This is a genomic window from Streptomyces sp. NPDC045287 (genome assembly GCF_056432325.1).
Window position 1 is genome coordinate 1 of the sequence record NZ_JBWKJG010000001.1, and the last position, 461,373, is coordinate 461,373.

The window sequence follows — 461,373 nt, forward strand, 5'->3', positions numbered from 1 at the left end:
ACCTGCCCAAGGGCCTGGCCGACCGCTTCGGCGCCGGCGGCAAGAGGCTCGGCAAGGCCCTCGCGGTCCTGGCCTCCGCCATGGTCCTGTTCTTCAGCTTCTTCGGCGGCAACCTCTTCCAGGTCAACCAGTCCTACGCCCAGCTCGTCTCCGTCACCGGCGGCGAGGACGGCCTGATGGGCTCCTCCGCCGGCGCGCTGTTCTTCGGCGCCCTCGTCGCCGCGCTCGTGGGCATCGTGCTGCTCGGCGGCATCCGCTCCATCGCCAACGTCACCAGCAAGCTCGTCCCGGCCATGGCCGGCATCTACATCGCCGCCTGCCTCGTCGTCATCCTGACCAACATCACGCACGTGCCGGCCGCCGTCTCGCAGATCATCGACGGCGCCTTCGACCCCGAGGGGGTCGCCGGTGGTGTCCTCGGCGCGCTGATCATCGGTTTCAAGCGGGCCGCCTTCTCCAACGAGGCCGGCATGGGCTCCGCCCCGATCGCCCACTCCGCGGTGAAGACCAACTACCCCGCCAGCGAGGGCCTGGTCGCCCTGCTGGAGCCGTTCATCGACACGGTCGTCATCTGCACCATGACCGCGCTGACCATCGTCATCGCCAACCCGGCCAGTTGGAACGAGGCCCGCCAGGGCGAATCCATCGGCGGCGTCACGATCACCTCCGACGCCTTCGCGACCGCCATGCCCTGGTTCCCGTACATCCTCACCGTCGCGGTGATGCTGTTCGCCCTCTCCACCGTGCTCACCTGGGGCTACTACAGCCTCAAGGCGTGGACGTACCTCTTCGGCCGCAGCCGGACCAGCGAGATCCTCTGCAAGATCGTCTACACGCTGTTCACCGTCTCCGGTGCGCTGCTGACGCTGCAGACCCTGATCGACCTGGCCGACGTGGTGCTGTTCACGGTCGCCGTCATCAACATCATCGGCCTGTACCTCCTCGCCCCCGTCGTCAAGCGCGAGCTGAACTCCTTCCTGGAGTTCGTCCGCCGCCGCGACGCCGGCGCCGAGCCGGAGCGGCGCGAGAAGGAGCCGGTCGAATCCCCCTGACCGCTCCCCTCGGCGGGTGACCACCCGCCCGCACGACCGACGCGCCCCCCGCACCGAACCCCGGTGCGGGGGGCGCGTTCGCTCAGCGGACGCTCAATTCCGTATAACGATCCGCTAAGAATAAGGTGCGCTTTTTGCCAAGCGATGGCTGATTTGTTGTGCTTTCCAGGTGGTGCAGGTCACAGGACGCTTCGTCCCCTATGTGTACGACTGTGATACATCTGCACGACCGCCGGGAGCGCCACCCATGCTCCCGGGGGCGCCACGGCCGGCCGACCGCCGGCGGCACTCCAGCCATGTCCGGGGGGATCAGCGTGGAGAAAGGCGCACCGAAAACCATGACCTCTCTGAAGGTCGAGAACGACCACAGCGGCGACAGGGCCGTCGGCGAGGGCTACCAGCGGGGCCTCGGCGCCCGGCAGATCCAGATGATCGCCATCGGCGGTGCCATCGGCACCGGCCTGTTCCTCGGCGCGGGCAAGGCCATCTCCAAGGCCGGCCCGAGCCTGGTCCTGGCGTACGCGATCGCCGGCCTCGTCATCTTCTTCATCATGCGGGCCCTGGGCGAGCTGCTCATGTACCGCCCGGTGTCCGGCTCCTTCTCGGAGTACGCCCGCGAGTTCGTCGGCCCGTTCGCCGGTTTCGTCACCGGCTGGACGTACTGGCTGTTCTGGGTGGTCACCGGCATCACCGAGGTCACCGCGGCCGCCACGTACATGACGTACTGGTGGGACATCCCGCAGTGGATCTCGGCGCTCGTCTTCACCGTCGTGCTGTACGGCGCGAACCTGATCTCCGTGAAGCTCTTCGGCGAGCTGGAGTTCTGGTTCTCGATGGTCAAGGTCACCGCCATCGTCGGCATGATCCTGATCTGCGCCGGCATCCTCACGATCGGCTTCTCCGACGCCGGGGACACCGCGTCCGTCAGCCACCTGTGGGCCGACGGCGGCTTCTTCCCCCAGGGCATCGGCGGCACGGTGGCGACCCTGCAGATCGTGATGTTCGCCTTCCTGGCGGTCGAGCTCGTCGGCGTCACCGCCGGCGAGTCCAAGGACCCCGAGAAGACCCTGCCGAAGGCCATCAACACCGTCCCGTGGCGCATCGCCGTCTTCTACGTCGGCGCGCTGATCATGATCCTGTCGGTCGTGCCGTGGACGCACTTCAAGCCGGGCGTCTCGCCGTTCGTCGCCGCCTTCGAGCAGATGGGCCTGGGCGTCGGCGCCGCGATCGTGAACTTCGTGGTGCTGACCGCCGCCCTGTCGTCCTGCAACTCCGGCATGTACTCCACCGGCCGCATGCTGCGCGACCTCGCCCTCAACGGGCAGGGCCCGCGCCTGTTCACCCGGCTGACGAAGACCGGCACGCCGCTGGTCGGCACCACCTTCTCGGCCTGCCTGATGCTCGTCGGCGTCTGGATCAACTACCAGTGGCCCGGCGAGGCGTTCGACAAGGTCGTCTCCTTCGCGACCATCTCCGGCATGTGGGCCTGGATCATGATCCTGGTCTCCCAGATCCGCTACCGCGCCAAGGCGGACCGCGGCGAGCTGCCGCAGTCGTCGTTCAAGGCCCCCGGAGCCCCCTTCACCAGTTGGTTCGCCCTGCTCTTCATCTTCGGCGTGATCGTGATGATGGGCGTCGACCCCGAGGCGCGGGTCTCCCTGTACTGCGCCCCGCTGTGGGCGCTGATCCTGGGCGTCTCGTACCTGGTGCTGAAGGCGCGCGACCCGGAGAACGCCGCGTTCAAGCGGTGACTTCCGGCCGGTTGTCCGGCATGTGGGCCCGTCCGTACCATCCCTCGGTACGGGCGGGCCCGTCTGCTTATCCTGATGCCCATGCTGACCATCACACGGGCCCTGTACGACCAGATCGTCGCGCACGCCCGCGCCGACCACCCGGACGAGGCCTGCGGCGTGGTCGCGGGACCGGCCGGCTCCGGACGCCCCGAGCGCTTCGTCCCGATGCTCAACGCCGCCCGCTCGCCCACGTTCTACGAGTTCGACTCCGGCGACCTGCTGAAGCTGTACCGCGAGATGGACGACCGCGACGAGGAGCCGGTCGTCATCTACCACTCGCACACGGCCACCGAGGCGTACCCGTCCCGCACCGACGTCTCGTACGCCAACGAGCCCCAGGCGCACTACGTCCTGGTCTCCACGGCCGACACCGACGGCGCCGGGCCCTTCCAGTTCCGGTCCTTCCGCATCCTGGACGGCGAGATCACCGAGGAAGAGGTCCAGGTCGTCGAGGCCTACTGAAGCGCACAGAACCGCGCCGACCTGCGGCTCACCGGGACGGGATCCGCATGCTGAGCGGATCCCGTCCGCCATGCGAGATCACACTCTGGTCGGGCGACCGGGAATCGATACGATGACCGCATGGTTTCCATCGACGTGAGCGAACAGACGCCGGGCCCCGTCCTGCTCGTCGCGCGGCTGCACGTCGACCTGTGCCGCCTCGCCAGCGCCATGTGTCCCCGCGGCGCCGCCGCCTGAAGCGGCGGCTCCCGCACAGACCCGCCTCCGCACGCGCCGCGTCCCGCGACCGCCCCGCCCCGTCCCGGGCGCCCGGTACGTCCTGCCCCGTCTCCGCAGCCTCAGCGTCAGTCTCCAGCAGCCTTCAAGCCCTCAGCCTTCAGCCTTCACAGGAGTCCACATCATGGCCATCGAGGTCCGCATCCCGACCATCCTCCGCACCTACACCGACGGCGCCAAGGCCGTCGAGGGCAGCGGGGCGACCCTCGCCGAGCTGTTCGCCGACCTCGAAACCCGCCACGCGGGCATCCAGGACCGCATCGTGGACGGCGGCGAGCTCAGGCGCTTCGTCAACGTGTACCTGAACGACGAGGACGTGCGCTTCCTCGACGGCATCTCCACCAAGCTGTCGGACGGCGACAACGTCACGATCCTCCCCGCGGTCGCCGGCGGAATGCGCTGATGCGCTACGACAACCCCCTCGCCGCGGTCGGGAACACCCCGCTCGTCCGGCTGCCGCGGCTGTCCCCCTCGGAGGACGTGCGCATCTGGGCCAAGCTGGAGGACCGCAACCCGACCGGGTCCATCAAGGACCGCCCCGCCCTGCACATGATCGAGCAGGCGGAGAAGAGCGGCCGTCTCGCGCCGGGCTGCACCATCCTGGAGCCCACCAGCGGCAACACGGGCATCTCGCTCGCGATGGCGGCCCGCCTCAAGGGCTACCGCATCGTCTGCGTGATGCCCGAGAACACCTCCCAGGAGCGGCGCGACCTACTCGCCATGTGGGGCGCCGAGATCGTCTCGTCGCCCGCGGCGGGCGGCTCCAACACCGCGGTGCGCGTCGCCAAGGAACTGTCCGAGCAGAACCCGGACTGGGTGATGCTCTACCAGTACGGCAACCCGGACAACGCCGCCGCGCACTACGAGACGACCGGCCCGGAGATCCTCGCCGACCTCCCGTCGATCACCCACTTCGTCGCCGGACTCGGCACGACCGGCACCCTCATGGGCGTCGGCCGCTACCTGCGCGAGCACAAGCCCGACGTGAGGATCGTCGCCGCGGAGCCGCGCTACGACGACCTGGTGTACGGGCTGCGCAACCTCGACGAGGGCTTCGTCCCCGAGCTGTACGACGCGTCCGTCCTCACGACCCGCTTCTCGGTCGGCTCGGCCGACGCGGTGACCCGTACGCGAGAACTCCTCCAGCAGGAGGGCATCTTCGCGGGCGTGTCGACGGGAGCGGCCCTGCACGCCGCGATCGGCGTCGGCCGGAAGGCCGTGAAGGCGGGCGAGTCCGCGGACATCGTCTTCGTCGTCGCCGACGGCGGCTGGAAGTACCTGTCGACGGGCGTCTACACGGCGCCCACCACCGAAGCGGCGATCGAGACCCTCCAGGGCCAGCTCTGGGCCTGACCGCCGACCCGGCCGGGCGCCCTTCCGGGCACCCGGCCCCGGGCGGTCGCCCGGAGGGGGCATCCGTCCTCCGGGCGCTTGACCACCGGACGGTCACTCGGTCATCGGGCGGTCGCTCGGTCATCGGCTACTCGTCCGCCGGGCGGGGCGCTTGGTCTTCGGGCGGTCGACCATCGGGCGGGCATCCGCCCTTTGGGTGGTCGCTCGACCACCGGCTACTCGTCCGCCGGGCGGGCATCCGCCCCTCGGGTGGTCACTCGCCCACCGGGCGGGCGCCCGGCCTCCGGGTAGTAACTCGCCCCTTGGGTGGTCGCTCGCCCCCTCCGGGGTGGTCGCTCGGCCACTGGCTACTCGGCCTCCGGAGAATCGCTGGGTCACTGGCCGCTCGCCCCCGGGCGGTCATTCGGTCGCCAGGTGCCGCACCCGGTCCCAGACCAGCGGGTCGACCGCGCCCACCCGCCGCCTGAACTCCCACAGCGCCACCTCCCGCAGCTCCCCGGTCTCCAGGAAGCTCGCCCGCCCCCGCGCGTCGCCCACGGACCCCGGCGGCAGCGCGATCACCCCGGCCCGCTCCTCCCGGTACTTGCTGGTGATCTTCGCGACGAGCGCCGAGTCGCCCCGTACCGCCAGCACCAGGCACGGCCGGTCCTTCGACCCCGGCCCGTCCTCGAACGGCACGCCGGCCCACCAGATGTCGCCCGGTTCCGGCCGCCGCGCGGGCGCGGCCCGCGGCCCGGCGGGCCGCCGCACCGGCGGCCGGCCGGGAGGCCGCGTCCGCCCGCCGGGCCCCCGCCCGGCAGGCCCCCGGCCACCGGGACGGCGCCCGCCGCGCCCCCGCCCGTCGGCCACCGCAGCGACGAGCGCGACCACCACGACGGCGACGAGCGCCGGCCACCAGGACGTGTCCATACCCCCGGACGTTACCGGCCCGCACCGCCCCCCGCCCGGCCGCCCGCCCACCCGCGCCGCGGCGCCGCGCCGCCACCCCCACCGGGTCCATCCGAACCGGTGACAGCACGGGTGAGTTCCCCCACAACGGGCCGCTGCGAAGGCGCGCCCCGCCGCCCCGGGCCGTACGCTCGTCGCACCGCACGACCTCCCCCCGCCAGCGCTTCCCCGCTCCCGTCCACGGAGGTTCACGCTCCATGAAGCTCACCGTCGTCGGCTGTTCCGGGTCGTTCCCGTCCGCGGATTCGGCCTGTTCGAGCTACCTCGTAGAGGCCGACGGCTTCCGGCTGCTCCTCGACATGGGCAACGGCGCCCTGGGCGAGCTGCAGCGCCACTGCGGTCTCTACGACCTCGACGCGATCTTCCTCTCCCACCTCCACGCCGACCACTGCATCGACATGTGCGCGTACTTCGTGGCGCGGTTCTACCGGCACGACGGCACGTGCGACGCCCTCCCGGTGTACGCGCCCGACGGCGCCGAGCAGCGGCTCGCCACGGCGTACGCGGACCTGCCGTCCGCCACGGCCATGAGCGAGGTCTTCGACTTCCGCACGCTGAAGCCCGGCTCGTTCGAACTGGGCCCGTTCCGGGTGCGGGTGGAGCGGGTGTGCCACCCGGTGGAGGCGTTCGGCATCCGGATCGAGCACGCCGGCAGGGCCGTCACGTACTCCGGCGACACGGGCGTGTGCGACGCGCTCGACGAGCTGGCGGCCGACACGGACCTGTTCCTGTGCGAGGCGTCCTTCACCCACGGCAAGGAGGACGTCCCCGAGCTGCACCTGAACGGCCGTGAGGCGGGTGTCCACGCGGCCAGGGCCCGCGCGAAGCGGCTCGTCCTGACGCACATCCCGCCGTGGACGGACGGCGAGCGCAACCTGGCCGACGCGCGGGAGGTCTACGACGGCCCGGCGGAGCTGGCCCGGTCGGGAGCGGTGTACGAGCTGTAGCCCGGCGGCGCGGGACGCGCGCGGCGGGAAAGCCGCGCACGGGAAAGCCGCGCACGGGAAAGCCGCGCACGGGAAAGCCGCGCACGGGAAAGCCGCGCACGGGGAAGGCCCCGGAACCCACGGGGAAGGCCCCGGGACCTGAGCGGTCCCGGGGCCTTCCCCGTGTCGTACGGCGTCCGGCCGGTGCCGGACGGAGGGGCTCACGCCTTGGTGAGGTCCTCGACCTCCTCCTCGGGCTCGCGGCCCGGGGTCGGCAGGTCGAACTTGGTGATCGCGAAGCGGAAGACCACGTAGTAGACCGCGGCGAACACCAGGCCGATCGGGATGATCATCCACGGCTTGGTGGCCAGGCCCCAGTTCAGGAAGTAGTCGATGGCGCCCGCGGAGAAGCTGAAGCCGTGGTGCACGCCCAGCGCCCAGGTCAGGGCCATCGAGATGGCGGTCAGCACCGCGTGGATCGCGTACAGCACCGGGGCGATGAACATGAACGCGAACTCGATCGGCTCGGTGATGCCGGTGACGAACGAGGTCAGCGCGAGCGACATCATCATGCCGCCGACGACCTTGCGGCGCTCGGGGCGGGCGCAGTGGGTGATCGCCAGGGCGGCGGCCGGCAGGGCGAACATCATGATCGGGAAGAAGCCGGTCATGAACTGGCCGGCGGTCGGGTCGCCGTGGAAGAAGCGCGGCAGGTCACCGTGCCAGACGGCGCCCGAGGGGTCCGTGAAGGAACCGATCTCCTGCCAGGCGACGGTGTTCACGAACTGGTGCATGCCGACCGGCAGCAAACCGCGGTTGATCGCGCCGAAGACACCGGCGCCGGCGGCGCCCAGGCCGGTCATCCACTCGCCGAAGGCGGTGATGACCTCACCGATGGGCTCCCACACGAGGCCGAAGAAGACGCCGACGGCGGTGCCGATGAAGGCCATCAGGATCGGGACGAGACGGCGGCCGTTGAAGAAGCCGAGCCAGTCGGGCAGCTTGGTGCGGTGGAAGCGCTGCCAGGTGACGGCGGCTATCAGGCCCATCACGATGCCGCCGAGGACCTTGGGGTCGTTGTAGGTGGCGGCGATGTCGGCGCCGTCCTGGACCTTCGCCTCGGTGATGGGGAACGCGGTGAGGACGTTCTTGTAGACCAGGAAGCCGACGAGGGCGGCGAGGGCGGTCGAGCCGTCGGCCTTCTTGGCGAAACCGATGGCGATGCCGACGCAGAACAGCAGCGGCAGGTTGGCGAAGACGGCGTCGCCGGCAGTGGCGAACACCGACGCGACCTTGTTCCAGCCCAGGCCGTCCTTGCCGAAGGCGTCGTCCTGTCCCAGGCGCAGCAGGATGCCCGCCGCGGGCAGCACGGCGATCGGCAGCTGCAGGCTGCGACCGACCTTCTGCAGGCCCTGGAACAGGCCGGAGCCCCGCTTCTTTGCGGGCGCCGCCGTGGCGGTGGCCGTACTCATCAACTTCCTCCAGTGGGCAAGGCGCCGCTCGGGAAGAAGGGGACGGCGGCGTCTCGGGGGGACGCGGCACGGGGAAAGGCCGCGTGGTCTACACCATTACTGGTGTAGACCTGTTGTAGCACGGTCGGGGATAGATAAGGAACCTGCGAATACGTCACAACAGGGCTTCACGTGCCGACCAGCGGAAACCCGGACGGTCGGGCCCCTGCGGGAGGAAACCGGCCACCGCCGCGCCGAACACGGACCCGGCTGGAGAGGCCGCCCCGAGCCGCACCCCGAGCCGCACTCCGAGAGGCCACCCCGAGAGGCCGCCCCTCCCGGCCCGCCCCTCCCGACCCGGTGCGACCCGGAACTGCCCGCGCGGCCGGGGTCGCCCGTGGGGCGGGGAACGCCTGGCGCGGCCGGGGTGCCCGTGCCGCCGAGGCCGCCCGTGCCACCGGGGCCGCTCGGTGCGACCGGGGCGCTTGGCGCGACCGGGCCCGTCCATGGGTCCGGGCTCACCCGGACCACATCGCCCTGCCGCGCACCCGTGGGGCCGGGGCTGCCCGTGGGTCCGGGGCTGCTCGGTGACCGGGGTCGTCTACCGGCCGGCGCCGCCCTCCGTCGTGTCCATCCCGTGCATGGCGGCCGGCCTGCCCGCGCGCGGGCGGCGGGACATGAGTACGAATACTCGGCGCCCGCCGGACGACCGGGCGGACGACCCGGCCGCCCGGCACCGGGAAGCGGACGCGACCCCGGACGGCCGTACCGGCCACCCGGGCCGCACCCGCCGTACCGACCACCCCGCCGTACCGGCCACCCGGGCCGCACCCGCCGTACCGACCACCCGGCCGTACCGTCCACTCCGGTCGTACCGACCACCCCGCCGTACCGTCCACTCCGGTCGTACCGACCACCCCGCCGTACCGGCCGCCCCGGCCGGTCGTGCCGGCCCGCACGCGGGGGCGCGTGGCCGGCCGAAAGGCGCCGTCCTCCTCGACGCCGTCCGGCACCGACCCGCACCGGCCCACGCAGGGGCGCGTCCCCTACGGCTACGGCTACGGCTACGGCTACGGCTACGGCTACGGCTACGGCTACGGCTTGGTGGTTTGCCGCGCCATCTCCTCCTCCACCTCCTCGGGCTCCCGCCCCGGGGTCGGGAGCTTGAAGACCGTGATCGCGAAGCGGAAGACGACGTAGTACACCACCGCGAAGCCGAGCCCGATCGGGATGATCAGCCACGGTTTGGTGCCCAGGTGCCAGTTGACGACGTAGTCGATCAGGCCCGCCGAGAAGCTGAAGCCCGTGTGCACCCCCAGCCCCCAGGTGATCGCCATGGAGGCGCCGGTGAGCAGCGCGTGCAGCCCGTACAGCAGCGGCGCGGCGAACATGAACGAGAACTCCAGCGGCTCGGTCACCCCCGTCACGAACGAGGTCAGCGCCACGGACACCATCAGACCCGCCACCTCGGGCCGCCGCTCCGGCCGCGCCGTGTGCGCGATGGCCAGCGCGGCGGCGGGCAGACCGAACATCATGATCGGGAAGAAGCCCGACATGAACTGCCCCGCCGTCGGGTCCTCCGCGAAGAACCGCGTCAGGTCGCCCCGCACCACGGTCCCGTCCGGCTTGGTGTACTCACCCGCCTGGAACCAGAAGAACGTGTTGAGGAACTGGTGCATGCCCACCGGGATCAGCAGCCGGTTCGCCAGGCCGAAGATGCCCGCGCCCCACGCGCCCAGCCCGATCAGGTGCCGCGCGAACCACTCCAGCGCGTCCCCGACCGGCTCCCACAGCAGCCCGAACACCACGCCCAGCAGCACGCACAGGAACGCCATCTGGATCGGAACCAGCCGCCGCCCGTTGAAGAACCCGAGCCAGTCGACGAGCTTCGTCCGGTGGAACCGCTGCCACACCACGGCCGTCAGCAGCCCGATCAGGATGCCGCCGAGGACGCCCGGGTTCTGCGGCACGCCCTCCGGCACGTCCGCGGTGACCGTCCCCTCGCGCGGGAACGCCTTCAGGACGTTGAAGTACACGAGGAAGCCCACCACGGCCGCGAGCGCCGTCGAGCCGTCCGCCTTCTTCGCGAACCCGATCGCCACGCCGATGCAGAACAGCAGCGGCAGTCCGAACGCCCCGTCGAGGATCGCCGTACCGCCCTTCAGCAGGACGTTCGACACCTTCTCCCAGAAGCTCCCGTGCAGGTACGCGGAGAAGAGGTTGCCCAGGCTCACCAGCAGACCGGCGGCCGGCAGCACCGCCACCGGAAGCTGGAGGCTCCGGCCGACCTTCTGCAGGCCCTGGAACAGGCCGTTCCACCGGGACCTGCGCGGAGCGGCCGCGCTCGCCGTACGGTCGTTGCTCATCCGCGTCCTCCCGGGAACAGGACTGGTGTAGACCAGTTGCGATAGGCTCGGCTGGAGCCCGCTCACGGGCAGAGTGCCGGTGATCATCATGATCGGGGACGGGGCGGTGGCTCGCCTGCGTAGATGGGCCAACCGTGAGTTACCGTGACGAACGCGGACGTACGGGGCGTCGAGACCGCACCCCGTGAACACCAGGGAGAAACACATGGCCAGCAAGGCTGAGAAGATCGTCGCCGGGCTCGGTGGGATCGACAACATCGAAGAGATCGAGGGCTGCATCACCCGGCTGCGCACCGAGGTGAGCGACCCGGGCCTGGTCGACGAGGTCGCCCTGAAGGCCGCGGGCGCCCACGGCGTCGTCAAGATGGGCACCGCCATCCAGGTCGTCATCGGCACCGACGCGGACCCCATCGCCGCCGAGATCGAAGACATGATGTGACCGGCTGCTAGCCGCACGACGAGGCCCGCCCCCGCCCCCGACCGGCACCGGGGGCGGGCCTCGTCACACCCTCCACCGAACGAGGGAACGAGCGCGAAGGAGACCACGATCCCCCCGCACCTGCCCAGCACCCAGGCCGCCGTCACCGCCCTGGTCGAGATCGCCGGCGCGTACGGGCTGGAGACCACCGTCACCGACGACATCGGCGCCGACCGCACCTCCCGCCGCACCGCCTCGCCCGCGTTCACCGCCACCGACCCCGACGGATCCCTCCCGCACGAGGCGTACGTCGAGGTCGCCGGACCCCCCCGGACGACCCTGCGGCTCTTCCCCGAGGGCGACACGCTCATCACCGTGGAGGGCGTGGACTTCCCCGACGTGCCCCGCGACTCCGCCCCCGACTTCCTGCGGGCGGTCCTCGACGGCCGCGCCCGCGTCACCGGACGGTTCTTCCCACCGAACCAGTGGCTCGTCGTCCCCCTGCCCGGCGGCGAGACCCACCGCGAACTCATACCGCTGCCCACCCTCACCCCCTGGCTCGCCCGGGCCGCGCGCTCCCGCCCCTGACGGCCACCCCGCCCCCGCCCCTGACGGGCACCACGCCCCGCCCCTTACGGGCGGTGTACCTCCCGCCCCTGGCCGGCACTGCGCCCCCATTTCTGGCCGGCCGCGCGCCCCTGCCCCTGACGGGCACCACGCCCCCGCCCCTTACGGGGGGCGCGCCTCCCACCCCTGACCGGCCATACGCCCCCCTTACGGGTGGTGTGCCCCCGCCCCCGGCCGGCCGCCCGCTTTCGCCCCTGACGGGCGGCACGAGACGGGCACGGGACGGCCTAGGCTCTCCCCATGACCCGTATCGACGGCCGCACGCCCGAACAGCTCCGCCCGGTCACCATCCAGCGCGGCTGGAGCAAGCACGCCGAGGGCTCCGTCCTCATCTCCTGCGGCGACACCAGAGTCTTCTGCACCGCCTCCGTCACCGAGGGCGTCCCCCGCTGGCGCAAGGGCAGCGGCGAAGGCTGGGTCACCGCCGAGTACTCCATGCTGCCCCGCTCCACCAACACCCGCGGCGACCGCGAGTCCGTCCGGGGCAAGATCGGCGGACGTACACACGAGATCTCCCGCCTCATCGGCCGCTCCCTGCGCGCCGTCATCGACTACAAGGCGCTCGGCGAGAACACCATCGTCCTCGACTGCGACGTCCTCCAGGCCGACGGCGGCACCCGCACCACCGCGATCACCGGCGCGTACGTCGCCCTCGCCGACGCCGTCGCCTGGGCCCAGCGGCAGAAACTCGTCAAGGCCGGCCGCAAGCCGCTCACCGGCACCGTCGCCGCCGTCTCCGTCGGCATCGTCGACGGCACCCCCCTCCTCGACCTCTGCTACGAGGAGGACGTACGCGCCGAAACCGACATGAACGTCGTCTGCACCGGCGACGGCCGCTTCGTCGAGGTCCAGGGCACCGCCGAAGCCGAACCCTTCGACCGCAAGGAACTCAACGCGCTCCTCGACCTCGCCACCGGCGGCTGCGCCGACCTGGCCGCACTCCAGCGCGAAGCCCTCGAAACGACGCTCTGAGCAACCGCGCCGCCACCCGGCGGCGTCTCACCGGACACGGGCGTGCGGAAGGTACCGTACGCCCGTAACCAGCCAGGGGAGGACACCCGCTCATGCGTCGTCACCGCACCGCCGCCCTCGTCTCCGGCGCCGCCCTCGCCGCCGCCCTCACCCTCACCGGCTGCGGCGCCCTGGACAAGGCACTCGACTGCGTCCAGACCGCCGACGCCATCGCCACCAGCGTCGACCGCCTCGGCCGGGCCGTCTCCAACGCCGGCGACCCGACCCAGATCGAGGAATCCCTCAACGCCATCGACAAGGAACTGGCCACCCTCAAGGACAAGACCGACAACGCCGACCTGACCAAGGCGGTCGACGACCTGTCGAACGGCGTCGAACAGGTCCGCACCTCCGTCAAGAACGGCGACACCACCCCCGACCTCAAGCCCGTCACCGACGCGGCCGCCGAGATCGGCAAGGTCTGCACCCCGTAACCCGCCGCGAACCGCCCCCGATACTGGACGCCATGACCCGCCTGATCCTCGCCACCCGCAACGCCGGGAAGATCACCGAACTCCGCGCCATCCTCGCCGGCGCCGGACTCGCCCACGAACTCGTCGGCGCGGACGCCTACCCCGACGTCCCCGACGTCAAGGAGACCGGCGTCACCTTCGCGGAGAACGCGCTCCTCAAGGCCCGCGCCCTCGCACGGGCCACCGGCCACCCGGCCGTCGCCGACGACTCCGGACTCTGCGTCGACGTCCTCGGCGGCGCACCCGGCATCTTCTCGGCCCGCTGGTCCGGCCGCCACGGCGACGACAAGGCCAACCTCGACCTGCTCCTCGCCCAACTATCCGACATCGACGACCCGCACCGCGCCGCCCACTTCGCGTGCGCCGCCGCGCTCGCCCTGCCCGACGGCACCGAACGCGTCGTCGAGGGCCGCCTCGACGGCACGCTGCGCCACACGCCCGCGGGCAGCGGCGGCTTCGGCTACGACCCGATCCTCCAGCCCGACGGGGAGACCCGCACGTGCGCGGAGCTGAGCCCCGACGAGAAGAACGCCATCAGCCACCGCGGCAAGGCGTTCCGCGCCCTCGTCCCGGCCGTCCGGGAACTGCTCGGCTGACCCCACCCGAAAGGCCCCGCACCTACGAATGGAAGGTGCGGGGCCTTTCGCCCTGTGCGCCCGGTCGGATTCGAACCGACAAACACGACCACCTAAAGATCGCCGCTCAGCCCTTGGCGTACGGGCGCCCGGCCGCGCTCTACTCTACTGGCCCCGCTCCCCGGCCGGGAGGGAGACACCGGACACCCCTCGCGGTCGGCCCCCGCGGCACCAGGTGCCGGTGACGGCATGGCAGTTGGGGCACAGCAGCCGCAGGTTCTCCCGCCGGTCGTCGCTCCAGTCGCCGTTGATGTGGTCGATCTCCAGCGTCATGGGTTTCCCCAGCCACTCGGGCCCCACCCCGCACTCGGCGCACGCCTCGGGTACGCCGACCTCGCGGAGCGCGCGGCGCAGGAGGGGGGTTCTGGTGCGGCGCTCGCCGCCGTGCTTGACCAGGATCTCCTCGGCGCGCCTGACCGGCGTCGCGCCCGGCTTGCCGCGTTGGTGCGCCTGACCCAGGAAGTGCGCGGTCGAGAGGCCGTCCCGGGCCACCCACTCACGGAACTTCCTCCGCTGGGTGCCGTTGTCCGGCCGGCCCAGCCGGCGCAGCGCCTCGGCGAGGGAGATCGACTCCGCGACCGCCTCACGCAGTTCGTCGGGCTCGGGCCGGGCCGAGCCGCCGCGGGGACCGAAGTGCGAGATGTCGATGGCGAACCGTGCGAACCGTCCGACGAGGTACCTGCGGAGCTTGCCGTACGGCCGCGTGCCGAAGAAGGCGATCACCTCGTCCAGGTCCGAGCACTGCTCGGCCGCCTGCGCCAGCCGCTCGCGGGTGTACCTCACGCCGCCGCTCACGCGGTCCCCTCCGCGGCACGCCGCTTGGCACGGCCCCGGTAGCCGTCCGTCGTCGCGTGGCAGTTCGGGCAGAGGTAGCGCAGGTTCTCGATCCGGTTGTCACGCCAGTCGCCGTCGACGTGGTCGACTTCCAGGGGCAGGGGGCTGCCTCGCCAGACCGGTCCCGTGCCGCACAGGGCGCACCGCTCCGGAACTCCCAGCGCCGCCATGGCGGACTTGAGCCGGTCGCTCGGGACGCGTCTGGCCCGGTCGGCGGGCTGCCGGACGAGCACGTGCTCGGGCGTCCCGGGGCGCCGGGGCACTCCGCGGCGCTCCGGTGCCCGGAAGTGCGAGGTGTCGATGCCGTACGCCCTGATGCGGCGGCTGATGTGGGTGTGGTGTCCGCCGACGACCCCGAGGCCGAGGTGGCGCAGGACGTCGCACATGTTCGTGGACGCCGCGACCGCGGACCGGAGGACGTCCCTGGTCCACTTCGTCTCCCGTTCGAAGTGCGAGGTGTCCACCTCCAGCCTCCTCATCCGCTCACGTACGTAGCGCCGGGTCGGACCCGCCGGGTCCACCCCGAGCCGCTCCAGCGCCTCCGACAGCGAGCGCGCTCCTCCGGCGGCCTCCTCCAGGCGCTCCTTCGTGTACGGGCTGACCGGCATCGACCCCTCCTCGCACGGCCGTCTGTTCGTGGCCTCGTACGGAGTAACGAACCGGCTGTCGGACGGTTGCGCCCGACAAGCGGAACGGCCCGTACCGCCGGTGGGGCGGTGCGGGCCGTTCGGGTGCCGGGTGCCGGGGGTCAGATGCCCAGGTCCTTGATGATCTTCGCTACGTGGCCGGTCGCCTTCACGTTGTACAGCGCGCGCTCGACCTTGCCGTCCTCGTCGACGACGACCGTCGAGCGGATGACGCCCGTCACCGTCTTGCCGTAGAGCTTCTTCTCGCCGTACGCGCCGTACGCCTCCAGCACCTTCTTCTCCGGGTCGCCGACCAGCGTGACCTTCAGGTCCTCCTTCTCCCGGAACTTCGCCAGCTTCTCCGGCTTGTCCGGGGACACGCCGATCACGTCGTAGCCGGCGTCCGCGAGCAGCTCCAGGTTGTCCGTGAAGTCGCACGCCTGCTTGGTGCAGCCGGGCGTGAGCGCCGCGGGGTAGAAGTAGACGATGACCTTGCGGCCCTTGTGGTCCGCGAGCGAGACCTCGTTGCCGTCCGCGTCGGGCAGGGTGAAGGCGGGGGCGGTGTCGCCGGGCTGCAGTCGCTCGCTCATGGCTGTGGCTCTCCTCAACGGGGTGCGGGCGGGTACGCGACCGAGCCTAATGGGGGTCTGGGACAGCTCCGGGCCGGTCGAGCTGACAGACTGTGCATGACGAAGCGACCGGAGATCACGACCACCAACGGAGGCAGCTCGGTGTCGGACGCCAGGACCCCCGCGCAGATCGAGGCGGACATCGTCCGCCGGCGCGAGCAGCTCGCCGTCACGCTCGACGAGATCGGCGTACGGATGCACCCGAAGACGATCATCGGTGACGCGAAGGCGAAGGTGGCGTCGACGGTCGACGAGACGGCCGGGCGGGCCTTCGTCGCCGTCAACCGGATGGTGACCGACGTCAAGGCCCGTTTCGTGGACGAGAGCGGCGCGCCGCGTCTGGAGCGGGTGGTTCCGGTGGCGCTCCTCGCCGTCGGCGTGATCGGGCTGGTCGTCGCGTCGTCGTCCCGCAGGCGCGGGCACTGAGGGGGTCCTTGGGCCGGGGCGGGGGCCGGCCGGGTAAGTTCGTGGGGTGAGCGAGAACACCCACGACAAGTTGCCCATCCGGATGCTGCACGACCGGGTGCTGGTCCGGTCCGACGTTCCCGAGGGCGAGCGGCGCTCGGGAGGCGGCATCCTCATCCCGGCGACCGCCGCGGTAGGCCGCAGGCTGGCCTGGGCCGAGGTGGTCGCGGTCGGCCAGAACGTCCGTACCGTGGAGCCCGGCGACCGGGTCCTGTACGACCCCGAGGACCGTGCCGAGGTGGAGGTGCGCGGCGTGGCGTACGTCCTGATGCGCGAACGCGACCTCCACGCGGTCGCCGCCGACCGTTTCGAGGGTTCCGAGGACTCCACGGGGCTCTACCTCTGAGGTCCCCGGATCCCTGACCGCTTGTTACCGTGGTCGGTACACCCGACGAGACGCGCCGTACCGGGTCACAAGGCAAAGACGACGCACACCGGAAACGTCTCTTCCCGAAGGGTGTGTGTCGTCATGGCCTGGGTTCTGCTCGTCGTCGCCGGTCTGCTGGAGGTGGGCTGGTCGGTCGGCATGAAGTACACCGACGGGTTCACCCGTCTCTGGCCGAGCGTCCTGACCTGCTGCGGCATCGTCGCCAGCATGGTCCTGCTGGCCCAGGCCACCAGGACGCTGCCGATCGGTACGGCGTACGGCGTGTGGGTCGGCATCGGTGCGGCCGGGGCGGCGGTGGTGGGGATGCTCGTCCTCGGTGAGCCCGTCACCGCCGCCCGGATCTTCTTCGTGTGCCTGCTGCTGGTCGCCGTGGTGGGACTGAAGGCCACGTCGGGCCACTAGGGAGCCCCCGGCCCCGGCCCGCCGCCCCCCGGCCCGCCGCCGTCCCGGCGTGGCCCCGCCCCCGTCCCCGTCCTGGCCGGCACCGGCCCGGACGGGGGTGGGGGCGGCGGCGTCATCTCGTCGCGGGGGTCCTGTCCCGGGCCGTGGTGACGGTGCCGGGCGGGGCGTCCTCCGGTTCGTCGGCGGGTGCCGTCGCCGTTCTGGTGGGGGCCGCCTCCGGGCCGGGGGGCGGCGCGGTGTCCGGGGAGGGCTGCCGGGGCCGGTCGTCCGCCGCCCGGTCGGTGACGCCCTCGGTGTCCGCCTCCTCGGTGAGGTCCTCCGGTTCCCGTTCCTCTTCGATCTCCGCGCCCTCGGGGAGCTTCAGGTCGAAGTCCCGGGAGGGGGTGCCCTCCAGGGCCGTGCCCGTGTAGTGGGCCCAGATCTCCGCGGGGGCGCCGCCGCCGTTGACCCGGTCCAGGCCCATCGCGCCGTACAGCGGTTTCTGCGCGCCGGTCTTCGGGTCCTGGCCCATCAGCGCGACCACGGTCGCCAGGTCCGGGGTGTACCCCGCGAACCAGGCGGCCTTGTCGTCCTCCGCCGTGCCGGTCTTCCCGGCGGCCGGGCGGCCCACGGCCCGTGCCGCGGTGCCCGTGCCGCCCTCGACGACGCCGCGCAGGACGGCCGTCGTCGTGTCGGCGGCCTCGCGGCTCACGGCCTGGTGGGCGTCGGACCCGGCGGCGGGCAGCGGCAGGGGGCGGTCGCCGGCCGGGTCGATCCGCTCGATCTTCTCGACGAGGCTGTACAGGCCGCGCCTGCCGTGGTTGGCGAGCGTCGCGTACGCCTCCGCCATGTCGAGGACGCTCGCGGTGGCCGGGCCGAGGGCGATCGACGGGGACGCGGTCAGGTCCGGGGTGTCGGCCGGCAGGCCGAGCGCGATCGCCGTCCGCCTGACCTTCTTCGGGCCGACGTCCACCGCGAGCTGCGCGTACACCGCGTTCACCGACCGGTCGGTGGCGGTGTGGAGGGGGATGCCGCCGTAGGACACGTCGTCCTCGTTGGCGGGGGCGTACGCCTTGCCGGTCCAGCCCTCCACGGGGCGCTTGTTGGTGCCGTCGTAGACGGTGTTCGGGGTGATCGGCTCGCCGTGCTGGGTGGTGGCGCCGTGGGCGACGGCGGAGGCCAGCACGAACGGTTTGAAGGTGGAGCCGACCTGGTAGTCGCGGCGGGTCGCGTTGTTCACGTACTGCCGTGTGTAGTCGACGCCGCCGTACAGGGCGACGACCTTGCCGGTGGCGGGCTCGATGGACGCGCCGCCCACCCGGACGTACCGGTCGGCGGGGTTCGTCTCCGGGTCGAGCCGGTCGAGGACCTGCTCCCGCACCGCCGCGCTGAAGGCGTCCATCCGGTCCTGCCGCAACGTGGTCGTGATGCGGTAGCCGCCCGCCGCGAGCGCCCGCTCGGAGAGGATGCCGTGGCGGGCGAGGAAGGCGTTCACGGCCTGCACGGCGTAGCCGCGCTGGCCGGCCAGCCCGGCGGTGGGTCGGGCCGGGAGCACCTCGGGGAACCGGAGGGCGGACCGCTGGGCCGCCGTCAGCCACCGCTCCTGGACCATGGCGTCCAACACGTAGTTCCACCGGGCCAGGGCGCGGGCGCGGTTGGAGGGGCGGGTGCCCACGTCGTAGGCGCTGGGGGCGTTGAGGAGCGACGCCAGGTACGCGCTCTCGGCGGTGTCGAGGTCCTGGACGTCCTTGCCGTAGTACGCCTGGGCGGCGGCCTGCGCGCCGTAGGCGTTGCGGCCGTAGTAGCTGGTGTTCAGGTACCCCTCCAGGATCGCGTCCTTGGACCGGGCGCGGTCCAGTTTGATCGCGATGAAGAACTCCTTGACCTTGCGGGTCACGGTGCGTTCCTGGCCGAGGTAGTAGTTCTTCACGTACTGCTGGGTGATGGTCGAACCGCCCTGGGTGCCCTTGCCGGTGACGGTGTTCCAGGAGGCGCGGAGCATCGCCCCGGGGTCGATTCCCGGTTCGGTGTAGAAGTCGCGGTCCTCGGCGGCGAGCACGGCCTGCCGCAGGGGGCGGGGGACGCGGGCGAGGGGGACGCTCTCCCGGTTGACCCGGCCGCCCTGGGCGAGCGGGCTGCCGTCCGCGTAGAGGTAGACGTTGGCCTGCGCGGTCGCGGCGGCGTTGGCGGGCGGGATCTCGATCAGGAGGTACCCGGCGAGGAAGCCGCCGCCGAGGACGAGGACGAGGAGGAGCAGGCCGCCGAGGACCGTCCGCCAGGTGGGGACGGCCCGGCGCCACCCGGTGCGCCGGGGCCGGTTCCGGGCGGGGGGCCGGCCGGGGGCCGGGGTGCGGGGGGAGGGTGGGGCGTCGGTGTCGCCCCGGGTCTGGACGGTGGGGTCACGGGGCTCCCAGCCCCCTGCTGGGGGCTGCGGCGGGGCGTCGCTCACTGGGTCTCCGGCACGGTCGCGGTGATGTACGTGATCACTGTCCGAATTGTGACGCTTTATCACTCTTCATATAGTGCACCGCGCCGAGCGTCGACCCGCGTGTCCCGCCCCGGGCCACCCGTCCCCCGGCGCGAAAACCAGTCGCGTGCCCGGCGCGCGGGTGGCTAGGCTCACCCGCTTTGACGGAGTGTCGGACGACACCGGAGCCGGCCGGAGGGAAGGCGGTGCCGTGGGGCTGTACTGGACCGTCCTGACCGGCAGCTTCCGCCGCTACGCCACCTACCGGGTGGCCACCGCCGCCGGGGTGTTCACCAACACCGTCTTCGGCTTCGTCCTGGCGTTCACCTACGTGGCCCTGTGGGACGAACGTCCCCGCCTCGGCGGCTACGACATGTCCGAGGCCCTGGCGTACGTCTGGCTCGGGCAGGCCCTGCTCGCCGCCTCCTCCCTGATGGGCGGCGGCTTCGAGGACGAGCTGATCCAGCGCATCAGGACCGGCGACATCGTCGTCGACCTCTACCGGCCCGCCGACCTCCAGCTGTGGTGGTTCTCGGCCAACCTGGGGCGCGCCGCCTTCCAACTGGTCGGCCGGGGGGCCGTCCCGATGGCGGTCGGCGCGCTCGCCTTCGACCTGGCCCTGCCCGAACACCCGCTGACCTGGCTCGCCTTCCTCGTGTCGGTGCTGCTGGGCGTCGTGGTGAGCTTCGCGGTCTGGTACCTGGTCGCGCTCTCCGTGTTCTGGCTGCTCGACGGGGCGGGGGTGGTGCAGGTGGCGTGGCTGACCGGGGTGTTCTTCTCCGGGATGCTGCTGCCGCTGACCCTCTTCCCCGGCGCGCTCGGGGAGGTCGCCCGGGCGCTGCCCTGGGCGTCGATGCTCCAGGTCCCGGCCGACGTGTTCCTGGAGAAGCGGACCGGCCGGGCGCTGCTGGAGGCGTACGGCTTCCAGGCGGGCTGGGCCCTGGCGCTGCTGGCCGCGGGCCGCGCGCTCCAGGCGGTCGCGACCCGCCGGGTGGTGGTGCAGGGTGGCTGAGACCCGTCGCCCGGACCGTCCCGGCGCCGCGGGACGGCCGCCGCGCCCCGGAGCCGGGACGGCCTGGAGGGCGGATTCCGGCGGGCGGGCGGCGGTGGCCGCGGAGGGGCTGCGCGCGTACGGGCTGATCGCCGTCATGTGGATCCGCTCCACGATGGCGTACCGCTTCTCCTTCGCGATGACGCTGCTGACCAACCTGCTGGTGAACTTCTTCGACTTCGTGGTGATCCTGCTGATGTTCGGCCACGTGCGGGGGCTCGGCGGGTTCGCCTTCGGCGAGGTGGCGTTCCTGTACGGGACGACGAGCACCGCCTTCGGGCTGGCCGACCTGGCGATGGGTCAGGTGGGGAAGGTGGGGCGGCGGGTGCGGGACGGCACGCTCGACACGTTCCTGGTGCGCCCGGCGCCCGTCCTGGCGCAGGTGGCCGCCGACCGGTTCGCGCTGCGGCGACTCGGCCGGCTGACGCAGGGGCTGCTGGTGCTGGTGTGGTCGCTGGCGGTGCTGGAGGGGGTCGAGTGGACGGTGCCGAAGGCGGCGATGGTGCCGCTGATGGTCGTGACGGGCGCCCTGATCTTCGGGTCGCTGATGACGGCCGGGGCGGCGTTCCAGTTCTGGGCGCAGGACGGCGCGGAGGTCACCAACTCCTTCACGTACGGCGGGAACACCCTCCTCCAGTACCCGCCGACCGTCTTCGCGGGGGAGTTGGTGCGCGGTGTCGTGTACGTCGTGCCGCTGGCGTTCGTCAACTGGGTGCCCGCGTTGTACGTGCTGGGCCGCGGGGCGCCGGCCGGGCTGCCGCCGTGGGCGGCCTTCGCCTCCCCGCTGGTCGCCGCGGGGTGCGTGGCGCTGGCGGGGCTGGCGTGGCGCGCGGGGATCCGTTCGTACCGGAGCACGGGGAGCTGACGCATGACCGCAGAGCCGGACTTCATCGACCTCGACGGCGTCGAGAAGGTCTTCGACGTGCGCCGCAGGGTGGGGCTGCTGCGCCGGGAGAGGCGCCAGGTGCGGGCCGTGGACGGGCTGAGCTTCCGCGTGGCGCGCGGCGAGATGGTCGGCTACATCGGCCCGAACGGCGCCGGCAAGTCCACCACCGTCAAGATGCTCACCGGCATCCTCACCCCGAGCGGCGGCCGGCTGCGCGTCGCCGGCATCGACCCCGCGCGGGAGCGGACCCGCCTGGCCCGCCGCATCGGCGTCGTCTTCGGCCAGCGGACGACGCTCTGGTGGGACCTGCCGCTGCGCGACTCGTACCGGCTGGTGCACCGCATGTACCGCGTCCCCGACGCGCGCTTCCGGGAGAACCTCGACCGGTGCGTCGAACTCCTCGACCTGGCCGCCCTGCTGGAGGTGCCCGTCCGCCAGCTCTCCCTCGGCCAGCGGATGCGCGGCGACATCGCGGCGGCGCTGCTCCACGACCCGGACGTGCTGTACCTCGACGAGCCCACGATCGGCCTCGACGTCGTGTCGAAGACGAAGGTCCGCGCGTTCCTGCGGGACCTCAACGCCGAGCGGGGCACGACGGTCCTGCTCACCACGCACGACCTCACCGACATCGAGCAGCTCTGCAAGCGCGTGATGGTCATCGACCACGGGCGGCTCGTGTACGACGGCACGCTGGGCGGGCTGCGCGAGGCGGGCGCGGGGACGCGGACGCTCGTCGTCGACCTGGAACGGGAGGTGCCGCCGATCGAGGTGGCCGGCGCCCGCGTGGTACGGGTCGAGGGGGCCCGGCAGTGGCTGGCGTTCCCCGCGTCCGCGTCGGCGGCGCCGCTGGTCGCGCAGGTCGCCGGGGCGTACCCGCTGGTCGACCTGTCCGTGCGGGAACCGGACATCGAGGCGGTCATCGCGAGGATGTACGCCGAACGGCGGCCGGACCGGGCCGGGCACACGACGCGCCCGGAAGCTCCGAAAGGGTGAGAAACCCCCCGGGCACCGGGAAAAACAACCGTTCCAGGAACTAGCGGCCCCCTTCGGGAGTACCTGGAATAGGACAAGCGGCGGTGCCGGCCCACAGCGCCCCGGAAGGGGAGCGGGCCCGGCCACAGAGGGCGGAGCGCATGACCGGAAAGGGCACGGAGGCGACGCGGACGGCGGGCGCCGGCGGCTTCTCGTACACGGCGGAGGACGAGGAGAAGCGCCGCGGGGTGCGCCGGATGAAGGCCGCGGCGACGGCGCTGCTGCTCCTGGTGGCGGTGGTCTACGCGCTCGCGACCTGGGCGGAGTCCTCCGGCGTGACCGGCTGGCCCGGCTACGTGGCGGCGGCGGCCGAGGCGGGCATGGTGGGCGCGCTGGCCGACTGGTTCGCGGTCACGGCGCTGTTCCGCCGCCCCATGGGCCTGCCCATTCCGCACACGGCGATCATCCCGACGAAGAAGGACCAGTTGGGCGAGTCGCTGGGCACGTTCGTCGGGGAGAACTTCCTCTCGGCGGACGTCGTGCGGACCCGGCTGCACGCCCTGGACGTCGCGGGCCGCCTCGGCGCCTGGCTGGCCGAGCCCGCGCACGCCGACCGGGTCACGGCGGAGCTGTCCACGGCGCTGCGCGGTGCCCTGACCGTCCTGCGGGACGCCGACGTCCAGGCCGTCGTCGGCGAGGCGATCACCCGGCGGGCGGAGGCGGCGGAGATCGCGCCCGGCATCGGCAAGACCCTCGACCGGATCGTCGCCGACGGGGCGCACCACCGGGCGGTCGACCTGGTCTGCGTCCGCGCCCACGACTGGCTGGTCACGCACGGCGACTCGGTGATGGACGCCGTGCAGGGCGGCGCCCCGGGGTGGACGCCGCGGTTCGTGGACCGGAAGGTGGGGGAGCGGGTCTACAAGGAGCTGCTGCGGTTCGTCACCGAGATGCGCGACATGCCGGGGCACCCGGCGCGCGGCGCGATCGACCGGTTCCTCGGGGACTTCGCGACGGACCTCCAGGCGGACACGGAGACGCGGGCGCGCGTGGAGCGCCTGAAGTCGGACCTGGTGGCGCGGCCGGAGGTGCAGGACATCATCGCGTCGGCGTGGGGGTCCGTACGCGCGATGATCATGTCGGCGGCGGAGGACGAGCAGAGCGAGCTGCGGCTGCGGGCACGGGCGTCCCTGCTCTCCCTGGGCGCCCGGCTGTCGTCGGACGCGCAGCTCCAGCGGAAGGTCGAGGGCTGGCTGGAGGACGCGGCGGCGTACGTGGTGACGACGTACCGGACGGAGATCACCTCGCTGATCACCGACACGGTGGCGAGCTGGGACGCGGACCAGACGTCCCGCAAGATCGAGGCGCACATCGGCCGCGACCTGCAGTTCATCCGCATCAACGGCACGGTGGTGGGCGCACTGGCGGGCCTGCTGATCTACACGGTCTCCCACTCCCTGGGCGGATGACCGACCCCGCCCGGCCGGCGGCCGGGGACGCCCGCCCCGCGCGTACGCACACGGGCGCGCGGCCCCCGGAGGGCCCGGCCCAGCCGCCCCGGGCGGATCCGGGGCCGGAAGCCCCGGGGCGGGGCCCAGGCGGGCCCTGGATCCGGGACCGGCAGTCCCGGGGAAGGAGGCCCCCCGGACGGGTCCTGGGGGACAAGCCCAGCGGCCCCGGGAACGGGCCGGGACCAGTGGCCCCTGGGGCCGGGGCCCAGGCGGTTCCGAGACCGGGCCCGGGCGGTGCCGGACCGGGCTCGGTGATCCCGGGGGCGGGGCTCAGCGGCTCTGGCGGGTGACCGCCCAGGAGACCAGGGCCATGCCGCCCGCGACGGAGAACACCGCTGGCCAGGGGCCGACCTTCTTCGCCAGCGGGTGCGACCCGGCGAACGCGGCGACGTACGCGGCGCTCAGCCCGGCCGCCGCGGCGCCGCCGCTGCTCCGCTGCCACTCCCGCGCGGCCACCGCCCCGGCGGCGGCCAGCGCCACCCCTCCGAGCGGTCGCTTCTTCGTCCACCGGGCGACGCCGTATCCCCCGACAAGCCCACTCGCGGCGACGACCGCAGCCGGAACCCTGGCCATGCGAAAACCCTCCTGCCACATCAACGACACCCCCGAGGCTAACCCGCCCCGCCCCCACCACCCGGACGCCCTCCCGGCTGTCCTCGTGGTGTTCAAGGTTCTCACTCCGTCGAACTGCAGCCGCTGGGTGGTTCCGCACGTCGACGCCCGGTACGTAAGGATGTGAACCGTCGTGCGGAACGTCCGGAGCACTGCTTCCGAGCGAACTTCGGGGCACCTCGGGAAGGATCGTGCACGCGATCCGTCCACCACGTGGGGATTCACCACCCGAGGGCCTGTGCACGGTGCGGGCCCGGCCTTCGAACCGACCAACCCCGGACATCGGCCGCCCGGCACACCCCACCGCCCCGCACGTTCCGCTGATCGTCCGGATCGGTCGAGGGCGGCCGGAACACGGGGACCACCTCGTCCGACTGCCGAACACCGCGCCGTCCGGAGTTACGACGCCTGCCCTTCCAGAACCTTCGTCCCGTACCACGACCACGTGGAGGTGCACTTCGGGAAAAGGGCACCCGGGTACGGGTTCGAAGTCGTGGTTTCAGAGTGTCGCCACGTAACTGCGCAGCTCGTCGTAGTCGCGAATGCGACGTTGATCACACATGCGTCGGAAGTTGTCACGGATCCTGATGCGGTCCTTACGAGGCGCGCCCCGGCGGGTAGTGGCACGACCGTACTCCTCGACGGCTGCGGTGAGCGCAGGCAGATGAAGGTGGTAGACGCAGTCCACATCGCCCGAGCCGCCGCCCAGCAGTGCGAGCATCGAGGGTCTGGGCTCCATGGTCACGGACGCGAAATGCGGCATGCGGCCCCGTCGCAGAGCGGCCATTTTCGCCCCCTGGCTCCGACAGTCCTGGGCCCGGTCGGTACGCAGGGTCCACTTGAGGGAGAGGCCTGTGACAAGGTGCTGCAAGTGGACCTCGGGCATGCGTGGGTTCGGCATGCGCCGTGAGACAATAATGTCCAACTCGAGGACCGACTCCTACCCCAGGATGTCGAGGAGCTCCCGCCGCCTGGTCTCGGCCGCCCGAACCTCGGATTCGATGCGCCCCAAGTGGACACCGAGTTCGTCCATGAGTGTCGGGTCGACGGGGGAGTGCTGCGAGAATCGGCGCAGATCGGCCACGGCGCGCTCCACCTCGACGGCCATGTCGCCGCGCAGTTCCTCCGTGGCGCGGAGATGTGAGAACTGCTCGAAGCACGTGAACGGCTTCTCGGTGTGGACCTCGAGGTCCGGAGCTTCGAGGGAAAGTGTTTTCGCGAGGTCCTCCGCGAGGAGTCCTGCCATCGTGTTCCCCACGCCGTCGCTCGCCACTGCGTCCCGGGATATTCCCATGGCGTCGAAGAAGAGCCGGCCGAGTTCCACGGAGCCGGTGTCGTTCTTGTCCGATGTGTTGGGGCGTCCGTCGCGGTAGCCGCAGAGATGTGGGAGGAACGGTGCCGGCACAGAGGCTCCTGCTGTGTTTCGGGGCGGTCGGGGCGGAAGCAGCCCGGGATCCTAGCCCGCCCGCTCGTTCCTCGCCCTGATCACCGCCTCGGCGACGTCCCGGGGGTCCTCGTGCTCCCAGAAGCGGAGAACTGTCCAACCCGCGGCGCGCAGGTGATCCGTTGTCTCGCGGTCGCGTGCGATGTTCCTGTCGAGCTTGGTGCGCCACCAGGCGGCATTGCTCTTGGGACGAGTCGCGTGGGTCGGACATCCGTGCCAGAAACAGCCGTCCATGAAGACTGCGATCTTCACCCTTCCGAAGACGACGTCGATCGTTCGGCGGGGCATGCCGGGAACGGGTACATGAACGCGATAGCGGAGACCGGCGGCATGGAGCAGCTTGCGGACCGCGATTTCCTGTCCCGTGTCCCGTGAGGACTGGCGGCTCATGCGGGCCGAGACGCTCGGCGAAGACGGAACTGCTGCGTGCACATGACCATTGTGCCAGCCGCCCGAGAACCGATGCGGGGTCGGCGCACGAGATCGTCGCCCCCCTGCCGGAGGTGCGCTCCGGAACGGTGTTCGTCTCCGGGCGCACCACTCCGCCATCCGCGGGGACACGACCTCGAACGGTCCGGCCGCAGCCCCGTCCGTCCCCTGCCTACAGCCGCGCCCCGCCGTGGCAGTCCGCGTACGGGGTGCCCGAGCCGCACCAGCAGGGGGCGGTGCGGGGCGGGGGCCAGGGGAGGGCACGGCCCCGGGCGGCGAGGGTCGTGGCGTACTGGGGGAGGAGCGCCGCCTGGGACGGGGACGCGCCCTCGGAGGCGGCGAACGCCTCGTACGACGGGACCGTGCCCTGCACGACGCCCAGGTTCGGGGTGCCCGCCGCGGCCAACTCGCGCAGGGACGCCTCCAGGTCGGTGAGGTGCGCCTCGTGCGTCGGGTACTCGGCCTCCAGCTCCGGATAGGCCGCCAGCAGCTCGGCCAGCTCCTCGCGCGGCCACAGCAGGACGGCGACCGGGAACGGGCGGGACAGGGCCGTGCGGTACGAGCCGAGCTCGCTGCGCAGGCGGGTGATCTCCGCCTGGAGCTCCGCCGGGTCCGACGAACCCAGCGCCCACGTCCGCTTCGGGTCGTGCAGCTCGTCCAGCGGGACCGTGCCCGTGTGCAGCCGGTCCGCCAGGACGTCCCAGTCGTCGTGCTCCCGCGCCAACAGGCGCCGCACCCGGTGGCGCGAGGTGAGCAGCGACTGCGCCGCGTACGGCACCTCCTGCTCGTGCGGCAGCGGCACCAGCGCCCGTGCCGCCGCCGTCAGGGTCTCCTCCGCCGCCTCCAGCTCGTCGTGGGCCTCCAGCGCCTCCCCGGCGATCTCCCACGCCGCCGCGTCGGTCGGCGTCGTCGCCCGCAGGCCGTCGATGATGGCGCGGGCCTCCGCCTCGTGGCCGTACTCCCACAGGTTCGCCGCCTTCAGCGCCCGCACCAGGTGCGGGTTCTCCGGCTCGGGGGGCGTGGACAGCAGCGTGTCGTACAGCGTCGTCGCCCGGGCGCGGTCGCCGGCCAGCTCCAGGTGCGCGGCGGCCCGCAGGAACAGCGGCTCCCGGTCCCCCGGGTACTGCTCCGCGGTGCGCAGCAGGCGCTCGGCTTCGTTGGTGTGGTCAGCAGGCGTGTCGAGGCGCATGGTCACCACCGTACTGCTGTGCGCCCCGCCTCCGGCGGGGTTGGGGGCGACCTGTCGGATGCGCGGGGGCGCCGGACGCCCATTGGGTGAACTCCTGTACGGTGGCGGGCAGAACAGCCGTGTGTACGGGGAGGGAGGCGGCGTGTACGGGACGTTCCTGCGCCTGCTGCTGCCGCTCCTCCTCGCCGTCGTCCTCCTGGCGGACGGCCCCTCCCTCTCCGCCGTGGCCCTCGCCGCCGCCGCGCTCGTCGCCTGCGCCGTCGTCAGCGCCCTCAGCGTCCCGTCCGTGCCGCCCACGCGGGTGCGCACCGCCCTGCGCGACCGGGACCGGCGCACCGCGTTCCTGCCGCAGCGCGACCCCGACGCCTCGGGGCGCCGGCGCCCGAGGGCGCCCGGCCGCCGCCTCCCGGCGGCGGTCGCGGTCGCGGTCTCCTGATCCACGGGACCTCCCGGTCCACGAGGTCTCCTGGTCTACAGGGTCTCCCGGTCCACGGGGTTTCCTGATCCAGGGGATCTCCTGGTCCACAGGGCCTCCTGGCCCATGGGCGAGGTTCCCCCGCGCGTCCCGTCCCGCCCGCTCCGCCGCCACGCCGTGCGTTCCTCACTCCGGCCTGGCCGTCGGTACGACGGCACGACGACTCAGGGGTTCCCCTTGTCTGCCCTGTCTGCATTCGTGGCTTTCTTCACGTGGCTCTCCGGGATCGTCCCGGCCCCCGCCGCGATCGTCCTGCTCACCCTCCTCGTCCGCACCGCACTCCTCCCGCTCGCCGTCGCCGCCGCGCGCGGCCAACGGGCCCGCGCCCGGCTCGCGCCGCAGGTCGCGGCGTTGCGGAAGAAGTACGCCAAGGACCCGGACCGCCTCCAGCGGGCCGTGCTCGACCTCCACGCGCGCGAGCGGGTGTCGCCGCTCGCCGGGTGCCTGCCGGGCCTCCTCCAGGTGCCGGTCTTCTTCCTGCTGTACCACCTCTTCTCCCGCGACGAGCTGTCCGGCCACTCCCTGCTGGGCGCGCCCCTGGGCGGCCGGTGGGCGGACGCCCTGGCGCAGGGCGGCGTCCTGGGACGGCCCGGGCTGGTGTACCTGGCGCTGTTCGCGCTGGTGGCCGCCGTCGCCACGTACACGTACCGCGCCACCCGGGCACAGATGGGCGCGGTGCCGGCGGACCCGGCCGTGCCGGGGATGGGGCAGGTGCTCCGGTTCGTGCCGCTGCTGTCGTTCGCGACGCTCGTGACCGTCGCCGTCGTCCCGCTGGCGGCAGCGCTGTACGTGGTGACCAGCACCACCTGGAGCGCGGGCGAGCGGGCCGTACTGCACCGGCCGGACCGCGGGGGCGCCGGTGGCGGGGCCCCGGGCGGGGCCGGGCACGGGGCCGGGCGGCGGTCCAGTACGTGAACACGGGCTTGCGGGGTGATCCGATGTCTTGGAGGATCGACCAATCCTGACGATGGCCGCACCCCATCGGCCGGGGCCACCTCGACCACCAGGGAGAGAGACCATGAAGCTGTTGCGCGTCGGACCGGCGGGCGCCGAGCGCCCCGCCCTGCTCGACCAGGACGGCATCCTGCGCGACCTGTCGGCCCTCGTCGAGGACGTCGACGCGGCCCTGCTCTCCGACGGGGCCGCGCTGGACCGCCTCCGGGCGGCGGCCGGGGCCGGCGTCCTGCCCCCGCTGGACGCGACGGGGCTGCGGATCGGCCCGCCGGTCGCCCGGGTCGGCAAGGTCGTGTGCATCGGGCTGAACTACCACGACCACGCGCGCGAGACGGGCGCCGAACCGCCCGCCGAGCCGGTCGTCTTCCTGAAGGCGGCCGACACGGTCGTCGGGCCGTACGACACGGTGCTCGTCCCGCGCGGCAGCCGCAAGACGGACTGGGAGGTCGAGCTGGCCGTGGTCATCGGACGTACGGCCCGCTACCTGGACTCCGCGGAGGAGGCCCTGGCCCACGTCGCCGGGTACGCGGTCGCGCACGACGTGTCGGAGCGGGAGTTCCAGATCGAGCGCGGCGGCACCTGGGACAAGGGCAAGAACTGCGAGACGTTCAACCCCCTCGGCCCCTGGCTCGTCACCGCCGACGAGGTGCCCGACCCGCAGGACCTGCGGCTGCGCCTGTGGGTCAACGGCGAGCTGAAGCAGGACGGCAGCACGGCCGACCAGATCTTCCCGGTCGGGGAGGTCGTCCGGTACGTCAGCCAGTTCATGACGCTCCACCCGGGCGACGTCATCAACACCGGTACGCCCGCCGGCGTCGCCATGGGCCGGCCGGAACCGAAGCCGTACCTGCGGGCGGGGGACGTGGTGGAGCTGGAGATCGACGGCCTGGGCCGCCAGCGACAGGAGCTGAAGGACGCCTGACGGGCGGGACCGGGCGGCCCTTGCGGGGCGCCCGCCCGGTCCACCGATCGGTCCGGGCGGTCCGACCGGTCCGGGCGACCTGGTCGGTCCGTCGGGCACGCATGTCGGGTCCGCTCGGTTCGCCGGTCCGGTCCGCTCGGTCCTTCTGCCCGGCCCGCCGGTCCTGCTCGGCTGGGCGCGGGCGCATCGGGCCCGCCGCCCAGGGCCGCCCGCCGTCACCTCGGCGCGACCGTCACGCCAGCTCGACCGTCACGCCCTCGCGCGCCGAGCGCCGCGCCGCCTCCAGCACGTCGAGCGCCGCCGCGGCCTGCTCGGCGGTGACCGGCGGGGCCGTGCCCCCGCGCAGGGCGGACGCGACCGCCGCGTAGTACGCCGGGTAGTCGCCCGGCAGCGACGGCACCGGCCGTCCGCCGCCCGTCACCGGCGACTCGCCCGCGCCGATCCGCCCCCACAGGGCCTCCGGCTCCACGCCCCACGGCTCCCCGGCGGCCGGCCGGGCGCCCTCGCGCAGCGCCGCCTCCTGCGGGTCGAGCCCGTACTTCACGAAACCGCCCCGCTCGCCCAGCACCCGGAAGCGCGGGCCGAGCTGGGCCGCCGTCGCGCTGACGTACAGGTGCGAACGCACCCCGCCCGCGTGGGTGACCGCGAGGAACGTGTCGTCGTCCGCCTCGGCGCCGGGCCGCCGCACGTCCACCTCGGCGTACACCCGCACCGCCGGGCCGAACAGCACCAGCGCCTGGTCCACGACGTGGCTGCCCAGGTCGTACAGCAGCCCTCCGATCTCCTCCGGGGCGCCCGACTCCCGCCAGCCGCCCTTCGGCAGCGGTCGCCACCTCTCGAACCGGGACTCGAAGCGCCGCACGCCGCCCAGCTCGCCGCTCTCCAGGACGGCGCGCAGGGTGAGGAAGTCGCTGTCCCAGCGGCGGTTCTGGAAGACGGAGAGCAGCAGGCCCTTCTCCGCCGCCAGCGCCCCCAGGGCCCGCGCCTCGGCCGCCGTACCGGCGACGGGCTTGTCGACGACGACCGGCAGGCCGGCCTCCAGCGCGGCCGTCGCGAACGGCACGTGGGTCTTGTTCGGGGACGCGACGACGACCAGGTCCAGCTCGTCCGCCCGCGCCCACAGCTCGTCCGGCGACGCGGCCAGGCGCACGTCCGGGAACTCGGCGCGGGCCTGTCGGCGGCGCTCCTCGTTCGCGGTGACGACCGTGTCGAGCACCATGCCCCCGGTCGCGGCGATCAGGGGGGCGTGGAAGACGGAACCGGCCAGGCCGTAACCGACGAGGCCGACGCGCAGGGGAGGAGGAGTGCTCATGCCGCTACTTAAGCAACGCTGTTGCGTTACCGCAAGCCGGGCCCCACAATGCGGGCGTGAACCTCTCCGGCCTGCGCAGCCACAACACCGCCCGCGTCCTCGGCCTGCTCCGCGCGGCCGGCGGGGACGGGGTGAGCCGGCTGGAGGTCGCCGAGCGGACCGGACTCACCCCGCAGGCCGTCAGCAAGATCACCGCCCGGCTGCGGGAGGAGGGCCTCGCCGCCGAGGCCGGGCGCGGCCCGTCGACGGGCGGCAAGCCCCGCACGCTGCTGCGCCTCGTCCCGGACGCCGCCCACGCGGTGGGCCTGCACCTGGACCGGGACCGGCTGACCGCCGTCCTGGTCGACCTGGCGGGCGTGACCGTCGCGGCGCGCACCGGCGCCCTCGATCTGGGCGCCGGGCCCGGGGACGTCCTGGCGGCGGCGGCCGGCGAGGTGGCCGCGCTGCGCGGCAAGGGCACGCTCATGGGTGTCGGCGTGGCCATGCCGGGGCCGCTCGACCACACCGCCGGGGTGCCGCACCGGGTGACGGGCTTCCCCGCGTGGGACGGCTTCCCGCTGCGCGACGCCCTGCGCGACGTCCTGGCCCGGCGGCTGGGAGCGGCGCTGCCCGTGGCGCTCGACAAGGACACCAACGCGGCGGCGCTGGCCCTGGCGCTGCGGGAGCCGGGTGCGGGGTCGTTCGCGTACGTCCACGTCGGTACGGGGCTGGGCGCCGGCCTCGTCCTGGGCGGCGCGCTGCACCGGGGCGCGCGGACGGGCGCGGGCGAGTTCGGGCACCAGACGGTGCGGCTGGACGGCGCCGTGTGCGGGTGCGGCGGCCGGGGCTGCCTGGAGGCCCTGTGCCTGGCCGCCGCCGCCCGCGGCGACCTGGACGAGGCGGCCCGCGTCCTGGGCGTCGGCGCCGCGAACCTGGCGGGGCTGCTGGACATCGACCGGGTCCTGCTGGGCGGCCGGGTCGTGGCGGCGGCGCCGGAGCCGTTCGTACGGGGCGTGGCCGCCGCGCTCGCGGAACGCGCCCGCCGCACGGGCGGGCCCGCGGTCCCCGCCGCCCTGGCCCCCGGCACCCCGCACCTGATCGCCGAGGGCGCGGCCCAACTGGTCCTGGCCCCGGTCTTCGGCGTCTGACCCGCCGGGGCGTCTGACCCGCCGGGGCGCCGGGGCGGTGGGGCGGTGGGGTGCCGGGGCGGTGGGGTCCTGGGCCGGTCGGACGCCGGGTCGGTGGGGTCCCGGGGCGGCCGGGTGCCGGGTCGGTGGCGTGGCGGACCGATCAGGTCCCGGGGCGGTGGGGTCCTGGGCCGGTCGGACGCCGGGTCGGTGGGGACCCGGGGCGGTGGGGTGTTGAGCCGGCCTGGCGCCGGGCCGATCAGGTGCCGGCCGGCGGAGGGCGCGACCCGGCGGGGCGCTGACCCGGCCGGGTGCCGGGCCGGTGGGGTCTGGGCCGATCGGGCGCATTCCGCCGTACCGGCGGGGGAGGGCGCCCCGTCGGTGGAAGACCTCCGGGGACGACCGTCCGGTGAGCAGCGAAGGCAGTCCCCATGCGCGTGCGTACCGCCCTGGCCGCCTCGGCGGCGCTGGCCGTCCTCGCGATCCCGGCGCCCGCCCCGTTCCCGGCCCCGGCCGCCCACGCCGGTCCGCGCGCCGACGTGGCGGTCGCCGGCCGCGAGCCGAACTGCGGTGACCCCAAGGCCGCGGTCTTCCCGCTCCGCACCCGCATCACCGGCGGCCCCGCGGCGTACGAGCCGGGCGCGGCGCCCCGCACCTGGTACGTCGAGCTGACGAACACCACCCGGCGGCCGTGCCACAACATCCATCCGGTGATCGTCCTCACCGACGCGTCGGGCCGGCTCACCCCGGCGGGGGTCCGCATGGCGTTCTCCACCGCGGCCGGTGGCGGCCCGCGCCCGGTGCGCGTCGAGCACACCGACCACCGCGAGATCGTCGGCGTCCTCGACGACGACACCGACCGCGCCTTCGCCGGGTTCACGGTCCCGCCGTCCGGCACGGTCCGCGTCCCGGTGCACCTCGCCTTCGCGGCCGGCGCCCATCCGGACGAGGTGACGGCCACCGCGGCGGTGGTGCAGCGCCGGGGCGACGACGGCGACTGGGTCGGCACGTCCCCGCCGTACCGCTTCGCCCTCACCGGACCCGAACCGTCTCGGACCGCCCCTCCGGGGGAGCTGGCCGGTACGGGCCGCCGCGCCACCTCCCACCTCCTCCCGCTGGCCGCGACGGCCGCCGCGTGCCTCGTCCTCGGTGCGGCGGCCGTCCACCTGTCCCGCACCCGCATCCGCCCCCGGTCCCGCCGCCGCTGACGCACCCGGAACGGCCGTGGCACCGCCGCGGTCCGGCGCCCACCCGGGCGGGGTGCTCGCCCCGGACGGGGGAAGCCCGCCCGAGCCCGGGGCGCCGCCGTACGGACCGTCCGAGTCGTCCGGTGCCCCCCCAGCACCCGGTGCCCCCGTCCGCTCCGAGGGACCGAGCACGGGCGGGTGCCGAAGTGCTACGCGGCCGGGGCGCGGGTCGCGCTGCTCGCCGAGGGGCCCGGGGACCGCGGGAGGCCGGGACGCCGCTCGTCGGCCCCCGCCCGCGCCACCCCTGCCGCCCCGGTCGTCCCGTGGCGCCGCGGCCCGGTCCCCGAACGCGTCCGGAGCCTCTGCCGCGGGGACCGCTCCGGCCTCGCCCCCCCGCCTCGGGCGGCCCCACCCCGGCTGACGCCCGGTCATATCGGGAGGAGACAACTGGTCCAGACCAGTTTTGGTCGCTCGTTCACCGGCCCGTCGCCCCGCCGACCCGGTCGGGACATCCGTCGGCACGACCGTTTCCGGCGTGAGAGCCACGGGAACCGAGAGGGCCGCCATCGGGGCGGTGCGCGACTTCGGCGGCGGGCAGGGACCGACCAGGGAGCGCCTGAACAAGCCCCGGGCGGACGAGGTCGAACTCCTCGCCGCCGCCTACGACGCCCACGACGCCCATGCCGTCGCGCTCGACCGGCCCACGAAGGGCACGGAGGTCTTCGAGCCGGAGCGGGCGGACACCGGGAAGAGCCCCGCGTCGCACATCGGGGCGCGGAAGACGGCCACCGGAAGCTGAGGCCCACCGGCGGTCCACCGTACGGACCCGGCCCAGCGCCACACCACCACCCCGCCCGCGTGCTCGCCCGTACGACACCCCGCGCCCGCCCGCCCGTACGCCGCACGACCCGCGCCCGCCCGTACGCCGCACAACGCCCAGGCCACGCCGTCCACCGCCACCACGACCCGCACCACCGCACCACCCGCGCCGCCCCGCCCGCACCGTCCCACCAAGACCCGCGCCCACCCGCGCGCCGCACCGCCGCCGACCGCCGCCGACCCGCGCACGCACCGCCGCGCCACCCGCGCCCACCCGCTCGTCGCATCACCGCCCACCCGCGCCCCGCGCCCGCGCACCGCACCACCACCACCACCACCGAGCCGCGCCCGCGCACCGCCCCACCACCCCGCACCACCGCCCGGACCCACGGAGGACCCGCACATGCCGACCGCCGGCATACCCCGCCGCACCGTGCTCGCCGCCACCGCGACCACCGCGGCCCTCGCCGCCACCGGAACCGCCGCCGCCCACGCCGCCACCGCCGCCGCACCCGTGCTCCCGCCCGGCGCCAGCCGGGACAAGGTGCTCGTCGTCGGCATGGACGGTCTGCGCCACGACCTCATCGACGCGGCGAACGCCCCCCACCTGAAGGCGATGCGCGCGGCCGGCACGTTCGGCACGTCCCTGCTGTACGCCGCTCCCATGGCCGCCACGTCCTCCGGCCCCGGCTGGTCGACGGTCTCCACGGGCGTCTGGCCCGACAAGCACGGAGTCAGGGACAACACGTTCACGGGCCGCGACTACGCCCGCTACCCCGGCTTCCTCGCCCGCCTCCACCAGGTGCGGCCCGAGCTGTCCCTGTTCGCCGCCGTCGACTGGAAGCCGCTCGACACGTACGGCACGGTCACCGCGGGCGCCGACGCCAAACTGGTCCTGGACGGCGACCGCGACGGCTACGTCGCCCACGACGAGACCATCACCGCCACCACTGTCTCCGTCCTGCGCGACCAGGACCCGGACGTGCTCTTCGTCTACCTGGGCAACACCGACGTCGTCGCCCACGCGTCCGGCACGGGCCGGCGCTACCTCGACGCCATCGCCGTGCAGGACGCCCAGTTGGGGCGGATGCTCGCCGCGATCGAGGCCCGCCCCACCCGCGCCGCCGAGCGGTGGACGGTCCTCGTCTGCACCGACCACGGCCACGTCGACGCCGGCGGCCACGGCGGCAGTTCGATCGCCGAGCGGTCCACGTTCGTCCTCGCCACCGGCCCGGGCATCGCCGCCGGGGCCCGCCCGCACGACACGCGCCTCGTCGACGTCGCCGCGACCGTCTTCCACCAGCTCGGCATCGTCCCCGACCCGGCGTGGGGCCTGGACGGCCGGCCGATCCAGGAGCGGTCCACCGACCCGTTCGACTCCCTGTACGGCACGCTCTCCGGCCGCGTCGACGAGACCGGCGTCCCCCAGGGCGTACTCGGCTTCACCCACACCCCGCCCACCGGCTGGTCCGTCGTCAACAACGCCATGGGAACGGGCGGGATCACCGAGTGGCGCGGCTGGTCGTTCTCCACGGACGACTTCTGGTCCCGCACCCAGCGCGACCAGTGGCGCGAGCTGAACGTCCGCGCCCGCGGCGTCTTCGCCGTCGCCGACTCCGACGAGTGGGCCGACGCGGCCGGCTCGGGCCGCTTCGAGTCGACGCTGGTCACCCCCGCGTACGGCGTCGCCGGTAAGACGAAGGTGACGCTGGACTTCACCACGCACTACCGGCAGGAGACCGGCCAGACCGCGCAGGTCCTCGCCTCGTTCAACGGCGGCACCCCGGCCGTCGTCCGCGCCTACGCCTCCGACGTGGTCGCCCAGCCGCAGTCGCTGACCGTGGACGTGCCCGCCGGGGCCTCCACGGTCCACTTCCGCTTCCACTACACCGGCTCGAACAACTGGTACTGGGTGGTCGACGGGGTCAAGATCCGCACATCGTGATTACCCTGGGGGCGCCGCCACAGCGCTGTCGCGGCGCCCCCAGCACGCACCACGCGGTATCTGTACGGCAGGAGTCCCGCCCCATGGCAGAGCGCAAGCCGATCGAATCCTGGCTGACCGACATGGACGGCGTCCTCATCCACGAGGGCGTACCGATCCCCGGCGCCGACGCTTTCATCAGGAAGCTGCGGGACAACGAGAGGCCCTTCCTCGTCCTCACCAACAACTCCATCTACACGGCCCGCGACCTGCACGCCCGGCTGTACCGCATGGGCCTGGACGTGCCGGTGGAGAACATCTGGACGTCGGCGCTCGCCACGGCCCGGTTCCTCGACGACCAGCGGCCCGGCGGCACCGCGTACGTCATCGGCGAGGCGGGGCTGACGACGGCGCTGCACGACATCGGGTACGTCCTCACCGACCACGACCCGGACTACGTGGTCCTCGGCGAGACCCGCACGTACAGCTTCGAGGCCCTCACCAAGGCGATCCGTCTGATCAACGCCGGTGCCCGCTTCATCTGCACCAACCCGGACGAGACCGGCCCGTCCACCGAGGGCCCGCTCCCGGCGACCGGCTCGGTCGCCGCGCTGATCACCAAGGCGACCGGCCGCGACCCGTACTTCGCGGGCAAGCCGAACCCGCTGATGATGCGGACCGGGCTCAACGCGATCGGCGCCCACTCCGAGACCAGCGCCATGATCGGTGACCGGATGGACACGGACGTGCTGGCCGGCCTGGAGGCCGGGATGGAGACGTTCCTCGTCCTCACCGGGCTCACCACGCCGGCGGACGTGGACCGCTACCCGTTCCGCCCGTCGTCGGTGGTCGACTCCATCGCTGATCTGGTCGATCGGATCTGACCGGCCGAGAGCCGAGGTCGCGGGCCGTCTACCGCCCGGTAGGGGCCGGTGGGGGCGGCCGCTGCGGATGCGGGGAGCGCCGGCCCGGGTGAATCTTCCTCTACGAGGAGGTTCACGATGCGTCCAGGTGTGGTTGCCGTACGTGCCGCGGCGGTGGCGGTCGTCCTCGTGCTCGTCCCGGCGGCCGGCCCCGCCCCGGTGGGCGACCCGCCGGGGGCGCGGGTCACCGCCGTGGTCGTCCCGGCGGTCGCGGCGCCCGGCGGTGACGTGGAGGTCCGCGTCGAGGGCTGCGCGGGGCCGGGCGGGACGGTCCGGTCCGAGGTGTTCGTCGCCGACGCGGAGCTGTCCGGGCGCACCGGCGGCGCGGGCGGCGACCTGCGCGGCGGCACGACCGTCCGGTCGGGCACGGCGGCCGGCACGTACCCGCTGAGCGTCGTCTGCGACGGCCGCGACCACCGCGACGCCGGCCGTGTCCGCGTCGATCCGGCGCCGCAGCCCGGCCCGCACGCCCCCACCAGGGCCGGCGGGGGGAGCACCGCCGCGCCGATCGCGGACGCGCCGAGCGTCGCCGAGCAGGGGCCGGGCACCCGGCACACCGTGATCGGCCTGGTCCTCGCCACGGCCGCCGCCGTCGCCGTCGCGGTGCGCTCCGCGCGTCGCCGCCGCCGCGGACCGGACGCGGACTGACCGGACCCCGCCCCGCCCTACCTCGCCTTGTCCCGCCCTGCCTCGCCCCGCCTCGCCCTGTCCGGCGCCGGCCGGATGTCCACCGGCCCGACCTGACGGCCGTCCGCCGAGCCGGGGCGCCCCTGCCGCCGGACCCCGGGAACGACCGAGGCCCCCTCACCTGAGTGAGGGGGCCTCGATTGCGCGTGCGCCGCCAGGGACTCGAACCCCGGACCCGCTGATTAAGAGTCAGCTGCTCTAACCAACTGAGCTAGCGGCGCCTGCTGACCTGGATAACTCTACCCGACGCCGGAGGGTGCTCCCGACCACCCGGCCACCCGGTCGACCGCCCCGGCCGAGAATTTCCCGCCCCGCTGCGCCTGTCGGATGGTCATTTTTCCGCTTTTGACGGTCAAAATGCGGTATGCACGGAGAGATCTCGTCGAACGTCGAGGGGAACCGCATGCCCGTTCCGGTCTTCGAGGAGTACGAGCCGGCCGCCGACTGTCCCTGCCCCGGCTGTGCCCGGCGACGGCGGGAGCTCGCGCTCCGCCGGGCCGTGCGGGAGGGCGGGCACCCCGCCGCGCACGGCGCCCGGCGCGCCCTCGTCCTGTTCACCGCGGCGGGCGTCGTGCTGGGCGGCGCACCCGCCGCGGGCGGTGCCGCCCACCCCGCGGGACCGCTCCACCCCCCCGGCCCGGCCGGGCGCGCCACGGGCGGGCCCGGCACGGACACCCCCCAGGGCGGGACGACCGGACTGCACGGCCGCCCCCTGGCCGGCCCGGCGGCCGGCTCCCTCGCGGTGCCGCTGCCCGCGATCACCCGCACCGAGATCATCAACCGGGCCAAGCGCTGGGTCACCGCGAAGGTCCCGTACTCAATGGAGAAGTACTGGACGGACGGCTACCGCCAGGACTGTTCCGGCTACGTCTCCATGGCGTGGAAGCTGCCCGCCAACGAGTGGACCGGCAGCCTGCACCGCTACGGCGTGAAGATCGCCCGGGCGGACCTCCAGCCGGGCGACATCCTGCTGTTCCACAACCCCGCCGACCCCACCAAGGGCTCCCACGTCACGATCTTCGGCGGCTGGACGGACCCCCGGCGCACCCACTACGTCGCCTACGAGCAGACGAAGCCGCACACCCGCCGGCAGGCGACGCCGCTGGCGTACTGGACGAACTCCGACAAGTACGTGGCGTACCGCTACCTCGGCGTCACCGCGGACGGCACGACCACGGACGGCGCCCCGCCGTCGACGGCCTTCCCGGGCGCCCGGTACTTCGGTCCGGGCGCGGTCAACGCGTACGTCACCCGCCTGGGCCGGATGCTCGCCGAGCGCGGCGGCGCCCGGTTCTACGAGCGGGGGCCGGGCCCCCGGTGGTCGGAGGCGGACCGCAGGGCGACGGCGGCGTTCCAGCGGGCGCAGGGCTGGCGCCACACCGAGGCGGACGGACTGCCGGGGCCGCACACGTGGCGCCTGCTCACCACCGGCAGGGGCCGGGACATCCCGCCGGCCGCGGGCCAGGAGCCGCCCCCGTACCCGGGGCGGGCCCACTTCCGGCCCGGCCAGTCGAACAAGCACGTCGAGACGCTGGGCCGGCAGCTGGTGAGGCGCGGCTACGGCAAGCACTACCGCACCGGGCCGGACCCCCTGTGGAGCGAGGCGGACCGGCGCAACGTCCAGGACTTCCAGCGCGCCCAGGGCTGGCGCGGCGGCGCGGCCAACGGTTACCCGGGCCCGGAGACATGGAGGCGGCTCTTCCGATGACCGAGCACCACACCCGCAGGACGTCCCCACCTCCGGTGGAGGTCCCCAACCTGCTCCAGCCGACCCCGTCCGTCGTCATCGAGGGCCCCCGCGCGGAATCTCCGCCCCGGCCGCCGGTGGAGCGGCGCCGGCAGGGAACGGCCCCCGCACCGGGGCATCCGGCCCCCGCCCCGCACCCGGAGGCGCCGCGCTCCGGGCAGGCCGCCGGACCGGCCGCGGCGGCACCCCCGAGGACGGAACCGGAGTCCGGAACACCGGCCCCCGCCCGACCCGGCCCGGCCCCCGCCCCGCACGGCCCGGCTTCGGCATCCGCGCCGGGTGGGTCCGCGCCGCAGTCACCGATGAACGGCACTGCCGCGCCCCCCGACCGGCGACCGCCCACCACCGACCACCCCGCTCCCGCGGCCCGGCCCGGCTCGACGGCGGGCGAGGGGGCGGACGGAGACGGCCGTGCCCCCGCCACCCCGGCGGACCCCGCGCGTACGGGCGGTTCCGGAGCGGCTCCGGTGACCGGCACGGTTCCGGCGAGTCCCGCGCATGCGGACGGCTCCGGCACGGCTCCGGTGACCGGTGCGGCTCCGGTGGGCCCCGCGCGTACGGGCGGTTCCGGTGCGGCTCCGGTGACCGGCACGGTTCCGGCGAGTCCCGCGCATGCGGACGGCTCCGGTACGGCTTCGGTGACCGGTGCGGCTCCCGTGGGTGCCGAGCACCGCGCCACGGCCACCGCCACCGCCGCTGTCGCGGAGGCCGGGTGCCCCGGAGGCCCCGGGGCCTCCGGGGCGGTGCGCACGGGCGAACCGGCGGGTGGCGGCGCGGCGGCTCCGGGCGGCCCCACCGAGGCGGCGCGCCCCGCCGGGCCGGGCCCGGCCGGAGCACCCCGGGCAGCCGGGCCGGTGGGTTCGGACGGGGTGGCCGCCACCGAGGCGGCGCGCCCCGCCGGGTCGGTTCCCGCGGGGTCCGTGGGCCTGGACGGGGGTGTCGCCTCCGGGGGCCCGGCTTCCGGTGGACGGGTGACGGGCCCGGCCGGGCCGGGCGTCGACCGGCCGGTGCCCCCGGACGGCACCGTCGCCGATGGCCACGACGGGCCGGACCCCGCCGGTTCTGCGTCCTTCCGTACGTCGGCCACCGGGACGGCCGGGGCCGCCCCCGGTGGCACGCCTGCCGCAGTGGACGGACCGGTCCTCGCCGAGGAGGTGCGCCCGGGTGGGGCCGTCCCCGGCACGGGCGACCCGACCGTCCCCGCCGGGTCGGGTGGCACCTTCGGCCCCCCCGCCCCGCGTGCCGACGGACCCGCCGCCGTCCGGACGGGCGGCCCCGGCGAAGCGGGCGCGGCCGGATCGGCATCCCCCGCAGGGTCGGCGTCCTCCGTAGGGATGGCGTCCTCCGCAGGGACGGCACCCCCCGCAGAAGCGGTGTCCTCCGCAGGGTCGGCGCCCTCCGTGGGAGTGGTGCCGCGGACCGCTCACGTCGGGGCCGTCCGTCCGGCGGGTGCCGGCGGGGGCCGTACGGGTAGGGCCGGGGCGCCGGCCCGCCCCGCCGCGCGGTCCGCGGCCGGGGCGGCGGTCGGCGGTGCCTCCGCCGGTTCCCGCCGCGCCCGTGGCGGGGTTCTCGCCGCCCGGCCGGGGAGCGCGCCGGTCGGCGGTGCCGCCGATGCGCGGGTCCCGGAGGCCGGTACGCGGACGAAGGGGCCCCGGCGGGGGCGGCACGCCGGGGTGCGGCGGGGGTCGGCCCAGGCCGACGGGGGGCTCGTCGAACGGGACGGGGTCGCCCTGCCCGGGTGGGTGGGGCTGGCCGCCGGGGCCCTGGCCCTCGTCGGGTGCGGTGCCGTCGCCTGGTGGTCGGGGGCCCTGCCCGAGGACGCGGGCCGGCTGCTGGGTCTCCCGTACCGACCGCACCGGGGACTCGCCCTCGGCACCGGCGCGCTGCTGGTGGCCGGTGGGCTGCTGGCGCTGTTCGCGTTCGGCGGGCTGGTGCGCGGCAAGGTCGGGTACGCCTCCGTCCTCACCCTGTTCGGCGACTACCGGGGCACGGTGCGCCGCACCGGCCTGCTGTGGGTGAGCCCCCTGCTGCTGCGCCACCGCCTCGACGTGCGCCTCCGCCACTGGCGCAGCGAACCGCTCCCCGCCGTCGACGCGAACGGCACGGCCCTGCGCGTCGTCGTGCTGGTGGTGTGGCGGGTCCGCGACACGGTCCGCGCGGCGCTCGCCGTCGCCGACCACGAGCGGTACCTGCGCGAACAGGTCGAGGCGGCCCTCGCCCGCGTACTGTCCCGGCTGCCCGCCGACGCGTTCCACGGCGCCTCCCCGACGCTGCGGGACACCGACGCGGTCGGGGAGGCGATGACGCGGATGGTGGCCGCCGAGTGCGCCCCGGTCGGCATCGAGGTCTTCTCGGCGCAGCCGACCCGCATCGAGTACGCCCCGGAGATCGCGGCCGCGATGCGCCGCCGCCGGATCGCGGCGATCGACGCCCAGCACCGCGACGCGGTCCTCGGCTCGGTCGTGGACGCCGTGGAGGACATGGTGCGCCGGCTCACCGAGCGGGGCCTGGTCGACCTGGACGACTACGAACGCAAGGACCTCGTGAAGGACCTGGCCGTGGCGTTCTACACGGGACACGCCCTGCCGGCCGGCGCGGAGAGGGGCGCCTGACCCGGGCGACCAGACCCCGGGCGACCAGACCCCGGGCGGTCTGACCCCGGGCATGAGGAAAGCCCCCCGCTTCCGCGAGGGGCTTTCCCTGTCTGTGCGCCGCCAGGGACTCGAACCCCGGACCCGCTGATTAAGAGTCAGCTGCTCTAACCAACTGAGCTAGCGGCGCCCGCTGACAGAGTTAATACTACCTGGTCCCCGGGGGTGGTCCGGACCACTGCCCGCACCACCGTCCCCACGGGCGCCACCGAGCACCATGGGCATCACACGCCCCCACGGGCGCCACCCGCCCCCACCGGGCCGGCACCCGCCGCCTCACAGCGCCAGCGACAGCACCACCGGGGCCGCCTTGCGGTTCAGCGTGTCCGCCGCCGAGCGCAGCCGGTGGGCGTGCTCGATCGGCAGGGACAGTGCGAGGCAGCCGACCGACGATCCGGCCGTCAGCGGCACCGCCGCGCACACCGTGCCCACCGCGTACTCCTGGAGGTCCAGGACGGGAACGGTCGGCGGCTGGCTGTCCAGCTTCGAGAAGAGGACCCGCTCGCTCGTGATCGTCCGCGACGTCAGCCGGGCGATCTTGTGCCGGGCCAGGTGGTCCCGCCGCCCGTTCTGGTCGAGCTGGGTGAGCAGGCACTTGCCGACCGCGCTGGCGTGCGCCGCCGAGCGGAAGTCCACCCACTCGTTGACCTTCGGCGTGTGCGGCCCGTCCGCCATCTGCGTGATCTTGACCTCGCCGTCGATGTACCGGCTGATGTACACGGCCGCGCCGACCGAGTCGCGCAGCTCCGTGAGCGTCTCCTGGAGCTTCGCCTCCAGGGCCTCGCGCCGGGTCGCGCCCGAGCCGAGGAGGACCAGCGAGTCGCCCACGATGTACGCACCGTCGGCGACCTGCTCCACGTACCCCTCCCGGCGCAGCATCCGCAGGAGCGGCGTCAGGTGTGCCGGGGCAGCCCGGTCTCGCGCGCGATCTGCGCGTCGGTGACCCCGCCGCCGTGCCGGGACACCGTTTCGAGGACGCGCAGGGCGTACTGCACCGAATGGAACGGCGCGGTCGGCTCGGGCTTCAGCGCCACGGTTTCCCCCTACCAGGTTGTGACCGCAAGCTTCCGTACCACGATAACCGCCAAGGCCCGTTTCCGGGTCATCCGTTGACAAGAGAGGCGGCCCGTCCCGCCGCCCGCGCTGGAGCGTGTCCCCGCGGCACATGCCGGAGGCACGGCGGGGTCGAGGAAGGCGAGGTCAGAGCGTCGCGGTAAGGGGGTCGTACACGTGTTCGTGATCCGGGCCGAGAGGGGGGTCTCCCCAGGGGCTCGAATTCGATCACACGTTCAGAATCGAACACGAGCGCCTCGTCCGAGATGTCCGTGGCGGGATTCCTCTCCTGGGTGGCGCACGGCGTGGCGGTGTCCGGACCGGCCGCCCGGCCCTGGAGCATGACGGGGCCCTCCGCGGGGTACCCGGCGGTCACCGCACGGGCCCCGCGCGTGTCCGGCGCCGGTGGCGGGGCGGGCCCGCCGGTGGCGCTCGGGACCGGAGGCGAGGACCTGCCCGCGGCGCCCCCCGCGGGGCGCGCCGACGGGCACGGCGTCGAACCGCCGGACACCGGGGCCCGGCACGGGAGAGCCGAAGCCGGTGGTCGCGGACCGGACGGGCCACGGGAGCGCGGCCACCCGAACCGGTCGGGACGTGCCCGGTCGGCGTGCTCAGGACAGGAGGCTGCATGACCACCGTCGGACTTCTCCGCCCGGAGGGCCACCCGGAGGACGACTACCGCCGCATCGAGACGCTGCTGGGCAGCGACATCCGCGTCGACTCCGTCAGGTACGAGGGTCCCGGCGCGGACCCGGAGCAACTGACCGCCGGGGCGGAGCGGCTGCGGCTGGCCGCCGCCGACGCGGTCGTGTGGGCGTCGGCGAGCGCGTCGTTCGCCCAGGGCTGGGAGGCGGCGCGCGAACGGGCCCGGTCGCTCGCGCTGGCGACGGGCATCCCGGCGTCCAGTACGGCGATCGGCTTCGCGCACGCGGTACGGGCGGTGGGCGCGACCCGGGTCGTGGTGGCGGGCGCGCTCCCCGGGGAGGTCGCGGGGGCGGTGGTCCGGTTCCTGGCGGCGGCCGGGGTGGAGGTGGTGGGGGAGTGGCGCGTGGGCGGCGAGGTGCCGCTGCCCGAGCTGGTGCGGTCCGCCGACGACCCGCGCGCGCAGGCGGTGCTCGTCCCGGACACGGCCGTGCCGACCGTCGCGGAGGTGCCGGAGGCGGAGGCGGCGGTCGGGAAGCCGGTGCTGACCGGGACGCTCGTCACGGTCTGGGAGGGGCTGCGGCTCGCGGAGCGGCACGGGGCGTGGGCGGACGAGCTGGGCGCGCTGTTCGTCCGGCGGGGGCCGCGGGAGGTGTGGGAGCCCGGGGAGTGACCGGGGAATAACCGGACGACCCCTCCTGTTACGTGGTGGCGTAGAGACGTCAGGTGCGGGAGGTCCCCAGGTGAGCGACGACGAGGCGATGCGAGAGACCGCGACGGACGGGACGGCCGCGCGGTCCGGCCCGGGGTCCACGGACGGCGGGGCGGCGGCGGCCGGTGGCGCGGCGCCCGGCGACCCGAACCACGGGACGGCGCCCGGCGACCCGATCCGCGGGACGGCCCCCGGCACCGCGCCCGTCCCCCTCTCCGTCCTGGACCTGGTCACCGTGGGCAGCGGTTCCACCGCCTCGCACGCCCTCGCCACCAGCGTGGAGATCGCCCGGCTGGCCGAGCGGCGCGGCTACCACCGCCACTGGGTCGCCGAGCACCACTCGATGCCCGGCGTCGCCTCGTCCTCCCCGGCCGTGATCCTCGCGCACCTCGCCGCCCACACGAGCCGCATCCGGCTCGGCTCGGGCGGCGTCATGCTGCCCAACCACGCGCCCCTCGTGGTCGCCGAGCAGTTCGGCATCCTGGAGGCGCTGGCCCCGGGCCGGGTGGACCTCGGACTCGGCCGCGCGCCCGGCACGGACGGCGCCACCGCCGCCGCGCTGCGCCGCACGGACCGGCTGGACGAGGGGGCCGACGAGTTCCCGCAGCAGCTCGGGGAGCTGATCCGGTTCCTGGACGACGACTTCCCGGACGGCCACCCGTACACCCGCGTCCACGCCGTCCCCGGGCCGGTGCAGGGCCCGGTGGGGCGGCCACCGGTGTGGCTGCTCGGCTCGTCCGGCTTCAGCGCGCGGCTCGCCGGGGCGCTCGGCCTGCCGTTCGCGTTCGCCCACCACTTCTCGGCCCGCAACACGATCCCGGCGCTGGACCTGTACCGGGCGTCGTTCCGCCCGTCCGCCGTGCTCGACGCCCCGTACGCGCTGATCGGCGTCTCCGCGCTGGCCGCCGACGACCCGCGCGAGGCGCGGCGCCAGGCGCTGAGCGGCGCGCTGTCGATGGTGCGGCTGCGCACCGGGCGGCCGGGCCTCGTGCCGACGCCGGAGGAGGCGGAGGCGTACCCGTACAGCCCCGTCGAGCGGGACTTCGTCGACGGCTGGCTGGCGGACGTGGTCCACGGCACGCCCGACGAGGTGCGGGCCGGGCTGGACGACCTCCAGAAGCGGACCGGCGCCGACGAGCTGATGATCACGGCCAGCGTGCACGGCGGCGAGGCGCGGCTGCGCTCGTACGAGCTGATCGCGGACGCGTACGGAATGGGAGGCGCTGGTTCCTCCTCGGGAAGCGGCGCACAAGGTTCCTAAGACAGCCTTAAACCGCTCGTCATCGTGGATGGCGAGCGGTTTCTTTTGTGCCCGCACGCTTCTGATGAGGGGTTTTCCCTGCGGAATGGTCTAATCCTCGTCTGGTGCAGACCATTGACGCGGTGTTCTCGCGGCGGTTATCAATTCGTCAACTTCCGCACCACGTTCCGTGCTACACCCTCTCGGAGGCTGCTCGTGCACGCCCGCAAACCGTTGCTCGCCGCGCTCACCGGCCTGGCCATCGCCGCCACCGGCACCCTGGCCGCCGTGGCCGGCCCCGACACCGCCCGCGCGGCGGAGACCACGTCCTCCGCGGCCTCCACCGGCGGTGTGAAGATCGCCTACTACGACCAGTGGAGCGTCTACGGCAACGCCTTCTACCCGAAGCACCTCGACACGAGGGGCATCGCGGCCAAGCTGGACGTCATCAACTACTCGTTCGGCAACATCCACCCCACCGAGCACACCTGCTTCATGGCCAACAAGGCGGCGGGCGACGACAACAACCCCAACGCCGGTGACGGCGCGGGCGACTCGTACGCGGACTACCAGCGCTCCTTCTCGGCCGCCGACAGCGTCGACGGGGTCGCCGACAAGTGGGACCAGCCGATCGTGGGCGTCTTCAACCAGTTCAAGGAGCTGAAGGCGAAGTACCCCCACCTGAAGATCAACATCTCGCTGGGCGGCTGGACGTACTCCAAGTACTTCCACGACGCGGCGAAGACCGACGAGAGCCGCAAGAAGCTCGTCTCGTCCTGCATCAAGCAGTACATCCAGGGCGACCTGCCCGTCGAGGGCGGCTACGGCGGCCCCGGCACCGCCGCGGGCGTCTTCGACGGCATCGACATCGACTGGGAGTACCCCGGCTCGGACGGCGGCCACCTCGGCAACCACTACGGCCCCGAGGACAAGCGGAACTTCACGCTGCTGCTCGCCGAGTTCCGCAAGCAGCTCGACGCGTACGGCACCGCGCACGGCGGCAAGAAGTACCTGCTGACCGCCGCGCTCCCGGCCGGCCAGGACAAGATCCGGCACATCGAGACGGACAAGATCGGCGCGTACCTCGACTACGCGAACATCATGACGTACGACATGCACGGCGCCTGGGACGGCGACGGGCCGACGTACCACCAGTCGCCGCTGTACTCCGGCGCGGACGACCCGACCGACCCGATCGCGCCGGGCACCGAGAAGTACTCGATCGACGACGCCATCGACGCCTGGATCGACGGCGAGCCCGCCTACGGCATCGCCGGCGGCTTCCCCGCGAACAAGCTGACCCTCGGCTACGAGTTCTACTACCGCGGCTGGAAGGGCGTCCCCGCCGGCGCGAAGAACGGCCTGGCGCAGCCCGCGACGGGCGCTTCGGCGGCCCGCCCGGTCAGCCAGCAGGCCGGCATCGCCCACTACAAGGAGCTGGGCGGCATCGTCGACAACCCGGTGACCACCTTCTGGGACGACCAGGCGAAGGCCGCGTACTTCTACAAGGACGGCGAGTTCTTCACCGGCCTGGACAAGCGGGCCATCCAGGCGCGCGCCGCGTACGCGCACAGCCGCGGCCTGGGGGGCGCGATGATGTACTCGCTGCTCGGCCTGGACGAGAGGGCCACGCTGCTGAACGAGATCGCCGCGGCGGTCGGCGGCACCCCGCAGACCCCGAACCCCACCCCCACTCCGACCAACCCGACCCCGACTCCGACCCCGACGCCCACCCCGACCCCGACGCCCACGGGCCCGGCGGCGTGCGCGGCCCCGGCGTGGGGCGCGACGGCGTCCTACTCGGGCGGCGCGCAGGTTTCCCACAAGGGCCGTACGTGGAAGGCGAAGTGGTGGACGCGCGGCGAGGAGCCCGGTACCACCGGTGAGTGGGGCGTCTGGCAGGACCTCGGCGCCTGCTGACCTCCTGAACCACCCCCCACACCGCCGCCCCTGTCCGGAGAGCCCCGGCCTCCCGGACAGGGGCGGTCCCCATGGGCCGCCCCGCCCTGCGGCTCAGGCGTCCTCCGGCTCAAGCGTCCCGCGACTCAGGCGACCTGCGGTTCAGGCACAGCGGGGTTCAGGCGCCCTGCGGTGCGGTCGCCCTGCGGTTCAGGCGTCCCGCGTGCCGCCGCGGATCATCTCGGCGACGCGCTCCGGGGCGACCGCCCGCGAGTACCACCAGCCCTGGCCGGTGTCGCAGCCGATCCTCCGCAGGCGGTCCGCCTGCCCGGCGGTCTCCACGCACTCCGCCGTCACGGTCAGCCCCAGTCGGTGCGCCAGGTCCACCATCGCCTCGACGATCACCTCGTCGGCCGGGTTCGGATGCGCCTCGTCCTGGAAGCCCCGGACGAAGGACCCGTCGAGCTTCAACACCGACACGGGGAGCCGGCTCAGGTACGCGAGGTTCGAGTACCCGGTGCCGAAGTCGTCGATGGCGATCTGGACGCCCATGTCGCTGAGCGCCTGGAGCGCCTGGAGGGGGCGCCCGGCCGAGCCCATCACCGCCGACTCGGTGAGCTCCAGTTGGAGCAGCCCCGGCGCGAGCCCCGTCTCGTCGAGGATCTCCGCGACGTCCGCGACCAGGTCGGAGTCCCACACCTGGCGCACGGCGACGTTGACGCTGACGAACAGGGGCCGCGCGCCCGGGTGGTCGGTCTGCCAGCGGCGGGCCTGACGGCACGCGGTCCGCAGGACCCACCGGCCCAACTGCACGATGGAGCCGTCTTCTTCAGCAATTCCGATGAACCGATTCGGCGCCAGCGAGCCGAACCGCGGGTGGTTCCAGCGGACCAGCGCCTCGACGCCGCGCACCGCCCCGTCCGCCATGCCCACCAGCGGCTGGTACTCCAGCGCGAACTCGCCCCGGTCGACGGCGGGGCGGAGCGTGGAGCTGAGCTCCTGCCGGGTCATGCGGTGGGCGTTGCGCTCCGGGTCGAACAGCGTCCAGCGGGCCTTGCCGTCCGCCTTCGCCCAGTACTGGGTCGTCTCGGCGGCCTGCATCAGGCCGTTGACCGTGGTGCCCGCCGCGAGCCGCTCGACGACGCCGATGGACGCGGACAGCGACAGCCGCTGCCCGGCCAGGTCGAACGGCCGCTGCACGGCGGCGAGCACGGTCCGGGCGAGGTCCGCGAGCTGTTCCGTACCGGACGACCCCTCGACGAGGATCGCGAACTCGTCGCCGCCGAGCCGCGCCACGAGGTGGCCGCCCCCGCGCGCGTGCGCGTCGCTCTCGGCGCATTCGGTGAGCCGGGCGGCGACGGCGGCGAGCAACTGGTCCCCGACGCGGTGGCCGAGCGTGTCGTTGATGGCCTTGAAGCCGTCCAGGTCCAGGTAGCACAGGCCGATCCGGCCCGTCCCGCCGTCGCCACCGCCGCCGTCGCCGTACTCGTCGTAGGAGTCGTACGACGACGAGTTCTCCAGCACGGAGGTGAGGCGTTCGAAGAACAGGGTCCTGTTGGGCAGCCGGGTCACCGGGTCGTGCATCTGGAGGTGCCGCAGCCGGGCCTGGAGCTCGCGGCGGTCGCTGACGTCGGCGACGGACAGCAGCATGTGTTGGCTGCGGGGGACGGGCGCGACGGTGACCTCCGTCCACAGGGACCGCCCGTCGGGGTGCTTGAGGCGGCGCGTGCAGCGCAGGCGGGAGCGGTGGCCGCGCAGCACCTCGTGGTACGCGTTCCAGGTGCGGCTGTCGGCGGTCAGGTCGACGAGGTCCGCGGCGGCCCGGCGGCGCAGGGACGAGGGATCCGCGCCCAGGAGGGCGGCCAGCCCGTCGTTCGCGCTGACCACCAGGCCGTCGGTGTCGACGACGGCCATGGGGAGCAGCGCGGCGTTGAACGCGGCGTGCACGTCGCGCAGCTCGGCGACGGACGGGCAGCCGGGGTGCGGTGGCTCGCAGCACGCCGCGTGTCCGTCGGGGGCACGGTCGGCCGCCGCCGCGCCATCACCCTCCGTGTTCGTGTGGAGTGCGGTGCAGGGCTGGGCGACTGCCGCGTGTCCCGGTCCTTCTGGGGTTCCGCTCACCGCTCGCTCCCGCAGGGCAGTTGTGACGTACAGATGTGGTCGGGCGAGGTCAGCCATGGAAAGTGTGCCGATCATAGAGGCTGCCGTGGGGCCGTTCCAGCGACCCCTCCGGCCTGTGGACAACGGCTGGACCGCCCATCGGACACGGCCGATCGTTTCTGCGCGGGTGTGGCGGCACTCGGTCGAGGTCTGATCGGGTGTGACTGTCAGTTAAGTGACGCATGAGGCCCGGGAGTGTCGCTGCTCACCCGAGTGGTGCACTGGAACAGGACGTATGGGGGCAAAGCCCCACAGGGTGGAGAAACGTCCCGTATCTCGCACCCGGAGGCCGACGTGGAGGGTCAGCAGTCGCTCGCGCAGCCACCCGGGGGAGTGCGTCGGCCGGGTCTGCGCTCCGCGGCCGCGGGGGTGTTCTCCCTCGTCGCGATCGCCGCGACGGGCCTCGCCACGGGGCCCGCGGCGGCCGGCCCGCCCGCGGGGCCGTGCGCCCTGCCCCGCACCGGGGCGCACCACTCCCTCGGGCTGGACACTTGGAACACGGCGTACCCGAAACCCGAGCGGACGCTCGACGCGGTCATGATCTTCCTGTCGTTCCCGGACGCGGTGCCCGCGCACACGACGCGCGCGATCGCCGCCGACTACTTCCCGGACACCGCCGAGTTCTTCGAGCGGGCCTCCTACGGCCGGTTCTCGCTGCGCGCCCGGCCCCGGCACGGCTGGCTCCGGATGCCGCGCCCCTCCACGGAGTACGCCGTGCAGCGGGACTGGACGGCGGACCGGCGGGCCGCCTACCTGCGGGACGCGCTGGCCGTGGCGGACCCGTTCGTCGACTTCTCGCGGTACGACATCGTCTACCTGGTCGCGGACCCGGACGCGCCGGGCGTCGACTCGGACGCGACGAAGGTCGTGAACCTGCGGACGCCGCTGCGGGCGGACGGCACCGACATCGACCGGCTGGTGACGCTGTTCGAGCGGCACCCGCCGGACCGCAACGTCCTGGCCCACGAGACGGGCCACGTCTTCGACCTGCCCGACCTGTACAACCGGCCCTCGGACGGCAAGGGCGACTGGGACACCCACGTCGGCGACTGGGACGTCATGGGCAGCCAGTTCGCCCTGGCCCCGGAGCCCTTCGGCTGGCACAAGTGGAAGCTGGGCTGGATCGGCGGCCACCAGGTGCGCTGCGTACGGGACCCGCAGGTGGTGACGCTCCAGCCGCTGGCGGCGGAGGCGGGCGGCCCCGCCGCGCCGGGCACCCGCCTGGCGGTGGTCCGCACGGGCCCGGACAGCGCCCTCGCGTTCGAGGCGCGCGGGGCGGCCGGCAACGACCGGGGCACCTGCACGGAGGGCGTGCTGGTCTACCGGGTGCGCAGCGAGACGGAGTCGGGCGCGGGGCCCGTGGAGGTCGTGGACGCGCACCCGCTGACGGAGGCGTGCCGGGACCGTTCCGTGTACCCGCCCCTCGCGGACGCGCCGCTGGCGGAGGGCGAGGCGCTCACCGTGCGGGAGGAGGGGACCCGGGTGGAGGTCCTGCGCCGGACGGCGGCGGGCGCCTGGACGGTGAGGATCACCCCGTGACCCGGTGACCCCGTGACCCGGTGGCCTGGTGACCCGGTGGTCTGGTGACCCCGTGATCTGGTGGCCGCGTGGCCCGGTGGTCTGGTGACCCCGTGATCTGGTGGCCGCGTGCCGTGCGGCCCGATGCGGTGCCGCCCCGCGCCGGGCACGCGAAGAAGCCCCCCGCTTCCGCGAGGGGCTTCTTCCGTCTGTGCGCCGCCAGGGACTCGAACCCCGGACCCGCTGATTAAGAGTCAGCTGCTCTAACCAACTGAGCTAGCGGCGCCTGCTGACGTCGTAGACATTAGCACCCCGGTCGGCGTCGGGAGAAATCGATACCCGCACGTCACCGGCGGATGTGGCGCGCGCCACCCGTACGCAGGCCCACAGCACCACCTCCGGCCCCGGCAGCCAGGGGGAGCGCGTGTCGGGCGCCACGAGCCAGCGCGGGCCCTCCGCGGCGCCGGACGCCAGCGGCGGGACGGTGACCGCGTCCCCGACGCCGTGGCACAGCATCGGCGGGACCGCGGCGCCCCACTCCTCCCAGCCGAGCAGCGCGGGCAGCCGCTGGCTCGTGCCGGGGGCGGCGAACAGCAGCATCCGCCCGAGGTGCGCGGCGACCGGCCCGGAGCCGGGACCCTCCTCCCACAGCCGGTCCAGGAGGCGGCGCCCGAAGATCGCCGGGACGTTCACCACGTCGAAGACCGTGCCGCAGGGCAGGACGGCGGGGGCGGTGGGGCGGGTCTCCCACAGGGCGAGCGTGGAGGTCGGGTACGCGGAGGCGGACACGAGCCACTCGGCGCCGTCCGCGGTGACCTGCGAGGTGTGGTGCGGGCCGCAGTCCCGCGACCGCCGGAAGAGGTCGGCGCGGCGCTCGTCGGCGTCGGCGTGGGCGGGGCTCAGAGGGGTCTCGTCTCGCAGCCAGGTACTCATAGGCACACATCTACCGGCTGTGACGGATTGGTTTCGCTGAGTTTTCAGAAATGGGGACAGGGAGGGAACGGGAGGGGTATCTTTCGCCCTCGGCATATGCCGCCTGCGTGCCCGCCGGGTCTGGGCGGGCGGCTCAGTCGTCGTCGTTGCGGGCGCCGTCGCGCAGCAGGTCCCGGCCGAACTCGACCATCTTCTTCGCGTAGTCCTCGGTCCACTCCGCGCGCCGCGCGATGTCGGCGGTGGTCAGCCGGTCGAAGCGGCGCGGATCCGCGAGCTGTGCGGCGGCGATCGCCTGGTACTCGGCGGCCCGGTCGGCGGCCGCGCGGAAGGCGAGCGTCAGCTCCGTGGACCGGGCGAGCAGCTCGCGGGGGTCGTCGAGCGACTCCAGGTCGAAGAAGTGCTCCGGGTCGGCGGCGGCCTGCGCGGGTTCGAAGAGCAGGGGCGCCGGCCTGAGCCGCCGCTGTTGCTCGTTCCGCTCCGTCTCCGCCATCGAGGACTCCCCTCCGCTCGCCGTGCCGCCGTCCGTCCGGTCCGGCGGCCACCGACCATTGTCCCGCCTTCCGCACGGCGGTGTGCCGCCCTCCCGAGGAGGCCGCCCGCCTGCGGGCGCCGGACGTCCATGGGCGCCGCCGCCGGCCCGGGGATGTCGCCTGCCGGGGAAGCTGCCCGCCCGGGGAGGCCGCCGGACACCCGTGGCTGCCGCCGCTCGCCCTGGGGCGCCGCCGCCCGACGGCGGTGTGCCGCTCGCCCGAAAAGGCCGCCGGGCACCCGCGGGCGCCGCCACCCGCCCGGGGAGGCCCGCCCGCCCGGGGACACCGCCCGCGCCCGGTAGGCCGCCGGCCCGGGGCGCCGGCGGACGTGCCGGGTCAGGGGCGCCGGCGGACGCGGTGCTCCGCCAGGTGGGAGAGCACCGCGTGGTTCGCCTCCCAGCCGTCCGGGAACTTGACCGTCACGCCCAGCTGGACCGGCTCCGTCGAGGGGTGCTCGTCCAGGAGGTCCGCGACGCCCTCGCGGCACACCACCACGCACGCGTGGCGGTGGCGGGACACCAGGACGCACAGGCGGCCCGTCTCCAGGTGGAACGCCGTCGCGTCGGGGCGGCCCGACAGGGGGTGCAGCACGACCGTCACGTCGTACTCGCGGCCCTGGAGCCGGTTCGCCGTGTCGACCGTCACACCGAGGACGCCCAGGTCGGCGAGGGCCGCGCGGACGGCCGCCGCCTGGTCGCGGTGGGCGGTGCCGACCGCGACGCGGTCCGCGGTGACGGGCACGGGGTGCCCGGCGCGTTCGCTGACGGCCGCCGCGCCCCGGTCCAGGAGGCGCCGTACGACCAGCGCGCACGCCCGGACGGCCTCCGGGTCCGTACGCGGCGTGTGCCGGGCCGGCAGCTCCAGCAGGCCCCAGCCGGACTCCGCCGCCTCGTCCAGCACCCGGTCCGCCGCCGAGCCGTCCGACGCCGTGCCGAACGCCAGCCGGCGGTCGCCGGGGCCCGTGCCCGCGCGAAACGGCGTGTACGGGTAGAACGCGTCCGACACCAGCGGCGCCGCGGACGCGGGCAGCCGCCACGACACCGGCAGCCGGTGCTGCGGCAGGTCCGGATTGTGCGCCAGCAGCGTCGACACGGCGCTCGCCGACGGGTCGTACGACAACCCCGCCCACTGCTCGGCGCCCACCACCGAGAACGGGTCCAGCTGCCCCGGGTCCCCCACGAACAGCGCCCGCTCGAACAGCCCCGCCACGGCCAGCAGCGCGTCCGACCGCATCTGGTACGCCTCGTCGACGATGGCGTGCCGCCACGGCTCGACGCCCTTCACGTGCGCCCACTTCGCCGCAGTGGAGACGACCACCGGCAACCCGGCCAGGTCCGCCGCCTTCGTCGACGTCACGACACCGTCCAGCGCGTCCAGCGCCTTGTCGTACGCGTCCGCGTCACTCGCGTGCAGCCGCCCCACCGGCAGCTCGGGCTCCTTCTCGGCGAGCCGCAGCACCAAGTCGTCGACCTGCGCGTTCGTCTGCGCGACCACCATCAGGGGGCGGCCCGCCGCCGCCAGCTCCAGGGCGGCGCGCACCACCAGCGTCGACTTGCCCGCGCCGGGCGGCGAGTCCACGACGACGCCCCGCGCCTCCCCGTGGAGGGTGTCCTCCAGGATCCCGCGGGTCGCCTCGGCCGCCGCCGTCGACGGGTCGAGCACCTCGTGGTTCACAGCACGTCCTCCGGGGTCACGGGGTCCGGGGCCTCCGCCGCGTCCTGGCGGGGCGGGCCGCCGTGCGTCCACGGCGTCTCCTCCGGGTCGGGCAGTTTCGGGCCGACCCGCTGGTCGTGCTCGAACAGCGTCCACACGATCCGGTCGCCCTTCTCCGGCACGGAGCCCGCCGCCGGCTCCTTCGACCTGCCCATCCGGTCCAGCACGCGCAGCACCACCGCCCGGCCGCCCGCCGCGTCCCCGCCGCCCGCCGCGTCCGCGTCCCCGCCGTCCTCCGCGTACCCGACGAACTCCGCCGCCTGCGGCCGTCCGTCCAGCGACCGGTACGCCTTCACGCCCGCGTCCAGGTGCGGCGCGTCGTCGGTCCGCACGGTCACCAGCGGGCGCGGCGACGGGCGCTTCGACTCCGTCCACGTCATCGTCACGTCCACCACCTCCCCGGCGAACGCCTCGCCCGCGAGCCGCCGCCCCGCCATCACCAGCGGGTCGTCCAGCGCCTCCTGCGCCTCCAGTTGCGCCTGCGCGCTCTCCCGCGCGGCCAGCTTCCGCGCCGCCGTCACCGCGTCGTCCCGGCGCGGCTGCGGCGGCTCACCGGCCCGCACCCGGTCCCGGTGCCCGGTGAACGACCAGCGGTCCCGCGTCCAGCGGTCCGCGACGTGCCGCCCCGGCGGCAGCTCCCGCACCAGGTCCAGCGCCCGCCACACCGCGTCCCACGTCGGCCGCAACTGCGTCAGCACCAGCCGCCTGACCTCCTGCTCCGCCCGGTGCAGCGCGCCCAGCAGCTCGTCGGCCGCCTCGCCGTCCTCCGCCGCGCCCAGCGCCTGCCGGGCCCGGTCGTACCGCTCGATGGCGGGCGCCAGCAGCCGGTTGTCGAACGCGGGGTCGGTCGCCGGGCCCGCCGGCGGGCACAGCAACTGCCCGTCCCGGTCCCGGCCCAGCTCCGCGCGCAGGGCCGCCGCCGCGCCGGACTCCCCGGCCGGGGGGTCGATCCACGCCAGCAGCGCGCCCAGGTGCTGGTCCTCCAGCGAGGACTGGCCGGTCGCCCAGTGCCGGTTCAGCAGGTCCGTCGCCGCGACCAGCAGCGACGAGCCGGGCACCCGCGCCCGGTCCCCGTAGTGGGTCAGCCACCGGCCCAGCAACGGTACGCGCGGCGGGGCGGGGAACGGCGTCTCCGGGTCCTGCTCGGCCGTCCGCCGGAACCGCGTGGACCGCCCCAGCAGCCGTACGTACTCGACGCCCGCCCGGCTCGGCACGACCAGCTGCGGCGCGTCCAGGCACAGCTCGACCTCGACCCTCGTCCTCCGGCCGGTCTCCGGGTCGGTCTCGGACCGCTCGACCGGTTCGACGGCGTCCGCGTACGCGTCGACATACGGCAGCACGGCCTCCGCCAGGTCGGCGAGGAACGCGAACCGCAGGTCCCGGTCGCGGGGCTGCGGCACGGCGAGGAGCCGTGGCCGCTCCCGGTCCGTGCCGACCAGGGCGCCCAGCGGCGCACCGGCCTCGCCGGCCGTGGTCAGCGGGACGAACACGAGCGGCCGGTCCGACACGTGCCGGTGCCGCACGGTGGCCAGCTCCCGGGCCCGGCCGGACTCGACGGCCTCCAGCCGCGCGAGGGTGGAGATCAGCGACACGCCGCCGCCCCCGCCCCGGTCCGCGCGACCGCCCCCGCCGGGGCCTGCCCGGGCACCCCCGCGCCGGCCGGCGGGTCCGGCCGTCCGGCCGCCGCCCTCTCCTCGGCGGCCTGGGCGACCGCCTCCGCGCGCAGGGCCGCCGCGCGCCGCAGGGCCGCGACCGCCGGGTCCGCGGGGTCGCCCGCCTCGCCGCGGGCCGCCGACAGCACGGCGCCGACCGTCGTCAGGCCGCCCAGCTCGCCCCGTACGGAACGGCCCAGGGCCTCCACCGCGCCCGCCGCGCGGGCCCGGCCGCGGCAGTGGAACGCCAGCTCGCACGCCGCCAGGCACTCCGGCGCGTACGCGTGCGGCACGGCGTCCACGGCCGCCGTGAGCTGCTCCGTCGAACACGCCGCCACATCGAACGTCACGCCCTGCGGGACCGCCGCCGCGATGTCCTCCAGCCGCGTCAGCCGCGCCAGCTGACGCCGTGTGACCGCGAGCTGCCTGCGGACGTCGACGAGCGAGCCGGTCGGCTGGTTCGAGAAGTCCTTCGGGCAGACCAGCAGCACCGTGTGGTCCACCTCCGCCCCGTCCGTGACCGCGGCGACCCGCTCCAGCGCCAGCGCGTACACCGCCGCCTGTCGCGCCGCCGCCCCGACCTTCGCCGCGTCCGCCGAGCCGTCGATCATCGGGAACGACTTGATCTCCACGACGGTCCACCGGCCGCCCGGCCGCACCACTACCGCGTCCGGCTCCAGGTACGCCGGCGAACCGGCCACCTCCAGCGCCAGCATCGGGTGGTCGAGCAGCGCCCAGCCGCCCGCCGCCGTGGCCTCCCGCAGCGCCAGCGCCGTCCGCGCCGCCCGCCCCTCGGGGCCGGCCGCGGTCAGGTCGGGCGCGAACACCCCGTCCGGCGCGTCCGCCCCGAGCAGCCGCAGCAGTTCGGCGCCCCCGTCCGCCTTGACCTTCGCCTCGAAGGCGTGGCCCCGCATGAAGGCGAACTGCGACTGCCCGAACCCGGACGGCGCGCCCAGCGCCGACGCGAGCGCGGTCTTGTCGACCCCGGCGCCATCCAGCAGGGCGCGGCGGCGGCAGCCGGGGTTGGCGGCGAGGGCGGCCAGCGCGCGGGCGTCCAGCGGGTGCGGCGCCGCGGCGGGGCCGCGCAGTTCGGCCAGGCGCCGCCGCAGGGCCGCCCGCCGCGGGACCTCCGGCCCCGGCGGGATCTGCGCGGCCTGCGGGACGTGCGGGGTCTGCGGAGTCGAACGCGGTCCGCTGCCCAGGGAATCGCTCACCGCGGCAGTCTCGCATCCGCCACCGACAAACGGGGCCGGGCGGCGCCGCTCGCCCGCTTTCGACCGCTCCGCGCGCGTACGCGATGATGAACGGGTACGTCGTTGCACCCGCCGTCGTGTGCACCTTCTCGCGTGAACCCCCAGGAGTACGCCCCATGGCACCGCGCATCCTGCTCGCCCGGCACGGCCAGACCGCATGGTCGCTGCTCGGCAAGCACACCGGCCGGACGGACATCCCCCTCACCGAGGAGGGCCGGCAGGGCGCCAAGCTGCTGGGGGAGCGGCTGCACCGCGCCCGCTGGGCGGGCCTGGAGGGGTACGAGATCCGCACGAGCCCGCTCGTCCGCGCGCGGGAGACCTGCGAGCTGGCCGGCTTCGGCGCCCGCGCCGAGGAGTGGGACACGCTCATGGAGTGGGACTACGGCGCGTACGAGGGCCTGACCCCCGCCGAGATCCGGGCGTCCCGGCCCGGTTGGCTGATCTGGCGCGACGGCGTCCCGGAGGGCGAGACCCTGGAGCGGCTGACGGCCCGCGCCGACGAGGTCGTGGAGTGGGCCCGTTCCGCCGACCGCGACGTGCTGGTCTTCGCGCACGGCCACATCCTGCGGTCGATCGCCGCGCGCTGGCTGGGCGAGGACATCGCGTTCGCGGCCCGCGTCCGCCTCGACCCGACCAGCCTGTCGGCCCTCGGCTGGGCGTACGGCATGCCCGCGATCGAACGCTGGAACGACACGGGCCACCTGGAGCGGTGACCCGGCCCGCCCGACCGGGGCCCCGCGGCGGCCGGGCCGCCGCACCCCCGTACGGGCGGCCGGAGCGGACCCCGGGGCGGGTGGCCGGAGCGGATCCCCGGAGCGGGCGCCCGCCCTACGCCCTGCCCTGACGGGGGATCAGGGGTCGGCGGCGACTGAGGAACGCGGCGACCCGCGGGGCGGCGCGGTGGGGGTGCAGGACGCGGGCGGTTTCGGCCAGCATCGACTCGATGCGGGCCGACCGGACGTCTCCCAGCAGGTCCAGCACCTGCTCGCCGACGGCCGCCGCCTCCTCCGGGGCGCCGCCCCGGGCGAGGTCGGAGGCGAGCTGGGCGCGGTACAGGGCGAGGTTCCTGGCGAAGTGCGGGTCGTCCAGCGCTGCCGCCTGGCGGGCGTGGCGCACCGCGCGGTCCGGTTCGCCCAGCAGCGACCAGCACTGGGCCTCCAGGAACTCCAGCTCCGGCTCCCCGAAGAACGACATCCACTCCGGGTCCGCGTCCGAGGGGCCCCGCTCGAACAGGGCGTGCGCCCGCCCCAGCGCCTCCTCGCACGCCGCCCGGTCGCCGAGCCCGGCCCAGCCGCCCGCCTCCCGCAGCGCCAGCAGCGCCAGCAGGCGCGCCGACGCCAGGTGTTCGGCCGCGCGCTGCCCGGCCTGCGCCGCCCGCACCGCCTCCCGGAACCGGCCGTCGTCCCTGGCCAGGAACGACGTGTTGGAGAACGCGTGCGCCTCCAGCCCCGGATCGCCGCCCACGCGCGCGGTGGCCAGCGCCTCCGCGTAGTGCGAGCGGGCGTCCTCCAGCCGGCCGGAGTCGTGGGCCAGCCAGCCCACCGACAGGGCCAGCTCGCCGGCGCCCGAGTGGAGCCGGTCCGCCGCCGACTGCCGGGTCGCCCTCCCCGTGTCGAGCAGCGCGTACGCCGAGCGCAACGGCCCAGCGGCCCGCGCGTAGAGCCCGTCGGCGCCGTGCCGGTCGTCGAGCAGCCGGATGCGCCGTACGGCCTCCTCGACCGCCGCCACCTCGGTCTCGCCGAACCGGCCGCCGGCGCGGGGCGCCGGGATCGCACCGAGCGCGTCCTGGCCGCCGCCCGGCTCCGCGGCCCTGGCGGCGGGGCCGAGGCCGAGGGAGGCGGCCGCCACGGTGGCGGTGCCGCCTGTCATGAATGCGCGACGCAGCACGTCGCTCTCCTCATCGTTCCGGAAAGGTGTGGGGGGCGCCGGCGCACCGGCCGCCGTACGCGCCGCCCGGCCCCGTACGCGTTCCCGCGCGAGGAAACCCAGGTCGGTCAGCGACAGACCGGGAAACATGTGCAGGAACACCCGTTCGTACGCGTAGTTGGGGCAGCGGATCTCACCCGACTCCACACGGCCGATGTAGCGGGCGTCGCACGCCACCTGTTCCCCGATCTCCCGCGCGGCCCGGCGCACGGCGGCGGCGAACTCCGCGGGGGAGCGCCGCCCCCGCAGGCGGCGGAAGGCGAGATTCGGAACTGCCCGTGACGAGGCCATGGTGAGCCCTCTCCTACGTGCTGCCGATGCTCCGGCGGAGCAAGAACGTACCGGCTGTGACAGGGCACATACCCATGGTTTGGCTACAAACGGGATATCTCATACCCCATCCGCCATGAACTGCCATCCTTTGCGGCGGGATATCGCCGTAGCTGTTGACGCCCCCCGCCGTTGAACCGGGCGGAGAGACGGAACGTGTCTCCACTCGGGACTCGAGCGAGGAGGGGATCCCTTGTTGGAGGTCGATACGGAGGCCGGCCCGCGCGACGGCGGCGAACCGCAGACCACCCTGCGGCACGCGCCCACGCGGGACGAGAGCGCCCGCCCCCCGGCGGCCGGGGCCCGCGACGGCGCCCGGGCCCGGGAACGGCCCGCGGAGCAGGCGTGCGACCTGGTGACGGTCCCCGCCCGGCAGGGCCTGGAGGCGGTCGACATCCTGCGCCGCGGCGCCCCGGCCGTCGGCCCGGTCCTCCACGACGGCGCCAGCGACACGCTCGGCTTCCTCGTCCCGCCGGGCACGGCCGCCGCCTGGGACGTACCGGGCAGCGCCTGCACGCGGACGGACGGGTGCGGCCTGCGCCTGCCGGCCGGCCCGGACGCCCCGCGGGACGCGGCGCCGGAGCCGCCCGTGCCCGGCAGCGGCTGGCTCCTCCCGCCGGCCGAGACGGACCCGGTCACCGACCCGGTGCTGCTGCGCGAGGCCCTCGACGAGGCGGCCCGCCTCCTGAGGGTCGCCGACGACTGCGGCTAGGCGCGCGCCGGGGCCCGCCGCGGCGCGGGGCCGTGTCCGCCGCGCCGCCGGCGGGCCGATAATGGACGGGTGGCGAGGAACAGGCAGCGGGGCGGGCGGGCGGCCGTGGCGGAGACGGTCAGCGAGGCCGTCGACGGCGGCGTGGCCGAACTGGTGCCCGACCGGGAGCGGCCACGGGCGTGGACCCTGCTCATCGACGGCGCGCCGCAGTCGCACGTCGACCTCGACGACCCCGCGCACCTCGACTTCGCGTACCAGCGCCGCCTCGGCCACGTCGTCGACCTCGCCGCGCCCCCCGGGCGCCCCCTGCGCGCCGTGCACCTCGGCGGCGGGGCGTTCACCCTCGCCCGGTACGTCGCCGCGACCCGGCCCCGCTCCACCCAGCAGGTCGTGGAGATCGACGCGCCGCTCGTGCGGCTCGTGCGGCGGGTCCTGCCGCTCGACCCCGCCGCCCGGATACGGGTGCGCGGCGGCGACGCCCGCGCCGGGCTCGCCAAGCTGCCGGACGGCTGGGCGGACCTGGTGATCGCGGACGTGTTCAGCGGCGCCCGCACCCCCGCCCACCTCACCAGCACCGAGTTCCTCACCGAGGTGCGGCGCGTCCTCGGGCCCGGCGGGCACTACGCCGCGAACCTCGCCGACGGGCCGCCGCTGGCCCATCTGCGCGGCCAGATCGCCACCGCCGCCGCGCTCTTCCCCGAACTGGCGCTCGCCGCCGACCCGGTCGTGCTGCGCGGCCGTCGCTTCGGCAACGCCGTCCTGGTGGCCTCCGACGCGCCGCTGCCCGTCGCGGAGTTCACCCGCCGCGTGGCGGGCGACCCGCACCCGGGCCGGGTCGAGCACGGGCGGGCGCTGGCCGACTTCACGGGCGGCGCCGCCCCCGTGACGGACGCCGCCGCGAAGGCGTCCCCGGAGCCGCCGCCCTCCGTCTTCCGCGACTAGGGCGGCCCTTCGCGGCCGGGGCGCCCGGGGCGGTCCCGGCCCGCCGCGCCGTCCGCTACGTACGGCGGTCGTCGACCTCCACGCGGGGCGCCGAGTCGTGCCAGACGCAGAACACCGAGACCTCCCGGCCGTCCCGCGTGAACGTCACCCGGATCCAGCGGTCCTGCTTCCACACCTGCATCTGCCACCCCGACGCCGGTGTCGCGGACACCAGCTCGGCCGACGTCTCGCCGAGGTCGAACGCCACCCGGCCGCCGTCGACGGCGTAGCTCCTCACCGACCCGGCGGTCGGCGCCGCGGACGGGGGCGGCGGGGCGGGCGTACGGCTCCGGTCCGGCGGCGCCGGGGACGCGGCGGGGGACGCCGGGTCCGGGCGCGTCGCGGGCGCCACCTCCGGCGCGGACGGGGACGGGGAGGGGGAGGGGGAGTCCTGCGGCTGCCACGTCGCCGGCGCCCACGGCTCCGGGGCCGCCCCCGTCAGCGGCAGGGCGTTCGGCCGGTCGTACACCGTGCCGGACATCACCGTGTGCACGCCCCACCACGAGAGGGCGACCGCCGCGCCCGTGGCGAGCAGCCACGCCAGGGCGTGGACCAGTCCTCTTCGCATCCGGGCATACTGCACCACCCCGCCGGCCCCTCCCTCCGCCGGGGCGCCCGCGGCGGGCGCCGGGCGCGTCCGGTGCTCCGCCCCGGCCCCCTCCCGGTACCCGTGCCTCCGGTTCCGCCGCATGGCGTACGGTGCCGCCCATGGCAAGTGTGCTCGTGGTCGAGGACGACCAGTCCGTGCGCTCCGCCCTCGTTCGGCACCTGACCGGGGCGTCCCACGCGGTGCGGGGCGTCGGCACGGCCCTGGAGGCGCTGCGCGAGGTCGACCGGCACCGCTTCGACGTGGTCGTCCTGGACCTCGGCCTGCCCGACCTGGACGGGGCGGAGGCGCTGAAGGTGCTGCGCGGCACCACCGACGTACCGGTGATCATCGCGACCGCGCGGGACGACGAGGCGGAGGTCGTACGGCTCCTCAACGACGGCGCCGACGACCACCTCACCAAGCCGTTCTCCGCGGAGCACCTGTCGGCGCGGATCGCCGCCGTGCTGCGCCGGGCGCGCGGTGCCGGGGAGGCGCCGGCCGACACGGCCGTCCGGGTCGGCGGCCTCGCCGTCGACCCGCTGCGCCGCCGGGCCGAACTGGACGGCCGGACCCTGGACCTGACGCGCCGCGAGTTCGACCTGCTGGCGTTCCTCGCCCGGCGGCCCGGCGTCGTCGTGTCGCGCCGGGAGTTGCTCGCGGAGGTGTGGCAGCAGGAGTACGGCGACGACCAGACCATCGACGTCCACCTGTCCTGGCTGCGCCGCAAACTGGGCGAGACCGCCGCCAGCCCCCGCTACCTGCACACGCTCAGGGGCGTCGGCGTGAAACTGGAGCCGCCGCGGTGAGGTGGGCGCTCGTCAAGGTCGCGCTGGCCGTCACGACGATGGTCGTCCTCGCCTTCGCCGTCCCGCTCGGTCTGGTCATCGAGGAGCTGGCCCGCGACCGCGCCTTCGGCAACGCCGAGCGGCAGGCCGCCGCGATCGGCCCCACCCTGTCCGTCACCACCGACCGGGCGGCGCTGGAGCGCGCCGTCGCCTCCACGCAGGCCGGGGCGGACGGGCGCATGGCCGTGCACGTCCCGGCGCCGCCCGGACGGCCCGGGGCCGTCGCCCTGGAGATCGGCGCGGGCCGGGCCGCCGGGGCGGACCTGGCGACCGTACGGCGGGTGCCGCGGGCGTCCGTCGCGGAGGTGGCCGGGGGGTGCGTGCTGCTCCAGCCGATCGCGTTGGGCACCGGGCAGATCGCCGTCGTCGAGGTGTTCGTCCCGCAGGGCGAGCTGACCCGCGGGCTGGCCACCGCCCGGCTGGTCCTCGCCGGGGTCGGGGCCGCCCTGGTCGTCGGGTCGGTCGCGGTCGCGGACCGGCTCGGCGTCCGCGTGGTGCTGCCCGCCCGGCTCCTCGCGCGCGCCGCCCACGACCTGGGCGAGGGCCGGCTGGACGCGCGCGTACCGGAGGAGGGGCCCGCCGAACTGCGCTCCGCGGCCGTCGCCTTCAACTCCATGGCCGCCCAGGTCGTCCGGCTCCTCGCCAACGAGCGGGAGCTCGCCGCCGACCTGTCGCACCGGTTGCGCACCCCGCTGACGGTGCTGCGCCTCAACGCCGCCTCGCTCGGCGAGGGGCCGGCCGCCGACCAGACCCGCGCGGCCGTCGAGCAACTGGAGCGGGAGGTCGACACGATCATCCGCACCGCGCGCGAGGCCAAGCCGCAGACGACGGCGGCGGCCGGGCCGGGCGCCGGCTGCGACGTGTCGGAGGTCGTACGGGACCGGATGGCGTTCTGGTCGGCGCTCGCCGAGGACGAGGGCCGCGCGGCGCGGCTGGCCGGGGTCGAGCGTCCCGTGCGCGTCCCCGTCGCCCGCCCCGAGCTGGCCGCCGCGCTGGACGCGTTGCTCGGCAACGTCTTCCGGCACACCCCGGAGGGCACCGCGTTCGCGGTCGACGTGCACCGCGGCGACGACGCGGTGCACGTGCTCGTCTCCGACGCCGGGCCCGGCATCGCCGACCCCGAGGCGGCGCTCGCCCGCGGCAACAGCGGGGCGCGCGACGGCTCGACGGGGCTCGGCCTGGACATCGCGCGCCGCGTCGCGGAGTCCACGGGCGGCGACGTGCGCGTCGGCCGCTCCGTCCTGGGCGGCGCGGAGGTCCGCGTCCGGCTGGGCCCGGGCGTCCGCCCCGCCGCCCCGCCCGCCCGCCGTGCCCGCCGCGTGCGGCGCCGCGGTGCGCCCGCGTGAACCGGCCGCGCGGGCGCCCGCGTCCGGCTGCGGGCCGGTGCGGGCCGGTGCGGGTCGGTGCGGGCCGGCGGGGGTCGGTTCCTGCACCGCCGCGCGGCCCGCGCCGTCCGCGCGCCGCGCGTCCCGGCCGCCGCCACCCCGGTCGGGACGGCGGCCGGGACGCGCCCCTCACGGCACGACCGGGTCCGGCAGGACGCCGGTGCGGGCGAGCCGCGCGTACCAGCGGGCGCTCGCCTTGGGCGTGCGGGTCTGCGTCGCGTAGTCGACGTGCACGATGCCGAACCGCTTGGAGTACCCGTACGACCACTCGAAGTTGTCCAGCAGGGACCACACGAAGTAGCCGCGCACGTCGGCGCCGTCGGCCAGCGCCCGGTGCAGGGCGGCGATGTGGCCGTGGAGGTAGCGGACGCGGCGGACGTCGTGGACGGTGCCGTCGGGGGCAGGCCGGTCGGGGTAGGCGGCCCCGTTCTCGGTGACGAGCAGGGGCAGGCCCGGCGCCTCCCGGCTGTAGTGGGTCAGCAGGTCGTACAGGCCGGTCGGGTCGATGCCCCAGCCCATGTCGGTGCGCTCGCCGGGTTGCTGGTGGAAGGAGACGCCGTCGGCACCCGGCCAGGGGGAGTGGGCGCTGGCGCCGTGGCCGTCGTCGGCGGTGGAGGCCGGGCCGCCGGTGGCGGCCGACACGACGGTCGGCGCGTAGTAGTTGATGCCGAGCGAGTCCAGGGGGTGGCGGGCGATGGCGGCCAGGTCGTCCGCCCGGACGAAGGACCAGTCGGTGAGGTGCGCGGTGTCGTCGAGGAGGTCGTCGGGGTACGCGCCGTGCAGCAGCGGCCCGGTGAAGACCCGGTTGGCGAGCGCGTCGATGCGGCGCCGGGCGTCCCGGTCGGCGTCGCTGTCCGTCCGCGCCCTGACGGCGCAGGTGTTGAGGCTGATCGAGAGCTGGGCGCGGCCGGGCAGGGCGGCCCGCAGGGCGTGCGCGGCGAGGCCGTGGGCGAGGTTCAGGTGGTGGGCGGCGCGCAGCGCGTCGACGGGGTCGGTGCGGCCGGGGGCGTGGACGCCGGAGCCGTACCCGAGGAAGGCGCTGCACCAGGGCTCGTTGAGGGTCGTCCACCGCTCGACGCGGTCGCCCAGCGCGTCGGCGACGAGCCCCGCGTAGTCGGCGAACCGCTGGGCGGTGTCCCGCGCGGGCCAGCCGCCCTCGTCCTCCAGGGCCTGCGGCAGGTCCCAGTGGTAGAGGGTGAGGACGGGCGTGATGCCGCGGTCGAGGAGGTCGTCGGCGAGCGCGCGGTAGAAGTCGAGGCCCTTCTGCACGGCGGGGCCGCGCCCGGTCGGCTGGATACGCGGCCAGGAGACGGAGAAGCGGTAGGCGTTGACGCCGAGCTCCGCCATGGTGCGGACGTCGTCGGGCGCGCGGTGGTAGTGGTCGGCGGCCACGTCACCGGTGTCGCCGCCGAGGGTGCGGCCCGGGGTGTGGCTGAAGGTGTCCCAGATCGACGGCCCGCGGCCGTCCTCCTGGGCGGCGCCCTCGATCTGGTACGCGGCGGTGGCGGTGCCCCACAGGAAGCCGGGCGGGAAGCTGACGGACAAGGAGGATCTCCCAACGGGTCGGGACGGGGGTAGGGACGGAGGCGCGCGCGGGGGTCAGCCCTTGACGGCGCCCCGCATGATGCCGCCGACGATCTGCCGGCCGAAGGCGGCGAAGACGAGGAGGAGCGGGAGCGTGCCCAGCAGGGCGCCGGCCATGACCACCGCCTGGTCGGGGACGTAGCCGCGGCCCAGGCCGGTGAGGGCGACCTGCACGGTCGGGCTGCCGCTCTGGGTGAGCGCGATGACGGGCCAGAAGAAGTCGTTCCACGCCATCACGAACGTGAGCATCGCCAGGACCGCCATGGCGGGCCGCGCCGCCGGGAAGACGACGTGCCACACGATCCGCCACGCGCCGGCGCCGTCGACGCGGGCGGCCTCGACCAGTTCGCCCGGCAGCGCGCCGAGCAGGTACTGCCGCATGAAGAACACCCCGAAGGCGCTCACCAGGGCCGGCAGGATCACCGCCTGGAGCCGGTCGGCCCAGCCGAGCCGCGCGACCAGCAGGTACAGCGGGACGGCCGACAGTTGCGGCGGCACCATCATCGTGCCGACCACCACCAGCAGCAGCGCCCGGCGGCCCCGGAACCGCAGCTTGGCGAAGGCGAAGCCGGCGAGGGTGGAGACCAGCACGGTCCCGGCGGCGACGGTCCCGGCGACGAACGCCGTGTTGCACAGCGCGGCGCCCAGGCGGGCGTCGGTCCAGGCGGTGGAGAGGTTGCCGGCGAGGCGGTCGCCGAACCAGAGGGGAGGCGGCGTCCGGGCGAGCCGGGTGGTGTCGCCGGAGGCGGCGACCGCCGTCCACAGCAGCGGGAACAGTGAGACGGCGGTGACGCCGGCCAGGACCGCGTACGTGAGCGCCCCGCCGCGCCGGGGACGGCCCGCGCGCGTACGGGGACGGCCCGGCCGGGCGCGGGGGGCGGGCGGCACGCGCATGTCAGCGGCCCCCTTCCCGCGCCGCCGACCGGGCCCGTGCCGCCGACCGGGCCCGCGCCAGGCGGGCGGTCGCCCCCGTGGCCAGCGCGAGCAGGACCAGCAGCAGGAACATCGTCCACGCGATGGCGGCGGCCCGGCCCAGGTGGAAGTTGACCCACCCCTGCTCGTACAGGTAGAGGCCGAGCGTCTGGAACTGGTGGTCCGCGCCGCCGGTCGCGCCCGCGCTGCCGTTGAACAGCAGCGGCTCCCCGAAGAGCTGCGTCGCGCCGATCGTGGCGACGACGCAGGTGAACAGGATCGTCGGCCGCAGCGCGACCACCGTGACGTGCGCGAACTGCTGCCACCGGGACGCGCCGTCCAGCTCCGCCGCCTCGTACAGCTCGGGCGGCACGGACTGGAGCGCCGCCAGGTAGATCAGCGCGTTGTAGCCCGTCCACCGCCAGACGACGATCGTCGACACCGCGAGCTGCGACGTCCAGCGGCCGCTCTGCCAGTCGACCGGACCGATCCCGGCGAGGTCCAGCAGCCAGTTCACCATCCCGTGGTCACGGCCGAACAGCAGGACGAAGACGAGCGTCGCGGCGGCGACGGAGGTGGCGTACGGGGTGAGCACGGCGACCCGGAAGAACGTCGAGCCGCGCAGCCGGTGGTGCAGCAGGTGCGCGATGCCCAGCGCCATCAGCAGTTGCGGCACGGTCGACAGCAGCCCGATCGTCACCGTGTTGCGCAGCGCGTTCCAGAAGAACTCGTCGGCGGCCAGCCGGGAGAAGTTCCGCAGCCCCACCCACTCCATGCGGGTCGGGGAGGTCAGTTCGACCCGGTGCAGGGCCGCCCAGCCCGTGTAGAGCAGCGGGAACAGCCCGAAGGCGAGGAAGAGGACGAAGAACGGCGCGAGGCAGGCGTACGGCGTCCACCGCCCGTCCGGTCCGTGGCCCGCCGCGGCCGGTCCGCCCGCCGGGCCCTTCGCGGACGCGGGGACGGGTGCGGCGGACGCGCGGGGCGCGCTCACAGGTCGAGGGCGTTGTCGATGGTCCGCACGGTCGACCGCCACGCGTCCGCGGGCGACGCGCCCCGCTGTTCCACCTGGAGCATCCCCACGTCGGCGAGGTTCTGGGCGATGACCAGGTCCTTCGGGCCGAGGACCGTCACCGGCACGCCGCGGGCCGCGCGGGAGAAGATCTCCCCGATCGGCGCCCCGCCGAAGTACGGGTGCCGCGCCCCCGCGACGGACGGCCTCCGGTACGCGGCGGACGCGCTGGGGAAGCTGCCGCGCCGCTCGAACAGCGTCGCCTGCTGCGCGGGCGCCGTCAGCCAGGCCGCGAGCCGTACCGCCTCCGCCCGGTGCCGGCCCGCCCTGGGGACGACCAGGAACGAGCCGCCCCAGTTCCCCGGCCGGGGCGCCGCCGCCACGTCCCACCGGCCGCGCCCGGCGGGGCCCGCCTTGTCCTGGATGTAGCCGAGCATCCACGCGGGGCAGGACACGGTGGCGAAGGTGCCGTTCGCGAAGCCCTGGTCCCAGGCGGGGGTGAACTGCTGGAGCCGTGCCGTCAGCCCGCCCGTCGCGAAGGCCGCCGCCACCGACCACGCCTCCCGCACGGCGGGGCTCGACCGGTAGGAGACGGTGCCGTCCGCGTCGTAGAACCGCCGGGCACTGGACCCGGTGATCGCGGCCATCACCCCGGACGCCGAGTCCGTGAAGGCCGTACCGGCGGGGGCGTTCGCCCGGTAGCGCCGTCCGACGGCCAGGTACGCCCGCCAGCCGCCCGCCCACAGCCGGCCCACCTCCGCCCGGGCCGTGGGCAGCCCGGCCCGGGCGAACAGGTCCTTGCGGTAGCAGACGGCCTGCGGTCCGACGTCCGTGCCGAGGGCGACGGTCCTGCCGTCCCGGGTGGTCCCCTGCGCCCACTTCCACGGCAGGAAGTCCTCCTTCCGCACGCCTTCGGCCGTGCCCAGCTCCACCAGTCCGTCCGCCTGCGTGGCGGTGATCTCGGCGATGTTGTTCACCTCGACGGCCTGGACGTCGGCGAGACCGCTGCCGCTGCCCAGGTGGGTGAGGAGCTGCGGGTAGTAGTTCTCGTTCCGCGCGATCGACGTCTGCTCGACGACGACGCCGGGACGCAGCCGCATGTACGCGTCGTACAGGCCGGCCTCCCGGTAGCCGAACGACCCGAAGACGCCGACCGTCAGCCGGATCCGGCCGTCGGTCCCGGCGCCGCCGCCCGCGCAGCACCCGGCGAGCGGGGCGGCGGCGAGCAGGACGGCGGCGAGCCGGGTGGCGGCGCGGGCGCGGGGGTCGCGCCGGCCGCCGCGGCGGGAGCGGGGGCGGGGGCGGCTGGGGGACCCCGCCCCGCGGGTGCGGCTGCGCATCGCGTCCTCCCGGTACGGAACCTCCACCACGAACGAGGACGATTCTGTACGTACCGGGCGCCGCCGCCGCGCTCCCGCCGGGGCGTGTCACGCGGCGCCGGAGCGGGTCACCCGCCGCCGGGCCGGGTCACGCGGCACCGGAGCGGGTCACACGACCGCCTCCGGCGCGGGGAGCTGCCCGCTGCGCGCCACCCGCGCGTACCAGTGGGCGCTCGCCTTCGGGGTGCGCACCTGCGTCTCGTAGTCGACGTGGACGGCGCCGAACCGCTTCTCGTACCCGTACGCCCACTCGAAGTTGTCCAGCAGCGACCACAGGAAGTACCCGCGCACGTCCGCGCCGCTCTCCACCGCCTGGTGCACCGCCTCCAGGTGGCTGTGGACGTACGCGATGCGCTCCGGGTCGTGGACCGCGCCGTCCGGCCCGACCGCGTCCTCGTACGCCGCGCCGTTCTCCGTGATGTACAGCGGAAGCTCCGGGTACTCCCGCGTCAGCCGCATCAGCAGGTCGTACAGGCCCGACGGGTCCACCGACCAGCCCATCGCGGTGAGCGCGCCCGGCGGCTGGTGGAACGCCACCTCGTCCGCGGCCGGCCACGGCGAGAAGGAGCCGCCGCCGTGCCCGCCGTCCGCCATCCCCGGCTGGGCGCCGCCGGCCACCGACACGACCGTCGGCGTGTAGTAGTTGACGCCCAGGAAGTCCAGCGGCTGGTGCGCCGTCGCCGTGTCGCCGGGCCGGACGAACGACCAGTCCGTCAGCCGCGCGGTGTCGGCCGCCAGGTCCTCCGGGTACGCCCCGTCGAGCATCGGGCCGAGCCAGACGCGGTTGCCGACCGCGTCGATCCGCCGTGCCGCGTCCACGTCGCCCGGCGCCTCCGTCAGCGGTCTGACCTGGTGCAGGTTGAGCGACACGCCGATCTCGGCGCGCGGCGGCAGGGCCGCGCGCAGCGCCTGCACGGCCAGGCCGTGGCCGAGGTTCAGGTGGTGGGCGGCGCGCAGCGCGGCGACCGGGTCGGTGCGCCCCGGCGCGTGCACCCCGGAGGCGTACCCGAGGAACGCGCTGCACCAGGGCTCGTTGAGCGTGGTCCACCGCTCGACGCGGTCGCCCAGCGCGTCCGCGACGAGCGCCGCGTACTCCCCGAACCGCTCCGCGGTGGCGCGCTCCGGCCAACCGCCCGCGTCCTCCAGCTCCTGCGGCAGGTCCCAGTGGTACAGGGTCAGCGCGGGCTGGATGCCCGCCGCGAGCAGCTCGTCGACGAGGGACCGGTAGAAGTCGAGGCCCTTCTGCACGGCCGGGCCGCGCCCGGTCGGCTGCACCCGCGACCAGGACACCGAGAAGCGGTACGCGGTCAGGCCCAGCTCCTTCATCAGCCCGACGTCGTCGCGGAACCGGTGGTAGTGGTCGACGGCCACGTCACCGGTGTGGCCGCCGAACACCTTGCCCGGCGTGTGGGAGAAGGTGTCCCAGATGGAGGGCGTGCGGCCGTCCTCGGCCGCGGCACCCTCGATCTGGTACGCGGCGGTGGCGGCCCCCCACAGGAAGCCGGGTGGGAACTGGCGGGTGGCGGTGAGCGGCCGGACTTCGGACGCAGTCATAGAGAGCGCTCCCAACGAGGAGAGGAATGGATGACGGGGGGGATGGGGGGAATGGGGGGACGGGGGGAGGGGCGGCGCGGGCGGCGCCCGGGCGCGTCAGCTCTTGACCGCGCCCGAGGTGATGCCGCCCACGATGTGCTTGCCGAGCAGGGCGAAGACCACCAGCAGCGGAACCGTGGAGATCAGCGCGCCGGTCAGCACGATGGCCTGGTTGATGGTGTGGTTGCCGGAGCCCAGGCCGGCGAGTGCCACCTGGAGCGTCGGGTTGCCGTCCGGGGTCAGGGCGATGAACGGCCAGAAGAAGTCGTTCCACGCCTGGACGAAGATCAGCATGCCGAGCACGGCCATCGCGGGCCGCGCCACCGGGAACACCACGTGCCAGATGATCCGCAGGCTGTGGGCGCCGTCCATGCGGGCCGCCTCGACCAGCTCGATCGGCAGCGCCTCCAGCAGGTACTGCCGCATGAAGAACACGCCGAACGCGGCGACCAGCGACGGCAGCACCACCGACTGCAGTTGGTCCACCCACCCCAGGTCGGTGATGATCTGGTACAGCGGGATGACGCTGAGCTGCGGGGGGATCGTCATCGTCGCCACGACCAGGGCGAGCAGGACGTTGCGGCCCCGGAAGGGCAGCTTGGCGAAGGCGAACCCGGCGAGCGTGGAGAACACGACCGTGGACGCCGCCACGAGCCCCGCCACGATCGTCGTGTTGATCAGTGCCTCGCCCATGTCGACCTGGTTCCAGGCGAAGGTGAGGTTCTCGAACAGCCGCGGCCCGGGCAGCAGCGGCGCCGGCGCCTCGACGACCCGCTCGCCCGTGTGGGACGCGGCGACGAGGTTCCAGTACAGCGGGAAGAGGGAGACCAGGGCGGCCAGCCCGAGCAGGACGTACGTGATGGGGCCGGCGTGGTGCTGCCGCCCGGCCGCTTGCTTGAGCTTCATGGTTCAGGCCCCCTGCTTCTTGCGGTTGACGCGGCCGGCGAGCAGCCGGAGGCCGCCGATGAGCAGCAGGAGCAGCAGCATCACCCAGGCGATGGCCGAAGCCTGCCCCAGCGCGCCGGTCATCCAGCCCTTCTCGTACATCAGCAGGCTCAGCGTCTGGAACTGGTTGCCGCTGCCGCCGCTGATGCCCAGGCTGCCGCCGAACAGCATCGGCTCACCGAACAACTGGGTCGCGCCGATGGTCGAGACGACGATGGTGAAGAGGATCGTGGGGCGGATGGACGGGATGGTGACGCTGATGAACTGCCGCCAGCGCGACGCCCCGTCGAGCGAGGCCGCCTCGTACAGGTCCTGCGGGACGGCCTGCATCGCGGCGAGGTAGATCAGCGCGTTGTACCCGGTCCACCGCCACGTCACGATCACCGAGATGGCGATCTGGGCGGGCCACTTGGAGGACTCCCAGCTGACCGGCTCGAAGCCGACCCAGCCGAGGATCGTGTTGATCAGCCCGTAGTCGCTGTTGAACAACTGGGCGAAGACGAGGGTCGCGGCGGCGATGGAGGTGGCGTACGGGGCGAGGACGGCGACGCGGAAGAAGCCACGGCCGCGCAGTTTGTAGTTCAGCAGGTGCGCCAGGCCCAGCGCCATGAGGAGCTGCGGGACGGTCGAGAGGACGCCGATGGTGAAGGTGTTGGCGAGCGCGTTCCAGAAGAAGTCGCTGTCCCACAGGGCGGTGTAGTTGTCGAAGCCCCGCCACTCGGGTTCGCCGCCCAGCTCCACCCGGTGCAGGGAGAGCCAGCCCGTGTAGATCAGCGGGAACAGCCCGAACGCCGCGAAGCAGAGGAAGAACGGCGAGACGAACGCGTACGGGGTCGCCTTGAGGTCCCAGCGGTAGAGCTTGCTGCGCCAGCCGGTGCGGGCCGGGGGCGGTGTGGGTTTCCGGGGTGCGGAGGGCGGCGGCGTGGCGGGCGGCGATGTGCCGTCGGCCGCCGCCTGGACGGAGGTGGCCACGAGGGGCGTCCTTCCAGGTCGGTGCGTACGTCGGGGAGGCTGCCGGACGGTCCCGGCGCCCGGGGCGCCGCCCGCCCGCGCACGCGTCCGGCCGCGAGCCGTGCGGGCGCGGGCGCGCGTGCGGGGTGGCGGGCGGTGCGGACGGCGCGGGCGGTACGGGCGGTGCGGGGCCGTGCGGGTTGCCGGGGCCGCGGGGCGTGCGGGCCGCCCGCGCGCCCCGCGGCCCCGCGCGGAACGCGCGGTCGCCGGGCGCGCCGGACGGACCCGTCCCCGCCGAGGCGGGGCGGACGCTCCCGTCGGGCCGGGTGGTTCCGTTCCTGCCGGGCCGGGCGGATCCGTCGCCGTCGGGCCGGGAGGCCCGTCCCCCACCGGGCGGGGTGGACGCTCCCGTCAGGCCGGGCGGGCCCGTCCTCGGGGACACGTGCCGCCCGGCCCCGCACGCGGCCGGCCGCGCGGCGGGGGAGCGCCGGGCGGCCGGACCGGACCGCCTACTGGGCGATCTTGTCGTCGATCAGCTTCTTCACGTTGTTCCACGCCTGTTCGGGCGAGGTGCCGCGCTGTTCGATGTCGAGGATGCCGTTGTCGGTGATGAAGGTCTTCACCTGGCCGTCGTGGCGGCTGACCGGCGCCGGGGTGATCCCGGCCGCGGCCGACGAGTAGATCTTGCCGACGGGGGTGTCGCCGAAGTACTCGATCTTGGCGTTCTGGACGGTCGGCGAGGCCAGGGTCTCCTTGGTGGAGGGGATGTTGCCGTTGACGCCGAAGACCTTGGCGTGCTGCTCGGGGGCGGTCAGCCAGGCGGCCAGCTTGGCGGCCTCCTCGGCGTGCTTGCCGGCCTTCGGGACGGCGAGGAAGGAACCGCCCCAGTTGCCGGCGACGGGCGGGGCGGCGATGTCCCACTTGCCCTTGTTGGCGGGGCCGGCCTGGTCCTTGATGATGCCGGTCATCCAGGACGGGCAGGCGACGGTGGCGAACTTGGAGTTCTTGAACCCGGCGTTCCAGGTGCCCTTCTCGTCGAACTGGCGCAGCTTGGCGGTGATCCCGCTGCCGGCGGCCTCGACGGCGAGGTTCCAGGCGGTCTTGACGCCGGGGCTGTTCTCCCAGTCCAGCTCGCCCTTGTCGTTGGCGTACTGCTGGGGCTGGCTGGACAGCACGGCGTTGAACAGGCCGCTGGCGGAGTCGTGGAAGGCGGTCCCGGCGGGCGCGTTGCGCTGGTAGTTCTTGCCGGTGGCGACGAACTTCGCCCAGTCGCCCGCCCACAGCTCGGCGACCTGGTCGCGGTTGGTGGGCAGCTTGGCCTTGGCGAAGAGGTCCTTGTTGTAACAGATGGCCATGGGGCCGATGTCGGTGCCGAGGGCGATGACCTTGCCGTCGGCGGTGGTGGCCTGCTTGATCTTCCAGTCCAGGAACGCGGACGTGTCGGCGCCGCCGGTCTTCGACAGGTCGACCCACTTGTTGCCCATGGTGGGGCCGATCGCCTCGGCGATGTAACCGACCTCGATGGCCTGGATGTCGGCGAGGCCGCTGTTGCGGGAGAGGCGCAGCTTCAGGGTGTCCCAGTACTTCTGGCCGTCGGCGACGTTCGACTCGACGATCTTGATGTTGGGGTTCAGCTTCTCGTACTCGGCGTAGAGCTTGGCGCCGTTCTCGTTGTCGTAGCCGAAGGACCCGAAGGTGCCGATCCGCAGGGTGATCTTCCCGTCGTCGCCCGCGGCCGTGCCGGAGCCGTCGCCCCCGCTGTCGCTGCACCCGGCGATCAGGGCCGCGCAGGCCATGAGGGCGGTCGCCGCGAGTGCGGGGCGACGTCTGCGGGCCAGGTCACGGGTACTGCTGGAAGTGCGCATTCTCCACTCTCCTCGTCCAGGGTGGTGCTGGTTGTGCGCCGGGTGGGGCTGGGGGCCGGGACCGGGACCGGGGTCCTGTGCGGTCCTCCGCCGGCCCCTCGTGTGGTCGTGATCGTGCGGATCGGATCGATGTGCTGCGGCTCACGTGCCGATGGGGACACGTGTCCGTGGGAGCGCTCCCACGTCGTATGCCCGGAAGGTTGCTGCCTGGCGGGTACGGGTGTCAAGAGATGAACGCGAATTGTTGCGGGAGGGGTGGGCGGGCGTCCGCGCTGCGAGGACCGCCTTCAGTTCCTCAAGGCGCCCGCTGGAGGTGGACGCCACGATCCGCTAGCGTGGGAGCGCTCCCACTACCCAGGGTCAATTTCCGGGTCTCCCGCTTGGGGTCGAGGAGGGGGGCAGGCTCTACTTTGACTGCATCAGAAGCTTCGCGGCCCGGCGGGCGCGCGGCTTCCCGGTTTCCCGCCCGTCGGCGGGCCGGCGGGCTGAGGACTGGACGGGAGACGTGACGCGATGGCGGTGAACGGACGGCAGGGGAGCAGGCCCACCCTGGAGGAGGTCGCGGCCCGGGCCGGCGTCGGCCGGGGCACGGTGTCGCGCGTGATCAACGGTTCGCCGCGGGTCAGCGACCGCGCGAAGGCCGCCGTCTCCCGCGCCATCGCGGAGCTGGGGTACGTGCCGAACCGCGCCGCCCGCGCCCTGGCGGGCGCCCGCACGGACGCGGTGGCGCTGGTGATCCCGGAGACGGAGGCGCGGCTGTTCGCGGAGCCGTACTTCCTCGACATCATCCGCGGCGTGAGCGCCGAACTGGCCGACGCGGACAAGCAGCTCCTGCTCACGCTGATCCGGTCCCGCAAGGAGCGCCAGCGCTTCGAGCAGTACCTGGCGGCGCAGCGCGTCGACGGGGTGCTGCTCGTGTCGGTGCACGCGGACGACCCGCTGCCGGACCTGGTGCGGGAGCTGGACATCCCCGCGGTCCTCAACGGCCGCCGCTCGGAGGCGGAGCCGGTGGCGTACGTCGACTCCGACAACGTGGGCGCGGGCCGCTCGGCGGTGGCGCGCCTGGCGGAGGGCGGACGCCGCCGCATCGCCACGATCACGGGCCCGCTCGACATGTACGTGGCCCGCTGCCGCCTCGACGGCTACCGCCAGGGCCTGGCGACGGCGGGCCTGGCCGCCGACGAACGGCTGGTCGCCGCAGCCGACTTCACCGAGGAGGGCGGCCGGCGGGCGATGCGCGAGCTGTTGGAGCGGTGCCCGGAACTGGACGCGGTGTTCGCGGCGTCGGACGTGATGGCGGCGGGCGCCCGGGTGGCCCTGCGCGAGGCGGGCCGCCGGGTCCCCGACGACGTGGCGCTGATCGGCGTGGACGACTCGGCGGTGGCCCGTCACATGGACCCGCCGCTGACGAGCGTCCGCCAGCCGATCGAGGAGATGGGCCGCGTGATGGCCCGCGTCCTGCTCCAGGAGATCACCGGCACGACGGCGGAACCGCGCCAGTTGGTCCTCCCCACGGAACTGGTCGTCCGCGAATCGGCCTGACCCCGACCCGGCCCGGGCGGCGCGCCGGAGAACCCCTGGGGCGGGGCCCGGTGGGGTGGTGAGGGTCCGGGCACGGCTGACGTGCTGCGACTCGTGGAGATCACCCCCGACAACGTCCTGGAGGCGTGCGCGCTGCGGGTGCGGCCCGAGCAGGAGGGGTTCGTCGCGCCCGTCGCGCGGTCGCCGGCCGAGGCGTACGCCTCGCCGGACGTGGCCCGGCCGCGGCTCGTGTACGACGGCGACCGGCTCGTCGCGTTCGTGAGGGGCTTCTTCGGCGTCCGCTTCGACCCCGACGACCCCCGCGACCGCCCCCGCAGCGGCCCGTGGCGGCCGGCCGTCTCCGCCGGCCACCAGGGCCGGGGGTACGGGCGGTTCGCCGTCGGGGCCGTCTGCGAGGAGGTCCGCCGCCGCGGGGGGAGCCGGGTCACCGTGAGCTGGAAGCCGGGCGGGCACGGCCCCGAGAGGTTCTCCACCGGGCGCGGCTTCCGTCCGACCGGTGGGGTGAGCGGCGACCAGGTCGTCGCCGAACTCGACCTCGACCCCGTCCCCGCCTCCGCCCCCGCGGTCTAGGCGGGACGCGCGTACGGGCGGGTCATGATCTCCATGTTGTGCCCGTCGGGGTCCTCGAAGTAGGCGCCCCGGCCGCCGAAGAGGCGGTTGATCCGCCCGGGCTCGGTGTGGTGGGGGTCGGCGTAGTACGTGACCCCGGCCGCCCGGAGCCGGTCGATCATGAGGTCGAACTCCTCGTCGGGGACGAGGAACGCGTAGTGCTGGGACGCGACCGGCGTGCCGCCCGCGTCGTGGAAGTCCAGCGTCACGCCGTTGCCGGTGTCCACGGGGACGAACGGCCCGAACGGCGCCCCGACCTCCAGCCCGAGGATCCCGGCGAGGAATTCGGCGGAGGCCAGCTTGTCGGAGGCGTGCACGACGGTGTGGTTGAGATCGGCGGTCATGGTGACCCTCTCGTGAGTGCGCGGAGGAGGAAGGAGCGGGGAGGCACGCGCACGACGGCGCGCGGCACCCCGGGCGGGCCCCTGGCCCGCCCCGCCCTCACGAGGAGGCCGGGGACTTCTCTCGTTCGTGGCCCATGGCCGACCCGGCAGTCACGTCCCCGACCCTAGCCCCGCGCCCCGCCCCCCACAACGCGGTTCCGGCCGTTCCGGCGTCCGAAGCCGCCTCCCGCGTCCGCCCCGGAGGGCGCCTTCGCCGACCCGCGCCCGCGGTGACCGCGCCGCGGACGTGCGGAGCCCCCGCACCCGGGGGTGAACCAACACCGGGTGCGGGGGCTCGTTCAGGAGCCGGCTCTGGCCGTCAGAGCGCCGGGTAGGCGTTCTTCAGCAGCTCCTGGAACTGGGCCGAGAACCAGTGGCCCGAGACGGGGGCGTCCGGGAGGGCGCCCGACATGTTGTTGTTGTTCCGCGGGTTGCCCGTGTACGTCGGGTCGCACATCCGGTCGAAGCCCTTGCCCTCGTCGTTCGGGATGGCCTTGCTCGACCCGTCGGACTCACCCGGGGGCTTCATCCACACGTACGCGTCGATGCCCGGCTCCGGGTTGGCCTTCGGCCGCTCGCCGAGGCCCGCGCCGGCCTGGTTGCACCAGTTGCCGAGGTGGATGCGGCGGTCGTAGCGTCCGCCGTCGACGTACGTGTCGACGTTGGTCTTCGCGCCCGGGCCGGCGGGCCGGGCCGCGCCGCCCCAGCCGTTGCGGGACGTGTCGATCAGCATGCCGAGGTTCGAGTCGAAGCCGATGCGGATCAGCTCGGCCCGCATGGCCTGCGCGTACGACAGCTCGTCGGTGTAGCGGTTCCAGTCGATCCACTTCGAGGTGCGCACCGACTGGCCGTTGACCGTGTCGTTGATCGTGAAGTTGTTCTCCTTCAGGGCGCTGTAGTTCGCCGTGTTCACGATGAAGCCGTGGACGTTGGCGACCGTCGAACCCTCGGCCGTCGCCGCCTGCTTGAAGATCTGGGCGGAGGCGCCGAAGTTGTCGTCCCAGCCGAGCCAGCCGTGGTGTCCGGCGTCGACGTAGTTGTAGACGTTCTTGATCGCGCCGAGCTTGGCCAGGGCGTAGCCGACACCCTTGACGTAGTTGCCGTTCGCCTTCATGACGTCACAGTTCGGCGTGGCGGTCGGGCGCGGGGAGACGTTCGTGACCAGGTTCGGCAGGCTGTCGATCTCGACCGTCGTGACGATCCGCAGGCCCGCGTACTTCGGGTCGGCGAGGATCTTCGCGATCGGGTCGATGTACTCGGTCTTGTACCGGTCGATCTCCGTCGGGCCCAGCTCGCCGTTGGAGGCGAGGGCGGCGCAGTCACGGCCCGGCAGGTTGTAGATGACGAGCTGGATGGCGAGCTCGCCGCTGCCCTTCTGGCGCAGCGCCTCGTCGAGGTGGTCGCGCAGGCCCATGCCGCCGTTGACGCCGTTGATCGCGGCGATCCGGTCCAGCCAGACACCGGTCGGCTGGTTGGAGACCTTCGTACCGCCCGGCTCGGCGGCGGCCTTCCTCGACCACTCCGGGTTGACGTACCCCTTGGCGCCCGCGTACGGGTTGTCGACGCGGCTGCCGACCGGCGGCGGGTCGGTGGGGGTGGGCGGCGGGTCGGTCGGTCCCGGGACGCCGTTGCAGACCACGCCGTTCAGCTTGAACACGGTCGGCACCGCGTTCGTCCCGCTGTACGAGCCGTTGAAGCCGAACGAGGCCGTGGCGCCGGTCGCCAGGGCGCCGTTCCACGAGACGTTCTTCGCGGTGACGGCCGCGCCGGACTGGGTGATGCCGGCGTTCCAGTGCTGCGTCACCTGCTGGTTGCCGCCGAACGACCACTCCAGCGTCCAGGCGCTGACGGGGTCGCCGGTGTTGGTGACGGTGACGTTCGCGCCGAAGCCGTTGCTCCACTGGTTGGTCACGGTGTAGTCGACCTTGCAGCCCGGGGCGGCTGCCCCGGCGGGGGAGGACAGTGCGGTCGCGGTGGCGCCGGCCGTGACGAGCAGGGTGGAGGCGGCCAGCAGAGCGGTTCTGCGGCGGGGAGGTGATTGGGTGGTGCTGGTGCGGCTCATGGGGGTGGGGTTTCCTCTCTGAATTCCTCTGTGTTCTCCGGGGTGTCGCTCGGTTCCCCGGTGGTGCTCCGGGTGGGCGCGGGTGCGCCCGGGGCCCGGTGTCCCAGTGGTGCGGGACGCGGCCGGCGTCGGTCGGTCCGCCGGTTCGCGGGTGGAGGCGCGGACCGGTGTCGAAGGCATGGGGTGCCGTCGTCACCGCTGGTCGGCGCGGGGGTTGACGTGGTGGACGTGCCGGGCGGCGGCGGGATCGGCCACCGGGCCGGTGGGGCCGTGGGCCGGCACGCGGCCCTGGACTACGGGGACTCGCCGGCGGAGCGGTTCGCACCGAGCAGCCGGCGGGTCGCGCCGTTCTGGTCGAAGGGTTCGTCACCCCTCATGGACGGCACGGGCGGTTCGCCACCCGTCGCCGGCGGGCGGGACGGGTCCGCCGCGCCTCCCGGCTCCGCGCCGCGCACCGTGCCGTTCGGCGTGAACGCCGTCGGTGCGGGGCGGGAACCGGAGTACGAGGCGATGGACCCGGCCGTGACGCCGGCACCCGTGCCGAGCACCGCGTGCCCGCTCCCGTCCGCCGCGGTCACCGGGACCCCGCACGGGGACCACCGGACTTCCCGGCCCCGTGCGGCCCACCGGCCGCCCGGGAACACGGACCCGGAGCTCCGGCCGTACGGCGCGGAGCCGTTGCCGGTGATCGTGACGGAACCCCGGAAACCGCCGGCCCACCGGCCGACGGCGGAGTGCTCCACCGTACGGATCGGAGTGCGGAACGAAGTGGCGGTCGGGGCGGCGGACGCGGGGTCCGCCGGTGCGAGGACCGTACCCGCCGGGGCGAGCGCGGCTCCCGCGGAGAGTGAAACAGCACGCGGGGGGTGTCGCATGAGCGACTCCTTGCAGCTTAGGTGCGTACCTGACAACGCACCGACTGGATGGAACCGCTCCCACTGGTGCCGCTGACCGTAGCGCTCCTCCGCCGTCAAGCAACAGAGGGAGGGAAAAGTTTTTCTTTCGAACTTCTTCGAGACTTCAAGGACCTTGACCGCGCACCGGGGCCTCCTCATAGTGGGAGCGCTCCCACTGGTTCAAGGCTTGTCACCCCCACCCTCCTGCCCCCACTGAGCCGCTAGGAGAGACACCGCATGTCGCCAGGACCACGTACGGGTCAACGCAGACGGCTGACCACCGTCCTGGCCGCGGTCCTCGCCCTTCCCCTGGGCATGACCGCGGCCAACGGCGCACCCGCCGAGGCGGCCGCCGCAGCCGTGCAGTGCAGCGTCGACTACAAGACCAACGACTGGGGCTCGGGCTACACCGCCGAGCTCACCCTCACCAACCGGGGTACCGAGGCCCTCAACGGCTGGACCCTCCGCTACGACCAGACCGGCAACCAGCGGTTGTCCAACGGCTGGAACGGCACCTGGTCCCAGTCCGGCAAGACCGTCACGGTCACCAACGTCGACTGGAACCGGACCGTCGCCGCCGGCCAGGCCGTCACGACCGGCGCCCAGTTCACCTACAGCGGCAGCAACGCGGCGCCCACCAGCTTCACCGTCAACGGCACCGTCTGCGCGGGCGCCCACCAGCCGCCCATCGCCGTGCTGACCAGCCCCGCGCCGGGCGCCACCTTCACCGCGGGCGACCCGGTCCCGCTGGCCGCCACCGCGGCGGCCGCCGACGGGGCCACCATCAGCAAGGTCGAGTTCTACGACGACACGACCCTGCTCGGCACGGACACGACCTCGCCGTACACCTTCACCGCCCAGGGCCTCGCCGCCGGCACCCACTCGCTCTACGCGAAGGCGTACGACAGCCAGGGCGCCGCCGCCGAGTCCGCGCCCGTCGGCATCACCGTCGCCGCCGGGCCGGCCCTCGTCGCGTCCCCCACCCAACTCGGGGTGCGCCAGGGCGAGTCCGCCACCTTCGACGTGAAGCTCTCCACCCGGCCGTCCGCGAACGTCACGGTCACCGTCGCCCGCGCCTCGGGCAACACCGGCCTCACCGCGGCCCCCGGCACGCTGACCTTCACCCCGACCAACTGGAGCACCGCCCAGAAGGTGACCGTCACCGCCGCCGCGTCCGGCACCGGTTCGGCCGTGTTCGCCGTGACGGCCCCCGGCCACACGAAGGCCGAGGTCACCGCCACCCAGCTCGACGGCGACTCCACGTACGACGCCCGCTTCCTGGCCATGCACGCCAAGATCACCGACCCGGCGAACGGCTACTTCTCGCCGGAGGGCATCCCGTACCACTCGGTCGAGACGCTGATCGTCGAGGCGCCCGACCACGGCCACGAGACGACGTCCGAGGCGTACAGCTACCTGATCTGGCTGCAGGCCATGTACGGCAAGGTCACCGGCGACTGGACCAAGTTCAACAGCGCGTGGGACACCATGGAGAAGTACATGATCCCCACCCACGCCGACCAGCCGACCAACGACAAGTACAACGCTTCCAAGCCGGCCACGTACGCCCCCGAGCACGACCTGCCGTCGCAGTACCCGTCGCGCCTCGACGCCGGCATCCCCTCGGGAGTCGACCCGATCGCCGGTGAGCTGAAGACGGCCTACGGCACCTCCGACGTGTACGGCATGCACTGGCTCCAGGACGTCGACAACGTCTACGGCTTCGGCAACGAGCCCGGCAAGTGCTCCGCCGGCCCGTCCGCCACCGGCCCGTCGTACATCAACACCTTCCAGCGCGGCCCGCAGGAGTCGGTCTGGGAGACCGTCACCCACCCGACCTGCGACAACTTCACCTACGGCGGACGCAACGGCTACCTGGACCTGTTCACCGGCGACGCGTCCTACGCCAAGCAGTGGAAGTACACCAACGCCCCCGACGCCGACGCCCGCGCGGTCCAGGCCGCCTACTGGGCCGACATCTGGGCCAAGCAGCAGGGCAAGGGCTCCGCGGTCGGCGGCGTCGTCGCCAAGGCCGCCAAGATGGGCGACTACCTGCGGTACTCGCTCTTCGACAAGTACTTCAAGAAGGCCGGCAACTGCGTCGGCCCGACGAGCTGCCCCGCCGGCACCGGCAAGGACAGCGCCCACTACCTGATGTCCTGGTACTACGCCTGGGGCGGTGCCACCGACACCTCCGCCGGCTGGGCCTGGCGCATCGGTTCCAGCCACTCCCACAGCGGCTACCAGAACCCGCTCGCCGCGTACGCGCTCAGCGAGTACGCCCCGCTGAAGCCCAAGTCGGCCACGGGCGCCCAGGACTGGGCGACCAGCCTGGACCGGCAGGTCGAGTTCTACCGCTGGCTCCAGTCCAACGAGGGCGCCATCGCGGGCGGCGCCACCAACAGCTGGCAGGGACGCTACGCCACCCCGCCGGCCGGCACGCCCACCTTCTACGGCCTCTTCTACGACGAGAAGCCCGTCTACCACGACCCGCCGTCCAACCAGTGGTTCGGCTTCCAGGCGTGGTCCATGGAGCGCGTCGCCGAGTACTACCACCAGAGCGGTGACGCCCTCGCCAAGAGCGTCCTCGACAAGTGGGTCGACTGGGCCCTGTCGGAGACCACCATCAACCCCGACGGAACGTTCCGCTTCCCGTCCACCCTCCAGTGGTCCGGCAAGCCCGACACGTGGAACGCCTCCTCGCCCGGCGCCAACGCCGGCCTCCACGTCACCGTCGCGGACTACACCAACGACGTCGGCGTCGCCGCCGCGTACGCCAAGACCCTGACGTACTACGCCGCCAAGTCCGGCGACGCGGACGCCAAGCGGGTCGCCAAGGCGCTCCTCGACGGCATGTGGCAGCACCACCAGGACCCGCTGGGCATCGCCGTCCCGGAGACCCGCGCCGACTACAACCGGTTCGACGACCCGGTCTACGTCCCCAGCGGCTGGACCGGCACCATGCCCAACGGCGACCGGATCGACTCCACGTCCACCTTCGCCTCGATCCGCTCCTTCTACCAGGACGACCCCGCCTGGTCGAAGGTCGAGGCCTACCTGAAGGGCGGCGCCGCGCCGGTCTTCACGTACCACCGCTTCTGGGCGCAGGCGGACATCGCCCTCGCCATGGGCTCGTACGCGGAGCTTCTCGAATAGCCCCGCGCTGACTCCGCGTACGTCACAGCCGGGTGGGCCGCGCTGCCCGTGGTCCGCCCGGCTTCCGCACGTCCCCGTACGTGCCGGCGCGCCGCCGTACGCGCCGGCACGTTCCCCCCTCCCGCACCCCCCGCACCCGCACGCCCCGAGAGGAAGCACCGTGCGCAAGAAGTGGAGCCTGCTCACCGGACTGGCCCTCGCGGCCGGTCTGCTCACCGCCGGACCACCCGCCGTCCACGCCGCGCCCCGGGCCGAGCCCGCCCCGCGCGCCGCCGTCGCCGCCGACACCTACACGTGGAAGAACGTCCGCATCGACGGCGGAGGCTTCGTCCCCGGCATCGTCTTCAACCGCTCCGAGAAGAACCTCGCCTACGCCCGCACCGACATCGGCGGCGCCTACCGCTGGCAGCAGTCCACCAAGACGTGGACGCCGCTGCTCGACCACATCGGCTGGGACCGCTGGGGCCACACCGGCGTCGTCAGCATCGCCACCGACTCCGTCGACCCGAACCGCGTGTACGCCGCCGTCGGCACGTACACCAACAGCTGGGACCCCGGCAACGGCGCCGTCCTGCGCTCCACGGACCGGGGCGCCACCTGGAAGAGCGCCGACCTGCCGTTCAAGCTCGGCGGCAACATGCCCGGGCGCGGCATGGGGGAGCGCCTCGCCATCGACCCGAACCGCAACAGCGTCCTCTACCTCGGCGCGCCCAGCGGCCACGGCCTGTGGCGCTCCACCGACTCCGGTGCCACCTGGTCGGAGGTCACCGCCTTCCCCAACCCCGGCAACTACGCCCAGGACCCCTCCGACACCAGCGGCTACGGCTCCGACAACCAGGGCATCGTCTGGGTCACCTTCGACGAGTCCACCGGCACGGCCGGGCAGGCCACCCGCACCCTCTACGTCGGCGTCGCCGACAAGGAGAACTCCGTCTACCGCTCCACCGACGCCGGCGCCACCTGGTCCCGGCTGCCGGGCCAGCCCACCGGGCTCCTCGCCCACAAGGGCGTCCTCGACGCGAAGAACGGCCGGCTGTACCTGGCGTACAGCGACACGGGCGGCCCGTACGACGGCGGGGACGGCGCGGTCTGGCGGTACGACACGAAGGCCGGGACCTGGCAGGACATCACCCCGGACGCCGACCCGTACTACGGCTTCAGCGGCCTGAGCATCGACCGGCAGAAGCCCGGCACGGTCATGGTGACCGGCTACAGCTCCTGGTGGCCCGACACGCAGATCTTCCGCACCACCGACAGCGGGGCGACCTGGACCCGGGCGTGGGAGTTCACCTCGTACCCCAACCGCTCCGACCGCTACACGATGGACGTGTCCTCGTCGCCCTGGCTCACCTGGGGAGCGAACCCGTCCCCGCCCGAACAGACCCCGAAGCTCGGCTGGATGACCGAGGCCCTGGAGATCGACCCGTTCGACTCCAACCGGATGATGTACGGCACCGGAGCCACCGTCTACGGCACCGAGAACCTCACGCAGTGGGACAGCGGCGGCAAGATCACCATCAAGCCGATGGTCCAGGGCCTGGAGGAGACCGCCGTCAACGACCTGATCTCCCCGCCGTCCGGCGCCCCGCTCATCAGCGCCCTCGGCGACATCGGCGGCTTTCGCCACACGGACCTCACCAAGGTCCCGGCGATGATGTTCACCTCGCCCAACTTCACCACCTCGACGAGCCTCGACTACGCCGAGACGAAGCCGGACACCGTCGTGCGCGTCGGCAACCTCGACTCCGGCCCGCGCATCGCGTTCTCCACCGACAACGGCGCCAACTGGTTCGCCGGGCAGGAGCCCTCGGGCGTCTCCGGCGGCGGCACGGTCGCCGCGGCGGCGGACGGCAGCCGCTTCGTGTGGAGCCCCGACGGCACCGGCGTCCACACGACGTCCGGGTTCGGCGGCGCGTGGACCGCGTCGCAGGGCATCCCGGCGGGCGCCGTCGTGGAGTCCGACCGCGTCGACCCGAAGAAGTTCTACGGCTTCAAGGCCGGGACGTTCTACGTCAGCACGGACGGCGGCGCGACGTTCACCGCCAAGGCCACCGGCCTGCCCGCCTCCGGCAACGTCCGCTTCAAGGCCGTCCCCGGCCGGGCCGGCGACATCTGGTTCGCCGGCGGCACCGCGGGCGCGTACGGGTTGTGGCGCTCCACCGACTCCGGGGCGACGTTCACCAAGGTCAGGGGCGTGGAGGAGGCCGACACGATCGGCTTCGGCAAGGCCGCGCCCGGCGCCTCGTACGACACGCTCTACACGAGCGCCAAGATCGGCGGGGTGCGCGGCATCTTCCGCTCCACCGACACCGGCGCGACCTGGACGCGGATCAACGACGACGCCCACCAGTGGGGTTGGACCGGTGCCGCCATCACCGGCGACCCGCGGATCTACGGCCGGGTGTACGTGTCGACGAACGGCCGCGGCATCGTCTACGGCGACACCTCCGACGCGGGCGGCCCCACCGACCCGCCGGACCCGACCGACCCGCCGGTGCCCGCGGCCTGCCAGGCCACCTACAAGGTGACCAACCAGTGGCAGGGCGGCTTCCAGGCCGACGTGACCGTCAAGAACACCGGCACCACCGCCTGGAGCGGCTGGCAGGTCGGCTGGACCTTCCCCGACGGCCAGCGCGTCACCCAGGGGTGGAACGCGACGTACAGCCAGTCCGGCACCGACGTGACGGTCGCCCCCGCAGGCTGGAACGCACGCGTCGAACCGGGCGGCACGGTCGCCTTCGGGTTCACCGGCTCGTGGTCGGGCACCAACCGGCCCCCGACCGCGATCAAGATGAACGGCGCGCCCTGCGCGACGACCGCGCCCACGGGCACCACGGCCCCGTGACCCCCGGCCGGGATGCCCCGCATCCCGGCCCCACGGGGGAAACCCACGTGTGGGGGCCGGCCCGGCGTTTCACCGGACCGGCCCCCGTCCGTACGCGGCGTCGCGCAGCGGGGCCGTGGTCCGGGGTCCGTCACCCGTGGTGGGGAGGAGGATCCGCGGCGCCCGGTGGGAGGGTCACAGGACGCGGGCGAAGATCCGCGCGCCGTTGTGGAAGGTGAGCGTGAGCCCCTTCTGCCCACCCGGCTGGGAGCGGGTCGACCAGCGCTCGATGCCCGCCACCTCCGGGCACTCGGCCAGGGCGAGGGCCGCGGCCAGCCACGCCTCGGGCTCGTCACCGGCCTGCGGCGCGGGCCCTGCGGGGACGGGCGTGCCGTGCACCGGCTCGTCCGCGAAGCCCTCGTGCTTGGCGCCGTCGGGAAGCTGCCCGGTGAACTGCCACCGCGTCTCGCGTCCGCCGCCCTGGAGCGTGATGGCGACCCCGTACGGGTGTGAGGAGTCGCCCGCCTCGGCGAGGGTCTGCACGCGGTCGGCGGTGGGCTGGTTCTTGACGACGTCGATGACGAATTCGGTGAAGCGGGCAGGGCGCATGTGTGGTCGTTTCCTCTCGTCGTGACCCGGCAGGACGCCCGTGGAGGGGGCGCGGCGGCCGTCACCGGGCCGGATACGCGGGTGGCGCGGCGGACCGGGCGTCCGCGGGCCGTGCCACCCTCCGACATTCTCCGGGCGCGTGAAGCGGGCCAGGACCTCGAACAGGGCGCCGGGGCGGTCCCACCGCCAGACGGTTCCGGCGCCCGCAGGCGCGGTGCGGGTCTCCCCGTAGGGGGAGAACACCACCGCACGGGGGACACGCACGGGACCTCCCTCCCGGGACGGGGACGCCCCGTCCCGGTCGCTCTCCGGCCGGGGCGAACGCCCGGAGCGGGGCCTCGGCCCGGCGCGCCGGGGCCGGTGCCGCGCCGGACGCGGCCGGTCACTTCCCGGCGACGGCGCACGCCTCGTGGGCCGGTACGCGGTGCCCGCCCCCGTCCGGGCCGGGCCGATGCACGCTGGTGGTGGGCCCGGGCCGGCCGCACAGCCCGCACCACAGGGGACCCTCCTCGTCCGGGGCTGCGGTCGTCAGTGCCTCGAAGAGGGTGATGGGGTCGGTGAGGGTGTCGGAGCCGTCCGGTGGTGTCAGCCAGTACAGGTCCGGCGAGTCGGCGGGTTCCGGGGAACGCGCGTCGGCGGGTTCCGGGGAGCGCGTGTCGGGTGCGGGGACGCACACCATGGTGCCGTCGGTGAGGTGGGCCGTGCCGCGTGCGCCCCAGCCGTCCGTGGGCGGGACGAGGAAGAGGACGGCGCCCCGGGCGGTGTCGCGGAACGCCGGTCCGCGTACCAGTTCCAGGGCGAGCAGGCCGGTGGTCTCGGGGACCTGGACCGCGTCCCACCGGAGGCCGGTCTCCAGGGCGGCGCGGCCGTGCCGCAGGAGCAGCCGCAGGGCGTGGTCGGGCGCGGGGTGCGCCTGCGCCAGCCACTCCCAGGCGGCGTAGGGGTCGGGGGTGCCGGTCACGGTGCGCTGACCTCCAGGGTGACGGCGAGCCCTACGCGGGCTCCGGCCCCTCGCGGGGCGCGGCGAAAAGCGGCCGGCGGCCGACGACGGGTCACTGGTCGGCCTCCCGAGCCGCGCAGCGGGAACACGAACACGGCGGATACCGCAGCGTCGCGGGCGGCCCGTCGTTCGGCTCGATCCGCCTGCGCTCCCGCACGGTGACGGTGCTGCCGTCCGCCTGAACGCGGTACACGTGGAGGGTCATCCCACTGGTTTCTGAGGGATGCCCGGCGGGCGTATGGACCCGTGATAGGGAGGTCACGTCGACTCCTCGCAGTTGGCCACGCCCCGGGCCGTGACAGCGGCGCCGGGGTCCATGCGTCACAGGACAGTGGTGACGCGCCTCACATGCTGGGCCCACGACAAGGCCCCGACTATCAACACCTGGTGATAGTCGGAGCCAAGGCTTCACACCGTGTCAGACACCCAGCCAGGTGCCGTAGGAGAGGAACGTGTCCGGGAGCGCCCGCTTCGCCGCTTCGAGACCTTGGTAGGTCTCGCGTACGGTCGGGTGGTACTTCGCCTGCTGAGGAGCGGCCTTCCGCGCCGCCAGCAGGCTCGCGAACGCGCCTTTGAGGTCGCCGTCCCACATCTGCGCCCGGGCCAGGTCGGTGTAGTGGTGGCTGCGGCGCGAGGGGGGCCAGTCCCGGGGCAGCACGACCCGGACCCCCTCCCGCGCCGCCTCGTCGTACCTGTCGAGCTCGGCCAGCACCGCCACGCGGTGGACGCTGACGTTCGTGGGGCCGAACGCCAGGCGGTGCACCTCGACCGCTTCACCGGTTCGGTCGGCGTAGCGCTGGGCCTCGGCAAGGTGTTCCTCGGCGACAGGAGCGTGCTTGGCGCGGCCGGCGAGGACGGCGGCGCCGAGGTGCAACTGGCCGGTCACGGCGTCGCGCTCGCGGCCCGCCTCGGCCTGGTCCAGGACCTTGAGCCCGGTCTGGACGAGCCGGGCCCCTGTGCGGTACTGCCCGGTACGGAGGTAGGTGAGGGCACGCATGTACCGGTACATGCCGCCGATCACAGCGTCGGAGGCGTGCCCGGCGGCCCAATCCATCCGGCTCAGCGCGATGGCGGCGAGGTCGCCGTACCCGAGCTTGGCGGCCACGTCGTAGGCGGTCCGGTACGTGCTGGCGAGGGTCCGCCAGCCCTCTGTGGTCCGCGCGAGGTGGGCGGCGGTCGTCACCTCCTGGATGAGCCCGGACACCTCGCTCGCGGCCTTCTTGATGTTTCCCGCGCGCACGTCCAGCAGCAACTCGTCGGTGTCGGCCTGTAGGAGCGGCCACGATCGAGGGGAGATCTCGGGGTCGGGGCCGAGGTCGTAGACGTCCAGGGCCTCCCGGATCGGCAGCAGCAAGACGTCCAGGGCGTCTGCCCGCAGCTCGTCGGCGTACGGCTGGCCGGCCACCGTGGCGGCCTCGACGCGAAGTGCCCTGGCGACACTCGCGATGACGTACGGAGTGGCGGCGATCCGGCCCTGCTCCGTTTTGGTCAGCGTGCTGTATGGAATCCCGGAGAGGTCCGAGAGCGCCTTCTGAGTGAGTCCGTGCTGCAGGCGCAGACGCTCGATGCGTGCGCCGGTGTGGTCGTGCGGCAAGGAGTGCATACGGGCCTCCGGTCCTGACTCGACATCAGAACGGTACCGCCGGCCGTACGGCGGCACACCGGAGAAGGCCCCCAGCCACCACACGCGGCGGGGCCTTCCCCCGTTCACCCGGCCACGCGGAAGTGGCCCCGCGCTTTCGGCCCGTTGTCGTGCCACCGGGCTGTTCCCAGGGGCCTCCGGCTCGCTCGGTGTGCGTGGTCAGCCGGTGAAGGGCTCGGGGCCGAAGCGGCCCCACGCGGCGAAGGCGGACAGGGCGAGGTAGAGCAGGTCGCCCGCGACCGTCGCCCTCTCGCCGCGGCGGAGCCGCATGGTCGCCGCACCGGCGAACAGCAGCACGAGTCCCGTGGCGGCCCACGGCACCAGCACCGGCGCGATGCCGAGCGCGGCGGGCAGGACCAGGCCCGCTGCGGCCAGGAGTTCGACGGCGCCGATGGCCTTGAGGGCGCCCGGGCTGAAGTCCTCGACCCATTGGGCGGAGGCGCCCATGCCTACGAGCTTCTCCTTGGGCACGTACATCTTGGCGCTGCCGACCAGGCAGACGAAGGCCAGCAACCCGGCAGTGATCCACAGTGCGAGGTTCATCATCAGCTCCTTGATCGGGATTCGCCCGCGCCCCTGGGACGAGCCGGCGCCCCGGCCCGTGACACGACCGGACTCCGACTGCCGGGAGACGCAGGTCACACACGTCGCCGTGTCACAGGGGGCCGGGCTGCCCCGTCTCGGGGATGTGGCCACCGACGGCCACCGGAACCACGGAGGAGCCCACCATGGACGCACGACTGAACTACATGGCCAGCCCGACCGGCGGAAAGGTCCTCAAGCACTTCATGGCGGCGGGCCGGGCGCTCAAGGAGACGTCGCTGCCCGCCGCGACGCAGGAACTGGTGGCGCTGCGCGTGAGCCAGATCAACGGCTGTGCCGTCTGCATCGACATGCACACCAAGGAGGCCGCCGCGGCGGGCGAGACGTCGGTGCGGCTGAACCTGGTCGCGGCGTGGCGGGAGGCCACGGTCTTCACCGAGGCCGAGCGTGCCGCGCTGGAGCTGGCGGAGCAGGGGACCCGGGTCGCGGACGCGGCCGGCGGGGTCAGCGACGAGGTCTGGGCGCGTGCCGCGAAGCACTACGACGAGGAGCAGCTCACCGCCCTGGTGATACTGGTGGCCTTCATGAACACGGCGAACCGGCTGAACGTCATCGCCCAGCAGCCGGCCGGCGACTACGTGGCCGGGCAGTTCCACTGAACGACAGCACCCGTCCCGGGCCCGGGATCGCGGCCCGGGGCGGCGTCCCGGGCCGCGCCGGGCCGGACGGCCCCCACGGGGCGCCCGCGCCGGAGGCCGGGCGGGGCGGGAGGACGCGGAGGGAACCAGACGTGAGCGAACCAGACGTGAGCGAACCAGCCGTGAGCAAGGTCGAGGAGTTCGAGGAGCTGCGGCCGCTGCTGTTCTCGATCGCCTACCGGATCCTGGGCAGCGTGGGCGAGGCGGAGGACGCGGTGCAGGAGACGTGGCTGCGCTTCGACGGCTCGGCGACCCGGCCCACGTCGACCAAGGCGTTCCTGTCGACCACGGTGACCAGGATCTCGATCGACGTCCTGCGCTCCGCGCGGGTGCGGCGGGAGGCGTACGTCGGGCCGTGGCTGCCCGAGCCGCTGCTCAGCGACCCGTACCAGGACCCGGAACGCTCGGCGGAGCTGGCCGACTCGGTGTCGATGGCGGCGCTGCTCCTGCTGGAGCGGCTCAGCCCGCTGGAGCGGTCGGTGTTCGTCCTGCGGGAGGTGTTCTCCTTCGGTTTCGACGAGGTCGCCGAGGCGGTGGGGCGGTCGGAGGCCGCGTGCCGGCAGTTGCTGGTGCGGGCGCGGCGGCACATGCGGGCCGGGCGTCCGCGTTTCGCCGCGGACCGCCGGGAGCGGCAGGAGCTCGCGGAGCGGTTCTTCGACGCACTGAGGAGCGGTGACGTCGACGGGTTGCGGAACCTGCTGTCCGCCGACGTCCACCTGGTCGGGGACGGCGGCGGCAAGGCCCCGCAGCTGGCCAGGGCCGTCGTCGGCGCCGAGAAGGTGGCACGGCTGCTCGCCGGCGTCTACCCGCTGATGGCCCGGATCGACGTGACGTTCGAGCCGTGCGAGGTCAACGGCCAGCCCGGCGCGGTCTTCCGCGACCGGGACGGCAAGGTCCTCCACACCCTGGCCCTCGACGTGCTCGACGGGCGGATCCAGGCCATCCGCTCGGTGATCAACCCCGACAAGCTCGACCACCTCGGCCCGGTCGCCGACGCCTGGGCCCTCGACCGCGAGGTGAAGCAGGTCCGCCGGCGGATGCGCTGACCGCGCCCGCGGCGGAGGCCCGTTCGCGTACCGGCGGCCCACTGCGGCGGTCGCGGGCGGCCGGTGCGCGTACCGGCGGCCACGGGGCGGCCGGTACGCGGACGGCGGCCGGTGCGCCCGTCCGGCGGGTCCGGGGCGGCGCGGGCGGACCGCCGCACCACCGGTCGCAAGGCACGACGACGAAGGGCCGACCCGTTTCCACGGGTCGGCCCTTCGTTCATCAGGGTGAGTGACGGGACTCGAACCCGCGGCATCCTGGACCACAACCAGGTGCTCTACCAGCTGAGCTACACCCACCATGTCCGGTCGTTTTCCTGACCGGCCGAGAAAAAGTGTACAGGGTCCTGGAGGGTGCTCGCGCACACGTTTCCTCGGGGCGGTGCCGGGGCGGTCCGGGGACCTACTTCGGGGGCTCCGCCGGGAGGACGTGGCGGGCCGCGATGGTCTTCGCCGTGTCCGAGTCGGGGCCGGGCTGCGGGACGAAGATCGCCTCGCGGTAGTACCGCAGCTCCGCGATGGACTCGCGGATGTCGGAGAGCGCCCGGTGGTTGCCGTTCTTCTCCGGGCTGTTGTAGTACGCCCTCGGGTACCAGCGGCGGGCCAGCTCCTTGACGGAGGAGACGTCGACGATCCGGTAGTGGAGGTACCTCTCCAGCGTGGGCATGTCACGGGCGAGGAAGCCGCGGTCGGTGCCGACGGAGTTGCCGCACAGCGGGGCCTTGCCGGGCTCCTTGACGTGCTCGCGGATGTACGCCATGACCTGCGCCTCCGCGTCCGCGAGAGTGGTGCCGCCCGCGAGCTCGTCGAGGAGTCCGGAAGCGGTGTGCATCTCGCGCACCACGTCCGGCATCGTCTCCAGCGCCACGTCCGGCGGGCGGACGACGATGTCCACGCCCTGACCGAGCACGTTCAGTTCCGAGTCGGTGACCAGCGCGGCCACCTCGATGAGTGCGTCGTCCGTCAGCGAGAGCCCGGTCATCTCGCAGTCGATCCACACCATGCGATCGTTCATGCGTCCACCTTAAGGGGGCCGCCGGTGGCGGGGTGGTCTCGCGCTCCCCTCACCGACGGCCCCCTCGGGACGTGCCGTGTCCTGCGTTACGGCGCGCTGCGCTGGCCCGGCAGCGAGGCCCGGCCGGACGTCAGCGCGTCCATGTGCTGCTTGCCCGGCTCGCCGCCCAGGCCGGCCGTGGCGCCCGCCGTGGGACGGCGCAGGCCGTGCCCGCCCTGCCCGCCCGCGCCCTGCGGCGGTACGAGCGGCTCACCGACCGGCGCGGCCCCGTCGCCCTGCGGGCGGCGTGCCCGGTAGGCGGCGCGGTACGCGGCCGGGGACGAGCCGAGCTGGCGCCGGAAGTGGCCGCGCAGCGCCACGGGCGAGCGGAAGCCGCAGCGTCCGGCGACCTCGTCGACCGAGTAGTCGGAGGTCTCCAGCAGCCGCTGCGCCTGGAGCACCCGCTGGGTGATCAGCCACTGCAGCGGCGCGCTGCCGGTGAGCGAGCGGAACCTCCGGTCGAAGGTCCGCCGGCTCATGTACGCCCGGGCGGCGAGCGTCTCCACGTCGAACTGCTCGTGGAGGTGCTCCAGCGCCCACGCCACCACCTCGGCCAGCGGGTCGGCACCGATCTCCTCCGGGAGGGACCGGTCCAGGTAACGCTCCTGGCCGCCGCTGCGGCGCGGTGGCACGACGAGCCGCCGGGCGAGCGCGCCGGCCGCCTCCGTGCCGTGGTCGGTCCGCACGATGTGCAGGCACAGGTCGATGCCCGCCGCCGTTCCCGCGGACGTCAGCACGTCGCCGTCGTCGACGAACAGCTCCCGCGGGTCCACGTGGACCGACGGGTAGCGCTTGGCGAGCGTCGGCGCGTACATCCAGTGCGTGGTGGCGGGCCGCCCGTCCAGTAAGCCGGCGGCGGCCAGCACGAAGGCACCGGTGCACAGGCCGACGATCCTGGCTCCCTCCTCGTGCGCGCGGCGCAGCGCGTCGAGCGCCTCGGCGGGTGGCGGCGAGGTGATCGACCGCCAGGCCGGTACGACGACGGTGCCCGCTCTGCTGATCGCCTCCAGGCCGTACGGTGCGGAGAGTTCGAGTCCCCCGGTCGTGCGCAGTGGCCCTTCCTCGCCCGCGCAGACCAGCAGCCTGTAGCGCGGAACTCCGGCGTCCTGGCGGTCAACCCCGAACACCGAAAGTGGGATGGAACTCTCGAAGATGGGGCCGCCGCTGAACAGCATGACGGCGACGACCTCGCGACGGCGGCGTCCGGACAGTTTGCGTCCGGTCTCCGGTGCGGCGGAGTCCTGGCTCATGACGCTAAGCCCCCCTCGGTGTTCGCGTCTCCTAGGTCCTGTCGCTCCTGCACGTTTCCCCTCGGTTTTGCACGAGACCCCGTTCTCCGATAGTCATGATCGAATCTACTGCGTCCCGCAGCGCCGGAATGACAAGTTCCGCATCCAGCGCTATGTCGACAAGGCAACTTGGCGTGAAGCATTCGATCACGAAGCGTTTCACCCTCAGGGGCCCCCAGGGAAGTGCGTCTCACGCTCATGGCCCATCCGCGTAGGGTGCGCGAGACGGCCGCGGCCCTTATCTCCCAGGTGGCAAGGGGGTTCGCAGGCCATTCCGGCAAGGATCGGCGGGCACGCCGAAGTTGGCTGAAAACATATGGGTCCGCGTGTGCGAACCCGTCAGCCTCGCGACACGTGCGGCGCCCCGGCTCCGTCCGCGCGCGGCTCCCGGCGCGTCCCCGGCGCGGCTCTGGCACGGCTCGCGGGTGGGCGCCCGCCGCCCCGTACGGCCCCGCTACCCCCACCTCGGCGCGGTACGCCTCCCGGTCCGGGACCGGCTCCGGCGCGGTGGGGGACGCCCGGGGCGGCGGGCGAGGCGGCGGCGCTACGGAGCGAGAGGGCAGGGGCCCGGGCCGGGCCCGAGCCCACGTTCCGGCCGCCCCGGGCGTCGGGATCCTGCGGCGGAACGCCGCCTGTGGCGGCCTGCCGCCACCCGGTCCGCCGGGGGGAGGGGGCGCACCAGTGGCCCGGCAGTGCGGGGCGGGATTCCCGGTGGCGCGTGGGCCACTGTGAGAGCCGGGTGTCGCTCGTCCTGGGAGGGGCCCCGCTCGTCCCGGGGCGGCCGGAGCCGTCGCGGGGACCCGGGGGTACCGTGACGGCGGTCACTGTGGGAGCATCCCGAGTGACCCTCCGAAACTGCTGTAGGGGCCAACCGGCGTTGCGTCGAGGAGCGGGCTCGTGCATGCTCCTGGAACGCCGCGAGCGCGGTGGCGGACCCTGGGCACGAGAGGAGTGGCGCCGTACCCTTGGGGGTATGGGCAGGGGAAGATGATTCCCGGACACGGCTCCGCTGTCAGACGCCCCTTGAAACCCTCCCACAAGGACCTTCTTCGCCGAGACACCCATGGCCGGTCACGAATTCCCTGAACCAGCCGACCGCAGGCAGGTCGCCGATTCGGCGGTGGACCCCCTGGCGGCGGCAGACACGCGTCATGCATGTGACCCCGCGTTCCAGCACGGCGTCGTCGTCGGCTTCGACGGCTCGACCTCCAGCGAGCGGGCGCTCGCGTACGCGATCGGCATGGCCCGCCGGTCCGGGTCCGGTCTGATCATCGTGCACGTCGCGAACCGGCTGCCCACCACCGTGTGGGCGGGCTGCGAGCCACCGGTCTTCGTCGACGTCCCCGACCACCGCACCGAGGTCCTGGGGCTGGAACTGGCCTGCGCCGACCACCTGTCCGAAGTGCCCTGGATCCTCGTCGAGCGCGGCGGCGACATCTGCCACGAACTGGAGGAGGTCGGCCGCGAGTACTCCGCCGACGCCATCGTCGTCGGCTCCACCCACGGCCTCGCCGGGCGGATCTTCGGCTCCGTCGCCGGCCGGCTCGCGCGCCGCGCGCAGCGGCCCGTCGTCGTCATCCCGTAGCGCGCCCCGCCGCGCCCCGTAGCGCACCCCAGATAGTTCACGGATAAATCAAGCCACCGTCGGAGGTGGCTTGTGCGCTTGTGAAGCACTGGGGGGGGCGGGAAGCCGCGCGATCGCGCAGGAGGCCCGTTGTGGCGGACGGCGCCTCCACCCCGGCCGTCCCGCGCTCGCCCGGTCGCCCCGACCGTCCTGCGCTCATCCCAGCCCCTCCGCGCCCGACCCCGGTCGTCCTGGTCCTCCTGGGCTCGCCTCGGCCGCTCCTCGGTCACCTCGACCGCCCCGCGCTCGCCCTGCGTTCGCCTCGGCCCTCCCGCGCTCGCCTCGGTCGTCTCTGCCGCCTCGGTCGTTCCGTACCCGCCCGCCCGCCCGCCCGCCCGCCTGCCCTTCGCCCGCCCCGCCGTCCCGTGCTCGTCGCGTGCCCGCCCCGGTCGTCCCGCGCTCGCCCCGGGCGCTGCGCGCTCGTCCGGTCGCGGCCCTCCCCGCCCCCGCCTGCCACCTCGGTCGTACGGTGACGCCGCGTCAACAACCTCCGGGCGTACGGGAGATCACCCCCCGGGCGTACGGCTCCCGGACCGGAGGACGACGACCCGGCCCCCGCCGTCCGCCTAGCGTCCTGCCCATGAAGTCGCCACGTACTCTGCGCACGGCCGCCGCCGCGGCCCTCCTCATCGCCCTCACCGCCGCCGCCCCGGCGGTCGCGCAGACCCCGCCCCCCGTCACGACCGTCACCGCCACCACCACCGACCAGGCCGCCCAGCGGTCCGCCGAAGGGGTGCTGCTGCCCCGGCCCACCGGGGCCTTTCCGGTCGGGCGGGACACCCTCCACCTCGTCGACCGGTCGCGCGCCGACCTGTGGGTGCCCGAGCGGCCCCGCGAGCTGATGGTCGACCTGTACTACCCCGCCCGGTCCGCCGCCGGCGCCCCCGCCCCGTACGCGGACCCGCGCGAGGCGCGGCTGCTGCTGGAGGCCGTCGGCGCCCGCGACCCCGAGGCCGCCGCCAAGCTGGCCGCCACCCGCACCCACAGCGTCGCCGGTGCCCGCCCGGAGCGCGGCCGGCACCCGCTGGTCGTGCTGTCGCCCGGCTTCGGCGGGCCCCGGTACACGCTGACCACCCTCGCCGAGGACCTCGCCAGCCGCGGCTACGTCGTCGCCGTCGTCGACCACGCCCACGAGGCGGCCGGTGCGGTCTTCCCCGGCGGACGCGTCCTGACCTGCGTGGCCTGCGAGAAGGCCGAGACGCTGGAGGACATGCGGAAGGCCACGGTGAACCGCGGCCAGGACATCGCGTTCGTCCTGGACCGGCTGACCGGGCCGCGCCCCGCCTGGCGGCACGCCTCGATCGTCGACCGGAAGCGGATCGGCGCCGCGGGCCACTCCCTGGGCGGCGCCTCGGCGGCCTCCGTCATGGCCCAGGACCCCCGCGTGCGCGCGGGGGTCAACATGGACGGCTCGTTCGGCGACCCGGTACCGGCCGGCGGGCTCGACGGGCGCCCGTTCATGATGCTCGGCACCCACACCGGCGTGCACCTGCCCGGCAGCCAGGACCCCACCTGGGACGAGGCGTGGCGGAACCTCGACGGCTGGAAGCGCTGGCTCAGCGTGGAGGGCACCGACCACCTGACGTTCTCGGACATACCGATCCTCTTCGACCAGCTCGGCATCCCGTACGACGCGCCGACCCAGCCGACGATCCGCGCCGAGCGCGCCGTGGAACTGGTCCGCGCGTACGTCGCGGCCTTCTTCGACCTGCACCTGCGGGGCCTGCCCCGGCCGCTCCTCGACGGGCCCACGGCGGACCACCCGGAGGTGCACTTCAACCCGACCGCGCGGTGACGCGTTCCGTCCGGGCCGCCCGTCGCCGGGTGCACTCCAGCCCGACCGCGCGGTGACCCGGCGGCCGGGGGCGCGGTCCGCGCCGTTCCGGTCGCGCCGAAAGCCCTGACGGGAGCGGTGCGCCCCGGCCGGCCCGCAGGTCGGCCGGGGTGCCGGGGCGGCCGAAAGGCGGCGGACCGCGGGGGAGGGGCACTTGTCCGGGGCGAGTGCCGCTGACAGTCTTCCAGCGCGCGCCCTGCGGCGGCCGGGGCACGGGTCAGACCCCCGGTCGACCCCCCACCCGTTGGCTCTGCCCGATGGACCGTCCACCAGGAGTGCCTCCCATGCTGCGAACGATCCCGCGCACGCTGCTCGCCGCCGCGGCCACCGCCGCCCTCGCCGTCGCCACGGCCGTCACCCCGGCCGCCGCCGCCCCCGCCCCCGACACGGCGCCCGCCTCCGTCGCCGAGGCGCCCGCGCCCACCGCCGAGGCGGGCGGCACGGCGGCGGCCTCGGGATTCTGGTCCTGCACCGTCCCGTCCGGCTACACGTACACCAGCGCCCGGAGCACGCTCGGCTGTTCCACCGGCAGCGGCTTCACCACCGAGTACTACGTCCAGCCGCCCGCCGACAACCTGTGGGCCTGCACCACCATGCCGGGCTTCACCTACACCTCCACGCAGAGCACCCTGGACTGCTCCACGGGCAGTGGTTTCCGCACCAAGTACCTGCTGCACACGCCCGTGACGGGCCTGTGGGCGTGCACCGTCCCGACCGGCTTCACCTACACCTCCACGCAGAGCACCCTGGACTGCTCCACGGGCAGCGGCTTCCGCACCAAGTACCTGCTGCGCGCCGTGTAGGCCGCCTCCGGACGCGACGGGGCCCGGGACCCGGACGCCGAGGCGGCCGGGCCCCGGGCCCGGGGCACGTGGGGGACGTACCGGCTACTCGACCGTGACGGACTTCGCCAGGTTGCGCGGCTTGTCGATGTCCCGGCCCATGGCGAGGGCCGTGTGGTACGCGAAGAGCTGGAGCGGGATGCCCATGAGGATCGGGTCCAGCTCGTCCTCGTTCTTCGGCACGACGATCGTGTGGTCGGCCTTCTCCTGCTCCTGGTGCGCGACGGCGAGGATGCGCCCGCTGCGGGCCTTGATCTCCTCCAGGGCGGCGCGGTTCTTCTCCAGCAGGTCGTCGTCCGGGACGATCGCGACGGTCGGCAGCGCCGGCTCGATCAGCGCGAGCGGGCCGTGCTTCAGCTCGGACGCCGGGTACGCCTCGGCGTGGATGTACGAGATCTCCTTGAGCTTCAGGGAGGCCTCGAGCGCCACCGGGTAGCCGCGCACCCGGCCGATGAACATCATGGACTGGGCGCCCGCGTACGCGGCGGCCAGCTCCTTGATCTCGTCCTCCAGCTTGAGGATCTCGCCGATCTGCTCCGGCAGCTTGCGCAGGCCCTCGATGATCCGCTTGCCGTCCGTGACGGACAGGTCGCGGATGCGGCCGAGGTGCAGGGCGAGCAGCGCGAAGGCGACCACGGTGTTGGTGAAGCACTTGGTGGAGACCACGCAGACCTCCGGCCCGGCGTGGACGTACACGCCGCCGTCGGCCTCGCGGGCGATGGCCGAGCCGACGACGTTGACGACGCCGAGGACGCGGGCGCCCTTGCGCTTCAGCTCCTGGACGGCGGCGAGCACGTCGTACGTCTCGCCGGACTGGGAGACGGCGACGTACAGCGTGTCGGGGTCGACGACCGGGTTGCGGTAGCGGAACTCGGAGGCCGGCTCGGCGTCGGCGGGGATGCGCGCCATGCCCTCGATGAGGCTCGCGCCGATCATGCCGGCGTGGTACGAGGTGCCGCAGCCGAGGATCTTGATCCGGCGGATCGTGCGGGCCTCGCGGGCGTCCAGGTTCAGCCCGCCCAGGTGCACGGTGGAGAACCGGTCGTCGATGCGTCCGCGCAGCACGCGGTCCACCGCGTCGGGCTGCTCGGAGATCTCCTTGTGCATGTACGTGTCGTGGCCGCCCATGTCGTACGAGGCGGCCTCCCACTCCACGGTCTCCGGCGTCGCGGTGGTGGAGGCGCCCGACGTGGTGTAGGTGCGGAAGTCGTCGGCCTTCAGGGTGGCCATCTCGCCGTCGTCGAGCGTGACGACCTGGCGGGTGTGGGCGACCAGGGCGGCGACGTCGGAGGCGACGAACATCTCCTTCTCGCCGATGCCGAGGACGACCGGGGAGCCGTTGCGGGCGACCACGATGCGGTCGTTGAAGTCGGCGTGCAGCACGGCGATGCCGTACGTGCCCTCGACGACCTTCAGCGCCTCGCGGACCTTCTCCTCCAGCGTGGCGGCCTGCGAGCGGGCGATCAGGTGGGTGAGGACCTCGGTGTCCGTCTCCGACGCGAAGACGACGCCGTCCGCCTCCAGCTTGGCGCGCAGCTCGGCGGCGTTGTCGACGATGCCGTTGTGGACGACCGCGACCTTGTTCTCGGGGTCCAGGTGCGGGTGCGCGTTGTGGTCGCTCGGCGCGCCGTGCGTGGCCCAGCGCGTGTGGGCGATGCCGGTGGTGCCGGTGAAGCGCTTGGGGATGCGCGCCTCCAGGTCGCGGACGCGGCCCTTGGCCTTGACCATCTTCAGGCCCGAGGACTTCGGGCTGGTGATCACGACACCGGCGGAGTCGTAGCCGCGGTACTCCAGCCGCTGGAGGCCCTCCAGCAGCAGCGGGGCGACATCACGCTTACCGATATAACCGACAATTCCGCACATAGAGTTGGTACCCCTCCTGGTTTCGGGTGTGTGCCCGGGCGCTTCCCGTCCGGACGGGCCGGCCCGGTCGGATCGACCGGCCCGGTCGGGCCGACCGGTCCGGTCCGGCCGGTTCAGCCGTAGACGATGCGGCGCAGTTGCCGGAGCGAGAGCTCCGGTGGCGCCACGGCGCGGTGCGGCAGCTCCGCCGCGATGCGTTCAAAGATCTCCGCGTTCACCGCCCCGGCGGCCTGGAGCTCCCGGTGGCGGCGGCGGACGAACTCCTCCGTCGTCTCGTCGAAGTACGCCAGCACGTCGAGCACCACCCGGGCGGCCTCGCCGCGCTGGAGCGCGGTGCTGCGCACCAGGTGGTCGATGAGGTCGTCATGTGACGGGCGGCGATCGAGCACCCGTAGATATTGCGGGGTGAAGGGGCGCCTCCGCAAGAAATCTGCCCGCTATCGGGCAGGAGCCGTCATGATCGGAAGCAAAAACGGGCCTGGTCTAGACCGGAGGGGTCGGGAAACGACGAAACCGGGGCCCGGAGGAGGACCGTACTCCTCCGGGCCCCGGCCGGTCCGGGGCGCCCCTACGGGCGGTACTTGGCGATCGGGTTCCGCAGCGTCCCGACGAGCTGGAGCGCCGCGGACGGGTCCGCCAGGTCCACCATCTGCCGGTTGTTGCGGAGCTGGAGCCGGTTCAGGCAGGACAGCGTGAACTCCTCCGCGAAGACGTCGTACTGCGCGAACCTGTCCGCCAGCTCCGGCCGCGACTCCTGGTACGCCGTGACGCACTCGGCGACCGTCCGCCAGAACGACTCCTCGTCGAGGACGCCGTCGGCGTCCAGCGTGGCGCCCAGGAAGCGGAAGAAGCAGTCGAAGACGTCGGTGAAGACCGACAGCAGCTTCTGGTCCTCGGGCACCTCGACCCTGATGCGCTCCACCGCCGGCGGCAGCACCGCGTGCGGGTCCATGACGACGATCTCCTCGGCGATGTCCTTGAAGATCGCCCGCTGGACCGCGCCGTCCTCGATGACGAGGATCACGTTCTCGCCGTGCGGCATCCACGCCAGGTCGTACGCGTAGAAGGTGTGCAGGATCGGCAGCAGGTACGCGTCCAGGTAGCGGCGCAGCCACCGGTCCGGGGCGAGGCCCGACTCCGCGATCAGCGCTCCGGCGAACGACGCGCCCTCGTGGTCGACGTGGAGCAGCGACGCCATCGTGGCCAGCCGCTGCCCCGGCTCCAGGGAGGGCACCGGGCTCTCCCGCCACAGCGCGGCGAGCATCTTGCGGTAGGGCGAGTACCGGTCGGTGGCCGCCTCGTACTCCAGGTGCCGGTAGCCGACCGCCGCGCGCTCCCGGATGATCGAGAAGCGGGCCGCGCGCAGCACGTCGTCGCGGTCGATCAGGTTCGCCAGCCAGTCGTTGATGGCGGGCGTGGCCTGCATGTACGCGGCGGACAGGCCCCGCATGAAGCCCATGTTCAGCACCGACAGGGCCGTCTTGACGTAGTGCTTGGCCGGGTCCGAGGTGTTGAAGAACGTACGGATCGACTGCTGCGCCAGGTACGCGTCGTCGCCCTCGCCGAGGTACACCAGCCGCTGCTGGGCGATCTCCGCGGCGAAGGTGACGGTCAGCTTGTTCCACCACTGCCAGGGGTGGACCGGCACGAGGAGGTAGTCGGCCATGTCCAGGCCCCGCTCGGCGAGCGTGCGGGCGAAGGCGTCGACGGTGGCGTCGCCCAGCTCGGCGCGGACGAACGCGTCGTACTCGATGTCCGCGCCGGCCGTGAAGGCGGCGCGGTCCCGGTGCGCGGCCAGCCAGACGAGCCGCAGCGGGCTCGCCGCCTCCGGCGCGTACGCGTGGTACTCGTCGCCGCCGAAGCCGAGCCGGCCGTTGTTGGCGACGAAGCACGGGTGGCCCTCGGTCATGCCCGTCTCGACGGCCTGGAAGTCCGACGCCGCCAGCTCGGCGGCGGTCACCGGCGGTTTGGCGGACTTGTACGCCGTGCCGGAGAGGGTCGAGGAGATCTCCTCCAGGTACACGGGGAGGATCTCGTCGCTCAGGCCCAGCGCGCCGCGCAGCTCGATGACGAACTCCAGCGCGTCGACCGGCAGCTCCCGGCCGTCGCGGTGGCGGCTGATGGAGTCGGCGTACACCTGCCAGTGGTCCAGGGCGAACCGGCCGGCGGTGAAGCGGTACTCGGTGGTGCCGTCGTCGCTGAGGACCCGGTAGCGGCCCTCGCCCAGCGGCTGCGGGTCGAGCAGCCGCTCGTGGGAGAACTCGGCGAGGGCCTTGCGGACGAGGAGGCGGTTGGCGTGCGCCCAGCGCTCGGGGGTGAGGTGGGCGACGGCGCCGGCCGCGCGGTACGCGGGGGCGCTCATCGGGCGGCCCCCACGGCCGCCTCGAACGCCTCGCGGGTGCACACGCTCAGCAGTGCCTCCTTCTCGGGCTTGACGATCTTGTCGACGGGGACGAAGCCGACCGCCTCGTTGAGGGCGTGGACGGCGGTGTTGCGGACGTCCGGCTCGACGACGACGCGGGCGGTGGCCGGGTCGCGGAACAGTTCGGCCATCACGGCGGTGATCACGGCGCGGGTGAAGCCGTGGACCGGGGTGTCGGTCGGGGCGACCAGGAAGTGCATGCCGACGTCGCCGGGGAGCGGGTCGTACAGGCCGACCAGCTCGACCCGCGCGGGGTCGTAGCGCTCCATCAGGAACGCCGGCTCCCCGTCGTGGAGGCCGAGGAACGCGTCGTGGTGCGGGTGCGCGGCGATGGCCATGTAGTCCCGCTCGACGTCCTCCAGCCGGTGGTCCTGCATCAGCCAGTAGGACGCCTTGGGGTGGGTGACCCAGCGGTGCACCAGCTCGGCGTCGGCCAGCGGGTCGAGCGGGCGGAACGTGAAGGTGCCTATGCCGGGCGCCGCGTGCGCGGCGGTGGTGCTGGTGGTGCCGGTGGTGCTCATACGGTGAACTCCTGGAACGCGATGGACTTCTCGACGGGGTAGTACTCGGTCCCCAGCAGCTCACGAATGATGTAGGAGTTGCGGTACGCCCCCATGCCCAGGTCGGGGGAGGTGATCGAGTGGGCGTGGACCCCGGCGTTCTGCAGGAACACGCCGCGGCCCGTGACGTCGATGGAGTAGTTGCGGGCGATGTCGAACCGGCCGTGCCCGTCCCACTTGAGCCGTTCGTGCACGGGCTCCAGGAACGCGGGCACGCGGTACTTGTAGCCGGTGGCCAGGACGAGGCCCTCGGTGCGGATCTCGTACTCCTTGCCCTGCTCCTCCTGGCGCAGGCCCAGGGTGTACGTGCCGGTCGCCGCGTCGTACGACGCGGTGTTCAGCGACGAGTTGGTGAGCAGGCGCGTGGGGGCGGGGCCGTTCAGGTTCTTCTGGTACAGCAGGTCGAAGATGGCGTCGATGAGCTCGCCGTTGATGCCCTTGAAGAGGCCCTTCTGCTGGGCCTCCAGCCGGTAGCGGGTCTCCTCGGGCAGGGCGTGGAAGTAGTCGATGTACTCGGGGGACGTCATCTCCAGCGTGAGCTTGGTGTACTCCAGCGGGAAGAAGCGCGGGGAGCGGGTCACCCAGTTCAACTGGTAGCCGTGGACGTCGATCTCGGAGAGCAGGTCGTAGTAGATCTCCGCCGCGCTCTGGCCGCTGCCGACGAGGGTGATCGACTTCTTCGCCTTGAGGGCGTCCCGGCCCTGCATGTACCGGGAGTTGTGGAGGAAGTCGCCGCCCAGGTCCCGGCAGGCGTCGGGGACGTACGGCGGGGTGCCGGTGCCCAGGACGAGGTGGCGGGCGCGGAACGTGTCGCCGGCGTCCGTGTGGACCGCGTACACCTCGGCGGCCTCGTCGTACTCGACGCGGGTGACGGTCGTGCCGAAGCGGACGTTGCCCAGTTTCCCGGCGGCCCAGCGGCAGTAGTCGTTGTACTCGGCGCGCAGCGGATAGAAGTTCTCGCGGATGTAGAACGAGTACAGCCGGCCCTTCTCCTTCAGGTAGTTGAGGAAGGAGTACGGCGAGGTGGGGTCGGCGAGCGTGACGAGGTCCGACATGAACGGCGTCTGGAGGTGGGCGCCCTCGAGGAACATCCCCGAGTGCCACTCGAAGTCCGGCTTCGACTCCAGGAACAGGCCGTCGAGCTCCGCGATGGGCTCGGTCAGGCAGGCGAGGCCCAGGTTGAACGGACCCAGTCCGATACCGATGAGGTCAAGAGGCGTGGACAAGGTTCTCTCCCAGGTACTGCTCGGCGTGGCCGGCTATCAGATCGAGGACGGCGGCGATGTCGTGCACGGTCGTCTCGGGGTTGAGCAGGGTGAACTTCAGGTACTGGCGGCCACCGACCTTCGTGCCGGCGACGACGGCCTCGCCCGACGCGAACAGCGCCTTGCGGGCGTGCAGGTTGGCGCGGTCGATCTCCGCGGGGGCGGTGACGGCGGCCGGGACGTAGCGGAAGACGAGCGTGGACAGCGACGGCTGGACCACCACGTCGTACCGGGGGTCGGCGGCGAGCAGGTCGAAGCCGGCCGCGGCCAGGTCGCACACCTCGTCGAAGAGCTGGCCGATGCCGTCGGCGCCCATGACGCGCAGCGTCAGCCACAGCTTGAGCGCGTCGAAGCGGCGGGTCGTCTGCAGCGACTTGTCGACCTGGTTGGGGATCCGCTCCTCGACGGTGCGGCGCGGGTTGAGGTAGTCCGCGTGGTACGTGGCGTGGCGCAGCGTCGCCCGGTCGCGGACCAGCACGGCGGAGGAGCTGACGGGCTGGAAGAACGACTTGTGGTAGTCGACGGTGACGGAGTCGGCGCGCTCGATGCCGTCCAGGAGGGAGCGGCGGGTGGGGGAGGCGAGCAGCCCGCAGCCGTAGGCGGCGTCGACGTGCATCCACGCGCCGTACTCGGCGGCCAGCGCGGCGATCTCGGGCAGCGGGTCGATGGAGCCGAAGTCGGTGGTGCCGGCCGTGGCGACGATCGCCATCGGCACGAGGCCCTCGGCGGCGCAGCGGGCCAGCTCGGCGGCGAGGACGACGCTCTGCATGCGCTTGTCGCGGTCGCAGGGGATCGACACGACGGCGGACCGGCCGAGGCCGAGGAGCTGCGCGGACTTCTGGACGCTGAAGTGGCTGCACTCGGAGGTGAAGATGCGCAGTTTCGTCAGGTCGTCCGTCTTGGCCTCCTCGCGGGCCAGGAGCAGCGCCTGGAGGTTGGACTGGGTGCCGCCGCTGGTGAACACGCCGTCGGCGGAGGGCCCGAGGCCGATGCGCTCGGCGGTCCAGTCGACGAGGCGGCGCTCGATCAGCGTGCCGCCGGCGCTCTGGTCCCACGTGTCCAGGGAGGAGTTGACCGCCGAGAGGACCGCCTCGCCGAGCACGGCCGGGATGACGACCGGGCAGTTGAGGTGGCCCAGGTAGCGGGGGTGGTGGAAGTAGACGGCGTCCCGGAGGTACAGCTCCTCCAGCTCGTCCAGGGCGGCGGAGGTGTCGCCGAGGGGCCGGTCGAGGTCGACGGCGGAGACGAGCGGTGCGAGGTCGTCGGGGGTGACTCCGGTGAACGGGCGCCGCGTGGTGGCGAGTTTGCGCGCCACCCGCTCGACTCCTTCGGTGACGGAACGTCGGTACTGTTCCGCCGTCGCGTCGTTGAGCAGGTGCGAGCGCATGCGACATCCTCCCGGATGCGGGGACTTGGGCGTCCCTCAGGACAGGGTGAGGGGCGAGGGACGTTGTGTTACTTAGGTTAGCCTAACCTAAGTTGATCTCGCAACGTCGCTCGCCCCCACGGGTACGGCGTGAACTGCGGTGATGGGCGCGGCGGACGGTTCCTACGCCTGGTCGGCGGTCTCGGGCTCGGTCTCCGGGGCCTCGCGCAGGGCGTCCTCGCTCAGGCCCTTGCGCCAGTATCCGACGAACGTGACGCGGCGGCGATCCACCTGGCGCTCGTTCACGAAATGACGGCGCAAAGCCTTCACCGAACCGGACTCGCCCGCGAGCCACACGTACGGCGCCGAACCGGACACCCCGGCCGCGCGGACCGCCTCGACGGCCGAGGGCGCACCCTCGTCCCGCACGAGCCAGGTCACCGTCGCGTCCGCCGCGGTGCGCGGCTGGATCCGGTCGCCGGCGTGCGGGACCTCCAGCCACACCCGGACCCTGGTCCCGGCCGGCAGCCACTCCAGGATCGCCGAGGCGGCGGGCAGCGCCGTCTCGTCGGCCCACATCAGCACCTCGTCGGCGTCCTCCGGCAACCGGAAGCGGACACCGGTGTTGTCCTCCACGGTCGGACCCAGGACGGCCACGCGGTCGCCCTGGGCCGCCCGCAGCGCCCAACGGCAGGCGGGGCCGCCGTCCTCGTGGACGGCGAAGTCGATGTCGACCTCCGTCGTCCCGTCGTCGGCCCGGCGCTGCTCCCGCACCGTGTACGAGCGCATGACGGCCCGCACGTCGTCCGGCATGGCCCGCCACGCGCCCAGCGCGCCGTACAGGTCGCCGTCGACGACGGCCGGCACGACCGGCTCCGGCTGGCCCGGATGCGGCAGGAACAGCGACAGGCTCTGGTCCCGGCCCCCGGAGGCGAAGCCCGACAGGTCCTCGTCACCGGCGCCGGTGAAGGTCACGCGGACCAGCGACGGCCCGAGCCGCCGCGTCCGTACGACCTGGAGGGGAAAGAAGTTGAACGGCAGTGCGGCGGTCTCGGCGGTCGTCATGGGGTCAGGCCACCTTCTTCGCGTTCTCGATCGCCTCGGCGAGGTCCTCCAGCAGCGGGGCGCACTTCTCGTACGAGTAGATGGGCTCCGTGACACGGGGGATGACCTGGCCGGCCTTGACGGCGGGAAGCTGCGCCCAAGTCGGCTTGGAGGCGAGGTCCTTGGGCTGGATGGCCGAACTGCGGTTGTCCATCATGATGATGTCGGCCTTGTACTTGTCGACGTTCTCCCAGCTCAGGCCCTCGAACCAGCCGCCCTGGTCGAGCTTCGTGGGCACGACGACGTTCACGCCGAGCTCCTTGAAGTACAGGGTGTCGGTGGGGCGGGCCGGGGTGGAGACGTAGAACAGGTCGGCGCTGGCCGAACCGATGAGGACCTTGATCTCCGGCTTGGCCTTGGCGGCGGCGCGCAGCCGCGCGGCGGCGGCCTCGAAGCGGGCCTTGCTGTCGGTGACCTTCTTCGACGTCACGTCGCCGCCCAGGCTCTTCGCCAGGTCGGCGTGGCGCTGGAGCACCTTCGGCATCGACTGGTCGGCGGCCCACAGGGCGACGCTCGGGGCCAGCTTGAGGATCTTGTCCTTGGACTCGTCCGGCACGTACCAGAGCGCGTCCTTCTCCCACATGTCCGTGATGAGGACCTCGGGCTGGAGCTTGATGTACTCCTCGATGTTGAACTCGCCCCAGACGTTGCCGATGATCTTGACCTTGGCGATGTCGAGGTCGCCGGCCTGGACGTCGGGCTTGCCGTCGGCGGTCTTCGTCGGGCCGAAGACGCCCTTCACCTCGACGCCGAAGTCGTGCAGCGCCGCCGCCATGCCCGTGAAGGCGACGATGTTCTTCGGAGTGGCCTTGGCCTCCGCCACGACACCCCGGTCATCGGTGAACTTCCACGGGCCCGACGTCGCCGCGGCGTCCGCGCCGCCGGACTTCTCGGCGCCCTCGTCCTTGCCGCACGCGGCGAGCGCGGCGCCCAGCCCCAGGGCGCCTCCCGCGGCGAGGAGTCCACGTCGGGTCAGGTGGGTGGCTCGGGCGTTGCTGGGCATGGCGGGGTCGCTTTCGTACGGCCGGATTCCGGCCACTGGGCAAGTTCGAAGGTAGGTTAGCCTAACCTCAGATCTTGTCCAGAGGGTCCCCCTTTTTTAGGCTCGTTCCGCCTCCGGGGCGCTTTGAGCGGGTGTCGAGGCGGCGAACGTGCTCAGCGCTTCGCGCCGCCCTTTTTTAGGCTCGTTCCGCCTCCGGGGCGCTGTGAGCGGGTGTCGAGACGGCGAACGTGCTCAGCGCTTCGCGCCTCCGCGCGATCGCCCCCTCGACACCCGCGCGCCCCTTCGGCTCCACGAGCGGCCCACGAGGGCGTCCTCCCCCTACCTGCTACAGGGTCTTCGGCTCCAGGAGTGGCCCACGGGGCACCGTCCCCTCCCGGACCGCAGGGGGTTTCCGCCTCACCCGTCGCGCAGCCCTCCGCTTCCATGGGCGGTCCACAGGGGCACCGTCCCCTCCCGGTCCGCAGGGGACTTCGGGTCCGCGGGGTGCGCCCAGGGGGGAACCGTCAGGCCGACAGGCCCAGTTCGCGGGCGATGAGCATGCGCTGCACCTCGCTCGTGCCCTCGCCGATCTCCAGGATCTTGGAGTCCCGCCACATCCGCGCCACCGGGTACTCGTTCATGAAGCCGTACCCGCCGTGGATCTGCGTCGCCTCCCGCGCGTTGTCGACGGCGACGGTCGACGAGTACAGCTTCGCCAGCGCCGCCTCCTTCTTGAACGGCTCGCCCAGCACCAGCCGGGACGCCGCGTCCCGCCAGCCGATCCGGGCCATGTGCGCCCGCATCTCCATGTCGGCCAGCTTGAACTGGATCGCCTGGTTGTCCCCGATGGGCCGGCCGAAGGCGTGACGTTCCTTCGCGTACCTCACCGACTCGTCGACACAGCCCTGCGCCAGGCCCGTGGCCAGCGCCGCGATCGCGATGCGGCCCTCGTCCAGGATGCGGAGGAACTGCGCGTACCCGCGGCCCTCCTCGCCCAGCAGGTTCGTCACGGGCACGCGGACGTCGGAGAACGACAGCTCACGCGTGTCCGAGGCGTTCCAGCCGACCTTCGAGTACGGCGCGGCGACGGTGAAGCCCGGCGTGCCCGACGGGACGATGATGGACGAGATCTCCGGGCGGCCGTCCGGCTTGCGGCCCGTCACGGCGGTCACCGTCACCAGGCCCGTGATGTCCGTGCCGGAGTTGGTGATGAAGCACTTCGTGCCGTTGATCACCCACTCGTCGCCGTCCCGCACGGCCGTCGTGCGCGTCCCGCCCGCGTCCGAGCCGCACTCCGGCTCGGTCAGCCCGAACGCGCCCAGCACCTCCCCGGAACACAGCCGCGGCAGCCACTCCCGCTTCTGCTCCTCCGTGCCGAACCGGTGGATCGGCATCGCGCCCAGCGAGACGCCCGCCTCCAGGGTGATGGCCACCGACGAGTCGACGCGGGCCAACTCCTCCAGGGCGATGCCCAGCGCCAGGTAGTCGCCGCCCATCCCGCCGTACTCCTCGGGGAACGGCAGGCCGAACAGGCCCATGCGGCCCATGTCCCGCACGATCTCGTACGGGAACTCGTGGCGCTCGTAGAAGTCGCCGATCTTCGGCGCCACCACGTCGTGGGCGAACTCCTCGACGGTGCGGCGCAGTTCCTCGTGCTCGGCGGAGAGCCGGTGGTCCAGGGGCATGGGGGTCACTCCTTGTGGGAGAGGGCGCGGACGGTACGGGACGGGCTCGGGCGGCCCAGCTCCTCGGCCAGCCACACGCTCGTGGCGGTCAGCCGGCCCAGATCGACCCCGGTCTCGACGCCGAGGCCGTGGAGCATCCACACGAGGTCCTCGGTGGCGAGGTTCCCGGTGGCGGACTTGGCGTAGGGGCAGCCGCCGAGCCCGCCCGCGGAGGCGTCGACGGTGGTCACGCCGTGCTGGAGCGCGGCGAACGTGTTGGCGAGGGCCTGCCCGTACGTGTCGTGGAAGTGCACGGCGAGCGCGGACGCCGGCACGCCGGCCGCGCCCAGGGCCGTCAACAGGGCCGCCACGTGGCCGGGCGTGGCCACGCCGATCGTGTCCCCGAGGCTCAGCTCGTCGCACCCCAGGTCGGCCAGGCGGCGGGCGACGCCGACGACCCGTTCGACGGGGACGGGACCCTCCCACGGGTCCCCGAAGCACATCGACAGGTAGCCGCGCACCGCCAGCCCCTCCGCCTTGGCGCGGGCGACGACCGGCTCGAACATGGCGAGCGACTCGTCCACCGTGCGGTTCAGGTTGGCCCGGGCGAACGACTCGGTCGCGCTGGCGAACACGGCGACCTCGCGGGCCCCCAGCGCGAGCGCCCGGTCCAGCCCCCGCTCGTTCGGCACGAGCACCGGCAGGCGCACGTCCAGGTCGCGCACGAGCGGGAACAACTGCTCGGCGTCGGCCAACTGCGGCACCCACCTGGGGTGGACGAAGCTGGTCGCCTCGACCGTGTCCAGCCCGGCGTCCGCGAGGCGGCGGACGAACTCGGCCTTCACCCCGGTCGGCACGACGCCCGGCTCGTTCTGCAGCCCGTCGCGCGGGCCCACCTCGTGGATCCGCACGCGCGCGGGCAGCCCCGGCGCGGGAACCTCCATCGGGAGTCCACCGGTCATGTCGCGTCCTCCTCCGGGGCGTGCGGTTCGACGACGGCGAGCACCTGGTCCATGGCGACCGTCGTCCCGGGTGTGACGTCCAGCTCGACGACCGTGCCGTCGTGCGGGGCGGAGATGACGTGTTCCATCTTCATCGCCTCCACCACGACCAGCCCCTGCCCGGCCGTCACCCCGTCGCCCACGGCCACCTTCACCACCGTGACCGTGCCGGGCATCGGCGCGGTGAGCGCGTCGGCCCCGGCGTGCGCCGAACGGGTGAGGGAGGCGGCGACCGGGTCGTGGTCCAGGACGTTCCAGCCGTCCCCGTCCCGGCCGAGCCAGGTGCCGGCGCGGTGGAACGCGTGCGTCACGCCGTCCAGCGTGACCGTCACCCGGTCGGCGGTCACCGTACGGTCCGTGGCGCGCGCCCGGTGGGTGACGGGTTCGAGCCCCGCGACCCGCAGGTGGTGGGTGACCGGCAGCCGCTCGCCGCCCAGCCGCCACCCGCTCGGCACGGAGAACGGGTCGGTCCACCCGCGCGCGTCCGGCCGCGCGGCGAGCGCCTCCTCCCGCACGGCCGCCGCCGCCTCGTACACCTCCTCCGGCACCCCGTCCGGGACCAGCGCGTCGGCCTCCCGCTCCACCAGGCCCGTGTCCATCTCGCCCGCCACCACGTCCGGATGGGCCAGGAGGCGGCGCAGGAACCCGGCGTTCGTCGGCACGCCGAGCGTGACCGTGTCCGCGAGGGCGGCGCGCAGCCTGCGCAGGGCGGTGGCCCGGTCCGGGCCGTGGGCGACGACCTTCGACAGCATCGGGTCGTACAGGCTGGACACCTCGGTGCCGACGCTCAGCCCCGAGTCCGTCCGCACCCCCGCGCCCTGCGGCTCGCGCAGCGCGAGGACCGTGCCGCCGGACGGGAGGAAGCCGCGCGCCGGCTCCTCGGCGCAGACGCGGGCCTCCACCGCGTGCCCGGTGAGGGCGATGTCCTCCTGCCGGAACGGCAGCTCCTCGCCGGCCGCGACGCGCAACTGCCACTCCACCAGGTCCAGGCCCGTGACCAGCTCGGTCACCGGGTGCTCGACCTGGAGGCGGGTGTTCATCTCCATGAAGTAGTACTGGGTGGGGTCGCCGCCCGGGACGATGAACTCCACCGTCCCCGCGCCCCGGTAGTCGCACGAGCGGGCCGCCTGGACGGCCGCCTCGCCCATCGCGGCGCGCGTCCCCTCGTCCAGCAGGACGGACGGCGCCTCCTCGATGACCTTCTGGTGGCGGCGCTGGAGGGAACACTCCCGCTCCCCGAGGTGCACGACGTTGCCGTGGCCGTCGGCGAGGACCTGGATCTCGATGTGCCGGGGCCGGTCGATCCACCGCTCCACCAGCAGCGTGTCGTCGCCGAACGACGCCCGCGCCTCCCGGCGGGCCGCCGCGATCTCGTCCGCCAGCGCGGCCTCGGCCCGCACCAGGCGCATGCCCTTGCCGCCGCCGCCCGCCGAGGGCTTCAGCAGCACCGGCATGCCGATCTCCCGCGCCGCGTCGGCCAGTTCGCCGTCGCTCAGGCCGCTGCCCGAGGAGCCGGGCACGACCGGGACACCGGCCGCCCGGACGGTCTCCTTCGCGCGGATCTTGTCGCCCATCAGGGAGATCGCGTCGGCGGGCGGCCCGATGAAGACCAGCCCCGCGTCGGCGCAGGCCCGCGCGAACGCGGCGTTCTCCGCGAGGAACCCGTACCCGGGGTGGACGGCCTGGGCGCCGGTCCGGGCGGCGGCCTCCAGCAGCCGGTCGACGCGCAGGTAGCTCTCGCGGGCCGGCGGGGGGCCGATCCGCACCGCCGTGTCGGCCTCCCGCACGTGCCGGGCGCCGGCGTCGGCATCGCTGAACACGGCGACCGACCGCACCCCCAGGGCGCGGAGCGTCCGGATGACGCGGACCGCGATCTCGCCCCGGTTGGCGACGAGGACAGTGTCGAACATCGTCATGGTCGTCAGGTCCCTCACATCCGGAAGACGCCGAAGCCGGGCGCCCCGGGGTCCCGCTGGGGGAGGGGGGCGTTGGCGCACGCGGTCAGGGCCAGGCCCACCGCCTGGCGGGTGTCCAGCGGGTCGATGACCCCGTCGTCCCACAGCCGGGCCGTCGCGTAGTACGCGCTGCCCTGCCGCTCGTACTGGGCGCGGACCGGGGCCTTGAACTCCTCCTCCGCCTCGGCCGGCCAGCTCTCGCCGCGCGCCTCCAACTGGTCGCGCTTGACGGTGGCGAGGACGGACGCGGCCTGCTCGCCGCCCATGACGGAGATCTTGGCGTTGGGCCACATCCACAGGAAGCGGGGGCTGTAGGCCCGGCCGCACATCGAGTAGTTGCCCGCACCGTACGAACCACCGACGACGACCGTCAGCTTCGGCACGCGCGTGCAGGCCACGGCCGTGACCATCTTCGCGCCGTGCTTGGCGATGCCGCCCGCCTCGTAGTCCCGGCCCACCATGAAGCCCGAGATGTTCTGCAGGAACAGCAGCGGGATGCCGCGCTGGTCGCACAGCTCGATGAAGTGGGCGCCCTTCTGCGCGGACTCGGCGAACAGGATGCCGTTGTTGGCGACGATCCCCACCGGGTGCCCGTGGATCCGGGCGAAGCCCGTCACCAGCGTCTGCCCGAACTCGGCCTTGAACTCCGCGAACCGGGAGCCGTCCGTGACGCGCGCGATCACCTCCCGCACGTCGTACGGCGTGCGGGGGTCGACCGGCACCGCCCCGTACAGCCCCGCCGGGTCGACCTTCGGCTCCTCGACCGGCTCGACCGTCCAGGGGAGCTCCCCGCGCGCGGGGAGCGTCGCCACGATGTTCCGCACGATCCGCAGGGCGTGCGCGTCGTCCTCCGCGAGGTGGTCGGTCACCCCGGACGTGCGGGAGTGGACCTCGCCGCCGCCCAGCTCCTCCGCGGTGACGACCTCGCCCGTGGCGGCCTTCACCAGCGGCGGGCCGCCCAGGAAGATCGTGCCCTGGTTCCGGACGATCACGGCCTCGTCGCTCATCGCCGGCACGTACGCCCCGCCGGCCGTGCACGAGCCGAGGACGGCGGCGATCTGCGGGATGCCCGCGCCGGACATGCGGGCCTGGTTGTAGAAGATCCGCCCGAAGTGGTCCCGGTCCGGGAACACCTCGTCCTGCATCGGCAGGAACGCGCCGCCCGAGTCCACCAGGTACACGCAGGGCAGCCGGTTCTCCAGGGCCACCTCCTGCGCGCGCAGGTGCTTCTTGACGGTCATCGGGTAGTACGTGCCCCCCTTGACCGTCGCGTCGTTGGCGACGACGACCACCTCGCGACCACTGACCCGGCCGATGCCGGCGATCACCCCGGCGGCGGGCGCCTGGTCGTCGTACATGCCGTTCGCCGCGAGCGGGGCCAGCTCCAGGAAGGGCGAGCCCGGGTCCAGAAGCGTGTCGACGCGGTCGCGCGGCAGCAGCTTGCCGCGCGCGGTGTGCCGGGCGCGCGCCTTCTCGCCGCCGCCGAGCCGGGCGGCGGCCAGCCGTGCCCGGAGGTCGTCGGCCAGCTCCCGGTGCGCCGCCTCGTTGGCCTGCCAGGCCGCCGACGCGGGATCCGCCGCGCTCGCCAGCACAGGTGCCTGCTGCATCGTGTCGAGCCCCCTTGCCCGTACGAGAGCGTTAATGAGCGTTAACGTATGGCCTTCAGGTTAACGAGCGCTAACCGCATTGTCTAGAATCGATCCATGACCACCAGGACCGACGCCCCGACACGCCGCGAGCAGATCCTCCGGGAGGCCGCCCGTCTCTTCGCCGAGCGCGGCTTCCACGGCGTGGGCGTCGACGAGATAGGCGCCGCGGTCGGCATCAGCGGTCCCGGCCTGTACCGGCACTTCGCGGGCAAGGACGCCATGCTGGCCGAGCTGCTCGTCGGGATCAGCGAGCGCCTCCTCGACGGCGGTCGCCGCCGCGTCGCGGAGTCCGACGGCGACCCGGAGGCGCTGCTCTCCGCCCTGATCGACGGCCACATCGACTTCGCGCTCAACGACCGCTCGCTCATCACCCTGCACGACCGCGAGCTGGACCGCCTGCGCGACGCCGAGCGCAAGCGGGTCCGCCAGCTCCAGCGGCAGTACGTCGAGCTGTGGGTCGACGCGGTCCGCCGGGCCTACCCGTCCCTGGACGAGTCCGACGCCCGGGCCGCCGTCCACGCGGTCTTCGGCCTGCTCAACTCCACCCCCCACCTCGGCCCCGCCGGGACCCTCGCGGACAGCCCCGCCACGGCCGCCCTGCTGCACCGCCTCGCCCGCGGCGCCTTCGCGGCGGCGGCGCCCCGCGCCCAGGAGGCCCCCGCCGGAGCCCCCGCCGCCGGGGCCCCTGTCCCCGGAGTCCCTGCGGCCGGGTGAGGCGCCCGCCGGCGGACGCGCGAAGGGCCGGCCGCGGCGGTCGGTGACCCCGCGGCCGGCCCCTCCACGTCACGCCCGCGTCAGCAGGCGTACGTCGTGCCGTCCGCCGCGTTGCCCCAGTTGCAGGGGCTGATGGAGCCGGTGGACGTGTTGTTGTCCGGGCTGCCGGGCTTCTTCAGGCGCAGGTCCGGGTTGCGGGACCGGCCGTCGTTGGGCAGGACGTGCCGCGCGTAGCCGCGGTAGATGTGGTGCCAGCCGCTGCTGTCCCGGTGGTTGGTGCCGCTGCCGGTGTGCACGTACGCCTTGGCCCCGGCGGGCAGGTTGTACGAGGGCAGCGCGCGGCCGTACGAGTTGGTGGAGATGTCCGGGACGTACCCGCCCGTGTTCACCGTCCGCGTGGTGACGTTCTTGATGACGAAGTACTCGCCGTTCAGGTTGAGCTGGCGACTGCCGCTGACGTCCGCCCCCGAGGTGTTGGGCCGCACGTGGGTGACCATGAGCGCGCCCGTCGTGGAGGCGGCGTGGCCGTTGGTGGGCAGGGCGGCGAGGGACAGGGCGGCCGTCGACAGGGCGACGGCGCGTATCGCACGGTTCAAAGAGGTGCCTTTCTCCTGCGGTGCCGGGCACGGCGGCCCGGCCGTTCGGGGACGTCGCGTCCCGGGCGGTGAGGGGTGGCGGGCGCCAGTCTGCCCGCCCCGCGGCGGTTACGGGCGGGTTTCCCGCCAGTCGGTCCGAAGATCCCGTACGAATCCGAAGATCCCGTACGAAGGGGCCCGCGCGTCCCGTGCGCAGGGGGACCCGCGCGGCGGAACGGCTCGGCCACGGCCGGTGGCGGGCGGCACAATGGGGGGATGCCGATACCCAGCCGCGCCGCCCTCGTCGAGCACCTCGTCCGCACGCGCATCGCGGGAGACGTCGCCACCCCGCGCGACAACAACCTCGCCCACTACCGCAAGCTCGCGAACGGCGACCGCCACTACTGGCTCGGCCTGGAACTGGGCGACCGCTGGACCGACGAGCAGGACGTGCTCGCCGTGATGGCCGAGCGGTGCGGCGTCGACGACGACCCCGGGCACCGCGCCGGCCAGGACACGATCGACCCGGAGCTGACCGTCGACGCCCTGGACCGGATGGCCGCCCGCCTCCGCAAGGCCGCCGCGGCCCGGGAGCGGGTCCTCTTCGCGACCGGCCACCCCGGCGCCCTCCTCGACGTGCACAGCCGCACCGCCGCCGCGCTGCGCGCCGCCGGCTGCGACGTCGTCCGCATCCCCGGCGGGCTCACCGCCGACGAGGGGTACGTGGTGCAGTTCGCGGACGTGGCCGTGTTCGAGCGGGGCGCCACGCTGTGGCACACCCACTCGCCGGAGCCGATGAACGCGGTCCTCGACGGGCTGCGCGCCGTGGAACAGCCCCTGCCGGACCTGGTCGTCGCCGACCACGGCTGGGCGGGCCGCGCGGGCCAGCGCGGCGTCGACGCGGTCGGCTACGCGGACTGCAACGACCCGGCCCTGTTCATCGGGGAGGCCGAGGGCACCCTCCAGGTCACGGTCCCCCTCGACGACCACGTCCTGGACCCGCGCTTCTACGAGCCCCTGACCGCCTACCTCCTGGACGCGGCCGGCCTGCTCTGACCCGCCGGGCTCACCGCAGGACTCTGACCCGCGGGGCTCACCGCGGGACGCGGACCACGCCCTCCTGGACGACGGAGACGGCCAGGCGGCCGTCGCGCGTCCAGATGCGGGCCTGGCCCAGGCCCCGGCCGGCGGACGACGACGGGGACTCCTGGTCGTACAGCAGCCACGCGTCGGCGCGGAGCGGGCGGTGGAACCACATCGCGTGGTCCAGGGACGCGCCGACCACGTCGCCGACCCCCCAGCCGCCCCGCCCGTGGGCGAGCAGCACCGGGTCGAGGAGCGTCATGTCGGAGACGTACGCGACGAGGCAGACGTGCAGCAGGGGGTCGTCCGGGAGCTCGCCGTCCACGCGGAACCAGACCCGCGAGCGCGGCGCGCGGGGCTCGCCGGGCGCCGCGTACGGCGGTTCGCCCACGTAGCGCAGGTCCACCGCGGCGCGCGCCTCCAGCAGCCGCTCGGCGAAGTCCGGGACGGTGAACCGGTCGGCGTGCCGGGCGAGGGACTCCCGCGTCGTCAGCAGGGTCTCCGGGCCCGGCACGGACGGCATGCCCGCCTGGTGGTCGAGGCCCTCCTCGTACGCCTGGAACGACGCCGACAGGTGGAAGATCGGCTTCCCGTGCTGGACGGCGACCACGCGGCGGTTGGTGAAGGACCGCCCGTCGCGGATGCGCTCCACGGCGTAGGCGATCGGCGCGTCCGGGTCGCCCGCGCGCAGGAAGTACGCGTGCAGGGAGTGCGCCGCGCGCCCCTCGGGCACGGTGCGGCCGGCCGCGACCAGCGCCTGGGCCACGACCTGGCCGCCGAAGACCCGGGGCGCGACCGCGCCGCGCGACCGGCCCCGGAAGGTGTCCTCCCCGGCCCGCTCCACGTCGAGCAGGTCGAGGAGGTCGTCGAGTGCTTCGCCCACCTGCGGTTACAGGCCCATCGACTTGGCGATGATGGACTTCATGACCTCGCTGGTGCCGCCGTAGATGCGGTTGACGCGGTTGTCCGCGTACAGGCGGGCGATCGGGTACTCGTTCATGTAGCCGTAGCCGCCGTGGAGCTGGAGGCAGCGGTCGATGACGCGGTGCGCGACCTCGGTGCAGAACAGCTTGGCGGACGCGGCCTCGGCGGCGGTCAGCTCCCCGGCGTCCAGGGCCTCCAGGGCGCGGTCGGCGACGGCCTCGGCGGCGTCCACCTCGGCCTGGCAGGCGGCCAGCTCGAACTTCGTGTTCTGGAAGTGCGCGACCGGCTTGCCGAAGACGGTGCGCTCCTGCACGTAATTCTGGGCGAACCGGACGGCGGCCTTGGCCTGCGCGTACGCGCCGAAGGCGATGCCCCAGCGCTCGGAGGGCAGGTTCTGGCCGAGGTAGTAAAAGCCCTTGTTCTCCTCGCCGAGCAGGTCCTCGACCGGGACCTTGACGTCGACGAAGGCCAGCTCGGCCGTGTCGGAGGTGCGCAGGCCCAGCTTGTCCAGCTTGCGGCCGACGGAGTAGCCCTCGGACTTCGCGTCCACCGCGAACAGGGAGATGCCGAAGCGGCGGTCGTCCTCGCGCGGCGCGGAGGTGCGGGCGCAGACGATGACGCGGTCGGCCTGCACGCCGCCGGTGATGAAGGTCTTGGCGCCGTTGAGGACGTAGTGCGTGCCGTCCTCGGAGAGCTTGGCGGTGGTCTTCATGCCCGCGACGTCGGAGCCGGTGCCCGGCTCGGTCATCGCCAGCGCCCACATCTCCTCGCCGGTGACGAACTTCGGCAGGTAGCGCTTCTTCTGCTCGTCGGTGGCGAGCATCTTCAGGTACGGCAGGGCGAGCAGCACGTGCACGCCGGAGCCGCCGAAGCTGACGCCCGCGCGGGCGGTCTCCTCGTACTGGACCGCCTCGAACTTGTGGGTGTCCAGCCCGGCACCGCCGAACTCCTCGGGGACGTTGATGCCGAAGACGCCCAGCTCACCGAGCTTGTAGTAGAACTCGCGCGGCGCCTGGCCGGCGGCGAACCACTCGTCGTAGACGGGGACGACCTCGGCCTCGATGAAGGCGCGGATGGTGTCCCGGAACGCCTCGTGGTCCTCGTTGAATACGGTACGGCGCACGAGCCGCCTCCTTCGGTTCCTGTCCTGGTCCGGCCGGGCACTCCGACGCTCCGGCAGGTGGCTAAGCGCTTGCTCAGCCTGTGTCAATCGAAGTTACTCATGGGTCACCCGGTCTGTCCAGACTCCGCGTCTGTGATCCAGAGCCCTTCGGCGGAGTCGTACGCGTACGCCGGCCTCCCCCGGGTCCCGCTCGTGCGGAAGGGCTTCCCGCCGTCCGTGATCCGCACCGTCCCCGAACGGCCCCCGGCGCTCCATTCCAGCTCCAGGTACCAGCGGCAGTCACAACCCGCCGTCCGGGCGGAGACGAGCAGCTCCTCGGGGTCGGAGGAGGTGACCTTGTACGGGAAGGAGACGGCCGGGATCGTCCGGACCTCGGCGCCGGAGGCGTCAACGCCGTCGACGGACCTCGCGAGCGGACGCGGCCGGTCGAGGTCCACGGCGAAGTGGCGCGGTGTGACGGCGCCGCCGCAGCCGTTGTCCATCCGGTACGCGTTCCACGGCAGCGGCGCGGCCCGGTCGACCACGCGCACGTGCAGGGCCTGGAGGACGACGGCGTCGGACGGTGACCGGCCCTGGAGCGTGATCCGCACCAGCGCCTCCCCGCCGTGCACGGCACCGTGCGTCCGGGCCCACGCCCCGGAGTCGGCCGCGACCGGCGGCGGGGCGACCGCGCGGGGGGCCCGGTCCACGACGTAGGTGTGCCCGCAGCCGCCCTGCCAGAGCTGGGAGCCGACGGTCCAGGTGAAGGGGAGGGGGGCCGCGGCCCGCCCCGGAGGGGTGGAGGCGGGAGCGGGGGCGGAAGGCGTACGGGTGGGGTGGCCGAGCAGGGCGGCGGCGAGGGCGAGCACGACGAGGGCCACGGCGGCGGCGACGAGGAGGGGAGCGGGGGCGGCACGACGGGGGCGGGCGCGGGGCGCCTCCGGCGCGGCCGGGTCCGGGGCGGGGTCGGGCCCTGGTTCCGGGGCGGCCGGTTCCGGGGGCGATTCCGGCGCGGACGGCGCGGTCGGGTCCGGGGCGGGGTCGGGCCCTGGTTCCGGCGCGGACGGCGAGGGCACGGGCGAGGCCGTTCGGCGGCGGGCGCGGTCCGCCTCCGTCCAGGCCGCCTCCAGGGCCCGCCGTTCCTCCTCGTCCGCCCCGCACAGCAGGGCGAGGCGGTCGACCACGGCGAACTCCTCCGGGACGGTCGCGCCGGAGCAGTAGCGGTGGAGGGTGGACGCGCTGACGCTCAGGCGCCGCCCCAGCGCCTCGTAACTCCTCCCGTCCCGTGCCTTCAGTGCGCGCACGAGCCCCGCGAACTCCTCGACGGCTGCGTCCTTCGGCATTCCATCCCCCTCGACCCTGCGTCCCACCCTTCACGTTCCTGCACGTCAGCGGGGGTGGAATGGTTCCGGGACGGAGGGTGGGCGCGTGATCGTTGCAGGTGGCGGGCGCCGGCCCCACGCTGGTGGAGCACTGACCGAACGAACGACCCGACGGGGGACCCACCACCGTGAACAAGCTCCGTACCGCACTCGCCACCGCCGCCGCTGCCGCCCTGGGCCTCGCGGCCCTCGCCACGGCCCCGGCGCAGGCCGCCGCCCAGCCCGCCTTCCTCGCCGCCTCCCAGATGCCGCCGTCGTCGACGCCGTGGACCGCCACCCAGGTCTTCACCGGCGTCCCGGAGAACGGAGGCGCCCTCTGCGCCCCGTACAAGATCCCGGCGCAGAACACCCGCTACCGCGAGTTCAACACCGAGCTCGACACCAACGGCGTCCAGATCACCACCGTCGCCCGCACCGAGGCCGACGCCGTGAAGCTGGTCGGCACCCTCCGCAAGGCCCTCGCCGGCTGCGGCCCCCTGCTGGAGCAGCAGAACCCGGGCCTGAAGGCCGTCAGCACCTCCCACGGCAAGCTCGCCGTCGAGGAGGGCGCCTGGGTCTACAGCCTGGACACCGCCGACCCGCAGATCGGCAACTCCGACATCCACCTGTTCTCCGTCGGCCGCGACGGCCGCACCGTCACCCTCGTCCGCTGGGGCCAGATGGGAGACTTGAAGGACGCCCCGCTGACCGCCTTCCGCACCACGACGAAGACCGCCGTCAACAAGCTCCACTGACCCGGGGGCTCCCCCGGGGGCCGACCCCAGCTCGACAGCGGCGCGACCGGAACCCGGGCGCGCCGCTGTCGTGCCGCTCTGGTTCGGAGCGCAGAGAGCCCCCGGGCGGTGGGTACCGCGAGGCTCCTGCGCCGTACCGGCGACCGGAGGGGCCGCCGCGCGGCCGAGCGCTCGAACGCCCCCTTGGGACGGGTGGCGCCCGGGTCAGGCGAGGGTGTTCTTGAGGGCCGCGACGAAGGGCGCCCAGGCGGTGGCCGGGAAGACGATGGCGGGGCCGTGGGGGGCCTTGGAGTCGCGGACGGGGACGCCGGAGGGGTGGCCGTCCAGGACTTCGACGCAACTGGCTGACTCCGTGTCGCTGTAGGACGACTTGCGCCAACCTTGCAGCACGGAAGCGTCAGGGATGGTGTGGTCAGTCATGGTGCCCGTATTCCTTAGCTGTTGTCCGCAACATGGCCAGCGACTCCTTCGAGGAAAGGGCCTCGCTTAGGGCCAGGTCGTAGATTGCTTGCAGTCTCGTTACCACGGACGGCGAATCGTGCAGTTTGCCGATGGTGAGCCCCTCCGTGTAGGCCGCTGGTGGCTGGTCCTCGAACCACATGAGCGACAGCATGCCTGCGTGGATCACTTGCATGCCGGCACCGACGGGAAGTACGTGCACACGCACGCGGCCGACTTCCGCCAATCGGACGATGTGCATCGTCTGTTCGGCCATGACCTCGGGGCCGCCAACCGATCGGCGCAGCACCATCTCGTCCAGTAGGGCCCACACTACGGGCGTCACCGGGTCGTCGAGGATCTTTGCCCGCTCAAGCCGGGTGACGACATGCTTGTCACGTTCCTCGTCCCTCCTGGGAGGGAACGCGGTGCGGAAAAGTGCCTCCGTGTACCTCTTCGTTTGAAGAATGCCGGGCACGAACGAGAGAGCAAACTCACGGATCATCGTCGCTTGTTGTTCGAGTTGTCGGGCAGGCTCGAAGTGGTCCGCGACCGCCACGTCTTCCTGCGGCAGGAAGCTGCTCAGTACATTTCCCGTGTTCAGCGCCTTGTCCAGCCTGCGGGCGTCCTCCTTGGACGGGATGCGGCGGCCCGCTTCGATGTGGGCGATGTGCGAACGGGTCATGAACGCGGCATCGGCCAGTTCCTGCTGGGTGAGGCCGGCCGCTTCCCGTTGCGCCTTCAACCATTCCCCATAGACGTTGCTCACCGTCAACTCCCTTGCGACGAATGCGCGGTCACACCGAACCCCCTGGTCAGCGTAGCCCGACCGGTCTCACGCTGTGAGTGAATCGCTACGGAGCGGAGTTCCGGGCGGCCGTCTCGGCGCCGCTCCACGCACAGGACCCCCGCGACCGACGTGAACGGTCCGGGGGCGTGGCCATCAACTGACCAGGAGTTGACGACGTGTTGCACTGTATCGCCCACCTGCTCGACCCGCTGCTGCGGCTCCTGTGGCCCCCGCCGCACGGACGGCACCGGCCGCCGCGCTCCGGCCGTGAACCCGAGTGCCGCCCGGCGGCGGCCCCGGCCCCGCCCGCCCTCCCGCAGCGGCCGTGCTTCCGGGGCGAGGACAGCCCTCTCGTCCGCCCGTACCTCGTCGCCCACGAGCGCCGCCGGGCGGAGACCCGCCACCGTGTTCTCCGGTTCGCCGTGCACGGTGTCGACCTCGGTCCGTGCGTCGCCCGCGGAACGGAGGCGGCGGCGTGAGCGGCCCCACCGCGGAGTACGTCCGCCTGCTCCCGTGGACCGGGTCCGAGGGGAAGCCCTGCTACCTCATCGGGGACGGTGAGGGGTACGTCTCCCGCATGGCCGACGAGGTCGAGAGCGTGCAGCTCGACATGGCCGACGACCTGCTCAGCCACGTCGACGACCTGCTGGGCGACCACCGGGCCACCCCCGAGCAACTGCGCTACGCCGTCGCCCGCATGGCGGAGTCCCTGCGCGACGTGCACCGCGTCGCGCGGAGCCGGGGCGCCCGGCTGGCGTTCCGAACCGGCTAGCGCCTGTGGTGGAAGTGACGTCGTCAGTCGCCGTTGAAGACGAGGTACCGGTGGGCCTTACGGTCAACGTGAGCAGCCAGGGCGAGGATCTCGTGCACCGCCTCGGCTTCTTCGGCGGCTGCGCCTTCCGCCAAGGTCCGGAGTTCCGGGATCAGGACCCTGAGCTGCGACTGATTGAACACGGTGTCGTCGTAGGGATCGACGCATCCGAGCAGGGGCAGGTTCTGGCTCGTCGCCCGTTCACACAGGGCGGAGACGGAAGGATGCGCGCACGTGGCTTCGACCGTGCCGGTGAATGTCCGAACCTGAACGCTGATGCCCATAAGGGCACGTTAGCGCTCGATAGCTGGTGCCGCCGAACCGTTGACAGAGGTCAGACCCACTCGCTGATGGCTGCGATCAACACGGTCGCTTCGTAGCGCACGGCGAGCTTGTCGCATCGAGTCGCCACGGCCCGGTGGCGCTTGAGGCGGCTGAACCCGCGCTCGACCGCTTGGTGCTCGCGGTAACCGGTCTTGTCGAACCCGGGCGGCCGGCCACTCTCGGAACCGAGATCCTGCCGGTTGTGGACCCGGACCGCCGCCGTATGCCGTCTGTCGGATGCCGTCGCGTCCACATTGGTGGACGGCCCGGCTTGACGCCTTGCGGCAGCAACGGCTCCCGCCGGGCCCACCGGCCATTCGCCGGTCCACCGCCTCACACGGCGCGTGATCACTCACGACCAAGGTCCGTTCTTCCAACGGCTTCTGCCCCGCCCCGGGACCCGCCTCACAGACGTCGCAGCGCGAACCACAGTTCCATCCGGGTCTGGGCGTCCTCCAGGTCCACGTCCAGCAGGGCCGCGCAGCGGGCGATGCGCTGGCGGACCGTGTTGCGGTGCACGCCCAGCGCGGTCGCCGTGCGGTCCCAGCCGCCGTGCAGGGACAGCCACACCCGCAGGGTCTCCACCAGCGCGGGGCGCTCCAGCAGCGGGCCCAGCAGGGCGCGGGCGTGGGCGTCCGCCTCGGCCGGATCCACCAGGGCGTCCAGGCCGCCCGAGCGGTGCCGGACCAGGCCCGTGTGCGCGGCCTCGGCGCGGCGCAGGGCGCGGCCGGCCTGCGCGTCGGCCGCCGCCAGCTCCCCGGGCCCGGCCGGGGCGCTCACCCCGAGCGTCCACCCCGGCTGCGGCGCCACGTCCCGCCCGGCCGGGAGCAGCGCCCGTACGGTGCCCTCCCCGGCGTCCACGAGCGGGGTGCCCAGCGCCGGCGGGGCCTGCCCGTCGCCCCCGCGCGCGTGGACCACCGTCCAGGGCGCCTCGCCCAGCAGCGGCGCCACCTCCTCCGGGCGGGCGCCCAGCAGCAGCCGGACCAGCGCGGCCGACCGTACGGCCTCGTCGGCGCCCTGGTGGGGCGCGGTCAGCAGGGACAGCAGCACCATCGCGGTCTCGGCGATCCGCTGGTCGGCCTCCCCGTGCCGCGCCGGGGCCAGGCCGAGCGTCAGCCCCTCCCGCCCGGTGCCCAGGCTGTACGCGGCGAGCCGTACGCCGGGGGCGCCGGACGTGCCGCCCGCCGCACCGGAGCCGCCCGGCGCACCCGTGCCGCCCGCCGCGCCGGAGCCGCCCGGAGCACCCGTGCCGCCCGCCGCGCCGGAGCCCCCCACCGTGTCCGCCGCCGACGACGGGCGCCGCTCCTCCCGGGCGACCACCGCGACCAGCCGGCCCAGCGCCGCCGCCTCCCCGGGCGCGAGCTCCCGGCCCGCCGCCGCGTACTCGGTGCCGTCCGGCGCGTACAGCGCGGCCCGCCCACCCAGCCGCGCGGCCAGCACCCGCAGCACCGCCGGTACGGGGCCGGGGCGCGCGGCGGCCGTGGCCAGCGCCCGTTGCGCGTCCGTCACCCGCCGCAGCTCGTGCAGCCGCGCGTCCGCCATCAGCCTCCACACCGCCCGGGCGACCGCCGCGAACGTCGTGCCCGGCTCCACCTCCACCAGCGGCAGCCCGTGCCGCGCGCACGCCTCCGCCAGCGCCCCGGGCACCGTGTCGTACACCGGCGTCACCCCGAAGCCCAGCGCCGCCGCGCCCGCCTCGGCGGCCCGCGCCACGAACCGCTCCGGGTCCGCCAACTGCACGCCCGCCGTGAGCAGCAGCTCCCCGCCCAGCAGGTACGGGTACGGGTCGGCCATCTCGGAGGTGTGCACCCAGTGCAGCTCCGTACCGGGATCGCCGGCGACCAGCCGCAGCCCCAGCTCCTCCCGGGCCAGCAGCGCGGCCAGCCGCACCGGCGGGGCGAACGGCACCAGCGGCTCCTCCATGGACCTTCCCTCCATTTCGACACCCCCGAATGGAAGAAACGTACACTTCTACGACTTCGGTGGCGCCCGTACCGTCGACTCCATGGACGCCGTGTGACGTACGGCGCGAGCGCAGGAAAGAAGGCACCCCACATGAGCAGCACCAGCGGCACGCCCCGCGGCCCCATCGACTCCTCCCGCGTCCCGCGCTACGCCGGCCCGGCGACGTTCGCCCGGCTGCCGCGCCTCGACGAGGTCGGCACGGCCGACGTCGCCGTCGTCGGCGTCCCCTTCGACTCGGGCGTCTCCTACCGGCCCGGCGCCCGCTTCGGCGGCAACGCGATCCGCGAGGCGTCGCGCCTCCTGCGCCCGTACAACCCGGCGCAGGACGCCTCGCCGTTCGCCCTCGCGCAGGTCGCGGACGGCGGCGACATCGCCGTCAACCCGTTCAACATCAACGAGGCCGTGGAGACCGTCGAGACCGCCGCCGACGACCTGCTGGCCACCGGCGCCCGCCTGATGACGCTGGGCGGCGACCACACGATCGCCCTGCCGCTGCTCCGCTCGGTCGCCAAGAAGCACGGCCCGGTCGCCCTGCTCCACTTCGACGCCCACCTCGACACGTGGGACACCTACTTCGGCGCCGAGTACACCCACGGCACGCCGTTCCGCCGGGCCGTCGAGGAGGGCATCCTCGACACCGAGGCGCTCTCCCACGTCGGCACCCGCGGCCCGCTGTACGGCAAGCAGGACCTGACGGACGACGAGAAGATGGGCTTCGGCATCGTCACCTCGGCGGACGTGTACCGCCGCGGCGCCGACGAGGTCGCCGACCAGCTCCGCCAGCGCATCGGCGACCGCCCGCTGTACATCTCCATCGACATCGACTGCCTCGACCCGGCCCACGCCCCCGGCACCGGCACGCCCGAGGCGGGCGGCATGACCTCCCGCGAGCTGCTGGAGATCCTGCGCGGCCTGGCCTCCTGCAACCTGGTCTCCGCCGACGTGGTCGAGGTCGCCCCGGCGTACGACCACGCCGAGATCACCTCGGTCGCGGCCTCCCACACGGCGTACGAGCTGACGACGATCATGTCCCGGCAGATCGCGGCGGCCCGCTCCGCCGGGGCGTGACCGCCCCCGCGAGCCCGGCGGAGGCGCGTTAGCCTCCACGCGGCGCCGGAAACCCCGTAGGGGCCGGAAGTCCCGTACGGGATGGAGAACCCGTAGGGGATGGAGAACCCGTAGGGGATGGAAGTCCCCTACGGGACGCGGAAAACCCGTACGGGATGGAAGCCCCGCACGGGGCAGAAGTCCCCTACGTGGCGGAAGCCCTCTACGGGACGGACACCCCGTACGGGATCCGGCGCCGCCGCACCGCCCCCTGGAGGCCCCCCGCATGACCCACGACCACGACCTCGTCCTGCGCCCCACCGCCGCGCAGACGGAAGCCGCCCTGAACCCCCCGCCGGGGCGCACCGGCGGCGACCTGGTGATCGAGACCCTGCGGGGCCTCGGCGCCACGACCGTGTTCGGGGTGCCCGGGCAGCACGCGCTCGGCCTGTTCGACGCGCTCGGCCGCTCGGACCTGGAGTACGTGGGGCTGCGCGTCGAGAACAACGCGGGCTTCGCCGCCGACGCGTACGGCCGGACCACCGGCGAGGCCGCGCCGCTGCTGCTGTCCGCCGGGCCCGGCGCGCTGACCGCCCTGCCCGCCCTCCAGGAGGCCGCCGCGGCCTCGGCGCCCGTCGTCGCCATCGGCGCGCAGGTCCCGGTCCGGGGCCTGGGCGGCGGACGCCACGGCTACCTGCACGAACTGCGCGACCAGCAGGCGTCGTTCCGCGACGTCGTCAAGTCCGTGCACCCGGTGCGCACGGCCTCCCAGATCCCCTCCGCGATCACCGCGGCCTGGGAGTCGGCGCTCACCGCCCCGCACGGGCCCGTGTGGGTGGAGATCCCCGCCGACGTACTGGGCGCCCCGACGGACCTGCCCGTCGTGACGGCGCCGGACGCGATGCCGCACGAGCTCGTCCCCCGGCCGGAGCTGACCGCGCTCGCGGCGCACTGGCTGTCGCGGGCCGAGCGCCCGGCGATCGTCGCGGGCGGCGGGGTCGTGCGGGCGGACGCGTCCGGCAAGCTGCGGGCGCTGGCCGAGCGCCTGTCCGCGCCGGTCGTGACGACCTTCGGCGGCAAGGGCGCCTTCCCGTGGGAGCACCCGCTGTCGCTCCAGTCGTGGCTGGAGGACCGGCACACGACGGACTTCCTGGAGGACGCGGACGTCCTGCTCGTCGTCGGCTCCGGGCTGGGCGAGCTGTCGTCGAACTACCACACGTTCCGGCCGCGCGGGCGGATCGTGCAGATCGAGGCGGACCTCGGGAAACTGGAGTCCAACCACCCGGCGCTCGGCATCCACGCGGACGCCCGGCTCGCCCTGTCGGCGCTGCTGGAGACGGTCCCGGAACGCCACGACCCGGCGGCTCCGGAGCGCGTACGGGAGGTACTGGCGGCGGTCCGGGAGCGGATCGACGCGCAGGGCCTCACCCTGGAGCGGCGGCTCCTCGCATCGGTGCGCGCGGCGCTGCCGGACGGGTCGCCGAGCTTCTGGGACATGACGGTCCTGGCGTACTGGGCGTGGTCGGCGTTCGACGCCCGGCGCCCCGGCACGATGCACTCCGCGCAGGGCGCGGGCGGCCTCGGCTACGCCTACCCGGCCGCCCTCGGCGCCGCGGTGGCCGACCGGAGCCGCCCGGTCCTGGCGGTCTCCGGCGACGGCGGCGCCCTGTACTCGATCGCGGAGCTCGCCACGGCCCGCCAGCACGACCTGCCGGTGACCTGGCTGATCGTCGACGACGGCGGCTACGGCATCCTGCGCGCGTACATGACGGAGACGTACGGCAGGGCCACGGGCACGGAGCTGGCGCGCCCCGACTTCGTGGCCCTGGCCGAGTCGTTCGGCGTACCGGCGAGGCGGACGACGCCCGAGGGGTTGGAGGGCGACCTGCGGGAGGCCCTGGAGTCGCCCGGCCCCTCGGTGGTGGTGCTCCCGGCGGTCCTCCGCATGTTCGCGCCGACGCACGTGGAGGGCTGACCGGTCGCGCGGGGACCGGCCGGCCCACGCGGGGACTGACAGGCGCGCGGGGGACGGACCGGGCCGCGCGGGGGTCTGACCCACACGGGGGTTGACCGACCTGCGCAGGGCGCTGGCCGTCCCGCGCGGAGGGCGCCGGCCGACCCGCGCAGGGCGCCGGCCGACCCGCGCGGAGGGCTGACCGGGCCTCAGCGTCCGGTCACCAGATGGCCTCGACCCACTCCGGGTGGTCGATGAACGGGTTCCGGTTGTGCTGGTACGCGCTGTAGATCAGCTCGTTGCGGTTCCGCTCGAACGCGTCCGGCGGGTCCTGCTCGTTCCACTGCTTCAGCACGGAGAGGCGGCCGTGGAACGGGACGGTGCCGTTGGTGACGGCGTCGTTGGGCTCCAGGTCGGGCCAGCCGTCGGTGCCCTCGTAGCGGACGGCCATGTAGAGGATCATGCGCGCCACGTCGCCCTTGTCGGCGTTGCGCGGCTCGAAGGAGTTGGAGTCGGTGTAGCTGCCGGGCGCGCCGCTGACCGCGCTGCCGCCCAGGTCGAAGTCCTTGTTGCCGCGGATGCTGTTGACCTGCACGTCGGCGGGGCGCAGGTGGTGCAGGTCGGTGCCGGGCCCGGCGGACGTGCCGAAGTCGCCGTGGGACTGGGCCCACACGTGCTCCCGGTTCCAGTCGCCGACGTCGCCGCCGTTGAGGGCCTTGCTGCGGGAGGTGCCGCTGTAGAGGAGCCGGACGTTGGCGCTGTTGGCGGGGTCCTCGTCGGTCTCCTTCAGGGCCGTCCAGACCGCGGAGTACGAGATCTTGGTCTGGTTGCGGATGATGGAGTGCAGGGCGCTCTTGAGGCTCGTCCCGGTCTTGCCGGCGGCGCTCGCGTAGTACGTGTCGTCGTACGCGGTGACGGCGGCGGTGCCCGCCTCGGGCGCCGGAGCGGCGGCGGCCCCCGGTACGGCCACCCCGACGAGCAGGGCGGCGGCGGCCAGGACGGGGAGCCTCCAGCGGCGAGCGGAGGCGGCCGGGGATGACGGCATGGGAGTCCTTTCCCGAGGCGGGGACACGGGGGAACGTTTCCGCGGTCTACGCGAGTTGACCGCTGCGGCAAGGGGAGAGTGCCACGTCCGCGGTCACCGGCGCGTGAACGGAACGGGTCGGTCCTGTGTCGTTGTCATGGACGTGGCGATATGACCGAAACGGTTCCGTGCCGGGGCCCCGGGGCCCCGGGGCGGCGCGTACGGCGGAAGCGGGTGCTGCCGTCGTACGGGGCGGCGGAGGCACCCGGCCGGCGTGGTGTCGACGGGCGGCCCGGCGCGTCACCGGAGTGCCGGCGCCGGGGGTGGGCCGGCCCGGGTCCGTCAGGAGCCCGGGCCGGCGTTCGGCGGACGGGCCGCCGGCGTCCGGGTCCGCCCCGAGGTCGAGCGCTCCTCCCGCGTCCCCCGGCCCGGCGGCGGTGGGAGCGGCCCGGACCTCGACGCGGGCCGGGCCGGACTCCGGGGCGGAGTCGTTCCGCTCCTCCCCGGTGCTCGGGCCGGACTCCGGGTCGGAGTCGTTCCGCTCCTCCCCGGTGCTCGGAGGGAGCCGCCGAACGGGGACGGCCCGGACGGCGGAAGCCCCGAACACCGGACGACCGGGTCCTCCGGTCCGCGGTCTTCGAGATCCCCGTCGGTGCCGGCCCCTCAGGACGGGGCGAGCCCGACCTCCACGCGCTCCCGGGTGCCCCAGCGGTTGATGCGGTGGCAGGTGGCCATGGCGTAGAGGTACACCAGGCGGAGGACGAGCGCGCGCCAGGCCGTCGCGAGGGGGGCGAGCGCGAAGAGGAGGAGGGCCTGCCGCCGGCGCATGTCGGTGCGGGCCACGGTGAACAGGCGCAGCGCCATGAGGTAGCTCATGGCGACGCCGATGACGGCGCCGTACGTCAGGATCGTGTCGAGGTGGGTGCGCAGCTCCGGGTCGGCGAGCAGGACGACGGGGATCGCGAAGCCGAGGACGATGTGGAGGTACTCGGCGACCGTGGTCCAGAACACGATGCCGTTCATGGGCATGTAGCGCAGCCACCACAGGTGGCGCACGGTCGTGCCGCGCATCCAGCGCAACTGCTGGCGCAGGTAGTGGCTCCACTGCTCCGGGGCGAGGGTGAACACCAGGGACGAGGGCTGGTGCACGGTGTCGCCGGCGAGGAGCCCGTAGAACGTCAGCATCGAGTCGTCGTTCATCTGCATGGGCCGGCCGCGGAACGTCTCGTTCTCGTACGCTCCGGCCGCGTCCCGGACGATGTGCGCCCGGTAGAAGGCGAGCGTGCCCGAGTTGATCGTGACGCGGCCCAGTACGGACTGGGCGCTGCGCAGCCCCCGGGTGAAGGGCAGGTAGAGCAGGTTGATCATCCGGGTGAGGACGGTGGTGTCGTGGTTGAGCACGAGGACGTGTCCGGCGACGGAGGTGACCTTCGGGTCGGCGAACGGCTTGAGGCCCTCGGCGACGGCGTCGGCGTCGAGGACGGAGTCGCTGTCGAGCGTGACGAAGACGTCGGCGTCGTCGTGGGCGAGGACGTGCATCTGCGCGTAGCGCTTGCCCCGGTTGGGGGTGCGGTCCCACGTCACCTCGACGCCCTGCGCCGCGGCGCGCTCGTACAGCTCGGCCCGGACGTCGTCGTACGTCATGGGGGTGCCGTCGTCGTGCACGGAGCCGTCGTCCACCACGCGGATCCGGTCGACGGGGCGGGACTGCGCCAGGACCGAGTGCAGGCAGGCGCGCACCGCGTGGGGGTCCTCGTTGTAGACCGGGACCTGCACGGTGACCTTCAGCGCGTCGAGACCGGCCTGTGCGCCGGGGGGCACCGTGCGGGGCCGCTCCAGCCAGGAGAGCGGCACCCACCACAGAAGCAGGAACGACACCAGCCAGGGCAGCGCCATGCCGCCCGAGTCCCCTCCGGTCAACGAGGTGACCGCGGAGAACGCGTGGGCGGTGCCCCAGGCCAGGAACGCGGTCACCGGCAGCGCGCCCAGCAGGGTCAGGGCGGTGGAGGAGACGGGCCAGGCCCGCGGAATCGGCCGCACACCGGGCCACCGCGCCGGTGGCCGGTCCTGTGGTGCCGCCCCGGAGGCGGCTCGCCCGCGCGGCGCAGGGGCAGCGGTTCGGCCGCTGTCGGTGGACGTCACCGTTCGACCGGCCCTCTGCCCTGCCGGAACCCCAGCCGTACCGCCACCACGCCGAGCAGGACCGCGGCGACGCTCGCCGCCAGGAGCCACACCTGCCCCGTGGCCAGTCCCGTGGCCGCCAGCGTGCCGCCGGGAGCCATGATCGAACCGTATGCCATCTCGCCTCCTGTAGATCCGGTTGATGCCGTATCGGACAAGGCGGACATTAGCGTCAAAGATCGCTTCGGTGGTGCATCCACTCCGACCCGGAAGCGGTGCACGAACCGGCCGCCGCCCCGGAGGGACGCCCGCGCCGAGGCCGCTCCGCCCGCCACCCCGCGGATCCCGCCGGTCGACCGGACCGCGTTCCCGGCCGCGCGCCCGACGGGGCCCGTCGCCGAAGTGGTCTCGCGTGGTGGATCGTGTGGTGGATCGCGAAGTGGTGGCGCGTCGAGCGGCCCGTGCCGGTCGTACTCGGACACCGTCCGGGACCGCCCGGTACGACGGGCCCACCCGGTACGACGGGACCGCCTGGCCCGCCGGGCGGCCGTCGCCCCCGCAACGCTCCTGAGGTGGGCTTGACGCGCTGGGGACGAGTCCTAGGCCGAAAGGACGATCTTGTGCTCGTCCCGGCGCCTCCGGGATGAAAATCGGAGCGCCCCCTGTTGGTCCCTTCCGGCAGAGCAGCGGAAAGCAGGAGGCGGGAACGTGGTGTCGGCGACGGGGGAACAACAGGCGCGCGCGGCGGAGCCGGGGTGGGCCCGGCGGCTGTGGGGCTACGCCTGGCGGCACCGGTTGGACGTGGTGCTCGCGCTCGGCTCGTCGCTGGGCGGCATGGCGCTCATGGCGCTCGTACCGCTCATCACGAAGATCGTCATCGATGACGTGATCGGGGCCGGCACCGGCTCCCTCGGCCTGTGGGTCGGGGTCCTCGTCGCCGCGGCCGTCGCCGTGTACGCGCTGGCGTACGTCCGCCGCTACTACGGCGGTCGCCTCGCCCTCGACGTCCAGCACGACCTGCGGACCGAGATGTACGGGACGATCACCCGGCTCGACGGCAGGCGGCAGGACGAGCTGTCCACCGGGCAGGTCGTCGGGCGGGCCACCAGCGACCTCCAGCTGATCCAGGGACTCCTGTTCATGCTCCCCATGACCCTGGGGAACTTCCTGCTCTTCTTCATCTCCCTGGGCATCATGGCGTGGCTCTCCCCGCCGCTCACCCTCGTCGTCCTCGCCGTCGCCCCCGCCCTCTGGTTCATCGCCAAGCGCAGCCGCACCCGCCTCCACCCCGCCACCTGGTACGCCCAGGCGCAGGCCGGGCACGTCGCCGGGGTCGTCGACGGGGCCGTCACCGGGGTGCGGGTCGTCAAGGGCTTCGGGCAGGAGGACCAGGAGACCGGCAAGCTCCGCACCGCCGGCCGGAAGCTGTTCGCCGCCCGCCTGCGCACCATCCGGCTGAACGCCCGCTACACCCCCGCCCTCCAGTCCGTGCCCGCGCTCGGCCAGGTCGCCATGCTGGCGCTCGGCGGATGGCTCGCCACCCGCGGGGAGATCACCCTCGGCACGTTCGTCGCCTTCTCCACGTACCTCGCCCAGCTCGTCGGCCCCGTGCGGATGCTCGCCATGGTCCTCACCGTCGGCCAGCAGGCCCGCGCCGGCGTCGAGCGCGTCCTGGAGCTGATCGACACCGAGCCCTCCCTGAAGGACGGCGCCCGGGAGCTGCCCGCCGACGCCCCCGCCGGCATCGAGTTCGACGACGTCTCCTTCTCCTACGGCGACGACGGGCCCCCCGTCCTCGACGGCTTCTCCCTCACCGTCCGGCCCGGCGAGACCGTCGCCGTCGTCGGCGCGTCCGGCAGCGGCAAGTCCACCGTCTCGCTCCTCCTGCCCCGCTTCTACGACGCGACCGGCGGCACCGTCCGCGTCGGCGGCCACGACGTGCGGGACCTCACCCTCCAGTCGCTGCGCGCCGCCATCGGCCTCGTACCGGAGGACAGCTTCCTCTTCTCCGACACGGTCCGCGCCAACATCGCCTACGGACGGCCCGACGCCACGCCGGAAGAGGTCGAGGCCGCCGCCCGCGCCGCCCGCGCCCACGGGTTCATCACCGACCTGCCCGAGGGGTACGACACGACCGTCGGCGAGCACGGGCTCACCCTCTCCGGCGGGCAGCGCCAGCGCATCGCCCTCGCCCGGGCCATCCTCACCGACCCCCGGCTGCTCCTCCTCGACGACGCCACCTCCGCCGTCGACGCGCGCGTGGAACACGAGATCCACGAGGCGCTGCGCACCGTCATGGCCGGGCGGACCACCCTCCTCATCGCCCACCGCCGCTCCACCCTCAACCTCGCGGACCGCATCGCCGTCCTCGACGGCGGGCGCCTCTCCGACATCGGCACCCACGAGGAGCTCCAGGAGCGCTCCGCCCTGTACCGGCGGCTGCTCACCGACCCCGACGAGCTGGGCGGCGTCTCTCCCGGCCACGCCTCCCCGGCCGGCGCCCCCGACGGGGACGACCACACGGTCCGCGACGAACTGGACGCCGAGTTCGACGCCGAGCGCGGCATCACGCCCGCCCTCTGGGACCGCGAGGCCGCCGCACCCGGCCCGGACACGGCACCCGGTGCCACGCCCGAGCTGCTCGCCCAGGTCGAGGCGCTCCCCCCGGCGACCGACACCCCGGACGTCGACGAGGCCCGCGCCGTGCAGCCCGAGGAGTCGTACGGGCTGCGCCGCCTGCTGCGCGGCTTCGGGGCGCCGCTGCTGGTCAGCCTCCTGCTCGTCGCCGTCGACGCCGGGATGGGCCTGCTGCTGCCCGTACTGATCCGGCACGGCATCGACGAGGGCGTCACCCAGTTGGCGCTCGGCGCGGTGTGGGCCGCGTCCGGACTGGCGCTGCTGACCGTCGTCGCGCAGTGGGCGGCCCAGGTCGGCGAGATCCGCATGACCGGGCGGACCGGCGAGCGGGTGCTGTACGCGCTCCGCCTGAAGATCTTCTCCCAGCTCCAGCGGCTCGGCCTCGACTACTACGAGCGCGAGCTGACCGGGCGGATCATGACCCGGATGACGACCGACGTGGACGCCCTGTCCACGTTCCTCCAGACCGGCCTCGTCACCGCCTTCGTCTCCGTGGTGACCTTCTTCGGCATCATGGTGGCGCTCGTCGTCATCGACGTGGAGCTGGCGCTGGTCGTCTTCGCGACGCTGCCGTTGCTGGTCGTCGGGACGTTCTTCTTCCGGCGCGCCAGCGTCAAGGCGTACGAGCTGGCGCGCGAGCGGATCGGCGTCGTCAACGCCGACCTCCAGGAGAGCGTGGCCGGACTGCGGATCGTGCAGGCGTTCCGCCGCGAGCGGTCGGGCGGCGCCCGGTTCGTGGCGCGCAGCCTGGAGTACCGCGGGGCGCGGGTGCGCGGCCAGTGGCTGATCTCCGTGTACTTCCCCTTCGTGCAGCTCCTGTCGTCGCTGGCCGCGGCGGCGGTGCTCGTCGTCGGCGCGGGCCGCGTCGACGCGGGCACGCTGACCCCGGGCGCCCTCGTCGCGTACCTGCTGTACATCGACCTGTTCTTCGCGCCCGTGCAGCAGCTCTCGCAGGTCTTCGACGGCTACCAGCAGGCGTCCGTGTCGCTCGGCCGCATGCAGGAGCTGCTGCGCGAACCGACGTCCACGCCCCCCGCCGCCGACCCGCGGCCGGTGCGGTCCCTGAAGGGCGACATCGCCTTCGAGGACGTGTCGTTCGCGTACGGCGACGGCGAGGAGGCGCTGAGCGGCGTCTCCCTGCGCATCCCGCCCGGGGAGACCGTCGCGTTCGTCGGGGAGACCGGCGCGGGCAAGTCGACGCTGGTGAAGCTGGTCGCGCGGTTCTACGACCCGACGTCCGGACGGGTCACCGTCGACGGCACCGACCTGCGGGAGCTGGACCTCACCGCGTACCGGCACCGCCTCGGCGTCGTCCCGCAGGAGGCGTACCTGTTCCCCGGCACCGTGCGGGACGCCATCGCCTACGGGCGGCCCGACGCGACCGACGCCGAGGTGGAGGCCGCGGCGCGGGCGGTCGGCGCGCACGACATGATCGCCACGCTGGACGGCGGGTACCTCCACGAGGTCGCCGAGCGCGGGCGCAACCTGTCGGCGGGCCAGCGCCAGCTCATCGCCCTGGCGCGCGCCGAACTGGTCGACCCGGACGTGCTGCTGCTCGACGAGGCGACGGCGGCGCTGGACCTGGCGACGGAGGCCCAGGTCAACGCCGCCACCGAGAGCCTGGCGGGCCGCCGCACCACCCTGGTCGTCGCCCACCGCCTCACCACGGCAGCCCGCGCGGACCGCGTGGTGGTCATGGACCACGGCCGGGCCGTCGAGGACGGCACCCACGAGGAACTCCTGGCCCGCGGCGGCCGGTACGCCGAACTGTGGCGCACCTTCGTGGGCGAGCCGGAGCACGAGGCCCGCGACGGGGACACCGCACCGGTCTCGGTGGCGTCCGCTTCGCAAGGGCGCTGAGGGAGCAAGGCCCTGCCCCTACCGTGCGCGTCGGGCCGCACGGGGCCCGGGCCTCGGCCCGGGCCCTGGTTCCGGTCCCGGTTCTGGTCCCAGGCATGGGGCTGGACCCGGTCTGACCCCGGGCCTGGCCCCGGGCCCGGTCCTGAGCCCTGGTTCCGGTCCTCCTGGTCCCGGGCCGGGCTCGGTTCCGTCCCCGGCCTCGGTCCCGGTTCCGGTGGCATCCGCTCCGCAAGTCCGCCCGGGCAGGTGCCACAGGGCCCGCTCCCCGACGCCGGCCCCCCGCCCACGACCGTCTGGCGCCGCCCTTGCCCGGCGCCGTCGATGTCGGCTGCGGAAGCCAGTGCCCGTCCCTGGTCCCCGCAGGGGAGCCGACGAGCGGCCGGCGTCCGGAGTCAGGTACCGGCGTCCCGTCAGACCTTCTCGACTCGCACGGAGCGGCCCGCGAGGAGTTGATCCATGTCGTCGGTGTCGGAGGTGAAGACGGTCGCCTGGGCGCCCTGCGCGGCTTCCCGCCCGGCCACAGCCGCCAGAACGGCGTCGATGGCGTACTTGTGCCCGTGCAGGCCGGCCGCCTTCAGCATGTCGCGCGCCATGGCGATCACCTGGTCGTCCGTGTGCACGACGCGGATCCGGGACAGCGTCCAGTTCCACAGTGCCTGCCTGGACGCTTCACGGGGGTCCCACGCCTCCAAGGTCGCCAGCGCCGAGGTGACGATCGGGATGTCCAGCCGCGGAGCCGTCTTGATCAGCGCGGCCATCTCCCGGTCGCCCTGGACCGCTTTGGAGAGAGCCTCGGAGTCGAACACGAAGACGCGCCGTCGCGGCCGGTGCGGCTTCGCCCGGGCGGTGCGGCTCACGCGGCCTCGTCCGAACCCGGTCGCTGCTTGTCGTGCCAACCGTCGATGGAGGCGATGCGGTCCAGCGCCGCCTGCTGCTCGTCGTCCGTCACGGCGCCGTGCTCTTCTTCGAGACGTTCGGCCAACTCGCGCAGTCGGTCCATGGCGTCCTGATGGGCGGCGGCGGCCGCGATGTAGCCGGACACACCGCGTGCGTCGACGCGCTCCTTGATCGACTCCACCAGCTCTTCCGGCACGGTGATGGTGATCTTCCGGGTTGCCATACTTAAAGTATGTCATGCACTGTGCGGCGTGTCCTGCCTTTCCCGGAGAACCGACTCCGAAGTGCAGGGGTGCGCCGGACGGCCCCAACCCACGGGACACCCCCGTCAGGCTGCCGGGGAGGCCGAGTTCGGCTGCCTGTTCCTGCCGCGGGCGTGGGGACGCGGATACGCCGCCGAGGCGTGCGCCACGGCACTCGACTGGGTCACCGGCGCATTTCCCAGCGATCCAGTGGTGCTCGCCACCCAGACCGCCAACGCCCGCTTGACGCACCTCGCGGCGAAGCTGGGGTTCATCGAAGTGGAGCGGTTCGAGGCGTACGGCGCCGATCAGCGGTTCGGCACGTGGTCCTCGGTCATTTCCTCCGACGCCCCGTGCTCGACCTCCCCGCCGAGCGGCGGAACTTCGGCACCACGAGCAGCGCCCGGCGCGTCCACGCCGCGCTGCGCACCGACGGGCGACGCAGCGGCGGGGCCGCGGCCGGTCTCCGTGAGGAGATCGAAGCCTTCACCGCCACCCCGACCTCCGTCCCGGTCCGATGAGGCCGCCGGTAGGCTCCGCGCCCATGACCCCAGTCCAGATGGCCGGCCCCCGCCTGGCCCTGCGCGAAGTCGAACCCGGGGACACCGACGCCCTCCTGGCCGTCTACGGCGACCCCGAGGCCACCCGGCACCTCAGCTTCGAACCCCGTACTCCCGAGCAGGTCCAGGCGATCGTCGACCGGTCCATCGCCTCCGCCGCGGACACCCCGAGGACCGAGTACTGCCTCGCCATCACCCGGCGCGGCGAGCACCGGCTGATCGGCTACGCCCGTCTGGCGACCGAACCACAGCAGGCGGCCACCATCGGGTTCGCCCTGCACCCGGCCGAGTGGGGCAGGGGCCTCGGCACGGAGACCGCCCACCTGCTGTGCGCGCTCGGCTTCCGGAGGCTCGGCCTCCACCGCATCTGGGCGGCCCGTTCCCCGCTCAACGAGGCGTCCGGGCGGACCCTCCTGCGGGCGGGCATGACCGAGGACGGCCGCATCCGCGACCACGTCTTCGTCCGCGGAGCGTGGCGGGACTCGATCACGTACTCGATCCTGGAGCACGAGTGGACGCCGATCGAGGACATCGACACCGAAGGGCAGCCGGCCGCCGTCCCGCCCGACACGGACCGCGGGGGAGAGGGGAGCCGGTGATCGCCGAGGCGGGTTCACCGCACATCTGGTGATCCCCGGCACCGCCGAGTTCACGCGCGGCGGGCTGCCCGGCCCGTCGGCGCCACGTGCGCGCGAAACGGTGAAGTGCCGGTCGTCGAGGAGCCGGCGCCCGTGCTCGCTGAGTGCGTCGATGGCCTGCTCCACGGTGCGCCGACCGCGGCGGCCGGTACGCCGAACTGTGGCGCACCTTCGTGGGCGAGCCGGAGCACGAGGCCCGCGACGGGGACACCGCACCGGTCTCGGTGGCGTCCGCTTCGCAAGGGCGCTGAGGGAGCAAGGCCCTGCCCCCTACCCCGTGCGCGTCGAGCCGCACGGAGCGAGGGGCAGGGCCGTGTCGTCCGACCCTGCTCCGGACCCGTACGTCGGCCCGATGGCATGCGGGCACAGGACGCGGATCCTCCGCGAGCGGCGCGGCACGCGTGCGTGTCGGGGGCTTCAGACCGCCCGCGACGGCTGCCGGACCGCCCGCTCGCCCGCTGTGCCCGCGGCCGAAGGCCCGTCGGCGCAAGCCTTCCACGTAGGGTGCTACCCGGTAGCACCCGGTGCTACCGTGAGGGGTATGAGCGTTCAGCCCGAAATCACCCAGCGGGACCTGCGCAACCGGTCCCGAGAGATCATGGACGCCATACAGGGCGGCCAGTCGTTCACCGTCACCCGTGACGGACATCCGATCGGGCAACTCGTCCCCCTGCGGCGACGCCGCCGGTTCGTCTCCCGTCAGGAGTTCGCCGCGATGTCCAGGACCGCTCCCGACATCGACCTCGGCACGTTCCGCGCCGACCAGGACGCCACGGCCGACACCTATCTGGACGACCCCTATGCCCGCTGACCGCTCGACGTACGCGCAGGGGCTCCTCGACACCAACATCATGATCCTGCGCCGGTGGGTGGCCCCCGAGGAACTGCCGGACGAGATGGCGATCACCGCCATCACCCTGGCCGAGCTGTCCGCCGGCCCGCACGAGGTCCGTCGCGACGACGAACAGAGCGACTACGACGAACACGCCGAACGCGCCCGCAGGCTCGACGTTCTCCAACGCGCCGAGAACGAGTTCGACCCCATCCCCTTCGACGCTGAAGCAGCCCGTGTCTACGGCCGCATCTGCGCCGCGGTGATCGGCGCGGGCCGCAAGCCGCGTCGCCGGGTGGCTGACCTCATGATCGCCGCCATTGCCGTGGCCGAGGACCTCCCCCTCTTCACCACCAACCCCGACGACTTCAAGGGGCTGGACGAACTCCTCACCGTCGTACCGGTCACCCGCCCGAAGGCACCTCACGAGGGCTGATGCCGGGGCCCAGGACGGTGGGCGCAACGGACCACCGTGGTGGTCCCGTGTGACCGGATGGCCAGGGGAGGGGGCAACCGTTTCGGGGCTTTTCGCGTCGTACGCGTGTATGGGGACGAGGCGAGGGGGCGGCGGGTGTTCGGGTGGGGTACGGGCGCGTGGCGGGGGCGGGGCGCCACGGCGGTGGCCGTCGTCGTGGCCGCCGGGGTGCTCGGCGCGGCCGGGCCGGGGGTGGGCGCCGCCCAGGCCGCCGGGCTCGCGGGCTGCTCCGGGCGGCTGGCCAAGACCGTCCGGTTCGCCACCGGCGAGCTGCGGGTTTACAAGAACCGCCAGTACGCCTGTGCCGTCACCGTCGCCAAGGCCCCCGGCGCCCGCCGCGCCATGTCCGTCTCCCTCCAGCCGCGCGGCGGCCGGGCCATCGTCGACGCGGGCCGGTTCGCCCGGCAGGCCGGCCCGGTGACCGTCCACGCCCTCAACCGCTGTGTCCGCGCCACCGGTTCCGTCGCCGGGCGGGGCGGCGCCACCGGCTGGATCCTCTGCTGACCGGACATCAGGGACACCCGGCCGGGGGCTGGCCACGGCCCCGCGCCCACCGCTAGGTTCACCGCGACCACAACGAACCCAGTGGAAGGCAGCGCATGCGCACGACGCTCAGACGGCTGCTGTCGCTCGTGGTGCTCATAGGCACCCTGAGCACGGTCGGCACGGCCACCGCCGCCGGCCGGGACAGCACCGCCCCGGACATCAAGGACCGCGTCCTCGCGATCCCCGGCATGTCCCTCGTCGAGGAGAAGCCCTACCCCGGCTACCGCTTCTTCGTCCTGAACTACACCCAGCCGGTCGACCACCGCCGCCCCTCCCGCGGCACCTTCCAGCAGCGGCTCACCCTGCTGCACAAGGACACCAGCCGGCCCACGGTCTTCTTCACCAGCGGCTACGGCCTCAACACCGAGCCCCGCCGCTCCGAGCCGACCCGGATCACCGACGGCAACCAGGTCTCCCTGGAGTACCGCTTCTTCACCCCCTCCCGCCCCCGGCCCGCCGACTGGTCCAAGCTGGACATCTGGCAGGCCGCCTCCGACCAGCACCGGCTGTTCACGGCGCTGAAGGGCGTCTACGACCGCAAGTGGGTCGCCACGGGCGGCTCGAAGGGCGGCATGACCGCCACGTACTACGAGCGGTTCTATCCGCACGACATGGACGCCGTCGTCGCGTACGTCGCCCCCAACGACGTCGTCGAGAAGGAGGACTCCGCCTACGACCGCTTCTTCGCGACCGTCGGCAGCCAGGAGTGCCGCGACCGGCTCAACGCCCTCCAGCGCGAGGCCCTCGTCCGCCGCGAGCCGCTGAGGAAGCGGTACCAGGAGTGGGCCGCCGCCGAGGGCGCCACCTTCCGCACCGTCGGCAGCGTCGACAAGGCGTACGAGGCCGTCGTCCTCGACTTCGTCTGGGCGTTCTGGCAGTACTGGGGCGAGCAGGACTGCGCGAGCGTCCCGGACGCCGCCACCGCCACCGACGACGCCGTGTACGAGACGATCGACGCGTACTCCGGCTGGTCCTTCTACACCGACCAGGGCCTGGAGCCGTACACGCCGTACTACTACCAGGCGGCCACCGAGCTCGGCTCGCCGAGCATGCGCATGCGCCACCTCGACGGCCTCAGCCGCTACGGCTACCAGCCCGCGCACACCTTCGTGCCGGACGAGATCCCGGTGCGGTTCAAGCCGTGGGTGATGCGCGACGTCGACACGTGGGTCCGCCACAACGCCCGCCGCATGCTGTTCGTCAACGGCGAGCGCGACCCGTGGAGCGCCGAGCCGTTCCGCGTCGACCGGGGCGCGAAGGACAGCTACGTCCTCACCGCGCCCGGCGCCAACCACGGCGCCAGCATCGCCGGCCTGTCCGAGCGGGACCGGGACCTCGCCACGGCGAAGCTCCTGCAGTGGGCGGGCGTCGCCCCGGCCGCCGTCCAGGCCGACCCGGAGCGCGCCGAACCGCTCGCCCGGTACGACGCCCGGCTCGACAAGCGCGACATCCAGCGCGAGCCGCAACTCCGCCCGTGACACCGGGGGATCGCCCGTGACAGGAGGGCCACCCGTGACACGGTGACCGTCCGTGCCACGGTGGCCGCTCGTGCCACAGGGGCCACCTGTGGCACGGGGGCTGCCTGTGGCACGGGGGCCGCCTGTGGCACCGCGGGACCCGAACGGGGCGCGTGCGCCGGCACCGAAGCCGGCGCGCGCGCCCCGCGCACGTCACCCCGGGTCAGTACGACAGGCCGTACCCGATCGGGTACAGCACCCGCGACGGGTCGTCCGCGCGCTGCACCGGCACCGGCAGGCGGCCCTCCGGGCGGGCGCGGCCGGCGATGACCCGGGCGGCGGCCCGCAGCTCCACGTCGGTCCACGCGTACGCGGCGAGCGTCGCCCGCTGGCCCGTCAGGTGCGCGATGTCGTACGGGTTGCGGATGGCCACCGTGACGACGGGGACGCCCGTCGCGACGAGCCGCGCGACGAGGGTGCGCTGCGCGCTCCCCGCCGACACGTTGTACGTGCCGACGACGACCGCGTCCTTGCCGGCCGCCGCCGCGACCGCCTGCTCGATGCGGGCGGCGGACGGGGCGGTGCCCGTGGACAGGGCGGTCGCGGTGAAGCCGAGCTCCGTGAGGGCCGCGGCGAGCGTCGCGGTCGGCGGACCCGTCGTCCCCGACGGCGACGCCGGGTCGGCGCCGATGACGAGCAGGTCGCGTTGGGTGAGCCGGTTGAGCGGCAGCAGCCCGCCCTCGTTGAGCAGCAGCGTCGTGGTCGTCTCCGTGATCCGGTCGGCCGCGTCGAGGTGGGCCTGCTTGCCGACGACCCGGTCCACCCCCTCGCGGGTGACGTAGGGGTCGCGCAGGAGCCCCAGGCGCGCCTTGAGCCGCAGGACGCGGAGAATCGATTCGTCCAGCCGGTCCTCGTCGATCTCACCGCCCCGCACGGCGTCCAGCACGGCGTTCCAGGCCAGGTCCAGGTCCGGCGGGTTGAGCAACTGGTCGCAGCCCGCCTTCAGCGCCAGCACCGGCACCCGGTCGTCGCCGTACTTGGTGCGGACGCCCTCCATGCCGAGCGAGTCGGTCACCACCACCCCGTCGTAGCCGAGCCGCTCCCGCAGGATGCCGGTGAGGATGGGCCGCGACAGGGTCGCCGGGTCCTCCGACGGGTCGAGGGACGGCACGACGATGTGCGCGGTCATCACCGAGTCGATCCCGGCGGCGATCGCCGACCGGAACGGCGGCGCGTCCAGGGTCTCCCACTCCTCGCGCGTGTGGTGGATGTACGGCAGCTTGGTGTGGCTGTCGTCGGTCGTGTCGCCGTGGCCGGGGAAGTGCTTGGCGGTCGCCGCGACACCGGCGCCCTGGTACCCCTTCACCTGCGCGGCGACCATCCGGGCCACGGCCCGCGGGTCGGCCCCGAAGGACCGTACGCCGATGACGGGGTTGGCCGGGTCGACGTTCACGTCCGCCACGGGCGCGTAGTTCTGGCGGATGCCCAGCGCGGCCAGTTCGGCGCCGGCGATGTGCGCGGCGCGCCGGGCCACGTCGCGCGCGCCGGACGCGCCGAGCGCCATCGCGCCGGGCAGCAGCGTCGCGGGCTCGCCCACGCGCGCGACGATGCCGTGCTCCTGGTCGGTCGAGACGAGCACCGGGACGGGGGTCCGCTGGGCGAGCGCGGCCCGCTGGATGCCGTTGGACAGCTCGGCGATCTGGTGCGGGTCGCGCGTGTTGTGCGCCCACGCGAAGTAGATGATGCCGCCGACGTGGTACTTGGCGATCAGCTCGGCGGCGGTGCGGACGCCGATCTCGCGGAGGTTGGCGTCGACGTCGGCCTGGTCGGGGTGGGTGGCGGAGTGCCCGTACACCCGCATGACGAACAACTGGCCGACCTTCTCCTCAAGGCTCATGCGGGAGACGATCCGCGCGAGCCTCCGCTCCTCCCCGTCGCCGTCGCCCGCGGCGGCGGGCGGGGGGACGGGTGCGGCGGCGGCCCGCGGGGCGGTGACCCCGGTGGCGGCGGCAGCGGCGGCGGTCGCGGCGAGGACGGTACGTCTGGAGGTGGCGCGGTGGTGCACTGGTGCTCCTTCCGGCCGTGCGTGACGAGGGGTGAAGGAAACTTCCAAGGTGTCACACGTAGGCGAAAGTAACTTCCAGGTCAAGGACGCGCGCAGGACGGACCCGCGCCCGGCGCCGCCCGACGACCTGAGTGCCGGACAGGCGGCCTGGGTGCCGGACCCGGGGCCTGAGTGCCGGACAGGCGGCCTGAGCGCCGGGCACGTGGCCTGAGTGCCGGACACGGCGCGGGCGCCGGGGCCGGGCCCGCCACCGGTTCCGGGAGGGTGCCCGCCTAGGGTGGCGGGCATGAACTCGCAGACGTACCTCTCCGAACTCTTCTCGCTGGACGGCCATGTCGCCCTGGTCACGGGCGGCAGTTCCGGCATCGGCCGGGCCGTCGCGGGGGCGCTGGCCCGCGCGGGTGCGAGCGTCGTGGTCGTCGCCCGGCGGGAGGCGGAGCTGGCCGCGACGGTGGAGGAGCTGGAGGCGGACGGCTGCCGCGCCGCCTGGGTCAGCGCCGACCTCGCCACGCGCGACGGCGTGCGGGAGGCGGCCGAGCGGGCCGCCGCCGTGTTCGGGGAGCCGGACATCCTGGTGAACTGCGCCGGGGTCAACCTGCGTCCCCCGATGGGCGAGATCGGCGAGGACGTGTGGGACACGACGATGGCGGTGAACCTGGAGGCGCCGTTCCTGCTGGGCCAGCGGTTCGGGCCCGGCATGGCCGAGCGCGGCTTCGGCCGGATCATCCACGTCACCTCCCAGCAGGCGCACCGCGCGTTCGTCCAGAGCGGCGCGTACGGGGTGTCCAAGGGCGGCCTGGAGTCGCTGGCCCGCTCCCAGGCGGAGGCGTGGTCGCCGCACGGCGTCACCTGCAACACCCTCGTGCCCGGCTTCGTCCTGACCCCGCTCAACGCGCGGCTCCAGTCCGACCCCGACACGGTCGAGGCCCTGGCGAAGCGGACCCTCGTCGGCCGCAACGGGGTGCCCGAGGACTTCGCGGGCGCGGCCGTGTTCCTGGCGAGCCGCGCCTCGGCGTACGTCACGGGCCAGTCGGTGTACGTCGACGGCGGCTTCCACGCACACTGAACGGCGGCCCGGCGCTCCGGTCGGCCTGGCGGCCCGGTGCTCCGGCGGCCTGGTGATCCGGCTCTCCGGGGCCCCGGTGGCCTGGCGCTCCGGTCGGCCTGACGGCTGGCGCTTCGGCGGCCGGGCTCTCCGGGGCTCTGATGGCCTGGCGCTTCGGCGGCCTGGCCTTCGGTGGTCCGGTGGCCCGGGCTCAGCCGCGCACGGTCACCCCGTACCGGAGGCGCAGTTGCCGCATCTCCCACCACGCCACGGCCGACACCGACGCCGGGCCGCCGAGCAGGGCGCAGACCTGCACCAGCGGCGGGCCCGGCGGCGGGCCGCCGTAGGCGAGGTTGACAGCCGCCATCTCCCACACGAGGACGCCCGTCAGCAGCGCGGGCAACGCGGCGTGTACCTCCGTCGTGTTGAACGCGCTGCGCACCGCCCGGCCCGACGAGAACACCAGGAACAACCCCGTTCCCGCCATCACCACCAGCACCGAAAGACCCATCAGCGCCGCGACCGGATCGGGCACCCGCCCCCGCATCGCACTGCTGACCAGGACGCTGCCCCAGGCGAGCAGCGGCGTCGCGGTGAGCGCCCCGAAGTACCACAGGACCGAGCGGACCGCCGGCCGCAGCCCCGCCCGCATCCCCGGCCGGGCCACCGGCGGCGACAGCCGGAACAGGACGAGGACCACCACGGGCGTGCTGAGCAGCAGCAGCCACGGGGTGAGCGCGAGCCGCATGAGGTACTGATCCTGCGCCTGGTCCCAGTCTTCCGCCGTCCCGTAGACGGCGAGGATCAGCAGCGACGCGACGGCCGCCGCCCAGGCCCTGGCCTTCTGCACGCGCGCGATGTCCGGGTCCCCGATCCGGCGCGCGTCGTACGGGAAGACCTGCCGAGCCTTCCTGCGCGCCGCGCGGGCCATCGGGTAGCCGACCAGGATCGCGAGCGCGGGCCACACGCAGCAGACGAACGGCACCCACAGCAGCGCCCTCCCCCCGCTCATGTACCCGAGCAGCTCCCGCAGGGTCGGCCACTCGTCCTCCCGGAACCGCTGCCACAGCGGCGGCCGGTAGGGGTACGGATGCGGGGACCGGTACGGGTGCTGGTGGGGGTGGGGGTAGGGGTACGGCTGCTGGTACGGCGGGCGCGGCCCCGGCACGTACGGGTTGCCGTAGGGGTCGCCGCCGTACGGATGGCCCGCGTACGGGTCGCCTCCGTGTGGATTCTGTCCCCCGAACGACACGACGACGTCCCCTCCTGGATGGCGCGCCTGCGGCGGCGGGCCGGCGGATACCGGTCCACTCCTATCGCGTTCCGCCGACCCCCCGCCAGTCACCGCCCGTCCCGGAGCCGCCCCGCCCGCCCCGGAGCCGCCCCGGGCCCGGTGCGTGGAGCCCCAACCCCGTCCCCGCCGGGCGGACGGCGCGACGCGCCGGAGATCCGCGTCCCCGCCGCCGCTCTACCGCCGGGGCGCCGCATCCCGCGCCAGGGCGCCGAGGCCGTACGCGGCCCCGGCACGGGGCCGTCACCCCGTACGGCCGTCACCGCCCGCCCCGGCGCCGGGACCGGGCCTCACCCGGTGGCGAGCAGCCCCTCGACGTGGGCGCGCCCGGCCGCGAGCAGGGCGGGCAGTTCGGGGACGTCGGGGTACCACCGCTTCTCGTACTCCCAGCAGAACCAGCCGTCCGGTCCGACCGGCGCGACGCACGCGCGCAGCGGCAGGGCGCCGGCACCGAGCGGCACCGGTGTCGTGTCGTCACGCCCGGCACAGTCCTTGACCTGCACATACCCGAGGTAGGGCTCCAGCAGCCCGTACGTCCGCGCGGGCTCCTCACCGGCCCGCCAGGCGTGCATCACGTCCCACACCACGCCCACGTGGGGGTGGCCCACGGCGGCGACGACCCGGGCGGTGTCGGCGCCCGCAGGGTGCGAGTCGTGGTTCTCCAGCAGGATGCGCACGCCGGTCTCGGCGGCGACCTCGGCGGCGGCCCCGAGCCGCCGGGCGGCGACGGCGTCGGCACGGTCCCGCGGTTGCTCGCCGCCCCCGGGGAAGACCCGCACGAACGGCGCCCCGAGGTCGGCCGCCAGGTGGATCAGCCGGTGCAGCTCCTCGTACACGGCGTCGTCGTCCCCCTCGGCAGCCACGCGCGCGTACCCGGCGACGCAGAGGACGTCGACCCCGGCGGCGGCGAACTCCCGCGCGACCGCCCGCCGTTCGTGCGCGACGAGCCCGGGGTGCACGGGCTCCTCGGGGTGCGCCCGCAACTCGACCCCCCGGCACCCGGCCTCCCCGGCCAACCGCACCACGTCACCGACAGCCATTCCGGGCACCCCGAGGGTGGAAAACGCGAACTTCATCCCCCGAAGCTACCCCCCTGCGCGGCTTCCACGCCGCCGCGCACGCCCACCGCGATCGCGGGGGCCGGCGGAGAACGCCTTCACCCCTCAAGGTGTTGCATATGCGCAACGGCCGGCCGTGCGGTTGAAGTCGTGATCTCCAAAGGTCGGCACCAGTGCCGAGACGTCGCCGCCGCACTGGACCGGGCGAAGCGGGCCGGCCTCCACGTCCTACCCGACGAGAACGGCCACCGATGGGGCTGGGTGGTCTGCTGTGGCTGCGGCCAACGGCTCACCGTGCACGGCACTCCGCGCAGTCCCGGTAACGAGGCGAAGAAAATCGATAGATTCGTGCACGCCCACCAGCACTGATCGGAAGGAGTGCGCCATGCCCGAGTGGAGCTTCGTCCTCCGGCTCAACCAGCCGCTCACCCCCGAGCAGGCCGACGCGTTCGACCACTGCGAGGCCTTCGCGGACGGTTCCGTCTCGTACGTGCTGGGCCCCGAGGAACCGAGCCGCCACGCGCACCACAGGGCGGACGACCCGGCGTTGCGGGAGCTCGTGTGCGACGTGGAGGCGCCGACGCTCCTGGAGGCGATCGCCCAGGTGGCCCGGGACATCAGACTCGTCCCCGGGCTACGCGCGGTAGGCGTGCGGCACGATGACGTCGTGACGCTGGGCGAGGCGGCCCAGCGGTGCGCGCGGAGCCGCCAGTCGCTGGTGCAGCTCGCGCGCGGCCAGCGCGGGAGCGGGGGGTTCCCGGCGCCGGAAGTGGAAACGGCCGGCACGGCCTTCTACTCCTGGTCGAAGATCGCCGCCTACCTGCGGGGCATCGGGGACGACATCGCCCCGGTGGCCCGTGACATGGTGCTGGCCGACCACATCCTCCGCGTGGTCGACGAGTTGGAGGACGCGGACGTGCCCCGGCCCGTCCTCAGGTCGCTCGGACTGACGGCCGCGTAGGGGGCGCGGCGCCCTGACGGACCCTGCCCCGTCCGGACGGTCCGGACGGGGCAGGGCGTGCGACCACGGGTGCCTACAGGCTGACCACCCGGCCGCCCAAGGAGACGACCAGGCGGCCGTCGGAGGCGTACGTCCAGGTCAGGGCGCCGGTGTAGGAGGAGCAGCGGGAGCCGTTCGTGCCGGTCCAGAACTGGTTCGTGGCGTCGACGTTGCCCACGACCTTGTCGTTCGTGCCGCTGCCGCTGCGGCACGAGGTGTTGTTCCGGAACACCGAGGACCCGGCCTCCCAGGTGTAGTTGCGCTGGGCGTTGTCGACGCTGAGGTTGTTCGACACGGTCATCGAGCCCGGGTTGCGGTTGTACGTGAACCCGTGCTTGCCGTTGTCGTACGCGATGCTGCGCCGCACGACGTGGTCGACGCCGATGTCCTCGCCGCCCAGCTTGTAGCCGTTGCGGTCACCGGCGGTGTTCTGCGTGCCGTCGGAGAGGGTGCCGTTCTCGTAGGCGAGGGAGTCCTCGATGGTCACCGGGCCGATGGGGCCGGTGTCCGTCTTGGTGTACAGGTCCCAGCCGTCGTCGATGTTGTTGTGGGCCACGGCGTACCGGAAGACGTTGCCGGGGCCGACGGTGAGCTTCGCGGCGAAGCCGTCGGCGTCCTCGCCGTCCGAGTCGGCGTTGTCGTGCGACTCCGCGCTCAGGACGAGGTTGTGGGACGGCCACTGGTCGCGCGGGGTGGTGGAGGCCGCCCGCGAGAGCTGGAGGCCGGTGTCGCGGTTGAAGCGGGTCACCGTGCGCTCGATGACGTTGTTGCTGCCGCCCACGAAGATGCCGTTGTCGCCGGCGCGCTCGACGACGAGGCCGTTGACGTGCCAGTACGACGCGTTGAGGGCGAGCCCGCGGTTGGCCGGGTCCTCCGCCATGGCGGAGAAGTTCAGCACCGGCGTCTCGCCCGGGTACGCGGCCAGCTTCGTCCGGGCGCTCGCCGTGCCGTTCTTGCCGGCCGGGATGGTGACGGTCTGCGAGAAGCGGTACGTGCCGCCGCGCACGTAGATGGTGCCGCCGGGGGTGATGCGGTTGATCGCCGAGGCGAGCGTCGTCGGCGCCGACTCCGTGCCGGCGGCGCCGTCGGTGCCGTTCGGCGCCACGTACAGGGCGTTGCCCGGGGGCGGCGGGGTGGTCGTACCGCCGCCCGTCTCCACGTCCAGGGCGTCGATGTTGGCCAGGCCCTCGGCGGTGGTGGGGACGAACCGGACGGTGTTGCTCCCCGCGTTCAGCGGGACGGTGAACGTCGCCGTCGCCCAGGTCGCCCAGGCGCCGGTGCCGGCGAACGTCGACGACCCGGCCGACGCGCCGTTGACCGTGAGGTTCGCGGGCCGCGGGGTGGTGGTCCCGTTGGCGTAGCGGACCGTCAGCGTCGCGGTGCCGGCCTGCGGGGCGTCCACCGTGAACTGCAGGGCCGCGCCGACGGCGTTGCGGCCGTTGCAGAAGCCGGTCCCGGAGTACCCGGCGTGGTTGGTGTCGACGCTGCCGTCGCAGGTGGCGGGCGCGCGCTCGGCCTCGTAACGGATCGGCGCGGCCGACGCGGTGGCGGGCAGCACCACGACGGTACCGGCCGCCAGGGCGGCGCACGCCAGCGCGGACAGCGTGGATTTCGTCTTCATGGGGGATCCTCGTCCTTCTCCGTGGTCGCCTGCGGGGCGCAGGCAGGGGAGTGCGGCTCTCGGCACGAGAGATGGAAAGCGCTTGCTAAGCTAGGAGTGCGCCATGGGCACGTCAATCACCGCGTACGAAGGGAAACTTTCGAACGCGACCCCTGCGCGCCATCCGCCCGTCGTCCGCCCCTCACCCGCCCGTCACTCCACGGCCACCGGCCCGGCGGCGGGCACGCCCGTACGGCCGGGGAGCCGCAGGACGTCGGCCTCGCGGGACAGCGGCCCCTCGGCGTGCCGTACGGAGAACGGCTCGACGTACGGAGAAGGGCGGGCCGTACGGAGAAGGTCGGGCCGGACGAGGAACGGCTCGACGAACGACTGCAGGACCAGCGAGCGGCGCCCGCCGGGCCCGTCCGCCTCCGGGCGCCGCGTCCGCGAGGTCCAGCCGCCCCGCAGCGGTGCGGCTTCCACGGTGCTTCCCCGCCGGGGAGTCGGCCCTCCGCCCGGGCGCGCGCCGCGTCCGGCAGCCCGTTGACCGTGCCCGTGCCCGTCGACCGTGCTCGTGCCGTGCCCGTGCCCGTCGACCGTGCCCGTCGACCGTGCCCGTGCCCGTCGACCGTGCTCGTGCCGTGCCCGTGCGGGCAGGCTATCCGGGCGCGGTCCGGCCGTCGGCGGGCGGTCCTCCCGCGGTGTGCGGCGCGGTGGGCGCGCCGGCGGCCAGGGCGCGGAAGCCGGTGGGGGTGGTGCCGGTGCGCCGGCGGAAGAAGGCGCTGAAGGCGGTGGGGTGCGTGAAGCCGACGCGGTCGCCGATGGCGGCGGGGGACAGGGCGGTGTGGACGAGGAGGCGTTTGGCCTCCAGGAGCACCCGGTCGTCGATGAGGCGTTTGGCGCCGCATCCGGCGGCGGCCCGGGTGGCGCGGGTGAGGGTGCGCGTGCTGTAGCCGAGGCGGGCGGCGTAGTCCTCGACGCGGTGGGTGCGCGCGAAGTCCTGCTCGACGGCCTCGCGGAAGCGGCGGAACGGCTCGCCGGCCGCGCCCTCCGGGAGCGCGGAGCCGTCCACGTGGGCGAGGCGGATCAGGAGGGCGGACAGCAGGTGGCGCATCGTCTCGATGTGGGCCGTCAGGGGCAGGTCGGAGAGGTGGGCGTACTCGTTTTCGAGCGCGTCGAGGACGCGGCGCAGCGACCCGGCGTGCCGGGCGGTGGGGGTCACGTGCCGGCGCGGGGCGGGTCCGGCTGCGGCGGTGAGGACGGCGGTGGTGCCGCTGAGGAAACCGGCCGGGAAGACGACCACCGTGCCCTCGGTGCGGTCCAGCGGGGAGAGGAACTGCACGACCTGCCCGGGCCGCACCCACAGCCAGCCGCCGGGCGGGATCGCGTCCGCGGCGAAGTCGACCGAGCAGCGCGCGACACCGGCCCGCACGTGGATCAGCAGGTGGAAGACCGGACGGCTGGGCCGGTAGGGGTCGATGCCGTGGCCGTGTGCGCGTTCGGCGAGGCGGTCGAGCGGCACCACCTCGATGCCCGGCGGGGTGCCCGGCGTCGGCCGGTAGGGGACGGCCGCGATGTCACGCGGAGGCGGCTCCTCCGCGGTCTGTCCGTTTTTCTTCATGGCGTGTCCCGAGTGTAGGCGGTCGGGCCGACACCCGGCACTAGCGTGAAAAGGGCTGGAGAGCGGCCCGTACGCCCGGGGGAGGCAAAGCGCCCGAAGACCCGGGTGACCGAAACCGTCAGACACGGCCGGTCCCGGCCGCCTCCCGCGCCGGCACCGCGGCGCGCGGCCATCCCCGCGGCCCCGCGTGCGGGCCCCCTCCACGACGACCGGGAGACCGCAGATGACCATCGAGTACGCCACCCGCTACCGCACCCGCTCCCACATCCCCGCCGAGCCGGGCACCCCCTACTTCATCGAGAAGGGGCACGGCGACCGCGCCCACCTCTTCGGCGACCTGATCACCGTCTACGCGGGCGGCGAGCAGACCGAGAACACCTTCAACTTCTTCACCGTCGAGGGCCCCAAGGGCAACATCATCCCGGCCCACTCCCACCCCGACACCCACGAGGTCTTCTACGTCACCGACGGCGCGGTGCGCCTCTTCGTCGAGGACCTCGAAGGCAACCAGCACGAGAAGCTCCTCACCCCGGGCGACTTCGGCTTCGTGCCCAAGAACTGTCCGCACGCCTACCGCATGGAGCGCCACCACAGCCGGGTCGTCGGCGTGGCCGCCGGCCCCGGCGGCACCTTCGAGCGGTTCTTCGAGAACTTCGGCGCCCCCACCGACGCGCTCACCCTGCCCCGCGAACCGGTCGTCCCCGAACCCGGCAAGTTCGCCACCGTCCCCCAGCAGTACGACGTGACCTTCCTCCCCGACCACCAGTGGCGTTCGTCGGGGAGCTGACCCCGCCCGCCAGCCCAGCCGTACACGTCCCCTACCGGAAGAAGGCCCCCTTGGCTCCCGACGGCACCGTCGGCCTCGTCGACGTACACGCCCACTTCGTGACCGACTCCTACGTCCGCACGGCGAAGGAGGCCGGCCACACGATGCCCGACGGCGTCCCCGCCTGGCCCTCCTGGTCGGCCGCCGCCCACCTGGAGGTGATGGACCGGTGCGGCATCGACGCCGCGATGCTCTCGATCTCCTCGCCGGGCGTGCACTTCGGTGACGACGCCTCCGCCCGCCGCCTGGCCCGCGAGGTCAACGAGGCCGGCGCCGAGGCCGTCCGGGAGCACCCGGGCCGCTTCGGGCTGTTCGCCTCCCTGCCCCTCCCGGACGTCGACGGCGCCCTGGAGGAGACCGCCCACGCCTTCGACGTGCTCGGCGCCGACGGCGTGGTCCTGGAGACCAACACCCACGGCACCTACCTCGGCGACCCGGCGCTGGAGCCGGTCTGGGCGGAGCTCGACCGGCGCGGCGCGGTCGTCTTCCTCCACCCGACCTCGCCGGTGTGCTGGGAGCGGTCCGCCCTCGGCCGCCCCAGGCCCATGATCGAGTTCGTCTTCGACACGGCCCGCACCGTCACCGACCTCCTCCTGGCCGGAGCGCTGGAGCGCCACCGGAACCTGAAGATCATCGTTCCGCACTGCGGCGGCGCCCTGCCGGTCCTGGCCGACCGCGTCGACGGCTTCATGCGGATGTTCATGCCCGAGGGCACCCAGGCGCCCGACGCGGTCGCGCAACTGCGCCGCCTGTACTACGACCTCGCAGGGCCCGCGCTGCCCCGCCAGCTCCCCGCCCTGCTCGGCCTGGCCGACCCCGACCGGCTGCTGTACGGCAGCGACCACGTGTGGACCCCCGCGGCGGGGGTGGAGGCCCACGTCGCCGGCCTCGACGCCGCGCCGGCACCGGGCGGCGGGGACTGGCGGTCCCTGACCACGGCCAACGCCCGGCGCATCCTTCCCCGCCTCGCCGCCCACGACCTCCGCGAGGCCGGCTGATGGCCCGGACCACCCCGCCCCGGGGCGGCGCCCGCGAGGTCTCCCGGGCGCCCGTCCGCGGTACCCCGGCCGCACCCGGCTCCGGTGCCCCGGCCGTGCCCGGTGGTCCGGCCGCACCGCCCCGCCGGGCCACCGCCCTCCTGGTCGTCCTCGGCTCGCTCACGGCGGTCGCCCCGCTGGCGACCGACATGTACGTGCCGGGCTTCCCCGCGATGGGCGCCGCCCTGCGCACGAACAGCTCGGCCGTGCAACTGACGATGACGGCCTTCCTACTGGGCCTGGTCGTCGGCCAGCTCCTCCTGGGCCCCCTCAGCGACGGCCTCGGCCGGCGCCGGCTGCTGCTCGGCGGGGCCGCCGGGTTCGCCGTCTTCTCCCTCGCCTGCGCCGCGGCGCCGGACGTGTACGTCCTGATCGCCGCCCGCTTCCTGCAGGGGGTCGCCGGGGCCGTCGGCATGGTGCTCGCCCGGGCCGTGATCACCGACCGCTTCACCGGAGCGGACATCCCCCGCCACTTCGCGGTGCTCTCCCAGATCCTCGGCGTCGCCCCGGTCGCCGCACCGGTGCTCGGCGGGGCCGTCCTCGCCGTGTCCACCTGGCGGACGGTCTTCGGCGTGCTCTGCCTCGTCGGCGTCCTGCTGCTGCTCGGCGTCCTCACCAAGGTGCCCGAGTCCCTGCCGCCCGAGCGCCGCCACCGCGGCGGTCCGGCCGGCACGTACCGCGCCATGGGGGGCCTGGTGCGCGACCGGGCCTTCCTCGGCTACGTCCTCGTCCTGGGCCTGGCCTCCGGCGCCCTGTTCGCGTACATCAGCGGGTCCAGCTTCGTCTTCGAGCACGTCCACGGCGTCACCACCGGCACCTACTCGCTGGTCTTCGCCGTCAACGCCGTGGGCATGCTGCTCGGTGGCGCCGCCTTCGCCCGGCTCGCCCGTCGCTTCCGCCTCAACACCCTCCTCAGCGCGGGCGTCGCGGTCGCCGGCACCGGCGCGCTGGCCCAGGTCCTCGTCACCGCCGCCTTCGGCGAGACCATGGCCGGGACCTGGATCACCCTCTTCGTGGTGATGTGCGGCATCGGCACGCTCATACCGGCCACGATGAGCCTGGGGCAGAACATCGGCCGTGCCGCGCCGGGAGCGGCGTCCGCGCTCCTGGGCGGCCTGCAGTTCCTGTGCGGGGCGGTCGCCTCCCCCCTGGTCGGCCTCTTCGGCGAGGACAGCTCCCTGCCGATGGCCCTCGTCATGCTCGTCTCCCTGGCCCTGGCCGCGCTCGCGCTGGTCCTCCTCGTCCGCCCCCGGCAGGGCCACGGGGAGGTCACCGGGGCCGGTCGCTGAGGAACGGCGGGCGCCCGCGCGTCCGCCCCGGGTGCCGGAACCCCCGGAGGGGGCGGGCACACCCGGGCGGGGCTCGTCCTCAAGCGCGCTTGACGTCCGGGGGTCGTCCCATGGGCGGAGCCACGGCGTTCCGCGCGCTTCGCCCGGCGCGACGGCGATCGCCCCGGGGCGTTCCGAGGGGCAGGGCGCGGACCGGCACCGGCACGCCGTGGGGCGGGAGGGCGGTCCGGGGCTCCGGAGCCCGCGCCGCCGTGCCGGGCGGCACGGCGGCGCGGGACTGCCCGGGGGCCGGTCAGGAAGTCGCCGGCGTCGTGAGCCACAGGGGACGGGCCGGAGCCAGCGCCGTACCGTCACCGGAGTACCGGAAGAAGTTGTTGTTGTTCGCCCGGGCGATGACGTCGGCCTTGCCGTTGCCGTCCACGTCGCCGACGAACACGGCCTTCATGTTGATCCAGGACTTGTCGGGCCACAGGGAGCGGGCGGGGTCGAGCGTTCCCCTGGCGTTGCCCGCGTACAGGTGCAGGCTGCCGTCCTCGGCGACGGCGACGATGTCGTCCCTGCCGTCCAGGTTGAAGTCCCCGCCCCCGATCGTCTTCTTGGTCCACGTCTTGTCCGGCCACATCGACCGGGTCGTGGTGGACAGGACCCCGTTCGGGCCGGGCACGTAGCCGAGCAGCGCGCCGTCCGCCGCCTGGACCACCAGGCCGTCCCGGCCCGACGCGTCCGTCTTGAAGCGGGTCATGGGGGCCGTTCCGCTCCAGCTCGAGTCGGGCCACATCTTCACGTTCGCCCCCAGCTTCCCGGTACTGCCCGTACCCGGGTACAGCAGGAGGCTCCCCGTGGAGGAGATGGCCGCGATGTCGGTGTTGCCGTCGCCGTTGAAGTCACCGCCGACGATCTTCTTGACCGTCTTCCAGCCGTTGTCCTTCCACAGGTTGCGGCCGTATCCGAGGGTTCCGTCGGGGCCGGAGTAGAAGGCGTGCAGACCGCCGTCCGTGAGGACCGCGGCGATGTCGGTGCGGCCGTCCGCGTTGAAGTCAGCGGCCGTCATCACGTCGGTGACGTTCGACAGTCCGTGGACCAGCCGCGTCTTCTGGACCCAGTGGCTGACGTCGTCGACGCGGGCGGCGACGGCGCCCGTGCGGGTCTCCGCGGCGTCGGTGCCGAAGCAACCGCCCTGCCAGGAGCGGCTGTTGACGCCGACGAGCTCGGGCACGCCGTTCACCTGCCGCAGCAGGGGGCCGCCGGTGTCGCCCTTGCAGACGGCGTCGCCCGGGGTCTTCCCCGTGATGTCGAGGGTGGTGGCGGCGACCGCGTCGGCGGTGAAGGAAGCGGTGTGGAGCGCGAGGGGAGCCCACTCGGTCCTGGTGCGGCCGTAGCCGGCGGCGGTGAGCGCGGTACCGGCGGTCACGGGCGCGGTGGAGACCGCGACCGGGGTGATCCCGGTGGCGGGCGTGGCGAGGCGCGCCATCACCAGGTCGCGGCCGGTGTGGGGCACCAGCTCGACGATCTCGCTGACGTGTCCGCCGGTGGTGGTCAGGTCGGCGCGGCCGATCGTGGCGACGGTCTTCTCGGCGGGCTTGCCGACCGCGAGTTCGGTGAGGCCACCGGTGAAGCAGGACGCGGCGGTCAGCACCCACTGGGCGTCGACGAGGGCGCCGGAGCAGGAGCGGAGCGCGTCGCCCGCGCCTATCTCCAACCGTGCCGTGAACGCGTGGGAGTCGTCCGTGACGGCGGTCCCGGTGACGGCGGCCGCGGGCGCGGCGCACAGTGCGAGCGGACCCGCGACGAGGGCCGAGGCGAGCGCGGCGAGGCGCAGGGGTCTGGTGTGTCGCATGGCCTTGTTTCCTTGACGGAAGGTCTGCGCGCGGCCGGCCGGCGGAGCGCAGAAGGGCGGGTGGAGAACTGCCCGGGCGTCACGCGGAGACCTCGACCCCCACGAGCCCGTGCCCGTGGCCCTCTGCCTGCCGGCCTCGCCGCCGGTCGCGGGCGCGCGTCCGGGGCGGGCGTGGTGGCGGCCGGGAGGAGGGCCGCTGGGCGGGGTTCTTCTCATGGGTCGTCTGGAAGGGGAGGGCCTCGGGGGCGCCCGGGGAAACAGTTCGATCTTGTGGTCGAGCCTCACCCTATGATCATTTTTTACACAGCAAAACCTTGCAAAAAGGGCAAAAGTGTGAAGCTCTTGTGATCTTCGTCATGTCGCGGACGGGTGAGCGGGCGGGGGGCGCGGTCCGGCGCCGGGAACGCGCCCCGGGCGTCCCGGGCCGTGTCCGGGCGGGACGGCGAACGGGCTTCGACGGCCTTCCCGAACGGTGCGGCCGCCGCGCGCGGACGCGGGAGTGTGCCCGCGGGACCGACCCCGGAGGCCGTCCCCACGCGCGCGGAGGCGCCGACGCGGCGCTGCTCGGCGGGATGTACGAGATGGGGTCCCTACGCGCGGAGGTGCCGACCGCGCCGCTGGGCGCGGCCGTCGGCGGGACGGGCCGCCCCTCCGCGCGCGGAGGCACCCTGTCCGGCGCGGACGAGGACCAGGCGCGCGGAGGCCGTCCCGGTCCGGGTGCGGAGGTCACCTCTACGCGTGCGGAGGCGCCCTGTCCCGCGCGGTAGGGGGACCGCGCACGCGGAGGCCGCCCCTGCGCACGGAGTGCCTGCGCACGGAGTGCCTGCGCACGGAGTGCCTGCGCGCGGAAGTGCCGCCGTGCCGAACCCGATCCGGCCCTCGGCGAGCACGCCCCCTGCGCGCGAAGACGCCTGCGGCCCGGCCGCGCCGGACCGGCCCCGGCGCCCCTTCCGCGCGCGGAGGCGCCAGCGGCCACGCCGTCGGGACGTGCGAGGAGTGCCCGGCGCCCCTACGCGCGCGGAGGCGCCGTCGACGCGCGCACCATCAGTTCGCCCCGGATCGTCGACACGCCGCCCGGCGGCGGCGTGTCCGCGCCCATCGCGAGGCGGCCCGCCCGCACCCCCGCCTCGTGCAGCGGCAGGCGGACCGTCGTCAGGGACGGCACCGCGTCGACCGAGAACGGCAGGTCGTCGAAGCCGGCCACGGACACGTCGTCCGGGATGCGCAGCCCCGCCTCCCGCAGCGCCGCGCAGGCGCCGAGGGCGACCGTGTCGTTGGCGGCGACGACGGCCGTGAGGGACGGTTCGCGGGCGAGGAGTTCGCGGGTGGCGTCGTACCCGGACGCGCGGGTGTACCGGCCGTAGACGGTGAGCCGGTCCAGGCCCGGCCCGTCCAGGCCCGCCGCGGTCATCGCGTCGCGGTGGCCGTCCAGCCGGTCGCGGGTGGTGCTCCGCTCGACCGGGCCGGCGACGTACCCGATGCGGCGGTGGCCGAGGGACAGCAGGTGCTCGGTGAGGCTCCGGGCGCCGCCCCGGTTGTCGAACGCGAGGGTCGCCGCGACGGCGTCACCCGGCATGGGCGGCCGTCCGCACAGCACGACGCGCGTCCCGGCGTCGCCGAGCTTCGTCAACTTGGCGGTGAGCGCGGCGATGTGGCCCGGGTCGACCAGCGCCCCGCCGGTGACGACCACGGCGGCCGCGCGCTGGCGCTGAAGGAGCGTCAGGTAGGTCAGTTCGCGCTCGGGGGAGCCGCCCGTGTTGCAGACGACAGCGAGCTTCTCGCCGCCCGCGCGGCCCGTCCCGGTGTCGCCGATGGCGCTCTGCGCGGCGCCCGCCATGATCCCGAAGAACGGGTCGGCGATGTCGTTGACGAGGATGCCCACGAGGTCGGAGGTCGCGGCGGCGAGGGCGCTGGCGGGGCCGTTCAGGACGTAGTCCAGTTCGTCGACGGCGCGCAGCACCCGTTCCCGGGTGGACGCGGCGACCGGATAGTTGCCGTTGAGGACCCGCGAGACGGTCGCCGGCGACACCCGCGCGCGCGCCGCCACGTCGGCCAGGGTGACTGTCATCGCGTGCCCTCCGAGGAGAAGTCGGGGAAGTCGGCCGCGGCTCTTGTACCGGCCGCTGTCGGCAGGCTAGCGTCATCAGCGATAGAAAGCGCTTGCTATGACGATGAGCCGCACTTCTCGCAGAAGTCGCGGCCCCTCGCGTACGCCCCAGAGAGCACACGCGGCTCACACAGTCAGACATGGAGGGACCTTCGTGACACGCAGGACAGTGCGGATCGCCATGAACGGCGTCACGGGTCGGATGGGCTACCGGCAGCACCTGGTGCGCTCCATCCTCGCGATCCGCGAGCAGGGCGGCCTCGACCTCGGCGACGGCCACGTCCTGTGGCCCGAGCCGGTCCTCGTCGGCCGCCGCGAGCACGCCCTGCGCGAGCTCGCGGAGCGCCACGGGCTCACCGAGTGGTCCACCGACCTCGACGCCGTTCTCGCGGACGACCGCACCGACATCTACTTCGACGCCCAGGTCACCTCCGCGCGCGTGGGCGCCCTCACCAAGGCGATCGCCGCCGGCAAGCACGTCTACACCGAGAAGCCCACCGCCGCCGACCTGGCCGGCGCCCTGGAACTGGCCCGCCTCGCGCGCGAAGCCGGCATCAAGCACGGCGTCGTCCAGGACAAGATCTTCCTGCCGGGCCTGCTCAAGCTGAAGCGCCTCATCGACGGCGGCTTCTTCGGCGAGATCCTCTCCGTGCGCGGCGAGTTCGGCTACTGGGTCTTCGAGGGCGACTGGCAGGACGCCCAGCGCCCCAGCTGGAACTACCGCGCCGAGGACGGCGGCGGCATCGTCGTCGACATGTTCCCGCACTGGGAGTACGTGCTGCACGAGCTGTTCGGCCGGGTGACCAGCGTCAGCGCCCACGTCACCACGCACATCCCGCAGCGCTGGGACGAGCAGGGCAAGCCGTACACCGCCACCGCCGACGACGCGGCGTACGGGGTCTTCGAGCTGGAGGGCGGCGCCGTCGCCCAGATCAACTCCTCCTGGGCGGTCCGCGTCCACCGCGACGAGCTGGTCGAGTTCCAGGTCGACGGTACGCACGGCTCCGCCGTCGCCGGGCTGCGCGGCTGCCGCGTCCAGCACCGCTCCATGACCCCCAAGCCGGTCTGGAACCCGGACCTGCCCGTCACCCACTCCTTCCGCGACCAGTGGCAGGAGGTGCCGGACAACGCCGAGTTCGACAACGGCTTCAAGGCCCAGTGGGAGCTGTTCCTGCGCCACGTCTACCTCGACGAGCCGTACCACTGGGACCTCCTCGCGGGCGCGCGCGGCGTGCAGCTCGCCGAGCTGGGCCTGAAGTCCTCGGCCGAGGGCCGCCGTTTCGAGGTGCCGGAGCTGTCGCTGTGACCGCCCCCGCCGGACCCACGGTCCACCTCCCGAACCCGGACGGCTCCACGCGCGCGTACCGGCCCCGTACCGAGCCGCGCGCCTTCACCACCGGCGCCCCGCTCGTCTCCCGCACGGTCTTCTCGGCCGCGCACGTCGTCGCCGACCCGTACGCCGACACGACCCCGGACTCCCCGGCGGCCGTCGACTGGGACGCCACCCTCGCCTTCCGCCGCCACCTGTGGTCGCACGGCCTGGGCGTCGCCGAGGCCATGGACACCGCCCAGCGGGGCATGGGCCTGGACTGGGCGGGCGCCGCCGAGCTGATCCGCCGCTCCGCCGCCGAGGCGAAGGCGGTCGGCGGGCGCATCGCCTGCGGCGTGGGCACCGACCAGCTGACGGGCCCGGCCGACCTGGACGCCGTCCGCGCCGCGTACGAGGAGCAGCTCGCCCTCGTCGAGGAGACGGGCTCCCAGGCGATCCTCATGGCCTCGCGCGCGCTGGCCGCCGCCGCCCGCACCCCGGACGACTACCTGGAGCTCTACGCCCACCTGCTGCGGCAGGCGAGCGAACCGGTCGTCCTGCACTGGCTCGGCCCGATGTTCGACCCCGCGCTGGAGGGCTACTGGGGCTCCTCCGACCTCGACGCGGCGACGGAGACCTTCCTGGAGGTCATCGCCGCCCACCCGGACAAGGTCGACGGCGTCAAGATCTCCCTGCTGGACGCGCAGCGCGAGGTCGACCTGCGCCGCCGCCTCCCGGGGGGCGTGCGCTGCTACACGGGCGACGACTTCAACTACCCGGAGCTGATCGCGGGCGACGACCGCGGCTTCAGCCACGCCCTGCTGGGCATCTTCGACCCGCTCGGCCCGCTGGCCGCCGAGGCGGTCCGGCTCCTCGACACCGGGAACACCGAGGGCTTCCGCAAGCTCCTCGACCCCACCGTCGAGCTCTCCCGGCACCTCTTCCAGGCGCCGACCCGCTTCTACAAGACGGGCGTCGTCTTCCTGGCGTGGCTCGCCGGCCACCAGGACCACTTCGCGATGGTCGGCGGCCTGCAGTCGGCGCGCTCCCTGCCGCACCTGGCACGCGCGTACGAACTCGCCGACGGCCTCGGCCTGTTCCCCGACCCGCAGCTCGCGGCGGCCCGCATGACGTCCCTCCTCGCGGTGTACGGGGTGACCCGGTGACCGGCCTCGACCTGACCCGCTTCAGCATCAACCAGATGACCGTCAAGCAGCTGGCCCTCCCGGAGCTCACCGAGGCGTGCGCGCGCCTAGGCGTCCCGGGGATCGGCCTGTGGCGCGAGCCGGTCCAGGAGTACGGCGTGGAGGCGGCCGCCAAGCTGGTCCGCGACGCCGGGCTCGCCGTCACCACCCTGTGCCGCGGCGGTTTCTTCACCACCGCCGAGGACCTCGACGACAACCGTGCGGCGATCGACGAGGCGGCGACGCTCGGCACGGACACGCTCGTCCTGGTCTCCGGCGGCCTGCCGCCCGGGAGCAAGGACCTGGCCGCGGCCCGCGAGCGCATCGCGGACGCCATCGCCGAACTCGCGCCCTACGCGGCCGAGCGCGGCGTGCGCCTCGCGATCGAACCGCTGCACCCGATGTACGCGGCGGACCGCTGCGCGGTCTCCACCCTCGACCAGGCGCTGGCCATCGCGGAGCGCTTCCCGGCCACCCAGGTCGGCGTGGTCGTGGACACGTACCACATCTGGTGGGACGACCGGGCCCCGGCGGCGGTCGCCCGCGCGGGCGAGCAGGGCCGCATCCACTCCTTCCAGCTGGCCGACTGGGTCACGCCCCTGCCGGAGGGCGTCCTCAACGGGCGCGGGCAGATCGGCGACGGCTCGATCGACATGCGGGAGTGGCGGACGCGCGTCGACGCGGCCGGGTACACGGGCCCCATCGAGGTCGAGCTGTTCAACGACGTCCTGTGGGCGCGCGACGGCGTGGAACTGCTGGAGGAGACCGCCCGCCGGTACGTCGAGCACACCCTCTGAGAGCACACCCTCTGACGGGGGTCCCGGCGCCCCGTGCCGGCGCCGGGACCCCGAAGGACCCGCCCCCCGCGTCGTCTGTGCGGCCCTTCCGGCGCGGCGCGTGCCGCCACCGGCTTCCGGGATCCCCGGGAGCCGGGTTCCGCCGGAAGGGGACGCGGGGGGCCGGGAGCACCGGCGGGGGAGGAGCGGACGGGCCCGGACGGGTCCCGTCCGCCCTCCCGCGCCGGCCGCCGCCCGTGGACGGTTCGTCCACAGGCGGCGGCGCGCTGTCGGAGGGGATGGGTAGCGTCGGGGGCATGTCGCAGACGGCGGTGGTGGAAGGCGTCCTCGAACGGATCACGTACAGCAACGAGGAGAACGGGTACACGGTCGCCCGGGTCGACACCGGGCGCGGCGGCGGTGAGCTGCTCACCGTCGTCGGCTCGCTGCTCGGCGCGCAGCCGGGCGAGTCGCTGCGGATGGAGGGCCGCTGGGGCTCGCACCCGCAGTACGGGCGGCAGTTCACCGTGGAGAACTACACGACGGTGCTGCCCGCGACCATCCAGGGCATCCGCCGCTACCTGGGCTCCGGGCTGATCAAGGGCATCGGCCCGCGCATCGCCGACCGGATCGTGGAGCACTTCGGCACGGACACGCTCGACGTCATCGAGCGGGAGCCAGAGCGGCTCGTCGAGGTGCCCGGCCTCGGCCCGAAGCGGACGCGGATGATCGGCGCCGCCTGGGAGGAGCAGAAGGCCATCAAGGAGGTCATGGTCTTCCTCCAGGGCGTCGGCGTGTCCACCTCGATCGCGGTGCGGATCTACAAGAAGTACGGCGACGCGTCGATCTCCGTCGTGCGGAACCAGCCGTACCGGCTGGCCGCCGACGTGTGGGGCATCGGCTTCCTCACCGCCGACCGCATCGCGCGGGCCGTCGGCATCCCCCACGACAGCCCCGACCGGGTCAAGGCCGGGCTGCGCCACGCCCTGTCCCAGTCGGCCGACCAGGGGCACTGCTTCCTGCCCGAGGAGCGGCTCATCGCGGACACGGTGAAGCTCCTCCAGGTCGACACGGGCCTCGTCATCGACTGCCTCGCCGAGCTGGCGGCGGACGAGGAGGAGGGCGGCGTCGTGCGGGAGCGGGTGCCCGGTCCGGACGGCGAGCCGGTCACGGCCGTGTACCTGCTGCCGTTCCACCGCGCGGAGGTGTCCCTCGCCGCGCAGTTGCTGCGCCTGGCGCGGGCCGCGGAGGACCGCATGCCCGCCTTCCAGGACGTCGCCTGGGACAAGGCCCTGGCGTGGCTCGCGGACCGCACGGGGGCGGAGCTGGCGCCCGAACAGGAGGCCGCCGTACGGCTCGCCCTCACCCGGAAGGTCGCCGTGCTGACCGGCGGGCCGGGCTGCGGCAAGTCGTTCACGGTCCGCTCGGTCGTGGAGCTGGCCCGCGCCAAGAAGGCGAAGGTCCTGCTGGCCGCGCCCACGGGCCGGGCGGCCAAGCGGCTCGCGGAGCTGACGGGCGCCGAGGCGTCGACGGTGCACCGGCTGCTGGAGCTGAAGCCCGGCGGCGACGCGGCGTACGACCGGGACCGGCCGCTCGACGCGGACCTCGTGGTGGTCGACGAGGCGTCGATGCTGGACCTGCTGCTGGCGAACAAGCTGGTCAAGGCGGTCGCGCCGGGCGCGCACCTGCTGCTGGTGGGGGACGTGGACCAGTTGCCGAGCGTCGGCGCGGGGCAGGTGCTGGGCGACCTGCTGGCGCCGGACAGCCCGGTCCCGTCCGTGCGGCTCACGCGGATCTTCCGCCAGGCGCAGAAGTCCGGCGTCGTCACCAACGCGCACCGGATCAACGCCGGGGAGTACCCGGTGACCAGCGGCCTGCCGGACTTCTTCCTGTTCGTCACGGAGGACACCGAGGAGGCCGGGCGGCTCACGGTCGACGTGGCCGCCCGCCGCGTCCCGGCGAAGTTCGGCCTCGACCCGCGCCGGGACGTGCAGGTCCTGGCGCCCATGCACCGCGGCCCGGCCGGCGCGGGCACGCTCAACGGGCTCCTCCAGCAGGCCGTCACCCCGGCCCGCCCCGGCCTGCCGGAGAAGCGGTTCGGCGGGCGCGTCTTCCGCGTCGGGGACAAGGTCACGCAGATCCGCAACAACTACGAGAAGGGCAGGAACGGCGTCTTCAACGGCACGGTGGGGGTGGTCACCGCCCTCGACCCGGACGACCAGCGGCTGACGGTGCTGACGGACGAGGACGAGGAGGTGGCGTACGACTTCGACGAACTGGACGAGCTGGCCCACGCGTACGCGGTGACGATCCACCGCTCGCAGGGCAGCGAGTACCCGGCCGTGGTGATCCCCGTCACGACCGGCGCCTGGATGATGCTCCAGCGCAACCTGCTCTACACGGCCGTCACCCGCGCCCGGAAGCTGGTCGTCCTCGTCGGGTCCCGCAAGGCGATCGGCCAGGCCGTCCGGACGGTCTCGGCCGGTCGGCGCTTTACCGCACTCGACCACCGGCTGACAGGAGGACGGCCCGTGGGAAACGTCACGTAGGACTTTCGGAACCGGGGCGAAGGGGGCAGGATGAGCAGGTTGACGGCACTCAGTGCCGCCAATAGGCCCAATGGTCGACCCCGAGTGCACTCTGCTGAGCCAAGTGGGGGATGGTAGAGACAGTCAGGGCACCTCGAAGAAGAGGCACAACGTCGGTGAGGGATGACGTGAGCGACAACTCTGTAGTACTGCGGTACGCGGACGGCGAGTACACCTACCCGGTGGTCGAGAGCACCGTCGGGGACAAGGGCTTCGACATTGGGAAGCTTCGCGCGCAGACGGGTCTGGTGACCCTGGACAGCGGCTACGGCAACACGGCCGCGTACAAATCCGCGATCACCTACCTGGACGGCGAGCAGGGCATCCTGCGCTACCGCGGCTACCCGATCGAGCAGCTCGCCGAGCGCTCCACCTTCCTCGAGGTGGCGTACCTGCTGATCAACGGTGAGCTCCCGAAGGTCGACCAGCTGGAGGCCTTCACCAACGAGATCACGCAGCACACGCTGCTCCACGAGGACGTCAAGCGGTTCTTCGACGGCTTCCCGCGCGACGCGCACCCGATGGCGATGCTGTCGTCCGTGGTCAGCGCCCTGTCGACCTTCTACCAGGACAGCCACAACCCGTTCGACGAGAAGCAGCGCCACCTGTCGACGATCCGGCTGCTGGCGAAGCTGCCGACGATCGCGGCGTACGCCTACAAGAAGTCGATCGGCCACCCGTTCGTCTACCCGCGCAACGACCTGTCGTACGTCGAGAACTTCCTGCGCATGACGTTCTCCGTGCCGGCGCAGGAGTACGAGCTGGACCCGGTCGTCGTCTCGGCCCTCGACAAGCTGCTGATCCTCCACGCGGACCACGAGCAGAACTGCTCGACGTCCACGGTCCGCCTGGTCGGCTCGTCGCAGGCGAACATGTTCGCGTCGATCTCCGCCGGCATCTCGGCCCTGTGGGGCCCGCTGCACGGCGGCGCCAACCAGTCGGTGCTGGAGATGCTCCAGGGCATCCAGGCGGGCGGCGGCGACGTCGACTCCTTCATCCGCAAGGTGAAGAACAAGGAGGACGGCGTCCGTCTGATGGGCTTCGGCCACCGCGTCTACAAGAGCTTCGACCCCCGGGCGAAGATCATCAAGGCGGCGGCGCACGACGTCCTCTCGGCGCTCGGCAAGAGCGACGAGCTGCTGGACATCGCGCTGAAGCTGGAGGAGCACGCGCTCGCCGACGACTACTTCGTCTCGCGCAACCTCTACCCGAACGTGGACTTCTACACGGGTCTGATCTACCGCGCCATGGGCTTCCCGACGGAGATGTTCACGGTGCTGTTCGCCCTCGGCCGCCTGCCGGGCTGGATCGCCCAGTGGCACGAGATGATCAAGGAGCCGGGTTCCCGCATCGGCCGCCCGCGCCAGATCTACACGGGTGAGGTCCTGCGCGACTTCGTCCCGGTCGAGGGCCGCTGACGCCGACCCTGCCCGGGCCGGTGCCCGGACCGCGAAAGCGCCCCGCCTGCCGATCCCCCCACGGGTCGGCGAGCGGGGCGCTTCCCATATCCCCGGTGCGGATTCCCCCCACGGGATCCGGTCCGGGCGTCTGCCGGTTTCAGCAGAAGCTCGCGCATGCGGTCTGCCGGGGTACGTACGGACGGGAGGGCCGCTCAAAGCTCCCCGGTGCACGTGCCCCGGCCAACGCTTGCCTTGGGACGTCCCCCAAGACATCCCATGAACGTCCCCCAAGACGTTCTCGGCATCGCCCATTCAGACTCGCGAGCCGTCCAAATGGTTACCCCTAAATATCTGTGATCTAGGTCTCCGTGTGAAGGTCCGGTGAGTCACGTGAAGGTGAATTCACTTGAACGACCGTTCGGTTGAGCAGGTGGAGCGGGCCGCATCACGGCATTTATCGCGATACGGCCCGCACAGGAGTCGGCGGCCGGTGTTCAGGCGGCCGTGCCGACCAGTTCGTAGCCGGCCTCGTCCACGGCGGCGCGGACCGCCTCCTCGTCGAGCGGCGCGCCGGAGGTGACGGTCACCCTGCCGGTGGCGGCGACGGCCTGGACCGAGGTGACGCCCGGGAGCGCGGAGAGCTCCTGCGTGACGGCGCCCTCGCAGTGCCCGCAGGTCATGCCCTTGACCTCGTACACGGTGGTGACGTCGGTGTTCGTCTCGGCGGTCATGGTGCTTCTCCTTTGGGGACGGGGGAGGGGCGGTGCCCCGGTGCGATCGCCACTCTATACCCCTAGGGGGTATGAATTCCAGCGTGGTCGCGGTGCGCCGCCCCCTCGTGCGCCGGGATCGCCGTCCGGATCGAGCCGACCCGCGCGCCCTCGTGCGGCAGAGCCTGCCGCCCCACCCCTCCCCGGACGAAGCCGACGCGCTCGTGGACGCGCGGGGCGCGCGGATCGAAGGCGTACGCGCCGAGGTGGACGCGGTGCGGGCCCAGCCGCTCGAAGCCGTACGCGAGGAGGAGGCGGAGCGCCTCGGCCCCCGTCCCCTCCTCGCGGCCCCCGGTCGCGGCCCGCCGGACCGATCGCGATCCGGAGGTCGCGGCTGCGGTTCGCGGGCCGCGTGCGCCGCCGGAGGCCCCGGCCCGTGCGCCGCCGGAGGGCCCCGGCCCTCTGCGGCCGGGGCCCGGGGCCGGGTCAACCGCCCCGGTGGCGGTTGCCGGGGCGGTTGGCCACCCAGGTGCGGATCGTGTCCGCGTGCCAGTAGGGCTTGCCCGCCTCCACGTGGTCGGGCTGCGGCAGGAGGCCGTGCTTGCGGTACGAGCGGACGGTGTCCGGCTGCACCCGGATGTGCGCCGCGATCTCCTTGTACGACCAGAGCATCCGGTCCGTCATCTGGATGGCACCTCCCTGTGCGGGCCGCGGCGCGACCCGGGAGGGTCGTCGGGGAGCCGCGGCGCGGACTGATGATCACCGACCCTGTGCCCGGCCTGCGACGCAGAGTGACCGAATGGAGGCATGCTGTTGAACGGCCGTGACCGCACATCCGCTGTTTGGTGACAAATGTGACGGCCGTGGAACGCTGAGACCCGTGAGGAGCGCACCACCGCACCTGTCTACGGCGACCCCGGAACGCCCGACACAGTGTCGGGCGCGACGCGCCCGGAACACGTGGTGGGATCGGCTCGACGCCGCCGTCTGCGAAGGAGTACGCACGCCATGACGAAGACCGTCCACCACTGGATCGGTGGCAAGCCCGTCGAGGGCACGTCGGGCCGCTGGGGCCCCGTCGCCGACCCGGCCACCGGCGAGGCCGCCGCCCGGGTCGCGCTCGCCTCCGCCGACGAGGTCGACGCCGCCGTCGCCGCCGCCAGGGACGCCTACGCGACCTGGGGCACCTCGTCGCTCGCGCAGCGCACCGCCGTGCTGTTCCGCTTCCGCGCCCTGCTGGACGCGCACCGCGACGAGATCGCCGAACTCGTCACCGCCGAGCACGGCAAGGTCCACTCCGACGCGCTCGGCGAGGTCGCCCGCGGCCTGGAGGTCGTCGAGCTGGCGTGCGGGATCACCACACAACTGAAGGGCGAGCTGTCCACGCAGGTGTCGAACCGGGTCGACGTCGCCTCGATCCGCCAGCCCGTCGGCGTGGTCGCCGGCATCAGCCCGTTCAACTTCCCCGCCATGGTGCCGATGTGGATGTTCCCGCTCGCCATCGCCTGCGGCAACACCTTCGTCCTCAAGCCCAGCGAGAAGGACCCGTCGCCGTCGATCCGGCTCGCCGAACTGCTCGCCGAAGCCGGGCTGCCGGACGGCGTGTTCAACGTCGTCCAGGGCGACAAGGACGCCGTCGAGGCGCTGCTCGCCCACCCCGGTGTGGACGCCGTGTCGTTCGTCGGCTCGACGCCCGTCGCCCGGCACGTCCACGCGACCGCGACCGCCCACGGCAAGCGCGTCCAGGCGCTCGGCGGCGCCAAGAACCACATGCTGGTCCTCCCCGACGCGGACCTCGACGCCGCCGCCGACGCGGCGGTCTCCGCGGCGTACGGCTCCTCGGGCGAGCGCTGCATGGCGGTCTCCGCCGTCGTCGCGGTCGGCGCGATCGGCGACGCGCTCGTCGAGAAGATCCGCGAACGCGCCGAGAAGATCAAGGTCGGCCCCGGCTCCGACCCGACCTCCGAGATGGGCCCGCTCATCACCGCCGCCCACCGCGACAAGGTCGCCTCCTACGTGACCGGCGCCGCCGCCGAGGGGTGCGAGGTCGTCCTCGCCGGCACGGACCTCACCGTCGAGGGCCACGAGGGCGGCTTCTGGATGGGCCCCGCGCTGCTCGACAAGGTGCCGACCGACGCCCGGGCGTACCGGGAGGAGATCTTCGGCCCGGTGCTGTGCGTGCTGCGCGCCGAGACCTACGAGGAGGGCGTCGCGATCGTCAACGCCTCGCCGTACGGCAACGGCGCCGCCGTCTTCACCCGGGACGGCGGCGCCGCCCGCCGCTTCCAACTGGAGGCCGAGGCGGGCATGGTCGGCGTCAACGTGCCGATCCCGGTGCCCGTCGGCTACCACTCCTTCGGCGGCTGGAAGGACTCCCTCTTCGGCGACCACCACGTCTACGGCACGGACGGCATCCGCTTCTACACCCGCGGCAAGGTCGTCACCACCCGCTGGCCCGACCCCTCCGAAACCCCCTCCGGCGTCGACCTCGGCTTCCCCCGCCACCACTGAGGCACCGCACGGACCCGGCGGGCGCGGCGTCCGAGGCGTTCCGAGGCGTTCCGAGGCGGAGGGGCGCCGCGCGGCGGGACTCCGCGGCGCGTCCCCTTCGTCCGCTTGCGCCCCCACGCGTCTACCGCGCCCGCGGTACGCGGGCACCCCCGCCTACTCCTGGAGGAGGCGGGGCACCTCAGACCGGCGGCAGCGGGAGGCCCCGCCCGGGCCGTTTAGGGTCGAGGCATGCGGATCCGACTTTCCCGGCGGTGGGCGGCGCTCGCCGCGGCCGGCGCGCTGCTCGCGGGCGCCGGCACCCTCAGCGCCGCCGCCTCCGACGGCGAGGCCGCCGTGCACCGCGAGGACACCGTGCTCGCCATGCCCGGCGCGAAGATCGACACGTCGTTCTTCACCTCCGGCTCCGGGCGCCGCCCCGCCGTACTGCTCGGGCACGGCTTCGGCGGCAGCAAGGACGACGTCCGCGCCCAGGCGGAGCGGCTCGCCCGCGACGGGTACGCCGTACTGACCTGGACCGCCCGCGGGTTCGGCCGCTCCGGCGGCCACATCGGCCTCAACGACCCGCGGTACGAGGTCAAGGACGTCCGACGGCTGGTCGACTGGCTGGCGAAGCGCCCCGAGGTGCGGCTCGACGAGGCCGGCGACCCCCGCGTCGGGGTGTCCGGCGCGTCGTACGGCGGGGCGGTCTCGCTGCTCGCCGCCGGGCACGACCCGCGCGTCGACGCCATCGCCCCGCAGATCACGTACTGGAACCTCGCCGACGCGCTCTTCCCCGACGGCGTCTTCAAGAAGCTGTGGGCCGGGATCTTCTTCACCACCGGGTCCGGCGGCCCCGAGGGGCGGCGGCCGGCCGCCTGCGGCCGGTTCCAGCCCGAGCTGTGCGCCATGTACGAGCGCGTCGCCGTCACCGGCGAGCCGGACCCCGCCGCCCGCGCGCTGCTGGAGGCCCGCAGCCCGTCCGCCGTCGCGGACCGCGTCAAGGTGCCCACCCTCATCGTCCAGGGCCAGTCCGACTCCCTCTTCCCGCTCTCCCACGCCGACGCGATGGCCGAGGCCGTCGCCCGCAACGGCGCCCCCGTCGCCGTCGACTGGATCGCCGGGGGACACGACGGCGGCGCCTCCGAGTCCGACCGCGTCCACACGAGGATCCGCGCCTGGTTCGACCGGTACCTGAAGGGCGACACGGCCGCCGACACCGGCCCCGCCTTCCGCGTCAGCCGGACCGGCGGCGTCGACTCCACCGACGGCCGCGCGACCCTGCGCGGCGCCACCGCCGACCGCTACCCCGGCCTGCGCGCGGGCGCCCGCACGATCCCGCTCGCCGGGCCCCCGCAGACCTTCCGCAACCCGGCCGGGGCCACCCCGCCCGGCATCTCCGCCGTGCCCGGCGTCGGCGGCGGCCTCTCCCAACTGTCCACGCTCGGCCTCGGCGTCTCCCTCGACTTCCCCGGCCAGCACGCCCGCTTCGAGACCCGCCCGCTCGACGAGCCGCTGCGGATCACGGGCACGCCCACCGTCCGCGTCACCGTCACCTCCGACAGCGGGGAGGCCGTCCTGTTCGGCAAGGTGTACGACGTCGGGCCGGACGGCCGCCGGCAGGTGCTCCCGTCCCAACTCGTCGCCCCCGTGCGGATCGACGGCGCCGAGGACGGCCGGACCGTCGACCTGACGCTGCCCGCGATCGACCACGAGGTGGAGGCCGGGCACCGGCTGAGCCTCGTCCTGGCCGCCACCGACCTCGGCTACGCCTCCCCGACCGCCCCCGCCGCGTACACCGTCGCCCTCGCCGGCGGCGGACTGTCCGTGCCGACCGCGCCCGCCGTGCGCACCCAGGCCGCCGGGCTGCCCTGGTGGGTGTGGGGCCTGCCGGCCGGCGGCGCCCTCGTCGCGGCGGCGCTGCTGCTGACGGCCCGCCGCAGGACCGCCGCGCCCGCCCCGGACCCGGAGCTGGCCGACGTACCGCTCACCATCAGCGGCCTGACGAAGCGCTACGCCCGCTCCTCCGACGCCTACGCCGTGCGCGACCTGTCGTTCCGCGTCGAGAAGGGCCAGGTCCTCGGGCTGCTCGGGCCCAACGGCGCCGGCAAGACCACCACGCTGCGCATGCTGATGGGCCTCATCACGCCCGACGACGGCGAGATCCGGGTCTTCGGGCACGCCGTCCGGCCCGGCGCGCCCGTCCTGTCCCGCGTCGGCGCCTTCGTCGAGGGCGCCGGTTTCCTGCCGCACCTGTCGGGGCGGGAGAACCTGGAGTTGTACTGGCGGGCCACCGGCCGTCCCGCCGAGGACGCCCACGTCGACGAGGCGCTGGAGATCGCCGGGCTCGGCGCGGCGCTGGCCCGCGCCGTCCGCACGTACTCGCAGGGCATGCGGCAGCGGCTCGCCATCGCCCAGGCTATGCTCGGCCTGCCGGACCTGCTCATCCTCGACGAGCCGACGAACGGCCTCGACCCGCCGCAGATCCGCGAGATGCGGGACGTGATGATCCGTTACGCGGCCGGCGGCCGGACCGTCATCGTCTCCAGCCACCTCCTCGCGGAGGTCGAGCAGTCCTGCACGCACCTCGTGGTCATGGACCGGGGCCGGCTCGTCCAGGCCGGGCCCGTCGCCGAGATCACCGGGAACGGCGACACGCTGCTCGTCACCACCGAGGGCGACCTGCCGGAGCGGCTCGTCGAGAAGGCCGCCGCGCTGCCGGGCGTCGCCTCCGCGACCCGCGTGGACGGGGGCCTGTTGGTCCGGCTCGACGGCACCACCACCGCAGCCGTGCTCGTCGCCGGACTGGTCCGGCTCGACGTGCCCGTGACCGCCGTGGGCCCGCACCGCCGCCTGGAGGACGCGTTCCTCACCCTGATCGGAGGAGGCGCCGCATGACCGCGCTGCTCGACTCGGCGCCCGGCTACCGCGCCGGGCGCACCCTGCCCCTGCGCGTCGAGGCGGTGCGGCAGCTCAAGCGGCGCCGCACCGCCGTGATGGGCGCGATCCTCGCCGTCCTCCCGTTCGTCCTGATCGTCGCCTTCGCCATCGGCGGCGGCGAGGACGACGGGCCGGACAACCGGATCACGCTCATGGACACGGCGACCGCGTCGGCCGGGAACTTCGCCGCGACGTGCCTGTTCGTCTCGGCCGGCTTCCTGCTGGTGATCCCCGTGGCGCTGTTCTGCGGGGACACCGTCGCCTCCGAGGCCGGCTGGTCGTCGCTGCGCTACCTGCTCGCCGCGCCCGTGCCCCGCGCCCGGCTGCTGTGGTCGAAGCTCGCCGTGGCGCTCGGCTTCAGCGCCGCCGCGATGGTGCTGCTGCCGCTCGTCGCGCTCGCCGCCGGGACCGCCGCGTACGGGTGGGGGCCGCTGCGGCTGCCGACCGGCGGGGCGCTGCCCGCGGCGGACAGCCTGGGGCGGCTCGGCATCGCCGTCGCGTTCGTCTTCGTGTCCCAGCTCGTCACCGCCGGGCTGGCGTTCTGGCTGTCCACGCGCACCGACGCCCCGCTGGGGGCGGTGGGCGGCGCGGTCGGCCTGACCATCGTCGGCAACGTGCTGGACGCCGTGACGGCGCTCGGCGACTGGCGCGAGTTCCTGCCGGCGCACTGGCAGTACGCCTGGGTCGACGCGCTCCAGCCGCACCTGGAGTGGGGCGGCATGGCCAAGGGCGCGGCCGTGTCCGTGGCGTACGCGCTGGTGCTGTTCGCGCTCGCCTTCCGCGGCTTCGCCCGCAAGGACATCGTGTCGTAGCGCCCGTAGCGCCCGTAGCGCCCGTAGCGCCCGTAGCGCCCTGGGTGCTCGTACGCGCTGACCGGTGCAGGGGGCCGAGCGCGCTTGACCGGTGCCGGGCGGGCCGAGCGCGCTTGACCGGTGCCGGGCAGGTCCCACGGGCCGGCCGCCGCGGCCCCTACGCGCTGGCCGTACGCACCGGTCGGCGCCGCTCGCCGGGCCGTGCGCGCTGACCGGTGCCGGGCGGGCCGCCGCGAACCGTACGAGCCGACCGTACGAGCCGGCCGGTGCCGCCCGCCGGGCCGCGGCGGCGCGGGCTCACAGCCAGCCGCGCCGCGCCGCCTCCGCCCCGGCGCGGAACCGGCTCGTCGTGCCCAGCGCGGCCAGCAGCTCACCGACGCGCCTGCTGTACGTACGCGCCGATATGCCCAGCCGCGCCGCGGCCGTCTCGTCGGTCAGCCCGGCGAGCAGCGCGTCCAGCACCGGGCGCAGCCGCGGCGGCAGCGCGGCACCCTGCTGCCGGGCCTCGCCGATTTCCTCGCCCGCGTCCCACCAGGCGTGGTGCGTCCGCACCAGCGCCTGGACGATCACCGGGTCGCGGATCAGCAGCAGCCCGTTGCAGAGCAGCTCCAGGTCGAGCGGGATCGCGGCGACGGTCCGATCCACCACGATCATCTTGAACGGGATCGTGTGCGTCAGCCGCGCCCGTCCCGCCAGCCGCGCCACACCACCCGGGTCGACGGCCGTCAGCCGGGCCAGCGCGTGGCGCGGCACCACCTGCCGGACCGACCGGACCCGTTCGACGGCCGTCCGTACGCACGCGCCCGCCAGTTCCTGGAACGGCTCGGGGACGGGACGCCGCAGCCCGACCGCCGGATCGTCGAAGGTGAGCAGCTCCCGGCGGGCCGACTCGGTCAACGCGGCGAGCGCGGCACAGATGTGGCGTGTGCCCGTCACCGGCTGGCCGGGCGAGCGCGGCGCCAGCGGGGGAGCCGCCCGCGCCGGGGCGATCTCACGGCCCCCCTCCCGTGCAGCCACCAGGCCCAGTACGGAGCCCTGGACGTTCGCCACGGCCGACCACCCCCGTCATCCCACGGTACACACGTACGCCACTCCATGTACTCATGTGACTGCATACGGTGACAAGGGTCGTTTTCCCCGATGGCGAGTCCAAGCCAAGCACCCCACCTCACGGCGGCGGAACACCCACGCTGAGCGGTTCACCCCCACGCGCCGCCCGGGCGGCGGCACACCCACCGTTCGGGTGAAGGGTGAACCGGTTCGCAGTACCGCGGATGGCGCCGGGCGGAACGGCGTGTCCGGATGGGACGGAGGCCGGCGAAGCGCGCCGCGCCGAAGACCGATCCACACGAACGGATGACGACATCGCTATGCGTACGCACCGCTGGGCCGCGACGGCCCTCACCTGCCTCACCCTCTCCGGCATAGCCGCGGCCCCGGCACTCGCCGCCGACGCGCCGCCCACCGACTACGCGTTCCTGCGCACCTCCCACCAGGGCCACCTGACCGAGATCGCCGCCGGCCGGGACGCCCAGAAGAACGCCACCACCGCCTGCGTGAAGAAGGCCGGCGGCGTCCTCGAACGCGACCACACCAAGCTCGACGCCGCGACCCGCGCCCTGGCCGACAAGCTCGGCGTCGACCTGCCCGCCGCCCCGACGCCCGAGCAGCAGCGGATCCTCGCCGGACTGATGGCCAAGGCCGGCACCGGCGCCTACGACGCGGCCTGGCTGAAGGCCCAGGACGCCGCGCACACCAAGACCCTCGGCATGATCGACCACCAGATCGCCGAGGGGAAGGACGCCGAGGTCACGGCCGCCGCGAAGGCCGCCCGCCCGGTCGTCGCCCACCACCTGTCCATGGTCCGCGGCGGCACCTGCCACGAGCACACCGCAACCGTCCCCGACAGCATCCACGCCGGCAGCGGCGGCCAGGTCGCCCTCGCCGACGAGGGCGTGCCCGCGTTCGTCGCGGTACCGGCCATGGCCATCGGCGGGGTGCTCGTCGCGGGCGGCGCCTTCTGGGCCGCCGGGCGCATCCGCCGCAACGACATCCGCTGACGCGCGTGGGCGGCCACCTCCGGCTGACCGCCGAACCCGGCCCCGGCCGCCTCACGGCCTGGGCCGGACTCGCGGGCGCCGCCTCGGCGGCCCTGGCGCTGTTCCTCCCGGCGGCCACGCCGACCGCCCCGCCCGACGCGGGCACGGTGCCCTCCGGCGGCGGCGCGACGGCCCCGGCCGGGGCCGTCGCCCACTCCCCGCCGGTCACCCTGACCGTGCCGGGCCACGTCGGCCGCCTGCCCGTCGACCCGGTCACCGGCACCGGCGACGGCGCGCTGGACCTGCCGCCGTCCCCGTCGCGGATCGGCTGGTGGGTGCTCGGCGCCCGGCCGGGCGCGGCGGCGGGCACGCTGCTGCTCGCCGGCCACCTCGACTCGGCGGAGGAGGGGCCGGGCCCCTTCGAGGCGCTGCACTCCCTGCCGATCGGCGCGCTGGCACACGTGGCGGCGGCGGACGGCAGCCGCCACACGTACCGGATCGTGGCGCGCCGCACGTACCGGGCGGGCGCCCTGCCCGGCGACCTGTTCTCGGCGGAGGGCCGCCCCCGGCTGGCGCTGGTCACCTGCGCGGGTGCGTTCGACCCGGAGGAGCGGGTGTACGCCGAGAACCTCGTCCTGTACGGCGTGCCCGCCTGACACGGCGTTCTCTCCTGGCGCGGAGTGCCCGCCCGACACGGCGTTCCCTCCTGACACGACGTGCCCGCCCGTACGCGGACGGGCACGTACACGGACGGGCCCCGGGAGGCTTCCTCCCGGGGCCCGTCGTGCTTCCGGGGCCCGTCCCCGCCCCGGCGCCCACCGAGGGCGCCGGGGCGGGGGAACGGGCCCGAAGGGCTAGCCGAAGGTGCGGCCGAACTGGCCGCCCGCGGCGGGCAGGCCGCCCGTGCCCGGCTTGTACGTCGTCGCCGCGGCGGCGGCACCGGTGCGGCCACCGGTCGCGTTGCCCCACGGCAGGGCGTACGCGGCGCCGTACGGGGCGGCGGCGGGCACGCCGACGTACAGCCGCGTCGCCGAAGCGCCCAGGTACGTGCCGACGGCGTGGTTGGCGGTCGGGGTGCCGCCGAGGCCGGAGGCGTCGCCCGCCTGGATCCAGTGGTCGTGCGCGCCGGCCGCGCCGAGCGGGTAGAACGTCTGGACCGCGCCGGCGCCCGCGACGGAGCCGATGGCCTCACCGGGGATGCCGACCGCGAGCACGAGCGTCGACGGGGAACCGACGGCGCGCGGCGCGGTGTTGGCCAGGACGACCTTGGTGCCGAACTTGTCGCCCGTCTCGGCGGCGCCGGCCACGTCGGTGATCTCCTGCTGGATGTTGGCGATCTGGGTGACCGTGCCGGCCGCGGTCACGCGGAGGGCGTGGACGGCGCCGGCGTCGGTCTTGTCGGCGGTGCCGACCGTCAGGTCCTCGCCGGGCGTGCCGATGGCGATGATCGAGTCGGTCGCGGTGGCCGCGCCGGACGGGCGGTACGCGACGGCGGCGAGGGAGGCACCGAACTGGTCGCCCGGCTCGGCGCCGCCGGTGACCACGTCGGCGTCCTGGTCGAAGCCGAGGACCGGCGTCAGGACCTTGTCGGCGTTGAGGGCGTGCTTGAGGATCTGCACGCCGCCGGCGTCCTTCTCGGTGCCGATGGCCTCGCCGGGGCTGCCGATCACCAGGTGGTTCGCGGAGCCGGCGACGGAGGCGCCGAACCGGTCGTTCGCCTCCGGGTCGCCCGCGTAGCCGGCCTTCTCCTGGTTGGCGACGACATTGACGCTGCCGCGCACGTAGATGGCGCTGCCCGCGTTGGCGACGGTGCCGAGGTCCTCGCCCGGGACGCCGATCAGCAGGTACGGCTCGCCCTCGGCGGTGTGACCGGCGGCGACGGCGTGGCCGAAGCGGTCGCCCGCCTCGGAGGCCGAGCCCTTGATCACGGGGATGTCGCCGAGGCCCTGGACGTAGTCGACGGCGGCCTGGCCGGTGCCGATGCCGCCCTTGGCGCCGTACAGGATCTGGACGGAGCCGGCGTCCGCGTTGGTGGTGGTGTCGACGGTGATGTCCTCGGCGGGGACGCCGACGACGAGGTCGGTGCAGCCGTCCTCGTTGTGGTCGAAGGTGGCGAGGCTCTCGCCGTACCAGTCGCTGGCCTCGGCGCCGCCGGGCACGTACGCCTGGTCCTGGTTCAGCTCGACGGTGCCCTTGCCGTCGCCGTACACGACGCGGATGACACCGGCGTTGGCGTCGCCGCCGACGGTGGCCTTCGGGTCGCCGATGGCGACGTCCTCGGCGCCGTCGCAGTTGAAGTCGGTGAAGCGGGGCGCGGCGAGCTTCGCGTCGATCCAGGAGCGCAGGTCGTCGACGCGGGTGTTGACGGCGGCGGTGCTGGTGACGGCGGTGTCGATGCCGAAGCAGCCGGCCTGGGCGGAGCGGCTGTTGACGGCGACGAGCTGGGCCTGGCCGTCGACCACGCGCAGGGCGGGGCCGCCGGTGTCGCCCATGCAGACGGACACGCCGTCCTTGCCGGTGAGGTTGACGTCGCTCGCGCTCACCGCGTCGACGGTGAAGGCGCCGCTGTGCAGCTTGAGGGGTGCCCACTCGGTCTTCGTACGGCCGTAGCCGGCGACCTTCAGCTCCTCGCCGGCGGCGGCCGGGGTGGCGCTGACGGCGACGGGCGCGATGGTGGTGACGGGGCGGTTCAGGCGGACGAGCGCCGCGTCACGGGAGGGGTGGGCGACGACCTCGACGACGTTGCGGACCACACCGGCGGTGGTGGTGAGGTCCGTACGGCCGATGGTGGCGGTGGTCTTCAGCTTCGGGGAGCCCGCGGGCACGGCGAGGCTGACGGCAGGGTCGTCGGCGAAGCAACTGGCCGCGGTGAGGATCCACTCGCGGTCGACGAGGGCGCCGGAGCAGGCGCGCTGGCCGTCGCCGATGTCGAGCCGCGCGGTGAAGGCGAGGGAGCCCTCCGCTTCGGCGGTGCCGGTGACGGCGGTGGCCGGCACCGCCAGGGGTGCGGCTATCAGGGCCGCGGTGAGTGCGGCCAGCCCGGCGGAACGGGCGAGGTGTGCACGATGCATGACCGTTTCCTTGGTGAGGGTGGCGGGGTACCGGCGGCCGGGTGGGGCGTGCCGGGACCCGGGACGGGGGAAGGCGCTACTTGCTGGTGACGATCTCCAGCAGCATGTGGTCGCGGCCCTCGGGGTCCGCGCTCTCGCCGACCGGCGTCCAGGTGTTCTTGGGGACCTCGAAGGACTTCTCCTCGTTGTCCACGGTCATCGTGAGGTCGGCGTTGTAGGCGTTGCCCTTGACGCCGTACACCGCGGGGATCTCCAGGCTCAGGTAGCCCTGGTTGCCCGTGACGCGGAAGCAGATCTTCTCCTTGCTGCGCGCCCAGACCTCGAGGAGGGTCGGATCACCGCAGGTCGCCAGGGTGATGTGGCCGTCGCCGCGCTTCAGCTTGATGCCCTGCTCGGCGAGGATCTTGTCGGCCTGCGGGTAGTTGAAGTCCTCCACCGCGTAACCCGGCGCCTCGTCGGCGACGGGGGCGACGGACTGCGTTCCCGCGCCACCGGTCGTGGTGACGGCGAGAACAGCGGTTCCGGCGACCGCTCCCGCGACGAGCAGACGAGAGATGAACTTCATGGGAGTCTCGTTTCCTGTTCCATGAGATGAGAAAGGCGCATGGGACGGGTCCATGCGCGGACGCGCCCGGGTCAAGGGCGCGCGGACGGACCGGAAGAGCGAAGCGCGGTGACGGAGGGCGCTTCGGACCTTTCACAGGAAGGGCGCTTCGGACCTTTCACCGATGGATCGTCAACTCCCCCCGTTACGACAGCCACACTCCGGCTCCCCAGATCGGATTGGCGTGATCATTGTTATCACTTCCCCTGACCCGCACAAGAGTTCGCATCCGGTGCCGGCGGTGGCCCCGGGAGAGGGGAAGCGGCCGACAGGAGGAGGCGGTTCCGGGGGCACCGGTCGGGCCCCGACGGCAACGGTCGCGTAACGGTGGGGGACGGGTGGGGGACGGCCCTCCGCGGTGGAGGCCGTCTCCTGGACCTTCGTCGTGCACGCGGAGGAACCCCTCCCCGGTGAGCTCCCCGGCGGTCTCCCGAAGGGCTCCGCGCCCGGGCGCGTGCCGTTGCGCGGGAAGTGCCCCGGCAGTGCGTATAACGATCACCACGTGGGGAACTTCGGGCTGGGCCGACGCGAGGAGGAGACCCATGGCGGGTCCCGGGCAGCACACCGACACCGGTGCGGAGACGGTCGACGTGGTCGTCGTCGGCATGGGGGTGGGCGGCGAGCACGTCGCCGGACGCCTGGCCGAGGCCGGCCTGGACGTCGTCGGCGTGGAGGCCGAGCTGGTGGGCGGGGAGTGCCCGTACTGGGCGTGCGTACCGAGCAAGATGATGATCCGCGCGGGCAACCTGCTCGCCGAGGCCCGCCGCGTCCCCGGCATGGCCGGGCGGACGGAGGTCGCCGCGGACTTCGCGCCCGTCGCGGCCCGCATCCGCGACGAGGCGACCGACGACTGGGACGACGAGGCGGCCGTGGACCGCTTCACCGGCAAGGGCGGTCGGTTCCTGCGCGGCCGGGCGCGCCTCACCGGGCCGGGGCGCGTCGACGTCGACGGGCGGGTGTTCACCGCCCGGCGGGGCGTGGTCCTCGCCACCGGCAGCCGTCCGCAGATCCCGCCCGTGCCGGGCCTCGACGAGGTGCCGTACTGGACGAACCGCGGCGCCGTCTCCGCGAAGGAGGCCCCGCCGTCACTGCTCGTCCTCGGCGGCGGGCCCATCGGCGCCGAGCTCGCGCAGGCGTACGCCCGGTTCGACACGGCCGTCACCGTCGTCGAGGCGGCCGAACGGCTGCTGCCCTCGGAGGAGCCCGAGGCGGGCGCGCTCGTCGCGGACGTGTTCCGCGCGGAGGGCATCGAGGTACGGGCCGGGGCGCGGGCCGTCGGCGTACGGCACGAGGACGGGACGTTCCGCCTCACCCTGGACGGCGGCGAGGAACTGACCGCCCGGCACCTGCTCGTGGCGACGGGCCGCCGCGCCGCGCTGTCCGACCTGGGCGTCGAGCACATCGGCCTCGACCCCGGCGCCAAGGCCCTCGACGTGGACGGGCGGATGCGCGCGGCGGACCGCGTGTGGGCGGTCGGCGACGTCACCGGGCACGGGGCGTTCACCCACGTCGCCATGTACCAGGGCGAGCTGGCCGCGCGGGACATCCTCGGCGACCCCGGCCCGGACGCCGACTACCGGGCGCTGCCCCGCGTCACGTTCACCGACCCGGAGGTCGGCGCGGTCGGCCTCACCGAGCGGGCCGCCCGCGAACGCGGCATCACGGTGCGCACCGGGCTGGCGCAGGTGCCGTCGTCGACGCGCGGCTGGATCCACAAGGCGGGCAACGAGGGCCTGGTCAAGCTCGTCGCGGACGCCGACCGGGGCGTCCTCGTCGGCGCGACCTCCGCCGGCCCGGCGGGCGGCGAGGTCCTGTACGGGCTGGCGGTCGCCGTCCACGCCGAGGTTCCGCTGGAGCGGCTGCGGCACATGATGTTCGCGTACCCGACCTTCCACCGGACGGTGGAACAGGCCCTCCAGGACCTCGGCTGAGCTTTTCTTGGGGTTCTTGGGGTTCTTGGGGGTCCCGGGGCGAGCCCGCTGGCCGCTCGCAGCGGCCGATGGGAGCCCGGAGGAACGGCGCCGGGGCCGGGGGGGAGAGGCAGGTCCGAAGAACGCCTCGCCGAACGCGAGCCGCCATCACTCCCCCCGCCGCCCCTTGAACAGCACGGCCACCGGCAACGTGGCCACCAGCGGAGTGACCACCGGTGGCACGGCCGCCCCGCCGCGCCCACGTCCGTACCCGGCAGCTCGCCGGCGGACGGCCCTCAGCCGATACGGGGGCTGCGGCGCTCCACGAGGACGGTGTCGCGCCAGCGGCCGTGGTGGCGGCCGACGCGTTCCCGGGTGCCGACGACCCGGAAACCGGCGCGCTCGTGGAGGGCGAGGCTCGCCGTGTTCTCGGGGAAGATGCCGGACTGGACGGTCCAGATCCCGGCCGCCTCGGTGGAGTCGACGAGGGCGGCGAGGAGCGCGGAGGCGACACCCCGCCCGCGCGCATCGGGGTGGACGTACACCGAGTGCTCGACGACCCCGGCGTACGCGCACCGGTCGGAGACCTTCGCCGCCGCGACCCAGCCGAGGACGCGGCCGGTCCCGTCGACGGCGGCGAAGCGGTGCTCGGGCAGCTTGGCCGCGTCGAACTCCGCCCAGGTCGGGGCGGTGGTCTCGAAGGTGGCGTCGCCCTCGTCGATGCCGGCCTGGTAGATCGCGAGGACCTCGTCCGCGTGGTCGGCGGTGAGCGGCACGACGGTGACGGCTCGGGTGGCGGGGGTGTTCACGGGGGGAGCCTCCCTGGCGGAAGTCGTGGGCCGGCGAAGGCCACGGGCTGGTGAAGCCCACGGGCTGGTGAAGGCCGCGCGTCCGGCTTCAGTTGCCGCGCGGCGCGTACATGATCACGGCCATCCCGGCGAGGCACACCAGGGCACCGGTGACGTCGTAGCGGTCGGGGCGGTAGCCGTCGGCCACCATGCCCCAGGCGATCGACCCCGCGACGAAGACGCCCCCGTACGCGGCGAGGATGCGGCCGAAGTGGGCGTCGTGCTGCCAGGTCGCGACCACCCCGTACAGGCCGAGGGCGACGACGCCGGCGCCGACCCAGATCCATCCCCGGTGCTCGCGGATGCCCTGCCAGACGAGCCAGGCGCCGCCGATCTCGAAGAGGGCCGCGACGGCGAACAGGGCGACGGAACGAGCGACGGTCATGCCGACCGACCCTACCGGCGGCACGACGCACCACCGCCGTCAGCCGGGAGATGGTGTCGTGACGCGGCCACCTCGTGCCGGAGGACTCGCCTGGACGCGCGACCGACCTCCCGGAACGCTTGGGAAGACTCGTACCCCACGGTCCTGGGCGCGCGATAGCGTCGGCGGTGGAACTCGTCAGGGAAGGGACGGCCACCAGATGCCGCACAGTACTGTCACTGCCGACGGGCACGAGCAGCGCGGCCTGATCCTCGACTTCGCCGGGGTACTCACCGCCGGCCCCGTCGCCGTCCACCGTGAATGGTGCGTGTCCGAAGGACTGGAGCCGGGAGCGTGGCGTGCCGCCCTCAACGACCATCCCGAAGGGCGGCGTCTGTACGCGGCTCTGGAGATCGGCGAGCTCGGGCAGGCCGAGTGGAACGAGGGCACGGCCGCCCTGCTGGGCGAGCACGTGGATCCGGTGAACCTGATGGGACGGGCCTGGGCCGAGGTGCCACCGGCACGTCGGATGATCGCTCTGGCGCGTGCCGCGCGGGCCGCCGGCCACCGGCTCGCGCTCCTGTCCAACAGCTTCGGCCTCGATCCGTTCAACCCGTACGAGCACGTCGGCATCTGGGACTTGTTCGACGTGCACGTCGTCTCCGAGCTGGAGGGGTTGGCGAAGCCGGATCCGGCGATCTACCGCCTGGCCCTGGAGCGGATCGGGTTGCCCGCCGAGCGGTGCGTGTTCGTGGACGACCGTGAGAAGAACCTGCCGCCGGCCGCCGAGCTGGGCATCACGACCGTTCACGTAACCGACGAGGACACGGCCGTGGCCGAGTTGGAGGTTCTCCTCGGCGTCACGGCTGTGCTCACTGTCTGAGCCCCACTGCCGTCTGATCGAAGGCGGTCCGCTGCGGTGTCGCCGCCAGTACTGTCCGCGTGGGACCCATCACGCGGAGGTCCTGGAGGACGCGGTGGTCGGAGCACACCACCTCTGAGCGCTTGAAGGTGCTGCGCGGCACGACGACGCAGGAGCGGCTGGCGGATGCCGCCGGTGTGTCCGTGGCGTGGTCCGCAAGCTCGAACGCGGCGGGACGGCTTCCCTTCCCTCCCCGCTGTCGGTCGTGGATGCGCTCGGTACGGACATCGCCGCGCTCCTCGGGCAGCAGGCGCCGCGCCGGTCCACGGACGGTGGCGAGCGGGCCGCGCCGCCTCTGGTCTCCGGACGTCCCGACGCCGACCAAGGCCCAGTCGTACGTGTGGTCGGGCAGGGACGACACGTCACGCGGCAACTGTGGGAAGCATGACGGCAAGGACGATCCGGGCGTGGTCGCCGGTTCACCCCGGATGACGATGTGTCCCCCCGGACCGGCAGGGGGACCGACCCTGAAGCCTCGGGGCGCTTTCGGGCCGAACGATCGCCGGAGCCCGCCCCTGACCGGCCCCAACCGGACGGTTCCAGCCATCCGCAGCGCTGTCCCCGACACTCCCGCCCCTGGCCGGAAAACGACCCCGATCAGCAAAAAGACCCTCCCAGAGGAGGGTCCCGCTCTTGCGCCCCCGGCAGGACTCGAACCTGCGGCCAAGTGCTTAGAAGGCACCTGCTCTATCCACTGAGCTACGGGGGCCGGTGGTGCGGCCTTGTGGCCTCTGGAGCCCGGGAGGGTGGTCCGTGACCTTGCCGGGGACAAGGATAGGGCTCCGATCGCCTTGGCCCGGTCGCTTCACCTGCGTGGCACGATGTGGAGGTTCGGTGAAGCGAACCCGATAATCGCAGGCAGGTGCGATTCCTGCAGCGCTTTTCACGCCTCGTGGCTCGGGTGTTGTGCACTCGTTATGCCTGCGCCCCACTCATCCCCTCTGTCCCCATGTGAGACCGGCGCGCAGAGAGGGTCATACGCTTCAAAAAGATCCTGAAATTGGGCATTCTTCACATGTGGTGACCTTGGACGTACGGCCTCAGCTCCTCGACGCACTCTCCGCCCTGCGCGACCGTGTCGCCGCCGTGCGCCTTCCCCTGCCCGTCCCGGGTGCTCCCCGGGCCCGGCAGACGCGGGCCGAGCTGCTGTCCCAGCTCGACGACTACTTGGTCCCCCGGCTCGTGGATCCCGAAGCGCCGCTCCTCGCCGTCGTCGGCGGATCGACCGGCGCCGGCAAGTCCACCCTCGTCAACTCCCTTGTCGGGCGCCCCGTCAGCGAAGCGGGCGTCCTGCGGCCCACCACCCGCGTCCCGGTGCTCGTCTGTCATCCCGACGACCTCCACTGGTTCTCCGGCACCCGTGTCCTGCCCCGCTTCACCCGTGTCTGGAGCGCACCCGGCGAGGACGGCGACGAGGATCCCGAAGGCCGCGCCCTGCGCGTCGAGACCGCCGACGCCCTGCCCCGCGGGCTCGCCCTCCTCGACGCGCCCGACATCGACTCCCTCGTCGTCGGCAGCCGGGAGGTGGCCGCCGAACTGATCTGCGCCGCCGACATCTGGGTGATGGTCACGACCGCCTCCCGGTACGCCGACGCCGTCCCCTGGCAGCTGCTCCGCACGGCCAAGGAGTACGACGCCACCCTCGCCATCGTCCTCGACCGGGTCCCGCACCAGGTGATCGGCGAGGTGTCCCGCCAGTACGAGGCGCTCCTCGTCCGGGCCGGGCTCGGCGCCGTACCCCGGTTCACCATCCCGGAGCTGCCCGAGTCGGCGGGCGGCGGCAGCGGTCTGCTGCCCGACACCGCCGTCGCCTCCCTCCGCGCCTGGCTCACCCACCGCGCCCAGGACCCCGACGCCCGTCGGCAGACCGTCTGCCGCACCGCCAACGGCGTCCTCGGCTCCCTCCGCGTGCGCATGCCGGAACTCGCCGGCGCCGTCGCCGCCCAGTGCGCCGCCGCCCTGCGGCTCACGGGCGCCGTCGAGGCGGCGTACGGGCGGGAAGGCGACCGGGTGCGGCGCGAACTGCGGCGCGGTGCCGTCCTGTCGGGCGACGCCCGCGCCCGCTGGCGTGCCCACCCCCACGACTGCACCCCCGCCGAACTGCTCGACGCCCTCACCGAGTCCTTCGGCGCCCTCCTCCACTGCGCCGTCGCCGCCGCCGACGAGCACCTGCGGGAGGCGTGGCGGTGCGAACCGGCCGCCTCCGCCTTCGGCGCCGTCCCCCTCGGGCGCGACCGGGAGGCGGGGGAGCGCGTGGGCATGGCCGTGCGCCGCTGGCGCCGCGTCCTGGAGGAACTGGCCGAGGACGAGGCGCGGCGCGCCGAGCGCTCCCCCGCGCCCGACTCCGACACGGTGGCCGCGCTGCTGGCCGTGACCCTCCTCGGCGGGCGCCGCGCGCGCGGGGCGGGGGAGCGGCTCGCGGAGCTGATCGGGGCCCAGGGCACCCTCCGCCTCCGCGACAGGGGCGCGGAACTGATCGACGCGTACGTCGACCGCGTCCTCCAGGAGGAGCGCGACCGGCGCATGGCACCGATCGACGCGTTCGGCGTCACCCCGGAACCGCAGGCCGAGCTCATCGCCGCACTGTCCGTACTGCAGAAGGAGAGGTGACGGCGGGTGAGCGCCGTGGAGCAGAAGTGGGACGACGGGCTGATCGCCCGCCGTGTCGTCGCCGGTCGGACCACCGAGGCGGCGAACGGCGGCTCCGGCAGGACCGGCGGTTCCGGCAGGTACGGCGGCCCCGGCAGGTACGGCGGACGCGACGGGCGTGACGGCGGATACGGCGGATACGGCGGACGCGGCGGGCGTGACGGGCGAGGCGACGGAGGCGGGAGCGGCGACGGCGGCAGGGGTGGCGGCGACGGCTCCGCGCCCCCCGGGGGCGTCTACGCGGCAGCCCTCAAGGAGCGCCTCGACGCCCTGCGCGACCTCCTGGGCCTCTCCGCCACCCGCCTCGACTCGCGGACCGTCGCCGAGGCGGGCCGGGTCCTCGACGAGGCCGCCGCCCGCCAGCGGCTCTCCCTCCGCCACACCGTCGTCGCCATCGCCGGCGCCACGGGAAGCGGGAAGTCAACTTTGATCAACGCGCTCGCAGGGGTCCCGATTTCGGAGACCGGCCTCAGGCGCCCCACCACCGCCGCGCCCATCGCCTGTGCCTGGTCCGAGGGCGCCGCCGGCCTCCTGGACCGGCTCGGCATCCCCGGCCGGTTGCGGCGCAGGCCCCTCGCGGGCGGCGACGGCGACGACGCCCTGCGCGGGCTCGTCCTCGTCGACCTGCCCGACCACGACTCGGCGCTCACCGCCCACCGCGACCAGGTCGACCGCGTCCTCGGCCTCGTCGACGCGGTCATCTGGGTCGTCGACCCGGAGAAGTACGCCGACGCGGCCCTCCACGAGCGGTACCTGCGGCCGCTCGCCACCCACGCCGAGGTCACCTTCGTCGTCCTCAACCAGATCGACCGGCTCCCCGGCGACGCCGCCCACCTGGTCCTCGACGACCTGCGCCGGCTCCTCGACGAGGACGGCGTGGCCCTCGGCGAGCACGGCGAACCCGGCGCCACCGTCCTCGCCCTGTCCGCCCTGACCGGCGAGGGGGTTGCCGAACTGCGCGACGTGCTCGGCGCGTTCGTACGGGACCACCACGCCGCCACGCGCCGCCTGTCCGCCGACGTCGACGCGGCCGCGGCCCGGCTGCGCCCCGTCTACGTGGGGGAGGGGCGGCCCGGGCTCGGCGAGCGGTCCCGCGAGGACTTCACCGCCCGGCTCGCCGTCGCCGTCGGCGCCGCCGCGGCGGGCGAGGCCGCCGAACGCGCGTGGCGGCGCAACGCCGGACGGGCCTGCGGCACCCCGTGGCTGCGGCTGTGGCGCTGGTACGAGGGGCTGCGCAACCCCGGCGGCGGGGGCGGCGAGCCCGTCCGGACCGCGCCGCCCGAGGAGGAGCCGACGGCCCGGCAGTGCGTCGAGCACGCCGTCCGCGTCGTCGCCGAGGAGGCCGCACGGGGACTGCCCGCGCCGTGGGCGCAGGCCGTCCGGGAGGCGGCGGCGCGCGGCGCGCGGGGTCTGCCCGAGGCGCTGGACAAACTGGCCGCGGACGCCCGCGCGCCGAAGGAGGGAAAACGGCCGCCCCGTCCCGCCTGGTGGCCGGTGGCCGTCCTCGCCCAGGCGTCCATGACGCTGGTCCAGGTGTTCGGCGCGCTGTGGCTGGTGGGCCAGATCGTCGGCGTGCTGGAGCCGGGCCTGATGCCGCCGGCGCTGGTCATGCTCGCCGGGATCGTGGGCGGTCCGCTCGTCGAGTGGGCGTGCGTGGTGGCGGCGCGGGGGCCGGCGCGCCGGTACGGGCAGGAGGTCGAGCGGCGGCTGTACGAGGCGGCCGCGGGGTGCGGCCGGGCCATGGTGCTCGACCCGATCGCGACGGAGCTGATGCGGTACCGGGAGGTGCGCGAGCAGTACGCGACCGTGTCGGGCGGCCGGACCCCGACCGGGTGACGGAGTTGTCCACAAACGCCGTCACCGTCCACAGGGCCGGGCGGGATCCGACGAGCGCGGCCACCATGGGAGGGACGGGCGACGCGGGGGAGCGCCGCCGGACGGGGAGGAGCAGGCGTCATGAACGACACTCTGGTGACAATCGTGGGGAACGTGGCGACCCACGTGGAGTACCGGGAGACCCCGACGGGCGGGGTGGCGAGGTTCCGCTTGGCCGCCACGACCCGCCGCTGGGACCGGGAGCGGTCGGCGTGGGCCGACGGGCACACCAGCTTCTACACGGTGAACGCGTGGCGACAGCTCGGCGCGAACCTGGCCGCTTCGGTGACGGTGGGTGAGCCGTTGCTGGTACACGGCAGGTTGCGGGTCCGCGAGGAGCCCGCGGGCGGGCGGGACGGTCAGCGCAGGACGTTCGTCGACATCGACGCGGTGGCCGCCGGCCACGACCTGACCCGCGGCACGGCGGCTTTCCGCCGGGGCGGTGGGAGACGGGAACCTGAACGCACCATGACGGAACGGCAGGACGAGACGCCGACACGCGACCTGGAGCCGGCGGTGACCTGAGATGGCCTCGGCACGCCGCCCATACCGCCCCGAACGGGACGTGTGGTGACGTCACTTCGGCGGCCCCTGACCGGAAAACGCACTGACCATGCCTGGTTCACGGTAACGATTTCGATTCGGAATGGTTGAGCGGGGGCCTCAGGAGGGACGGACCCTTCCCGCCTCTCTAGGATTCCGGTACTCACGGGGCACTTGAGTCATCAGGCGAATCCCACCCCCCACGTGTCGCGCGACGTGTCCCACGCCGCGTGCGCGTCGACGGGGACTCGCCCAGAGGGGAAATCTGTGTTTGCTGCGTTTTCTGTCCAGAGGCGGGAGCGGCTCGGCCGCCGGCTCGCCGCCGCGGTCCTGACCTCCGGTCTGATCGCGGGAGGCTCCATAGCCGGGGCGGCCGTGGCCGCCGCCGACGAGAGCCCCCAGCACCAGGGCGGCGCCTCCGCCACCCTCAACGGCCTCACCACCTACGACGACGCCGTCCTCACGCTCAACGGCGAGAAGAAGGAACTGCCCGCCGGTCTCTTCGAGATGGCCGTCGACGGGGGTGGCACGCTCAAGACGTACTGCATCGACGTCCACAACCCGACCCAGCAGAAGGCCAAGTACCTCGAGACCTCCTGGGACCAGACCTCGCTCGGCCACAACGAGGAGGCCGGCAAGATCCTCTGGATCCTGAAGAACTCCTACCCGCAGGTCGACGACCTGGCGGGCCTGGCCGAGAAGGCCGGCGCCGGGACCCTCACCAAGGAGACCGCCGCCGCCGGCACGCAGGTCGCGATCTGGCGGTACTCGGACGGCGTGGACGTCGAGGCCGTCGACCCGGCCGCCGAGAAGCTCGCGGACTGGCTGGAGGAGAAGGCCCAGAACCTCCAGGAGCCCAAGGCGTCCCTGGTCCTGGATGCGAACGCGGTCTCCGGCAAGGCCGGCGGCAAGCTGGGTCCGATCACCGTCCGCACCAACGCCGAGCGCGCCACCGTGACGGCCCCGGACGTCGCGGGCGTCAAGGTCACCGACAAGGACGGCACGCCGGTCACCGAGGCCAAGGACGGCACGGAGCTGTACGTCGACGTGCCCGCCGGCACCCCCGACGGCACCGCGGCGTTCAACGTCCAGGCCAGCACGTCCGTCTCCGTGGGCCGCGCCTTCGCCAGCCTCTCCAAGAGCCAGACGCAGATCCTCGCCGGCTCCAGCGAGTCGACCGTCTCCGCGACCGGCACCGCCACCTGGGCGAAGAAGGGCGCCATCCCGGCCCTGACCGCCGAGAAGAACTGCGCCAAGGGTGGCGTCGACGTCACCGCGAAGAACGAGGGCGACGAGGCCTTCACCTTCGAGCTGGCGAACCAGAAGGTCGAGATCGGCGCCGGCGAGTCGAAGACCGTCACCGTCCCGGTCGCCGAGGACCAGGCGTACGACTTCACCATCGCGCTGCCCGGCGGCGAGACGAAGACGTTCAAGGGCGTCCTCGACTGCAAGACCAGCAGCGACACCACCACCCCGCCGGCCGCGGGCGGCGACGAGCCGAGCTCCGCGCCGAGCCCGCAGTCCGGCGGCACCACCTCCGGTACGACCTCGGGCGGCACGACCGGCGGTGAGACCACCGGTGGCACCGCCGGCGACCTCGCCGAGACCGGCGCCTCCAACGCCACGCCGATGATCGCCGGCATCGCCGTCGCGTTCGTCCTGCTGGGCGGTGGCGCGGTCTTCCTCCTGCGCAAGAAGAAGGGCGCCGCGGCCGGTCAGTGACCTAGCGGCACCTCGTAGGGGCGATCCCGGACGCACACCACGCCCGGGACCGCCCCCTTTTTTCTCCGCCCCTCCCACCCCGTCAGTCACCCGCCCCGGCCTGCCCCGGCCCACGAGCTGCCCGCCCCGTCAGTCACCCGCCCCGGCCCACCGATCGCCGCCCCGGCCCACAGGCTGCCCGCCCCGGCCCACGAGCTGTCCGCCCCGGCCCACCGGCCGCCGCCCCGGCCCACGGCCCGCCGAAGCGGACGACGCGGGCCCGCGACGGGCGACGACTCGCCCCACCCGGTCCCGCCCCGGCCCGCCAGTCGCTTGCCCCGGCCCACGGCTGTCGAAGCGAATGCCGTCCGAACGCCGTCCGTCCCGGCCCACGAGCTGCCCGCCCCGGCCCACCGATCGCCGCCCCGGCCCACAGGCTGCCCGCTCCGGCCCACCGGCCGCCGCTCCGGCCCACGGGCCCGCCGAAGCGGACGCCGCTGGGACCGGCCCGCCTGTTCGCCTCATCCCTCCCCACCGCCACTCGCGCCGGGAGGAGCGAGCGGCGCGGGTGCGGGGTTCCGGCCGTCCGAGCTTCGTACCCCCGGGTGCGCCTGGGTGGTCGCTGGGCCGTCGCTGGGCCGTGAGGGGGCCGCCAATGGCCACGCATGCTCACCAATCGCCACTTGATCAACCTTGAGAGGGCTCGCCTCCCGCCTGGGTCAGGCGCCTCCCACCTACTCGTTTTCGTCTGGGGGTGGCGGTCAGGCAAGATGGGGTGTATCTGCCCTCATGCGGCGGAGCCGCGAATCGACTCCTACTGATTGCCGGACGGTTTCTCTTGGCTGAGTACATCTACACGATGCGCAAGACGCGCAAGGCGCACGGCGACAAGGTCATCCTCGATGACGTGACGCTGAGCTTCCTGCCCGGCGCGAAGATCGGTGTGGTCGGCCCGAACGGCGCCGGTAAGTCCACCGTGCTCAAGATCATGGCGGGTCTGGAGCAGCCCTCCAACGGCGACGCGTTCCTGTCGCCCGGCTACACGGTCGGCATCCTCCTCCAGGAGCCCCCGCTCAACGAGGAGAAGACCGTCCTGGAGAACGTCCAGGAGGGCGTCGCCGAGGTCAAGGGCAAGCTCGACCGGTTCAACGCGATCGCCGAGGAGATGGCGACCAACTACACCGACGAGCTGATGGAGGAGATGGGCAGGCTCCAGGAGGAGCTCGACCACGCCAACGCCTGGGACCTCGACGCCCAGCTCGAGCAGGCCATGGACGCCCTGGGCTGCCCGCCCGGCGACTGGCCGGTCACCAACCTCTCCGGTGGCGAGAAGCGCCGCGTCGCGCTCTGCAAGCTGCTGCTGGAGGCGCCCGACCTGCTCCTCCTCGACGAGCCCACCAACCACCTGGACGCCGAGTCCGTCCAGTGGCTGGAGCAGCACCTCGCCAAGTACGACGGCACCGTCGTCGCCATCACCCACGACCGGTACTTCCTCGACAACGTCGCCGGTTGGATCCTGGAGCTCGACCGCGGTCGCGCCATCGGCTACGAGGGCAACTACTCCACCTACCTGGAGACGAAGCAGGCCCGCCTCAAGGTCGAGGGCCAGAAGGACGCCAAGCGCGCCAAGCGGCTCAAGGAAGAGCTGGAGTGGGTCCGCTCCAACGCCAAGGGCCGGCAGGCCAAGTCCAAGGCCCGCCTCGCCCGGTACGAGGAGATGGCCGCCGAGGCCGACAAGATGCGGAAGCTGGACTTCGAGGAGATCCAGATCCCGCCGGGCCCGCGCCTGGGCAACGTCGTCGTCGAGGTCGAGAACCTCAGCAAGGCGTTCGGCGACAAGGTCCTCATCGACGACCTCAGCTTCACCCTCCCGCGCAACGGCATCGTCGGCGTCATCGGCCCGAACGGCGCCGGCAAGACCACGCTGTTCAAGATGATCCAGGGGCTGGAGCAGCCCGACTCCGGCACCATCCGCATCGGCGACACCGTCAAGATCAGCTACGTCGACCAGAGCCGCGAGAACATCGACCCCAAGAAGACCCTGTGGGCCGTGGTCTCCGACGAGCTCGACTACATCAACGTCGGCCAGGTCGAGATGCCGTCCCGCGCCTACGTGTCCGCGTTCGGCTTCAAGGGCCCGGACCAGCAGAAGCCGGCCGGCGTCCTCTCCGGCGGTGAGCGCAACCGCCTCAACCTGGCGCTCACCCTCAAGCAGGGCGGCAACCTGCTGCTCCTCGACGAGCCGACCAACGACCTCGACGTCGAGACCCTGTCCTCCTTGGAGAACGCGCTGCTGGAGTTCCCCGGCTGCGCCGTGGTCGTCTCCCACGACCGCTGGTTCCTCGACCGCGTCGCCACGCACATCCTGGCGTACGAGGGCGACTCCAAGTGGTTCTGGTTCGAGGGCAACTACGAGTCGTACGAGAAGAACAAGGTCGAGCGCCTCGGCCCGGACGCGGCCCGTCCGCACCGTGCCACGTACAAGAAGCTCACCCGGGGCTGAGGCGGCGCTTCGAGTGGCTCGGCACATCTACAGCTGCCCCCTGCGCTGGTCGGACATGGACGCCTTCGGGCACGTCAACAACGTGGTCTTCCTCCGCTACCTGGAGGAGGCCCGGATCGACTTCATGTTCCGGCTGGCGCCGGGGGACGGCTCCCCGTCGTTCTCCGGCGGGTCCGTCGTGGCCCGCCACGAGATCGACTACGTACGGCCGCTGGTCCACCGGCACGAGCCGGTGACCATCGAGTCCTGGGTCACCAAGATCGGCGCGGCGTCCCTGACGATCGCGTACGAGATCAAGGACCCCGACCAGGTGTACGTACGGGCATCCACGGTGGTCGTCCCCTACGACCTCCAGGCGCAGCGCCCGCGCCGCATCACCGCCGAGGAGCGGGCGTTCCTCCAGGAGTACGTGGACGACGGGATGCGTTCGGAGGGCGCCGTCGCATGACGGCGCCGCTGCACTTCGCCGAGGGCCGGGAGGCGGCGGGCATCGCCGCCTTCCTGGCCCGGTTGATCCACTACGACCGGGCCGCCGCCGTCCGCCTCCAGGCGGGCGGCGGGGCCCTGGCCGTCTTCGGCCGCCCGCCGTCGTTCGAGGTCCTCGCCGTCCGCACGGCGGCCCTCCTCGACGACACGGCCCTCGACACGACCGTCTCCGCCGGTGAGCTGCTCGACGGCATCGAGGAGGCGGCGGGCAAGGCGATCGTGCCCGCGCCCGTCACCGGCCCGCCGTGGAGCGGGCTCCTCCCGCCGCGCGGCGGCTGGCGCGAGGTGCCCGGCCTGCCGGACGCCGCCGGGTTGCGCGGCGCCGTCGCCGCGGCGGTCGCCGAGTTCCGCGCGCGGGACGAGCAGTTGCCGCCGCAGCACCGCACCCGTGCGGAACGCGACCGGATCGGCCGTGAGATATGGTCCCGTGCCCTCGCCGGCACGGGGCTTCCGCTGCGCGCCGCGCACGCCGCCCAGGCGCTGGGCTTCCTGCCGCCGGCCGGGGCCGTCCCGCACGAGGTGCCCGTGGTGCTGCTGTCCGCCGGGCCGTGGCTGCGGCTGCGCACCCCGTACGGCTCCGTGGCCGTGCGCACGGCGACGGGCCTCGGGAAGCTGGGCGTCACCCCCGTCCGCCGCTCCTGAGACCCGGGGCCTCCGCCCCTGAGACCCGGGGCCTCTGCCCCTGAGACCCGGGGCCTCTGCCCCTGAGACCCGGGGCCTCTGCCCCTGAGATCCCCCGGACCGGGGACCAGTCGCCCTGGGGTCGGCCACCCTGAGATCCGCCGGACTGGGGAGCAGTCGCCCGGGGTTCGGCCACCCTGAGATCCGCCGCTCCGGGGCCGCTGCTCCGGGGCCGCCGGGCCGCTCGGGCGCGACCCCGCCGCGCGCCGCCGGTTCAGCCGGCGGTGTTGACCATCGACGCGGCCGCGTACGTGAGGTAGTCCCACAGCTGCCGCTCGTGCTCCTCGGACAGCCCGAGCTCGTCCACGGCGACCCGCATGTGCTTCAGCCACGCGTCGTGCGCCGCCCTGTCCACCACGAACGGGGCGTGCCGCATCCGCAGCCGCGGGTGCCCGCGGCGGTCGCTGTACGTGCGGGGGCCGCCCCAGTACTGCATCAGGAACAGCGCGAGCCGCTCCTCGGCCGGGCCCAGGTCCTCCTCCGGGTACATCGGCCGCAGCAGCGGGTCCTCGGCGACGCCCTGGTAGAAGCGGTGGACGAGCCGCCGGAACGTCTGCTCGCCGCCCACCTGCTCGTAGAACGTCTGCTCCTGGAGAGTGCCGCGCGGAATCTCATTCACCCGTCCATCGTCTCAGACGCGCCGGCGGAAGACCCCGGCCCTAGGACCGCCGGACCCGCGCCCTCCCCATGGAAAAACGGCGATAGTGGACATATGGCTGTGGGTGTGGAGCGAGAGCGGGACCCGTTCGCCGAGGCCGCCGCCGAGGCGAGGCACCGGCTGGTGACCGCGCTCGCCGCCGGGGGCGCACTGCCCGACCCGGCCTGGCGGGCGGCGTTCGAGGAGGTCCCGCGCCACCTGTTCGTGCCGTACTACTACGTCGGCACCCTCGGCGGGTACGAGCGGCTGCGGTACGACGACCCCGACCCGGAGGGCCGGCGGCGCTGGCTGGAGGGCGCGTACGAGGACGAGCCGCTGGGCACCCGGCTGCGCGGCGGCGACCTCGTGTCGTCCGCCAGCCAACCGTCCCTCATGGCCGACATGCTGCACGCCCTCGACGTGCGGGACGGCGACACCGTGCTGGAGATCGGCGCCGGCTCCGGGTACAACGCGGCGCTCCTGTCCCACCGGCTGGGCGACGCGCACGTCACGACCGTCGACATCGACGCCGACATCACCGATGCCGCCCGCGCCCACCTCCACGCGGCCGGCCACCACCCCGCCGTCGTCACCGGCGACGGCGCCCGCGGCTGCCCGGACCGGGCGCCCTTCGACCGGATCGTCGCCACCTGCGCCCTGCCGTCCGTACCGCCCGGGTGGCCGGCCCAGTGCCGGCCGGGCGCGTACGTCGTCGCGCCGCTGTCCACGGGGATCGTCCGGCTGCGCGTCGAGGACGCCGAGCACGCGGAGGGCCGGTTCCTCCCCACGTCCGCGTACTTCGTCCCGCTGCGCGGCGCCCTCCCGGCCGCGCCGGAGCCACGCACCGGCGGGCTGCCCCGGCGCGCGCTCGACAGCGACCTGTTCCGCTTCCTGCTGACCCTCGTGTCGGGCCGCCTCGACCCGCACGAGGCGTACGACCTGTGGCGGCGCGAGGGCCGCCCGGCCCGCGAGCGGTACGGCGTGACCGTTCGCGGCGGCCGGCAGTGGGCGTGGCTGGACGACCCCGAGGGCCCGTACGCCTGGCCCCTGGGGGAGCCGGCCCGGCGGGACCGGGCCGGCGGCTAGCCCCGTACGACGGTGAGCGTCGTCCAGGCGCCCACGTGGACGCGGTCGCCGTCCTGGAGCGGTACGGGCACGTAGGGCTGGATCGGCTCGTCGGAGCCGTTCACGGTCGTGCCGTTGGTGGAGTTCTGGTCCATCACCACCCAGGAGCCGTCGGGCTGCCGCACGAACACGGCGTGCTGGTGCGACACGCCCGGGTCCTCCGGCGGCACCGACAGGTCGATGTCCGGCGACTCGCCCGTCGACTGCCGGCGGCGGCCGACCGTCACCTGCTGCCCGGTCAGCGGCACGCGCCGCTCGGGCGAGTAGGCGGGCAGGTTGAGGCTCGCCGCCTCGGGGCCGCTGCGGCGCATCATGGCCATGAAGTACTCGCGGTCGGGCCGCACGACGACGGCCCACCCGGCGGGCGCGTCCGCCTGCGGGTGCTGCGGGTGCTGCGGGTGCTGTGGCTGCTCGTGCTGTGGGGGTTGCCCGTGCTGCTGCGCCTGCCCGTGCGGGGGTTGCCCGTACTGCGGCTGGGGCGGCGGGGCCTGTCCCTGCGGGTGCTGCGGGTGTGCCTGCCCGCGCGGGGGCTGCCCCTGTGCGGGTGGCTGCGGGTGCTGCCCGTGCTGCGGCTGGGACGGCGGAGGCAGTACCCAGTCGTCGTCGCCGAGGGCGTCGGGCTGTCGGAACGCCTGGGGCGTCGCAGAGCCGGGCGCGGCCTGCGCCGACGCGGGCCCACCGCTCCCCGGGCCGGTCTCCTGGCCGGGTGCGCCGCCGGAAGCGGGCGCGGCCCCCGGGCCGAAGGCCGGAGCGCCGTGGGAGGGGCTGCCGGGGCCACCGGGGGAACCCTGACCGGGAGCTCCGGGACCCTGACCGGGGGACCCGGGATTCTGTCCGGGGGCTCCGGGGGTGTGGCCGGAGCCGCCCGGGCCGTACGCCGGACCGCCGGGGTGCGATCCGGTGCCGGACGGGGAACCGGGGCCGTACGCGGGGCCGCCGGGACCCGGGCCGGGGGTGCCGGGGCCACCGGGAGAACCCTGACCGGGGGCTCCGGGACCCTGCCCGGGGGACCCGGGATCCTGTCCGGGGGACCCGGGGGCGTGGCCGGGGCCACCCGGGCCGTACGCCGGACCGCCGGGGGTCGGACCGCCGGGAGTCGGGCCGCCCGGGTGTCCGCCGAAGGACGGGCCGCCGGCCGCGGGGCCGGGGCCGTTGCCGGGGCCGAAGGGCTGGTGGGGCGTGCCCGGTCCGCCGTGCGGCCCCCGTGCGGGCGCGCCGTCGCGGCCGAACGCCGGGCCGCCCCGATCGGGGCCCGCCGACCGGTCCGGGCGGGGACCGTCGAAGGGGGAGGACTCCTGGCCGGGGGGCGGCGCGAAGGAGGGCTCCCGCGGGCCGGGCTCAGCGGGCAGGGGCTCCGCCGGGCGGTTCACCTGCGACGGGCGGGAGCCCTGGTACTCGTACGGGTCCGGCGGGCGCGGCGCCGACGTGAAGCCGGGCGGCAGGTTCAGCCCGCCGCCCGGCCGGGACGGGGGCGGCGGAGGGGAGATCGGCGTGTACGACGTGGCCGTGTTGGTGAGGAAGTTCCACCGGCACTCCTCGCAGAACGGCGCCATCGCCTCCCGGGGCGTACGGCACTGCGGGCACAGCTCCGCCTGCTGCGTGGCGTGGGGGTCGCCGCCCGAGGGGCCCGGGTAGCCGTACCCGGGGGCCGCCGGCGGCGGGGGCGGGGGAGGAGGCGGCGGCACGGCACCCGCAGGCGCGCCCGCCCCGGCCATGCGGTGGCCGCAGACCTCGCACCAGTCGTCGGCACCCGACTGGTGTCCGTTCGGGCAGGTCGGCATCTCGGCCCTTCCCCCTCTCCACGCCGGCCGCCGCTGCGGCCGTCGTCACGGCTTCTTCCTGTGCGTCCGGTTCACGCGAACCGTCTTCGTGGACCGGGTCTCGAGCGTCATCTCGTCCGCGTCCGCGACCTTGGCCTTCAGTCGCACAGTACCCGTCGCCGCGTCGACGACGTCGACCACCTTCGAAAGCAGCTTCGCGGTGTCCGCGTTCCCCGAGGCGGTCGCCAACTGCACCGCGCGCCCGAGCCTGGCCGTCGCGCCGTGCAGATCGCCCGACTTGCGTGCTTCCAGACCCTGCTGGATGGCACGGGCGAGTTCGGCCTGGCCCGTGTAGTGCGCGACCTGCGGGTCGATGGGGGACGAAGCCGCCGCGTCGGCCGTCCACACCGCCCGTACGAGCCCCTGCCCCAGCGTCCGGGGCGGCCCCCCGGCCGGGTCGGCCTGGACCAGGGACACGCGCGCGGCGAGCATCTCCTGGCCGAGGCCGGCCGCCGGTACCCGCACGCACAGGTGGTAGTCGCGCGACTCGTCGCCCCACGAGCCCGTCGGGTAGTCCCCGGCGCGCGGCCCCGCTTCCGTACGGCGGCCCGTCAGGTCCTCCACGGCCGGTGCGACCTGCTTCACGAAGACGATCTCCGCGCCGGCCGGTGTCCACAGCCGCAGCGCGACGTCCGGGACCTCCTTGCCCATCGCGTGCTCCATCATCCGCGTGAAGTCCGCGGCGAGGCCCGCCGGGTCGGCGACGATGTCGGCCGTGCCGAGCAGCGCGGAGGCGACGCCGGTGACCTCCCTCACCTCCCAGTCGGTGCCGACGCCCCGCGCGTCGCAGGTGAACCGGCCCGCGCAGGCGTCGAGCGCCGCCCGCAGGTCCTGCGGCGCCTCGTGCTCGTTGCGCCCGTCCGTGAGGAGGACGCCGTGGCGGATGGCGGCGCCGGAGGCCGCGAGCAGCCGGTCGGCGAGCCGCAGCCACGTACCGATGGCGGTGCCCCCGCCGGGGACCAGGTGCCGCAGGGCCTCCTTCGCCTCGGCGCGCGTCCTCGCGCAGGCGGTGGCGAGGCGGCCGTCGCCCGGGTACACCTCCCGGGCGACGTGGGTGCCGGCGACGACGGCGAAGCACACGCCGTCGCGGAGGGTGTCGACCGCGGCGGCGGTGGCGTCGCGGGCGTGGCGCATCTTCGCCGGCGGGTACTCCATGGAGCCGGAGCAGTCGACCATCAGGACGACCGCGGCGCCGCGCCGCGGCCCGGCCGCCGTGCCGTGCCCGGAGCCGCCGGGCGCCCGGCGGTCGTGCGCCGGGTCGCGCTGGTGCGGTACGTGCCGGGCGGCCCCGGCGGGCAGCGGCGCCCCGCCCGTCGTACCGCCGCCCGTGGCGGAGACCGTCACGACGGCGTTCACCTCGCGCCCGCCCTCCGGCAGGTACTCGTTCTGGTACACGTCCACCGAGAACCGCGGCACGCTGGACTTGGAGAAGTTCGCCATCTGGTCGTCTCCCGGGCTCCTTGGTGCTCCACAACAACGGACGGAAGCGGGCTCGCGCCCCGGTCAGGCCGACACCGCCCCCGGCTCCGGCACGGCGAACGGCACCAGCGCCACCGTGACGTTGTCGTGGCCGCCGCCGTCGAGGGCGTGCCCGACCAGGACGCGCGCACCGTGCAGGGGGCGCTCGGCGGCGTCGGCGGGGAGGACGCGGGCCATGTCGCCGGCGGCCTCGGCGTAGTTCCACAGGCCGTCCGTGCAGACGACGACCACGCCGGGGCGGTCCGGCTGGAACACGGCCGTGTGCGGCTCCAGTTCGTAGGCGTCGGCGCCGAGCCAGCCGGTGATGGCGTGGGCGCGCTCGTCCGCGTACGCCTCGGCCTCGTCCATCAGGCCCGCCGAGACCATTTGGGCGGCCCACGAGTCGTCCTCGGTGAGCCGGGCCGCCGGGACGGCGCGGTCGTCGGGCACCCAGTAGGCGCGGCTGTCGCCGACCCAGCCGACGACGAGGAGGCCGTTCGCGGCGACGGCGCCGACGAGGGTGCAGGCCGGGGCGTTGCGGTGGCGGTGCGCGTCGTGCTCGAAGCCGTCGGGGCCCTCGGCGGGGGGCTCGACGGCGAGGGCGTTGACGGCGTCGGACGCGGCGACGATGGCGTCGTGCATCGCCTGCCGGGGGCTGGCGCCGAGGGGGAGCGCGGCCCGGAGGGAGGCGTCGGCGGCGCGGGCGGCGGCGGCCGAGGCGTCGTCGGGGCGGTACGCGGAGGACACGCCGTCGCAGACGATCGCGACGACGGCGGACGAACCGTCCGGGAGGGGGGCGGTCGACACGGCGAACGCGTCCTCGTTGCGGTGGTGCCGCAGCCCCCGGTCACTGACGGCGGCGACGGCGCGCCCCATCTCCCGTTCCATGTGGTCCCGCTCCCGTGGCTGTTTGTGTCCGCAGTTCTCGCAGTACCCGTCCGCCGCGACCCGCCCGGCCCGGCAGGCCACGCAGCGGGTCCCGCCGGTGGCGGCGGGGCGGAGGGCCACCCGGGGGTCGGGCGCCGCGAGCTCGAAGTCCCCGTGGGGGTCGTCGTGCCGCACGGACGGCTCGGGGGCGTCCGGCGGCGTGGGCGTGGGCGCGGGCGGGACCGGTGGGCCCTGCGGGGGTGCAGCGGGCGCCGGGGGCGTCGGCCCGATCCAGGGCGCCGGGGGCGCTGCGGGCGCGGGGGACGGCGCGGCGACCGGCGGCGGTACGGGACCGGGCGGGGGCGCGGGAGCCGCAGCCGGGTACGCCGGGCCGCCGGGCGCCGCGGACGGTCCGGGCGGACCGGGTGGCCCGGGCGGCGGGGGCGCCGTCGGGGGCGCGGGCGGCGGGGTGGCCAGGGCCACCGTGGGGTGGTCCGGGGGCGGCTCGGGCACGGCCGACAGGTCGTACCCGCACGCCCCGCAGAACCGGTCACCCGCCTCCAGCGGCTCCGAGCAGCCCGGGCAGGCCGACAATTGATGCGTCTGAGACATCGATCACACCCACGTCCGGGGGCGGAACCGGTTGGCCCGTTCCACCAGTTCGATCCTTTCATCGCCCCGCTGGGCGAGCCGGGCGAGCACCCGGTACGAGCGCTCCAGGCCGAACCGCAGCCCGCGCTCGTGGAGTTCGCTGCCCAGCAGTTCCTGGTCCGGGGGCAGGCCGCCGGGCCGCCCCGACAGCCACCAGTCGAGGGCCAGGCCCAGCACCTCCACCGACAGCCGTTCGCGTCGCACCGGGTCGAGCCCCAGGGCGTCGAGCGCCGCCACCTGGCGCGCCGCCGCGTACAGGTCGTCCCGCAGCGGCTCCGCCGGGTCCCGCCGGCGGAGCCGCGCGCGCACCGCCGCGACGCGCGCCGCGGTGTAGTGGATCGACGACTCGGGCACGGACTCCAGCGTACGCACCGCGGCCCCCCGGTCGCCCGCCGCCAGCTGGACGCGGGCCAGGCCGAACGCCGCGCCCACGTGGCTGGGGTCCGCCGTCCACACGAGGCGGTAGTACGCGGCGGCGCCGTCCGGCCGGCCGAGCACCTCGGCGCAGACGGCCAGCGCCAGCTTGGGCGCCGGTTCCCCGGGGAAGGCGCCGTACACCGCGTCGAACGCCGCCGCGGCCGTGGCCGTGCCGCCGGTCGCCAGGGAGACGACGCCGCGACACCAGACGACCCGCCAGTCGTCCGGGTACGACCGCTCCAACGCGTCCAGCACGCGTACGGCGGCCGGCGCGTCCCCCAGCTCCAGCAGGGCCCGCAGCTCCCGCAGGCGCAGCTCGGGCGAGTCGGCCGGGGCGGCCCGCAGGGCGGCCGCCAGCTCGGCCGGGCCGGACGCCACGAGCCCGGCCAGGAACGCGGCGTTCGGGTCGTCCGGATCGACGTGCGGCACGGGCAGCGCGAGCGCCGCGCCCCGCGCGTCCGGCGCGGCGAGCAGCGGCACCGGCCCGGCCGCCGCCGGGGCGCCCTTTCTGCGGCGCCGCGCGCGCGGGCCCAGGAGGGAGACCTCCCCGCCGGGCTCCGCGAACAGGACCGTGTCCGCCACCCGCGGCTCCGGGCCGAACAGGGGCGACAGGGCCGGTCTCGGCGTGCCCGTCCGGAGGGCGACGACCTCCCGCAGGACCCCCGTCAGCTGCTCCGCCATCTCCTGCGCGGACGCGAACCGCCGTGCCGGGTCCGGGTCCGTCGCCCGGACCAGCAGCCGGTGGAACGACTCGTACCGCCGGAACACCTCGATGTGCTCCGGCTCCGGCAGCGAGTCCGCGAACACGTTCGTGTAGCCGTGGAAGTCGAACGTCAGCACCGCCAGCGTCCGCGCCACCGTGTACAGGTCCGACGCGACCGACGGGCCCACCTCCGCGACCTCGGGCGCCCGGTAGCCGACCGTGCCGTAGACGGCCGACTCGTGGTCGTCCATCCGCCGCACCGCGCCCATGTCGATCAGCTTCAGCTGGTCCTCGCTCTGGATCGCGTTGTCGACCTTGAAGTCGCAGTACAGCAGGTTCCTGCTGTGCAGGTGTCCCAGCGCCTCCAGCGCCTCGATGCCGTACGCGCACGCCTGCTCGACCGGCAGCGGGTCGCGCCGGCCGTCCGGTCCGCGCCGTCCGTTCGCGATCTCCTTCAGGGACTTGCCGCCGACGTACTCCATGACGATGTACCCGTCCAGCGAACCCGTCCGCTGGTCCAGGTGCTCCACGAAGTTGTAGATGCGGACGATGTTGGCGTGCTCGATCTCGGCGAGGAACCGCCGCTCCGAGATCGCCGCCGCCATCGCGTCCTGGTCGCCCGTGTCCAGCAGGCCCTTGAGGACCACCCACCGGTCGGAGACGGCCCGGTCCACGGCGAGGTAGATCCACCCGAGCCCGCCGTGCGCGAGGCAGCCCGCCACCTCGTACTGGCCGTGCACCACGTCGCCCGCCCGCAGCTTCGGCACGAACGAGTACGGGTGGCCGCACCGGGTGCAGAACCCCTCCGTACGGCCCGGCCGCCCGCCGCGCGCCCGGCCGACCGGCGCCCCGCAGTCGGAGCGGGAGCAGAACCGCCGCCGCTCGGGCACCTCCGGGCGCTCCATCACCGCCGAACGCGGATCGGGACGCGGCACGGCCGGCACCGCCACCAGGCCCGCGCCCAGCCGTCCGCGCGCCGAACGGCCGCTGGAGGAGCCGGAGCTGCGGACCGACACGGACCGCGCCGTCGCCGGACCCGACAGGACCCGCGCCGGCCGCCCGGACCCCGACCGGCGCGAACCCGCCGAGCCCGTCGAACGGGACGGGTGGGACGGGCGGGCGGAGGAGCGGGACGGGCGTGCGGACGGCGACCCCGCCGGGCCGTCCCCCTCCGGCCCGCCGCCCACCGCACCCGTCGTCGGCGACGACATCGCGCTCGTCGGCGGTGACGACACCGCGCCGTCCGGGGCGACGACCGGGGCCAGCCCGCACGTGTCGCAGTACAGCTCGCCGCCGCCCACGTCCTCGTACGCGCCGTCGCAGTCCGGGCGCTGGCACGGTCTCATCCGCGCCCCCCGGCCGACAGGACCTCGCTCGCCGCCCGCTGGTAGCGCAGGACGGCCCGTTCGGCGGCGCGCAGGTCGCACGGGGCGCTCCACAGCATGCGGCGCGCCGTGTCGTACCGCTCGCTCAGGACCGGGTCGTCCGCCAGCCCGTGCCGGGCCGTCCTCGCCCGGTACGCGTCGAGGCGCCCGCGCAGTTCGGCGCGGACGGCGAGCGGCGCGGTCACCGCGGCCAGCGACTCGCGGGCGCGCAGCAGCTCCTCCTCGGCCTCCCGCTCCAGCGCCTCCAGCAGCGGGGACAGCCGGTGCCAGCGGGCGTGCCGCCGGTACTCGGCGGCGGTCGCCAGCCGCTCGTACAGCGCGGTCGGCGGGCCGCTCACCACCGGCACTTCCGACGCGGCGATCTTCGCCAGGACCTCGACGCGCGCGGTGCGGGCCTCGGCGAGGGTGCGGTCGGCCCGCGACAGCAGGTCCCGCAGCCGCAGCAGCCGCGACTCGGAGTCCTGCCGCACCTGGAGGACCGCCTCGATCTCCCGGCGTACGTCCTCCAGCGCCCGCGCGGCCCGGTCGTACCGGTCCGTGTCCGGCCGTCCGCTGCCGGGCGCCGAACTGCCCGCGGCCGGCCGCCAGAACGCCAGCGGGTCGCTGACGACCTGGGCGCGCAGCGCGGTCAGCTCCTCGGTGATGGCCTCCAGGTCGTCGCCCGCCGGGTGCTCCCCGGGCCGCACGCCGACGGAACGCGCCAGCGACCGCGTCCGGTTCAGCTCCGCCGCGAGCAGGTCTATCCGGGCGGGCAGCGCCGACCAGACGGCGTCCGCCGACACGACGACGTCGAGGGAGCGCGCGTACAGCTCGTTCATCCGCGCGACCAGCCGGTCCAGCGTGAACCGCTCCACCCGCGCGCACGCGGAGGACTCCGGCGGCGCCCCGGGCTCCGCCGCGTCCGGCACGGCGACGCTCTCGCCGCACAGCCGCTCCGTCAGCTCCACCAGCTCCTCGCGCTCCGGCCAGCGGCGCCGGGCGCGCACCTCGCGGGCGGCGCGCAGCGCGTCCGTGTACGCGTCGAAGTACGTCCACAGCAGCGCCGTCGTCCGCTCGGTCGCGGCCCAGCGCTCCGCGGTCGTCCCGGTCAGCGCGGTGCCTTCGAGCAGCCTGCGGCCCGCGTGGTCCTGCAGCGCGAGCAGCGAGTCCTCGACCGCCTTGTGCTCCGCGCCGAGGCGTGCCAGCGCACGGTCCACCTCGTCCCGGTCCATCACCGGACCGGGGGGACCCGTGACGCCCATCGATCACCTCTCGCTCTCAGGGGGACGGTTTCGTCCGGTACTTGGGCGCGGGCGGTCCGGATATGCCGGGCAGGTCCGCCTTGAGCCACTTCTCGTACGCGCGTGTCCACGGTCCGGCACGGTATGCCACGAGGACGTGGTTGACGCGGCGCACCAGGTCGTCGTGGCCCAGCCTGGCGGCCACGCCGTAGTACTCGGTCGTGAACGGGGCGCCCTTGAGCTCCACGGCCGGGTCCTGGGCGGCCTGGCCGGCGGCGAGGGCGCTGTCGGTGACGACCGCGTCGACCTCGCCCGCCTGCAGCCGCACCAGGCAGTCCAGTTGGTTCGGCACGGTGTACCGGTCGGGGTCGCGCGGGGTGCCGTCGTGCTCGTCGCGGTGGACCGCGCCGTACGACTCGCGCTCCAGCGCCTCGTACGCCGTGGAGCCCTCGGCCGAGCAGACGCGCTTGCCGGCCAGGGACGCGTCGTACCCGGTGATGGGGGAGTCCTTGGCGGCGAGGACCTGCTGGCCGGTCTCGAAGTAGGCGGTGGAGAACGCGACCTGCCTGGCCCGGGCGCAGTTGATCGTCATCGTCCGGACGACCAGGTCGACCTTGCGGCCCTCCAGCGCGGCGACGCGCTGGTTGGTGGGCACGGCGCGGAAGATCACCGCGTCGGGGCTGCCGAGGACGTCCGCGGCGATGGCCCGCGCCAGGTCGATGTCGAAGCCCTCCAGGGTGCCCTTGACGGGGTCGCGGTAGCCCCAGCGGTAGCTGTTCTGGTCGACGCCGACGACGAGCTTCCCGCGCGCCTTGATCGCGGCGATCGTCGGCCCGTCCGCGGCGGACGGCGGCAGCGACGCCTCCGGGTCCGCGCAGTCCTCCGCGGCCTGCCCGGCGGTTGCGATCTGACCGGCAGTCGTGGCCTGCCCGGCGGCGGTCTCCCCGACGGCGGTCTCCCCGGCGGACGCGGCCTGCCCGGCCGCGGCGGGCAGCGCCCGCGCCGGGTCCGTGCCGGGAGGTCCGGCCGGGCCGGGCCCCGGCGGTACGAGGGCCGAGGCCGCCGCCAGCAGGCAGGCGGCGCCCAGGGCGCCCGCCCCTCCCCGGCGGCGCGGTCGGCCGCGCCGTGTTCCACGGTCGTCCACCGCACCCCTCCCCCCGCCGGTCACCGGTACTCCGCCAGCCTGCGGTTGACGCCCGCCACCACGCCGACCGCGCCCAGCACGGTCAGGGCGGCAGCCCCCTCGGGGAGGCCCGACAGGGCGTCGCGGGCGCGGCCGGCGGCCCGGGTGAACTCCCCCTGCTCGTGGTCGAGGGCCTTCCGCAGCGCCGCGTCGACCCGGTCGAACGCGGCGCCCGTCGACGCCTCGCCCCCTATGACCTGCCTCAACGCCCCGTCGTAGTCGCCCGCCTCGTCCGTGTGCCGCGCCGCCGTGTGCCGGGTCCGCCACTCGCCGGTCCAACGGGCGGCGTCCGCCACCGGGTCGCCGCCCGCCGCGTCGTCGGCCAGCCGCCGCGCCTCGGCGAGCGCCCGGTCCAGCCCGGCCATGGCCGCGCCGTAGTCGGTCGCGTACTTGTCGCTCCTGCCGTCGTCGGTGAGTACCGCGCCACGTGCCACGAGAGTCAGGTTCTCGTTCGCACGGGCCTTCAGGGAACCGATCCGGGCCTCGTTCAGCACCTTGAGCGAATCCTGACCGTGGGCGCGGGCGTCACCCAGGCCGGCCCGCGCCGCCGTGTGGGCGCCCGCGAGCCACAGCAGCGCCGCCGCCGTCGCGGCCGTCGCGGCCAGCAGCCCCGGGTTCAGGATCCGGTTCGTACGCCGGTGGTCGCGCCACTGCGCCCAGGCGAGCGCGGCCAGGACGAGCAGACCCGCGGCGAGGGAGAGCGCGGGCCACGCGCGCGCGTGGCCCTCGTCCTCGGCGAGCCGCGCCGTCTCCGCCTCGTACAGCCGCTCGGCGGCGGGCAGCAACCGGGCCGTCATCCGCTGGTTCGCGTACCGCAGGTAGGCGCCGCCGAGCGGCAGGCCCTGCCGGTTGGCGGCACGGGCCTGCTCGACGAGGCCCGTGTAGCGGGGGAGTTGCTCGTTGAGGGTGGTGATCTCGGCGGCCGACGCGGACGAGCCGTCCGTGTTCGCCGCGGCCTTCACCAGCAGGCGGGCGGCGGTCGCGATGTCCTCCTCGTACCGCTCCCGGACGTCGGCGGGCTCCTTCGCGCCGGCGAGGAACCCGCTGGCGGCGGCCGTGTCGGCGTCGGCGAGGGAGCGGTAGATGTGCGCGGCGTCGGCGCTGAGCGGCTGGCTCCGGCCCACCACGTCGCCGGCGGCGTGCGACCGGCCGGTGACCTCCAGGGCGGTGACCGCGCCGAACGCGACGACCAGCAGGGCGAGTACGGCGCCCAGGAGCCGCAGCCGGCCGGGCGGCGTGGTCGCGGCGGCCCGCAGCCGGGCCGGCAGCCCGCGCCGGGAGGCACCGCGCGGGGCGCCGGCTCCGCCCGGAGGCACCGGCGCGCCCGCCGGTGCGGGCCGCGCGTTCCGCGCGTCTGACACGTGACCTCCCCCTCGGTCTCCGGCGTCGGCCCGCCGCCTCCCCGAGCACCGGGGGGCGGCGGCCCGGCCAGCAGTATGGCCGCAGGGGGGCGCCGGGGACACGGGCTTGACCGGATCTTGTACTTATCGCGCCCGGCGTCCCCTTCGCACCGTCATTCGAACCCCCCGTTCACAGAACGCGATCCGCTCCCACGCGGTTCCGCCCCGGCGCGAAGTGCGCCCTGAGCGCCCTCCCGGCCGCCGCGCACGCCCCCACGTCGTCGAGCCCCAGCAGCGCCGCGCCGAGCACCGGCGGCGCGTCCACCACCCGCGGCACCGCCGCGGGCGCCCGCTCCCGCAGCAGCTCGCCGATCCGGCCGTTCAGCTCCGGGTGCCCGGCCGCCAGGACGCTCCCGCCCAGCACCACCGGCACCGGCTCCGGCGCGTCCCGCAGCCCGAGCCGCTCCAGGGCGACCACCGCCATCGTGACGACCTCCTCCGCCAGCCGCTCCACCAGCGCCCGCGCCACCGGGTCACCGGCCGCGCCGACCGCGAACACCACGGGCGCCAGCTCGTGGCGCCGCCCGCCCGGGAGGTGGCCCAGGTGCACCGCCTCGATCAGCGCGTACATGGACTCCAGGCCGAAGTGCGCGGGCAGCGCCCGGGCCAGCTCCGTCGGCTCGCCCCGCCCGTCCTCCGCCCGCGCCGCGTACCACAGCGCCTCCTCCGCCAGGCCCCATCCGCCGCCCCAGTCGCCGGAGAGGCGCCCCACCGCCGGGAACCGCGCGGTGCGCCCGTCCGGGCGCACGCCCACGCAGTTGATGCCCGCCCCGCACACGACGGCCACGCCCCGCGGCTCGTCCACCCCGGCCCGCAGCACCGCGAAAGTGTCGTTGCGCACCCGCACGGACGCGCCCCAGCCGCGCTCCGCCACGGCGCGGGCCAGCTCCTCCTCCTCCACCGGCAGGTCGGCGTTGGCGAGGCACGCCGACACGTGCGCCGCGCACGCCGGGCCGTCCGGCGGCCCGACGTCCGCGAGCCCGGCCTCCCGCGCCGCCTCCCCGACCGCGGCCGCCAGCGCGTCGACGGCCGCCCCGACCCCCACCAGCTGCGGCCGGAAGCCGCCGCCGCGACCCGTCCCGAGGACCGACCCGTCCGCGCCGACGAGCGCCGCGTCCGTCTTGCTGTTGCCCGCGTCGATCGCCAGCACGGCCGGCACCGCGTTCACGCCCACGCGAGGTGCTCCCGGTTGTGCGCGATCAACCGGTCCGTGAGCGTGTCGGCGTACGCGTACTGGCCGACCAGCGGGTGGGCCAGCAGCGCCCGGAACACCCGGTCGCGGCCACCCCGCAGCGCCGCCTCCAGCGCCAGCTCCTCGTACGCGGTGACGTGCGCGATCAGCCCCGCGTACAGCGGGTCCAGCTCCCGCACCGGCAGCGGCCGGGCGCCGTCGGCGTCCACCTCGGCCTGCACCTCCACCACCGCGTCGTCCGGCAGGAACGGCAGCGCACCGGCGTTGCGGACGTTCACCACCTGCGTGGCGCCGCCCCGGCCGCCCAGCAACGACGCGGTCAGGTCGACGGCCGCCTCCGAGTAGTACGCCCCGCCGCGCCGGGCCAGCAACGCCGGCTTCTCGTCCAGCGCCGGGTCCCGGTACATCTCCAGCAGCTCCCGCTCCATCGCCGCGACCTCGGCGGCCCGCGACGGCTTGCCGCGCAGCTCGTCCACGACCTCGTCGTGGGCGTAGAAGTACCGCAGGTAGTACGAGGGGACGACGCCCAGCCGGTCCAGCAGGCCGCGCGGCAGCCCCAGGTCGCCGGCGACGGCGTCGCCGTGGTCGGCGAGCAGCCGCGGCAGCACGTCCGTCCCGTCGCGCCCGCCGAGCCGTACGCCCAGCTCCCACGTCAGGTGGTTCAGCCCCACGTGCTCCAGGTGCACGTCCGCCGGCGCCGCGCCGAGCAGCGCGGCGAACTTCCGCTGCAGGCCGATCGCGACGTTGCACAGGCCGACCGCCTTGTGCCCGGCCTGGAGGAGGGCGCGGGTGACGATGCCGACCGGGTTGGTGAAGTCGATGATCCAGGCCTCCGGGTTGGCGGCGCGCACCCGTTCGGCGATGTCGAGGACGACCGGCACGGTCCGCAGGGCCTTCGCGAGCCCGCCCGCCCCGGTGGTCTCCTGCCCGACGCAGCCGCACTCCAGCGGCCACGTCTCGTCCTGCTGTCGCGCGGCCTGCCCGCCGACGCGCAGTTGGAGCAGGACGGCGTCGGCGCCGTCGACGGCCGCCTCCAGGTCACCCGTGGTGGTCACCACCCCCGGGTGGCCCTGCCGGGCGAAGATCCGCCGGGCCAGCCCGCCGACCGGTTCCAGCCGGTCCGCCGCCGGGTCGACGAGGACCAGCTCCCCGACCGGCAGGGTGTCGCGCAGCCGCGCGAACCCGTCGACCAGCTCCGGCGTGTAGGTGGAGCCACCCCCCACGACCACGAGTTTCATGCCACTCATCCCCACTCCCATCTCCGTTTCCCTTGCCCCTTCACTCCGGTCGGCACGGCGCCTCGGCGAAAGCCCTCCGGGCGAGGAGGAACACGACGACGACCGGCGCGGAACAGCCGTGCCGGAAGGTCGGCGTCACCGGGGCGTTCGGATCGACGCGGGCGCCTCCGACGGAGGAGCCGGTGCGATCGGAGAGGACGGCGGCCGAGGCCGGGGAGGCGACGACCGCGCGGGAGGGCGCGGGACCGGCGGGGCACGGGCACGGCGGTGTCTCCTGTCGACGGGGGACGGCGGGGGACGGCGGGGCGTGCGGATCACGCGGTTCGTGCGGACGCACGGGCGTACGGGCGGCGCGGGCGTGCGTACGGCGCGGACGTACGGGACATCACATCGTCACGCCATCGGGACATCAGGTCATCGGCTCGTCAGGTCATAGGCGCATGGGGACATCGGGTCGTCACGTCATCGGGCCGACACGTCATCGGGCCGTCGGACCGTGGGACCGTCGGGACATCGGACCGTCGGCTCATCGGGCCATCGGGCCGACACGTCATCGGGCCGTCGGACCGTGGGACCGTCGGGACATCGGACCGTCGGCTCATCGGGCCATCGGGCCGTCGGCTCATCGCGCGGAGGTGTCGAACACGTCGTCGCGGGTGGCGGCCAGCGCCGCCTCCAGCGCTCCCCGCAGCACGGGGTGCTCCCGTACGGCGCCGAGGACGAGGCGCGGCCGGGCGGCGGCCAGCTCCGCCAGCTCGGCGCCGACCCGTTCGCGCAGCGGCTCGCCCCCGGCCGCGACCACGTCGCCGGAGAGCACGACCAGCTCGGGGTCGAGCACGGCGACGAGCGCGGCCAGACCGGTCGCGAGCCCGGTGGCGTACGCGTCGAGCAGCCGGGCGTACCCGCCGGAGTCCTCGGCTGCGGCGGTGCGCAGCAGCCGCACGGCGACCTCGGGGTAGCCGCCGGACGGCACGGGGAGCCCCAGCCCGCGGGCGAGGCGGGGCAGCACCTGAGCGCCGGCCAGCTCCTGGAAGCCGCCGCTGCCGGCCTTGGCGACGTTCCGTACGAGCGGGGTGCCGGGCACGGGCATGAACCCGACCTCGCCGGCGCCGCCCGTGCGGCCGCGGTGCAGCCGCCCGCCCAGCACGAGGGCGGCACCGAGGCCCTCCTCGCTCCACAGCAGGACGAAGTCGCCGTACCCGGCGGCGGCACCGAGGCGCTGTTCGGCGACGGCGACCAGGTTGACGTCGTTCTCGTACTCGACCGGCATCGGCAGCGCGGCGGCCATCTCCTCCAGCAGGCCCGGCCCGTGCCAGCCGGGCAGGTGCGAGGCGTACCGGAGCCGACCGCTCGACGGGTCGAACGCGCCGGGCGTGCCGATCACGACCCGGTGCACGTCCCGCCGGGCCAGCCCCGCCGCCCCCACCGCGCCGTCGAGCGCGTCGGTGACCTGCCGCACGGCACCGGGCCGGCCCCGGCGGGGCGTCGGCAGCTCGAACTCCCCGACGACGGCCCCGGTCACGTCCGCGACGGCCGCCCGCACGCGCCGCGGGTTCACGTCGAGCCCGGCGGCGTACGCGGCCCGCGGATTCACCCCGTACAGCTGTGCGTTCGGCCCGGGCCGCCCCTCGGACGTCCCGGTCACGACGACGAGCCCGGCCGCCTCCAGCCGCGCCAGCAGCTGCGACGCGGTCGGCTTGGACAGCCCGGTCAGCTTCCCGATCCGCGCCCGCGACAGCGGCCCGTGCCGCAGCAGCAGGTCGAGCGCGGCCCGGTCGTTCATCGCCCGCAGCACGCGCGGGGTCCCGGGGACGGTTCCGGTCACGTCGGTCGGCACCAACTTTCGGCACTGTTAGGAAACTTTCCTATCGGCGCCGAACGTAGGTGGCCCTTCGGTCCTCGTCAAGGGTGGATCCCGGGCGGAGCCGATCGTTCCCCCCTGTTGGGCGGAAAAGGTACGGAGTGCGGCACATGGCAGGGGGTCAGCTTCTTGTAAGCGGCCATGTCGTGACCGATAACGCGTTGACCTTGCGGTGGGTGACTCCGTAGCGTCAAGCGGTGATCTAAATGGATCGCATGTTCGATAACGGGGGTCTGGGGAGGCTCCTTGGGGGGTGACTCAGCCATGCCTGCTCACAGGCGAAGACAGGGCGGCCGCGGATTTCTCGTGGCGTTGAGCCTGGCCGTGATGGCGACCGGGAACGCGTTCGCGCATCCGGCGGACGACGCCGCCGCGGCCACGACGGCGCAGCGGTCGGGACAGCCGGGCGCGAGCGACGCGTCGGCCCTGGCCGCCGAGTCGGGCGAGCCGGTCGAGGTGGTCTCGGAGCGCACCGAGTACACGACGACGACGGCCAACCCGGACGGTACGTACACGCTGACGCAGTCGACGAGACCGCAGCGCGTCCGCGGCGAGGACGGCGGGTGGCGGAGCGTCGACGTCGCGCTGGAGCGGCGCTCCGACGGCACGGTGGGCCCGAAGGCGGCCGTGGCGGACGTGGCGTTCTCGGGCGGAGGGGACAAGGACCTCCTCCGTCTCGGCGGGGAGCGGGGATCGGTGACCATGCGGTGGCACCGGCCGCTGCCCGAGCCGGTGCTCGACGGCGCCACCGCCACGTACCCGGAGGTGTTCCCCGGCACGGACCTGCGGCTGACGGCGACGGACGAGGGCTACCGCGAGGTGCTGGTCGTCAAGACGCTCGAGGCGGCGGCGAACCCCGCACTGCGGAAGATCGACCTCACCGTCGTCGGCGACGGGCTGGACATCGTGCCCGGAGCCGGCGGCGGCGTACGGGCCGTCGACGAGGACGGGAACACCGTCTTCGCGGGACCCGCGGGCCAGATGTGGGACTCCGCCGGGGACGAACAGGGGGGCCCGCGGCCGCAGACGCTGTCGGCCGCCCCGGCCGGGACACCGGCCGGGCAGGAACGGGGACCGGGCGCACCCTCGTCCGAGCAGGATGACGCGCACCCCGGTCAGGGGGACGCCAGCGCGGTCCTGCCCGTGACGGTCGCGGCCGACACGGTGACGGTGAGGCCGGACCCGGAGCTCCTGCGGGGCGAGGACACGGTCTTCCCCGTCTACATCGACCCGCCGATGGGCCTGGCGCTCGACGAGCGGACCGTGCTGTCGTCGGACGGCGACCGGTTCTACGACTTCGACGGTGACTACGGGGTGGGCAACTGCAACCGCCTCGGCCCCTGGTACTGCGGCAGCGACTACACCAACCGCATGTACTTCGAGTTCGCGCCGACCAACCTGTCGGGCAAGTACGTGATCGACGCGACGTTCCGCGCCTACGAGACGTGGTCGTTCTCCTGCACGTCGCAGTGGGTCGACCTGTGGCGCACCAACAACATCTCCGAGGGGACCCGCTGGCCGGGACCGGCGCAGCTGGACCTCATGGGCGACCGCGACGTGTCCGCCGGCCGCGGCACCGCCTGCGACCCGGAGCAGCCGGACTCGTGGGTCGAGTTCAGCGACAACCCGGAGGAGGCCGACGAGAACCTCACCTCCACCGTGCGGTCCTTCGCGGACGGCAAGTTCCCCAGGCTCACGCTGATGCTGCGGGCCAAGGACGAGAACGACCCGGACGCGTGGAAGCGGTTCGACGACAACGCCCAGCTGCAGATCAACTACGTGCCGAAGCCGGGCCTGCCGAGCCCGTACGGGATCGTCCCCGGCAACGGCACCACGCGGTACTGCAACCCCAACAGCGGCGACCCGCTGATCATCACCACCGCCACACCGAGGGTGCAGGCGGCCGCGCAGACCCTGGTGCAGCCGGCGTCCAACGCCTTCAAGGGCTCCCTGAAGGTGTACTTCGACGCCGAGCGCTACGACCCCAACACGGCCAAGTGGATCCACACGTGGGACGCGCTGTCCCCCAGCTACCGGTCGGACGGGCACCTGGAGACCATCGAGATGTCCCACCGCGCCGACCAGATCCTGTACCGGGCGAGGATGCAGACGCGGTCCTACTGGATGCTCGACGGCAAGACGCTCTCCATGTCGTCGGCCTACACGCCGTGGTGCTACTTCAAGACCGACACCACGGCCCCGAAGGCCCCTCAGATCACCAGCAACGGGCCCTACGTCCCGTGCCTCACCGACGACTGCCCCGCGGCGGGCGCGCCCGGCCGGGCGGGCCTGTTCACCTTCCGCCCCAACCCGGCGGACGTGAACGCCACGACCGGCACCACGGACATCGCCGGCTACCGCTACCGGCTGATCACCCAGACCGGTGCCTCCACCGTGAACGGCGGTTCACCCGCGGCCCAGTCCGTGACCCCCACGCTGGCGGGGACGCACGTCCTCACCGTGGAGGCCCGGGACGTGCGGGAGCGCTACGGGCAGAAGGCCGAGTACGTCTTCAAGGTCGCGCCCGGCCAGGGCGCCGTGGGCCGCTGGCAGTTCGCCGACCCCCCGCAGGGCACGGCGACGAGCACGACGACGAAGGACACCGCCACCGAGGGAACCGTCCGCCACGACGCGGCCCTGTCGGGCGGCGCCGCGTGGTCGGAGCGGTCCCGCCGGGGTGCCGGGGACCACGCGCTCGACCTGAACAGCACGGACCCGGCCAAGCAGGAGGCGTACGCCGCCACGACGGGCCCCGCGGTGAACACGCGGGACTCGTTCACCGTCTCCACATGGGCGTACCTGACGGACACCGCGACCAACCGCGTCGTCCTGTCGTCGTCCGGCACACAGGACAGCGCGTTCACGCTGTACTACTCCGCCTACAACAGGAAGTGGGCGTTCAACCGGGGCGCCCAGGACCTCGGCTCGACGGCGGACATCGTCTCGCTCGCCGACGCGGTGAGCCCGGCCCGGGTCTGGACCCACCTCGCCGGAGTGTTCGACACCAAGGGCACCACCGACAAGACGGACGACACGATCCAGCTGTTCGTCAACGGCCGCCCCCAGGGTCAGCCGATGAGACTGTCCGCGACGGCCCCGGCGTACGAGCCGTGGGCGTCCTCCGACGGCCTGCAGATCGGCCGGACCAAGTCGGGCGGCGTCTACCAGCAGTACTTCCGCGGGTACGTCGACGAGACCGCCGTCTGGCAGCGGGCGCTCAACGCGGACGAGATCCGCCAGGAGTCGCGGGCCAGGGAGACGGCGACACTCGAGACCCCGGCCACCGAACTGGTCGCGCACTGGAACGCCGAGGGCGCGTCCGGCACGCAGATCGCGGAGACGAGCGGCTACGGCAAACCGGCGCTGACCCTGTCCGCCGAAGGCGCGCAGCTGGTCGAGGGCGACGACGGCACGGAGCTGCGTCTCGACGGGGCCAAGGGCCACGCCCAGGCCACCGGTCCGGTGGTCGACGAGACCGGATCCTTCACGGTGTCCGCCAGGGTGCGTCTGGACAGTGCCCGATTGGCGGCGAGACCGGTGGGCTCGCGCTCCTACGTGATCGGCCAGGCCACCCCCGCGGGCGGGGAGTCGTCCTGGGCGCTGTGGGTGGAGAAGACCTCCGAGGAGACCTACCGGTGGCGCTTCGGCCGCACGGCCACCGACGCCGCGGGGAAGGTGCTGCACACGGTGTGGACGTCGTCCCAGGAACCGGCCGAGCTCGACACCTGGGTGCAGGTGACCGGCGTCTTCGACCACGCCGAAGAGACGGAGACGGGACACGGCAACGTCCGGCTCTACCTCGGTGCCGCGGGCCAGGCTTCGTACGAGCCCACTTCCTTCACCGCGCCCACCCAGGGCTCGGGAACGCTGACGGCGGGCCGTGGAACCGCGAAGGGCACCAGCGGGCACTTCCTGCCCGGAGCCGTCAGCGACCTGCGGGTGTGGACCGGCGCGATGATCGAGGACCAAATCGACTCCAAGGTCCTGGGCAACCCGGGTGACATCTGACCTGCTGGTCAACGGCCCGGGGTCGATGACACGTCGCCCCGGGCCCCGGCTTCTCCCGCACGCGGCCCCTGCCCGCGCCCTCCCTTCCCACCCATCACCGAGCCCATCCGGCACAACGACTTTAAAAGCGGATAAAAGCTGATGAATTCATTCACGCAGGCCGCCCACGGAAGACGCGGGCGCAGATGGCCGCTGCGGCAGATCGCCGCGCTCACCGGCCTGGCCCTGATACCCGGCCTCCTGACCGCTCCCGCATGGGCCGACGACGTCGACCCGCTCGGCAGGCCCGGACTCCAGGCACCACGCGCGGACGAGGTCGCCCCGTTCCGCGCCAAGGCCGACAGGAGGACGACCGAGATCGTCCAACGGGCGGCCGCCGCGGACCGCAGGGCGATCCAGCGGGCCGCCAAGGACCGGGCCACGTCCGTGACGTGGCCGAGCGCCGGCACCACCACCCTGAAACTGCCCTCGAAGGGCGCGGCCGAGGCCGCCCCGGGTGGCCTCCCGGTCACCCTCACCAGGAGTGGCGGGGCGAAGAAGGCGGCCGAGTCCGTCACCGTCACCGTCCTCGACCAGAAGCGCGCCGCCGAACTGGGCGTCAAGGGCCTGGTCATGACGGTGACCGGTCCGGCCCGGGGCGGCACGTCCGACCTCACCGTCGACTACACCGCCTTCGCGTCCGCCTACGGCGGCGACTGGGCGGGACGTCTCCAGCTCGTGCGGCTCCCCGGCTGCGCGCTGAGCACCCCCACCGGCGCGGCGTGCCGCACCCGTACGCCGCTGCACTTCACCAACGACCGCCGCTCCGAGCAGCTGAAGGCCGAACTGACCTTCAAGGCCGACCCGTCCCGGGCCGACCGCTCCGCCCCGGCACCCGCGGCGCAGCGGACGATGGTGCTGGCGCTCACCGCGGGCACCAAGTCCGGGACGGGCGACTACAAGGCCACGCCGCTCGCCGCGTCCTCCACCTGGGAGGCCGGCGGCTCGTCCGGCACGTTCACCTGGTCGTACCCCTTGCGGGTCCCGCCCTCGGCGGCCGGCCCGAAGCCCGACCTGAAGATCTCCTACGACTCGGGCAGCGTCGACGGCCGCACGGCGTCCACCAACAACCAGGGCACCACGGTCGGCGAGGGCTTCGACATCACGTCGTCCTACATCGAGCGGAAGTACGGCTCGTGCGACGACGACGACCAGAAGGACAAGCACGACCTGTGCTGGAAGTACGAGAACGCCTCCCTCGTCCTCAACGGCCACGCCACCGAGCTCGTCAAGGACGACACCGACGGCCAGTGGCGCCTCAAGAACGATGACGCCTCCACCGTCCTGCACCACTCGGGCACCGACGGGGCGGACAACGGCGACGACGACCGCGAGTACTGGACCGTCATCACCGGTGACGGCACCAAGTACCACTTCGGCCTGAACAAGCTGCCGGGCGCCACGACCCAGGCGACGCAGTCCGTCTGGACCGTCCCGGTCTTCGGCGACGACGAGGGCGAGCCCGGCCACACGCAGAGCGGCAGCTTCTCCGGCCGGGCCGAGAAGCAGGCGTGGCGCTGGAACCTCGACTACGTCGAGGACACCCACGGCAACGCCATGTCGTACTGGTACAACGCCGAGCACAACCACTACGACATGCTCGGCGACGACGACACGGGCACGTCCTACGTCCGCGGCGGCACCCTCAAGGAGATCCGCTACGGCCAGCGCAAGGACGCCCTGTTCGCCCTGCCGGCGGCCTCGAACCGCGTGCTGTTCGACTACGCCGAGCGCTGCGTCGCCTCCGGCACCGGCTGCGACTCGCTGACCGAGGACACCCGGGACAACTGGCCCGACGTCCCCTTCGACGCCGAGTGCAAGGCCGGCCAGAAGTGCACGGGCAACACCGGCCCGACCTTCTACACCCGCAAGCGCATGACGGGCATCACCACCGAGGCGTGGAACGCGGCCGCCGCCACGCCCGCCTACGAACCGGTGGACTCCTGGAGCCTGAAGCAGACGTACCTCGACCCGGGCGACACGGGCGACTCGACCGACCAGTCCCTCTGGCTCGAGGAGATCCGCCAGACCGGGCGGCGCGGTACGCCCGTCTCGCTGCCGCCGGTGACGTTCGCGCACGAGTACCGGACGAACCGGGTCGACGGCGAGACCGACGACATCCTGCCGCTCTACAAGCCCCGGCTGTACACGATCACGTCCGAGACCGGCGCGCAGACGATCGTCAACTACCTGCAGGCGGACTGCCTCGCGAGCCAGCCCAAGCCCAAGGTCGACACCAACACCCGCCGCTGCTACCCGGTCATCTGGGCGCCCAACGGCGGCGACGAGCCGATGCTCGACTGGTTCCACAAGTACCCGGTCAGCTCGGTCACCACCAGCGACCGCCTCGGCTCCTCCCCCTCCGTCGAGCACACCTACACGTACGACGGTGGCGGCGCCTGGCACTACAACAACGACCCCATGACCCCCGCCAAGGAGCGCACCTGGTCCATCTGGCGAGGCTTCGGCAAGGTCACCCACCACACCGGCATCGCCGGCAAGACCCGCTCCAGGACCGTCACCGCGTACATGCGCGGCATGGACGGCGACCGCGTCCTCGGCCCCGACGGCAAGACCCCGGACCCGGACGCCCGGAAGACCGCCACGGTCACCGGCATCGCCGCCCCGGCCCTGACCGACTCGGCACAGTACGCGGGCTTCACCCGCGAGACCGTCACCTACAACGGCGAGGCCGAGGTGTCCGGCCAGGTCAACGACCCCTGGTCGAAGCGCACCGCCACCCAGCACAAGTCGTACGCCGACACCGAGGCCCACTTCGTCCGCACGGCGGCCACGCACAGCCGGACCCGCATCACCGGCAACCTCCCGGCCCGGGACCGCGTCCGCACGGTCCAGACCCTGTACGACGCCTACGGCATGGCCCACCAGGTCCACGACAAGGGCGACATCGCCGTCGAGGGCGACGAAACCTGCACCCGTACCTGGTACGCCCGCAACGACGCCGTCGGCATCAACTCGCTGGTCAGCCGCACCCGCACCACGGCGGGCACCTGCGTGACCGACGACCGGCTGGACCTGCCCGCCGACTCCGGCCGCCCCGGCGACGTCGTCTCCGACACGGCCACCGCCTACGACTCCACCACGTGGTCCGCGTCGCAGACGCCCACGGTGGGCGAACCGCGGTGGACCGGCCGCGCCAAGGGCTACGGCACCGACGACCAGCCGATCTGGCAGAAGACGTCGACGGCGACGTACGACGCCCTCGGCCGCGTGCTGACCGTCAAGGACACCCACGACACGACGACGGCCACCACGGTCTACACCCCCGCCACGGCCGGCCCGCTGACGACGACCAAGGTCACCAACGCGAAGGGGCACGCCACCACCACCCTCCTGGACTTCGCCACCGGCGCCGCGACGAAGGTCACCGACCCGAACGGCAAGAGCACGTACTCCGAGTACGACGCCCTCGGCCGGGTGACGAAGGTGTGGCTGCCCAACCTGAACAAACCCGAAGGGATGCCCCCGAACTACACCTACGCCTACAGCGTGACCAACTCGGGTGACACCCTCCCGTGGGTGTCCACCAGCACCATCCAGGGCGCAGGCGGTGGGTACAACACCACGTACGAGATCTACGACACCCTGCTCCGGCCCCGCCAGACGCAAGTACCGTCACCGTCCGGCGGCCGCGTGATCAGCGAGACCCTGTACGACGAGCGGGGGCTCGCGGTCACCACCTCCGCCGACATCTGGGACCCGAAGAACGCCCCGTCCGGCGGCCTCGTCGCCACGGAGGGCGCTCAGGCCCCGACACAGACCGACGTCACCTACGACGGCGCGGGCCGCGCGACCAAGTCGGTCACCAAGGTCCGCAACGTCCCCCGGTGGACCACCGAGACCGCCTACACCGGTGACACGGTCACCACCACGGCCCCGGCCGGTGGCCAGGCCACGGCGGTGACGACCGACGCCCTCGGGCGGACGACGGAACGCCGTGAGTACGGCGGCCCCCAGCCCACGGGTTCGGACCACACCACCACCACGTACACGTACCTCCCCGGCGGCCGTCAGGCCACCGTCACCGGCCCCGACCAGGCCAGGTGGAGCTACTCCTACGACCTGTTCGGCCGCCAGACCGGCGCGACCGACCCGGACAAGGGGACGACCACCACCGTCTACGACGAGCTCGACCAGGCGGTCAGCGCCACGGACTCCCGCGGCAGGACCCTGATCACCGAGTACGACGTCCTGGGCCGCAAGGCCGGTCTGTGGGACGGCACGAAGACGGACGCCGCGAAGCTCGCGGCCTGGACGTACGACGTCCTCGCCAAGGGACAGCAGGACACCGCGGTCCGCTACGAGAACGGCGTCAACCAGACGGCCAGCAGGGCGTACACGCAGAAGGTCACCGGCTACAACGCCCTGTACCAGCCCACCGGGAGCCAACTGAACCTTCCCGACGGCGATCCGCTCGTCGCAGCCGGTGTGCCCAGGACACTGACCGCGTCCACCACGTACTACCAGGACGGCACGGTCCGGAGCACGGCCATGCCGGCCGTGGCGGGTCTGTCCGCGGAGACCGTCACCGTCACGCGCGGCGACCTGGGCCAGGAGACGAAGGTGGCCAGCGGCACCGGCTACCTGCTCGGGGCCGCGTACTCCCCGCAGGGCGACGTGAGCCAGCTCACCCTCGGCACCAGCTCGAACGACGCGGCGAACAAGGCCTACCTCAACTACACCTACGAAGAGGGAACCCGGCGCCTGACGCGCTCCTACGTCACCGACACGGTGCACGCCTACATGCCGCAGGACCTGCACTACACCCAGGACGACGCGGGCAACGTCACCTCCCTCTTCGACACCGCCACCCAGGGCGGCACCGCGAAGCCCGACCACCAGTGCTTCACCTACGACGGCCATCGCCGCCTCACCGAAGCGTGGACGCCCAGGACCGCCGACTGCGCGGCCACCGGCCGCACCGTGTCGAACCTCGACGGCGCCGCCCCGTACTGGCACGGCTACACCTACAACGCCGCCGGACAGCGCGCCACGGAGACCGAGCACACGGCCACGGGCGACAGGACCACCACGTACGCCTACGGCACCGCGGCGGGCCAGCCGCACCCCCTGGCCAGGACGACCGGCGCCAGGAACGCCACCTACTCCTACGACAAGGCCGGCAACACCACCGGCCGCCCCGGCACCCAGGCCCAGCAGACCCTGACCTGGAACAGCGAGGGCAAGCTCGTCGGCACGACCGAACCGGCGGCCGGCACCAAGCCCGCCCTCGGCACGAGCTACCTGTACGACGCCTCCGGCGAACTGCTCGTCCGCCGCGCCACGGGCGACGGCGACACGGTCCTCTACCTCGGCTCCACGGAGGTCCGCCTCACCACGAAGGGCACCGCGAAGACCCTCTCCGGCACCCGCTACTACACGGCGGCCGGCAAGACCGTCGCGGTCCGCACCGCGACGGCGGGCGTGAGCGGGAGCAAGCTCAGCTACCTGGTCGCGGACCACCACGGCACGGGCAGCGTCGCCCTCGACGCCACGACGATGGCGATCACGAGGCGCTACACGACGCCCTTCGGCGCCCAGCGCGGTCCGGCGACCCCGACCTGGCCGGACGACAAGTCCTTCCTGGGCAAGCCGGCGGACAAGGCCACGGGTCTCACCCACATCGGCGCCCGCGAGTACGACCCGACCACCGGTCTGTTCCTCAGCGTCGACCCGCTCCTCCAGCTCGACCTCCACCAGACCCTGACCGGCTACACCTACGGCGCCCAGAACCCGGTCGCCAACGCCGACCCGTCCGGCCTGGGCCTGGCCTGCGGCAAGGGCCCCGACCAGGAGGCCTGCCCCACCAACCCCAACGGCGGCAAGAGCGGCCAGCCGTCCTACGTCCCCAGCGGCGGTGGCGGTGGCGGCGGTGGCGGTGGCGGTGGTGGCGGCGGTGGCTCTGGGGGAACAGCCTCAAGCGCCCCTACTGGAGTCATCGGTTTTCCAAATAGCTGGTATAACGTGTTCGCGCCGATAGACACGCCGTACCTGAATCTCGGAAACTACGGAAGTATGGCTGCGTATCTAAGTGGCCCTGGTCACAGGTACGGGGTAATTCATGAACCGGGCGACCTGAATGACTGGGAGACCTCTCGGTCGCTCTTCTTTGGATGGCTCTTCGGGGGTGGGTGGCCGTTGGAGCCTGTGCAGAAATTCCATGGGCGTGATGCGTTCACGAGGATACTCGCGAGTGATGACACGTTTGCCGATGCTCGGCGCCTCTTGATAGCGCAGGCCCTTCGGGACGGAATGGATGCCAAGAATGCGAAGGTTCCGCATGAATTTTCGTACAAAGATAAGGGTCCCGAGCCTGGAAGTCCCTGGTGGAGATTCAACAGTATTCGGGGTGCAACGCGCGATCTGGCGGGTGTCTTGACCAACGGCGCTGTAGGTGTGGAGAACTCGGCCGACGCATTTTTGGGCACCTACTCGGCAACTGGTCAGATCAAAGAGGTGAACCGGAAGGATGGTACACTGCGAGTAAGGTTTACCGCCAGGAATCAGTCCGACTGGAGGTCCGCAACGCACTTCGTTCCGCGCGAATGGAACCCTGTGTTCGAGGGTGCTGCTGGCGCATCTGTCGAACAGAAGTTTTCGTGGGAGGAGCGACTTCCCCTAAATAGTTGCGGTTGTGCCTTCGAGTGATATCACGTCAGCCTTTGCCGTGCATGCCGGAGCGCAGGAAGCTCTGGTGTGCACGGCTCCGTGTGTTTGGGGAATGGTATGAACCTTATACGTCATTCACGTTCACTTTTCGCCGTGGGGGTTGTGCTCTCTATTGCCCTGACCGCATCCTGTGCGGCAGAAGAAAGGGCTGCACCCATCTCTGCTTCTGACATCGCCGGGGAGTGGGTCGATGCGGCAGGTGGCAGAATAGAATTCCAAAAAAATAGAGATTTCTCTGCCTCTGGCATCACTTGGGATACTGGGCAGAGTGCTTGCCCTAAGGGGGAATCTCGGGGGTGGTGGGGTTTTTGGCAGGAGGGTGATTCGGAAAACTTTTCTTCAGTGTCGAGGGATGCAGAGAGGGGAAATTCTCTTGCTTTGTCTTTCGAGGGGGTTGAGCAGGGGGAATGCTACATTACGCTTGATTTGGTTGATGGAGGGGGCGCCCTCTGTGCCACCGATGATGTTGAGGTTGTCTGCGGAATAGGAAATCGATTCCGCCGTCCCAGTTGAGCAGTATGCTGCATGGGTGTTTCCAGGGAGGGTGCTGGAAGGCTGGACTCCCTTGCGGTCAAGAGTGTCAGGTGAATTCTGTCCGTGTTTCTTGTGCGGGTCGGAATTCCGGAATCAATAGTGATGTGCTTGCGGAATTAGTGCTGACTGCTGGTTTCGTCGTCAGCCCTTCGACAGGTTCGGGCCCGTCGACGGATGGGGTATCGGGGCGGGGGGCTGGAGGGGGGTGGCGGCCATCGACTGGGGGGTCGTCGGGGAGGCGAAGGCGGACGGGGCGGCCACGGAGGCCGTCGGGTCGGGGGCCGGGTCGTCCTCCGCGGGCAGCGGCACGCCGCCCACGATGCGGACGCCCGCCGCGTCGAACGCGCGCTTGACGCGCCAGCGGATCTCCCGCTCCACGCCCAGTGCCTTGCCCGGCATCGTCTTCGCCGAGACCCGCAGCGTCATGGAGTCGATCAGGACCTCGGTCAGGCCCAGCACCTCGATGGGGCCCCACAGGCGCTCGTTCCAGGGCTCCTCGGCGGCCATCTCCTCCGCCACGCCCTCGATCAGCCCCCGCAGCGCGTCCAGGTCCTCCGTCGGGCGGACCGTGACGTCCACGGCGGCCGTCGCCCAGCCCTGGCTCAGGTTGCCGATCCGCTTGATCTCGCCGTTGCGGACGTACCAGATCTCGCCGTCGACGCCCCGCAGCTTCGTCACCCGCAGGCCCACCTCGATGACCTCGCCGGAGGCCACCCCCGCGTCGATCGAGTCACCCACCCCGTACTGGTCCTCCAGGATCATGAAGACGCCCGACAGGAAGTCCGTGACCAGGTTCCGCGCGCCGAAGCCGATCGCCACGCCGGCCACACCGGCCGACGCCAGCAGCGGCGCCAGGTCGATCTGGAAGGCGCCCAGCACCATCAGCGCCGCCGTACCCATGATCAGGAACGACGCCACCGAGCGCAGGACCGAGCCGATCGCCTCCGACCGCTGGCGGCGCCGTTCGGCGTTGACCAGCAGCCCGCCCAGCGCCGTGCCCTCCACGGCCTGGACGCTGCGGTTCATGCGGTCTATCAGCTTCGTCAGCGCCCGCCGGACCAGGAAGCGGAGCGTGACCGCTATGGCGATGATCAGCAGGATGCGCAGGCCGGTGTTGACCCACGTGGCCCAGTTCTGCTCCACCCAGCCCGCGGCCTCCCCGGCCTGGCGGGCGGCCTCCTCCAGCGACACGGGGTTGGCGGGCGACGGGGACGGGTCGGAGTCGGTCGAGGGAACAGCGGGCGGGGCCGACCACAGCACGGCGGGGAACCTCCTGGCGTCACGGGCGGGTCGCTTCCATTAAACGGGGGGAGCCACGGGGTTCGGCGCCGTGTTCGAGGGAGAGCCTTGTCTCATGTGGGGATGACCACCCTGTGGTCGAAAACACCTCCAGCCCGTTACCCCCATGTGGTGGCGCTTCGACCTGGCATGAGGAGAGACTGAGAGCAGATCGTCCCGGCGCGAGCCACGCGCCGCCGGCGTACAAGGAGGCATCCGTGCCGCATGTCCTGGTCCTCAACGCGTCGTACGAGCCCCTCGGCGTCGTACCGCTCCGCCGCGCGCTCGTACTCGTCCTCGAGAACAAGGCCGTGTGCCTCGAGGAGTCCGGCGCCTTCATGCACAGCGCTACCCGAGCGATCGCCGCCCCCAGCGTCGTACGGCTGAAGCGGTTCGTGCGGGTCCCCTACCGGGGGCCCGTTCCTCTGACCCGCAAGGCCCTGTTCGCCCGCGACGGCGGGCGCTGCATGTACTGCGGTGGCGTCGCAACCAGCGTCGACCACGTCATTCCGCGCAGCCGCGGGGGCAAGCACGTCTGGGACAACGTGGTGGCGGCCTGCCGCCGCTGCAACCACGTCAAGGCCGACCGGCACCTGCGCGAGTTGGGCTGGCGGCTGCGCCAGCCGCCCGCGCCGCCCACCGGGCTCGCCTGGCGCATCATCGGCACGGGGCACAGGGACCCGCGCTGGCTGCCCTACTTGCAGCCGTACGGCGCGGACGACGCCCTGGCCCGGATCGACGGCGTCTCCGCCTGAGGCCCGGGCCCCGTCGTACGCGGGCCGGGTTGTACGCGGGCCCCGTCGTACGCGGGCCGGTCCGCCGCCCGGGACGGGGTGGCGGGCCGGCCCGCGCGGGGCGGGGCCCGGGGGCCGGAGGGTCCGGGGGAGCGGAAGGCCCGGGAGCCGGGGGCCGGGAGGCCGCGGGCTCCGGGAGCCCTGGGCGGGCGCCCCGTGGGGCCGGGATGTCCGGGGACCGGAGGGTCCGGGATCCCTGGGGGCGGGGGCCCGCGGAACCGGGAGGTCCGGCACCCGCCCGGCGCGCCCCGTCCGGCACCCGCCCGGCGCGCCCCGTCCGGCACCCGCCCGGCCCGCCCCGCCTCACTCCGTGGCCGGCTCCGTGACCGCGTACGCCTCCACGCCGAACAGCGAGTACCCGTACCGCGTCGCCCGCTCCTCGCCCCGCACCCGCAGGAAGCGGGTGTCCGGGGCGTCCATGCGGACCTCCTCGCGACCGCCCCGGCCGTCGTGGACCGTCGCCGCCGTGCGCCACGTGCGGCCGTCCGCGGAGACCTCGACGCGGTACCGCTTGGCGTACGCCTCCTGCCAGTGGAGGACCACCTGGCCCACCCGCGCCGGCCCGGCCAGCTCGACCTGCCACCACGCGCCGTCCTCCGCCGGCGACGACCAGCGGGTCTCCGGGTCGCCGTCGGCTGCGGCCGACGCCGGGAAGTCCGGGGTCTCGTCGCCGGAGGAGGAGGCCACCGCGCCCGGGGAGCGGACGAGGTCCGGACCGCCGGTCGCCGGGTACGCCCGGACCGTGAGCGTCCGCTCCTCGCCCGCGAAGGACAGCGGCACGGAGTACGAGCCGGCCGGGGTGCCCTTCGGGACGGTGACCGTCACCGGCACCTTGGCGGCCACGCCGCGCGGCACCGTCGTCTCCTGCGGGACGCTCACCACGACGCCCTTCGGCGCCTGCGCCGTGAACGCCCCGCGCACCGCCTCCGGCCGCCGGGTCGACAGCACCGCGTCCACCCGCTGGGGGCCGCCGCCGATCACCGCGTCGGCCTCGCCGCGCGGCAGGTCCAGGCTGACCCGCGGCTCGTCGGAGAACCACGGCACCAGGGACCGTACGGGCACCTCCGCCCCGCCCGGGGCCCAGCTCACCCGGACCGCGTCCGCGCGCACCCCGCCCGCGCGGGCCTGCGTCCAGCCGGTGGGCGACAGGGGCCCCAGCCGCCGCCAGCCCCCACCCGGTACGCGCACCTCGACGGAGCCCCCGGCCGCGCCGGGTTCCGCCATCGCGGTGACCGCCTCCACGGGGCGCGCCCGGCCCAGGTCCACGGTGTACGAGGTGCCCGTGCGGGACGGTTCGCCGACCGTCCGGGACGCGCCGGTCCACGCGTCCGCCTCGTCGAGCGCCCGCTTCAGGAACGGGTCCAGGACGCCGGTGCCGACCTCCGCGGTGCTCGCCGCCAGGGCCCGGTGCAGCGGCTCCAGCGCCAACCGGGCCCGCCAGGCGGTCGCGCCGTCGCCCCGCGCCTGCGCCTGGAGCATGTCGACGGCGGCCTCGCCGGCCCGCCCGTACCGGGCGAGCTGCTCCAGCCAGGGCCGCACCTCGTCGTCGAGGCGGCCCTCCGCGGGCGCGGTCAGCGCGTCCGGCGCCCCGCGCATCACGGTGAACGCCGCGCGCAGTTGCCGCGCCGCCCGGTCGCGGGACGCGGCCGGGACGCCCACCGCCGTCCGCGTCCGCCAGAACTCGGCCAGCAGGGGGCGCAGGTAGGCCGACTCGCCGTCCGGGTCCAGCAGCGACGAGGCGTCGTTGCCGGCGAGCGCGCCCAGCGCCGCACGGGCCTTCGGGTCGCCGTCCGCCAGGTCGTCGAGCGCCGCCCGCCAGGACTCCTGCGGGCGGTAGCCGCGCGGGTTCCAGGCGAAGTCGGCGGCGGTGAAGACGGGGACGCGGGACGCGGACGCCTGCTCCATGGCGTTGGCGAGCAGCGCCGCCGAACCGGCCGCGACGGCCGGCTCCCGGCCGGTGTACGGGCCGAGGAAGATGCGGTCCTGCGCGTAGTCGTTCACCGGGTAGTTGTCCATGGTGACCAGCGGGTGCCGGAAGGCGTCCCGGGCCTTCGCGAGGTCGCCGCCGCTGATCGTGCGGGGCACGACGCCGACGCCGGTCCACGCCACCTGCACGCGCGCGTCGAGCGCCTCGGCGAGCGCGGTCCGGTACTCCGTCGCCCCGTCCTGGTAGTACTCGGTCGGCATCAGCGACAGCGGCTCGGCGTCCGGGTGGTGGTCGGCGAGGTGCCGGGACAGTTCGCTCGCCACGCGCGCGTGCGCCCGGGCGGCCGCCCCGGGGCCGCTGCCGAACGCGTCCGCGTCCCGCGAGCAGTGCCACTCGTCGTAGGCGGAGTCCTGGAACTGGAGCTGGAACGCCCGCACGCCGAGTGCGTACATGGCATCGACCTTGCGCTTCAGCGCCCGGACGTCGTCCTTCGAGGACAGGCACATCGACTGGGCGGGCGCCACCGCCCACGCCAGCGTCACGTGGTTGCGCCGGGCCCGCTCGGCCAGCTCCCGGAACTCGGCGCGCTGCGCCGCCGGGTACGGCTCGCGCCACTGCGCCTGCCGGTACGGGTCGTCGCCGGGCGCGTACAGGTACCGGTTCTGCTTGGTGCGGCCCATGAAGTCGAGCTGCGCCAGACGCTGGGGGTGGCTCCAGGGGCGGCCGTAGAAACCCTCCGTCAGACCGCGTACGGCCGTGCCCGGCCAGTCCCGTACGACGATTCCGGGCACCGTCCGGTCGGGTGCGACGAGCTGACGGAGCGTCTGTACGGCGTGGAACAGCCCGTCCGCGCCGACGCCGTCCACGGCGACCGTGTCCCGGCCCTGGTGGCGGCCGGCCGCGAGACGGTAGCCGCCGGGGGGCAGGTCACCGCGCTCGGGCACCCGCAGGGCGCGCAGCACGTCCTGCGCGCCGGGCCCGCCCAGCCACACCACCGGACCGCGCCCTCCGGCCGCGCGGTCCGGGGCGACGCGGCGCACCTGCCGCACGCCCGCCTTCCGCAGCGCGTCCTCCAGGGCCGACACGGCGTACGGGTCGGCTGCCGCGTCCACCGCGAGCGCCACCTCGTCGCCCAGCCGCACGGCGCCGCCCACGGTCCGTGCCGACTGCGGGCGCGGCCACACGGCGGGCGGACGCGCGCCGGTGTCCGGGCCGGGCGCCGCCGCGGCGGGGGCGCCGGGCACGCCGGGCGAGGCCAGCGCGCCGGGCGCGCCGCCGAGCAGACCGCCGATCACCGCGACCGCGATGGCGGTCGCGGTGCCCCTGCCGCGACCGAACTGCGCGAGCTGACCGAACTGCACGCGCGTCTCCCCTCGTCCTGCCTGGTTCTGTGGGTAGCTTTGCCGGTGGCCGTACCGCTGTTCTGACGGGTCGTCGGACGGGTCGTCCTACTGACGGGTTTCGAGCCCACCACCCCCTGGCGAAGGTGTCAATGTGCGTGGCCGATGTGTCGTATTTGCACACGGAGCCGCCGGACCCGGGCGGAGCCGCCCCGGGACCGGCGCGCCCGTCGGGTGTGAGCAGTGCCACGTCACGTGGATGCCCCGGTGTGCGATGGGTAGGGCTCTGGCGTCCCACTGCCACCTCGTACAGGGAGGCCATCATGGCCGCGTCCACCCAGCCGCTCCCCACGCCCTCCAAACGGGTACCGGGACAGTCCCCGGGCCCCGCCCCCCTCTCCACCGCCTGCGCCCCCCTGACCAGCGAACCGCCGCTCGCCGACGCCGCCCCCCTGACCAGCGAACCGCCGCTCGCCGACGCCGCGCCCCTGACCAGCGAACCGACCGCGCGCGGCACGGCCGGCGGACCGGAGTCCCCCCGCACGTAGAGAACCGAAGCGTCCAGGAGGCCGCATGACCCTCGCCCGGCTCGCCGCGCTGCACGGAGTCGCCACCGCGTACTCCCCGTCCCCGGGCGTCACGGTCCCGGTCCCCGACGCGACCGTGGTCGCCGTCCTCGCTTCCCTGGACGTCGACGCGTCCACCCCGGCGGCGGTCGACGCGGCGCTCGCCGCCGCCGAGGGGGCGCGGGCGGCGCGGCTGCTCCCGCCCACGGTCGTGGTGTGGCAGGGCGACGAGCCGGCGGGCCGCCCCCGGCCGGTCGCCGCCCTCCCCGCGGGCACGGCCCTGCGCATCGCCCTGGAGGACGGCGGCACCGCCGAGTCGCCCGTCCCCTGGGCGCAGCTCCCGCCCGGCGTCCACGCCCTGGAGGCCCGCGCCCCCGACGGGCGCGCCGCCCGCGCCACCCTCGTCGTCGCCCCCGCGCGCGTGCCGCAGCCCGCCGAGCCCTGCCACGGCGTGCTGGTCCAGCTCTACTCGTTGCTCTCCGCCCGCTCCTGGGGGATGGGCGACCTCGGCGACCTGCGGGAGCTCGCCGGCTGGGCGGGCCGCGCGCTCGGCTCCGGCTTCGTGCAGGTCAACCCCCTCCACGCGGCCGTGCCCGGCACGCCCACCGACCCCTCCCCGTACCGCCCCTCCTCGCGCCGCTTCCCCGACCCGGTGCACCTGCGGATCGAGGACGTCCCCGAGTTCGCGTACGTCTCCGGGGCCGGCCGCGCCGAACTCGACGCACTCGCCGGGCGGGCCGGGGAGCTGCGCGACGGGGTCCTGCGCAAGGGCGAGCTGATCGACCGGGACGCGGTGTGGGTCCTCAAGCGGCGCGCCCTGGAGATCATCGGGACCGTCCCGCTCGGCCCCGGCCGCCGGGCGGCGTTCGACGCCTTCCGCGCCGCCCAGGGGCAGGCCCTGGAGGACCACGCCACCTGGTGCGCGCTCGTCGAGCGGTACGGCGCCGACCGCGCCCAGTGGCCCGAGGGCCTGCGCGACCCCCGGTCGGCGGCGACCGGGCGGGCGCGCGCCGAACTGGAGGACCGGGTCGCCTTCCACCGCCGGGCCGCCTGGCTGACCGACGAGCAACTGGCCGCCGCCGCGCGCGCCGCCCGCGAGGCCGGCATGGCCGTCGGGGTCGTCCACGACCTGGCGGTCGGCGTGCACCCGGACGGCGCCGACGCCTGGGCGCAGGCCGGGGCGTACGCGCGCGGCATGTCGGTGGGCGCCCCGCCGGACGCGTTCAACGCGCGCGGCCAGGACTGGGGGCTGCCCCCGTGGCGCCCCGACGCCCTCGCCGCGTCCGGCTACGCCCCGTACCGGGACCTGCTGCGGTCGCTGTTCCGGCACGCGGGCGCCCTGCGGATCGACCACGTGATGGGCTTGTTCCGGCTCTGGTGGGTGCCCGCCGGGCTGCCGCCGACGGAGGGCGCGTACGTCCGGTACGACGCCGACGCGATGCTCGCCGTCCTCGCCCTGGAGGCCCACCGCGCGGGCGCCGCCGTGATCGGCGAGGACCTCGGCACGGTCGAGCCGGGCGTACGGGACGTGCTGCGGCGGCGGGGCGTGTTCGGCACGTCGGTGATGTGGTTCGAGCGCGACTGGGAGGGCACCCGTCGCCCCCTGCCGCCGGAGGCGTGGCGCGCCGACTGCGTGGCCACGGCGACCACGCACGACCTGCCGTCCACCGCCGCCCGGCTGAGCGGGGAGCACGTGGAGCTGCGCCACCGGCTGGGGCTGCTCGCCCGGCCGCTGGAGGAGGAGCGGGCCGAGGACGCCGGGGACGTCGCCGAATGGCTCGCGTACCTGCGGGGGCTGGGCCTCCTGGAGGAGGGCGCCGCCCGGGACGAGGAGGCGGAGATCCGGGCCGTGTACCGGTTCCTGCGTCGCACCCCGGCCCGGATGACCGGCGTGTGGCTGCCCGACGCGGTGGGGGACCGGCGCCCGCAGAACCTGCCGGGCACCTGGGACCAGTACCCGAACTGGCGGCTGCCCGTGGCCGGCGCGGACGGCCGCCCCGTCACCCTGGAGGAACTCGCCGCCTCGCCCCGGCTGCACGCCCTGATGGCCGCGCTGGACGTGCCGGAGGCCCGTACGGCACCCCCGGACGCGCGGCGCGGTTAGGCGTTCGCTACGTTTGCTCCGTGGACAAGAAGAACGCCCTGCGCGCCGGCGCCGTCGCGGCCGGTACGACGCTGATGATGCTGCTCATGTCGTCCCCCGCGCTCGCGCTCACGCGTGACGACGGCGACGACCCGGGTCCCGGTCTGAGCGTCGTGGAAACGCTCGGTCTGTTCGTGGTGGCGCCGATCGCGCTGTTCGCGGTCATCGCCGGCCTCGTCATGGTGCTGGACCGCTCCAAGAAGCAGGCCTGACGCACCCCCGCTCCTCCAGGGCGCCGCGCGCCGGGGAACCGTCCCCGGCGCGCGGCGCCCCGCTGTCCTCCGCGACCGTACGGCTGTCCCGGTACGGCCGCCCTCGTACGGCGCTCAGGCGCCCGTCGCGTGGAGCAGCTTTCGCAGCAGCCCGGTGAGCTGTTCCGCCTCCCGCTCGTCCAGCGCCGCCTCCAGAGCCTCCCGCTGGACCGCCAGCCCGGCGGCCACGGCCTCGTCCACGACCCGCAGGCCCCGCTCGCTCAGCGTCACCCGCAGCGCCCGCCGGTCGTGCGGGTCGGGGCTCCGGCCGAGCAGCCCGGCCCGCTCCAGCTTGTCCAGCCGGCCGGTCATCCCGCCCGTCGTCAGCATCAGCGTCGCCGAGAGCTGCCGCGGCGACAGCGTGTACGGCTCGCCGGAGCGGCGCAGCGTCGCCAGCACGTCGAACTCGCCGCGTGAGATGCCGAAGGGCGCGTAGGCGCGGTCCATCCGCTCGGCCATGGTCTGCGTGAGCCGGTAGACGCGGCCGAAGACGGCCATGGGAACCGTGTCCAGGTCGGGGCGCACGGCCGCCCACTGGGCGGTGATGGCGTCGACGGGGTCGGGGGTCGCGGTCATGGCGGCAGTCTCGCCCCCTTCCCGCTCGCTCGCAAGAAAGCGACTTCCTGACAAGTATCTTGCGGGTAAGTAGCTTAGCGCTAAGCTACTTACCACTAAGCTGCCTCGTTCGGAGGGGATCGCCGTGCCGTCCCGCGCCGCCGTCATCGCCGTCACCGCGCTCGCCCCGGTCTCCTGGGGCACGACCTACGCGGTCACCACCGAGTTCCTGCCGCCCGACCGGCCCCTGTTCACCGGTCTGATGCGGGCCCTGCCGGCCGGGCTGGCCCTGCTCGCCCTCACCCGGACGCTGCCGTCCGGCGCCTGGTGGTGGCGGTCGGCGGTCCTGGGCGCGCTGAACATCGGGGCGTTCTTCCCGCTGCTGTTCCTCGCCGCGTACCGGCTGCCGGGCGGCGTCGCCGCCGTCGTCGGCTCGGTGGGGCCGCTGTTCGTCGTCGGACTGGCGGCGCTGCTGCTGGGGGAGCGGCCGACCGCGCGGGCCCTGCTGGCCGCGATCGGGGCGGCGTTCGGGGTGAGCCTCGTGGTGCTGACGGCGGGTGCCGCGTTCGACCCCGTCGGGGTGGCGGCCGGGCTCGCCTCGTCGGCGGCGATGTCCGCCGGGACGGTCCTCACCAAGCGGTGGGGACGGCCCCGGCGGGCCGGTCCGCTCGCCATGACCGGGTGGCAGCTCACCGCCGGCGGGCTGGTCATCGCGCCGGTCGCGTTCCTGGTCGAGGGGGCGCCGCCGGCGCTGGACGGCGGGGCGGTGCTTGGGTACGCGTACCTGGCGCTGGCGAACACGGCGGTCGCGTACTGGCTGTGGTTCCGCGGCATCGAGCGGCTGACCGCCACGTCCGTGACGCTGCTCGGGCCGCTGTCGCCGATCACGGCGGCGGTGGTGGGCTGGGTGGCGCTCGGCCAGGCGCTGGGGCCCGTGCAACTGGCCGGGATGGCGGTCGCGTTCACCGCGACGGTGCTGGGGCAGACCGCTTCCCGGGCGCGCGGGCCCCGCGCGGCGGCGGACCTCCCGCCCGCCGGGGCGGTGCGGCAGGCGGCCGGCCGCCCGTAGCGCCCGCGGGAGCCGGCGGGGCGGGGAAGGAAGCGGGGCCGGACGGGACCGGGCAGGACGGGAAGGGAACGGGGTGGGACGCCCGGGGCGCCCCACCCCGCCTCCCGTCACCTGTCGGCGGCCTGCGCCTTCAGGGCCCGCTCGACACCGGCGCGGGACTCCGAGACCAGGCGGCGCAGCGCCGCGTTCGGCTCCGCGCCCGCCAGCCACGCGTCCGTCGCCTCCAGGGTCGCCGGGGAGACCTGGAAGGACGGGTACAGGCCGACCGCGATCTGCTGGGCCATCTCGTGCGACCGGGACTCCCACACGCCCTTGACCGCCGCGAAGTACTTCTCCGTGTACGGCGCCAGCAGCTCCCGCTGGTCCGCCTGCACGAAACCGAGGATCACGGCCTCCTGCACGGCGTTCGGCAGCGTGTCGGACTCCACGACCGACGCCCACGCCTCGGCCTTCGCCTCCGCCGTCGGACGCGCCGCCATCGCCGTGGCGGCGTGCCGCTCACCGGCGGCCGTCTTGTCCCGCTCGTGCTCGGCGGCGATCTCGTCCGCCCCGAACCGGCCCGTCGCCGCGAGCCGCTCGACGAACGCCCAGCGCAGCTCCGTGTCGACGACCAGGCCCTCGATCGTCTCGGAGCCGTCCAGCAGCGCCGCCAGCAGGTCCAGCTGCTCGTCCGTGCGGGCCGTCACCGCGAAGGCCCGCGCCCACGCCAACTGGTGGTCGCTGCCCGGCCGTGCCGACCGCAGGTGCTCCAGGGCGGCCTTTGTCCAGCGGGCCAGACCCGTGTCGCGCCAGTCCGGCGCCGCGTACAGGTCGAGCGCCAGCTTCACCTGCCGGTGCAGGGTCTGCACCACGCCGATGTCGGTCTCCTTGCCGATGCCCGACAGCACCAGGTCCAGGTACGCGCGCGTGGCCAGCTCGCCGTCGCGGGTCATGTCCCACGCCGACGCCCAGCACAGCGCCCGCGGCATCGACTCGGTGAAGTCGCCCAGGTGCGCCACGACGTTGCGCAGCGACTCCTCGTCGAGCCGGACCTTGGCGTACGACAGGTCGTCGTCGTTCAGCAGGACGACCGCCGGGCGCCGCTTGCCGACCAGCGCGTCGACGGCGGTCAGCTCGCCGTCCACGTCCAGTTCGAGGCGCTCGGTGCGCACCAGCCCGCCCGCGTCGTCCAGGTCGTAGAAGCCGATCGCGATGCGGTGCGGCCGCAGCACCGGCTCGCCCCGCGCGCCCGCGGGCAGCGGCTGGGCCTCCTGCCGCACCGCGAACGAGGTGATGACCCCGGAGGCGTCCGTGCCGACGACGGGCCGCAGGACGTTGATGCCGGCGGTCTCCAGCCACTTCTTCGACCAGTTCCTCAGGTCGCGCCCGGAGGTCTCCTCCAGCGCGCCCAGCAGGTCGGACAGGCGCGTGTTGCCGTACGCGTGGCGCTTGAAGTACGCCTGCACGCCCTGGAAGAAGGCGCCCGTGCCGACGTACGCGACGAGCTGCTTCAGCACCGACGCGCCCTTGGCGTACGTGATGCCGTCGAAGTTGACGAGGACGTCGTCCAGGTCGCGGATCTCGGCCATGATCGGGTGCGTCGACGGGAGCTGGTCCTGCCGGTACGCCCAGGTCTTCATCTGGTTCGCGAACGTCGTCCACGCGTGCGGCCACTTCGAGCCGGGGGCGTCCGCCTGGCAGGCGACCGACGTGTACGTGGCGAACGACTCGTTCAGCCACAGGTCGTTCCACCACTCCATGGTGACGAGGTCGCCGAACCACATGTGGGCGAGCTCGTGCAGGATCGTCTCGGCCCGCCCCTCGTACGCCGCGTCCGTCACCTTCGACCGGAAGACGTACTGGTCGCGGATGGTCACCGCGCCCGCGTTCTCCATCGCGCCCGCGTTGAACTCCGGCACGAAGAGCTGGTCGTACTTGGCGAACGGGTACGCGTAGTCGAACTTCTCCTGGAACCAGTCGAAGCCCTGCCGCGTCACCTCGAAGATCGCGTCCGCGTCCAGGAACTCCGCCAGCGACGGACGGCAGTACACGCCCAGCGGCACGACCTGCCCGCCCGGGCCCTCGTACGTGGAGTGCACCGCGTGGTACGGGCCGACGATCAGCGCCGTCACGTACGTGGAGATCCGCGGCGTCGGCTCGAAGGCCCAGGTGCCGTCCTTCGGCTCCGGCGTCGGCGAGTTCGAGACGACCGTCCACCCCTCCGGCGCCGTCACGGTGAACTGGAACGTCGCCTTCAGGTCCGGCTGCTCGAAGCTGGCGAACACCCGCCGCGCGTCCGGCACCTCGAACTGCGTGTACAGGTACGCCTGGCCGTCGACCGGGTCGACGAACCGGTGGAGGCCCTCGCCGGTGTTCGTGTACGCGCAGTCCGCGACGACCCGCAGCTCGTTGGCGCCCTCCCGCAGGTGCTTCAGCGCGATCCGGGAGTCCCGGAAGACCGAGGCGACGTCGAGGTGCCTGCCGTTCAGCACCACCTCGTGCACCGCCGGGGCCACCAGGTCGATGAACGACTCCGCGCCCTCCTCGGCGCACTCGAACCGCACGGAGGTCGTGGACCGGTAGGTCCCGCCCTCCTGCGCGCCGCGGAGATCCAGGTCGATCTCGTACGCGTCCACGGTCAGCAGCGCCGCGCGCCGCCGCGCCTCTTCACGGGTCAGGTTTGTGCCAGGCACCCGGTCATCTCCTCCATGTACGACTTGTGGGGGCCATCCTTCCACGGGAGGCGCCGAACACGGAGCGCAAAAAAGGGGTGGCCACGCCGTCCGGCGGAGCCACCCCGAGCGGCGCCGTGCCGCTCACGCGCGGGCGCGGGTCAGCCGCGCAGCTCCTCGGCGACCAGCTCCGCGATCTGCACCGCGTTCAGCGCGGCGCCCTTGCGCAGGTTGTCGTTGGAGACGAACAGCGCCAGGCCGTGCTCGACGGTCTCGTCGACGCGGACGCGGCCCACGTACGAGGCGTCCTTGCCGGCGGCCTGGAGCGGCGTCGGGATCTCGGACAGCTCGACGCCCTCGGCGTCCCTCAGCAGCTCGTACGCGCGCTCGACGCTGATCGGGCGCTCGAAGCGGGCGTTCACCTGCAGGGAGTGGCCGGAGAAGACCGGGACGCGCACGCACGTGCCGGACACCTTCAGCTCCGGGATCTCCAGGATCTTGCGGGACTCGTTGCGGAGCTTCTGCTCCTCGTCCGTCTCGAAGGAGCCGTCGTCGACGATCGAGCCGGCCAGCGGCAGCACGTTGAACGCGATGGGCCGCTTGTACACGCCCGGCTCGGGGTACTCGACGGCCCCGCCGTCGTGGGTGAGCTCGGTGGCGCGCTCGGCGACGGCCTTGACCTGGCCGTCCAGCTCGGCGACACCGGCCAGGCCGGAGCCCGACACGGCCTGGTACGTGGTGGCGACCAGCGCGACCAGGCCGGCCTCCTGGTGGAGCGGCTTGAGGACCGGCATGGCGGCCATGGTGGTGCAGTTCGGGTTGGCGATGATCCCCTTCGGGCGGTCCTTGATCGCGTGGGGGTTCACCTCGGAGACGACCAGGGGGACCTCGGGGTCCCGGCGCCACGCGGAGGAGTTGTCGATCACGACGGCGCCCTGGCCCGCGACCTTCTCGGCGAGCGCCCGGGACGTGGTGCCGCCGGCGGAGAACAGCACGATGTCCAGGCCGGTGTAGTCGGCCGTGGCGGCGTCCTCCACGGTGATCTCACGGCCCTGCCACTCCAGGGTGGAGCCCGCCGAACGCGCGGAGGCGAACAGCCGGAGCTCCTCGACCGGGAAGTTCCGCTCGGCAAGGATCCTGCGCATGACCGTGCCGACCTGACCGGTGGCTCCGACGATTCCTACCTTCACGGGGACTCCTCCGTACGTGTGTGCTGGGCGCTGGTCCATGATGCGTCCGCCCCGGGCCGCCCCGCCAATCCATTGTTCCCATTGTCCAGGGGGTGAGAAGGGCCGCGGCCCGCACGCGGCGGACCGCGGGGGACGGGCGCGGGGGGAGGGCGAGCGCGGGACGGGAAGGGGCGGACGTCCCGCCGGACGCCCGCCCCCGCACTCCGTATCCCTCCAGATTACGGAGTGACCTTGCCGATCACGACGCTGCCGGTGCCCGCGGCGGTGCCGCGCGCGTTCAGCAGCCGCACCTCGCCGAAGAACTGGCGGCCCTCGGGGGCGGCGCCGTTCACCAGCACCTCCGCGCCGAACCGCGCCGAGGCGCCGTTCGCCAGGGAGATCGTCTTCGACTCGTCGACCTTGACCTCGCCGAGCGCGGACGAGAAGTACACGTCCTTGTAGTCGTAGGCGGTCTCCCCGGACGGGATCGAGTAGCCGTCGACGACGATCGTGTACGTGCCCGGCGCGGGCTTCACCAGGGACACCGACTCCTCGGAGTCGCCGTCCGCGGACGAGCCGACCTGCACGCCGTCGCGCAGGACCGACAGGTCCAGGTCGGCGGCCTTGTCGGAGACGTTGCCGATGGCGACGTCGAACCGCTCGACGCCCTCACCGATCTGCACGGTGGTGCGCTGCACCGCGTGGTGGGCGATCGTCGGGCGCGTCACCTTGGCGGAGCCGAGCGAGCCGCCCTTCAGCTTGCCGTCGAGCGCGGCGAAGCCGTTGGTGACGGTCCACTCGACCGGCGCGGCCTTGCCCGGGGTGACCTCCGGCAGGGTCTGGACGGCCGGGTCGAAGGTGGCCCCCAGCACGGCGACGTCCAGCGTGTACGGGTTGTCGAGCAGCGGCGACGTGCGGCGCGACTCGACCTCGACCTCCCAGACGCCCGGCTGCGGGTTCGGGTAGGAGCGCAGGTCGGGGCGGCAGGTGTTGGCCGGGTTGGTGTAGTTCGCGTAGCAGTTCACCGTCGACGTGGGGTCGGACGGCACGCCGTACGGGTGGATCGCGACGAAGCGGGTCTGGCTGTCCTTCGCCAGGCCGCCCAGGGCGATCTCCAGGGACTGGGCGCCGGCCGGGACGTTCACGAAGTACGACCGGTGGCTGTTGCGCTGGACGGTGCCCCGCGCCGAGAGGCCGAAGGCCGGCTTGGCGAGCTGCTCGGCGGCGACGACCGTCGTCAGGACCTGCTTGTCGATGCCCTTGGTCCTCGGGTCGGTGATCTCCAGGATCGCGCTGTGCACACCGGCGCTGCGCGGCTTGGCGGCGACCTTGACCGTGACGGGCTCGTTCAGCGGCAGGAGCACCTCGTCGTCGCCGACGACGCGGAACGTGCGCTCGTGGTTGTTCTCGAACCACAGCTCGTGCCGGACCGGGCGGTCGGCGCCCGTGGTGCGGGTGACGGTGATCTCGTAGACCTTCTCCTGGCCGACCTTGGCGCCGCCCTCGCGGTCGTACAGGCCGGTGCCGAAGCCGGGCTCGGCGAGGAACTGGTCGATCGCGGTGTCGACCGGCGCCTTGACGGCGTACTCGTGGGCGTGGGCGCCGCGGAGCACCTCCTTCCAGGCGTCGACGACGTTGAGGAGGCCGGCGCCCTGCTCGTGCGCCTGCACGCCGGGGATGCGGTCGGCCTGGCTGACGACGGCCGTGCGGAGCTTCGCCGGGGTGAGGTCGATGCCCTCCTGCTTGGCCGCGGACAGCATCAGCGCCATGGCGCCGGTGGCCTGCGGGGCCGCCATCGAGGTGCCCTGCAGCATGGAGTAGCCGGCCGGGAGCGCGTAGCCCGCCTCGGCGACCGGACCGCCGGGCGACCAGGTCTGCGTCGTGTTGATGGCCGCGCCGGGCGCGCTGAGGGTCGGCGTGAAGCCGCCGTCCTCACGCGGGCCGCGGGAGGAGAACGGCATCATCGCGTACGGCTTGGAGACGACCGAGCCGTAGTTGGCGGCCCAGGTCTCCTTGGAGACGGCGGCGCCGACGCTGATGACCTTGTCCGCGAGGGACGGGTCGCCGATCGTGTTGACGCCGGGGCCGCTGTTGCCGGCCGAGATGACCAGCTGGACGCCGTAGGTGTCGATGAGGCGGGTGTAGAGCTGCGCGCGGGCGTTGTTGCCGTCGTTCAGCGCCGGCAGGCCGCCGATGGACATGTTGACGATGTCGACGCCGCGGTTGACGACGAGGTCGATCATGCCCTCGGTGAGCGCGATGTTGGTGCAGCCGCCGCTCCAGGTGCACGCGCGCGAGGAGACCAGCTTGGCGCCGGGCGCCGCGCCGTTCATCCTGCCGCCGAAGAGGCCGTGCGCGGCGGTGATGCCGGCGACGTGGGTGCCGTGGGAGCCCTCGATGACGCCGATGTTGACGTAGTCGGCCTTGGCGCCGGCGGCGTTGTGGACGACGTCCTTGCGGATCTCCACGACGAACGGGATGCGCTCCACGACGTCGGTGGCCGGGTTGTCGGTGCCGAAGTAACCGACCTGGAAGCCGTCCTTGTACGGCTTCATCGCCGCCTCGTCGGCGAAGTCGCCGTCGCCGTCGAGGTCGACGCGGACGGTGCCGGCGGCCTGGTCGTACAGGACGCCCCAGACGTCGGTCGTGTCGCCGTCGCGGTTGAGGTCGCCGTCCATGTCGCCGCCCTTGGTGGCGGCCTCCGCGAAGGTGCGGAACTTGTAGGCGCCCTCGGGGGCCTTCCAGGTGCGGCCCTCGGCGGTGAAGGACGGCCCGGCGACGGCGGTGTCCATGCGCCGCCACGTCTGGTCGCCGTCGCCGACCGGGTCGGTGGCGGTGACCCAGTCGACGATCTTGCGCTCGCCGGTGGTGGTCTTCTGCAGCGCCGGGTGGCCCAGGTCGATGCCCGAGTCGAGGACGCCGATGGTGACGCCGCGGCCGTCCGCGGTCGGGTTCTTCCGGACGAAGTCGACCGCGCCCGTCTCGTGGGACGGGTTGTACGGGTTGACGGCCGGGGTGCGGGGGCCCGGCGCCGGGTACGTCCCGGTCGCGCCGGCGGAGCCGCCCCGCGCGCGGTCGGCGGCCGGCGTCGGGTCGTCCAGCGCGATCTCGTGCTTGAGGTCGATGCCCTGGACGCTGGACAGCTTGGCGGCGGCGCCGATGGCGGCCTCGGCCCGGGCGGTCGGGAGGGTGGCGCGGACGTAACCGAGCCCGTCGTACGTCCGGCCGACCGTGCCGCCCTCGACCGCGTCGAGCTGGCGGGCGACCTGCTCGGTGGCGCCGGGGGCGGTGGCGACCATGAGCGTGATGTTCTTCTGTCCGCGGGCCTCGGCCTCGGCGAGCAGTTCGGCGTCGTCCGAACCGAGCTTCTCCGCAGCCGTCTTGGCGGGCTCGGGAGCGGTCGCCGGAGGTTCGGCGGGGGCGGCGAAGGCGGGAGCGGCACCGGTCGCGACGAGCGCGGCGACCAGGCCCGCGGCGGCCGCGATGCGGGCCGCGCGTCTCGCCCCGGGTATGGGGCTGAGGGGTTCGAGCGTCATTCGGCATCCCTGTCGATGAAAGGACGGTCCGGAAATCGGTACCGGATGACCGCTGAGCCTTTCGTACGCGACCGGGTTTTGTGGAGGTCTGCTGGAGGCGGAATGTCCTCGTGGCGGACATCCGCCACCGCGGGATGTCCGCCATGGGGAACAAAGGGGTCGATACGGTACTCCCGCCGGAGCGGGGGGAGTTGACGCCCCCTGTCGGTGCCCCGTCGTAACCTGCCCCCATGAGACGGAGGTTGAGGGTGGCGGCCTACGCCGTGTGCGTACGCGACGGACGGCTCCTCCTCGCCCGGGGCGCCACCCCGGGCGGCGGCGGGGAGTGGAGCCTTCCCGGCGGCGGCATGGACCACGGCGAGGACCCGATCGACACGGTCGTCCGCGAGGTCGAGGAGGAGACCGGCTACCGCGCCGAGGTGACCGCCCTCCTCGGCGTCGACTCCCTGCGCGTACCGCGCCACCCGCGCCGCGGCGGCCGGGGCCGGATGGACTTCCACAGCCTGCGGCTCCTCTACGAGGGCCGCGTCACCGGCGGCGACCTCCGCCACGAGGTCGGCGGCAGCACCGACCTCGCCGCCTGGCACCCCCTCGACCACGTCCCGGCCCTGCCGCGCCTCCCCCTCGTCGACACCGCCCTGCGGCTGTGGCGCGACCGCCCCGCCACCGGCCGCGCCGCGCCGCGCGAGGACGGCTGAGACCGGCCCGGCGCCACCGGGAACCCGGCCCGGCGCCACCGGGCCCGCGGCGCCACCGGGCCGGCGGGGGCCGTCCGTCCCCGCCGCCGCGCCGTCACCTCGGCAGGACGACCACGTAGGCGGCCGGTTCGCGGTCGCCGGCCGCCATCAGGGCGGTGCGCACCACGATCGCCTGCTGGTCCCGCGCCTCGCGCAGCTTGCGCGGCGTGATGTGCACGACCGTGATGCCCAGCCGCTCCAGGTACTCCCGCTTGCGGGTGTACTCCGACCACACCTCGTCGTCGTCCTGGCACGGCGTCCGGGTGTCGAGCTCCACCACCACGGCCTGGTCGGGCCAGTAGGCGTCCACACCCCCCAGGTGCGGGCCGCCCGGCAGGTGCAGGTCCACGTTCCACAACGGATCCGGCAGCCCGTGCTCCCGCACCATCGCGTACAGCCGGTCCTCGGCCATCGCCCGCCCCTCGGCGAGCAGCGAGTCCACGGCGTCCACCACGTGCGGCCGCGACAGCAGCCGCGCCCGGCTCAACTCCCGTACAACGGTCGTCGGTTCGCAGTGGCCGCCGCGTACCGCCTCCGCCAGCAGCCGGCGCACGGCCGGCGGGTCGGCCGGCTCCGCCACCGCGTCCGCCAGCGCCCGCGCCACGGGAGCCACGGGCAGCGACGCCGCCTCGCACGCCTCGGGGAACTCGTGCGTCACCCGCACGATCCGGACGAACCCGGTCGACCGCAGCCGCCGCGTGCGCGGCACGAGCACGTCGACCCGGTCCAGGGCGGACAGCGGGGGAGCGGAGTCGAACCCGTGCAGGGCGAGCGCCGCCGCCCCCGTGATCATCGCCTCGCCGAACCCTTCCGGGTTCGCCGCGGCGCCCCGCCGCCCCGTGTACAGCAGCGCGGCGCGCAGCAGCTCCTCACCGGTCGGCGGGCCGGGGTGCAGCAGGTACACGCCCGGCAGCAGTTGCTGCCAGGGGCCGCCGGCCCGGCACCGCGCGCCGACCTCGGCCGCGGACACACCGTGCGCCCGCAGCTGCGCGGCGGTCAGGACGCGCACGGACACGCCGGAGAGGCGGGACAGGGGGCGGGGGGAGAGCGGGGTGTTCTTCATGCTCCGGAAGTGCCCGCCGACCCCCACCTCCCTAACCCCTGTTACGCGTCCGTCGCCATTCGGGGACGTGTCCGTCCTCAAGTACGGGCGCCCGGCAGCCGATGATGAGAGTTTCGCCCGCCGCGGGAACGGCCCTCTGGGCAGCCCTGACGTGCCTCGGGGCGGCGTCCGGGCCCGGACGCCGCCCCGAGGACTCGGTCACGCGTTCGCGTCGCACTCCTGGGCCCGCAGGGCGCGCGCCAGGTCGTCACGCGCCTCCAGTACGAGCCTGCGCAGCGCCGGCGCGGCCCCCTCGTGCGCGGCCAGCCACGCGTCCGTGGCCTCCAGCGTCTCCGGCCGGTCCTGGAGGGCCGGGAACAGGCCCCGCACCACGTCCATCCCGATCTGGATCGACCGCTCGGCCCACACCCGCTCGATCGCCGCGAAGTACTTCTCCGCGTACGGCGCGAGCAGCTCCCGCTGCGACGGCTGCGCGAATCCCGTGATCGTCGCCTCCACCAGCGCGTTCGACAGCTTGTCGGACTCGACCACCTGCGCCCACGCCTGCGCCTTGACCGCCGCGGACGGCCGCGCCGCCAGGCACCGCACCTGGTGCCGCTTGCCCGACGCGGTGTCGTCCCGCGCCAGCTCCGCGCCGATCACCGACTCGTCGGCCCGGCCGTGCGCGGCGAGCGGCTCCAGGAGCGCCCAGCGCAGCTCCTGGTCGACGTCGAGCCCGTCCACGGTCTCCGTGCCGGCCAGCAGGCCCTGGAGGAACGCGAAGTCCTCGTCCGTCGCCGCGACCGACGCGAAGAACCGCGCCCACGTCAACTGGTGCTCGCTGCCCGGCTCGGCGCTCCGCAGCTCCCGCAGCGCGGCCCGCGCGACGAGTCGGCCGCCGGTCCCGCGCCACTGCGGCGCGGCGTAGTGGGCGAGCGCGGTCCGCACCCAGACGTGCAGCATCTGCAGGACGCCGATGTCCGACTCGCGCCCCGCGAAGGCCAGGACGACCTCCACGAAGTCCCGCGCCGGCATCAGCGCGTCACGCGTCATGTTCCACAGCGCCGACCAGCACAGCGCCCGCGCCAGCGGGTCGGTGATGTCGCCGAGGTGCGCCCGCAGCGTGGCGAGGGAGTCCTCGTCGAACCGCACCTTGCAGTACGTCAGGTCCTCGTCGTTGACCAGCACCAGGGCGGGCCGCTCGGCGCCGGCCAGCTCGGTCACGGCCGTCCGCGTCCCGGTGATGTCGGTCTCGGCACGCGCGTAGCGGACGAGCCGCCCGCCGTCCAGCCGGTACAGGCCGACGACGGCCCGGTGCGGGCGCGCCTCGGCGCCGTCCTGCTCGACGACCAGCTCGGCGACGCGGTCGCCCGTCCCGTCGTACGTGACGACGGGCGTGAGGACGTTGACGCCGGACGTCTCCAGCCAGGACCGGGACCACGCCTTCATGTCGCGGCCGGAGGTCTCCTCCAGCACCGCCATGAGGTCGCCGAGGGTCGTGTTGCCGTACGCGTGGCGCGTGAAGTACCGGCGGGAGCCCTCCAGGAACGCCTCCCGGCCCGCGTACGCGACGAGCTGCTTCAGGACGGAGGCGCCCTTGGCGTACGTGATGCCGTCGAAGTTGAGCTTGGCGTCCTCCAGGTCGCGGATATCCGCCGTGACGGGGTGCGTCGAGGGGAGCTGGTCGGCCCGGTACGCCCACGCCTTGCGGTTGTTGGCGAAGGTGATCCAGCCGTCCTCGAACCGGGTCGCCTCGACCATGGAGAACGTCCCCATGAAGTCCGCGAAGGACTCCTTCAGCCACAGGTCGTCCCACCACTTCATGGTGACCAGGTCGCCGAACCACATGTGCGCCATCTCGTGCAGGACGACGTTGGCGCGGCGCTCGTAGGCGGCGCGCGTCACCTTGCCCCGGTAGATGTACTCCTCGCGGAAGGTGACCAGGCCGGGGTTCTCCATGGCGCCGAGGTTGTACTCGGGCACGAAGGCCTGGTCGTACTTGCCGAAGGGGTAGGGGTAGTCGAAGGCCTCGTGGAAGAAGTCCAGGCCCTGCTTGGTGACGCGGAAGACGTCGTCCGCGTCGAAGTGCCTGGCGAGGCCCTTGCGGCACATCGCGCCGAGGGGGATCTCCAGGTCGCCGCGCCGGTAGGTGTCGGTGACGTAGTGGTACGGGCCCGCGACGACGCAGGTGATGTAGGTGGAGATCGGCCGGGTCGGTGCGAACCGCCACACCCCGCCGTCCCGGGACTCCTCCGCGCCGTTGCTCCACACGGTCCAGCCCTCGGGCGCCGTCACCTCGAAGCGGTACGGGGCCTTCAGGTCGGGCTGCTCGAAGTTGGCGAACACGCGGCGGGCGTCGGCCGGCTCGTACTGCGTGTAGAGGTAGACCTCGCCGTCCTCCGGGTCGACGAAGCGGTGCATGCCCTCACCGGTGCGGCTGTAGGCGCACTGCGCGTCCACGACCAGCACGTTCTCCTCGGCGAGGCCCTCCAGCGCGATCCGCGCCCCGTCGAAGACGGCCGACGGGTCCAGCGCGCGCCCGTTGAGCGTGACGGAGGTGACGGACGGCGCGACGAGGTCGGCGAAGGTGCTCGCCCCGGGGGTCGCGCAGCGGAACCGGATCGTCGTCACCGAGCGGAACGTCCGCTGCTCCGCCCCGCTCTCCCCGACGGCCGACCGCAGGTCGAGCGCGACCTCGTAGCCCTCGACGGACAGCAGGGCCGCCCGCTCGCGGGCCTCGTCGCGGGACAGGTTCTCACCGGGCACGGGCACTCCTTCGTGGCTCGTTGGTACGGCGTGATCCTCCCACGCCGCCGAGAGCCGCCATAAGCGGGAATGCCCTCGTCGTCCCCCGGCGTTGTGAGGGGAGCGCGACCGCACGTTTCCCTTATGCCGCACGGATCCGAGGAGACACATGTCCGAGACGAGGACCACCGCCGACTTCTGGTTCGACCCGCTGTGCCCGTGGGCGTGGATGACGTCCCGCTGGATGTTGGAGGTGCAGAAGGTCCGCCCGGTGGACGTGCGCTGGCACGTGATGAGCCTCGCCGTCCTCAACGAGAACAAGCTGGACGAGGTCCCGGAGGAGTACCGGGAGGCGCTGGCGACCACGGCGTGGCACCCCGTCCGCGTGGCCGTCGCCGCCGAGCAGCTGCACGGCCCGGAGGTGCTGGGCCGGCTGTACACGGCGATGGGCACGCGCTTCCACAACGAGGGCCAGGGCCCGACCCGCGAGGCGATCGCCGCGGCGCTCGCGGACGCCGGGCTGCCGGCGGAGCTGCTGGAGTACGCCGAGAAGGACACGTACGACGCGGAGCTGCGCGCCTCCCACAAGGAGGGCATCGACCGGGTCGGCCAGGACGTCGGCACGCCGGTGATCTCCGTGCCGGGCCCCGACGGCACGGAGGTCGCGTTCTTCGGCCCGGTCGTCACCCCGGCGCCCAAGGGCGAGGCCGCGGCCCGCCTGTGGGACGGGACGCTGCTGGTCGCGTCGACGCCCGGCTTCTACGAGATCAAGCGCACGCGCACGTCGGGCCCGGTCTTCGACTGAGCGCGCACGCCGGAACGGCCCCCGCGAGTCCTGTCCTCGCGAGGGCCGTTCCTCTTTTCCGCCCGCCGCGTGAAGGGTGAGAAGACGATCACGGGCAGGGGGCCGGGGGGCGGGGCCCCGCCGCCGTCAGGGCGCGATCAGCGGCACGCGGTCCTTGGCCTCGGCGTAGCGCTTCGCCACGTCCTGCCAGTTCACGACCTGCCACATCGCCTCGATGAAGTCGACCTTCTGGTTCTTGTACTGGAGGTAGAAGGCGTGCTCCCAGGCGTCGAACACGAGGATCGGCACGGAGCCCTGGCCGACGTTGCCCTGGTGGTCGTAGACCTGCTCCACGATGAGGCGGCCGCTCACCGGCTCGTACGCCAGGACGCCCCAGCCGGAGCCCTGCGTGGTGGCGGCGGCCTTCGAGAGCTGCGACTTGAACCGCGCGAACGAGCCGAACGACTCGGCGATCGCGTCCGCGAGCTCGCCCGTGCCGTCCTTCTCCAGCGGCTCGCCGCCACCGTCGCCGGTCATGTTGTGCCAGTAGATGGAGTGCAGGATGTGGCCCGAGAGGTGGAAGGCCAGGTTCTTCTGCAGGCCGTTCAGGGCGGCCCACTGGTCCTTGTCGCGGGCCTCCTCCAACTGCTCCAGGGTGTCGTTCGCGCCTTTGACGTACGCGGCGTGGTGCTTGTCGTGGTGGAGCTCGATGATCTCCGGGCTGATGACGGGCGCCAGCGCCGCGTAGTCGTAGGGAAGTTCCGGAAGGGTGTACATCGCCATGCCGAGCCTCCGACTGCTTATTGCAACCTGTGTGCAAGTGCACGCTAGCAGCAGTAGGGTCCGGAGTTGATCAGCCCTTCGCCCTAGGTCCGGGAAGTGGCCGGAAAACGGGGGAGGCCCCGGCGCGCCGTCGCGCCGGGGCCTCCCCAGGGGATTGCGGGTGGATCAGTCGTCGCCCTTCGCGGCGGCGGCCGCGGGCTTCTCGGCGGGCTCCTCGGCGGTCGCGGGCGCCCCGGCGGCCGGTGCCCCGGCGGGGACGGCCTCCCGGTCGGCGGTCAGCCGCTGGTGGACGTAGCCCAGCACGGCCAGGACCAGGACGAGGCCGCCCGTGTAGTAGAGCTGCTCGCGCGTGCCCTCGTCGCGGGCCATCAGGACGAACACCACGGCGATGCCGGCGAGCGCCGCCCACGTGAGGTACGGGAAGGCCCACATCCGCACGACCAGCTTCTCCGGCGCCTCCTGCTCCATGCGGCGGCGCAGGATCAGCTGGGAGACGGCGATGAAGAACCAGACGACCAGGATGATCGCGCCGATCATGTTGAGCAGCCACATGAACAGGTCGTCCGGCCGCCAGTAGCTCAGCAGCACGCACACGAAGCCGAAGACCGACGAGGTCAGCACCGCGACGCGCGGCACACCGCCGGAGATCTTGCCGAGCACCTTCGGGCCCTGGCCGCGCGCCACCAGCGAGCAGGCCATGCGGGAGGCGCCGTAGATGTTGGCGTTCATCGCGGACAGCAGCGCCACCAGCACGACGACGTTCATGATCTCGCCGGCGGCCGGCAGGCCCAGGTGCCTCAGCGTGGCGACGTACGAGCCCTCGGCGAGCGACTCACTGTTCCACGGGATCAGCGTGACGATGACCACCATGGAGCCGATGTAGAAGACCGCGATGCGCCACATCGCCGTACGGACGGCCTTGGCGACGCCCTCCACCGGGCGCTCGGACTCGGCGGCGGCGATGGTGACGGTCTCCAGGCCGCCGTACGCGAAGACGGAGGCGAGGAGGCCGACGATCAGTCCGTCGGTGCCGTTCGGCAGGAAGCCGCCCTGGCCGGTCAGGTTCGACATGCCGGGGGAGTCGACGTCGGGCAGCAGGCCCAGGATGGCCAGCAGGCCGATGACCAGGAACAGCGTGATGGCGCCGATCTTCAGCGCGGCGAACCAGAACTCGAACTCGCCGAAGTTCTTCACGGCGGCCAGGTTCGTCACGCTGAACACCAGCATGAACAGGGCGACCACCGACCACTCGGGCACGTCCACCCAGCCCGTCACGATCTTGGCGGCGCCGATCGCCTCCAGACCCACGGCCACGCACAGCAGGAACCAGAAGGCCCAGCCCGCCGTGAAGCCCGCCCACGGGCCGATGGCCCGCTCGGAGTGGACCGAGAAGGAGCCGGAGGCCGGATTGGCCGCCGACATCTCGCCCAGCATGCGCATGATCAGCATGACGAGCAGGCCGGAGATCGTGTAGGCGACGACGATCGACGGACCGGCGGCCGCGATGGCGGAGCCCGAACCGACGAAGAGGCCGGCGCCGATCACACCACCGAGGGCGATCATCGACAGGTGGCGTTGCTTGAGTCCGTGCGAGAGCGGCGCGTCGGTGGTCGGCGTCGCAGGTGCGTCGACGTCGGCCGAGCCGGAGGACGCGGGCGCGGGGGTCCGAGACATGGGAGTGCCCTGTTCCGTAGCGGGGGAGAGGCAGAAGGTGCGCCCAAGTTTTGATGCGCGCACCGGGCGCAGGGAACACGTTTCCGCTATACGGACACAGCGCTCACACAAAGTGAAGGCGCAACCACGAATTCCTTACAAGCGGAACGTGATCACCGGTTGTCCGGAAGCAGCCGTTACGTCCGCTTCGCCCGCCACTCCCGGACCAGCGCCACCGCCACCACGAGGGCCGTCGCGCCGGTCGACCAGAGCACCTGGGGGCGGGTCGAACCCTCCCGTAGCATCAGCACCCACACCCCCGTCATCGCAGCCAGCGCCGCCCACGTCAGCCAGGGGAACGCCCACATCCGCACCGCCGGCCCCTCCGGCGCCTCCCGCTCGATCCGCCGCCGCAGCCGCAGTTGCGACACGGCGATCAGGGCCCAGACGAAGAGCAGGACCGCGCCCACGGAGTTGAGCAGGTAGAGGAAAACGGAATCCGGCCACAGGAGGTTCAGCAACACCGACACGAAACCGAACGCCACCGACGCCAACACCGCCCGCCGCGGCACCCCGCCCGCCGACACCACCAGCAGCCCGCGCGGCGCCTGACCGCGTTCCGCGAGCGAGAACACCATCCGGGAGGCCCCGTACAGATTGGCGTTCAGCGCGGACAGCAGCGCCACGAACACGACCACGTCCATCAGCGCGCCCGCCGCCGGCACCCCGATCGCGTCGAGCACCGCCACGTACGGGCTGAGCCCCGGCCGCATCGCCGTCCACGGCAGCAGCGTCACCACGACCAGCATCGAGCCCACGTAGAAGACGAGGATCCGCCACACGGCGGTGCGCACCGCGCGCGCCACGTTCCGGGCCGGGTCGTCCGACTCGGCGGCGGCGATCGTCACCACCTCCAGGCCGCCGAACGCGAACACGACGGCCAGCACCCCCGACACGACGCCGGCCCAGCCGTTCGGCAGGAAGCCGCCCCGCCCGGTCAGGTTCTCCAGCCCCACCGGCTCGCGCCCCGGCAGCCACCCCGCGACGGCCGCCACGCCCAGCAGCAGGAACAGCACGATCGCCCCGACCTTCAGCGAGGCGAACCAGAACTCCGACTCCCCGAAGTTCTTCACGGCGGCCAGGTTGGCGGCCGTGAACACCAGCATGAAGACCAGCACCCAGCCCCACTGCGGCACGGCCGGCAGCCAGCCGCTCGCGATCCGCGCCGCGCCCGCCGCCTCCACCGCCAGCACCACCACCAGCAGGAACCAGTACAGCCATCCCACGGAGAAGCCGGCCCAGCGGCCCAGCGCCCGTTCGGCGTGCACCGAGAACGCGCCCGACGCGGGCATCGCCGCCGCCATCTCCCCGAGCATCCGCATGATCAGCATGGCGAGCGCGCCCGCGATCAGGTACGACAGCACGATCCCCGGCCCGGCCACCGCGATCCCCGCCCCGGAACCCACGAACAGCCCCGCCCCGATCACCCCGCCCAGGCCGAGCATCGTCAGGTGGCGCCGCTTCAGCACGTGCGCCAGGGGTTCTGCGGGGGCGGTCCGGGGGGCGGGCATGGTGCCGGGCACACTCTCTTCAGGCGTTTGGTGAGACCCCACTGTCTCCCCGGAGATCGCGGCGCCACGCAAAAGGGGCGGTTCAACCGGCCGCCCTAGTGACACGTATCACGTCCCCGGAGGGTTCGCGGACGACCTTTGTGTGAAGTCCACCAACGCCGGGAGCGGGGCTTTGTCGTTCGCTGACGGTGGTCGCCCGCTCGCCCCTGGGCTACGGTCGGGGCCTGTCCCTGGCCCACCGCCCGCGAAGCCCCGCGGAGTACCGGAGTTCCGATGAGCACTGCCGCCGTCCCCGCCCGTACCGGAGCGGTCCTCGCCGACCTGCTCCCCTCCAGCCGCGCCCGCACGAGCGACCTCGTGCTCGTCGCCGGCGGTGCCCTCCTCACGGGCCTCGCCGCCCAGATCGCCGTCCCCGTGCCGGGCTCGCCGGTCCCGGTCTCCGGGCAGACGTTCGCCGCGCTCCTCGTCGGCACCGCGCTCGGCGCCCGCCGCGGCTTCCTCGCCCTCGGCCTGTACGCCCTCGCCGGCATGGTCGGCGTCCCGTGGTTCGCCCAGGGCACGGCCGGGTACGCCATGCCGACGCTCGGCTACGTCCTCGGCATGCTCCTCGCCGCCACCGCGGTGGGCGCCCTCGCCCGACGCGGCGCCGACCGCTCGGTGGCGCGCATGGCGGGCACGATGGCGGTCGGGTCCCTGATCGTCTACGCGGTCGGCGTGCCGTACCTCGCCCTCGCCACCGGCATGTCCCTGTCCCAGGCGGTGGCCGCCGGCATGGTGCCGTTCCTCGTCGGCGACGCGCTGAAGGCCGCGCTCGCCATGGGCCTGGTGCCCACCGCCTGGAAGCTCCTCGGCGACCGCGACCGCGACCGGAGCCGGGACCGCGGCTGAGGCGCCGAGGCCGCGGCGCAGGCACGCGCCGCCGGAACGACGAGGGGCCCTCCGTCTCACAGGACGGAGGGCCCCTCGTCGTTTCCGCGCGCCTCAGGACTTCGCGGCCGCCCGGTGCCTGCGGTCCAGCACCACGCCCACGGCCACGACGATCGCCGCCACCAGCACCGACAGCAGCACCACCTGGCGGTTGGCCTCGTCGAAGACCATGTAGACCAGCACGAACAGGATCATCGCGGCGGTCGCCCAGGTCAGGTACGGGAACAGCCACATCTTCACGGTGACCTTCTCCGGGGCCTCCCGCATGAGGATGCCGCGCATCCGAAGCTGCGTGAAGCAGATCACCAGCCAGACGAACAGCGCCACGGCGCCCGACGAGTTCAGCAGGAACGTGAAGACGGTGTCCTTGAAAGCGTAGTTGAAGTACACCGCGGCGAAGCCGAAGACCACCGACGCCCAGATCGCCACGGCCGGCACGCCCTTGGCGTTGACCCGCGCGAAGGACTTCGGCGCGTCACCGCGCTCGCCCAGCGAGAACGCCATGCGCGAGGCCGTGTACAGCCCGGAGTTCAGGCACGACAGCACCGCCGTCAGCACGATCACGTTCATGATCTGCCCGGTGTGGGGGATGCCGATGGAGTCGAGCGCGGCGACGTACGAGCCCTTCTCGACGATCGAGGCGTCGTTCCACGGCAGCAGCGTCAGCACGACGAAGATCGAGCCCAGGTAGAACACGCCGATGCGCCAGATCACGCTGTTGGTGGCCTTGGTGACCGCCCGGCGCGGGTCCTCCGACTCGCCGGCCGCGAGGGTGACGATCTCGCTGCCCATGAACGAGAAGACCACCATCAGCACACCGGTGAGCACGGCCCCGGCGCCCTTGGGGAAGAAACCGCCCGTGTCCGTCAGGTGGGCCAGGCCCGCCCCCGGGTTGTCGGAGCCCGGCAGCAGCCCGAAGACCGCCAGCAGGCCGATGACGACGAACGCGCCGATCGCGACGACCTTGATCCCGGCGAACCAGAACTCGAACTCGCCGTACGAGGAGACCGACGCGAGGTTCGTCGCGGTCAGCACCACCATCACGATCAGGGCCCAGGCCCACTGCGGCACGGCCGGGACCCAGCCCTCCAGGATCACCGCGCCCGCCGTCGCCTCGACGGCCAGGACGACCACCCAGAAGAACCAGTACAGCCAGCCGATGGAGAAGCCCGCCCAGCGGCCGAGGGCCCGGTCCGCGTAGGCCGAGAAGGAGCCGGAGTCCGGGCTGGCGGCGGCCATCTCGCCCAGCATCCGCATCACGAACACGACCATCGCGCCCACCAGGGCGTACGACACGAGGATGGCGGGCCCGGCCGCGGCGATGCCGCCGGACGAACCGACGAAGAGGCCGGCGCCGATCACGCCGCCGATGGCGATCATGGAGAGGTGGCGGTTCTTGAGCCCCGCCTTGAGACCGTGGGAGGACTGCGAAAGTCCGGGTTCTCCGGCCTTTCCGCCTTCCTTCACCAGGTTGGTCTGGGTGGTCATGGACACTTCCTCAGCTTTCTCGGGTGCTCGGGTCGCGAGCCCGAGCATTCAACCCCGCGGATGTCCGCACCCGGAAGGCCCGAACCCGGATCGTTGTACGCGTCACTCCGGCCCACCCCGGCGGCCGTCGCCGGGCACCCCCCGTGTCACACTCGGAGCCATGCGCGTGTACCTCGGCTCGGACCATGCCGGCTACGAACTCAAGAACCACCTCGTCGAGTGGCTGAAGGCCCACGGCCACGAGCCCGTCGACTGCGGACCCCACGTCTACGACGCCCAGGACGACTACCCGCCGTTCTGCCTGCGCGCCGCGGAGCGGACGGCCGCCGACCCCGACGCCCTCGGCATCGTCATCGGCGGCTCCGGCAACGGCGAGCAGATCGCCGCGAACAAGGTGAAGGGCGTCCGTGCCGCCCTCGCCTGGAGCGAGCAGACCGCCGCCCTGGGCCGCGAGCACAACAACGCCAACGTCGTCGCCGTCGGTGCCCGGATGCACTCCGTCGAGGACGCCACCAAGTTCGTCGAGGTCTTCCTCGCCACCCCGTACTCCGGCGACGAGCGCCACACGCGCCGCATCGAGATGCTCGCCGCGTACGAGACGACCGGCGAGCTCCCCCCGATCCCGGCCCACCACCCGCAGCAGGACTGACACGATGCCCGAAGGGCATACGATCCACCGGCTGGCCGCCGACTACCGGGAGCGGTTCGGCGGCCGCGCCGTGCGGGTGACCAGCCCGCAGGGCAAGTTCTCCGACGCCGCCGCGCTCCTCGACGGCACCGTGCTGGAGACCACCGAGGCCCACGGCAAGCACCTGTTCCTCGGCTTCGGCGCGGAGGAGTGGGTGCACATCCACCTCGGCCTGTTCGGCAAGGTCACCTTCGGCGGCGCGCCCGTCCCGCCGCCCACCGACACGGTCCGCCTGCGGCTCGCCCACGCCGACGCCCACGTCGACCTGCGCGGCCCCACCGCCTGCGCGCTCCTCACCGGCCCCGAGAAGCAGGCGATACACGACCGGCTCGGCCCCGACCCGCTGCGCGACGGAGACGACCCGGACCGCGCCTGGCGCCGCGTCTCCCGCTCCCGTACGACGATCGCCGCGCTCCTCATGGACCAGAAGGTCATCGCCGGGGTCGGCAACGTCTACCGCGCCGAGGTCCTCTTCCGGCACGGCATCGACCCGTACCGCGCGGGAAGGGACGTCACGGAGGCGGAGTGGGCGGCGATCTGGCAGGATCTCGTCGCGCTCATGCGCGAGGGCGTCCGCACCAACCGCATCGACACCGTGCGCCCCGAGCACACCCCCGAGGCGATGGGCCGCCCGCCGCGCGTCGACGACCACGGCGGAGAGGTGTACGTGTACCGCAGGGCCCACCTGCCCTGCCACATCTGTGGCGGCGAGATCCGCACCGCCGATCTCGCCGCCCGCAACCTCTTCTGGTGCCCCGGCTGCCAGCGGCGCTGACCTGCTGCCGGCGGCGCTGACCCGAGCCGCCGGCGCCGGGGCCGGGTACGGCGCCGAGACGGGCCCGGCGGCTCAGAAGCCGTGCGGCAGCCAGGGCGCGACGGCGGAGCCGAACGCGAGCGACGCCTCGGCCAGCGCGCCCTCCCGCAGCTCCCGCACCCGGCCCGCCTGTGCCAGCGACACGAGCGAGAACCCGCCCAGGTACGCCGTGCCCAGCTCCCGCACGGACAGCGCCAGGTCCGCCGCCTCGTCCGTGCGGACGCACCGCGCGCCCCGGCCGTCCCCGGTCAGCCGCCAGCGCCCCGCGTTCCAGGGGCAGAAGTCGTCCGCCACCTCCAGGACCACGTCCACCGGCGCCTGGTACGTCCGCGCCTCCAGCGCCGCGCCCACGTCCACCAGCCGGACGAACATCCCGTCCTGCAGCGTGATCCCGCACCGCCGGACGTCCGACACGAGGTGCTGCCAGGCATCGTCCACCGGACGGCTGCCGACGGAAACGGTCGAAGTCAGATCAATCTCGAACAAATAGCGCCACAGGGCGGCGTACGACAGCGGGTCGAGCGCCCCCAAGTGCTCCATCACCACCGTGCCGTCGGCCCCCGCCGCGTTCCACTCGGGCCGCACCCGGTACAGCACGTACCCCGTGACCCCGCCGTCCCGCTCCGCCAGCACGCACTGCAACGGCGACGCGCCGCCCCGATCCGACGGCGGGTCCAGCAGCGGCAGCCGCTCCCACCCCGGACGGCGCTCCGTCATCCCCGGCCGCAGCGGCACCGACCGCGCGTACACCGCCTCGCACGCCGCCGCCGCGTCCTCGGGCCGCGCGAGCCGCAGCCGTACGCCGTCCGTCCCCTCCGGAACGGACAGCCGCACCCGGGCCGTGTCGATGTCGGCCCGCATCCGCCGCGTCGCCAGGCCGTAGCCGAACCGGCCGTAGATGTCGGGCTCCGACGCCGTCAGCACCGCCAGCGGCTCGCCCCAGGCACGCACGTCGTCCAGTTGCCGCCGCATCATCGAGGTGAGGACACCGCGCCTGCGGTGTGTCGGCGCCACGCTCACCATCGTCACCCCGGCCGCGGGCACCACCGCCCCGCCCGGCACCGACAGCCGGAACGAGAACGCCCCCGCCGTCCCCACGCACTGCTCCCCGTCCCAGACGCCCAGCGAGCGCTCGTGCTCGGTCAGCGCCTCCCACAGGGCGCGCGCCTCCGGCGCCTCGGCCACACCCCCGAACGCACGCTCCAACTGCTCGTACCACACGTTCCACTGGGCAGGGGCCAGGACCCTCGGCTCGATCGTCATAGGCCATCCGTACCAGCCCGTCCCCCCGGCGGGCGACCCGATTTCGAACGCAATGTCGCGGGGGTCCCCCTGCACGCCGCCCTCCCGGATGGATAGGGTCCAGGCCAATGGCCCGCAGCGCACCACGAACGGACACGTACGCGGCCCGGTACCGCAAGGCGGCCCACCGGGCCCGCGTCGCGCTGCGCAAGTCCGCCGTCGACTACTTCCGCGGCGACGGCTCCGACTGGATCGCCCTGGCGGGCCTCTTCCTCACCATCCCGGCGATCATGCTCGCCACGATCGCCACCCCCGTGTGGTGCGCCCCCGAGGCCCTCGTCCTGCCGATCGTCGCCGGCGGGCTGCTGCTGCGCCCCGCCAGCCTCCTCGGCCTGTACGCCGCCTCCGCCGCCGCGCTGATCGTCGAGTCGGCCGCCCTGGGCCCGTACACCGAGGGCGCCGCCCGGGTCACCCCCGGCACCGTCCTCGTCGTCGCCGCGTGCGGCCTGTTCGGACTGCTCATCGCCCAGTTCCGGGCCCGCGTCGGGGTGCCCTGGCGGCGCGGCGGCACCATGCTGTTCGACCTGCGCGAACGCATCCGCACCCAGAGCGCCCTGCCCCCGCTGCCCAAGGGCTGGCACCGCGAGATGGCGCTGCGCCCGGCCGGCGGCCAGTCCTTCTCCGGCGACTTCGTCGTCGCCGCCCGCACCCACGGCGGCCGCACCCTCGAAGCCGTCCTCACCGACGTGTCCGGCAAGGGCATGGACGCCGGCTCCCGCGCCCTGCTGCTGTCCGGCGCCTTCGGCGGGCTGCTCGGCTCCCTCCCGCCGCACGGCTTCCTCCCCGCCGCCAACGGCTACCTCCTGCGGCAGGACTGGGACGAGGGCTTCGCCACCTCCATCCACCTGGTCCTCGACCTGGAGTCCGGCGACTACGAGCTGCTGTCCGCCGGCCACCTGCCGGCCCTCCAGCTCCACGCGGGCAGCGGACGCTGGGAGGAGAAGGCCGCCGACGGGCCGCTGCTCGGCGTCTACGACGGCGCCGAGTTCCACCCGGTCAAGGGCACCCTGCGCCCCGGCGACGTGCTGATGCTGTTCACCGACGGCCTCGTCGAGGCCGCCGACCGCGACATCGCCGAGGGCATCGACCGGCTCACCGGCGAGGCCGACCGCTACGTCACCGCGGGCTTCCGCGGCGCGGCCTGGCACCTCATCGAGGCGTGCGCCAAGGACGTCAACGACGACCGCGCGCTGCTCCTGATCTCCCGCGAGGCCTGAGCCGGCGCGTACAGTCGCCCCGTGCCGAACCTCTCCCTGCCGCAGGTCGAAGCGATCGCCCGCCGTGCCCACGCCGGGCAGACGGACAAGGCGGGGCGGCCCTACGCCGAGCACCTCCAGGCCGTCGCCGAGGGGGTGCGGGCGCGGGGCGGCAGCGACGGGCAGATCGCCGCGGCGTGGCTGCACGACGCCGTCGAGGACGGCGTCCTGTCGCCTGGCTGGCTCGCCGGCGCCGCGCTGCCGCAGGAGGTCAAGGACATCGTCCTGGCGCTCACCCGGCGCCCCGGCGAGGACCTCGCCGACTACACCGCCCGCGTCCTCGCCGTGCCCGGCGCCCGCCTCGTCAAGGAGGCCGACCTGGCGCACAACGCCGACCCGGACCGGCTCGCCGCCCTCGACGAGCCGACCCGGGCCCGGCTGACCGCCAAGTACGCGCGCGTACGGCGGCTGCTCGGCCTCACCTCCGACTGACCGCCCCGGCGGCCACCGCCCCGTCCACCCCGCCCGGGGCGCCGGCGCCCGGCGCGTCCGGCACGGGCTCCTCCGTCCGGCGGAACGCCCACTCCAGGCGCGGCTCCGTCACCCACCGCAGCGCGCGCCGCACCGGCGGGGTGCACATCAGCGTCACCGCCCCGGCCGCCGCCGCCGTCAGCCCGACCCGCCCCGCGGGCGTGGCCAGCACCTCGTACGCGTCGACGAGCTCCCAGTACTGGAGCGCCTTCGTCGCGAACCCGTGCAGGAGGTACCCGCAGAGGCTGCCCGCGCCCAGCACGGTGAACCAGGTCCGCCGCGACGGCACCCACGCCAGGAACGCCGCCGTCAGCACCAGCGCGACGGCGCCCAGCGCGACCGTCGCCAGCGGCCCCGCCCACCACGCGTACCCGAGCTCCTGGGCGCTGGTGTTGCGGTAGAACCAGCCCATCCGCAGGTGCGGCGCCACCGCGTACGCCCCGGCCAGCGCGGCCACCGCGACCGGCACGGCCGCCACCCGCACGGCCCGCCGCCGCAGCAGCCGGAAGTGCTCCTCGCGCAGCGACAGGCCCAGCACGAAGAACGGCAGGAACTGCAGGACCCGCTGGAGGTCCAGGTCGGCCGCGATGCGCGGGGTCAGCGACGCCAGTGCCGCGACGGCCACGGCGACGGGCAGGGGGTGGCGCAGGGCGCGCCACAGCGGGGCGGACAGCCGCCACATGAACAGCGCCAGGAGGAACCAGGTCAGGTAGAAGGGGTCGGTGAGCGAGAACGCCTGTTGCGGCGCGTCCTGCGCCCACCGCCGGTACAGCGTGTACGCCACCTCGAACACGAGGTACGGGACGAGGACCCCGCCCACCAGCCGTCTCAGTTGGTCGGGCCGTCCGGCGAAGCTCCGCGAGAAGTACCCGGAGATGATCACGAACGCCGGCATGTGGAAGGCGTACACGACCATGTACAGCGCGCGGGTCGCACGGCTGCCCTCCATGACCGGCTCCCACACGTGGCCCACCGCGACGAGCACGATCGCCAGGTATTTCGCGTTGTCGAAGAAAGGATTCCGCTGACTCTGCTTTTCCCGGAGTGGCTGGAACATCCAAGGGACCCTAACCCCGCCCGGCGCCGTTCCGGCAACCCGACGCTCCCCATCACGGCATGGCACACGGTGCCCGGAATGCCATGACAAATCCCCCACAAAAGCCGCACATCACCCTGTTGGCCGTCACGCCGCGCACACCGGTCGGGACACCGGACGCGGGCCCGGACCCCTCCTGTGGCTTTCCTGTGGCGGACACGCGGGCGCCCTGGGGGAATCGTCGCGCATTCCGTCGCGGAATTCCCGCAGGGCCGTACGCCGACCGTGTCCGCCCCGCCCCGCGGGCCCCCGCGTCCGTCCACGATCCGTCACGGGGCAGCACGGGAGGGGTCGTTGATGGCACGATGGACGCGTGCGGGGGTCGCCGGGCCGTGTGCCCCCGGCCGTCCTGACGGACCGACCGAGGGGATCAGTCGTGGCCATTTCGCTGTCCGTGGTGCTGTTGCTGGCGATCGTCCTGGTGGTGATGATCCGCGGCGGCTCGATCAAGGCGGGTCCCGCCGTCGTCGCCGCCCTGTTCGGCTTCTTCCTCGCGTCCTCCGGACTCGGGCCGACCATCTCCAAGATCCTCAACGAGATAGCCGCGTCCATCGGCAGGATCAACTTCTAGCCGGGCCCGGCCGCGCCCTCCCGGCCGCCTCCGGCCGGCCCGGAGGCGATTTCGGCGCGCCCGGAGACGACTCCGGCCCGGCCGGGTGATCGCTCACCCGGCCGGGCCGGATATCCGTACAGAGCGGGCGACGGGAATCGAACCCGCGTAGCTAGTTTGGAAGACTAGGGCTCTACCATTGAGCTACGCCCGCAAGCGGCACACCGCACGTCACCGGGGGGCGACGGCCGCGCCACGTAGAGCATCGTAGCGGGTTCCCGCGCCGGGTCGCACACCCCTTTAAAGTGCCGACGCAGCGCCCGCGGCCATGTACCCTACGTGTCGCACCGACGGGGTGTGGCGCAGCTTGGTAGCGCGTCCGCTTTGGGAGCGGAAGGCCGTGGGTTCAAATCCCGCCACCCCGACCACGACAGACCCTCACACGCGTGCCGGACGCAACCAAGATCACGTTGTGGGGCCCGTACTCCTTGCGGTTACTATGCAAACTGCGTGCCCGTGTGTCTCTCTGACCGGGCCGATCCGCTGGGCCGCCGCAGTCAGCGCCCCAGCTGAAACCCAGAATCAGCCACCAAGGAGACCGAACCGTGAAGAGCGCCGTGGAGACCCTGAACCCGACTCGGGTTCGGCTCACTGTCGAGGTGCCCTTCGAGGAGCTCAAGGCCAGCCTCGACGCGGCGTACAAGAAGATCAACCAGCAGGTCACGGTCAAGGGCTTCCGCAAGGGCAAGATCCCGGCCCGGGTCATCGACCAGCGGTTCGGCCGCGGTGCGGTGCTGGAGGAGGCCGTCAACGACGCCCTCCCGAAGCTCTACACCGAGGCGGTCAACGAGGCCGAGGTCAACCCCCTCGGCCAGCCCGAGGTCGACATCACCGAGCTGAAGGACGGCGAGCTGCTGGCCTTCACCGCCGAGGTCGACATCCGCCCGGCGATCGAGATCCCGGACTTCTCCGGCATCGAGGTCACCGTCGACGCCGTCGAGGTCACCGACGAGGACGTCGAGAAGTCCGTGGAGCAGCTGCGCGAGCGCTTCGCCTCGACCTCCCCGGTCGAGCGCGCCGCCGCCGAGGGCGACGTCGTGACGATCGACCTGGAGGCCAAGGTCGACGGCGAGGTCCTCCCGGACGGCGTCGCCACCGGCGTGCAGTACACGATCGGCTCCGGTGAGCTGCTGGAGGGCATCGACGAGGCCGTGACCGGCCTGGAGGCCGGTGGCGAGGCCACCTTCACCTCCACGCTGAAGGGCGGCTCCGCCGAGGGCAAGGAGGCCGAGGTCACCGTCAAGGTCACCCAGGTCGCCGCCCGCGAGCTCCCCGAGCTGGACGACGAGTTCGCCCAGATGGCGAGCGAGTTCGACACGCTCGACGAGCTGAAGGCCGACAGCCGCAAGCGCCTCGAGAACATGAAGCAGTACGACCAGGCCACCCAGGCCCAGGAGCGCGTCCTGGACGAGCTGCTGAAGCTGGTCGAGGTCCCGATCCCCGAGAAGCTCCTCGAGGACGAGATCAACACCCGCAAGCACAACCTGGAGCACCACCAGCTCGGCCAGATGGGCCTCACGCTGGAGAAGTACCTGGAGCTCCAGGGCAAGACGGTCGAGGAGTTCGACGCCGAGACCAAGGAGCAGGCGGTCAAGGGCATCAAGACCCAGTTCATCCTGGACGAGCTCGTCTCCAAGGAGAAGCTCAACGTCAACCAGGACGAGCTGACCGAGCACCTGATGCGCCGCGCCGCGTCCTCCGGCATGAGCCCGGACCAGTTCGCCCAGGCCGTCGTCGAGGGCAACCAGGTCCCGATGCTCGTCGGCGAGGTCGCCCGCGGCAAGGCCCTGGCGCTCGTCGTCGAGTCCGCCAAGGTCGTCGACACCAACGGCGAGCCGGTCGTCATGGACGACGACGAGGACGAGACGGCCGAGGCGGCCGAGTCCTCCGAGGCGAAGGCCGAGGAGCGGACCGAGGCCTGAGCGGCCTCGCCCTGAGCTCCGCGGCGGGCCCCGGACGCACTGCGCGACCGGGGCCCGCCGCCGTTCTCAAGGAACCTTGCGCTCCCAGCGAACAGTTCGGGAACCGGGATGGCGCCCGCCCACCTGCGCGTTAGGGTCCATGAATACGAGGGCAGGGGAGTACCCGCCCCCAGGTACGAGAGACGCTGAGACGGCCGCAGCCGTCAGAGACGAGCAGGTGGATACGTGACGAATCTGATGCCTTACGCCGCGGGTGAGCCGTCCATCGGTGGTGGCCTCGGCGACCATGTGTACAACCGGCTGCTCGGCGAGCGGATCATCTTCCTCGGCCAGCAGGTCGACGACGACATCGCGAACAAGATCACCGCGCAGATGCTGCTCCTCGCCGCCGACCCGGACAAGGACATCTACCTGTACATCAACAGCCCCGGCGGCTCGGTGACGGCCGGCATGGCGATCTACGACACCATGCAGTACATCCCGAACGACGTGGTCACGATCGGCATGGGCATGGCCGCCTCCATGGGCCAGTTCCTGCTGACCGGCGGTACCGCGGGCAAGCGCTTCGCCCTGCCCAACACCGACATCCTGATGCACCAGGGCTCCGCCGGCATCGGCGGCACGGCCTCGGACATCAAGATCCAGGCCGAGTACCTCCTCCGCACCAAGCGGCGCATGGCCGAGATCACGGCGCGCCACTCGGGCCAGTCCGTGGAGACGATCATCCGCGACGGCGACCGCGACCGCTGGTTCACCGCGGACGAGGCCAAGGAGTACGGCCTGATCGACGAGATCATCTCCGCCGCCTCGGGCGTTCCGGGCGGTGGCGGCACCGGCGCCTGAGCCCTCCCGCCGCACCGACGGCCCCCGCCCCCAGCAGCCCGCCGAACGCCATCAGGATGGTGAACACCCCATGAGCAACTTCTCCGCGAGCGGCCTCTACACCGGCCCGCAGGTGGACAGCCGTTACGTCGTCCCCCGCTTCGTCGAGCGCACCTCCCAGGGCGTGCGCGAGTACGACCCGTACGCGAAGCTCTTCGAAGAGCGCGTGATCTTCCTCGGCGTCCAGATCGACGACGCCTCCGCCAACGACGTCATGGCGCAGCTCCTGTGCCTGGAGTCGATGGACCCGGACCGCGACATCTCGGTCTACATCAACAGCCCCGGTGGCTCCTTCACCGCGCTGACGGCGATCTACGACACGATGCAGTTCGTGAAGCCGGACATCCAGACCGTCTGCATGGGCCAGGCGGCCTCCGCCGCGGCGGTCCTCCTCGCCGCCGGCACGCCCGGCAAGCGCATGGCCCTGCCCAACGCGCGCGTGCTGATCCACCAGCCGTCCGGCGGCACCGGCCGCGAGCAGCTCTCCGACCTGGAGATCGCGGCCAACGAGATCCTCCGGATGCGCACCCAGCTGGAGGAGATGCTCGCCAAGCACTCCACGCAGCCGATCGAGAAGATCCGCGACGACATCGAGCGCGACAAGATCCTCACGGCCGAGGACGCCCTGGCGTACGGCCTGATCGACCAGATCGTGTCGACCCGCAAGAGCACGGCGGCCGCGGCGGCCTGACGCTCGACCTTCCCTTGGCACGGCACGCCGCGGACGCCCGACGACGTGAACCGTGCCAAGGGGGGCCCGAACGGGGGGCCCGGCAAGGTACCGTCGGATATGAGGCACCAGGAGTCGGCTGCGAACAAGCCGCTCCCAGGCGAAGGGGAAGCACCTCGTGGCACGCATCGGTGATGGCGGCGACCTGCTCAAGTGCTCGTTCTGCGGAAAGAGCCAGAAGCAGGTGAAGAAGCTCATCGCAGGCCCCGGTGTGTACATCTGCGACGAGTGCATCGACCTCTGCAACGAGATCATCGAAGAGGAACTCGCCGAGACGAGCGAGGTGCGGTGGGAGGAACTCCCCAAGCCGCGCGAGATCTACGAATTCCTGGAGGGCTACGTCGTCGGCCAGGAGCCGGCGAAGAAGGCCCTCTCGGTCGCGGTGTACAACCACTACAAGCGCGTCCAGGCCGGTGAGAACGGCGGCGCGCAGGGCCGGGACGACGCGATCGAGCTCGCCAAGTCCAACATCCTGCTGCTGGGGCCGACCGGCTCCGGCAAGACGCTGCTCGCCCAGACGCTGGCGCGCATGCTGAACGTCCCCTTCGCCATCGCCGACGCGACGGCGCTCACGGAGGCCGGGTACGTCGGCGAGGACGTCGAGAACATCCTGCTGAAGCTCATCCAGGCGGCCGACTACGACGTCAAGAAGGCCGAGACGGGCATCATCTACATCGACGAGATCGACAAGGTGGCCCGCAAGAGCGAGAACCCGTCCATCACGCGCGACGTGTCGGGCGAGGGCGTCCAGCAGGCCCTGCTGAAGATCCTGGAGGGCACGACGGCCTCCGTCCCGCCGCAGGGCGGCCGCAAGCACCCGCACCAGGAGTTCATCCAGATCGACACGACGAACGTGCTGTTCATCGTGGGCGGTGCCTTCGCCGGCCTGGAGAAGATCATCGAGGCGCGGGCCGGCGCGAAGGGCATCGGCTTCGGCGCGACGATCCGCTCCAAGCGGGAGATCGAGGCGAGCGACCAGTTCCAGGAGGTCATGCCGGAGGACCTGGTGAAGTTCGGGATGATCCCCGAGTTCATCGGCCGCCTCCCCGTGATCACCTCCGTCCACAACCTGGACCGCGAGGCCCTGCTGAAGATCCTCGTCGAGCCGCGCAACGCCCTGGTGAAGCAGTACCAGCGCCTCTTCGAACTCGACGGCGTCGAGCTGGACTTCGACCGCCCCGCCCTGGAGGCCATCGCCGACCAGGCCATCCTCCGCGGCACGGGCGCCCGCGGCCTGCGCGCCATCATGGAGGAGGTCCTCATGTCGGTGATGTACGAGGTGCCGTCCCGCAAGGACGTCGCCCGCGTCGTCATCACCGAGGACGTCGTCCACAACAACGTCAACCCGACCCTGGTCCCCCGGGTCGTCAAGGACCAGGGCCGCCACGAGAAGAGCGCGTAGCATCCCCGTACGACGAAGGGCGCCCGCCCGGTTCCACGGAACCCGGCGGGCGCCCTTCGCGTCGCGCGGGGCTCACGCCTTGACGCGGACCTCCTTGCGGAGGTCGGCGGCGATCTGCGCCGCCGCGTCCTTGCCGAGGCCCCTGGTCGCCTCGTTGGCGAAGACCACGGCGAACGTGCTGTGGTCCGACCACGCGCAGAACCAGTTGGTCTGCCGCTGCTTCGTCACGAGGTTCTCGCCCTCGATGGACTGGCACTTCATGACGCCGTTGAAGCCGTCCGGGCTCATCTCCTCCGGGGACCCGACCAGCTTCGCCTTGCTGTCGGTGTCCTTCTTCGCCTCCTCGTGCACCCCGGCGAAGTACGCGTCCAGGGTCTTCTCCGGGTCCGCGATCTTGCCGTACACGCCGGTGAAGCTGACCGACTTCGCCGTCATCAGCTCCGGCGACGCCGACGGGTTCGTCAGGTCGATCTTCTTCGGGTCGAGCGTCGAGTACGTCCCCGTCACGGACGTGCCGTCCTGCACGCCCGCCTTCCCCAGGTCGCCCGCCAGCGAGTCGTTGGTGGCGCCCTCCTTGTTGGTCCGCTTGTACTCGCCGCCGAGCACCGTCTCGGGCGTCGCCAGCTTGTGCGGCCCGTCGTCCTCCAGGCCGCCGCCGAACCCCCCGCCGAAGAGGAACCACGCGCCCACGCCCAGCGCCACGGCACCCGCCGCCACACCGATGACCAGGCCCGTCTTCTTCTTCGGGGCCTGCGGCGGGACCGGCGCGCCCGGGTGGCCCGGACCGCCGTACGGGGGCTGCTGCGGGGGCTGGCCGTACGCGCCGGGCTGCGGCGGCTGGCCGTACGGACCCGGCGCCTGCTGCGGGTAGCCGTACCCCGGCTGGGGCGGCGGCGCCTGCTGCGGGTAGCCGTAACCGGGTTGCGGCGCCTGCGGCGGCTGGCCGTACGGACCCGGCTGGCCGTAGGGGCCCGGCTGGCCGTACGGCCCGGGCTGCTGGGGCTGCCCGCCGTACGGACCCGGCTGGTTGTAGCTCATTGAGGGGTTCCCCCATCCAGATGTTTACGCGTCGCTCACATCTTGGCCGAAGGGACGCCCCCCGAGGGGCCCGGGGCCCGGACCGTCACGGAACATTCCCGTTTCAGTACGCGGCTGTGACACCTCTAAACTGGGCCCGTGACCGAGAACACTCAGCAGCAGCCAGCATCCGTCCCCGAACTGCCGACCCAGTACGCGCCGGCCGAGGTAGAGGGGAAGCTGTACGAGAGCTGGGTGGAGCGCGGTTACTTCACGGCCGACGCGGCGAGCGGCAAGCCCGCCTACACCATCGTCATCCCGCCGCCGAACGTCACCGGCAGCCTCCACCTGGGCCACGCCTTCCAGCACACCCTCATGGACGCCCTCACGCGCCGCAAGCGCATGCAGGGCTACGAGGCGCTGTGGCTGCCCGGCATGGACCACGCCGGCATCGCCACCCAGAACAAGGTCGAGCAGCAGCTCGCCGAGGAGGGCAGGTCCCGCCACGACCTGGGCCGCGAGGAGTTCGTCCAGCGGGTCTGGCAGTGGAAGGAGGAGTACGGCGGCAAGATCCTCGGCCAGATGCGCCGCCTGGGCGACGGCGTCGACTGGAGCCGTGAGCGCTTCACCATGGACGAGGGCCTGTCCCGTGCCGTCCAGACCATCTTCAAGAAGCTCTACGACGACGAGCTGATCTACCGCGCCGAGCGCATCATCAACTGGTGCCCGCGCTGCCTCACGGCCATCTCCGACATCGAGGTGGAGTACCAGGAGGACGACGGCGAGCTCGTCTCCATCCGCTACGGCGAGGGCGAGGACAGCCTCGTCGTCGCCACCACCCGCGCCGAGACGATGCTCGGCGACACGGCCGTCGCCGTCCACCCCGACGACGAGCGGTACAAGCACCTGGTCGGCAAGCGCATCAAGCTGCCGCTGACGGACCGTACGATCCCCGTCGTCGCCGACACGCACGTCGACCCGGAGTTCGGCACCGGCGCCGTCAAGGTGACCCCGGCCCACGACCCGAACGACTTCGCCATCGGCCAGCGCCACGGCCTGGAGTCGCTCACCGTCATGGACGAGCGCGGCGTCATCACGGTCCACGGCCCGTTCGAGGGACTCGACCGCTTCGAGGCGCGCTCCACCATCGTCGGCGCACTGCGCGAGCAGGGCCGGATCGTCGCGGAGAAGCGCCCGTACGTCCACTCCGTCGGTCACTGCTCCCGCTGCAGCACCACCATCGAGCCCCGCCTCTCCCTCCAGTGGTGGGTCAAGGTCGGGCCGCTCGCGAGGGCGGCCGGCGACGCCGTCCGCGACGGCCGGGTCGCGATCCACCCCGAGGACATGTCGAAGCGCTACTTCGACTGGGTGGACAACATGCACGACTGGTGCATCTCGCGCCAGTTGTGGTGGGGCCACCGCATCCCCGTCTGGTACGGCCCGAACGGCGAGGTCGTCTGCGTCGGACCGGACGAGGAGCCGCCGACCGGCGAGGGTTGGACGCAGGACACCGACGTCCTCGACACGTGGTTCTCCTCCGGCCTGTGGCCGTTCTCCACGCTCGGCTGGCCCGAGCGGACGCCGGACCTGGAGAAGTTCTACCCGACCGACGTCCTCCTGACGGGCCACGACATCATCTTCTTCTGGGTCGCCCGGATGATGATGTTCGGCCTGTACGCGATGGACGGCGAGGTGCCGTTCAAGACGATCGCCCTCACCGGCCTCGTCCGCGACGAGCGCGGCAAGAAGATGTCGAAGTCCTTCGGCAACGTCGTCGACCCGCTCGACTGGATGGACCGGTACGGCTCCGACGCGGTCCGCTTCACCCTCGCCAAGGGCGCCAACCCCGGTACGGACGTGCCGATCGGCGAGGACTGGGTCCAGGCGTCCCGGAACTTCGCCAACAAGATCTGGAACGCCACCCGCTTCGCGCTGATGAACGGCGCGACGGTGGAGGGCCCGCTGCCCGAGCCGTCAAAGATGTCCGCCACGGACCGGTGGATCCTCTCCCGCCTCAACAAGACGGTCGCCGAAGTCGACGCGTACTACGAGGACTTCCAGTTCGCCAAGCTCAGCGAGGCCCTCTACCACTTCGCGTGGGACGAGGTCTTCGACTGGTACGTCGAGCTGTCGAAGACGACGTTCTTCGGGGGCGGCGAGCAGGCGAAGGTCTCCGCGCGTGTCCTCGGCGAGGTCCTCGACGTGATGCTGCGCCTGCTGCACCCGATCGTCCCGTTCGTCACCGACACCCTGTGGACCACCCTGACGGGCGGCGAGTCCCTCGTCGTCGCCGACTGGCCCGCGGACAGCGGCTTCCGCGACGACGCGGCCGAGCGGGAGATCGAGCTCGTCCAGCGCGTCGTCACCGAGGTCCGCCGCTTCCGCTCCGACCAGGGCCTCCAGCCCGGTCAGAAGGTCCCGGCCCGCCTGGACCTGGACGGCACGGCGCTGGCCCCGCACGAGGCGGCCATCCGCCAGTTGCTGCGCCTCCAGCCGGAGGGCGAGGGCTTCCACGCCACCGCGTCCCTCCCGGTCGCCGGCGCCACGGTCGCGCTCGACCTGTCGGGCACGATCGACGTCGAGGCGGAGCGCAAGCGCCTGACGAAGGACCTCGCCGCGGCCGAGAAGGAGAAGGCCCAGGCGGAGGGCAAGCTCGGCAACGAGGCCTTCCTCGCCAAGGCGCCCGACCAGGTCGTCGAGAAGATCCGCACGCGGCTCGCCAAGGCGAACGAGGACATCGCCCGCATCGAGGCCCAGCTGGCGGGCCTCCCGCAGGGCTGACCCCTCCCACGGCGGGGCCCCGGGACCGGTTCGGTTCCGGGGCCCCGCCGTGCGCGCGGGTCGGGCCGGACCGTGTCGGCGGCCCTCCGTAGACTGGACGGCGTGAGTGAGCAGCCCTCGTCCAGCGACCACCCGGACAGCGAAGACTTCGACGGCATCGTCGAGGCGGAGACCACCCGAGACCCCGACCTGGCGGTGATCGAGGCCGGCAGCCGCACCCTGCGCACCCAGGCCGGACCGCCGCAGGGCGACCCCGTACCGGCGCGCCCCGCCGACCCGGAGGTCGACAGGGCGCTGCGGGAGGTCGAGCAGGAGCTCTCCACCCGCTGGGGCGAGACCAAGCTGGAGCCGTCCGTCCAGCGGATCGCCGCGCTCATGGACGTCCTGGGGGAGCCCCAGCGCGCGTACCCCTCCCTCCACATCACGGGGACCAACGGCAAGACCTCCACGGCCCGCATGATCGAGGCGCTGCTCGGCGCGTTCGACCTGCGCACCGGCCGGTACACGTCGCCGCACGTCCAGTCGATCACCGAGCGGATCAGCCTGGACGGCGCCCCCATCAGCGCCGAGCGGTTCGTCGAGACGTACCGGGACATCAAGCCGTACGTCGAGATGGTCGACGGCGCCCAGGAGTACCGGCTGTCGTTCTTCGAGGTCCTCACCGGCATGGCGTACGCCGCGTTCGCCGACGCCCCGGTCGACGTGGCCGTCGTCGAGGTCGGCATGGGCGGCACCTGGGACGCGACGAACGTGATCGACGGCTCCGTCGCCGTCGTCACGCCGATCTCCCTCGACCACACCGACCGGCTCGGCGACACGCCCGCGCAGATCGCCGGCGAGAAGGCCGGGATCATCAAGCAGGGCGCCACGGTCATCCTGTCGCAGCAGCCGGTGGACGCGGCGCAGGTGCTGCTGAAGAAGGCCGTCGAGACGGACGCCACCGTCGCGCGCGAGGGCCTGGAGTTCGGCGTCGTCTCCCGCGAGGTCGCCGTCGGCGGCCAGCTGCTGACCCTGCGCGGCCTCGGCGGCGAGTACGAGGGCGTCTTCCTCCCCCTGTACGGCGCGCACCAGGCGCACAACGCCGCGGTGGCGCTCGCCGCGGTCGAGGCGTTCTTCGGGGTCGGCGCGCAGCACGCCCGCCCCCTGGACCTCGACACGGTCCGCCGGGCCTTCGCGTCCGTGGCGTCGCCGGGCCGCCTGGAGGTCGTCCGGCGCAGCCCGACCGTCGTCCTGGACGCCGCGCACAACCCGGCGGGCGCGCAGGCGGCGGCGGACGGCGTCCGGGAGGCGTTCGGCTTCTCGCGGCTGATCGGCGTGGTCGGCGCGAGCGGCGACAAGGACGTGCGGGGGCTCCTCGAAGCGTTCGAGCCGATCTTCGCGGAGGTCGTCGTCACGGCGAACTCCACGCCCCGGGCGATGGACCCCGATGCGCTCGCGGCGATCGCGGTGGAGGTCTTCGGCGAGGAGCGGGTGGTCGTCGAGCCGCGCCTCGACGACGCGCTGGAGGCGGCCATCACGCTCGCCGAGGAAGAGGGCGAGTTCGGGGGCGCCGGTGTGCTGGTGACGGGTTCGGTGATCACGGTCGGGGAAGCCCGGCTGCTCCTGCGGAAGGGCTGACACACATGCGTACGCTCTGCGCCTCGACGCTGATCGGCGAGTTCTTCGTGCTGGGCTTCGCGGGCCTGGTGGCGATGAAGGACCCGGAGCTGGGCATGGGCACCGTCTGGGCGGTGTGCGGCGTCCTGATGGGGGTGAGCCTGCTGCTGTGCGGCATGATCACTCGTCCGGGCGGAGTCCAGCTGGGGTGGGCGCTGCAGATCGCCCTCGTCCTGAGCGGCTTCGTCGTCCCGGTCATGTTCTTCCTCGGCGCGGTCTTCGCGGGTCTGTGGTGGGCGTCCCTCCACTTCGGCCGCAAGATCGACGAGGCGAAGGCCCGCTGGGCCGCCCAGAACGAGGCCGGCGCCTCCTCGGCGTAGCCGTACCGCCGGTGCCGGACGACGCACCACGCGCCGCGGGCGGCTCGTCGTTCCCCGCGGACGCGGGGGCGGCCCGCCGATGACGAACGGCTCGCCGCTCACGGTGGGGTCCCCGCACCCCGCGGGGACGGGGCCGCCGCCCGGGGTCCCCTCCCTTTCGGGGCCCCCTGTAACCTCTGTGCACCGCACGAACGCCTGCAAGGAGCCGCACACCATGACCCAGCGCACCCTCGTCCTCCTCAAGCCCGACGCCGTCCGGCGCGGGCTGATCGGCGAGATCATCGGCCGCATCGAGCGCAAGGCCGGCTGGAGCGTCACCGCGCTGGAGATGCGCACGCTGGACCGGGCGATCCTGGAGCAGCACTACGCCGAGCACGTCGGGCGGCCCTTCTACGAGCCGCTCGTCGCGTTCATGTCCTCCGGGCCCGTCGTCGCGGTGGTCGTCGAGGGGGAGCGGGTCATCGAGGGCGTGCGCCAGCTCGCCGGCCCGACGGACCCGATCGCCGCGGCGCCCGGCTCCATCCGGGGCGACTACGGCACCATCGTCCGGGAGAACCTGATCCACGCTTCGGACTCCGAGGAGTCCGCCATTCGGGAACTGAAGATTTTCTTCCCCGGCCTTTCCTGACCTCCTGTCAGCCATACGCGCTCACGACCTGGGGCGACCGAGTGGTATTTCGGTCGCCCTTCGGCATATGACGGGGGAGACCGGGAACGCATCGCTCCGACACTTCGTCACCTATATAGAGGCGGACCACCGCGCCGTGTTCGCGGAAGCGGCACTACGATGGAATCCTCCGCTCCACACGATCCAGCGCGCCGTCCTGAGAAGCCGTCAACGCTCTATGGGAAGGCCCGGCGCTCCTCATGGGAAACAAGGGGAACTCAATGTCGTTCATCGGCCGTGACATGGCTGTCGACCTCGGGACCGCCAACACGCTGGTGTACGTCAGGGGTCGCGGCATCGTCCTCAACGAGCCGTCGGTCGTCGCCATCAACACCAATACCGGCGGCATCCTGGCGGTCGGCGCAGAGGCGAAGAAGATGATCGGCCGGACCCCCGGCAACATCGTCGCGGTGCGCCCGCTGAAGGACGGGGTGATCGCGGACTTCGAGATCACCGAGCGGATGCTCCGCTACTTCATCCTGAAAATCCACAAGCGCCGCTATCTCGCCCGCCCCCGCGTCGTCGTCTGCGTGCCGTCCGGCATCACGGGCGTCGAGCGCCGCGCGGTCATCGAGGCGTCCACCCAGGCCGGCGCGCGGCAGGTGCACATCATCGAGGAGCCCATGGCGGCCGCCATCGGCTCGGGCCTGCCGGTCCACGAGGCCACGGGCAACATGGTCGTCGACATCGGCGGCGGCACGACCGAGGTCGCCGTCATCTCCCTCGGCGGGATCGTCACCGCGCAGTCCATCCGGGTCGCCGGCGACGAGCTGGACAACGCGATCATCCAGCACGTCAAGAAGGAGTACAGCCTCCTCCTCGGCGAGCGCACCGCCGAGCAGATCAAGATCACCATCGGTTCGGCGTACGAGCTCGGCGAGGACGAGCACACCGAGATCCGCGGCCGCGACCTGGTCTCCGGCCTGCCGAAGACCGTCGTCATCTCCGCCTCGGAGGTACGCAAGGCCATCGAGGAGCCCGTCAACGCCATCGTCGACGCCGTGAAGACGACCCTCGACAAGTGCCCGCCCGAGCTGTCCGGCGACATCATGGACCGCGGCATCGTCCTCACCGGCGGCGGCGCCCTGCTGCGCGGCCTCGACGAGCGGCTGCGCCAGGAGACGGGCATGCCCATCCACATCGCCGAGGACCCGCTGGACTCGGTGGCGCTGGGTTCCGGCAAGTGCGTCGAGGAGTTCGAGGCGCTCCAGCAGGTCCTGGACGCCCAGCCCCGCAGATAGCGCGTGCGCGATCAGCCGTACGGGTGTTGCCAGGCCCGTACGGCTGATCGTTGGTATAACGGCACAAACATTCCTACGAGGAAGGCACGGCCGCCCCACGTGAGGGACACGAAAGAGAGCCGGCTGCTTCTGGCGCTTCTGGTCGCCGTCGCGTTCGCGCTGATCACGGTGGACATCCGCGGCGGTGAGGAGTCACCGGTCGACGGAGCCCGGCGCGTCGCCGCCACCGTCTTCGGTCCGGTCGAGAACAGCGTCGCGTCCGCGGTGGACCCCATCGGCAACGCGATCGGGGCCGTACGGGACTCCGATGAGCGCCACAGCCGCATCGCGCAGCTGGAGAGGGAGAACGCCGAGCTGAAGGTGAAGCTCGGCAGCGACGACCGCAACCGCAACCGCGTCCGCGAGCTGGACAAGCTGCTCAGGACGGCCGGCGCGGGACAGTACGGCATCAAGGCGGCCGAGGTCGTCGCCATAGGGGCCGCCCAGGGCTTCTCCTGGACGGTCACCATCGACGCCGGCTCCCGGGACGGCATCCGCCGCGACATGACCGTCATCAACGGCGACGGGCTCGTCGGCCGCGTCACCACCGTCGGCCCCTCCACCGCGACCGTGCTGCTCGCCAACGACCCGGACTTCACGGTCGGCACGCGGATAGAGCGCACCAACGAGCTGGGCTTCGCCACCGGCCAGGGCGAGCGCCCGCTGTCGGTGCAGCTCCTCAACGGCAAGGCGAAGGTGAAGCCCGGCGACCGGCTCGTCACCTTCGGCTCCCAGGCCGACCGCCCCTTCGTGCCCGGCGTGCCCGTCGGCGAGGTCATCCGCGTCGACCCGTCCAGCGGCGACCTGACCCGCCGGCTGTTCGTCCGCCCGTACGCCGGGTTCAGCCGCCTCGACATCGTCGGCGTCGTCGTCCAGGCCCCCCGCACCGACCCGCGCGACACGGTCCTGCCCGCCAAGCCGAAGCCCGCCCCGACGGTCACCGTGACGGTCACCCCGTCCCCGGGCGGCGAGCAGCCGCAGGGCGAGCAGGACGAGCGGATGAACGCCCAGCCCGGCGTGACCCCCCGCACCGACGAGCAGGAGCAGGAGTAGTCCCATGCGCTTCAACCGGATCCTGCTCTCCAGCACCCTGGTCGTCGTCGCCCTCGTCGTCCAGGTCTCCGTCCTCGCCCGCCTCCACCTGCCCGGCGCCGTCCCCGACCTGGTCCTGCTGACCGTCCTCAGCCTGTCCATGGTGTACGGGCACGTCAGCGGCGCCCTCATCGGCTTCGCCGCCGGCCTCCTCGCCGACCTCGCCCCGCCCGCCGACCACGCCGTCGGCCGCTACGCCCTGGTCCTGTGCGTCATCGGCTACGTCGCGGGGCTCACCAGGCCGGAGACCGGCCAGCCCCGGTCCGCGGCCGGCCCGATGGTCATGGTCGTCGCCGCCGCCATCGGCTCCACGCTGCTGTACGCGGGCGTCGGCGCCCTCGTCGGCGACACCGGGGCCCGCCACGTCGGCCTCGCCTCGCTGATCCTCACCGCCGTCGTCTACGACCTGCTGCTCGCGCCGTTCACCGTGCCGTGGATCATGGCGCTGGCCCGGCGGGCCGACAACGACCCGCTCGCCGAGCCCGCCACCGCCGGCGGTGACGTCACCGCGAGCTGGACGGCCGGCGGCACCGGTCTGCGCGTCGGTGAACGGCGCGGCGGGCTGCGCGCCCGGGCCGCCCGCGGCAGGGCCGCCCGCGCCGCCCGCATCAAGGGGGTCAAGCGCCTGTGAGGCCGGCCCGACCGCGACGAGAGCGGCACGCGACACGAACGAACCGAGACGTCCGGGGGAGGGAGTCGTGAGCAACATTCCCGAGACGGGCCGGACCCCGCGGGTCCAGATCCGCCTCATCGTCATCCAGGTCCTCGTCTTCTCCCTGCTCCTCACCCTCCTCGGCCGCCTGTGGTACCTCCAGATCCGCAACGGCGAGGAGTACACCAACGAGGCGAAGAACAACCACGTCCAGCAGGTCGTCCAGCCCGCCGTGCGCGGCACCATCCTCGACGCCCGCGGCGTGCCCCTCGCCGACAACGAGACCCGCCTGGTCGTCTCGGCCTCCCGCACCAAGCTCATGCGCATGGAGGACCGCGGCAAGGGCGTCCTCACCCGCCTCGCCGGCGTCCTCGGCATGACGCCCAAGGAGGTCATGGACAAGGTCCGCCTCTGCGACGCCAAGACCCCGCAGCCCTGCTGGAACGGCTCCCCCTACCAGCCGATCCCCATCACCGACGAGGCGACCACGCAGCAGGCCCTGCAGATCCGCGAACGCGCCGAGGACTTCCCCGGCATCACCGCCGAGCCCACCGCCGTACGCCGCTACCCGGCCCCCGGCAAGGCCCGCACCGCGCAGGTCCTCGGCTACCTCTCGCCCGTCACCGACGAGGAGATCGAGAAGGCCAAGGACACCGACTCGCCGTTCCTCCGCTCCGACCAGGTCGGCCGCTCCGGCATCGAGCGCACCTACGACAAGTACCTGCGCGGCAAGGCCGGCGTCACCCGCTACGAGGTCGACAACCTCGGCCGCGTCCTCGGCCAGGCGGAGAACGACCCGGCGGTCCCCGGCTCCACCCTCGTCACCTCCATCGACGCCCGCGTCCAGGCCGTCGCCGAGTACGAGCTCCACCAGGCGATGAAGAACGTCCGCAAGGAGACCGACAGGGTCACCGGCCGCCCCTACAAGGCGGACGCGGGCGCCGTCGTCGTCATGGAGTCCAAGACCGGCCGCGTCGTCGCGATGGCCTCCCAGCCCGACTACGACCCCAACGCCTGGGTCGGCGGCATCTCCGGCACCGAGTACGCCAGGCTCACCAGCAAGAACTCCAACTACCCGCTGCTCAACCGGGCCATCCAGGGCCAGTCGCCCGCCGGCTCCGTCTTCAAGGTCGTGTCGGCGAGCGCGGCCGTGCGGGCCGGCTACCCCTTCGACAACCGCTACAACTGCAGCAGCTCCTACAGCCTCGGCGGCCGGAGCTTCGCGAACTTCGAGTCCAAGGGGCACGGCCCGATCACCCTCGGGGACGCCCTCAAGTACTCCTGCAACACCGTCTTCTACGCCCTCGGCCACAAGGAGTGGCAGCGCGACGGCGGCCTCAAGCCGAACAAGAACGCCCACGACTGGTTCTACCGGACCGCCCACGACTTCGGCTTCGGCTCCGAGACCGGCATCGACCTGCCGAACGAGGTCAGCGGACGCATCCCCGACCGCCAGTGGAAGCAGAGGTTCTGGGAGGCCAACAAGGACTCCTGGTGCAAGCAGGGCAAGAAGGGCGGCACCTACGTCGAGCAGATCGCCTACGAGAACTGCCTCGAAGGCAACCAGCTGAAGGCGTTCGACAGCATCAACTTCGCCATCGGCCAGGGCGACGTCCTCATCACGCCCGTCCAGCTCGCCACCGCCTACGCCGCCATCAGCAACGGCGGCACCCTCTTCGCGCCCACCATCGGCAAGGCCCTGATCAGCCCCGACGGCAAGAAGGTCCAGGAGATCAAGCCCAAGTCCCGCGGCAGGCTGCCGGTCGACGCCGAGACCATCAGCGACCTCGACAAGGGCCTGCGCTCCGTCGTCGAGCCCGGCGGCACCGCCGCCTGGCGGTTCGGCGGCTGGCCGCAGGACAAGATCCCGATGCGGGCCAAGACCGGCACCGCCCAGGTGTACGGCAAGCAGACCACCTCGTGGTTCGCCACCTACACCGACGACTACACGATCGTCATGACGATCTCCCAGGGCGGCACCGGCTCCGGCGCCTCCGGCCCCGCGGTCCGCAACATCTACGACGCCCTCTACGGCCTCGACGACGAGGGCAACCAGGACCTCAAGCGGGCCCTCCTGCCCAAGCCGCAGAAGGACCTGCCGAAGATCCAGCCCGACGGCACCATCGAGGCGCCCACCGTCAAGCCGTACGACCCCGAAGCGCAGAAGCCCAAGAAGGGCGACGGACAGGACGACGGACAACAGGGCCTCGCCGGCCCGCCGCCGGTCTGGAGGGACTGACCGACCACCATGCCCGGAACCAACGCCTTCTCCGTCCCCCGGTACGCCCCCGAGCCCGGCGGCCTGTGGGCCAGGCTCACCGCCCGCGACTCCCTGGTGCGCCGCCTCGACTGGCCGCTGCTGTTCTCGGCGCTGGCCCTCTCCCTCGTCGGCGCGCTCCTCGTGTGGTCGGCCACCCGCAACCGCACCGAGCTCACCCAGGGCGACCCGTACTCGTTCCTCTTCAAGCACCTGCTGAACACGAGCATCGGCATCGCCCTGATGGTCGGCACGATCTGGCTGGGCCACCGCACCCTGCGCGGCGCGGTGCCCTTCCTGTACGGCCTCTCCGTCGTGCTCGTGCTGCTCGTCCTCACCCCGCTGGGCGCCACCATCAACGGCGCCCACGCGTGGATCGTCCTCGGCGGCGGCTTCTCCCTCCAGCCGTCCGAGTTCGTGAAGGTCACGATCATCCTCGGCATGGCGATGCTGCTCGCGGCACGCGTCGACGCCGGGGACCAACTCCACCCCGACCACCGCACCGTCGCCAAGTCGCTGGTCCTCGCCGTCCTCCCCATGGCGATCGTCATGCTGATGCCGGACCTCGGCTCCGTGATGGTCATGGTCGTGATCGTCCTCGGCGTGCTCCTCGCCTCCGGCGCCTCCAACCGGTGGATCTTCGGCCTGATCGGCGCCGGTGTCACCGGCGCGGTCCTCGTCGCCGTGCTCGGCGTCCTCGACGAGTACCAGATCAACCGCTTCGCCGCGTTCGCCAACCCCGAACTCGACCCCGCTGGTGTCGGCTACAACACCAACCAGGCCCGCATCGCCATCGGCTCCGGCGGCCTGTACGGCGCGGGACTCTTCAACGGCCACCAGACGACCGGCCAGTTCGTCCCCGAGCAGCAGACCGACTTCATCTTCACCGTCGCCGGCGAGGAGCTCGGCTTCCTCGGCGCCGGCACGATCATCGCCCTGCTCGGCCTCGTCATGTGGCGCGCCTGCCGCATCGCCCGCGAGACGACCGAGCTGTACGGCACGATCGTCGCCGCCGGCATCATCGCCTGGTTCGCCTTCCAGTCCTTCGAGAACATCGGCATGACCCTCGGCATCATGCCCGTCGCCGGCCTGCCCCTGCCGTTCGTCTCCTACGGCGGCTCGTCCATGTTCGCCGTGTGGATCGCCGTCGGCCTGCTCCAGTCCATCCGCTCCCAACGGCCCATGACGGCATAGGCGCACCCGGGCGCAACGGTCCAACGGCGCGTTGGACTACATTCGGTACATGGCGGAGACAAAACGCGAAATCGAGCGAAAGTACGAAGCCACCACCGACACGAGGGTGCCGGACCTCACCCGGGTCCGCGGGGTGTCCCGCGTCGTCGACGCGGGCACCGCGGACCTCGACGCCGTCTACTACGACACCCCCGGCCTGCGCCTCGCCGCGCACTCCATCACCCTGCGCCGCCGCACCGGCGGCGGCGACGCGGGCTGGCACCTCAAACTGCCCGTCGCCCCCGGGGTCCGCGACGAGATCGGCGCGCCCCTCGACGACGACGTGCCGCCGTCCCTCGCCGCGCTCGTCCGCGCCCGCACCCGCGGCGACGCCCTCACCCCCGTCGTACGGCTGCGCTCCTCCCGCGACGTGCGCCACCTCCTCGACGGCGACGGCGGCCTCCTCGCCGAACTGAGCACCGACACCGTCCACGCCGAACGCCTCACCGGGGGCGGCGGCACCGCGCGGTGGACCGAGATCGAGGTGGAACTCGCGGACGGCGGCGACCCGGCGCTGCTGGACGCCGTCGGCAAGCGGCTCCGCAAGGCCGGCATCCGCCCCGCCGCGTCCCCCTCCAAGCTCGCCCGGGCCCTGGAGGAGACCGGCACCCCACCCCGTGCGGCCCGGCCCCCCGCGCCGGACGGAACGGCCGGCGACCACGTCCTGGCCTACCTCCGCGCCCAGGTCGACGCCCTCCTCGACCACGACGCCGGCCTGCGCCGCGACCGGCCCGACGCCGTCCACCAGATGCGCGTCGCCACCCGCCGCCTGCGCAGCGCCCTCCGCAGCCACCGCGCGGTCCTCGACCGGGAGGCCACCGCCCCCCTCGCCGCCGAGCTGAAGTGGCTCGCCGCCGAACTGGGCGTCGACCGCGACCGGGAGGTGCTCGACGCGCGCCTGCTCGCGGCCCTCGACACGGTCCCGCGCACCCTCCAGCTCGGCCCGGTGCGCGGTCGCCTCCGCCGCTGGTCCGCCGCCCGCGAGGCCGGCTCGCGCGGCCGCCTCCTGGAGATCCTCGACGGCGACCGCTACCTGGCCCTCCTCGACGCCCTGGACACCCTCCTCGCCGACCCGCCGCTGCGCCCCGCCGCGGCGAAGGCCCCGGAGAAGGTGTTGGCCAAGGCGATCGGGAAGGACTACGCGCGCGTGGCGGCCCGTCTCGAACGCGCCCTGGCGCTCGACCCCGGCCCCGAGCGGGACACGGCCCTCCACGAGGCGCGGAAGGCCGCCAAGCGCGCCCGGTACTCCGCCGAGCCGGCCGCCCCCGTCCTCGGCAGGCCCGCGCGGCGCCTCGCCAAGGGGATGAAGGCGGTCCAGCGGCTCCTCGGTGACCACCAGGACAGCGTCGTCGCCCGCGAAGCCCTCCGGAACCTCGCCGTCCAGGCGAACGGCGCGGGGGAGTCGTCCTTCACCTGGGGCCTCCTCTACGCCCGGGAGGAGGCCGCGGCAGCGGCCAGGGAGCGGGAGCTGCCGGAGGCGTGGGCGAAGGTGTCGCTCCGGGGTCTGGACGGCTGAGCCGTTCGCCGTACCGGGGGGCGGCCCCGGGCGCGTTACGCTTGAGGGCCGCCCCCGTCAGCTCACGAAGGTTCCCCGAAATGCCTGAGTCGGTCTTCCCACAGCTCGAAGCTCTGCTCCCGCATGTGCAGAAGCCGATCCAGTACGTCGGAGGCGAGCTCAACTCCACGGTCAAGCCGTGGGAGAGCTGCGACGTCCGCTGGGCGCTCATGTACCCCGACGCGTACGAGGTCGGCCTGCCCAACCAGGGCGTCATGATCCTCTACGAGGTGCTGAACGAGCGCGAGGGCGTCCTCGCCGAGCGCACGTACAGCGTGTGGCCCGACCTGGAGAAGCTGATGCGCGAGCACGGCGTGCCGCAGTTCACGGTGGACAGCCACCGCCCGGTCGGCGCGTTCGACGTCTTCGGCCTGAGCTTCTCCACCGAGCTGGGCTACACCAACATGCTCACCGCGCTCGACCTGGCGGGCATCCCGCTGGAGGCGCGCGAGCGCACCCTCGACGACCCGATCGTCCTCGCCGGCGGCCACGCCGCGTTCAACCCCGAGCCGATCGCGGACTTCATCGACGCCGCGGTGATCGGCGACGGCGAGCAGGCCGTCCTGGAGATCACCGACATCATCCGCGCGTGGAAGGCCGAGGGCCGCCCCGGCGGCCGTGAGGAAGTCCTCTTCCGCATGGCGCGGACCGGCGGCGTGTACATCCCGCGCTTCTACGACGTGGAGTACCTGCCGGACGGCCGCATCGGCCGCGTCGTGCCCAACCGGTCCGGGGTGCCGTGGCGCGTGTCGAAGCACACGGTCATGGACCTCGACGAGTGGCCGTACCCGAAGCAGCCGCTCGTCCCGCTCGCCGAGACGGTCCACGAGCGGATGTCCGTCGAGATCTTCCGCGGCTGCACCCGCGGCTGCCGTTTCTGCCAGGCCGGCATGATCACGCGCCCCGTGCGGGAGCGAAGCATCACCGGCATCGGCGAGATGGTCGACAAGGGCCTCAAGGCGACCGGCTTCGAGGAGGTCGGCCTGCTCTCCCTGTCCTCCGCGGACCACTCCGAGATCGGCGACGTCGCCAAGGGCCTCGCGGACCGCTACGAGGACGACAAGATCGGCCTGTCGCTCCCCTCGACCCGTGTCGACGCGTTCAACGTCGACCTGGCCAACGAGCTGACGCGCAACGGCCGCCGGTCCGGTCTCACCTTCGCCCCCGAGGGCGGCTCCGAGCGCCTGCGCAAGGTCATCAACAAGATGGTCTCGGAGGAGGACCTGATCCGCACGGTCGCCACGGCGTACGGCAACGGCTGGCGCCAGGTGAAGCTGTACTTCATGTGCGGCCTCCCCACGGAGACCGACGACGACGTCCTCCAGATCGCCGACATGGCGGCGAACGTCATCGCCAAGGGCCGCGAGGTGTCGAGGTCCAACGACATCCGCTGCACGGTCTCCATCGGCGGTTTCGTGCCCAAGCCGCACACGCCGTTCCAGTGGGCGCCGCAGCTCTCCGCCGAGGAGACCGACGCCCGCCTGGAGAAGCTCCGCGACAAGATCCGCGGCGACAAGAAGTACGGCCGCTCGATCGGCTTCCGCTACCACGACGGCAAGCCGGGCATCGTCGAGGGCCTCCTGTCGCGCGGCGACCGGCGCGTCGGCGCCGTCATCCGCGCCGTGTTCGAGGACGGCGGCCGCTTCGACGGCTGGCGCGAGCACTTCTCGTACGACCGCTGGATGGAGTGCGCCGAGAAGACGCTGCCGCAGTACGGCGTCGACGTCGATTGGTACACGACGCGCGAGCGCACCTACGAGGAGGTCCTGCCCTGGGACCACCTGGACTCCGGCCTGGACAAGGACTGGCTGTGGGAGGACTGGCAGGACGCCCTCGACGAGACCGAGGTCGAGGACTGCCGCTGGACGCCCTGCTTCGACTGCGGCGTCTGCCCCCAGATGGACACCCACATCCAGATCGGCCCGACCGGCAAGAAGCTGCTTCCGCTCACGGTCGTCAAATAGCCGCCGACGAGGCGCGACGCCCTGACAACGGCCCGTCCCGGGGGAGACCCCGGGGCGGGCCGTCGCGTTACGGGGGCGGGGACCGGGGAGCGCCCGCCGCGGCGCCGGGGGAGAGCCCGCCGCGGCGCGGACCCGGGGGCCGCCCGGCGACGGCCGTCAGACCGCCCGTCCGGACCGCCGCCCCGCCCGTCCGCCCGTCCGCCCGGACCCCCTGAGCCCGGACCGTCGGCCCGGGCCGTGCGCCCTGTCCGATCGTCCTGACCCGTCGGTGCGGATCGCCGTCCTGCCCGTCCGCGTGGACCGTGCGCCCTGTCCGACCGTCCTGCCCGTCCGTGCGGACCGTGCGCCCCGCCCGTCCGCCCGGGCCGTCGTCCCGCCTGGTGTGCGAGGGCGTCCCGCCGCACGGTTCCGCGCCCCCCGGGCCGTTTCCTCCCCGTGTCCCCGCCCTCCCGGGGGTGGCGCCGCGCGCCGGCCGGTGCGGGCCCCGCCGCGCGACCCGTGGGAGAGGGGCGCGTTCCTGCGCGTACCCTGGGTAGGACGACGACTGCTCCCGGCGCGGCGCCCGCCCCCGAGGTCTCCCCGCACCAGCGGGGGTGATCCGGGCGGGTCCCCCGGGACGTCCACCGCATCCGGTGGGCGGCGCGCCACCGCGCCGCCCCGCACCGAGGAGAAGAACCACTGGGCAAGCGACAGCCCGAAGGCCCGCCGCCCGCACCGGCGGTGCAGCGCATCCGACTGCGCTACACCAAGCGCGGCCGCCTCCGGTTCACCAGCCATCGAGACTTCCAGCGCGCGTTCGAGCGCGCGCTGCGCCGCGCCGAGGTGCCCATGGCGTACTCGGCCGGTTTCACGCCCCACCCCAAGGTGTCGTACGCGAACGCCGCGCCGACCGGTACGGCCTCCGAGGCCGAATACCTGGAGATCGCGCTCACCGAGCCGCGCGACCCCGCGAAGCTGCGGGAGCTGCTCGACGAGTCCCTCCCCGGCGGCCTCGACATCGTCGACGCCGTCGAGGCCCGCACCTCCGGCCTCGCCGACCGGCTCACCGCCTCCGTGTGGGAGCTGCGGCTCGACGGGGTCGACCCGGCCGACGCCGAGCGGGCCGTCGCCGCGTTCCTCGCGGCGGACACCGTGGACGTGCAGCGCATGACCAAGAACGGCCTGCGCACCTTCGACGCCCGCGCCGCCGTGGCGGGGCTCGAAACCGTTCCCGCTTCGGCTGATAGGCCGCTGGACGGCCCCTGTGCGATACTGCGGCTGGTTGTTCGGCACGTGACACCTGCCGTTCGACCCGACGACGTCCTGTCCGGTCTCCGAGCTGTGGCCGACCTGGCGCCGCCGGTCCCCGCAGCGGTGACCAGGCTGGCGCAGGGGCTCTTCGACGAGGAGTCCGGCACGGTGACCGACCCGCTCGCGCCCGACCGCGAGGCAGTCACGGCCGCCCCTTCCAAGGCCGCCGGACCCGCCGCCGCGACGGCGCCGGAAGGTGCAGGTTCCGCGTAGGAGCGTTCGTCGAAGCGCGGCCCTGGCACTCGGAGCCACCTGGGTCGGGTCGCGTACAGACACAGGAGACTTTCGCCAGGCCGTACGCAGAAGGCGTACGGAACCGGCGAGCCAGACATAACAGCTCCCGTGCGGCGCCCGCGCCCCGGACGGCGGCCACCGCGCATCACGCGGTGCCGCGGCCGGACCGGACACAGGCGCGGCGCCCGGGAGCGTGACGGGAGAACCGCCCGCATGCTCGAGTCGAACGAAACCGGCACCGCCGGTATCAACGAGGACAACAACACACCCAGCGACACGCTGCCGCCGCGCCGCAGGCGCCGCGCCGCGTCGCGCCCCGCGGGTCCGCCGGTCACGGCGGACACCGCCCCCGAGACCGTCGTGACCACGGTCGCTCCGGCCGCCGAGGCCGCCGCGTCCGACACGCCCGCCGCTTCCGGGGACGCGCCCGAGGCCGCCGCACCGGCGCGCCCGCGCCGTCGTGCGACCCGCAAGGCCACTGCGCCCGCGGCCGAGGCGCCGCAGGCCGCAGAGGTCGTCGAGGCCCCCGCCGCGCCCGTCGAGGCCCCCGCGCCCGTCGAAGCCGCCGCTGAGGAGCCGGCTGCTCCGGCTCGTACGCGTCGTCGTGCGACCCGCAAGGCGACCGCGCCCGCGGCCGAGGCGCCGCAGGCCGCAGAGGTCGTCGAGGCCCCCGCGCCTGCCGCCGAGGAGCCGGTCGCCCCGGCCCGTACGCGTCGTCGTGCGACCCGCAAGGCCACTGCGCCCGCGGCCGAGGCGCCGCAGGCCGCAGAGGTCGTCGAGACCCCCGCCGCGCCTGCCGAGGCCCCCGCGCCCGTTGAGAGCCCCGCTGCCGAGGTTCCCGCCGCCGAGGAGCCGGTCGCCCCGGCTCGTACGCGTCGTCGTGCGACCCGCAAGGCGACCGCGCCCGCCGTCGAGGCGCCGCAGGCCGCGGAGGCCACCGAGGCTCCTGCCGCGCCTGCCGAGGCGCCCGCGCCTGCCGAGGCCCCCGCGCCCGCCGCCGAGGAGCCGGCTGCTCCGGCTCGTACGCGCCGCCGTGCCACCCGCAAGGCCACTGCGCCGGTCACGCGGCCGGAGCCCGTGCCCGCCGAGGAGACCGAGACCGAGGCCGAGGTGGGCGAGAGCCTGCCCGCCGCCACCGTCGCGCAGATCACCACCGAGGAGCCCGGCCGGGTCGCCGCCGCCGAGCAGGCCGCCTCCCGGGGCCGTACGCGCCGCCGCGCGACCTCCCCGCAGTTCACCGCCGAGCCCCCGCAGGGCCCCGAGCGCGGCCGCCGCCCGGCGCGCCCCGCCGTGCCGGTGTTCCAGGCCCCGGTCTTCACCGAGCCGATGTTCCAGACCCCGGAGACCGCCGCCGCGGCGGCCGCGGCCGCCGCCGCCGAGGCCGCGGAAGCCGCCGAGGTGGAGGTGGAGGAGGAGACGGCCGAGGCCGTCGAGCCCGCCGCCGAGCGCGCCGAGACCGGTGGTCGCCGTCGCCGTCGCCGCCGCGGCGAGCCCGCCGAGGCCGTACGCCCCGTCGAGCCCGCTCCCGTGGAGGAGGCCGAGCCCGAGGCCGCCGAGGAGGAGCCCGAGGAGGCCGCCGCCGAGGGCGACGAGCAGGACGAGTTCGAGGAGCGCCCGTCGCGCCGCCGCCGCCGGGGCGGTCGCCGTCGCCGCCGCGGCGAGTCCGCCGACGCGGACGACCACGACGAGACCGCCGAGGCCGCCGAGGAGGAGGACGACGAGGACGACCGCGACGAGTCCGCCGAGACCGACGCCGAGTACGAGTCCGAGTCCGAGGGCCCCGAGGGCGACGCCACCCCGTCCGCCGCCGGTACGAGCAGCTCGCGCCGCCGTCGCCGCCGTCGCCGCCGCAGCGGTGAGCCCGCCGCGGAGGCCGAGGCGGCCACCGAGGAGGACGGCGTCCGCACGGTCGTCAAGGTCCGCGAGCCGCGCCCCAAGGCCGAGCCGTCCGACGAGGTGCAGTCCATCAAGGGCTCCACGCGCCTGGAGGCGAAGAAGCAGCGCCGCCGCGAAGGCCGCGAGCAGGGCCGCCGCCGCGTCCCGATCATCACCGAGGCCGAGTTCCTCGCCCGCCGCGAGGCCGTCGAGCGGGTCATGGTCGTCCGCCAGCACGGCGACCGCACGCAGATCGGCGTCCTCGAGGACAACGTGCTCGTCGAGCACTACGTCAACAAGGAGCAGGCGACCTCGTACGTCGGCAACGTCTACCTGGGCAAGGTCCAGAACGTGCTGCCGTCCATGGAGGCCGCGTTCGTCGACATCGGCAAGGGCCGCAACGCCGTCCTGTACGCCGGTGAGGTCAACTTCGAGGCGCTCGGCATGGCCAACGGGCCGCGCCGCATCGAGACCGCACTCAAGTCCGGCCAGTCCGTCCTCGTCCAGGTGACGAAGGACCCCATCGGCCACAAGGGCGCCCGCCTCACCAGCCAGGTCTCCCTGCCCGGCCGGTACCTGGTGTACGTGCCCGAGGGCTCGATGACCGGCATCAGCCGCAAGCTGCCCGACACCGAGCGGGCCCGGCTGAAGACCATCCTCAAGAAGATCGTCCCCGAGGACGCGGGCGTCATCGTGCGCACCGCCGCCGAGGGCGCCAGCGAGGACGAGCTGCGCCGCGACGTCGAGCGGCTCCAGGCGCAGTGGGAGGAGATCCAGCAGAAGGCGAAGGGCGGCAACGCCCCGACGCTCCTGTACGGCGAGCCGGACATGACCGTCCGCGTCGTCCGCGACATCTTCAACGAGGACTTCTCGAAGGTCATCGTCAGCGGCGACGAGGCGTGGGAGACCATCCACGGCTACGTGTCGCACGTCGCGCCCGACCTGGCGGACCGGCTGCAGCGCTGGACCTCCGAGGTCGACGTCTTCGCGACGTACCGGATCGACGAGCAGCTGATGAAGGCGCTCGACCGGAAGGTGTGGCTGCCGTCCGGCGGCTCGCTGGTGATCGACAAGACCGAGGCGATGGTCGTGATCGATGTCAACACCGGCAAGTTCACCGGCCAGGGCGGCAACCTGGAGGAGACCGTCACCAGGAACAACCTGGAGGCGGCCGAGGAGATCGTCCGGCAGCTGCGCCTGCGCGACCTGGGCGGCATCGTCGTCATCGACTTCATCGACATGGTGCTGGAGTCCAACCGGGACCTGGTGCTGCGGCGCCTGCTGGAGTGCCTGGGCCGGGACCGGACGAAGCACCAGGTGGCCGAGGTCACGTCGCTGGGCCTGGTCCAGATGACCCGCAAGCGGGTCGGCCAGGGACTGCTGGAGTCGTTCTCCGAGACCTGCGTCCACTGCAACGGCCGCGGCGTCATCGTCCACATGGAGCAGCCCGGCACCGCGGGCGGCGGTGGCGGCAAGCGGTCCCGCAAGCGCGGTCGCGGCGGCGCCGAGCAGCACGAGCACGTCGAGCAGCCGCACGAGTACGTCGAGCCCGCCGAGGCCGCCGAGGCGCCCGCCGCCGTCGAGGCCCCGCAGGCCGAGGCGCCCGCCCCGGCCGCCGAGCCGGAGACGGCGTTCGCCCCGGACGAGGAGCTGTACTCCAGCGCCGCCGAGGCCGAGGCCGCCGCGGCCCGCGGTCGTACGCGCCGCCGTGCGAGCCGCAGGGCGTCCGCCCCGGCCGGCGCGCCGCGCGCCGCGGAGACCGCGCCGGTCGTGGAGGCCCCGGTGACCCCGGTCGCCGAGCCCGCGACGGTGACGGAGCCGGAGGTGGCCGCCCCGGCCGCCGAGCCGGAGCCGGCCGCCGTCACGCCGGAGACCGCCGAGGTCACCGAGGCCGCGCCCGAGGCGCCCGCCGAGGCCGCGCCGCAGGGCCGTACGCGCCGCCGTGCCACCCGCAAGGCGACCGCGCCGGCCGGATCGCCGAAGGCCGCCGAGGCCGCCGTCGTCGTGGCCCCCGCAGCCCCCGAGGCGCCGGCCGCTCCCGAGGCGCCGGTCGCTCCCGAGGCGCCGGTGACCGAGGAGCCGGCCGTCGAGGCGCCCGCGCCCGCGGCGGCCCCGCCGCGGGCACGCCGCCGGGTGGTCCGCAAGGTCACCGCTCCCGCCGGTTCGCCGTCGGGCGCGCAGGAGGCCGCGATCGTCGTCGTGAGCAGCCCGTCGGCCCCGGCGGAGCCCGCTCCGGCGGAGGCGGAAGCGGAGCCCGCCGAGGCGGGGGCCGCCGCCGAGCCGGAGGCCCCGGCCGCCGAGAAGCCCGCCCGGAAGACCGCCGCCAAGAAGGCCACGGCCAAGAAGACCGCCGCCAAGAAGACGGCGGCCAAGAAGACCGCGGCGAAGAAGACGACCGCCAAGAAGACCACGGCCACCAAGGCCACGGCCACCAAGGCGGCGTCGAAGACGGCGAAGACGGCCAAGGCGGCGAAGACCGCCAAGTCGGCCAAGAAGACCGCTGCCGCCGAGCAGTCGTCGGAGCCTTCCGTGACGGTGGTCACGGAGGACTGAACGCTCGGTGGAGCGTGGCCGAAATGATCTGTGTCCCGCCTCGCATTCCTGCGGGGCGGGGCATGGATTTTGTTTCAGAATCGATGCTTCCGGCCCTTAACGGCCCGGAAATTGGCAGAGACATTCCTGATAATGTGACGCGGGTCGATGCCGTTCACCGTTCCCCACCGGAGCGTGCGGGCGGTGTGCGACTCGGTTCCGGGCCGGACCCGTCCCGGCCGTCATCGGTAGGGCGTCGGCATCGCGCCGGAGGGGTAGACGCGCGCTCACGACGAGACGTACGCACACCCCGGACCTCTGCCACATAGAGCTCTTGCGGTGTTCAAGGAGGACGTCCATGCCGAGCGTCAACGAGCAGCCCATCCCCGCTGCCCGCCCGGTCATCGGTGAAGAAGAGATCGAAGCCGCCGTACGCGTACTGCGCAGCGGCCGCGTCGTGCAGGGCCCGGAGGTGGCGGCCTTCGAGGAGGGCTTCGCCGACCTCGTCCAGGGCCGCCACTGCGTTGCCGTCAACTCCGGCACCTCGGCGCTGCACCTTCTCCTGATGGCCCTGAACGTCGGCCCGGGTGACGAGGTCATCGTGCCGTCGTTCTCCTTCGCGGCCTCCGCCAACGTGATCCGGCTGGTCGGCGCCGACGCCGTCTTCGTCGACATCGACCCGGACACCTTCTGCGTGGACCCGGCCGCCGTCGAGGCCGCCATCACCCCGCGCACGGTCGCGATCATGCCGGTGCACCTGTACGGCCACCCGGCCGCGATGGACGAGATCATGGCCATCGCCGACAAGCACAAGCTGGCCGTCGTCGAGGACGCCTGCCAGGCGCACGCCGCCGCCCTCCACGGCACCCCGGTCGGCGCGTTCGGCGTCGGCGGCACGTTCAGCTTCTACCCGACCAAGAACATGCACTCCCTCGAGGGCGGCATGGTCACGGTCGCGGACGCGGAGATCGCCCGCACCCTGCGCCTGCTGCGCAACCAGGGCATGGAACAGCGGTACGCCAACGAGATCGTCGGCGCCAACATGCGCATGACCGACGTCGCCGCCGCCGTGGGCCGCGTCCAGCTCGCGAAGCTGAACGGCTGGACCGAGCAGCGCATCGCCAACGCCGCGTACCTCTCCGAGCACATCACCGCGCCGAACGTGGTGACCCCGGTCGTCGCCGAGGGCGCGCGCCACATCTACCACCAGTACACGATCCGCGTCCTCGGCGACCGCGACGCCGCCATGGCGAAGCTCACCGAGGCCGGCGTCGGCAACGCCGTGTACTACCCGACGCCAATCCACCGCCTGAAGCCGTACTGGGAGCCGGACCAGAAGGCCGGCCGCCACTGGGACCTGCCGGAGACGGAGAAGGCGGCCGCCCAGGTCGTCTCCCTGCCCGTCCACCCGTCGCTGACCCGGAACGACCTGGAGCGGATCGTCACCGCCGTGAACGCGCTGGGGGAGGAACTGTGACCGCCACCACCGGAACGCTCCGGGCCGGCCTCGTCGGCCTCGGCTCCATGGGCCGCCACCACGCCCGCGTCCTCGCCGGGCTGGAGGGCGTCCAGCTCGTCGGCGTCGTCGACCCGATGGGCGACAAGAACGGCTGGGCGCAGGGCGCCCCCGTCCTCGCCACCGTCGAGGAACTGCTCGCCCTCGGCGTGGACTACGCCGTCGTCGCCTGCCCGACCGCCCTCCACGAGGAAGTCGGCCTGAAGCTGGCCGAGGCCGGCGTGTGCGCGCTCATCGAGAAGCCCGTCGCGGACACCGTCGACGGCGCCCGCCGCCTCGTCGAGGCGTTCGAGTCGCGCGGCCTGGTCGCCGGCGTCGGCCACATCGAGCGGTGCAACCCGGCGCTGCGCTCCCTGCGCGCCCGCCTGGAGGCCGGCGAGCTGGGCGACGTGTACCAGGTCGTCACGCGCCGCCAGGGCCCCTTCCCGCACCGCATCGCGGACGTCGGCGTCGTCAAGGACCTGGCCACCCACGACATCGACCTCACCGGCTGGGTCACCGGCCAGACGTACACGTCGATCGCCGCGCACACGGTGTCCAAGTCGGGCCGCCCGCACGAGGACATGGTGTCCGCCGTCGGCCAGCTCTCCGACGGGACGATGGTCAGCCACCTGGTCAACTGGCTGAGCCCGCTCAAGGAGCGCTTCACGTCCGTCACCGGTGAGCGCGGCTGCTTCATCGCCGACACCCTCACCGCCGACCTGACGTTCTACTCCAACGCCGCCGTCGCCACCGAGTGGGAGGCCCTGCGCGCCTTCCGCGGGGTCGCCGAGGGCGACATGGTCCGGTACGCGATCCCGAAGCGGGAGCCGCTCCTCGTGGAGCACGAGCTGTTCCGCGACGCGGTCCTCGGCAAGTCCGACGACATCTGCACGCTGCGGCAGGGCCTGCGGACCGTGGAGGTCGCCGCGGCCGTCCTGGAGTCCGCCGCGACCGGCGACACGATCCGTCTCGACGGCGCGGCAAAGGGGTAGGGGTAATCTCCCTTGACCAGACCTGATGTCACCGTCGTCGTGGCGGTCTACAACACGATGCCGTACCTGACGGAGTGTCTGAACTCGCTCGTCAAGCAGAGCATCGGCAGGGACCGCCTGGAGATCGTGGCCGTCGACGACGGCTCGACCGACGACAGCGGCCGGGAGCTCGACCGCTTCGCGGAGCGGTACCCCGGCGTCGTGAAGGTCATCCACCAGGCCAACTCCGGTGGCCCGGCCGCTCCCAGCAACCGGGCCCTGGAGGTGGCCACCGGCCGCTACGTGTACTTCGTCGGCTCCGACGACCGCCTCGGCCGGGAGGCCCTGGAGCGCATGGTGAAGTGCGCCGACGAGCACGGCTCCGACGTCGTCGTCGGCAAGATGGTCGGCACCAACGGCCGGTACGTCCACCAGGCGCTCTACCAGCGGAACGACCCCGACGTCAGCCTGTACGACTCGGCGCTGCCGTTCACGCTCGCCAACACCAAGCTGTTCCGGCGGGACCTCGTCGAGCAGCACAAGCTGCGCTTCCCCGAGGACATGCCGGTCGGCTCCGACCAGCCGTTCACCATCGAGGCGTGCGTCCGCGCGAGGAAGATCTCCGTCCTCGCCGACTACACGTACTACTACGCGGTGAAGCGCGGCGACGCGTCCAACATCACCTACCGCGCCGACCACCTCTCCCGGCTGCGCTGCACCGCGCAGATCATGGAGCACACGGCGCGGCTCATCGAGGCCGGGCCGAAGCGCGACGCGGTCCTCAAGCGCCACTTCACGTGGGAGCTCGCCAAGCTCGTCCAGGGCGACTTCCCGTCCCTGGACCGCGCCACCCGGGTCGAGGTGTGCGCCGGCATCGCCGAACTGGCCGACGCGTACTTCACCGACGCGCTGCGCGACTCCATGGACGTCAGGCGGCGGGTGCGGATCGCCCTCGCCCAGCGCGGCGCCGTCGACCTGCTGGTCCGCGCCATCGAGGACGAGGCGGAGCACGGCGCCCCGCCGATGCTGCTGGAGGACGGCCGCGCGTACCTGCGCTACCCCGGCTTCCGCGACCCCGCCCTCGGCCTGCCCGACCGGCTGTTCGAGGTGGTCGGCGAGGCCGTGCCCGCGCAGCTCGCGGACGGCACGCGCCTGGTCTCGGCCGCGTGGGAGCAGGACGGCGACGACATGGCCGTCTCCCTCGCCGTCCGCGTCCCCGTCACCGGCGAGACCGGCACCGCGACCGTGCGCCTCGCCGACGGGGCCCTGCCGAAGAGCGCCGACAAGCCCGGTGGCCGCCGCGTCCCCGTCGGCACCGAACTGCCCCCCCTCGCGGGCGGGACCAGCCAGGAGGCGGCGGCGGACGGCACCGGGACCGTGCTGCTGACCCGCGTCCCGCTCCCGCCGGTCCGGGCCAGGCTCGGCGTCCGCGCCTACCTGGATGTGGCAGGCTCGACGTACGAGATCCCCGTCAAGACACAGGGGGCGCCGCTGCCCCTGGCCCGGCGCTGGCGCGAGAAGGTCCCGTACCGGCTCTCCGCCACCGCCGACGCCAAGGGGCGGCTGGTCATCACCACGGCCCCGCTGTGGGAGCCCCCGCCCGGCGCCAGCCTGCGACTGCGCCGCGTCCTGTCCCGTGTGAAGAGGAAACTGACCCGATGAACATCTGTGTAGTCGCGCTCGGCAAGATCGGTCTGCCGCTCGCCGTGCAGTTCGCCGACAAGGGCCACAAGGTCATCGGCGCCGACGTCAACGAGAAGGTCGTGGAGCTGGTCAACGCCGGCACCGAGCCCTTCCCCGGCGAGCACGACCTGGACGTCAAGCTGAAGAAGGCCGTCGACGCCGGCCTGCTCACCGCCACCACGGACACCGCCGCCGCCGTCGCGCGGTCCGAGGCCGTCGTCGTGGTCGTCCCGCTGTTCGTGGACGCCGAGGGCACCCCCGACTTCGGCTGGATGGACTCCGCCACCCGGGCCATCGCCAAGGGCCTCAAGCCGGGCACCCTCGTCTCGTACGAGACGACCCTCCCCGTCGGCACCACCCGCACCCGCTGGGCGCCGATGCTGGAGCAGGGCTCCGGCCTCACCGCCGGCGAGGACTTCCACCTGGTCTTCTCCCCGGAGCGCGTCCTCACCGGCCGCGTCTTCGCCGACCTGCGCCGCTACCCGAAGCTCGTCGGCGGCATCGACGAGGCGTCCACCCGGCGCGGCGTCGAGTTCTACGAGCAGGTCCTCGACTTCGACGAGCGCGCCGACCTGCCGCGGCCGAACGGCGTGTGGGACCTCGGCACCGCCGAGGCGTCCGAGCTCGCCAAGCTCGCCGAGACCACGTACCGCGACGTCAACATCGGCCTGGCGAACCAGTTCGCCCGCTTCGCCGACAAGAACGACATCGACGTCAAGAAGGTCATCGAGGCCTGCAACTCCCAGCCCTACAGCCACATCCACCAGCCGGGCATCGCCGTCGGCGGCCACTGCATCCCGATCTACCCGCGGATGTACCTGTGGAACGACCCGGAGGCGACCGTCGTCCGCTCCGCGCGCGAGGCGAACGCCGCGATGCCGGAGTACGCCGTCGACCTGCTGGCCGCCGCCTACGGCGACCTGAAGGACGTGGGCGTGCTCGTGCTGGGCGCCGCCTACCGCGGCGGCGTCAAGGAGACCGCCTTCTCCGGCGTCTTCCCGACCGTCGAGGCGCTCAAGGCGCGCGGCGCCGTCCCGTACGTCTCCGACCCGATGTACACGGACGAGGAGCTGGCCGCCCACGGCCTCACCCCGCACCGGGGCGAGAAGGTCACCGCGGCGATCCTCCAGGCCGACCACGCCGAGTACCGCGAGCTGGCGGCCTCGGACCTGCCGGACGTGAAGGTCCTCGTCGACGGCCGCCGCACCACCGACCCGGCCCGCTGGGAGGGTGTCCGCCGCGTCGTCATCGGCGGCTGAACACCCGCGCTCCACAGCGCTCCACAGCCGCTGACACCCAGGCCCTGTCCCGCCCGTCCGGCGGGGCAGGGCCGACCTGCTGGAGGTTCCACGATGACCTGGTTGATCACCGGAGGCGCCGGTTTCATCGGCTCGCACGTGGTGCGGGCGATGACCGCGGCGGGAGAGCCCGTCGTCGTCGTCGACGACCTGACGTCGGGACGCGCCGACCGGCTGCCCGCCGGCGTCCCGCTGGAGAGCGGCTCGGTCCTCGACCGGGACTTCCTCGACCGCGTCCTGCGCGAGCACGCCGTCACCGGCATCGTGCACACCGCGGCGAAGAAGCAGGTCGCCGAGTCGGTGGCGAAGCCGCTCCTCTACTACCGGCAGAACGTGGAGGGCGTGCGCGTCCTCCTCGACGCCGCCGTCGCGGCCGGTGTCCGCCGGTTCCTGTTCTCCTCGTCGGCCGCCGTGTACGGGACGCCCGACGTGGACCTGGTCACCGAGAAGACCCCGTGCGCGCCGATCAACCCGTACGGCGAGACGAAGCTCGTGGGGGAGTGGATGACCGGCGCGGCCGGCCGGTCCCACGGCATGGCCACCGCCGCGCTGCGCTACTTCAACGTGGCGGGCGCGGCCACGCCCGAGCTGGCCGACAAGGGCGCGTACAACCTGGTGCCGATGGTCTTCGAGCGGCTCGCGGCCGGGCGGGCGCCGCTGGTCTTCGGCGACGACTACCCGACGCCGGACGGGACGTGCGTCCGCGACTACATCCACGTCGAGGACATCGCCTCCGCGCACCTCGCCGCGGCGCGCCGGCTCGTCGAGGACCCGCGGGCGGAGCTGGTGCTCAACGTGGGCCGCGGCGAGGGCGTGTCGGTCCGGGAGATGGTCCGCGTGATCCAGGAGGTCACCGGGTTCACGGACAGCGGCCTGGAGGTCGCCCCGCGACGCCCGGGCGACCCGGCGCGGGTGGTCGCGTCCGCGGACCTGATCCGCGAGGAACTGGGCTGGACGGCCCGCTACGGCATCCGCGAGATGGTCGAGTCGGCCTGGCGCGGCTGGTCCCTGAGCCACCCCGCCTGACCCGCCCCCGCCCACCGACCGGGGCGCACGCCCCGGGCCCCCGGACGGAGCCCTCGGTACGGGCCCCCTGGACGGAGCCCGCGGGTACGGGTCCTCCCCTGTGGACGGAGCCCGCGGGGTGGAGGCTCCGGAGGGAGTCCCCGGGCGGGGCCCCTTCCGATGGAACCCCCGGGCGGGGCCCGGACGGTGCCCCCGGGAGGCGGCTCTCCCCGGACGGAGCCCTTGGCACGGGCCCCTGCACGGAGCCCGCGGGGTGGGGGTCCCCCCCTGGACGGAGTCCTCGGGGAGCACCCCGCGGCGGCCCGGCTCAGGAGCCGGCCGGCTCCCAGGCGCCCAGGGCCAGCCCCGGCTCGGGCTTCTGGCGGGCCACCCAGAGCGCGCCGTCCGTGCCGATCGCGGCCATCACGACCCGCCCGGCCCCGTCCAGCGCCAGCGACGGCGCCCCCAGGCACGGGCTCCCGGTGAGCGTCCAGGTGGCCCCGGCCTCCTCGTTCCCCGTCGGGTACGCGGCGAGCGCCGGCCGCCCCGTCGCCCGGTCCCGGTGCGCCAGCACCGTGCAGTCGTGGCCGTCCACGTCGGTGCGCAGCACCGCCACCGGCCCGGTGCCGGTGCCCTCCCCCACCCGGGCCGGCTCCCCCTCGGCCGGGCGCCAGGCGCGCACCGTGCCGTCCTCGGCGTCGTGCCAGAAGTGGGTGAGCCCGCCGTCCTCGCCCGTCACCACGGACGTCAGCGAGTCGGGCGCGACGCGCAGCGGCACGTCGTCGGCGCGCGCGAAGGGAGCGCCGGGCTTCTCCCAGCTCCAGCGCTGCAGCACCTCCGACGTGGGCGCGAGGATCTCCAGGTGGCCGTCGCCGGCGAGGGCCGCGGACGCCGTGCCCACCACCCGCCTGCCCTTGATGTCCAGCCAGCCGTTCCAGGCGCCCGTCCTGGCCTGGTTGCGGACGGTCACCCCGCGGCCCGCGTTGCGGATGAAGACGTGGAGGGAGCCGTCACCGTCCACGACGGCCGACGGGAGACCCATCTTCTCGGCCAGCGACGGGTCCGAGGGGTACGGGGACGCCAGCGACCGCCACTCGCGCAGCGGGCGGCCCGTCTGGTACTGGATGGCGTAGACGATCTCGTGGGCCGCCGCCCCGTCCGACAGCGGCCTGCGGCGCGTCCCCACCAGGTGGACGTAGCCGTCGGCGCCCTGGGCGACCGAGAAGTACGGCAGCAGGTCCGGCGCGGGGAGCGGCTCGGGGCCCTTCCAGGCGGGGCCGCCGGGGCGGGTCTCGGTCCAGCGCAGCACGTGGCCGTCCCCCGGGGCGTAGGCCGTGAGCCGGCCGTCCTTGCCGCGCACCAGCCAGCCGGTGGTCGCCGGCACCGAGGGGTCCAGGACCGGAAGGGGCGCTCTCCCGGCCGGTTCGGGCCGGCCGTCCCGGCGTTTGGCTTTCCGGCTGAACAAGACCGCCATGGTTGACGTCGACCTTTCCCTGTACCTGTACCGCGAGCGAGTGATTCTCTTCCGCAGGCGCGCGCGACCCTAGCATTCCGCACTCCGGGAGCCCCCCGTCACCGTCCGGGGGCGGTCGCCGAGCACTCCCCCTCCCGGCATACCATTGCGGTGCCCCTCGTCGGTCTGACCCAGAAGAAGAGTGCGCAGTGAAAGTCATCAGCATCGTCGGCGCCCGTCCCCAACTGGTGAAGCTCGCGCCCATCGCGGCCGCGTTCGCAGAGACGGAGCACGAGCACTTCATTGTGCACACCGGTCAGCACTACGACGCCGACCTCTCCGACGTCTTCTTCCAGGGCCTCGGCATCCCCGACCCGGACGTCCACCTCGGTGTCGGCTCCGGCAGCCACGGCGCGCAGACCGGCGCCGTCCTCTCCGCCCTCGACCCGGTCCTGGAGCGGGAGAAGCCCGACTGGGTCCTCGTCTACGGCGACACCAACTCCACCATCGCCGGCGCCCTGTCCGCGGTGAAGATGCACCTCCCCGTCGCGCACCTGGAGGCGGGCCTGCGCTCCTTCAACCGGCGCATGCCGGAGGAGCACAACCGCGTCCTCACCGACCACTGCGCCGACGTGCTGCTCGCCCCGACCGAGGAGGCCATGCGCCACCTCGCCGACGAGGGCCTGAAGGAGCGCGCCGTCCTCGCCGGCGACGTGATGGTCGACATCTGCCTGCGCATCCGCGACGCCGTCCTCGCCGGCGAGCACCCCGCGCCGGCCCTGCCCGAGGGCATCGACCCGGAGCAGCCGTTCCTGCTGGCCACGATCCACCGGCCGGACAACACCGACGACCCGGAGCGGCTCGCCGCGATCGTCGACTCGCTGGCCGCGCTGCCGCTGCCGGTCGCGCTGCTCGCCCACCCGCGCCTGGTCGCCCGCGCCAAGGAGCACGGCATCGAGCTGGCGAAGGGCTCCGTCCGCGTCGGCCGCCCCCTGCCGTACGCCGGCCTGGTCGCCGCCGTGCTGGCGTCGTCGGGCGTGGTCACCGACTCCGGCGGCCTGCAGAAGGAGGCGTTCCTGCTGGAGCGCGTCACGACCACCATCCGCCCGGAGACCGAGTGGGTCGAGACGGTCGAGTCCGGCTGGAACGTCCTCGTCCCCGACCCGCACACGCTGTCCGCCGACGCGTGGGCCGCCACGGTCACCCGCACCGCGCCCACCGCCGACAAGGGCACCCCGTACGGCGACGGACGTGCCGCGCACAACGTCGTCCGCATCCTGGAGGAACGGCTCACGCAGGCGGGCGGCGACGCCTGACGCCCCCGCGGACCGGGGCTCCCCGCGCGCCCGCCCCGGCCCGCCCGGCACCCCTGTCCGCCGACCCGCTCCGGCCCGGCCCGCAGCCTCTCCGCAGGCACCGCGGCCGGGTCGGGACGGCCGGCCGGCGGTGGCAAAGCCGGTGATAAAGTGGCGCGTCGCCGTGCAATCTCGTAAGGAAGTCGACATGAAGCAGGCAGCATCCAGGGATGCGGCCGTGGTCACGCCGTGGTATCCGACACGGGAGTTGCCTTTCCGGGGTTCCTTCGTCTACGACATGGTCGCCGCGACGGCGCCCGGTGTCGACAACCTCACCGTCTACCACGGCGACGCCTGGGTCACCGCCATGGACCCCCAGACGACGCGGGCCATCGAGGCGGCGGGCGCCAAGCTGCTGTCCCGCGCCGCCCACCGCGTGCCCACCGTCGGGGGCGCCGAACTCGTCCACTACCCCGTCACGATGCCGCGCGGCCAGCTCTACGGAGCCCAGGCCCGCAACCACGAGCGCCACCTCCGCAGCCTGCTCGGCGGGAAGCCGATCGACGCGCCGGTGGTCCACGCGCACGTCGGCCTCCCCAGCGGATGGGCCGCGCTCCACAACGCCCGTCCCGACGCCCGGGTCTTCGTCACCGAGCACGCGTCGTTCCTGGAGACCGTCCTCGAAGACCCCGACTCCGCGCAGATGTACGACGAGCTGATAGAGCGCGTCACGGGCTTCCTGGTCGTCGGCCAGCCCCTCACCGACGTGATCGGGAACAAGTTCCCGCACCACGTCGACAAGCTGATCCAGATCCCCAATCCGATCACCTTCGACTACCCGCGGCCCGAGCCCGTCAAGGACCTGCGCCGCTGGCTCTACCTCGGCGGGATACTGCAGCGCAAGGGCGTCAACCTGCTCGTCGAGGCGTTCGCCCGGTGCCACGCCGAGGACCCGACGCTGAGGCTCACGCTGGCGGGCGACGGCGACCAGCGCCTCCCGCTCCTGAAGCGCATCGAGGAGCTCGGCCTCAGCGACGTCGTGGACATGCTCGGCCCGATACCGCACGACCAGGCCCTCGAGGTGATGCGCAACCACGACCTGCTCGTCCACGCCAGCCGGTACGAGACGTTCGGCATGACCATCGTCGAGGGCATCGCCGCCGGCATGCCGGTCCTGGTGACCCGCTGCGGCGGCCCCGAGGAGACGCTCGCGGGCATCGAGGACGCCGCGGGCCAGTTCATCGACGTGGAGGAGAACCCGGAGTCGATCATCGAGGGCTTCCGGCGCCTGCGCGCGCGCTTCCTCGACGGCGACCTGGACCTCGAACGCGCCCAGGCGAAGCTGGCCGCGGCCTACAGCTTCGAGTCCGTGGCCCAGGCGCACTACCGTCTCTGGTTCCCCGACTCCCCGTGATGGAGTGACATGCAGGTTCTGTTCCTGGCCCTCGGCGGTGCGCGCAAGCGGACCGTCCTCGAAGAGTCCGCTGCCGTCGTCGCGGCCGGCGGCCGGGCCGTCGTCCTCGTCAGCCAGAAGCAGCCCTGGGCGTCCACGGCCTTCGCACCCGGTGTCGAGCTGGTGACGCTCTCCGAGCTGGAGGCGCGGCACCTGCCGCACCGCCTCGAACGCGCCGTCCTCTACAAGGGACCCCGGCGCGTCGCGGGCGCGGTCGGCCGGGGCCCCCTCGGCCCGAAGACGAAGAAGGCCCTCAAGGCGTACGAGAAGCGCGTCGCCGGCCGGGTGCACCGCCGCGTCTTCGTGCCGCTGCACCGCCGGGTGTGGCCCACCGCCGCGGCCCGCATGGTGCTCCGCTGCTTCGAAACCCACGGGGGCCCGGACCTCGTCGTGGTCAGCGACGCCCATTCGATCCGCAGGGCCGTGGAGATGATGGAGTCCTGGCACTCCGACGGCCGGAAGATCCCGCGCGTCTGCTACAGCGTCGACTCCGGGGCGCCGTCCTTCGTCGCCGACGCGTCGTCGAAGCGTCCAGCCGCTCGCTGACCTACCGAGGAAGACTGATGAAGAACCGTAGCGAACGGCGTCCCCGTGTGCTCTACCTGGCGTTCTACTTCCCGCCGTCGCGGGCGAGCGGCGTCTACCGGGCCCGGGCCACGGCCAACCACCTCGCGGAGAAGGGCTGGGACGTCACGGTCTGCGCCGCCCCGCTCGACTTCCTCCACAACGTGATCGGCTCGGTCGACGAGGGACTGTCGAAGACCGTGGACCCGAGCATCCGCGTCGAGCGGCCGTCGCTCAACCAGTACAGCTGGCAGAACGACCTCCGCCAGTACAGCTGGCTGCGCCGCAGCTTCCCGCTGATGGCCAAGCGCGTCTACGAGTTCAGCCAGACGAAGCTCTTCCCGGAGCGCTACTCGTCCTGGGCGTGGGCCTCCGTCACCCGCGCGCTGAAGCTGCACGCCAAGCAGCGCTTCGACGTGGTCATCGCCACCGGCAACCCGTTCGCCTCGTTCGGCGCCGCCTGGCTCTTCAACAGGCTCACGGGCGTCCCGTACGTGATGGACTACCGCGACTCGTGGACGCTGGACCTCTTCCACGACGAGCCGGCGTTCCCCGAGGGGCACATCGCCTGGGCGTGGGAGAAGCGCATGCTCGACAAGGCGTCGGCGGCCGTCTTCGTCAACGAGGCCCTGCGCGGCTGGCACGCCGAGCGCTACCCGGAGGTCGCCGACCGCATGATGGTCGTCCCCAACGGATGGGACGCGGACGTGCTGCCGAAGGCCGCGGAGAGCGCGGTCGCCGAGGCCGGGGCCAAGGCGGAAGCGGAGGCGGAGGCGGAGACCGCGGCGGGCGAGAAGGAGCGGGCCCCGCTCAAGTTCACGTACCTGGGCACCCTCACCGCCAAGCAGCCCGTGGAGGAGATGGCCGAGGCGTTCAAGATCGCACGCCGTCACCCGGACATGGCCGGTGCCGAGCTGCAGATCCACGGGCACCTGGGGTTCTTCAAGAACAGCCCCGGCGTCCTGAAGGCCCGTCTGGGCCTCCAGGACGGGCCGAGCCCCGAGGGCGTCGAAGACACCGGCCTGCGCTACTGCGGACCCGTCTCCAAGACGGAGGTCGGCAGGGTGTACGAGGAGTCGGACGTCCTGGTCTTCCTCGCGGGCGGCGGCAAGTACGTCACGTCCGGCAAGATCTTCGAGTACATGGCCTTCGGCCACCCGATCGTCTCCGTCCACCAGCCGGGCATCGCCGCGCAGGACGTCCTCGACGGATACCCGCTGTGGTTCAACGCCAACAGCCTGGACGTCGAGGAACTGGCCGCGTCGATGGTCGCCGCGGGCAAGGCGGCCCGCGACCTGACGCCGGAGCAGCGCGAGGCGGCGCGGCGGCACGCCGACACGTACACGCGTGAGGCGACGCTGATCCCGTTCGAGCGGCGGCTGCGGGAGATCGTGGGCCGCTGAGCCGCGTACCGCGCCAACGGGAAGGGCCCCGACCGGATCACCGGTCGGGGCCCTTCCCGTTCACGTCACTCCGTGTCGTACGCGGTGCGGTCCAGGCTCGTCGTCACCTTCAGGTGCGGGTGGGTCTTCGCCCACTTCCAGCCGGTCACCGTGGAGTTGATGTCGCTGACGAACACGGTGTCCACCTTGTCCAGGGCCAGCTCGGGCAGCACCCGCCGCTGGGTGATCCGGGCGAACAGCTGCGGCCGGACCTCCCGGTAACCGCGGTTGAAGACCTTCTTGTGGAAGGCGTTGGCGACCTTCGTGTGGGCGCGCTGCACGGTCGCGACCGCCAGCTCGGGGCCGATCGCCTCACGGTTCTTCGCAGCGATCCGCCGGGCCCGCCGCAGGACGGCACGGGGCGCGCGGTAGACGAGGAACCGCTCGGCGCGCGGGATGCGCAGCTTCTTCTCGGCGTCCGCGACGCTGACGACGGGCACGCTCGGGTCGAGGGCCAGGCCCTCCCACAGGGCCGGCGGCTGGGCGGTGACGAGGGTGACCTCGGCGCCCTTCTCGACGAGGTGGTTGGCGAAGTCGACGACGCGGCGCGGCTTGGCGGGCGTCAGCGCCAGGACGACGGCGCGGCCGACCGGCTCCGCGCGGCGGGCGGGCGCGGCCCCTTCCGCGGCCTTCGCCCCGGTCTCCGCCCGGTCGCCGGCCGCGTCGTCCGCCCGCTCGTCCCCGGCACCGGCCTCGGGGGCCTGGGGCACGGGAGGCAGCGCCCCCCCGTACACCTCGACGAGCTGCTTGCCGACCGCCTCGCACCCGACCCGGCCCTCCAGGACCTCGCGGGCCGCCGGCAGGTCCAGGTCACCGGCGCGCTCGCGCAGTCGCCAGTACGCGTCGACGATGACCTGCGGGTCGTCGCTGACGTCCATGAGCGCACCGGCCGCCGTCTCGATGCCGGCCATCGTCTCCTCGGGGCCGCCGCTGCGGGTCACGAGCACGGGGAGCCCGGACGCGATCGCCTCGACGACCGTCATCCCGAAGGTCTCCCGCTTGCTGGCGTGCACGAGCAGGTCGTACTCGTGCATCAGCGCGCCCACGGCCTCCGGGGCGACCGGCGGCAGGATGCGGAAGCGGTCGCCCAGGCCCAGCTCGGCGCCGCGGGCGCGCAGCTCCTCCTCGACGGGGCCGTGCCCGACCATGGTGAGCGTGGCGCGCGGCTCCTCCGCGGCGACCAGCGCGAACGCCTCCAGCAGCTCCTTGACGCCCTTCGGTTCGAGGAGCCGGCCGAGGTACAGCCAGCGCAGCAGCTCGGGGGAGCGCTCCGGGCCCGGCGTGAAGCGGTCGAGGGAGATCGCGTTGGGCAGGACGCCGACCTTCTCCGCGTACTGCGGGAAGCGCTTCACGACCTGCTCGCGCAGCGCGGCGCTGACGCACATGAACGCGTCGGCCCGCTCCAGCACCTCCTCGTAGAGGCGGGCGGCGGGGGGCTGCGAGAGGACCCTGCCGAGGAAGGAGGAGTGCTCGGTCACCACGATGCGGGCGTCGGGGCGGGCGAGCCGGGTGGCCACGACACCACCGTAGATGCCGGTGTGGGCGTGCACGACCGGGGCCTCGATCCGCCCGGTGGGCAGGACGCTCCGCATCGCCTCCACCTGCGTCTCGGCCCAGGGGGCGTAGTTCTTGCGGAGGAGGATCGGCACCGGGACGCGGACGACGGTCGCCTCGTCGGCGTCCAGCACGTGGCCGAGGGCGCCGCGCTCCCGCAGGCGTTCGGCGGTCACCCGGATCGCGTCGTGGAGCGGGGCGGACGCGCGGCCGGACCAGTCCTCGGTGTGGAAGACGGTGACGCGCTCGTAGTTCCCCGCGACGGCGGCGGTCGCCGCCTGCACGAACGATCCGGCATACGGGTTGTTCGGCGACGGGTACCAGGGGGTGACGACGGCCAGGTCGGAGGGGGCCACGGCGCGCCCGGCGCCGTGCGGCTCCAGCACCAGCGTGACACCGGGCCGGCGGCGCTTCACGATCCACGCGACGGGCAGCGCCTGGGCGTCGCCCGCGACGACGGTGTCCGCCTGGGCGAACGGGCCCGACTTGGCGGCGGCCAGCTTCTTGGCGGGACCCCAGGCCGTGCCGTCCTTGTCCGGGGTGAGGCTGACGACCTCGACGCCGTCCAGCCCGCCCAGCTCCTCCAGCGCCTCGCGCCACACGGGAGCGTCCAGCACGACCAGGGAGACCCGGGACCCCGAGGAGGCGAGCTCCTTCACCTGCTCGCGTGTCGCCCGTACTCGGTATGTGCCAAGCGCGAGATAGAGCACGTGGCTGTTCATCTGGATCCCTTCGCCCTTTCACCTGCACGCCGCGCACCCGTGCGGCGGAAGAGTCCCCACGGGGTTCGGTACGGAGATACAGCGCGGCGGCACCACCCTACCGAAGGCGGTACCCCCTCCCGGCACGCGGCCGGGGCCGCCGTCAGCCCTCGTCTTCGACGAGGACGCCGTCCTTCTCCCGGTACCGGGCACCGGTCTGCGGGCACTCCCACGCGCCCTCCTCGCCGGCCCGCTCGACCAGCCGGACGCCGGCCCTGCCGACCCAGCCGATCTGCCGCGCCGGGACCCCCACGACCAGCGCGAAGTCCGGCACGTCCCGCGTGACGACGGCACCCGCGGCGACCATCGCCCAGCGGCCGACGCGCACCGGCGCGACACACACGGAACGGGCACCCAGCGACGCGCCCTCGCCGACCTTGACGCCGACGGCCTCCCAGTCGCCGCCGCGCTTCAGCTTGCCCTCGGGGTCGACGGAGCGCGGGTTGTGGTCGTTGGTGAGCACGACGGCGGGGCCGACGAACACGCCGTCGCCCAGCTCGGCGGGCTCGTAGACGAGCGCGTAGTTCTGCAGCTTGACGTTGTCGCCGATCCTGACGCCCGTACCGACGTACGCGCCGCGCCCGATCACGCAGCCTTCCCCGAGCCGGGCGTTCTCACGGATCTGCGCGAGTTCCCAGACGCTGCTCCCGGCCCCGATCTCGGCGGTCTCGTCGACCTGGGCGGTGGGCTGGACCCTGTAGTTCACTCTGCTGTCTCTTTCGGGGGACGGCGGAAGTCTTCGTCGCCAGAGCATACGCGGAGGGCCTTCCCGCCCCGCGCGCGGCGGGGAAGGGGGTCGGAGCGGTTCGTGGTCCTACCCGGTGCGCCACGTGCTGCGCGCCCGGCGACCCAACCGAAGGGAAGGACGAAGAGAAGGAGGGGGACAGTCCGCCCGAAGACATAAGGAGAGGGAGAAGGGAGGCGGCCGGGTGCCGGGGGAGCGGAGGCGGCGGAGGCCGGCCCGGCGGAAGAGGCGTGGCGGGGGCGCGGGCGGGGCCGGCCGGGCCGATCGGTCTCCTTCACGCCTCCGCCCGCCGGGCGCGGCCCGGTTTGACCGGTCCGGCGGGGGGACCTAGTCTTGACCGTCGGCGTGTTTCCATGCGCGCCAGCTCCTGAGCACCTTCCCTCCCGGCCGAGGTCGGGGGAGGCCGTTCCGACCATCCGGTCCAGTCGCGGGCCCCGCCCGTGCGGGCGGCTGGCGTCAGGGGTTTCCGTTTCGAGCGAGGAGAGATCCGTGTACGCCATCGTGCGCAGCGGTGGCCGCCAGCACAAGGTTGCTGTCGGCGACATCGTTGAGGTTGACAAGATTTCCACTGCCAAGGTTGGCGACACGGTCGAGCTCTCGACCCTGCTCGTTGTCGACGGCGACTCCGTGACCAGCGACCCGTGGGTCCTGGCCGGGATCAAGGTCCAGGCCGAGGTCGTGGACCACCACAAGGGCGCCAAGATCGACATCCTGCGCTACAAGAACAAGACCGGCTACCGCCGTCGTCAGGGCCACCGCCAGCAGTACACGGCGATCAAGGTCACTGAGATCCCCACGGCTGCGAAGTAAGGGACTGAGGAGACATGGCACACAAGAAGGGCGCATCGTCCACCCGGAACGGTCGCGACTCCAACGCTCAGCGGCTCGGCGTGAAGCGCTTCGGCGGTCAGGTCGTCAACGCCGGTGAGATCCTGGTCCGCCAGCGCGGCACCCACTTCCACCCGGGCGCGGGCGTCGGCCGCGGCGGCGACGACACGCTGTTCGCGCTGCAGGCCGGTTCGGTGCAGTTCGGCACCTTCCGCGGTCGCAAGGTCGTGAACATCGTTCCGGTCGCCTGACCTGATCGGACGCTTCGCGAGGGCGGGCCTCTCTTCCCGTACGGTGTACGCCGTGCGGGAAGAGGGTCCGCCTTTCGCTTGTTACAGCTGTCGTAGCTGAGACATCCCGTACGTTTTCCTTTCTGCACCGCTGGAGGCACCCCACCATGACCACCTTCGTGGACCGCGTCGAGCTGCACGTCGCCGCGGGTAACGGAGGCCACGGCTGTGCCTCCGTCCACCGGGAGAAGTTCAAGCCGCTCGGCGGCCCCGACGGGGGCAACGGCGGGCGCGGCGGCGATGTGATCCTCGTCGTCGACCAGTCCGTGACCACCCTCCTCGACTACCACCACTCGCCGCACCGCAAGGCCACCAACGGCAAGCCCGGCGAGGGGGGCAACCGCTCCGGCAAGGACGGCCAGGACCTGGTCCTGCCGGTGCCGGACGGCACGGTCGTCCTCGACAAGAGGGGCGAGGTCCTCGCGGACCTGGTCGGGCACGGCACCCGGTACGTGGCGGCGCAGGGCGGTCGCGGCGGCCTGGGCAACGCCGCGCTGGCCTCGGCCCGCCGCAAGGCGCCCGGCTTCGCGCTGCTGGGCGAGCCCGGAGACGTACAGGACATCGTCCTGGAGCTGAAGACCGTCGCCGACGTGGCGCTGGTGGGGTACCCGAGCGCGGGCAAGTCCTCGCTGATCTCCGTGCTGTCCGCGGCGAAGCCGAAGATCGCGGACTACCCCTTCACCACCCTCGTGCCGAACCTCGGCGTCGTCACCGCCGGCTCCACCGTCTACACGATCGCCGACGTGCCCGGCCTCATCCCCGGCGCCAGCCAGGGCAAGGGCCTCGGCCTGGAGTTCCTGCGCCACGTCGAGCGGTGCAGCGTCCTCGTGCACGTCCTGGACACGGCGACGCTGGAGTCGCAGCGCGATCCGCTGTCCGACCTGGACGTCATCGAGGAGGAGCTGCGCCAGTACGGCGGGCTCGACGACCGGCCCCGCGTCGTCGTCCTCAACAAGACCGACATCCCGGACGGCAAGGACCTCGCCGACATGGTCCGCCCCGACCTGGAGGCCCGCGGCTACCGCGTCTTCGAGGTGTCGGCCGTCGCCCACCAGGGGCTGAAGGAGCTGTCGTACGCGCTGGCGGAGATCGTCGCCCGGGCGCGTGCCGCGAAGCCGAAGGAGGAGGCGACCCGGATCGTCATCCGCCCGAAGGCCGTCGACGACACCGGCTTCACCGTGACCCAGGAGGAGGACGGGCTGTACCGGGTGCGCGGCGAGAAGCCGGAGCGCTGGGTCCGCCAGACCGACTTCAACAACGACGAGGCCGTCGGCTACCTCGCCGACCGGCTCAACCGCCTCGGTGTCGAGGAGGAGCTGATGAAGGCCGGGGCCCGCGCGGGCGACGGCGTGGCCATCGGCCCCGAGGAGGACGCGGTCGTCTTCGACTGGGAGCCCACCATGATGGCGGGCGCCGAGATGCTCGGCCGCCGAGGCGAGGACCACCGCTTCGAGGCCCCGCGCCCCGCCGCCCAGCGCCGCAGGGACCGCCAGGCGGAGCGGGACGAGGCGGAGCAGGCGTACGACGAGTTCGACCCCTTCTGAGGACACCCGCCCCTGACGGGCCGTCAGGGGTGAGTTCCCGTACCGAACTTCGGCGGGGTCGCTGTACGGCGGCCCCGCCGAAGTCGTACGCCCCGCGCCGTGCACCCCGCCCGCCGTGCCCCGCCCCCGGGGGCGGAGAATGGTTTCCGGTCCGTACAACCTTTCGCATTCGGTCACCGTCCAGCTTTCCGGGCGACCGCGCGGCGGGCCTTCACGCACAGACATGGGGCACCGGTGAAGATCTCTTTCCTCATCCACACCGTCTACGGCATCGGCGGCACCATCCGCACCACGCTCAACCTCGCCGAGGAGCTCGCGGACCGGCACGAGGTCGAGATCGTCTCCGTCTTCCGCCACCGTGACACCCCCCTGTTCACGATCGACCCGCGCATCACCGTCGTCCCCCTGGTCGACACCCGCCCGAAGTCCCCGACCTGCGAGAAGGAGCACCCCGACCTGCTGGCGCCGGCCGAGTGCTTCCCCCGCGCCGAAGCGCGCTACAAGGAGTACGGCAGGCTCACCGACGAACGGGTCCGCGCCCACTACGCGCGCTCCGACGCCGACGTGGTGATCGGCACCCGCCCCGGTCTGGTCGCGTACGTCGCGCGGTTCGCGCCGGACGGCGCCGTGCTCATCGGCCAGGAGCACATGACGTACCACCACCACAAGCCCGCCCTGCGCGAGGAGATGAGGCCGCACCTGGAGGCCCTCGACGCCTTCGTGACCGTCTCCGAGGGCGACGCGGCGGTGTGGCGGGAGCACATGGACCTGCCCGGCACCCGTGTGCTGTGCATACCGAACAGCGTCCCCGAACCCGTGGTCGCCCCCTCCGACCGGTCCGGCACGACCGTCGTCGCCGCCGGGCGGCTCTCCGCGGAGAAGCAGTACGACGTACTGATCCGGGCGTTCGCGAAGGTCGTCGCCGTACGTCCGGAGTGGACGCTGCGCATCTGCGGCTGGGGGACCGAACGGGAGAGGCTGCGGCGGCACATCGACACCCTCGGCCTCCACAACCACGTCTTCCTCATGGGCCCGCGCTCGCCCATCGAGCCCGAGTGGGTCAAGGGCGCCATCGCCGCGTCCACCTCGCGACACGAGTCGTTCGGCATGACCCTCGTCGAGTCGATGCGCTGCGGCGTCCCCATGGTCAGCACGGACTGCGACCACGGCCCCCGAGAGATCATCGAGGACGGCGAGGACGGCCTGCTCGTGCCGGTCGGGGACGCCGGTGCCGTGGCCGCCGCGCTGCTGCGGCTGATCGACGACGAGGCGCTGCGCCACCGGATGGGCGAGGCGGCCCTGCGCAACGCGCGCCGCTTCGACCCGTCGGCCGTCGCCGGGCGGTACGCGGACCTCTTCGCGGAGCTGGGCGCCGGCGCCCGGTCCCCCGACGGCGCCAGGTCCGCCGACGGTGCCCATGCCGGTGCCCGGTCCGGTGGCGCCCGCACCGGCGGCACCGTACGCGCGCCGGGGGAGACCGCGCCCGGCGGGCGGGCCGGGGACGGCTTCGAGCCCGTCGCGGACTGCGTCGCCGAGCAGGACGGCTCGCTCACCGTCACCCTCGTGTCCCCGCCCGGCGCGGCCGCCCGGTACGAGGGCCTGCGCCTCGTCGCCGTACCGCAGGGTCGCGGGACGGCGGAGCGCGCGTACCCGTTCCGGCCCGACGGCACCCTCACCCTCCCCGCCGGCGAGGACATCCCGGAGGACAACTGGGTGTGCCACGCCGAGCAGCCCGCCACCGGACTGCGCGCCCCGCTCACCGCGCGCGCCGTCGACCAGCGCGGCTCGCTGCGCCCCGCCGACCGGATCGGCCCCGGCGACGGGGTGCGCCACCTCGTCCCGTACCGGCGCCCGCCGCACCACTCGCTGGAGCTGCGCTCCTGGGTGCGGGCGGTGCACGCGGAGACGGGCGACGTCGAGCTCACCGACGACCACGCCACCGTCACCGGCCGGCTCATCGGCCCCGTCGACGAGCCGACCGCACCGCCCGAGCTGGTGCTGCGCCGCTACGACAGCCACGAGGAGGTCACCCTCGCCGGCACCTGGCTGCCCGGCCGCCGCTTCCGCGTCACCCTGCCGTGGGAGGAGCTGGCCGGACGGCGCCGCCGCGAGCAGGACACCTGGGCGCTGTGGCTGCGCCACACCCCCGGCCGGCCGCCCGTGAAGATCGCCCGGCTGCTCGACGACGTGGTCGCCAAGGCGGACGTCTTCGCCTACCGGCCCGTGCGGCGGCACAAACGGCGACCGCTGCTGCTGGTGCGGCGGGCGGTGCGCACGGTGCGGAGGCAGCCGCAGTTGATGACGGACCTCACGCTCCGCTACGACGGGCACAACGCCCTGTACGTCCGGGTCACCGGTGCGTGACCCAACGGCCTCGCCACGGAGCCGACGAGCAAGACGAGCAAGACGAGCAAGACGAGGAAGACGAGGAAGGAGGTGAGGGCGTGGTCGCGGAGCCCGCACGCCGTGGACGCGGCGGGGACACGGCACCTCCCGGACCGGCGGATCGTGTGCGGTCCGTCACGACCGCGCCCCCTTCCGGCCCCGCCGACAGGACCGGCCACCCGGTGAACCACCGGTGTCCGGCAAGGTTCCACCCCCTTCGTCCCACCTTGCGAGACGGTCACGGAGGGTGCGACCATCAGCCCGTTCCCCGAGCCATAGCAAGGTAGGTCGTCCCTGTGTCTGCGCCTCCGTCCGCGCCTCGTGAAGCCAAGACCCGCACCACCGCCGTCGTCCTGGCGGGGGGCACCGGCCAGCGGGTGGGGCTCGCGATCCCGAAGCAGCTCCTGAAGATCGCGGGCAAGGCGGTCATCGAGCACACGCTCACGATCTTCGAGCGGGCCGACTGCGTCGACGACGTGATCGTGCTGATGGCGCCGGGGTTCGTGGCCGACGTCGAGAAGATCGTCGCCAAGGCGGGGCTGACCAAGGTCACGCGGATCATCGAGGGCGGTGCCACGCGCAACGAGACCACCGAGCGCGCCATCCGCGCCCTCGGCGAGGGACTCGCGGACGGCGAGGACCCCAACGTCCTCTTCCACGACGCCGTGCGCCCGCTGCTGTCACAGCGCGTGATCAAGGACTGTGTCGCCGCCCTCGACCGCTACCAGGCCGTGGACGTCGCCATCCCGTCCGCCGACACGATCATCGTGACCCGCACGCACGGCGAGGACGGCGAGTTCATCACGGACGTGCCGGACCGCTCCCGGCTGCGCCGCGGCCAGACCCCGCAGGCGTTCAAGCTGTCCACGATCCGCAGGGCGTACGAGATCGCGGCCGGCGACCCGAACTTCCAGGCCACCGACGACTGCTCGGTCGTGCTCAAGTACCTGCCGGACGTGCCGATCCACGTCGTGCCCGGCGACGAGTACAACATGAAGGTGACCCAGCCCGTCGACGTCTTCATCGCCGACAAGCTGTTCCAGCTCGCCTCCACCGCCGCCCCCGCCCAGGCCGACGAGGACGCGTACCGCGCGCTCCTCTCCGGTCGGACGCTCGTCGTCTTCGGCGGCTCGTACGGCATCGGTGCCGACATCGCCGCCCTCGCCGAGCGGTACGGCGCCCGCGTCTACGCGCTCGGCCGCTCGACGACCGGCACGCACGTCGAGAACCCGCAGCACGTCGAGGACGCGCTGGCCACGGCGTACGGCGAGACGGGCCGCGTCGACTACGTCATCAACACGGCCGGAGTCCTGCGCATCGGCAAGCTCGCGGAAACCGACAACGCCACCATTCAGGAAGCCCTGAACGTCAATTACCTGGCACCTGTGCAGATCGCGCGTGCATCGTACAAGTACCTGGTGGAGACCAAGGGGCAACTTCTCCTCTACACCTCCTCCAGCTATACCCGAGGCCGCGCCGAGTACAGCCTCTATTCGTCGACCAAGGCGGCCATGGTGAATCTCACCCAGGCCCTCGCCGACGAATGGGCGGCCGATGGAATCCGCGTGAATTGCGTCAACCCGGAGCGCACCGCCACCCCGATGCGGACCAAGGCGTTCGGCCAGGAGCCCGCCGGGTCGCTGCTCTCCTCCGAGGCCGTCGCCCGCACCTCCCTGGACGTCCTCCTCTCCGAACTGACCGGCCACGTCATCGACGTACGGCAGCAGGACCCGACCCGCGCGGCGGGCGAGGCGTCCGGCTTCGAGCAGGCCCTGGCGGCCGTCCTGGACCGCCAGGAAGATGTGTAATACTCGCAGGACGTGAATTTCCGGGCCCCTGCATCAGCGAGAGATTCGCGAATGCGGGGGCCCGCTCAGTGAAGTCGTACCTTCACGGATACAAAAGCCTTGTAAAACAACCGGCATCCCCGTCTGGAGCAGGTTCTACGTGATTTCGACCGTCATTCGACTGGCCCGGGTGGGCAGTGGGTCGGAGCTGGCCGCGGCAGTCCTCCTGGGACTCGGATATCCGTGCGTCATGCTCGCCGCGCTGATCCCGGACATCTGGCTGTTCGCGGGAGCCGGCGCCGTCACCTACGTCGCCGACTGGTACCTGCACCAGAAGAAGAGCTATCTGGTCGACCGCCTCAACAGCGTCCGCGCCGGGCTGCCGATCCGCTTCCTGCTGCGCCAGCTCCTGCTGGTCCTGCTCCTCGCCCGCGAGGGCCTCGCGGAACAGCCGGTGTTCTACGCCACGGTCGCCTGCTTCCTCCTCTCCTACGGGCTCCAGGCCCCGCACGGCGCTCTCACCACGCTCATCCGGCTCCGCCGCACCATGCCGGTGGTCACCCGCAACGTCGACCTGCACGGCGTGCGCATCCCGGACGCCCCGCCGCGCGCCCTGCTGCACCGCGCCGGCGAGAAGATGCTGCACCTCGACCTCCCCGCCGTCGTCGGCGTCGTCGTCGCCGTCGTCACCGGCCGGCACGCCTTCGCGTACGCGGGCGCGGCCGCCACCCTGGGCCTCGGCGTGCTCTCCGTCCTGCTGCTCGTCCCGTACGTGCGCCGCAAGCGCCGCGTCCCGGGCGCCGGCGCCGTCCTCAAGGCCGTCGACACCTGGCTGCGCGAGTACCAGCCGACCGTCGCGCTGTACTTCTCCGGATCCGACGAGGCGGCCTACCAGGTCAACATGTGGCTGGACACCATGGAGGGGGTCGACGGCCGGCCGATCGTCGTCATGCGCGAGCCGGAACTCGTCCCGAAGCTGAGCGACACGGCCGTACCCGTCCTGTGCATCCCGGGCGGCCAGCACACGATGGCCCGCGACTGGTCGACGCTCCGGGTCACGCTGTACCCGGCCAACGTCGGCAAGAACATCCACATGCTGCGCGTGCCGACCTCGAAGCACGCCTTCATCGGGCACGGCGACAGCGACAAGCTCGCCAGCGTCAACCCGTTCTCCAAGGTGTACGACGAGGTGTGGACCGCCGGCCCGGCCGGCCGCGACCGGTACGCCCTCGCCGACGTCGGCGTCCGCGACGAGGACATCGTCGAGGTCGGCCGCCCCCAGCTCGCCCCCATCGAGCGCTGGACGGGCACGCCGAAGAACCCCGTCCCGACCATCCTGTACGCCCCCACCTGGGAGGGCTGGGACGGCGACCCCGGCAACACCTCGCTGCTCCGCGCCGGCGAGAACATCGTCAGGCGGCTGCTGGACGCGCCGGACCCGGTCCGCGTCGTCTACAAGCCGCACCCCTTCACCGGTCTCGTCGACAAGAAGGCCAAGGCCGTCGACGAGCGGATCCGCGCGATGATCGCCGAGGCCGCCGCGCGGCGCGCCGCCGACCCGCGCTGGGCGCGCGAGGCCGCCGCGGCGCAGGCCGGGCAGGCCGCCGCCCGCGCCGAACTGGCCCGGATCGAGGCCCGTCTCGCCGCCCTCTCCGGCCCGGGCCGCAAGGGCACCGACGAGGCCGAGACGTCCCGGGTCTCCCTCGCCGACCCGCACCGCCTCGCCGAGGTCAAGCGGCTGCGCGCCGAGTGGAACGACGCCTACTGGCGCTCGTTCGGCTGGTGGGAGCACCGCGTCGTCACCGGCACCCGGCCCCACCTGTACGACTGCTTCAACGAGTCGGACGGCATGGTCTCCGACATCTCCAGCGTCGTCTCCGACTACATCGCCAGCGGCAAGCCGTACGCGGTGACGGACTCCGCCGAGCTCGGCGCCGACGAGTTCCGCCGGCAGAACACCGCCGTACGGGCCGCGGTCGTCCTCTCCAACAGCGCCGTCGAACTCGACGAGCTGCTCGCCGCCGTGGCGGACCCGGCCGCCGATCGGATGGCGGAGGAGCGGCGCGCCCTGAAGCGGTACCTGCTCGGCCCCGACGAGCCCACCTCCACGGAGCGCTTCAACGCCGCGGTGCGCGCGCTGGCCGCCGAGGCGGAGGCGCGCAACGCGCGCGTCGCGCAGCGGCTCGCCGGGCGGACCATCGGCGAGCTGGACCGCGAGGACGGCGCGGCCCCTCCGGGCGTCGGGGACGACAGCCCGGAGGCCGTGGCGGAGGGGAAGGGCGCCGCCGCGCCGACGGCGGTCGGCTGACCCCGCGACGCACGCGCCCGAGGGCCCGGCCCGGCGTGGCGCCGCACGGCCCGTACGGGACCTCTCGGGGACGCGTGCGGGCCGTCCGCCGCATCCGGGTCCGGGGGCGGCGGACCGTGTCCGGAAACCTGTCCATCGGGTGGAACACGCGCGCGCCGACCCGTCCGCCTGGCATAGATTCGCCACGTGACAACGGCTAGGCAGCACGTGACGGAAGCCCGCAGGATCGTCGTCAAGGTCGGCTCGTCCTCCCTGACCACCGCCGCGGGCGGCCTCGACGCGGACCGCGTCGACGCGCTCGTCGACGTACTCGCCAAGGTCCGCGGAGAGGGCGAGCGGGAGATCGTCCTCGTGTCGTCCGGCGCCATCGCCGCCGGCCTCGCGCCGCTCGGCCTCGACCGGCGCCCCAGGGACCTCGCCCGGCAGCAGGCCGCGGCCAGCGTCGGCCAGGGCCTCCTCGTGGCGCGCTACACCGCCTCCTTCGCCCGCTACGGCGTACGCGTCGGCCAGATCCTGCTCACCGGCGACGACACGAGCCGCCGCGCCCACTACCGCAACGCGTACCGGACGCTGGAGCAGCTCCTCGCGATGGGCGCCCTGCCGGTCGTCAACGAGAACGACACGGTCGCCACGGACGAGATCCGCTTCGGCGACAACGACCGGCTCGCCGCGCTCGTCGCCCACCTCGTCCGCGCCGACCTGCTGGTGCTGCTGTCGGACGTCGACGGCCTGTACGACGGCGACCCGAGCCGGCCCGGCACGTCCCGGATCGAGGAGGTCCGCGGCCCGGAGGACCTGGCGGGCATCGAGATCGGCTCCGCCGGGAAGGCCGGCGTCGGCACGGGCGGCATGGTCACCAAGGTCGAGGCGGCCCGGATCGCGGCGGCGGCCGGGATCCCCGTGGTCCTCACGTCGGCCAGCCGCGCCGCCGACGCCCTCGCCGGCCGGGACACCGGCACGTACTTCCACCGCACCGGGCGCCGCTCCGCCGGACGGCTGCTGTGGCTCGCGCACGCCTCCGCCCCGCAGGGCGCCCTGACCCTCGACGAGGGGGCCGTACGGGCCGTCGTGCACGGGAAGAAGTCGCTGCTGCCCGCCGGGATCGCCGCCGTGGAGGGCGAGTTCGGCGCCGGGGACCCCGTCGAGCTGCGCGACACGGAGGGCCGTCCGGTCGCACGCGGCCTCGTCAACTTCGACGCCAAGGAGATCCCCCAGCTCCTGGGGCGCTCCACCAAGGAGCTGGCGAGGGAGCTCGGACCGGCGTACGAGCGGGAAGTCGTACACAGGGACGATCTGGTCGTCCTGCACCCCTGGAACGGCTGAAACTCGGGTCAACCCCCGGGCACCTTCACCAAAACCGCCCCACGTCCCGCTCGGGACTGGTCAACTTTGTCTGGGGGGTAAGCGGGGTGACAGCACGACAACGCATCAACAGGAGGCCGCCGGTGAGACGAGCGCGCCCAGGGGCTGTGCCCCGCGGGACGACCGAACGTGCCTTGACCAGTGTCGAGGCCGGGGCCGATTTCGACGACGCCGCGTTCCGGTCCGGGACCGGTGCGGGCGCCACTGCGGGGACGGGCACGGGGAAGGGCCCGGGGGCGGCCGACCGCACCCCGGACCGGCCGGTGTCCAAGCTGTGGCACATCACGCTCAGCGTGTCGGGCCGGGAAGCCCCGCTACAGGAGGTCCGGCGGGCGCTCGAACAGCTCGCCCACGACCATCCGTTCCTGCTGACCAGCAGATACGCCAACGATCACGCCGAGATCCGGTACTGGGAGGAGGCCCGCGACCTGCACGACGCGGCCGCCGTCGCCCTGCGCCTGTGGGGCGAGCACCGGCAGAGCGCCAAGCTGCCGCCGTGGGAGATCGTCGGCCTGGAGGTCATCGACCGGGAGACGTACCACCAGCGCATCGCCGAGGGGTACGGGCCGCCGCCCGCCGCTCCCGTCGGCGTGCACCCGTACTGATCCGGCCACACTCCGGTCGGGCCGGTCCCGGCAGGAGCGGCCCGGGCGGGGCCCGCGTGGGGCCCGCGCGGTGTCCCGGGAGGGACGTGTTTCGGCCAGGCGCTCCGGTCGGCCGCCCCGGCGGGCCGGCTGGGAGCGCGGCCCCGGCGGGGTGGCTGGGCGTCGCCTCGGGGGAGGTGTCCCGGAGGGGCGTCCCGGCGGGGTGGCTGGGAGTGCCGCCCCGGCGGAGTGGCTGGGCGTCGCCTCGGGGAGGCGTCCCGGCGGGTGTCTCGGCGCGGCGTCTCGCGGAGCGGGACGGAGCGGGACAAACGAGGGACGCCCACGGGAGAGCGCATTACCCTGCGGGCATGACCTCGCAATCCGCCTCCCCGTCCATGAACCCGTACGACGACATGTCGCCGGTGGCGCAGGCCGGCTACCGGGCCCGTGCGGCCGCCGCCGAGATCGCACCACTGCCGCGCGCGGCGAAGGACGACGCGCTGCTGGCCATGGCCGACGCCCTCGAAGTCCGCACGGCCGAGATCGTCCAGGCGAACGCCGAGGACGTGGCCCGGGCCCGGGAGGCCGGCACCAGCGAGTCCGTCGTCGACCGGCTGACCCTCACCCCCGAGCGGGTGCGGGCCATCGCCGCCGACGTCCGGCACGTCGCCGCGCTGCCCGACCCGGTCGGCGAGGTCGTGCGCGGCTCGACCCTCCCCAACGGCCTGGACCTGCGGCAGGTGCGCGTCCCGCTCGGCGTGGTCGGCATCGTCTACGAGGCCCGGCCCAACGTCACCGTCGACGCCGCCGCCCTCTGCCTGAAGGCCGGCAACGCCGTCCTGCTGCGCGGCTCGTCCTCGGCGTACGCGTCCAACACCGCCCTGGTCCGGGTCCTGCGCGACGCCGTCGGCGGCGCGGGCCTCCCGGCGGACGCCGTACAGCTCGTGCCGGGCGAGTCACGGGACTCGGCGCGCGAGCTGATGCGGGCGCGCGGCCTCGTCGACGTCCTCATCCCGCGCGGCGGCGCGTCGCTGATCCGCACGGTCGTCGAGGAGTCCACCGTCCCCGTCATCGAGACGGGCACCGGCAACTGTCACGTGTACGTCGACGCCCAGGCGGACCTCGACATGGCCGTCGACATCCTGATCAACTCCAAGGCGCACCGCGTCAGCGTGTGCAACGCCGCCGAGACCCTCCTCGTCCACCAGGACATCGCCCCGAGTTTCCTGCCGCGCGCCCTGGACGCCCTCGCCGAGGCGGGCGTCACCGTCCACGGCGACGAGCGGGTCCTGTCGTACGCGGAGGGTTCCAAGGCCACCGTCGTCCCGGCCACCCCGGAGGACTGGGAGACCGAGTACCTGTCGTACGACATCGCCGTGGCCGTCGTCGACTCGCTGGACGCCGCCGTCGCCCACATCCGCCTGTGGACCTCCGGGCACACCGAGGCGATCGTCACCACGTCGCAGGCGGCCGCCCGCCGCTTCACCCAGTTGGTGGACTCCACGACGGTCGCCGTGAACGCCTCGACGCGGTTCACGGACGGCGGCCAGTTCGGCTTCGGCGCCGAGATCGGCATCTCCACGCAGAAGCTCCACGCCCGCGGCCCGATGGGCCTGCCGGAGCTCACGTCGACGAAGTACATCGTCACCGGCGACGGCCACATCCGGTAACCGCCGCCGCCCGGCCCCCGCGTCGCGGCAGGAGGAGGTTGCGCACTCTCCCTGCCGAACGGCACCGTCCCGGTCTACTCTGAGACACGTGCCGGACGACGTGGGGGGCAGGCCGTTCCCGGACGGCTGGGAGCCCGACGACGACCGCGGAGACGCCGACGAGGAATTCGCCTCCGTGGTGTTCGACGAGGACTTCGTACGAGCGGCCGAGGTCCACGAGCCGACCGCCGTCGAGCGTCTGCTCGCCGCGGCCCAGGCCCGGGCCGACGCGGACGCTGCCGGGGCACGCGGTGGCCCGCCGCCCGACGACGACCCCTACGGACCGGGCGCCCCCGCCCCGCGGGACGGCCACGACGACGACCCGTACGGCTCCCACGACCCGTACGGGCCCTACGGCGGCGCCCTCCGCCCGTACCGCCCCGGCACGCACTGGTACCGCCCCGTCGCCTGGCTCGTCGCCCTTCTGATGGGCCTCGGCATGGTCGCCCTCGCCTTCACCGCCGTGTACCGCAGCTCCTCCGGTGAGCGCGACGAGCAGATCCCCGCCCCGGCCAGCAGCGACGTCGGCCCGGACAGCGCCCCGCCCACCGCCGGCCGCTCCGCCCCACCGGTCCCGGCCACCCCCGGCGCCCCCTGACTCCGGCGGACCCCACCACCCCGCCCCACGCCGGTTCCCGACCCGTGGCGACCCGCCCGACTCGACGTCCGGCAGGGCGTTTACCCCGCCCCTCGCTGACCCACCCTGAAGGTATGGCAGGGAGTGTCGACCCGCCCGACGGGACGCCCGACGACACACCGGAAGGGCTCCCCGGCAGGGGCGAGGACGAGTACCGGCCCGTCGTCTTCGACGAGTCCTTCATCCGCGCTGCCCGCCTCCAGGAACTGTCCGCCCGAGAACGCATGGGCGACGACATCCCCGCCGTCCGCGACCGCCCCGGCGCCGACCACGACGGCCCCGGCCCGGACCGGGACGCGGAGTACGAGTACGCCTACGACCTCGACCGCCGCCACCACTGGCGCACCCCCCGCCGACGCACCCGCAGGCGGCGCAGCGGCCACGGGCGCACGACGGGCGCGCGCGTGGGATCCCTCATCCTCGTGCTGCTCGTCGCGGCGGTCTTCGCCGCCGCCACCCACCTCGGATCCCGTTACCCGTACCAGCCGCCTCCCGGGCCGCGCGCCGAGCCCCTGCGCGTCACCCTCGTCGCCCTGACCCCCACCGGCCCCGTGCCGGGCGGACGCCCCGGCGACCTGTACGCCCGCAGCCCCGCCGCGCAGTACCGCCCCGGCGCCGCCGGTATCGCCCTGCCGCCCGCGCGGCGCACCACGCACTTCTCGGCCGGCCAGGTCATGACCGCCCTCACCGTCACCAAGGACTTCCTCATCCGGTCCTCCCTCGCCCCCGACGTCCTCACCGGCGGCACCACCCGCTCCGTGCGGCTGCTCCTCGACCCGGACCAGCACGCCCAGTTCGACCGGAGCGTCGACTCCCCGGCCGCGGACGGACGCCACGCCACCGGCGGCTGGCTGATCCGGTTCGACCCGGCCCGCGTGGCCCTCGCCGACCCCGGCGTCCGGGTCCACGGCACCTTCCACGTGGCCGAGGCGTCCGCCGACGTCCTGGAGATCACGTCGGACCACACCTTCACCTACGCGCTGCGCCCCGCGGGCCCCGCCGCCGGACCCGACGACGCCTCGCTGTTCGCCGTCCGTCGCGAACTGCGCTTCCGCCTCGACCGCGACGACCTGCGCATGCACCGCGCCGAACTGGTCACCAGCCACCTCCAGGCCGGCCCCATGGACTGCTCCGCCGACCTGTCCGGCGCCCTGCGGCCGCTCCTCGCCGGTCACCGCCCCACGACGGCCACCCCACCGGCCGCCGACCCCTACGCCTCCGCCCCGGCCGCGGCCACCCGCCTCTGCGCCGCCCTGTCACCCGACAGCCGGCCCTCCCCGCCCTGACCCCAGCACCGAGCCGGCTCACCGCGGGCCGCCCGCCCCGGCACTCCACCGCCGGGGCGGGCGCGGCACGCGGGGACCGGGTGGAACGGCGCCCCACCGCACCGTGAGACGGACGGGACGGACCCGCGGAACCGGCCCCCGGGCGCCGCCGCACGGGAAGGGATCAGGCCGTGCCCGGACCGTCGCCCCGGTCGCCGTCGCCGGTGTCCGAGCGGCTCCCCGTGGCGCCGGTGAACTTCTCGAAGAGCCTGCCGCCCAGGTCGCCGGCGCCACCGGCTATGTCACCGACCAGCTTCATCAGCGGATCCTTGCTCCCGCGCACCGTGTCCGCGTAGTGGCTCGCGGACTCGCGGAAGGAGTCCGTGACCGACGTGTCCCCGTCCTCCGACCGGCGCGGGTAGTGGCCGTCCATGAGCCGCTGGTAGTCGCGGCTCTCCGACCACTTCTTCAGCTCGGCCGCCCGCACCGTCGTGAACGGGTGGGAACGCGGCAGCACGTTCAGGATCTTCAGCACCGAGTCGCGCAGGTCACCGCCCGCCTCGTACTCCTCCGCCTGTGCGAGGAACGCGTCCACGTTCATCTCGTGCAGATGATGCCCGCCCGCCAGCTTCATCAGGCCGCGCATCGACGCCTGGAGGTCCTGGCCGACCAGCAGGCCGGCCCGGTCCGCCGACAGCTCCGACTTGCGGAACCACTCCCGCAGCGCCGTGACGATCGCCATGACCGCCACGTTGCCGAGCGGGATCCACGCCACCTTCAGCGCCAGGTTGGTGAGGAACAGCAGCACCGTCCGGTACACGGAGTGCCCCGAGAGGGCATGGCCCACCTCGTGGCCGACGACGGCGCGCATCTCCTCCTCGTCCAGCAGCTCCACCAGGCCCGTGGTGACCACGATGATCGGCTCGTCCAGGCCGATGCACATCGCGTTGGGCTTCGGGTCCTGCGTGACGTACATCGGCGGGACCTTCTCCAGGTCGAGGATGTAGCAGGCGTCCCGCAGCATGTCGTGGAGGTGGGCGAACTGCGCGTCGCCCACCCGCACGGAGTCCGAGAGGTACAGCAGCCTCAGGCTGCGCTCGGGCAGCAGTCCGCTCAGTGCCTTGAACACGGTGTCGAAGCCGCTGAGCCTGCGCAGGGCGACGAGCGCGGAACGGTCCGCGGGATGCTCGTAGGCGCGGGAGGAGATGCCGGGGAAGCGCCGGCGCGTACGGCTCGGCACGTTCTCATGGCCGTTCTCTGTCATGGTTGCCCCCATTTTCATGCGAGATCCGACTCGTCCCCCTGACAGACCTCAGCGTAGGCGGTGCTCCGGAAGACCGCCGAGGCTGTGGATAACGGCCTGTGGACAACGGCCCGCGCCACGACAACGCCTGAGTCGGCGTGAGGGCGCCCGCACCGCCCGCATACGATGTGCGCGAAGTCTCCGCTCCGACTCCGATGGATTGGTCCCGCAGAAGATGAGCAGCCTCCACACCGCCGCCGCCCACCTGGTCACGCTCGCCGAGGGCGGCGAGCACGGCGGCAACCACGAAAGCCTCAACCCCTACCTCACCGGTGGCGGCGCCCTCCTCGCGCTGCTGCTCCTGCTCTGGGTCACCACCCGCTTCAACCGCGACCGCTGAGCCGGCGCCCGCCGGGACCAGGCCGCACCGCCGTGCCGTTAGGCTCTGCACGCATGGGAGAGCAGGAAGTGCCGAGAAGTCCCGGCAAGCGCCGCCTGGGCGTGATGGGTGGGACGTTCGACCCGATCCACCACGGACACCTGGTGGCCGCCAGCGAGGTGGCCGCCCTGTTCCACCTCGACGAGGTGGTGTTCGTACCGACCGGGCAGCCCTGGCAGAAGAGCCACAGGACGGTGTCCCCGGCCGAGGACCGCTACCTCATGACGGTCATCGCCACGGCGTCGAACCCGCAGTTCTCGGTCAGTCGCATCGACATCGACCGGGCGGGCCCCACGTACACCATCGACACCCTGCGGGACCTGCGCTCCCTCAATCCGGACACGGACCTGTTCTTCATCACCGGCGCTGACGCGCTGTCGCAGATCATGCCCGGTTGGCGCAACGCCGAGGAACTCTTCTCGCTCGCGCACTTCATCGGGGTGACCCGCCCCGGCCACGACCTGTCGGACGACGGCCTGCCCAAGGGCGGCGTCTCCCTCGTCGAGGTGCCCGCGCTCGCCATCTCGTCGTCGGACTGCCGGGAGAGGGTCGCACAGGGCGATCCCGTCTGGTACCTGGTGCCGGACGGCGTGGTGCGCTACATCGACAAGCGCCAGTTGTACCGGGGCCAGTGAGCTACGGAGAGGGGCACCGGTGAACGACCAGAACAGCCACTACGACCCGTACTACCCGCCGCAGCCGCAGATCGTCGGCTACGACGAGTACGGGCAGCCGGTGTACCAGCAGGCCCAGCAGCCGCCCCAGCCCGAGCAGCAGAACTACGCGTACGGCTACGACCCGTACGCGCAGGCGACCCAGCCCTACCCCGAGCCCCAGCCGTACCCCCAGGACCAGCAATATCAGGGGTACCAGGGGTACGAGGAGCAGGGGCAGCCGGGCCACGGCGGCTACGACCCGTACGGCACCCCGCAGTGGCAGGTCCCCCAGGTCCCCCAGGCCCCCGCCGTCCAGCCGCCGCAGCCCGCCCCACCGGTGCCCGGCCAGGTGACCGCGCCCGCGGGCGTGCCCGAGCAGCGCCGCCCCGCCCCCGAACCCCAGGACTTCACCACCCCCGAGCCGCCCGCGGAGGACCCGCCCGGCGGCGGCCCGCGCACCGACGAGGACGTCCGCGGACCCCACGGCCGGCGCGACTCCCGGGAGCAGGGGAACGCCGGTGACGGCGGGGACTACCGCACCGAGCAGTTCGCCTTCGTCGACGAGCCCGACGAGGAGTCCGAGGACGCCATCGACTGGCTCAAGTTCACCGAGAGCCGCTCGGAGCGCCGCGAGGAGGCCAAGCGGCGCGGCCGCAACCGGGTCGTCGCGCTCTGCGTCGCCCTCGCCCTGGCCCTCGTCGGCGGCGTCGGCTACCTCTGGTACGCGGGGATGCTCCCGGGCCTGTCCGAGAAGGGCGCCCAGCAGGGCGGCACCACCGCGACCGGTCCCCAGAAACGCGACGTGATCGTCCTCCACCTGCACAACACGAAGGACGAGGCCACCTCGACGGCCCTCCTGGTCGACAACGCCACCACCAAGCAGGGCACCACCGTCCTGCTGCCGAACGCCCTCGCCGTGGCCAACGACGACGGGACGACCACCACCCTCGGCAAGTCCGTCGAGGACGACGGCTCCTCCGGCACCCGCGAGGCCATCGGCTCCCTCCTCGGCACCAGGATCACCGGTACGTGGCGACTCGACACGCCCTACCTGGAGAACCTCGTCGAACTCGTCGGCGGCGTCGACCTCACCACCGACACGGAGGTGCCCGCCGCCAAGGAGGGCGGGACCCCGGTCGTGCGGAAGGGCGAGAACCAGACGCTCGACGGGCGCATGGCCGTCGCCTACGCCACGTACCGAGGCCCGGGCGAGTCCGAGACGGCGCAGCTCCAGCGGTTCGGCCAGATCGTGCACGGGGTGCTCCGCAAGATGTCGGACGACCCCGAGAGCGCCACCATGACGATCCAGTCCCTGGCGCAGATCCTGGACCCGTCGCTCCCCGACAAGGACCTGGGCGCGTCACTGGCCAAACTTGCCGAGCGCGCCAAGACGGGGGCCTACAAGACCGAGCTGCTGCCCGTGCAGGGCGACGGGCGGCTCACCGAGGAGGCCACGCGCGGTGTGGTCGAGGACGTCCTCGGCGGATCCGTCAGCGCCCCCGAGCCGGGCTCCGTGGTCAGGGTCGGCGTCCGCAACGCCAGCGGTGACGGCGACGCCGCCGAGGCCGCGCGGATCGTCCTGGTCAACGGCGGCTACGCGGTCATCGACGGTGGCGCCGCGGACGGCACGGAGAGCACCTCGGAGGTCCTCTACGGCGACGCGGCGCAGAAGGCCAAGGCGGACGAGGTCGCCAAGACGCTCGGGCTCCCCGCCCGCGCCGTCCGCAAGGGCGAAGCGCCCGCGAACGCCGACGTCACCGTCGTCCTCGGCAAGGACTACGAGGCCAAGTAACGGTTTGCCGGGCTGTCGGCGGCACGTGAGACCCTTGAGGTGTCCTTTGACCGCCGACGAAAGCCTGCTTGTGACCGCCACCGACCGATCCATCGCGCTCGTCAACGCCGCCGCCCAGGCGGCCGCCGACCGGCTCGCGCACGACATCATCGCGTACGACGTCAGCGACGTGCTGTCGATCACCGACGCCTTCCTGCTCGCCTCCGCGCCCAACGACCGCCAGGTCAAGTCGATCGTCGACGAGATCGAGGAGCGGCTGAACAAGGAACTGGGCGCCAAGCCGGTGCGCCGCGAGGGCGACCGCGAGGCCCGCTGGGTCCTCCTCGACTACGTCGACATCGTCGTCCACGTCCAGCACAGCGAGGAGCGGGTCTTCTACGCTCTGGAGCGGCTCTGGAAGGACTGCCCCGAGCTGCCGCTGCCCGAGGACGCAGTGAAGACCCGCGGCAAGGCGGCGGAGCACGCCCGGCTCAGCGGTGCCGACGGCTCCGGCCCCGACGGCTTCCCCGGCGACGGAGCGGACGGTGAGCTGCGCTGAGCGCCACCAAGGGCGGCAGGGGCCGCCGCATCGTCCTCTGGCGCCACGGCCAGACCTCCTGGAACCTGGAGCGCCGCTTCCAGGGCAGCACCGACATCGAGCTGACCGAGACGGGCCTCGCCCAGGCGCGCCGGGCCGCCCGGCTGCTCGCCGCCCTCAAGCCGGACGCGATCATCGCGTCCGACCTCAAGCGGGCCGCGGCCACCGCCGCCGAGCTCGCCGCGATCACGGGGCACCCGGTCAGCCACGACGCCGCGCTCCGCGAGACGTACGCCGGGGTCTGGCAGGGGCTGACCCACGAGGAGATCCTCGCCCGCCACGGTGACGAGTACCGCGCGTGGAAGCGCGGCGAGCCCGTGCGGCGCGGCGGCGGCGAGCTGGAGACCGAGGTCGCCGACCGGGCCGCCCCCGTCGTGCTGGAGCACGTCGGGAAGCTGCCCGAGGACGGCACCCTCGTCGTGGTCAGCCACGGCGGCACGATCCGCACCACGATCGGCCGGCTCCTGGGCCTCCCCTCGCACAACTGGGAGAGTCTCGGCGGTCTCTCCAACTGCTGCTGGTCCGTCCTGGGGGAGGGCGCGCGGGGCTGGCGACTGCTGGAGCACAACGCCGGCACGCTCCCCGAGCCGGTCCTCGGCGACGACGACTGACCTGGATTTCACTTTCGGGCAGGTGACAGGCTAAAGTTCTTCTTGTTCGCAGCGCGGAGCGCCGAGAACACGAGGGGCTATAGCTCAGTTGGTAGAGCGCTTGCATGGCATGCAAGAGGTCAGGAGTTCAATTCTCCTTAGCTCCACAGCCCAGGATCCCGTCCCCAGTAGGGGGCGGGATTTCTGCGTACGGACCCCTGTCGCCCGTCCTCCGGGCCCTTCCCGGAGCCCATTCCGGTGGGAGGCCCGGACCGGCCGTCGGACGTCGCTGCCGCCCCACCGGGGCCGTGGCAGAATCGGACGGCCGGAGGGGCTACGGACCGGACGGGAGGAAGCGTGCGCGAGGCCGCCAGCAGATTCGAGGAACCCGCCGCACGGCTCGCCACCACACAGGCGCGCACCGACCTCACCTGCCCCGCCTGCGGTTCCTCGGACGTCGCCCAGATGCTCGGTGACAACGGCGGCGTGTCCTACGTCTGCACGTCCTGCGGCCACAGCTGGAGCTGATCGATGGGTGCACACAGGCGGAAGTGCGACTGGTGCGGCAGTGGCACGCCGATCGTCCGCGACATGGATCCGGTCAACCCGGACTACCAGTACTGGTGCGAGGAGTGCGCGCGGGCGCTGATCATAAAAGGCGACCCCATCGAGACGTACCGCGAACTCGAAGGGGAGCCGATCTACGGGCGCCTGCTCGACGAGCACTGCGCCCTGAAACGCTTCTACTCGTTCGCGACGGCCTGAGCCCGCCCGGGGGCGGTCCGCCCGGTGCCGAGCGGTCCGCCCCCGGACCACCCGCCCCCGGCCCGCGTCCGCGCGACCCAGGCGGCGAACACGCCCAGCAGTGCGAGCCCCAGCAGCGTGTAGAGGCCGGACAGCAGCATCTGCCAGCCGTTCTGGTGCAGTTCGAGCCGTATCGGCGCGGGGGCGTGCGGCACCCACCACAGTGCGAACGACCCGAACACCAGGGCCGCCCCGGCCGTCCACACCGGGCGGACGCGCGTGGCGAGCAGGACCAGCGCCGGTACGCACCACACCCAGTGGTGCGACCACGAGATCGGGCTCACCAGCAGCGCCGTCACGGCACACGCCACCACCGCCACCGGCCGGTCCCCGCGCAGCGCCGCGAGCACCGCCACGGCCAGCCCGGCGACGCCCACCACGGCCGCCGCGACCACCCACCACACACCCGGGTCGGTCGTGTGCAGCAGCCGCGCCAGTACCCCGCTCAGCGACTGGTTGGCCGTCTCCTCGGTACGGCCGACCCGGCTCGTCTTGAAGATCATCTCGGTCCAGAAGCGGCGCGAGTCGTACGGCAGGACCAGCGCCGACGCGATCGTCACCACCAGGAACGCCACCGTCGCCCGCACCCCGCGGCGCAGCCACTCGTTCCGCCGCGGCGCCCAGCCTTCGCTCCGCGCGCGTGCCACCCCCACGGCGAACAGCAGGACGACGAAGAGGCCCGGTGTGAGCTTCACCGCAGTGGCGAGCCCGATGCCCACCCCGGCCCAGCGGCTGTCCCCCCGACGTGTCAGATCCCACATCACCGCGACCGTGATCAGCAGGTTGATCTGGCCGTACCGGAACGTCTGCCACACCGGCTCGCACCACACCAGGGCCGCCGCCAGCCACAGGGCCGCCCCCGGCTGCGTCCAGAACGCCCCGCCCCGCCGGCGCGCGGCCGGACCGCACGACGTCACCAGCCGCAGCGACAGGTGCGCCAGCGCCACCAGCAGCAGCAGGTTCCCGAGCGTGGCCAGCGCCCGCATCTCCGGTACGCCGATCAGGGGCAGCGGCGTGAACACCAGCGCGGCGAACGGCGGATACGTCATCGGCAGGTTCGCCGACGTGGCCCGCATCGCGTACAGGTCCCCGCCCGCCAGGACCGTCGCCCCCTCGGCCCGGTAGACCGACAGGTCGAGCATCGACACGTGGGAGGCGTGCTGCGCGGCCCAGAAGGCCGCGAAGGACAACAGGCAGGTCCCCAGGGCGGCAAGCGGCAGGCTCCGGAGGCGGGTCTGAGCGGTCACGGTCGCGGTCACGTGCGCCGACGCTACCCGTCCCGCCGACCCTCCGGCCGGGGCGGGGGACAAACGATTTGGTGCTTCACCGGGGGGACCGTGTAATGTTCTCTGTGTCGCCGCGAGGGAAGCCCGCAAGGGAAACCGAGCAGGGCGGCACATCGCAAGGGGCTATAGCTCAGTTGGTAGAGCGCTTGCATGGCATGCAAGAGGTCAGGAGTTCAATTCTCCTTAGCTCCACAGCCCGAGAAGGCGGGCCATCCGGTCGGATGGCCCGCCTTCTTCGTGTCCGACCCCAACCCCGGCCGCTGCTCCGCGCCTTGCGTTCGACGAGGCGGAGCGGAACGCTCCCGCCACGCCTCCTGCTCCGGGCGCGGTGTCCAGTCCGCGGCCGGCCGCCACCCGCGCGGCTGCCGGCGCGCCGGGTCGCGCCGGCCGAGAGATCCCGCTCGGCGACCGCGCACCGCCCCAGTCCATCGGTTTCGAGCCGGCCGGGCCCCGGCTCGGCGCCGGGGTGGAGAGCGGAGAAGAGGTCCACCTCGACCGGCCCGGGCGGCGGACGCCGTCAGCGGCGCCGGGGACGGAACGCCGGTGCCAACATCCGGGAACCCGCGGAATCCGTCCCTTCCACCGACGGCCGGAAAGGATGAGGAGAACGAGGGCGGCCACGGACAAGCCTCTCCGTACCGGACGGCGCAGGCCCCGCCTTACCGACGGAGAAGAAGGGACCTCGCGGCAAGGGGTCCGGGAGGCTGCGAATGACGCGGACGGGATCCTGGCGGCGCTCGCCGCAGCCGCCCCCACCGGTGAGTGAGGGTGGTGCGGATCCGCCGGCTCGACAGCCCGTGACCGACCCGGGACTGCCCGGAAACGCGCCGATGCGCCGTGCGGTCCGGTACGCGCGCGTAGTGCCACGGTGACGCCACTGCCCGTGTCCGAGTGGCGGGACGGTGCGATGCGGCCCGTGGGGCCGCTGCTGTACCCTGGCGCCATGCGTGCCGTACGCCTTCTGCTTAGCGAGCCGCGCTGATCAGTGCCGGCGGGTGAGAAATCCGCTCGGAATCGGCGCGGCGTCCCCTCCTGTGTGAGGGGATTTTTCATTTCGCCGCGCCGACGGAATCGGGCGCGGCGGCAGCGAAGCAGAGACGATCGATGGAGCTTCAGAGGATCATGACCGAGACGAATTCGGCTGCCGAGACGGCGGCCCCGCATCGTTATACGGCGGCCATGGCGGCCGACATCGAGGCACGCTGGCAGGACTTCTGGGACGCCGAGGGAACCTACGCCGCGCCCAACCCGAGCGGTGACCTGGCGGGCGATCCGGAGCTGGTCGCCCGGCCCAAGAAGTTCATCATGGACATGTTCCCCTACCCGTCCGGTGCCGGCCTGCACGTCGGCCACCCGCTGGGGTACATCGCCACCGACGTGTACGCCCGGTACCAGCGGATGACCGGCCACAACGTCCTCCACACGCTGGGCTTCGACGCCTTCGGCCTGCCCGCCGAGCAGTACGCCGTGCAGACCGGTACGCACCCGCGCGTGTCGACCGAGGCGAACATGGAGAACATGAAGGCCCAGCTGCGTCGGCTGGGCCTGGGCCACGACAAGCGCCGGTCGTTCGCCACGATCGACCCGGACTACTACAAGTGGACCCAGTGGATCTTCCTGCAGATCTTCAACTCCTGGTACGACGAGGACGCGAAGAAGGCCCGGCCGATCGCCGACCTGGTCGCCGGGTTCGAGAGCGGTGAGCGTGCCGTACCGGGCACCACGCGCGCGTGGAGCGAGCTGAGTGCCACCGAACGCGCCGACGTGTTGAGCGAGTACCGCCTGGCGTACGCCTCCGACGCGCCGGTCAACTGGTGCCCCGGCCTGGGCACCGTCCTGGCCAACGAGGAGGTCACCGCCGACGGCCGCTCCGAGCGGGGCAACTTCCCCGTCTTCAAGGCGAAGCTGCGCCAGTGGAACATGCGCATCACCGCCTACGCGGACCGTCTGCTGGAGGACCTGGACGCGCTGGACTGGCCCGAGGCCATCAAGCTGCAGCAGCGCAACTGGATCGGCCGCTCCGAGGGCGCCCGCGTCGACTTCCCCGTCGGCGACGACGCGATCACCGTCTTCACCACGCGCCCGGACACGCTGTTCGGCGCGACCTACATGGTGCTGGCCCCCGAGCACGACCTGGTCGACCGGATCGTCCCGGAGGCCTGGCCGGCCGGCACGCCCGCGCTGTGGACGGGCGGGCACGCCACCCCGGCGCTGGCCGTCGACGCGTACCGCAAGCAGGCCGCCGCCAAGTCCGACGTGGAGCGGCAGGCCGAGGCGAAGGAGAAGACCGGCGTCTTCACCGGCGCCCACGCCGTCAACCCGGTCAGCGGCGAGCGGGTCCCGGTCTTCATCGCCGACTACGTGCTGATGGGCTACGGCACGGGCGCCATCATGGCCGTCCCGGCGCACGACACCCGCGACTTCGCCTTCGCCCGCGCCTTCGACCTGCCCATGCGCTGCGTCGTCGAGCCGAACGACGGCCGCGGTACGGACCCGGCCACGTGGGACGACGCCTTCGACTCGTACGACGCGAAGATCGTCGCGTCGGCCAACGACGACGTGTCCCTGGACGGTCTGGGCGTCGTCGAGGCCAAGGCGGAGATCACCCGCTGGTTGGAGTCCCGCGGCATCGGCGAGGGCACCGTCAACTACCGGCTGCGTGACTGGCTGTTCAGCCGCCAGCGGTACTGGGGCGAGCCCTTCCCGATCGTCTACGACGAGGACGGTGTCGCCCACGCGCTGCCCGAGTCGATGCTGCCGCTGGAACTGCCCGAGGTCGACGACTACGCGCCGCGCACCTTCGACCCCGACGACGCCGACACGCAGCCGGAGACCCCGCTGTCCCGCAACGAGGACTGGGTCAACGTCACCCTGGACCTGGGCGACGGTCCCAAGCGGTACCGCCGCGAGACCAACACCATGCCCAACTGGGCCGGTTCCTGCTGGTACGAGCTGCGCTACCTGGACCCGCACAACGACGACCGGCTGGTCGACCCGGACATCGAGCGGTACTGGATGGGCCCGCGCGAGGGCATGCCGCACGGCGGCGTCGACCTGTACGTGGGCGGCGCCGAACACGCCGTCCTGCACCTGCTGTACGCCCGGTTCTGGTCGAAGGTCCTGTACGACCTGGGCCACGTCTCGTCCGCCGAGCCGTTCCACCGGCTGTTCAACCAGGGCATGATCCAGGCGTACGTGTACCGCGACGCGCGCGGAATCGCCGTCCCGGCCGCCGAGGTCGAGGAGCGCGACGGCGCGTTCTGGTACCAGGGCGAGAAAGTCGGCCGCGTCCTGGGCAAGATGGGCAAGTCCCTGAAGAACGCGGTCACCCCGGACGAGATCTGCGCCGAGTACGGCGCGGACACGCTGCGGCTGTACGAGATGGCCATGGGCCCCCTGGACGTGTCCCGCCCGTGGGACACGCGCGCGGTGGTGGGCCAGTACCGGCTGCTGCAGCGGCTGTGGCGCAACATCGTCGACGAGTCGACCGGTGAGGTCACCGTCGTCGACACCGAGCCGGACGAGGACACGCTGCGCGCCCTGCACAAGGCCATCGACGGGGTCTCCCAGGACATGGCCGCGATGCGGTTCAACACGGCCATCGCCAAGATCACCGAGCTGAACAACCACCTGACCAAGGCGGGCGGCGCCGTGTCCCGGTCGGTCGCCGAGCGGCTGGTCCTGCTGGTCGCGCCGCTGGCCCCGCACATCGCCGAGGAACTGTGGCGCAAGCTGGGCCACAGCGGTTCCGTCGTCCACCAGGACTTCCCGGTCGCCGACCCGGCGTACGTCGTCGACGAGACCGTGACGTGCGTCGTGCAGATCAAGGGCAAGGTCAAGGCACGGCTGGAGGTCTCCCCGTCCATCACGGACGCGGAGCTGGAGGCGCTGGCCCTGGCCGATCCGGCGGTGGTGGCCGCCCTGGGCGGCGCGGACATCCGCAAGGTCATCGCCCGTGCGCCGAAGCTGGTGAACATCGTCCCGGCGTGACCGGCCGCCGGGTCCCGTCGTGTGACGCCGCCCCGGATTCGGCCCCTAGGGGCAGGTTGGGGGTTTCCGGAACTCCCGACCTGCCCTTCGGCGTTTACCGTGGAGGGAACACACGACGACGAGGGGACTCCATGACAGAGGCGATCGTGATCCTGGCGCTGCTTTTCGTCGCCTTCGTCGCGCTCGGTGTGTACGTGAGCGTGAAGGCGGTCAAGGCCGCCAAGCGCGGCGTCGACCGCACTCTCACGCAGGCCCGGCGTACGGTCGAGGACACCACCCTCCGTGCCAAGAGCTACGGGCAGGGCGGCGTCGCGAGGGAGCTGGCGCAGCTGCGGCTCTCCCTGCGCACCTCCATGCGGGCCACACAGGACGCCCTGGAGGCCGGTGCGCCGGAGGACGCCTCGCTCCGGGAGTCGCTGGACCTGTTCCAGCGGCTCAGCGCTCACGGGCACGAGCTGGACGAGGAGCTCAAGCGGCTGGAGCGCGACCCCGACAGGGCCACGGTCGCCGAACGGCTGGAGGAGCTGCGGGAGCGCACACGGCGGATCACGGACTCCGCCGACTCCCTGCGCTGGGCGGCCAGGGACCGGGCGCAGAGGTTCGCCCAGGACGACCTGGACCTGCTCAGCGCCCAGATCGACGTGGAGGCCGGCGCGCTGCGCCACTGGTCGGAGCCGGAGACCTCCGCGCCGGTGGACCGCGGTGGGACGAAGGCCGCGGCGGCGCCCGAGCAGGGGCGTCCGGCGGCGGACACGGACGAGGAGACGGGGGCGGAGGCGCGCAGGGCCGCCGGGAACGGCCCGGCCGACGGAGCCCGGCCGGCCATCACCGCGCGCGACCCGCGCCTCGGCACCGGCTACCCCTGGCAGAAGTCGGCACGTCCCGAGACCACCAACTGACCACGTCGACCGGGGGGAACGGGCCCGGGCTGCTCTCCGGCGCCGCCTGCGGGTAACCTCCCGGTCATGTCCCGCCATGTCGCGATCGTCACCGATTCCACGGCCTACCTGCCGCCGCAGACGATGGAGCGGCACGGTATCACCGCAGTACCGCTGACCGTCGTCCTGGGCGACCAGGCCCTGGAAGAGGGCACGGAGATCTCGGCCCGTTCCCTCGCCCAGGCCCTGCAGAAGCGACGCTCCGTCACCACCTCCCGCCCCAGCCCGGAGGTGTTCGCCGCCCACTACCGCGAGGTCGCCGCGGAGGGCGCCACCGGGATCGTCTCGCTGCACCTGTCGGCCGAGCTGTCCGGCACGTACGAGGCGGCGCTGCTCGCGGCCCGGGAGGCGCCGGTGCCGGTGCGGGTCGTCGACACGGGGATGATCGCCATGGCGCTGGGCTTCTGCGCCGTCGCGGCCGCCGAGGCCGCGCGGGCGGACTGCGGCCTGGACGAGGTCGTGGCCGCCGCGGAGAAGCGGGCCTCCGGTACCTCCGCGTACTTCTACGTCGACACCCTCGACTACCTCCGGCGCGGCGGGCGCATCGGCGCCGCCCGGGCCCTGCTCGGCTCGGCACTGGCCGTGAAACCCCTGCTGGAGCTGAGCGGCGGACGCATCGAGCCGAGGGAGAAGGTGCGGACCGCGTCGAAGGCCATCGCCCGGCTCGAGGAGATCGCCGCCGAACGGGCGGGACGGGCCGTCGTCGACATCGCCGTGCACCACCTCGCCGCCGCCGAGAGGGCCGACACGCTCGCCGGTCACCTGCGCGGCCGTGTTCCGGGCCTGGCCGACCTGCACGTCAGCGAGGTCGGCGCGGTGATCGGCGCGCACACCGGTCCGGGGTTGCTGGGAGTGGTCGTCTCCCAGAGGTGAAGCCTTCCGTTTCACCCTTCAGGGTGGCGGAGTTTTCCCCAACTGCTGGGTTTTCCACGGAAATCGGCACGGCTCGGCAGAATCGCACGGATGTGTCTACCGTGCTGTGACATGACGACACGAACACGTTCCGTAATCAGGGTCGCGTCGGTTTCCTCCCGCGCCCCCCTCGTTTCCCGCCGGCTCGTGGCGACGAGCGGACCGGGCCGGGCCCGCGGCTCCGACAGCCGGACGCGCGGCCGTACGGGCGGTGTGGTCCGGGGACGGCACCGGGCCGGAGACCCCGAGGACCACACCGCCGTGCCGCCCGCGCCGGCCCCCAGGACCAGGGCGGACGCGCTGATGGCGGGCACCGACCCGCCGTCGCACCGGGACCCCGCCGGACCCCCGACGCCCGGCGGGGCTCCGGTGCCCGGCGGGGATCCGACGCCTCCGCACGCGCCGTCCGCGCCCTCGCCGGCCGGGGCGGTCCCGAGGTGGAGGTTCGCGCTGCGCGAGCGGTTACCCGTGTGGGTACAGACGAGGTGCGGGCTCGAACGCCGCACGCTGGGCGCACTGGCCGTCATCCTGGTCGTGGGGGCGGTGCTCGCCGGGTGCTACTTCTGGGCGGGCCGTCCCGAGACCGTGCGTGCGCCCGAGGTGGTCGGGCGCGCCGCGCCCGCGGTGACCGCGCCGGCGGAACCGCCCCGGTCCCCGACCGCCCCGCAGGCCGCCGCTGCCGCTGCCGCTGCCGCCGTACCGCCGGGGCCGCCGTCGGCGGCGGGGTCGCCCTCGGCCGTGGTCGTCGTCGACGTGAGCGGCAAGGTACGGCGGCCCGGCGTGCTGCGGCTCCCGATGGGAGCCCGTGTCGTCGACGCGCTCCGCGCCGCCGGCGGCGTCCCGCCGGGCACGGACACCACCGGGCTCAACCGGGCGCGTGTCCTGGTGGACGGTGAGCACGTCCTGGTCGGCGTCCCGGCCGCCGGACCGCCCGGCACCCTGCCGGTGGCGGCCCCGGAAGCCGCCGGAACCGGGGCGGCGGAAGGTCAGGTCAGCCTCAACACCGCCACCGTCGAACAGCTCGACACGCTGCCCGGGGTGGGACCGGTCCTCGCACGCCACATCGTCGAGCACCGTGCCCAGCACGGCGGCTTCCGGTCGGTCGAGGAACTGCGCCAGGTCCGCGGCATCGGCGCCCGCCGCTTCGCCGACCTCCGTCCCCGCGTACGGCTGTGACGCCCGGTCAGGCACCACCGGCAGCACCCGGCACGGCAAACGGCCCCACGACCAGTCCCGGGCCGCGCCCGGGGCCCCGTGCCGAGGTTCACAGCGCGTCGGGCAACCTGCCGGGAGCCGCCAGCCCCCGGCAGGAGGGGCCGGCCGATCTGCGGCTGGTGGCGCCCGCCCTGGCGGCATGGGCGGCGGCGGCACTCGCCCTGGGCCTCCCCGGCTGGTGGACGGTGACCGGTGTCGTCCTGTGCGGTGCCGTGGCGGCAGCCCTCCTCCTGGGCGGACGGTCGAAGTACGTGCCGGGCCCCGGCGAGCGGCGGAGGGGGAACGCCACCGCGTGCGCCGCCGTGTTGCTGTGCGCCGCGGCCGGCGCGACCTCGGCGGGGTTGCACGGAGCGGACCTGCGCCGCGGACCGGTCCCCGCGCTGGCGGGGGAGCACGCGACGGTCACGGCCGACGTGACGGTCCGTTCCGACCCGAGGCCCGTCGTCCCCCGGGTGCGCGGCAACCGGCCGATGCCCGCCTCCGTCGTCCTGAACGCGGAGGTGACGCGGGTGACGGCGCCGGACGGGGCGGCGACACGGGTCCGCACGCCGATCCTCGTGATGGCACGGCCCGGGGAGGGGGGACGGCACGGCGATGCCTGGCTGCGGCTACTGCCGTCGACCAGACTGCACGTGACCGGGCGGCTCGCACCGCCACGCCGCTCCGGCGACCCGTTCGCCGCCGTGCTGTACGCCGGTACGGGACCACCCCGCGTCACCGGCCCGCCGAGCACCTCGCACCGCACGGCCGGGCAACTGCGTGCCGGGCTGCGCGAAGCGACCGACGGACTGCCCGCGGACGCGCGGGCGCTGCTGCCCGGCCTGGTCGTCGGCGACACCTCACGGATCCCCGAGGACCTGCGGAGGGCGTTCGAGGCGACGGACCTGACCCACCTGCTCGCCGTCTCCGGCAGCAACTTGACGATCGTGCTGCTGCTGCTCATCGGGCCCGCCGGCAGAGCGACGAGCGCCGAGCGGGGAGGGCTCGCGCCCCGGCTGGGTGTCTCCCTGCGGGGGACGGCCCTGCTGGGCGGGGCGCTGACGTTGGCGTTCGTGGTGGTGTGCCGGCCCGAACCGAGTGTGTTGCGCGCCGCCGCGTGCGGGTTGATCACCCTGCTCGCCATCGGCACCGGCCGCCGCCGGTCGCTGATCCCCGCCCTCGCCGGGGCCGTCCTGCTGCTGGTGCTGTACGACCCGTGGCTGGCCCGCGGGTACGGGTTCCTGCTGTCCGTTCTGGCGACCGGCGCGCTCCTCACGATCGCCCCGCGCTGGAGTGCCGCCCTCCAGGGGCGCGGGGTCCCGCCGCGTGTCGCGGAGGCACTGGCCGCGGCGGCGGCCGCGCAGGCGGTGTGCGCGCCGGTGGTGGCCGTTTTCGCGGCGCGGGTGAGTCTGGTGGCGATCCCCTGCAACCTGTTGGCCGAACTGGCGGTGGCGCCGGCGACGGTGCTCGGGTTCGCCGCGCTGGGGATCGCTCCGCTGGCCATGCCGGTGGCCCGGCTGCTCGCCGAGTGTGCCGCCTGGCCCGCCGGATGGGTGGCGTCCGTCGCTCGGACCGGGGCCTCCCTGCCCGGAGCGGAGGTGGACTGGCCGGGTGGCTGGCGGGGCGGGTTGCTGCTGGCCGCCGTGACCGCGGCGCTACTGCTCGCGGTGCGCCGGCTGCCGTACCGGCCGTGGGTGGCCGCCGGGTGCGCCGGGGCGCTGCTGCTCGCCGTCGTGCGGCCCGTGCCGATCACCCGGGTCGTCACCGGGTGGCCGCCGCCCGGTTGGGTGTTCGCGATGTGCGACGTGGGCCAGGGCGATGCCACCGCCCTGGCGGTGGGGGACGGCACGGCCGTCGTGGTCGACGCGGGACCGGACCCCGAGCCGGTGGACCGGTGCCTGCGGGACCTGGGCGTCAGCCGCGTGCCGCTCGTGCTGCTCACCCACTTCCACGCCGATCACGTGTCCGGGCTGCCGGGCGTGCTGCGCGGCCGGTCCGTGGGGGTGATCCAGACGACAGGGTTCCTCGACCCGCCCGGACAGGCCGCGTTCGTCCGCCGGACGGCCGCCGCGGCACGCGTCCCCGTGGTCCACGCGGCGCCCGGGGAGCGGCGCAGGGCCGGGCCGCTCGACTGGGAGGTGCTGTGGCCCGCGCCCGTCGCCGGATTCGCCCCGGAGGGGCCCAACGACGCCAGCGTCACCCTGCTCGTCCGCACCCGGGGAGGGGTGACCCTGCTGCTCCTCGGTGACCTGGAGCCGCCGTCCCAGCGGGGCCTCTGGCGGGTTCATCCCGCGCTGCCGAGGGTCGACGTCCTCAAGGTCGCGCACCACGGCTCGGCACACCAGGATCCCGAACTGCTCGGCAGGGCGCGGCCCCGGCTCGCCCTGGTGTCGGTCGGGCGCGACAACCCGTACGGGCATCCGTCGTCCCGTACGCTCGACGCCCTCCGCAAGGCGGGCGCGGCCGTGCTGCGGACAGACCGGGACGGCGCCATCGTGGTGACCGGTTCCGGCCGGGACCTGCGGGCGGTCACCCGGCACCCTCCGTAGGCTCCGGGCGGGCGCCGGCGCGGGACCGGCGGGCCCGCCGGCTCACACCAGCCAGGTGCCGTCGCGCATCAGGAGCCGGCCGGGCAGTTCGTCCTCCTCGCGCCAGGCCTTCACGGACCGGGGAGTCACCCGCAGGTAGACCCACGGCTCGCGGTCGCGGGGGTCCCAGCCCAGCTTGGCGGCGAACGCGTCGGCCGAGGCCCGCGGCAGGTCACGGCCCTCGACCACCTCCGCGAGGCCGTCCACCAGCACCACGTCACGGGTGTGTCCGAGGCTGAGCCGGACGCGGCCGCGCGGGGTGAGGTTCCGGGCGGTGGGGTTGGTCCGCCGCGTCGACATCAGGAGGGTCCCGTCGTCCCAGACGAACGACAGCGGTACGAGGAGGGGCTCGCCCGCGGCCGAGGCGGTCGCCACCCACAGGTCGTGGTCCTCCTCCAGCCGTCTGAGGACATCGCGCTTGCGCTGCTGCCGGTCGCGGACCGGCTCACGGATGATCATGGAGGCACGCTACGGGCCGGCCCGGCGTCGCACCTCGGGCATCGGACGGAGGGCCGGCGTACTAGGCCGTACCTGGAGGTCCACCGAAGGGGAGGAGGTTGAAGAATGGTGCCGTGAACGCAGTGAACGAAGAGAACCGCACCGACGAGGTCAGGCACGTGCTGGTCCTGCCCGACCGGGACGCGGCCGAGGAAGCCGCCGAGGCGCTCGCCGACCGCTACGAGCTGGACGAGGAGCCCCAACTGGTACGGGACGCCCTCGCCGGGGAGGACGACGCCGAGGACGCCCAGTGGCTCCTGGTGGTCGAGGACCCGGACGGTCGGCTGTCCCCGGTGGAGCTGGACGACTTCGCCGCCGAGTGGGACGGCTGGCGAGAGGAGCCGTAGGCGGACCGGTGGTGCGCGGCCGGGCCGGTGGTGCGGGGCGCGCGGCCGGGCCGGCGGTGCGGGGTGCGGCCGGGCCGGTGGGGCGGGGTGTGGGCGAGCTGGTGGTGCGGGGCGGGCGAGTGTGCGGGCGGGCCGGTGGAGCGGCCGGGGCGGGCGGTGGCCGGCGGCGCGGGTGGTCGGGACAGGGTGTCGGCGGGCCGTGGGATGCTGGTCGTGATGGCTGCCAAGAAATCGACCGACGACCCGCTCGCCCCCGTCACCCTCGCCGTGGGCCAGGAGGATCTGCTGCTGGACCGCGCCGTCCAGCAGGTGGTGGCGGCCGCACGGGCCGCCGACGCCGGCACGGACGTCCGCGACCTGACCGCCGACCAGCTCCAGCCCGGCGGCCTTGCCGAGCTGACGAGCCCGTCGCTGTTCGCCGAACGCAAGGTCCTGATCGTGCGCAACGCGCAGGACCTGTCGGCGGACACGGTCAAGGACGTCAAGGCGTACATCGCCGCGCCCGTGGAGGAGATCAGCCTCGTCCTCCTCCATCCGGGCGGCGCCAAGGGCAAGGGCTTGCTGGACGCGGCCCGCAAGGCGGGCGCGCGCGAGGTGGCGTGCCCCAAGACCACGAAGCCGGCGGAGCGGCTGACGTTCGTGCGGCAGGAGTTCCGGACGCTGGGGCGGTCGGCCACGCCGGAGGCGTGCCAGGCGCTCGTCGACGCGATCGGCAGCGACCTGCGGGAGCTCGCCAGCGCGGTCTCCCAGCTCACCGCGGATGTCGAGGGCACGATCGACGAGTCCGTCGTCGGCCGCTACTACACGGGTCGGGCCGAGGCGTCCAGCTTCAACGTCGCCGACCGCGCCGTGGAGGGGCGGGCGGCCGAGGCGCTGGAGGCGCTGCGTTGGTCCCTCTCGACGGGGGTGGCGCCCGTACTGATCACCAGCGCACTGGCGCAGGGTGTGCGGGCCATCGGCAAGCTGTCCTCCGCGCGGGGCGGGCGGCCCGCCGACCTCGCCCGTGAGCTGGGCATGCCGCCCTGGAAGATCGACCGCGTGCGGCAGCAGATGCGCGGCTGGACGCCCGACGGCGTGGCCATGGCCCTGCGCGCCGTCGCCGAGGCCGACGCGGGCGTCAAGGGCGGCGGCGACGACCCCGAGTACGCCTTGGAGAAGGCGGTGGTCGCCATCGCCCGGGCCGCCCGCTCCCGCCGCTGACCCCAGGACCGACAGGCTTCGGCGACCGACAGGCCTCGGGGATCGACGGGCCCTTACGTCCGGTGGGCCCTGCGTCCGCCGGGCCCCGCCCCGGGCGGCCCGGGCCCGGCCCCTCCCGCAGCCGGTCTCCGGGGCCGTCCCCTCCTGCGGCCGGGCTCCGCGGCTGGACTCCGGGGTCGGGCTTCCGCGGTCGGTCCTTCTCCCTGCGGCTGGGCTTCCGCGGTCGGCCCCCGCAGTTGGGCCCCGTGGTCGGTCCCCTTCCGCAGTTGGGCTCCGGGGCCGGTTCTCTCCCGTGGCTGGGCCCTGCGGTCGGGCTTTCGGGGTCGCTCCCTCTCGCGGCTGGGCCCCTGCGTCCGCCGGGCCCCGCCCCGGGCGGCCCGGGTCCGGCCTCTCCCGCAGTCGGCCCCCGCAGTTGCGTCCCGGGGCCGTCCCCCTTCCGCAGCCGGACCCCGGGGCGGTCCTCTCCCGCAGCCGGACCCCGGGGGCTGTCCTCTCCCGCGGTCGGGCTCCGCAGCCGGGCACCGGGGGTGGCCTCTTCCGGAGCCGGGCCTCTCGCGGTTGGGCCTTTTGCGGTTGGGCCTTTTGCGGTCGGGTGGGTCCTGGCATGCCGAAGGCCCCGGGCGCCCGTTCTGGGGAAAGAGCGGGGGCCGGGGCCTTCGGGATGTTCCAGGTGAGCCCGTACCCGCGTGGCGAACGCAGGCCGCGTACGGGCTCGGGGTGCCGGGCGGGAGCGTGGTTGAGAGGGCCCGCTTGGATCCCTTCCGGCGATCAAGTCGTCCGGTCCGTCACCCCGGGGCGCATGCCCGTGGGGATCCGGCCGGTTCCGGGGACGACGTCCCCGGGACTACAGGAGCTCAGCCCTGCAGGGCAGCCAGCTTGGACGCCAGCGCCGACTTCTTGTTGGCGGCGGCGTTCTTGTGGATGACGCCCTTGGAGACGGCCTTGTCCAGCTTGCGGGACGCCTCGCGAGTGGCCACGGTGGCCTTCTCGACGTCGCCGGAGGCGGCGGCCTCACGGGCCTTGCGGATCGCGGTCTTGAGCGACGACTTGACGGCCTTGTTGCGCAGGCGCGCCTTCTCGTTCGTCTTGTTCCGCTTGATCTGGGACTTGATGTTCGCCACGAAAGAGCCTTTTCAGGTTCGTAAGGATTCCTCGATGTGTGCCACGCTGCTGAGAGGGCCACGAGACACAGCTGCCCAGGCTACCAGCAGCGCTTCGAGCGGCCCAAACCGAGCGCCCGTCCCCGTCCGTGGGACCATGGAACCTACGTATCGATCCGACGTCGACCCGAGCAGAGACACCGGCGTACGCCCGGGCGTCTCGAGAATCAGGACCCTGCGTGCCCGCGACCCCTACCCACGTGCCCGAGCCGAGCCGTACCGACCCGGCACTGATCCGCAACTTCTGCATCATCGCGCACATCGACCACGGCAAGTCGACCCTTGCCGACCGGATGCTCCAGCTGACCGGTGTGGTCGAGCAGCGGCAGATGCGCGCTCAGTATCTCGACCGCATGGACATCGAGCGCGAGCGCGGCATCACCATCAAGTCCCAGGCCGTTCGGCTGCCCTGGGCACCCACCGAGGGTGAGCTGCAGGGCAGGACCCACATCCTCAACATGATCGACACCCCGGGCCACGTGGACTTCACGTACGAGGTGTCGCGCTCCCTCGCCGCCTGCGAGGGCACGATCCTCCTCGTCGACGCGGCCCAGGGCATCGAGGCGCAGACCCTCGCCAACCTGTACCTGGCGATGGAGAACGACCTCGCCATCGTCCCGGTCCTCAACAAGATCGACCTTCCGGCCGCCCAGCCGGAGAAGTTCGCCGAGGAGCTGGCGAACCTGGTCGGCTGCGAGCCCGACGACGTGATGCGCGTCTCGGCGAAGACGGGCCTGGGCGTCGAGGCGCTCCTCGACCGCGTCGTCAGGGACATCCCGGCCCCGGTCGGCGTCGCCGACGCCCCCGCCCGCGCGATGATCTTCGACTCGGTCTACGACTCGTACCGCGGCGTCGTCACCTACGTCCGGGTCATCGACGGCCAGCTCAACAAGCGTGAGCGCATCCGCATGATGTCGACCGGCGCCGCCCACGAGCTGCTGGAGATCGGCACCAACTCGCCGGAGATGCTCGCCGCCGACGGCCTCGGCGTGGGCGAGGTGGGCTACCTGATCACCGGCGTGAAGGACGTCCGCCAGTCCAAGGTGGGCGACACGATCACCAGCCACTCCAAGGGCGCCCAGGAGGCCCTCGGCGGCTACAAGGACCCCAAGCCGATGGTGTTCTCCGGCCTCTACCCGCTGGACGGCTCGGACTACCCGGAGCTGCGCGACGCCCTCGACAAGCTCCAGCTCAACGACGCCGCCCTGGTGTACGAGCCGGAGACCTCCGCGGCCCTCGGCTTCGGCTTCCGCGTGGGCTTCCTCGGGCTGCTCCACCTCGACGTGATCCGCGAGCGCCTGGAACGCGAGTTCGGCCTCGACCTGATCGCCACGGCACCGAACGTGGTCTACCGGGTCGTCATGGAGGACGGCGGCGAGCACGTCGTCACCAACCCGAGCGAGTTCCCCGAGGGCAAGATCAGCGAGGTGTACGAGCCGGTCGTCCGCGCCACGATCCTCGCGCCGTCCGAGTTCATCGGCTCGATCATGGAGCTGTGCCAGAACCGCCGCGGCACCCTCCTCGGCATGGACTACCTCTCCGAGGACCGCGTCGAGATCCGCTACACGCTGCCCCTCGCCGAGATCGTCTTCGACTTCTTCGACCAGCTGAAGTCCAAGACCCGCGGCTACGCGTCCCTCGACTACGAGCCCACCGGCGAGCAGAACAGCTCCCTGGTCAAGGTCGACATCCTGCTCCACGGCGACAAGGTCGACGCCTTCTCCGCCATCACGCACAAGGACCAGGCGTACGCGTACGGCGTGCGGCTCGTCGCCAAGCTGAAGGAGCTCATCCCGCGGCAGGCGTTCGAGGTGCCCGTCCAGGCCGCGATCGGCTCCCGTGTCATCGCCCGCGAGACGATCCGCGCCATCCGCAAGGACGTCCTCGCCAAGTGCTACGGCGGTGACATCTCCCGCAAGCGGAAGCTGCTGGAGAAGCAGAAGGAGGGCAAGAAGCGGATGAAGATGGTCGGCTCCGTGGAGGTCCCGCAGGAGGCCTTCATCGCGGTGCTGTCCAGCGACGAGTCCGGGGGCAAGGGCAAGAAGTAGCCCGGCGCCCCGGCCGCTCGTCGAGCCACTCGGCACGCCGCTCGACGCGCCGCTCGACGCGCCGCCCGGCACACCGCTCGTCGAGCCACCCGGTGAGCCGCTCGACGAGCCGCTCACCTCGGCATTCCGCCGCGCGGAGGCGCCCGTCCGGATGACGGACGGGCGCCTCCGCCTTTTCACGAAAGGCCCGCAGTCGTTATGAACCGGGTATGAATCGCGCGTCCGCAGCCCCTTACGCAGCGGACGGCGGCGTTCTAACCTGATCCCGCTCGGTGGTTACTCGCGAGTTAAACAGCCAGCCGTCGACCCGCTTTTCCCGCAGCAGCGAAGCGCCCGCGCGCCGTGCGCGCGGCACCTGCCAGGCCCGCCGGAGGACGCCCGTGAGCGACACACAGACCCTGATCGAGAACCGTCCGCCCTCGGTGGCGAGCCTCTTCCTCGAGCGGGTGGCGAAGACCCCGGACGCCGAGGCGTACCGCTACCCGGTGCCGTCCCCCGCCGGCCAGGGACCCGATGGCTGGAAGTCGCTCAGTTGGGCCCAGGCCGCGGACCGGGTGTACGCGATCGCCGCCGGGCTCGTCGACCTCGGCGTCCGGCCCGAGGAGCGCGTCGCCCTCGCCTCCGCCACACGCGTCGAGTGGATCCTGTGCGACCTCGGCGTCATGTGCGCCGGGGCGGCCACGACCACCGTCTACCCGCAGACCAACGCCGAGGAGTCCGCGTACATCCTCGCCGACTCCGAGAGCCGCGTCCTGATCGCCGAGGACGCCGCCCAGCTCGCGAAGGCCCGGGAGCGCCGCGCCGACCTGCCGGAACTCCACCACGTCGTGGTGATCGACGCGGCGGCGGCGGTGCCCGCCGACGGCGACCCGGACGGCTGGGTGCTGTCCCTCGCGGACCTGGAGGAGCGCGGCAGGGCGTACCTGGAGAAGCACCCCGAGGCGGTCCGGGAGCGGGTCGAGGCGATCACCGCCGACCAGCTCGCCACCCTCATCTACACCTCCGGCACCACGGGCCGTCCCAAGGGCGTGCGCCTTCCGCACGACAACTGGTCGTACATGGCGAAGGCCATCGCCGCGACCGGGCTGGTCCGCGACGACGACGTGCAGTACCTGTGGCTGCCGCTCGCCCACGTCTTCGGCAAGGTGCTGACCTCCGGGCAGATCGAGGTCGGCCACGTCACCGCCGTCGACGGCCGCATCGACAAGATCATCGAGAACCTGCCGGTCGTCCAGCCGACGTACATGGCGGCCGTGCCGCGCATCTTCGAGAAGGTCTACAACGGCGTCGCCGCGAAGGCCCGGGACGGCGGTCCCGCCAAGTACAAGATCTTCCAGTGGGCGGCCGGCGTCGCCCGTGACTACGCCAGGGCCACCCAGGACTCCTTCCGCCGCACCGGCCAGGCGAAGGCGCCCCTGGGCCTCGCCGCGAAGCACCGGGTCGCGGACGCGCTCGTGTACTCCAAGCTGCGCGCGGCGTTCGGCGGGCGGCTGCGCGCCGCCGTGTCCGGCTCCGTCGCGCTCGCCCCGGAGATCGGCTACTTCTTCTCCGGCGCCGGCATCCACATCCTGGAGGGGTACGGACTGACGGAGTCGTCCGCCGCCTCCTTCGTGAACCCGGGCGAGGCGTACCGCACCGGCACGGTCGGCAAGCCGCTGCCCGGCTGCGAGGTGCGCATCGCGGACGACGGCGAGATCCTGCTGCGCGGCCCCGGCATCATGCAGGGCTACCACAAGCTCCCCGAGAAGACCGCCGAGGTGCTGGAGCCGGACGGTTGGTTCCACACGGGGGACATCGGCGAGCTGTCCGCCGACGGCTACCTGAAGATCACCGACCGGAAGAAGGACCTGTTCAAGACGTCCGGCGGCAAGTACATCGCGCCGACGGAGATCGAGGGCCACTTCAAGGCGCTGTGCCCGTTCGTCTCCAACATCGTCGTCCTCGGAGCCGACCGGAACTACTGCAGCGCCCTCATCGCGCTCGACGAGGCGGCGCTCCGGGGCTGGGCGCGGGAGCACGGCCTCGGTGACCGCCCGTACGCCGAGCTGGTCGCGACGCGGCAGGTCGAGGAGATGGTCCAGGGGTACGTGGACCGGCTCAACGAGGGCCTGCAGCGCTGGCAGACGGTCAAGAAGTTCCGGCTGCTCCCGCGCGACCTCGACGTGGAGCACGGCGAGCTGACGCCGAGCCTCAAGCTGAAGCGGCCCGTGGTGGAGCGCGAGTACAAGGACCTCATCGAGGAGATGTACGAGGGAGCCCGCGAGGCCTGACCGCCCCGGCCCCGCCCGCCGCGTTCCCGCCCGCTGATCCCGTCCGCCGGTCTTGCCCACCTGCCGGTCCCGCCCGCCGCCCCCGCTTGCCGGTCCCGTCCGCCGGCCCCGCCCACCTGCCGGTCCCGTCCGCCGCCCCCGCTTGCCGGTCCCGTCCGCCGACCCCACCCGCCGGTCCCGCCCGCGCCGACCGGCGGCCGGCGGGACCGGCGGCCGATGCGGGCGGGACCGGCGGGCCCCGTCCGCCGCCTCCGCGCCGCGCACCGCGGCGGTGACGGACAATGGACCCCATGCCTTCCGTACTGCCCGATGGTGAGCCCGTGCCCGAGGACGGGGCCCTGCCCCCGTCCGCCCTCGACGGGCGCGCGGAGCGGCCGCTCGGGTTCTACCTGCACGTGCCGTACTGCGCGACCCGCTGCGGCTACTGCGACTTCAACACCTACACCGCCACCGAACTGCGCGGCTCCGGCGGCGTCCTCGCCTCCCGCGACAACTACGCGGCGACCCTCGTCGACGAGGTCCGGCTCGCCCGCAAGGTCCTCGGCGACGACCCCCGCCCCGTGCAGACGGTCTTCGTCGGCGGCGGCACGCCCACGCTGCTCGCCGCCGAGGACCTCGTCCGCATGCTCGGCGCCGTCCGGGACGAGTTCGGCCTCGCGGACGACGCCGAGATCACCACGGAGGCCAACCCGGACTCGGTCGACCCGGCCTACCTGGCCGCGCTCCGCGAGGGCGGCTTCAACCGCGTCTCCTTCGGCATGCAGAGCGCCCGGCGGCACGTCCTGGAGGTCCTCGATCGCACCCACACCCCCGGCCGCCCCGAGGCGTGCGTCGCCGAGGCCCGCGCCGCCGGCTTCGACCACGTCAACCTCGACCTGATCTACGGCACCCCCGGCGAGAGCGACGACGACTGGCGGGCCTCCCTCGACGCCGCGATCGGCGCCGGACCCGACCACGTCTCCGCGTACGCCCTGATCGTCGAGGAGGGCACCCGGCTCGCCCACCGCATCCGGCGCGGCGAGGTCCCGATGACCGACGACGACGTGCACGCCGACCGGTACCTGATCGCGGACTCCGTCCTCGCGGAGGCCGGGTTCCACTGGTACGAGGTGTCGAACTGGGCCGCCTCCGAGGCGGGCCGCTGCCTCCACAACGAGCTGTACTGGCGCGGCGCCGACTGGTGGGGCGCCGGGCCCGGCGCGCACAGCCACGTCGGCGGCGTCCGCTGGTGGAACGTGAAGCACCCCGGCGCCTACGCCGCCGCCCTCGCCGGGGGCCGCTCGCCGGGCGCCGGGCGGGAGGTCCTGACGGAGGAGGACCGCCGCGTCGAGCGCGTCCTGCTGGAGCTGCGGCTCCGGGAGGGCATCCCCCTGTCGCTGCTGCGCCCGGCGGGCCTGGCCGCCGCCGCGCGCGCCGTGCGCGACGGGCTGCTCGACCCCGCCCCGTACGGGGAGGGGCGCGCCGTCCTGACCCTGCGCGGGCGGCTCCTCGCGGACGCGGTGGTGCGGGACCTGGTGGACTGAGGGGACTGAGGAGACCTAGTGGACTGGGCGGGCTGAGGGGCGCCGCGCGGGCGGGCGCTACGGCGCCGTCACGAAGTCGATCAGTTCCTCCACCCGGCCCAGCAGCGCCGGCTCCAGGTCCTTGTACGACCGGACCCGGCCCAGGATGCGGCGCCAGGCCGCGCCGGTGTCCTCGGGCCAGCCCAGGGCCCGGCACACGCCCGTCTTCCAGTCCTGGCCGCGCGGCACGGCCGGCCAGGCCGGGATGCCCAGCGACGACGGCTTCACGGCCTGCCACACGTCGACGTACGGGTGCCCCGCCACCAGGACGTGCGGATCCGTGACCGACGCGGCGATCCGCGACTCCTTCGACCCCGGCACCAGGTGGTCCACCAGCACCCCGAGGCGGGCGTCGGGGCCGGGCCGGAAGTCGCGGACGACCGCCGGCAGGTCGTCGACGCCCTCCAGGTACTCCACGACGACGCCCTCGACGCGCAGGTCGTCGCCCCACACCTTCTCCACCAGCTCGGCGTCGTGGCGGCCCTCCACGTAGATCCGTCCCGCCCGCGCCACCCGCGCCCGCGCGTCCGGCACGGCGACCGACCCGGACGCCGTGCGGGCCGGCCGCGCCGGCGCGGGGGCGGCCGGGCGGACCAGCGTCACCGGACGGCCCTCCAGCAGGAAGCCGCGCGGCACGAGCGGGAAGACCCGGTGCCTGCCGAAGCGGTCCTCCAGCGTCACCGTGCCCGCCTCGCACCCCACCACCGCCCCGCAGAACCCGGTGGCGGCCTCCTCGACCACCAGGTCGGGCCCGGCGGGCACCTCCGGCACGGGGGCCTGCTTCTTCCACCGCGGGGTCAGGTCGGGGTCGTAGGCGCGCATGCGCCAGACGCTACGACACCGCGAACCTGCGGGCCAGCTCCTCCCGTTGGGCGCGTACGAACGCGGCGTCCACCACCGCGCCGTGCCCCGGCACGTACGCCGCGCCCTCCCCGCCCAGCTCCAGCAGCCGGTCCAGCGCGGCCGGCCAGCGCGACGGGATCGCGTCCGGGCCCGCCTGGGGCTCGCCCGACTCCTCCACCAGGTCCCCGCAGAACACCACCCCGGGCGTGCCGTCCGCCGCGCCCGGCACCAGCAGCGCCAGGTCGTGGCCGGTGTGCCCGGGGCCCGCGTTCACCAGCAGCACCTGCCGGCCGCCCAGGTCGAGCGTCCACTCGCCGCACACGAGGTGGTGCGGGTGCACCAGGACGTCCACGGCCTCGCCCGCCTCGTCCTCGGCGACGCCCTCCCGCACGGCGTCCGCCCGCAGCGCGTCCCGCTCCCGCGTCAGCACCTCGTCCAGACCCACGGCACCGAACACCTGTGCGCCCGCGAAGGCGGCGGCACCCAGCACGTGGTCGAAGTGCGAGTGGCTCAGTGCGATGTGCGTCACGCGCCGCCCGCCCAGCAGCCCCTGGACCTGGGCGCGGATCTCCGCGCCCTCCCGCAGCGTGGAACCCGCGTCGAACAGCAGGGCGGCCCCGTCCCCGACGACCAGTCCGACCGTGGCGTCCCAGCCCGGGAGCCGCCTGCGGCCCACCCCGGCCGCGAGCCGCTCCCACCCGAACTCTTCCCAACCGACGTCCATACCGCGACGCTATCGGCAATGCCCGCGGCCGGCGCGCGATACGGTGATCGGCCGCCGGGCACCGCCGCGCTCCCCACGCCGCCCTTGCCAGGCATTGACCTCGGCGCCGTACACTGGCCGCGGGGATGATTGGCACTCGGACACGGCGAGTGCCAGCAGACGTCAGCCGACCGGAGCCAGCTGGAGGTGCGCGCCGTGCTCAGTGAACGCAGACTCGAGGTGCTGCGCGCGATCGTTCAGGACTACGTCGGTACGGAGGAGCCCGTCGGCTCCAAGGCGCTCACCGAGCGCCACAACCTGGGCGTGTCGCCGGCCACCGTGCGCAACGACATGGCGGTGCTGGAGGAGGAGGGGTTCATCGCCCAGCCCCACACCAGCGCCGGACGCATCCCCACGGACAAGGGCTACCGCCTCTTCGTCGACAAGCTCGCCGGAGTCAAGCCGCTGTCGCCGCCGGAGCGCCGGGCCATCCAGAACTTCCTGGACGGCGCGGTGGACCTGGACGACGTCGTGGGGCGCACGGTCCGGCTGCTGGCCCAGCTGACCCGCCAGGTCGCGGTCGTGCAGTACCCGTCGCTGACCCGGTCGACCGTGCGCCACGTCGAGCTGCTGTCGCTGGCCCCGGCCCGGCTGATGCTCGTCCTGATCACGGACACCGGGCGGGTGGAGCAGCGCATGGTCGACTGCCCCGCCCCGTTCGGCGAGACCTCCGTCGCCGACCTGCGCGCCCGGCTGAACAGCCAGGTCGCCGGCCGGCGGTTCGCCGACGTGCCGCAGCTGGTGCAGGACCTCCCGGAGTCCTTCGACCCGGAGGACCGCGGGACGGTCTCCACGGTGCTCTCCACGCTGCTGGAGACGCTGGTGGAGGAGACCGAGGAGCGCCTGGTGATCGGCGGGACCGCCAATCTCACGCGCTTCGGACACGACTTCCCGCTCACCATCCGGCCCGTGCTGGAGGCGCTGGAGGAGCAGGTCGTGCTCCTCAAGCTGCTCGGTGAGGCGACGGACCCGGCCATGACCGTGCGCATCGGCCACGAGAACGCCCACGAGGGGCTGAACTCCACGTCCGTCGTCGCGGTCGGCTACGGTTCGGGCGACGAGGCGGTCGCCAAACTCGGCGTGGTCGGACCGACCCGCATGGACTACCCCGGAACGATGGGAGCGGTACGCGCAGTGGCACGTTACGTCGGACAGATCCTGGCGGAGTCGTAAGTGGCCACGGACTACTACGCCGTACTCGGCGTGCGCCGCGACGCGTCCCAGGACGAGATCAAGAAGGCATTCCGGCGGCTCGCCCGCGAGCTGCACCCGGATGTCAACCCCGATCCGAAGACGCAGGAGCGGTTCAAGGAGATCAACGCCGCGTACGAGGTGTTGTCGGACCCGCAGAAGAAGCAGGTCTACGACCTCGGCGGCGACCCCCTGTCGTCGTCCGGCGGGGCCGGCGCGGGCGCGGGCTTCGGCGCGGGCGGCTTCGGGAACTTCTCCGACATCATGGACGCCTTCTTCGGCACGGCGTCCCAGCGCGGCCCGCGGTCGCGCACCCGCCGCGGCCAGGACGCGATGATCCGGCTGGAGGTCGAGCTCGACGAGGCGGCCTTCGGCACGACGAAGGAGATCCAGGTCGACACGGCCGTCGTGTGCGCGACGTGCTCGGGTGAGGGCGCCGCGCCGGGCACCTCGGCGCAGACGTGCGACATGTGCCGCGGCCGCGGCGAGGTGTCGCAGGTGACGCGGTCCTTCCTGGGCCAGGTCATGACGTCCCGCCCGTGCCCGCAGTGCCAGGGCTTCGGGACGGTCGTGCCGACGCCGTGCCCCGAGTGCGCGGGCGACGGCCGGGTGCGGTCCCGGCGGACGCTCACGGTCAAGATCCCGGCCGGTGTCGACAACGGCACGCGCATCCAGCTCGCCGGCGAGGGCGAGGTCGGCCCCGGCGGCGGCCCGGCGGGCGACCTGTACGTGGAGATCCACGAGCTGCCGCACCCGGTGTTCCAGCGGCGCGGCGACGACCTGCACTGCACGGTGACGATCCCGATGACGGCGGGCGCGCTCGGCACGAAGGTGCCGCTGGAGACGCTCGACGGCATGGAGGAGGTCGACATCCGGCCCGGTACGCAGTCGGGCCAGTCGATCCCGCTGCACGGCCGCGGCGTCACGCACCTGCGCGGCGGCGGGCGCGGCGACCTGATCGTCCACGTCGAGGTCCAGACGCCCACGAAGCTGGACGCGGAGCAGGAGCGCCTGCTGCGCGACCTGGCGAAGCTGCGCGGCGAGGAACGGCCCACGGGCCAGTTCGCGCCGGGCCAGCAGGGGCTGTTCTCGCGGCTGAAGGACGCGTTCAACGGCCGCTAGCGGCCCCCGGCGGCGCGCCGCCGGACCCGGCCCCGACCCTCGGGGCCGGGGGTTCGACGGGGGCGCGGAGCGTGACACCATGCGTGCATGCCCTCCGCGCTGACCGATCTCTGCCGCTACCCGATCGTGCAGGCCCCCATGGCGGGCGGCGCCTCGTGCCCGCAGCTCGCGGCGGCCGTGTCCGAGGCCGGCGGCCTCGGCTTCCTGGCCGCCGGGTACAAGACGGCCGACGGCATGTACCAGGAGGTCCAGCAGCTCCGGAGCCTCACCGCGCGGCCCTTCGGCGTGAACCTGTTCATGCCGCAGCCGGGCCAGGCGGACGCCGCCGCCGTCGAGGTGTACCGCCAGCAGCTCGCCGGTGAGGCCGCCTGGTACGAGACGCCGCTCGGCGACCCCGACGCCGGCCGGGACGACGGCTACGACGCGAAGCTGGCGATCCTCCTCGACGACCCGGTGCCGGTCGTGTCCTTCACGTTCGGCTGCCCCGCGCCCGACACGGTGGCGGCCCTCGCGCGCGTGGGCACCCGGACCGTCGTGACGGTCACCGGCCCCGACGAGGCGCGGGCCGCCGAGCGGGCCGGCGCCGACGCCGTGTGCGTGCAGGGCGTCGAGGCCGGCGGCCACCAGGGCACGCACCGGGACGACCCGGAGGCCGAGTGCTCCGGCACCGGGCTGCTGGCGCTGATCACCCAGGTCCGCGAGGCCGTGGGGCTGCCGATGCTCGCCGCGGGCGGCCTGATGCGCGGCGGCCAGATCGCCGCCGTCCTCGCGGCGGGCGCCGAGGCCGCGCAGCTCGGCACCGCCTTCCTGGTCTGCCCGGAGTCCGGCGCCGACCCCCTGCACAAGCGGGCCGTGACGGACCCGCTGTTCACCCACACCGAGCTGACCCGCGCCTTCTCCGGCCGCCCCGCCCGGGGCCTGGTCAACCGGTTCGTGCGGGAGCACGGGCCGTACGCCCCGGCCGCGTACCCCGAGGTGCACCACCTGACCAGCGGGCTGCGCAAGGCCGCGGCCAGGGCGAAGGACCCGCAGGGCATGGCCCTGTGGGCCGGCCAGGGCCACCGGCTGGCCCGGGAGCTGCCCGCCGGGCAGCTCGTCGAAGTACTCCGTTCCGAACTCCGGTCGGCCCTTGAGGCGCCGGCCCTGAGAGGTGTGTCATGACCGCCCCCGTCTTCGTCGCCGACGACCTGACGGCCGCCGCGCCCGGCGCGGTGCTCACCCTGGACGGGCCGGAGGGGCGGCACGCCGTGTCGGTGCGCCGGCTGCGGACCGGCGAGGAGGTCGTCCTCACGGACGGCGCCGGGCGCGGCGCGTACGGCACCGTCGCCGCCGTGGAGGGAAAGGACCGCCTCGACGTGGCCGTCGCGGAGGTGCGGGACGAGCCCGTGCCCACGCCCCGCATCACCGTCGTCCAGGCACTCCCCAAGGGCGACCGGGGCGAACTGGCGGTCGAGACGATGACCGAGACCGGTGTCGACGCGGTCGTGCCGTGGGCGGCGTCGCGGTGCGTCACGCAGTGGAGGGGCGAGCGCGGGCTGAAGGCGCTGGCGAAGTGGCGGGCCACCGCCCGCGAGGCGGGCAAGCAGTCCCGCAGGCTCCGCTTCCCCGACGTCGCCGACGCGGCCGGCACCAAGGCGGTGGCCCGGCTGCTCGCTGACGCCGACTTCGCGGCCGTGCTGCACGAGGAGGGCGCCGAGCCGCTCGCCACCGCCCCGCTGCCCGCGACCGGTGAGATCGTGCTGGTCGTCGGCCCCGAGGGCGGCGTCGCGCCCGACGAGCTCGCCGTGTTCGCGGAGGCCGGCGCCAGGCCGTACCGGCTCGGGCGGAGCGTCCTGCGCACCTCCACGGCCGGCACGGCGGCGGCGGCGCTCCTCCTCGGGCGCACCGGACGGTGGTCCTGATCCGGCCCGACGGGCGGCGATAGGGTACGGACGTATCTGCCGTCCGAGTCGAGAGAGGGCTGCCAGCATGGCCGGAGAGCCGCGCAGCGACTGCCTGTTCTGCAAGATCGTGGCGGGGGAGGTGCCCGCCACCGTCGTCCGCGAGACGGAGACCACCGTCGCGTTCCGCGACATCAACCCCCAGGCACCCACCCACGTGCTGGTCATCCCCAAGGAGCACCACCCCGACGCCGCCGCGCTCGCCGCCGCCGCGCCGGAGGTCGCCGCCGACGTGCTGCGCGAGGCGGGGGAGGTCGCCGCGCAGGAGAAGATCGACGACGCCGGCTACCGGATCGTCCTCAACACGGGCGCGGGGGCCGGCCAGACCGTCTTCCACGCGCACGCCCACGTCCTCGGCGGCCGCGGCCTCGAGTGGCCCCCCGGGTAGACCGCGTGTCCGTACGAGAGCTCGTCGTGCTGGGCACCGCAAGCCAGGTGCCCACACGCCACCGGAACCACAACGGCTACCTGCTCCGCTGGGACGGCGAGGGGATCCTCTTCGACCCGGGCGAGGGCACCCAGCGCCAGATGCTGCGCGCCGGGGTCGCCGCGCACGACATCGACCGGATCTGCGTCACGCACTTCCACGGCGACCACTCCCTCGGCCTCGCCGGGGTCGTCCAGCGCATCAACCTCGACCAGGTCCCGCACCCCGTCACCGCCCACTACCCGGCGTCCGGGCAGCGGTTCTTCGAGCGGCTGCGGTACGCCACCGCCTACCGCGAGCGCGCCGACATCGTGGAGGCGCCCGTCGCCGCCGACGGGCCCGTCGCGCGGACGCCCGGGTACGTGCTGGAGGCGCGCCGTCTGTCGCACCCCGTGGAGTCGTTCGGCTACCGGCTGACGGAGCCGGACGGGCGCCGCATGCTGCCCGAGCGGCTCGCGGCGCACGGCATCGAGGGTCCCGACGTGGGCGTCCTCCAGCGGGAGGGCGCCCTGCGCGGGGTACGGCTGGAGGACGTCAGCGAGGTACGGCCCGGCCAGCGCTTCGCCTTCGTCATGGACACCCGCCTCTGCGACGGCGTCCACGCGCTCGCCGAGGGCTGCGACCTGCTCGTCATCGAGTCGACGTTCCTCGACGAGGACACGGACCTCGCCGTCGAGCACGGCCACCTGACCGCGGGGCAGGCCGCCGCCGCGGCCCGCGACGCGGGCGTCCGGCACCTCGTCCTCACCCACTTCTCGCAGCGGTACGGCGACCCGTCCGCCTTCGAGCGGCAGGCCCGCGCGGCCGGGTTCGACGGCGAGCTGACCGTCGCCCAGGACCTCATCCGCGTCCCCCTCCCCAAGCGCCCCTAGGACCACCCCCGATGAACCTCCCCGAAGACCTCCCCAAGGCGGAACTCCACCTCCACATCGAGGGCACCCTCGAACCCGAGCTGGCCTTCGCCCTCGCCGCCCGCAACGGCGTCGACCTGCCCTACGCCTCCGCGGAGGAGCTGCGCCGGGCGTACCGGTTCGACGACCTCCAGTCGTTCCTCGACCTGTACTACGCGCTCATGGCCGTCCTGCGCACCGCGGACGACTTCGCCGAGCTCGCCGACGCCTACCTCGCGCGGGCCGCCGCGCAGGGCGTCCGGCACGCCGAGATCTTCTTCGACCCGCAGGCCCACACCGACCGCGGCGTCCCCCTCGGCACGGTCGTCGAGGGCCTCGCCGGGGCGCTGGAGCGCAGCGAGGAGCGGCACGGCGTCACCACGCAGCTGATCATGTGCTTCCTGCGGGACCGGTCCGCCGAGTCCGCGCGGGAGACCCTCGACGCCGCGCGGCCGTACCTGGACCGCATCGCCGGCGTCGGGCTCGACTCGGCGGAGGTCGGCCACCCGCCCGCCAAGTTCCGCGAGGTGTACGAGGCGGCCGGCGCGCTGGGCCTGCGGAGGGTCGCCCACGCCGGCGAGGAGGGCCCGCCGTCGTACGTCCGCGAGGCCCTGGACGTCCTCGGCGTCGAGCGGATCGACCACGGGCTGCGCGCCATGGAGGACCCGGAGCTGGTGCGGCGGCTGGTACGGGACCGGGTGCCGCTCACGCTGTGCCCGCTGTCCAACGTCCGGCTGCGCGCCGTGGACCTCCTGGAGGACCACCCGCTGAAGGCGATGATGGACGCCGGGCTGCTGGTCACCGTCAACTCCGACGACCCCGCGTACTTCGGCGGATACGTGGGCGACACCTTCCACGCCGTCCGCGAGGCCCTCGCCCTCACCGAGGACGATTTGCGCCGGCTCGCCCGCAATTCCTTCGAGGCGGCGTTCCTCGACCACGACGAGGACCTGCGCGCGCGGTACCTGGCCGAGGTCGACGCCTACACCTTCGACTGAGGGACGGGGACGGACCGGGACCGGGGGCGCGGCGGATCGGGCAGACTGGCGGGAGTCAGCGCCGCGCGACCGGGAGCCCGCCGTGACCACACCCGACCCCTTCAAAGGACAGCAGCACGAGCACACCGCCGGTGTCGACCCGCTCGGCACGCTGCGCACCCCCGCGGACCCCGACTGCGACGTGTTCCTGACCGGCACGGTCTTCCTCGACATCATCTTCACCGGCCTCGACAGCGCCCCGGCGAAGGGCACGGAGACCTGGGCGCGCGGCATGGGGTCCAGCCCCGGCGGCGTCGCCAACATGGCGACCGCGCTGACCCGGCTGGGGCTGCGCACCTCCCTCGCCGCCGCGTTCGGCGACGACCACTACGGCGAGTACTGCTGGGACGCGCTCGAACAGGGCGAGGGCATCGACCTGTCCCGGTCGCGCGTCGTGCCCGGCTGGCACTCGCCGGTGACGGTGTCCATGGCGTACGACGGCGAGCGCACGATGGTGTCGCACGGCCACGAGGCGCCGCCCCCCGAGGGCTCCGTCCCCGCCTGCCCGCCCCGCGCGCGTGCCGCCGTCGCCTCCCTCGCGCCCGGCCGCTCCGAGGAGTGGGTGGCGCAGGCGGCCCGCCGCGATACGCGGATCTTCGCGGACGTGGGGTGGGACGAGACCGGCCGGTGGGACCTGGCCGCCCTGCCCGACCTGGACCACTGCGAGGCGTTCCTGCCCAACGCCGAGGAGGCCGTGCGCTACACCCGCACCGACTGCCCGCGCGCCGCCGCCCGCGCCCTCGCCGACAAGGTGCCGCTCGCGGTGGTGACGCTCGGCGCGGAGGGGGCGTACGCCGTGGACGGCCGCACGGGCGAGACGGCCGAGGTGCCGGCCATCGAGGTCGCCGCGCTGGACCCGACCGGCGCGGGGGACGTGTTCGTGGCCGGGTTCGTCACCGGCACGCTCGCCGGGTGGCCGCTCGCCGACCGGCTGGCCTTCGCCGGGCTGACGGCCGCGCTGTCGGTGCAGGAGTTCGGCGGGTCGCTGTCCGCGCCCGGCTGGGTCGAGGTCGCCGCCTGGTGGCAGTACGTGCAGGGCTGCCCCGGCCAGGACCCGGCCGCGCTGCGCCGGTACGGGTTCCTCGACGCGCTGCTGCCCCCGCCCACCCGGACGTGGCCGCTGCGCCGCGCGGTGCCGACCATCGGGTTCCGCCGGTCCGCCTGAGGCCGGGGAAAAGCCTTCTGGGTTGTCAGCCGTACGCCGTACCCTGGACCGTACAGAGGTTGTCGAGTGGCGAGAACCCTGCAACAGGAGGTATGCGCAGGCCAGAGAGCCGGCCCATGACTCAGCTACCCACAGACCAGGTACGAGCCCACTTCACCGTACCCGCCAAGCATCCGATGGTGACCGTGCTCGGCTCGGGCGACGCCCTGCTCCGTGTGATCGAGCGGGCGTTCCCCCGCGCCGACATCCACGTCCGGGGCAATGAGATCAGTGCCGTGGGAGAGGCCGCCGAGGTGGCCCTCATCCAGCGGCTGTTCGACGAGATGATGCTGGTGCTGCGCACGGGGCAGCCCATGACGGAGGACGCGGTGGAACGCTCGATCGCCATGCTCAAGGAGGAGACCGGGGGAGGGGCGGCCGAGACGCCGTCCGAGGTCCTCACCCAGAACATCCTCTCCAGCCGTGGCCGGACCATCCGCCCCAAGACGCTCAACCAGAAGCGGTACGTCGACGCCATCGACAAGCACACGGTCGTCTTCGGCATCGGCCCGGCCGGTACCGGGAAGACCTACCTCGCGATGGCGAAGGCGGTCCAGGCCCTGCAGTCCAAGCAGGTCAACCGGATCATCCTGACCCGGCCCGCCGTCGAGGCGGGCGAGCGGCTCGGCTTCCTGCCGGGCACGCTCTACGAGAAGATCGACCCGTACCTGCGGCCGCTGTACGACGCGCTGCACGACATGCTCGACCCCGACTCGATCCCCCGCCTGATGGCGGCGGGCACGATCGAGGTCGCGCCGCTGGCGTACATGCGCGGCCGGACGCTCAACGACGCGTTCATCATCCTCGACGAGGCGCAGAACACGAACCCCGAGCAGATGAAGATGTTCCTGACCCGGCTCGGCTTCGAATCGAAGATCGTCATCACCGGTGACGTGACCCAGGTCGACCTGCCCAACGGCACCAAGAGCGGTCTGCGGCAGGTGCAGGACATCCTCGACGGCGTCCCGGACGTCCACTTCTCCCGCCTCACGTCGCACGACGTCGTACGGCACAAGCTGGTCGGCCGTATCGTCGACGCGTACGAGAAGTACGACACCCGGAACGGGCGCTGACCATCCGAAGCGAGAGACCGAACAGCACCATGTCGATCGACGTCAACAACGAGTCCGGCACCGAGGTCGACGAGCAGGCGATCCTCGACGTCGCCCGCTACGCGCTCGCGCGGATGCGCATCCACCCCCTGTCCGAGCTGTCGGTGATCGTCGTGGACGCCGAGGCGATGGAGCAGCTCCACATCCAGTGGATGGACCTGCCGGGCCCGACGGATGTCATGTCCTTCCCGATGGACGAGCTGCGTCCGCCGTCGAAGGACGACGAGGAGCCCCCGCAGGGGCTCCTCGGTGACATCGTGCTCTGCCCCGAGGTGGCCGAGCGACAGGGCCGCGAGGCGCCCACGCAGCACTCCATGGACGAGGAGCTCCAGCTCCTCACCGTCCACGGGGTGCTCCACCTCCTCGGCTACGACCACGAGGAGCCCGACGAGAAGGCCGAGATGTTCGGGCTCCAGGCGGCGATCGTCGACGGCTGGCGGGCGGAGAAGGGCCTGACCGGCCCCTCCCCGGCGCCGACCGTCTCATGAGCGGACCACTCGTCGTGGGGGCGGTCGCGCTGATCGTGGTGGCGTGGCTCGCCGCGTGCGCGGAGGCGGGCCTCGCACGCGTCTCCGGCTTCCGGGCCGCCGAGGCGGTGCGGTCCGGGCGGCGCGGCGCGGCCAAGCTCGTCCAGGTGGCCTCCGACCCCACCCGGTACCTGAACGTGGCGCTGCTCGTCCGGGTCGCCTGCGAGACGGCCGCCGGCGTGCTCGTCACGTACGCCTGCCTGGAGGAGTTCCGGGAGACGTGGAGCGCGCTGGTCGTGGCGATCGGCGTGATGGTGCTCGTCTCGTACGTCGCCGTCGGCGTCTCGCCGCGCACGATCGGCCGCCAGCACCCGCTGAACACGGCGACGGCGGCGGCGTACGTGCTGCTGCCGCTGGCCCGCGTCATGGGGCCGGTGCCGCAGTTGCTGATCCTCATCGGCAACGCGCTCACCCCCGGCAAGGGCTTCCGCAAGGGGCCGTTCGCGTCCGAGGCGGAGCTGCGCGCCATGGTCGACCTGGCGGAGCAGGAGTCCCTCATCGAGGACGAGGAGCGCCGCATGGTGCACTCCGTCTTCGAGCTGGGCGACACGCTGGTCCGCGAGGTGATGGTGCCGCGCACGGACCTGGTGTCGATCGAGCGGTACAAGACCGTCCGGCAGGCCCTCACCCTCGCGCTGCGCTCGGGCTTCTCGCGCATCCCGGTCACCGGGGAGAGCGAGGACGACGTGGTCGGCATCGTGTACCTGAAGGACCTGGTCCGCAAGACGCACATCAACCGGGAGGCGGAGTCCGACCTGGTGTCCACGGCGATGCGGGCGGCGACGTTCGTGCCGGACACCAAGAACGCCGGCGACCTGCTGCGCGAGATGCAGCAGGAGCGCAACCACTGCGCGGTGGTCATCGACGAGTACGGGGGCACGGCCGGGATCGTCACCATCGAGGACATCCTGGAGGAGATCGTCGGTGAGATCACCGACGAGTACGACCGCGAGCTGCCGCCCGTCGAGGAGCTCGGCGAGGGCCGCTACCGGGTGACGGCCCGCCTCGACATCGGCGACCTCGGCGAGCTGTTCGGGCTCGACGCGTACGACGACGAGGACGTGGAGACGGTCGGCGGGCTCCTCGCCAAGGCGCTCGGCCGCGTCCCGATCGCCGGGGCGACGGCCGTGGTCGACCTGCCCGACGGGCGGGCGCTGCGGCTGACGGCCGAGTCCCCGGCGGGCCGCCGCAACAAGATCGTGACCGTGCTGGCGGAGCCGGTGTCGCCGGAGGAGCCGGAGGAGCCGGAGGACGAGGCCGCGTGACCCCGGAGCAACTCAGGGCGTTCTGCCTGGGCTTCGAGGCCGCGGTGGAGGAGTTCCCCTTCGGCCCGGAGACCTCGGTCTTCAAGGTCGCGGGGAAGATGTTCGCGCTCAGCGCGCTCGACGCCCGGCCGCTCGCCGTGAACCTCAAGTGCGAGCCGGAGAACGCGGTCCGCCTGCGCGCCGAGCACCCGGACGCCGTCGCCCCCGGCTACCACATGAACAAGCGCCACTGGAACACGGTCACGGTCCCCGCCCTCCCCGCCACCCTGGTCCGCGAACTGGTCGAGGACTCCTACGACCTGGTCGTCGCCGGCCTCCCCAGGGCCGCGCGCCTGCGCCTGGACCGCCCGTAAAGATATATCGGCGGCCGAATCCCGCCGGTGGGGGCTATCCTCACTGCGGCCCGCGAGGGTGGGGAGGGGGGAAACCGTTTGCTCCCCGGAATCACTACTGATGGGGAGTCACATTCTCATGCGTATCCGTATGCACCGTGGCGCCGTGGTGGCGCTCACCACGTCCGCCCTGTTCCTGACCGCCGCGTGCGGCGGCTCGTCCGAGAAGGACGACAAGCCGAAGGCCGCCGAGAGCGGCAGCAGCGCCGAGCAGAAGCCCGCGGAGAAGCCCGCGACCCCGCTGACCGAGGCGCAGATGAAGGCGGGCCTCCTGGAGGTCGCCGACCTGCCGGCCGGCTGGAAGGTCGAGGCGACCGCCCCCTCGGAGGACCAGCCGAAGGCGGAGAAGCCCGAGTGCCGGCCGCTGGCGCTGCTGATGTCCGACAAGATCGAGGGCGCCACGATGGGCGGGAACCGCGACTTCGCCCGCGAGGGCGACAGCGCGGTCCTCGCCCAGCAGATCTTCACCTACTCCGACGGCGCCGCCGCGACGGCGTTCGTGAAGAGCGTGGCCGACGCCGTCGGCCCGTGCGCGACCTTCACGACCGTCCAGGACGGCGAGAAGATGACGATCACCTCCGAGAAGCTGACCGTCCCGCAGGTCGGCGAGGAGTCCGTCGGCCTGCGGCTCGTCATGGACATCCCGCAGCTCGGCATGAAGCTGGAGTCCGACGTGCTGGTCGCCCGCCAGGGCGCCGGCATGACGCGCCTGGCGTACGTCCCGATGGGCGAGAAGCCGGACCACTCGGCCTTCCAGGACCTGGCCGAGCGCGGCGGCGAGAAGTTCGCCAAGGGCGCCCAGGGCTGAGGCTCCTGACGCACGGGGCGGCCGGGGTGTCCCCGGCCGCCCTGCTTATGCTCGGGGCATGACGCAGAGCACCGAACTCGACCCCGAGGACCGCAAGATCATCACGCTGGCGCGCAGCGCCCGTGCCCGCAACGGCGTGCCCGAGGGCGCGGCGGTGCGGGACGAGACCGGGCGGACGTACGTCGCCGGGACGGTCGCGCTGGAGTCGCTCCGGCTGAGCGCGCTGCAGACCGCCGTGGCGATGGCCGTGGCGAGCGGGGCGAAGTCCCTGGAGGCGGCGGCCGTCGTCTCCGAGGCCGCGGACGTCTCCGACGCCGATCGCGCCGCCGTGCGCGACCTGGGCGGCCCGGCCACCCCGGTCCTCCTCGCCGGGCCCGACGCGACGGTCCGCGCCCGGGTGACGGCGGGTTGACGGCGGTCCCGGCGGGCGCCGGACCCCGGCGCGGTACGTGACCCGTGCCGGGATCGGGGAGAATGGCCCCCATGAGCGTTCGTAAACCAGAAACCGAAGCGACCCACCGCGCGGGCTTCGCCTGCTTCGTCGGCCGTCCCAATGCCGGCAAGTCCACCCTCACGAACGCTCTGGTCGGTCAGAAGGTGGCCATCACCTCCAACCGGCCCCAGACGACCCGGCACACCGTGCGCGGCATCGTGCACCGGCCCGAGGCGCAGCTCGTGCTGGTCGACACGCCGGGCCTGCACAAGCCGCGCACCCTCCTGGGCGAGCGGCTCAACGACATCGTCCGGACGACGTGGGCGGAGGTCGACGTGATCGGCTTCTGCCTGCCCGCCGACCAGAAGGTCGGGCCCGGCGACCGGTTCATCGCCAAGGAGCTCGCGGGGATCAAGAAGACCCCGAAGATCGCGATCGTCACGAAGACCGACCTCGTCGACTCCAAGACGCTCGCCGAGCAGCTCGTCGCCGTCGACCGGATCGGCCAGGAGCTGGGCATCGAGTGGGCGGAGATCGTCCCGGTGTCGGCCGTCGGGGACAAGCAGGTCCAGCTCCTCGCCGACCTGATCGTCCCGCTGCTGCCCGAGGGCCCGGCGCTCTACCCCGAGGGCGACCTCACCGACGAGCCCGAGCAGGTCATGGTCGCCGAGCTGATCCGCGAGGCCGCGCTGGAAGGCGTACGGGACGAGCTGCCGCACTCCATCGCGGTGGTCGTCGAGGAGATGCTCCCCCGCGAGGACCGCCCCGCCGACAAGCCGCTGCTGGACATCCACGCCAACGTCTACATCGAGCGCCCCAGCCAGAAGGGCATCATCATCGGCCCCAAGGGCAAGCGCCTGAAGGAGGTCGGCATCAAGTCCCGCAAGCACATCGAGGCCCTGCTGGGCACGCCGGTCTTCCTCGACCTGCACGTCAAGGTCGCGAAGGACTGGCAGCGCGACCCGCGGCAGCTCCGGAAGCTCGGGTTCTGACGGGCTCCGGGCCGGCGGCCGGGAGGGCGCGCGTCAGGCGCCCTCCCGCAGCACGCGGGAGACCAGCTCCCGCTGCGCCCCGGTCAGGTGCGGCTCCGCGCAGCGGACCGTGCGGCCGTCGACCGTGATCTCGTAGCCGAAGCCGTCCGGCACCCCGGGCGCGCCCCGCGCCGCGCCCTCCGCTTCCTTTTCCGGGGCCGCCTCGGCCAGGACCGCCTCGGCCAGGGCCTGCCAGGCGTCCGCGTCGGGCCGGGCGGCGGTGTCCACCTCCGCCCGGCGTTCGATGCCCGCGAAGCCACCCGTACGCCGCACCTCGATACGCATGGCTCCTGTCTACCCCCTGGTGGGCACCCCCACCGTCGACCACGCCTTGAGCACCGCCTCGGCCTCCGCGCCGCCGTCGCCGAACCGCTCGCGCGCCGCCGCGACCGTCAGCCGGGCGAACGCCGCGAAGTCGGCCGTCTCCTTGAGCTTGCCGCCCGTCAGCACGTCGTACCAGATCTGCCCGGCCCGTTCCCAGGCGTGCCCGCCCAGCGCCGTGGCCACCAGGTAGAAGGCGTGGTTGGGGATGCCCGAGTTGATGTGCACCCCGCCGTTGTCGGCGGCCGTGTCGACGTAGTCGTCCATCTTCGCGGGCTGCGGGTCCTTGCCGAGGACGTCGTCGTCGTACGCCGTGCCGGGGGCCTTCATGGAGCGCAGCGCCACGCCCTGCACCTGGTCCGTCAGCAGGCCCGCGCCGATCAGCCAGTCCGCCTCCTCGGCGGTCTGGCCCAGCGCGTACTGCTTGACCAGCGACCCGAAGACGTCCGACACGGACTCGTTCAGCGCGCCCGGCTGGCTGAAGTAGGCGAGGTTCGCGGTGTACTGCGTGACGCCGTGGGCCAGCTCGTGGCCGATCACGTCGACCGGGAGGGTGAAGTCCTTGAAGACCTCGCCGTCCCCGTCGCCGAACACCATCTGCTCGCCGTTCCAGAAGGCGTTGCCGTACTCCTTGCCGTAGTGCACCGTCGCGTCCAGCGCCAGCCCGGCGCCGTCGATGGAGTCCCGCCCGTAGGCGCGGAGGAACAGCTCGAACGTCGCTCCGAGCCCGGCGTACGCGCGGTTGACCGTCGCGTCCCCCGTGGGCTTCTCGCCCTCGCCGCGGACCTTCCTGCCGGGCAGGCGGGTGCGGCGCTCGGCGTCGAAGACCGTGCGGCGCGGCGTGCCCGGGGCCGCCGGCGCGTCGCGCGGGGCGGGGCGGACGCCGGTGACCGTGGTGAGGCGGCGGGCCGTGCGGTTCGCCTCGTCGGCGACGAGGGTGCGGCGGGCGGCCTCGGCGACGGCGGGGTTGGCGGAGCGGGCCAGGTGGTCGAGGAGGTGCGGGGGGACGATCGCGCAGAACACCGGAGCGGTGGAGTGGGACGCAGTCATGTGTGGCAATGTGGCAGCGCGTCACCGTCGTGTCACTGCTTGCGACGGGGATTGACGAAAAGGAGTGATTACTCACTGTTCGGTGGTTAACGGTCGGGGATCCCGCATACTGAAACGGCACCGCCGCCTCCGCCGTCCCTGGGCTACGCTGCTGCGCATCATGCGTTTCGGGCTGCTTCTCCTTAGCTGCCGCGGCGAGGGCCTGTAAGTCGTAGGCCGACCCCCTCCCCGCGGAGTCTGGTGCTGCTTCGAACCCGTCGGCCGTCCCTTCGCTGGACCCGAGGAGCCCTACGCAATGTCCCAGCCCACCGCTCAGCCCGTCGGCCGTCGCACGCCGGTCACCAACGCGACGCACGCGCAGAAGCCGTCCGGAATGCCGATCCACAAGTACGGCCCGTACGAGGCCGTCGACATCCCCGACCGCACCTGGCCCGACCGGCGGATCACCAAGGCGCCGCGCTGGCTGTCGACCGACCTGCGGGACGGCAACCAGGCGCTGATCGACCCGATGTCCCCGGCTCGCAAGCGCGCCATGTTCGACCTGCTGGTCCGCATGGGGTACAAGGAGATCGAGGTCGGCTTCCCGTCCTCCGGCGAGACCGACTTCGCGTTCGTCCGCTCCATCATCGAGGAGGGCGCGATCCCGGAGGACGTGACGATCTCCGTACTGACCCAGGCCCGCGAGGACCTGATCGAGCGGACCGTCGAGTCCCTGCGCGGCGCGCACCGGGCGACCGTGCACCTGTACAACGCGACGGCGCCGGTCTTCCGCCGGGTCGTCTTCCGCGGCTCCAAGGACGACATCCGGCAGATCGCCGTGGACGGCACGCGCCTGGTGATGGAGTACGCCGACAAGATCCTCGGCGACGAGACGGTCTTCGGCTACCAGTACAGCCCGGAGATCTTCACCGACACCGAGCTGGACTTCGCGCTGGAGGTCTGCGAGGGCGTCATGGACGTCTGGCAGCCCGAGGAGGGCCGCGAGATCATCCTGAACCTGCCCGCGACGGTGGAGCGTTCCACGCCGTCCACGCACGCGGACCGGTTCGAGTGGATGTCCCGCAACCTGTCCCGCCGCGAGTTCGTCTGCCTGTCCGTGCACCCGCACAACGACCGCGGCACGGCCGTCGCGGCGGCGGAGCTGGCCCTCATGGCCGGCGCCGACCGCATCGAGGGCTGCCTGTTCGGGCAGGGCGAGCGCACGGGCAACGTCGACCTGGTCACCCTGGGCATGAACCTGTTCAGCCAGGGCGTCGACCCGCAGATCGACTTCTCGCAGATCGACGAGATCCGCCGGACCTCCGAGTACTGCAACCAGATGGAGGTCCACCCGCGCCACCCCTACGCGGGGGACCTGGTCTACACGGCCTTCTCCGGCTCCCACCAGGACGCCATCAAGAAGGGCTTCGACGCGATGGAGGCCGACGCCGCGGCCGCCGGCAAGACCGTCGACGAGATCGAGTGGGCCGTTCCGTACCTGCCGATCGACCCGAAGGACGTCGGCCGGTCCTACGAGGCGGTCATCCGGGTCAACTCGCAGTCCGGCAAGGGCGGCATCGCGTACGTCCTGAAGAACGACCACAAGCTGGACCTGCCGCGCCGGATGCAGATCGAGTTCTCGAAGATCATCCAGGCGAAGACCGACGCCGAGGGCGGCGAGGTCACCCCGGCCGACATCTGGGCCGTCTTCCGGGACGAGTACCTGCCCAACCCGGACAACCCGTGGGGCCGCATCCAGCTGCGGTCCGGGCAGACCACCACGGACAAGGACGGCACGGACACGCTCACCGTCGAGGCCGTCGTCGACGGCGCCGACACGGTGCTGACCGGCTCCGGCAACGGCCCGATCTCCGCGTTCTTCGACGCGCTGAACACCATCGGGGTCGACGCCCGGCTGCTGGACTACCAGGAGCACACGATGAGCGAGGGCGCCTCCGCCCAGGCCGCCTCGTACATCGAATGCGCCATCGACGGCAAGGTGCTGTGGGGCATCGGCATCGACGCCAACACCACCCGCGCCTCGCTGAAGGCGGTCATCTCGGCCGTCAACCGCTCCGCGCGCTGACCCGGCCCGCCCCGGCCCGCCGAACCCCGTCCGCCCGCCGTGGACGGGGTTCGGCCATGTCCGTGGCGTTCTCATGACGAGGTGCTGACGCCGCATCACCGATGTGGCTAACATCACGTCAACGTCGGCAAGGTGGCCGAGGCGTCAGGAGGTACGACGTGCTGCCAGCGCGGGGATCACGCGAATCGAGTGGCCGGAAACTCCGCATGTGGTCCATCAACATCTCGTGGCACACCATCGGCGACGGCGAGTTCTTCTGCCCCGGCTGCGGCGGCGACCGCAACTACCGGCGCCGCACGGGCCGCCGCCGCCTCACCGTCCTCGGCGTGCCGGTGCTGCCGCGCGGACTGGCGGGCCCCGTCGTCGAGTGCGCCGCCTGCCACGACCGGTTCGGCACGGAGGTGCTGGACCACCCCACGACGGCGCGGTTCTCGGCGATGCTCCGCGACGCCGTGCACACCGTGGCCCTCGCGGTCCTCGCCGCCGGCGGCACGACGTCGGCCACGGCCGTGCGGACCGCCGTCTGCGCCGTGCGGGCCGCCGGGTACGAGGACTGCACGGCCGACAGCCTCACCGGCCTCGTCGAGGCGCTCGCCGCCGACACGGGCCGCTACCTCGCGGACGTCGACGGGCCCTGCGGCGTCGCCCTCGCCATCGAGCTGCACGAGGCGCTGGAACCGCTCGCCCCGCACCTGGCGGCGGCCGGGCGGGAGTCGATCCTCCTCCAGGGCGCCCGCATCGCCCTGGCGGACGGCGCGTACATCCAGGCCGAGCGGGACGTGCTCACCACCGTGGGCAGCGCCCTGCTCCTCCGGCCCGACGACACGGCCCGGCTCATGGAAGCGGCGCGCGCCCCGTTCTGAGCGCCCCGCCGTGGCGGGGGCGTCAGGACGGGGCGCGCGCCCGCGGTCCCCGGGCCGCCCCGTGGCGGTCCGGGTCAGACCTCGACGCCGCTCGCCCGCAGCATCTCCTCGCGCTCCACGATCTTCACGCGCTCACGGCCCTCGGCCTCGCCGCGGGCCCGCTCGGCCGCGTCCAGCCGGTACCAGCCCTCCCACGTCGTGTACGCGACGCCCCGGCCCTCCAGGAACTCCACCACGGCGTCCTCGCCCGGCGCGTCCGGCACGTGCAGCCGGCCCTCGCGGTGGTCCTCCAGCAGGTTCGCGACGGTCTCGTTGGCGTCGCCCTTGGTGTGGCCGATCAGGCCGATCGGGCCGCGCCGGATCCAGCCGGTCACGTACGTGGACGTGACGTGCTCGCCGCCCTGCACGACGCGACCGCCCTCGTCCGGGACGGTGCCGGAGGCGGGGTCCCACGGCAGCTTGGGCAGCTCCTCGGAGAGGTAGCCGACCGCGCGGTACACGGCCTGGACGTCCCAGGTGGTGAACTCGCCGGTGCCCCTCACGTTGCCGGTGCCGTCCAGTTCGGTGCGCTCGGTGCGCAGGCCGACGACCCTGCCGTCCTCGCCGAGGATCTCGGCGGGCGACTCGAAGAAGTGCAGGTACAGCTTGTGCGGCCGGTCGCCGACGTCGCGTATCGCCCAGTTCTCCAGGGTCTTGGCGACCATGTCGACCTGCTTGTTGGAGCGCCGCGCCTCGATGGACCCCTGGTCGTAGTCGATGTCCTCGGGGTTGACGATGACCTCGATGTTCGGGGAGTGGTCCAGCTCGCGCAGCTCCATGGGGCTGAACTTGGCCTGGGCCGGGCCGCGGCGGCCGAAGACGTGGACCTCCAGCGCCTTGTTGGCCTTCAGCCCCTCGTAGACGTTGGGCGGGATCTCGGTCGGCAGCAGCTCGTCGGCGGTCTTGGCGAGGACGCGGGCCACGTCCAGGGCGACGTTGCCGACGCCCAGCACCGCGACCTTCTCGGCCTCCAGGGGCCAGGTGCGCGGCACGTCGGGGTGGCCGTCGTACCAGGAGACGAAGTCGGCGGCGCCGTACGAGCCGTCGAGGTCGACACCGGGGACGTCCAGGTCCCGGTCGGCGTCGGCGCCCGTGGAGAAGACCACGGCGTCGTAGAAGGCGCGCAGGTCGTCCAGGGTGATGTCGGACGGGTAGGCGACGTTGCCGAAGAGGCGGACCTGCGGCTTGTCCAGGACCTGGTGGAGGGCGGTGACGATGCCCTTGATCCGCGGGTGGTCGGGGGCGACGCCGTAGCGGATGAGGCCGAACGGCGCCGGCATCCGCTCGAACAGGTCGATGGAGACACCCGGGTCGTTGGCGGCCTCGGACTTCAGCAGGGCGTCGGCGGCGTAGATGCCGGCCGGGCCGGCACCGACGATCGCGACCCGCAGGGGGCGGGGCATGGCAGGTTCCCTTCGACAGTCAGCACTTCTCACCCGCCAGCCTCACAAGCACAGGGGTGGAGCGGTACCCGCTTCGGAGCTATGGCCACATAAGGCAGGCTTATGGGTAACCGAAGTCGGGGTTGGGGCACGCGGCCCGGTCGGGCCGTGTTCACCACCTTATGGGGCCCCGCCCGGAACCCCGCCCCGGGGTCCGGCGCCCGGCCGGCCCGGGACCGGCGGCGGCGTGCGGCGCGGCGCGGCGGGCCGGGACGGGCGGTCCGCCCGGTACGGGACAATGGGGCCATGAGTCTGTTCCGGGATGACGGCGTCGTACTGCGTACGCAGAAACTGGGCGAGGCCGACCGGATCATCACGTTCCTCACCCGCGGCCACGGGCGCGTGCGGGCCGTCGCGCGCGGGGTGCGCCGCACCAAGTCGAAGTTCGGCGCCCGGCTCGAACCCTTCTCGCACGTGGACGTCCAGTTCTTCGCCCGCGGCTCCGAGCTCGTCGGGCGCGGCCTGCCGCTGTGCACGCAGACGGAGACCATCGCCGCGTACGGCGGCGGCATCGTCACCGACTACGCCCGCTACACGGCCGGCACGGCCATGCTGGAGACCGCCGAGCGGTTCACCGACCACGAGGGCGAGCCCGCCGTCCAGCAGTACCTGCTGCTCGTCGGCGCCCTGCGGACCCTCGCGCGCGGCGAGCACGCCCCGCACCTCGTCCTCGACGCCTTCCTGCTGCGCTCGCTCGCCGTCAACGGCTACGCGCCCTCCTTCGAGGACTGCGCCCGCTGCGGCATCCACGGGCCGAACCGCTTCTTCTCGGTCGCGGCGGGCGGCGTGGTCTGCGGCGACTGCCGGGTGCCCGGCAGCGTCGTACCCTCGGCGGAGGCCGTCGGTCTGCTCAGCGCGCTGCTGACCGGCGACTGGGAGACGGCGGACGCGTGCGAACCGCGCCACGTCAGGGAGGGGAGCGGACTCGTGTCCGCCTATCTGCACTGGCACCTGGAGCGCGGGCTGCGCTCGCTCCGCTACGTGGAGAAGTAGAGAACTAGGAGATGTGAGCCGCATGGCCATGGCACGACGCGGAATCCTCGGGCGCTCCAGGCGCCAGTACAAGGACCCCGAGCCGCATCCGTCCGGCGCGCGCCCGCCGAAGATCCCCGGCGAGATGGTGCCCGACCACGTGGCGATCGTCATGGACGGCAACGGCCGCTGGGCCAAGGACCGCGGCCTGCCCCGCACCGAGGGCCACAAGGTCGGCGCGGAGCGCGTCCTGGACGTGCTCCAGGGCGCGATCGAGATGGGCGTCGGCAGCATCTCCCTGTACGCGTTCTCCACCGAGAACTGGCGGCGCTCCCCCGACGAGGTGCGCTTCCTGATGAACTTCAACCGGGACTTCATCCGCAAGACCCGCGACCAGCTCGACGAGCTCGGCATCCGGGTCCGCTGGGTCGGCCGGATGCCCAAGCTGTGGAAGTCGGTCGCCCAGGAGCTCCAGATCGCCCAGGAGCAGACCAAGGGCAACGACCGCCTCACGCTGTACTTCTGCATGAACTACGGCGGCCGGGCCGAGATCGCGGACGCTGCGCAGGCCCTCGCGGCGGACGTGAAGGCGGGCAGGCTGGACCCGGCGAAGGTCACCGAGAAGACCTTCGCGAAGTACCTGTACTACGCGGACATGCCGGACGTGGACCTCTTCCTGCGACCGAGCGGCGAGCAGCGCACCTCCAACTACCTGCTGTGGCAGAGCGCGTACGCCGAGATGGTCTTCCAGGACGTGCTGTGGCCCGACTTCGACCGCCGCGACCTGTGGCGGGCCTGCCTGGAGTACGCCCAGCGCGACCGCCGCTTCGGCGGTGCCGTGCCGAACGAGCAGCTCCTCGCGATGGAGGCCGCGATGCGCGGCGACGGGGTCCCCGCCGCCGCGGACTGACCCCGGCCCGGCCGCCGTGCGCGCGAAGGGCGCGGCTCCCCGGGAGCCGCGCCCTCCTCCACGTGCGTGTGCCGGCGGTCAGTCCCGGGCCGCCGCCGCGCAGTCCGCGCACGTGCCGAAGATCTCGACCGTGTGCGCCACGTTCACGAAGCCGTGCTCGGCGGCGACGGACTCGGCCCACTCCTCGACGGCCGGGCCCTCCACCTCGACGGCCTTGCCGCAGCCGCGGCACACCAGGTGGTGGTGGTGCTCGCCGGACGAACAGCGGCGGTAGACGGCCTCGCCGTCGCTGGTGCGCAGCACGTCGACCTCGCCCGCGTCGGCGAGCGACTGCAGCGTGCGGTAGACCGTCGTGAGGCCCACGGAGTCACCGCGGTGCTTGAGCATGTCGTGCAGCTCCTGCGCGCTGCGGAACTCGTCCACCTCGTTCAGTGCCGCCGCGACGGCGGCGCGCTGCCGGGTCGACCGTGCGCGTACGCCGGATCCTGCCGTCGCCACAGGTGCCTCCTTGCCCTCGGCCCGCTCACTCGTACGTCTCGTGCGTCCGCTTACGTCGGGCCATTGTGCCAGGCCCCGCGCCGGGACCCCGCAGCCGTGACGCCGTCGTGCGACCGGATTCAGACCTTGACGTCGTCCGCCGTCCCCGGGGACGGCCGTACGCCGCCGTACGCCCCCGCACCGGTCCTGGCCGCCCGCGCGCGGCGCCGGGCCAGCGGCGCGGCCAGCGCGGCGAACACGACGAACACGGCGATGGCCAGCAGCACGATCGTCGCGCCGGGCGGGACGTCCTGGTAGTACGTGGTGACGGTGCCGGCCAGCGTCACCGCCGTACCGATGAGCACCGCCACCGCGAAGGTGGCGCGGAAGCTCCGCGTGAGCTGCTGGGCCGCCGCCACGGGCACCACCATCAGGGCGCTGACCAGCAGCAGCCCGACGACGCGCATGGCGACGGTCACGGTCACCGCGGCCGTCACGGCGACGAGCAGGTTCAACGCCCGCACCGGCAGGCCGGTCACCCGCGCGAACTCCTCGTCCTGGCTGACGGCGAACAACTGGCGGCGCAGTCCCAGCGAGACCGCCAGCACGAACGCCGCGAGCACGCCGATCGCGACCACGTCCTCCTGGGACACCGTCGCCAGCGAGCCGAACAGGTAGCTGACCAGGTTCGCGTTGGAGCCGTCCGGGGAGAGGCTGGTCAGCAGCACGCCGCCGGCCATGCCGCCGTAGAAGAGGAGGGCGAGCGCGAGGTCGCCGCGCGTGCGCCCGTACATGCGGATCAGCTCCATCAGGACGGCGCCGGCGATCGAGACGAGCCCGGCCACCCACACGGGGTTGGCCGACATCAGGAAGCCGAGGCCGACACCGGTCATGGCGACATGGCCGATTCCGTCGCCCATCAGGGCCTGCCGCCGCTGCACCAGGTGGATGCCGACGGCGGGCGCGGTGATGCCGACCAGGACGGCGGCGACGATCGCCCGCTGCATGAACGCGTGGTCGAGGAATTCCATGGTCAGGTCAGCAGTCCCGTGCGGAGCGGCTCGTCAGCCGCGTGCGGATGTACGTGGTCGTGGCCGGGCAGCGCGTGCTGGCCGACGGCCTCCGGCGGCGGCCCGTCGTGGACGACGCACCCGTCGCGCAGGACGACCGCGCGGTTGATCAGCGGCTCCAGCGGCCCCAGCTCGTGCAGGACGAGCAGCACGGTCGTGCCGTTCGCGACCTGCTCGCGCAGGGTCGCGGCGAGCACCTCCTGGCTGGCCAGGTCGACCCCCGCCATCGGCTCGTCCATGATCAGCAGCTCCGGCTCGGAGGCGAGGGCCCGGGCGATCAGCACCCGCTGGTGCTGGCCGCCGGAGAGCGCCCACACGGAGTCCTTCGCCCGGTCGGCGAGCCCGACCAGTTCGATGGCCCGGTCCACGGCCGCGCGGTCCGCCCTGGACAGCCGGCGCAGCCTCGCGCGCGAGAGGCGGCCGGACGACACGACCTCGCGGACCGTCGCCGGGACGCCGCTGGCGGCCGTGGTGCGCTGCGGTACGTAGCCGACGCGCGCCCAGTCGCGGAAGCGGCGCAGGTCGGTGCCGAAGAGGGAGACCGCGCCGCCGGTGAGCGGCACCTGGCCGATGACGGAGCGGACGGCGGTGGACTTGCCGGAGCCGTTGGCGCCGAGCAGCGCGACGACCTCGCCGCGCCGGACGGCGAAGTCGACGCCGCGCAGCACGGGGCGGGAGCCCAGCGTGGCCGTGGCCGCCCGGACGGAGATGACGGGCTCGCTGCTCACCGTGCCTCCAGGGGGTGTGGGAGAGGGGAGGGGACGGGTCACTTCGCGCCGAGGGCCTTTTGGAGGGCCGCCAGGTTGGACTCCATGACCTCCAGGTAGTCAGTGCCCTTGGAGCGCTCGGTGATTCCCTCCAGCGGGTCCAGGACGTCGGTCTTCAGGCCCGTGTCCTTCGCGAGGGTCCTGGCGGTCCGGTCGCTGGCGAGGGTCTCGAAGAAGACGGTGGTGACCTTCTCCTTCTTCGCGATGGCCTGGAGCTCCTTGACGCGGGCCGGGCTGGGCTCCGACTCGGGGTCGACGCCGGAGATGCCCTCCTGGTCCAGGCCGTACCGCTCGGCGAGGTAGCCGAAGGCGGAGTGGGTGGTGATGAAGGTGCGGGTGGAGGTGTTCTTCAGGCCGTCGCGGAACCGGGTGTCCAGGGCGCCCAGCTTCTTCACCAGCGCGTCGGTGTTCTTCCCGTACACCGCGGCGTTGTCCGGGTCGGCCTCGGCGAGGCGGTCGCCCACGCCCTTGGCGATCTCCGCGTACTTCACCGGGTCCAGCCAGACGTGCGGGTCGCCGCCGGCCTCGGTCTCGTGGTGGTGCTCCTCGTGGTGGTGCTCCCCGGCGTGGGACTCCTCGGCGTGGGCCTCGCCCTCGTGGCCGGTGTGGTCCTCGTGCGTGCCGTGCGCCTCCAGCGTGGTCAGGGTGGCCGCGTCCACCGTGTTCTCGACGCCGGCCTGCTTGATCGCGTCGTCGACGGCGGGCTGGAGGCCCTTGAGGTAGAGGATGAAGCCGGCGTCGCCGAGCTCGGCGATCTGGCGCGGCTTGAGTTCCAGGTCGTGCGGCTCGACACCGGGCTGCGTGAGCGTGGTCACGGAGACCTTGTCGCCGCCGATCTGTTCGGCGAGGAACTGCATCGGGTAGAACGACGCCACGACGTCCAGTTTGCCGTCTTTGCTCTTCTCCGCGCCCCCGGAGGAACCGGAACAGGCGGAGAGCGTGACCAGGCCGAGGACGGCGGCGCCGGCGACGGCGGTGGTGGATATGGAGCGTCGTACGTTCATGACACTCATTTTCAACTTTTCTGGAAACGATTGTCAACAAAGGGGCCAAGTGGTCCCCGCCACCCACCGATTTGATCCCAGGGGCTCGCGCGCCGCTAATCTGAGGCATTCGCCGTTCGTCATCGTCGTATGAAGAGAGCACCGTGGCCGCCGACAAGATCGACACCATCGTCAGCCTGAGCAAGCGCCGTGGCTTCGTCTACCCCTGCAGCGAGATCTACGGCGGCCAGAAGGCCGCCTGGGACTACGGGCCGCTCGGTGTGGAGCTGAAGGAGAACATCAAGCGCCAGTGGTGGCGCTACATGGTCACGTCCCGCGAGGACGTCGTCGGCCTCGACTCGTCGGTGATCCTGGCCTCCGAGGTCTGGGAGGCGTCCGGTCACGTCGCGACCTTCACCGACCCGCTCACCGAGTGCACCTCCTGCCACAAGCGCTTCCGCGCCGACCACCTGGAGGAGGCGTACGAGGAGAAGCACGGCCGCCTGCCCGCGAACGGCCTGGCCGACCTGAACTGCCCGAACTGCGGCAACAAGGGCCAGTTCACCGAGCCCAAGCAGTTCTCCGGCCTGCTCTCCACGCACCTCGGCCCGACCCAGGACACCGGCTCCGTCGCCTACCTGCGCCCCGAGACCGCGCAGGGCATCTTCACCAACTTCGCCCAGGTGCAGCAGACCTCGCGCAAGAAGCCGCCGTTCGGCATCGCGCAGATGGGCAAGTCCTTCCGGAACGAGATCACTCCGGGCAACTTCATCTTCCGCACCCGCGAGTTCGAGCAGATGGAGATGGAGTTCTTCGTCAAGCCGGGCGAGGACGAGACGTGGCACGAGTACTGGATGGAGCAGCGCTGGAACTGGTACACGGGCCTGGGCCTGCGTGAGGAGAACATGCGCTGGTACGAGCACCCGAAGGAGAAGCTCTCCCACTACTCGAAGCGCACCGCCGACATCGAGTACCGCTTCCGGTTCGGCGGCAGCGAGTGGGGCGAGCTGGAGGGCGTCGCCAACCGCACCGACTACGACCTGACCGCGCACTCCCGCGCCTCCGGCGCCGACCTGTCGTACTTCGACCAGGAGGCCGGCGAGCGCTGGACCCCGTACGTGATCGAGCCGGCCGCCGGCGTGGGCCGCACGATGCTGGCCTTCCTGCTCGACGCGTACGTCGAGGACGAGGCGCCCAACGCCAAGGGCAAGATGGAGAAGCGCACCTCGCTGCGGCTCGACCCGCGCCTCGCGCCGGTCAAGGTCGCGGTCCTGCCGCTCTCCCGCAACCCGGAGCTGTCCCCGAAGGCCAAGGGCCTCGCCGCGGACCTCCGCAAGAACTGGAACATCGAGTTCGACGACGCGGGCGCCATCGGCCGCCGCTACCGCCGCCAGGACGAGATCGGCACGCCGTTCTGCGTCACCGTCGACTTCGACACCCTCGAGGACAACGCGGTGACCGTCCGCGAGCGCGACTCGATGAAGCAGGAGCGCGTCTCCCTCGACCAGATCCAGGGCTACCTCGCCACCCGTCTGATCGGCTGCTGACGCCCGCCCGCCCGATCGGCCGCCGGCGCGTCCCGGCACGGCACGGCGAAGCCCCCGGCCCCCTCGGCGGGACCGGGGGCTTCGCCGTGCCGCCGACGGGCCGGGCGGGATATTGGGATGCCCGCCCGTGCCCCGCCCGGTACGGTCGTCCCCATGTCCTCCTTCCTCCCGATCTACGAGTGAGAGTGCGCCGGGCCCCGACGCCCGCGCCGCCCCACCAGACACCCCGGACACCCCGGACGACTTCTCACCCCTGAGGGAGACCCCATGGCCAAGAGCCGCAACAACCTGCTCGGTGTGGGCGGGCAGCGCAAGAAGCTGTCCCGCCTCGAACGGCAGGGTTCCGCGCCCCACGGCGCCGGGCGCGCGGCGGACGCCGCCGACGCCAAGCAGGAACTGCTGCGCAGGATGCGCGAGCGCACCCGCCCGCAGCAGCAGGAGCAGGAGACGCCGGAGACGCAGGAGCGGGACCGGCAGAGCTGATCCCCCGCGGCACCAGGGGCCCGGTCGCCTTCCCGGCGGCCGGGCCCCCCGCGTGCCCGGGGGAGCGCGCGCGGTACGGGACAATGGGGGGCATGACCGCGTTCAGTCCCCTCCCCATCGGCCCGCACACCGTGCAGCCGCCGGTGGTGCTCGCCCCGATGGCCGGTATCACCAACGCACCGTTCCGCACGCTCTGCCGTGAGTTCTCCGGCGGCAAGGGCCTGTTCGTGAGCGAGATGATCACCACCCGGGCCCTGGTCGAACGCAATGAGAAGACCATGCAGCTCATCCACTTCGACGCGTCCGAGACGCCGCGCTCGATCCAGTTGTACGGAGTGGACCCCGTCACGGTCGGCAAGGCCGTCCGCATGATCGTGGACGAGGACCTCGCGGACCACATCGACCTGAACTTCGGCTGCCCCGTCCCCAAGGTCACCCGCAAGGGCGGCGGCTCGGCGCTGCCGTTCAAGCGGCCCCTGCTGCGGGCGATTCTCCACGAGGCGGTGGCCAACGCCGGGGACCTGCCGGTCACGATGAAGATGCGCAAGGGCATCGACGACGACCACATCACGTACCTCGACGCGGGCCGCATCGCCGTCGAGGAGGGCGTCACGGCGATCGCCCTGCACGGCCGCACGGCCGCCCAGCACTACGGCGGCACGGCCGACTGGGACGCGATCGCCCGGCTGAAGGAGCACGTCCCGGAGATACCGGTGCTCGGCAACGGCGACATCTGGTCCGCGGACGACGCGCTGCGGATGATGCGCGAGACCGGCTGCGACGGGGTCGTCGTGGGCCGCGGCTGCCTGGGGCGCCCCTGGCTGTTCGGGGACCTCGTGGCGGCGTTCGAGGGCACGGGCGGGGCGGCGGCCCCCACGCTGCGCGAGGTCGCGGACGTCATGGTGCGCCACGCCCGGCTGCTGGGGGAGTGGATCGGCGACGAGTCGCGGGGCGTCGTCGACTTCCGCAAGCACGTCGCCTGGTACCTGAAGGGGTTCGCCGTCGGCTCCGAGATGCGCAAGCGGCTGGCGGTCACGTCGTCCCTGGACGAGCTGAGCGCTCAGTTGAGCGAGCTGGACCTGGACCAGCCGTGGCCGGCGGGCGCCGACGGGCCGCGGGGCCGGACGTCCGGGAACAACCGGGTCGTCCTGCCGGACGGCTGGCTGAAGGACCCGTACGACTGCGCCTCGGTCAGCGCGGACGCCGAGTTGGACACGTCCGGCGGTTGACCGGCGGGTGGACTCCGGACGTCCGGATCGTGGAATCGCGGGCCGGACGACAGCGTGATTCTCGCCACCCCTGATCGGGTGAGTGCTCAGATGAGCACGTTTCACGTGGCTGTACTTCTCAAAGGGTGGCACTCAGTGCCACCCTTTCTGTCTTCAAGAAGTGAAGGCAAGTGTGAAGGGTGGCTGCTCACATGAGCGGTCCTTGGGTGGTTTTTGACCATGACGCTTCAAGGCGTGAATCGTTCCCGCCCGGAGAAGAAACCGTTGCGTAACTTTCGATCTGCTGGCGGACGGGTGGTTAAGGCCGTACGACGGTTAGGCATAGCTCCTCAGGTGCCTTCGATCTGGGTATGTTCCTCGCCGTCAGGGCAGCCACGTCGTCCTCGAGGAGTCGAGACCCGTGTCGGAAAACAAAGATCAGAAGTTCGTGTACGACTTCACCGAGGGCAACAAGGACCTCAAGGACCTTCTCGGGGGCAAGGGCGCCAACCTCGCCGAGATGACCAACCTCGGTCTCCCGGTGCCTCCGGGCTTCACGATCACCACCGAAGCGTGCAAGGTCTACCTGGAGAGCGGCGCCGAGCCGCCCGCGCTCCGCGACGAGGTGAGCGCGCACCTCGACGCGCTCGAACGGAAGATGGGCAAGAAGCTCGGCCAGGCCGACGACCCGCTCCTCGTCTCCGTCCGCTCCGGTGCCAAGTTCTCCATGCCCGGCATGATGGACACGGTCCTCAACATCGGTCTGTCCGACACGTCCGTCGAGGGCCTCGCCCGGCAGTCCGGCGACGAGCGCTTCGCGTGGGACTCCTACCGGCGCCTCATCCAGATGTTCGGCAAGACCGTCCTCGGCGTCGACGGCGACCTCTTCGAGGAGGCGCTCGACGAGGCGAAGGAGGCCAAGGAGGCCGCGGTCGACACCGAACTGGAGGCCGCGGACCTCAAGAAGCTCGTCGAGCGGTTCAAGAAGATCGTCAAGGACGAGGCCGGCCGCGACTTCCCGCAGGACCCGCGCGAGCAGATGGACCTCGCCATCAAGGCCGTCTTCGACTCCTGGAACGGCGACCGCGCCAAGCTGTACCGCCGCCAGGAGCGGATCCCGCACGACCTCGGCACCGCCGTCAACGTCTGCTCGATGGTCTTCGGCAACCTCGGCCCGGACTCCGGCACCGGCGTCGCCTTCACCCGCGACCCCGCCTCCGGCCACCAGGGCGTCTACGGCGACTACCTGCAGAACGCGCAGGGAGAGGACGTCGTCGCCGGCATCCGCAACACCGTGCCGCTCGCCGAGCTGGAGTCGATCGACAAGAAGTCGTACGACCGGCTCATGGGCATCATGGAGACGCTGGAGAACCACTACAAGGACCTCTGCGACATCGAGTTCACCATCGAGCGCGGCCAGCTGTGGATGCTCCAGACCCGCGTCGGCAAGCGCACCGCCGCGGCGGCCTTCCGGATCGCCACCCAGCTCGTCGACCAGGGCCTCATCGACGAGGCCGAGGCGCTCCAGCGCGTCAACGGCGCGCAGCTCGCCCAGCTGATGTTCCCGCGCTTCGACGAGGGCGCGAAGGTCGAGCAGATCGGCCGCGGCATCGCCGCCTCGCCGGGCGCCGCCGTCGGCAAGGCCGTCTTCGACTCGTACACCGCCGTCAAGTGGTCCCGCTCCGGCGAGAAGGTCATCCTCATCCGCCGCGAGACCAACCCGGACGACCTGGACGGCATGATCGCCGCCGAGGGCATCCTCACCTCGCGCGGCGGCAAGACCTCGCACGCCGCCGTCGTCGCCCGCGGCATGGGCAAGACCTGTGTCTGCGGCGCCGAGGAGCTGGAGGTCGACACGAAGCGCCGCCGGATGACCGTGCCGGGCGGCCACGTCGTCGAGGAGGGCGACGTCGTCTCCATCGACGGCTCCACCGGCAAGGTGTACCTGGGCGAGGTGCCCGTCGTGCCGTCGCCGGTCGTCGAGTACTTCGAGGGCCGGATGCACGCCGGCGCCGACGACGCCGACGAGCTGGTCCAGGCCGTCCACCGGATCATGGCGTACGCGGACCGCGTCCGCCGGCTGCGGGTCCGCGCCAACGCCGACAACGCCGAGGACGCCCTGCGCGCCCGCCGGTTCGGCGCCCAGGGCATCGGCCTGTGCCGCACCGAGCACATGTTCCTCGGCGACCGCCGCCAGTACGTCGAGCGGCTGATCCTCGCGGACACGGACGCCGAGCGCGAGGAGGCCCTGGAGGCGCTGCTGCCGCTGCAGAAGGACGACTTCGTCGAGCTGTTCGAGGCGATGGACGGGCTGCCCGTCACCGTCCGCCTGCTCGACCCGCCGCTCCACGAGTTCCTGCCCGACATCACCGAGCTGTCGGTGCGCGTCGCGCTCGCGGAGGCCCGCAAGGAACCGCACGAGAACGAGCTGCGCCTGCTCCAGGCCGTGCACCGGCTGCACGAGCAGAACCCGATGCTGGGTCTGCGCGGCGTCCGCCTCGGCCTGGTCATCCCCGGCCTGTTCACGATGCAGGTGCGGGCCATCGCGGAGGCGGCCGCCCAGCGCGTCGAGGCCAAGGGCGACCCGCGCGCCGAGATCATGATCCCGCTCGTCGGCACCGTGCAGGAGCTGGAGCTGGTCCGCGACGAGGCCGAGCAGGTCATCGCCGAGGTGCAGCGGCGCACCGGCGTGGACCTGCGGCTGGCGCTCGGCACGATGATCGAGCTGCCGCGCGCCGCCGTCACCGCCGGGCAGATCGCGGAGTGCGCCGAGTTCTTCTCCTTCGGCACCAACGACCTCACGCAGACCGTCTGGGGCTTCTCCCGCGACGACGTGGAGGCCAGCTTCTTCACCGCGTACCTGGAGAAGGGCATCTTCGGGGTGTCGCCGTTCGAGACGATCGACAAGGACGGCGTCGGCGCCCTCGTGCGGCACGCCGTGGAGGCCGGCCGGTCCACCCGCCCGGACATCAAGCTCGGCGTGTGCGGCGAGCACGGCGGCGACCCGGAGTCGGTGCACTTCTTCCACGAGGTGGGTCTGGACTACGTCTCCTGCTCGCCGTTCCGGATCCCGGTCGCCCGCCTGGAGGCCGGCCGGGCCGCGGCCCAGTCGGACGGCAGCGACAGCCGCTGACCCACCCGGTCCCGCCGCGGCGCCCCCGCGGCGGGACCCCGCAGGCACCGGAGCCGCCGTCTGTCACCCGACCCTCACCGATCGGCGGCGGCTCCGGGTCGCAGGGATACGGGGCGGACACCTTTGTGCGGAGGTGTCCGCCCCGTACTGTTTCCTTGGTGTTCGTCCATCCGTACAGGTACGTGTCCGGTGAATTGAGACCGGTTGAATTCTGCTCCGGTTGAAGCACGGACCATTTACGGGAGATTGACTTCACGTCAATTCTGCGGCCCCGGCGGGCAAACAAACGGGCGGAGCGCGGCCACCGGATCCCCACCCGCCGACCGCGCCCCATTACCCCTGCCAGACAGGAGAGCCGCAACCTTTCAGTCCCGCCGCCGGGCGCGAGAAGCCCCCCACGGTCTTCCGACGCGCCACCTCGGTCCTGAAGGTTTCCCGTCTGACGGCGTACAGCTTTTCGGTTCCCGGCCCTCGTCCGCGACGCGTTTCAACTGTGGCTGAAATGCCGTGGTAACAACCTGTGATGGCATGCATACTCCTTGGTGGGGGGTGATTGCGCATGCAACAGGTGGGGGTTCAGTGCTTCGTATACATTTCACCGGCGCGGATCTCGCGGGGCTCCGGATGGCGGCCCGGCCCGACGCGCTGTGGGAAGCGATCCTCAGCTTTCACCGTTTGCGGGACAGGCGGGGCGCCCTGGTCTACGGGGAATGGCGCTCCGAAACCCGGACGCGGTTGAACGGTGAAACAAGACTGCTGGGCGCGCTCGTCCCCGCACGGGGGTATTTCCCGGACTTCCTGACCCCGCCGGAAGGGCTCCAGGGCCTCGACGCGGCGCTGGAGGCCGTACGCGCCACGCCGCCCGCCCGGCTCCACGCGGAGCTGTCCGTGCTCGCCTCGGAGCGCGCGGCCGCGACCCCCCTGCCCTCCTGGACGGGGGACCTCGCGGAAGGGCGCCCGGAGGCCCTGTGCCGGCTCCTGGGAGCGCTGCGCGGCTACCACCGGGCCGCCGTCGAGCCGTACTGGACGTACATCCAGGCGCGGGTGGAGGCGGACCGGGCGGTGCGGGGCCGGGCGCTGCTCGACGGCGGCGCCGAGGAGCTGCTGGCCTCCCTGCCGCCGATGCTGCGCTGGCGCGCGCCGGTCCTGGAGGCGGACTACCCGGTCGACCGCGACGTGCGGCTCGGCGGGCGCGGGCTGCTGCTCCAGCCGTCGTACTTCTGCCGGGGCACGGCCGTGATGTACCGGAACCCCGAGCTGCCGCCGGTGCTCGTCTACCCGGTGACGCACGCGGACGCCCCCGCCGCGGCCGGCGAGCAGGGCGGGGCGCCGCTGGGGCGGCTGGTGGGCCACACCCGCTCCGCCGTCCTCAAGGCCATCGGGCAGGGCGGCACGACCAGCGAGCTGGCCCGCCGCGCCGGGGTGTCCCTCGCCTCGGCGAGCCAGCACGCGGGCGTCCTGCGCGACGCCGGACTGGTGGTGACCCTGCGCCAGGGCAGCTCCGTGCTGCACACCCTGACGCCGCTGGGCGCCGCCCTGCTGCACGGCGGCGCCCAGCCGGTGCGGGAGCGCCACCGCTACGCGCGGAACGGCCCCGTCACCTCGTAGGTGATGCCGCCGGACGAGCTGCCCGTCGTGCCGCGCTGGCTGGAGAAGTACAGCCGCCGGCCGTCGGGCGAGAACGCCGGGCCGCAGATCTCCGACCCGGACTGGCCGAGGATCCGCACGAACGGCGCGACCACGTCGTCCGGCGTGATCAGGCAGATCTCCATGTTGCCGCCGTCCTCGGCGACGTACAGGTCGCCCGAGGACGTGCCGGTGATGTTGTCGACCCCCGTCAGCGGGGCGCCGCCGGAGACGAGCGAGTCGTCGTACGCCAGCGCGTAGGTGTTCGCCGCCAGGTCGAGCTGCCACACGCGGCCGTCGCCCTTGGTGGTGAACCAGACGGTGCCGTTGGCGTAGTGGCAGCCCTCGCCGCCGTTGAACCGCTTCGCGCCGGACACCTGGTTGCGGGTGGCGGTGGGGGAGCCGTCCGGGTCGGGGACGGTCGCCCAGGTGAAGGAGCCCGACGTGGCCGTGCCGGCCTTCAGCACCTGGAGGGTGCCCGACGACAGGTCGCCCCAGGTGTTCGGCACGAACCGGTAGAAGCAGCCGTCCGACGCGTCCTCCGTCAGGTAGACGACCCTGCGGACCGGGTCGGCCGCGGCGGCCTCGTGGTTGAAGCGGCCCATCGCGGCGTGGCGGACCGCGGCCTTCACGCCCCACGGGTCGGTCTCGTACACGTACCCCGTGCTGACCTCCTCGCAGGACAGCCAGGTGTTCCACGGGGTGGCGCCGCCCGCGCAGTTGCGGTTGGTGTTGGACAGGATGCGGTACGCGCTCGTGACGTTGCCCGACGCGTCGAAGCGGATGGCGCTCGCACCGCCCGTGCTGGAGACCTCGGAGTTGGAGACGTAGATCCAGCCGCTCCCGTCGGCGAAGCAGGCGCCGCCGTCCGGGGCGGCGTGCCAGACGTAGGAGGTGGCGCCGACCCGCTGCCCCGACCGGGCGACGACCCGGCTGGTGAAGCCGGCCGGGAGCTGGAGGCCGTTCGCGTCGGCCGTGCCGAGCGCTCCGTACGGGCCGGGGCCGGGCTGGGCCGGGGCCGCGTAGGCCGCGCCCCGCATCAGCGTGTAGCCGAAGGCCGCGGCCGCGCCGCCCGCGACCGCTCCGCGCAGGAAACTGCGACGTTCCACTTCATCACTCCACTGGGGTGGTGACCGCCCCGTCGCACCGGTCGGCGACGGGGTCGCGCGTGCCGGAACCTAGGGGTCCCGGGTTGACAGTGCATCAACAAGCGGTGAAGGGGAAGGAGCGTTCGGCGGTCGGCTCTCCGGGACGCCCCGGGCGCGGCCGACCGGAAAAAAATGTGCGCGGCGGCGATGAGTTCCGCCGGGGACGGCGGTCTACCCCTCCGTAACGGCCACAGAGGCCACATCGGTCACAGCAGCCACACCGGATGGAGAACCCGCCATGGGACAGATGATCTTCGTGAACCTGCCGGTCAAGGACCTCGACGCGGCCAAGGGCTTCTGGACGGAGCTCGGCTACTCCTTCAACCCGCAGTTCACCGACGAGAACGCGGCCTGCCTGGTCTTCAGCGACACGATCTTCGCGATGCTGCTCACGGAGCCGTTCTTCAAGAACTTCACGAAGAAGGAGGTCGCCGACGCGTCCGCCACCACGGAGACGATCATCGCGCTGAGCGCCGAGAGCCGCGCCCAGGTCGACGAGCTCGTCGACAAGGCGCTGGCCGCCGGCGCGACCCCGGCCAACGAGCCGCTGGAGTACGGCGACGCCATGTACAGCCGCTCCTTCGAGGACCTCGACCACCACATCTGGGAGGTCGTGTGGACGGACGTCGAGAAGATGCGGGCGCAGGGCTGAGCCGGGCGCGCACACGCCGACGGCGACGGGGACCGCGGTCGTCACGGTCCCCGTCGCCGCCCGGCCGGCGGGCCGGCCCCCGTACCGTCAGCTCGTGCGCACCGGGTACACCGCCACCGACACCTCGTCGTCGTCCAGGCAGCGGCCGGTCTCCAGGTCGAAGCGCTGCTTCAGCAGCGGCGACGCGACGAACGTGCGCCCGTTCGCCGAGCCGATCAGGCCCCGCGACAGCACCTGGGCGCCGGTGAACGGATCCCGGTTGTCGATCGCGTACAGCCGCCCCGACCGGTCCCGGAACAGCGCCGCCTGCCGGCCGTCCGGCAGCAGGGCGGCCATGCCCCGGCCCGGCGTCAGCACGGTCGTGTCGCAGATCGGCAGCCAGTCGTCGTCGTGCGAGAGTTCCAGCTTCATCGGGCGGACACACCTTCCAGGGTGAGGATCGTCAGGTCGGGCTTGATCTGGCCCCGCTCCGGCACGAACCGCACCGACGGGTCCGGCGCGTCGGGGGCGTTCACGAAGGACACGAACCGGGCCAGCCGCTCCGGGTCCGCGAGGGTCTCGGACCACTCGTCGCGGTAGCCGGCCACGTGCCGGGACATCAGCTCGTCGAGCTCCTCGCCGATGCCCAGCGAGTCCTCGACCACGACCTCCCGGACGTGGTCGAGACCGATCCGCTCCACCCACGGGGCGGTGCGCTCCAGCCGCTCGGCGGTGCGGATGTAGTACATCAGGAACCGGTCGATCAGCTTGATCAGCTCGGCGTCCGACAGGTCCTTCGCCAGCAGGTCGGAGTGGCGCGGCGTCGCGCCGCCGTTGCCGCCGACGTACAGGTTCCAGCCGTTCGCCGTGGCGATGACGCCGAAGTCCTTCGACTGGGCCTCGGCGCACTCGCGCTGGCAGCCCGACACCGCCGACTTCAGCTTGTGCGGCGCCCGCAGGCCGCGGTAGCGCAGCTCCAGGTCGATCGCCATGCGCACCGAGTCCTGCACGCCGTACCGGCACCAGGTCTGCCCCACGCAGGACTTCACGGTCCGCAGCGCCTTGCCGTACGCGTGCCCCGACTCGAAGCCCGCGTCCACCAGCCGCGCCCAGATCGCCGGGAGCTGCTCGACGCGCGCGCCGAACAGGTCGATCCGCTGACCGCCCGTGATCTTCGTGTAGAGCCCGAAGTCCCGCGCCACCTCGCCGATGACGATCAGCTTCTCCGGGGTGATCTCCCCACCGGGGATGCGCGGCACGATCGAGTACGAGCCGTTGCGCTGCATGTTGGCGAGGAAGTGGTCGTTGGTGTCCTGGAGCGCGGCCTGCTCGCCGTCGAGGACGTAGCCGTGGGAGAGGGACGCCAGGATCGAGGCGACGGTCGGCTTGCAGATCTCGCACCCCTCGCCGCCCTTGGCCTCCTCCCGCCCGTAGCGGTCGAGGAGCTCCGCGTACGAGGTGATCCGCAGCACCTGCACGATCTCGTACAGGTCCTGGCGGGTCTGCGGGAAGCAGCCGCACAGCCCGCCGTCGCCGGTCTTCGGCAGCAACTGCTGGATGACCTTGACGCAACTGCCGCAGCCCGTGCCGGCCTTGGTGCACTTCTTCACCTCGGGCAGCGTGGTGTGCTCGCAGATCGCGCCCTTGGTGACGTTGTGGCAGGAGCAGATCACCGCGTCGTCCGGCAGCGACTCCGGCCCCAGCGCGACCGGGGCGCCCGCGCCCGCCGGGAGGACCAGTTGCTCGGGGGAGACGGGCGGCACCGAACCGGTCAGCGGTCGCAGCATCCCGTACGAGTCGGCGTCACCGACCAGGACGCCGCCGAGCAACCGGCCGTCCGCGTCGACGACGAGCTTCTTGTACACGCCGGCCCGCGAGTCCGCGTACACGACGTCCAGGCAGCCCTCGGCCGTGCCGTGCGCGTCGCCGAACGACGCCACGTCCACGCCGAGCAGCTTCAGCTTCGTGGAGGTGTCCGCGCCGGTGAACGAGGACTCCCGCCCGGCGATGGCGTCCGCGGCCGTCAGCGCCATCTCGTTGCCCGGCGCCACCAGGCCGTACACCCTGCCGTCCGCCGCGAGGGCGCACTCGCCGATCGCGTAGACCGCCGGGTCGGACGTGCGGCACCGCTCGTCGACCGCGATGCCGCCGCGCTCGCCGACCTCCAGGCCGCAGTCGCGGGCGAGCTGGTCGCGGGGGCGGACGCCGGCGGAGAAGACGACCATGTCCGCGGCGAGCTCCGAGCCGTCCGACAGCTTCATGCCGGTGACCGCGCCGTCGTCCCCGACGGTGACCGCCTGCGTGCCGACGCCCGTGTGGACGGACAGGCCCATGCCCTCGATGGTGCGCAGCAGCGCGGCGCCGCCGCCCTCGTCGACCTGGACCGGCATCAGCCGGGGCGCGAACTCCACGACGTGGGTCTCCAGCCCGAGGCCCTTGAGCGCGCCCGCCGCCTCCAGGCCCAGCAGGCCGCCGCCGACGACCGCGCCGGTCTTCGAGGTCCTGGCGTACTCCTCGATGGCGAGGAGGTCCTCGATGGTGCGGTAGACGAAGCAGCCCTTCGCGTCCTTGCCGGGGACCGGCGGCACGAACGGGTACGAGCCGGTCGCCAGGACCAGCGTGTCGTACGCGACGGTCAGCCCGGACCGCGCGGTGACCGTGCGGGCCTCCCGGTCGATCGCGACCGCCGGGTCGCCGGTGTGCAGCTCGATGCCGTGCTCCGCCATGAATCCGTCGGGCACCATCGACAGGTCCTCGGGCGTGCGGCCGGAGAAGTACGAGGTCAGCTGGACCCGGTCGTACGCGGGGCGGGGCTCCTCGCACAGGACGACCACGCGGGCCCGCCCGGTCACGCCGCGCTCGGCGAGGGCCTCCAGGAAGCGCTGGCCGACCATGCCGTGGCCGACGAGGACGATGGTGGGCGTGTGCGCCGCCCCGGGCGTGTTCGGCATGTCAGGAGCCTCCGTCATGGGTGAGCAGGTGAAGCAGGGGCGCGTCGGGGAGGGCTTCGTCGCCCTCCCACGCCCGGGCGAGCGTCCCGACCGCGCCGAGGTCGCCGATCAGGACGCCGCCGACGAGCCGGTCGCCCCGGACGACGACCTTCCGGTACGCGCTGCGCGTGGCGTCGGCGAGCCGCACGGTGTCGTCGCCGGCCCGGGGCACGGGCTCGCCGAACGCGGCCAGTTCGAGGGCGTCCAGGCTGAGCCGGGTCAGCGCCCGCGTGCCCCGGTAGGCGGCGTCGCCCCCGGCCAGGACGGTCGCGAGCACGTCGGCCTGCTCCAGGGCGGCGCCGGCCAGCCCGTAGAGCCGGCCGTCGTGCTCGGCGCAGTCGCCCACGGCGTGGATGTACGGGTCGGAGGTGCGCAGTTGGTCGTCGACGACGATCCCGCGCCGCACGTCCAGCCCCGCCTCCAGGGCGAGCCCGACGCGCGGCCGGACCCCGCAGGCGAGGACGACCAGGTCGGCGTCGAGCACGAACCCGTCGGCCAGCTCGACGGCGGTCACCGCGCCCGACGCGGCCCTCAGACCGCGCACCCGGCACTCGGTGTGCACCTCCACGCCGAGCCCCGCCAGGTGGCGGCGCAGCAGCCCGGAGGCGTCGGCGTCCAACTGGCGCTCCATGAGGTGCTCGCCCTGCTGGGCCAGCACCACCTCGGCGCCCCGGGCCGCCAGCGCGCGGGCGGCGGACACCCCGAGCAGGCCGCCGCCGATGACCACGGCGCGCGCGCCGGGCCCCACCTGTGCGTCCAGCGCCAGGCAGTCGTCGAGCGTCCGGAACGCGTGCACCCCGGCGGGCATCCGGTCACCGCCCGCGAGGCCGCGCAGCGGCGGCAGCACCGGGTTCGAGCCGGTGGCCAGAACCAGCCGGTCGTATGCGACGCGGGTGCCGTCCGCGCAGTGCACCTCGCGGGCGTCCCGGTCGATGCCGGTGACGCGGACACCGCGTCGCGCCGGCTCGCCCCGGGGCGCGGGCAGGGCGATCACCTCGGGCCCGTACCTGCCGGCCAGGACGTCCGCGAGCAGCACCCGGTTGTACGGGGCGTGCGGCTCCTCGCCGAGCAGGGTGACGGGCAGCCGCTCGGCGAGGCGCGCCCCCGCCGTACCACCGCCGACCACCACGATCCGTGAACTCATGTCCAGCAGCGTGCGTCGGCGGTGTTTCCCGTCGGGATCCCGTTTGTTTCGCGCGCGGAAAGCTGACCTCAGCGGGGACGCCCGCCGGCGGTGAGGGGAGCGGCGGCCCTCCCGCCGGGGCCGCCCGGAGGCGTCCGGGTCCGTCCGGGGCCGTCCAGGGTCGCTCCCGGGGCCGTCCGGGGTCCGGCGGGGGCGGGAGAGGGGCACCACATAGGGTCATGTGCATGCCGGACATCTCGCTGACCTCCCTCGTTCTGCTCTGTCTCGCCGCACTGCTGGCGGGCTGGATCGACGCGGTGGTGGGCGGCGGCGGGCTGCTGCTCCTGCCGGCGATGCTGCTCGGCGTGCCGCACGTGCCGGCCGCGCAGTGCCTGGGGACGAACAAGGCGGTGGCCATCGTCGGCACGGCCGGCGCGGCCGTGACGTACGTGCGCCGGGCGCCCGTGGCCGTCCTGACGGCCGTCCGGATCGGCCTGGCCGCGCTCGCCGGCTCGATGGGCGGGGCGTTCTTCGCGGCGGGGGTCAGCAGCGACGTGCTGCGCCCGGCGATCCTCGTCGTGCTGGTGGGCGTCGCGGTGTTCGTGCTGCTGCGGCCGTCGTTCGGGACCGGGCCGGCGGCCCGGGGGCCGGTGGGGCGGGCGCGGCTCGTCACCGCGATCGTGCTGGTGGGCGGCGGGGTGGGCTTCTACGACGGGCTGTTCGGGCCCGGCACCGGCACGTTCCTGGTGCTGGCGCTCACGGCGGTGCTGCACCTGGACCTGGTGACCGCCTCGGCCACCGCGAAGGTCGTCAACGTCTGCACGAACGGCGGCGCGCTGGCGATGTTCGCGTACCAGGGGAACGTCATGTGGCGGCTGGCGGCGCTGATGGCGGTGTTCAACCTGGCGGGCGGCGTGCTGGGGGCGCGGATGGCGCTGCGGAAGGGCGCGGGGTTCGTGCGCGGGGTGCTGCTGGCCGTCGTGTTCTCGCTCGTCGCGAAGCTGGCGTTCGACCAGTGGGCGTGACGGCGGCGCGGGTCGGGCGCGGCGGGGCCGGGGCGGCGGTCAGCGCGCGCCGATGAGGTGGGCGTACACGACGACGTTGCCCTGGTAGCCGGTCTCCGGGGAGAAGGCGCCGCCGCAGGTGATGACGCGCAGCTCGGCGTGGTCCGACCGGCCGTACACCTTGGCGTCGGGGAAGGCGTCGTTGTCGTACACCTCCACGGCGTCGACGGTGAAGACGGCGGTCCGCCCGTCCAGGCGGGCCACCTCCACGCGGTCGCCCTTCCTCAGCGCGCCCAGCGCGTAGAACACCGCGGGGCCCTCGTCGTTGTCGACGTGGCCCGCCACGATCGCCGTGCCGCGGGCGCCGGGCGGGGGGCCGCCCCCGTACCAGCCGGCCAGGTTGCGGTCCCCGGCCGGCGGCACGTCGAGGCTGCCGTCCGCCCCGAGGCCGAGCCGGACGACGGGCGCGTCGACGCCGATGCGCGGGATGCGGACGCGCACCGGCGCGGACGGCGGCATCGGATCGGCGGCCGCGGGGGTGTGCCAGCCCGGCCCGGCCGCGAACGCCTCGGCGGCGGACGGGACGGGCGGTCCCGCCCCGTCGGAGCCGCTCTGCACCAGCCACAGGCCGACGCAGGCGGCGACGGCTATGCCCCAGCCCTTGCCGCGGGCCTTGGTCTCGGTGGGGCTGCTCATGGGGTGAGACCTCCAGGTGCGGGGCCTCCTCGCGGGGCGAGGTCCGTGCCGGGGCCCGCGGACGAGGGGCCCCGAGGGGGGCCCCGAGGGGGAGGGGCCCCGCCCCCGCCGCGGTCTCGGGGCCGCGCGGCGGGGGCGGGGGCCGGGGGGACGGGCGGCCGCCGGTGCGCGGCGGCGGCCGCCCGCCGGGGAGGAGCGCCCCGCCGAGGGGCGGGCGGGGCGCCCGGTTCGCGGGGCGGGTCAGCCGTGGCCGCCGTTCGTGCGGCGGCGCAGCGCCCAGGTGCCGGCCGCGGCGGCGCCGACCAGGAGCGCCGCGCCCGCCGCGATCCGCGCGGTGTCGGGGCCGGTGCTGCCGCCCACGCCCGTCTTCACGTGGCCGCGCGGGCCCTCGTGGGTGGGGTAGGGGGTGGGGACGGGGCTGGGGATGGGGCTGGGGAGGGGCGGCGGCGTCGGGTGGTGGGTGGGGCCGCCGTGCCGGACCACCAGGTCGCCCGTGGCCGTCCTGCCGTTGTCGCAGACCACCCCGATGCCGTAGGTGCCCGGCTTGACGCCCTCCGGGACGCGGAACGTGCCGACCGCGAGGTCCTTGTGGGCGCCGGGGCGCAGCTTGAACTCGCCCGCGCCGAGCGCCCGCGCGTCGCCCACGCCGTGCCCGTTCGGCCCGCAGGCGCGGGTGCCGGCGGTGACGCTCGTGCCCGGGGCGGCGGTGGCGGGGGACAGCTCCAGGATCCCGAAGTCACCGGCGTGTGCCCCGGGGACGGCGAGGGCGCCGAGGCAGACGGCCGCGAGCGCGGTACCGGTCAGCGAGCGGGCAGTGGTGCGCATGGGGGTCCTCCGGGCAGCGCTTCGGGCTGGTGTCCTGTCTTCGAGGTAAGGCCGGAGCCGCCGCCCGCGCCTGCTGACGCCCTGTTACTTCGGGCCGTTCGGGATGGTGTCTTCGCAGGTCGGAGGGGTGAATTGGCGCTGTATGGCGAGACGTTCCGAACGGGTGAAGAAATCGCCGCTTGACCTGAAGTCTGGTTGAGGTGTGAGGCTTCCCGCATGGACCTCACCACGGAAACCACCCCGCGTCCCGCTTCCTCCGAGGAGCCCCTGAAGCTGGCCGTCATCGTCGGCAGCAACCGCGAGGGCCGCTTCGCCCCGGTCGTCACCGACTGGTTCGTCTCCCGCGTCCGGGAGCGCGCCGACTTCACCGTCGACATCGTCGACCTCGCCCAGGTGGAGCTGCCGACCAACCTCTCCTACGACCCGCCGCCCGCCGTCCGCGCCGAACTGGCGAAGGTCAGCCCCCAGCTCGGCGCGGCCGACGCGTTCGTCGTCCTCACCCCGGAGTACAACCACTCCTACCCGGCCTCCCTGAAGGCCCTCGTCGACTGGCACTTCATGGAGTGGCAGGCGAAGCCCATCGCCTTCGTCTCGTACGGCGGGGTCTCCGGCGGCCTGCGCGCCGTCGAGCACCTGCGCCAGGTCTTCGCCGAGCTGCACGCCGTCACCGTCCGCGACACGGTCTCCTTCTCCAACGCGGGCGACCTCTTCAACGAGGACGGCGGGCTCAAGGACTCCGCCGGGCCCGACGGGGCCGCGAAGAAGATGCTCGACCAGCTCGGCTGGTGGGGCCGCGCCCTGCGCACCGCCCGCGACGCGCACCCCTACGAGGGCTGAGGCGGCGGCCCCGCCGCGCCCGCATCCGCCCGTACCGGCGGACGCCCGACCGCGTGACGGCGGCGCCCCGGCCGCCGTCACGCTCCCCGGACCTCGGCCACGGCCGCCGTCACGCTCCCCGGGTCACCGCGGTGGGCACCGCCGTGTCCGCCCCGGCCCGCGCCGCCACGGCGGGCCGGGGCCTCCCCGTGTGCGGGCCGCACCTCCTGCGCCGTCGCCCACCGCGCTCCACCGCGCCCCTCCGCGCTCCGCGACGTCGACGCGGCCCCCCGGCCGGTGGAGGCCGGCCGCACCGCCGGACGGGGCGCGCACGACGGGTCCCCGGCGGCCGGTGGCGCCCGCGCCCGGCCCGGTTCGGACGGGTCGGCCGTACGTCCTCCGCCCGCGCGCCGGGGGACGCACGTCACACCCGCCGCGTGGCCGTCCGGTGAACCGGGGGCCGGGCACGCGCGTCGGACAGGGCGGGGGAGGCACGCGGAGCGCGGGCCGAGGGCGACGGGAGGGGTTCGTGATGCGGGGCTGGACACGCCGGCTGGTGCCGGGCACGCGGCGGGGACAGCGGCGGCTGGTGCAGGGCGCGGCGCTGGCCTGCGTCCTGGCGCTCGCGCCGGCGACCTGGCTGCACACGAGCACCGCCGGCAGCCTCCGCACGGTCGCCGACGTGCCGGCCCGCGACGTGGCCGTCGTGTTCGGCGCCGGCCTGTGGAAGGGCCGCCCCACCCCGTACCTGGCGCACCGGCTCGACACGGCCGCCGAGCTGTACCGCACGGGCAAGGTGAAGGTCGTCCTCGTCACCGGTGACAACAGCCGCGCCGACTACGACGAGCCGGACGCCATGCGCGCGTACCTCGTCGAGCGGGGCGTGCCCGGCACGCGGATCGTCAGCGATCACGCCGGCTTCGACACGTGGGACTCCTGCGTCCGCGCCAAGCGGATCTTCGGCGTCGACCGGGCCGTCCTCGTCACCCAGGGCTTCCACGTCCGGCGCGCGGTCGCCCTCTGCCGCGCGGCCGGTGTCGCGTCGTACGGTGTCGGCGTCGCCGAGCCGCACGACGCGGTCTGGTACTACGGCGGGGTCCGCGAGCTCGCCGCCGCCGGGAAGGCCGCGGCGGACGTGGTCCTGCGGCCCGACCCGGTCTTCCTCGGCCGGCAGGAGACCGGCGTCACCGAGGCCCTCGCGTCGGCCGGCTGAGCCCCGCGCGGCTCACCGCCCCGGGCCGGGCCGCCGGAGCGCGACGTACCCCGTGCGTAATACACCGGGACCACGGCCGTAACACACGCGCCGCACGCTCGGGGGCATGCTCGCCGCCACCACCTCCACGCACTGCCCGTACTGCGCCCTGCAGTGCGGAATGAACCTCCGGCCCACCGAGGACGGCGGGGTCGACGTCGTGGAGCGCACGGACTTCCCCGTCAACCGGGGTGCCCTGTGCGGTAAGGGACGTACCGCACCCGCCGTGCTCTCCTCCCGGGTCAGGCTGACCGGGCCGCTGATCCGTCGCCACGCCACGGGCGGACTGGAACCGGCCACCTGGGAGGAGGCACTGCGTGCCGTCGCCGACGGACTGCGGCGCACCCGCGCCTCGCACGGGCCCGACGGGGTCGGGGTGTTCGGCGGCGGCGGGCTCACCAACGAGAAGGCGTACACCCTCGGCAAGTTCGCCCGGCTCGTCCTCGGCACCTCGCAGATCGACTACAACGGCCGCTTCTGCATGTCGTCCGCCGCGGCGGCCCACACCAAGGCGTTCGGCGTCGACCGGGGCCTGCCGTTCCCGCTGGAGGACGTCCCGCGCACCGGCTGCGTCATCCTGGTCGGCTCCAACCTGGCCGAGACGATGCCGCCGGCGCTGCGCTACCTGACGGAGCTGCGGGAGAACGGCGGCAAGCTCGTCGTCGTCGACCCGCGCCGCACCCGCACCGCCGAACAGGCCGACCTGCACATCGCGCCCCGCCCCGGCACCGACCTCGCCCTCGCCCTCGGCCTGCTCCACCTGGTCGTCTCCGAGGGGCGCGTCGACGAGGAGTTCGTCGCGAGCCGCACGACCGGGTGGGCCGACGCCCGCGCCGCCGCCATGTCCCACTGGCCGGCGCTCGTCGAGCGCATCACCGGCGTCCCGGTGCCGCAGTTGCGCGAGGCCGTCGCGATGTTCTGCGACGCGGAGAGCGGCATGGTGCTCACCGCGCGCGGCCCCGAGCAGCAGTCCAAGGGCACCGACACCGTCGGCGCCTGGATCAACCTGTGCCTGGCCACCGGCCGCGCCGGCCGCCCCCTGTCCGGGTACGGCTGCCTCACCGGCCAGGGCAACGGCCAGGGCGGGCGCGAACACGGCCAGAAGGCCGACCAGTTGCCCGGCTACCGCAAGCTGGACGACCCCGAGGCCCGCGCCCACGTCGCCGGCGTGTGGGGCGTCGACCCGGACACCCTGCCCGGCCCCGGGCGCAGCGCGTACGAACTGCTCGACGCGCTCGGCCGGGACGTCAGGGCGCTGCTGCTGATGGGTTCCAACCCGGTCGTCTCCGCGCCGCGCGCCGCGCACGTCGAGGAGCGGCTGAAGTCCCTGGACTTCCTCGCCGTCGCCGACGTGGTGCTCTCCGAGACGGCCGCCCTCGCGGACGTCGTCCTGCCCGTCACGCAGTGGGCGGAGGAGACCGGGACCACCACCAACCTGGAGGGCCGGGTCCTGCTCCGCCGGCGGGCGATCACCCCGCCCGAGGGGGTCCGCAGCGACCTGGAGGTGCTGCACGGCCTCGCCGGGCTGCTCGGTTGGGAGAAGGGCTTCCCGACCGACCCCGAGGAGGTCTTCGACGAGCTGCGCCGCGCCTCCGCGGGCGGCGCCGCCGACTACGCGGGGATCAGCTACCGGCGCATCGTCGAGGAGGACGGCGTCTTCTGGCCGTGCCCCGACCCCGGCCACCCCGGCACGCCCCGGCTGTTCCTCGACCGGTTCGCCACCCCGGACGGCCGTGCCCGGTTCGTCCCGGTCACGCACCGGGCCTCCGCCGAGGAGACCGACGAGGAGTACCCGGTCGTCCTGACGACGGGCCGCGTCGTCTCCCAGTACCAGTCGGGTGCCCAGACCCGGCGGGTCGCGGAGCTGAACGCCGCCGCCCCGGGGCCGTTCGTGGAGCTGCACCCGCGGCTCGCGGAGCGGGTCGGCGTCGCGGAGGGCGACCCGGTCGCGGTCGTGTCGCGGCGCGGGCGGGCGGTCGCCCCGGCCCGCATCACGACGGCGATCCGGCCCGACACGGTGTTCATGCCGTTCCACTGGCCGGGCGAGGGCCGCGCCAACACGCTCACCAACCCGGCGCTCGACCCGACGTCGAAGATGCCCGAGTTCAAGGTGTGCGCGGTGCGTCTCGAACCGGCCGGCGGCTGAGCCAGTCGCCGCCCGGTATCCGCGGCCCCGGCACGGCGCGCGGCGCCGCCACGTACACCCACGCCGGCACCAGGGCCCCGTCCCGTACGCGGACCACGTCGCAGCGGTGCCGCTCGTACAGGTTCAGCGGGTGGTCGGGGCCGTGGTACTCCTCCAGGTGGTCCAGTGCGGACAGCAGCCCGCCGTACGCGCCCGGCGCGGCGCGCAGGAGCTCCCCGACGACGTGGCCGGTGCCGCCGCGCACCGCGTACGGGTAGCCGGGCCCGTCGTGGAGGGCGGCGCCCAAAAGCCGTGCCGGCCCCTCGGCGGCCGTACGGCCCCGCAGGAGCCTCGTGTGGTGGGGTTCGCCGGACCGCAGCGTCCCGTACACGAAGAACGGAAGCTCGCCGGGGGTCATCCGGCCGCCTCCCGCTCCGCCCGCGCCGGGTGGTCGGCGCCGCCCCGCACCACGGGCGCGGCGACGGCCCCCGGCGTGGCGCGGACGTGGCGGCGGACGTGCTCCGCCGGCGCGCCGTACCGCGGGGCGACCGCCTCGAACGGCATCCGCCGCTCCCGCGCGGTCCCCGCGGTCCCCTCCCGGCGGTGGGCCGGGGCCACCGGCCCGGAGACCCGCGCGCACGCGGCGGGGCGCGTCGCCACCGTGCTCCGCGCCGGCGCCGCGGCCCTCGCCTCGGTGCCGGTGGTGGGGATCGGTACGGTCAGGGCCTGGGTCACGTGCGCGCACCTCCGGGTGGGGACACCGCCGTCGCCACCAGGATGGCACCCGCGCGCTCGCGCCCCGGCCGGGGCGCCGTCAGGCGGCGCGGTCCCGGCGCGCCGGGCGCGCCACCGGGTCCCGGGGCGGGCGGGCGACCGCCGGCGGCCCGTACAGCGGCGCGGCGAGGGCGGCGCCGGCCAACGCCCCGAGCAGTTGCGCGGCGACGAAGCCGGGCAGCGAGGCGGGGGCGATCCCGGTGAACGAGTCGGTGAACGAACGCCCCAGCGTGGCCGCCGGGTTGGCGAACGACCCGGACGAGGTGAACCAGATCGCGGCGCCGATGTACGCGGCGACCGCGAGCGGCGCGAGCCGGGCCCGGTCCAGCCGCTCCAGGCCCACGACCAGCAGGACCAGCCCGGCCGTCGCGACGGCCTCGCCGAGCAGCAGGTGCCCGTCCGTCCGCGCCTGCGTCGACCAGGACCAGCCGGCCCCGCCGGGCGCCCGCCCGAACATCGCCTCCGCCAGCAGCGCCCCGGCCGCCGCGCCTACCGGCTGCGCGGCCAGGTACAGGGCCGCTTCGCGCGCGGGGACCCGCTCCCCGGCCCGGTGGCGGGACCACCAGGCGCACAGGGTGACGACGGGGTTGAGGTGGCCCCCGGAGACGGGGCCGAGCAGGGCGATCAGCACCCCCAGCGCCAGGGCGGACGCGAGCGAGTTGGCCAGCAGCCGGACCCCCGCGTCGTCGCTGAGCGCGGCGGCCTGGAGGCCGGAGCCCACGACGGCCGCGACGAGCGCCGCCGTCCCGACCAGCTCGGCGAAGACCCGCCGGCCCAACGGCACCGCCCCTCCCAAGGTCCCCCTCCGCACGGCCCACCCCTCCCGCTTGATCCGATAACGGAAAATATATTCCACGTTTCGGAATTACGGGTCCGGTGATCGCGCCGCCCCGCTGACACCCGTTCCGCCCGCCGGGTGAGCCGACGCCAAAGCACCCGTCACCGCCGTGCAACACCGCGGCAATCTCCGCGCGCCAGGATCGGCACACGATCCCCGCCCCCGACGGAACGCGCAGGCCGCCCATGAGCACACCCACCCTGGTCGCCGTCGCCCACGGCAGCCGCGACCCCCGCGCCCTGCCCACCGTGACCGCGCTGCTCGACCGGGTCCGCGCGCTCCGCCCCGGCCTGCCCGTCCGGCTCGGCCACGTCGAGCTCAACGAGCCCCTGCTCACCGACGCCCTCGACGGCCTCCCCGCCGGCGGCGACGCCGTCCTCGTCCCGCTCCTCTTCGGCCGCGGTCACCACGTCAAGCACGACCTGCTGCGGGCCGCCGAGGCCGCCGCCCCCCGCGTGCGCGCCCGCGTCGCCGCCCCCCTCGGGCCCCACCCGCTCCTCGCCGAGGCCCTCCACGACCGGCTCACCGAGGCCGGCTGGCGCCCCGGCCCCCGCACGAGCCGCACCGCCGGCGTCGTCCTCGCCGCCGCGGGCTCCCGCGACCCCGAGTCCACCGCCGGCACCCGCCGCCTCGCCGCGCTGCTCGGCCGGCGCCTCGGCGGCGTGCCGGTCGTCCCCGCCTACGCCTCCGCCGCGTCCCCCACCGTCCCGGAGGCCGTCCGGGAGCTCACCGCCCGCGGACGCACCCGGATCGCCGTCGCCTCCTGCTTCACCGCGCCCGGCCTCTTCGCCACCCGCAGCGCCGCCGCCGCGCCCTGGATCGCCGCCGCTCCCCTCGGCCCGCACCCCGCGCTGGCCCGGCTCGTCCTGCACCGCTACGACGAGGCCCTCGCCCGTCGCGCGGCGACCCCCGAGTCCCGCGCGTACGCCTCCGTCTGACACGTCACGCGCTTCACCGCCGCCCCGGGCGGTTACCTTCACTGCATGAACGGCACGGCAGGCACGACCCCCCAGGACGGCTCGTACGACACGGCGGCCACCGAGCGCTGGGCCGCCGAACCCGACAAGCGCCCCGGCCGCACCGCCTTCCAGCGCGACCGGGCACGCGTCCTGCACTCCTCCGCCCTGCGCCGCCTCGCCGGCAAGACCCAGGTCGTCACCCCCGGCACCGTCCCCCGCGCCCCCGGCTCCGCCCGGGCGGGAGGCGCCCCCGCCTGGGACGCCAGCCCCCGCACCCGCCTCACCCACTCCCTCGAATGCGCCCAGGTCGGCCGCGAACTGGGCGCCGCGCTCGGCTGCGACCCCGACCTCGTCGAAGCCGCCTGCCTCTCCCACGACATGGGCCACCCGCCGTTCGGCCACAACGGCGAACAGGCCCTCAACGAGTTCGCCGAGGACTGCGGGGGCTTCGAGGGCAACGCCCAGTCGCTGCGCCTGCTCACCCGCATCGAACCCAAGCGGTTCGTCCCGGACCCGGCCACCGGCGACCTCGTCAGCGTCGGCCTCAACCTCACCCGCGCCGCCCTCGACGCCGCCACCAAGTACCCGTGGCCGCGCGGCGCCCACCCCACCGACCCGCGCTCCCCGAAGTTCGGCGTGTACGAGGACGACCTGCCCGTCTTCACCTGGGTCCGGCAGGGCGCCCCCGACGGGCGCACCTGCTTCGAGGCCCAGGTCATGGACTGGTCCGACGACGTCGCCTACTCCGTGCACGACTTCGAGGACGGCCTCCACGCCGGGCACATCGACCCCGGCCTCCTCCTCGCCGAACCCGAGCGCGCCGACATCTGGCGCGTCGCCGTCGGCCGCTACGTCCCGGCCGACACCGACCCGCAGGAACTCGCCGACGCCCTCGACCGGCTCGTCGACCAGGAGTGGTGGCCGCACGGTTACGACGGCACCGCCGTCGCCCAGGCCCGCCTCAAGGACGCCACCAGCCAGCTCATCGGGCGCTTCTGCCTCGCCGCCGAGGCCGCCACCCGCCAGGCGTACGGCACCGGCCGCCTCACCCGGTACGGGGCCCGGCTCGTCGTCCCCCGCGAGACCCGCAACGAGTGCGCCGTGCTCAAGGCCGTCGCCCACCGGTACGTGATGCAGCGCGCCGAGCAGGAGGCCCTCCGCGCCGACCAGCGCGTCGTCATCGCCGAACTGGCCGACGCGCTCGTGCGGCGCGCCCCCGACGGCCTCGACCCGCAGTTCCGCGCCCTGTTCGACGCCGCGCCCGACGACCGGGCCCGCAAGCGGGTCGTCGTCGACCAGATCGCCTCCTTCACCGACGCCACCGCCCGCGCCCTCCACGCGGGCCTCACCGCCCCCCGCGCCCGGTAGGTCCTCTTTCGCGCCCCCGCGCGGTGCGGGACCCTCCGTAGGGCGCCACGGCCGGACGGCGGCACGCGGCGTAGCGTGGACACGGACGTACCGTGCATTCCGGGTAGGAGGCGACAAGTGGTCGACGCAGATGAGACCTTCGTCATCGTGGGCGGGGGACTGGCCGGTGCCAAGGCGGCGGAGACCCTCCGCGCCGAGGGGTTCTCCGGCCGGGTGATCCTCGTCGGTGACGAACGCGACCACCCCTACGAACGGCCACCGCTCTCCAAGGGCTACCTCTCCGGCAAGGCGGAGCGCGACAGCGTCTTCGTCCACGACCCCTCCTGGTACGCCCGGTCCGACGTCGAACTCCACCTCGGCCAGCCCGTCACCGCCATCGACCGCGACCACCGGACGGTCCGCCTCGGCGACGGCACCGCGATCCACTACGACAAGCTGCTCCTGGCCACCGGCGCCGAGCCGCGCCGCCTGGACGTCCCCGGCACGGACCTCGCCGGCGTCCACCACCTGCGCCGCCTCTCCCACGCCGACCGCCTCCAGGGCGTCCTCGCCGCCCTCGGCCGCGACAACGGCCACCTGGTCGTCGCCGGCGCCGGCTGGATCGGCCTGGAGGTCGCCGCCGCCGCCCGCGGCTACGGCGCCGAGGTCACCGTCGTCGAACCGGCGGCCACCCCGCTCCACCGGGCCGTCGGCCCCGAACTGGGCCAGGTCTTCACCGAGCTGCACGCCGAGCGCGGCGTCCGCTTCCGGTTCGGCACCCGCCTCTCCGAGATCGTCGGCCAGGACGGCATGGTCCTCGCCGCCCGCACCGAGGACGGCGAGGAGCACCCGGCGCACGCCGTGCTCGCCGCGGTCGGCGCCGTGCCCCGCACCGCGCTCGCCGAGGCCGCCGGGCTGGCCCTCGTCGACCGCGCCCACGGCGGCGGCATCGCCGTCGACGCGTCGCTGCGCACCTCCGACCCGCACATCCACGCCGCCGGCGACGTGGCCGCCGCGCACCACCCGCTCCTCGGCGTCCGGCTGCGCGTCGAGCACTGGGCCAACGCCCTCAACGGCGGCCCGGCCGCCGCCCGCGCCATGCTCGGCCACGACGTGTCGTACGACCGGGTGCCCTACTTCTTCTCCGACCAGTACGACCTCGGCATGGAGTACTCCGGCTGGGCGCCGCCCGGCTCGTACGACCAGGTGGTGCTGCGCGGCGACGCCGGCAGGCGGCGGTTCGTCGCGTTCTGGCTGAAGGACCGCCGGGTCCTGGCCGGGATGAACGTGAACGTGTGGGACGTCACAGAATCGGTCCAGGAGCTGGTCCGTGCGGGCGCGGCGGGCGTCGCCGTCGACCCGGAGGCCCTGGCGGACCCGTCGGTCCCGCTGCCGTCCCTGCTGTCGGGACGACAGGCGGGACGGCGCCCGTAGAATTCCTCCGTGGCAGGCAGGATCAACGATGACGACGTGAAGGCGGTGCGGGACGCCGTCCCCATCGACGCCGTCGTGTCCGAGTACCTCCAGCTCCGCAACGCCGGCGGCGGCAACCTCAAGGGGCTGTGCCCCTTCCACGACGAGAAGTCCCCGTCCTTCCAGGTCAGCCCCAGCAAGGGTCTCTTCCACTGCTTCGGCTGCCAGGAGGGCGGGGACACGATCGCCTTCGTCATGAAGATCGACCACCTCTCCTTCTCGGAGACGGTCGAGCGGCTCGCCGCCCGCGCCGGCATCACCCTCCGCTACGAGGAGGGCGGCTACAACCCCACCCACCAGCGCGGCGAGCGCATCCGCCTGATCGAGGCGCACAAGGCCGCCGCCCAGTACTACGCCGAGCAACTGGACGGCGCGGAGGCGGAGATCGGGCGCAGGTTCCTCGCCGAGCGCGGCTTCGACCAGGCCGCGGCCCACCACTTCGGCGTCGGCTACAGCCCCGCCGGCTGGGACCACCTCACGCGCCACCTGCGCGGCAAGGGCTTCTCCGACAAGGAGCTGATCCTCTCCGGCCTGTCCCAGGACGGCCGCCGCGGCCCCATCGACCGCTTCCGCGGCCGGCTGATGTGGCCCATCCGCGACGTGGGCGGCGACGTGGTCGGCTTCGGCGCGCGCCGGCTCCGCGACGACGACAACGGGCCCAAGTACCTCAACACGCCCGAGACGCCGATCTACCGCAAGTCGCAGGTCCTCTACGGCATCGACCTCGCCAAGAAGGACATCGCCAAGTCCAGCCGCGCCGTCGTCGTCGAGGGCTACACCGACGTCATGGCCTGCCACCTCGCCGGGATCACCACCGCCATCGCGACCTGCGGCACCGCCTTCGGCGGCGATCACATCAAGATCCTCCGCCGGCTGCTGATGGACAACGGCTCCGCCCGGGTGATCTTCACCTTCGACGGGGACGCGGCCGGCCAGAAGGCCGCGCTGCGGGCCTTCGAGGACGACCAGAAGTTCGCCGCCGAGACGTACATCGCGATCGCCCCGGACGGCATGGACCCCTGCGAGCTGCGGCTCGTGAAGGGCGACGAGGCGGTGCGGGAGCTGGTCGAGCCGCGCACCCCGCTGTTCGAGTTCGCGCTGCGGCAGATCGTGAACCGGTACGACCTGGAGACCCCGGCGGGCCGCGCCGCCGCCCTCGACGAGGCCGCGCCGATCGTCGCCCGCATCAAGAACGTCGCCTCGCAGCACGAGGTCGCCGTGGAGCTGGCCGGGATGCTCGGCATCCTCGACACGCAGTTCGTCGTGAAGCGCGTCGCCCAGCTCGCCCGCTGGGCCCGGGAGCGCGGCGGCGCCCCCGACGGCCGCCCCCGCCCCGGGGCCGGCCCCCGCCCGCCGGCGGGACCCGCCGGGCAGCGCCCGGCGCAGCCGTCCTTCACCGGCCCGGCGCTCAACCTCCGCAGCCCCGCCCACCGCACGGAGCGGGAGCTGTTGAAGCTGGCCCTCCAGTACCCGGCCCTCGTGTCCCCGGCGTTCGACGCGTACGGCGCCGACGAGTTCACCGCCCCGCCGTACGCCGCGGTGCGCCGCACCATCGCCGAGGCGGGCGGCGCCGCGCAGGGCGTCGCCGACGCCCCCGACTACCTGGCCCGCGTCCGCGAAGCCGCCCCCGACGACACGGTCCGCGCGCTCGTCACGGAACTGGCCGTGGAGGCCGTCCTGGCCCGCACGGTCGACGAGGCGTACGCGGGGGAGCAACTGGTCCAGGTCCGGCTCCGCGCCGTCGACCGCCGCGTCCGCGAGGTCCAGGGCACCCTCACCCGCCTGGGCACGCACGGCGACCCCGAGCGCCTCGCGGCCGTCCAGAACGAGCTGTGGGTCCTCCAGCAGTACGCCCAGTCGCTCCGCAACCACGGCGCCTCCGCCCTCTGAGGCGCCCTCCGCGCCGCCCCTCCTCCCGTACCGGCGAGTAGTCGCGCCGTCACGCACCGGTCGCAAAAAGTGGGCGCACGACCCTCGTGGCGGTGATGTGTCGTACCCCACACTGGGGGCGGTGACGGACCGAACCGGCAGCGATCACCTGGAGGTCTCCCCGTGCGGATTCGGACCCTGGACGACGCCGTCCCCGCGCAGGACGCCCCCGAGCAGCACATCCCCGGACAGGACGCCTCCGGACGGGACGCCTCCGGGCGGGATCTCCCCGGGCAGGACGCCTCCGGGCGGCACTTCCCCGGGCGGGACTTATCCGGGCACGACTCCTCCGGGCATGACTCCTCCGGGCATGACTCCTCCGGGCACGACGCCTTCGGGTATGACTCCTCCGGGCGGGGCGTCCCCGCGCAGGGCCCGCCACCGGGCCACCCCGAGGCCCTCCCCGAACCCCTCCTCCCCGAACCCCTCCTCCCCGAACCCCTCCTCCCCGAGACCCTCCCCGAGTCCCTCCCGGAGGGCCCTCCCGACCTGCTGGAGCCGCTCCCCGAGCCGCCCGGGCGCGCCGCCGCCGACCGGACCGCGGCGCCGTCGTCGGACCTGTTCCGGCAGTACCTGCGGGAGATCGGCCGCATCCCGCTCCTCACCGCCGCGGAGGAGGTCGAGCTGGCCCGGCGCGTCGAGGCGGGCCTGTTCGCGGAGGAGAAGCTCGCCCGCACCCCGGACCTGGACTCCCGGCTCGCCGTCGACCTCGATGCCCTCGTCGTGCGGGGCCGGATGGCCAAGCGCCGGCTCATCGAGGCGAACCTGCGCCTCGTCGTCTCCGTCGCCAAGCGGTACGTCGGCCGCGGCCTGACCATGCTGGACCTCGTCCAGGAGGGCAACCTCGGCCTGATCCGGGCCGTCGAGAAGTTCGACTACGCGCGCGGCTACAAGTTCTCCACGTACGCGACCTGGTGGATCCGTCAGGCGATGTCCCGGGCCGTCGCCGACCAGGCCCGGACCATCCGCGTCCCCGTCCACGTCGTGGAGCTGATCAACCGCGTCCTGCGGGCCCAGCGCAGGATGCTCCAGGAGCGGGGGCGGGAGCCCACCGCCGAGGAGGTCGCCGCCCACCTCGACCTGCCGCCCGAGCGGATCGGGGAGGTGCTGCGGCTCGCCCAGGAGCCGGTCTCCCTGCACACGCCGGTCGGCGAGGAGGACGACGTGGCGCTGGGCGACCTCATCGAGGACGGCGACGCCGCCTCCCCGGCGGAGACCGCCGCGTTCCTGCTGCTGCGGGAGCACCTGGAGGCGGTCCTGTCCACGCTGGGCGAGCGCGAGCGGGAGGTCGTCCAGCTCCGCTACGGGCTGGTCGACGGGCGGCCCCGCACCCTGGAGGAGATCGGACGCCTCTTCGGCGTGACGCGCGAGCGCATCCGCCAGATCGAGTCCAAGACCCTCGGCAAGCTGCGGGACCACGCCTTCGCGGACCAGTTGCGCGGCTACCTGGACTGAGCCGCCTGGACTGAGCCGCTCCCCCCGGCGCCCCGCCCGGCGCCCTCCCCCGTCCCGCGCCGACCCGCGCCGCCGCGCGAGCGGCCGGGTCCGGCGCCGAGGACCGGGCCGGCCGGCACCCCGAGGGCGAGGCCCGTCGCCGGGTCCCCGGCGACCCCCGTGGGCCGGGCCGGCCGCGACGCCGATCGGCGGCCCCGCGGCGACCCCGGGGCCGCCGCCCGCCTCCTCCGCGTCCCGCGTCCCGTGCCCCGCGGCGCGCCCGCCGGCACCGGTCCGTCCGCCGTGCCGTTCCCCCTTCCGCGTGTGCCCGCCGCGCGGTGGTCCGTCGCGCGGTCAGTCGACCTCGGCCACCGCCTCCGCGAACTGCGCCGCGTACAGGCGCGCGTACGCGCCCCGTGCCGCCAGCAGCTCGTCGTGCGTGCCCTGCTCGACGATGGAGCCGTTCTCCATCACCAAGATCACGTCCGCGTCGCGGACGGTCGACAGCCGGTGCGCGATGACGAAGGTCGTCCGCCCGTGGGCGAGGCGCGCCATCGCCTTCTGGATCAGCACCTCCGTACGGGTGTCCACCGAACTCGTCGCCTCGTCGAGCACCAGGATCACCGGGTCCGACAGGAACGCGCGGGCGATCGTGATGAGCTGCTTCTCGCCCGCGCTGACCCCGCCGCCCTCCTCGTCGACGACCGTGTCGTACCCGTCCGGCAGCGTGCGGACGAACCGGTCGGCGTGCGCGGCCCGCGCCGCCGCCTCGACCTCCTCGCGCGTCACCTCGCGGCCGGCGGCGGCGCCGTACGCGATGTTCTCCGCGATCGTCCCGCCGAACAGCCAGGTGTCCTGGAGGACCATGCCGATCGACGAGCGCAGCTCCTCCCGCGACATCCGGGCCACGTCCACGCCGTCGAGGACGATCCGGCCGTCCGTCACCTCGTAGAACCGCATCAGCAGATTGACCAGCGTCGTCTTGCCGGCGCCCGTCGGGCCGACGATCGCGACCGTCTGGCCCGGCTCCACCGTCAGCGACAGGTCCTCGATGAGCGGCTTCTCCGGCTCGTAGCGGAACGACACCTTCTCCAGCGTCACCGCCCCGCGCACCTCGGCGGGCCGCTCCAGCGCCGGCGACTCCGCCTGCTCCTCCGCGTCCAGCAGCTCGAAGATCCGCTCGGCGGACGCCACGCCGGACTGCATCAGGTTCGCCATCGACGCGACCTGCGTCAGCGGCATCGAGAACTGCCGCGAGTACTGGATGAACGCCTGCACGTCACCGATGGACAGCGACCCGGACGCCACGCGCAGCCCGCCGACGACCGCCACCAGCACGTAGTTCAGGTTCGACACGAAGAACATCAGCGGCTGCATGATCCCGCTGTTGAACTGCGCCCGGAACCCGGCCTCGTACAGCTCGTCGTTCTGCTCGCGGAACTCCCGCGCCGCCTCCTCCTGCCGGCCGAACACCTTCACCAGCGCGTGGCCCGAGTACATCTCCTCGACGTGCGCGTTCAGCCCGCCCGTGGCCTTCCACTGCCGGACGAACTGCGGCTGCGACCGCTTGCCGACCCGCGCCGCCACGACCACCGACACCGGCACGGTCACCAGCGCGACCAGCGCCAGCAGCGGGGAGATCCAGAACATCATGGCGAGGACGCCCAGGATCGTCAGCACCGAGTTGATCAGCTGGCCCATCGTCTGCTGCATGGTCTGGCCGATGTTGTCGATGTCGTTCGTCGCCCGGCTCAGCACCTCGCCGCGCTGCGCCCGGTCGAAGTACGACAGCGGCAGCCGCTCCAGCTTGGCCTGCACGTCCTCGCGCAGCCGGTACACCGTCCGGTTGATGATCCTGATCGACATGCGGGTCGACACGAGCATCAGCAGCCCGGCGACCGCGTACACGGCCAGCGCCAGCAGCAGCACGTTCCCGACCGCGCCGAAGTCGATGCCCCGGCCCGGGGTGAAGGCCACCCCGGAGAGCATGTCCGCGACCCCGTCCTCGCCGCTCCTCCGCAGCGCCGCGACGGCCTCCTCCTTCGTGCCGCCCGCCGGCATGCCGCGGCCGACGACCCCCGCGAAGACCAGGTCCGTCGCCCAGCCGAGGATCTTCGGCCCGACCACGCTCAGCGCCACGCTGAGCACACCGGTCGCGACCATCACCCACAGCGCGGCCCTCTCCCGGGTGAGCTGCCGCAGCAGCCGCCGGAACGACCCCTTGAAGTCCGCGGACCGGTCGCCCGGACCGCCGCCGGGCCGCATCATCCCGCCAGGACCCGCCATCAGGCCGCCTCCGCCTCGGTCAGCTGGGAGAGCACGATCTCCCGGTACGTCTCGTTGTCCGCCATCAGCTCGTGGTGCCGCCCCACGCCCACGACCCGGCCCCCGTCGAGGACCACGATCCGGTCGGCCTCCCTGATCGTCGACACCCGCTGCGCGACGATCACCACGGTCGCGTCGGCGGTCTCGCGCGCCAGCGCCGCCCGCAGCCGCGCGTCGGTGCTGTAGTCCAGCGCCGAGAACGAGTCGTCGAAGAGGTAGATCTCCGGACGCTGCACCAGCGTCCGCGCGATCGCCAGCCGCTGCCGCTGCCCGCCGGAGACGTTCGTCCCGCCCTGCGAGACCGGCGCGTCGAGCCCGCCCTCCAGCCCCCGTACGAAGTCGGCCGCCTGCGCCGTCTCCAGGGCCCGCCACAGCTCCTCGTCGGTCGCGTCGGGCCGCCCGTAGCGGAGGTTCGTCGCGACCGTTCCCGAGAACAGGTACGGCCGCTGCGGGACGAGCCCCACCGTACGGGCGATCAGCGCCGGGTCCAGCTCGCGCACGTCGACGCCGTTGACCAGCACCCGGCCGCCCGTCACGTCGAACAGCCGCGGCACGAGCCCCAGCAGCGTGGACTTGCCGCTGCCCGTCGACCCGATGACCGCCGTGACCTCGCCCGGCCCGGCCTCCAGGTCGATCCCGTGCAGCACCGGCTCCTCGGCGCCCGGGTAGCGGAAGTCCGCGCCGCGGATCTCCAGCCGGCCCCCGCGGGGCAGCTCCCGCACCGGCGACGCGGGCGGCAGCACACTGGTCTCCGTGCGCAGCACCTCCTCGATGCGCTCGGCGCACACCTCGGCCCGCGGCACCATCATGAACATGAAGGTGGCCATCATCACGGCCATCACGATCTGCATCAGGTACGCCAGGAACGCCGTCAGCGCGCCGATCTGCATCGCGCCGTCGTCGATCCGGTGCGCGCCGAACCAGACCACGGCGACGCTGGAGAAGTTCACCACCGTCATCACGGTCGGGAACATCAGCGCCATCAGCCGCCCCGCCGCCATCGACACGTCGGTCAGCTCGGTGTTCGCGCCCTTGAAGCGCTCCCGCTCGTACGCGTCCCGCACGAACGCCCGGATGACGCGGTTGCCGGTGATCTGCTCGCGCAGCACCCGGTTCACCGTGTCGAGCCGCTCCTGCATCGTGCGGAACAACGGCCGCATCCGCATCACGATCAGCGACACGGCGATCCCCAGCACCGGCACCACGGCCAGCAGCACCGCCGACAGCGGCACGTCCAGCCCGAGCGCCAGCACGACCCCGCCCACGCACATGATCGGCGCCGACACCATCAGCGTGAACGCCATCAGCACCAGCATCTGCACCTGCTGGACGTCGTTGGTGGTCCGGGTGATCAGCGACGGCGCCCCGAAGTGCCCCAGCTCCCGCGCCGAGAACGACTGGACCCGGTCGAAGACGGCCGCCCGCACGTCCCGGCCCAGCGCCGAGGCCGTCCGCGCCCCGTAGTAGACGGCGCCGATGTTGCCCGCCACCTGCACCACGGACACGGCGATCATCAGCGCGCCGTGCCGCAGGATGTAACCGGTGTCACCGGTCACGACACCCCGGTCGATGATGTCGGCGTTGAGCGTCGGCAGGTAGAGGGAGGCACCCGTCTGCAGGAGTTGGAGCGCCACCAGGAAGGCTATGGGCCGTTTGTACGGCACCAGATGGATGCGGAGTAGTTGTCTGAGCACGGATGCAACTATCGCTCCCGGGCCCCGATCGTTACGACCGGGTTTCCGCGCCGTCCGCTACGGGCCGAACGCCCCCGGGTGCAACTGGTCCCGCGTCGCCCCGTACTGCTGGCGCACCGCCTGCCCCACCGCGAGTTCCTCACCCGGCTCGAACACCTGCGCCGCCGCACCCCGCCACGCCGGCGGCGCCTGCGGGGTCAGCGTCCCGTGCGCCACCCCCAGCGCCCACGCCGCCTGCCGCGCGGCCCCCAGCGCCGCGTAGTCCGCCGGCTGCGGTACGACGACCTGCGCGCCGAAGATCGCGGGCGCCACCGCCTGCACCGCCGGCAGCTCCGCCGCGGGCCCCAGCAGGAACACCCGGCGCACCGCCGCGCCGCGCCGCCGCAGCACGTCCACCGCGTCGGCCAGCGCGCACAGCATGCCCTCGAACGCCGCCCGGGCCAGGTGCTCCGGCTTCATCGACTCGCGCCGCAGCCCGCTCAGCGTGCCCGCCGTGTGCGGCAGCGGGGGCGTCCGCTCGCCCTCCAGGTAGGGGAGCAGCACCAGCCCGGACGCGCCGGGCGTCGACTTCAGGGCCAGCGCCGACAGCTCCTCCAGGCTCTCCGCGCCCAGCATCTCCGCCGTGCCGCGCAGCGCCCGGACCGCGTTCGACGTGTACACCACCGGCAGGTGCGTCCCCGCCGCGTCGGCGAACGCCGTGATCATGCCCTGCGGGTCGGTCAGCGCCTCGTGGTGCACCGCCATCACGGACCCCGACGCCCCCAACGACACGACGGCGTCACCGATGCCGAGACCCAGTCCCAGCGCGGCGGCCATCGTCTCCCCGGTGCCCGCCGAGATCAGCAGCCCCTCCGGGGTCACACCGGCGGCCTCCGCCGGGCCCAGCACCTCCGGCAGCGCCGCCCGGTGGCCCAGCGCCAGCTCGACGAGGTCCGGCCGGTACGCGCCCGCCGCCGCCGACCAGTAGCCCGTCCCCGACGCGCCGCCGCGGTCCGTGGTGCGCCGTGCCGGCCGGCCCAGCAACTGCCACACCAGCCAGTCCTGCGGCTGGAGCACGGCCGCCACCCGGCGCGCCGCCTCCGGCTCGGTCCGCGCCAGCCAGCGCAGCTTGGCGACGGGCTGCGCCGACTGCGGCACGCAGCCCACGGCCTCCGCCCACGCCTGCCGGCCGCCCAGCGCCTCGACCAGGTCCGCGGCGGCGACCTGCGCCCGCTTGTCGTTGCCGACCAGCGCGGGGCGCACGGTGGCGCCCTGCTGGTCGAGCGGGACGAGGCCGTGCTGCTGGGCGCACACGCCGATGGCCTGCACGCCCTCCAGCAGCCCGCCCGTGGCGGCCTCGCCCAGCGAGAGGAGCCACGCCTGCGGATCGACGTCCGTGGCCTTCGGCTCGACGGGGTGGGCGGCGTACCCCTGGCGCAGGACGGCGCCCGTGTCCGTGTCGCAGACGACGATGCGCGTGAAACCCGACGAACTGTCCAACCCGGCGACTATCCCCATGAAGGAGATTCTGCCGTACTCCACCCGGTGTCCGGCCGGCCGGAAGCGGCGGCGCCCGGCGGGCGTCAGGTGTTCGTCGTGCCCCAGTCGTCCTCGGTGCCCTGGCCGCGCTCCCGCAGCGAGCGCACCCGCTCGGCGACCGACTCCGGCATCCGGTCCCCGACCTTCTCGCTCACCACGTGGTACGCCCGCCCGGCGACCTGCCGGCCGGTCTGCGCGGCCGACTCCGCGGCGTTGCGCACGGCGGGGTTGGCGGAGAGCTGCCGCGCCGACTTCCGCAGCTGCTCGTACCGTTCGCGCCCGGCCCGGGCCCCCAGGACGTACCCGACGGCCGCTCCAACGACGAACGTGAGCTTGTACCGCATGGCTGTCACCCTTCTCCGTAGGCGTCGGTGCCGGCCGCCTGCCCGCAGGGGCGGAGGTCACACCCGGGCCCGGGGCGGTACCGATTGGCGGAGCACCCCCCGGCTTGCGCTAATGTATGTGTCGCAGCGAGCGAGCGCCGCCCGGGAGACCCCAGGTGGGTACGATCGGTGCAACGCAGCAATCCCCTGTAGCTCAATTGGCAGAGCAGCCGGCTGTTAACCGGCAGGTTACTGGTTCGAGTCCAGTCGGGGGAGCGCGGTCCCCTGTAGCTCAATTGGCAGAGCATTCGGCTGTTAACCGGAGGGTTGCTGGTTCGAGTCCAGCCGGGGGAGCAGTGGTGAGAGAGGGTCCTACGGGGCCCTCTTTCCCGTTTTCCGATCTTCTCCGACCGGTCCGGAACCATCCGGCGCCGATGATCGTCCTCCAGGGCGTGCGTTGCCGACCATCCGGAGCAGGAGATCGTATGAGCGGCTATGCTGCGGCAGACGGCGCGCACAAATGTGCGCGACGCGCCGCACGGGGCGGTAGCTCAGCCGGTTAGAGCAGCGGACTCATAATCCGTCGGCCGTGGGTTCGAGTCCCACCCGCCCCACCAGCGCGGTCACCTGGCAGGAACGTTCTGACCAGCGGTTCCGCTGGTCCCGCCGGTTGTCGGAGCGATCGCGACGGCCTCACCCGATCCCTCCCTCCCAGAGTGGGGACGGATCGGGGGCGTGGGAACCGCGACACGCGCCGGATCAGCCGGACGGCGCGGTTTCCCCCTCGTTCGGTCCAACGGAAGCGGCACGCCGCCGACCGGACCGGTGCCCCCGCCCTTCCCCGGTGCGGGCGGAAGCGGCCGGTCCCGCCGTCCGGACCCTCCGGTCCGCCACCCGCTCGGCCGGCGTCGCGGAGCCGGCCGCACCGCCTCTCCGGTGTCCCCTCCCCGCGCAGGACGCCCCCACCGTGGCCACGCGAGCCCGGGCGCCCCCGTCGAACCGGCCCCTTCCCGCGCGGCACACCCCCGCCGGCCGAGCGGGTCATGCCGTGGGAACGCGGCCGTCGAGGCGGGACTCCTCCGCCGGGGCCGGGGCCGGGGCCGGGGCCGGGGCGCGGTCCGGGTGGACGCGGGAGGGCGCTCCTCCCGCGGGGTGGCCGCCGCGGACGGTCCGCGGCGGGTGCGCCGGGCGCGCCGGACCCGGGACGAAGGCCCGCTCCCACGGGGACGCGACGGTCACCGCGGCGATCGGACCGGGCGGCTCCGGGGCCGTGGGCCCGCCCTGCGCGTCGTCGTCCGCCCATGCCCTCCCGGCACGTGCCGAACGCGGGGCCCGCGGTGCAAGAGATGATCACCCATGATCAAGACATTTATCACCCCGCGGGGAAGACCGCCTTTTCTGCGCGGGCTCCGTACCGGCGCCGGAGGGTTCCGGCCGGTCGTCCCCGGGGCGGCGCGCCCACCGCCCCGGGCGCCCGGCCCGGCCCCGCCCCCAGGTCGGGGCGGGGCGGCGGGGCCCCGGGTTCGCCCGGTCGGCCACCGCCCGTTCGGCGCAGCGCCTCCCCGGGCCCGACGGGCGGGGAGGCGGGCCGTGCCCGGGCGCGCCGGAGCGCCGTCAGTGGCCCGGCGCGCCCGTCAGGTGACCACCACCTCCGCGCTGAGGGCCGGCTGCCGGTGCAGCCGGGACAGCGCCTCCTGGACGCGGCTGACCGGCTCGTCGAGGCGCAGCCGCGTCCGCGCGTACGCATGGACGAGGCGCCCCAGCGCGTAGACGCCCGGCCCCACGTGCTCGACCAGCCCGGCCGCGACGAGTTCGGCGAGCAGCCCCCGGGCCTCCTCCGGGCCCGTGCCGACCAGGCGGGCGGCGGCGTGCACGTCGGCGTGCGCGGCGGGCTGCAGGGTGAGCAGCCGCAGGAGGCGGCGCGCCTCGCGGGAGACCCGGCGTTCGGACGCCGCGAAGGACCGGCCCATGCCGCCGCGCAGGACCAGCGAGGCGACGACGTGCTCGTGGTAGTCGGCGAGCGGCCAGTCGGGGTGGGCGGCGATGTGGCGCCCCACGAGGACCAGGCCCTGCGGGAGGTGGCCGACCGCCTCGCCGACCAGCTTCGCGGCGAGCGGGTCCGCGTCGATCCGGGCGGCACCCGCGACGGCCCGCAGGATGCGCAGCGAGTCGGCCGGGGCGCACGGCGGGACCCGGACGCGGCCACCGATGCCCAGCCCGGACAGGCGGCGCCGCGTGGTGACCAGCGTGTGGCCCGCGCGGGGCCCCGGCAGCAGCGGCCGCACCTGCGCGGCGTCGTGGGCGTCCTCCAGGATCAGCAGCGCGCCCGTGCCGGCCAGCAGGCGGCGCAGCAGCACCGAGCGGCCGTCCGTGGACGCCGGTACGCGGGCCATGGGAGTGCCCAGGACGCGCAGCAGGTGCCCGAGCGCGGTGAAGGGGCTCGCCGGGGGCGCCTGCGGGTGCGTGCCGTGCAGGTCGACGACGAGGACGGGGCCGCCCGTGCGGTGGGTGGCGCCGAGGCGGCGGCCCAGCGCGTGCGCCAGGGTGCTCTTCCCGACCCCCGCGGGGCCCTCCAGGACGACCGTGCGGCCACTGCCGGGGAGGTCGAGGAGGCGGAGCGCCTCTTCCACGACGGCGTCGCGCACGAGCGGCCCGTCGGGCGGCGGCGGGATCCTGTCGGTGACCCGGACCCCGGGGCCGGTCGCGGCCTCTCCCAGGGCGTTGTGCAGGGCGCGGCTCCAGGCCGCCACCACCTCGTGGTCGTCCATCGCGAGTGCCCGCACGACCGCCAGCAGAAGATCGGAATTCGGGCGGCGGCGGCCCGTTTGAAAACAGTTCCCCACAGTTGAGCGGGCCGGCAACTCGCTTCTCGGCCGACCCGCGCGACGCCAGTCCCGGTGAACACGGCGTGTTATCTCGGTGATGGAAGGATTGCCGGCTCTCATCTTCAGTGCGCGCAGCTGAATGACGAACTCGTCCAGCGTGCGTATTCCGTCGAGTTCCGACGTGTGAGGCACGCGGCCCGCCCCCTCCCAGATGTGTCAAGGCCGGTGGGTCATGCGCTGGTGCGCGTCACCGTACCGTACGGTCGGCCGCCGGCGTCAACAGCGATCCCGCATGATGAGAAGGCTCTTGAGCGGTCCGGTGGTCGTCGGCCGACGGGAGGTTCGTCGGTTGGGAAGGGGGTCTGGTTCCCAGGTGACGGAGGTTTTTCCAGAGCCTTTGTGCACGGCGCGCCGGGGGGCCGGTAATTCGGCCGCCGCTGTTCCGCGGGCGTCCCCACCGCGCCTAGTATCGCGATACCGGGGAATTGTCCGGCCGTGGGACGACGAGGACGACGAGGGGGAGAGATGGCGAGTTCCCGATGGGCTCCGCCCCGGCATCTGATCGGTTTCGTCGCGCTGCTCGCGCTGCTGTTCTTCTGGGCGTATTACGTCGGCGTGCTCGCCGGAACGGTCGCGCCCGGCCTCCGCCCTGGTGGGGTGGAGACCGGGGTCGAGCAGGGGGACCGGCCGGCCCGCGAGCTGGAGGGCGGGCACGGCCACGGCATCTGAGCCGGGCGGTCAGCGCTCCGCGACCGCCTCCGGCGCCGTGCCGCCGGTGCCGTCCGCCTCCGCCCCGTCCCGCGCCCCGCGCAGCGCCCTGGGCAGCCACACGGCGATGATCACGGTGGACACGAGGGCGATGACCGCCGAGCCGACGACCACCGGGTCGTACGACTGGAGCGTGTCGTAGCTGATGCCGCCGCCCTCGCTCGCGACGAACGCGCCGATCTGGTGGATGAACCACATCAGGCCCAGCGCCAGGCCCTTCGCCCGCGCGTCCAGCGAGTTGATCAGGTACATGGAGCTGGCGACCACGGTGCCCAGGTACGTGATGCCGAACAGCAGGCCGAAGACGTTCGCGGCCAGCGCGGTCGGCGCCGCCATCAGCACCACCAGCGACAGCGAGCGCACCAGGTAGCTGCCGGCCAGGACCTTCAGGCCGTGCCCCCGGTCGCAGTAGTAGCCGGCGACGAGCGCGCCCACGATCTCGGCCGCGCCGAGCAGCGCCACGGTCGTACTGGCCACCGTGCCGCCCAGGCCGATGTGGTCCAGGTGCGCCACCAGGTGGACGTCGACGAAGGCCATGGTGACGCCGCAGCCGAAGAAGGCGAGGCTGACGGTCCAGAACACCCGGGACCCCAGCACCTCCGAGAGCATGCCCGCGCTCGACTTCCGCTGCGGGGCCGCGCCGCCCTTTGCCGCGCCGCCGGTCTCCTTCGGCAGGACGAACAGCGCGACCACGGTGATGACGAGCAGGACCACGCCCAGCCAGCGGAACACCGTCCGCCAGACGGTCCCCTCGTCGATCTGGATCCACAGCGGCAGCAGCGCCACGAAGCCGACCGCCGTGCCGTTCATGAGGATCGCGTAGGTGACGCCCCGCCGCTCGGGCGGGAACATCTCGTCGACCAGCACGCCCAGCGGCACGTACGAGATCGCCGTGTACGAGACGGCGAGGCCCACCCCGTACACCAGCGTGAACACCGCGAACGACTGGGTGAAGCCGCCCGCCAGGAAGAGGACGCCGCCCAGGACGAGCCCGCCGGCCAGCGACTTGCGCGCCCCGAACCGGTCCGCGACGTACCCCATGACCGGCGACGCGATCGCGTACGTCAGCATGAACGCGGACGGCGCGATGGCGAACGTGCCGCGCGACACGTCGAAGTCCTCCGTCATGGAGACGTAGAACGCCGTGAGCGTGTTCTTGATCGACGAGGAGAGCAGCGCGATGACGAAGCCCAGGGCGACGGCCACCCACAGCAGGGTCCGCCCGTGCCGGGACGCCCCGGAGCCGGTGGACTCGGGCGGACCCGGCGCTTCGGGGGTGCGCGTACTCGTCTCTTCCTCGAAGGGCGGCATCTCTCTCCCTGCCTGTGTCGTGGCCGGCGCGTCCCGGGCTGTCGGTGAGTAAGTGAATGTACGCGTCCGGTCGACGGGTACCCCGGTCATTCCGGCCACCGGACGGTCACCTGACGAACGGTCAGCCCGCGGACGGCGCGCCGGTCCGCTCGCGGACGCGGTCGGCCACGGCCGCCGCCAGCTCCCGCACCTGGTGCCGCATGTAGTGGCCCCGGTACGACCGGCCGTCCACGCGCGCGTAGTCGTCGAGCACGCCGTACGAGGTGAACCCGAACCGCGACCACACGCGGTGCGCCTTCGAGTCCTCCCGGACGTCGATGACGAACGTCTCCACGCCCACCTCCTCCGCCTTCGCGCAGACCCGCTCGACGAGCTGGTACACGGCCGACGTGCCGCGCACCCGCGGCTCCAGGTACGCCTTCATCACCTCGGCGAGGTGGCGGCAGTTCGGCATGGAGTTGGTCTTCATGACGCACATGGCCGCCACCCCCTCCTCGTCCTCGCCGATCAGCAGGTGCCCGCCGCCGCCGGAGACCAACTGCGCGACCCCGTTGACGAACCCCTCCTGCTGCGCCTGCGTGGGCGTCTCGGCGTAGCCCAGGATGCCGTCGTCCGCGGCGCTCGCCGCCAGCATCCTGGCGAGGTCCTTCTCATAGGCCCGTACGTCGTGGGGCCAGTGCCATGTCAACACGGTGGTCAGCACTCCGCTCTCTCGAATCGTCCAGGGCCCGCAGCCAGTTGGCGAAGAAGGCCCGCGAGTCCGCCAGCCAGCCGTCGTCGATGCCCTCGGCGGCGGCCCGGTCGGGGAAGCTCTTGATCAACTCCGGGTCGCGCTGGTCCCGGAGCTTCTCGGCGAACGTGAGGAGCGTGTCCTCCGCGTCCGCCGTCAGGTAGCCCTGCGGCAGGTCCGGCACGTGGTCGGCCTCGCCGGCGGCGTACCGGCGCAGGTCGCGCCGGTACTCGCTCAGCAGGGTCTCCCGCAGGTACTCGGGGTGCCCCTGGCTGAAGACGTGCCGCAGCCCGTCCTCGCCGGTCGCCAGGGACCACGCGCCGTCCCCGGTCTCCAGGGCGACGGTGACGCCCACCCGCCGCAGCTCCCGCGCCGGCATGGTGTTCCACCGCGAGTGCGGCACGAGCACCGTGTCCGGCAGGCCGGCGGTGAGCGGGCCGCGGGCGTGCACGCGGTGGCGGTAGACGCCCTGGAGCTTGCGCGGCAGGCGGCTGCGGCTCAGCCCGTGCAGCAGGTGCAGCGCCGCGTGCGCCGACTGGCAGGAGTACACCGTCGAGGTGACCCGGTCCGCCGTGTCCTTGAGGATCCGGTCCACCACCGCCAGGGCCGGCTCGGCCTCGACGGCGCGGTAGCGCGGCTCCCCTCCGGTGACGATCAGCCCGTCCAGGGACGGCAGCCCGTCCCAGTCGATCCCGCAGTCCGCCGTCGGGCGGGTCATGTCCGCGCCGTACGCCGTGATGTCCACGGCGGTGCCGAGCCGGTCCGCCGCGGCCTCCACCGCGGACGCGAACATGTACCGCGCCCAGCTCTCCGGAGCCGGTGAGAAGAGGTCGACGATCCCGATCCGCAGAGCCCCGCGGCGGGCGCCGTCCGGTGTGTCGGTCATGCTTGCCCCGTTCGGCTTCGCGTCCATGTCATAACGCCCGGGCGTCGACGGCGCGCAGCGCCTGGTCCAGGTCGGCCATCAGGTCGGAGGCGTCCTCCAGGCCGACCGAGACCCTCAGCAGGTTGGGGGAGATCCCGGCGCGCTCCTTCTCGTACAGCGACATCCGGCCGTGCGTCGTGGACGCGGGGTGCGTGATCATCGACTTCGTGTCGCCGATGTTGGTGGTCACGGAGATGAGCGACAGGCTGTCGATCACGTTCCAGGCGTCCCGCTGGTCGCCGCGCACGGTGAAGCTGAGCAGCCCGCCGGGGCCGGACTGCTGCGAGTCGACCAGCTCCCGCTGCGGGTGCTTCTCCAGGCCGGTGTAGTACACCTCCTCCACCGCCGGGTGCTGGTCCAGCCACTCGGCGAGGAGCGTCGCGTTGCGCGAGTGCTCCCGCATCCGGATGGGGAGCGTCTCCAGCGACTTCAGGAACACCCACGAGTTGAAGGCGCTCGGGCTGGGGCCGGCGGTCCGCAGCACGTCGGTCACCGGCTTGAGGAGGTCCTCCCGCCCCGCGACGACGCCGCCCCCGCACCGCCCCTGGCCGTCGATGTACTTGGCCGCGGAGTGGATGACGAGGTCGGCGCCGAGCGCGATCGGGTTCTGCAGGACCGGGGTGCACAGGGTGTTGTCGACGACCAGCACGACACCCCGCTCGGCCGCGAGGGCCGACAGGGCGCGCAGGTCGGCGACGTGCATCATCGGGTTGGTCGGGGACTCCAGCACGAACATGGCGGTCTCGTCCCGGACGGCCTCGCGCCACTGGCCGATGTCCCGGACGTCCGCGATGGAGACGGACACCCCGAACTTCTCCATGTAGGTGCGGAAGAACCGGGGCGTCGTGCCGAACATCCCGTCGCCGAGGACCACGTGGTCGCCGGCCGAGAGGAGCCCGAGCGCCACGGCGGTGTACGCCGCCATCCCGGAGCCGACCGCGACCGCCGCCTCCGCGCCCTCCATGGCGGCGATCCGCTGCTCGAAGGCGGCCGTGGTCGGGTTGTTGAACCGGACGTAGACGTTCCCGGGCCGGCGGCCGGCGAACTTCTCGGCGGCGTCCTCGGCGTCCGCGAACACGTAGCTCGCCGTCAGGGCGAGCCCCTCGCTGTGGAGATCCGACAGATCCTGGTACTGCCCCGCGCGCACGGCGTGCGTGGCCAGGGAGTACGGCCTGGGCGGCTGATTCACGGGCACTCCTGCTCCTCCGTCGTCCGCGGTCAGAGCCGGCCGGCCTTGTACTCCTGGTAGATGCCCTCGTACATGTTGTAGAAGAGGTCGCACGTGTGGGAGACCGCGTACAGCGCCTCCTCCTGCATCTTCTCCGTGGTGCAGATGTCGGAGACCAGGTCCAGGCCGTGCCGAACGTGGTGGACGTCCTCCGCCTGGTGCACGGAGAAGAACAGCAGGTCCTCGTCCTTCAGGCCGTACACGCGCTTGAAGATGCTGTCGCGGGCCTCGGCGCCGCGGGTCTCCAGGTTCTGCCCCTCGCTGGCGATCATCACCGCGGCGGCACCGATGTGGTACGTCTCCGGGTTCTTGCACGCCTTCATGCGGTAGTCGATCAGCTCCTGCGTGTTCGGCAGGGCCGTCTCGGCGTCGCGGGTGGCGTCGTCGACGCCGATGGCGCGGATGAAGTCCTGCATCAGCTCGACGTGGTTCTTCGTCTTGGAGATGCGGCCGGTCTCCTCCTCGTAGAGGTTGAACAGCAGGCGCCGCTTGTGCTTGCCCTCCTTCGGGCAGAAGTAGAACAGCGTCTCGATGTAGTCCAGGAAGTGCTTCGTGAGCTGGTACCCCTGGAGCGCCACCTTCTGCAGGGTGTGCAGGTCCCGCTTCTCCGCGTCGAAGAGGATGTCGAACATCGGGTGGTTCAGCGTCAGCTTCTCGTGGAGCGTCCGCTCCAGCTGGTCGCGGAACTCGTCACGGTCGGTCAGCATGTCCGGACTCCTTGGTCGTTGACTCGGGCCGCTCCCCAGCATCAGGGCCGGGGAGCGGCCGGTCCGACTTCGTGGACGATCCTGGACGCGCTCGTCTACGACCGTTCGAGGGCGGCGAGCAGCACGCACACGGCGAGGCCCTCCATCGCCGTCTCCAGCTCGTCGAGACCCGGGTAGGTCGGGGCGATCCGGATGTTCCGGTCGCGGGGGTCCTTCCCGTACGGGAAGGTGGCGCCCGCCGGGGTCAACCGGATGCCCGCCTCCGCCGCCAGCTCCACCGTGCGTCGCGCGCAGCCGTCCGGCACGTCGAGGCTGACGAAGTAACCGCCCCGGGGCCGCGACCAGGTGGTCGCGCCGAGGCCGCCCAGCCGCTCCCGCAGCACCCGCTCGACCAGGTCGAAACGGGGCCGCAGCAGCGCCCGGTGCTCCGCCATGTGCGCCCGCAGGCCCTCCGCGTCCCGCAGGAACAGGGCGTGCCGCAACTGGTTGAGCTTGTCCGGCCCGATGGTCCGGCGGGACAGGTGGCCGGTCAGCCACTCCACGTTGGCCCGGGAGGAACCGAAGAACGCCACGCCGGCCCCCGCGAAGGTGATCTTGGACGTGGAGCCGTAGACGAACGCGCGGTCCGGGTGGCCGTGCTCGGCGCACAGGGCGAGGATGTCCGGCGCCGCCGCCGGCTCGTCGGTCAGGTGGTGCACCGCGTACGCGTCGTCCCACAGGATCCGGAAGTCGGGCGCCGCGGCGGGGAGCGCCGCCAGCCGGCGCGCGGTCTCCTCGCCGTACACGGCGCCCGTCGGGTTGCTGTACGTGGGGACGCACCAGATGGCCCGGACGCGGGGGTCCTCGGCGGCGAGCCGCTCCACCTCGTCCATGTCGGGCCCGTCCTCGCCCATCGGCACGGGGATCATCTCGATGCCGAGCTTCTCGCAGAGCGCGAAGTGCCGGTCGTAGCCGGGCACGGGGCACAGCACGGCCGTCCGCTCCGCGCCCCACGGCCGCGCGGAGCCCGGCACGCCGAACAGCACGGCGTGCACCAGCGTGTCGTGCATGAGGGCCAGGCTGGAGTTGCCGATCGCCAGCAACTGGTCGACGGGGACCCGCAGGACCTCGGCGAAGATCGCGCGCAGCTCGGGCAGCCCGTGCAGGCCCCCGTAGTTGCGGTGGTCCGCGCCCGCGCCGGCGGGTCCGAGGGCGGCCGCGCCGATGTCCAGCAGGCCCGTCGACAGGTCGAGCTGGGCCGGGGACGGCTTGCCGCGCGTCAGGTCGAGCGCGAGGCCCCGCCCCTTCAGCGCGGCGTAGTCGGCGCGGATCCCCTCGGCCAGGTCGGCGAGGCGGGCGGCGCCGGCGGTGCCGGGGGCGCTGTTCGTGCCGGTGGTGCTGGTGGTACCGGTGGTGCGCAGTGTCATGGTGTCACCCGTGTTCGGGGTCGAGGATGTGGGCGAGCGCCCGGCGGACGCTCGGCTCGGGCCCGGAGGCGAAGCACAGCGGCTGCCCGTCCCGGGAGAGCCAGTCGAAGAGACGCGGTTCCCCGTCGTCCGGTTCGAGCAGCACCGGCGCGGAGTCCGGGGCCTGGACGAGGGTCTCCGCCACGGAACCGAAGGTGACGGGCCCCTCCGCGGGCACCCGGGCCACCACGTGCTGCGAGAGCTGCCCGCCGCCCCGGACGCCCAGGGTCAGCAGGGCGGGCACCTCCGGCCGGTCCCGCTTCTCGTGGACGGTCAGCCGCACGGTGTGCGGCCCGCCCGCCAGCCCCGGGGCGTTCCGGTCGGCCCGCGCGATCGCCGTGTAGCGGGCGGCCGAGGCGCGCCCCACCGCCAGGGCGAACGCGACGGCGTCCTCCAGCACCTCCGGCCGGTCGCCGAACACCTCCAGCCAGCGCGCCTGCAGGGCGGGCGACACCGCGCAGGACACCGCGGCCCGGGTCAGCAGCGGCGTGCGGTCCTGCGGCGACTCCCGCAGCCACCGGGCGACGTGCGGCGCCATCGGCACCCCGTGCGGCGCCTCGCCGGAGGCGGCCAGCGGCAGGACCCGCGGCCAGTCGACGTTGAACAGCATGACCGGCATCTGCGCGTCGACGTCCGCGTCGGTCAGCGCGGCGAGCTGCTCGCGCACCCGCTCCTCGTGCGCCTCCCGCGCGGCCGGGTCGGACCGCTTGGCCGCCGCGAAGTCCTGGAAGTCCACGGCACCGGGCGAGCCCAGGGCGTCGGCGATGCGGCCCCGCTGCGCGTCGTACTCCAGCAGCAGCTCCGGCTCGGCGAACAGCGCCGCGGCGAACCGGTTGCCGCCCGAGTACACCGTCATGCCGATCCGCTCGTCCCCGGCCAGCTCCCGGGCGGCCAGGACGAGGGCGACCAGCCGGCCCACCGCGTACACCTCGGCGAGGTCCGCCCACCGGCCGGCCGTCTTCAGCCCGCCGACGTCCCGCTTGGACTGCCCCCAGGCCAGCTCGAACCGCGGCGGCGCGTCGGCGGACAGGGCGCCGGCTATGCGGCGCTGGAGCGCCCGGGTGTCCAGGCGCCCGGCGTTGGCGCTGATCTGGTGGTTGCGGAACAGCTCCGCGACGAGGGCGGCGCGCCGGAGCGCCGGGTCGTCCAGCCCGTCGTACAGGGTCTCCCCGGACAGCACTTCGAGCGTGCCGCGGGAGCGTCGGACCAGGGCCTTGGCCTGCCGCTCGACGCCCTCGCGCCAGCGGGGCAGCAGCTCGTCGCGGAGCTGACGTGCCGTCAGTAAGCCGATGGGCTCGGGGGAGGACGGGAAGAGCGGGACCGCGTCGGGACTCTCCTTGAGCAGCGCGGGCAGTCCGCTGCCGCTGACGATGCGGTCCGGCTGGTAGGTCGGGGTGGTGGTCGCGGTCGTCATATCTCCATGGCCTCCAGCAGTCGGGAGAAGGTGCCGTCGAGCAAGGGTGCCGGATCGTCCACGTACGCGATGGGCTGCTGCGTCCGCTCCAGCCGGGCCAGCGGCAGGTAGGGGAGCTCGTGGCTGCCGCGTCCGGCCGCGCCGTGGAGCAGTACGGGCGTCTCCCCGGCGGCCTCGCGTTCGATGCGGTAGCGGAACGTGGGGCGGGCCCGGCCGTCCCGCAGAGCGTAGCCGCCCGTGGAGTGCTGGGCCGTCATGTTGGCGTCACGGGAGGCCGCGGTGGTGAAGTGCAGCTCGCCGGGCTTGCCGTGGATGGTGAGCTTCACCGCGCGCGGGGCGGTCTCCTTGATCAGGTTCAGGTCCCGGTCGGTCAGCGAGATCGCCACGTACCGGCAGGCCGCCCCCCACGCCTCCTCCCGCAGCGCGCGGTGCAGGTCCGGGTCGGCGGCGGTCCGCCCGTAGGGGGTCGCCGGGAGCTGCCCGCCGACGCCCGTCCCGGTCAGCGGGCGGCCCAGGTGGGCGACGTAGAGCGCGTACGCGTCCTGGTGCGCGTCGGAGTAGCACGGCCCGTCCGGCAGGCCCCCGTGGCCGGAGCCGAGCGCGGTGTAGCGCACGGACGTCGCGATGGACCAGAACGTGTGGGCCAGTTGCTCCCCGGTGCCGTCCGTGCCGGCCAGCCGCTCCAGGCTCTCGCGGGGCGTCACCGGGGAGAACAGCCGCCCGTAGCGGTCGACCAGGTCGGCGGAGCGCCGCAGGTAGTACTCCTCGCGGGTGCGCAGGTCCCCCGCGCCCAACCCGCGGGCGACCCACTCCTCGTAGTCGGCGACGTGGAGGACGCCGTCCGCGCCCAGTTCGCCCACCCACCGGCGCAGCGTGTCCTGGTAGGCGTCGACGACCGGATCGGGCGTGCGGCAGGCCCTGTTGTACTTGCGGCCGTCCGCGAGGACGGTGAAGCGGCAGCCGGTGGGGGAGAGGGCGGCCACCGTGTGCGCGAGCGCCGCGCAGCGGGCCAGCGAGTGCAGCTCGGCCGTGTCCGGGCTGACGCCCCGGTTCTTGACGGGCGAGAACGGCTTGCGCGAGAAGATCGGGAAGACCAGCTCCACCGGCTCGCCGTGGCGCAGGGCCTCCGCCACGCGGTCGCGCAGCTCCGCCCGCCCCATGTGCTCCCGCTGCGTGCGGAACCACTTCCCGTCCGACAGCGCCTCCGCCACGGCCTCGGCGGAACCGACGCGCCGCACCCCGTACTCGGACATCCGCTTGCGGGCCCGGGCCAGCGCCGTGTCCAGGCGGGCCGACGCCGTGCGGCTGACCGCGGCGCGCAGCGCCGGCATGACCGCGGCCAGCCACGCCTCCGCGTCGACGGTCACCGCGCGCGTGGCGTGCCGACGGGCGGCGTAGAGCTGGAACGGGCGGGCGCGGACGGCGCGGATGAGCCGGTGCCCGTCGGATATCTGGCTTCGCCGCTGTTCGGCGGAGAGGTCCCGCAACGCCCGTTCCCTGCGGCTCGTCACGAACCCCGAGGCGGACGGTTCGGTGGTGACGGTGGTCATGACTGTGCCTCACTTCCTCGTGTACGTGGTGGGGGACGACGCCCCGGGGGAGGCGGACGCGGCATCGGCGGGGGGCTCGCGCAGGAAGCGGACGACGACCGCGGCGGTGCCGCCGACGACGGTGAGCGCCAGCCAGGCGGCACCGAACCCGGCGTGGTCGACGAGCAGGCCGAAGAGCATCGGGCCGGTGGCGCCCCCGAGGGAGACGCCCATCTGCGTGACCGCCGTCGCGCGTGCCGCCCGGCCCGGGAAGGCCGCGCCCGCCACGTAGTGCAGCAGCCCCGCCCACCCCCAACCGCCTCCGAACGCGAGCAGGCCGCCCAGCGTCGTCACCCACGGCCCGCCGCCCACGGCCAGCAGCAGCGTGCCGAGGGCGCCGGCGAGGTAGAGCTGCCACAGCAGCGAGCGCGGCGCGTACCGGCCCCGGTCCACGACCACCCCGGCCACGAGGCGGACCACGATGTTCGTCACCGAGCCGGCGGCGGCGAGCATGCTCGCCCAGGTCAGCGTCATGCCCTCGTGGACACCGGAGGCGATGAGGAACCCGCCGATCGCGTTGCCGACCATCGCCCCGCACAGCCCCGCGACGGCCAGGCCCAGCAGGTGCCCGTTCATCCGCAGCGGCGGCGCCGGGACGGCGGGCGCCCGCCGCCCGCCGGACGCCCGGTGGCGCAGCACCAGGCCCGGCAGGGCGTACGCCACGCACACGGCGGCCGACGCGACGAACACCGCCCGCCAGCCGAACGGCACGGCCACGGCGGGCACGGCCAGGCTGCCCAGCAGCGTCGACGCGGGGATCGCGGCCTGCTTCAGGCCGAAGGCGAAGCCCTGGACGGACGGGGAACACCGCTTCATCAGCAGGGAGTTGGTGTGCGGCTGGGTGTATCCGTAGACGAGCCCGCCGACGGCCGTGCCCACGACGAGCCCCCCGCTGCCGGCCCAGGCCGACAGGGACAGCGCCGCGGCGGTCACGAGCGCCGCCGAACCGACCGTCGTCTCCGCCGACACGGGGGTGTCGACCCGCCGGCTCAGGTACGCGCCGGACAGCGAGGACAGCCAGTACGCCGCCAGCAGCAGTCCCGTGTCGCCCGCGTCCCAGCCCAGCTCCCGGTTGACCAGCGTGCTCGTCGCCCCCACCAGGAACAGCGGCAGGGAGGTCAGTACGGTGATCAGCGCCACGCTCACGGCGGCGCCGGCTCCCGACCCGCCGTTCCCGCCCTTGTCGCCGGCCTCTCCCACGTCCGCCCCTTTCCGGAGAACTTTTCCGTCCGCCGCGCCGTCCGGCCGGAGAAAACACCGGCCCATTCCGGGTGCGGCGACGTTCCTTTTCGCGTGCCATTCGCGGCTTCCGCGGTTTCGGCCCCCATCATGACCGGCCTGCAAATGCGCCGGTCAAGTCCCGGCCCGGCGGGGGGTCGATTTCTCGTCACGCCTGTCCTGAACTGGGCAAAGGGTGAGTGACATCGGAATGGAACCGAAGAGAAAGGACCGCTGCGCGATGTCTCCGGGATGACGGGGAAAGGGTGCGGCGGCGACCGCGAAAAGACCGCTCGGGAAATGCGTACGAGTGCGGTGCGCGGGAGTTTCGCGGCGACCGCCGCGGTCAGGGGACCACCGGGTGGTGCGGCAGGTCCTCGTCGGGGAACGCCGCCGTGGGGTGCGCCGGGCCGGTGGCCGGCACCACCGCGTCCGCCTCCACCGCGCGCTCCGCGGCGAACAGCCGCACGAGGTCGTGGAGCCGGTAGCGCGGCCCGCCCGCGCCGTCCGGGCCGACGGCCTCGACCAGCCGGGCGTCCACCAGTTGCTCGACCGCCGCCTCCGCGGCCTCCGCGGCCTCCCGGCCGGCGCCGAACAGCCCCGCCACCACCCGGTCCGCGACCTCCGGCACGGGCAGCAGGGCGAGGCGGCGCAGCATCCGCCGGGCGTCGGCGCCGACGGCGTCGTACGACAGGGCAATGCGGGCGCGGACCGCGACGCCGTCGTGCTCCAGCTCGTCGAGCCGCCGCCGCGCGTCGGCCAGCCGGGCGGCGACCCGGCCCAGCGTCCAGTGCGGCCTGGCCGCGAGCCTCGCCCCGACGACGCCCAGCGCGAGCGGCAGCCGCCCGCAGAACTCCACGACGCGCCGGGCCGCTTCGGGCTCCGCGGCGGGGCGCGCCTCCCCGGCGCTCCGCCGCAGCAGCTCCAGGGCCTGCTCCGGCGTCAGCAGGCCCGGCTCCACCACGAGCGAGGCGAGCGAGGACGCCACGCGCGCGCGGCTGGTGACCAGCACGGCGCAGCTACCGGTGCCGGGCAGCAGGGGCCGGATCTGCGCGGCGGACGCCGCGTCGTCGAGGACGACCAGCACCCGCTTGTCGGCGAGCAGCGCCCGGTACGCCTCGGCGCGCTGCTCCAGGCCGCTGGGGAGCGCGGAGCCCGGCGTGCCCAGCCGCCGCAGGAACCGGCCCAGGGCCTCCTCCGGCGGTACGGGCCGGGGGTGCGTGCCGCGCAGGTCGACGTAGAGCTGGCCGTCCGGGAAGGCGGGGCGGCGGAGGTGGGCGACGTGGACGGCGAGCGCGGTCTTGCCGGTCCCGGCCCCGCCCGCCACGGCCGCGACGGGGACGTGGCCGCCGGCCGCCGGGGCCAGCGCCTCGGCGAGCGCGGCGGTCTCGCGCTCGCGGCCGACGAACGCGCGCAGGTCGCCGGGGAGGAGGCACGGCCCGGCCGGCGTCTGCGCCCCGGCCGCCCGCCACCGGTCGGCGCCGGCCGGGCCGGGCGCCGGGCACGGCGGGCCGACGGGCCGGGTGGGGGGCGACTGCGGGCCCGGGGTCCGGGACCGCGGGGCCGGGGGCGGTGTCCGCCGGGCGAGGGACGGCAGCCGGGGCGCCCAGGAGGGGGGCCGCAGGGCCGGGCGCGGCTCCGGCGGGACCGCGGGCGCGAAGCGGCGCGGTGCCGGCCGGGCGGGGGAGGGGGCGCACGGCGCGGGGCGCGGTCGCGGTACGCCCTCGGGTGCGGCCGGGGCCGGGGCCGGGGCCGGGGCCGGGGGCGGGGCCGGGGCCGTGCGGGCGCGGTCGCCGGTACCGCGGGGCGCCTCGCCGTCCGTGCGGCCGGGGCGCGCGTCCGCGCGGGACGCGGAGGTCCGGGGCGCGGGCGTCCGGGGCGCGGAGGGCGCGGGCGTCCGGACCCGGGTCGCCGCCGCGCCGCCGGGTTCCGCACCGCTGGGTTCCGGCTCCGGGTGGCCGGGTTCCGTACTACCGGGTTCCGGGCCGCCGGGGACGGAAGGGGCCGGGGGCGGGGCGCCGCGCAGGATCTCCCGCTGGAGGCGCCGCAGTTCGGGCCCGGGTGCCGCGCCCAGCGGGTCCTCGAACAGCCGGACCGTGTCCCGGTACAGCCGCAGCGCGTCCGCCCGCCGCCCCGAGCGGTACAGGGCCGTCATGAGCTGGGCGCGCGGCCGTTCGGAGAACGGGTGCTCCTGGACGAAGGCGGCCAGCTCCGAGGTGACCCGCTCGTACCGGCCCAGCGCCAGGTGCACCTCCGCCCACCTCTCGCGCAGCGCGACCCGCTCCTCCTCCCAGGCGCGCGCCTCCGGGCGCCAGGCGCGCCGGTCCATGCCGCTGAGCAGCGGCCCGCGCCACAGGGACAGGGCGCGGTGCAGCAGCGCGGCCGCCTCCTCCAGCCGTCCGTCCGCCGCGCAGGCGTCGGCCGACGCCCGCAGCCGCCGGACGAGCGCGGTGTCGAGCTCGGCGTCACGGGCGGTCAGGACGTAACCGGGCGGCACGGTGAGGACGCGCCGCGGGTCCACGCCGGCCTGGCCGAGGCGCCGGCGCAGCAGCGACACGCAGACGGCGACCTGGTTGGCGGGGTCGGCGGGGAGCCGGTCCTCCCAGATGCCCCGGGCCAACTCGGCCACCGGCACCGTATGGTTGGCGTGGAGGAGGAGCAGGGCGAGGAGGTGCCGCAGGCGGGGCGCGGTGAGCGGGAGCAGCCGGCCGGCGACGCGGATCTCCAGCGGCCCGAGGAGCCGGAACTCCACTGCGGCGCCCGGGAGTTGCCCCATCTTCGCGTCGCCCCCTCATCGATCGTTCGCGTACCCGAACCACTGTCGACAGGTCGAACACCTCATCCGGCGACATTCGCACAACATGCCCACCTGAGCCACAGGGGATCCACGGACAGAGACGGGGCGTCGGGTCTGTCCTACTGAATGTCTATTCATCCCAACGAGTGGTGGGAATTCAGATTTTCTATCGTTTCCCAGAAGAATGGCGAGTCCCGTCACTTCGCACGAGATGCAGGAGATGCCGGTGTCCCGTCACGATTCGTCGTCCTCGCCCCCCACCCCCACCCCCGAGACCGAGACCGAGGCGTCGCACATGACGACGCTCGGGTACGCGCTGTTCGCCACGCGCTGGCTCCAGGCGCCGCTGTACTTCGGCCTGGTGGCCGCGCAGGGCGTGTACGTCTACAAGTTCTTCAACGAGCTGTGGAAGCTCGCCGAGCACGTCCTCGACGGCGAGGTGGACGAGACCCACGTCATGCTGGCGGTGCTCAAGCTGGTGGACGCGGTGATGATCGCCAACCTGCTGATCATGGTGATCGTCGGCGGGTACGAGACGTTCGTCTCGCGCATCGGCCTCCAGGGCCACCGCGACCAGCCGGAGTGGCTGTCGCACGTCAACTCCAACGTGCTGAAGGTGAAGCTGGCGACGGCGATCGTCGGGATCTCGTCGGTGCACCTGCTCCAGATGTTCGTGGACGTGCACCACACGCCGGAGCACGACCTGCTGTGGGGCACGGTGATCCACATGGCGTTCATCATCTCGGCCCTGATCCTGGCCTACATGTCCGGCCCCATGGCGGCGCACGAGCACGGCGCCAGGGCGGACGGGAGAGGCGGCTCCCCGTTCGACCCGGCGGCCTTCCGCGCGGACGGCTCCGCCCGGGAGGACGGCGGTGCGGCGGCGGAGGAGGGCGCCGGGTCGGCCCTCGTACCGCGGCAGGCCACGCCCGGGCGGACCCTGGCGGAGGTGGAGGCGGAGGCGCGGATCGAGGCGGCCGGGTTCCCGGCGCGCAAGGAGCTGGAGGCGTTCGACGCCGCGCACCTGCGCTCCTTCGACCCGCTGGTGCTCGACCGGCTGGGCCGGCTCGACTTCGTCGCCCGCCGGGAGAACGTCGTGTTCCTCGGCGGCCCCGGCACCGGCAAGACGCACCTCGCGGTCGCCCTCGGCGTGCGGGTCTGCGAGGCCGGGCAGCGGGTCCTGTTCGCCACGGCCCTGGAGTGGGGCGACCGGCTCCGCCGCGCCAAGGCCTCGGACCGGCTCACCGACGAGCTGACCGCGCTGGACGCGTACGCGCTGATCGTCGTGGACGAACTGGGCTACGTCCCGTTCGACGGGGAGTCCGCGAACCTCTTCTTCCAACTGGTCGCGCACCGCTACGAGCGGGCCTCGATGATCGTCACGAGCGACCGCCCCTTCGGGCGGTGGGCCGAGGTGTTCGGCGACGCCGGCACCGCCTCCGCGACGGTGGACCGGCTCGTCCACCACGCCGAGATCGTCACGCTGGAGGGGGAGAGCTACCGCACGCGGGGGCTGGCCGGCGCGCCGGCCGGAGGGCGGGCCGCGCTGGACGCGTGAGCCCGCCGAGCGGCGCGGGGCCCGGGGCCGGTGGGGTCCCGGGCCCCGCGCGCCGTGCTCCGCGCCGCGTCGCCGCGCGCGCCGGCCGGTGGGTCACTCGACGACGATCTCCACGTCGATGTTGCCGCGCGTCGCCTTGGAGTACGGGCAGTACGCGTGGGTCTTCTCCAGCAGGTCGCGGCCGGCCTCGCCCTGGAGGTGGTCCGGCAGCTCCACGCGCATCACGACCGCGAGGCCGAAGCCGTCGTCCGCGTCCTTGCCGATGCTCACCTCGGCGGTGACGGAGGCGTCCTTGACGTCGATCTTCTCCTGGCGGCCGATCGCGCCCATGGCGCTGGCGAAGCAGGCGGCGTAACCGGCGGCGAACAGCTGCTCGGGGTTGGTGCCCCGGCCGTCGCCGCCGAGGGCCTCCGGAAAGGCGAGCGGCAGGTCTATCCGGCCGTCGGAGCTGACGGCGCGGCCTTCGCGGCCGACGGCGGTGGCAACGGCGGTGTACAGGGCGTCCATGGGGGGTCCCGTCCTTCTCGGTCGTGGAGTGCGTCGCCATCATTTGTAGCAATCAATTTAATTGTGCACAACTCAATTGGGGGGCGGTAGCCTGGTGGCATGGACCACACGGACCCGCGCGGAGGCGTACGGGACGAGGAACTCCTCCGCCTCGACCACCAGATCTGCTTCTCGCTGCACGCCGCGACCCGGGCCTTCAACGGCGTCTACCGCGTCGCCCTCAAGGAGCTGGGCCTCACCTACCCCCAGTACCTGGTGATGCTGGTGCTGTGGGAACACGGCGAACTGCCCGTGAAGCGCATCGGCGAGCACCTGCGCCTCGACTCCGGCACGCTCTCCCCGCTGCTGAAGCGGCTGGAGGCCGCCGGGTACGTGGAGCGCCGCCGCAGTCCGGAGGACGAGCGGTCCGTCACCGTGCGCCCCACCGCCTCCGGTGCGGCCCTGCGCGAACGGGCGCTCGGCGTGCCGCGCCGGATGGCGGAGGCGACCGGGATGGGCCTGGACGAGATCCGCGACCTGCGCGCCCGGCTGCGGGACCTGGCCGCCGCCCTGGACGGGGCGGCGCGGGCCCTCGACGGCGACGGCGGCGCGGGCAGTGGGGGCGCGGACGGCGGCGGCACGGGCGGCGGAAGCGCGGGTGGCGGCGCCCGGTAGGGCCCCGCCCGGCGGTCCGTACCCCCGCCGCGCCTCACACGATGCCGCGCACGACCCCCAGCTCCACCAGGTCCTGCGGCCGCAGCCGCAGTTGCTCGGCCGTGTGCGGGGCCTCCTCCGGCGGGCGCTTCAGTATCGCCGCGGCCAGCTCCGGGGCGATCACCGAGAAGTAGCTGTCGCGCGTCGCCCAGGTGTTGCCGGGCGCCGCCAGCGCCAGCGCGCCGCCCGAGCCGCCCTCCCCGACCACCAGCGTCGTCACCGGGACCCGCGCCCCGGCCACCGCCGCGAACACCTCCGCGATGGCCGCGCCCGCGCCGGCCCGCTCCGCCTCCGCGTCGTTGGCCGCGCCCGGCGTGTCCACCAGGGTCAGCACCGGCAGGCCCAGCCGGTCCGCGAGCCGGATCACCCGCGCGGCCGTGCGGTACCCGGCCGGCCGGGTCGCCGTGCCGCACTGCGCCGCGTACACGACGCCGCGCCCCTCGCGCAGCCCGACCCCGCACAGCAGGCCGGGGTCCGTGCCGCCGCACCGGTCGCCGGTCAGCGGCAGCCGCTCCTCGAAGTACGCCTCCAGGTACGCCTCCGCGCGCGGTCGCGCCGCGTCGCGCGCCCGCCGCACCGCCTCCCAGCCGCTCCCCGGCAGCCCGCCGGTCCCGCCCGGCACCGACGGCGGGGGCACCGGGCCGGGCGCCGGGCGGGTCAGCGCGGTGAGCCAGCGCCCCAGGGCCGTACGGAGACCGTCGGCCGGCACTACCGCGTCGACGTGCCCCGCCGCGAGCTGCCCCTCCGCCGTGTACGCCGCCGGGTCCGCGTCCACGGGCCGCACCCGCGACCCGGCGAACCCGATCTGCGCGCCGGGCAGCGCCAGCACGACGTCCGCGCCCGCCCCGACCGTCGCCCAGCCGCCCCCGGTCACCGGGTCCCGCAGCACGGAGACGTGCGGCACGCCCGCCTCCCGCAGCAGCACCGACTCGCGGGCCACCCGCTGCAACTGCGTCAGCGCGACCATGCCCTCCTGCATCCGGCTGCCGCCCGTCGCCACCAGGGACACCAGCGGCACGCCCCCCTCCCGCGCCAGCCGGTACGCGGCGCACAGCCGGTCGCCGGTGCGTTCGCCCAGCGACCCGCCGAGGAAGCCGAACTCGAACGCCAGCACCGCGCACCGCACCCCCGACACGACGGCCTCGCCGAACACGACGGACTCGCTCTCGCCGGTCCGCGTCCCCGCCCGGGCGCGCGCCGCGTCGTACCCGTCCCACGCCAGCGGCCCGTCCGGCGCCGTGGACGGGCCGGGCGGGGGCGGGGCGTGCTCCGTGAACGCGTCGGCCACCAGCGCGATCGCCGCGCGCGCCGTCAGCCGGGCCGCCCCCTCAGCCATGCAGGGCCCGCTTCATGACCTTGCCCATGTCGTTGCGGGGCAGCGCCTCCAGGTACCGGACGGCACGCGGTCGCTTGTGCGGGGCGAGCTGCGCCGCCACGTGGTCCGCCAGCTCACCGGCCGGCGGGGGCGCGGCCGGGTCCGCCGGCACGATCCACGCCACGACCCGCTCGCCCAGGTCCGCGTCCGGCTCGCCGGTCACGGCGGCCTCCCGTACGCCCGGGTGGGCGAGGAGCACGTTCTCGATCTCCCCGGTGCCGATCTTGAAGCCGCCGCTCTTGACGAGGTCCGTGGCCCTGCGCCCCACGAGCCGCAGCGAACCGTCCGGGTCCCGCACGGCCATGTCGCCGGTCTTGAACCAGTCCCCGTCGAACGCGGCGGCCGTGGCGTCGGGTCGGTTCAGGTAGGCGGTGAACAGGTTCGGGCCGCGCACCTGCACCTCGCCGATCGTCTCCCCGTCGTACGCGGTGAGCGGCGTCCCGTCGTCCCCCACCAGCCGCAGCTCGACGCCGCGCAGGGGCGTGCCGACGGAGCCGGGCCGGTGCGGCGGCTCGGCTCCCAGGGGGTCCACCCGCACGGAGCACAGCATGAGCGTCTCCGTCATCCCGTACCGCTCGACGACCCGCCGCCCCGTCGCGGCGGTGATCCGTTCGTGGTCGGGCAGCGGCAGCGCGGCGGAACCGGAGACCAGCAGCCGGGCGCCGGCGAGCGCCCGGGCCAGCTCCTCGTCGGTGTCGAGCGCCTCCGCGAGGCGGTGGTACATGGTCGGCACGCCGAACAGCATGGTCCCGCCGTCCGCCAGCGCGCGCGCCACGCCCCCGGTGGTGAACCGCCCGAGGTGCCGGACGCTGCCGCCCCGGCGCAGCGGGCCGAGGACGCCGAGGACGAGCCCGTGGACGTGGAACAGCGGCAGGGCGTGGACCAGGACGTCGTCCGCGGTCCACGCCCAGGCGTCGGCGAGGGCGTCGAGGGACGCGGCCAGGGCGCGGCGCGGCAGGACGGCGCCCTTCGGCGGGCCGGTCGTCCCGGACGTGTAGACGACCAGGGCGGGCGCCTCGCCACCGGGTTCGGCGGGCGGCCACGCCTCCGGGGCGCCGCCTTCGCGCGCGTGGGGCGCGACGTCGACGCGCGGCAGGCCGTCGAGCGGGGCGGGGAGGTCGTCGCCGGGCGCGGCGAGCACCAGGGAGGGCGCGCTGTCGGTGACGATGTGGGTGAGTTCGCGCGTGCCGGTCCGCGGGTTGAGCGGCACGGCCGGAACGCCGGCGAGCAGCGCGGCGACCACCGCGACGGCGGTCTCGGCCGAGGGCGTCGCCCACACCGCGACCCGCCGGGCGCCGGTCAGGCGGGGCACCAGTGCCCCGGCGGCCGCGCGGAGCCCGCCGTAGGAGAGGACGCGCCCGCCGAACCGCAGGGCCGGCCGGGGGTCGTCCGGGCCGGCGGCGAGCGCCGGGAAGAGGGAGCTCACGGGTCGTCCTCCTCGCATCGCTGCACGGTTGTCCCGCCATGGTCCCAGCAGCCCGCGGCCCCACCGCGGGCGGGCCCCGCCGCGGGCCCGGCGGCGGACTCAGCGGGTGCCCGCGAGCGGGTCGAGCGTGAGCGGTTCGACCCGGCCCTCCAGCATCTCGCCCAGCCCGAGGACCGCGCAGACGTCCGGGCGGTCCGCGATCCGCACGGGCATCCCGGTCGCGTTCCGCAGCATCTGGTCGAGGCCGGGGAGCCGCGCGCTGCCGCCGACCATCGTGATCCCGCGCTCCGCGAGGTCCGCGACCAGGTCGGGCGGGCAGTCGCGCAGCACCCTGCCGATGCCGTCGAGCACGGTGGTGAGCGGCGTGTGGATCGCCTGGCGCACGGCGGCGGTCTCCACGACGACCGAGCGCGCCAGGCCCGTGGCCACGTCCCGGCCGTGGATCTCCGTGGCGGCGGGGCCCTGGGCGGTGAGGCCGTTGCCGTGCAGGGCCAGGTGGAGCGGCCGTACGGACTGGCTGGGCAGCATCAGCTGGTGCTGGTGGCGCAGGTACTGGATGACCGCGTGGTCGATGGCGTGCCCGCCGACCGGGATGCGCTCCGCGGTGACGATCGAACCCAGCGACAACACGGCCACCTGGGTCGTCGCCGCCCCGCACACCAGGATCATGGTGGCGGTCGGCTGCGCCACCGGCAGCCCGCAGCCGACCGCCGCCGCGATCAGGGTGTCGACCAGCTCGACCCGCCGGGCCCCCAGTCCCACCAGCGTCTCGACGGTCGCGCGCTGGGCGAGCGGGTCGCAGTCGTGCGGGGTGCAGGCGGCGGCGCGCAGCAGCGGCTTGCGGCGCAGCTGGCGGCGGAGCTTCTCGCCGAGGAGGCTGCGGAGCATCCGCTGCGCCATCTCGATGTCGACGACGCTGCCGCCCGACGCGGGGTGGACCACCCGGATGTAGCCGGGGGTGCGTCCGGTCATCTGCTCGGCGAACGCGCCGACCGCGATCAGCGCGCCGGTGCGGGTGTTCACGGCGGCCACGCTCGGCTCGTCCACCACGAGCCCCGCCCCCTTCACGAAGACGCGGGTCCTGGCGGCCCCGAGGTCGACGGCGACGTGGCAGCGGCGCAGCTGCTCAAGACTGACGGTCACGGCGGATCCTCCCGGGAGCGGTGTATGCCTGCATCGTCCGGCCGCCCGGCGTGCCGCGCGCGCTGGGCTGAGCCGGTCGGGCGTACGGACCTGACGGAGGGTCAGGGCGGGGGGAGGGGCCGGGGCGGCGGCCCGGGTCGGCGGGGCCGGGCCGCCGGTCCCGCGCGCCGGGCAGGTCGAGAGGCCGCGCGGGTCATGCGGACCATGCGGGCCGGACGGGTGGGGCGGGCCGTGCGGGTGGGGCGGGCGCACCGGGGGAGGGGGACGCGGTCGGGCGGGGGGCGCGGGCGCCACGGGCGCGTAGGCGAGCGTTCGCCCCGGGGGCGAGGGCGCCACCGGGGAGCGGCCGGGGACGGCGCACCGGGCGGGCCTCGACGGCGGGGGTGCGCGCCGAGCGGGTCCGGTGGGCTCCGGGCCCCGGGGCGGGGTCTCCCGCGGGGCCGTCGAAGGAGGCCGTGCGGCGCGTCCACGAGGCCACCGGGCACGGGACCGACAAGATCCACGAGGGGCCGATCGGGATCTGTGCGCGCGCACGGACGCACCCGCGCACACGGAGGCGCGCACCGGCGCACCCGTACGCATCCCTCCGTATCCGTACGCATCCGTACGCGTCCGGCGGGGCCGGGCCGTCGTACGCGCGCGGACGGGGGCTTTCGCACAAGATCCTCACACGACCTCCCAGGTGAGGTACCCGTGTGGCGCATACTCTGCGGGCGCCATGGATTACTGCCACGAGTGCCGGCGGCACCTCAACGGGGCCCTGGCCTGTGCCGGGTGCGGCCGGCCCGCCGAGGAGCTGCGACACGGCGACCCCGAAGCGTCCGCGGCGGACCGTGTCTTCGAGCTGGCCCGGGACGAGGAGGCGCCCCCCGCGGCGCCCCGCCGCGCCCAGGCGCCCGCCCGCCCTGGGGCGCGCCGCGCCGCGCGGGCGGCCCGGGCGGCGAACGGCCGCCGCGCGCGCCGGCGGCGGGGACGCGCCGCGCTGCTCGCGGCGACCGGGCTCGTCCTGGCGGCGGGCGCCCTGAGCCTGGCCGAGCTGGCGGTGGAGAACGGCGGCGGGGAACCGGCGACCTCCGTGCGGCAGGAGGACGTGGCCCTGCCGGCGCCGCTGCCCGACCCCTCGCACAGCGGGGGCGGCGCGGCGGACCCCGGGGCGGTGGAGGCGGCGCCCTCCGCGTCGAACCCCCCGGGCGGCTCTTCCGCGCCCGTCGGGGACGGCCCCGGCGACGCCTCTGGTACGCCCGGGGCCGCGGCCCCCGCTTCCGGCGGTGACGGGCCGGGACCCGGAACCGGCTCCGGCGACTCCGGCTCGGGCTCGGACGGGGACGGCAAGGGCTACAAGGGCGAGCCAGAGGACCCGGCGGGGCGGGAGGCGACCCCGTCCGCCCCGGAGTCGTCCACGGCCGCGCCCCCGACCGGCGGCGCCCCGGACGCGCGGCCCACCGCGACCGGCGGCGCACCCGACCCGGAGTCGACGCCGGCGCCGACGCCGGACCCCGAGCCGTCGGAGGAGTGCACGCGCTGGCTCTGGTGGTGCGTCTAGCCGGTCACGGCCGGCCGGTCACGGTGCCACCGGCTCGCCCAGCATGCGGCGGAGGAGGTCCCGCAGCAGGGCCCGCTCCGCCACGGAGAGGCCGGCCAGCGGCTCCCGGGCGAACTCCAGGGACTCCCGCAGCCGGCGCGCGGTCGCCCGGCCCTCGTCCGTCGGGACGGCCAGCTTGACGCGGCGGTCGGCCGGGTCCGGCCGCCGCTCGACGAGGCCGCGGGCCTCTAGGCGGTCGACGATCCCCGTCACGTTGGACGGCTCGCACCGCAGCGACACGGCTATGCGCCGCATCGGCAGCGGCTCCAGGGCGAGCAGACCCAGGACGCGCGCCTGCGCGCCGGTCAGCGAGTGCTGCGCGGCGGCGAGCTCGTACTCCTCGTGGTAGCGGGCCACGACCGTGCCGATGAGATCCACGACCTCGAGGGTGAGCGGGTCCGTGCGTGTACTGGCCATGCCCACCAGCGTACCTACTTACTTGACAACCTGAAATATCTAGGAGCATGGTTGTTTCAGGTCATGAAACATCTCTTGGAGGTACGCAGCATGTCCGCACTCCCGACGTCCGGCCGTGAATGGCACCTCGTCTCCCGCCCGAACGGCTGGCCCGCCCCGGAGGACTTCGCGCTCCGCGAGGCGCCCGTCGCCGCGCCCGGCGAGGGCCGCGTCCTCGTCCGCAACCTCTACTTCTCGGTCGACCCGTACATGCGCGGCCGGATGAACGACGTGAAGTCGTACGTCCCGCCGTTCCAGCTCGACCAGCCCATGGAGGGCGGCGCGGTCGGCGAGGTCGTGGCTTCCAACGCCGAGGGCTTCGCGGTCGGCGACCACGTGCTGCACGGCCTGGGCTGGCGGGAGTACGCCGAGGTGGAGGCCAAGCGCGCCGCCAAGGTCGACGCCTCCCTCGCGCCCCTCACGGCCTACCTGGGCGTGCTCGGCATGACGGGCCTGACCGCCTACGCGGGCCTCTTCGAGACGGCCTCCTTCAAGGAGGGCGACGCCGTGTTCGTCTCCGGCGCGGCCGGCGCCGTCGGCAGCCAGGTCGGCCAGATGGCCCGCCTGAAGGGCGCCTCCCGCGTCATCGGCTCGGCCGGCTCCGACGAGAAGGTCAAGCTGCTGGTGGAGGAGTACGGCTTCGACGCCGCCTTCAACTACAAGAACGGCCCGGTGGCCCAGCAGCTGAAGGCCGCCGCCCCCGACGGCATCGACGTCTACTTCGACAACGTCGGCGGCGAGCACCTGGAGGCCGCGATCTCCTCGCTCAACGTCCACGGCCGCGTCACCATCTGCGGCATGATCGCCCAGTACAACAGCACGGAGCCCACCCCCGCCCCGCGCAACCTGGCGCTGGTCATCGGCAAGCGGCTGCGCCTCCAGGGCATGCTGGTCGGCGACCACTCCGCCCTCCAGCCCCGCTTCGTCGAGGAGGTCTCCGGCTGGCTGCGCTCGGGCGCCCTGAAGTACAACGAGACGATCGTCGAGGGCATGGAGAACGGCGTGGACGCCTTCCTCGGCCTGCTGCGCGGTGACAACACCGGCAAGATGATCGTTTCGCTCACCCGCTAGGCTCCCTCCAGGCCGTCGCGATCGTGGGCGCGAGTCGCGGCGCATCACAGGAGGAACCTCTACATGTCCATCCAGCAGTCCGACGTCCTGTACACCGCGACCGCCACCGCCGAGAACGGGCGGGACGGCCGCGTGGCCACGGATGACGGGGCGCTCGACGTGGTCGTCAACCCGCCCAAGGCGATGGGCGGCTCCGGCGCGGGCACCAACCCGGAGCAGCTCTTCGCCGCCGGCTACAGCGCCTGCTTCCAGGGCGCGCTCGGCGTGGTCGCCCGGCAGGAGAACGTCGACGTGTCCGGTTCGACGGTCACGGCGGAGGTCGGCATAGGGAAGAACGACGACGGCTTCGGGATCATCGTGAAGATCTCCGCGACGATCCCGAACGTCGACGCCGCCACGGCCCGGGACCTGGTCGAGAAGGCCCACCAGGTCTGCCCGTACTCCAAGGCCACCCGCGGCAACATCACGGTCGAACTGGCCGTCTGACGCCCGTGAGGCACCGGCCCGGCCCCCGCGAAGGGGCCGGGCGAAGGCACCCGCCCGCAGGGCGGGAGGGGCCGCGTCCCGCACCGGGACGCGGCCCCTCGCCGTACGGCCGCCGGGCGCCGCGCCGCCGGTCCGCCGCGTCGCTGGGCCGGGCCGCGCCACCGGCCGCCGGGTGCCGCGCCGCCGGTGGAGGTGTCAGCGGGTGGCCGCCCGGTGGACCGCCGCCACCAGGCGGTCGTTCTCCGGCGCCGCCCCGCCCGGGAAGGCGTACCGCCGCCGCGCGTACCCGTACGCCAGACCCGCCCGGGGATCGGCGAAGGCCTGCGAGCCGCCCGCCCCGCTGTGCCCGAACGACCCGGCGCCCAGCCACGGATAGGGCTGCGTCGGGTCCTGGAAGCCCAGCACGAACGACTTGTGCGCGCGGGCCACCACGTCGAAGCCGTGCGAGTGGATCTGCCCGACCTCCGCGAGCATGTCCTCCTTCAGCAGCGGCGGCTGCCCGTCCAGCGCGCCGATCGCCGCCGCGTACAGCCCCGCCAGCCCGCGCGCCGACGCCACGCCGCCCACCGACGCCGGCCCCTTGGCGCGGACCAGCCGGGAGTTCGGCAGCGACTCCAGGTCCGTCGGCTCCTCGCCGTGCCGGTTGCAGGCGATCACCGCCAGCGTGTGCGGCCCGTCCGGCGCGGCCTCCAGCACCGCCCTCTGCTCCGGTGTCGGGTCCATCGGCAGCAGGGACCGGAACCGCGGCTCGTGCTCCTCCGGCAGCCCCAGGAAGAAGTCCAGCCCGTACGGCTCGCGGATCCGCGACGCGTACACCTCGTGCAGCGTCAGCCCCGTCGCCCGGAACACCACCTCACCGGTCAACGCCCCGATGTTCAGCGTGTGGTACCCGAACGCGGCGCCCGGCCGCCAGTACGGCCGCTGGCCCGCGACCCGCTCCGCGATCACCCGGTCGTCCGCCAGCTCCGCGAGCGTCAGCCCCGCCTCGGCGCCCACGACACCGGCCTGGTGCGCCATCAACTGCCGCAGCGTGACCTCACCCTTGCCGCCCGCCGCGAACTCCGGCCAGTAGTGCGCCACCGCCCGGTCCAGGTCGAGCACGCCCTCCTGGACGAGCAGCGCCACCACCAGGTGCGCGGCGCCCTTGGTGGAGGAGAACACCCCGAAGAGCGTGTCGCCGTCCGTGTCCGGCCCCGCCCACAGGTCGACGACCTTCCGCCCCCGCACGTAGGCGGCCAACTGCCCCGCGTAGTCCGGTCGTTCCTCCGCGACCACGGCCGCGAAGGCGTCCCGCACCTCCTCGTACCCCTCGGCTACGACACCCCGCACGGCGTTCGACATGTCAGACACTCGTGTTCCCTCCCGAAACGATGCTGGCCAGAGACTAACCACCTCGCCCGATAGGGTGACCCCATGGGTGATCTCGGAAAGGGTTTCGGCTTCCTCCTACAGGGACAGCGGTGGGTCGGCCGGCACGGCCGCTGGTTCGGGATCGGGCTGCTGCCCGGCCTCGTGACGCTCGTCCTGTACGCCGGCGCGCTGATCGGCCTCGCCTACGGCGCCGACGACCTGACCGCGTGGGCGACCCCGTTCGCCGACGACTGGTCGTCGCCCTGGCAGGGCCTGTTCCGGGGCTTCCTCACCGCCCTGGTCTTCGCCCTCGGACTGTTCCTCGCGGTGATCACCTTCACGGCGGTGACCCTGCTGGTCGGACAGCCCTTCTACGAGTCGCTCTCCGAGGAGGTCGACCGCTCCGAGGGCGGTCGCGTCCCGGAGTCCGGGCTGCCGTTCTGGCGCGAGCTGTGGATCTCCGCCCGCGACAGCGTGCGCATCGTCCTGCGCGTCGCCCTCTACGGCGTTCTGCTGTTCGCCCTCGGGTTCATCCCGGTGGTCGGCCAGACCGTCGTCCCCGTCCTCGGCTTCTGCGTCTCCGGCTACTTCCTCACCGAGGAGCTGACCGCCGTCGCGCTCCAGCGCCGCCGCCTCGACCTGAAGGAGCGGCTGCGGCTGCTGCGCGGCCGCCGCATGATGGCCCTCGGCTTCGGCGTGCCGCTGACCCTGGCGTACCTGGTGCCGTTCGTCGCCGTCTTCCTCATGCCGGGGGCCGTCGCGGGCGCCACCCTGATGGCCCGCGAACTGACCCCGGAGCCCGAGGACGAGCCGAGCCCCGGACCCGCCCCCGCCCCGTACGGGCTCCACAAGGACCGGCCCGGGCCCCACTAGCCGACGTCGGCGCGCACCAGCCCCGGCGCGACCGGGTCCGCCTCGGCCAGCAGCCCGCCGTCCGGGCCCCACACCGCGCTGCGCCCGCAGCCGGTCCAGGGCCCGGCGGCACCCACGTGGTTCGCGAGGACCACGTACAGCCCGTTCCGCCGGGCGACGTCCGGGTACACCGTCGCCCGCTCGTGCACGCCGTCGCCCGTCCCGTACAGCGTGCTCGCCAGGTACACCCGGCAGCCGTCCGCCGCCGCCCGCTCGCCCGGTCCGGCGAAGTGGCTGTCGAAGCAGGTGGCCAGCGCGAAGCGGCGGCCGTCGAGGGCGAACCGCCCGTCGCCGGTGCCCGCCGCGAACACCTCCCGCTCCGCCTCGTACAGGTGCTGCTTGTCGTAGCGCGTGAGCGTCGCCCCGTCCGGGCCGATCACGTACGAGGTGAGGTACGGCCGCCGCCCGCCCGGCTCCCGGCCCGGCGCCGGCCCGTTGACGACGGCCGCCGCGCCGGCCGCGCGGCACGCCTCCCGCACCGGGTCGAGGCGCGGGTCGTCGGCGGTCACCCACAGGCCCGGGTCGGCGGCGATGAGCTCCGGTTCGTAGCCCGTGAGGGCCAGCTCCGCGAAGACGACCACCCGCGCCCCGCCCGCCGCGCGGACCATCCCCGCCATCGTCCGGACATTGGCGCCCACGTCCCCGGGGACGGCGCCGAACTGACCCGCTGCAACGATCATGCGGTGATTCTCCCCGGCCGCGGTCGTACGTTCCCCGGCGGGTACGGCCGGGTGCCCGCGGGCGGGTACGGCCGGGCGACCGGGGCGACCGCCGTCACCGCCCCCGGCGCGCCTCCCCGGCCGCGACCGCGACGATCGCGCGGACCTGCGCCGTGATCGCCGCCCGGTTCCGCAGCAGCTCCGGGTCCTCGACCGCGTCCGCGTTGCCCGCCCCGAACCGCAGCACCGGCGTGTGCACGTGACCGCCCGGCAGCCCTGCCAGGCCCAGCCGGTCACGCAGCAGCGTGGCCCGGTACGCGATCTCGTTCGACAGGTAGTCGCCGCCCCCGCCCGCGCGGGCCGCCGAGCCCGGTGTCGGCCCGTCCGCCCGGACCACCGGCTCGCTCCCGCCCGCCGGAACCTCGGTCACCTGCGTGTTGTCGTAGACCGGGAACGGTCCCGTGCCGGCTGCCGTGATCGCCGCGTACGGCAGGCTCGTCACCGTCCACTGCGGCCGCGCCGCCGGGTCGCCGACCGGGACGGGGCCGGTCGCGGAGACGTTCTCGTTGTCCGGGAAGCCGCCCCGCCAGGCACCGTTGAACCGCTCCACGTCGAAACGGCCCACCCGTCCCTGACTCACCGTCGCGAACAGGTCCACGCGCGGCAGGTGCGGCCGCAGCGCCCGCTCCACCACCCCGTCCGCGAAGTCCCGCCACCGCACCGGGAAGACCGCCGCCTCCACCCGCGCCCACCCGCCGTCCGGCGTGCGCACCAGCGTCCCGTCCAGGGCGAGGGCCGCCGCCCCCGACGGGTTGCCGATCCGGATGTCCCGGTCCAGCGTGAACGGGTCGAACCCGGTCATCAGCACGCGCCTCACGCCCCGCCCGCGCGGGAAGCGGATGGCGTCCTGGCCGCGCGAGGCCGACTCCAGCCGGTCCAGCAGCCGCGCCCGCGCCTCCTGCGGAAGCCCGAACGGGGGGTCCCACGCGCGCAGTTCGCGCGTCATGCCGAGCCGCGCCCAGTACAGCGGCCGGTCGTCGTCCCGCGCCAGGTCGCCGCCCGCGGGCCCCCGGCCCTGCGCCCGGTCCACGGCCCGCCGCCACAGCGCCGCGCCGTGCCGTACGACGACCCGCTCGGCCCGCGCGTACGACCCCGCGCCACGCAGCGCGGCGGCGAACCGCGGAGCCTCGCCGTCGAACCCGGAGCGCCGCAGGATCTCCCGCGGCACGTCCCGGTCGAGACGGGCCTCCTCGACGGCAGGCCCCTCCACGGCGGCCGTCCGGGCGGGGGGACCCTCCACGGCGGCCGTCCCGGTGGGGGGACCCTCCACGGGGGCCGTCCCGGCGGGGGCACCTGCCGCGGTGGCCGTTCCGGCGGCGGAGGCGGAGGCTGGGGCGGTGCCGAGGGAGAGGGCGGTGAGGAGGGCCGCGAGGGCCGGACCGAGGGCGGTGGCGCGCATCCGTGACACGGGAGTCCTTCCGTCGGGTGCCGGCAGTATCCCGGCCCTCCCGCGACTCCCGCCACCACGCGTCTACTTCGCCTCCTCCACCCCCAGCAACCCCAGGAAGTCCCGGAACGCCGCCGCCATGTCCACCGCCCCGGGGTCCAGCAGCCACTGGTACTGCAACCCGTCCAGCACCGCCGTCAGCAGCGGCGCGGCCCGCTCCGGGGTGAGCCCGCCGGGCAGCCGCTCACCGAACTCGGCCCGCAGCAGCCCCGCCATGTCCGCCCGTACGCGCGCGTAGCGGCGGGTGAAGAAGTCCCGCGCCGGGTGGCCGTCCGTGACGCTCTCCCCGAGCAGCGCCGAGAACGTCTGCACGACACCGGGCCGCATCGCGTTGTAGTCGACGAGCGTCGCCAGCAGGTCCAACCGCCAGTCCGCCCGCCCGGCCGCGCCGCCGCCCGTGTCCCACCGGTCGCGCTCCTCCAGCACCGCCACGAGCAGGGCGGCCTTACTGGGGAAGTGGTGCAGCAGCCCCTGCTGGGTGAGGCCCGCCCGCTCGGCGACCGCCGCGAGCGACGCGCCCCGGTAGCCGCGCGCGGCGATCACCTCGAACGCCGCGCGCAGGATGTCCGCGCGCCGCTCCGCGCTCCTGGGTCTGGCAGCCGTCATGTGCCCCTGCTTTCCCGGCTCGTTCCTCCCCCGGTCCGGTCCCGCCCGACCGGACCCCGTGCCCCCGGCGTCCACGCGCCCCTCCGGCCCCGTCCGGGTGTCCGGGCATCCGAGTGCCTGGGTGCCTGAGGGTCCGCATGTCCGCGACAGGACCGTACGGCATCCGGCCGTCCGGGAAATTACGAAGAGGTAACAACGCCTACCGTCCGTCAGGCACCGGTTCACCATGGACGCCACCCGGCGACAGGAGGGACGACCATGACGGCCGACGAAGCGGTGGAGGCGGCGCTCGGCGCCCTCGACCTGGACACCAAGGCCCGGCTCCTGGCCGGGCAGGACATGTGGACCCTCCCGGCCGTCCCCGCGATCGGCCTCGCGTCCCTCGTCATGTCCGACGGCCCCGTCGGCGTCCGGGGCGTCCGCTGGACCGCCGACGACCCGTCCGTCACCCTGCCCTCCCCGACCGCGCTCGCCGCCTGCTGGGACCCGGACCTCGCCCGCCGCGCCGGCCGCCTCCTCGCCCAGGAGGCCCGCCGCAAGGGCGTCCACGTCCTGCTCGCCCCCACCGTGAACCTCCACCGCTCACCGCTGGGCGGCCGCCACTTCGAGGCGTACAGCGAGGACCCGTACCTCACGGGCGAGATCGGCACCGGCTACGTGCGCGGCGTCCAGGAGGGCGGCGTCGCCGCCACCGTCAAGCACTTCGTCGCCAACGACGCCGAGACCGACCGCTTCACCGTCGACAACGCCGTTCCGCCCCGCGCCCTGCGCGAGCTGTACCTCGCCCCGTTCGAGACGATCGTCATCCGCGCCCGCCCCTGGGCCGTCATGGCCGCGTACAACCAGGTCAACGGTGTCACGATGACCGAACACCGATACCTCCAGAGCGAGGTGCTGCGCGAGGAGTGGGGCTTCGACGGGGTCACCGTCTCCGACTGGTTCGCCGCCCGCTCCACCGCCGGGGCGCTCCTCGGCGGCCTCGACGTCGCCATGCCGGGCCCGCGGACCGTGTACGGCGAGGCCCTCGCCGCCGCCGTACGGGCCGGGGAGCTCGACGAGGCGCTGGTCGACCGCGCCGTACGCCGCGTGCTGTGCCTCGCCGCCCGCGTCGGCGCCCTGGCCGGCGCCGCACCGGCCGTCCCGGAGCCGCCGGAGCCCGTCGACGGGGAGGCACTGGCCCGGGAGGTCGCCCACCGCTCCTTCGTCCTCGTCCGCAACGCGGACGGCGTCCTGCCCCTCGACCCCGCCCGCACCCGCCGCGTCGCCCTCGTCGGCTCCGCCGCCCGAGACGCCCGCGTCCTCGGCGGCGGCTCCGCCCAGGTCTTCCCCGCCCGCACCGTCTCCCCGCTGGACGGCCTCACCGCCGCCCTGCCCGAGGGCACCGCCCTCACCTACGCCCCCGGCGCCGACCTCTCCGACGAACCGGAACCCGCGGGCCCCGGCTTCACCCTGCGCGCCGTCTGCCGCGACGCCTCCGGCGCCGTGCTCGCCGAGACCCCGCTGCCCTCCGGCCAGATCCAGTGGGTCGGCGCCGACCTGCCCGCCGGGGTCACCCACGAGGCGCTGCACAGCGTCGAGGTCACCGGCACGTTCACCCCCCGCGAGAGCGGCGGCCACGGCTTCGGCACGCGCGGGCTCGGCGCGTTCACGCTCACCGTCGCCGGGCGCGTGCTGTACGACGGGGTGCGGGAGGCGGCCACGGAGGGCGACCCGTTCGAGGTGTTCGCGGGCGCCCCCGTCGAACACGGCACGGCGCACCTCACCGAGGGCGTGCCCGTCGAGGTGTCCCTCCGCCACACCGTCGACCACGGCCGTCCCGCGCCGCTGCCCGCCGTCGTCTTCTCGCTGCTGCACCGCCCGCCCCGCCGCGACCCCGACGAGCTGATCGCCGAGGCCGCCCGCGCCGCCCGCGCCGCCGACACCGCGATCGTCGTCGTCGCCACCACCGAACGCGTCGAGTCCGAGGGCTTCGACCGCGCCGACCTGCGGCTTCCGGGCCGTCAGGACGACCTCGTACGCGCCGTCGCCGCCGCCAACCCCCGCACGGTCGTCGTCGTCAACGCCGGAGCGCCCGTCGAGATGCCCTGGCGCGACGAGGTGGCCGCCGTGCTCCTCACCTGGTTCCCCGGCCAGGAGGGCGGCGCCGCCCTCGCCGACGTCCTCCTCGGCGCCGAGGAGCCCGGCGGGCGCCTGCCCACCACCTGGCCGGCCGCCCTCGCCGACGCGCCGGTCACCGACGTCACCCCCGTCGACGGAGAACTGCGCTACGACGAGGGCCTGTTCATCGGCTACCGCGCCTGGGACCGGGCCGCGGGCCCCGCGCCCGCGTACCCCTTCGGCCACGGCCTCGGCTACACCACCTGGGAGTACGAGTCCCTGGACGTCACCCCCACCACGGCCCGGGTCCGGGTCCGCAACACGGGGGCCCGCCCCGGCCGCGAGGTCGTCCAGCTGTACGCCGCCCCCCGCGCCGACCTGGTCGAACGCCCCGCCCGCTGGCTGGTCGGCTTCGCGCAGGTGCAGGCCGGTCCCGGCGCGGTCACGGAGGCGGAGATCCGGCTGGCGCCCCGCCTCTTCGACATCTGGGACGAGGACGCCGGCGCCTGGACCACCGTCCCCGGCCCGTACGAGATCCGCGCCGGCCGTTCCCTCACCGACATCCGACTCGCCGTCACCCTGGAGCTCGACTGACACCCCGTCGGACGAGCCGGTCAGCGCAGGCCGAAGCCGTACCGCGTCTCCGACGCGAACACCTCGCCCGGCCGGAGCACCGTGCTCGGGAACTCCGGCCGGTTCGGGGAGTCCGGGAAGTGCTGCGTCTCCAGCGCGACCCCGTCCAGGTGGTCCGGCGCGTACACCTGGAGCCCCGGCTCCGTCGTCCACACCGTCACCACGCGGCCCGTCGCCGGCGCGTAGAGCTCGGCGACCGGCTCCGTGCCGCCGGGCGCGTCCAGGACGAAGTTGTGGTCGATGCCCGTGCCCGCCGGCCGCGGGGTGCGGAAGTCCAGCCGCGTGCCGGCCACCGGGGCCAGCTCGCCGGTCGGCACGCCCGTCCCGTCCAGCGGGGTGAACCGGTCGGCGGCGATCCGCAGTTCGGGCGCGCCGCCGAGGTTCCAGTACGTGTGGTTGGTGAGGTTCACCACCGTCGGGGCGTCCGTCACCGCCTCGTACGCGATTCGCAGCGCCCCCTGTCCGTCGAGGGTGTACGTCGCGGAGACCTCCAGCCGGCCCGGGAACCCCTCCTCGCCGTCCGGGCTCACCCGCGACAGCCGTACGCCGCCGTCCACCTCCCGCGCCCGCCACACGCGCTTGTCGAAGCCCCGCTCGCCGCCGTGCAGGCTGTTCGGCCCGCCGTTGCGCGCCAGCCGGTGGGTCCGGCCGTCCAGCGGGAACACCCCGTCCCTGATCCGGTTCGCGTACCGCCCGACGAGCGCGCCGAAGTAGGGCTCCGGCCGCTCCTCGTACCCGGCCACGCGGTCGAAGCCCAGCACGATGTCGGCGACCGCCCCGTCCCGGTCCGGACGCTCCACGGACTGCACGATCCCGCCGTACGTCAGGATCCGCGCACGGGTCCCGGCCCGCTCCAGCGTCCAGCGGTGCACCACCGTGCCGTCGGAGAGCCGGCCCCACTCCTCAACTCCTGTGATCATGCCCCGGAGCCTACGCGGGGGGCCGCGCGGCGGTGACGGTGCGGTAGGCGATCTCCGCCAGCCGCCCCTGCCCGTCCCGGCTCGGGTGGAACGCGTCCCAGGGGCTCAGCTGCGTCCCGTCGAAGGCGTACGCGAAGACGGCGCCCCCGTCGTGCCGGCACCGCTCGTCGCGGGCGCACACCTCCCGCAGCACCTCGTTGTACGCGACGACCCGCTCCCTGACCCGCTCGCGGCGCTCCTGCGCCGCCGGGCCCAGGTCGTGGGCGTCGGCCAGCATCGACGCGCAGACCCCCAGCCGCCACACCCGCTGGCCGACCGGGTGGTCCCGGCCCGTCGACCACAGCCGTTGCAGGTCCGGGACGCTCGCCACGTACACCTGCGCCCGGGGCGCCGCGCGCCGCAGCCGGGCCATCGCCGCCTCGAACGACGCCCGGAAGTCCGCGACCGGCGTCATCAGGTCGGCGGAGGGCCGGCAGGCGTCGTTCGCCCCGACCATCACCGTCACCAGGCCCGGGTCCTTCCGCGCCGCCAGCGCCATCTGCTCGGGCAGCTCGGCGACGCGCGCGCCCGACCGGGCCAGGTTCCAACTGCGGGACGCGAGCGCGGGCGCGCCGAGCAGCCGAAGCGCCAGGCTGTTCACCCGGGTGTCCGAACCGGTGGCCCACGACGCCTCCGGACAGTCCGTCAGCAGCCCGCAGGCATCGAAGCCGCGCGTGATGGAGTCGCCGACCGCGGCGACGGAGGCCGGCCGCGGGTTCCACGGGGGCGTGGGGGAGGGGCTGGGTCGCACCGGGGCGGGACGCCGCACCGTGTCGGCGGCGTTGCGGCTTTCGGGGGAAGCGACACACCCGGACAGGGTCGCGCCGCAGATCAGCGCCGCCACCGCGGCGAGAGCGGCACCGCGGCGGACGCGTCCGACACCGGCCGCGCGCGCGGGGAACGCGGGGGCCGGGGCGGAGGCGGCCTCCTGGCGGGTGAAAGCTTCGTGTCGACGGACCACGGGACCGACCGTACGTCATCCCAAGCGCCCCGGCGCACGGTAGCTTTTCCCCGTCGAACCAGAGGCGCCTGGCCGACCGGCTCCGGTAAATTACATCACGTCACAAGCTGTCCCTTTTGCGGAGTTTCGCTCCCGATGCTGTTTACTGAGGCCGCTGGGAAAAGGCGAACCTCGTCCCACACTGGAGGTCCCGGTGACGACACGTGGAGTCCTGTACGTCCACTCCGCGCCGCGCGCGCTGTGCCCGCACGTCGAATGGGCGGTCGCGGGGGTGCTCGGCACGAGGGTCCAGCTCGACTGGATCCGGCAACCGGCCTCACCGGGCACGTGGAGAGCCGAGTTCTCCTGGCAGGGCGAACCGGGCACCGCGTCCAAGCTGGCCTCCGCCCTGCGCGGCTGGCAGATGCTGCGCTTCGAGGTGACCGCCGAACCCTGCTCCACCGCCGAGGGGGAGCGCTACAGCGCCACCCCCGACCTGGGCATCTTCCACGCGGTCATCGGCATCCACGGCGACATCATGATCCCCGAGGACCGGCTGCGCGCCGCCCTCGTCCGCTCCGCACAGGGCGAGACACGGCTGGAGGCGGAGGTCGCCAAGCTCCTCGGCAAGCCCTGGGACGACGAGCTGGAGCCCTTCCGGTACGCCGGCGAGGGCGCCCCGGTCCGCTGGCTCCACCAGGTCGTCTGAACCCCGCGAGGCCGTCCTGCCCCGGGCCCCTGGTCCCGGGCCCCTGATCCCGGTCTCCCGGTCCGGCTTCCTGGCCCCGGGCCCTGACCCCGATCCCCGATTCCGGCCTCCTTGCCCTTTCCGGGCTGGGTTTTCCGGCTCCGGCCTCCCGGGCCCGGTCTTCCGTCCTTCCCGGTTCGGGCTTCCCGCCCTCTCCGGCCCGGGCCTCCCGCCCTTCCCGCGCCCGCCTGTCCCGGCGCCCGGCCTCCCGTCCGTTCCGGCCCGGGCTTTCCCGTCCCGACCTCCCACCCTTCCCGGCCCCGGGCTCCCGGCCCCGATCTTCTGCCCCTCCCGATCCGGTCCCTGGACCCGGGCCTCCCGCCCTTCCCGGCCCCGGGCACGCGAGAGGCCCCCGCCCGGACGGGCAGGGGCCTCTTCGCGTCGTACGGGGAGCGCGTCAGACCGTGCGGAAGGCGAGGACCACGTTGTGGCCGCCGAAGCCGAACGAGTTGTTGATCGCCGCGATCGTGCCCTCCGGCAGCGGACGGGCCTCGTCGCGCACGATGTCCGCGTCGACCTCCTCGTCCAGGTCGTCGACGTTGATGGTCGGCGGGGCCGTGCGGTGGTGCAGCGCCAGGACCGTCGCGACGGTCTCGACACCGCCGGCGCCGCCCAGCAGGTGACCCGTCATCGACTTGGTCGCGGAGATCGCGACGTGGTCGAGGTCCTCGCCGAGGACCTTGCGCAGCGCCTTCACCTCGGCGACGTCGCCCTGCGGTGTCGACGTGGCGTGCGCGTTCAGGTGCACGACCTCCGACGGCTTGAGGTCCGTGCCGTCCAGCAGGTTCTGCAGGGCGGCGGCGATGCCGCGGCCGGTCGGCTCGGGCTGCGCGATGTGGTGGCTGTCGGCGGACAGGCCCTGGCCCAGCGCCTCGCAGTACACGCGGGCGCCGCGCGCCGCGGCGTGCTCCGCGGACTCCAGGACGATCACACCCGCGCCCTCGCCCAGCACGAAGCCGTCACGGGCCTTGTCGTACGGGCGGGAGGCCCTCTCGGGCTCGTCGTTGCTCTTGGACATCGCCATCATGTTGGCGAACGCCGCGACGGGCAGCGGGTGGATGGCCGCCTCGGTGCCGCCCGCCACGACCACGTCGGCGCGGCCGGTGCGGATCATCTCGATGGCGTAGCCGATCGCCTCGGCGCCCGACGCGCACGCCGACACCGGGGTGTGCACGCCCGCCTGGGCGTTCACCTCCAGGCCGACGTTGGCGGAGGGGCTGTTCGGCATGAGCATGGGCACCGTGTGCGGCGAGACCCGCCGGGCGCCCTTCTCCTTCAGTACGTCGTACTGGTCGAGCAGGGTCGTCACGCCGCCGATGCCGGAGGCGATGACGGAACCGAGCCGCTCCGGGCTGATCTGCGCGTCCTCACCGGCGGGGCCGGAGAAACCGGCGTCCGCCCACGCCTCGCGCGCGGCGATCACCGCGAACTGCGCGGAGCGGTCCAGTTTGCGGGCCAGCGGCCGCGGCAGGACCTCCAGCGGGTCGACGGCCACGCGGGCCGCGATCCGGACGGGCAGGTCGGCGAAGCGCTCGCCTTCGAGGGGCCTGACACCGGAGCGCCCGGCCACCAGCCCCTCCCAGGTCGAGGCGGAGTCGCCACCCAACGGTGTGGTTGCGCCGATACCGGTGACGACCACGGTGCGATTGGTCGAGCTCACAGGAATTCTTTCTCCACGTGTAGAGGTATGCGTGAATCCGGCGCCACCGCTGGGTGGCGAACCGATCAGGCCTGGTGCTTGAGGATGTACTCGGCGGCGTCGCGGACCGTCTTGAGGCCCTTGACGTCGTCGTCCGGGATCTTCACCGAGAAGCGCTCCTCGGCGGCGACGACGACCTCGACCATGGACAGGGAGTCCACGTCCAGGTCGTCCGTGAAGGACTTGTCCAGCTCGACGTCCTCGGTCGGGATGCCGGCGATCTCGTTGACGATCTCGGCGAGACCCTCGACGATCTCTTCCAGGGTGGCGGCCATGTTGGCGCTCCTTCAGTGTGTAGCTCTGTGCTTGTCAGAGGATGGGACGGCGTTCCGCCCGGTACGGAGACCGGAACGGTTGCCTAGGGGAGGGTAACGACCGTCGCGGCGTAGACGAGTCCCGCCCCGAAGCCGATGACGAGCGCGGTGTCACCGCTCTTCGCCTGCCCGGTCGCCAGGAGCCGCTCCATCGCGAGCGGGATCGAGGCGGCCGAGGTGTTGCCGGTGGTCTCCACGTCGCGGGCCACCGTGACGTGCTCCGGCAGTTTCAGCGTCTTCACCATCGAGTCGATGATCCGCATGTTGGCCTGGTGCGGGATGAAGACGTCCAGGTCGGCCGCGGTGATGCCGGCCGCGTCGAGCGCCTGCTGGGCGACCTTGGCCATCTCGAAGACGGCCCAGCGGAACACCGCCTGGCCCTCCTGCGTGATGGCGGGGAACCGCTCCACCGTGCCGTCGCGGTAGTCCGTCCACGGCACGGTCTGCTTGATGGTCTCCGACTTGTCGCCCTCGGAGCCCCAGACGGTGGGGCCGATCGCCGGCTCCTCGGACGGGCCCACCACGACCGCGCCCGCGCCGTCGCCGAACAGGAAGGCCGTGGCCCGGTCCTCCAGGTCGGTCAGGTCGCTGAGCCGTTCCACGCCGATCACGAGGACGTACTCGGCGGAGCCCTCGACGACCATGCCCTTCGCGAGCGTCAGCGCGTAGCCGAAGCCCGCGCAGCCCGCCGAGATGTCGAACGCGGCCGGCTTGCTCGGGGTGATCCTGTCGGCGATCTCGGTGGCGACGGCCGGGGTCTGCTTGAAGTGCGACACGGTGGAGACGATGACGCCACCGATCTGCTCGGGGCTCACCCCGGCGTCCGCGAGGGCCTTGCCCGCCGCCTCGACCGACATCGCGGTCACGGTCTCCTCGGGCGAGGCCCAGTGGCGGGTCGCGATGCCGGAGCGCGAGCGGATCCACTCGTCCGACGAGTCGATCTTCTCGAGGATCACCTCGTTCGGCACGACCCGGGTCGGGCGGTAGCCGCCGACACCCAGGATGCGCGCGTACGGGGCCCCCTTGCTGGGCTTGATCTTCGCCATGCTCTACGGCTCCTTGCTCCGGTTCAGGAGGCGGCGCCGGCGTGCTCGGCGATGAGCGCGCGTGCCGCGTCGAGGTCGTCGGGGGTCTTGAGCGCGAGCGTCCTGACACCGGGGAGCGCCCGCTTGGCGATACCGGTCAGCGTGCCGCCCGGGCACACCTCGATCAGCGCGGTCGCGCCGAGCCGCTGGAACGTCTCCATGCACAGGTCCCAGCGGACCGGGTTCGCGACCTGGCCCACGAGCCGGGTGACGACGTCGGCACCCGTGGCGACGGTCTGCCCGTCCTTGTTGGACACGTAGGCGACCTTCGGGTCGGCCGGGGCGAGGCCCCGGGCGGCCTCCTCCAGCGCGGCCACGGCGGGTGCCATGTGGTGCGTGTGGAACGCGCCGGCGACCTTGAGCGGCACCACGCGGCGGACGCCCTCGGGCTTGTCCTCCTCCAGCGCGGCCAGCTGCTCCATGGTGCCGGCGGCGACGATCTGACCGGCGCCGTTGACGTTCGCCGGGGTCAGTCCGAGCTTCTTCAGGTGCTCCACGGTGACCTCGGGGTCGCCGCCGAGCAGTGCCGACATGCCGGTGCGGGTCACGGCCGCGGCCTCGGCCATCGCCAGGCCGCGGGTCCGTACGAGACGCAGCGCCGCCGTGTCGTCGAGTACGCCCGCGAACGCCGCGGCGGTGATCTCACCGACGCTGTGGCCCGCGACGGCGTCCGGGACGACCTCGCCGAGCGCGGTGGCGGAGAGCAGGCCCGCGGCCACCAGCAGCGGCTGGGCGACCGCCGTGTCGCGGATCTCCTCCGCGTCGGCCTTCGTGCCGTAGTGGACCAGGTCCAGCCCGATGGCGTCCGACCACGCACCGACACGGTCGGCGGCGCCCGGAAGATCGAGCCAGGGAGTCAGGAAGCCGGGCGTCTGAGCGCCTTGGCCGGGAGCGACGAGTACGAGCACCCTCACACTCTCTCTTGTGGACGGTCCCGGACGCCCGTGGGGACTAGGACGAAGAACCGTCGGGTGAATTGTTGATCCCCCACAAAAACCCTAGGGCTGTGCCTCGCTGTCGGCCAGACGCCCCAGGATCAGCGCGATCCGCAGCGTGAACGCCGACCGTACATCGGACGGCGACCAACCCGTGACGTCAGTCACACGTCGGAGCCGGTAGCGCACGGTGTTGGGGTGCACGAACAGCATCCGGGCGGCCCCTTCGAGGCTACTCGCCTGCTCCAGGTACACGCTCAGAGTCTCCAGAAGAGCCGAGCCGGCCTCCTCCAGCGGTCTGTAGATCTCCTCCACCAGCTGCTCGCGCGCGGACGGGTCCGACGCGATCGCGCGCTCCGGCAACAGATCGTCCGCGAGGACCGGTCGGGGGGCGTCCTGCCAGGCGGAGCACGCCTTCAGCCCGGCCGCCGCCGCCTGCGCGGACCGGGTCGCCGCCTGCAGGTCCGGCACCACCGGGCCGGCCACGACGGGCCCGGCCGCGTACGGGCCGATCAGCGCCTTCGCCACGGCCAGCGGGTTGTCGCTGCCGCCCGCGATCACGACGAGGCGGTCGCCGAGCACACCGGTGAGGACCTGCAGCTTGGCGTGACGGGCCGCGCGCCGGATCGCCTCGACGGTCAGCTCGCTGTCGCCGTCCGGGGCGGTGCCGAGGATCACGCACACGTGCTCCGGCGAGTTCCAGCCGAGGGCGGAGGCCCTGCTGACCGCGCCCTCGTCGGCTTCGCCGGACAGCACCGCGTTCACGACGAGGGACTCCAGCCGGGCGTCCCACGCGCCGCGAGCCTCGGCGGCCTGCGCGTACACCTGCGCCGTCGCGAAGGCGATCTCCCGCGCGTAGACGAGCAGCGCCTCGCGGAGCACGGACTCGTCACCGGGGGCGGCGACCTCCTCGATCGCCGACTCCATGACCTCGATGGTCGTGCGGACCATCTCGACGGTCTGGCGCAGCGTGATCGCCCGGGTCAGCTCGCGCGGCGCCGTGCCGAACACGTCGGTGGAGATCGCCTGCGGGGCCTCGGGGTGCCGGAACCACTCGGTGAACGCGGCGATGCCGGCCTGCGCGACCAGGCCGATCCAGGACCGGTTCTCCGGAGGCATCGCCCGGTACCACGGCAGCGTCTCGTCCATGCGGGCGATGGCGCTGGCGGCGAGCCGCCCGGAAGACTGTTCGAGTCGTTTGAGGGTCGCTGCGTGCGGGTGGGCGTCGTTCACTGCGGGATCAGGCACGGGACAAGACTGCCTTATCGGGACGGCGGCCCGTCCAGCCGGTCTACCGTTGGATCCGTGATCTCCATACACAGGGCCGGGGACCGCTATCCGGGCGGCGACCCGGACGCCGGGATCGAGACCCGGCACGCCTTCTCGTTCGGCCCGCACTACGACCCGGACAACCTCCGCTTCGGCGCGCTCATCGCCTGCAACGAGGAGCGGCTCGCACCGGGCGCCGGCTTCGACGAACACCCGCACAGCCACACCGAGATCGTCACCTGGGTCGTCGAGGGCGAGCTGACGCACCGCGACTCGGCCGGACACGCGACCCTGGTCCGCCCCGGAGACGTCCAGCACCTGAGCTCCGCGGGCGGCGTCCGGCACGTGGAGCGCAACGACGGGGCGGCACCGCTGGTCTTCGTGCAGATGTGGCTCGCCCCGCTGGAGCCCGGCGGCGATCCGTCGTACGGGATCGTCCGCGACCTCGCCGGCACGGCTTCGTACGCGGTGCCCGCCGCGGGCGCGACGCTCCACGTGCGCCGCCCGGACGCGGGGGAGCGCGCCGCCGTCCCGGACGGGGACCACGTGTACGTGCACGTGGTGCGCGGCGGCGTCCGGCTGACCGGCGACGGCGAGGCGCGGGAGCTGTCGGCGGGCGACGCGGCCCGGATCACCGGCGCGCGGGGCGTGGAGCTGGCCGCCGCCACGGCCGCCGAGGTGCTGATCTGGGAGATGACCCGGCCGGCACCGGCCTCCTAGGAGCTCCCGCCCCGGCGCAGTTCGGCGAGGACCGCGTCGGTGAACGGCGGCCACGCCTCGATCGCCCACGGCCCGAAGGCCCGGTCCGTCAGCGCCACGCACGCCGCCCCGGCGTCCGGGTCGACCCACAGGAACGTGCCCGACTGCCCGAAGTGCCCGAACGTCCGCGGCGACGACGAACCGCCCGTCCAGTGCGGCGACTTGCCGTCCCGGATCTCGAAGCCCAGCCCCCAGTCGTTGGGCCGCTGGTGCCCGTACCCGGGCAGGATTCCGGTCAGGCCCGGGTGGACGACCGTCATCGCCTCCAGCACCGTCCGCGCGTCCAGCAGCCGGGGGGCCTGCACCTCCGCGGCGAACCGCACGAGGTCGTCGACCGTCGACACCCCGTCCTTCGCGGGCGAGCCCTCCAGCGTCGTCGCCGTCATCCCGAGCGGCTCCAGCACCGCCTGGCGCAGGTACTCCGCGAACGGGATGTCGGTGGCCTTCGCCACGTGGTCCGCCAGCACCTCGAAGCCGGTGTTCGAGTAGATCCGCCGCGTACCGGGCGCCGCCGTCACCCGGTGCTCGTCGAAGGCGAGGCCCGACGTGTGCGCGAGCAGGTGCCGCACGGTCGACCCCTCCGGCCCGGCCGGCTCGTCCAGCTCGACGGCGCCCTCTTCGTAGGCGACGAGCACGGCGTACGCGGCCAGCGGCTTCGTCACCGAAGCGAGCGGGAACCGCCGCGCCGTGGGCCCGCGGGTGCCCGCGAGGGTGCCGTCCGCGCGGACGACTGCGGCGGCAGCGGTCGGCACGGGCCAGTTCTCGATCATCGCCAGGCTCTGCATGCGGACGAGGGTACTTGCTCGCCGTGGCGCTTGCTTCGAGTGCGCTCGAAGGTCCTAGCGTGGGGGCATGACGGTGATCGAGAGCACTCCGGCGGCCACCCGGACCATCGACGTCTGCGCTGCCCCACCGCCCCGCCACCCCCGCCCCGACGGACAGGACCACTACACGATCAGCGAGGTCGCCGCCTGGACCGGCCTCACCGCCCACACCCTCCGCTGGTACGAACGCATCGGTCTGATGCCCCACGTCGACCGGTCCGCCACCGGCCAGCGCCGCTTCACCAACCGGGACCTGGACTGGCTGTCCCTGGTCGGCAAACTGCGGCTGACCGGCATGTCCGTCGCGGCGATGGTCCGCTACGCCGAACTGGTCCGCGAGGGCGACCACACCTTCGACGAGCGGCGCGCCCTCCTGGAGGCCACCCGCCGCGACGTCCTGGCCCGCATCACCGAACTCCACGAGACCCTCGCCGTACTCGACTACAAGATCGACTTTTATGCGGGCGCCCGACCGGCGTCGGAAAGGACTGCACGATGACCTCCGAACAGACGATCCCCCAGGTGCGGCTCGGTGCGACGGGCCCCGTGGTCGGCGTCCAGGGATTGGGCGCCATGGGCATGAGCGAGTTCTACGGCGACACCGACGAGGCCGCCGCCCGTGACACCCTCGAAGCCGCCCTCGAAACCGGCGTCACCCTCATCGACACCGCCGACATCTACGGGCGCGGCGCCAACGAGGAATTCCTCGCCCCCTTCGTCGCCGCCCACCGCGACCAGATCACCCTGGCCACCAAGTTCTCCATCATCCGCACCGACGACCCCTCCTACCGGGCCGTTCGCAACGACCCCGCCTACATCAAGTCCGCCGTCGAGGACAGCCTGCGCCGCCTCGGCGTCGACGTCATCGACCTCTACTACATGCACCGCCGCGACCCGGCCGTGCCGCTCGCCGAATCCGTCGGCGCCATGGCCGACCTCGTACGGGAGGGCAAGGTCAAGCACCTGGGCCTCAGCGAGGTCACCGGGCAGGAACTGCGCGAGGCCCACGCCGTCCACCCCATCGCCGCCCTGCAGTCCGAGTGGTCGCTGTTCTCCCGCGACGTGGAGCAGAGCGCCGTCCCCGCGGCCGTCGAACTGGGCGTCGCGCTCGTCCCGTACTCCCCGCTCGGCCGCGGTTTCCTCACCGGTGCGTTCACCGACGCCTCCAAGGACCTCTCGGAGGGGGACTTCCGCCGCTCCCAGCCGCGGTTCTCCGGGGACAACGCCCGCCGCAACGCCGCACTCCTCGAACCCGTCCGCTCCCTCGCCGCCGCCCACGACGCCACCCTCGCCCAGATCGCCCTGGCCTGGGTGCAGCAGCGCGCGGCCGTGCACGGCCTGCCCGTCGTCCCCATCCCCGGCACCCGCAAGCGCAGCCGCCTCCTGGAGAACGTCGCCGCCACCCGCATCGTCCTCACCGAATCCGAACTCGACCTCCTCGAACCCATCGCCACCCAGGTGGCCGGCAGCCGCTACTCCGACATGTCCCTCACCTCCGCCGCCCGCGAGGACTAGCCACCCGCACCCTCCCCTCAGGCCAGGCCCAGGGCGAAGGCCGTGAAACCGGCCGCCAGGATGCCCGCCGCCGCGCGACGCGTCCTGGTGGCCTTCGTCCACGGCGACTCGAAGCCCCGCGCGTACCGGGCTATGAGCACCAGCAGCACCGCGAACACCGGCAGCCACGCCACCCGCGCCGCTATCCAGCCGAGCGTGTCCGGCGCCGTGGTCAGACCGGGAACCGCACCGGCCGTCAGGGACGCGGGCACGGCCGCCGCGAGCATCGCCGTCTGGTGCCAGCACAGGACGGTCATCGCCGACAGGTTGACCACCACGACCGGCGCCCACAGGGCGGGCCGCCGCAGCAGGGCCCCGAGCCGGTCCCGCAGCAGTATCGCGGCACCGCTCTGGGCGGCTGCCAGCGCGAGGACGAGCAATGACGGCGGATGCGAGTTGGTACGCGCCTCACCGGGCACACCGACCATCGACGCCGGGTAGTGGAACATCGCGAGCAGCGTCGCGAAGAGGACCACACCGCCCATGAGCAGCACCCACGCCTCCCGCCGGCCGATCCGGCGTTCACCCCACGACACCCCGAGCTGGTAGGCGAACAGCCAGCCCGGCAGCACATTGAGCAGACCCAACCACGACGGCACGGCCTCGGCGTACGGACCGTACCGCAGCAGGTCGACGACGGCGACGGAACCGAGCAGCGGCACCGCGGCCCACGCGCCCATGGCCCGCGCGGCCCGCACGCACGAGGGAGTGAGCGCGGTGATCACCGTGTACACGCCCACGAACCACAGCGGCTGTATCACCAGTGTCGCCCCGGTCCGCAGGGTGTCGCCGGGTACGCCCACCGCGGAGCCGGCCGCTATCAGCGCGGCCCACACGGCGGTCACCCCCAGGACGGGCCGGCCGAGCCGGGCGATCCGGCCGCGCAGCCACTCCCCGGTGCCGCCCGGCCGGCGCCGGTAGGAGAGCACGGACGCGTAACCGCCGACGAGGAAGAAGATGCCGAGCATCTGCAGGACCCAGCTGGCGGGCGCGAGGGACCCGAACGTCGACAACGGACTCGCGTTGTGGATCGCCCCCTCACCGTCCAGGGTGAACCCGCCGAGCAGCCAGTGCCCGGTCGGCACGGCCAGCAGGGCCAGCGCCCGCAGACCGTCAACGGCCCGGTCGCGGTGGGCCGGAGTGCGCTGTTCGATGCGGTCGACGAACCTCATGCGGCTTCCCCCCGGGCGATCGCGGCGAACGCGCGGAGCGAGGCGGTGCCGGGCGCGAAGTAACCGCTGTGGCCCCGCGCGTCCTCGGCGGGCACCCGACGGGCGCCGAACTCCTCGGACGCCGGGTCCGTACCGTGCCCCAGGCCCAGGAACGCCACGTTGGGCACCCGGGATATCCAGTCCGTCGGGTCCTTGGCGACCCACACGCGCGCGGCCGTACCCAGCTCCGCGACGTTCGCCGCGCGCATCCCGGGGGAGCCGAAGACCACCACGTCCTTGGCCTTCACCGCGGCGGCGGCCAACCCGCACACCACGGATCCGTAGCTGTGGCAGAACAGCGACGGGGCGGCGGCGCCCGCCGCGGCGAGCCCCTCGGTGAGGCGGACCAGCCGCTTGGCCCCCGCCTCGGCGAGGCCGCCGGTCGCGGCGTCGAGGCCGATCCCGACCGGCGTGGTGTAGCCGGCCCAGGCGATCACCGCCGTACGCCCACCCGCCGCCACCCGCAGCTGCCGGGCCATGCCGGCCGGCGCGCCGTACGGGTCGCGCGCCCGGTCGTACGACCCTGCGTCGATGTCGGACCCCGGTACCACGACCGCGACCCGGCGGCTGCGCTCCAGGTCCCCGAAGACCTCCGCGACCAGACCGCGGCCGCGCGGGTCGAAAGCGAGGAGGCGACGGCCGGCGAGGTGCGCGTACCGCGCGTCACGGCTCGCGGAGAGGGCGTTGGCCTCGTACCGCAGGGCCACCGGAACCCCGTCCAGGTTCCCCACCACACCCGGGTGCCGTCGGACCAGCAGGTGCTGCTGCCGCCCGTCGAGGCTCCGGAAGAACGCGGCCACCTCGGTCGGCGCGGTCCGTGCGGGATCCGGCAGGGGCCGCCCCAGCGAGGTGTCGGCCAGCCAGGCGGAGCTCCCCGGAGGCGGACCGGCCATGGCCTGCTGGGCACTTCCCGACGCCCATCCGGCGGTCCCGGTGACGACGGTCGTCGCCAGTGCGGCGGCCACCAGGGTCCTCTTGTAGCGGCGCATGACGCCCCCCTCTTCTGCCTCGTGCGGTGTGACGAGGAGGAAGGTAGGAAGACGACACCCGGGTGATCGTCACCCTGCGGAGCCAACTGCTGGGTGATACCGGGGTAGGGGGTGTCCTACGCCGACGCCGCAGACCGGTGCGGTGAGAGGGACCCGGACGGTCAGGCCGCCTCGCCGGGCGTGACGAGCCCGGACTCGTAGGCGAACACCACCGCCTGCGCCCGGTCCCGCAGGCCGAGTTTGGCGAGGACGCGCCCGATGTGCGTCTTCACCGTCTGCTCCGCGAGGACGAGGTGCGCGGCGATCTCCTGGTTGGACAGCCCCCGCGCGACCAGCTCCAGGACCTCCGTCTCGCGCGGCGTCAGCCCGTTCAGCCGTACGGAGCGCTCCTTGCGCGGCGCGGGCCGCTGGGCGGCGAAGTCCTCGATCAGCCGCCGCGTCACCGACGGGGCGAGCAGCGCCTCGCCCCCCGCCACCACCCGAACGGCGGCGATCAGGTCGGCCGGTGGGGCGTCCTTGAGGAGGAAGCCGGACGCCCCGGCGCGCAGCGCCTCGTACACGTAATCGTCCACGTCGAACGTCGTCAGCATGAGGACCTTCGGCCGGTGCGTCACCCCGGGCGGCGGATTCAGCAGCTCGCGTGCCGCCGCGAGCCCGTCCATCTCCGGCATGCGCACGTCCATCAGCACCACGTCCGGATGCGTGGACCTGCCCACCTCGACACCGGCCCGCCCGTCCGGCGCCTCACCCACGACGTCGATGTCGGGCTGCGCCGACAACAGGGCGGCGAACCCCGCCCGCACCATGGCCTGGTCGTCGACGATGATCACGCGGATGGTCACGAGGGTCCCTTCTGACGGGTCAGGGAAGCGGTGCGATCAGCGGCAGCCGTGCCGCCACGCGGAAGCCGCCGTCCGGCAGCGGTCCGGTGTCGAGCATCCCGCCGGTCAACCGTACGCGCTCCCGCATCCCGACCAGACCGTGTCCCGTACCGGACGCCTCCAGGGGCGAAGTCGGCTCTGCCGGTGAGCCGTTGACCACGAGGACGATCAGCCATTCCTGGTTGGGCGACCTCGATATGGACACCCGCGTCCGGGCGCCCGGGGCGTGTCGCACCACATTGGCCAGCGCCTCCTGCACGATCCGGTACGCCGACAGGTCCACGGCCTGGGGCACGGGACCCAGGTCCGCCGCCAACGACAGCTCCACCGGCAACCCCGCCCGTATCGTCGCCTCGACGAGCTGCTGCACCCGGGCGATACCCGGCTGCGGCGCCCGCTCGCCCTCCGTGTTCTCACTGCGCAGCACCGCCAGGAGCCGCCGCATCTCGGTCAGGGACTCCCGCGCGGACGCCGCTATGGACGAGAACTCCTCGCGCGCGGCGTCCGGAAGCCCTTCGATCCGGTAGGGCGCCGAATCCGCCTGCACGGTGATCACCGACATGTGGTGGGCGACCACGTCGTGCAGCTCGCGGGCGATGCGGGCCCGTTCCTCCAGCAGCGTCCGCCGGGACCGCTCGGCCTCGTTGATGGTCTCCTGTTCCACGAGCCGCCGCTGGGCGTCGCCGCGCTCCCGGAGCATGCCGGTTATCAGCAGCACGACACCGCTCAGCACGAACAGCACCAGGTGGATGCCGCCGCCCCCGCGCGCCTCGCCGAACAGCTCGAACGCGAACCCGGCGGCGCCGGTCACCAGCCACACGCTCACCAGGGCCCGCCGCTGCTCACGCAGCCCCACGGTGAGCATCAGCCCCAGATAACCGACCACGACCATCGGGGTCCACGGCCACGGTCGGCCCTCCACGACCTCCGTGTTCATGGTCACCAGGGCGCCGAGCACGTCGGCGGCGAAGATCACCCACCACGCCTGAAGCGGCCGCGTCACGGCCATGAGCAGCGGCGCCGTCTGCGCCGTGGCGAGCAGACCGGCGATGCCGCCGTTCACGCCGTAGTCGTTGACGAGCACCACGACCGTGATCGGCAGCAGCGACGCGACGAGTGCCAGCGCCAGCGCGTACGGTGTGAGCCGCACCCACCGCGTCGAGGCATGCCCGAGCAGCGGCGCCCCCGGTTCCGTGGGGGTCGACAGAGCCGCGCCGACCGCGCGCACCGCCTCCCGCACGAAGCGTCGTGCGCGGTCGGCGGGCGTGCCACCGGCGCCGGACGCGGGGGTGGCCGAGGGCCTCGGCGGGAAGGGAAACGGATCCACCGCCGGGCGGCCGGGCGGATCCTTCGCCGGGAAGGGGGGTGGGGGAAGGCTGCTCATGGTCTCGCCAGCCTAGGCACGCGCCGTCGCACGGGCGTCATACCAGGGAGCCAGTTCCCCGCCTCATACCCCGGTATGAGGCCCCCGCCGCCCCGCCGCCCCGCCGCCCCGCCGCCCCGCCGCCCCGCCGCCCCGCCGCCCCGCCGCCCCGCCGCCCCGCCGCCCCGCCGCCCCGCCGCTACAGCTCGGCGAGCAGTTCGGCCTTCTTCGCCGTGAACTCCTCGTCCGTCACCAGACCCGCCTGGTGCAGATCCCCCAGGTGTCTGATCCGGTCCGCTATGTCCGCCGGATCGCGCCGGCCGGCTCCCGCGGGGACCGGCACCGGCACCGCGCGGTCCGTGTCCCGCACCGCTTGGAGCACCGCGGCCGCGAACGGCAGCGACTCGTGGACCGCGCCGTAGCCGAGGCCGAACACGACCGCCGCCGGGTCCTGGTCCGGCTGGACCGGCGCCGTGCCGACACCGCGCCGCACCAGCCGCAGACAGCCGTCGAGCACGTCGGGCGACCGCCATTCCACCCCGCTGAGGTCGCTCACCGCGAAGGACTGGTCACCGGCCTTCCACTTGGCGGTCGACGCACCCGTCCAGAACCATCGGAAGGAAATGTTCCGGCCATCGAAGGACGCCTTGCCGTCGTACGCCTTGAACTGCAGCGGCGGCTCGGGGGCGGTCACCAGGAACCGCTCGGCGGGCTCCCCGCGCTCCGGCCCGAGGCACGCCCGCAGTTCGTCCGCGCAGGACTCGGCGCGTGCCTCCCGGTCGGCGGGCAGCACCAGCCGGTAGGGGTCGCAACCCTCCTTCAACTGGCCGTCAGCCACGGCCATCAGCGGGTCGGCGCCCACCCGCGGCACGGCGTGCAGCACCACCGTGCCCCGCTTGCCCGGGGAGAGCGTCACCGATGCCAGCGCCTCGTGCGGAATACGTCTTTCGCGCAGCGTCTGGAACAGCTTCGGCGCGCGGATCCCCCGTTCGAAGCGGATGAGCACGGCGTCGGTTTCGAACTCCCAGGTGGCATGAATTCCGGCCAGCACATCACCCATACGCCTCATCGTATGCGGCGTGCGTCCGCGCGTCGCCCCCTGGAAGACGAGTGGAAATGGACTGCCCTGCCCGACTTCTACGCGGGTCAGACCGATGCGGCGCCGTAAATTCCGCTACGGCAGGCGTCCGTGGCATCGGCGCAGCGCACGCCCGCGTACGCTCCGACCCCTATCTCCGCGAAGTTCCGCAGACTGTCCGTGCCCGGAACGAAGTACCCGGCGTGCCCCGCGGCGCCGTCCGCCGACAGCAGTCGCGCCCCGAACTCGGGTGCCACCGGGTCGGCGCCGTGCCCCAGTCCGCCGACGTCCAGGTACGGCACGTCGGCGATCCAGTCGTCGGCGTCCCGCATGGCCCACACCCGCGCCCGCGTACCGAGCGCCGCCGCGCTCTCCGCCCGCATGCCGGGGCTGCCGGCCACGGCGATGTCGGTGACCCGCCGGGGCAGCCGGCGCGCGGCGAGCCCGCAGACCACGGAGCCGTAGCTGTGGCAGAACAGGGAGACGTGCGACGTGCCGGGCAGCGCCCGGACCAGGGAGACCAGCCGTACGGAGCCTTCGGAGGCGAGCCGCCCGGTCACCGCGTCCATCCCGACACCGGTCGGCGCGGTGTAGTCGGCCCAGGCGATGACCGCGGTCCGCACGTCCGGCGCCGCCTCGCGCTCGGCGGCGTACAGGGACTCCGCCATCCCGTACGGGGCCGTGTACCGGCGGGCCGTCTTCTGGAAGGTGAGCAGATGCGTGTCGACGCCCGGCACGACCACCGAGATCCGCTCGGCACGCCCGAGGTCGCCGAACACCTCCGCCACCCGGCCCTGCCCCGACGGGTCGAACGCGAGGATCTGGCGCCCACCGGACATGAGCGAGGAGAAACGGTGCGTCCGCCGGAGGGCCTCGCGGTGGCCCTCGGCGGAGAGCCGCCGGTCGGCGACGCGGACGCGTTCGGCGGCGAGCGCCCGGCGGAGCGCGTGCCGGTTGGCGCGGTACCGCAGGGCCACCGGAACCCCGTCGAGGTTGCCGACGACGAGCGGGTGCTCCTCGGCGAGCCGCGTGCGCTGCCTCGGCCTGAGTGAGGCGAAGAACGCGGCCACGGCCGTCGGCGGTGACGCGGGGTCGGGAAGCGCGCGGCCGCCGATCCGGTCGGCACGCCACGACGCCGTCGCCGCGTCCCACGAGTCCAGTGGCACGGCACGCGCGCGATGCGGGCCGGTCCAGCCCGTCGTGGCGAGGAGAACGAGGATCACCGCGAGGGCCAGCAGGGTCCGCCAGACGGTGAGGGAGGAGGGGGCGATGAAGGGAGTCACTACGAGACACCCTAGGAGAGACCGGACGACCTCCGGGTGAGCTGTGACGTAGATCATGGTTTGTCGCGCGAATCCGGGGAAGAGGCCGCACCCCGTACGGCGGAGTCACCCCGTGTGCTTCCTCCGGAGGGCCGTGGTCACGCCCTGTTCGCGTTTCCGGCGCGTCGGTGGGCCTCAAAGGAGGCGGTTTTCCGCCAGTCCGTGGTGAGCGTCGGGGCGAGGTGGGCCGAGGCGGCTCGCGGTCAGGGCCCGCAGGGCGTCGAAGGGGCCCTCTTGGGCGGGGTGGGCATGCAGGGGCGTCGACGGGGTGCTGTTCCGCCATCCGCTGCGCGGTGAAGGCGGCCTCCTCCGTGCTCGCGAAGGAGCGGGAGAAGGTGCGCTGCGGGATCTCGACGGCGTCGGCATCTCGTCGACCGTCGTCTCCTCGTACTTCTTGGCCGTGAAGAACTCCCACGAGGCGCGCAGCAGGGTGGCGCGGGTGCGCCGTTCCTTCCGCTCGCGCAGGCCCGCGGCGGGGCCCGACGCGGCCGACCACCCAGCCGTCACGTCATGTCCCCGTTTCCCGCCCTTCACCAACTCGGCCTCGATGTGAGCCAGATGACAGTTGTCAGCCTATGAAATGCTTTGTTTATTGTCAGTTGCTGTCACTAGCCTCGCGGTATGACTGGTCAGACCACCGTTCACAAGGCGTCACAGAGTCCCGAACCCGTGCCCGCACCGGCCAAGGGACTGCGGGGCCATCCGTGGCTCACGCTGTTCAGCGTCGCCGTCGGTGTGATGGTGGTCGCGCTCGACGGCACGATCGTCGCCATCGCCAACCCCGCGATCCAGCGGGACCTGAACGCCTCCCTCTCCGACGTCCAGTGGATCACCAACGGTTATCTGCTCGCCCTGGCCGTCGCGCTCATCACGGCGGGCAAGCTCGGCGACCGCTTCGGCCACCGCCAGACGTTCCTCATAGGCATCGCCGGGTTCGCGGCCTCCTCCGCCGCGATCGGCCTGTCCGACTCCATCGCCCTGGTCATCGCCTTCCGCGTGCTCCAGGGGCTCTTCGGCGCGCTGCTCATGCCGGCCGCGCTCGGTCTGCTCCGCGCCACCTTCCCCGCCGAGAAGCTCAACATGGCCATCGGCATCTGGGGCATGGTCATCGGCGCCTCGACCGCGGGCGGCCCGATCGTCGGCGGTCTGCTCGTCGAGCACGTCAGCTGGCAGTCCGTGTTCTTCATCAACGTGCCGGTCGGTGCGCTCGCCCTCGTCCTGGGCTTGGTGATCCTGAAGGACCACCGGGCGCAGAACGCGCCGCGCTCCTTCGACCTCCTGGGCATCGTCCTGCTGTCCGCCGCCATGGCCTCCCTGATCTGGGGCATCATCAAGGCCGGTGAGAGCTGGGGTTGGGGCAGCGGCAGGACGTGGGGCTTCCTGCTCGGCGCCGTCGTCCTCTTCGGCCTCTTCGCCGCCTGGCAGCAGAAGGTCCGCGAGCCGCTCGTCCCGCTGGGCATGTTCCGCTCCGTCCCGCTCTCGGCGGGTGTCGTCCTCATGGTCCTCATGGCCTTCGCCTTCATGGGCGGCCTGTTCTTCGTGACGTTCTACCTCCAGGGCGTCAGGGGCCTCAGCCCCGTCGACAGTGGTCTGCGCCTGTTGCCGCTCACGGCCATGATGATCGTCTCCTCGCCGCTCGCCGGCGCGCTGATCACCAAGTTCGGTCCGCGCATCCCGCTGGTCGGCGGCATGCTCTGCACCGCCGGTGCGATGTTCGGCATGCTCACCCTCACGCCGGAGACCGGCACGCCGGCCACGTCGCTCTGGTTCGCCCTGCTCGGCCTGGGGCTCGCTCCCGTCATGGTGGGTGCGACGGAGGTCATCGTCGGCAACGCCCCGCTGGAGCTGTCGGGTGTGGCCGGTGGTCTGCAGCAGGCCGCCATGCAGGTCGGCGGCGCGCTGGGTACGGCGGTGCTCGGCGCCGTGATGTCCTCCAAGGTCGACTCCGAGTTCTCGGACAACTGGAAGGACGCCGGCATCCCGGTCCCGCCCGCGCCCGAGCTGGAGCAGGCGGCGGAGTTCGGTGCCGTCCCCCAGGAACTCGCCAAGGCTCCCGGAATGACGCCGGACGTCCTGAGCGCGATCACCAAGGTCATCCACGACACGTTCATGTCCGGCATGGGCCTCGCCTTCACCGTCGCCGGTGTCGTGGCGGTCGCCGCGGCCCTCGTCGCGACGCTCACCAAGCGCGGGGCCAACGCGGAGGCCGGCGGGGGCGGCGTCCACATCTGACCCGGCGGCACCGCCGCCGAAACACGGGGTCGAGGGCCCCGGCGCGTCCTGGCGCCGGGGCCCTCGACATGCCCTCGCGGTCTCACCCGAAGCTCCTGGCATCACCCGTCCGGGTGGATCGAGCCGATAACTCTTCCCTTCGCCAGTCACACAGCGTCAGGCTTGGGTCAGACATCGATACGGAGTGTCACCAATCGGGGGTTGATCCATATGCGTACGTCCTCACGGCCCTTCTTCGCCGCCGCCGCACTCGGGATGACCGCGGTCACCATTGCCGCACTGACCACCTGCGCCGCACCCGCCGACGCCGCGCCGCCCGTACTCGGACCGTGCGACAGCGGACAGCTGTGCCTGTGGGAGAAGGAGACCTTCAAGGGCAAGCGGCAGACGCACGAGCTGGCGACCACGGACGTCGACAGCTGCGTCGCACTCCCCGCCGGCACCGCGGCGGCGGCGCTCGCCAACCGCACGGGGCGACCCGTCACCACCTACCAGTCCGCCACCTGCGGGGAGACCGGGGAGTTCGAGACGTATCCCGGCAGCGGTACGTGGGTGCCGCGCTCGCCCTACCAGGTGCGGGCGATCAAGATCTGGGAGAACTGACGTCGGGCCCCGTGTCCTGCCCGGGCACGGGGCTCCCCTGGGGGCCCGTCGCGGCGACGGACGGCCCGGACGGCCCGGGCGGGATGCCCGTCGCCACAGCCGCCGAAGGGTCACCCGAGAGCCGGGCGACCTCTGCCCGCAGCTCCCGTACCTCCCGCGTCAGAGCCTCAAGGACCGCCGTCCGGCGCCGTTCCTCGGCGTCGTCCCGCTCGAAGCGGGCGACGAACCACGCGGCGATGTTCGCCGTCACCACACCCAGCAGCGCGATGCCCGACAGCATCAGGCCCACCGCCAGCAGCCGGCCCAGTCCGGTCTTCGGCGCGTGGTCGCCGTAGCCCACGGTCGTCATCGTCGTGAACGACCACCACACCGCGTCACCCAGCGTCTTGATGTTCCCGTCCGGCGCGTCCCGCTCCACCTGGAGCACGGCCAGCGATCCGAACATCATCAGCCCCACCACGGAGCCCGCCACATACGTCGTCAGGCGCACCTGCGACGCCATCCGGGCCCGATTCCCCACCAGCAGCAGCGTCGACACCAGCCGCAGCAGCCGCAGCGGCTGGATCAGCGGAAGCAGCACCGCCAGGAGGTCCAGCCAGTGAGCGCGTACGAAGAACCACCGCGACGGGGCCAGGTACAGCCGTACGGCGTAGTCTGCGGCGAACGCCGCCCACACCACCCACTCCACGCCCATGCACAGCGCGTGCACCCACGGTTGTGCGTCGGGGGCGACGACCGGCACCGCGTACGCGACGCCGAACGCCACAGCCAGGACCAGCAGCGGGTTCTGCGTGCGCCCCTCCCACCGGACCTGCGCCGTCGGTTCCTTCATGCCGCGCATCGTAAGGGGCGTGAGGGGGGACCGGAGGCCCGGGCGCCGGAGCGCCCGGACCCCCCGCGGTGCGCCTTACGCGTCGCCACCCGCCGGGCCCGGATCGGCCGCCGCCACGTCCAGCAGCTGGTAGCGGTCCACCGCCTGCTTCAGCGCGGAGCGGTCCACTTTGCCCAGCCGCGCCAGCTCCGTCAGCACGCCCAGCACGATCGACTGCGCGTCGATGTGGAAGTACCGGCGGGCGGCACCGCGCGTGTCCGCGAAGCCGAAGCCGTCCGCGCCGAGCGAGGTGTACGGGCCCGGCACCCAGCGCGAGATCTGGTCCGGGACCGCCCGCATCCAGTCGGAGACGGCCACGAAGGGGCCCTCGGCACCCGACAGCTTCCGCGTCACGTACGGAACGCGGGGCTCCTCCTCCGGGTGCAGCAGGTTGTACTTCTCGGCCTCCACCGCGTCGCGGCGCAGCTCGTTCCAGGACGTCGCCGACCACACGTCCGCGCGGACGTTCCACTCCTCGGCCAGGATGCGCTGCGCCTCGACGGCCCAGGGGACGGCCACGCCGGACGCCATGATCTGCGCCGGGATGGAGCCGGCCTCGCCGGCGCGGAACCGGTAGACGCCCCTGACGATGCCCTCCGCGTCGACGTCCGCCGGCTCCGCCGGGTGCTGGATCGGCTCGTTGTAGACGGTCAGGTAGTAGAAGACGTCCTCGCCGTGCGGGTGCTCCTCCGAGGAGCCGTACATCCGCCGCAGCCCGTCCTTGACGATGTACGCGATCTCGTACCCGAAGGCCGGGTCGTAGGCGACGCACGCCGGGTTGGTCGAGGCCAGCAGCTGGGAGTGGCCGTCCGCGTGCTGGAGGCCCTCACCGGTCAGCGTCGTACGGCCGGCGGTCGCGCCCAGCACGAATCCGCGCGCCAGCTGGTCGGCCATCTGCCAGAACTGGTCACCGGTCCGCTGGAAACCGAACATCGAGTAGAAGACGTACACCGGGATGAGCGGTTCGCCGTGCGTGGCGTACGCCGACCCGGCGGCGATCAGCGACGCCGTGCAGCCGGCCTCGGAGATGCCGTCGTGCAGCATCTGGCCGGTCGGCGACTCCTTGTAGGCGAGCAGCAGCTCCCGGTCCACCGACTCGTACTGCTGGCCCAGCGGGTTGTAGATCTTGGCGCTCGGGAAGAACGAGTCCATGCCGAACGTGCGGTACTCGTCGGGCGCGATCAGGACGAACCGCTTGCCGATCTCCTTGTTCCGCATCAGGTCCTTCAGCAGCCGCACGAACGCCATCGTCGTCGCGATCGACTGCTGCCCGGACCCCTTCTTCACCGCCGCGTACGCCTTGTCGTCCGGCAGGGTCAGCGGCTTCGACCGCACGACCCGCGTCGGGACGTACCCGCCCAGCGCCTTGCGGCGGTCGTGCATGTACTGGATCTCCTCCGACTCCCGGCCCGGGTGGTAGTACGGCGGAAGGCCGGACTCCAGCTCGCTGTCGGGGATCGGCAGGTGCAGCCGGTCGCGGAACCGCTTCAGGTCGTCGACGGTCAGCTTCTTCATCTGGTGGGTCGCGTTGCGGCCCTCGAAGTTCGGGCCGAGCGTCCAGCCCTTGACCGTCTGGGCCAGGATCACCGTCGGCTGACCCCTGTGGGCCTTGGCCGCCGCGTACGCCGCGTAGATCTTCCGGTGGTCGTGGCCGCCGCGCCCCAGGTGGAGCAGCTGCTGGTCGGTCATGCCCTCGACCATCGCGCGCAGCCGGTGGTCGTCGCCGAAGAAGTGCTCCCTGATGTACGCCCCGGACTCCGTGGCGTACGTCTGGAACTGCCCGTCCGGCGTCGTGTTCATCCTGTTGACCAGGATCCCGTCCCGGTCCTGGGCCAGCAGCGGGTCCCAGGAGCGGTCCCAGATCAGCTTGATCACGTTCCAGCCGGCGCCGCGGAAGACCGACTCCAGCTCCTGGATGATCTTGCCGTTGCCCCGGACCGGGCCGTCGAGGCGCTGGAGGTTGCAGTTGACGACGAAGGTCAGGTTGTCGAGGCCCTCGCGCGCGGCCAGGGTGAGCTGCCCGAGCGACTCGGGCTCGTCCATCTCGCCGTCGCCGAGGAACGCCCACACGTGCGACCGCGATGTGTCCGCGATGCCCCGTGCCTCCATGTAGCGGTTCATCCGCGCCTGGTAGATCGCGCCCAGCGGGCCCAGGCCCATGGAGACCGTCGGGAACTCCCAGAAGTCCGGCATCAGCCGAGGGTGCGGATACGACGACAGGCCGTTCGGGTACTTCGACTTCTCCTGGCGGAAGCCGTCCAGCTGCGCCTCGCTCAACCGGTCCAGCAGGAAGGCGCGGGCGTAGATGCCGGGGGAGGCGTGGCCCTGGAAGAAGATCTGGTCGCCTCCGTCCCCCTCGTCCTTGCCCCGGAAGAAGTGGTTGAAGCCCACGTCGTACAGGGAGGCGGAGGAGGCGAAGGTGGCGATGTGCCCGCCGACGCCGATACCCGGACGCTGCGCGCGCGAGACCATGACGGCCGCGTTCCAGCGCGTCGCGTTCAGGATCTTGCGCTCGATCTCCTCGTTGCCGGGGAAGAAGGGCTCGTCCTTGGTGGCGATGGTGTTGACGTAGTCCGTGCTGCGCATCTCGGGCACGGCCACGCGCTTCTCGCGGGCCCGCTCGATCAGGCGGAGCATCAGGTAACGGGCCCGCTCCCGCCCCCGCTCGTCGACGGCGGCGTCGAGGGAGTCGAGCCATTCCTGGGTCTCTTCCGGATCGAAGTCCGGGACCTGGCTGGGAAGGCCGCCAATGATGATCGGATTGCGATCGGATCCGGAAGCCACGCTGTTCCTTCGCTGTTCGATGTGTCTACGGGTGATGACATGCGGGATGGAGTGTCGGCTTTGCGGTCGCGTCGCCACCATCGTCTACCCCGTGGGCGCCCGCGTCATCTCTACCGCTCGGTAACCCGTCTTCGCCGGTCCCGGCTCCCGTACCCGGGGCGGCGGTGCGGCGCCCCGGTGGGGACGTGGCGTATACAACCCCCTAAAGTGGGTCAAGAGGTGTGGTGTGTGTCACGAGCGAGGGAGGGCGGGTACCCGGAGTTGCGGCAGGACGGCCCCAAAAGTCACCGTTTCGGCGGTCTACGTCGTCGGGTACTTGCGCGATCCGTCCAGCACGTGTGGACTACGCCCAATGCCACGCGTACGCGCGCGGCCGAAGCACTTTCCCATCCATGATCAGGAGGCAAGCCGTGAGCGCGACCGCGGACCACGCGGAGGAGCGGACCAACCCAGCCGCAAGGCTGGGGTTCGAGCCCGGACAGGTGGTCCAGGAGATCGGCTACGACGACGACGTCGAGCAGGAGCTCCGTGAGGATATCGAGGCTGTCATTGGCCAGGACCTCGTCGACGAGGACTACGACGACGTCGCCGACGTCGTGCTGCTGTGGTTCCGCGACGAGGACGGCGACCTCACGGACGCGCTGGTCGACGCCATCGGCCTGATCGAGGAGGGCGGCCAGATCTGGCTGATGACGCCCAAGACCGGGCGTGACGGCTACATCGAGCCCAGCGACATCAACGAGGCCGCCCAGACCG

Annotated in this window: 379 protein-coding genes, 13 tRNA genes, 3 pseudogenes and 1 riboswitch (1 of these 396 only partly in view); of the genes and pseudogenes, 214 read left to right on the plus strand and 181 right to left on the minus strand. The window is 73.6% G+C overall.

Annotated features, from left to right (window positions below):
- The 6 genes from AC07D6_RS00005 to AC07D6_RS00030 all read left to right on the plus strand — a co-directional run.
- Positions 1 to 1,052 (plus strand): alanine/glycine:cation symporter family protein (locus tag AC07D6_RS00005; RefSeq protein WP_479040751.1); only part of this gene is annotated, 1,052 nt, incomplete at its 5' end.
- A 338-nt stretch (positions 1,053 to 1,390) separates the two neighbouring features.
- The gene (locus AC07D6_RS00010; protein WP_479040753.1) at positions 1,391 to 2,803 is read left to right on the plus strand and encodes an amino acid permease; all 1,413 of its coding nucleotides are present in this window, start codon (positions 1,391 to 1,393) and stop codon (positions 2,801 to 2,803) included.
- An 81-nt stretch (positions 2,804 to 2,884) separates the two neighbouring features.
- A complete protein-coding gene (locus AC07D6_RS00015) occupies positions 2,885 to 3,307 on the plus strand; it encodes a M67 family metallopeptidase (RefSeq protein ID WP_315876270.1) in 423 nt (140 codons plus the stop codon).
- Between the two features lie 120 nt (positions 3,308 to 3,427).
- Positions 3,428 to 3,544: a putative leader peptide gene (locus AC07D6_RS00020; RefSeq protein ID WP_315876269.1), complete on the plus strand. Its 117-nt coding sequence runs from the start codon at positions 3,428 to 3,430 to the stop codon at positions 3,542 to 3,544.
- A gap of 163 nt (positions 3,545 to 3,707) precedes the next feature.
- Positions 3,708 to 3,986 carry a MoaD/ThiS family protein gene (locus AC07D6_RS00025; RefSeq protein ID WP_315876268.1) on the plus strand — a complete coding sequence of 93 codons (279 nt, stop codon included), beginning with the start codon at positions 3,708 to 3,710 and terminating at the stop codon, positions 3,984 to 3,986.
- A complete protein-coding gene (locus tag AC07D6_RS00030; protein WP_479040756.1) occupies positions 3,986 to 4,936 on the plus strand; it encodes a PLP-dependent cysteine synthase family protein in 951 nt (316 codons plus the stop codon). Before AC07D6_RS00025 ends, AC07D6_RS00030 begins: the two co-directional genes overlap by 1 nt.
- 399 nt (positions 4,937 to 5,335) lie before the next feature.
- Here the strand turns inward: AC07D6_RS00030 and AC07D6_RS00035 are convergent, their stop codons facing one another.
- Positions 5,336 to 5,845: a type II toxin-antitoxin system PemK/MazF family toxin gene (locus AC07D6_RS00035; protein WP_315876266.1), complete on the minus strand. Its 510-nt coding sequence runs from the start codon at positions 5,843 to 5,845 to the stop codon at positions 5,336 to 5,338.
- A gap of 236 nt (positions 5,846 to 6,081) precedes the next feature.
- Between AC07D6_RS00035 and AC07D6_RS00040 the strand changes: the two genes are divergently transcribed.
- Positions 6,082 to 6,831, plus strand: coding sequence for an MBL fold metallo-hydrolase (locus tag AC07D6_RS00040; protein ID WP_315876265.1), 750 nt, complete (start codon positions 6,082 to 6,084; stop codon positions 6,829 to 6,831).
- On the opposite strand, the pseudogene AC07D6_RS00045 reads toward AC07D6_RS00040, so the two are convergent.
- The 3 genes and pseudogenes from AC07D6_RS00045 to AC07D6_RS00055 form a co-directional block, all read right to left on the minus strand.
- Positions 6,780 to 6,926 (minus strand): annotated as a pseudogene (locus tag AC07D6_RS00045) (pentapeptide repeat-containing protein); the annotation flags it as partial. The gene AC07D6_RS00040 and the pseudogene AC07D6_RS00045 sit on opposite strands and share 52 nt — an antisense overlap.
- Before the next feature lie 105 nt (positions 6,927 to 7,031).
- Positions 7,032 to 8,282 carry a PTS transporter subunit EIIC gene (locus AC07D6_RS00050; protein ID WP_315876264.1) on the minus strand — a complete coding sequence of 417 codons (1,251 nt, stop codon included), beginning with the start codon at positions 8,280 to 8,282 and terminating at the stop codon, positions 7,032 to 7,034.
- Positions 8,283 to 9,355: 1,073 nt separating this feature from the next.
- On the minus strand, positions 9,356 to 10,627 hold the full coding sequence (locus AC07D6_RS00055; protein WP_315876263.1) for a PTS transporter subunit EIIC: 1,272 nt from the start codon (positions 10,625 to 10,627) through the stop codon (positions 9,356 to 9,358).
- Positions 10,628 to 10,811: 184 nt separating this feature from the next.
- On the opposite strand from AC07D6_RS00055, the gene AC07D6_RS00060 reads away from it, so the two are divergent.
- The 5 genes from AC07D6_RS00060 (at position 10,812) to rdgB (ending at position 13,752) form a co-directional block, all read left to right on the plus strand.
- Positions 10,812 to 11,066 (plus strand): PTS sugar transporter subunit IIB, encoded by a 255-nt coding sequence (locus AC07D6_RS00060; protein ID WP_479040760.1) that lies wholly within the window; start codon positions 10,812 to 10,814, stop codon positions 11,064 to 11,066.
- A 108-nt stretch (positions 11,067 to 11,174) separates the two neighbouring features.
- The gene (locus AC07D6_RS00065) at positions 11,175 to 11,633 is read left to right on the plus strand and encodes a hypothetical protein (protein WP_479041517.1); all 459 of its coding nucleotides are present in this window, start codon (positions 11,175 to 11,177) and stop codon (positions 11,631 to 11,633) included.
- Between the two features lie 279 nt (positions 11,634 to 11,912).
- Positions 11,913 to 12,644: a ribonuclease PH gene (gene rph / locus AC07D6_RS00070; RefSeq protein ID WP_315876261.1), complete on the plus strand. Its 732-nt coding sequence runs from the start codon at positions 11,913 to 11,915 to the stop codon at positions 12,642 to 12,644.
- 92 nt (positions 12,645 to 12,736) lie between these two features.
- Positions 12,737 to 13,117 (plus strand): hypothetical protein, encoded by a 381-nt coding sequence (locus tag AC07D6_RS00075; protein ID WP_315876260.1) that lies wholly within the window; start codon positions 12,737 to 12,739, stop codon positions 13,115 to 13,117.
- A gap of 32 nt (positions 13,118 to 13,149) precedes the next feature.
- On the plus strand, positions 13,150 to 13,752 hold the full coding sequence (gene rdgB / locus AC07D6_RS00080; RefSeq protein WP_479040763.1) for an RdgB/HAM1 family non-canonical purine NTP pyrophosphatase: 603 nt from the start codon (positions 13,150 to 13,152) through the stop codon (positions 13,750 to 13,752).
- Positions 13,753 to 13,807: 55 nt separating this feature from the next.
- Here the strand turns inward: rdgB and AC07D6_RS00085 are convergent.
- The 4 genes from AC07D6_RS00085 to bcp form a co-directional block, all read right to left on the minus strand.
- Positions 13,808 to 13,880 (minus strand) — tRNA-Leu (locus AC07D6_RS00085).
- Positions 13,881 to 13,896: 16 nt separating this feature from the next.
- Complete coding sequence (locus tag AC07D6_RS00090) at positions 13,897 to 14,574, minus strand: HNH endonuclease signature motif containing protein (RefSeq protein WP_479040765.1); 678 nt, start codon at positions 14,572 to 14,574, stop codon at positions 13,897 to 13,899.
- Between the two features lie 8 nt (positions 14,575 to 14,582).
- The gene (locus tag AC07D6_RS00095) at positions 14,583 to 15,233 is read right to left on the minus strand and encodes an HNH endonuclease signature motif containing protein (RefSeq protein ID WP_315876257.1); all 651 of its coding nucleotides are present in this window, start codon (positions 15,231 to 15,233) and stop codon (positions 14,583 to 14,585) included.
- Positions 15,234 to 15,373: 140 nt separating this feature from the next.
- Positions 15,374 to 15,841 carry a thioredoxin-dependent thiol peroxidase gene (gene bcp / locus AC07D6_RS00100; protein WP_315876256.1) on the minus strand — a complete coding sequence of 156 codons (468 nt, stop codon included), beginning with the start codon at positions 15,839 to 15,841 and terminating at the stop codon, positions 15,374 to 15,376.
- A 141-nt stretch (positions 15,842 to 15,982) separates the two neighbouring features.
- Between bcp and AC07D6_RS00105 the strand changes: the two genes are divergently transcribed.
- The 3 genes from AC07D6_RS00105 (at position 15,983) to AC07D6_RS00115 (ending at position 17,135) form a co-directional block, all read left to right on the plus strand.
- A complete protein-coding gene (locus tag AC07D6_RS00105; protein WP_315876339.1) occupies positions 15,983 to 16,306 on the plus strand; it encodes a DUF3618 domain-containing protein in 324 nt (107 codons plus the stop codon).
- Between the two features lie 46 nt (positions 16,307 to 16,352).
- Positions 16,353 to 16,691 carry a GroES family chaperonin gene (locus AC07D6_RS00110; protein WP_010474424.1) on the plus strand — a complete coding sequence of 113 codons (339 nt, stop codon included), beginning with the start codon at positions 16,353 to 16,355 and terminating at the stop codon, positions 16,689 to 16,691.
- 20 nt (positions 16,692 to 16,711) lie between these two features.
- A riboswitch (guanidine-III (ykkC-III) riboswitch) is annotated at positions 16,712 to 16,779 on the plus strand.
- Positions 16,780 to 16,814: 35 nt separating this feature from the next.
- Positions 16,815 to 17,135 carry a DMT family transporter gene (locus AC07D6_RS00115; RefSeq protein WP_315876255.1) on the plus strand — a complete coding sequence of 107 codons (321 nt, stop codon included), beginning with the start codon at positions 16,815 to 16,817 and terminating at the stop codon, positions 17,133 to 17,135.
- A 112-nt stretch (positions 17,136 to 17,247) separates the two neighbouring features.
- Here the strand turns inward: AC07D6_RS00115 and AC07D6_RS00120 are convergent, their stop codons facing one another.
- The gene (locus tag AC07D6_RS00120; protein ID WP_479040769.1) at positions 17,248 to 19,563 is read right to left on the minus strand and encodes a transglycosylase domain-containing protein; all 2,316 of its coding nucleotides are present in this window, start codon (positions 19,561 to 19,563) and stop codon (positions 17,248 to 17,250) included.
- A 229-nt stretch (positions 19,564 to 19,792) separates the two neighbouring features.
- On the opposite strand from AC07D6_RS00120, the gene AC07D6_RS00125 reads away from it, so the two are divergent.
- From AC07D6_RS00125 to AC07D6_RS00140, 4 genes are all read left to right on the plus strand, one after another.
- The gene (locus AC07D6_RS00125) at positions 19,793 to 20,593 is read left to right on the plus strand and encodes an ABC transporter permease (RefSeq protein ID WP_315876253.1); all 801 of its coding nucleotides are present in this window, start codon (positions 19,793 to 19,795) and stop codon (positions 20,591 to 20,593) included.
- Positions 20,586 to 21,497, plus strand: coding sequence for an ABC transporter permease (locus AC07D6_RS00130; protein ID WP_391652805.1), 912 nt, complete (start codon positions 20,586 to 20,588; stop codon positions 21,495 to 21,497). Before AC07D6_RS00125 ends, AC07D6_RS00130 begins: the two co-directional genes overlap by 8 nt.
- A gap of 3 nt (positions 21,498 to 21,500) precedes the next feature.
- Entirely contained in the window at positions 21,501 to 22,511 is a 1,011-nt protein-coding gene (locus tag AC07D6_RS00135; RefSeq protein ID WP_315876252.1) for an ABC transporter ATP-binding protein, read from the plus strand.
- A gap of 140 nt (positions 22,512 to 22,651) precedes the next feature.
- On the plus strand, positions 22,652 to 23,959 hold the full coding sequence (locus AC07D6_RS00140; protein WP_479040772.1) for a DUF445 domain-containing protein: 1,308 nt from the start codon (positions 22,652 to 22,654) through the stop codon (positions 23,957 to 23,959).
- 312 nt (positions 23,960 to 24,271) lie between these two features.
- On the opposite strand, the gene AC07D6_RS00145 is transcribed toward AC07D6_RS00140, so the two are convergent.
- From AC07D6_RS00145 to AC07D6_RS00165, 5 genes are all read right to left on the minus strand, one after another.
- On the minus strand, positions 24,272 to 24,574 hold the full coding sequence (locus tag AC07D6_RS00145; protein WP_479040774.1) for a hypothetical protein: 303 nt from the start codon (positions 24,572 to 24,574) through the stop codon (positions 24,272 to 24,274).
- A gap of 538 nt (positions 24,575 to 25,112) precedes the next feature.
- Positions 25,113 to 25,514, minus strand: a complete 402-nt coding sequence (locus tag AC07D6_RS00150; protein WP_479041520.1) for an NgoMIV family type II restriction endonuclease — start codon at positions 25,512 to 25,514, stop codon at positions 25,113 to 25,115.
- A gap of 39 nt (positions 25,515 to 25,553) precedes the next feature.
- Positions 25,554 to 26,018, minus strand: a complete 465-nt coding sequence (locus tag AC07D6_RS00155; RefSeq protein WP_479040776.1) for a hypothetical protein — start codon at positions 26,016 to 26,018, stop codon at positions 25,554 to 25,556.
- A gap of 51 nt (positions 26,019 to 26,069) precedes the next feature.
- A complete protein-coding gene (locus AC07D6_RS00160; protein ID WP_479040778.1) occupies positions 26,070 to 26,447 on the minus strand; it encodes a very short patch repair endonuclease in 378 nt (125 codons plus the stop codon).
- Positions 26,448 to 26,658: 211 nt separating this feature from the next.
- On the minus strand, positions 26,659 to 27,675 hold the full coding sequence (locus AC07D6_RS00165) for an SEC-C metal-binding domain-containing protein (RefSeq protein ID WP_315876248.1): 1,017 nt from the start codon (positions 27,673 to 27,675) through the stop codon (positions 26,659 to 26,661).
- A 142-nt stretch (positions 27,676 to 27,817) separates the two neighbouring features.
- On the opposite strand from AC07D6_RS00165, the gene AC07D6_RS00170 reads away from it, so the two are divergent.
- The 3 genes from AC07D6_RS00170 to AC07D6_RS00180 all read left to right on the plus strand — a co-directional run bounded on the left by AC07D6_RS00170 (position 27,818) and on the right by AC07D6_RS00180 (position 30,026).
- A complete protein-coding gene (locus AC07D6_RS00170) occupies positions 27,818 to 28,111 on the plus strand; it encodes a DUF6412 domain-containing protein (RefSeq protein ID WP_315876247.1) in 294 nt (97 codons plus the stop codon).
- A 225-nt stretch (positions 28,112 to 28,336) separates the two neighbouring features.
- A complete protein-coding gene (locus tag AC07D6_RS00175; RefSeq protein WP_479041522.1) occupies positions 28,337 to 29,065 on the plus strand; it encodes a YidC/Oxa1 family membrane protein insertase in 729 nt (242 codons plus the stop codon).
- A gap of 103 nt (positions 29,066 to 29,168) precedes the next feature.
- Positions 29,169 to 30,026: a fumarylacetoacetate hydrolase family protein gene (locus tag AC07D6_RS00180; RefSeq protein WP_315876245.1), complete on the plus strand. Its 858-nt coding sequence runs from the start codon at positions 29,169 to 29,171 to the stop codon at positions 30,024 to 30,026.
- Between the two features lie 232 nt (positions 30,027 to 30,258).
- Here the strand turns inward: AC07D6_RS00180 and AC07D6_RS00185 are convergent, their stop codons facing one another.
- Positions 30,259 to 31,338 carry a Gfo/Idh/MocA family oxidoreductase gene (locus AC07D6_RS00185; protein WP_479040780.1) on the minus strand — a complete coding sequence of 360 codons (1,080 nt, stop codon included), beginning with the start codon at positions 31,336 to 31,338 and terminating at the stop codon, positions 30,259 to 30,261.
- A gap of 56 nt (positions 31,339 to 31,394) precedes the next feature.
- Here AC07D6_RS00185 and AC07D6_RS00190 point away from each other — a divergent pair, with 56 nt between their 5' ends.
- The 6 genes from AC07D6_RS00190 to AC07D6_RS00215 all read left to right on the plus strand — a co-directional run bounded on the left by AC07D6_RS00190 (position 31,395) and on the right by AC07D6_RS00215 (position 37,945).
- Positions 31,395 to 32,465, plus strand: a complete 1,071-nt coding sequence (locus AC07D6_RS00190; RefSeq protein WP_479040782.1) for an ROK family protein — start codon at positions 31,395 to 31,397, stop codon at positions 32,463 to 32,465.
- A gap of 410 nt (positions 32,466 to 32,875) precedes the next feature.
- Positions 32,876 to 33,652: a hypothetical protein gene (locus tag AC07D6_RS00195; protein ID WP_315876241.1), complete on the plus strand. Its 777-nt coding sequence runs from the start codon at positions 32,876 to 32,878 to the stop codon at positions 33,650 to 33,652.
- 514 nt (positions 33,653 to 34,166) lie between these two features.
- The gene (locus AC07D6_RS00200) at positions 34,167 to 34,430 is read left to right on the plus strand and encodes a hypothetical protein (RefSeq protein ID WP_479040784.1); all 264 of its coding nucleotides are present in this window, start codon (positions 34,167 to 34,169) and stop codon (positions 34,428 to 34,430) included.
- A 423-nt stretch (positions 34,431 to 34,853) separates the two neighbouring features.
- A complete protein-coding gene (locus AC07D6_RS00205; protein ID WP_479040786.1) occupies positions 34,854 to 36,395 on the plus strand; it encodes an alkaline phosphatase family protein in 1,542 nt (513 codons plus the stop codon).
- A gap of 83 nt (positions 36,396 to 36,478) precedes the next feature.
- Positions 36,479 to 37,258: an HAD-IIA family hydrolase gene (locus AC07D6_RS00210; protein ID WP_315876238.1), complete on the plus strand. Its 780-nt coding sequence runs from the start codon at positions 36,479 to 36,481 to the stop codon at positions 37,256 to 37,258.
- Positions 37,259 to 37,375: 117 nt separating this feature from the next.
- Positions 37,376 to 37,945: a hypothetical protein gene (locus tag AC07D6_RS00215; protein WP_479040788.1), complete on the plus strand. Its 570-nt coding sequence runs from the start codon at positions 37,376 to 37,378 to the stop codon at positions 37,943 to 37,945.
- 186 nt (positions 37,946 to 38,131) lie between these two features.
- On the opposite strand, the gene AC07D6_RS00220 is transcribed toward AC07D6_RS00215, so the two are convergent.
- A tRNA-Lys gene (locus tag AC07D6_RS00220) sits at positions 38,132 to 38,205 on the minus strand.
- Between the two features lie 182 nt (positions 38,206 to 38,387).
- On the opposite strand from AC07D6_RS00220, the gene AC07D6_RS00225 reads away from it, so the two are divergent.
- Together AC07D6_RS00225 and AC07D6_RS00230 are read left to right on the plus strand one after the other, a co-directional pair.
- A complete protein-coding gene (locus AC07D6_RS00225) occupies positions 38,388 to 39,692 on the plus strand; it encodes a peptidoglycan-binding protein (RefSeq protein ID WP_479041524.1) in 1,305 nt (434 codons plus the stop codon).
- A 1,712-nt stretch (positions 39,693 to 41,404) separates the two neighbouring features.
- Positions 41,405 to 42,343 (plus strand): SPFH domain-containing protein, encoded by a 939-nt coding sequence (locus AC07D6_RS00230; RefSeq protein ID WP_479040790.1) that lies wholly within the window; start codon positions 41,405 to 41,407, stop codon positions 42,341 to 42,343.
- A 95-nt stretch (positions 42,344 to 42,438) separates the two neighbouring features.
- Here the strand turns inward: AC07D6_RS00230 and AC07D6_RS00235 are convergent.
- A tRNA-Lys gene (locus tag AC07D6_RS00235) sits at positions 42,439 to 42,512 on the minus strand.
- 146 nt (positions 42,513 to 42,658) lie between these two features.
- Positions 42,659 to 43,416: pseudogene (locus tag AC07D6_RS00240) on the minus strand (IclR family transcriptional regulator).
- Positions 43,417 to 44,063: 647 nt separating this feature from the next.
- Here AC07D6_RS00240 and AC07D6_RS00245 point away from each other — a divergent pair.
- From AC07D6_RS00245 to AC07D6_RS00255, 3 genes are all read left to right on the plus strand, one after another.
- Positions 44,064 to 44,750, plus strand: coding sequence for an aspartate racemase/maleate isomerase family protein (locus AC07D6_RS00245; RefSeq protein ID WP_479040792.1), 687 nt, complete (start codon positions 44,064 to 44,066; stop codon positions 44,748 to 44,750).
- Between the two features lie 70 nt (positions 44,751 to 44,820).
- Positions 44,821 to 46,050, plus strand: a complete 1,230-nt coding sequence (locus AC07D6_RS00250) for an LLM class flavin-dependent oxidoreductase (RefSeq protein ID WP_479040793.1) — start codon at positions 44,821 to 44,823, stop codon at positions 46,048 to 46,050.
- Positions 46,051 to 46,245: 195 nt separating this feature from the next.
- Positions 46,246 to 47,949, plus strand: coding sequence for a glycosyl hydrolase family 18 protein (locus AC07D6_RS00255; protein ID WP_479040795.1), 1,704 nt, complete (start codon positions 46,246 to 46,248; stop codon positions 47,947 to 47,949).
- Between the two features lie 189 nt (positions 47,950 to 48,138).
- Here AC07D6_RS00255 and AC07D6_RS00260 read toward each other — a convergent pair whose 3' ends face one another.
- On the minus strand, positions 48,139 to 50,049 hold the full coding sequence (locus AC07D6_RS00260) for a putative bifunctional diguanylate cyclase/phosphodiesterase (protein WP_479040797.1): 1,911 nt from the start codon (positions 50,047 to 50,049) through the stop codon (positions 48,139 to 48,141).
- A 333-nt stretch (positions 50,050 to 50,382) separates the two neighbouring features.
- Between AC07D6_RS00260 and AC07D6_RS00265 the strand changes: the two genes are divergently transcribed.
- Positions 50,383 to 51,627: a M6 family metalloprotease domain-containing protein gene (locus AC07D6_RS00265; protein ID WP_315876231.1), complete on the plus strand. Its 1,245-nt coding sequence runs from the start codon at positions 50,383 to 50,385 to the stop codon at positions 51,625 to 51,627.
- Positions 51,628 to 51,818: 191 nt separating this feature from the next.
- On the opposite strand, the gene AC07D6_RS00270 is transcribed toward AC07D6_RS00265, so the two are convergent.
- The 6 genes from AC07D6_RS00270 to AC07D6_RS00295 form a co-directional block, all read right to left on the minus strand.
- A tRNA-Lys gene (locus tag AC07D6_RS00270) sits at positions 51,819 to 51,892 on the minus strand.
- Positions 51,883 to 52,539: a bifunctional DNA primase/polymerase gene (locus AC07D6_RS00275; RefSeq protein ID WP_479040799.1), complete on the minus strand. Its 657-nt coding sequence runs from the start codon at positions 52,537 to 52,539 to the stop codon at positions 51,883 to 51,885. Before AC07D6_RS00275 ends, AC07D6_RS00270 begins: the two co-directional genes overlap by 10 nt.
- 133 nt (positions 52,540 to 52,672) lie before the next feature.
- A complete protein-coding gene (locus AC07D6_RS00280) occupies positions 52,673 to 53,029 on the minus strand; it encodes a hypothetical protein (RefSeq protein ID WP_315876229.1) in 357 nt (118 codons plus the stop codon).
- A gap of 376 nt (positions 53,030 to 53,405) precedes the next feature.
- Complete coding sequence (locus AC07D6_RS00285; protein ID WP_479040801.1) at positions 53,406 to 54,743, minus strand: AAA domain-containing protein; 1,338 nt, start codon at positions 54,741 to 54,743, stop codon at positions 53,406 to 53,408.
- A complete protein-coding gene (locus tag AC07D6_RS00290) occupies positions 54,740 to 56,374 on the minus strand; it encodes a hypothetical protein (RefSeq protein ID WP_479040803.1) in 1,635 nt (544 codons plus the stop codon). The genes AC07D6_RS00285 and AC07D6_RS00290 overlap by 4 nt, the downstream gene beginning before the upstream one ends.
- Positions 56,365 to 57,648 carry a hypothetical protein gene (locus tag AC07D6_RS00295; protein WP_479040805.1) on the minus strand — a complete coding sequence of 428 codons (1,284 nt, stop codon included), beginning with the start codon at positions 57,646 to 57,648 and terminating at the stop codon, positions 56,365 to 56,367. Before AC07D6_RS00295 ends, AC07D6_RS00290 begins: the two co-directional genes overlap by 10 nt.
- Positions 57,649 to 57,803: 155 nt before the next feature.
- Here AC07D6_RS00295 and AC07D6_RS00300 point away from each other — a divergent pair, with 155 nt between their 5' ends.
- Entirely contained in the window at positions 57,804 to 58,400 is a 597-nt protein-coding gene (locus AC07D6_RS00300) for a histidine phosphatase family protein (protein ID WP_315876226.1), read from the plus strand.
- Positions 58,401 to 58,515: 115 nt separating this feature from the next.
- Here AC07D6_RS00300 and AC07D6_RS00305 read toward each other — a convergent pair whose 3' ends face one another.
- The gene (locus tag AC07D6_RS00305) at positions 58,516 to 59,904 is read right to left on the minus strand and encodes a tetratricopeptide repeat protein (protein WP_479040807.1); all 1,389 of its coding nucleotides are present in this window, start codon (positions 59,902 to 59,904) and stop codon (positions 58,516 to 58,518) included.
- A gap of 232 nt (positions 59,905 to 60,136) precedes the next feature.
- Between AC07D6_RS00305 and AC07D6_RS00310 the strand changes: the two genes are divergently transcribed.
- On the plus strand, positions 60,137 to 60,655 hold the full coding sequence (locus AC07D6_RS00310; RefSeq protein WP_479040809.1) for a hypothetical protein: 519 nt from the start codon (positions 60,137 to 60,139) through the stop codon (positions 60,653 to 60,655).
- Between the two features lie 69 nt (positions 60,656 to 60,724).
- Positions 60,725 to 61,597, plus strand: coding sequence for a spermidine synthase (locus tag AC07D6_RS00315; RefSeq protein WP_479040811.1), 873 nt, complete (start codon positions 60,725 to 60,727; stop codon positions 61,595 to 61,597).
- Positions 61,598 to 61,652: 55 nt separating this feature from the next.
- Here the strand turns inward: AC07D6_RS00315 and AC07D6_RS00320 are convergent, their stop codons facing one another.
- A complete protein-coding gene (locus AC07D6_RS00320; protein ID WP_479040813.1) occupies positions 61,653 to 62,204 on the minus strand; it encodes a hypothetical protein in 552 nt (183 codons plus the stop codon).
- Positions 62,205 to 62,344: 140 nt separating this feature from the next.
- On the opposite strand from AC07D6_RS00320, the gene AC07D6_RS00325 reads away from it, so the two are divergent.
- Entirely contained in the window at positions 62,345 to 63,031 is a 687-nt protein-coding gene (locus AC07D6_RS00325) for a response regulator transcription factor (RefSeq protein WP_315876212.1), read from the plus strand.
- The gene (locus AC07D6_RS00330; RefSeq protein WP_479040816.1) at positions 63,028 to 64,416 is read left to right on the plus strand and encodes a sensor histidine kinase; all 1,389 of its coding nucleotides are present in this window, start codon (positions 63,028 to 63,030) and stop codon (positions 64,414 to 64,416) included. The genes AC07D6_RS00325 and AC07D6_RS00330 overlap by 4 nt, the downstream gene beginning before the upstream one ends.
- Positions 64,417 to 64,584: 168 nt before the next feature.
- Here the strand turns inward: AC07D6_RS00330 and AC07D6_RS00335 are convergent, their stop codons facing one another.
- From AC07D6_RS00335 to AC07D6_RS00370, 8 genes are all read right to left on the minus strand, one after another.
- Positions 64,585 to 66,000 carry a GH1 family beta-glucosidase gene (locus AC07D6_RS00335; protein WP_479040818.1) on the minus strand — a complete coding sequence of 472 codons (1,416 nt, stop codon included), beginning with the start codon at positions 65,998 to 66,000 and terminating at the stop codon, positions 64,585 to 64,587.
- A gap of 54 nt (positions 66,001 to 66,054) precedes the next feature.
- Positions 66,055 to 66,933, minus strand: a complete 879-nt coding sequence (locus AC07D6_RS00340) for a carbohydrate ABC transporter permease (protein WP_479040820.1) — start codon at positions 66,931 to 66,933, stop codon at positions 66,055 to 66,057.
- Position 66,934: 1 nt separating this feature from the next.
- On the minus strand, positions 66,935 to 67,942 hold the full coding sequence (locus tag AC07D6_RS00345) for a carbohydrate ABC transporter permease (RefSeq protein ID WP_479040822.1): 1,008 nt from the start codon (positions 67,940 to 67,942) through the stop codon (positions 66,935 to 66,937).
- Positions 67,939 to 69,300, minus strand: a complete 1,362-nt coding sequence (locus AC07D6_RS00350) for an ABC transporter substrate-binding protein (RefSeq protein ID WP_479041526.1) — start codon at positions 69,298 to 69,300, stop codon at positions 67,939 to 67,941. Before AC07D6_RS00350 ends, AC07D6_RS00345 begins: the two co-directional genes overlap by 4 nt.
- Positions 69,301 to 69,447: 147 nt before the next feature.
- Positions 69,448 to 70,893, minus strand: coding sequence for a GH1 family beta-glucosidase (locus AC07D6_RS00355; RefSeq protein ID WP_315876208.1), 1,446 nt, complete (start codon positions 70,891 to 70,893; stop codon positions 69,448 to 69,450).
- Positions 70,894 to 70,989: 96 nt separating this feature from the next.
- Positions 70,990 to 71,838, minus strand: coding sequence for a carbohydrate ABC transporter permease (locus AC07D6_RS00360; protein WP_479040824.1), 849 nt, complete (start codon positions 71,836 to 71,838; stop codon positions 70,990 to 70,992).
- 3 nt (positions 71,839 to 71,841) lie between these two features.
- Positions 71,842 to 72,849 carry a carbohydrate ABC transporter permease gene (locus AC07D6_RS00365; RefSeq protein WP_315876206.1) on the minus strand — a complete coding sequence of 336 codons (1,008 nt, stop codon included), beginning with the start codon at positions 72,847 to 72,849 and terminating at the stop codon, positions 71,842 to 71,844.
- A 488-nt stretch (positions 72,850 to 73,337) separates the two neighbouring features.
- On the minus strand, positions 73,338 to 74,693 hold the full coding sequence (locus AC07D6_RS00370) for an ABC transporter substrate-binding protein (protein WP_315876205.1): 1,356 nt from the start codon (positions 74,691 to 74,693) through the stop codon (positions 73,338 to 73,340).
- A gap of 513 nt (positions 74,694 to 75,206) precedes the next feature.
- On the opposite strand from AC07D6_RS00370, the gene AC07D6_RS00375 reads away from it, so the two are divergent.
- Together AC07D6_RS00375 and AC07D6_RS00380 are read left to right on the plus strand one after the other, a co-directional pair.
- Positions 75,207 to 76,235 carry a LacI family DNA-binding transcriptional regulator gene (locus AC07D6_RS00375; protein ID WP_315876204.1) on the plus strand — a complete coding sequence of 343 codons (1,029 nt, stop codon included), beginning with the start codon at positions 75,207 to 75,209 and terminating at the stop codon, positions 76,233 to 76,235.
- Between the two features lie 84 nt (positions 76,236 to 76,319).
- A complete protein-coding gene (locus AC07D6_RS00380) occupies positions 76,320 to 76,805 on the plus strand; it encodes a GNAT family N-acetyltransferase (RefSeq protein ID WP_479041528.1) in 486 nt (161 codons plus the stop codon).
- On the opposite strand, the gene AC07D6_RS00385 is transcribed toward AC07D6_RS00380, so the two are convergent.
- The 3 genes from AC07D6_RS00385 to AC07D6_RS00395 form a co-directional block, all read right to left on the minus strand.
- On the minus strand, positions 76,802 to 77,188 hold the full coding sequence (locus tag AC07D6_RS00385) for a VOC family protein (protein ID WP_479040827.1): 387 nt from the start codon (positions 77,186 to 77,188) through the stop codon (positions 76,802 to 76,804). The genes AC07D6_RS00380 and AC07D6_RS00385 overlap by 4 nt on opposite strands.
- Before the next feature lie 358 nt (positions 77,189 to 77,546).
- A complete protein-coding gene (locus AC07D6_RS00390) occupies positions 77,547 to 79,289 on the minus strand; it encodes a glycoside hydrolase family 6 protein (protein ID WP_479040829.1) in 1,743 nt (580 codons plus the stop codon).
- 293 nt (positions 79,290 to 79,582) lie between these two features.
- Positions 79,583 to 80,344 carry a cellulose binding domain-containing protein gene (locus tag AC07D6_RS00395; RefSeq protein ID WP_479040831.1) on the minus strand — a complete coding sequence of 254 codons (762 nt, stop codon included), beginning with the start codon at positions 80,342 to 80,344 and terminating at the stop codon, positions 79,583 to 79,585.
- 78 nt (positions 80,345 to 80,422) lie between these two features.
- Here AC07D6_RS00395 and AC07D6_RS00400 point away from each other — a divergent pair, with 78 nt between their 5' ends.
- Entirely contained in the window at positions 80,423 to 83,341 is a 2,919-nt protein-coding gene (locus AC07D6_RS00400) for a glycoside hydrolase family 48 protein (protein ID WP_479040833.1), read from the plus strand.
- Between the two features lie 160 nt (positions 83,342 to 83,501).
- Positions 83,502 to 86,186 (plus strand): cellulose binding domain-containing protein, encoded by a 2,685-nt coding sequence (locus AC07D6_RS00405; protein WP_479040835.1) that lies wholly within the window; start codon positions 83,502 to 83,504, stop codon positions 86,184 to 86,186.
- 174 nt (positions 86,187 to 86,360) lie between these two features.
- Here AC07D6_RS00405 and AC07D6_RS00410 read toward each other — a convergent pair whose 3' ends face one another.
- From AC07D6_RS00410 to AC07D6_RS00430, 5 genes are all read right to left on the minus strand, one after another.
- Positions 86,361 to 86,774 carry a hypothetical protein gene (locus AC07D6_RS00410; RefSeq protein WP_479040837.1) on the minus strand — a complete coding sequence of 138 codons (414 nt, stop codon included), beginning with the start codon at positions 86,772 to 86,774 and terminating at the stop codon, positions 86,361 to 86,363.
- A 382-nt stretch (positions 86,775 to 87,156) separates the two neighbouring features.
- The gene (locus AC07D6_RS00415) at positions 87,157 to 87,735 is read right to left on the minus strand and encodes a hypothetical protein (RefSeq protein WP_479040839.1); all 579 of its coding nucleotides are present in this window, start codon (positions 87,733 to 87,735) and stop codon (positions 87,157 to 87,159) included.
- A 91-nt stretch (positions 87,736 to 87,826) separates the two neighbouring features.
- Positions 87,827 to 87,979 carry a hypothetical protein gene (locus AC07D6_RS00420; RefSeq protein WP_479040841.1) on the minus strand — a complete coding sequence of 51 codons (153 nt, stop codon included), beginning with the start codon at positions 87,977 to 87,979 and terminating at the stop codon, positions 87,827 to 87,829.
- A 213-nt stretch (positions 87,980 to 88,192) separates the two neighbouring features.
- Positions 88,193 to 89,377, minus strand: a complete 1,185-nt coding sequence (locus AC07D6_RS00425) for a helix-turn-helix domain-containing protein (RefSeq protein ID WP_479040843.1) — start codon at positions 89,375 to 89,377, stop codon at positions 88,193 to 88,195.
- 198 nt (positions 89,378 to 89,575) lie between these two features.
- Positions 89,576 to 89,959, minus strand: coding sequence for a DoxX family protein (locus AC07D6_RS00430; protein WP_479040845.1), 384 nt, complete (start codon positions 89,957 to 89,959; stop codon positions 89,576 to 89,578).
- Positions 89,960 to 90,144: 185 nt separating this feature from the next.
- Here AC07D6_RS00430 and AC07D6_RS00435 point away from each other — a divergent pair, with 185 nt between their 5' ends.
- Positions 90,145 to 90,618, plus strand: a complete 474-nt coding sequence (locus tag AC07D6_RS00435; protein ID WP_315876193.1) for a carboxymuconolactone decarboxylase family protein — start codon at positions 90,145 to 90,147, stop codon at positions 90,616 to 90,618.
- Between the two features lie 161 nt (positions 90,619 to 90,779).
- Positions 90,780 to 91,703 carry an RNA polymerase sigma-70 factor gene (locus AC07D6_RS00440; protein ID WP_479041530.1) on the plus strand — a complete coding sequence of 308 codons (924 nt, stop codon included), beginning with the start codon at positions 90,780 to 90,782 and terminating at the stop codon, positions 91,701 to 91,703.
- A gap of 224 nt (positions 91,704 to 91,927) precedes the next feature.
- Here AC07D6_RS00440 and AC07D6_RS00445 read toward each other — a convergent pair.
- The 3 genes from AC07D6_RS00445 to AC07D6_RS00455 form a co-directional block, all read right to left on the minus strand.
- Positions 91,928 to 92,000: transfer RNA gene (locus tag AC07D6_RS00445), tRNA-His, on the minus strand.
- 103 nt (positions 92,001 to 92,103) lie between these two features.
- The gene (gene orn / locus AC07D6_RS00450; RefSeq protein WP_315876192.1) at positions 92,104 to 92,715 is read right to left on the minus strand and encodes an oligoribonuclease; all 612 of its coding nucleotides are present in this window, start codon (positions 92,713 to 92,715) and stop codon (positions 92,104 to 92,106) included.
- 86 nt (positions 92,716 to 92,801) lie between these two features.
- Entirely contained in the window at positions 92,802 to 94,004 is a 1,203-nt protein-coding gene (locus AC07D6_RS00455; protein WP_315876191.1) for a helix-turn-helix domain-containing protein, read from the minus strand.
- A 1,102-nt stretch (positions 94,005 to 95,106) separates the two neighbouring features.
- On the opposite strand from AC07D6_RS00455, the gene AC07D6_RS00460 reads away from it, so the two are divergent.
- The 3 genes from AC07D6_RS00460 to AC07D6_RS00470 all read left to right on the plus strand — a co-directional run bounded on the left by AC07D6_RS00460 (position 95,107) and on the right by AC07D6_RS00470 (position 98,304).
- Positions 95,107 to 95,628 (plus strand): universal stress protein, encoded by a 522-nt coding sequence (locus AC07D6_RS00460; protein WP_315876190.1) that lies wholly within the window; start codon positions 95,107 to 95,109, stop codon positions 95,626 to 95,628.
- Positions 95,629 to 96,247: 619 nt separating this feature from the next.
- Positions 96,248 to 97,462, plus strand: a complete 1,215-nt coding sequence (locus AC07D6_RS00465; protein WP_479040848.1) for an alpha/beta hydrolase family protein — start codon at positions 96,248 to 96,250, stop codon at positions 97,460 to 97,462.
- Positions 97,463 to 97,785: 323 nt separating this feature from the next.
- A complete protein-coding gene (locus tag AC07D6_RS00470; RefSeq protein WP_479040850.1) occupies positions 97,786 to 98,304 on the plus strand; it encodes a hypothetical protein in 519 nt (172 codons plus the stop codon).
- 84 nt (positions 98,305 to 98,388) lie between these two features.
- On the opposite strand, the gene glmS is transcribed toward AC07D6_RS00470, so the two are convergent.
- The 12 genes from glmS to AC07D6_RS00530 all read right to left on the minus strand — a co-directional run bounded on the left by glmS (position 98,389) and on the right by AC07D6_RS00530 (position 114,132).
- Positions 98,389 to 100,206 carry a glutamine--fructose-6-phosphate transaminase (isomerizing) gene (gene glmS / locus AC07D6_RS00475; protein ID WP_315876187.1) on the minus strand — a complete coding sequence of 606 codons (1,818 nt, stop codon included), beginning with the start codon at positions 100,204 to 100,206 and terminating at the stop codon, positions 98,389 to 98,391.
- A 113-nt stretch (positions 100,207 to 100,319) separates the two neighbouring features.
- Complete coding sequence (locus AC07D6_RS00480; RefSeq protein ID WP_315876186.1) at positions 100,320 to 100,595, minus strand: hypothetical protein; 276 nt, start codon at positions 100,593 to 100,595, stop codon at positions 100,320 to 100,322.
- A 179-nt stretch (positions 100,596 to 100,774) separates the two neighbouring features.
- Positions 100,775 to 102,568, minus strand: coding sequence for an IucA/IucC family protein (locus AC07D6_RS00485; RefSeq protein WP_479040852.1), 1,794 nt, complete (start codon positions 102,566 to 102,568; stop codon positions 100,775 to 100,777).
- Entirely contained in the window at positions 102,565 to 103,149 is a 585-nt protein-coding gene (locus AC07D6_RS00490) for a GNAT family N-acetyltransferase (protein WP_479040854.1), read from the minus strand. Before AC07D6_RS00490 ends, AC07D6_RS00485 begins: the two co-directional genes overlap by 4 nt.
- Positions 103,146 to 104,414: a lysine N(6)-hydroxylase/L-ornithine N(5)-oxygenase family protein gene (locus AC07D6_RS00495; protein WP_479040856.1), complete on the minus strand. Its 1,269-nt coding sequence runs from the start codon at positions 104,412 to 104,414 to the stop codon at positions 103,146 to 103,148. Before AC07D6_RS00495 ends, AC07D6_RS00490 begins: the two co-directional genes overlap by 4 nt.
- Positions 104,398 to 105,840 carry a pyridoxal phosphate-dependent decarboxylase family protein gene (locus AC07D6_RS00500; RefSeq protein ID WP_479040858.1) on the minus strand — a complete coding sequence of 481 codons (1,443 nt, stop codon included), beginning with the start codon at positions 105,838 to 105,840 and terminating at the stop codon, positions 104,398 to 104,400. Before AC07D6_RS00500 ends, AC07D6_RS00495 begins: the two co-directional genes overlap by 17 nt.
- A 162-nt stretch (positions 105,841 to 106,002) precedes the next feature.
- A complete protein-coding gene (locus AC07D6_RS00505; RefSeq protein ID WP_315876181.1) occupies positions 106,003 to 106,884 on the minus strand; it encodes a siderophore-interacting protein in 882 nt (293 codons plus the stop codon).
- 4 nt (positions 106,885 to 106,888) lie between these two features.
- A complete protein-coding gene (locus AC07D6_RS00510; RefSeq protein WP_479040859.1) occupies positions 106,889 to 107,926 on the minus strand; it encodes an ABC transporter substrate-binding protein in 1,038 nt (345 codons plus the stop codon).
- Between the two features lie 503 nt (positions 107,927 to 108,429).
- Positions 108,430 to 109,590 carry an acyl-CoA dehydrogenase family protein gene (locus AC07D6_RS00515; RefSeq protein ID WP_315876179.1) on the minus strand — a complete coding sequence of 387 codons (1,161 nt, stop codon included), beginning with the start codon at positions 109,588 to 109,590 and terminating at the stop codon, positions 108,430 to 108,432.
- A 5-nt stretch (positions 109,591 to 109,595) separates the two neighbouring features.
- Positions 109,596 to 110,531, minus strand: a complete 936-nt coding sequence (locus AC07D6_RS00520; protein ID WP_479040861.1) for a hydroxymethylglutaryl-CoA lyase — start codon at positions 110,529 to 110,531, stop codon at positions 109,596 to 109,598.
- Positions 110,528 to 112,480 (minus strand): acetyl/propionyl/methylcrotonyl-CoA carboxylase subunit alpha, encoded by a 1,953-nt coding sequence (locus tag AC07D6_RS00525; RefSeq protein ID WP_479041532.1) that lies wholly within the window; start codon positions 112,478 to 112,480, stop codon positions 110,528 to 110,530. Before AC07D6_RS00525 ends, AC07D6_RS00520 begins: the two co-directional genes overlap by 4 nt.
- Before the next feature lie 20 nt (positions 112,481 to 112,500).
- Entirely contained in the window at positions 112,501 to 114,132 is a 1,632-nt protein-coding gene (locus AC07D6_RS00530) for a carboxyl transferase domain-containing protein (RefSeq protein WP_479040863.1), read from the minus strand.
- Between the two features lie 96 nt (positions 114,133 to 114,228).
- Between AC07D6_RS00530 and AC07D6_RS00535 the strand changes: the two genes are divergently transcribed.
- The gene (locus AC07D6_RS00535) at positions 114,229 to 114,888 is read left to right on the plus strand and encodes an SACE_7040 family transcriptional regulator (protein ID WP_479040865.1); all 660 of its coding nucleotides are present in this window, start codon (positions 114,229 to 114,231) and stop codon (positions 114,886 to 114,888) included.
- Between the two features lie 80 nt (positions 114,889 to 114,968).
- On the opposite strand, the gene AC07D6_RS00540 is transcribed toward AC07D6_RS00535, so the two are convergent.
- Positions 114,969 to 115,484 (minus strand): hypothetical protein, encoded by a 516-nt coding sequence (locus AC07D6_RS00540; RefSeq protein ID WP_315876175.1) that lies wholly within the window; start codon positions 115,482 to 115,484, stop codon positions 114,969 to 114,971.
- A gap of 255 nt (positions 115,485 to 115,739) precedes the next feature.
- On the opposite strand from AC07D6_RS00540, the gene AC07D6_RS00545 reads away from it, so the two are divergent.
- Positions 115,740 to 116,519 (plus strand): phosphatase, encoded by a 780-nt coding sequence (locus tag AC07D6_RS00545; RefSeq protein WP_479040867.1) that lies wholly within the window; start codon positions 115,740 to 115,742, stop codon positions 116,517 to 116,519.
- A 37-nt stretch (positions 116,520 to 116,556) separates the two neighbouring features.
- On the opposite strand, the gene AC07D6_RS00550 is transcribed toward AC07D6_RS00545, so the two are convergent.
- The 3 genes from AC07D6_RS00550 to AC07D6_RS00560 all read right to left on the minus strand — a co-directional run bounded on the left by AC07D6_RS00550 (position 116,557) and on the right by AC07D6_RS00560 (position 119,915).
- Positions 116,557 to 117,429, minus strand: a complete 873-nt coding sequence (locus tag AC07D6_RS00550; protein WP_315876173.1) for an acyl-CoA thioesterase — start codon at positions 117,427 to 117,429, stop codon at positions 116,557 to 116,559.
- 6 nt (positions 117,430 to 117,435) lie between these two features.
- Positions 117,436 to 118,593 carry an acyl-CoA dehydrogenase family protein gene (locus tag AC07D6_RS00555; protein WP_479040869.1) on the minus strand — a complete coding sequence of 386 codons (1,158 nt, stop codon included), beginning with the start codon at positions 118,591 to 118,593 and terminating at the stop codon, positions 117,436 to 117,438.
- Positions 118,594 to 118,697: 104 nt separating this feature from the next.
- Complete coding sequence (locus AC07D6_RS00560) at positions 118,698 to 119,915, minus strand: helix-turn-helix domain-containing protein (protein ID WP_479040872.1); 1,218 nt, start codon at positions 119,913 to 119,915, stop codon at positions 118,698 to 118,700.
- Positions 119,916 to 120,082: 167 nt separating this feature from the next.
- On the opposite strand from AC07D6_RS00560, the gene AC07D6_RS00565 reads away from it, so the two are divergent.
- Positions 120,083 to 120,688, plus strand: coding sequence for a hypothetical protein (locus AC07D6_RS00565; RefSeq protein WP_479040874.1), 606 nt, complete (start codon positions 120,083 to 120,085; stop codon positions 120,686 to 120,688).
- Positions 120,689 to 120,892: 204 nt separating this feature from the next.
- Here AC07D6_RS00565 and AC07D6_RS00570 read toward each other — a convergent pair whose 3' ends face one another.
- Together AC07D6_RS00570 and AC07D6_RS00575 are read right to left on the minus strand one after the other, a co-directional pair.
- Positions 120,893 to 121,108 carry a DUF397 domain-containing protein gene (locus AC07D6_RS00570; RefSeq protein WP_479040876.1) on the minus strand — a complete coding sequence of 72 codons (216 nt, stop codon included), beginning with the start codon at positions 121,106 to 121,108 and terminating at the stop codon, positions 120,893 to 120,895.
- The gene (locus tag AC07D6_RS00575; protein ID WP_479040878.1) at positions 121,101 to 121,895 is read right to left on the minus strand and encodes a helix-turn-helix domain-containing protein; all 795 of its coding nucleotides are present in this window, start codon (positions 121,893 to 121,895) and stop codon (positions 121,101 to 121,103) included. The genes AC07D6_RS00570 and AC07D6_RS00575 overlap by 8 nt, the downstream gene beginning before the upstream one ends.
- Before the next feature lie 197 nt (positions 121,896 to 122,092).
- Here AC07D6_RS00575 and AC07D6_RS00580 point away from each other — a divergent pair, with 197 nt between their 5' ends.
- Positions 122,093 to 122,395 carry a hypothetical protein gene (locus AC07D6_RS00580; protein ID WP_479040880.1) on the plus strand — a complete coding sequence of 101 codons (303 nt, stop codon included), beginning with the start codon at positions 122,093 to 122,095 and terminating at the stop codon, positions 122,393 to 122,395.
- Positions 122,392 to 122,688 (plus strand): hypothetical protein, encoded by a 297-nt coding sequence (locus AC07D6_RS00585; protein WP_479040882.1) that lies wholly within the window; start codon positions 122,392 to 122,394, stop codon positions 122,686 to 122,688. The genes AC07D6_RS00580 and AC07D6_RS00585 overlap by 4 nt, the downstream gene beginning before the upstream one ends.
- Positions 122,689 to 122,711: 23 nt before the next feature.
- Here the strand turns inward: AC07D6_RS00585 and AC07D6_RS00590 are convergent, their stop codons facing one another.
- The 3 genes from AC07D6_RS00590 to AC07D6_RS00600 all read right to left on the minus strand — a co-directional run bounded on the left by AC07D6_RS00590 (position 122,712) and on the right by AC07D6_RS00600 (position 124,974).
- The gene (locus AC07D6_RS00590; protein ID WP_479040884.1) at positions 122,712 to 123,011 is read right to left on the minus strand and encodes a hypothetical protein; all 300 of its coding nucleotides are present in this window, start codon (positions 123,009 to 123,011) and stop codon (positions 122,712 to 122,714) included.
- A gap of 50 nt (positions 123,012 to 123,061) precedes the next feature.
- Complete coding sequence (locus tag AC07D6_RS00595) at positions 123,062 to 123,304, minus strand: hypothetical protein (protein WP_479040886.1); 243 nt, start codon at positions 123,302 to 123,304, stop codon at positions 123,062 to 123,064.
- A gap of 152 nt (positions 123,305 to 123,456) precedes the next feature.
- Positions 123,457 to 124,974, minus strand: coding sequence for a PucR family transcriptional regulator ligand-binding domain-containing protein (locus AC07D6_RS00600; RefSeq protein WP_479040888.1), 1,518 nt, complete (start codon positions 124,972 to 124,974; stop codon positions 123,457 to 123,459).
- Positions 124,975 to 125,106: 132 nt separating this feature from the next.
- Between AC07D6_RS00600 and speB the strand changes: the two genes are divergently transcribed.
- Together speB and AC07D6_RS00610 are read left to right on the plus strand one after the other, a co-directional pair.
- Positions 125,107 to 126,084 (plus strand): agmatinase, encoded by a 978-nt coding sequence (gene speB, locus AC07D6_RS00605; RefSeq protein WP_479040890.1) that lies wholly within the window; start codon positions 125,107 to 125,109, stop codon positions 126,082 to 126,084.
- 265 nt (positions 126,085 to 126,349) lie between these two features.
- Positions 126,350 to 128,038 carry a thiamine pyrophosphate-binding protein gene (locus tag AC07D6_RS00610; protein WP_479040892.1) on the plus strand — a complete coding sequence of 563 codons (1,689 nt, stop codon included), beginning with the start codon at positions 126,350 to 126,352 and terminating at the stop codon, positions 128,036 to 128,038.
- Between the two features lie 199 nt (positions 128,039 to 128,237).
- On the opposite strand, the gene AC07D6_RS00615 is transcribed toward AC07D6_RS00610, so the two are convergent.
- The 3 genes from AC07D6_RS00615 to AC07D6_RS00625 all read right to left on the minus strand — a co-directional run bounded on the left by AC07D6_RS00615 (position 128,238) and on the right by AC07D6_RS00625 (position 131,341).
- A complete protein-coding gene (locus AC07D6_RS00615) occupies positions 128,238 to 129,062 on the minus strand; it encodes an endonuclease I family protein (protein WP_479040894.1) in 825 nt (274 codons plus the stop codon).
- A gap of 642 nt (positions 129,063 to 129,704) precedes the next feature.
- Complete coding sequence (locus tag AC07D6_RS00620; protein WP_479040896.1) at positions 129,705 to 131,081, minus strand: glycosyltransferase; 1,377 nt, start codon at positions 131,079 to 131,081, stop codon at positions 129,705 to 129,707.
- Positions 131,082 to 131,179: 98 nt separating this feature from the next.
- Positions 131,180 to 131,341, minus strand: coding sequence for a hypothetical protein (locus tag AC07D6_RS00625; RefSeq protein WP_315876149.1), 162 nt, complete (start codon positions 131,339 to 131,341; stop codon positions 131,180 to 131,182).
- A 529-nt stretch (positions 131,342 to 131,870) separates the two neighbouring features.
- Between AC07D6_RS00625 and AC07D6_RS00630 the strand changes: the two genes are divergently transcribed.
- Positions 131,871 to 135,659, plus strand: coding sequence for an ABC transporter ATP-binding protein (locus AC07D6_RS00630; protein WP_479040898.1), 3,789 nt, complete (start codon positions 131,871 to 131,873; stop codon positions 135,657 to 135,659).
- 410 nt (positions 135,660 to 136,069) lie between these two features.
- On the opposite strand, the gene AC07D6_RS00635 is transcribed toward AC07D6_RS00630, so the two are convergent.
- Positions 136,070 to 136,516: a hypothetical protein gene (locus tag AC07D6_RS00635; protein WP_479040900.1), complete on the minus strand. Its 447-nt coding sequence runs from the start codon at positions 136,514 to 136,516 to the stop codon at positions 136,070 to 136,072.
- Positions 136,513 to 136,779, minus strand: coding sequence for a hypothetical protein (locus tag AC07D6_RS00640; protein WP_479040902.1), 267 nt, complete (start codon positions 136,777 to 136,779; stop codon positions 136,513 to 136,515). Before AC07D6_RS00640 ends, AC07D6_RS00635 begins: the two co-directional genes overlap by 4 nt.
- Positions 136,780 to 136,795: 16 nt before the next feature.
- Between AC07D6_RS00640 and AC07D6_RS00645 the strand changes: the two are divergent.
- The 7 genes and pseudogenes from AC07D6_RS00645 to AC07D6_RS00675 form a co-directional block, all read left to right on the plus strand.
- Positions 136,796 to 137,143: pseudogene (locus AC07D6_RS00645) on the plus strand (GNAT family N-acetyltransferase); the annotation flags it as partial.
- 8 nt (positions 137,144 to 137,151) lie between these two features.
- Entirely contained in the window at positions 137,152 to 137,319 is a 168-nt protein-coding gene (locus AC07D6_RS00650) for a hypothetical protein (RefSeq protein ID WP_479040904.1), read from the plus strand.
- A gap of 23 nt (positions 137,320 to 137,342) precedes the next feature.
- Entirely contained in the window at positions 137,343 to 137,957 is a 615-nt protein-coding gene (locus AC07D6_RS00655; protein WP_479040906.1) for a GNAT family N-acetyltransferase, read from the plus strand.
- Between the two features lie 580 nt (positions 137,958 to 138,537).
- Entirely contained in the window at positions 138,538 to 138,807 is a 270-nt protein-coding gene (locus AC07D6_RS00660) for a type II toxin-antitoxin system Phd/YefM family antitoxin (RefSeq protein ID WP_315876142.1), read from the plus strand.
- Positions 138,797 to 139,264, plus strand: a complete 468-nt coding sequence (locus AC07D6_RS00665) for a PIN domain-containing protein (RefSeq protein ID WP_479040909.1) — start codon at positions 138,797 to 138,799, stop codon at positions 139,262 to 139,264. The genes AC07D6_RS00660 and AC07D6_RS00665 overlap by 11 nt, the downstream gene beginning before the upstream one ends.
- Positions 139,265 to 139,447: 183 nt before the next feature.
- Positions 139,448 to 139,807: a hypothetical protein gene (locus tag AC07D6_RS00670; protein WP_479041534.1), complete on the plus strand. Its 360-nt coding sequence runs from the start codon at positions 139,448 to 139,450 to the stop codon at positions 139,805 to 139,807.
- Positions 139,808 to 139,902: 95 nt separating this feature from the next.
- A complete protein-coding gene (locus AC07D6_RS00675; protein WP_479040911.1) occupies positions 139,903 to 141,327 on the plus strand; it encodes a S28 family serine protease in 1,425 nt (474 codons plus the stop codon).
- Positions 141,328 to 141,529: 202 nt separating this feature from the next.
- Here AC07D6_RS00675 and AC07D6_RS00680 read toward each other — a convergent pair whose 3' ends face one another.
- A complete protein-coding gene (locus AC07D6_RS00680; protein ID WP_479040913.1) occupies positions 141,530 to 143,371 on the minus strand; it encodes a glycoside hydrolase family 3 protein in 1,842 nt (613 codons plus the stop codon).
- A 286-nt stretch (positions 143,372 to 143,657) separates the two neighbouring features.
- Between AC07D6_RS00680 and AC07D6_RS00685 the strand changes: the two genes are divergently transcribed.
- Complete coding sequence (locus AC07D6_RS00685) at positions 143,658 to 144,437, plus strand: SDR family NAD(P)-dependent oxidoreductase (protein WP_315876138.1); 780 nt, start codon at positions 143,658 to 143,660, stop codon at positions 144,435 to 144,437.
- 190 nt (positions 144,438 to 144,627) lie between these two features.
- Here AC07D6_RS00685 and AC07D6_RS00690 read toward each other — a convergent pair whose 3' ends face one another.
- Together AC07D6_RS00690 and AC07D6_RS00695 are read right to left on the minus strand one after the other, a co-directional pair.
- The gene (locus tag AC07D6_RS00690) at positions 144,628 to 145,668 is read right to left on the minus strand and encodes a hypothetical protein (protein ID WP_479040915.1); all 1,041 of its coding nucleotides are present in this window, start codon (positions 145,666 to 145,668) and stop codon (positions 144,628 to 144,630) included.
- A gap of 329 nt (positions 145,669 to 145,997) precedes the next feature.
- Positions 145,998 to 146,783 carry a sugar phosphate isomerase/epimerase family protein gene (locus tag AC07D6_RS00695; protein WP_479040917.1) on the minus strand — a complete coding sequence of 262 codons (786 nt, stop codon included), beginning with the start codon at positions 146,781 to 146,783 and terminating at the stop codon, positions 145,998 to 146,000.
- A gap of 367 nt (positions 146,784 to 147,150) precedes the next feature.
- On the opposite strand from AC07D6_RS00695, the gene AC07D6_RS00700 reads away from it, so the two are divergent.
- Positions 147,151 to 147,726 carry a hypothetical protein gene (locus AC07D6_RS00700; protein WP_479040919.1) on the plus strand — a complete coding sequence of 192 codons (576 nt, stop codon included), beginning with the start codon at positions 147,151 to 147,153 and terminating at the stop codon, positions 147,724 to 147,726.
- Positions 147,727 to 147,799: 73 nt separating this feature from the next.
- On the opposite strand, the gene AC07D6_RS00705 is transcribed toward AC07D6_RS00700, so the two are convergent.
- The 3 genes from AC07D6_RS00705 to AC07D6_RS00715 all read right to left on the minus strand — a co-directional run bounded on the left by AC07D6_RS00705 (position 147,800) and on the right by AC07D6_RS00715 (position 150,986).
- Entirely contained in the window at positions 147,800 to 149,386 is a 1,587-nt protein-coding gene (locus tag AC07D6_RS00705; RefSeq protein WP_479040921.1) for a carbohydrate-binding protein, read from the minus strand.
- A 192-nt stretch (positions 149,387 to 149,578) separates the two neighbouring features.
- Positions 149,579 to 149,848 (minus strand): hypothetical protein, encoded by a 270-nt coding sequence (locus AC07D6_RS00710; protein WP_479040923.1) that lies wholly within the window; start codon positions 149,846 to 149,848, stop codon positions 149,579 to 149,581.
- A 175-nt stretch (positions 149,849 to 150,023) separates the two neighbouring features.
- Positions 150,024 to 150,986, minus strand: coding sequence for a helix-turn-helix domain-containing protein (locus tag AC07D6_RS00715; RefSeq protein WP_479040925.1), 963 nt, complete (start codon positions 150,984 to 150,986; stop codon positions 150,024 to 150,026).
- 223 nt (positions 150,987 to 151,209) lie between these two features.
- Here AC07D6_RS00715 and AC07D6_RS00720 point away from each other — a divergent pair, with 223 nt between their 5' ends.
- From AC07D6_RS00720 to AC07D6_RS00730, 3 genes are read left to right on the plus strand one after another with little or no spacing between them, the layout of a single operon-like run.
- Complete coding sequence (locus AC07D6_RS00720) at positions 151,210 to 151,773, plus strand: quercetin 2,3-dioxygenase (protein ID WP_479040927.1); 564 nt, start codon at positions 151,210 to 151,212, stop codon at positions 151,771 to 151,773.
- 50 nt (positions 151,774 to 151,823) lie between these two features.
- Positions 151,824 to 152,810 (plus strand): amidohydrolase family protein, encoded by a 987-nt coding sequence (locus AC07D6_RS00725; protein WP_479040929.1) that lies wholly within the window; start codon positions 151,824 to 151,826, stop codon positions 152,808 to 152,810.
- Positions 152,810 to 154,138: a multidrug effflux MFS transporter gene (locus tag AC07D6_RS00730; RefSeq protein ID WP_479040931.1), complete on the plus strand. Its 1,329-nt coding sequence runs from the start codon at positions 152,810 to 152,812 to the stop codon at positions 154,136 to 154,138. The genes AC07D6_RS00725 and AC07D6_RS00730 overlap by 1 nt, the downstream gene beginning before the upstream one ends.
- Positions 154,139 to 154,430: 292 nt before the next feature.
- On the opposite strand, the gene AC07D6_RS00735 is transcribed toward AC07D6_RS00730, so the two are convergent.
- Both AC07D6_RS00735 and AC07D6_RS00740 read right to left on the minus strand, forming a co-directional pair.
- Positions 154,431 to 155,975, minus strand: coding sequence for a trypsin-like serine protease (locus tag AC07D6_RS00735; protein ID WP_315876129.1), 1,545 nt, complete (start codon positions 155,973 to 155,975; stop codon positions 154,431 to 154,433).
- Between the two features lie 1,009 nt (positions 155,976 to 156,984).
- Positions 156,985 to 158,043 carry a LacI family DNA-binding transcriptional regulator gene (locus AC07D6_RS00740; RefSeq protein WP_479040933.1) on the minus strand — a complete coding sequence of 353 codons (1,059 nt, stop codon included), beginning with the start codon at positions 158,041 to 158,043 and terminating at the stop codon, positions 156,985 to 156,987.
- Positions 158,044 to 158,236: 193 nt separating this feature from the next.
- Here AC07D6_RS00740 and AC07D6_RS00745 point away from each other — a divergent pair, with 193 nt between their 5' ends.
- The 5 genes from AC07D6_RS00745 to AC07D6_RS00765 all read left to right on the plus strand — a co-directional run bounded on the left by AC07D6_RS00745 (position 158,237) and on the right by AC07D6_RS00765 (position 165,357).
- Positions 158,237 to 159,388 carry a Gfo/Idh/MocA family protein gene (locus AC07D6_RS00745; protein WP_315876127.1) on the plus strand — a complete coding sequence of 384 codons (1,152 nt, stop codon included), beginning with the start codon at positions 158,237 to 158,239 and terminating at the stop codon, positions 159,386 to 159,388.
- Complete coding sequence (locus AC07D6_RS00750; RefSeq protein ID WP_479040934.1) at positions 159,385 to 160,557, plus strand: dihydrodipicolinate synthase family protein; 1,173 nt, start codon at positions 159,385 to 159,387, stop codon at positions 160,555 to 160,557. Before AC07D6_RS00745 ends, AC07D6_RS00750 begins: the two co-directional genes overlap by 4 nt.
- A gap of 35 nt (positions 160,558 to 160,592) precedes the next feature.
- A complete protein-coding gene (locus AC07D6_RS00755) occupies positions 160,593 to 161,372 on the plus strand; it encodes a sugar phosphate isomerase/epimerase family protein (RefSeq protein WP_315876330.1) in 780 nt (259 codons plus the stop codon).
- A gap of 296 nt (positions 161,373 to 161,668) precedes the next feature.
- Positions 161,669 to 163,900, plus strand: coding sequence for an SF1B family DNA helicase RecD2 (gene recD2 / locus AC07D6_RS00760; RefSeq protein WP_479040935.1), 2,232 nt, complete (start codon positions 161,669 to 161,671; stop codon positions 163,898 to 163,900).
- Positions 163,901 to 164,067: 167 nt separating this feature from the next.
- Complete coding sequence (locus AC07D6_RS00765) at positions 164,068 to 165,357, plus strand: citrate synthase (RefSeq protein WP_479040937.1); 1,290 nt, start codon at positions 164,068 to 164,070, stop codon at positions 165,355 to 165,357.
- Between the two features lie 476 nt (positions 165,358 to 165,833).
- Here AC07D6_RS00765 and AC07D6_RS00770 read toward each other — a convergent pair whose 3' ends face one another.
- Together AC07D6_RS00770 and AC07D6_RS00775 are read right to left on the minus strand one after the other, a co-directional pair.
- Positions 165,834 to 166,070, minus strand: a complete 237-nt coding sequence (locus AC07D6_RS00770; protein ID WP_315881372.1) for a heavy-metal-associated domain-containing protein — start codon at positions 166,068 to 166,070, stop codon at positions 165,834 to 165,836.
- A 465-nt stretch (positions 166,071 to 166,535) separates the two neighbouring features.
- Positions 166,536 to 166,733 carry a helix-turn-helix transcriptional regulator gene (locus AC07D6_RS00775; protein ID WP_315881373.1) on the minus strand — a complete coding sequence of 66 codons (198 nt, stop codon included), beginning with the start codon at positions 166,731 to 166,733 and terminating at the stop codon, positions 166,536 to 166,538.
- A gap of 324 nt (positions 166,734 to 167,057) precedes the next feature.
- Between AC07D6_RS00775 and AC07D6_RS00780 the strand changes: the two genes are divergently transcribed.
- The 3 genes from AC07D6_RS00780 (at position 167,058) to AC07D6_RS00790 (ending at position 172,288) form a co-directional block, all read left to right on the plus strand.
- The gene (locus AC07D6_RS00780; RefSeq protein ID WP_315881374.1) at positions 167,058 to 168,560 is read left to right on the plus strand and encodes a CoA-acylating methylmalonate-semialdehyde dehydrogenase; all 1,503 of its coding nucleotides are present in this window, start codon (positions 167,058 to 167,060) and stop codon (positions 168,558 to 168,560) included.
- 228 nt (positions 168,561 to 168,788) lie between these two features.
- The gene (locus AC07D6_RS00785; RefSeq protein ID WP_479040940.1) at positions 168,789 to 171,434 is read left to right on the plus strand and encodes an alpha/beta fold hydrolase; all 2,646 of its coding nucleotides are present in this window, start codon (positions 168,789 to 168,791) and stop codon (positions 171,432 to 171,434) included.
- Positions 171,431 to 172,288 (plus strand): ABC transporter permease, encoded by an 858-nt coding sequence (locus AC07D6_RS00790; RefSeq protein ID WP_315881376.1) that lies wholly within the window; start codon positions 171,431 to 171,433, stop codon positions 172,286 to 172,288. Before AC07D6_RS00785 ends, AC07D6_RS00790 begins: the two co-directional genes overlap by 4 nt.
- Positions 172,289 to 172,585: 297 nt before the next feature.
- On the opposite strand, the gene AC07D6_RS00795 is transcribed toward AC07D6_RS00790, so the two are convergent.
- Positions 172,586 to 173,338: a helix-turn-helix transcriptional regulator gene (locus AC07D6_RS00795; protein WP_315881377.1), complete on the minus strand. Its 753-nt coding sequence runs from the start codon at positions 173,336 to 173,338 to the stop codon at positions 172,586 to 172,588.
- Positions 173,339 to 173,658: 320 nt separating this feature from the next.
- Between AC07D6_RS00795 and AC07D6_RS00800 the strand changes: the two genes are divergently transcribed.
- Complete coding sequence (locus AC07D6_RS00800; protein WP_315881378.1) at positions 173,659 to 174,348, plus strand: DUF4142 domain-containing protein; 690 nt, start codon at positions 173,659 to 173,661, stop codon at positions 174,346 to 174,348.
- 5 nt (positions 174,349 to 174,353) lie between these two features.
- Entirely contained in the window at positions 174,354 to 174,983 is a 630-nt protein-coding gene (locus AC07D6_RS00805) for a class F sortase (RefSeq protein WP_315881379.1), read from the plus strand.
- A gap of 198 nt (positions 174,984 to 175,181) precedes the next feature.
- Here the strand turns inward: AC07D6_RS00805 and AC07D6_RS00810 are convergent, their stop codons facing one another.
- Together AC07D6_RS00810 and AC07D6_RS00815 are read right to left on the minus strand one after the other, a co-directional pair.
- On the minus strand, positions 175,182 to 177,398 hold the full coding sequence (locus AC07D6_RS00810) for a S1 family peptidase (protein WP_479040943.1): 2,217 nt from the start codon (positions 177,396 to 177,398) through the stop codon (positions 175,182 to 175,184).
- Positions 177,399 to 177,474: 76 nt separating this feature from the next.
- The gene (locus AC07D6_RS00815; protein WP_479040945.1) at positions 177,475 to 177,963 is read right to left on the minus strand and encodes a hypothetical protein; all 489 of its coding nucleotides are present in this window, start codon (positions 177,961 to 177,963) and stop codon (positions 177,475 to 177,477) included.
- A gap of 581 nt (positions 177,964 to 178,544) precedes the next feature.
- Here AC07D6_RS00815 and AC07D6_RS00820 point away from each other — a divergent pair.
- Positions 178,545 to 179,933, plus strand: a complete 1,389-nt coding sequence (locus AC07D6_RS00820) for a dihydrolipoyl dehydrogenase family protein (RefSeq protein ID WP_479040947.1) — start codon at positions 178,545 to 178,547, stop codon at positions 179,931 to 179,933.
- Between the two features lie 275 nt (positions 179,934 to 180,208).
- Here AC07D6_RS00820 and AC07D6_RS00825 read toward each other — a convergent pair whose 3' ends face one another.
- A complete protein-coding gene (locus AC07D6_RS00825) occupies positions 180,209 to 180,721 on the minus strand; it encodes an N-acetyltransferase family protein (RefSeq protein ID WP_479040949.1) in 513 nt (170 codons plus the stop codon).
- An 88-nt stretch (positions 180,722 to 180,809) separates the two neighbouring features.
- The gene (locus tag AC07D6_RS00830; protein WP_479040951.1) at positions 180,810 to 181,145 is read right to left on the minus strand and encodes a YnfA family protein; all 336 of its coding nucleotides are present in this window, start codon (positions 181,143 to 181,145) and stop codon (positions 180,810 to 180,812) included.
- Positions 181,146 to 181,344: 199 nt separating this feature from the next.
- Between AC07D6_RS00830 and AC07D6_RS00835 the strand changes: the two genes are divergently transcribed.
- Positions 181,345 to 182,007 (plus strand): HAD-IA family hydrolase, encoded by a 663-nt coding sequence (locus AC07D6_RS00835; RefSeq protein WP_479040953.1) that lies wholly within the window; start codon positions 181,345 to 181,347, stop codon positions 182,005 to 182,007.
- Here AC07D6_RS00835 and AC07D6_RS00840 read toward each other — a convergent pair.
- Positions 181,997 to 182,419, minus strand: a complete 423-nt coding sequence (locus AC07D6_RS00840) for a hypothetical protein (RefSeq protein WP_479040955.1) — start codon at positions 182,417 to 182,419, stop codon at positions 181,997 to 181,999. The two genes, AC07D6_RS00835 and AC07D6_RS00840, sit on opposite strands and share 11 nt — an antisense overlap.
- Positions 182,420 to 182,682: 263 nt before the next feature.
- Positions 182,683 to 182,755: transfer RNA gene (locus AC07D6_RS00845), tRNA-Arg, on the minus strand.
- A 317-nt stretch (positions 182,756 to 183,072) separates the two neighbouring features.
- On the opposite strand from AC07D6_RS00845, the gene AC07D6_RS00850 reads away from it, so the two are divergent.
- The 7 genes from AC07D6_RS00850 to AC07D6_RS00880 all read left to right on the plus strand — a co-directional run bounded on the left by AC07D6_RS00850 (position 183,073) and on the right by AC07D6_RS00880 (position 192,445).
- The gene (locus AC07D6_RS00850; protein ID WP_479041537.1) at positions 183,073 to 184,656 is read left to right on the plus strand and encodes a dynamin family protein; all 1,584 of its coding nucleotides are present in this window, start codon (positions 183,073 to 183,075) and stop codon (positions 184,654 to 184,656) included.
- A 15-nt stretch (positions 184,657 to 184,671) separates the two neighbouring features.
- Positions 184,672 to 186,531 carry a GTPase gene (locus tag AC07D6_RS00855; RefSeq protein ID WP_479041539.1) on the plus strand — a complete coding sequence of 620 codons (1,860 nt, stop codon included), beginning with the start codon at positions 184,672 to 184,674 and terminating at the stop codon, positions 186,529 to 186,531.
- Positions 186,532 to 186,651: 120 nt separating this feature from the next.
- The gene (locus AC07D6_RS00860; RefSeq protein ID WP_479040957.1) at positions 186,652 to 187,095 is read left to right on the plus strand and encodes a single-stranded DNA-binding protein; all 444 of its coding nucleotides are present in this window, start codon (positions 186,652 to 186,654) and stop codon (positions 187,093 to 187,095) included.
- A 285-nt stretch (positions 187,096 to 187,380) separates the two neighbouring features.
- Positions 187,381 to 188,835: a Cys-Gln thioester bond-forming surface protein gene (locus tag AC07D6_RS00865; RefSeq protein ID WP_479040959.1), complete on the plus strand. Its 1,455-nt coding sequence runs from the start codon at positions 187,381 to 187,383 to the stop codon at positions 188,833 to 188,835.
- Positions 188,836 to 189,652: 817 nt separating this feature from the next.
- On the plus strand, positions 189,653 to 191,317 hold the full coding sequence (gene ettA / locus AC07D6_RS00870) for an energy-dependent translational throttle protein EttA (protein WP_479040961.1): 1,665 nt from the start codon (positions 189,653 to 189,655) through the stop codon (positions 191,315 to 191,317).
- Between the two features lie 13 nt (positions 191,318 to 191,330).
- Complete coding sequence (locus tag AC07D6_RS00875) at positions 191,331 to 191,765, plus strand: acyl-CoA thioesterase (RefSeq protein WP_315880880.1); 435 nt, start codon at positions 191,331 to 191,333, stop codon at positions 191,763 to 191,765.
- Positions 191,762 to 192,445, plus strand: coding sequence for a DUF8010 domain-containing protein (locus tag AC07D6_RS00880; RefSeq protein WP_479040963.1), 684 nt, complete (start codon positions 191,762 to 191,764; stop codon positions 192,443 to 192,445). Before AC07D6_RS00875 ends, AC07D6_RS00880 begins: the two co-directional genes overlap by 4 nt.
- A 253-nt stretch (positions 192,446 to 192,698) precedes the next feature.
- Here AC07D6_RS00880 and AC07D6_RS00885 read toward each other — a convergent pair whose 3' ends face one another.
- The gene (locus tag AC07D6_RS00885; RefSeq protein ID WP_479040965.1) at positions 192,699 to 193,103 is read right to left on the minus strand and encodes a globin; all 405 of its coding nucleotides are present in this window, start codon (positions 193,101 to 193,103) and stop codon (positions 192,699 to 192,701) included.
- Positions 193,104 to 193,196: 93 nt separating this feature from the next.
- Here AC07D6_RS00885 and AC07D6_RS00890 point away from each other — a divergent pair, with 93 nt between their 5' ends.
- Entirely contained in the window at positions 193,197 to 194,207 is a 1,011-nt protein-coding gene (locus tag AC07D6_RS00890) for a methyltransferase domain-containing protein (RefSeq protein ID WP_315880883.1), read from the plus strand.
- Here the strand turns inward: AC07D6_RS00890 and AC07D6_RS00895 are convergent.
- Complete coding sequence (locus AC07D6_RS00895; protein WP_479041541.1) at positions 194,204 to 195,799, minus strand: FHA domain-containing protein; 1,596 nt, start codon at positions 195,797 to 195,799, stop codon at positions 194,204 to 194,206. The two genes, AC07D6_RS00890 and AC07D6_RS00895, sit on opposite strands and share 4 nt — an antisense overlap.
- Between AC07D6_RS00895 and AC07D6_RS00900 the strand changes: the two genes are divergently transcribed.
- Positions 195,738 to 195,881, plus strand: coding sequence for a hypothetical protein (locus AC07D6_RS00900; protein WP_479041584.1), 144 nt, complete (start codon positions 195,738 to 195,740; stop codon positions 195,879 to 195,881). The two genes, AC07D6_RS00895 and AC07D6_RS00900, sit on opposite strands and share 62 nt — an antisense overlap.
- 191 nt (positions 195,882 to 196,072) lie before the next feature.
- Here the strand turns inward: AC07D6_RS00900 and AC07D6_RS00905 are convergent, their stop codons facing one another.
- The 9 genes from AC07D6_RS00905 to AC07D6_RS00945 form a co-directional block, all read right to left on the minus strand.
- Positions 196,073 to 197,506, minus strand: coding sequence for a vWA domain-containing protein (locus tag AC07D6_RS00905; RefSeq protein WP_479040967.1), 1,434 nt, complete (start codon positions 197,504 to 197,506; stop codon positions 196,073 to 196,075).
- Positions 197,507 to 197,569: 63 nt separating this feature from the next.
- On the minus strand, positions 197,570 to 199,003 hold the full coding sequence (locus AC07D6_RS00910; protein ID WP_479040969.1) for a protein phosphatase 2C domain-containing protein: 1,434 nt from the start codon (positions 199,001 to 199,003) through the stop codon (positions 197,570 to 197,572).
- Positions 199,004 to 199,006: 3 nt separating this feature from the next.
- Entirely contained in the window at positions 199,007 to 201,508 is a 2,502-nt protein-coding gene (locus tag AC07D6_RS00915; protein WP_479040971.1) for a serine/threonine-protein kinase, read from the minus strand.
- On the minus strand, positions 201,505 to 202,788 hold the full coding sequence (locus AC07D6_RS00920) for a hypothetical protein (RefSeq protein ID WP_479040973.1): 1,284 nt from the start codon (positions 202,786 to 202,788) through the stop codon (positions 201,505 to 201,507). Before AC07D6_RS00920 ends, AC07D6_RS00915 begins: the two co-directional genes overlap by 4 nt.
- A 16-nt stretch (positions 202,789 to 202,804) precedes the next feature.
- A complete protein-coding gene (locus AC07D6_RS00925; protein ID WP_479040975.1) occupies positions 202,805 to 203,911 on the minus strand; it encodes a glutamate ABC transporter substrate-binding protein in 1,107 nt (368 codons plus the stop codon).
- Between the two features lie 20 nt (positions 203,912 to 203,931).
- Positions 203,932 to 205,311 (minus strand): hypothetical protein, encoded by a 1,380-nt coding sequence (locus tag AC07D6_RS00930; RefSeq protein ID WP_391654283.1) that lies wholly within the window; start codon positions 205,309 to 205,311, stop codon positions 203,932 to 203,934.
- Between the two features lie 169 nt (positions 205,312 to 205,480).
- Positions 205,481 to 206,524, minus strand: coding sequence for an N-acetylglucosamine kinase (locus AC07D6_RS00935; RefSeq protein ID WP_479040977.1), 1,044 nt, complete (start codon positions 206,522 to 206,524; stop codon positions 205,481 to 205,483).
- The gene (locus AC07D6_RS00940) at positions 206,515 to 207,780 is read right to left on the minus strand and encodes a 6-phospho-beta-glucosidase (RefSeq protein WP_479041543.1); all 1,266 of its coding nucleotides are present in this window, start codon (positions 207,778 to 207,780) and stop codon (positions 206,515 to 206,517) included. The genes AC07D6_RS00935 and AC07D6_RS00940 overlap by 10 nt, the downstream gene beginning before the upstream one ends.
- Positions 207,781 to 208,402: 622 nt before the next feature.
- A complete protein-coding gene (locus AC07D6_RS00945) occupies positions 208,403 to 209,563 on the minus strand; it encodes an ROK family transcriptional regulator (RefSeq protein WP_479041545.1) in 1,161 nt (386 codons plus the stop codon).
- 405 nt (positions 209,564 to 209,968) lie between these two features.
- Here AC07D6_RS00945 and AC07D6_RS00950 point away from each other — a divergent pair, with 405 nt between their 5' ends.
- Together AC07D6_RS00950 and AC07D6_RS00955 are read left to right on the plus strand one after the other, a co-directional pair.
- On the plus strand, positions 209,969 to 213,649 hold the full coding sequence (locus tag AC07D6_RS00950) for a LamG-like jellyroll fold domain-containing protein (RefSeq protein ID WP_479040979.1): 3,681 nt from the start codon (positions 209,969 to 209,971) through the stop codon (positions 213,647 to 213,649).
- Positions 213,650 to 213,790: 141 nt separating this feature from the next.
- A complete protein-coding gene (locus AC07D6_RS00955; RefSeq protein WP_479040981.1) occupies positions 213,791 to 220,357 on the plus strand; it encodes an RHS repeat-associated core domain-containing protein in 6,567 nt (2,188 codons plus the stop codon).
- A 696-nt stretch (positions 220,358 to 221,053) separates the two neighbouring features.
- On the opposite strand, the gene AC07D6_RS00960 is transcribed toward AC07D6_RS00955, so the two are convergent.
- A complete protein-coding gene (locus AC07D6_RS00960) occupies positions 221,054 to 222,172 on the minus strand; it encodes a mechanosensitive ion channel family protein (RefSeq protein ID WP_315880893.1) in 1,119 nt (372 codons plus the stop codon).
- Positions 222,173 to 222,408: 236 nt separating this feature from the next.
- Here AC07D6_RS00960 and AC07D6_RS00965 point away from each other — a divergent pair, with 236 nt between their 5' ends.
- Positions 222,409 to 222,945 (plus strand): HNH endonuclease, encoded by a 537-nt coding sequence (locus tag AC07D6_RS00965; protein ID WP_315880894.1) that lies wholly within the window; start codon positions 222,409 to 222,411, stop codon positions 222,943 to 222,945.
- Positions 222,946 to 223,287: 342 nt separating this feature from the next.
- Here the strand turns inward: AC07D6_RS00965 and AC07D6_RS00970 are convergent, their stop codons facing one another.
- A complete protein-coding gene (locus tag AC07D6_RS00970; RefSeq protein WP_315880895.1) occupies positions 223,288 to 226,272 on the minus strand; it encodes a beta-N-acetylglucosaminidase domain-containing protein in 2,985 nt (994 codons plus the stop codon).
- A 302-nt stretch (positions 226,273 to 226,574) separates the two neighbouring features.
- Here AC07D6_RS00970 and AC07D6_RS00975 point away from each other — a divergent pair, with 302 nt between their 5' ends.
- The 3 genes from AC07D6_RS00975 to AC07D6_RS00985 are packed head-to-tail and all read left to right on the plus strand — an operon-like array spanning position 226,575 to position 229,172.
- The gene (locus AC07D6_RS00975) at positions 226,575 to 226,799 is read left to right on the plus strand and encodes a hypothetical protein (RefSeq protein ID WP_479040984.1); all 225 of its coding nucleotides are present in this window, start codon (positions 226,575 to 226,577) and stop codon (positions 226,797 to 226,799) included.
- A 25-nt stretch (positions 226,800 to 226,824) separates the two neighbouring features.
- Entirely contained in the window at positions 226,825 to 228,921 is a 2,097-nt protein-coding gene (gene malQ, locus AC07D6_RS00980; protein ID WP_479040986.1) for a 4-alpha-glucanotransferase, read from the plus strand.
- Between the two features lie 20 nt (positions 228,922 to 228,941).
- Positions 228,942 to 229,172 carry a hypothetical protein gene (locus tag AC07D6_RS00985; RefSeq protein WP_315880898.1) on the plus strand — a complete coding sequence of 77 codons (231 nt, stop codon included), beginning with the start codon at positions 228,942 to 228,944 and terminating at the stop codon, positions 229,170 to 229,172.
- A gap of 114 nt (positions 229,173 to 229,286) precedes the next feature.
- On the opposite strand, the gene AC07D6_RS00990 is transcribed toward AC07D6_RS00985, so the two are convergent.
- Positions 229,287 to 229,787 carry a MarR family winged helix-turn-helix transcriptional regulator gene (locus AC07D6_RS00990; RefSeq protein ID WP_315880899.1) on the minus strand — a complete coding sequence of 167 codons (501 nt, stop codon included), beginning with the start codon at positions 229,785 to 229,787 and terminating at the stop codon, positions 229,287 to 229,289.
- Positions 229,788 to 229,911: 124 nt separating this feature from the next.
- Between AC07D6_RS00990 and AC07D6_RS00995 the strand changes: the two genes are divergently transcribed.
- The gene (locus AC07D6_RS00995; RefSeq protein WP_479040988.1) at positions 229,912 to 230,835 is read left to right on the plus strand and encodes an EamA family transporter; all 924 of its coding nucleotides are present in this window, start codon (positions 229,912 to 229,914) and stop codon (positions 230,833 to 230,835) included.
- 107 nt (positions 230,836 to 230,942) lie between these two features.
- Here AC07D6_RS00995 and pepN (AC07D6_RS01000) read toward each other — a convergent pair whose 3' ends face one another.
- The 3 genes from pepN (AC07D6_RS01000) to AC07D6_RS01010 all read right to left on the minus strand — a co-directional run bounded on the left by pepN (AC07D6_RS01000) (position 230,943) and on the right by AC07D6_RS01010 (position 238,191).
- Positions 230,943 to 233,507, minus strand: a complete 2,565-nt coding sequence (gene pepN / locus AC07D6_RS01000; protein ID WP_479040990.1) for an aminopeptidase N — start codon at positions 233,505 to 233,507, stop codon at positions 230,943 to 230,945.
- Between the two features lie 140 nt (positions 233,508 to 233,647).
- Positions 233,648 to 234,676, minus strand: coding sequence for an aspartate-semialdehyde dehydrogenase (locus AC07D6_RS01005; RefSeq protein WP_479040992.1), 1,029 nt, complete (start codon positions 234,674 to 234,676; stop codon positions 233,648 to 233,650).
- Positions 234,677 to 234,894: 218 nt separating this feature from the next.
- Positions 234,895 to 238,191, minus strand: a complete 3,297-nt coding sequence (locus AC07D6_RS01010; RefSeq protein ID WP_479040994.1) for a S8 family serine peptidase — start codon at positions 238,189 to 238,191, stop codon at positions 234,895 to 234,897.
- Between the two features lie 230 nt (positions 238,192 to 238,421).
- On the opposite strand from AC07D6_RS01010, the gene AC07D6_RS01015 reads away from it, so the two are divergent.
- On the plus strand, positions 238,422 to 238,889 hold the full coding sequence (locus tag AC07D6_RS01015; RefSeq protein ID WP_479040996.1) for an NUDIX hydrolase: 468 nt from the start codon (positions 238,422 to 238,424) through the stop codon (positions 238,887 to 238,889).
- A 94-nt stretch (positions 238,890 to 238,983) separates the two neighbouring features.
- Here AC07D6_RS01015 and AC07D6_RS01020 read toward each other — a convergent pair whose 3' ends face one another.
- Both AC07D6_RS01020 and pepN (AC07D6_RS01025) read right to left on the minus strand, forming a co-directional pair.
- Positions 238,984 to 239,991, minus strand: coding sequence for a hypothetical protein (locus AC07D6_RS01020; RefSeq protein ID WP_479040998.1), 1,008 nt, complete (start codon positions 239,989 to 239,991; stop codon positions 238,984 to 238,986).
- A gap of 198 nt (positions 239,992 to 240,189) precedes the next feature.
- Positions 240,190 to 242,736, minus strand: coding sequence for an aminopeptidase N (gene pepN, locus AC07D6_RS01025; protein ID WP_479041000.1), 2,547 nt, complete (start codon positions 242,734 to 242,736; stop codon positions 240,190 to 240,192).
- 148 nt (positions 242,737 to 242,884) lie between these two features.
- Between pepN (AC07D6_RS01025) and AC07D6_RS01030 the strand changes: the two genes are divergently transcribed.
- A complete protein-coding gene (locus tag AC07D6_RS01030; RefSeq protein WP_315878008.1) occupies positions 242,885 to 243,520 on the plus strand; it encodes a mycothiol-dependent nitroreductase Rv2466c family protein in 636 nt (211 codons plus the stop codon).
- A 126-nt stretch (positions 243,521 to 243,646) separates the two neighbouring features.
- Here the strand turns inward: AC07D6_RS01030 and AC07D6_RS01035 are convergent, their stop codons facing one another.
- The 3 genes from AC07D6_RS01035 to AC07D6_RS01045 all read right to left on the minus strand — a co-directional run bounded on the left by AC07D6_RS01035 (position 243,647) and on the right by AC07D6_RS01045 (position 247,506).
- Positions 243,647 to 244,282, minus strand: a complete 636-nt coding sequence (locus AC07D6_RS01035; RefSeq protein WP_315878009.1) for a superoxide dismutase — start codon at positions 244,280 to 244,282, stop codon at positions 243,647 to 243,649.
- A gap of 165 nt (positions 244,283 to 244,447) precedes the next feature.
- Positions 244,448 to 245,956, minus strand: a complete 1,509-nt coding sequence (locus tag AC07D6_RS01040; RefSeq protein WP_479041003.1) for an amino acid permease — start codon at positions 245,954 to 245,956, stop codon at positions 244,448 to 244,450.
- Positions 245,957 to 246,132: 176 nt separating this feature from the next.
- Positions 246,133 to 247,506 (minus strand): amino acid permease, encoded by a 1,374-nt coding sequence (locus tag AC07D6_RS01045; protein ID WP_479041005.1) that lies wholly within the window; start codon positions 247,504 to 247,506, stop codon positions 246,133 to 246,135.
- A 273-nt stretch (positions 247,507 to 247,779) separates the two neighbouring features.
- Here AC07D6_RS01045 and AC07D6_RS01050 point away from each other — a divergent pair, with 273 nt between their 5' ends.
- Positions 247,780 to 248,394 (plus strand): biotin transporter BioY, encoded by a 615-nt coding sequence (locus AC07D6_RS01050; RefSeq protein ID WP_479041007.1) that lies wholly within the window; start codon positions 247,780 to 247,782, stop codon positions 248,392 to 248,394.
- Between the two features lie 93 nt (positions 248,395 to 248,487).
- On the opposite strand, the gene AC07D6_RS01055 is transcribed toward AC07D6_RS01050, so the two are convergent.
- On the minus strand, positions 248,488 to 249,921 hold the full coding sequence (locus tag AC07D6_RS01055; RefSeq protein ID WP_315878013.1) for an amino acid permease: 1,434 nt from the start codon (positions 249,919 to 249,921) through the stop codon (positions 248,488 to 248,490).
- Between the two features lie 160 nt (positions 249,922 to 250,081).
- Between AC07D6_RS01055 and AC07D6_RS01060 the strand changes: the two genes are divergently transcribed.
- Together AC07D6_RS01060 and AC07D6_RS01065 are read left to right on the plus strand one after the other, a co-directional pair.
- The gene (locus AC07D6_RS01060) at positions 250,082 to 250,570 is read left to right on the plus strand and encodes a ribose-5-phosphate isomerase (protein ID WP_315878014.1); all 489 of its coding nucleotides are present in this window, start codon (positions 250,082 to 250,084) and stop codon (positions 250,568 to 250,570) included.
- A 4-nt stretch (positions 250,571 to 250,574) separates the two neighbouring features.
- Complete coding sequence (locus AC07D6_RS01065) at positions 250,575 to 251,384, plus strand: Fpg/Nei family DNA glycosylase (protein WP_315878015.1); 810 nt, start codon at positions 250,575 to 250,577, stop codon at positions 251,382 to 251,384.
- A 72-nt stretch (positions 251,385 to 251,456) separates the two neighbouring features.
- Here AC07D6_RS01065 and AC07D6_RS01070 read toward each other — a convergent pair whose 3' ends face one another.
- On the minus strand, positions 251,457 to 252,686 hold the full coding sequence (locus AC07D6_RS01070; RefSeq protein WP_479041010.1) for a GNAT family N-acetyltransferase: 1,230 nt from the start codon (positions 252,684 to 252,686) through the stop codon (positions 251,457 to 251,459).
- Between the two features lie 107 nt (positions 252,687 to 252,793).
- Between AC07D6_RS01070 and AC07D6_RS01075 the strand changes: the two genes are divergently transcribed.
- The gene (locus tag AC07D6_RS01075; RefSeq protein ID WP_315878017.1) at positions 252,794 to 253,942 is read left to right on the plus strand and encodes a PP2C family protein-serine/threonine phosphatase; all 1,149 of its coding nucleotides are present in this window, start codon (positions 252,794 to 252,796) and stop codon (positions 253,940 to 253,942) included.
- A gap of 21 nt (positions 253,943 to 253,963) precedes the next feature.
- The gene (locus AC07D6_RS01080; RefSeq protein ID WP_315878018.1) at positions 253,964 to 254,413 is read left to right on the plus strand and encodes an HD domain-containing protein; all 450 of its coding nucleotides are present in this window, start codon (positions 253,964 to 253,966) and stop codon (positions 254,411 to 254,413) included.
- Here AC07D6_RS01080 and AC07D6_RS01085 read toward each other — a convergent pair.
- Positions 254,400 to 255,509, minus strand: a complete 1,110-nt coding sequence (locus AC07D6_RS01085) for an acyltransferase family protein (RefSeq protein ID WP_479041012.1) — start codon at positions 255,507 to 255,509, stop codon at positions 254,400 to 254,402. The two genes, AC07D6_RS01080 and AC07D6_RS01085, sit on opposite strands and share 14 nt — an antisense overlap.
- A gap of 415 nt (positions 255,510 to 255,924) precedes the next feature.
- Here AC07D6_RS01085 and AC07D6_RS01090 point away from each other — a divergent pair, with 415 nt between their 5' ends.
- Entirely contained in the window at positions 255,925 to 256,119 is a 195-nt protein-coding gene (locus AC07D6_RS01090) for a hypothetical protein (RefSeq protein ID WP_315878020.1), read from the plus strand.
- Positions 256,120 to 256,241: 122 nt separating this feature from the next.
- On the opposite strand, the gene AC07D6_RS01095 is transcribed toward AC07D6_RS01090, so the two are convergent.
- A tRNA-Gly gene (locus AC07D6_RS01095) sits at positions 256,242 to 256,312 on the minus strand.
- 137 nt (positions 256,313 to 256,449) lie between these two features.
- Between AC07D6_RS01095 and AC07D6_RS01100 the strand changes: the two genes are divergently transcribed.
- The 5 genes from AC07D6_RS01100 (at position 256,450) to clpX (ending at position 261,094) form a co-directional block, all read left to right on the plus strand.
- Positions 256,450 to 256,526: transfer RNA gene (locus tag AC07D6_RS01100), tRNA-Pro, on the plus strand.
- Between the two features lie 177 nt (positions 256,527 to 256,703).
- Entirely contained in the window at positions 256,704 to 258,080 is a 1,377-nt protein-coding gene (gene tig, locus AC07D6_RS01105; protein WP_479041015.1) for a trigger factor, read from the plus strand.
- A 237-nt stretch (positions 258,081 to 258,317) separates the two neighbouring features.
- On the plus strand, positions 258,318 to 258,923 hold the full coding sequence (locus tag AC07D6_RS01110; protein WP_315878121.1) for an ATP-dependent Clp protease proteolytic subunit: 606 nt from the start codon (positions 258,318 to 258,320) through the stop codon (positions 258,921 to 258,923).
- Between the two features lie 70 nt (positions 258,924 to 258,993).
- Positions 258,994 to 259,653: an ATP-dependent Clp protease proteolytic subunit gene (locus AC07D6_RS01115; RefSeq protein WP_010470196.1), complete on the plus strand. Its 660-nt coding sequence runs from the start codon at positions 258,994 to 258,996 to the stop codon at positions 259,651 to 259,653.
- A 157-nt stretch (positions 259,654 to 259,810) separates the two neighbouring features.
- Entirely contained in the window at positions 259,811 to 261,094 is a 1,284-nt protein-coding gene (gene clpX, locus AC07D6_RS01120) for an ATP-dependent Clp protease ATP-binding subunit ClpX (protein ID WP_315878022.1), read from the plus strand.
- Positions 261,095 to 261,166: 72 nt separating this feature from the next.
- Here the strand turns inward: clpX and AC07D6_RS01125 are convergent, their stop codons facing one another.
- Positions 261,167 to 262,132 (minus strand): hypothetical protein, encoded by a 966-nt coding sequence (locus AC07D6_RS01125; protein WP_479041018.1) that lies wholly within the window; start codon positions 262,130 to 262,132, stop codon positions 261,167 to 261,169.
- A 138-nt stretch (positions 262,133 to 262,270) separates the two neighbouring features.
- Here AC07D6_RS01125 and AC07D6_RS01130 point away from each other — a divergent pair, with 138 nt between their 5' ends.
- The 18 genes from AC07D6_RS01130 (at position 262,271) to galE (ending at position 289,975) form a co-directional block, all read left to right on the plus strand.
- Complete coding sequence (locus AC07D6_RS01130; RefSeq protein ID WP_479041020.1) at positions 262,271 to 264,892, plus strand: valine--tRNA ligase; 2,622 nt, start codon at positions 262,271 to 262,273, stop codon at positions 264,890 to 264,892.
- Positions 264,893 to 264,994: 102 nt separating this feature from the next.
- Positions 264,995 to 266,509, plus strand: a complete 1,515-nt coding sequence (folC, locus tag AC07D6_RS01135) for a bifunctional tetrahydrofolate synthase/dihydrofolate synthase (RefSeq protein WP_315878025.1) — start codon at positions 264,995 to 264,997, stop codon at positions 266,507 to 266,509.
- A 5-nt stretch (positions 266,510 to 266,514) separates the two neighbouring features.
- Positions 266,515 to 266,868: a DUF4233 domain-containing protein gene (locus AC07D6_RS01140; protein ID WP_315878026.1), complete on the plus strand. Its 354-nt coding sequence runs from the start codon at positions 266,515 to 266,517 to the stop codon at positions 266,866 to 266,868.
- Between the two features lie 214 nt (positions 266,869 to 267,082).
- A complete protein-coding gene (gene ndk, locus AC07D6_RS01145) occupies positions 267,083 to 267,496 on the plus strand; it encodes a nucleoside-diphosphate kinase (protein ID WP_479041022.1) in 414 nt (137 codons plus the stop codon).
- A 260-nt stretch (positions 267,497 to 267,756) separates the two neighbouring features.
- A complete protein-coding gene (locus tag AC07D6_RS01150; protein WP_315878122.1) occupies positions 267,757 to 268,776 on the plus strand; it encodes a rod shape-determining protein in 1,020 nt (339 codons plus the stop codon).
- A 99-nt stretch (positions 268,777 to 268,875) separates the two neighbouring features.
- Positions 268,876 to 269,868: a rod shape-determining protein MreC gene (gene mreC / locus AC07D6_RS01155; RefSeq protein ID WP_479041025.1), complete on the plus strand. Its 993-nt coding sequence runs from the start codon at positions 268,876 to 268,878 to the stop codon at positions 269,866 to 269,868.
- Between the two features lie 4 nt (positions 269,869 to 269,872).
- Positions 269,873 to 270,538: a rod shape-determining protein MreD gene (gene mreD, locus AC07D6_RS01160; protein ID WP_315878029.1), complete on the plus strand. Its 666-nt coding sequence runs from the start codon at positions 269,873 to 269,875 to the stop codon at positions 270,536 to 270,538.
- Between the two features lie 67 nt (positions 270,539 to 270,605).
- Entirely contained in the window at positions 270,606 to 272,798 is a 2,193-nt protein-coding gene (mrdA, locus tag AC07D6_RS01165; protein WP_479041028.1) for a penicillin-binding protein 2, read from the plus strand.
- A 9-nt stretch (positions 272,799 to 272,807) separates the two neighbouring features.
- Positions 272,808 to 274,010, plus strand: a complete 1,203-nt coding sequence (gene rodA / locus AC07D6_RS01170) for a rod shape-determining protein RodA (RefSeq protein WP_315878031.1) — start codon at positions 272,808 to 272,810, stop codon at positions 274,008 to 274,010.
- 49 nt (positions 274,011 to 274,059) lie between these two features.
- Positions 274,060 to 275,565, plus strand: coding sequence for a CYTH and CHAD domain-containing protein (locus AC07D6_RS01175; RefSeq protein WP_479041030.1), 1,506 nt, complete (start codon positions 274,060 to 274,062; stop codon positions 275,563 to 275,565).
- A gap of 80 nt (positions 275,566 to 275,645) precedes the next feature.
- A complete protein-coding gene (locus tag AC07D6_RS01180) occupies positions 275,646 to 277,568 on the plus strand; it encodes a TIGR03960 family B12-binding radical SAM protein (protein ID WP_479041032.1) in 1,923 nt (640 codons plus the stop codon).
- A gap of 720 nt (positions 277,569 to 278,288) precedes the next feature.
- A complete protein-coding gene (locus AC07D6_RS01185) occupies positions 278,289 to 279,071 on the plus strand; it encodes a TIGR03936 family radical SAM-associated protein (protein WP_315878034.1) in 783 nt (260 codons plus the stop codon).
- A 234-nt stretch (positions 279,072 to 279,305) separates the two neighbouring features.
- The gene (locus tag AC07D6_RS01190; RefSeq protein ID WP_479041034.1) at positions 279,306 to 283,520 is read left to right on the plus strand and encodes an Rne/Rng family ribonuclease; all 4,215 of its coding nucleotides are present in this window, start codon (positions 279,306 to 279,308) and stop codon (positions 283,518 to 283,520) included.
- A 337-nt stretch (positions 283,521 to 283,857) separates the two neighbouring features.
- Positions 283,858 to 284,976 (plus strand): DegT/DnrJ/EryC1/StrS family aminotransferase, encoded by a 1,119-nt coding sequence (locus tag AC07D6_RS01195; protein WP_479041036.1) that lies wholly within the window; start codon positions 283,858 to 283,860, stop codon positions 284,974 to 284,976.
- Entirely contained in the window at positions 284,973 to 285,989 is a 1,017-nt protein-coding gene (locus AC07D6_RS01200; protein WP_315878037.1) for a Gfo/Idh/MocA family protein, read from the plus strand. The genes AC07D6_RS01195 and AC07D6_RS01200 overlap by 4 nt, the downstream gene beginning before the upstream one ends.
- A gap of 12 nt (positions 285,990 to 286,001) precedes the next feature.
- Positions 286,002 to 287,630, plus strand: coding sequence for a glycosyltransferase family 2 protein (locus AC07D6_RS01205; protein ID WP_479041039.1), 1,629 nt, complete (start codon positions 286,002 to 286,004; stop codon positions 287,628 to 287,630).
- Positions 287,627 to 288,910, plus strand: a complete 1,284-nt coding sequence (locus AC07D6_RS01210; protein WP_315878039.1) for a nucleotide sugar dehydrogenase — start codon at positions 287,627 to 287,629, stop codon at positions 288,908 to 288,910. Before AC07D6_RS01205 ends, AC07D6_RS01210 begins: the two co-directional genes overlap by 4 nt.
- A 93-nt stretch (positions 288,911 to 289,003) precedes the next feature.
- The gene (gene galE / locus AC07D6_RS01215) at positions 289,004 to 289,975 is read left to right on the plus strand and encodes a UDP-glucose 4-epimerase GalE (RefSeq protein ID WP_479041041.1); all 972 of its coding nucleotides are present in this window, start codon (positions 289,004 to 289,006) and stop codon (positions 289,973 to 289,975) included.
- A gap of 307 nt (positions 289,976 to 290,282) precedes the next feature.
- On the opposite strand, the gene AC07D6_RS01220 is transcribed toward galE, so the two are convergent.
- Positions 290,283 to 291,338, minus strand: coding sequence for a PLL family lectin (locus tag AC07D6_RS01220; protein WP_315878041.1), 1,056 nt, complete (start codon positions 291,336 to 291,338; stop codon positions 290,283 to 290,285).
- A gap of 278 nt (positions 291,339 to 291,616) precedes the next feature.
- On the opposite strand from AC07D6_RS01220, the gene wecB reads away from it, so the two are divergent.
- From wecB to AC07D6_RS01240, 4 genes are all read left to right on the plus strand, one after another.
- On the plus strand, positions 291,617 to 292,723 hold the full coding sequence (gene wecB / locus AC07D6_RS01225) for a non-hydrolyzing UDP-N-acetylglucosamine 2-epimerase (RefSeq protein ID WP_479041043.1): 1,107 nt from the start codon (positions 291,617 to 291,619) through the stop codon (positions 292,721 to 292,723).
- A gap of 187 nt (positions 292,724 to 292,910) precedes the next feature.
- Positions 292,911 to 294,116 carry a glycosyltransferase family 4 protein gene (locus AC07D6_RS01230; RefSeq protein WP_315878043.1) on the plus strand — a complete coding sequence of 402 codons (1,206 nt, stop codon included), beginning with the start codon at positions 292,911 to 292,913 and terminating at the stop codon, positions 294,114 to 294,116.
- A gap of 9 nt (positions 294,117 to 294,125) precedes the next feature.
- Positions 294,126 to 294,701, plus strand: coding sequence for a hypothetical protein (locus AC07D6_RS01235; protein WP_479041045.1), 576 nt, complete (start codon positions 294,126 to 294,128; stop codon positions 294,699 to 294,701).
- Positions 294,702 to 294,718: 17 nt separating this feature from the next.
- On the plus strand, positions 294,719 to 296,122 hold the full coding sequence (locus tag AC07D6_RS01240) for a glycosyltransferase (protein ID WP_315878045.1): 1,404 nt from the start codon (positions 294,719 to 294,721) through the stop codon (positions 296,120 to 296,122).
- Positions 296,123 to 296,187: 65 nt separating this feature from the next.
- Here the strand turns inward: AC07D6_RS01240 and AC07D6_RS01245 are convergent, their stop codons facing one another.
- Together AC07D6_RS01245 and AC07D6_RS01250 are read right to left on the minus strand one after the other, a co-directional pair.
- Positions 296,188 to 298,437 carry a glycosyltransferase family 4 protein gene (locus AC07D6_RS01245; protein ID WP_479041047.1) on the minus strand — a complete coding sequence of 750 codons (2,250 nt, stop codon included), beginning with the start codon at positions 298,435 to 298,437 and terminating at the stop codon, positions 296,188 to 296,190.
- A 142-nt stretch (positions 298,438 to 298,579) separates the two neighbouring features.
- On the minus strand, positions 298,580 to 299,182 hold the full coding sequence (locus AC07D6_RS01250) for an acyltransferase (protein ID WP_315878047.1): 603 nt from the start codon (positions 299,180 to 299,182) through the stop codon (positions 298,580 to 298,582).
- A gap of 528 nt (positions 299,183 to 299,710) precedes the next feature.
- Here AC07D6_RS01250 and rplU point away from each other — a divergent pair.
- The 11 genes from rplU (at position 299,711) to AC07D6_RS01305 (ending at position 313,941) form a co-directional block, all read left to right on the plus strand.
- Positions 299,711 to 300,031, plus strand: coding sequence for a 50S ribosomal protein L21 (gene rplU / locus AC07D6_RS01255; protein WP_315878054.1), 321 nt, complete (start codon positions 299,711 to 299,713; stop codon positions 300,029 to 300,031).
- A 14-nt stretch (positions 300,032 to 300,045) separates the two neighbouring features.
- Positions 300,046 to 300,300 carry a 50S ribosomal protein L27 gene (gene rpmA, locus AC07D6_RS01260; protein ID WP_010476314.1) on the plus strand — a complete coding sequence of 85 codons (255 nt, stop codon included), beginning with the start codon at positions 300,046 to 300,048 and terminating at the stop codon, positions 300,298 to 300,300.
- 146 nt (positions 300,301 to 300,446) lie between these two features.
- A complete protein-coding gene (gene obgE, locus AC07D6_RS01265; RefSeq protein ID WP_479041049.1) occupies positions 300,447 to 301,883 on the plus strand; it encodes a GTPase ObgE in 1,437 nt (478 codons plus the stop codon).
- A gap of 234 nt (positions 301,884 to 302,117) precedes the next feature.
- Positions 302,118 to 304,247, plus strand: coding sequence for a glycosyltransferase family 4 protein (locus AC07D6_RS01270; protein WP_479041051.1), 2,130 nt, complete (start codon positions 302,118 to 302,120; stop codon positions 304,245 to 304,247).
- A gap of 317 nt (positions 304,248 to 304,564) precedes the next feature.
- Positions 304,565 to 306,076 (plus strand): SDR family NAD(P)-dependent oxidoreductase, encoded by a 1,512-nt coding sequence (locus tag AC07D6_RS01275; protein ID WP_315878057.1) that lies wholly within the window; start codon positions 304,565 to 304,567, stop codon positions 306,074 to 306,076.
- A gap of 139 nt (positions 306,077 to 306,215) precedes the next feature.
- Positions 306,216 to 308,363, plus strand: a complete 2,148-nt coding sequence (locus AC07D6_RS01280) for a hypothetical protein (protein WP_479041053.1) — start codon at positions 306,216 to 306,218, stop codon at positions 308,361 to 308,363.
- A 207-nt stretch (positions 308,364 to 308,570) separates the two neighbouring features.
- Positions 308,571 to 309,686 (plus strand): glutamate 5-kinase, encoded by a 1,116-nt coding sequence (gene proB / locus AC07D6_RS01285; RefSeq protein WP_315878123.1) that lies wholly within the window; start codon positions 308,571 to 308,573, stop codon positions 309,684 to 309,686.
- A gap of 122 nt (positions 309,687 to 309,808) precedes the next feature.
- A complete protein-coding gene (locus AC07D6_RS01290; protein WP_315878059.1) occupies positions 309,809 to 310,330 on the plus strand; it encodes a hypothetical protein in 522 nt (173 codons plus the stop codon).
- Between the two features lie 347 nt (positions 310,331 to 310,677).
- Positions 310,678 to 311,979 carry a glutamate-5-semialdehyde dehydrogenase gene (locus AC07D6_RS01295; RefSeq protein WP_315878060.1) on the plus strand — a complete coding sequence of 434 codons (1,302 nt, stop codon included), beginning with the start codon at positions 310,678 to 310,680 and terminating at the stop codon, positions 311,977 to 311,979.
- Positions 311,980 to 312,067: 88 nt separating this feature from the next.
- Complete coding sequence (locus AC07D6_RS01300) at positions 312,068 to 312,616, plus strand: SCO2584 family spore wall biosynthesis protein (RefSeq protein ID WP_479041055.1); 549 nt, start codon at positions 312,068 to 312,070, stop codon at positions 312,614 to 312,616.
- Between the two features lie 113 nt (positions 312,617 to 312,729).
- A complete protein-coding gene (locus tag AC07D6_RS01305; protein WP_479041056.1) occupies positions 312,730 to 313,941 on the plus strand; it encodes an SCO2583 family membrane protein in 1,212 nt (403 codons plus the stop codon).
- A 163-nt stretch (positions 313,942 to 314,104) separates the two neighbouring features.
- Here the strand turns inward: AC07D6_RS01305 and AC07D6_RS01310 are convergent, their stop codons facing one another.
- Entirely contained in the window at positions 314,105 to 315,184 is a 1,080-nt protein-coding gene (locus AC07D6_RS01310) for a M48 family metallopeptidase (RefSeq protein ID WP_315878063.1), read from the minus strand.
- Between the two features lie 214 nt (positions 315,185 to 315,398).
- On the opposite strand from AC07D6_RS01310, the gene AC07D6_RS01315 reads away from it, so the two are divergent.
- The 8 genes from AC07D6_RS01315 to AC07D6_RS01350 all read left to right on the plus strand — a co-directional run bounded on the left by AC07D6_RS01315 (position 315,399) and on the right by AC07D6_RS01350 (position 319,982).
- On the plus strand, positions 315,399 to 315,563 hold the full coding sequence (locus tag AC07D6_RS01315) for a hypothetical protein (protein WP_315878064.1): 165 nt from the start codon (positions 315,399 to 315,401) through the stop codon (positions 315,561 to 315,563).
- Between the two features lie 53 nt (positions 315,564 to 315,616).
- On the plus strand, positions 315,617 to 316,237 hold the full coding sequence (gene nadD, locus AC07D6_RS01320; RefSeq protein WP_315878065.1) for a nicotinate-nucleotide adenylyltransferase: 621 nt from the start codon (positions 315,617 to 315,619) through the stop codon (positions 316,235 to 316,237).
- Positions 316,238 to 316,256: 19 nt separating this feature from the next.
- A complete protein-coding gene (locus AC07D6_RS01325) occupies positions 316,257 to 318,050 on the plus strand; it encodes an LCP family protein (RefSeq protein ID WP_479041058.1) in 1,794 nt (597 codons plus the stop codon).
- A 70-nt stretch (positions 318,051 to 318,120) separates the two neighbouring features.
- Positions 318,121 to 318,588, plus strand: a complete 468-nt coding sequence (rsfS, locus tag AC07D6_RS01330; RefSeq protein WP_479041548.1) for a ribosome silencing factor — start codon at positions 318,121 to 318,123, stop codon at positions 318,586 to 318,588.
- Complete coding sequence (locus tag AC07D6_RS01335; protein ID WP_315878125.1) at positions 318,585 to 319,238, plus strand: histidine phosphatase family protein; 654 nt, start codon at positions 318,585 to 318,587, stop codon at positions 319,236 to 319,238. Before rsfS ends, AC07D6_RS01335 begins: the two co-directional genes overlap by 4 nt.
- A gap of 73 nt (positions 319,239 to 319,311) precedes the next feature.
- Positions 319,312 to 319,384 (plus strand) — tRNA-Ala (locus AC07D6_RS01340).
- Between the two features lie 190 nt (positions 319,385 to 319,574).
- Positions 319,575 to 319,745, plus strand: a complete 171-nt coding sequence (locus AC07D6_RS01345; RefSeq protein WP_315878067.1) for a hypothetical protein — start codon at positions 319,575 to 319,577, stop codon at positions 319,743 to 319,745.
- A gap of 3 nt (positions 319,746 to 319,748) precedes the next feature.
- On the plus strand, positions 319,749 to 319,982 hold the full coding sequence (locus AC07D6_RS01350; RefSeq protein ID WP_315878068.1) for a hypothetical protein: 234 nt from the start codon (positions 319,749 to 319,751) through the stop codon (positions 319,980 to 319,982).
- Here the strand turns inward: AC07D6_RS01350 and AC07D6_RS01355 are convergent.
- Complete coding sequence (locus AC07D6_RS01355; protein ID WP_479041060.1) at positions 319,961 to 321,280, minus strand: glycosyltransferase 87 family protein; 1,320 nt, start codon at positions 321,278 to 321,280, stop codon at positions 319,961 to 319,963. The two genes, AC07D6_RS01350 and AC07D6_RS01355, sit on opposite strands and share 22 nt — an antisense overlap.
- A gap of 146 nt (positions 321,281 to 321,426) precedes the next feature.
- On the opposite strand from AC07D6_RS01355, the gene AC07D6_RS01360 reads away from it, so the two are divergent.
- The 6 genes from AC07D6_RS01360 to AC07D6_RS01385 all read left to right on the plus strand — a co-directional run bounded on the left by AC07D6_RS01360 (position 321,427) and on the right by AC07D6_RS01385 (position 330,890).
- Positions 321,427 to 321,499: transfer RNA gene (locus tag AC07D6_RS01360), tRNA-Ala, on the plus strand.
- Between the two features lie 930 nt (positions 321,500 to 322,429).
- Positions 322,430 to 325,297 carry a leucine--tRNA ligase gene (gene leuS / locus AC07D6_RS01365; RefSeq protein WP_315878070.1) on the plus strand — a complete coding sequence of 956 codons (2,868 nt, stop codon included), beginning with the start codon at positions 322,430 to 322,432 and terminating at the stop codon, positions 325,295 to 325,297.
- 131 nt (positions 325,298 to 325,428) lie between these two features.
- A complete protein-coding gene (locus AC07D6_RS01370) occupies positions 325,429 to 326,196 on the plus strand; it encodes a hypothetical protein (RefSeq protein ID WP_315878071.1) in 768 nt (255 codons plus the stop codon).
- A gap of 66 nt (positions 326,197 to 326,262) precedes the next feature.
- Complete coding sequence (locus AC07D6_RS01375) at positions 326,263 to 327,108, plus strand: DegV family protein (protein ID WP_315878072.1); 846 nt, start codon at positions 326,263 to 326,265, stop codon at positions 327,106 to 327,108.
- Positions 327,109 to 327,615: 507 nt separating this feature from the next.
- Entirely contained in the window at positions 327,616 to 328,323 is a 708-nt protein-coding gene (locus AC07D6_RS01380) for a ComEA family DNA-binding protein (protein ID WP_479041063.1), read from the plus strand.
- 107 nt (positions 328,324 to 328,430) lie between these two features.
- A complete protein-coding gene (locus tag AC07D6_RS01385) occupies positions 328,431 to 330,890 on the plus strand; it encodes a ComEC/Rec2 family competence protein (protein WP_479041551.1) in 2,460 nt (819 codons plus the stop codon).
- 42 nt (positions 330,891 to 330,932) lie between these two features.
- On the opposite strand, the gene AC07D6_RS01390 is transcribed toward AC07D6_RS01385, so the two are convergent.
- Positions 330,933 to 331,388, minus strand: coding sequence for a pyridoxamine 5'-phosphate oxidase family protein (locus AC07D6_RS01390; protein WP_479041065.1), 456 nt, complete (start codon positions 331,386 to 331,388; stop codon positions 330,933 to 330,935).
- A 158-nt stretch (positions 331,389 to 331,546) separates the two neighbouring features.
- Between AC07D6_RS01390 and AC07D6_RS01395 the strand changes: the two genes are divergently transcribed.
- Both AC07D6_RS01395 and holA read left to right on the plus strand, forming a co-directional pair.
- Complete coding sequence (locus AC07D6_RS01395) at positions 331,547 to 331,774, plus strand: hypothetical protein (protein ID WP_315878127.1); 228 nt, start codon at positions 331,547 to 331,549, stop codon at positions 331,772 to 331,774.
- A 216-nt stretch (positions 331,775 to 331,990) separates the two neighbouring features.
- Positions 331,991 to 332,974 carry a DNA polymerase III subunit delta gene (gene holA, locus AC07D6_RS01400; RefSeq protein ID WP_479041067.1) on the plus strand — a complete coding sequence of 328 codons (984 nt, stop codon included), beginning with the start codon at positions 331,991 to 331,993 and terminating at the stop codon, positions 332,972 to 332,974.
- Between the two features lie 854 nt (positions 332,975 to 333,828).
- Here the strand turns inward: holA and rpsT are convergent.
- A complete protein-coding gene (gene rpsT, locus AC07D6_RS01405; protein ID WP_315878076.1) occupies positions 333,829 to 334,095 on the minus strand; it encodes a 30S ribosomal protein S20 in 267 nt (88 codons plus the stop codon).
- Positions 334,096 to 334,313: 218 nt separating this feature from the next.
- Between rpsT and lepA the strand changes: the two genes are divergently transcribed.
- From lepA to hemW, 3 genes are all read left to right on the plus strand, one after another.
- Positions 334,314 to 336,182 carry a translation elongation factor 4 gene (gene lepA / locus AC07D6_RS01410; protein ID WP_315878077.1) on the plus strand — a complete coding sequence of 623 codons (1,869 nt, stop codon included), beginning with the start codon at positions 334,314 to 334,316 and terminating at the stop codon, positions 336,180 to 336,182.
- Between the two features lie 380 nt (positions 336,183 to 336,562).
- Entirely contained in the window at positions 336,563 to 338,452 is a 1,890-nt protein-coding gene (locus tag AC07D6_RS01415) for an AMP-dependent synthetase/ligase (RefSeq protein WP_479041069.1), read from the plus strand.
- A gap of 281 nt (positions 338,453 to 338,733) precedes the next feature.
- Positions 338,734 to 339,975, plus strand: a complete 1,242-nt coding sequence (hemW, locus tag AC07D6_RS01420; RefSeq protein WP_479041071.1) for a radical SAM family heme chaperone HemW — start codon at positions 338,734 to 338,736, stop codon at positions 339,973 to 339,975.
- Between the two features lie 57 nt (positions 339,976 to 340,032).
- On the opposite strand, the gene AC07D6_RS01425 is transcribed toward hemW, so the two are convergent.
- Both AC07D6_RS01425 and AC07D6_RS01430 read right to left on the minus strand, forming a co-directional pair.
- Complete coding sequence (locus AC07D6_RS01425) at positions 340,033 to 340,836, minus strand: DUF3097 domain-containing protein (protein WP_315878080.1); 804 nt, start codon at positions 340,834 to 340,836, stop codon at positions 340,033 to 340,035.
- A gap of 10 nt (positions 340,837 to 340,846) precedes the next feature.
- Entirely contained in the window at positions 340,847 to 341,581 is a 735-nt protein-coding gene (locus AC07D6_RS01430; protein ID WP_315878081.1) for an MBL fold metallo-hydrolase, read from the minus strand.
- Between the two features lie 195 nt (positions 341,582 to 341,776).
- On the opposite strand from AC07D6_RS01430, the gene hrcA reads away from it, so the two are divergent.
- The 15 genes from hrcA to era all read left to right on the plus strand — a co-directional run bounded on the left by hrcA (position 341,777) and on the right by era (position 354,960).
- Positions 341,777 to 342,793, plus strand: coding sequence for a heat-inducible transcriptional repressor HrcA (hrcA, locus tag AC07D6_RS01435; RefSeq protein WP_315878082.1), 1,017 nt, complete (start codon positions 341,777 to 341,779; stop codon positions 342,791 to 342,793).
- A complete protein-coding gene (gene dnaJ, locus AC07D6_RS01440) occupies positions 342,794 to 343,933 on the plus strand; it encodes a molecular chaperone DnaJ (protein ID WP_315878083.1) in 1,140 nt (379 codons plus the stop codon).
- Positions 343,934 to 344,020: 87 nt separating this feature from the next.
- Positions 344,021 to 345,094 carry a nitronate monooxygenase gene (locus AC07D6_RS01445; protein ID WP_479041073.1) on the plus strand — a complete coding sequence of 358 codons (1,074 nt, stop codon included), beginning with the start codon at positions 344,021 to 344,023 and terminating at the stop codon, positions 345,092 to 345,094.
- Entirely contained in the window at positions 345,091 to 345,834 is a 744-nt protein-coding gene (locus AC07D6_RS01450; protein WP_315878085.1) for a 16S rRNA (uracil(1498)-N(3))-methyltransferase, read from the plus strand. Before AC07D6_RS01445 ends, AC07D6_RS01450 begins: the two co-directional genes overlap by 4 nt.
- Positions 345,835 to 345,901: 67 nt before the next feature.
- Positions 345,902 to 346,261 carry a histidine triad nucleotide-binding protein gene (locus AC07D6_RS01455; RefSeq protein WP_315878086.1) on the plus strand — a complete coding sequence of 120 codons (360 nt, stop codon included), beginning with the start codon at positions 345,902 to 345,904 and terminating at the stop codon, positions 346,259 to 346,261.
- Positions 346,262 to 346,266: 5 nt separating this feature from the next.
- Positions 346,267 to 347,172, plus strand: a complete 906-nt coding sequence (locus AC07D6_RS01460; RefSeq protein ID WP_315878087.1) for a ribonuclease Z — start codon at positions 346,267 to 346,269, stop codon at positions 347,170 to 347,172.
- Between the two features lie 11 nt (positions 347,173 to 347,183).
- Entirely contained in the window at positions 347,184 to 348,188 is a 1,005-nt protein-coding gene (locus tag AC07D6_RS01465) for an adenosine deaminase (RefSeq protein WP_315878088.1), read from the plus strand.
- 82 nt (positions 348,189 to 348,270) lie between these two features.
- A complete protein-coding gene (locus tag AC07D6_RS01470) occupies positions 348,271 to 349,392 on the plus strand; it encodes a carbohydrate kinase family protein (RefSeq protein ID WP_479041076.1) in 1,122 nt (373 codons plus the stop codon).
- Between the two features lie 116 nt (positions 349,393 to 349,508).
- On the plus strand, positions 349,509 to 350,504 hold the full coding sequence (locus AC07D6_RS01475; protein WP_315878090.1) for a PhoH family protein: 996 nt from the start codon (positions 349,509 to 349,511) through the stop codon (positions 350,502 to 350,504).
- A gap of 29 nt (positions 350,505 to 350,533) precedes the next feature.
- Positions 350,534 to 351,031, plus strand: coding sequence for an rRNA maturation RNase YbeY (gene ybeY / locus AC07D6_RS01480; protein ID WP_315878091.1), 498 nt, complete (start codon positions 350,534 to 350,536; stop codon positions 351,029 to 351,031).
- Positions 351,028 to 352,335, plus strand: coding sequence for a hemolysin family protein (locus AC07D6_RS01485; protein WP_315878092.1), 1,308 nt, complete (start codon positions 351,028 to 351,030; stop codon positions 352,333 to 352,335). Before ybeY ends, AC07D6_RS01485 begins: the two co-directional genes overlap by 4 nt.
- The gene (locus tag AC07D6_RS01490) at positions 352,332 to 352,688 is read left to right on the plus strand and encodes an MmcQ/YjbR family DNA-binding protein (protein ID WP_479041078.1); all 357 of its coding nucleotides are present in this window, start codon (positions 352,332 to 352,334) and stop codon (positions 352,686 to 352,688) included. The genes AC07D6_RS01485 and AC07D6_RS01490 overlap by 4 nt, the downstream gene beginning before the upstream one ends.
- Before the next feature lie 118 nt (positions 352,689 to 352,806).
- Positions 352,807 to 353,535 carry a hypothetical protein gene (locus tag AC07D6_RS01495; protein ID WP_479041080.1) on the plus strand — a complete coding sequence of 243 codons (729 nt, stop codon included), beginning with the start codon at positions 352,807 to 352,809 and terminating at the stop codon, positions 353,533 to 353,535.
- Between the two features lie 58 nt (positions 353,536 to 353,593).
- A complete protein-coding gene (locus AC07D6_RS01500) occupies positions 353,594 to 353,947 on the plus strand; it encodes a cytidine deaminase (protein ID WP_479041082.1) in 354 nt (117 codons plus the stop codon).
- A gap of 62 nt (positions 353,948 to 354,009) precedes the next feature.
- Positions 354,010 to 354,960: a GTPase Era gene (gene era, locus AC07D6_RS01505; RefSeq protein ID WP_391653381.1), complete on the plus strand. Its 951-nt coding sequence runs from the start codon at positions 354,010 to 354,012 to the stop codon at positions 354,958 to 354,960.
- A gap of 33 nt (positions 354,961 to 354,993) precedes the next feature.
- Here the strand turns inward: era and AC07D6_RS01510 are convergent, their stop codons facing one another.
- Both AC07D6_RS01510 and AC07D6_RS01515 read right to left on the minus strand, forming a co-directional pair.
- Positions 354,994 to 355,284 (minus strand): protealysin inhibitor emfourin, encoded by a 291-nt coding sequence (locus AC07D6_RS01510; RefSeq protein WP_479041084.1) that lies wholly within the window; start codon positions 355,282 to 355,284, stop codon positions 354,994 to 354,996.
- A 9-nt stretch (positions 355,285 to 355,293) separates the two neighbouring features.
- Positions 355,294 to 356,370, minus strand: a complete 1,077-nt coding sequence (locus AC07D6_RS01515; protein ID WP_315878098.1) for a M4 family metallopeptidase — start codon at positions 356,368 to 356,370, stop codon at positions 355,294 to 355,296.
- Between the two features lie 295 nt (positions 356,371 to 356,665).
- Between AC07D6_RS01515 and leuA the strand changes: the two genes are divergently transcribed.
- Together leuA and AC07D6_RS01525 are read left to right on the plus strand one after the other, a co-directional pair.
- Entirely contained in the window at positions 356,666 to 358,435 is a 1,770-nt protein-coding gene (gene leuA / locus AC07D6_RS01520; RefSeq protein WP_315878099.1) for a 2-isopropylmalate synthase, read from the plus strand.
- Positions 358,436 to 358,641: 206 nt separating this feature from the next.
- The gene (locus AC07D6_RS01525) at positions 358,642 to 359,298 is read left to right on the plus strand and encodes a TerB family tellurite resistance protein (RefSeq protein ID WP_479041087.1); all 657 of its coding nucleotides are present in this window, start codon (positions 358,642 to 358,644) and stop codon (positions 359,296 to 359,298) included.
- A gap of 74 nt (positions 359,299 to 359,372) precedes the next feature.
- Here the strand turns inward: AC07D6_RS01525 and AC07D6_RS01530 are convergent, their stop codons facing one another.
- Positions 359,373 to 360,740 (minus strand): FAD-dependent oxidoreductase, encoded by a 1,368-nt coding sequence (locus AC07D6_RS01530; RefSeq protein WP_315878101.1) that lies wholly within the window; start codon positions 360,738 to 360,740, stop codon positions 359,373 to 359,375.
- Positions 360,741 to 361,025: 285 nt separating this feature from the next.
- Between AC07D6_RS01530 and recO the strand changes: the two genes are divergently transcribed.
- Together recO and AC07D6_RS01540 are read left to right on the plus strand one after the other, a co-directional pair.
- Positions 361,026 to 361,772, plus strand: a complete 747-nt coding sequence (gene recO, locus AC07D6_RS01535; RefSeq protein WP_315878102.1) for a DNA repair protein RecO — start codon at positions 361,026 to 361,028, stop codon at positions 361,770 to 361,772.
- A gap of 28 nt (positions 361,773 to 361,800) precedes the next feature.
- On the plus strand, positions 361,801 to 362,661 hold the full coding sequence (locus tag AC07D6_RS01540; protein WP_315878128.1) for an isoprenyl transferase: 861 nt from the start codon (positions 361,801 to 361,803) through the stop codon (positions 362,659 to 362,661).
- Positions 362,662 to 362,739: 78 nt separating this feature from the next.
- Here AC07D6_RS01540 and AC07D6_RS01545 read toward each other — a convergent pair whose 3' ends face one another.
- From AC07D6_RS01545 to AC07D6_RS01560, 4 genes are all read right to left on the minus strand, one after another.
- The gene (locus AC07D6_RS01545) at positions 362,740 to 363,159 is read right to left on the minus strand and encodes a Fur family transcriptional regulator (protein WP_479041089.1); all 420 of its coding nucleotides are present in this window, start codon (positions 363,157 to 363,159) and stop codon (positions 362,740 to 362,742) included.
- A 119-nt stretch (positions 363,160 to 363,278) separates the two neighbouring features.
- Positions 363,279 to 364,169, minus strand: coding sequence for a metal ABC transporter permease (locus tag AC07D6_RS01550; protein ID WP_479041091.1), 891 nt, complete (start codon positions 364,167 to 364,169; stop codon positions 363,279 to 363,281).
- A gap of 2 nt (positions 364,170 to 364,171) precedes the next feature.
- On the minus strand, positions 364,172 to 364,936 hold the full coding sequence (locus tag AC07D6_RS01555; RefSeq protein WP_315878105.1) for a metal ABC transporter ATP-binding protein: 765 nt from the start codon (positions 364,934 to 364,936) through the stop codon (positions 364,172 to 364,174).
- A 38-nt stretch (positions 364,937 to 364,974) separates the two neighbouring features.
- Positions 364,975 to 365,979, minus strand: a complete 1,005-nt coding sequence (locus AC07D6_RS01560) for a metal ABC transporter substrate-binding protein (RefSeq protein WP_315878106.1) — start codon at positions 365,977 to 365,979, stop codon at positions 364,975 to 364,977.
- A 143-nt stretch (positions 365,980 to 366,122) separates the two neighbouring features.
- On the opposite strand from AC07D6_RS01560, the gene AC07D6_RS01565 reads away from it, so the two are divergent.
- From AC07D6_RS01565 to AC07D6_RS01585, 5 genes are all read left to right on the plus strand, one after another.
- Positions 366,123 to 367,505 (plus strand): glycine--tRNA ligase, encoded by a 1,383-nt coding sequence (locus AC07D6_RS01565; protein ID WP_479041094.1) that lies wholly within the window; start codon positions 366,123 to 366,125, stop codon positions 367,503 to 367,505.
- Positions 367,506 to 367,772: 267 nt separating this feature from the next.
- Positions 367,773 to 367,988, plus strand: coding sequence for a DUF6243 family protein (locus AC07D6_RS01570; RefSeq protein ID WP_315878108.1), 216 nt, complete (start codon positions 367,773 to 367,775; stop codon positions 367,986 to 367,988).
- A gap of 92 nt (positions 367,989 to 368,080) precedes the next feature.
- Positions 368,081 to 369,217, plus strand: a complete 1,137-nt coding sequence (gene dusB / locus AC07D6_RS01575) for a tRNA dihydrouridine synthase DusB (RefSeq protein ID WP_315878109.1) — start codon at positions 368,081 to 368,083, stop codon at positions 369,215 to 369,217.
- Positions 369,218 to 369,617: 400 nt separating this feature from the next.
- The gene (gene ppdK / locus AC07D6_RS01580) at positions 369,618 to 372,329 is read left to right on the plus strand and encodes a pyruvate, phosphate dikinase (RefSeq protein ID WP_479041096.1); all 2,712 of its coding nucleotides are present in this window, start codon (positions 369,618 to 369,620) and stop codon (positions 372,327 to 372,329) included.
- Positions 372,330 to 372,908: 579 nt separating this feature from the next.
- Positions 372,909 to 373,937, plus strand: coding sequence for an ArsR/SmtB family transcription factor (locus AC07D6_RS01585; protein WP_315878111.1), 1,029 nt, complete (start codon positions 372,909 to 372,911; stop codon positions 373,935 to 373,937).
- On the opposite strand, the gene AC07D6_RS01590 is transcribed toward AC07D6_RS01585, so the two are convergent.
- Positions 373,907 to 375,064, minus strand: coding sequence for an alkaline phosphatase PhoX (locus tag AC07D6_RS01590; protein WP_315878112.1), 1,158 nt, complete (start codon positions 375,062 to 375,064; stop codon positions 373,907 to 373,909). The genes AC07D6_RS01585 and AC07D6_RS01590 overlap by 31 nt on opposite strands.
- Before the next feature lie 277 nt (positions 375,065 to 375,341).
- On the opposite strand from AC07D6_RS01590, the gene AC07D6_RS01595 reads away from it, so the two are divergent.
- Positions 375,342 to 375,755, plus strand: coding sequence for a VOC family protein (locus tag AC07D6_RS01595; protein WP_479041098.1), 414 nt, complete (start codon positions 375,342 to 375,344; stop codon positions 375,753 to 375,755).
- Between the two features lie 87 nt (positions 375,756 to 375,842).
- On the opposite strand, the gene nirD is transcribed toward AC07D6_RS01595, so the two are convergent.
- Genes nirD through AC07D6_RS01610 form a run of 3 tightly spaced genes read right to left on the minus strand, consistent with a single transcriptional unit; the run spans position 375,843 to position 379,868 of the window.
- Positions 375,843 to 376,166, minus strand: a complete 324-nt coding sequence (nirD, locus tag AC07D6_RS01600; RefSeq protein WP_315878114.1) for a nitrite reductase small subunit NirD — start codon at positions 376,164 to 376,166, stop codon at positions 375,843 to 375,845.
- Positions 376,163 to 378,685 (minus strand): nitrite reductase large subunit NirB, encoded by a 2,523-nt coding sequence (gene nirB, locus AC07D6_RS01605; RefSeq protein WP_479041100.1) that lies wholly within the window; start codon positions 378,683 to 378,685, stop codon positions 376,163 to 376,165. The genes nirD and nirB overlap by 4 nt, the downstream gene beginning before the upstream one ends.
- Before the next feature lies 1 nt (position 378,686).
- Entirely contained in the window at positions 378,687 to 379,868 is a 1,182-nt protein-coding gene (locus AC07D6_RS01610; RefSeq protein ID WP_315878116.1) for an NAD(P)/FAD-dependent oxidoreductase, read from the minus strand.
- A gap of 224 nt (positions 379,869 to 380,092) precedes the next feature.
- Here AC07D6_RS01610 and AC07D6_RS01615 point away from each other — a divergent pair, with 224 nt between their 5' ends.
- Positions 380,093 to 380,872, plus strand: coding sequence for a sulfite exporter TauE/SafE family protein (locus AC07D6_RS01615; protein ID WP_479041102.1), 780 nt, complete (start codon positions 380,093 to 380,095; stop codon positions 380,870 to 380,872).
- 39 nt (positions 380,873 to 380,911) lie between these two features.
- On the opposite strand, the gene AC07D6_RS01620 is transcribed toward AC07D6_RS01615, so the two are convergent.
- Positions 380,912 to 381,547: a class F sortase gene (locus AC07D6_RS01620; RefSeq protein WP_479041104.1), complete on the minus strand. Its 636-nt coding sequence runs from the start codon at positions 381,545 to 381,547 to the stop codon at positions 380,912 to 380,914.
- 240 nt (positions 381,548 to 381,787) lie between these two features.
- Positions 381,788 to 382,372: a hypothetical protein gene (locus AC07D6_RS01625; RefSeq protein WP_479041106.1), complete on the minus strand. Its 585-nt coding sequence runs from the start codon at positions 382,370 to 382,372 to the stop codon at positions 381,788 to 381,790.
- A gap of 216 nt (positions 382,373 to 382,588) precedes the next feature.
- Between AC07D6_RS01625 and AC07D6_RS01630 the strand changes: the two genes are divergently transcribed.
- From AC07D6_RS01630 to AC07D6_RS01640, 3 genes are all read left to right on the plus strand, one after another.
- Positions 382,589 to 383,209, plus strand: coding sequence for an NADPH-dependent FMN reductase (locus tag AC07D6_RS01630; protein WP_315878120.1), 621 nt, complete (start codon positions 382,589 to 382,591; stop codon positions 383,207 to 383,209).
- A 511-nt stretch (positions 383,210 to 383,720) separates the two neighbouring features.
- Positions 383,721 to 384,401 (plus strand): SanA/YdcF family protein, encoded by a 681-nt coding sequence (locus AC07D6_RS01635; RefSeq protein ID WP_315879991.1) that lies wholly within the window; start codon positions 383,721 to 383,723, stop codon positions 384,399 to 384,401.
- A 106-nt stretch (positions 384,402 to 384,507) separates the two neighbouring features.
- Positions 384,508 to 386,586 (plus strand): molybdopterin oxidoreductase family protein, encoded by a 2,079-nt coding sequence (locus AC07D6_RS01640; protein ID WP_479041108.1) that lies wholly within the window; start codon positions 384,508 to 384,510, stop codon positions 386,584 to 386,586.
- Here AC07D6_RS01640 and AC07D6_RS01645 read toward each other — a convergent pair.
- The 3 genes from AC07D6_RS01645 to AC07D6_RS01655 form a co-directional block, all read right to left on the minus strand.
- Entirely contained in the window at positions 386,546 to 386,983 is a 438-nt protein-coding gene (locus AC07D6_RS01645) for a gamma-glutamylcyclotransferase family protein (protein ID WP_479041110.1), read from the minus strand. The two genes, AC07D6_RS01640 and AC07D6_RS01645, sit on opposite strands and share 41 nt — an antisense overlap.
- Positions 386,980 to 387,300 carry a divalent-cation tolerance protein CutA gene (locus AC07D6_RS01650; protein WP_479041112.1) on the minus strand — a complete coding sequence of 107 codons (321 nt, stop codon included), beginning with the start codon at positions 387,298 to 387,300 and terminating at the stop codon, positions 386,980 to 386,982. The genes AC07D6_RS01645 and AC07D6_RS01650 overlap by 4 nt, the downstream gene beginning before the upstream one ends.
- A 79-nt stretch (positions 387,301 to 387,379) precedes the next feature.
- Entirely contained in the window at positions 387,380 to 388,123 is a 744-nt protein-coding gene (locus tag AC07D6_RS01655; RefSeq protein ID WP_479041114.1) for an aquaporin, read from the minus strand.
- Positions 388,124 to 388,362: 239 nt separating this feature from the next.
- Here AC07D6_RS01655 and AC07D6_RS01660 point away from each other — a divergent pair, with 239 nt between their 5' ends.
- The 5 genes from AC07D6_RS01660 (at position 388,363) to AC07D6_RS01680 (ending at position 395,340) form a co-directional block, all read left to right on the plus strand.
- Positions 388,363 to 389,115, plus strand: a complete 753-nt coding sequence (locus AC07D6_RS01660) for a sirohydrochlorin chelatase (RefSeq protein ID WP_479041116.1) — start codon at positions 388,363 to 388,365, stop codon at positions 389,113 to 389,115.
- A 45-nt stretch (positions 389,116 to 389,160) separates the two neighbouring features.
- Positions 389,161 to 390,504 (plus strand): deoxyguanosinetriphosphate triphosphohydrolase, encoded by a 1,344-nt coding sequence (locus AC07D6_RS01665; RefSeq protein WP_479041118.1) that lies wholly within the window; start codon positions 389,161 to 389,163, stop codon positions 390,502 to 390,504.
- Between the two features lie 117 nt (positions 390,505 to 390,621).
- Positions 390,622 to 391,917 (plus strand): NAD(P)/FAD-dependent oxidoreductase, encoded by a 1,296-nt coding sequence (locus AC07D6_RS01670; protein ID WP_315879984.1) that lies wholly within the window; start codon positions 390,622 to 390,624, stop codon positions 391,915 to 391,917.
- Positions 391,918 to 391,926: 9 nt separating this feature from the next.
- The gene (dnaG, locus tag AC07D6_RS01675; RefSeq protein ID WP_479041120.1) at positions 391,927 to 393,846 is read left to right on the plus strand and encodes a DNA primase; all 1,920 of its coding nucleotides are present in this window, start codon (positions 391,927 to 391,929) and stop codon (positions 393,844 to 393,846) included.
- A gap of 162 nt (positions 393,847 to 394,008) precedes the next feature.
- The gene (locus AC07D6_RS01680) at positions 394,009 to 395,340 is read left to right on the plus strand and encodes an RNA polymerase sigma factor (RefSeq protein ID WP_479041122.1); all 1,332 of its coding nucleotides are present in this window, start codon (positions 394,009 to 394,011) and stop codon (positions 395,338 to 395,340) included.
- Between the two features lie 333 nt (positions 395,341 to 395,673).
- Here the strand turns inward: AC07D6_RS01680 and AC07D6_RS01685 are convergent, their stop codons facing one another.
- From AC07D6_RS01685 to AC07D6_RS01700, 4 genes are all read right to left on the minus strand, one after another.
- Positions 395,674 to 397,605, minus strand: a complete 1,932-nt coding sequence (locus AC07D6_RS01685; protein WP_479041124.1) for an ABC transporter ATP-binding protein — start codon at positions 397,603 to 397,605, stop codon at positions 395,674 to 395,676.
- Complete coding sequence (locus tag AC07D6_RS01690) at positions 397,605 to 399,338, minus strand: ABC transporter ATP-binding protein (RefSeq protein ID WP_315879980.1); 1,734 nt, start codon at positions 399,336 to 399,338, stop codon at positions 397,605 to 397,607. The genes AC07D6_RS01685 and AC07D6_RS01690 overlap by 1 nt, the downstream gene beginning before the upstream one ends.
- Before the next feature lie 57 nt (positions 399,339 to 399,395).
- Positions 399,396 to 400,835, minus strand: a complete 1,440-nt coding sequence (locus AC07D6_RS01695) for a xylulokinase (protein WP_315879979.1) — start codon at positions 400,833 to 400,835, stop codon at positions 399,396 to 399,398.
- Positions 400,836 to 400,900: 65 nt separating this feature from the next.
- Positions 400,901 to 401,200 (minus strand): YtxH domain-containing protein, encoded by a 300-nt coding sequence (locus AC07D6_RS01700; RefSeq protein WP_479041127.1) that lies wholly within the window; start codon positions 401,198 to 401,200, stop codon positions 400,901 to 400,903.
- A 182-nt stretch (positions 401,201 to 401,382) separates the two neighbouring features.
- Between AC07D6_RS01700 and AC07D6_RS01705 the strand changes: the two genes are divergently transcribed.
- The 3 genes from AC07D6_RS01705 to AC07D6_RS01715 all read left to right on the plus strand — a co-directional run bounded on the left by AC07D6_RS01705 (position 401,383) and on the right by AC07D6_RS01715 (position 401,796).
- Positions 401,383 to 401,455 (plus strand) — tRNA-Asn (locus tag AC07D6_RS01705).
- Positions 401,456 to 401,460: 5 nt separating this feature from the next.
- Positions 401,461 to 401,533: transfer RNA gene (locus AC07D6_RS01710), tRNA-Asn, on the plus strand.
- Positions 401,534 to 401,719: 186 nt separating this feature from the next.
- Positions 401,720 to 401,796, plus strand: a tRNA-Ile gene (locus tag AC07D6_RS01715).
- A gap of 1,017 nt (positions 401,797 to 402,813) precedes the next feature.
- Here AC07D6_RS01715 and AC07D6_RS01720 read toward each other — a convergent pair.
- Positions 402,814 to 403,962 carry a hypothetical protein gene (locus tag AC07D6_RS01720; RefSeq protein ID WP_479041129.1) on the minus strand — a complete coding sequence of 383 codons (1,149 nt, stop codon included), beginning with the start codon at positions 403,960 to 403,962 and terminating at the stop codon, positions 402,814 to 402,816.
- 567 nt (positions 403,963 to 404,529) lie between these two features.
- On the opposite strand from AC07D6_RS01720, the gene AC07D6_RS01725 reads away from it, so the two are divergent.
- Positions 404,530 to 404,733, plus strand: coding sequence for a hypothetical protein (locus tag AC07D6_RS01725; RefSeq protein ID WP_315879976.1), 204 nt, complete (start codon positions 404,530 to 404,532; stop codon positions 404,731 to 404,733).
- A 9-nt stretch (positions 404,734 to 404,742) separates the two neighbouring features.
- Here the strand turns inward: AC07D6_RS01725 and AC07D6_RS01730 are convergent, their stop codons facing one another.
- The 10 genes from AC07D6_RS01730 to AC07D6_RS01775 form a co-directional block, all read right to left on the minus strand.
- Entirely contained in the window at positions 404,743 to 406,083 is a 1,341-nt protein-coding gene (locus AC07D6_RS01730) for an MFS transporter (RefSeq protein WP_315879975.1), read from the minus strand.
- A 121-nt stretch (positions 406,084 to 406,204) separates the two neighbouring features.
- A complete protein-coding gene (locus AC07D6_RS01735) occupies positions 406,205 to 406,774 on the minus strand; it encodes a GNAT family N-acetyltransferase (protein WP_315879974.1) in 570 nt (189 codons plus the stop codon).
- The gene (locus AC07D6_RS01740) at positions 406,734 to 407,699 is read right to left on the minus strand and encodes a homoserine O-acetyltransferase/O-succinyltransferase family protein (protein ID WP_479041131.1); all 966 of its coding nucleotides are present in this window, start codon (positions 407,697 to 407,699) and stop codon (positions 406,734 to 406,736) included. The genes AC07D6_RS01735 and AC07D6_RS01740 overlap by 41 nt, the downstream gene beginning before the upstream one ends.
- A 28-nt stretch (positions 407,700 to 407,727) precedes the next feature.
- The gene (locus tag AC07D6_RS01745) at positions 407,728 to 408,927 is read right to left on the minus strand and encodes an O-succinylhomoserine sulfhydrylase (protein WP_315879972.1); all 1,200 of its coding nucleotides are present in this window, start codon (positions 408,925 to 408,927) and stop codon (positions 407,728 to 407,730) included.
- 29 nt (positions 408,928 to 408,956) lie between these two features.
- Positions 408,957 to 409,673, minus strand: coding sequence for a TenA family transcriptional regulator (locus AC07D6_RS01750; protein ID WP_479041133.1), 717 nt, complete (start codon positions 409,671 to 409,673; stop codon positions 408,957 to 408,959).
- A gap of 95 nt (positions 409,674 to 409,768) precedes the next feature.
- Positions 409,769 to 411,079: an aspartate aminotransferase type Ic gene (locus AC07D6_RS01755; protein ID WP_479041135.1), complete on the minus strand. Its 1,311-nt coding sequence runs from the start codon at positions 411,077 to 411,079 to the stop codon at positions 409,769 to 409,771.
- Between the two features lie 4 nt (positions 411,080 to 411,083).
- Positions 411,084 to 412,532 (minus strand): hypothetical protein, encoded by a 1,449-nt coding sequence (locus tag AC07D6_RS01760; RefSeq protein ID WP_315879969.1) that lies wholly within the window; start codon positions 412,530 to 412,532, stop codon positions 411,084 to 411,086.
- Positions 412,529 to 414,082 (minus strand): L-tyrosine/L-tryptophan isonitrile synthase family protein, encoded by a 1,554-nt coding sequence (locus AC07D6_RS01765; protein WP_315879968.1) that lies wholly within the window; start codon positions 414,080 to 414,082, stop codon positions 412,529 to 412,531. Before AC07D6_RS01765 ends, AC07D6_RS01760 begins: the two co-directional genes overlap by 4 nt.
- A gap of 9 nt (positions 414,083 to 414,091) precedes the next feature.
- Positions 414,092 to 415,321, minus strand: coding sequence for an MFS transporter (locus AC07D6_RS01770; RefSeq protein WP_315879967.1), 1,230 nt, complete (start codon positions 415,319 to 415,321; stop codon positions 414,092 to 414,094).
- Positions 415,322 to 415,685: 364 nt separating this feature from the next.
- A complete protein-coding gene (locus AC07D6_RS01775; protein WP_479041138.1) occupies positions 415,686 to 418,115 on the minus strand; it encodes an AfsR/SARP family transcriptional regulator in 2,430 nt (809 codons plus the stop codon).
- Between the two features lie 241 nt (positions 418,116 to 418,356).
- On the opposite strand from AC07D6_RS01775, the gene istB reads away from it, so the two are divergent.
- On the plus strand, positions 418,357 to 419,694 hold the full coding sequence (istB, locus tag AC07D6_RS01780) for an IS21-like element helper ATPase IstB (RefSeq protein ID WP_479041140.1): 1,338 nt from the start codon (positions 418,357 to 418,359) through the stop codon (positions 419,692 to 419,694).
- Positions 419,695 to 419,787: 93 nt separating this feature from the next.
- On the opposite strand, the gene AC07D6_RS01785 is transcribed toward istB, so the two are convergent.
- Positions 419,788 to 420,201, minus strand: a complete 414-nt coding sequence (locus tag AC07D6_RS01785; protein WP_479041142.1) for an organic hydroperoxide resistance protein — start codon at positions 420,199 to 420,201, stop codon at positions 419,788 to 419,790.
- Positions 420,202 to 420,300: 99 nt separating this feature from the next.
- Here AC07D6_RS01785 and AC07D6_RS01790 point away from each other — a divergent pair, with 99 nt between their 5' ends.
- The gene (locus AC07D6_RS01790) at positions 420,301 to 420,855 is read left to right on the plus strand and encodes a MarR family winged helix-turn-helix transcriptional regulator (RefSeq protein ID WP_479041143.1); all 555 of its coding nucleotides are present in this window, start codon (positions 420,301 to 420,303) and stop codon (positions 420,853 to 420,855) included.
- A gap of 34 nt (positions 420,856 to 420,889) precedes the next feature.
- On the opposite strand, the gene AC07D6_RS01795 is transcribed toward AC07D6_RS01790, so the two are convergent.
- The 3 genes from AC07D6_RS01795 to AC07D6_RS01805 form a co-directional block, all read right to left on the minus strand.
- Complete coding sequence (locus tag AC07D6_RS01795) at positions 420,890 to 422,230, minus strand: carboxyl transferase domain-containing protein (RefSeq protein ID WP_479041145.1); 1,341 nt, start codon at positions 422,228 to 422,230, stop codon at positions 420,890 to 420,892.
- A complete protein-coding gene (locus AC07D6_RS01800; RefSeq protein ID WP_479041147.1) occupies positions 422,223 to 423,695 on the minus strand; it encodes an acyl-CoA synthetase in 1,473 nt (490 codons plus the stop codon). Before AC07D6_RS01800 ends, AC07D6_RS01795 begins: the two co-directional genes overlap by 8 nt.
- Before the next feature lie 99 nt (positions 423,696 to 423,794).
- The gene (locus tag AC07D6_RS01805) at positions 423,795 to 424,838 is read right to left on the minus strand and encodes a rod shape-determining protein (protein WP_315879960.1); all 1,044 of its coding nucleotides are present in this window, start codon (positions 424,836 to 424,838) and stop codon (positions 423,795 to 423,797) included.
- Between the two features lie 718 nt (positions 424,839 to 425,556).
- Here AC07D6_RS01805 and AC07D6_RS01810 point away from each other — a divergent pair.
- Positions 425,557 to 426,381 (plus strand): SCO2400 family protein, encoded by an 825-nt coding sequence (locus AC07D6_RS01810; RefSeq protein ID WP_479041149.1) that lies wholly within the window; start codon positions 425,557 to 425,559, stop codon positions 426,379 to 426,381.
- An 18-nt stretch (positions 426,382 to 426,399) separates the two neighbouring features.
- On the opposite strand, the gene AC07D6_RS01815 is transcribed toward AC07D6_RS01810, so the two are convergent.
- Positions 426,400 to 426,837 (minus strand): MarR family winged helix-turn-helix transcriptional regulator, encoded by a 438-nt coding sequence (locus tag AC07D6_RS01815; RefSeq protein ID WP_479041151.1) that lies wholly within the window; start codon positions 426,835 to 426,837, stop codon positions 426,400 to 426,402.
- Positions 426,838 to 426,927: 90 nt separating this feature from the next.
- On the opposite strand from AC07D6_RS01815, the gene AC07D6_RS01820 reads away from it, so the two are divergent.
- Together AC07D6_RS01820 and AC07D6_RS01825 are read left to right on the plus strand one after the other, a co-directional pair.
- On the plus strand, positions 426,928 to 427,947 hold the full coding sequence (locus AC07D6_RS01820; RefSeq protein ID WP_315879957.1) for an NADP-dependent oxidoreductase: 1,020 nt from the start codon (positions 426,928 to 426,930) through the stop codon (positions 427,945 to 427,947).
- Positions 427,948 to 428,010: 63 nt separating this feature from the next.
- A complete protein-coding gene (locus tag AC07D6_RS01825; RefSeq protein WP_315879956.1) occupies positions 428,011 to 428,433 on the plus strand; it encodes an organic hydroperoxide resistance protein in 423 nt (140 codons plus the stop codon).
- Between the two features lie 195 nt (positions 428,434 to 428,628).
- Here AC07D6_RS01825 and AC07D6_RS01830 read toward each other — a convergent pair whose 3' ends face one another.
- On the minus strand, positions 428,629 to 429,774 hold the full coding sequence (locus AC07D6_RS01830) for a serine hydrolase domain-containing protein (RefSeq protein ID WP_479041554.1): 1,146 nt from the start codon (positions 429,772 to 429,774) through the stop codon (positions 428,629 to 428,631).
- 72 nt (positions 429,775 to 429,846) lie between these two features.
- On the opposite strand from AC07D6_RS01830, the gene AC07D6_RS01835 reads away from it, so the two are divergent.
- A complete protein-coding gene (locus AC07D6_RS01835) occupies positions 429,847 to 430,656 on the plus strand; it encodes an EI24 domain-containing protein (RefSeq protein WP_479041154.1) in 810 nt (269 codons plus the stop codon).
- On the opposite strand, the gene AC07D6_RS01840 is transcribed toward AC07D6_RS01835, so the two are convergent.
- The 3 genes from AC07D6_RS01840 to AC07D6_RS01850 form a co-directional block, all read right to left on the minus strand.
- Positions 430,653 to 431,375: a carbon-nitrogen hydrolase family protein gene (locus AC07D6_RS01840; protein WP_315879954.1), complete on the minus strand. Its 723-nt coding sequence runs from the start codon at positions 431,373 to 431,375 to the stop codon at positions 430,653 to 430,655. The genes AC07D6_RS01835 and AC07D6_RS01840 overlap by 4 nt on opposite strands.
- A 94-nt stretch (positions 431,376 to 431,469) precedes the next feature.
- Positions 431,470 to 432,813, minus strand: coding sequence for a pyroglutamyl peptidase (locus tag AC07D6_RS01845; protein ID WP_479041157.1), 1,344 nt, complete (start codon positions 432,811 to 432,813; stop codon positions 431,470 to 431,472).
- A 72-nt stretch (positions 432,814 to 432,885) separates the two neighbouring features.
- On the minus strand, positions 432,886 to 433,467 hold the full coding sequence (locus AC07D6_RS01850) for a TetR/AcrR family transcriptional regulator (RefSeq protein ID WP_315879952.1): 582 nt from the start codon (positions 433,465 to 433,467) through the stop codon (positions 432,886 to 432,888).
- Between the two features lie 258 nt (positions 433,468 to 433,725).
- Between AC07D6_RS01850 and AC07D6_RS01855 the strand changes: the two genes are divergently transcribed.
- A complete protein-coding gene (locus AC07D6_RS01855) occupies positions 433,726 to 436,158 on the plus strand; it encodes a beta-glucosidase (RefSeq protein WP_479041159.1) in 2,433 nt (810 codons plus the stop codon).
- Between the two features lie 20 nt (positions 436,159 to 436,178).
- Here the strand turns inward: AC07D6_RS01855 and AC07D6_RS01860 are convergent, their stop codons facing one another.
- On the minus strand, positions 436,179 to 437,117 hold the full coding sequence (locus tag AC07D6_RS01860) for an aldose epimerase family protein (RefSeq protein WP_315879950.1): 939 nt from the start codon (positions 437,115 to 437,117) through the stop codon (positions 436,179 to 436,181).
- Between the two features lie 10 nt (positions 437,118 to 437,127).
- Positions 437,128 to 438,000 carry a GDSL-type esterase/lipase family protein gene (locus AC07D6_RS01865; protein WP_479041556.1) on the minus strand — a complete coding sequence of 291 codons (873 nt, stop codon included), beginning with the start codon at positions 437,998 to 438,000 and terminating at the stop codon, positions 437,128 to 437,130.
- A gap of 310 nt (positions 438,001 to 438,310) precedes the next feature.
- Here AC07D6_RS01865 and AC07D6_RS01870 point away from each other — a divergent pair, with 310 nt between their 5' ends.
- Positions 438,311 to 438,805: a DUF3145 domain-containing protein gene (locus AC07D6_RS01870; RefSeq protein ID WP_315879949.1), complete on the plus strand. Its 495-nt coding sequence runs from the start codon at positions 438,311 to 438,313 to the stop codon at positions 438,803 to 438,805.
- Positions 438,806 to 439,241: 436 nt separating this feature from the next.
- Here the strand turns inward: AC07D6_RS01870 and fabF are convergent, their stop codons facing one another.
- From fabF to AC07D6_RS01895, 5 genes are all read right to left on the minus strand, one after another.
- Positions 439,242 to 440,504 carry a beta-ketoacyl-ACP synthase II gene (gene fabF / locus AC07D6_RS01875; protein WP_479041162.1) on the minus strand — a complete coding sequence of 421 codons (1,263 nt, stop codon included), beginning with the start codon at positions 440,502 to 440,504 and terminating at the stop codon, positions 439,242 to 439,244.
- Between the two features lie 65 nt (positions 440,505 to 440,569).
- Positions 440,570 to 440,818: an acyl carrier protein gene (locus AC07D6_RS01880; protein ID WP_010475373.1), complete on the minus strand. Its 249-nt coding sequence runs from the start codon at positions 440,816 to 440,818 to the stop codon at positions 440,570 to 440,572.
- A gap of 83 nt (positions 440,819 to 440,901) precedes the next feature.
- Positions 440,902 to 441,903: a beta-ketoacyl-ACP synthase 3 gene (locus tag AC07D6_RS01885; protein WP_479041163.1), complete on the minus strand. Its 1,002-nt coding sequence runs from the start codon at positions 441,901 to 441,903 to the stop codon at positions 440,902 to 440,904.
- A gap of 23 nt (positions 441,904 to 441,926) precedes the next feature.
- The gene (locus AC07D6_RS01890) at positions 441,927 to 442,850 is read right to left on the minus strand and encodes an ACP S-malonyltransferase (protein WP_479041164.1); all 924 of its coding nucleotides are present in this window, start codon (positions 442,848 to 442,850) and stop codon (positions 441,927 to 441,929) included.
- A 90-nt stretch (positions 442,851 to 442,940) separates the two neighbouring features.
- Positions 442,941 to 444,125, minus strand: a complete 1,185-nt coding sequence (locus AC07D6_RS01895) for a PucR family transcriptional regulator (RefSeq protein ID WP_479041165.1) — start codon at positions 444,123 to 444,125, stop codon at positions 442,941 to 442,943.
- 57 nt (positions 444,126 to 444,182) lie between these two features.
- On the opposite strand from AC07D6_RS01895, the gene AC07D6_RS01900 reads away from it, so the two are divergent.
- Entirely contained in the window at positions 444,183 to 444,866 is a 684-nt protein-coding gene (locus AC07D6_RS01900; protein WP_479041166.1) for a pirin family protein, read from the plus strand.
- On the opposite strand, the gene AC07D6_RS01905 is transcribed toward AC07D6_RS01900, so the two are convergent.
- Complete coding sequence (locus tag AC07D6_RS01905) at positions 444,863 to 445,690, minus strand: serine hydrolase domain-containing protein (protein WP_315879943.1); 828 nt, start codon at positions 445,688 to 445,690, stop codon at positions 444,863 to 444,865. The two genes, AC07D6_RS01900 and AC07D6_RS01905, sit on opposite strands and share 4 nt — an antisense overlap.
- A 67-nt stretch (positions 445,691 to 445,757) precedes the next feature.
- Here AC07D6_RS01905 and AC07D6_RS01910 point away from each other — a divergent pair, with 67 nt between their 5' ends.
- Positions 445,758 to 446,228, plus strand: a complete 471-nt coding sequence (locus tag AC07D6_RS01910; protein ID WP_315879942.1) for a MerR family transcriptional regulator — start codon at positions 445,758 to 445,760, stop codon at positions 446,226 to 446,228.
- Positions 446,225 to 447,244 (plus strand): aldo/keto reductase, encoded by a 1,020-nt coding sequence (locus tag AC07D6_RS01915; RefSeq protein ID WP_479041167.1) that lies wholly within the window; start codon positions 446,225 to 446,227, stop codon positions 447,242 to 447,244. Before AC07D6_RS01910 ends, AC07D6_RS01915 begins: the two co-directional genes overlap by 4 nt.
- A 17-nt stretch (positions 447,245 to 447,261) precedes the next feature.
- On the opposite strand, the gene AC07D6_RS01920 is transcribed toward AC07D6_RS01915, so the two are convergent.
- The 6 genes from AC07D6_RS01920 to AC07D6_RS01945 form a co-directional block, all read right to left on the minus strand.
- Positions 447,262 to 448,455: an acyltransferase family protein gene (locus AC07D6_RS01920; protein ID WP_479041169.1), complete on the minus strand. Its 1,194-nt coding sequence runs from the start codon at positions 448,453 to 448,455 to the stop codon at positions 447,262 to 447,264.
- Positions 448,452 to 449,483 (minus strand): alpha/beta hydrolase, encoded by a 1,032-nt coding sequence (locus tag AC07D6_RS01925; RefSeq protein WP_479041171.1) that lies wholly within the window; start codon positions 449,481 to 449,483, stop codon positions 448,452 to 448,454. Before AC07D6_RS01925 ends, AC07D6_RS01920 begins: the two co-directional genes overlap by 4 nt.
- A 161-nt stretch (positions 449,484 to 449,644) precedes the next feature.
- Positions 449,645 to 450,325, minus strand: a complete 681-nt coding sequence (locus AC07D6_RS01930) for a response regulator (protein ID WP_315879938.1) — start codon at positions 450,323 to 450,325, stop codon at positions 449,645 to 449,647.
- 19 nt (positions 450,326 to 450,344) lie between these two features.
- A complete protein-coding gene (locus AC07D6_RS01935) occupies positions 450,345 to 451,592 on the minus strand; it encodes a sensor histidine kinase (RefSeq protein ID WP_479041557.1) in 1,248 nt (415 codons plus the stop codon).
- 334 nt (positions 451,593 to 451,926) lie between these two features.
- Complete coding sequence (locus AC07D6_RS01940; RefSeq protein ID WP_479041172.1) at positions 451,927 to 452,787, minus strand: DUF4429 domain-containing protein; 861 nt, start codon at positions 452,785 to 452,787, stop codon at positions 451,927 to 451,929.
- 86 nt (positions 452,788 to 452,873) lie between these two features.
- Positions 452,874 to 454,088 (minus strand): alpha/beta hydrolase, encoded by a 1,215-nt coding sequence (locus AC07D6_RS01945; RefSeq protein ID WP_315879936.1) that lies wholly within the window; start codon positions 454,086 to 454,088, stop codon positions 452,874 to 452,876.
- A 307-nt stretch (positions 454,089 to 454,395) separates the two neighbouring features.
- Here AC07D6_RS01945 and AC07D6_RS01950 point away from each other — a divergent pair, with 307 nt between their 5' ends.
- The 3 genes from AC07D6_RS01950 (at position 454,396) to AC07D6_RS01960 (ending at position 456,962) form a co-directional block, all read left to right on the plus strand.
- The gene (locus AC07D6_RS01950) at positions 454,396 to 454,680 is read left to right on the plus strand and encodes a hypothetical protein (RefSeq protein WP_315879935.1); all 285 of its coding nucleotides are present in this window, start codon (positions 454,396 to 454,398) and stop codon (positions 454,678 to 454,680) included.
- A 68-nt stretch (positions 454,681 to 454,748) separates the two neighbouring features.
- On the plus strand, positions 454,749 to 456,359 hold the full coding sequence (locus AC07D6_RS01955; protein ID WP_315879934.1) for an MFS transporter: 1,611 nt from the start codon (positions 454,749 to 454,751) through the stop codon (positions 456,357 to 456,359).
- Between the two features lie 210 nt (positions 456,360 to 456,569).
- A complete protein-coding gene (locus tag AC07D6_RS01960; protein ID WP_315879933.1) occupies positions 456,570 to 456,962 on the plus strand; it encodes a peptidase inhibitor family I36 protein in 393 nt (130 codons plus the stop codon).
- Here the strand turns inward: AC07D6_RS01960 and AC07D6_RS01965 are convergent.
- Together AC07D6_RS01965 and aceE are read right to left on the minus strand one after the other, a co-directional pair.
- Positions 456,943 to 457,803 carry an ion channel gene (locus AC07D6_RS01965; protein WP_479041175.1) on the minus strand — a complete coding sequence of 287 codons (861 nt, stop codon included), beginning with the start codon at positions 457,801 to 457,803 and terminating at the stop codon, positions 456,943 to 456,945. The genes AC07D6_RS01960 and AC07D6_RS01965 overlap by 20 nt on opposite strands.
- A gap of 66 nt (positions 457,804 to 457,869) precedes the next feature.
- Positions 457,870 to 460,617, minus strand: a complete 2,748-nt coding sequence (aceE, locus tag AC07D6_RS01970) for a pyruvate dehydrogenase (acetyl-transferring), homodimeric type (protein WP_479041177.1) — start codon at positions 460,615 to 460,617, stop codon at positions 457,870 to 457,872.
- A 410-nt stretch (positions 460,618 to 461,027) separates the two neighbouring features.
- Here aceE and AC07D6_RS01975 point away from each other — a divergent pair, with 410 nt between their 5' ends.
- Positions 461,028 to 461,373: the 5' portion of a DUF3052 domain-containing protein gene (locus tag AC07D6_RS01975; RefSeq protein WP_315879930.1), read on the plus strand. Its footprint extends 92 nt past the window's final position; the window shows 346 of its 438 coding nt (coding positions 1–346); it begins with the start codon at positions 461,028 to 461,030; the stop codon falls past the right edge of the window.

Bases quoted from the DNA above. Each gene is read 5' to 3' on its own strand.
- AC07D6_RS01785 (WP_479041142.1), bottom strand. From the start codon at position 420,201: ATGGACGCCCTGTACACCGCCGTTGCCACCGCCGTCGGCCGCGAAGGC.
- AC07D6_RS00030 (WP_479040756.1), top strand. From the start codon at position 3,986: ATGCGCTACGACAACCCCCTCGCCGCGGTCGGGAACACCCCGCTCGTC.
- AC07D6_RS00560 (WP_479040872.1), bottom strand. From the start codon at position 119,915: ATGCCGAAGGACGCAGCCGTCGAGGAGTTCGCGGGGCTCGTGCGCGCA.
- AC07D6_RS01180 (WP_479041032.1), top strand. From the start codon at position 275,646: ATGCCTGAGTCGGTCTTCCCACAGCTCGAAGCTCTGCTCCCGCATGTG.
- glmS (WP_315876187.1), bottom strand. From the start codon at position 100,206: ATGTGCGGAATTGTCGGTTATATCGGTAAGCGTGATGTCGCCCCGCTG.
- AC07D6_RS00390 (WP_479040829.1), bottom strand. From the start codon at position 79,289: ATGAGCCGCACCAGCACCACCCAATCACCTCCCCGCCGCAGAACCGCT.
- AC07D6_RS01195 (WP_479041036.1), top strand. From the start codon at position 283,858: ATGCCGAGCGTCAACGAGCAGCCCATCCCCGCTGCCCGCCCGGTCATC.
- AC07D6_RS01740 (WP_479041131.1), bottom strand. From the start codon at position 407,699: ATGACCGACACACCGGACGGCGCCCGCCGCGGGGCTCTGCGGATCGGG.
- rph (WP_315876261.1), top strand. From the start codon at position 11,913: ATGACCCGTATCGACGGCCGCACGCCCGAACAGCTCCGCCCGGTCACC.
- AC07D6_RS00095 (WP_315876257.1), bottom strand. From the start codon at position 15,233: ATGCCGGTCAGCCCGTACACGAAGGAGCGCCTGGAGGAGGCCGCCGGA.
- AC07D6_RS01925 (WP_479041171.1), bottom strand. From the start codon at position 449,483: ATGCGCCGCTACAAGAGGACCCTGGTGGCCGCCGCACTGGCGACGACC.
- AC07D6_RS00025 (WP_315876268.1), top strand. From the start codon at position 3,708: ATGGCCATCGAGGTCCGCATCCCGACCATCCTCCGCACCTACACCGAC.
- AC07D6_RS01115 (WP_010470196.1), top strand. From the start codon at position 258,994: ATGAGCAACTTCTCCGCGAGCGGCCTCTACACCGGCCCGCAGGTGGAC.
- AC07D6_RS00505 (WP_315876181.1), bottom strand. From the start codon at position 106,884: ATGACGACCGCCGAGACCGCCGCACTGCCGTTCAACTTCTTTCCCCTC.
- AC07D6_RS01885 (WP_479041163.1), bottom strand. From the start codon at position 441,903: ATGGCGAAGATCAAGCCCAGCAAGGGGGCCCCGTACGCGCGCATCCTG.
- AC07D6_RS01620 (WP_479041104.1), bottom strand. From the start codon at position 381,547: ATGAGCAGCCCCACCGAGACCAAGGCCCGCGGCAAGGGCTGGGGCATA.
- AC07D6_RS00895 (WP_479041541.1), bottom strand. From the start codon at position 195,799: ATGGCGCCGTTCTGCGAGGAGTGCCGGTGGAACTTCCTCACCAACACG.
- AC07D6_RS00665 (WP_479040909.1), top strand. From the start codon at position 138,797: ATGCCCGCTGACCGCTCGACGTACGCGCAGGGGCTCCTCGACACCAAC.
- AC07D6_RS01700 (WP_479041127.1), bottom strand. From the start codon at position 401,200: ATGCGGTACAAGCTCACGTTCGTCGTTGGAGCGGCCGTCGGGTACGTC.
- AC07D6_RS00790 (WP_315881376.1), top strand. From the start codon at position 171,431: ATGACCGCGCTGCTCGACTCGGCGCCCGGCTACCGCGCCGGGCGCACC.
- AC07D6_RS01190 (WP_479041034.1), top strand. From the start codon at position 279,306: ATGCTCGAGTCGAACGAAACCGGCACCGCCGGTATCAACGAGGACAAC.
- AC07D6_RS01015 (WP_479040996.1), top strand. From the start codon at position 238,422: ATGAGACGGAGGTTGAGGGTGGCGGCCTACGCCGTGTGCGTACGCGAC.
- AC07D6_RS00615 (WP_479040894.1), bottom strand. From the start codon at position 129,062: ATGCCGTCATCCCCGGCCGCCTCCGCTCGCCGCTGGAGGCTCCCCGTC.
- AC07D6_RS00990 (WP_315880899.1), bottom strand. From the start codon at position 229,787: ATGACCGCGACCCCCGACCCCGTCGACGCCATCACCGCCCAGTGGGCG.
- AC07D6_RS01175 (WP_479041030.1), top strand. From the start codon at position 274,060: ATGGCGGAGACAAAACGCGAAATCGAGCGAAAGTACGAAGCCACCACC.
- AC07D6_RS00245 (WP_479040792.1), top strand. From the start codon at position 44,064: ATGACCACCGTCGGACTTCTCCGCCCGGAGGGCCACCCGGAGGACGAC.
- AC07D6_RS00050 (WP_315876264.1), bottom strand. From the start codon at position 8,282: ATGAGTACGGCCACCGCCACGGCGGCGCCCGCAAAGAAGCGGGGCTCC.
- AC07D6_RS01085 (WP_479041012.1), bottom strand. From the start codon at position 255,509: ATGTTCCAGCCACTCCGGGAAAAGCAGAGTCAGCGGAATCCTTTCTTC.
- AC07D6_RS00075 (WP_315876260.1), top strand. From the start codon at position 12,737: ATGCGTCGTCACCGCACCGCCGCCCTCGTCTCCGGCGCCGCCCTCGCC.
- AC07D6_RS00775 (WP_315881373.1), bottom strand. From the start codon at position 166,733: ATGACGGACCGGATGCTCTGGTCGTACAAGGAGATCGCGGCGCACATC.
- AC07D6_RS01055 (WP_315878013.1), bottom strand. From the start codon at position 249,921: ATGACCACCCAGACCAACCTGGTGAAGGAAGGCGGAAAGGCCGGAGAA.
- AC07D6_RS00215 (WP_479040788.1), top strand. From the start codon at position 37,376: ATGCGTCCAGGTGTGGTTGCCGTACGTGCCGCGGCGGTGGCGGTCGTC.
- AC07D6_RS00785 (WP_479040940.1), top strand. From the start codon at position 168,789: ATGCGGATCCGACTTTCCCGGCGGTGGGCGGCGCTCGCCGCGGCCGGC.
- AC07D6_RS00660 (WP_315876142.1), top strand. From the start codon at position 138,538: ATGAGCGTTCAGCCCGAAATCACCCAGCGGGACCTGCGCAACCGGTCC.
- AC07D6_RS00140 (WP_479040772.1), top strand. From the start codon at position 22,652: ATGACCGGAAAGGGCACGGAGGCGACGCGGACGGCGGGCGCCGGCGGC.
- AC07D6_RS01960 (WP_315879933.1), top strand. From the start codon at position 456,570: ATGCGTACGTCCTCACGGCCCTTCTTCGCCGCCGCCGCACTCGGGATG.
- obgE (WP_479041049.1), top strand. From the start codon at position 300,447: ATGACCACCTTCGTGGACCGCGTCGAGCTGCACGTCGCCGCGGGTAAC.
- AC07D6_RS01840 (WP_315879954.1), bottom strand. From the start codon at position 431,375: ATGATCGTTGCAGCGGGTCAGTTCGGCGCCGTCCCCGGGGACGTGGGC.
- AC07D6_RS01640 (WP_479041108.1), top strand. From the start codon at position 384,508: ATGCTCGCCGCCACCACCTCCACGCACTGCCCGTACTGCGCCCTGCAG.
- AC07D6_RS01830 (WP_479041554.1), bottom strand. From the start codon at position 429,774: ATGTCGAACGCCGTGCGGGGTGTCGTAGCCGAGGGGTACGAGGAGGTG.
- AC07D6_RS01425 (WP_315878080.1), bottom strand. From the start codon at position 340,836: ATGCGCGCCTACGACCCCGACCTGACCCCGCGGTGGAAGAAGCAGGCC.
- AC07D6_RS01515 (WP_315878098.1), bottom strand. From the start codon at position 356,370: ATGACTGCGTCCCACTCCACCGCTCCGGTGTTCTGCGCGATCGTCCCC.
- AC07D6_RS00780 (WP_315881374.1), top strand. From the start codon at position 167,058: ATGACGAAGACCGTCCACCACTGGATCGGTGGCAAGCCCGTCGAGGGC.
- AC07D6_RS00675 (WP_479040911.1), top strand. From the start codon at position 139,903: ATGCGCACGACGCTCAGACGGCTGCTGTCGCTCGTGGTGCTCATAGGC.
- AC07D6_RS00225 (WP_479041524.1), top strand. From the start codon at position 38,388: ATGCCCGTTCCGGTCTTCGAGGAGTACGAGCCGGCCGCCGACTGTCCC.
- AC07D6_RS01140 (WP_315878026.1), top strand. From the start codon at position 266,515: ATGCGTACGCTCTGCGCCTCGACGCTGATCGGCGAGTTCTTCGTGCTG.
- AC07D6_RS01905 (WP_315879943.1), bottom strand. From the start codon at position 445,690: ATGCAGAGCCTGGCGATGATCGAGAACTGGCCCGTGCCGACCGCTGCC.
- AC07D6_RS00590 (WP_479040884.1), bottom strand. From the start codon at position 123,011: ATGGGCATCAGCGTTCAGGTTCGGACATTCACCGGCACGGTCGAAGCC.
- AC07D6_RS00470 (WP_479040850.1), top strand. From the start codon at position 97,786: ATGCTGCGAACGATCCCGCGCACGCTGCTCGCCGCCGCGGCCACCGCC.
- AC07D6_RS01510 (WP_479041084.1), bottom strand. From the start codon at position 355,284: ATGCGTATCGAGGTGCGGCGTACGGGTGGCTTCGCGGGCATCGAACGC.
- AC07D6_RS00160 (WP_479040778.1), bottom strand. From the start codon at position 26,447: ATGAGCCGCCAGTCCTCACGGGACACGGGACAGGAAATCGCGGTCCGC.
- AC07D6_RS00685 (WP_315876138.1), top strand. From the start codon at position 143,658: ATGAACTCGCAGACGTACCTCTCCGAACTCTTCTCGCTGGACGGCCAT.
- AC07D6_RS01350 (WP_315878068.1), top strand. From the start codon at position 319,749: ATGGGTGCACACAGGCGGAAGTGCGACTGGTGCGGCAGTGGCACGCCG.
- AC07D6_RS00460 (WP_315876190.1), top strand. From the start codon at position 95,107: ATGGCCGGTCACGAATTCCCTGAACCAGCCGACCGCAGGCAGGTCGCC.
- AC07D6_RS00945 (WP_479041545.1), bottom strand. From the start codon at position 209,563: ATGAACGACCGGGCCGCGCTCGACCTGCTGCTGCGGCACGGGCCGCTG.
- AC07D6_RS01375 (WP_315878072.1), top strand. From the start codon at position 326,263: ATGTCCCGCCATGTCGCGATCGTCACCGATTCCACGGCCTACCTGCCG.
- bcp (WP_315876256.1), bottom strand. From the start codon at position 15,841: ATGAGCGAGCGACTGCAGCCCGGCGACACCGCCCCCGCCTTCACCCTG.
- AC07D6_RS00325 (WP_315876212.1), top strand. From the start codon at position 62,345: ATGGCAAGTGTGCTCGTGGTCGAGGACGACCAGTCCGTGCGCTCCGCC.
- rpmA (WP_010476314.1), top strand. From the start codon at position 300,046: ATGGCACACAAGAAGGGCGCATCGTCCACCCGGAACGGTCGCGACTCC.
- AC07D6_RS01695 (WP_315879979.1), bottom strand. From the start codon at position 400,835: ATGGGGATAGTCGCCGGGTTGGACAGTTCGTCGGGTTTCACGCGCATC.
- AC07D6_RS00755 (WP_315876330.1), top strand. From the start codon at position 160,593: ATGACCGTCAAGCAGCTGGCCCTCCCGGAGCTCACCGAGGCGTGCGCG.
- AC07D6_RS01855 (WP_479041159.1), top strand. From the start codon at position 433,726: ATGACGGCCGACGAAGCGGTGGAGGCGGCGCTCGGCGCCCTCGACCTG.
- AC07D6_RS01755 (WP_479041135.1), bottom strand. From the start codon at position 411,079: ATGACACTGCGCACCACCGGTACCACCAGCACCACCGGCACGAACAGC.
- AC07D6_RS00150 (WP_479041520.1), bottom strand. From the start codon at position 25,514: ATGCCGAACCCACGCATGCCCGAGGTCCACTTGCAGCACCTTGTCACA.
- AC07D6_RS01045 (WP_479041005.1), bottom strand. From the start codon at position 247,506: ATGCCCGCCCCCCGGACCGCCCCCGCAGAACCCCTGGCGCACGTGCTG.
- AC07D6_RS01210 (WP_315878039.1), top strand. From the start codon at position 287,627: ATGAACATCTGTGTAGTCGCGCTCGGCAAGATCGGTCTGCCGCTCGCC.
- AC07D6_RS01660 (WP_479041116.1), top strand. From the start codon at position 388,363: ATGAGCACACCCACCCTGGTCGCCGTCGCCCACGGCAGCCGCGACCCC.
- nirB (WP_479041100.1), bottom strand. From the start codon at position 378,685: ATGCCGAACACGCCCGGGGCGGCGCACACGCCCACCATCGTCCTCGTC.
- AC07D6_RS00040 (WP_315876265.1), top strand. From the start codon at position 6,082: ATGAAGCTCACCGTCGTCGGCTGTTCCGGGTCGTTCCCGTCCGCGGAT.
- AC07D6_RS01725 (WP_315879976.1), top strand. From the start codon at position 404,530: ATGGCGAGTTCCCGATGGGCTCCGCCCCGGCATCTGATCGGTTTCGTC.
- AC07D6_RS00420 (WP_479040841.1), bottom strand. From the start codon at position 87,979: ATGACCCTCCACGTGTACCGCGTTCAGGCGGACGGCAGCACCGTCACC.
- AC07D6_RS01500 (WP_479041082.1), top strand. From the start codon at position 353,594: ATGACGCAGAGCACCGAACTCGACCCCGAGGACCGCAAGATCATCACG.
- AC07D6_RS01615 (WP_479041102.1), top strand. From the start codon at position 380,093: ATGCCGGACATCTCGCTGACCTCCCTCGTTCTGCTCTGTCTCGCCGCA.
- AC07D6_RS00425 (WP_479040843.1), bottom strand. From the start codon at position 89,377: ATGCACTCCTTGCCGCACGACCACACCGGCGCACGCATCGAGCGTCTG.
- leuS (WP_315878070.1), top strand. From the start codon at position 322,430: ATGACCGAGACGAATTCGGCTGCCGAGACGGCGGCCCCGCATCGTTAT.
- AC07D6_RS01450 (WP_315878085.1), top strand. From the start codon at position 345,091: ATGACCGCCCCCGTCTTCGTCGCCGACGACCTGACGGCCGCCGCGCCC.
- AC07D6_RS00385 (WP_479040827.1), bottom strand. From the start codon at position 77,188: ATGACCGCCGATCTCAACCACACCGTCGTGCACGCCTCCGACAAGCTG.
- AC07D6_RS00360 (WP_479040824.1), bottom strand. From the start codon at position 71,838: ATGAAGCTCAAGCAAGCGGCCGGGCGGCAGCACCACGCCGGCCCCATC.
- AC07D6_RS00115 (WP_315876255.1), top strand. From the start codon at position 16,815: ATGGCCTGGGTTCTGCTCGTCGTCGCCGGTCTGCTGGAGGTGGGCTGG.
- AC07D6_RS01955 (WP_315879934.1), top strand. From the start codon at position 454,749: ATGACTGGTCAGACCACCGTTCACAAGGCGTCACAGAGTCCCGAACCC.
- AC07D6_RS01625 (WP_479041106.1), bottom strand. From the start codon at position 382,372: ATGCGCACCACTGCCCGCTCGCTGACCGGTACCGCGCTCGCGGCCGTC.
- AC07D6_RS00185 (WP_479040780.1), bottom strand. From the start codon at position 31,338: ATGAGCACTCCTCCTCCCCTGCGCGTCGGCCTCGTCGGTTACGGCCTG.
- AC07D6_RS00300 (WP_315876226.1), top strand. From the start codon at position 57,804: ATGGCACCGCGCATCCTGCTCGCCCGGCACGGCCAGACCGCATGGTCG.
- AC07D6_RS00720 (WP_479040927.1), top strand. From the start codon at position 151,210: ATGACCATCGAGTACGCCACCCGCTACCGCACCCGCTCCCACATCCCC.
- AC07D6_RS01750 (WP_479041133.1), bottom strand. From the start codon at position 409,673: ATGCTGACCGACCGTGACGAGTTCCGCGACCAGCTGGAGCGGACGCTC.
- AC07D6_RS01910 (WP_315879942.1), top strand. From the start codon at position 445,758: ATGACGGTGATCGAGAGCACTCCGGCGGCCACCCGGACCATCGACGTC.
- galE (WP_479041041.1), top strand. From the start codon at position 289,004: ATGACCTGGTTGATCACCGGAGGCGCCGGTTTCATCGGCTCGCACGTG.
- AC07D6_RS00275 (WP_479040799.1), bottom strand. From the start codon at position 52,539: ATGAGTACCTGGCTGCGAGACGAGACCCCTCTGAGCCCCGCCCACGCC.
- AC07D6_RS01030 (WP_315878008.1), top strand. From the start codon at position 242,885: ATGTCCGAGACGAGGACCACCGCCGACTTCTGGTTCGACCCGCTGTGC.
- AC07D6_RS01445 (WP_479041073.1), top strand. From the start codon at position 344,021: ATGCCCTCCGCGCTGACCGATCTCTGCCGCTACCCGATCGTGCAGGCC.
- AC07D6_RS00355 (WP_315876208.1), bottom strand. From the start codon at position 70,893: ATGACTGCGTCCGAAGTCCGGCCGCTCACCGCCACCCGCCAGTTCCCA.
- AC07D6_RS01075 (WP_315878017.1), top strand. From the start codon at position 252,794: ATGGCCCGCAGCGCACCACGAACGGACACGTACGCGGCCCGGTACCGC.
- AC07D6_RS01550 (WP_479041091.1), bottom strand. From the start codon at position 364,169: ATGGAATTCCTCGACCACGCGTTCATGCAGCGGGCGATCGTCGCCGCC.
- AC07D6_RS01050 (WP_479041007.1), top strand. From the start codon at position 247,780: ATGAGCACTGCCGCCGTCCCCGCCCGTACCGGAGCGGTCCTCGCCGAC.
- AC07D6_RS01430 (WP_315878081.1), bottom strand. From the start codon at position 341,581: ATGGACGTCGGTTGGGAAGAGTTCGGGTGGGAGCGGCTCGCGGCCGGG.
- AC07D6_RS01920 (WP_479041169.1), bottom strand. From the start codon at position 448,455: ATGAGGTTCGTCGACCGCATCGAACAGCGCACTCCGGCCCACCGCGAC.
- AC07D6_RS00860 (WP_479040957.1), top strand. From the start codon at position 186,652: ATGAACGACACTCTGGTGACAATCGTGGGGAACGTGGCGACCCACGTG.
- AC07D6_RS01310 (WP_315878063.1), bottom strand. From the start codon at position 315,184: ATGACAGAGAACGGCCATGAGAACGTGCCGAGCCGTACGCGCCGGCGC.
- nadD (WP_315878065.1), top strand. From the start codon at position 315,617: ATGGGAGAGCAGGAAGTGCCGAGAAGTCCCGGCAAGCGCCGCCTGGGC.
- AC07D6_RS00455 (WP_315876191.1), bottom strand. From the start codon at position 94,004: ATGAGCCAGGACTCCGCCGCACCGGAGACCGGACGCAAACTGTCCGGA.
- AC07D6_RS01915 (WP_479041167.1), top strand. From the start codon at position 446,225: ATGACCTCCGAACAGACGATCCCCCAGGTGCGGCTCGGTGCGACGGGC.
- AC07D6_RS01760 (WP_315879969.1), bottom strand. From the start codon at position 412,532: ATGACGACCGCGACCACCACCCCGACCTACCAGCCGGACCGCATCGTC.
- AC07D6_RS01610 (WP_315878116.1), bottom strand. From the start codon at position 379,868: ATGAGTTCACGGATCGTGGTGGTCGGCGGTGGTACGGCGGGGGCGCGC.
- AC07D6_RS00730 (WP_479040931.1), top strand. From the start codon at position 152,810: ATGGCCCGGACCACCCCGCCCCGGGGCGGCGCCCGCGAGGTCTCCCGG.
- AC07D6_RS00375 (WP_315876204.1), top strand. From the start codon at position 75,207: ATGGCGGTGAACGGACGGCAGGGGAGCAGGCCCACCCTGGAGGAGGTC.
- AC07D6_RS01560 (WP_315878106.1), bottom strand. From the start codon at position 365,979: ATGAACGTACGACGCTCCATATCCACCACCGCCGTCGCCGGCGCCGCC.
- AC07D6_RS00350 (WP_479041526.1), bottom strand. From the start codon at position 69,300: ATGCGCAGCCGCACCCGCGGGGCGGGGTCCCCCAGCCGCCCCCGCCCC.
- rodA (WP_315878031.1), top strand. From the start codon at position 272,808: ATGCCCGGAACCAACGCCTTCTCCGTCCCCCGGTACGCCCCCGAGCCC.
- AC07D6_RS01630 (WP_315878120.1), top strand. From the start codon at position 382,589: ATGGACCTCACCACGGAAACCACCCCGCGTCCCGCTTCCTCCGAGGAG.
- AC07D6_RS00570 (WP_479040876.1), bottom strand. From the start codon at position 121,108: ATGACTGACCACACCATCCCTGACGCTTCCGTGCTGCAAGGTTGGCGC.
- AC07D6_RS01595 (WP_479041098.1), top strand. From the start codon at position 375,342: ATGGGACAGATGATCTTCGTGAACCTGCCGGTCAAGGACCTCGACGCG.
- AC07D6_RS01040 (WP_479041003.1), bottom strand. From the start codon at position 245,956: ATGTCTCGGACCCCCGCGCCCGCGTCCTCCGGCTCGGCCGACGTCGAC.
- AC07D6_RS01730 (WP_315879975.1), bottom strand. From the start codon at position 406,083: ATGCCGCCCTTCGAGGAAGAGACGAGTACGCGCACCCCCGAAGCGCCG.
- AC07D6_RS00320 (WP_479040813.1), bottom strand. From the start codon at position 62,204: ATGCGAAGAGGACTGGTCCACGCCCTGGCGTGGCTGCTCGCCACGGGC.
- AC07D6_RS01240 (WP_315878045.1), top strand. From the start codon at position 294,719: ATGAAGAACCGTAGCGAACGGCGTCCCCGTGTGCTCTACCTGGCGTTC.
- AC07D6_RS00610 (WP_479040892.1), top strand. From the start codon at position 126,350: ATGACCCACGACCACGACCTCGTCCTGCGCCCCACCGCCGCGCAGACG.
- AC07D6_RS01525 (WP_479041087.1), top strand. From the start codon at position 358,642: ATGTGGTCCATCAACATCTCGTGGCACACCATCGGCGACGGCGAGTTC.
- AC07D6_RS00890 (WP_315880883.1), top strand. From the start codon at position 193,197: ATGGCTGTGGGTGTGGAGCGAGAGCGGGACCCGTTCGCCGAGGCCGCC.
- rdgB (WP_479040763.1), top strand. From the start codon at position 13,150: ATGACCCGCCTGATCCTCGCCACCCGCAACGCCGGGAAGATCACCGAA.
- orn (WP_315876192.1), bottom strand. From the start codon at position 92,715: ATGAACGATCGCATGGTGTGGATCGACTGCGAGATGACCGGGCTCTCG.
- AC07D6_RS00715 (WP_479040925.1), bottom strand. From the start codon at position 150,986: ATGAAGAAAAACGGACAGACCGCGGAGGAGCCGCCTCCGCGTGACATC.
- AC07D6_RS01850 (WP_315879952.1), bottom strand. From the start codon at position 433,467: ATGACGGCTGCCAGACCCAGGAGCGCGGAGCGGCGCGCGGACATCCTG.
- AC07D6_RS01465 (WP_315878088.1), top strand. From the start codon at position 347,184: ATGAACCTCCCCGAAGACCTCCCCAAGGCGGAACTCCACCTCCACATC.
- AC07D6_RS00280 (WP_315876229.1), bottom strand. From the start codon at position 53,029: ATGGCGGAGACGGAGCGGAACGAGCAACAGCGGCGGCTCAGGCCGGCG.
- era (WP_391653381.1), top strand. From the start codon at position 354,010: ATGGCCCCCATGAGCGTTCGTAAACCAGAAACCGAAGCGACCCACCGC.
- AC07D6_RS00835 (WP_479040953.1), top strand. From the start codon at position 181,345: ATGCCGCACAGTACTGTCACTGCCGACGGGCACGAGCAGCGCGGCCTG.
- AC07D6_RS01685 (WP_479041124.1), bottom strand. From the start codon at position 397,605: ATGGCGGGTCCTGGCGGGATGATGCGGCCCGGCGGCGGTCCGGGCGAC.
- AC07D6_RS01795 (WP_479041145.1), bottom strand. From the start codon at position 422,230: ATGGCTGAGGGGGCGGCCCGGCTGACGGCGCGCGCGGCGATCGCGCTG.
- AC07D6_RS00340 (WP_479040820.1), bottom strand. From the start codon at position 66,933: ATGCGCGTGCCGCCCGCCCCCCGCGCCCGGCCGGGCCGTCCCCGTACG.
- AC07D6_RS00525 (WP_479041532.1), bottom strand. From the start codon at position 112,480: ATGTTCGACACTGTCCTCGTCGCCAACCGGGGCGAGATCGCGGTCCGC.
- AC07D6_RS01390 (WP_479041065.1), bottom strand. From the start codon at position 331,388: ATGATCATCCGTGAGCCGGTCCGCGACCGGCAGCAGCGCAAGCGCGAT.
- dusB (WP_315878109.1), top strand. From the start codon at position 368,081: ATGACCGCGTTCAGTCCCCTCCCCATCGGCCCGCACACCGTGCAGCCG.
- AC07D6_RS01775 (WP_479041138.1), bottom strand. From the start codon at position 418,115: ATGGGGCAACTCCCGGGCGCCGCAGTGGAGTTCCGGCTCCTCGGGCCG.
- AC07D6_RS01965 (WP_479041175.1), bottom strand. From the start codon at position 457,803: ATGCGCGGCATGAAGGAACCGACGGCGCAGGTCCGGTGGGAGGGGCGC.
- AC07D6_RS01125 (WP_479041018.1), bottom strand. From the start codon at position 262,132: ATGAGCTACAACCAGCCGGGTCCGTACGGCGGGCAGCCCCAGCAGCCC.
- AC07D6_RS01010 (WP_479040994.1), bottom strand. From the start codon at position 238,191: ATGACGCTCGAACCCCTCAGCCCCATACCCGGGGCGAGACGCGCGGCC.
- AC07D6_RS01110 (WP_315878121.1), top strand. From the start codon at position 258,318: ATGCCTTACGCCGCGGGTGAGCCGTCCATCGGTGGTGGCCTCGGCGAC.
- ndk (WP_479041022.1), top strand. From the start codon at position 267,083: ATGACCCAGCGCACCCTCGTCCTCCTCAAGCCCGACGCCGTCCGGCGC.
- AC07D6_RS01150 (WP_315878122.1), top strand. From the start codon at position 267,757: ATGTCGTTCATCGGCCGTGACATGGCTGTCGACCTCGGGACCGCCAAC.
- AC07D6_RS00490 (WP_479040854.1), bottom strand. From the start codon at position 103,149: ATGAGCACCACCGGCACCACCAGCACCACCGCCGCGCACGCGGCGCCC.
- AC07D6_RS00625 (WP_315876149.1), bottom strand. From the start codon at position 131,341: ATGGCATACGGTTCGATCATGGCTCCCGGCGGCACGCTGGCGGCCACG.
- AC07D6_RS00700 (WP_479040919.1), top strand. From the start codon at position 147,151: ATGCCCGAGTGGAGCTTCGTCCTCCGGCTCAACCAGCCGCTCACCCCC.
- AC07D6_RS00905 (WP_479040967.1), bottom strand. From the start codon at position 197,506: ATGGCGAACTTCTCCAAGTCCAGCGTGCCGCGGTTCTCGGTGGACGTG.
- AC07D6_RS01790 (WP_479041143.1), top strand. From the start codon at position 420,301: ATGGACCACACGGACCCGCGCGGAGGCGTACGGGACGAGGAACTCCTC.
- AC07D6_RS01540 (WP_315878128.1), top strand. From the start codon at position 361,801: ATGGCACGACGCGGAATCCTCGGGCGCTCCAGGCGCCAGTACAAGGAC.
- AC07D6_RS00135 (WP_315876252.1), top strand. From the start codon at position 21,501: ATGACCGCAGAGCCGGACTTCATCGACCTCGACGGCGTCGAGAAGGTC.
- AC07D6_RS01810 (WP_479041149.1), top strand. From the start codon at position 425,557: ATGGATTACTGCCACGAGTGCCGGCGGCACCTCAACGGGGCCCTGGCC.
- mreD (WP_315878029.1), top strand. From the start codon at position 269,873: ATGCGCTTCAACCGGATCCTGCTCTCCAGCACCCTGGTCGTCGTCGCC.
- AC07D6_RS01530 (WP_315878101.1), bottom strand. From the start codon at position 360,740: ATGCCCCGCCCCCTGCGGGTCGCGATCGTCGGTGCCGGCCCGGCCGGC.
- AC07D6_RS00180 (WP_315876245.1), top strand. From the start codon at position 29,169: ATGAAGCTGTTGCGCGTCGGACCGGCGGGCGCCGAGCGCCCCGCCCTG.
- AC07D6_RS01455 (WP_315878086.1), top strand. From the start codon at position 345,902: ATGGCCGGAGAGCCGCGCAGCGACTGCCTGTTCTGCAAGATCGTGGCG.
- AC07D6_RS01860 (WP_315879950.1), bottom strand. From the start codon at position 437,117: ATGATCACAGGAGTTGAGGAGTGGGGCCGGCTCTCCGACGGCACGGTG.
- AC07D6_RS00820 (WP_479040947.1), top strand. From the start codon at position 178,545: ATGGCGGGTCCCGGGCAGCACACCGACACCGGTGCGGAGACGGTCGAC.
- AC07D6_RS01060 (WP_315878014.1), top strand. From the start codon at position 250,082: ATGCGCGTGTACCTCGGCTCGGACCATGCCGGCTACGAACTCAAGAAC.
- recD2 (WP_479040935.1), top strand. From the start codon at position 161,669: ATGTCGCAGACGGCGGTGGTGGAAGGCGTCCTCGAACGGATCACGTAC.
- AC07D6_RS00600 (WP_479040888.1), bottom strand. From the start codon at position 124,974: ATGGAGGAGCCGCTGGTGCCGTTCGCCCCGCCGGTGCGGCTGGCCGCG.
- AC07D6_RS00975 (WP_479040984.1), top strand. From the start codon at position 226,575: ATGGCCGCGTCCACCCAGCCGCTCCCCACGCCCTCCAAACGGGTACCG.
- AC07D6_RS00815 (WP_479040945.1), bottom strand. From the start codon at position 177,963: ATGAAGTTCATCTCTCGTCTGCTCGTCGCGGGAGCGGTCGCCGGAACC.
- AC07D6_RS00695 (WP_479040917.1), bottom strand. From the start codon at position 146,783: ATGAAGTTCGCGTTTTCCACCCTCGGGGTGCCCGGAATGGCTGTCGGT.
- AC07D6_RS00880 (WP_479040963.1), top strand. From the start codon at position 191,762: ATGACGGCGCCGCTGCACTTCGCCGAGGGCCGGGAGGCGGCGGGCATC.
- AC07D6_RS01825 (WP_315879956.1), top strand. From the start codon at position 428,011: ATGTCCATCCAGCAGTCCGACGTCCTGTACACCGCGACCGCCACCGCC.
- AC07D6_RS00020 (WP_315876269.1), top strand. From the start codon at position 3,428: ATGGTTTCCATCGACGTGAGCGAACAGACGCCGGGCCCCGTCCTGCTC.
- AC07D6_RS00435 (WP_315876193.1), top strand. From the start codon at position 90,145: ATGGACGCACGACTGAACTACATGGCCAGCCCGACCGGCGGAAAGGTC.
- AC07D6_RS00055 (WP_315876263.1), bottom strand. From the start codon at position 10,627: ATGAGCAACGACCGTACGGCGAGCGCGGCCGCTCCGCGCAGGTCCCGG.
- speB (WP_479040890.1), top strand. From the start codon at position 125,107: ATGAGCAGCACCAGCGGCACGCCCCGCGGCCCCATCGACTCCTCCCGC.
- AC07D6_RS01820 (WP_315879957.1), top strand. From the start codon at position 426,928: ATGTCCGCACTCCCGACGTCCGGCCGTGAATGGCACCTCGTCTCCCGC.
- AC07D6_RS00800 (WP_315881378.1), top strand. From the start codon at position 173,659: ATGCGTACGCACCGCTGGGCCGCGACGGCCCTCACCTGCCTCACCCTC.
- AC07D6_RS00370 (WP_315876205.1), bottom strand. From the start codon at position 74,693: ATGCGCACTTCCAGCAGTACCCGTGACCTGGCCCGCAGACGTCGCCCC.
- AC07D6_RS01880 (WP_010475373.1), bottom strand. From the start codon at position 440,818: ATGGCCGCCACCCTGGAAGAGATCGTCGAGGGTCTCGCCGAGATCGTC.
- malQ (WP_479040986.1), top strand. From the start codon at position 226,825: ATGACCCTCGCCCGGCTCGCCGCGCTGCACGGAGTCGCCACCGCGTAC.
- AC07D6_RS00465 (WP_479040848.1), top strand. From the start codon at position 96,248: ATGAAGTCGCCACGTACTCTGCGCACGGCCGCCGCCGCGGCCCTCCTC.
- AC07D6_RS00145 (WP_479040774.1), bottom strand. From the start codon at position 24,574: ATGGCCAGGGTTCCGGCTGCGGTCGTCGCCGCGAGTGGGCTTGTCGGG.
- AC07D6_RS00010 (WP_479040753.1), top strand. From the start codon at position 1,391: ATGACCTCTCTGAAGGTCGAGAACGACCACAGCGGCGACAGGGCCGTC.
- AC07D6_RS00535 (WP_479040865.1), top strand. From the start codon at position 114,229: ATGACCACCAGGACCGACGCCCCGACACGCCGCGAGCAGATCCTCCGG.
- AC07D6_RS00500 (WP_479040858.1), bottom strand. From the start codon at position 105,840: ATGCGCTCGCACCTGCTCAACGACGCGACGGCGGAACAGTACCGACGT.
- AC07D6_RS00770 (WP_315881372.1), bottom strand. From the start codon at position 166,070: ATGACCGCCGAGACGAACACCGACGTCACCACCGTGTACGAGGTCAAG.
- AC07D6_RS00395 (WP_479040831.1), bottom strand. From the start codon at position 80,344: ATGAGGAGGCCCCGGTGCGCGGTCAAGGTCCTTGAAGTCTCGAAGAAG.
- AC07D6_RS00485 (WP_479040852.1), bottom strand. From the start codon at position 102,568: ATGAGCGCCCCCGCGTACCGCGCGGCCGGCGCCGTCGCCCACCTCACC.
- AC07D6_RS00515 (WP_315876179.1), bottom strand. From the start codon at position 109,590: ATGCCCCTGGACCACCGGCTCTCCGCCGAGCACGAGGAACTGCGCCGC.
- AC07D6_RS00920 (WP_479040973.1), bottom strand. From the start codon at position 202,788: ATGGGCGTCACGGGTCCCCCCGGTCCGGTGATGGACCGGGACGAGGTG.
- AC07D6_RS00165 (WP_315876248.1), bottom strand. From the start codon at position 27,675: ATGCGCCTCGACACGCCTGCTGACCACACCAACGAAGCCGAGCGCCTG.
- leuA (WP_315878099.1), top strand. From the start codon at position 356,666: ATGTCCCAGCCCACCGCTCAGCCCGTCGGCCGTCGCACGCCGGTCACC.
- AC07D6_RS00545 (WP_479040867.1), top strand. From the start codon at position 115,740: ATGCCGATACCCAGCCGCGCCGCCCTCGTCGAGCACCTCGTCCGCACG.
- AC07D6_RS01370 (WP_315878071.1), top strand. From the start codon at position 325,429: ATGACAGAGGCGATCGTGATCCTGGCGCTGCTTTTCGTCGCCTTCGTC.
- AC07D6_RS01035 (WP_315878009.1), bottom strand. From the start codon at position 244,282: ATGGCGATGTACACCCTTCCGGAACTTCCCTACGACTACGCGGCGCTG.
- nirD (WP_315878114.1), bottom strand. From the start codon at position 376,166: ATGAAGCTGGAACTCTCGCACGACGACGACTGGCTGCCGATCTGCGAC.
- istB (WP_479041140.1), top strand. From the start codon at position 418,357: ATGCCGGTGTCCCGTCACGATTCGTCGTCCTCGCCCCCCACCCCCACC.
- AC07D6_RS00640 (WP_479040902.1), bottom strand. From the start codon at position 136,779: ATGGCAACCCGGAAGATCACCATCACCGTGCCGGAAGAGCTGGTGGAG.
- AC07D6_RS01485 (WP_315878092.1), top strand. From the start codon at position 351,028: ATGAGCGGACCACTCGTCGTGGGGGCGGTCGCGCTGATCGTGGTGGCG.
- hemW (WP_479041071.1), top strand. From the start codon at position 338,734: ATGGACCCCATGCCTTCCGTACTGCCCGATGGTGAGCCCGTGCCCGAG.
- AC07D6_RS00655 (WP_479040906.1), top strand. From the start codon at position 137,343: ATGACCCCAGTCCAGATGGCCGGCCCCCGCCTGGCCCTGCGCGAAGTC.
- AC07D6_RS00410 (WP_479040837.1), bottom strand. From the start codon at position 86,774: ATGCGCCCTGCCCGCTTCACCGAATTCGTCATCGACGTCGTCAAGAAC.
- recO (WP_315878102.1), top strand. From the start codon at position 361,026: ATGAGTCTGTTCCGGGATGACGGCGTCGTACTGCGTACGCAGAAACTG.
- AC07D6_RS00810 (WP_479040943.1), bottom strand. From the start codon at position 177,398: ATGCATCGTGCACACCTCGCCCGTTCCGCCGGGCTGGCCGCACTCACC.
- AC07D6_RS00735 (WP_315876129.1), bottom strand. From the start codon at position 155,975: ATGCGACACACCAGACCCCTGCGCCTCGCCGCGCTCGCCTCGGCCCTC.
- AC07D6_RS01475 (WP_315878090.1), top strand. From the start codon at position 349,509: ATGACTCAGCTACCCACAGACCAGGTACGAGCCCACTTCACCGTACCC.
- AC07D6_RS01230 (WP_315878043.1), top strand. From the start codon at position 292,911: ATGAAGCAGGCAGCATCCAGGGATGCGGCCGTGGTCACGCCGTGGTAT.
- AC07D6_RS00830 (WP_479040951.1), bottom strand. From the start codon at position 181,145: ATGACCGTCGCTCGTTCCGTCGCCCTGTTCGCCGTCGCGGCCCTCTTC.
- AC07D6_RS00940 (WP_479041543.1), bottom strand. From the start codon at position 207,780: ATGAAACTCGTGGTCGTGGGGGGTGGCTCCACCTACACGCCGGAGCTG.
- AC07D6_RS01305 (WP_479041056.1), top strand. From the start codon at position 312,730: ATGGCAGGGAGTGTCGACCCGCCCGACGGGACGCCCGACGACACACCG.
- AC07D6_RS00015 (WP_315876270.1), top strand. From the start codon at position 2,885: ATGCTGACCATCACACGGGCCCTGTACGACCAGATCGTCGCGCACGCC.
- AC07D6_RS00210 (WP_315876238.1), top strand. From the start codon at position 36,479: ATGGCAGAGCGCAAGCCGATCGAATCCTGGCTGACCGACATGGACGGC.
- ybeY (WP_315878091.1), top strand. From the start codon at position 350,534: ATGTCGATCGACGTCAACAACGAGTCCGGCACCGAGGTCGACGAGCAG.
- AC07D6_RS01665 (WP_479041118.1), top strand. From the start codon at position 389,161: ATGAACGGCACGGCAGGCACGACCCCCCAGGACGGCTCGTACGACACG.
- AC07D6_RS00950 (WP_479040979.1), top strand. From the start codon at position 209,969: ATGGCGACCGGGAACGCGTTCGCGCATCCGGCGGACGACGCCGCCGCG.
- AC07D6_RS01065 (WP_315878015.1), top strand. From the start codon at position 250,575: ATGCCCGAAGGGCATACGATCCACCGGCTGGCCGCCGACTACCGGGAG.
- AC07D6_RS00520 (WP_479040861.1), bottom strand. From the start codon at position 110,531: ATGACCGGTGGACTCCCGATGGAGGTTCCCGCGCCGGGGCTGCCCGCG.
- AC07D6_RS01570 (WP_315878108.1), top strand. From the start codon at position 367,773: ATGGCCAAGAGCCGCAACAACCTGCTCGGTGTGGGCGGGCAGCGCAAG.
- AC07D6_RS01295 (WP_315878060.1), top strand. From the start codon at position 310,678: ATGACCTCGCAATCCGCCTCCCCGTCCATGAACCCGTACGACGACATG.
- AC07D6_RS00430 (WP_479040845.1), bottom strand. From the start codon at position 89,959: ATGAACCTCGCACTGTGGATCACTGCCGGGTTGCTGGCCTTCGTCTGC.
- AC07D6_RS01765 (WP_315879968.1), bottom strand. From the start codon at position 414,082: ATGACCACCGTCACCACCGAACCGTCCGCCTCGGGGTTCGTGACGAGC.
- AC07D6_RS00400 (WP_479040833.1), top strand. From the start codon at position 80,423: ATGTCGCCAGGACCACGTACGGGTCAACGCAGACGGCTGACCACCGTC.
- holA (WP_479041067.1), top strand. From the start codon at position 331,991: ATGGCTGCCAAGAAATCGACCGACGACCCGCTCGCCCCCGTCACCCTC.
- AC07D6_RS01940 (WP_479041172.1), bottom strand. From the start codon at position 452,787: ATGGGTGATGTGCTGGCCGGAATTCATGCCACCTGGGAGTTCGAAACC.
- AC07D6_RS00910 (WP_479040969.1), bottom strand. From the start codon at position 199,003: ATGTCTCAGACGCATCAATTGTCGGCCTGCCCGGGCTGCTCGGAGCCG.
- AC07D6_RS00955 (WP_479040981.1), top strand. From the start codon at position 213,791: ATGAATTCATTCACGCAGGCCGCCCACGGAAGACGCGGGCGCAGATGG.
- AC07D6_RS00195 (WP_315876241.1), top strand. From the start codon at position 32,876: ATGCGCGTGCGTACCGCCCTGGCCGCCTCGGCGGCGCTGGCCGTCCTC.
- AC07D6_RS01020 (WP_479040998.1), bottom strand. From the start codon at position 239,991: ATGAAGAACACCCCGCTCTCCCCCCGCCCCCTGTCCCGCCTCTCCGGC.
- AC07D6_RS01235 (WP_479041045.1), top strand. From the start codon at position 294,126: ATGCAGGTTCTGTTCCTGGCCCTCGGCGGTGCGCGCAAGCGGACCGTC.
- AC07D6_RS00530 (WP_479040863.1), bottom strand. From the start codon at position 114,132: ATGCAGCAGGCACCTGTGCTGGCGAGCGCGGCGGATCCCGCGTCGGCG.
- AC07D6_RS00740 (WP_479040933.1), bottom strand. From the start codon at position 158,043: ATGACAGTCACCCTGGCCGACGTGGCGGCGCGCGCGCGGGTGTCGCCG.
- AC07D6_RS00510 (WP_479040859.1), bottom strand. From the start codon at position 107,926: ATGCCCAGCAACGCCCGAGCCACCCACCTGACCCGACGTGGACTCCTC.
- AC07D6_RS00705 (WP_479040921.1), bottom strand. From the start codon at position 149,386: ATGAAGACGAAATCCACGCTGTCCGCGCTGGCGTGCGCCGCCCTGGCG.
- AC07D6_RS00915 (WP_479040971.1), bottom strand. From the start codon at position 201,508: ATGAGACCGTGCCAGCGCCCGGACTGCGACGGCGCGTACGAGGACGTG.
- AC07D6_RS00205 (WP_479040786.1), top strand. From the start codon at position 34,854: ATGCCGACCGCCGGCATACCCCGCCGCACCGTGCTCGCCGCCACCGCG.
- AC07D6_RS00035 (WP_315876266.1), bottom strand. From the start codon at position 5,845: ATGGACACGTCCTGGTGGCCGGCGCTCGTCGCCGTCGTGGTGGTCGCG.
- AC07D6_RS01495 (WP_479041080.1), top strand. From the start codon at position 352,807: ATGCGTATCCGTATGCACCGTGGCGCCGTGGTGGCGCTCACCACGTCC.
- AC07D6_RS01835 (WP_479041154.1), top strand. From the start codon at position 429,847: ATGGGTGATCTCGGAAAGGGTTTCGGCTTCCTCCTACAGGGACAGCGG.
- AC07D6_RS01845 (WP_479041157.1), bottom strand. From the start codon at position 432,813: ATGCGCGCCACCGCCCTCGGTCCGGCCCTCGCGGCCCTCCTCACCGCC.
- AC07D6_RS01815 (WP_479041151.1), bottom strand. From the start codon at position 426,837: ATGGCCAGTACACGCACGGACCCGCTCACCCTCGAGGTCGTGGATCTC.
- AC07D6_RS01645 (WP_479041110.1), bottom strand. From the start codon at position 386,983: ATGACCCCCGGCGAGCTTCCGTTCTTCGTGTACGGGACGCTGCGGTCC.
- AC07D6_RS01315 (WP_315878064.1), top strand. From the start codon at position 315,399: ATGAGCAGCCTCCACACCGCCGCCGCCCACCTGGTCACGCTCGCCGAG.
- AC07D6_RS01635 (WP_315879991.1), top strand. From the start codon at position 383,721: ATGCGGGGCTGGACACGCCGGCTGGTGCCGGGCACGCGGCGGGGACAG.
- AC07D6_RS01070 (WP_479041010.1), bottom strand. From the start codon at position 252,686: ATGACGATCGAGCCGAGGGTCCTGGCCCCTGCCCAGTGGAACGTGTGG.
- AC07D6_RS01245 (WP_479041047.1), bottom strand. From the start codon at position 298,437: ATGAACAGCCACGTGCTCTATCTCGCGCTTGGCACATACCGAGTACGG.
- AC07D6_RS00305 (WP_479040807.1), bottom strand. From the start codon at position 59,904: ATGGCCTCGTCACGGGCAGTTCCGAATCTCGCCTTCCGCCGCCTGCGG.